Consider the following 461,373-nt stretch of genomic DNA (forward strand, 5'->3'; position numbering starts at 1 on the left):
GGACGAACATCAGGACGGTGCCGAGTGCGACGAGCATGCTGTCGGCCACCGCGCCTGCGGGTCGGTGCGGTGGAGAGTTTGAGGATCTGCTTTTTGACCTGCGAGCCGGCCAGCGCGACACCGATCACTGAGCTCGCCAGCAGGATCAGAAGCGTCCAGCCGATGCCCACCGACCAGGTCAGGGCGGCCAGCACCGCGAGCTCGACCACGGCGTAGAGGAAGAACGTCCGCATCACCATGTACTGGCAACGACTCGGGTACCGGCAGGTTCCGGTTGCTGCTGATAGCAGCCTGAGAGTTCGGTTACGCGGTGATCTCGAGCGCGACGTGCACCTTGTCGATGCCGCCGCGAACCATGCTGTGCAGATAGAACCACCAGGAATGCTGCCAGTAGCGGCGCAGCACCTTGCTGTAGACAGCGTGGGTCTCCGAATCCGCAGCAGCGCGCGGCCTCGGCTGGCCGGCCGAGCGAATGGCTGCAATGGTGACCCGGGGGTGTTGCGGATCCGCTTCACCTTCCAGGACACCCGGTCGGTGATGACCAGCATACGGTCACCGTCCGGCACGCCCCAGATGGCCGTCGGCTTGGGTTTGCCGTCCTTGGTGAACGTGGTGAGCAGCAGATATTTCGATTGGGCGACGTCGTGGAAGGTGGGCGCATGGGTCAGGCGGCCGCAGTTCCAGGCCGACGTTGCGCGTGCTGCCGCCGCGCAGCTTGGAGAAGAAATTGAACACTTTGCGAGCAGCCCATACCGCTTGCCGATCGCGTCGTACACCCGCTCGATCTGCCGGGAGTCGTCGAGGATGCTGGCGACCGCCTCCACGGCTTCGCCCTTGACGTTGCCACTGCGGTCACAGACGGCCAGGGTCACCCGCGGGGTGTTCCGAATCCGCTTGACCTTCCAGGAGTCCTTGCCGGTGATCACCAGAGCACGGTCTCCGTCCGGAGCGATCCAGATCGGTGTCGGCTTGGGCCTGCCGTCCTTCGTGAAGGTGTCAGCGAGACGTACTGGGACTTGATCACTTCGCCGAAGCTGGGAGCCATCCGACCAATGTATCTGGTGCCGGAACGAACCTAGCGTGCCTCGAGGTCGCCTTCGGTCTCCAAGAGCACCTGGCGCAGCCCGTCCAGCGTCGCCGGATCCGGGTTCTCCCACATGGCGCGCCCGACCGCCTCGAGTAGCCGTTCCGACATCCCGTGCAACGCCCAGGGATTGGACTCGTTCATGAACTTGCGGTTCTCCGGATCCAGCACGTAGGATCCGTGAGCTGCTCGTACATCCAGTCAGCCATCACGCCCGCGGTCGCGTCGTACCCGAACAGGTAGTCGACGGTGGCGGCCATCTCGAACGCACCCTTATATCCGTGCCTGCGCATCGCGGCCATCCAGCGCGGGTTTACCACCCGCGCCCGGAACACCCGGGTGGTCTCCTCGACAGGGTGCGGGTGCGCACTGCGTCGGGTCGGGTGTTGTCGCCGATGTAGGCGGCCGGGGCCGTACCGGTCACGCCCGTACCGTCGCCACCATGCCGCCGTGGTACTGGAAGTAGTCGTCGGAGTCGGCGATATCGTGTTCGCGCGAGTCGGTGTTCTTGGCGGCCACCACGATTCGCCGGTATTGGGCGGACATGTCCTCAGCTGCAGGCCTGCGTCGAGTTCACGGCCGTAGGCGAACCCGCCCACGCGGTGTACACATCCGCCAGGTCCGCGTCGTCACGCCAGTTGCGGCTGTCGATGAGTTGCAGCAGACCGGCCCGTAGGTTCCTGGTTTGGACCCGAAAATTCTTGTGGTGGAGCGTCTTTCATCACCGTGCTCGGCGAGGTCGACCTGGGCGTGGGCACGGACGAAGTTCTGCTCGGCCGGCTCGTCGAGGCCGGCCACCAGCCGCACCGCGTCGTCGAGCATCGTCACGACATGCGGGAAGGCATCGCGGAAGAAGCCGGAGATCCGGACGGTCACGTCGATCCGTGGCCGGCCCAGCTCGGACAGCGAGATGGCTTCCAGGTCGACGACACGCCGGGATGCGTCGTCCCACACCGGCCGGACGCCCAGTAGCGCAAGCACTTCGGCGATGTCGTCGCCCGAGGTGCGCATGGCCGAGGTACCCCATACCGACAAACCGACCGACGCGGGCCAGTCACCGTGGTCGGCGCGGTAGCGTTCGAGCAACGAATCGGCCATGGCGACACCGGTTTCCCACGCCAGCCGCGACGGGACGGCCTTGGGGTCGACGGAGTAGAAGTTTCGTCCGGTGGGCAGCACGTTGACCAGGCCGCGCAACGGCGAGCCCGACGGGCCTGCCGGGATGAAGCGGCCGTCCAGTGCGCGCAGCACCTGAGTGATCTCGCTGGCCGTACCGGCCAGCCGCGGCACGACCTCGGTGGCCGCGAACCGCAGGATTGCCGCAACGCCGTCATCGTCGGTCAGCTCCACGACCCTATCGGCGTCCCAGCCGGTGGCCTGCAGACCGGCCAACAGGGCGCGGGCCTGGTTCTCGGCCTCGTCGACCTGGGCGCGGTCAGCGCTGCCGTCCTCGGCCAGCCCGAGCGCCTGACGCAAGCCCGGAAGGTGCTGCTCACCGCCGAACAGCTGCCGGGCGCGCAGGATGGCCAGCACCAGGTCGAGTTGAGCCTCATCGGCGGGCGCGGCGCCGAGGATGTGCAGCCCGTCGCGGATCTGGACGTCCTTGATCTCGCAGAGCCAGCCGTCGACGTGCAGCAGCATGTCGTCGAACGAATCGTCTTCGGGCCGTTCGGCCAGGCCCAGATCGTGATCCATCTTGGCCGCGCGCATCAGTGTCCAGATCTGCTGGCGGATGGCGGGCAGCTTGCCCGGGTCGAGTGCGGCGATGTTGGCGTGCTCGTCGAGCAGTTGTTCCAGGCGGGCGATGTCGCCGTAGCTTTCCGCGCGCGCCATCGGCGGGATCAAGTGGTCGACCAGGGTGGCGTGGGCGCGGCGCTTGGCCTGGGTGCCCTCCCCCGGGTCGTTGACCAGAAACGGGTAGATCAGCGGCAGGTCGCCGAGCGCCGCGTCCGGCCCGCAGGACGCCGACATGCCGACCGTCTTGCCGGGCAGCCATTCCAGGTTGCCGTGCTTGCCCAGATGCACGGCGGCGTGCGCGCCGAAACCGTGCCGCACCCACAGGTAGGTGGCCAGGTAGTGGTGGCTGGGCGGCAGGTCGGGATCGTGGTAGATCGCGACAGGGTTCTCACCGAATCCCCGCGGCGGCTGCACCAGGATCAGAATGTTGCCGGATTGGATTGCAGCAACGACGATTTCGCCGCCCGGGTCGCGGCTTCGGTCGACGAACAGCTCGCCGGGCGGCGGGCCCCAGTGGGCGACCATCGCGTCGGTGAGCGCAGCGGGCAATGCGGCGAACCATTTCCGGTATTGCGCGGCCGGAATGCGAATCGGATTGCCCGCCAGCTGACCGTCGGTCAGCCAGTCCGGGTCCTGGCCGCCACGTTCGATCAGTGCGTGCATCAGCGCGTCGCCGTCGGATGCCTCGACGCCGGGGATGTCGCCGATCTGGTATCCCGCGTCGCGCAGCGCGTGCAGCAGTGCGACGGCGCTGGCCGGGGTGTCCAGGCCGACCGCGTTGCCGATGCGGGAATGCTTGGTCGGATACGCCGAGAACACCAGGGCCAACCGTTTGTCGGCCGGCGCGACCCGGCGCAGAGTGGCGTAGTTGACGGCCAGGCCGGCCACCCGCGCGCACCTTTCCGGGTCCGGCACATACGAGATCAGGCCGTCCTCGTCGATCTCCTTGAACGAGAAGGGGACGGTGATGATCCGGCCGTCGAATTCGGGCACCGCGACCTGGGTGGCAACATCCAGCGGGCTCAGCCCGTCGTCGTTGTCGGACCAGGTGGCCCGCGAACTGGTCAGGCACAGCCCCTGCAGGATCGGGACATCAAGCGCAGCAAGATGTTTGACGTTCCAGTTCTCGTCGTCGTGGCCTGCTCCCGCGGTGGCGGGCTGGGCACCGCCGGCGGCGAGCACCGTGACGACCATCGCATCGGCCGTGCCAAGCAGCTCGAGTAGTTCGGGTTCGGGCGTGCGCAGCGAGGTGCAGTACACCGGAAGCGGGCGACCGCCGGCCTGCCTGATCGCCGTGCACATCGCGCGGATGTAGGCGACGTTGCCCGCCAATTGCTGGGCGCGGTAGTAGAGCACCGCGATCGTGGGGCGGGTATCGGGCCCACGATCGAGCCCGCAGCCGTCGCAACCGTCGCAGCGCGGCTCGAGCACACCCCAGGCCGGAGTGGCCGACGGCGGGGTGAAACCGAAGCCGGTCATCAGCAGGGTGTCGGACAGGAACGCGTGCAGTTGCCGCAGGTTCTCCACGCCGCCCTGGGCCAGGTACGCGTGGGTTTGCACCGCGATTCCGGCCGGCACCGTGGAGCGCTCCATCAGATCCGCGTCGGGGGACTGTTCCCCGCTGACGACGACGGTCGGTCGTCCAGTGGCCACGACCGCGTCGATACCGTCCTGCCAGGCCCGGTAGCCGCCGAGAATCCGTATCACCACGGCGTCGGCGCCTGCGAGGAGCTCGGCGAGCTCGCCGTCGACCAGTCGCGCAGGGTTGCGCAGGAGGAAATCAGCTCCGCTGGCGCGGGCGGTGATCAGGTCGGTGTCCGACGTCGACAGCAACAACACGGTGGGAGGCACCCACCATTCGTACCGTACGGGCGCCTTCTGCCCCTATTCGGAGCGTGGGTTTGCTCGCACGAATGCGACGACGGCCTCGGCGAGTTCCGGCCCCTTGTCCTCTTGCAGGAAGTGGCCTGCTGCGGCGATCGTCACGTGCGATTGTCGACGTGCGCCCGGAACGTGCTCCCGCAGCACCGGCTCAGCCGCGCCGGTGATCGGATCCGAGTCGGAAAATGCTGACAGAAATGGCTTTTCGAAGCGACCCAGCGCAGCCCACGCCGCCCGGTTGGCCGAGGCCGCCGGGTCGTCCGGACTGGTCGGCACGAGCATGGGAAATTGCCTGGCCCCGGCTTGATAGCTGTCGTCCGGGAATGGTGCATCGTAAGCCGCGATGGTCTCGGTCGACAGCTCCGAGACGGACCCGCCGTTGACAATCTGCCCAGCCGGGAACATCGGCACCTCTTGACTGAACTTCTGCCAGGCCAGGAAAGCGTCACCGGGGTGATGATCACCCGTCGGCAGCATGGTGTTGGCCGCCACCACCCGGGCGAACCGATCCGGATGCTCGCCCACGAGTCGCAGCCCGATCAGCCCTCCCCAGTCCTGACATACCAGCGTGAGGTCGGCAAGACCGATCTGCTCGATCGCCGCCCACATCCAATCCACGTGTGCCTGATAGCTGTAATCGTCTCGGCTGGCGGGCTTGTCGCTGCGCCCGAATCCCACCAGGTCGATCGCCACCGCACGCAGTCCGGCATCGACGAGCACCGGAATCATCCGCCGGTACAGGTAGCTCCAGGACGGCTCACCGTGCAGCAACAGCACCACTTCGCCGTTGGACGGCCCCTCGTCGACATAGTGCATGCGGAGCCTGCCGCCGTCACCGGAGTCGACCTCGACGTAGCGCGGTTCGAAAGGAAAGTCCGGCAACGCGGCGAATCGCTCGTCGGGAGTGCGCAATACATCCATTGGTGTGCTCCTGTACCTCAGCGGGTTGGTGGTTCACTGTCGACGGTGGCGGGACACCACTGCCGAAGCTGCATCCGAGCGACGTCGACGGCGTCGCGCATCGGGGTGATGTCCGACCGCACCCGGCCGACCAGCATGCCGCCCTGAAGTGCTGCAATAACGTTGGCGGCCAGGCGATCCGGCTCGGCATCGGCTCTCAGTGCGCCGCGTTGCCGCATCGTGCGCAACCCGTCGGCGAGCAGTCCCACCCATCGGCCGAACGCTGCGTCGACGCGTGGCCGCAAGGCGTCGTCGTCCATCAACTCGGCGGCCAACTTGCCCAACGGACACGCGAACGGGCCGCCGGGAGCCGAGTGCATCTGCACGATGCCGGCCATCCAGGCGTCCAATGTTGGCCAGGAATCGATGTGTGTCAAGCCGGGTTGGGCAGCGAGAACCATCTCCAGCTGTCGGTCGATCACGGCACCGACCAGCTCGGCTTTGTCGTCAAAGTAGTGATAGAGCTGGGATTTTCCGCAACCCGCGACCGCGAGCACGTCATCGAGACTGGTGGCGCGGACACCTCGTCGATAGATCAGCAGCGCTGCGGCGTCCAGAATCGCGGCGCGTGTCCGCCGGCCCCGCGCGGTCAGCGGCACCGGCTTGGCGCGTCCGCCCTTCAGCGCCGCGCCTCGACGGGATCTCCGGGCTTGACCCGAGCGAGCACCATCACTTCAGACTCGACTCCAGAAAGTGTACTGTCAAGTCCAATTTGGCTCCGGGTCAGTCCGCGGGGAACGGGCTCAACACAAGACCGACCACGGCGACCACGGCCACCGGAGCAAGCAGCGGCAGCCACGGCAGGTCGACGGGCAGCGCGGTGGCCAGGGCACCGGCCGCGGCGAAGCCGGCGATCCCGATCGCCGTGACCCGGGTGAGGGTGGCGTAGCTCAACACCAGATACGCCGCCGCGCACACCCCCGACGTCGCAGCCAGCATCGGGTGCGACTCGGTCACCACGATCGCGGCCATCGCCGCCAGAACTGCCACCGTGGCCGCGGCACGCACGTACAGACCGGCGAGGATGGCGATCAGCGCCACCGCGGCCGCGGCGAGCCCACGAGTATCGGCACCGACCGCCGTAGCCGCCGTCATCGCGACTGCGAACGCTGCGGCTGCCAGCCGCCGCACCGTCATGACGACCGCCGGCCACGGTCGGGCACCAGGCTCATCGCCTGGTCGAGGGTGACCTCAGCCGGCCACGGCACCACGTCGACGCCGATGACCCTCATGTCCCGGTACATCGACGAACGCTGCAACGCCCACATCCGCTGCAGAAGCGGCTGGTCGTCGTCAGCAAAGGGCCAGCCTTCGAGCACGTCTACCGCCACCACCGTGTGTCCCCGTTTGCACAGGTCGATCAATGCCAGCGCGAACTGGGTGTCGAGCAGCGTCGAGAACGCCACCACGACGGCGCCCGGCGGGACCGCGGCCCGCGGCGCCAAAGTCCCTTCGGTCTGCTGGTATTCGCTGCCCACGCCGAGCGCCGCGTCGAGCACCCGGTAGAACTGGCGTCGGCCGATATCGGCACCGAGCCACCGTGGCCGGCGGCCCCCGAGGCCGACAATGCCGGCGCGGTCGCCGTTGCGCAGCGCGGTCTGCACGACCTGTGTCGCGCCGCGCAACGCCCGTTCGGTGACGGTGGTGGCCGGGCCCGCGGGCTGCGCACTCATGTCGACGAGCACCACGACGTCGGCGGCCCGGTCGGTCAGCCGTTCGGTGACGTGCAGGCTGCCGCGACGGGCGCTGACCGCCCAGTTGACGGTGCGCAGCTGATCACCCGGAAGGTAGGGGCGAATCTCGGCGAACTCGACGCCCGGCCCGATGTGGCGGGTCAGGTGGGTGCCCAACCGGTCGGGCAGTTCGGTTCGCGGAATCCCGGTCGGTTGCGGGGGCGCTACCGGGAAGACGAACAGGTCCGCGGCGTCGACGGTGGCGGTGCCGGTCAGCAGTCCACCGGCCGCGTCGAGCCGGACCCGGGCGCGCAGTGGGTAGTGACCCCACCTCCCCGCCTTCGCGGACACCGTGGCGCGCCTGCCGTCGGCGGTGATGGTCTCGATGTCCAGGCCGGCCACCGCCCCCAGTTCCAGTGTCGCGTCTGCGCTGTTCTCCGCCAGCTCGGCGCGCAACTGCACCGGCTCGTTCTCGAAGCACCGGGTCAGCGCCGGGTAGCCCATGACCGACACCGACACCGGTCTGCGCTGCCAACTGATCGAGGCGAGCACCCCCAGCATCGGCGCCACGAAAGCGATCAGCTGCCAGCGCGACGCAATCACCGCCGCGGCCAGCCCCACCCCGACACACGTCACGAGCGTCAGCGTCAACGCGGATGCGCGCCAATGCAATACAGCCTCGACCGAACGGGGACCGTCCATCATCGTCCGCTGGCGCGGGGAACCGGCAGGCGCCGCAGGAGTTGTTCGACGACGTCGGATCCGTGCACGCTGCGGACCCACATCTCCGGTCGCAGGCTGATCCGATGGGCGATCGCGGGGACCGCCAGCGCCTTCACGTCCTCGGGGATCACATAGTCGCGGCCCGACACCAGGGCCCGGGCCCGGGCCAGTTGGACCAGATCGAGTTCGGCGCGCGGGCTGGCGCCGACAGCGACCTGAGGATGACTGCGGGTGGCCGTCGCCAGCGACACCACATAGTGCAGAACATCGTCGTGCACTGATACCTGCTCCACCAATTCCCGCATGACCAGCAGATTTTCGGCGTCCACCACCTGGCTGACGGTCACCTCGGCCGAGCCCCGGTCCAGCCGGCGGCGCAGCATCGACGCCTCCTCGGTCTCGGACAGATACTTCAGCGCCACCTTGACCGCGAACCGATCCAGCTGCGCTTCCGGCAGCGGGTAGGTGCCCTCGTATTCGATCGGATTGTCGGTGGCCAGCACGATGAAAGGGGCCGGCAGCAGGTGGGTTTGGCCGTCGATGCTGACCTGGCGTTCGGCCATCGCCTCCAGCAGCGCAGCCTGCGTCTTGGGCGGCGTGCGGTTGATCTCGTCGGCCATCAGCAGATTGGTGAAGATCGGGCCGGGCCGGAATTCGAAGCGGCCCGACTGCATGTCATAGATCGTCGACCCCAGTAGGTCGGCGGGCAGCAGGTCCGGGGTGAACTGCACGCGGGTGAACCGCAGGCCGAGGGCTGCGGCGAAGGACCGGGCGATCAGTGTCTTGCCCATGCCGGGCAGGTCCTCGATCAGCACGTGCCCACCCGCGAGCACCGTGGTGAGGATCAGTGTGAGGGCAGCCCGCTTTCCGACCACCGCCCGCTCGATCTCGTCGAGCACCGCTTCGCAGTACGCCGTCATCGCCGGGGCGGGCATGGTCATAGGCTTTCCATCCGTCGCAGGATCTCCTCGAGGGTGGCGTACCCGGGTCCGGGTTCACGGCTCCGGGTTCGCTCGATGTTGTTCGGATCGACCCAGGGCCACAGCTGGTCGCCGAACACGATGCGCCCGGTCGCCTGCAACGCCACCGGGTCCCGCTGCCGGGTGGCGAGCACGAACTCGCGGGCCAGCCTGGGCCGCAGATGCCGGTCCCAGTCTTCCCGGGTGGAATCCGCCCACTGAACCGTGGACTCGGTGCGCGACCGCCAGCGCCACAATGCCTCCGCCGGGTCGTCCGACGGCGTTTCGAGTACCGGACGACCTTGTGCCGCAACGACAGTCAGTCGGGCAGCAATGAGAAACGCAGCTACCGCAAGCCCTGCGACCGGCATGATCCACCGCCCGGCACTCAGGACGATCGCCAGCACTTCCGCTGCCACGACCAGCAGCAGGCCACCCCCGACCAGCCGGATCACACCGGGCTCCGCAGCTCGCCGAGGACCAGGCGAAGCGCCCGTTCGGCGGTTTCGCGGTGTCCCTCGTTCATCACGTGGGTGGAGAACCGGGCCTCGGCGAACAGGGTGACCAGTTCGGTGGCGCTGCCGGCGGGGATCGCCCGATGTTCGACCGCACGGGCCAGCACCTCCGACGGGGTGTCGGACTCCTGCGGGGCCACGCCCGGGGCATCGGCCAGCGCGTGTTCCATTGCCGCGTAACACGCGATGATGGCCTCCCGCGGTTCACGGCTGAGGTCGCCGACCTCGGCCAGGCCGCGCTCGGCCGCCAGCGCGAGCGATCCGGGTCCGGGCGGCGCCGCGTCGCGGGGGCGGTCGTCAGGCGGCGGTGGCGCAGGCTCCCGCCGCCGTTCGCGGGCTCGGAGCACGATCGCGCCGATCAGCGTTACGAGCAGAAGCGCCACGAAAGCAGCCAGGAGATACCAGAAGAGCGGGTCGGCGGCGGCGGGTTCGGGTAATGGTGGCGGCCGGGAGGCGGCCTGGCCTGGCGGTGCGGCGCCGGTGGGCGTGACGATGGGCGGCGCCGGCGGCGGACCACCACTCAGTTGCGGCAGGCGCACCTGAGCGAGCAGTGCCGCCACCACCGACCACGCCAGCACCGCTGCGACGATCACCAGCACGAAGCGCCAGCTCCGTCGCACACCTACCCCGCCACCGCCGCCGGGTACGTGAGTTCGCGCGGCCTGCGTGGCGCGCTGTGGGTCGCGCAGCTTCGCCACGATCGCGACGATGATGACCAGCAGGCAGGCCAGCACCAGAGTCAGCAGCGCGAGCAGGCTGCCGGTGCCGGCGGTCGGCGGGGTCCGCGGCGACCGCGGCGCGTCCGGCAGATGCCCACGCAACGCGAGGCCGAGCACCAGGACCAGCGCGACCAGTGCGACCACCCGCGGTGTGGCAGCCGTCGCCATCGCCCGAACATACGCCCGTACGGTGGACGGGTGAAGCGTTTGCGTGACGACGACGCCTGCCCCGGTGCCCTGCACGTGCACCAGGCGGCGGACGGCGCGCTCGCCCGCCTGCGGCTGCCCGGGGGGATGATCGCCGCACGACAGCTGGAAGCGCTGGCGCACACGGCCGTCGAGTTCGGCAACGGCACTCTGGAACTGACGGCGCGTGGCAATCTGCAGCTGCGCGGGATACGGGATACAGCGACAGTCGCCGACGCGTCGGCCGCGGCCGGACTGTTGCCCTCGCCGACGCATGAACGGGTGCGCAACATCGTCGCCTCGCCGTTGTCCGGCCGGGTCGGCGGCGTGGCCGATGTGCGGCCGTGGGTGACCGAACTGGATCTCGCCATTCAGGCCGACGCGCAGTTGGCGCGGTTGCCGGGAAGGTTCCTGTTCGGCCTCGACGACGGCCGCGGCGATATTTCCGGATTGGCCGCCGACGCCGGTGTCCATGCGCACACCGACGGGGTCGCGGTGCTGCTGGCCGGTCGTGACACCGGGGTCCGGGTGGCCCCGGGTGACGTGGTGTCCGCGTTGATCACGATTGCGCGGCGGTTCGTTGAGATCCGCGGAAATGCTTGGCGGGTAGCGGAATTGGATGATTCATCGCCGCTGCTGGCGGGCTTCCCGGCGACGGCGGCGCCGGGAACGGAGTATCCGCCTGTGTTACGCCCGCCGGTCGGCTGGATCGGACAGGATGACGGCCGGGTGGCGCTCGGCGCAGCGATCCCCCTCGGTGTCCTGCAATCCCGGCAGGCCGAGTTCGTCGCGGCGATCGACGCGCCGGTGATCATCACGCCGTGGCGCTCGCTGCTGGTCTGCGACCTGGACGAGCCAGTGGCCGACACGGCGCTGCGGGTGCTGGCCCCGATGGGGCTGGTGTTCGACGAGAACTCGCCGTGGCTGGACATCACCGCCTGCGTGGGCAGCCCGGGCTGTGAGAAGTCCCGGGCCGACGTGCGTGCCGAGGCCAGCCGGGTGGCGCTCGAAGAAGACATCAGCGACCACGTCCACTATGTGGGATGCGAGCGGGCGTGCGGCAGTCCCCCGGCTGGTCAGGTGTTCGTGGCGACGGCGGAGGGGTTCCGGCCCGCATCTCGGTAGGCCGTAGGGTGATCGCGTGCTCGACTACATTCGCGACGCTGCCGAGATCTACCGGCAGTCGTTCGCAATGATTCGCGCCGAGGCCGATCTGACCGCGTTTCCCGAGGATGTGGCGCGGGTTGTGGTCCGATTGATCCACACCTGCGGTCAGGTCGACGTTGCCGAGCACGTGGCATTCACCCCCGGCGTGGTCAGCGCGACGCACACCGCCCTGCTGGCCGGGGCGCCGATCCTGTGCGACTCGTCGATGGTCGCGGCGGGGATCACCGCTGCCCGTCTGCCCGCAGGCAACGAAGTGGTGTCCCTGGTCGCCGATCCGCGGGCGCCCGAGCTGGCCCAGCGCACCGGAAACACGCGCTCGGCCGCCGGGGTCGAGCTGTGGGCCGACCGGATGGCCGGCGCCGTCGTCGCTATCGGGAATGCACCGACGGCGCTGTTCCGGCTGCTGGAGCTCATCAACGACGGCATGCCCGCCCCGGTGTCGGTGCTGGGCGGACCGGTCGGATTCGTCGGCTCGGCGCAGTCCAAGCAGGAGCTGATCGACCGGCCGCGGGGCATGGAGTATCTGGTGGTGCAGGGCCGGCGCGGGGGCAGCGCGATGGCGGCCGCCGCGGTGAACGCGATCGCGAGTGAGCGCGAATGACGGGCGTGCTCTACGGTGTCGGCCTCGGCCCCGGCGATCCGGAGCTGGTGACGGTCAAGGCCGCCCGGATCATCGGCGCGGCCGACGTGGTTGCCTATCACAGCGCGCGGCACGGCCGCAGCATCGCGCGGCGCATCGCCGAGCCCTACCTGCGGGCCGGCCAGCTCGAGGAGCACCTGGTCTATCCGGTGACCACCGAGACCACCGAGCATCCCGGCGGCTATGCCGGCGCGATGGAGGACTTCTATCGCGAGGCGGCCGAGCGCATCGCCGCCCACCTCGACGCCGGGCGCGATGTCGCGCTGCTCGCGGAGGGCGATCCGCTGTTCTACAGCTCCTACATGCACATGCACACCCGGCTGACCGAACGGTTCAGCGCGGTGATCATTCCGGGCGTGACGTCGGTGAGTGCCGCCTCGGCGGCAATCGCCACTCCCCTGGTTACCGGCGACGAAGTCCTCTCGGTACTGCCCGGCACCATGCCGGTGCGCGAACTGGCCCGCCGCCTCGCCGACGCCGACGCTGCCGTGGTGATGAAGCTCGGTCGCACGTATCCGCAAGTGCGGGAGGCGCTTTCGATGGCAGGCCGCCTCGACGAGGCGTTCTACGTCGAGCGGGCCAGCACCGACTCGCAACGGGTGCTGCCTGCCGCCGAGGTCGAGGCCGAGTCCGTGCCGTACTTCTCACTGGCGATCTTGCCGGGCGGAGCCGCGGCCAAGCCGGTCACCGGCGGTGTCACCGTGGTGGGCCTCGGTCCCGGTGACGTCGACTGGATGACGCCGCAGAGCCGCCACGAACTTGCCATGGCCACCGATCTGATCGGCTACGGCCCCTACCTGGACCGCGTCCCGGCGCACGCCGGGCAACGTCGGCACCCCAGCGACAACACCGACGAACCTGCGCGGGCCCGCCTGGCGTGCGAGCTGGCCGAGCAGGGACATGCCGTTGCGGTGGTGTCCTCGGGTGATCCCGGCGTCTTCGCGATGGCCACCGCGGTGCTCGAAGAGGCCAAGCAGTGGCCGAACGTATCCGTGCGCGTCATCCCGGCGATGACGGCCGCCCAAGCTGTCGCCAGCCGGGTCGGTGCGCCGCTGGGCCATGACTATGCGGTGATCTCGCTGTCCGATCGGCTCAAGCCGTGGGACATCATTGCCGCCCGGCTCTCGGCGGCCGCCGAGGCGGATCTGGTGCTGGCGATCTACAACCCGGCCTCCAAAAGCCGCACCTGGCAGGTCGCGGCGATGCGGGATCTGCTGTTGGAGCACCGCGAACCGGGCACGCCGGTCGTGATCGGCCGCGACGTCGCCGGACCGCACGAGTCGGTGACGGTGGTGAGGCTTGGTGACCTGGACCCCGCCGATGTCGACATGCGGTGCCTGCTGATCGTGGGCTCGTCGCAGACCCAGTGGTACGGCGACACGGTGTTCACCCCGCGGCGTTACCCTCAGTAATTTCTTTAGGCTCATCGACCACAGCCGTCACAATCGGACGAGATTCGTCATAGCGTCGAACTAATGTTCGAAGAGTGCTGGAGCTGCTGGACGACGTGCTGATCGCCTGGGACAAGGCGGCGGCGCAATCGGCGACGAACATACCAGCACCCGAATTGTTGGCCGTGCTCGAACGCGTCGAGCGCTTACGCCGACTACTGCCAGCGATGGAACACACCGTCCTGACCCAGCTCCAGTCACAGACCTCGGCTGTCGATATAGGCGCCAAGTCCTGGCGCGCAGTGTTGACACACCGCCTCGGCATCAGCAGCGCCGACGCCACCCGCCGACTGAGTGACGCCGCTGAACTTGGACCGCGACAATCGCTAACCGGAGAAGCACTTCCGCCGGCTCTACCTGCGACCGCGGCCGCCCAAGGCCGGGGAGAGATAGGCGCCGACCACGTATCAGTGATCCGGTCTTTCATGGATCACTTACCCGCAGCGGTCGACGGGGCAACCCGCGAGCACGCCGAAGCCCAACTAGGCGGACTGGCCGGCGGGCTCACTCCGGAGGCACTGCGCAAACTCGCCCACCAGCTGATGGCGATGGTCAACCAGGACGGCATCCTCGACGACGAGCGCGACCAGGCCCGCAAACGCGGGATCGTCGTCGGTCCACAACAAGTCGACGGTATGAGCAGGATTTCCGGCTGGGCGGATCCGGAATTGCGAGCGGCTCTGGACGCCACCAATGCGAAGCTCGCGGCCCCGGGTTACTGCAATCCCGACGACGAAACCCCTGTGTCGATGGCACACCCAGCGAACGACAGATCACCGGTGACATGCGATCGGGCGCCCAGCGTGCCCATGACGCACTCAAGACCGTGTGCATGGCGATGCTCTCGTCTGGACAGCTGGGTCAACACAATGGCCTGCCGGTCACCATCGTCGCCACCACCACGCTGGAACAGCTGACCTCGGCCGCCGGACTGGCCCACACCGGCGGCGGCACCTATCTGCCCATGTCGGCGGTCATCCGGTTGGCTGCCCGCGCACACCCTTATCTGACCGTGTTCGAATCACCACGAGAGATCAAGCTCTATTACGGGCGCACCCGCCGAACCGCCAGTCCCGGGCAACGCCTCGCCCTCTACGCGATCGAGAGGGGGTGCACCAAACCGGGCTGCACCGCACCCGCGTACCACAGCCAAGTCCATCATGCCGTCCACGACTTTGCCCTCGGCGGCAACACCGACATCAACGAACTCACCCTGGCCTGCGGCTGTGACAACCGCATGGTCCACACCGGACCCACCGGCTGGACCACCCGAAAACGCAGACGGGACAACAAAACCGAATGGATTCCGCCGCCGCATCTCGACCGAGGTCAGACGCGGATCAACCTGTATCACCACCCCGAAGTGCTGCTCTGCTAGAGACGCTCCACCCAAGCTGCCGCCTCGTCCACGGTGCCCACAGCCGTGACTCCCGCGGGCAGTGGCGGCCGGTCGATCATCACGACGGTGATGCCGAGGTCTCTGGCGGCGGCGAGTTTGGCCTCGGTCAGCGCTCCCCCGCTGTTCTTGGTGACCAGCACGTCGATCCGGTTGTCCCGCAGCAGTGCGGACTCGTCGTCGTAGCCGTACGGCCCGCGCGACAGCACCACCTCGTGGTTGCGCGGCAGCACTTCGGCATCCGGCGGTGTCACCACCCGGATCAGGAACCACGCATCGCTGCCGGCGAACGGCCTCACCCCGGACCGGCCGGTGGTGAGGAGAACCCGCGAAAACCCTTTTTCGGCAATGTGATCAGCCGCTTCGACGTCGGAGGCCACCTGTACCGTGCCAGCCGGGTCCCACGCCGGGCGGGACAGCACCAGGTACGGCACACCCAGTTCGGCGCAGGCTTGTGCCGCGTGCGCGGTCATGGTGGCGGCGAACGGGTGCGTGGCGTCGACAACGGCTCCGATGTCGTTGGCACGCAGCCACTGTCGTAGACCGTCCACTCCGCCGAATCCGCCGACGCGGACCGGGCCGACCGGCAGCGCCGGATCCGGCACCCGGCCGGCCAGCGAGCTGACGATGTCGCAGTCCGGGTGCAGCCGAGCCGCCAGCGCCCGCGCCTCGCCGGTGCCGCCCAGCAACAAGATCCGCATCAATGCCTGCTGCCGCGAGTGCGGCCCGAGGAGTACAGGTAGCTGTCGGTGAAGCCCTCGGCGGCAAGCACATCCCCGACGATGATCACCGCGGTCTTGGTGATCTGCGCGTCGTGCATCTTGTCGGCGATGTCGGCCAGCGTGCCGCGCAGCACGGTCTCCTTCGGCCAGCTGGCGAACGCGACGACAGCGACCGGGGTGTCCGGGCGGTAGCCACCGTCGAGCAGTTCCGGCACGATCGCGTCGATCCGGTGTGCCGCCAGGTGCAGTACCAGCGTCGCCCCGGGCTTGCTGAGGGTGACCAGGTCCTCACCCTCCGGCATCGCGGTCGACAGGGTGGACACCCGGCTCAGCGTCACGGTCTGCGCCACCCCGGGCACGGTGAGCTCCCGGCCGAGCGCGGCGGCGGCGGCGGCGAATGCCGGTACGCCAGGCACGATGTCGTAGGCGATGCCGAGTGCGTCGAGGTGACGGCACTGCTCGGCCAGCGCGCTGTAGATCGCCGGGTCACCGGAGTGCAGCCGCGCCACGTCGAGCCCGGCGGCGTCGGCTTCGGCCAGCTCGGCGATGATCTGCTCCAACGTCAGGGGGCCGGTGTCGACCACTGTGGCATCGGCGGGACACAGCGCCAGCAGATCGTCGGGCATGATCGAGCCGGCGTAGAGGCAGACCGGGCACCGTTGCAACAGCCGTTGCCCGCGCACGGTGATCAGGTCGGCGGCGCCCGGCCCGGCGCCGATGAAGTAGACCGTCACTGCTTGGTCACCACCCACTGGGTGACGGGCATGGCCGGTCGCCAGCCGGTGAAGCTGCCGACAGGTTCGCCCTGGTAATGCTGAAACTTTCGAAGTTCGCCGCCCATCTTCGAATGCCACTGAGCGAGAAGCGCTTCGGATTCGACGGTAACGGCGTTGGCGACCAGTCGCCCGCCGGCAGGCAGAAATTTCCAGCACTCGTCCATCAAGCCCGGCTGGCTGACGCCGCCGCCGATGAAGATCACGTCCGGCGTCGGCACCGTATCGAACATCTCGGGAGCGTCGAAGGTCACCTCGACTCGCACACCGAACGTCAGCGCATTGAGCTCGATTCGTTCGCGACGCTCGGCAACGCGCTCGAAGGCCGTTGCACGACAACCCGGCCCGCTGCGGCACCACTCGATGGCGATACTGCCCGAACCGGATCCGACATCCCACAGCGACTCCCCTGGCCGCGGCGCAAGCGCGGCCATGGTGACCGCACGCACCGCTTGCTTGGTGATCTGCCCATCATGTGCGAAAGCAGCATCCGGAAGGACGGACGACCGCCGCTCATCGGGCAGGTAGTGCACCGCGACAACATTGAGATCGTCAACGTCGTCCGGCGGGTCGCCGGCCCAGTCGCTCGCGGTACGGGTGCGGCGTCGTTCTCCGGGACCGCCGAGCTGCTCGAAGACAGTGAATTCGGAGTAACCCCGGCCGGTTTCGGTCAGCAGACGCGCCAGTTGCGCCGGGCCCTGACCGTCTCGGGTCAGCACGATTGCGCGACCCCCTCGGCGGACAGCCGCTGCCGGGACGGCCAGCATCAGGCTGATCACCTCGGTGTCCTGAACCGACCACCCGAGCCGGGCGCAGGCCAGTGCCACGCTCGACACATGCGGCAACACCCGCACCCGGTCGGCCCCGCACAGCCGGATCAGCGAGGCGCCGACCCCGTGCAGCATCGGGTCGCCACTGGCCACCACATGCACGTCACCGTCGAAGTCCCGGACCGCACACAAGGCGTCGAGGAAGGGCTTTCCCCATTCTCGGCGGTCCGCAGTCACCGACTCGTCCAGCAGATCCAGCTGACGCTTGGCCCCGTAGATCACAGTGGCCCTGCGCAATTCGGCACTGGATGCCGGCGCCAGACCAGCCACGCCGTCGGCACCCATCCCCACCACGGTGATCATCGGGGCATCCTGCGCCACACGGCGCGGGGAGTCATCCGAAACGCGAACGCCAGCAGGCGAAGTGGCGCCGGTACCCACACCTCGCGACGACCATTGCGCAGTGCCCGGGCCGTCGCATCGGCCACCTTAGCCGGCGTGGTGGACAGCGGCGCGGGGTCCATCCCCTCGGTCATCCGGCCGATCACGAACTCTGGCCGCACCAGCAACAGGTGCACACCGCTGCCGTGCAGCGCGTCGGCCAGCCCGGACGCGAAGGCGTCCAATCCGGCCTTGGCCGAACCGTAAACGTAGTTCGCCCGCCGCGCCCGTACCCCGGCGATCGACGAGAACACCACGACCGCTCCCCGGCCAGCCGTGCGCATCGCCGCGGCCAGGTGCGTCAGCAGGCTGACCTGCGCCACGTAGTCGGTGTGCACCACCGCCACGGCGTGCGCTGCGTCGGCTTCGGCGTGGGTCTGATCGCCCAGGATCCCGAACGCCAGGACAGCCGTGCCGATCGGTCCGTACTCGGCCACCAGCCGCTCGAGTAGCGGACCGTGCGCCGCGACGTCGTCGGCGTCGAACTCGACGGTGTGCACCGCATTGGCGCCGGCCCCGCGCAGCGCGCTGACCTGCTCCTCCAGCTGATCGGCACGCCGCGCCGCCAACACCACGGTGGCGCCGGGCGCCAGCCGTCGCGCGAGCTCGACGCCGATCTCGCTGCGGCCGCCGAAGATCACGACCGGACCGGCCCCCGTGTCACTCACACCTCGAGATTATTCACTGCGCTACCGTGGGCGTTGATGGCGAACTCAACGACCCGGCTGACCAGCGATGCGCTGGCATTCCTCACCGAACGCCACCTCGCGATGCTGACGACACTGCGCGCCGACAACTCGCCGCACGTGGTGGCGGTCGGCTTCACCTTCGATCCCAAGACCCACATTGCCCGGGTCATCACCAGCGACGGCTCGCAGAAGGCGATCAACGCCGAGCGCTCCGGCGTTGGCGTGCTGTCCCAGGTCGACGGCGCTCGCTGGCTGTCTCTGGAAGGCCAGGCGAGCGTCAACCGGGATCCCGCCGCGGTCCGCGACGCTGAGCTGCGGTATGCCCAGCGCTACCGCACGCCGCGGGTCAATCCCAAGCGCGTCGTCATCGAGGTACACATCACGCGGGTGTTGGGTTCCTCGGGTCTGCTGGACCACACGAAGGCTTAGACCGGTACCACCGTCAGCCCATGCGGGCCGGTGTTCACCGGTTCGGCCCCGTCGGCGGTGACGATCACGATGTCTTCGATGCGCGCACCCCAGTGGCCGGGGAAGTAGATTCCCGGCTCGACCGAGAACGCCATCCCCTCCGCCAGCGGCAGGGCGTTGCCCGCGACGATGTAGGGCTCCTCGTGGACCGAGAGTCCGATGCCGTGCCCGGTGCGGTGCACGAAATACTCGGCCAGCCCCGCTTCGGCGAGCACATCGCGGGCGGCGGCGTCCACCTGCTCGGCCGTCACGCCGGGACGCACCGCCCCGACCGCGGCGGCCTGCGCGCTCTGCAGCACCGCGTACTGTTCCGCGATGTCGGCGCGGGGCTGGCCCAGGCTGTAGGTGCGGGTGCAGTCGGAGTTGTAGCCGGGGGCGTATGGACCGCCGATGTCGACGACGACGATGTCACCGGATTGCAGGACCCGGTCGGACTGTTCGTGGTGCGGGTCGGCGCCGTGCGGGCCGGACCCGACGATGATGAATGCCACCGCTGAATGCCCCTCGGCCACAATCGCTTCGGCGATGTCCGCGGCAACCTCGGCTTCGGTGCGGCCTGGCCTCAGGAACTCGGGCACCCGGGCGTGCACCCGGTCGATCGCGGCGCCCGCCTTGCGCAGGGCGTCGATCTCAGCCGGATCCTTGATCATCCGCAGTGACCGCAACACCTCGGTGGCGAGCACCGGGACCGCGCCGAGCCGTTCGGCCAACGGCAGCAGGTGCAGCGCAGGCATCGAGTCGGTCACCGCGATGCGGGCATGTCCCCCCAGCGCGGCAGCCACCAGCTCGTACGGGTCGTCACCGTCGACCCAATCCTGCACGCTCAGGCCGAGTTCGAGGATCGCGGAATCCTTGAGCGACGCCAACTCCAGCCGCGGCACCACCACCGTTGGCGCGCCGGTCGCCGGCACCACCAATGCGGTCAGCCGCTCGAACGTCTGCGCCGCCGAGCCGACGAGGTAGCGCAGGTCGTATCCCGGGGTGATCACCAGCCCGGCGACCCCCGCAGCGGAGGCCGCGGCTGCTGCGGCGGCGAGCCGGCGGGCATAGACGTCGCTACTGAAACGGTCGGTCATGCCAGCCAGGCTAGCCGCAGGCATACGATGACGCGATGCTCCGCGACATCCGTGAGCTCGCCGATGACCCCGCGGCGTACGCCGCCGAGCTCAACCGGCGCTGGGGCGGGCTGCTCAGCTATCGCTACCTGGGCCGCAGCTATTCGACGATGGACGTCGACGCCCAGGACACCGTCACGATCCGCCACGACATGCGTAATCCGGCTGGCGGCCTGCTTATGGCGGTGCTCGGCATCGTCTCCCCGGACAGCGGACTGGTCTCCGACCTCGAAGCGGTGCCCAACCCAGTGATCCACTCCATCCAGGTGGTCGACCCCGGCCACGACGTACGCCGCATCGAGATCCAATCGGAGGACCTCAAGCGCGGCAGGCAGATGGCGTACAGCCGATCGCGAATCGTCGACGCGGACAACCCTTCTCGGGTGCTCGCGCTCAACGAAGGCCAGGGCGTGAGCATCGGTGTACCGCCGGACGGGCTGGGCAAGATGGAGCTCAACCCGATCGAGGTCGCCGATTCCCCCGACCTGCCGCCACTGTGGCAGGTGTTCGGCGCAGTCCGGCGCCCCGGCGGGGCGTGGGCGATGCCGGAGCTCTCGGTGGAGGTGGCGTCACCGGACGCCGCGCTGCACGTCGGGCCTCAGTTCGTGATCCTGGAGACGGCCGCGCTCGACGCCGCGGCCGCCGTGATGGGCACCGACCGCCTGCAGGGAGTCAGCTCGCACGTGATGTTTCTGGCGCGCGGCAAGATCGGGCCGTTCCGCGCCGATGCCGAGCCGATTCGCGGACCGGGCAGCACCGTCGCGGTGCGTGTCACGCTGCATGACGAAGGTGCCTGCGACAAGGCGATCACCACCGGTTCGTATCTGTTCCGCTTCGGCGGATAGCCAGACTGGCAGGATGGCTCGCATGTCTGCACCGGTGTTGCTGCTCGACGGCGCGAGCATGTGGTTTCGTTCGTTCTTCGGGGTGCCCTCGTCGATCACTGCGCCGGACGGCCGACAGGTCAACGCCGTGCGCGGGTTTCTGGACAGTGTGGCGACACTGATCACCCGGGAACGCCCGGGCCGCCTGGTGGTGTGCCTCGATCTGGACTGGCGCCCGCAGTTTCGGGTCGATGCGATCCCGTCATACAAATCGCACCGCGTTGCGGAAGAAAAGCCCAGCGGGCAAACGGATGTGGAAGAGGTCCCCGACGAACTCAGCCATCAGGTCGAGATGATCATGGAGCTGCTCGACGCGTTCGGGATCGCCACCGCGGGTGCGGAAGGCTACGAAGCCGACGACGTATTGGGCACGCTGGCCACCGCCGAGACGCGCGATCCCGTGGTGGTCGTCAGCGGCGACCGCGACCTGTTGCAGTTGGTGGGTGACGACCCGGTCGCGGTGCGGGTCCTCTATCTGGGCCGCGGGTTGTCGAACGCCACGACGTTCGGGCCTGCCGAGGTTGCCGAGAAGTACGGGGTGCCGGCGCACCGCGCCGGCGCCGCCTATGCCGAACTGGCGCTGCTGCGCGGCGATCCGTCCGACGGCCTGCCCGGGGTGCCGGGCGTCGGGGAGAAGACGGCGGCGACGCTGCTGACGCAGTACGGATCGCTCGCGGACATCCTGGCCGCCGCGCACGACCCGAAATCGAAGCTGTCCAAGGCTTTTCGCAGCAAGATTCTGGCGGCGACCGACTACATCGAGGCGGCCGGGCCGGTGGTGCAGGTGGCCCGCGACGCACCGGTGGAGTTCAGCACCGATCACGACCGGCTACCACTGGCGGCCGCCGACCCGGCACGTGTTGCGGAACTGGCCAACGCCTACGGCGTCGGCTCGTCGATCGGACGGCTGCAGAAAGCGCTGGACGCGCTCCCCGACTAGTTACTTCGGCCTAATTACTTCGGCCTAATTACTTCGGCCGGCCGACCTCGTAGGTGCCCTTGTCGTCCTGGAAGGTGACCGTCACCTGGCGCTTGGTGCCGTCGATGCTCACCTCGCAGGTGAAGGTGTCACCCTTCTTGACCGTCGGGTTCTGGCCGTTGTTGCACTTGACGTCTTTGACGTTCTTGGCGCCGTAGCCGTTGGTCTCGTCGGTGAGGATGTTCTGCACACCCTGCTGGGCCTTGCCGATATCGAGCTTGGTGGTCACAAAGAAGCCGGGCTTCCAGAAGCCCAGAACCAGCACGACGGCCACGACGATCGCGGCCAGCACTCCGATGACCGTGAACAGCACTGCCGAGGACTTCTTGGCGCCCTCATCGCCGGGCTGCGGGTACGGGGCGTACTGCCCGGGCTGGTTGGGGTCGCCCGGCTGCTGCGCGTACTGACCCGGCTGCTGCGGGTATTGGCCCGGCTGCTGGGGGTACTGGCCGTACTGCGGCTGCCCGTACTGCGGATACTGCTGACCCGGCTGCGCGTAGGTGCCCGGGTTGTACTCGGTCGGCTGCTGATACGGCTGCTGCGGGTACTGCTGACCGGGCTGTTGGCCGTACTGCGGATACTGCTGCGGGGTGTAGGCGGGGGGCTGCCAGGCCGGCGGCTCACCGGACGGCTGCTGCCAGGCAGGGGTCTCGCTGCCGCTGGGCTGCTGCTCGGAGCCGGAGGCAGGCTGATCCTGGCCTTGCCCGGGTTGAGCCTGCCAGGGATTAGGTTCTGATCCCTGCGGTCCGCTCATCGTCTCTCCTTGATCTGGTAGCGATTCGCCGCTCCCACCGTAGCGGCTTGCATGAGCCTACCCGCCATCAACAGCGACGACGCCGCGCCGGATGTCGTCGATGGCACGGTTGGCGGTCTTACGCAGCCCGGCTTCCGGCCCCGCATTGCGGACCTGGTCGAGCAGATCGAGCACCTGTCGGCACCACCGCACGAAATCGCCAGCCGGCAGCGGGGTCCCGGCACCGGCGACGTCGGAGGCCGCCAGCGCGGCCGCCAGGTCGCCGGTCGTCGCCCACCGATAGATGGCGGCGACGAATCCTTCGTCGGGCTCGCGTGTCGGGCTGATCCGATGCCGGTTCTCGTCGGCCCGCAGCTGCCCGGACATCCGACGCATCTCGACCAGCGCGCGCCGCACGTTGGCTGTCGGCATCTCGATGGCGTGCGACGGGGTGGGGCCGTCGCTGCCGCGGGTCTCGAACACCACCGCGGACAGTGCGGAGGCCAGCTCGGCGGGCGCGAGCCCCTTCCAGACACCCGTGCGCAGGCATTCCGCGACCAGCAGATCGCTTTCGTTGTAGATCCGCGTCAGCAGCTTGCCGTCGGCGGTGACGGCGTAATCGTCGTCGCGCGCTTCGATGAACCCGCGCTCGGTCAGCAACCCCACGATCCGATCGAACGTGCGCGCCAGCGAGTTCGTCGCCGCGCTGACCTTTTTGCGGATCTGCTCGTTGTCGCGTTCGACCCGCAGATAACGCTCGCCGATTCGAACCTGCGCCTCCCGGCCGGCCATGTCGTGCACCGAGTGCTTGCGCATCGACTCCCGCAACGCGAGGAGCTCGGGATCGATGTCGGGGGCGGCCTCGGGATCGCCGCGGCGTTTCCTGGTCGACGGCACCCGCAGTCCGGACGCCGCCGACAGCAGCGCCGAGGCCAGGTCCCGGCGTACCCGCGGCTGCCTGTGCTCCACTCGCTTGGGTAGGGACATCGATCCGATCGCTGCCGCGACGCCGGTGAAGTCTGCCGAGGAAACCCTTCCCGCCCAACGGTTTTCGGTCAACACCAGCGGCCGCGGATCGGTCGACTCGTTGGCCGCCTCCAGCACCACGGCCAACCCACCGCGGCGGCCCTGTGTGATGTTGATGATGTCGCCGCGACGCAGCGCCGCCAGCATGTCGGTGGTCGCCTGCCTGCGTTGCAGCCGCGAGGCCCGCGACTGCGCCCGCTCGCGCTCGCTGATCTTCGCCCGCAGCCGAACGTAGTCGAGGATCGCCGGCTCGGAGTCCGGCTGCTTGCGACGGTCCCAGCCCAGTTCGGTGGCGATGTCGTCGAGCATCTTCTCGCCGCGCTCGACACCGCGGACCAGTCCCACCACCGAGCGGTCGGCCTGGAACTGCGCGAACGACCGCTCCAGCAACTGGTGGGCCTGCTCCGGGCCCATCTGGTTCACCAGATTGATCGTCATGTTGTAGGACGGCGCGAACGAGCTTCGCAGCGGGAAGGTCCGGGTGGACGCCAGCCCGGCCACCTCGGCCGGTTCCACTTCGGGTGTCCACAGCACGACGGCGTGGCCCTCGACATCGATCCCGCGGCGGCCGGCACGTCCCGTCAGCTGGGTGTACTCCCCCGGCGTCAGCGGCAGGTGTTGCTCGCCGTTGAACTTGACCAGCTTCTCCAGCACGACGGTGCGGGCCGGCATGTTGATGCCCAGCGCCAGTGTCTCGGTGGCGAACACGGCCTTGACCAGCCCGGCGGTGAACAGCTCCTCGACGGTGTGCCGAAAGACCGGCAGCATGCCGGCATGGTGGGCGGCCAAGCCGCGCAGCAGCCCCTCACGCCACTCGTAGTAATCCAGCACCGCCAGGTCGGCGTCGGCGAGATCGCCGCAGCGCCGGTCGATCACCTGCGCGATTCGCTTGCGGTCCTCGTCGTCGGTCAGCCGCAGCGGGCTGCGCAGGCATTGCTTGACCGCGGCGTCGCAGCCGGCGCGGGAGAAGATGAAGGTGATCGCGGGCAGCAGACCTTCGCGGTCCAGCGATGCGATCACATCGGGGCGCGACGGCGGACGGTGCAGACCCGATCTGCCACCGGGACGCCCGGGCCCGCGGCGGCGCGGCTCCCAGTCCGTCAGCCGTTCGGCCTCGCGGCGGTGCGCGATGTGGCGGATGAGGTCCGGATCGACGAGCTTGCCCACGGTGTTTTTCTCGGAGTAGTCGAACAGGTCGAAGAGCCGCTTGCCCACCAATACGTGCTGCCACAACGGAACCGGCCGGTGCTCGTCGACGACGACGGTGGTGTCGCCGCGCACGGTCTGGATCCACCCGCCGAACTCCTCGGCATTGCTGACCGTGGCCGACAGGCTGACCAGCCGCACGTCGTCGGGCAGATGGAGGATGACCTCCTCCCACACCGCACCACGCATCCGGTCGGCGAGGAAGTGGACTTCGTCCATCACCACAAAGGCCAGCGCATGCAATGTGTCGCTACCGGCATAGAGCATGTTGCGCAGCACCTCGGTGGTCATCACCACCACCGGTGCGTCGCCGTTGACCGACTGATCGCCGGTCAGCAGGCCGATGTTCTCGGCGCCGTACCTGCGCACCAAGTCGTTGTGCTTCTGATTGCTCAGCGCCTTGATCGGCGTCGTGTAGAAGCACTTTCGGCCTGCGGTGAGAGCCAGGTGTACCGCGAACTCGCCGACCACCGTCTTGCCCGCGCCGGTCGGTGCGCACACCAGCACACCGTGGCCGCGTTCGAGCGCCTCACACGCCTGCATCTGGAACGGGTCGAGCCGGAACGTCAGCAGCTCCGCGAACTGCTGAAGCTGCCCCATCTCAGGTGATGTCGTCATGCTGTGCCGCATACGTCGCCGGTGCGGCCACCGGTTCCGGCGCCTCGATGGGTGCGGCCTGCTCGTCGGGAATCTCGGCCTGCGCCGCGCGCTTGGCCTTGCGCCGGTCGTTGATCCGGGCGATCTGGATGGCGAATTCCAGGAGCAGCGTGAGCGCGAGGCCCAGCGCCAGCATCGAAAACGGGTCCGAGCCGGGTGTGGCGAACGCGGCGAAGACGAACACCCCGAAGATCAGCCCGCGGCGCCACGACTTGAGCCGCGCGTAGGTCAAGACACCGATCAGGTTCAACATGATGATCAGCAGCGGGAATTCGAAACTCACGCCGAAGATCAGGAGCAGGTTGATCAGGAATCCGAAGTATTGATCGCCGGACAGTGCGGTTACCTGGACGTCGCTGCCGACCGTCAACAGGAAGTGCAGGGCCTTCGACAGAACGAAGTACGCCAGCACGGTGCCCGATACGAACAGCAGCGCGGCGAAGAAGACGAACACCGACGCGAAGCGGCGTTCATTGCGGTACAGCCCCGGGGTGATGAACGCCCACAACTGGTAGAGCCACACCGGGCAGGCCATCACGATGCCCGCGGTCAGACCGACCTTGAGCCGCAGCATGAACTGGTCGAACGGCGCTGTCGCCAACAGTCGGCAGCCCCCGTCGGCACTGATGTCGGCGCGAGCCGACTGCGGCAGCGAGCAGTACGGCTCGCGTAGCCATTCGCCCAGACTCTCCAGCCCGAAAAACCCGTGGCTGTACCAGAGGAACCCGATGATCGTGGTCAGAGCGACGGCGCCCATCGCGATCAGAAGGCGGTACCGCAACTCCCGGATGTGGTCGACGAGGGACATGGTCCCGTCCGGATTGACGCGGTTGCGGCGTTGACGGGGGTCGAGCCGCGACAGAAGTTTAGGTGTGCGCACGGCAGCGGCAGACTACGGGCGTCGGAGCGCCCGGTTGTCGTCGGTTCAGGCCGGTTTGGCGTCGGTGTGGCTCTGGGCCGGCGGGGTCACCGGTGCCTCCACGCGCTCGGACTGGACCTGGGTGGGAGGCTGCGCGGGCGTGACGGGAGTGTCCGCCTTGTGCTCGTTCTGCAGCTCCTTGACCTCTGACTTGAAGATGCGCATCGACTTGCCCAATGAGCGGGCGGCATCAGGCAACCTCTTCGACCCGAAGAGCAGCACGACCACCGCGATCAGAATCAGCCAGTGCCACGGTTGTAGAGCACCCAATTTGGTCACCTCCAGAAGTTGACTCGATGCTACCCCAGCACGACGTCGGCGTAGGCGGCCAACGCGGCTGCAGCACTCTCCCGGACACGCGTCACCAGCGACTCCGGTTCGAGAACTCGGACATCGGCGCCGAATCCCAGCAGTGCCCGGCACATCCATTCCTCGGAGGCGTAGGTCATCGACGCCTTGTGGTAGCCGTCGGGCAGTTCCTCGAGGATCCGCATCGGGTAGTACTCGAGCATCCAGGTCGCGGTCGGAGCCAGCAGCAGGGTCGCGGCGGGCAGCGCCGGGTCGGCGTCGAACAGCGAGGTGTCCGGCGGCGCCTGCTTGGCCGGCTCGGGCGGGACGGCGGCTTGGTCGAGCACGGTCGCGGAGACGATGCGGTCGAACCGGAACAGCCGCACCCCCTCGGCGTCGCGCGCCCAGGCCTGCAGGTAACTGTGGTCGCCGACCAGCACCACCCGGATCGGGTCGACGACCCGGCTGGTCAAGGTGTCCCGGGACGCCGAGTAGTACTCGATGTTCAGCGCGCGACCATCACGAACGGCGGCGCGCACCGCAGCGGCGGTGTCGCTTTCGATGGGCGCTCGATCATCCACCGCGGCGACGGCATGGGTGTGGTCGTGGCCGACGGTGCCGGCCGCCGATTCGATCTTGGCGATGGCGCTCAGCGCGGCCTGCGGGTCGACGACACCGGGGATGTCGACCAGCGCCCGCAGCGCCACAAGTAGACCGGTGGCCTCCGGCGAGGTCAACCGCAGTGGTTCGTCCATGCCCGCCGAGAACGTGACCTTGATGGAGTCGCCGGAGAACTCGAAATCGATCAGGTCGCCGGGTCCGTACCCGGGCAGGCCGCACATCCACAGCTGGTCGAGGTCCTGCTCGAGTTGCTTGCGGGTCACGCCCAGATCGGCGGCGGCCTCGTCGTAGGTGATGCTGGGGTTGGCCTTGAGGTAGGGCACCATGTTGAGCAGCCGCACCAGCCGCGTCGAGACGGGCGTCATGCCTGCACCCCGGCTTGGGCCCGCAACCGGGCGATGACGTCGTCGCGCAACGCGGTCGGTTCCAGCACCAAAGCGTCGGCCCCGTAGCCCGCGACTTCACGGGCCAGCCGGTCGCGGGTGCCGATATCGAGTTCGATCACTTCGCCCGAGCGTCCGCCGATACTGCGCGCTCCGGTGGTTTTGCCGTTGCGACGCAACGACATCGCCTTACCGTCGGCAACCCACACCGATGCCTGCACACCGCTGGGCGCTTCGCCGATCGCCCGGTCGACGATGGCCCGCAGATCGACACCGGCGGGTCTGACGACCGATCCGGGAGGGCCGACACATGTGATGTCGGCGCCGATGCGGGAGAGCCGAAATGTTCTGGTGGCGTTGCGGTCCCGGTCATGCCCGACGAGATACCAGCGGCCCCGGTCGGTGATCACTCCCCACGGTTCCACGGTGCGCACAGTGTAGGGGTCAGTCGGCAGCGACCGGTGGCGGAACTGCACCGGCTGACCGGAGTCGATGGCCGACAACAGATTTCCCAACACGTCTTCGGATCCGCGCAATCCGGGCTGCCCCGAAGCGGTGGTGATCGCGACGGCCGCGTCGGGATCGACGTCGACGCCGGCCGCCCGCAGTTTCAGCAGCGCACCCTGTGTCGCGGTGATCAGTTCCGGCGATTCCCAGAGCTTGGTGGCTATCGCGACGGCGCCCGCCTCCTCGTCGGTGAGTTCGATGTCGGGCAGCGCGTACGCATCGCGATTGATCCGGTAGCCCTCGGTGGGGTCGAACGACGACACCCGGCCGGTCTCCAAGGGGATGCCCAGATCGCGCAGCTCGTTCTTGTCGCGCTCGAACATCCGGGAGAACGCCTCATCGCTGGGGCTCTCGGCGTAGCCGGCCACACTCGCGCGGATGCGATCGGCGGTGATGTAGCCGTGCGTGGACAGCAGCGCGATGACGAGGTTCATCAACCGCTCTACTTTGGATGTCGCCACTCGGAAAACCTTAGCGGGAAACGGTGCGCCGCCACTGCGGCGCGCTCGTCACATGCTGGCGATGAGTCGCTTCACCCGCTCGTCGACCGAGCGGAACGGGTCCTTGCACAGCACCGTGCGCTGCGCCTGGTCATTGAGCTTGAGATGTACCCAGTCGACGGTGAAATCGCGGCCCGCCTCCTGGGCGGCGCTGATGAACTCGCCGCGCAACTTGGCCCGGGTGGTCTGCGGCGGGGTGTCGACGGCGGCGTCGATCTCCTCGTCGGTGGTGATCCGAGTCGCCAGGCCTTTACGCTGCAGCAGATCGAACACGCCTCGGCCGCGCTTGATGTCGTGGTAGGCCAGGTCCAGCTGGCTGATCTTCGGATCGGACAGCTCCATGCTGTAGCGGTCCTGATAGCGCTGGAAGAGCTTGCGCTTGATCACCCAGTCGATCTCCGTGTCGACCTTGGCGAAGTCTTGGCTCTCGACGGCGTCGAGCTGGCGGCCCCACAGGTCGACCACTTGGTCGATCTGGGTGTTGGGCTCGCGGGTCTGCAGGTACTCCACCGCGCGGGCGAAGTACTCGCGCTGGATGTCCAGTGCGCTCGCCTGCCGTCCACCGGCGAGGCGCACCGGCCGGCGTCCGGTCAGGTCGTGGCTGACCTCGCGAATCGCCCGGATCGGGTTGTCCAGTGAGAAGTCGCGGAACGCAACCCCGGCCTCGATCATCTCCAGCACCAGCGAGGCGGTGCCGACCTTGAGCATGGTGGTGGACTCGCACATGTTGGAGTCCCCGACGATCACGTGCAACCGACGGTACTTCTCGGCGTCGGCGTGCGGTTCGTCGCGGGTGTTGATGATCGGGCGTGACCGGGTGGTGGCGCTCGAAACGCCCTCCCAGATGTGTTCGGCGCGCTGGCTCAGGCAGAACGTGGCCGCTTTGGGGGTCTGCAACACCTTGCCTGCGCCGCAGATCAGCTGGCGGGTGACCAGGAACGGCAGCAGCACATCAGAAATCCGGGAGAACTCGCCGGCCCGCACGATCAGGTAGTTCTCGTGGCAGCCGTAGGAGTTACCTGCCGAATCGGTGTTGTTCTTGAACAGGTAGATGTCCCCGCCGATGCCTTCGTCGGCCAGTCGCTGTTCGGCGTCGATGAGCAGGTCTTCCAGCACCCGCTCACCGGCGCGGTCGTGAGTGACCAGCTGCGTCAGGTTGTCGCACTCGGCGGTGGCGTACTCGGGGTGACTGCCCACATCGAGGTACAGGCGCGCGCCGTTGCGCAGGAACACGTTCGAGCTGCGGCCCCACGACACCACCCGGCGGAACAGGTACCGGGCGACCTCGTCCGGACTGAGCCGGCGATGGCCGTGGAACGTGCAGGTGACACCGAATTCGGTTTCGATGCCCATGATTCTCCGCTGCACGACACCGAGCCTACTGGTTGCTGTGGACTAGCGGTGGGCAAGCGGCGCGCGAAACGCGTTCTTCGCTCCCTGTGGATTGCCGAAAAGCCGCAGCCGCCGAGCATGCCAGCATGAGCCGTGCCCGAGCGCATCGTCACCGATATCGCCACGTTAGGGGCCCTGGCGGACACCCTGACCCGCAGCGCAGGTCAGCTCGCGGGCGTTGCGATCCCCGCCGTCGCGGAGCTACCCGGTTCTGCGCTGGCCGGTTTGGCCGGGCCGGCACGCGTCACGGCTGAGGTGCGGCGACTCGGCGCCGCTCTGCAGGATTGGGTTTGCTCGGTACGCCGTTCGACGAACGAACTCGCCGCCGCCGACGGCACCACGGCGCAGCGCCTCTCACTGCGGTGAGCCCGCCGACCGTGTCGCAGGTGGTGACCTGGCGGCCGCAGGCACTGATCGACCTGGCCGGCGCGTGGGACGACGCCGCGGGCCGGCTTCAGGCTCAGGCCGACGCCGTCGACGACGAGGTGGCCGGCAGCGCCGGCGTGTTCACCGGTTCGGCCGCAGGCGCGGCCCGCGCAGCCCTCGGTCCGACCACGGCGGGTCTGCGCGGAGTGTGCCGGGCGCTGATACTGGCCGCCGCGCAGGCGCGGGATGCCGCCGAGGTCATCACTCGCTGTCGCGATCGGGTCATCGAGGTGGTGACGGACGCGCGGTCCGACGGATGCGCGGTGACAGAGGACGGGACGGTGGCTCCCCCGGCGGCGCCGTCGGCGCTTCTGGTGGCGTGCAGCGGCGGTTCGGATGCGGTGGCGCGCACGATGCTGGACGCCCGGGCAGCCGAGCTGACTCGCGCTCTGCAGGCGGCGTTGTCAGCGCTCGGCTCGGCCGATGCCGCTGCCGCCGGCGCCATCGACGCGGCGTTCGACGCCACCCCGGCCGACCCGGCACCGGTTCGGCCGGCGGGGGCCGCAGGCAATCCGGTGGACGACTGGCCACACCTGAGTCAGGACAGCATCGCCGCGGCGGTCGCAAGGATGTCCGACGCCGACCGGCAGCGGCTGATCGAGTCAAGGCCACACGAGATGGGCAACACCGACGGCGTTCCGTGGGAGACCCGGATCGCCGCCAACCGGATCAACATCGCCGACGCGATACTCGAGGAACGCCGTCGCATGGAGGTGCCCGACGAGGTGAAGTTGCGCGCCGCCGTCGCACCGACGCTGGAAGCGGCTGATGCCGAACGACTTTGGGCGACACTGCAGGCAGATCCCACCATGCGGGCTGCGGCGATCGCCGCCTACGACCACGGCGCACGCAGCCGAATCGAGTACTACGAGAGCCTGCTCGCCGATGTTCCAGACCCGGTGAACCGTGATCGCCGGGTGCCCAGACAGATCCTGGGCTTCGACCCGCAGCGGGAGAGCTTCATCGAGTTGTCCGGTGATCTGACGCGGGCGCACGCCCTCGCGGTGCTCGTGCCCGGGCTCAACACCACTTTCCACGGCGCCGCCGACGATGTCGCGACCGCGCGGCGTTTTGTCGCCGGATCCACAGGCGACGTCGCGATGATCACGTATCTGGGGGGCCCGTTTCCGACCGGTCAGCTGCTGGCGGGGGTGGTCGACGCCACCGATCCGCGCTACGCGCTGAACATGGCGCCTCGACTGGTCGCGTTCAGTGAAGACGTCGAACGACGTGCCGGGGCGATGCCGGTGACCTATCTGGGTCACTCGTACGGTGGGTCGATCCTGGGCACGGCCGAACGTCTCGGCCTTACTGCCGACCGGGTGATCTACGTGGAGGCCGCGGGCGCCGGTGTGGGAGTTCATGATTCGTCGGACTGGCACAACCGCAATCCGGACGTACTGCGGTTCTCCCTCACCGCACCCGGCGATCCGATCGGCCTGGTTCAGGGCATCCCGCTCGGGCCGCACGGGGCCGACCCCGACCAATTGCCCGGTGTGATCCCGCTGGCCGCCGGACGAAACCTCACCGGCGGGCCGATGGGCGGACTGTCGTCGCACAGCGATGTCCTCAACGAGCCGTCCGACGCGTGGCACAACATTCTGGCGGTCATCACCGGCGACCGCGAACGCATCCGAGTCGGTTGAGATCGGCTACGCCACGGGGTAATCCGGCAGCGTCACTCGCTGCCCCGCCCCGCCCGCTGCCCGTGAGGCAACCGACGCCAGCACCTTGGCCGCCGGGCTCGCCGCGGTGCGGGCGAGCCCGTGCAACGTTGCGATGCCAATCCGGCTGCGCGGGTTGGCAATCCGTAGCACTGTCGGACGGACGACTGGAGCCGAGGCCGCGAACGGCTGCATGCGGTGTTGGTACCGGCCCAGTGCCGCCGCATGGTCGGATGTGGCGGCGAGTTCGCCGGCGAGGATATAGGCACCGATCAGCGCCAGGCTGGTGCCCGCACCGCCGAACGTGGCGTTGCAGAACGCGCAGTCGCCGAGCAAGCCGATGCGGCCATTGCTCCACGACGGCACGTGAATCTGGCCGGCGACCGAGAAGTACATCGGTGCACCGGCTTCGAGCTCGCGCAGAATCCGCGGAGCGGCACCGCCGGCGTCGGCGAACGTCTTGCGCAGGATTGTGATCTGGTCACCCGGATCAAGATCCTCGATACCGCGGACATCGGAGATGAACGTCAGGATGGCTCTGGTGCTGCCCAGGTTGTCCGGGCGCAGGTGCACGCCGCGGGATCGAGTCACGTGCTGCCAGTTCCACCACTGGTCGTCGCTGTCGGACCGAGGGATGGTGGCGTACGCGAAATACATTCCCAGATCGGTGACCTCGACGGAGCTGACGAACCGGCGCGAGCGGGAGCGCAGGCCTTCGGCGACGATCAGGACGTCGGAGTCGAGCACACTGCCGTCGTCGAGCACAGTGGTGACGTGGCTTCCGTGGTCGGTGACGTCGGTGATCTGGGTGCCGAAGCGGTAGTCGGTCTGACCTTGCGTGCGTTCGACCAGAATTCGCGACAGTTCACCGCGCAGGATCTCCAGTTCGGCGGTCGGGCCGTCGGGGCCGCCCGGGGCGCCGACCGGAAAGGATGCCGCTGCCGTGCCTGCTGCGGTGACAAACCTGGTTCCGACCTCACCGGTGTTGGCTCGACGCACCTCGCCTTCGATGCCCATTCTGCGCACGACTTCCCGTGCGGCACCGCGGATGTCGACGTTCTGGCCTTCGTCGCGGCGTTGGGGATAGCGCTCGATCACCGTGGTGCGCCAGCCACGTGCGGTCAGTTGGTCGGCCAGTGCAGGTCCGGCGATTCCCGCACCGGAGATGACGGCGCGTGGGCTCAGGAGGTCGTCTCCGAGGCGGCCTCGTCGGCGGGCTCGTCACCAGCACTGGGCAGCAGGGCCTCCAACGCCGAACCGGTGATCCGCCGGAATGCCCGGCGCGGCCGCTTGGCGTCCAGGATGGCCACCTCCAGGGTGGCCGGACCCAGCACCCGCGGCTCGGCCGGCGGCGTGCTGCTACCGCTTGCGCCGGTGCCGTTGATACCGGCCCGCAACGCCTCGACAGCGATACCGACCGCATCCTTCAGCGGCGCGTTCTCGGAGTAGGACTCCTTCAGCGCGGTGATGATCGGCTCGGTGGTGCCACCCATGACGACGAAGTGTGGTTCGTCGGCGATCGAGCCGTCGTACGTGATCCGGTACAGCTCAGGGGGTTTCGTTTCGCCGTAGTGGGCCACCTCGGCCACACACAGCTCCACCTCGTAGGGCTTGGCCTGCTCGGTGAAGATCGTTCCGAGGGTCTGCGCGTAGACGTTGGCGAGCTGACGGCCCGTCACGTCGCGACGGTCGTAGGCGTACCCGCGGGTGTCGGCGAACTGGATGCCGCCGCGGCGCAGGTTGTCGAACTCGTTGAACCGGCCGACGGCGGCGAAGCCGACGCGGTCGTAGAGCTCACTGATCTTCTGCAGCGACCGCGACGGGTTCTCCGCAACGAACAGCACCCCGGAGTCGTAGGCCAGCACGACCACGCTGCGGCCCCGGGAAATGCCTTTGCGCGCAAGCTCGGAACGCTCGCGCATCGCCTGCTCGGGCGAGATGAAGTATGGGAAGCTCACTTAGTCCACCCGCGGCGCTTCGTTGCTGGGTCCGGTGCCGGGCCCGAATGTGTTTGTCGTGGAGCGTTTCTCGATCACCTCGCGCGCAAGCGCGGAGATCCGCTCCTCGGAGACATCGGTGGCACCCTCGGCCTCGATCGTGACGGCGGTCGGGTAGATACCGCGTACCAGGTCAGGACCGCCGGTTGCCGAGTCGTCGTCGGCGGCGTCGTAGAGCGCCTCCACAGCGGCCCGCAGCGCCGAATCAGCGTCGGTGACACCGGGATAGAGCTTCTTGATCGACGACTTGGCGAACAGCGAACCGGACCCCACCGACTGGTAGCCCTCTTGCTCGATGTTCCAGCCACCGGCCGCGTCGAATGACACGATCCGTCCTGCCGCTTCCGGATTCGGGTCATCGAGGTCGTAGCCCACCAGCAGCGGTAGCGCGACGAAGCCCTGCAGTGCCGCACCAAGATTGCCGCGCACCATCGTCGAGAGACGATTCACCTTGCCGGGGAACGTCAGCGGGACACCCTCGACCTTTTCGTAGTGCTCCAGCTCCACGGCATACAGCCGGGCGAACTCGACGGCGATCGCGGCCGTGCCGGCGATACCGGTGGCCGTGTAGTCGTCGGTGATGTACACCTTTTGCACATCCCGGCTGGCGATCATGTTGCCCTGGGTAGCACGGCGATCGCCGGCGATCAGCACACCGCCCGGATACCTCAGCGCCACGATCGTGGTGCCGTGCGGCAGCGCGTCACCGGGCAGCGCACCGCTCGAGCCGGTGCTGGTCGGCAACAGCTGAGGTGCTTCCCGCCGTAGATAGTCGGAAAACGAGGAGAGATCGGTCAGAGGTGAACTGGTGGCAAGGCGATCAGAGAACGGCCAGGTCACTGTCCGCCCTTTTGCACGTATGCACGCACGAAGTCCTCAGCGTTCTCTTCCAGGACGTCATCGATCTCGTCCAGCAGATCATCGGTCTCTTCAGCGAGCTTGTCGCGACGCTCTTGCCCGCCGGCACCGGTGCTGCCGAGGTCGTCGTCCTCGCCGCCACCGCCGCCGCGCTTGGTCTGCTCTTGAGCCATCGCTGCCTCCTGCTCGTGATGCGTTCTTCCACCCTACCGGTCGAGACCGATATTGCTCCGTCTAACGAACGTCAGGTCGTCAGTTGTTCCACGAGTTGCACTGCGCTGTCGACCGAATCGAGAAGCGCGCCCACATGGGCTTTGCTCCCGCGCAGCGGCTCCAGGGTCGGAATCCGGACCAGCGAATCACCGCCCAGGTCGAAGATCACCGAGTCCCAGCTCGCCGCCGCGATGTCGGCACCGAAGCGGCGCAGGCATTCGCCCCGGAAGTACGCCCGGGTATCGGTCGGCGGGTTGTCGACGGCGTCGATCACTTCCTGCTCGGTGACCAGACGCTTCATCGAGCCGCGCGCCACCAACCGGTTGTACAGGCCCTTGTCCAGCCGGACATCGGAGTACTGCAGGTCCACCAGATGCAGTCGCGGGGCCGACCAGCCGAGATTCTCCCGCTGCCGGAAGCCTTCCAGCAGCCGTAGCTTGGCCGGCCAGTCGAGCAGCTCGGCGCACTCCATCGGATCCCGTTCCAGCAGGTCCAGGATGTGCGCCCACGTTTCCACGACCTGCGTGGCCTGCGGATCGGGGTCGCGCGCGTCGACCAGCTTGGCCACCCGGTCCAGGTAGATCCGCTGGATGGCCAGCGCGGTCAGTTCCCGGCCGTCGGCCAGTGCCACGGTGGCCCGCAGCGAGGGGTCCCGGCTGACCACATGGACCGCGTGCACCGGCCTGGCCAGGGCCAGATCCGACAGGTCGAGGCCGTACCGGGACCCCTCCTCGATCAGATCCAGGACCAGCGAAGTGGTTCCCACCTTGAGATACGTCGAGGTCTCGGCCAGGTTGGCGTCGCCGATGATGACGTGCAGCCGGCGGTACTTGTCCGCGTCGGCGTGCGGCTCGTCGCGGGTGTTGATGATGCCGCGCTTGAGGGTGGTCTCCAGGCCGACCTCGACCTCGATGTAGTCGGCGCGCTGGGACAGCTGAAAGCCCGGTTCGTCCCCGGACGGACCTATCCCGACGCGGCCGGAACCGGTGACCACCTGCCGGGACACCATGAACGGCGTCAGGCCCGAGATCACCGCCGAGAACGGCGTCTGACGGCTCATCAGGTAGTTCTCGTGGGAACCGTAGGAGGCGCCCTTGCCGTCGACGTTGTTCTTGTACAGCTGCAGCTTGGCCGCACCGGGCACGCTGGCCACATGCCGGGCCGCGGCCTCCATCACCCGCTCTCCGGCCTTGTCCCAGATCACGGCATCCATCGGGTCGGTGACCTCGGGAGCCGAGTACTCGGGGTGGGCGTGATCGACGTAGAGCCGGGCGCCGTTGGTGAGGATCATGTTCGCCGCCCCCACCTCGTCGGCGTCGACGATCGGCGGGGGCCCCGACGAGCGGCTCAGGTCGAATCCACGGGCGTCGCGCAGCGGCGACTCCACCTCGTAGTCCCACCGCGTGCGCTTGGCACGCTGGATGCCGGCGGCCGCGGCGTACGCGAGCACCGCCTGGGTGGAGGTCAGGATCGGGTTGGCGGTCGGATCGGAGGGCGAGGAGATGCCGTACTCCACCTCGGTTCCGATGATCCTTTGCATGGCAGCCAGCCTAGCGGCCGGTGTTGCGCGCCTGGCGCGTGGACGGGGCCACTTCCGGCTAGGGTGACCTGACCCGAAAGCCCACATCGGAGCCGCGCAACGATGACATCTCCGGACCGCTATGCCGAAGAACGCTGGTTTCTGGTCCGCGGTCTTCCAGCGGTGGTTCGGCGCGGCGCACTGCTGCGCCGGATCTGGGGCCGATCGGCGCCGGCACTGGCCGGAGTGGCCGTGTTCGCCGCCAACTCCATCCTGGTGGTGACGTTGTCGGGCAAGCACACGATCGACATCGACGGCAGGCCGACGGTCGCCGAGGGATTCCTACTGGCCCTGATCGTGCTGGTGCTGCCGGTGGCGGGGTTGGTGGGCTGGTTGGTGTCGCGGATCGAGCGCCCGCTGTGGCGGGTCGTGGCCGCCAACATCTCGGTGGCGGTCGCACTCCTCGGGTGCGTCTTCGGCGGCCCGAGCCCGCGCATCATGGTGAACCTCCTGCTGGTGGGGATTTCGATCGCCGTCATCGTCGTGGCGACCGCATCGGGTGTCGGCTCGATCGCCGGGTGGGCTACCCGGGACACCATGTCGAACCTGGCGCTCGCCAGCGGCATGTTCGTCCGCGCGCTGCCGGTCGTGCTGCTGACGTTCCTGGTCTTCTTCAACACCTATGTGTGGCTGATGGCGGCGATCGTCAGCCGCGAACGACTGTGGCTGGCCATCGGATTCCTGTTCGCGATCGCCGCCGCGTTCCTGGTGTCGAGCACCCTGGAGCGGGTCCGCCCGATACTCGGCGAGACCGCTGCCGCGCCCGAGGACGCGGACCGGTTGGCCGGCACGCCGTTCGAAGGCATCGCCGACGAGCCCGGCGTCGATCCGCTGTCGCGCGCCGAGCGGGCCAATGTGGTGTTCGTGGTGGCGGCCTCGCAGGTCGGCCAGGTGCTCACGGTCGCGCTCGCCACCGGGGCGATCTTCTTCGTGCTCGGACTGATCGTGCTCAGCCCGCCGCTGCTGGCGTCGTGGACGCGTGACAGCGGGCGCAATGACGGCCACATCCTCGGCATGACGCTGCCGGTCCCCGACCCGCTGATTCAGACGACCATGATGCTGACCGCGATCACGTTCATGTACCTGGCGGCCAAGGCTGTCACCGACAAGGAGTACCGCGCTCAATTCCTCGACCCGCTGCTGGCCGAGCTTCGGCTCACCCTGGTCGCGCGGGACCGTTACCGTTCCGCGCGGCGGGGACGCTGACATGGCGAATTCCCTGTGCCGGAACGTGGTTCAGCATCCATGTGTCGATACCTCAGACGGTGGTGCACACTTCGTTATTCGTGGCGGTGCTGTCCGGGCTGCACTTCACCGTCGGCACGAGTGTTGACCCGCTGTGCCGGCAGCGGTTCTTCGATCCATGGCCACGACGCATATCTGGAGATGGAGGCAAGCGATGACCGAGCGCGAGGACGTATTCGACAAGCGGTACGGGGAGGTGCTGCTGGTGACGGCCGGCGCAGACGGACCGGAAGCGGCCGTCTACAACAGCTTTCCGCTCAACGACTGCCCGGCCGAGTTGTGGGACAAGCTCGACGCCGAGGCCATCGCCAAGGAGCACGGCGCGGTGGCCGCACTGCTGAACGGCCCGCGGCACTGGCTGATGAGCACCATCGACAAGGTGGCGCCAGAGCGCCAGGAGATCGAGACCTTCGGCGGGATCGACATGATCAAGCAAGCCACGGTCAAGCTGTCGTCGATGAACCCCGCGCCGTACACCGTCAACCACGTCGACCGCCGAACCGTGTTCAACTTCGACGCCGGACGACCGGTTTTCGAGCTCGTCGACCCGCAGGGGCAGCGCTGGGTCATGCAGACCTACAGCAAGGCGGTGGACCGCGACCTCGACCTGACAGGCCTACCCGGGTTGGCCACCCGGCTGGATCTGCCCGAGGGATGGCGTTACGAGACGCGCACTCTCACCGAACGACTGAGCGTCGACACCACCACTCGCGACGCGCACGTAACCCAAGACAGCCTCGGCAACAGCTACAGCCTGGAGTTTTGAGCCCGGCAACAAACTGACGGTGGCGACGATAACGCTGCAGTAAGGCTCACCTTCGTCCTACACTGCGGCCATCGTGTGCTGCCGATGTCGGCGAAGGTGCGCGCTATCGGGGCGAAAGGAAACACAATGAAGAAACTTGTGATCACCGGCATGGCCGCTGTGGGACTCGGTTTGGCGCTCGCCTCACCGGCGTACGCGGATCAGGACTCCTTCATCACGACGCTGGCCAATGACGGCTGGCACGGACCCGTCGCGACCGCGGTGGCGCTGGGACAGCACATCTGCAGTGACATCGCCGCCGGCGTTCCGCAGGCGACCACGCTGCAGACCATCTCGGACAACACCAGCGACGGTGTCGAGCCCAAGGATGCGGCGTTCTTCTACAGCGCCGCCCAGTCCCAACTCTGCGGACACTGACGACGCGACCCTGGGCCGGTACTCCTACAGGTACTGGCCCAGGTTCGACTCGGTGTCGATGGCCCGGCTGGCACTGCTGCTCTTGCCGGTGACCAGCGTGCGGATGTAGACGATCCGCTCGCCCTTCTTGCCCGAGATCCGCGCCCAGTCATCGGGGTTCGTGGTGTTGGGCAGATCCTCGTTCTCGGCGAACTCGTCGACGATCGAGTCGAGCAGATGCTGGATCCGCAGACCCCTCTGCCCGGTCTCCAGGACCGACTTGATCGCGTACTTCTTGGCCCGATCGACCACGTTCTGGATCATCGCGCCGGAGTTGAAGTCCTTGAAGTACATGACCTCTTTGTCACCGTTGGCGTAGGTGACTTCGAGGAAACGGTTGTCGTCGATCTCCGCGTACATCCGGTCGACGACCTTCTCGATCATGGCCCGGATGCACAGCCCTCGGTCGCCGCCGAATTCGGCCAGATCGTCGGCGTTCACCGGCAGGTCTTCAGTGAGGTACTTGCTGAAGATGTCCAGTGCCGCTTCGGCATCCGGCCGTTCGATCTTGATCTTGACGTCCAGGCGGCCGGGCCGCAGGATCGCCGGGTCGATCATGTCCTCGCGGTTGGACGCGCCGATCACGATGACGTTCTCCAGCCCTTCGACACCGTCGATCTCCGACAGCAGCTGGGGCACGACCGTCGTCTCGACATCGGAGCTGACACCGGTGCCGCGGGTGCGGAAGATCGAGTCCATCTCGTCGAAGAACACGATGACCGGCGTTCCCTCGGAAGCCTTTTCGCGCGCCCGCTGGAAAATCAGCCGGATATGCCGTTCGGTCTCGCCGACGAACTTGTTCAACAGCTCGGGGCCTTTGATGTTGAGGAAGTACGACTTCGCCTCGCGGGCGTCGTCGCCGCGAACCTCAGCCATCTTCTTCGCCAGCGAATTGGCCACGGCCTTGGCGATCAGCGTCTTACCGCAACCGGGCGGCCCGTAGAGCAGCACACCTTTCGGCGGCCGCAGGGCGTACTCGCGGTAGAGCTCCTTGTGCAGGAACGGCAACTCGACGGCGTCGCGAATCTGCTCGATCTGGCGGGTGAGGCCGCCGATGTCGCTGTAGGCGACGTCGGGCACCTCTTCGAGGACCAGATCCTCGACCTCGGCCTTGGGAATCCGCTCGAAGGCGTACCCGGCCTTGGTGTCCACCAGCAGCGAGTCGCCGGGGCGCAGCTTGCGGGGACGCAGATCGTCGTCGTCGAGTTCCTCGGCCACATCGGCGGGCAGGTCTTCGATGGCGACAAGCGGTTCGGCAAGCCACACGATGCGCTCTTCGTCGGCATGCCCGACGACGAGCGCCCGATGACCGTCGGCGAGAATCTCGCGGAGCGTGCTGATCTCACCGACCGACTCGTAATTGCCGGCCTCCACGACGGTGAGTGCCTCGTTGAGGCGGACCGTCTGGCCTTGCTTCAGCGACTTGACGTCGATGTTGGGCGAGCAGGTGAGTCGCATCTTGCGACCAGAGGTGAACACGTCGACGGTGTCGTCCTCGTGGGAGCCCAACAGGACGCCGTATCCGCTCGGCGGCTGACCGAGCCGGTCAACCTCTTCGCGCAGAGCGAGCAACTGCTGACGGGCCTCCTTGAGAGTGTCCATCAGTTTGGCGTTGCGTGACGCCAGGGAGTCGATGCGTGCCTCGAGCTGATGCACATCACGAGCACTGCGGGCGCCGCCCTGTGCACTCATGGCGTTCTCCAGCTGATCGCGCAGTACTGACGCCTCGCGGCGCAGCTCTTCTAGTTCGGCGGCGTCTTCGCCGGACAGCTGGGGTTCTTGTGCCTCGCTCATGTTGCGCTCCTTTCCCACACCGAGAGTTGGCGCGGTGGATACCTCAACGCTACCGGCCCAAACTCGATCATGTGCGTGCGGGGAATTTCGACACACTGGCAACACTGTTAATCTCTCTAATGAGTCGGGCGAATCGAGAGGACAGCCGTGACCCTGAAAGTCCTAGCCACGGGCGTTGCCGCCGCAGCGATCATCGGCGGCGTTGCCGCAGGTGTGACGTCGGTTGCATTCAGCTCGCCGGTGCCCGCACCGGCCGTGCAGCCCGTCGTCTTCGGCGCCCCGATGCCGCAGACGCCGGCGCCGGAGCTCCAGAGCCAGCTTGTCGAGACCCTGAACGGCCTGCAGGGCGGCGGATCGTTCTCCGGGTCCAAGGCCTCCTACATCCAGTTCGGCCTCGGCCGCTTCGAGGGCATCGCCGCAGACCGCGCGTTCAACAACGCATCGGCCAAGGGCCTTCTCCCGCTGAGCTTCAACGTCGCCGACATCGACCAGGAAGGCCCGACCGCGACGGCGAATGTCACCGCGACCGCGCCCAACGGTCAGACCGCGACGGAGAGCATCCAATTCGTCGAAGGCCCCAGTCCCAGTGGCTGGCAGCTGACCAAGCAGTCGGCGCTATCGCTGATGCAAGGAGCCGGCTGAGTCAGCACGGGATGCGACACCCGCTTCTCGTAGGTCTGAGCGCCGCCACGATCGTGGCGGCGCTCAGCCTCTCGGGGTGTTCCGAGCACGTCGAGCCCAAGTCGGCCCAGAGCCCGTTCGAGCAGTCGTCGACGCCGCTGGCGCCGGCCGAGCGCGACGCCGCTCCCCTCCCGCCGCCCGACGCACTGACCGATGTGCTCTATCGGCTGGCCGATCCGGCGGTGAAAGGGTCCGACAAGCTTCAACTGGTCGAGTCCACGACGCCGGCCGACGCCGCGACCATCGACAAGTTCGCGGCGGCACTGCGCGACGGCGGGTTCACCCCGCTGACGTTCACCGCCTCCGAAATCCGGTGGTCCGATCGCCGCCCCGAGGATGCGCTGGCATCGATCAACGTGACCACCTCGAACCCGGCCAATCCGGGAAACTTCACGTTCCCGATGGAATTCCGCCTGGACCGGGGCAACTGGCAGCTTTCCCGCGAGACCGCTGACATGCTGCTCGCATTCGGCAATGCTCGCGGCGGCGCGAGCCCGGCGAGCCCCGCACCGACGCCCTGAATGTGGATCGGCTGGCTGGAATTCGACGTCCTGCTCGGTGACGTCCACTCGCTGAAGGAGAAGCGGGCCGTGGTGCGGCCGATCGTCGCCGAACTGCGGCGCCGCTTCACGGTGTCGGCGGCTGAGACGGGTTCGGCGGATCTGCATCGCAGGGCCGGCATCGGAGTTTCCGCGGTCGGCGGCGAGCGGGCACACGTCGTCGACGTGCTCGACGCTGCGGAACGGTTGGTGGCCTCACGCCCCGACATCGAACTGCTGTCGGTGCGACGCGGGCTGCACCGCAGCGACGACGACTAAGGCGCGAGCTTCTTGCGGCGCAACGGGGTCGGGGTGACCGTGCCGGGGGCCAGCCGCCGAGCCGAGATCAGGAACGCGGTGTGGCCGCGCATGTTGTGCTGCGGGCGCACCGCCAAACCGACGACGTTCCAGCCGCGCTGCAAGGACTCCCAAGCCCGGGGTTCGGTCCAGCACTGCTGTTCGCGCAGCAGCTCGACGGTCTTGGACAGCTGGGTCACGGTCGCCACGTACACCATCAGCACCCCACCGGGGATAAGTAGCCGGGCCACGGTGTCCAGTACGTCCCAGGGCGCCAGCATGTCCAGCACCACGCGATCGACTGATGCCTCGACGAGGTCGGAATCGACGATGTCGCCGATGATCAGCCGCCAGTTGTCCGGATCCTGCCCGAAGAACGTGGCCACATTGCGCCGAGCGTGCACGGCGTGGTCGTCACGCACCTCATAGGAGATCACCTCGCCGTCGGGGCCGACGGCACGCAGCAGGGAGCACGTCAGCGCGCCGGAACCCGCTCCGGCCTCCAGGACCCGGGCGCCCGGGAAGATGTCGCCCTCGTGGACGATCTGGGCGGCGTCCTTGGGGTAGATGACCTGGGCGCCGCGGGGCATCGAGAGCACGTAATCGATGAGCAGCGGGCGCAGCACCAGGAACGCGTCGCCGTTGGTCGACTTGACCACACTGCCCTCGGGCAGGCCGATCACCGCGTCGTGCTCGACAGCCCCCCGGTGGGTGTGGAACTCACTGCCCGGGTTGAGGACCATCGTGTAGTGCCGGCCCTTGGCGTCGGTGAGCTGGACGCGGTCTCCGACGACAAAGGGGCCGGTGCGGCGCGGAGCGGGATCGTCGGTCACAGCCGTTCAGCCTGCCACAGCGGACTCGCCGCAGCGCATACCGTCACCTTGTCGGCACACCGCCCTAGGCTGCAGTTATGTCTGATCAGGTGCTGCAGGCGTCTCGTCCCGCGTTGTCGCCGTCGCGGGCTGCCGACTTCAAGCAGTGCCCGCTGCTGTACCGCTTCCGGGCTGTTGACCGGCTGCCCGAGCCACCGTCGACCGCTCAGTTGCGCGGTTCGGTGGTGCACGCCGCCCTGGAGCAGCTGTACGGTTTGCCGGCCGCCGAGCGTGGCCCGGGCACGGCCTTGTCGTTGGTCGACCCGGCCTGGGAGCGGGTGTTGTCCGAACACCCGGACTTCGCCGGCGATTTCACCGACGAGCAGCGCACCCAACTCGTCGCGGAGGCGCGCGCCCTGCTGACGGGCTACTACCGACTCGAGGACCCGACCCGGTTCGACCCGCAGAGCTGCGAGCAGCGGATCGAGGTCGAACTGGCCGACGGGACACTGCTGCGCGGTTTCGTCGACCGGATCGACGTTGCCGGCACCGGTGAACTCCGGGTGGTGGACTACAAGACCGGGAAAGCTCCTCCGGAGGCCAGGGCGCTGGCGGAGTTCAAGGCGCTGTTCCAGATGAAGTTCTACGCCGTTGCGCTGTTGCGTTCGCGCGAGGTGCTGGCCAGCCGGTTGCGGCTGATCTATCTCGCCGACGGTCAGGTTCTCGACTACTCCCCTGCGCTCGACGAGCTGCTGCGCTTCGAGAAGACGTTGATGGCGATCTGGCGCGCCATCCAATCTGCCGGTGTGACAGGCGATTTCCGACCCAATCCCTCGCGCCTGTGCAACTGGTGCAGCCATCAGGCGCTCTGCCCCGCGTACGGCGGCACGCCGCCGCCGTATCCGGGCTGGCCCGGACAGATGAGCGGTGAGCCGGCCGCATGATCGGCTGCTACTTTCGGCGTCTCGGAACCGACGGCGACGCAGAACTTTTCGCGTCCACCGACGACACCCGCAGCAACTGGAATTTCGACATCCAGCATGGGTCGCCGCCGTTGGCGTTGTTGACCAAAGCGATCGAGGCGAAGCTGTCAGACGGTATGCGGATCGGCCGGTTGACGCTCGACATCCTGGGGGCCGTACCGATCACCGAGATGCGGGTGCAGGCGCGGGTTGATCGGCCGGGCAGCCGCATCGCGATGCTGTCGGCCGAGATGTCGGCGCTGCGTCCCGATGGGCCGCCGCGCGCCGTGGCCCGGGTGACTGCATGGGCACTGGCAACCTCAGATACCGCCGACGCCGCAACCGACCGCTATCCACCGCTGATCGAGGGCCCGACTGCTCCGCTGGAGCTGCATTGGAAAGTCGCGCGCGGGTACGTCGAGTCGGTGGAATGGCGGCCGCAGTACGACGGGTCCGACAGCGGCAGGGTGTACTGGATGTCGCCGATCGCCAATCTGGTGGACGACGAGCCCACCACAGCGCTCGAGCGGCTGGCGATGGTGGTCGACTCCGCGAATGGCATTGGCGCAGCGATAGATCCGGAGAAGTTCATCTACATGAACACCGACACCACGGTGCATCTGCATCGCGCGCCGGTGGGTAGCGATTTCGGCGTGCGTGCTCGCGGATCGATCGGACCGGACGGCATCGGGGTGACCACCGCCGAGCTGTTCGACCGCGACGGGTTCATCGGAACGTCCGCGCAGACACTGTTGGTGCAACGCCGGTAGGCGGACGTATATCGCCTTGCGTCTATATAGACGTAGTGCAATACTCGGGGCGTGGACGTCTTCGAGGCAGTCGCCGAACCGAATCGCCGCGTGCTGCTGGACACCCTGGCGGCCGGCGATCGCACCGCCGGGGAACTCGTTGCGGCACTGCCGGATCTGACCCAGCCCTCGGTGTCGCGGCATCTGCGCATCCTGCGCGAAGTCGGACTGGTCGAGGTCCGCCCGGACGCGCAACGGCGGATCTATGCGCTGCGCGCTGACGGGCTGGTCGCGATCGACAGCTGGATCGAGCAATACCGTCAGTTCTGGACTGGTCACCTCGACGCCCTCGAACGCCACCTGGACAAGACAAAGGAGAGCTCATGACCTCCCGCGAGGGCCGGATCAGCATCGACAATGACCGGGCAACACTGACTTTCGAGCGGCGACTCCCCCACCCTGTCGAGCGAGTTTGGAGGGCGATCACCGATCCGGAAGAGCGCGGCAAATGGATGGGCGACACCACCATCGACGCCCGCGAGGGCGGGATGATGGACATGATCCCCGCCGCGCCGCCGATCCCGGCCGACCAGAAGCGGATGGCGGGCCGAGTCCTGGTGTGGGACCCGCCGCATGTCTTCGAGCACGAATGGAACCAGCGGATCGTCGAACCCGGCGTCGTCCGTTATGAGTTGGTCGCCGACGGGGACGGGACCCTGCTGAGATTCAGTCACCGCGGGCTAGGGGTACGCAACGCCAACGGTTTCCGGCCCGGGACGCACGCCTACCTGGATCGCCTCGAGGCCTACCTGGCTGGCGCCGAGCTACCCGACTGGCAGCATCGCTACCGCGAGGTGGCCGAGAACGCGTACGGAGGACAAGCATGGTGACACCGCACGTGGTGGTGGCCTATCACTCCGGCTTCGGGCACACCGCAACTTTGGCGCAGGCAGTGGCAGGTGGAGCGGCAGCCGCTTCGGCACACGTCCAGCTGATCGCGGTCGATACCGTCGGCGACGATGACTGGGCGGTGCTCGATGCCGCCGATGCGATCATTTTCGGTTGTCCCACCTATATGGGCAATGTCTCGGCCGGTTTTCAAGCGTTCGCCGAGCGCACCGGACGGCGCTGTACGACGGGCACCTGGCGCGACAAGGTGGGTGCTGGTTTCACCAACTCCGGGTCCAAGGCCGGTGACAAGCTGCAGACCCTGAGCGCGTTGGCGGTGTTCGCCACCCAGCATCACATGCACTGGGTGAACCTCGGCCTGACCGCAGGCTGGAACACCAGCGCCGCAAGCGAATTCGATCTCAATCGGTTGGGCTTCTGGCTGGGTGCCGGCGCATCGACCGATGTCGACGCCGACCCTACTGCGGTGCACGACGCCGACGTACGCACCTGTGAACACCTCGGCCGGCGAGTCGCCATGGTGACGCGGCAGCTGCTCGCCGGGCGGGCGTCAGAGGAGTTCTGCCCGGCCACCTAGAAGGGTGGAACGTCGTCCGAACGGGGCGGCGCCGGTCCCGGCGCGGAAGGTGTGCGTTCAGTCCGATTGCGAGCACGCTCGGCCGCGATCTGGTGACCGCGATTCTGTCGTCGCGTTGTCCGCCGCTTCGGCATCATCACCGAACGGTCACCACAGCGATGGATCGCGGGCTGCGGGATCGACGGCGGACCGGTAGGCGTCATCAGCCCGGGAAACAACAGAACGCTTCCGGGTGTCGTCACGTAGGTCTCGCCATCGGGCAGCGTCCAGATCACCGTGCCGTCGGGCAGCTGCTGATCCTTCCAGCCCCAAAAGTCTTGAGGATGTGGTGTTCTCGACATAGGCATTTGAGGTTGGAGGCGTGAGTCGCCCCGTGCGGCCAGGGAATCGTGTGGTCGAGGTCGCAACGGACGGCCGGGCGGTCGCAGCCGGGCGCTCGGCAGGTCAGGTCGCGGGCTCGCACGAAATCGGCAAGCGCGCGCGAAGGGTGGTAGTCGCAATCGGACAGCATGTCGACAGGAATGGTCACCGGACGCAGACGCGCCGCGGCCTTCAACTCGGCGAGCTGTTCTGGTGTGATCAGTTCACCGCAGTCGAGCAGGTAGGCGGGTTTACTGGATGTGCCATCGAGTGTGGACTGCTCAGCGACGACATGAATGACGACTGACCCTGCCGGCTTTTCCGTTGCAGCGCAATCGGGTTCGCCGCAGTCGCAGGGAAGTCGGTCGATGCCGATACCGAGTGCTCCCAGTGCGTCGGAGCGACGTTGTCCCACCGTGCGCGGATCGTTCTCGCACACGGACTTCGCAAAAGTGTTGAGCCGCTTTTCGAGGGCTGCCGCGTGAGCGGTGGACAGCCGTGCCGTCAAATCCACGTAACCGTCGCAGGACTCCCAGAAGGTGACGTCGCGGTCACTGCCGCGATCTTTCATGCGCCGAACCGCGTCAGGGTCGCGCCGGACCACGAGGTCGTCGATTTCACTCGCGAGTTTTCCCCGAGTCATGGCCGGCCAGCGGGCAACTCGGGCGGCCAGGTCCGCATCGAGCTCAGCCATGATGTCGGCGTCGGTGACGAGGTGGGTACGGAAGACGATCGTTTGATACAGCCGGCAGTCGATATCGCCGGCCTCGAATACCGCAGCGACAGCAGGCAGCCGCAGCATGGCCAGCGCGTAGTTCATGTAGCTGTTGGCCTTGGCCAGGCTGAGCCGCAGCGCGGCAGCGACTTCGGCACCCACAGTGGCCCAGGTGTCTACCGCCCAATCTTCTCGCTCGCCGTGGTCGAGCCGGCGCAGTTCGAAGAGGTCAGCGATCGCGCGCAGTCGAATTGCGGCTGCCCGGTTCTCCAGTCGCGCCGCGTTCGTCAGCCGGTAGACCAGCCCACGCGAGCCATCGGTGTCGGTCGGCTCGAACGACTCGCCTGGCCATTCATCGAACATGTGTTCGAGAATGCCAGACGGCTACGACAAGTGAGATCCTTGGAGCCGTCAGTCGCGATGGACTTCGACGCCCCAGAGCACGCGGCGTACGACTGTGCGGAATCCTCGGGGTTGCGACGCGGGCTCGGGCTCCGGCTCGGCTTCAGCCTCGGGCTCCGGCTCGGCTTCCGGCTCCGGCTCGGGCTCGGCATCCGGCTCCGGCTCGGCTTCAGCTTCCGGCTCGGCTTCCGGCTCCGGCTGGGCTTCAGCCTCCGGCTCCGGCTCGGCTTCCGGCTCCGGCTCGGCTTCCGGCTCCGGCTCCGGCTCCGGCTGGGCTTCAGCCTCCGGCTCGGGCTCGGCTTCCGGCTCCGGCTCGGCTTCCGGCTCCGGCTCCGGCTCGGCTCCCGGCTCCGGCTCGGCTTCCGGCTCCGGCTCGGCTTCAGCCTCCGGCTCCGGCTCGGGCTCGGCTTCCGGCTCCGGCTGGGCTTCAGCCTCCGGCTCCGGCTCAGCCTCAGGTTCGGCCTCGGCCTCGGCTGTCGGCTCCGCTTCCTCCGTATCCCCAACGGCGGCGGCGTCTTCGGAGTCGTGCTCGGCTGCCACGGTCGCGGCCGCGGCAATACCGCCGCCCGTGGCGACGGCCACCAAATCCTCGGCCATCCGCTCGGCAGGAGAATCCTCCTCGGGCTCACCCATCGGCTGCTTACCGCCCAGCGCGGCCGGATCTTCGCGGCCCTTGGGTGCCAGCAGGATGTACACGATCGCGCCGATGAACACGAACACCGACGTGAACGAATTCACCCGGATACCCGCGATATGGGTGGCGGTGTCGTCGCGCATCAACTCCACCCAGAACCGGCCGATGCAGTACGCCGCCACATAGGCCGCGAAGAGCCGACCGTGGCCGATCTTGAACCTCCGGTCGATCCAGATCAGGAACGCGAACACCAGAACGTTCCACACCAGCTCGTACAGGAACGTCGGCTGTACCACCGCCGCGACCTGCCCCGTCGACACCCCGTCGAGGGAATGCACATCAACCATCCCGGACGAGTCCCGCCGGTAGAAGATCTCCATCCCCCACGGCACGATGGTCTCGCGGCCGTACAGCTCCTGGTTGAAGTAGTTTCCGAGCCGGCCGATCGCCTGCGCCAACACAATTCCCGGCGCGATCGCATCGCCGAACGCGGGCAGCGGAATCCCTCTGCGCCGGCACGCAATCCACGCACCGACACCACCGAGGGCAACCGCACCCCAGATGCCGAGGCCGCCATCCCAGATCCGCAACGCCGCACCGACACCTGCGCCGCCCTCGGCGAAATACGTTCGCCAGTCGGTCATCAGGTGATAGAGACGCCCACCAACCAAACCGAACGGCACCGCCCACAGGGCAACGTCGTAAATGACGCCCCGCTCGCCACCACGGGCCGCCCAACGGCGATCACCGATCACCAGCGCCGAGATGATGCCGGCGATGATGCACAGCGCATACGCCCGAATCGGTATCGGACCCAGATGCCAGACGCCCTGCGGCGGACTCGGGAAATAAGCCAAGACGGTCGTCGTCACGAAGCGGACACCTTCTGTCGCACACCCACGGCCAACTCCTCGGTCAGCGTCCGCACTGCCGCCAACCCGTCAGTCAATGCCGACACCAGAGCCGAACCCACGATCACCCCGTCTGCGAAGGCCGCGATTTCGGCGGCCTGCTCACGGGAGCGCACACCAAGACCGACCCCCACCGGGATGTCGGAAACCTCTTTGACCCGCCGCACGAGCCCGGGCGCGGCGCTGGACACCGCGTCCCGCGCGCCCGTGACGCCCATGGTCGACGCCGCGTAGACGAAACCCCGCGAGGCCTGGACCGTTTTGGCCAGCCGCTCCGGGGTCGACGACGGTGCCACCAGGAAGATCCGGTCCAGATCATGTGCCTCGGCGGCGGCCAGCCACTCGTCGGCCTCGTCGGGAATCAGGTCCGGCGTGATCATGCCCAGTCCCCCGGCGGCGGCCAGGTCACGCGACCATGCGTCAATTCCGTAGTGCAGCATGAGATTCCAGTACGTCATCACTACCGCGTGACCGCCCGCGGCGCTGATGGCCTCCACCGCGCGAAGGGTGTCGCGAACCCGGACACCACCCTGCAACGCGGCCTCGGTCGCCGTCGCGATCACCGGCCCGTCCATTCCCGGATCGGAGTACGGAACGCCGACTTCGACGATGTCACAACCGGATTCGACCAGTGCCACCAGAGCGTCGATCGACACGTCGACGGACGGATACCCGGTCGGCAGATAGCCGATCAGGGCGGCGCGGCCCTCGTCCTGGCACGCCGCGAACACCGAGCCCAGCCGTCCGGCCTGGGTGTGCTGGACGGTCATGAGGCTCCCGGGCCGGACTGGTCGAACAGCCCGAACCACTTGGCCGCCGTCTCCACATCCTTGTCACCGCGCCCGGACAGGTTGACCAAGATGATCGAACCGGGACCCAACTCGGCTGCCAGCTTCACCACACCCGCCACCGCGTGGGCCGATTCGATGGCGGGGATGATGCCCTCCAGCCGGCACAGCAGCCGGAACGCGTCCATGGCCTCGGTGTCGGTGATCGGCTGATACTCGGTGCGCCCGATGTCCTTGAGGAACGCATGCTCTGGGCCGACGCCCGGATAGTCCAGACCTGCCGATATCGAATGCGACTCGATGGTCTGACCGTCCTCGTTCTGCAGCAGATACGAGTAGGAGCCCTGGAAGGCGCCGGGCGTTCCGCCAGCGAAAGTCGCTGCATGCCTTCCGGTTTCGACGCCATCACCAGCCGCCTCGTAACCGATCAGCCGCACACCCACGTCGTCGATGAACGGGTGGAAGATGCCGATCGCATTGGACCCGCCACCCACACAGGCGGCCACGGCGTCGGGCAGCCGGCCGGCCTGCGCCAGCATCTGCGCGCGCGCCTCGAGTCCGATGATGCGCTGGAAGTCGCGCACCATCATCGGGAACGGGTGCGGCCCGGCGGCCGTCCCGAAGCAGTAGTACGTGTTGTCGGCGTTGGTGACCCAGTCGCGGAAGGCGTCGTTGATGGCGTCTTTGAGCGTCTTGGAGCCGGACTCCACCGACACCACCTCAGCGCCCAGCAGCCGCATCCGCGCGACGTTGAGCGCCTGGCGCGCGGTGTCCACCGCGCCCATGTAGATGACGCACTCCAGGCCCAGCAGCGCGCACGCGGTCGCGGTTGCCACGCCATGCTGGCCGGCACCGGTCTCCGCGATGACGCGGGTCTTGCCCATCTGCTTGGCGAGCAACGCCTGGCCGAGCACGTTGTTGATCTTGTGCGAGCCGGTGTGGTTGAGGTCCTCGCGCTTGAGGAAGATGCGCGCCCCACCGAGGTGTTCGCTCAGCCGGACCGCTTCGTACAGTGGCGACGGACGCCCGGCGTAGTGGGTCTGCAGGTTGTCGAGGCGATCCAGAAATTCCTGGTCCGTGCGGGCCTTGTCGTAGGCGGCCGTCACCTCTTCGATCACGGCCATCAGTGCCTCGGCCACGTACCGCCCGCCGTACGCGCCGAAGTGCCCGCGGGCATCGGGTTCGTGCAACGTCTGCTCGGCTACGGCCGCGCTCATGCGCGGCACGTTCGGAGTGGTGATATCAGCCACGACTCAGCGAGCGGGTTTCGGACAGGAGGGATGAGCTCCCGCGGTCACCAGGTCTGCAACGGCGCTGCGCGGGTCCCCGCTGGTGACCAGACCTTCGCCTACCAACACCGCATCGGCTCCGGCGCCGGCGTACGCCAGCAGGTCAGCGGTGCCCCGGACACCGGATTCGGCGACCCGGATGATGTCGGATGGCAGCCCCGGCGCAATCCGCGCGAAGCAGTCCCGGTCCACCTCCAGCGTCTTGAGGTCGCGAGCGTTGACGCCGATGACCTTGGCTCCGGCCTGCAGCGCCCGGCTGGCTTCTTCCTCGGTGTGCACCTCGACCAGCGCGGTCATGCCGAGGGACTCGGTGCGCTCCAGCAGCGACTCCAGGGCCGGCTGCTCGAGCGCGGCGACGATCAGCAGCAGCATGTCCGCGCCGTGCGCCCTGGCCTCGTGAATCTGATAAGGCCGGACGATGAAGTCTTTGCGTAGCACCGGGATTCGCACCGCGGAACGCACCGCGTCGAGGTCAGCCAGCGACCCGTGGAAGCGGCGTTCCTCGGTGAGCACGCTGATCACCCGCGCGCCGCCGCTCTCATAGGCGCGAGCCAGCTCTGAGGGGTCGGCGATATTGGCCAGCTGGCCGCGGGAAGGGCTGGCGCGCTTCACTTCGGCGATGACGGCGATGCCCGGCGCGCGCAGCGCGGCCAGTACGTTCAGCGGCGCCGGTGCGGCCTCCGCGGCGGCTTTGACCTCAGCCAGACTGATGATCGCCTCGCGGGCGGCTACGTCGGCGCGCACTCCCTCGATGATCGAGTCGAGCACGCTTGCCGAAGTCATGGCTGCCGGATCCCTTCTCACGCCCTGGCGATCTCGCTTGCGTCGTCCAGTGAAGGGTAGTCGTATCGAGCCGCGCATCCGTCACCGACCCTCGGTGTCGGTGCCGCGATCCGTGGGATCGACACCTTCGTCGAGCGCATCCCACATGCCCCGCTCCGAAACGCCCGTATCCGTGTCCTCGTCACGCGCGGCGCTGCGGCGAACAGCCGGTGCCGCGTATTTGGCGGTGGCCTGGCGTCCGGAGGCTGCCGAGCGCATCAGCAGCACGGCAGCGACCAGGGCACATACCGCCGCACCGATGGTCAGCCCGGCGCCGAGGTACTGCCGGCCGCTGGCGACCAGCGTGTGCACCGGGATCTGGGCGAGTTCGGCGGCGCGCGGACCGACGTCCGGGGTGCGGATCAAGCTGAGACCGAGGTAACCCAGCAGCAACGTCACCACCGCCAGCAGCACCGCGACCGCGCGCAGACCCCATCCCCGGACCGCCAGACCGGCCACCGCGGCGGCCAGCAGCAGCACGGCCAACGGCAGCAGCGCGTTGGACCAGCCGGCCCCCGTGAGCGTCACCGTTTTGGGCTGGCCGAGACCGTCGAACGAGGTCACCGACACCCAGGTCAGCCGGGAGGCCACCCACAGCAGCGCTGCCGCGACGACCAGCAACAGCTGTCCGATTCGGATCACGGAGCGCACAGCGTTTCGGCGGCCGCGATCGCGTTCAGTACCGCCTTGGCCTTGTTGGCGGACTCGTTGTACTCGTACGGACCGTTGGAATCGGCCACCACTCCGCCTCCGGCCTGCACATAGGCGGTGCCCTTGCTCATCAGGGCGGTGCGGATGGCGATCGCGAAGTCGGCGTTCCCGGCGAAGTCCAGATAGCCCACGACACCGCCGTACAGGCCGCGACGGGTCTTTTCCACCCCTTCGATGAGCTCCATGGCCCGTACCTTCGGCGCACCGGTCAGCGTGCCGGCCGGGAAGCAGGCCGTCACCGCATCCAGGGCCGTGCGGCCGTCGGCGAGCAGTCCGGTGACCGTCGACACGATGTGCATGACGTGGCTGTAGCGCTCGATGTGGCTGTAGTCCTCGACGCGCACCGTGCCCGGGACACACACCCGGCCGAGGTCGTTGCGGCCGAGGTCGACCAGCATCAGGTGCTCGGAGCGTTCCTTCTCGTCGGCCAGCAACTCCTTCTCGAGCAGCTGGTCTTCCTCCTCGGTCTGACCGCGCCACCGCGTCCCCGCGATCGGATGCGTTGTGGCCCAGCCGTCCTTCACCGTCACCAACGACTCCGGGCTGGAGCCGACGATCGAAAACGCTGTTCCCCCAGTCTCATCCGGCACGTGCATCAGATACATGTATGGGCTGGGATTGGTGACCCGCAGCATCCGGTACACGTCGATCGGGTCGACGGCGGTGTCGACCTCGAAGCGCTGCGAGGGCACGACCTGGAAAGCCTCACCGGCCTCGATCTCCTTGACCAGGCGCTCGACGATCTCGCTGTACTCCTCCATCGTGCGCTGGGAGCGGTGTCGAGACTGAGGGCGCGAGTAGGTCGCCACGGTCGACGACAGGGGCTGGCCGAGCGCCTTGGTCATCACGTCGAGGCGCGCGACGGCGTCGTCGTAGGCCTCGTCCACTCGTTCGTCGGTGCCGTTCCAGTTCACCGCGTTGGCGATCAACGTGATCGTGCCCTCGTGATGGTCGACGGCGGCCAGATCGGTGGCCAGCAGTAGAAGCATGTCGGGCAGGCCGAGGTCGTCGGTGACCATCTCGGGAAGCCGCTCGAGGCGCCGGACGAAGTCGTAGGCGAAGAACCCGACCATCCCGCCCGACAACGGTGGCACCCCGGCCGGCGATTCGGTGGACAGCAACGCCATCGTCTCGTGCAGGGCCTGCAACGGATCGCCACCGGTCGGGGCGCCCTGCGGGGTGGCGCCCAGCCACACGGCCTCGCCGTCACGCACGGTCAGTGCCGAGGGCGCACCCGCGCCGATGAACGACCAGCGCGACCACGACCGGCCGTTCTCAGCGGACTCGAGCAGGAATGTTCCGGGCCGGTTGGCCGCCAGTTTCCGGTACGCCGACAGCGGTGTCTCACTGTCCGCGAGCACCTTGCGGATCACCGGCACCACGCGATGTTCGGCGGCCAGCGCCCGGAACTCCTCACGCGTGGTGGTGGCGGCGAGGTTGGATTGCACGGGTACATCCTCCCAGACCCGCCGCGCCGGATTGACCGGCGTAGCCTGCACCCATGAAACGTGGAGACCGGGTTGCGGACTTCGAACTGCCGGACCAGACCGGCACCGTGCGCTCACTGACTGAATTGCTGGCCGACGGGCCGATTGTGCTGTTCTTCTACCCTGCCGCGATGACGCCGGGCTGCACCAAGGAAGCGTGCCATTTCCGCGACCTCGGCTCGGAGTTCGCGGCGCTAGGCGCCAGCCGGGTGGGCATCAGCACCGACGCGGTGGACAAGCAGGCCCGGTTCGCCGACTCCCAGAATTTCGACTACCCGCTGCTGTCCGACGCCGACGGCGCGATCGCCACCACGTTCGGCGTGAAGCGCGGGCTGCTGGGCAAGCTTATCCCGGTGAAGCGCACGACGTTCGTCATCGACACCGATCGCACGGTGCTCGAGGTCATCTCCAGCGAGGTCAACATGGACGCCCATGCGGACAAGGCGCTGGAGGTGCTCAAGACGCGTTGAGCGCACCCTTGCCGTAGGTGGCCACGAAGAGGTCGTACAACTCGCCGGGCTTGATCTCGACTCCCCGTTCGTCGGCGAGCGCCTGCGCGCGCCGGGCGAAGTCGATCTGCATCTCGCGCGGCAAGTCCAGTCCGTATTCGGTGAGCAGCACGTAGGCGAAGCCGCCCTTTCCCGACTGCGAGTTGACCCGGATCACGGCGTCATATGCGCGTCCGATATCGGCTGGATCAATGGGCAGATACGGTACCCGCCAATCGATTTCACGCTCTGAGCGCCCCGTTCGCAGTGCGCGTTCCCGGTGTTCGGCGAGCCCCTTCTTGATCGCGTCCTGATGAGTTCCCGAGAACGCGGTGTGCACCAGAGCCCCGACGTAGGGATGACGTTCGTGGATCGGCATCCGCGTGCAGTATTCGACCGTGCGGGCGATCTCGTCGATATTCGAGAAGTCGATCATCGGGTCGATGCCTTGGGCGTGCATGTTCAACGCCAGCGTCGCGATGTCGACATTGCCGGTGCGCTCGCCGTTTCCGAACACACAACCCTCCACGCGTTGCGCCCCGGCCAGGATGGCCAACTCCGCACAGGCCACACCGGTGCCCCTGTCATTGTGTGGATGAACCGACAGGATCACACTGTCGCGTCGCGCCAGATTGCGGTGCATGTACTCGATCTGGTCGGCATACACGTTGGGCGTGGCCACCTCGACGGTGGCGGGCAGGTTCAGGATCACCGGCCGCTCCGGGGTGGCGTCCCACAGTCTTGTCATGTCGTCGCAGAGGCCCAGCACGTAGTCGGGCTCGGTCAGATTGAAGACCTCCGGCGAGAACTCGAACCTGATATTGCCTGCTTCGCCGGTGAATTCGAGCACGTCGCGACCCCCGGCCAGGACCAGCCCGCGCAGCTCGGCACCGTCTCTCCCCAGCACCACGTCCCGCCACGTCGGCGCCGTCGCGGTGTACATGTGAACGACGACGTCACCCGTGATCCCCCACACCGAGTCGACGGTCCGCTCGATCAGGTCGCGCCGGGCCGGCGTGAAGACGACTATCGTCACGTCCGCGGGCACGATATCGGATTCGGCCAGTAGCCGGACGAAGTTGTAGTCGGCCTGCGACGCAGACGGGTAACCGACCTCAATCTCCTTGTACCCCATCGCTACCAGAAGTTCGAAGAACCGTCGCTTGCGGGCGGGATCCATCGGGTCGGGCAGCGCCTGGTTGCCGTCACGCAGGTCGACGGGCACCCACAGGGGTGCGTGGGAAATCTGGGCGTTCGGCCAATGACGTTCTGCGAGTGGCACTTCCACACGGTCGTAGACGCTGGCATAGCGGTACGACGGCATCGGTGAGGGTTGTTGACGATTCCATGCAAACATTTCGTGGTCGCTTCCTGGTCGGGGTATTACTGGAGTTCCGACCGGCACGACAACGCCCCACGGCGGGGAACCGGTCGTTCAGGCCCCGCCGCGGCGACTAAGCACGAGTGCACATGTCATGGTGCCCAGACTGTACACTTCTCCTCAGACAAGTAGAGAGGTTTGGTTGTGGATTCACCTGTCGTCCAAGTGCAGCGCCACCCCCTTGCAGCCCAGACGGCCCATCTACTGCTTTCACGGATCCGCAACGGCGAGTGGCCTCTGGGTCACCGATTGCCCGGCGAGACCACACTCGCCGCCCAGCTCGGCGTCGGCCGCTCGACGCTGCGCGAGGCGATCCGTGAACTCGCCGGCAAAGGGGTTCTCGACAGTCGCCAGGGTGCAGGCGTTTTCGTGATCGCCCTCGATGCGAGCGAGGACTGGGACACCATCCTGAGGCGTACGACGATCGCCGCAGTGATCGAGGCACGCATCGCGATCGAAGCCGAGGCCGCCGCGTTGGCCGCCACCCGGCGCACCCCCGCCGATCTGCGAGCGATCCGCCGCACGCTGGCCGCCCGTGGTGTCGAAGGCCAGTCCATCCCCGACCACGTCGACGCCGACGCCGCGTTTCACCGGGCGGTCGTGGCGGCCGCACACAACGACGTGCTGACGCAGTTGTTCGACGCGTTCCTGCCTCGGTTACGCCTGGCGATGATCGACATGCTCAAGATCAGGCCGGTGCCCGGCCAGGCCGACCACGTCGCGCACCGGGAGCTCGCCGACGCGATCGCCGCCCGCGATCCCATCGCGGCCGCCACAGCCAGCAGGTCGCATTTGAGTGCGTTGAAGGAGTCTTACGCGTGACACCCGTTCTCGAACTCGACGAGGTGACGTTCCGCCGCAACGGCAAACAGATCATCGACGGCATATCGCTCACGGTGGAACGCGGCGAGCACTGGGCGCTGCTGGGCCCCAACGGGGCAGGCAAGAGCACATTGCTCGGTTTCTGCGCCGCCGAGACGTTCCCCACCACCGGCACGGTCACGGTGCTCGGCCGCCAGATGGGGCGCACCGATCTGGCGGCACTGCGCCGTTCGATCGGATACGTGAATCCCCGCCACCGCCTTCAGTATTCGCTGACCGTGCGGGAAGTGGTGCTCACCGGTATCACCGCCACCATCGACCTGCCGATGCGCTGGACACCGAACCCGGAACAGGCCGAGCACGCCGACGCGATGATCGCCGCGGTGGGGATGAGCCGTAAATCCGACGATGTGTGGCCGACGCTGTCACAGGGTGAGCGTGGCCGCGCTCTCATTGCGCGAGCGCTGGTTTCGGAGCCCGAGCTGCTGCTGCTCGACGAGCCGACGACCGGACTGGACGTCGCCGCCCGCGAGCAGCTGCTGGAGACCATCGACGGCCTCGACCACACCCATCCCGACGTCGCGTCGATCCTGGTGACCCATCACCTCGAAGAGCTGCCGACCACCACCACCCACGCGCTGTTGATCGCGGACGGGCGCACCGTGGCGAGCGGGCCTGCGCGCGAGACGATCTCTACAGACAACGTCACCGCCGCGTTCTCGCACCCGATCGCGGTCGGCTACCAGGACGGCCGCTGGACCGCGCGAGCCAAGGCCACGGCGATCGACGTCTAGCTTTCCGGCGCCAGGAGCTGGTCGGCGTCGAAGCAGCTGTGGTCACCGGTGTGGCAGGCTCCGCCGACCTGGTCGACCTCCAGCAGCACCGCGTCGCCGTCGCAGTCCAGCCGTACCGAGTGCACGTGTTGGGTGTGCCCGGAGGTCGCTCCCTTGACCCAGTACTCGCCGCGGGATCGCGAATAATAGGTCGCTTCGCGGGTTTCCAGCGTGCGGGCCAGTGCCTCGTCGTCCATCCAGGCCACCATCAGCACGTCGCCGCTGCCACGCTCCTGTGCGATCGCGGCGAACAGCCCGTTGGTGTCGCGCTTGAGCCGCTTGGCGATTTCCGGGTCGAGGCTCATCGGACGGTGATCCCTTCCGCGGCCATCGCCGCCTTCACCTGGCCGATCGTCAGCTCGCCGAAATGGAAGACGCTGGCCGCCAACACCGCATCGGCACCTGAGGCGACGGCGGGCGCGAAGTCGCCGACCGCGCCCGCGCCGCCACTGGCGATCACCGGAACCGTGACCGCCTTGCGGACCGCACGCAGCATCGCCAGATCGAAACCGGCTTTGGTGCCGTCGGCGTCCATCGAGTTCAGCAGGATCTCGCCGACGCCCAATTCCGCTCCGCGCCTCGCCCATTCGACAGCATCGATACCGGTCCCCTGCCGGCCACCATGCGTGGTGACCTCCCAGCCCGATTGGGTCGGCGACGATCCGGCAGGCACCGTGCGGGCATCCACCGAGAGCACGATGCACTGTGAGCCGAACTGCCGGGACAATTCGGCCAGCAGTTCAGGGCGGGCGATCGCGGCGGTGTTCACCGAGACCTTGTCGGCCCCGGCACGCAGCAGCACGTCGACATCCTCCACCGATCGCACACCGCCGCCGACGGTGAGCGGAATGAACACCTGCTCGGCGGTCCGACGCACCACATCGAGCATCGTCGCGCGGCCCGACGAGGACGCCGTGACGTCCAGGAAGGTCAGCTCGTCGGCACCCTCGGCGTCATAGACGGCAGCCAGCTCGACGGGATCGCCTGCATCTCGCAGGTTTTCGAAGTTCACACCCTTGACCACCCGGCCGGCATCGACGTCCAGGCAGGGAATCACACGCACCGCGACGTCCATCAGAGGTAATTCTCCGGCGGACCGACCCTGTCGAGGATCTCCATGACGCGCTCGTGCACGCCGGGGGCTGCGGCCAGCGCAGCCCGCGACGACGGCGTCCAGCGCTCGCCGGACAGGTCGGTGACGACTCCGCCTGCCGAGCGCACCAGCGCGACCCCGGCGGCGTGATCCCAGATGTGATCGCCGAAACTGATTGCCGCACCCATGATTCCGGACGAGACATACGCGAAGTCGACGCCGGTGGCGCCGTGCATGCGCAGCTTCGAACAGACGCGGCTGAGATTCTCCAGCACGGCCAGCCGGTAGCGGCCGGGAAAACGCCCCCGCCAGTCGACGTTGAATGTTCCGATGCCGATCACGCACTGGCCGATCTCGCCGTGTCCGATCGGAGGCTGCGCTTGTCCGTTGTAGTACACCGGACCGCCCAGCACCGTGCTGTAGCGCTGGTCGGTGAACGGCAGCCAGGTCAGCCCGGCGACAGGCTCGCCGTCCCGCAGCAGACCCAGCAGGATCGCGGCCATCGGCGATCCGGCGGCGTAGTTGAAGGTGCCGTCAATCGGGTCGAGCACCCATACCAGCGGGGAGTCGATTGGGGCGCCGCCGAATTCCTCGCCGTGCACGCCGATGCCGGTCGTGGCCTCCAAGGCCTGGACCACCTGGCGTTCGATGGCCAGGTCCACCTCGGTGGCGAAGTCGTTGCCCTTCTTCTGCACGGCCGAGTCGGCCCGGTGCCCGGCGATGAACGGTGTGGACGCCTCGTCCAGAATCACCGCCGCCTGGGCCACCAGGGTGTCGAGGTCCACTAGCGGCTCACCGCGGCAAGCGCCTCCGGCAGCGTGAATCGGCCGGCGTAGAGCGCCTTTCCGACGATCGCGCCTTCCACACCGCTGTCGACCAGGGTCGCGATCGCGCGCAGGTCGTCCAGGCTGGACACGCCTCCTGAAGCGATGACCGGCGCGTCCGTGCACTCGGCCACACCTTCGAGCAGGTCGAGGTTGGGGCCGGTGAGCGTGCCGTCCTTGGTGACATCGGTGACCACAAACCGCGAGCAGCCTTCGCTGTCAAGGCGTTCCAGCACATGCCACAGGTCGCCACCGTCGGTCTCCCAGCCGCGGCCACGCAGCCGGTGCTCCCCCTCGACGATCTGCACATCCAGGCCGACGGCGACCCGGTCGCCGTACTCGGCGATCGCAGCGGCGCACCACAGCGGGTTCTCCAGCGCCGCGGTGCCGATGTTGACCCGGGTGCAGCCGGTGGCCAGCGCAGCCTTGAGCGACTCGTCATCGCGGATCCCGCCGGACAGTTCGACGTTCACGTCGAGCTGCCCGACCACCTCGGCGAGGAGTTCACGGTTGGATCCGCGACCGAATGCGGCGTCGAGGTCCACCAGGTGGATCCATTCGGCGCCGTCGCGCTGCCAGGTGAGTGCGGCGTCCAGCGCCGAGCCGTATTCGGTCTCGCTGCCGGCCTTGCCCTGCACCAGACGGACCGCCTTGCCCTCGACCACATCGACGGCAGGCAACAAAATCAGTGGCACTCTTACAGCCCCTCAACCCAATTGGTGAGCAACGCCGCACCGGCGTCACCGCTCTTCTCCGGATGAAATTGTGTCGCCGACAGCGGACCGTCTTCGACCGCGGCCAGGAACCGCACGTGATGGCTGGCCCAGGTCAGCTTCGCGTCGGGCGCGCCCTCCCACTTCTGTGCCGCATACGAGTGCACGAAGTAGAACCGGGTGTCGGCGTCGAACCCCTTGAACAGCACACTATCCGGCGCCGCGTCGACGACGTTCCAGCCCATGTGCGGGATCACCGGCGCCTCGAGCCGGGTGACCGAGCCCGGCCACTGCCCACAGCCCTTCGATTCGACCCCGAACTCCACGCCGCGGGCGAACAGGATCTGCATGCCCACGCACACGCCGAGCACCGGCCGGCCCGCGGCAACCCGCTCGGCGATGATGCGGTCGCCCCCGATGCCGCGCAGGCCGACCATGCACGCCTCGAACGCGCCGACCCCGGGCACCACCAGGCCGTCGGCGTTGAGCGCACGCTGCGCGTCGGCGGTCACCTCGACGTCGGCCCCGGTACGTTCCAGCGCCCGCTGCGCCGAGCGCAGGTTGCCCGAGCCGTAGTCCAGGACGACGACGGATCTAGCTGTCACAGTGAGCCTTTGGTGGACGGCACGCCAGAGACCCGGGGATCGGGCTCGACGGCCTGTCGCAGTGCCCGCGCCACCGCCTTGTATTCCGCCTCGGTGATGTGGTGCGGATCGCGGCCATACAGCGTGCGCACGTGCAGCGAGATGCGGGCGTTGAATGCCAGCGACTCGAACACGTGCCGGTTGACGACCGTGTGGTAGGGCACGCTGGAGCCGGCGATGGTGAAGTCGACCATGTAGTCGGGTTCACCGGTGTGCACGAAGTAAGGGCGGCCGGAGACGTCGACGGCGGCGTGGGCCAGCGTCTCGTCCATCGGGATGAAGGCGTCACCGAAGCGGCGGATGCCCTTCTTGTCGCCGAGGGCCTGCCCCAGCGCGGTGCCCAGCACGATCGCGGTGTCCTCGATGGTGTGGTGGCCCTCGATGTCGACATCGCCCTTGGCGGAGATCGTCAGGTCGAAGCTCGCGTGGGTGCCCAGCGCGGTCAGCATGTGGTCGAAGAACGGCACACCGGTGTGCACGCTGACCTCTCCGGTGCCGTCCAGGTTCAGCTCGACGACAATGTCGGATTCGCGGGTCTTGCGTTCGACCTTGGCGATGCGGGTCATGGTGCTCCTATTTTGGCGCTGGCGGCGAGGAAGGCGTCGTTCTCCTCGGCCAATCCGATGGTGGTGCGCAGATATCCTGGGATGCCGACATCGCGGATCAGGACGCCTTCGTCGAGGTAGTGCTGCCAGGCCGCGCCGGCGTCGGCGAACTCGCCGAACAATACGAAGTTCGCGTCGCTGGGGATGACGCGGAAACCGTAGTCGGTCAGCGCGGCGCTGACCCGCTCCCGCTCGGCGATCAGCGTCGCGACGCTGCCCAGGGTGTCGTCGGCATGGCGCAGCGCGGCACGGGCGGCGGCCTGGGTGACCACCGAGAGGTGGTAGGGCAGCCGGACCAGCAACACGGCGTCGATGATCGCCGGGGCGGCGATCAGATATCCCAGCCGGCCGCCGGCGAACGCGAATGCCTTGCTCATGGTGCGGCTGACGATCAACCGGGATGGATACTCCTCGATCAGCCCGATCGCGCTGGGCTGGCTGGAGAACTCACCGTATGCCTCGTCGACGATGAGGATGCCGTGGTGCATGGCGTCCAGCAGCCGCCGCAGGTCGTCGAGCGGAACGCTCTGGCCCGACGGGTTGTTGGGGCTCGCGACGAACACGACGTCCGGGTCCCGGGCGGCGATGACGGTCGCCGCCGTGTCGACGTCGAGGCTGAAATCGGCCGCGCGCACCGACTCCACCCACTCGGTCTGCGTCCCGTTCGAGATGATCGGGTGCATCGAATACGACGGCACGAAACCGATCGCGCTGCGGCCCGGGCCGCCGAACGCCTGCAGGAGTTGCTGCAGGATCTCGTTGGATCCGTTTGCCGCCCAGACGTTTTCCTCTGCGACCTCGACACCGGTCTGGTCGCGGAGGTAGGCGGCCAGGTCGGCGCGCAGCGCGACTGCGTCGCGGTCGGGATAGCGGTGCAGCTCGGCTGCGGCCGCCTGCACCGAACGCGTGACGTCCTCGACCAATGCGGGACTCGGCGGGTGCGGGTTCTCGTTGGTGTTGAGCCGCACCGGGACGTCGAGTTGCGGTGCCCCGTAGGGAGATTTCCCACGGAGATCGTCGCGCAGCGGCAGATCGGCCAGCGTCACGCCGGCACCGGGAATGGCGGTCACCGCTCGAACCTCCGGCGGACCGCCTCACCGTGAGCCGGCAGGTCTTCGGCCTTGGCCAGTGTGATCACATGCCCTGACACGTCTTTGAGCGCCGCCTCGGTGTAGTCGACCACGTGGATGCCGCGCAGGAAGGTCTGCACCGACAAGCCGCTGGAGTGCCTGGCGCAGCCTGCGGTGGGCAGTACGTGATTCGACCCGGCGCAATAGTCACCGAGGCTGACCGGCGACCAGGGTCCCACGAAGATCGCACCGGCCGCGCGGATACGGCCGGCCACCTCGTTGGCGTTCACGGTCTGGATCTCCAAATGCTCTGCGGCATAAGCGTTGACGACCCGAATTCCGGTGTCGACATCGTCGACCAGCACGATGCCCGACTGGCGACCGCGCAGCGCCTCGGTCACCCGCTCTCGGTGCTTGGTGGTCTCGAGCTGCACGGCCAACTCGGCTTCGGTGGCCTGCGCCAGCTCAGGGCTGTCGGTCACCAGCACGCTGGCGGCCATCACGTCATGCTCGGCCTGGCTGATCAGATCGGCAGCGACATGCACCGGGTCGGCAGCGTGGTCGGCAAGGATCGCGATCTCGGTGGGCCCGGCCTCGGCGTCGATCCCGATCTGCGAGCGGCAGATTCGCTTGGCGGCGGTGACATAGATATTGCCCGGTCCGGTCACCATGTCGACCGGTGCCAGCTCGGCGCCGTCGGTGTCGGTGCCGCCGTAGGCCATCAGCGCCACCGCCTGCGCGCCGCCGACCGCCCACACCTCCTCGATGCCGAGCAGCGCGGCCGCCGCCAGGATCGTCGGGTGCGGCAGACCGCCATGGCCGGCCTGCGGCGGGCTGGCGATCACCAGCGAATCGACACCGGCGGTCTGCGCCGGCACGACGTTCATCACCACACTGGAGGGGTAAACGGCATTGCCGCCGGGCACGTACAGACCGACGCGTTCCACCGGCACCCAGCGCTCGGTGACCGACGCGCCGGAGTCGAACAGCGTGGTGGTGTCGGTACGCCGTTGATCGGCATGCACGGCGCGGGTGCGATCGATCGCCACCTCGAGCGCGGCGCGCACATCGGCAGGCAGGCCGGCCAGCGCTTCGCCCAGCGCGGCGACCGGCACCCGCACGGTCGCGGGGCGCACCCCGTCGAACTTCTCGCCGTACTCCAGTGCCGCGACAGCGCCGCGCTCGGCGATGTCGTCGACGATCGGCCGGACCTTCGGGACCACGGCGTCGACGTCCACGCCGCCGCGCGGAAGCGCTGCGCGCAGCGAGGCGGCGGTCAGCGCACGGCCGCGCAGGTCGATCCGATTCATGGCGAAGCTGGTCATCGGATCAATTGTCCCCGATCGGTGCACCCGAATAAAAATCGATTGAGCACGGCCGCCGGCGGCCCAGATACTGCGGGTATGCAATTCGAGTTGTGGCTGGCCTTCATCGGCGCCTCGATCGCCATCAGTGTGTCTCCCGGGGCCGGTGCCATCCAGTCCATGGCGACCGGTCTGGCGCACGGTCTGCGCCGTGGCTACTGGAGCATCACGGGGCTGCAGATCGGCCTGATGCTGCAGCTCGTGGCGGTGGCCGTCGGGCTCGGAGCGGCTGTCGCGCAGTCGATCGTCGCGTTCACGGTGATCAAGTGGATCGGGGTGGTCTACCTGGTCTATCTCGCCGTTCGTCAATGGCGCAGCAAGCCCTTCGACCTGGGCGAGCAGCTCGACACCACCGCCGGCGGCGGGCGGTGGGCCCTGCTGGTGCGTGGTTGCCTGGTCAACGTCACGAACCCCAAGGGGCTGGTATTCCTGCTGGCAGTGCTGCCCCAGTTCGTCGTGCCGACCGCGCCGCTGCTGCCGCAGTACCTCGCGATCGGGGCGACGATGGTGGTCGTCGATCTGGTCGTGATGGGCGCCTACACCGGGCTGGCGTCCCGGTTGCTGCGGTGGCTGCGCACACCACGCCAGCTGAGAGCCATGAATCGGACGTTCTCCGGACTGTTCGCTGCGGCTGCGGTGGTGCTGTCCCTGGTGCGCCGGGGCGCGGCCGCCTAACGTGGGCGCCATGTCGACCAAGGATCACCCGAACAACGCGCCCGGCGTGCCGATGAAGTTCCCGGTCTGGTTCGAGAACTTCCAGATCAAGTACTTCAATCCGGCAATGAAGCCGCTGGCCAAGTTCATGCCGGGCATGTCGGTCATCTCGCACCGCGGACGAACCTCGGGCAAGCAGTACGAAACCGTGGTCTCGGCCTTCCGCAAGGGTGACACCCTTGCCGTCATGCTCGGCCACGGCAAGACCAATTGGGTCAAGAACATCTTGGCCGCCGGCGAGGCCGACATCCGGCACGGTCGCAAGACCCTGCATCTGGTGAATCCGCGGGTCGTGCCCGCGGGCACGGACGACCCGTCGCTTCCCGGGGTAGCCCGTCGCGGCGTGAAGCGCGGCGTCGGTGCGTTCGTCGCCGATATCGCCTAGAGATCCAGACCGACGTCGAGGACCCGTACCGAGTGAGTCAACGCCCCCACGGCCAGGAAATCGACCCCTGTTCCGGCGTAGTCGGCGGCGCTGTCCAGGCTGAGGCCGCCTGAGGATTCCAGCAGCACGCCTGGAGCGTTGGCGTTGCGACGCTGGACCGCGATCTGGGTCTGCCACACCGGGAAGTTGTCCAGCAGGATCAGCTGTACATCCTCGGTGAGCACCTCGTCGAGCTGCTCGAGGGTGTCCACCTCGACCTCGCACGGGAGATCCGGCGCGGCCGCGCGCACTGCCCGCAGCGCGGCGACCACCGAACCGGCGGCGGCGACGTGGTTGTCCTTGATCAGCGCAGCGTCGCCCAAGCCCATCCGGTGGTTGACCCCGCCGCCCACCCGGACCGCGTACTTCTGCAGTGCCCGCAGCCCCGGCAGGGTCTTGCGGGTGTCGCGGATCTTGGCTGTGGTGCCGTCGACGGCGTCGACCCACGCCGCGGTGGCGGTGGCGATCCCCGACAGATGACACACCAGGTTCAGCAGGGTCCGTTCGGCGGTCAGCAGCCCCCGCGTCGGCGCCTGCACCCGAAGCAGGGCAGCACCGGCCTCAAGTCGGGTGCCGTCGTCCACCCGGTCGACGACCTGATAACCGTCCTGACCGAGCACTTCGTCGAGGACCATCAGCGCCACGTCGATCCCGGCGGCTACGCCGGGCTCCCGGGACACCAGTGATGCAACGGTGCCTGCGTCCTCGGGAACCGTGGCCACGGTGGTGACGTCGGGGCCGTAGCGCAGGTCCTCGTCGAGGCCGCGAAGGATCGTGATGCGAGCTTGCGCGCGCTCGTCGTCGGTGAGTGTCATTGCAGGCAGGCCGCCGCGTGGTCATCGTGCAGGGTGCGGCTGAAGGCTTGTTCCGGATCGGTGTCCGGGTGATCGCCGCGGTGGTGGCAGCCACGTGATTCGGTGCGCGCCAACGCCGCTGTGGTCACCGCGCGGGCGGTGGCCGTGAGTGCGACATCCTCGGCGGCGGCGCGGGTGGTCATCCGCGTTGGTGTTGCCTCGGCAAGGATGTCGGCGAGTTGACGCAGTCCGGCGGCGTCGCGGACCACCGAGGCGAACTCGCTCATCGCCGTCTGCAACACCGTGCGGTCGAGCGCATTGTGCTGGCGCTCATCGGCTTTCGCCACCGGCGCACCCGCGTCGCGGGAATGCTCCACGGCGGCGCGCCCAGCGCGACCACCCACCACCAAACCTTCCAGCAGGCTGTTGGAAGCCAGCCGGTTGGCGCCGTGCATGCCGGTTCGGGCCACCTCGCCGGCGGCGAACAAACCGGGCAGCTCGGTCCGGCCGGACACGTCGGTGGCCACACCGCCGCAGCTGTAGTGCGCACCCGGCACGACCGGAATCAATTGCCGGGTGGGGTCGATGCCTGCGGCACGGCAGGCAGCCGTGACCGTCGGGAAGCGTTGTGCGAATCGGTCGATGGAGCGCGCGTCGAGGAAAACGCACTCGTCGCCGCTCGCCCGCAGCCGCGCCTGGATGGCCGCCGCCACCACGTCGCGCGGGGCGAGATCGCCCATCGGGTGATGCGTGGTCATCGACTCGCCGCGGGCGTCGCGCAGTACCGCGCCTTCGCCGCGCAGGGCCTCGGTGATCAGCGGCCGGCGTCCGGTGGCGGTGCGGTCGAACAGCATGGTCGGGTGGAACTGGACGAATTCGATGTCGGTGACCCCGACACCGGCCCACAGTGCCAGGGCGATGCCGTCGCCGGTGGAGCCTTCCGGGTTGGTGGTCGCCCGATACAGGTGACCAAGTCCACCGGTGGCCAGGATTACCGACGGGGCGTGCACGATACCGAGCCCGTCGGCGTTGCGGACCAGCACCCCGCTGACCGCCGTGCCATCGCTGAGGATCTGCAGCGCAACATGATTGCGCCGGATGTCCAGGGTGGCGGCGGCATGGTCGAGTGCGCGCTGCACTTCTGCGCCGGTGGCGTCACCCCCGGCGTGGATGATGCGCCTGCGGGAGTGCCCGCCCTCACGAGTCAGCGCCCACTGGCCGGGCGCGCTCTCGTCGAACCGGGCGCCGTCGTCGACCAGGTCGGCCACGGCGCGGTACCCGTCGGCGACGATCGAGCGCACCGCATCGGGGTCGCACAACCCGGCGCCCGCGGCCAGGGTGTCACGCACGTGTGCTTCGACGGAATCGTCGGTGTGCGGGAGCACGACCGCGATGCCACCCTGGGCGTAGAACGTCGCGGTATCAGGTGCCTTGCTCAGAATGACTGTGCGACTGCCTTTTCGGTGTGCGGCCAGGGCCGCGGCCAAACCGGCCACCCCGGTGCCGATCACCACGACGTCGGCACGCTGCTGCCAGTCCACACCTGCGGCGCCGGCCCCACAGGCGAAGGAGCGCGTCATTCGCCGCCGCCGGGCTGGCCGATCTCGATCATCCGCTGCACGCTGGCGCGGGCCAGGCGGGCGGTCTCGAGATCGACGTCGACCTCGTCGGCGCCGTCCACCAGGCAGCGCAGCAATGCGGCTGGGGTGATCATCTTCATGTACTTGCAGGACGCCCGGTCGTTGACCGCCTGGAAATCGATTCCCGGTGCGGCGCGGCGCAATTGGTGCAGCATCCCGACCTCGGTGGCGACCAGCACCTGCTTGGCATGAGAGGCCTTCGCGGCGTCCAACATGCCGCCGGTGGACAGTATCTTGACCCGATCCGACGGGAAGGCGCCTTCACCCGCCAGATACAACGCCGATGTGGCGCAACCACATTCGGGGTGGACGAACAGCTCGGCGTCGGGGTGACTGCGGGCCTGGTCGGCCAGTTCGTCGCCGTTGATCCCCGCGTGCACATGGCACTCGCCGGCCCAGACGTTCAGGTTGGTCCGGCCGGTCATCCGGCGCACGTGCGCGCCCAGGAACTGGTCGGGGCAGAACAGCACCTCGCGATCAGCCGGGATCGAGGCCACCACCTCGACGGCGTTGGACGAGGTGCAGCAGATGTCGGTGAGCGCCTTCACCGCCGCGGTGGTGTTGACGTAGGACACGACGACCGCACCGGGGTGCTCATCCTTCCAGGTCTGCAGTTCCTCGGCGGTGATCGAGTCGGCCAGCGAGCAACCGGCGCGCTGATCCGGGATCAGCACGGTTTTCTCGGGGCTGAGGATCTTGGCGGTCTCGGCCATGAAGTGCACGCCGCAGAACACGATCGTTTCTTCCGCGGCTTCCGCGGCGATCCGGGACAGTGCCAGCGAGTCACCGACATGATCAGCGACGTCCTGAATGGCCGGCAACTGGTAGTTGTGCGCCAGAATGGTCGCGTTCCGCAAGGTGGCCAGCCGGCGAATCTCGGCGGCCCATTCCTCATCGCCGTTCACCCCGGTGTAACCACCGGGTCCGTCGGAGATGCGAGCGACAAGCCCAGCCCCGATGGCACCGTCGACGGCGTCTGCACGATCCAAGACGGTCATATCCGCCTCCTGTCTTGCTTTGGAGGTTTTCGACTTATAATCGAAAACGTGCCCCATACTAGCACCGAACACGAAGTACTCGCCGTCGTATTCCAGGTTGGCGACGTCCAGTCGCGTACACCGGCCCTTAACGTGCTGTTATGGCAGCGCGGCCTGGACCCCGAGCGGGGCAAGTGGTCCTTGCCCGGGGGCAGGCTGCGCGCCGACGAAGACCTGACCAGTTCGGTGCGCCGCCAGCTGGCCGAGAAGGTCGACGTCCGCGAGATCGCCCACCTGGAACAGCTCGCGGTCTTCTCCGACCCCGGCCGCGTGCCTGGTGTTCGCACGATCGCCTCGACATTCCTCGGGCTGGTGCCCTCTGTCGCCACCCCCGAACTGCCGCCGGACACCCGCTGGCATCCGGTCAGCGCCCTACCGGAGATGGCATTCGACCACGCCCCGATGGTGGAGTACGCCCGAACCAGGCTGGTCGCGAAGCTGTCCTATACCAATATCGGATTCGCCTTGACACCAAGGGAATTCGCGCTCTCGACGTTACGTGACATCTACGGCGCCGCCCTGGGCTACCAGGTCGACGCCACCAATTTGCAGCGGGTGCTGGCGCGCCGCGGCGTCATCACACCGACCGGGACGACCGCCCATCCGGGTCGCAGCGGCGGTCGCCCGGCGGCGCTGTATCGCTTCACCGACTCGCATTTGAGGGTGACCGACGAGTTTGCCGCGTTGCGTCCACCCGGGTGAGTCGGCTGGCTCCTTAGACCCTTCTTAAGGTAGAAAGGGTGGAATGCATCCGGTGAGCACCGGGGCTCCGAGCCCCGAATGGATCGGCCGCGCTCCGCACGAGGAACTCGAGCGCGGCGCGCATCCGCTGCTTCCGGACGAGGATCCGTTCTACGAGCCGCCCGCCGGTTTCGAACATGCCGAGCCGGGCACGGTGCTGCGCTCCCGCGACGTCCAACTGGGTTTTCTCGGACTGATCCCGCAGCGGGTGCGGGCCACGCAGCTGCTGTACCGCAGCACCGACCACAACGGGCTACCCCAGGCCACCGTCACCACGGTGCTCATCCCGAGCGGCCATACCCCCGACCAGGTCCGCAACGTCGTCTCGTATCAGTGCGCCATCGACGCGGTGGCCTCGCGCTGCTTCCCCTCCTACGCCATGCGCAGGCACGCCAAAGCCGTCGGCTCGCTGCCACAGCTCGAGTACCTGCTCGTCGCGGCCGCGCTCGCCGAGGGTTGGGTGGTTTCCGTCCCCGACCACGAGGGTCCGGCCGGCATCTGGGGCGCGCCTTACGAACCCGGCTACGCCGTCCTGGACGGGGTGCGGGCCGCACTCGGATTCGAGGCGTTCGGCCTCGCCGCGGACAGCCAGATCGGGTTGTGGGGCTACTCCGGCGGCGGGCTCGCCACCGCGTGGGCGGCCGAGGTGCACGAGGACTACGCCCCCGAGCTGAACATCGTCGGCGCCGTCCTGGGCTCCCCGGTCGGCGACCTGGGCCACACGTTCCGCCGGCTCAACGGCTCCTACCTCGCCGCACTGCCCGCGCTCGTGGTGGCCGCGCTGGCCAAGACCTATCCCGATCTGAACCGGGTGATCGAACAGAACGCCACCGAGGACGGGCTGGCCCTGCTGCGTCGGCTCGAGACCATGACAACCGCGGAGGCCGTCATCCGGCTGTTCCGCACCGACTTCGACGACCTGGTACACCCGCCGCTGGAAGAGATCCTGGCGACGCCGGAAGTCCAGTACGTCTTCGACAACATCAAGCTCGGCAAAGCCGTTCCCGACCTTCCGGTGCTGATCGTGCAGGCCGTCCACGACTCGGTGATCGACGTCGACGACATCGACGACCTGGTACACACCTACTCCGCAGGCGGGGCACGGGTGACCTACCACCGCGACATGTTCAGCGAGCACATGCTGCTGCATCCGATGTCGGCGCCGATGACGCTGCGCTGGCTGACCGACCGGTTCGCCCAGCGCCCGATCGACGAGCACATCGTGCGCACGAAGTGGCCGACGCTGCTCAATCCCATGACGTACGCGGGAATGGTGCGTCTCGGCGGGATCGTCGCGCGTGTGGTGTCCGGCGGCCGGGTGCCGTTCCGACCACTCTAGGGGCCCCGCTCTAAGCGGCGGCGCGGTCCATCGGCGGCTGAGCCCCGAGATCATCGCGCGGGGTGGCCACCGCCATCAAGGCATATGCCAGCGCCGCGAGCGCAGCCGGGAACAGTAGCGTCGTCGCGATCTGCAACGGCCCGTGCGCGAAGAACACCGGCGGCGCCTCGGAGTAGTAGAAGATCCGGTTGTCCGGCGTGACCGGAGCCGTGTCGAACGGGACCGGCCCGTAGTGCCAGCGCACCAGCAGCGCGCCGACGCCCGCGGCCGCGCCGGAGGCGGCTATCGAACCCACCCACAGCGCCGTCGCCAGCAGCGGGCCGCGATGGACGCGCCACTGCCACACCAGTACGGCCGCCACGATCGCCATCGACGTCAGCAACCCGATGAGCAGTGCCGCCGCCACGAACAGATGGTCGGATTCGCTGCCGAGGTAGGTCTGCACCCGCTGACCGGATCGGGTCAGCGCCACCACGCCGTGCGCGGAGGGCGCCAGCACCGACCACACCGCGCCGATCACCGCCCCCGCCACGGTCAACCCGACGACCACTACGATTGCGGCGCGTCGCCGCGAAAAGCGTTGTTGTGATTCAGGATTCACCGCTGGTCCTCCAGATCGTGGGAGTCGACCCGACCGTGGCGCGAGCACTTCGCCCACCAGCCATCCGGGCGAACCTGGACCACCATCCGGCGTCCGCAGTCCGCGCAGAAGCGAGGCGGCTCGAGTCCGAGCTGTGCGGCGGTGGGCACCACGCTGCCGGCGAGCTCACCGGTGTAGACGTTGTAAACGCCGGCACCCACCGGTGCGGGCAGCTGTCCGACCATCGCCACTACAGGCTGGCGTTCAGAGCCTTGATCGGCATCTGCAGATCTTCGAGCAACTCGAGATCGGCCTCAGCCGGGCGACCCAGCGTGGTCAGGTAATTTCCGACGATCACGGCGTTGATGCCACCCAGGATGCCCTGTTTGGCGCCCAGGTCACCGAGCGTGATCTCCCGGCCGCCGGCGAACCGGAGCATCGTGCGCGGCAGCGCCAGGCGGAAGGCGGCGACGGCCTTGAGGGCCTCGGATGCCGGCAACACCTCCAGATCACCGAACGGCGTGCCCGGCCGCGGGTTCAGGAAGTTCAGCGGCACCTCGTGCGGATCGAGCTCGGCCAGGTTCGCGGCGAACTCGGCGCGCTGCTCGAGGGTCTCCCCCATACCGAGGATGCCGCCGCAGCACACCTCCATGCCGGCCTCGCGCACCATCTCCAGCGTTCCCCACCGCTCCTCCCACGAGTGTGTGGTGACGACGTTGGGGAAGTAGGACTGCGCGGTCTCGAGGTTGTGGTTGTAGCGGTGAACGCCCATCTCCTTGAGGCGATCCACCTGCTCCTGGGTGAGCATCCCCAGCGAGCAGGCGATCTGGATGTCGACCTCGTTGCGAATCGCTTCGATGCCGGCGGCCACCTGGGCCAGCAGCCGCTCGTCGGGTCCGCGCACGGCAGCCACGATGCAGAACTCGGTGGCGCCGGACTTCGCGGTCTGCTTGGCCGCCTCGACCAGGCTCGGGATGTCCAGCCACGCGCTGCGCACCGGCGAGGCGAACAGCCCGGACTGCGAACAGAAGTGGCAATCCTCCGGGCAGCCACCGGTTTTCAGGCTGATGATGCCCTCGACCTCGACCTCTGGCCCGCACCACTTCATCCGGACCTCGTGGGCCAAGGCCAAGAGGTCCTCGAGGTGATCGTCGGACAGCTGCAAGACCTCGAGCACCTGATCGCGGGACAGCCCCTCGCCGCGCTCGAGCACCTGCTCGCGCGCCAGTGCCAATACGTCCGTCGCTGCCTGCGTCACCGGCTCGTCCTCCTGCGTTCGCCAACTTGAACAGTGTTCAGGCTAGGCTACGCGTGTGCAGCTCCACAAACGCGACGTGGTCGACGCGGCGACGACACTGCTGGACAACTACGGCATGGCCGACCTGTCCATGCGGCGGCTGGCCCGCGAGCTCGCGGTGTCCCCGGGAGCGCTGTACTGGCACTTCGCCAACAAGCAGCAACTGCTGGGCGCGGTCGCTGACCGAATCCTGCGAAGTGTCCACGACGTGCCTGCAGACTGGCGCGTCCGCGTCGAGGCGATCTGCGGTCAGTTGCGCGACGCCCTGCTGTCCCACACCGACGGCGCCGAGCTGGTGTCCGCCAGTTTCGCCGCAGGCCAGTCCGAAGTGATGACGCAGATACTGAACTGGCTGGCCGACACGGCGGTCGCCGCGGGCGTCGATGCCGGGCACGCCGTGACCGCCGGCCGCACTGTCCTCTACTACGTACTTGGCTTCACCGCCGACGAGCAGTCCCGTCTGCAATGGGACGCTGCCGGCGCCGACCTTCCCGACGAACAATCCGTACTCGGCGCCGATGCCAGTCGACGGTTCGGCTTCGGGGTGCAGTTGCTGGTCGACGGCATCGCGGCACGGCGCAGGCTGCCGGTGTGATCACAGTCGAGCAGGTGCCTAAAAGCGTTGCTGCGCAGGTTAACTGATCAGCACGCGATCGGTCCGCGCATCGCTGTCCCAACGTCGTAGCCCCACGATGCCAGCCCGGATGTCGGCGGTGATCCCGTCAACCAATCCGAGGGCGTCGCCGGCTTGAGCCGGGGTGAACCGGCGCCCGAGCGTGACGTGCGGCGTCCACCGGCCCGGGGCGCTGTGTGCGAAAGCATTGGTCACCGACTGCAGGCACACGTCGTAGATGTGTTCGTGCAGAGCGAGCAGTCCAGCGGAGGGAACCACCAACCGCGCCAGCGTCATCCGCCCGGTGCCGAAGATCAGCGGTGCGCCAAGGACCGCACGAAGCGGTAAGCGGTCCGCCAGTTCGGCGAGCGGCTCGTCGACGTCGGGTGAGATCCGCTCGGCGGCGATCAACGTGATGTGCGGACGGTTGGTGTCGGAGCTGACCCGCAGCTGGCTGGGCAGACCGGCGTCGGCCAGCGACTGCCACGTGTGCCGCACAGCATCGTCGGCACGCTGGTCGAGGAGCAGTTCGATCGAGTGCGCCATCTCAGATCAGGCCGGCGACCCAGTCCGGGTCGAACGCGCGAGCGCTGAACAGCGCGAAGTCATTCGGCGACACCGCGGCCACTCCCGCAGGCAGCGCCGCGCGGACCGGAGCCAGTTTGGCCAACGCCTCGCGGTTGGACTTCTCCGCCGGGCCGGGCTGGGCGGGCCAGGCGCCGATCACCAGACCGGCGCACGAAAGCCCCTTGGCGCCAAGCCCTTCCAACGTCAAGGAGGTGTGGTTGAGCGTGCCCAGACCTGGTTCGACGACGACGAGCACCGGCGCGGCGAGTTCGACCGCGAGATCGCGCAGCGTCCCACCGTCGGCCGTCAGTTCCACCAGCAGGCCACCCGCCCCCTCAACCAGCGTCAGCCGCCCGGGACGGTCGACGTCACGGATGACGCTCAGCAGCTCGCCGGTGCTGGGCAGCGGCAGGCCGGCGCTTTCGGCCGCGGCCGCCGGCGCCAGCGGATCCGGATACCGGGCGACGCCGAACAGTTCGGTGACGCCGGACAGCCTGCCCACCTCAGCGAGGTCGTCGTCGCCGTCGGCGGTGCCGGTCTGCACCGGCTTGCACACCGCGACATCCCGCTCGGCGACCCGCGCGTGGCAGGCCAGCGCTGCGGTCACAACGGTCTTTCCCACCCCGGTCCCGGTGCCGGTGACGACCAGCACGCTCATCGGGGGTGAGCCGCCAATACCGAGGTCAACACGACGCGTGCCGCGTCCATCTCGTCGTCGGTCAACGACGCCCGCGCGGTCAGTCGCAGCCGTGAGGTGCCCGCCGGAACCGTCGGCGGCCGGAAACACCCGACCCGCACCCCGGCCTCCAGGCATGCGCTCGCGGCAGCCACCGCGATCTCCGGATCACCGAGAATGACTGATACGACGGCAGATTCGGGGTTCTCGGGGACGTCGCACATCTCGACCAACTCCCGGGCCCGGTCGATCACAGCCGTAGCGCGCTGCGGTTCGGCGGTCAGCACGGTGAGGGCGGCCAGCGCGGCGCCGACCGGTGCCGGAGCCAGGCCGGTGTCGAAGATCATCGTGCGCGCGGCGTCGATGAGGTGGTCGCGCACCGCGGCGGGGCCGAGCACCGCCCCGCCCTGGCTGCCGAGCGACTTCGACATCGTGGTCGTCATGATCACGTCGGGTGCCCCGGCCAATCCGGCCTCGTGGATCAGGCCACGCCCGCCGGCGCCGCGAACCCCGAGACCGTGGGCCTCGTCGACCAGCAGCAGCGCCGCGTGCTTGCGGCATACCTCATGCAGCCTGCGCAGCGGCGCCAGCGCCCCGTCGGTGCTGAACACCGATTCGGTGATGACCACCGCCCGCTCTTCGTCGCGCCCGGCCAGCGCGGCCTCGACCGCCTCGACGTCGAGGTGTGGCGCGACGACGACCCGTGCCCGCGACAGCCGGCAGGCGTCGACCAGCGAGGCGTGCGACAGCGCGTCGGACACGATCAGCGAACCGGGGCCGGACAGCGCCACCGTGGCGCCGATGTTGGCGGTGTAGCCCGAGGAGAACACCAGCGCGGCCTCGGCTCCGGCGAAATCGGCCAGGGCGCTTTCGAATTCCTCGTGCAGTTCGGTGTTTCCGGTGACCAGTCGCGAGCCGGTCGAGCCTGCACCCCAGGTGCGCAACGCGGCGACCCCACCGTCGATGACCGCGGGATGCTGCGACAGGCCCAGATAATCGTTGGAGGCCAGGTCCAGTTCGGTGGCCACGGCGGGCCGGGTGCGCAGCGATCGACGCAGGCCGGCGTTGCGGCGCTGCTGCTCGACGGTGTCGAGCCAGGCCAGTGGGGAAAGGCCGACGCGGGTCACAGGCACTCCTCCGACGCTACTTGAACACCGTTCAGGTTAGAGCACGGGCCACGGCGACCATCGCCGAGGTGATCTGATCCACCTCGTCCGGCGTGCAGATGAACGGCGGCATCGCGTAGATCAGGTTGCGGAAGGGCCGCAGCCAGACGCCATTGTCCAGGGCGACCGGGGTCGCGACGGTCAGGTCGACGGGCTGGTGCGTCTCGATCACTCCGATCGCACCGAGTACCCGGACATCGGCCACCGACGACAGCGCGCGGGCCGGCTCGAGTCCTCCGGCCAGCCCGGCGCCGATCTCGGCGACCCGGCTGCGCCAGTCCTGCGCGAGCAACAGTTCGACCGAGGCCACCGACACCGCACATGCCAGCGCATTGGCCATGAACGTGGGGCCGTGCATCAACGCACCGGCCTCGCTACCACTGATCGTGCGGGCGATGTCCAGCGTGCACAGGGTGGCCGCCAGCGTGACGTAACCGCCGGTCAACGCTTTGCCGACGCACATGATGTCCGGAGTGACCCCGGCGTGATCGGCGGCGAACAGCTCGCCGGTGCGGCCGAACCCGGTGGCGATCTCGTCGAAGATCAGCAGTACTCCGGCGCGATCGCACAGCGCGCGCAGGTCGCTCAGGTAGCGCGGGTCGTGGAATCGCATCCCGCCCGCGCCCTGCACGACCGGCTCGACGATCACGGCGGCGAGTGAATCGGCATGTTCGAGCAGTTGCTCCCCGAACGCCGCGACGTAGGCCGGGTCGTAGTCACCCGGCACCGGGGGCGCGAACACCTGCTGGGACAGCACGTCGCTCCACAAGGAATGCATGCCGCCGTCGGGGTCGCAGACGCTCATCGGGGTGAAGGTGTCGCCGTGATATCCGCCACGCCAGGTCATCAGCGTGGACTTGCCGAAGTGGCCCGAGCTGCGCCAGTACTGCAGCGCCATCTTGACCGCGACCTCCACGGCCACCGAGCCGGAGTCGGAGAAGAAGACGGTCTCCAGCCCGGCCGGCGTGATGTCGACCAACAGCTGCGCGAGACGCGCGGCCGGCTCGTGGGTCAACCCGCCGAACATGACGTGATTCATCGTCGACAACTGCCGGCTCAGGGCCGCGTCGAGCACCGGGTGGCCGTGACCGTGCACTGCCGTCCACCAGGACGCCATCGCATCGAGCACCCTGATCTCGGTGTCGTCTCGAACCAGCGTGAGCCACGCCCCGTGGGCGCGGGTGGCCACCACCGGCGCCATGGCCTCGGCGCCGATCGTGCTGTACGGGTGCCAGATGTGCGCGGCGTCGATCTCGCTGATCTGGTGGGGGGTCAACGCCGACACGCTGTGTGAGCCTAGCCGAGGTCGGCACCAGCCCCCGAACGCGTTTGCTCAACGGATTCCGTAGCTTCGACGCGCCATTCGCTGCGGATGAGAAGACCACCGGGGTTGGGTAGATTGAGCTCCGATCATGTTCACCCTCAGCCCGCCCCGCCCGTCAGCAGTGACGCCGGCGGACTCTCCTCCCGGCGCGGCCATGGGCTCGCGGAAATCGGGCTTCTACCGTCACGATCTGGACGGTCTGCGCGGGTTGGCGATTGCTCTCGTCGCGGTGTTCCACGTGTGGTTCGGGCGCGTCTCGGGCGGGGTGGACGTCTTCCTGGTGCTCTCCGGGTTTTTCTTCGGCGGGTCCCTGTTGCGCACCGCACTGGATCCCGACTCTTCGCTGTCGCCCTGGCCAGAGATTCGCCGACTCGTCCGCAGGCTGCTGCCTGCACTCGTCGTGGTGCTTGCCGCAGGTGCCGTCCTGACCGTTCTCATCCAGCCACAGACCCGCTGGGAGACCTTTGCTGACCAGAGCTTGGCGAGCCTGGCGTACTACCAGAACTGGGAGCTTTCAGCGACCGCGTCGAATTACCTGCGCGCCGGCGAGGCGGTCAGCCCGCTGCAGCACATCTGGTCGATGTCCGTTCAGGGCCAGTTCTATATTTCGTTCCTTATCCTTATTTTCGCATTCGCATATTTGCTGAGACGACCGCTGGGCCGACGGTTGCGACCGACGTTCGTTGCTTTGCTGGCCGCCCTCACGATCGCATCACTCAGCTTTGCCACCGTGCTTCATGTCCAGGACCAGACGGCCGCCTACTACAACAGCTTCGCCCGCGCCTGGGAGCTGCTGCTCGGCGTCTTGGTGGGTGCGGCGGTGCCGTACATCCGGTGGCCGATGTGGCTGCGCACGGTGGCAGCGACGGTCGGGCTGGCCGCGATCGTCTCGTGCGGCGCGTTGATCGACGGGGTCCGCGAGTTCCCCGGCCCGTGGGCGCTGGTGCCGGTCGGCGCGACCGTGCTGATGATTCTGGCGGCGGCTAACCGCCAGTCCCGGCCGTCGACCAGTGACCGCCTTCCGCTACCCAACCGGCTGTTGTCGGCCGCCCCGTTGATGACCCTCGGCGCGATGGCCTACTCCCTGTATCTGTGGCACTGGCCGCTGTTGATCTTCTGGCTCGCCTACACCGACGGCAGCCGGGCCGGCTTGGTCGACGGCGCGGTCATCCTCGCGATCTCCGGCGTGCTGGCCTACCTCACCATGCGATTCGTCGAGGAGCCGCTGCGGTTCCGGCGCGGCGGCGCCGCGCAGGTGACGCCACAGCCCACGATTCCGTGGCGCACCCGCCTGCGCCGGCCCACGATCGCGCTGGGCACCACCGTGGGGCTACTCGGCGTGGCGCTGACGGCGACGTCGTTCACGTGGCGGGAGCACGTCACCGTGCAGCGCTCGCACGGCAAGGAACTGGTGATGCTGTCTTCCACGGGCTACCCGGGAGCGCGGGCACTCACCGAAAACGCCCGGGTGCCGAAGCTGCCGATGCGGCCCACCGTGCTCGAGGCCAAGAACGATCTGCCCGAATCCACCAACGACGGTTGCATCAGTGATTTCGACAATGTCGGGGTCATCAACTGCACCTATGGCGACCTGTCGGCGACCAGGACCATCGCGCTGGCGGGCGGATCGCATGCCGAGCACTGGATCACCGCCCTGGACGCGCTGGCCAAGATGCACCATTTCAAGATCGTCACATACCTGAAGATGGGCTGCCCGCTGACCACCGAGCAGGAACCGCTGGTGATGGGCGACAACCGGCCATACCCGAACTGCCACGAGTGGAACGAACGGGTGATGGCCAAACTGATCAGCGACCGCCCCAGCTTCGTGTTCACCACGTCGACCCGGCCGTGGAACATCAAACCCGGCGACGTGATGCCGGCGACGTACATTGGGATCTGGCAAACCTTGTCGGACAACAACATTCCCATACTGGCAATGCGTGACACCCCGTGGCTGGTGCGCGACGGCGAACCGTTCTTCCCGACCGACTGCCTGGCCAAGGGCGGCGACGCCGAATCATGCGGGATCAAGCGCTCCGAGGTGCTCTCCGATCGCAATCAGACCCTGGATTTCCTGGCGCAGTTCCCGCAGATGCGGATCCTCGACCTCAGCGACGCAGTGTGCCGTCCGGACGTATGCCGAGCCGTCGAGGGAAATGTCCTGATCTATCACGATTCTCATCACATCTCCGCGACATATATGCGCACGTTGATCCCTGAGCTGGGCAGGCAACTGGGGGCCGCCACCCGGTGGTGGTGACAACTTGCGCATCACGCGCGCCACGTCGATAAGGTCTAACGATGGCATCGAGCGAACCCGCGCTGGTCACCAGGTGGCCGGGTACCCCGTATCCGCTCGGGGCCACCTATGACGGCGCCGGCACGAATTTTTCGGTGTTCTCCGAGGTCGCCGACTCGGTCGAACTCTGCCTGATCGCCAAAGACGGCACCGAGACCCGCATCAACCTCGATGAGGTCGACGGATTCGTCTGGCACACCTACCTGCCGACGATCACGCCGGGACAGCGCTATGGCTTCCGGGTGCATGGTCCGTGGGATCCGGCGGCCGGCCACCGGTGCGATCCCAGCAAGCTTCTCCTCGACCCGTACGGCAAGTCGTTCCACGGCGACTTCGAATTCGGCCAGGCGCTGTATTCCTACGACCTCGACGCCGAGGACCTGGCGTCGGGCGGCACCCCGCCGATGGTCGACTCGTTGGGTCACACCATGACCAGCGTGGTGATCAACCCGTTCTTCCAGTGGGGCTCCGACCATCCGCCGCGCACGCCGTACCACGAGACGATCATCTACGAGGCACACGTCAAGGGGATGACCCAAACCCATCCCGGTATTCCCGACGAGCTGCGCGGCACCTATGCCGGGCTGGGCCACCCGGCCGTCATCGATCACCTCAAGAGCCTGAACGTGACGGCCATCGAGTTGATGCCGGTACACCAGTTCATGCACGATCACCGTCTGCTGGATCTGGGACTGCGAAACTACTGGGGCTACAACACTTTCGGGTTCTTCGCACCGCACTACCAGTACTCGTCCACCCAGCACGCCGGCAGTGCGGTGGCCGAGTTCAAGACCATGGTTCGCTCGTTCCACGACGCCGGCATCGAGGTGATCCTCGACGTGGTCTACAACCACACCGCCGAAGGCAACCACCTGGGGCCGACGATCAACTTCCGCGGTATCGACAACGCCGCCTACTACCGGCTGCTCGACGACGACAAACGGTTCTACAAGGATTTCACCGGCACGGGCAACAGCCTCAACGCCCGGCATCCGCACACGCTGCAGCTGATCATGGACTCGCTGCGGTATTGGGTGCTGGAGATGCACGTCGACGGATTCCGCTTCGACCTGGCCTCCACACTTGCCCGGGAGTTCTACGACGTCGACCGATTGAGCGCGTTCTTCGACCTGGTGCAACAGGATCCGGTGATCAGCCAGGTCAAGCTCATCGCCGAGCCGTGGGACGTCGGCGAGGGCGGCTATCAGGTCGGCAACTTCCCGGGTCTGTGGACCGAGTGGAACGGCAAGTATCGCGACACCGTCCGCGACTACTGGCGCGGCGAGCCTGCGACACTCGGCGAGTTCGCCTCCCGGTTGACCGGCTCGTCGGACCTCTACGAGGCGACCGGCCGACGGCCCAGCGCGAGCATCAACTTCGTCACCTGCCACGACGGCTTCACCCTTGCCGACCTGGTGTCCTACAACGACAAGCACAACGAGGCCAATGGCGAGGACAACCGAGACGGCGAAAGTCACAACCGGTCGTGGAACTGCGGTGTGGAGGGCCCGACCGACGACCCGGCGATCATGGCGCTGCGCCATCAGCAGATGCGCAACATCCTGGCCACCCTGATGCTCTCGCAGGGCACCCCGATGATCGCCCACGGCGACGAGATCGGCCGCACCCAACAGGGCAACAACAATGTCTACTGCCAGGATTCACCGCTGTCGTGGATGGACTGGACGTTCAAGGAGACCAACGCCGCGCTGCTGGAGTTCACCACGCGGGTGACCGCACTGCGCAAGGCGCACCCGGTCTTTCGGCGGCGCCGGTTCTTCGACGGCGAACCGCTGCGCACCGGCGACCAGGTGCGCGACATAGCCTGGCTCACCACTGCCGGCCAGGAGATGTCCCATGACGACTGGAACTCCGGCTTCAAGTTCGTGGGTGTCTTCCTCAACGGCGAAGCAATCCCGGAGCCGAACGCCCGCGGCGAGCGCGTGGTCGACGATTCATTCCTGCTGTGCTTCAACGCCCACAAGAGTCCGATCGAGTTCACCGTTCCCGACGGCGAATACGCCCAGGAGTGGAGCGCAGTTCTGGACACCTCGGAGGCCACCGGCACCACCGATGCCGTCGTGAAAGCGGGCGAGACGATAAGTGTTCCATCTCGCTCGGTATTGGTGCTTCAAAAGACTGCCTAGCGGGAACAGGCTCAGCTATGGCTTACCCGGTGCTGTCCACCTACCGCCTCCAACTGCGCGGCGCTTCGGCGGGCGACGCGTTCACCTTCGCCGACGCTGAGAAACTCATCCCCTATCTCGACGATCTCGGCGTCTCCCACCTCTACCTCTCTCCCATCCTGACCGCGGCGCCGGGTTCCACGCACGGCTACGACGTCACCGATCCGACCACGGTCTCCGAGGAACTGGGTGGCGCCGAAGGCCTGGCGCGTCTTGCCGACGCGGCCAAGGCACGCGGTCTCGGTCTGGTCGTCGACATCGTCCCCAATCACGTCGGGGTCGATCAGCCGCAGCGCAATCCCTGGTGGTGGGACGTGCTGCAGCACGGCAGGCAGTCCCCCTACGCGACGTACTTCGACATCGACTGGTCTGTCGATCCAGATGGCCGAATCCTGTTGCCGGTCTTGGGATCTGACAGCGACGTGAAAGACCTCACGGTCGACGGTGACGTGTTGCGGCTCGGCGACCTCGCCTTCCCCATCGCCCCCGGAACCGGCGATGGATCGGGCCCCGAGGTGCACGACCAGCAGCACTACAAGCTGATCGGGTGGCGCGACGGGGTGTGCGGTTATCGCCGGTTCTTCTCGATCACCTCACTGGCGGGTCTGCGCCAGGAAGACCGGGAAGTCTTCGACACATCGCACGCCGAAGTGGCCCGCTGGTTCAGCGAGGGTCTGGTCGACGGGGTGCGCATCGACCATCCCGACGGGCTGACCGATCCGACCGGATACCTGGAATGGTTGCGCGAATTGACCGGCCCACAGGCCTGGATCGTGATCGAGAAGATCCTCGGCGTGGACGAGGCGCTGGATCCGACGCTGCCGATCGACGGCACCACCGGCTATGACGTACTGCGCGAGGTGGGCGGCATCTTCGTCGACCCCACCGGCGCCGAGGCACTGACCGAACTGGTCGACGCGGAAGGTTTCGACTACGCCGGTACCCCGGAATTGTTGCGGCAGTTGAAGATCAGCACCGCCACCACCACGCTGTCCAGCGAGCTCGCTCGAATGTGCCGCGCGATCGTGGCGGCCGTCGGCGCCGATCATCCGCAGTTGCCCGATGCGGTGGCGGCGCTGCTGACCGAAGTCGGTGTGTACCGGTCGGATTACCTCAACTTGTCGGCGGTGCTGTCCACCGCCTTCGCACGCACCGTGGCCGCCCAGCCCGAGCTGACCGTGCCCCTGCAGCTGGTGTCGGCCGCGCTGGCCGGCGATTCCAGCGAGCCGGGCGCGCGGCTGCAGCAGCTGTGCGGCGCGATGACGGCGAAGTCGGTGGAGGACTGCTACTTCTACCGCGACGCCCGGCTGGTGTCGCTGAACGAAGTCGGCGGCGAGCCGCACCGATTCGGCGTCAGCGCCGCGGAATTCCATCGCAGCTCCGCGGTCCGGGGCCGCCTGTGGCCGAAGTCGATGACCACACTGTCCACCCATGACACCAAGCGCGGCGAGGATGTGCGGGCGCGCATCGGTGTGCTGTCGCAGGTGCCGTCGCTGTGGGCCGAGTTCGTGGGCAGCTGGCAGACCACCACGCCCGCGCCGGACGCAGCCACCGGACTGTTCCTGTTGCAGAACATCTTCGGCGTGTGGCCGACCGACGGGCAGGTCACCGACGAGCTGCGGGCGCGCGTGCATGCCTACACCGAGAAGGCCATCCGGGAAGCCATGTGGCACACCTCGTGGAACGACCCGGACACAGAGTTCGAGGACGCGGTGCACGCCTGGGTCGACGCGATCCTGGACGGCCCGGTCGCCACCGAACTCACCGGAGTCGTCGTGCAACTCGAACCGCACGCCCACAGCGACGCACTCGGCCAGAAGCTGCTGGCGCTCACCGTCCCCGGCATCCCGGACGTCTATCAGGGCACCGAGTTGTGGGAGGACAGCCTCGTCGACCCGGACAATCGCAGGCCGGTCGACTACCCGAAGCGCAGCGCGGAGCTGGAACGGCTGTCGCACAGCAAGATTCGCGTGGTACAAGCGGCATTGCAGGCCCGCCGCGACCATCCCGAGGCGTTCCTGTCCGGTGATTACCGCCCGGTGCTCGCCGAGGGTACCGCCGCACCTCACATCGTGGCGTTCCAGCGCGGCGTCGACGTGCTGGTCGCCGTCAGCCGCTGGACCGTTCGGCTGCACCACGACGGCTGGGGGGACACGACCCTGCCGTTGCCGGACGGCACGTGGACCGACCGACTGACCGGCAACCGGTGGACCGGTCCGACTCGGGCCGATGACTTGTTCGCCGAGCTGCCCGTCGTCCTCTTGGAGAGATCTCATGCCTGAATTCGCGGTGTGGGCGCCGCTGCCCAAGCAGGTGCGCCTCGACGTCGACGGGCAGCTGCATGACATGACCGTCGACGACGATGGCTGGTGGCGCGCCGACGTCGACGCCGGACCGGACGCCCGGTACGGCTTCGTCCTTGACGACGACCCGACGGTGCTGCCGGATCCGCGCTCCGCCCGCCAGCCCGACGGTGTGCACGAGCGCTCTCAACTCTGGGATCCCTCCTGCGCGCAGTGGTCGGATACGCAGTGGGCGGGCCGGTCCGTCGAGGGTGGGGTGATCTACGAGCTGCACACCGGTACGTTCACCCCGGAAGGGACGTTCGACGCCGCGATCCCGAAGCTGGACTATCTGGTGGACCTCGGCGTCGACTTCGTCGAGCTGATGCCCGTCAACGCCTTCAGCGGCGATTACGGGTGGGGCTACGACGGGGTGTTGTGGTACGCGGTGCACGAACCCTACGGCGGCCCAGACGGTTTGGTGCGCCTGATCGACGCCGCGCATGCTCGCGGACTCGGCGTGCTCATCGACGCGGTGTTCAACCACCTGGGTCCGTCCGGCAACTACCTGCCCAAGTACGGGCCGTACCTGTCGTCGGTCAGCAACCCGTGGGGTGAGGGCGTCAACCTGACCGGACCCGATGCCGACGAGGTGCGTCGCTACATCCTCGACTGCGCCCTGCGCTGGATGCGCGACTTCCACGCCGACGGTCTGCGGCTCGACGCGGTGCACGCGCTGGTCGACAACACCGCGATCCACATCCTCGAAGAGATGGCCGCGGAAACCGACGCGCTGTCAACCGTTGTGGGCCGGCCGCTGTCGCTGATCGCCGAGAGCGACCTCAACGATCCGCGGCTGATCACGCCCCGCGATCGCGGCGGGTACGGTCTGACCGCGCAGTGGGACGACGACATCCACCACGCAATCCACACCGCGGTATCCGGCGAACGGCAGGGTTACTACGCCGATTTCGGCTCGATGTCGGCACTGGCCGGCACTCTGCTGAACGGCTACTTCCACGCAGGCACCTACTCGTCGTTCCGGCACCGCAGGCACGGCAGGCCGCTGGACAAGACGCTGATCCCGGCCACCCGGCTCACGGCCTACACCTGCACCCACGATCAGGTCGGCAACCGCGCGATCGGCGATCGGCCGTCGCAGAATCTGGACTACGGTCAACTCGCCGTAAAGGCCGCGCTCGCGCTCGGATCGCCCTACACCGCAATGCTTTTCATGGGCGAAGAATGGGCCGCGTCCACCCCCTTCCAGTTCTTCAGCTCGCACCCCGAACCCGAGCTGGCCAAGGCGACTGCGGAGGGCCGTAAGGCGGAGTTCGCCGACCATGGCTGGGACGCCGACGACATCCCGGATCCGCAGGACCCGCAGACGTTCCTGCGCTCGAAGCTCAACTGGGACGAGGTCGACCAGGGCAGGCACGCCGAGCTGCTGGACTTCTACCGCGGTCTGATCGCGTTACGTCGTACCGAACCCGACATGGCCGACGCGTGGCTGCAGCACCTGGTTGTCGATTTCGACGAGGACGAACGCTGGATCGTGATGCGGCGCGGGCATATTGCGATCGCCTGCAACCTCGGCGAGCGGTCCGTCAGCGTGCCGATCGGCGGTGAGGTGGCGTTGGCGTGGGGCGAGCCCGTGGTGGGCGCGCACGGCACCGAGTTGCCCGGGCACTCGGTTGTGGTGACGCGCGCCGGCTAGGTCAGGTACCGGTAGGCCGGCGAGCCGGGCTCCAGCGGCTCGACGTGCAGGCCGGAGGCATCCATCCGGGCCCGCAACCCGTCCAGCCCGGCGGCCGAGCCGAGTTCGATGCCGACCAGCGCCTCACCGGTCTCCCGGTTGTTGCGCTTGACGTACTCGAACAGGGTGATGTCGTCGTTCGGGCCGAGGATCTCGTCGAGGAACCGGCGCAGTGCGCCCGGCTCCTGCGGGAAGTCGACCAGGAAGTAGTGCTTGAGGCCGAGGTGCACCAGCGACCGCTCGAGTACCTCGCCGTAGCGGGATACGTCGTTGTTGCCGCCGGAGATCAGGCACACCACCGTCGACCCCGGCTCGACCCCGGCCTCCAGCAGCCCGGCCACCGACAGCGCGCCGGCGGGCTCGGCGATGATGCCCTCGTTCTGGTACAGGTCCAGCATCGCCGTGCAGACCGCACCCTCGTCGACCGTTGTCACCGACACCATGTCGCCCGCCGCGGCGAGCGCCTCATACGGCAGCGCACCGATCTGCTTGACCGCCGCGCCGTCGACGAACTGGTCGACGTGGTCCAGCTCGACCGGCCCGCCGGCGGCCAGCGCCGCGATCATCGAGGCCGCGCCGGCGGGCTCGACGCCCAGCACCGCCGTGTTGGCTGTCCGCTCGGCCAGGTAGCTGGTGATTCCCGCGATGCAGCCGCCACCGCCGACCGGAACGATCACAAGGTCCGGTTCGGTGTCGAGCTGGGCGAGGATCTCCACGGCGATCGTGCCCTGGCCGGCCATCGTGCGCAGATCGTCGAAGGGCGGAACCAGGGTGGCGCCGGTACGGGCGACATCGTCGAGAGCCGCCTGCGCTGCCAGGTCATAGGTCGCCCCACCGACGATCAGGTCGATGAACTCCCCACCGTGATAGCGGATGCGGTCGCGCTTCTGCTTCGGGGTCTTGGCCGGTACATAGACCCGGCCGTGTACGCCCATCGACCGGCAGGCCAGCGCGAAGCCCTGCGCGTGATTGCCGGCCGACGAGCACACCACTCCGGCCGCGATTTCGGCGTCGGAGAGTTGTTTGAGCAGGTTGTACGCACCGCGCACCTTGTAGGACCGCACGCTCTGCAGGTCCTCGCGCTTGAGGTAGACCTCGGCGCCGGTGGCCTGCGAAAGCCGGTCGCTGTACTGCAGCGGGCTCTGGCTGACCACGTCGGCAATTCGCTGACCGGCCTCATCGATGTCGGCCGCTGAGATGGGTGGGGTCAGCGGCGTCCTTCGAGAATCCTGGGTCAGTTCAGCGGACACCGATCAATGGTGCCACCACCAGGGCCGAATGCGGGAATCGGGGTGAGCGCGAACCGGCGGGCCAACAGCGCAACGAGTTCCGGGTGCGCGCCCAGCGGATCGGTCACTCCGTGCGCACCGCAACCGGCCAGCCTGGTGTGGAACACGCCGGGCGCCAGCAGGTAGGAGGCGACGAACACCCGCCGCCCGGCCGCTCGGATCCGGCCCACCAGGTCGGCGACGGTCGGAGCGCCGGTGGCCACGAAACCGAGGTGCACCTCGCCCACCAGATCGCCGAGCAGGACCGCGGCTCGGACCAGTTCGCGCCGGGCCGCCGGATCGGAGGACCCGGCGGCCGCCATCACCACCGCGTCACCGGGCGTCCAGCCCACGTCGAGCAGCCTGGTGCGCAGGATCTCGGCCAGCACCGGATCAGGTCCCAGCGCGGCGGTGATGGTGACGCACGCGTGGCCGCTCTCCGCGACCCGCGCAGGCAGATCTGTGTTGACGTGGTAGCCCGAGGCGAGGAAGGCCGGCACCACGATCGCCGGGACCGTCGACTCGGACAGCATCTCGCGGGGATTGGGGCCGAGGACGTCGACGAACGCGGTACGCACCGGGCCGACGTGTTCGGCGACCGACGATGCGATCTCGGTGACGGTGGCCAGCCCCTGCGGATTTCGGGTGCCGTGGGCGACCAGGATCAGCTCGGGTGTCATGTCGCTTCCACATCCACGGCGAGCCGGTAGCCGCGTTTCACGACGGTCTGGACCACCCGCGGGGCGGCCAGCGCCGAACGCAGCCGCGCCATCGCGGTCTCGACCGCGTGGGTGTCGCCGCCGCCGCCGGGCAGTTCGGCGAGCAGCTCCTCGCGGGACACCACCAGACCGGGTGCCACCAGCAGCCGCCGTAACAACGCCATGCCGGCCGGCGGCAGCACCTTGAGCTCACCGTCCACCTCGACGCTGGCGCTACGCACGCTGATGCGGTGCCCCCCGGCACTGTATTTCTTTGCCAGGCAGGGTAATTCGTCGGCGATGAGCCGCGCCAGCGCGCCGAGGCGGTAGCGCTGCGGTGAGCGGGGCTCGATACCGAGCCGGGCCAGGGGGGTCGCCGTCACCGGACCGACACAGAACACCGCGACGTTGTTGCGCAACGCGGTAATCAGACAGTCCAGGGCGCCAATGGCTTTCGCACGTTCCAGTAGAGATGCGACGGCGGGCGCGCTGGTGAAGCTCACCGCGTCGACGTCGGAGTTGACGATCATGCCGATCAGCTGGTCGATGCGCCGGGTGTCCTCGGGCTGTTCCCAGCGATACACCGGCACCTTCACCACCTGGGCGCCGGCCCGGGTCAGCGCGTCGCAGATGTCGGTGTCGGGCTCCCATTCGCTTGCCGCCCCGTGCAACTGCACCGCGATCCGCAGCTGGTCCACGCCTTCGGATAGCAGCCGTTCCAGCACTTCGACCGACGACTCCGACTCCGGGCTCCACTCCTCACACAGCCCGGCCTGCCGCACGGCGCCCCGCGCCTTGGGCCCGCGAGCCAGGATGCGCGTCGACCCCAGGGCGTCGAGCAGACCGTCGTGCACGTCCCAGCCGTGCGCGGCCTCCACCCAACCCCGGAACCCGATCCCGGTGGTCACGACGACCAGATCGGGTGGCTCGGCGATGAGGTGCTCTGTCACCCGATGCAGTTCGACGTCGTCGACCAGCGGCACGATCCGGATCGTCGGGGCGTGCACGACCGCGGCACCGCGCCGCTCCAGCAGCGTGATGAACTCTTCGGCCCGGCGCGCGGCAGTCACCCCGACGGTGAAACCGGCCAGCGGGTCAGCGACTTCTGATCTCGACGAATCCATCGACCACCCTGACCTCGTAGACCGGCAGCGCGTATGACTCGTCGTCGAGGCAGCGACCGTCGACCAGGGAGAACACCTGCTTGAGCAGCGGTGAAGCCACCGTGGGCTCACCGCGCCGGTCCCCGACCAAGCCGCGCGACATGACCGCGGCGCGGCCGAACGGGTCGATGTTGCCAACCGCGGCCAGGGTGCCGTCCGCCAGCAAGAACAACGCCGCCTGCTCACCGCCGGGCAGCAACACCGCGACGCCGCGCCCGGCCAGCAGCGCGCTGCGTGGGCAGGCCGGCGTCCACACATCGAGGTCGAGCCCCAGGCGGGTATCTGCAAGAACTGTCATGGTTTCAAGCCTCCGAGACCTTGATAGAGGGGTCGTGTTTCGCCGTTGTTACGCGCGGCTTTCCGCCGCGTTGACGCTGCCGGGGCAAACCGAGCAGCAACGGCACCTTGCGCGGGCCGCTCTCGTCGAACGCGACCGTCGGGTCTGATTCGTCGGGGGCATTGACGAACGACACGAAGCGAGCCAGCTTTTCCTGGTCGTTCAGCACGCCCGCCCACTCGTCGGAGTAGCCCTCGACGTGGCGCGCCATCGCGTCGTCGAGATCCGCCGCAATTCCCAACGAGTCCGTACACACCACGTCCCGGATGTGATCAAGCCCACCGTCGATGGTCTCCTGCCAGACGGCGGTGCGCTGCAAGCGGTCTGCGGTGCGGATGTAGAACATCAGGTACCGGTCGATGTAGCGGACCAGGGATTCGGAGTCGAGGTCGCCGGCCAATAGCTGCGCATGCTTGGGGTTGGCGCCGCCGTTGCCGCCGACGTAGAGGTTCCAGCCCTTCTCGGTGGCGATCACGCCGACGTCCTTGCCGCGAGCCTCAGCACATTCGCGCTGGCAGCCCGATACCCCCATCTTGATCTTGTGCGGCGAACGCAATCCCCGGTAACGCAATTCGAGCGCGACGGCCATCGCGACCGAGTCCTGGACGCCGTAGCGGCACCAGGACGACCCGACACAACTCTTCACTGTGCGCAGCGACTTGCCGTACGCGTGCCCGGATTCCATCCCCGCGTCGACCAGACGCTTCCAGATCTGGGGCAGCTGCTCGACGCGGGCACCGAACAGGTCGATCCGCTGGCCGCCGGTGATCTTGGTGTAGAGGCCGAAATCCTGTGCCACCTGGGCGATCACCATCAGCTGCTCCGGAGTGACCTCACCGCCGGGAAGTCGCGGCACCACCGAATACGTGCCATTGCGCTGGATGTTGGCCAGGAAATGGTCGTTGGTGTCCTGTAGTGCGGCCGTGTCGTCGTCCAGGATGTGGTCCGACGACGTCGACGCCAGGATCGACGCGACCACCGGCTTGCAGATGTCACAGCCGGTACCGGTCCCATACTCGGCGATCAGCGCCGAGAAGGTCCGGATACCGGTCGATGCGACGATCTGGAACAGCTCAGCACGGGACTGCTGGAAGTGCTCGCACAGCGCCTTCGACATCGCGACACCCCGCGATTCGAGGAGGCGCTTGAGCATCGGAATGCAACTGCCGCAGGAGGTTCCGGCAGCAGTCGCGCACTTGATCGCCGGCACGTCATGGGCGCCGTCCGCGATGGCGCCGCAGATGCTGTGTTTGGACACCGCGTTGCACGAGCAGATCTGCGCGTCGTCCGGCAGCGCACCGACCCCGACCTCGGCGCCGGCCGGCGAGATCAGCGTCGCCGGGTCGGCGGGTAGCGGACGGCCCACCAGCGGGCGCAGGGTTGAGTAGGCGCTCGCGTCGCCGACCAGGATGCCGCCCAACAAGGTCGACACATCATCGGAGACAACAAGTTTGGCGTAGGTCTGGTTGACGGCGTCGTTTAGCACGACCTCCAGCGCACCCGGTGTGCTGGCGTGCGCGTCGCCGAAACTCGCGACGTCGACACCGAGCAGCTTGAGCTTGGTGGACAGGTCGGCACCCGGGAATTCGGCGGTACCGCCGACCAGCCGGTCGGCCACGACCTCGGCCATCGTGTAGCCGGGCGCGACCAGGCCGTAGCAGCGGCCTTCGACCGCCGCCACCTCACCGATCGCGTACACCCTGGGATCGCCGGTGGCGCAACTGATGTCGGTCAGCACTCCACCGCGCTCGGCGATCGGCAGACCACAGTCCCGGGCCAACTCGTCACGCGGGCGCACGCCGGCGGAGAAGACCAGCACCGCGGCGTCGAGCTGTTCGCCGTTGGACAGTGCCACCGTGATGCCGTCACCGTTGTCGACGATGTCGGTGGACGCCACGTCGGTGTGCACGACGATGCCGAGCTCGGTGATCAGCCGGTTGAGCAGCGCCCCACCACCGTCGTCGACCTGAATGGGCATCAGCCGCGGGGACCGCTCCAGCACGTGCGGAGTCAGGCCCAGCATGCGCAGCGCGTTGGCCGCTTCCAGCCCGAGCAGGCCACCGCCGACGACGATGCCGGTTGCTCCGGGCCGGGTCGCCGCCACCGCAGTGCGGATCGCATCGAGGTCTTCGAGCGTGCGGTAGACGAAGCACCGATCCAGATCGCTGCCGGGGATGGGCGGCACGAAGGGATACGAGCCGGTGGCCAAAACCACCGCGTCGTAGCCGACACGTTCCCCTGTCGAGGTGACGACCTCGCGGGCATCCCGGTCGATCGCGATGGCCGGTTGACCGACCCGCAGGTCGACCAATGCGTCTCCGGCGTAGTCATTTCCGGACAGCGCCAAGCTGGCTCGGTCCCATCCGTCGATGTAGGAGGACAACCCGACCCGGTCGTAGGCCGCGGTGGGCTCCTCGCAGAGCACCACCACCTGCCAGCTTCCGTCGCGATCACGATCCCGCAGCGCCTCGACGAACCGGTGGCCGACCATGCCGTGGCCGATGACCACGACGGTCCGTCCGGGGGCGGTCATGCGACGGCTGCGGCGCTGCTGACCGCGGGGGTCTCGGTTCCGAGGACGCCGGCCGTCTTCGGCCTCCGCACGTAAGCCACCCAGGTGATCGCGGCGCACAGTACGTAGAAGCCGAGGAACACCCAGAAGGCCATGGTGGCGGATTTCGCCGGGGACAGGTAGGACGCCCGCAGAGCGATGTTGACGCCGACCCCTCCGAGACCTCCGATCGCACCGGCGATCCCGATCAGCGCACCCGACATCCGCAGTGACCACGCGCTACGTTCCGGTGCACTCAACTGGTTCATGCCGCGGGACTTGGCCTCGAAGATCGACGGGATCATCTTGTAGACCGAGCCGTTGCCCATGCCGGACAAGATGAACAGCGCGATGAATCCGGCGATGAACGCGCCCATCGTGGCACCCGTCGCGGGTCCCGGGGTCGCATCATCGATCTCACCGGCGGCGACCAGACAGCCGGCCGCGGCGATCATGGCGTAGAACGTGTAGAGCGTGACCTTGCCACCGCCGAAGCGATCCGACAGCCACCCACCCAGTGGGCGCGACAGCGAGCCGAGAACCGGTCCGATGAAAGCGATCTGGGCGGCATGCAGGGAGGCCTGTGCGGTCATGGCCGGGGTGACGGGGCCGCCGTGCGCCAGTCCGGCAAGGAAGTTGATCTGCAGCACCTGCCCGAACGCGAAGCCGAATCCGATGAACGATCCGAAGGTGCCGATGTAGAGCAGTGAGATCAGCCACGAATCACGATGCGCCAGAACGTCGATCAGCGATCGTGCGTCGCTGCGTTGGTTGGTGAGATTGTTCATGAACATCGACGCACCCACCGCGGCCAGCGCGATCAGCACCAGGTAGGTCGCACAGACCAGGTGCGGCGATCCGTTGCCGACGGTCGCGATGACCAGAAGCCCGACCAGCTGGATGACGGCAACGCCGATGTTGCCGCCGCCGGCGTTGAGGCCCAGCGCCCAGCCCTTGTATCGCTGCGGATAGAAGGCGTTGATGTTGGTCATGGAGGAGGCGAAGTTGCCGCCGCCCAGTCCCGCGAAACCCGCCACGATCAGAAAGGTCGTGTACGACGTGCCCGGGTGTGCCATGAAGTACAACGTCAGCGCCGTCGGGAGCAGCAGCGCCAGCGCCGAGAACAACGTCCAGTTGCGGCCGCCGAAGTGGGCGGTGGCGAACGTGTAGGGGATCCGCAGCACGGCACCCACCAGTGTGGGCACAGCCACCAGGAAGAACTTTCCTGCGGCGTCGATGTGGTAGACGTTCTGCGGCATGAACAACACCATGACCGACCAGATGGACCACACGGAGAATCCGACGTGCTCGGCGAAGATCGACCAAATCAGGTTGCGGCGTGCGATTTTCGAGCCGCCGTCATTCCAGGCTTCGACGTCTTCGGCGTCCCAGTCGTCGATGTCGTAGCCGCTGCGGGTGGATGAAGTCTGCATGCGTTCACGGTAGGAATTCTTTGTTGCGCCTTCGCACCTGTGCGGTGATCCTGATGTCACAACCCGCTCACTTTCTCGACTAAGCCGCGGTGAGGTCAGTACACGTCGCGCAGATAGCGCTTGGTGGCGACGAGTTCGCGCTTGTAATCGTGGGCGGCTTCGGCACTAAGGCGGCCATGGGTGGCGATGATGGTGGTCAGCGCGGCGTCCACGCCGGTCGCCATGCCGTTGGCGTCACCGCACACGTACAGGTGCGCTCCGTCCTGCAGCCAACCCCAGAGCAGCGCCCCGTTGTCGATCATCTTGTTCTGCACATAGATTCGCTTGGCTTGGTCACGGGAGAACGCGAGGTCGAGCCGGCTGAGGAAGCCGTCCGCGACCATGCCGGTCAGGTCGTCGGCATAGTAGAAGTTCTCAGCGCGGTGCTGGTCGCCGAAGAACAACCAGTTGCGCCCGGTGTGGCCGAGGGCGCGACGCTCCTGCAGGAACCCGCGAAACGGCGCGATGCCGGTGCCGGCACCGATCATCACGATCGGGGCGCAACGGTCCTGCGGCGGGCGGAAATGCGGGGAGCGCTGGAGAAAGATCGGAGTGGCCGCGTCGGCCGCCCGGTCGGCCAGATAGGTCGAACACACTCCCCCACGCCGAGCACCGTCCGGTCCGTCGTAGCGCACCACCGACACGGTCAGGTGCACCTCGTGCGGGCTGATGAGCGGGCTCGACGAGATCGAGTAGAACCGCGGCGCCAACCGCACCAGCGCGTCCTGCCACTGCGGGGCGGCAGCCCGCACCCCGAAGGCGCGGATCACATCGATTCCGTTGCGTCCCAATCGCCATGACTCCAGGTCGGCGAGCGCCGATCGCAGGTGTTTGACCACCGCCTTGTCGGTCGCGGCGTCGGCGAGGAACGTCACCAGGTTCGGGGTGAGCCGGCAGATGTCGTAGCTGGTGGTCAGCGCTTCCCGCAGTGAGCACTGCACCCCGTCGACCTCGACGACGTCATCACCGGACAACCCGGTGACGGAAAGCCATTCCGCCACGTCGTCGTCATCGTTGATGGGCATGACTCCCAGCGAATCGCCGACCGAGTAGCCGACGTCGTGCTCGGAGATGTCGAAGCCGAACTCCCGCACCTCCTTGGCCCCCGAACGGGGCGTGAGCCGGAGGTTGCGACTGAGCTTCGCATGGATGGGATTGGCGCGGGTGAACCGCTTCGGCGTCGAGGCCGTCGGGATCGACGGCACCGCAGCAGGATTGACGAGCGTGACGATGCGCCGGATCCAGGCCGCCACGGTGTCGTCGTCGTGGATCTCGGTGTCGCGGCGGTCGAGAAGCCGCCGCCCACCGAGTTCGGCCAGCCGGGCGTCCAGTGCGCGGGCGTGGCCGCAGAACTGGCCGTAGGAACGGTCGCCGATGCCCAGGACGGCGAATTCCAACCCGTCCAGGACGGCGGCATCCGCTGCGTTGAGCCGGTCCCAGAACTCGGCACCGTTGTCCGGCGGGCCGCCGTCACCGAAGGTGCTCGTCACGACGAACACGTTCTCGAGGCCAGCCAGCCGGGCCGGGTCGACATCGGCCATCGCCGCCAGTTCGGCGTCAATGCCCTGTGCCGCAAACTCATCCACCAGCCGGGTGGCGAGGTCCTCGACGTTGCCGGTCTGCGAGGCCCACAGCACCACCGGTCCGGTGCCCGCCAGTTGCGTTCGGTCAGGCTGCGCCTGAACCGGGGGCGCACCAACCGGCTGCAGGCGCACCGCGCACACCTTCAGTTCCGGCTGCAACGAGTGCGGATCGACAGCATCGTTGGTCACCGCGTTGACGGTGATGCCGTCGCCGTGTTCGTCGTTCCAGTGGAAAGGCGCGAAGCAGTTTCCGGGCCGTACCCGGTCGGTGACGACGGCGGGCAGCACCGCATGGCCGCGCCGCGAGGACACCGCCACTCGTTGGCCGTCGACAATGTCGAGAGCGGCAGCGTCGGCGGGATGGATCTCGACGAAGGGGCCGTTGTCGAGCCGGGTGAGCGTGTCCACCCGACCGGTCTTGGTCATGGTGTGCCACTGGTGTGGCAGCCGGCCGGTGTTGAGCAACAACGGGAATCCGTCGTCGGGGCACTCGTGCGGCTCCATGTGCGGCCGGGCATGGAAGACGGCACGGCCGGACGGGGTCGCGAAGGTCAGCGCTCCGCCGGCGAGATAGCGGATCGGATGCCGGTCGTCGGTGTCGCCGGGCGGGCACGGCCATTGCACCGGCTTTTCCCGCAGCCGCTGATAGCTGACGCCCCGGATGTCGTAGCCGGTCCGGGGATTGGCGAACCCCCGGATCTCGTCGAAGATCTCTTCACTGGACCGGTAGTCGAAGTGTGCACCGAATCCCATCGCGGCGGCGACCTGGCAGATCAGCTGCCAGTCGGGCCTGGCCTGGCCCACCGGCGAAACACACTGCCGAACAAGACTGAGAGTCCGTTCGGAGTTGACCATCACGCCGTCGGACTCGGCCCACAGTGCCGCGGGCAGCACCACGTCGGCGAACCGGTTGGTCGCAGTGTCGGCGTAGGCATCCTGGGTGACCACGAGTTCGGCAGCCCGCAGACCGTCGATCACGGCGGCGCGATTCGGGACGCTGGCCACCGGGTTGGTGCAGATGATCCAGCAGGCCTTGATGTCACCGGCGGCCATCCGCTCGAACATGTCGATGGTCCCGCGGTTCACCTCGGTGCGGATGGTCGCAGGCTCGAGACCCCACATCGCCTCGACGAACGATCGGTCCCCGGCGGAGGCCACCGAGCGCTGACCGGGTAATCCCGGCCCCATGTACCCCATTTCGCGGCCGCCCATCGCGTTGGGCTGACCGGTCAGTGACAGCGGACCGCTGCCGGGGCGGCAGATCGCGCCGGTGGCCAGGTGCAGGTTGCATATCGCGTTGGTATTCCAGGTGCCGTGGGTGCTCTGGTTGAGCCCCATGGTCCACAGCGACACCCACTCGCCGGCCTCGGCGATCATCGTTGCCGCACAGCGAATGTCGGCCTCGGACAGGCCGGTGATCTTGGCGACCCTGGCCGGTGGATAGTCGGCCAGGAATTCGGGCATCGCCGCCCAGCCCTCGGTGTGGGCGGCGATGAAATCGGTGTCGATGGCGCCGGAATCCACCAGCAGGTGCAGCAACCCGTTGAGCAATGCCAGGTCGGTGCCGGGCCGGATCTGAAGGAAGATGTCCGCCTTGTCCGCGGTGGCGGTGCGCCGCGGGTCGACGACGATCAGCTTGGCCCCGGCCCGCAGGCGATCGGCCATCCGCAGGAACAGAATCGGATGACAGTCGGCCATATTGGCGCCGATGACGAAAAACAGATCGGCACAGTCGATATCGGTGTAGGAGCCGGGCGGCCCATCGGCTCCGAGCGATTGCTTGTAGCCGGTCGCGGCACTGGCCATGCACAATCGCGAGTTGGATTCGATGTTGACTGTGCGGATGAAACCCTTCGCCAATTTGGTGGCGAGGTACTGCGCCTCGAGCGACATCTGACCGGAAACATAGAGGGCGATCGAGTCCGGGCCGTGCCGCGCCACGATGTCCGCCAGTCGGGCGCCGACCGCTGCGACGGCATCGTCGACGGAGGCGGCTTCGAATTCCTCGCCGCGGGCGGGCCGGATCAGGGCACTGATCGCGCGGCCGTCCGTGCTTCCCATCAATTCGGCGTGCGTGGCGCCTTTGGTGCACAGGCGACCGGCGTTGGTGGGGTGAAGCCGGTCACCGACAACACTGGCGATGACCGGACCTTCTGGGCCGGGTGTGGTGCGCACCTCGATGCCACATCCGACGCCGCAATACGAGCAGGCGGTGCGGATGTGGTCGGCGCACTCTCTCCCGGAATCCACGGCGCAACAGTGCCGGGCGGACATTACGGGCGGCGCCGAGGCGCGTTATCGCGACGATAAACCGCGCTCACATCATCGGCGACGCCGGTGTGAGAACTGCTCCGGCGATGTAACACTTGTCAACATGGCGACGGCCTCCTACCACCACGGAAACCTGCGACAGGCCCTGCTCGACCACGGCGTCGAACTAGCTCGGGCGGGTGGGCCGGACGCGGTGGTGTTGCGCGACGTCCAGCGCCTGGCCGGCGTGAGCAACTCGGCCGCCTATCGGCACTACGCCGACCGGCGGGCGCTGCTGGCCGCGGTGAAAGCCAACGTCATGGCCCAGATCGGGGCGGCGATGGTCGAGGCGATTGAGCACGTCCCCGACGAGGGGCGACCGACCGACCGTGCGCTGGCCCGCTTCCGCGCCACCGGTCAGGCCTACATCGACTTCGCCGTGGCCGAGCCGGGGCTCTTCCGCACCGCGTTCGCCCCGGATGGCACCGAGCCCAGCGAGGAGACGGTCCCGCCCGGGCGCCATCCCTTCCAGATCCTCCGCGGCTGCATAGACGACCTGGTGGCCGCAGGCATGCTCGCCGCGACCCGGCGCGACGGCTTCGACGAGGCCGCGTGGGCCGCGGTGCACGGCGCTGCGACGTTGTTCCTGGACGGCCCGCTCGGTATGGCGGGAACCGACCGCCAGCAGCTGATCACCGAACGCCTGCTCGACGCGTTCGGCGACAGCCTGAGGTAGGCCTGCTCCAAGCCCATGTTGACAGCGTTAACTTCGACTGGAATGCTCCGAGATGTTATCGCCGTAAACATAAAGGTGCGTTGCCCATGTCCGTCGACACTCCGGCCTTCCCCACTCGACTCGGCGCCGCGCGACGAACCCGGCCGGTGGCGATACTCGCGGTCGTGCTGGTCGCCGCTCTGGCGATCAACGTCGAGACCACCATCGTCAATGTTGCTCTGCCGACGCTGAATTCAGCCCTCGGCGCCTCCACCCAGGCGCTGCAGTGGATCGTCGACGCCTACAACCTGGCGTTCGCGGCGCTGGTGTTGGCCGGCGGCACCATCGGTGACCGGTTCGGCCGGCGGGGCGCCCTGATCGCCGGCCTGACCCTGTTCGCCGCGGGCAGCATCGGCGCCGCCCTGTGCACGTCGACCGGACCGCTGATCGGGATGCGGCTGGTCATGGGCGTCGCCTCGGCGCTGATCTACCCGACGACGCTGGCCATCATCACCGACACCTTCCGCGATCCCCGGCACCGCGCGGCGGCCATCGGGGTCTGGGGTGCGGTGACCGGACTGGGCGTTGCCATCGGGCCAATCTTGGGCGGCGCTCTGCTCGAGGTGTTCTGGTGGGGCAGCCTCTTTCTCGCGCTGGCGCCGATCGCGCTGGCCGCGGCGCTGGCCGCCCTGTTCGTCATCCCTGCCACAGCGCTCGGCCAGGCGCATCGGCTGGATCGGGGCGGACTCGTGCTGTCGGTGGTGATGCTCGGCGCCCTGGTCTACACGATCATCGAGGCGCCGGACCGCGGGTGGACCAGCGCGCCCACCCTGGGCGGGTTCGCCGTCGCATTGATCGCCGCGGTGAGCTTCGCCTGGTGGGAACGCCGCCGATCCGACCCGCTGATCGACATCAGCCTGTTCACGAACCTGCGATTCAGCGCCGCCAGCTGCGCGGTGACCGTCGCCTTCTTCGCCCTGTTCGGGTTCATTTTCCTGATCACCCAGTTCATGCAGCTGATACAAGGCAACAGTGCGCTGGAGACCGGCGTGCGCATCCTGCCGGTGGCCCTGTCGATCGCCGTCGGCTCGATCCTGGGCACCCGGTTGGCGGTGACCCGGATCGGCACGAAAGCCGTTGTCTTCGTTGGCCTTCTGCTGTTGGCCGCATCGTTCGGCTGGATCGCGGCCAGCGACCTCGCGATCACCTACCCGACGATGGCCATGCAGATGGTGCTCCTGGGCGGCGGCCTGGGACTGACGACCGCACCGGCCACCGACTCGATCATGGGCGTGGTGCGGCCCGAACAGGCCGGCGCGGGATCGGCGGTCAACGACGCCACCCGCCAGGTCGGCGGCACCCTCGGGGTCGCGGTCATCGGCAGCATCTTCTCCACCCTCTACATCCGGCACCTGGCCGACAGCCCGTCGGTGAGCGGATTGCCGGCGGCCGCGCAGTCGACCGCGCGTGAGGGGCTGGCCCAGGGGCTCGCGGTCGCGGGCCAGGCACCCCCGCCGTTCGCCGGCGCGGTACGGAACGCGGTCGACACCGCGTTCCTCGCGGGCCTGCAGGCCGGGTGTCTCACCGCCGCCGGGATCTGCCTGGCCGGGGCGGTATTCGTGCTGGCAGTGCTGCCGTCGCACCCGAAAGCCAGCGTCGCCGAATCCTAGGTTTCGGGTCACCGAAAACGCGGGTATAGTTGAGCCATGACGAGCATGGATCCGGTGCAGATCGCGGGTGTTCCGTGGCCGCGCTACAAGCTCGTCGCGCTGGTGCTCGGCCTGATCGTCTTCGCCGTCATCGGGGTCGTCACGAAGAGCGCCGCGCCCGCTGTGCTGCTGGCCGCCGGTACCTCGACCGCGGTGTGGCTGGCGTTCGGGCTGCGCCGTAGGCGCTAACGCTCCAGAACTCGTTTCAGGGTCGCCAGGTCGGCGGCCACCGCGGTCGCGTCAGCCGCGTAGTCGTCGTCCGACATCTCCGGCCTGCGTCGCAGCGTGAACACCACCTCGCACCACTGGTCGCCGGCAGGCACCACGCGCAGCGGATTGAACACCGGCTCACCCGACGGCAGATTCACCACATGGTCGAGCACGCCGAGATCGTTGGCCGGGGTGAACTCGATCGTGATCTCCCCCATCGGTGACTGCGCGACCCAGGTGTCGCCGACCTGGGTCAGCTCGCTCGTCGCCAGGCCGGCCGCCCACTGCGGCAGGTGAGCCGGATCGGATGCGTAGCGATAGACGTCGAGCGCCGGCCGGTTGATCCAAGCGCTGATGTGCCGGGACTCGTTCGCGGTGTCATCGGTCATGGTTTTCCCTCGTCGCAGTGAATCCCGCACGTGCAGGTGTCGATCGACGGACAGGTGCACGCCATCGCCCATTCGATGATGCCGCGAGCCCGAGCCAGCGTCGCCAGCTGCGCGTCGATGTCGGCAAGCTTCGCCTCGGCCAGTGCGCGGCTGGCCGGCCGCCCGGGCGCCGCGTCCTGCAACAACACGGCGATCTCGTCGAGGCTGAACCCAGCGGCCTTGCACAGCCCGATGACCTCGAGCCTGGTCAGCACTGCGCCGTCGTAGCGGCGCTGCCCGCCGGCCCGCGACGGCACGGGCAGCAGCCCGATCTTCTCGTAGTAGCGCAGCGTGGTCGCCGCCACGTCGGTGCGACGAGAGACATCGCCGATCGTGAGCGCAGTGGTCATGGACACCTTCCCGGGCTGCTTGACTTGGAGCCAACTCTAAGTCCTTCAATGGCTGATGTGGATACCTTGCGCGCCAGCCGCTACGCACAGTTGCGGACCTACCGCCGGGACGGCAGAGCGGTCGACACCCCCATCTGGTTCCACCTCGACGGCACCACCTTGGTGTTCCGCACCAAGGTCGGGCCGAAGACCACGCGGATCGTCAACGACCCCCGGGTGCAGCTGCGGGTGTGCGACTACAAGGGTCGCGTGCCCGACTCCGCTCCCGCGTACGACGGGCACGCGAGCGTGCTGTCGGGCGCCGAGGCCGACCAGGCGAACCGGCAGCTGCACGCGCGCTACGGCTGGCAGTACAACCTCGTCCCGCTGCTACCCCTTCCCGGCGTCAACAACGTCGACGCCGGGCTGCGGTGGCGGGAGAAGTGGCAGCGGGTCCGCACCCGCACGGTGTGGCCGGGCAGCGCGATCGTGCGGGTGCAGCTGTACAGCTAACAGTCAAGTAGCGCCTGCAGGATGTCGCGCAGCTCGGCAAGGCGTCGCGCTCCGAGCACCTGCTCCCAATGTTCCTCGACAGCAAGGGCATTGGCGCGCATGACGCGCAAAGCCTCGCCACCGCGCGGTGTCAACGCGATACGCAGCGTCCGCGCATCGGCGTCATCGCGAGATCGCACGACGTACCCGTGCGCTTCCAGAGCCCTGATGGCCTGCGCGACCGCTTGCCGGCTCACCTGAAGCCGATCTGCCAGTGCCGAGGCGTGCAGCGCGCCCTGGGCCAGCGGCACCAGGGCCACTGCCTGTGCCGGTCGCAAACCATCGAGTCCCGCGGCGGCGAACGCCGCGCGCAGCCGAGGGCCGCCGCTGGCCGCCAGCATCTGCACCAGGGCCGGCACGGTGGGCTGCCACGTCGACTCGGGCACGGATCGCGTTGTCACGACGAACCAGTGTGCCATCGCGCCATTTTTTGACAAGCGCCTTGTCAATTCTCCCGCCGCACGCGAAGATGGGTCACGTGCCGACCCCTGCCACTCGAATGTTGACGATCGGCGTGATCGCCGTCGTCGTCCTGGTGGCGGGAGGCTGCCTCGGCGACGGTCGCGCGACGGGCACCCCTATCGGCCCGACGCGAGACCTCCCTGTCGGTCAGTCCATCCACTCGCTGTCCGTCGACGGCCTGACCCGTTCGTTCCACGTCTACCGACCAGACGGGCTGTCCGGGCCGGCGCCACTGGTGGTGATGTTGCACGGCGGATACGGCGACGGGGCACAAGCCGAACGCGCCTACCACTGGGACGCCGAGGCGGACGCCGGGCACTTCCTGGTCGCCTATCCTGACGGACTGGACCGGGCCTGGAATGCCGGCTCATGCTGCGGGCGCCCGGCCCGATCCAACGTGGACGACGTGACATTCCTCACCACCATGGTGGGCGCGATCGAACAGCAGATCCCGATCGACACCACCCGCGTATTCGCCACCGGCATGTCGAACGGTGCCATGATGGCGCTTCGGTTGGCTTGCCAGAGCAATCTTTTCGCCGCGATCGCACCGGTTGCCGGCACCTTGTTGGCCCAGTGTTCCGATCCGTCACCGACCTCCGTTCTGCAGATCCACGGCACCGCGGACGACCGCGTACCGTACGGCGGGGGCCCTGGCAAAGCACGCACCGCCTCAGGTGCCCCCAACGTCGACGGACCCTCTGTGGAGTCGGTCAACGCCAACTGGCGCACGATCGACGGGTGCGCGCCGCCGGTTTCGTCGAACCGCGAGGACGTCACGACTCAGCGCGCCGACTGCCCCGAGCGACGAACCGTTGAGTTGATAACTATCGCCGGCGCCGGTCATCAGTGGCCAGGCGGGATCGCGAATCCCGTTGTGGACGAGATCGCCGGTCTACCGCCGCCGTCGACGGCTTTGGACGCGACTGACACGATCTGGCAGTTCTTCCGCCAACACCCTCGATAACCGCACCGCTCCCGCTGAGCGCCATCCGCACTGCGCGATTAGAGTAGGTCACGATTCCAGCGAAGGTGGTGCGCGATGCGGGTTCCAGCGACAGTACCGCGGTGCTGAAGCGCGACGTCGGCGCCGAGATCGACGTGACGGTCACTGCGCCAACGACTTTGGAGTTCCAGATCGCGGTCGCCCCGGCTCCAGGGGCACACCTCACCGAATCGCTGGAATACCGCGTCAACGGAAAACTCATCAGCCCTGACGAGATCATCGGCGACCACGGCACCCGCATTCACCGCTTCGACGCCGGCGAGGGTTCGGTGACCGCTTCCTATCGGGCCACCATCGAGGGCCGGACCGATCCGCCACCCGTGCGCGATATCGACCTCTCGACGTATCTTCGGCCCAGTCGCTACGCCGAAGCCGACAAGTTCTTCGGCTACGCCGCCACCGAATTCGGCCAGTACGCGAACTCCGTCACGGTGTTGGAGAAGGTGTCGTCGTGGGTGGGGACACGGCTGGATTACGTTCCTGGATCCAGTGATCCGACCGACGGCGCCGTCGACACCCTGCTCGCGGGCGCCGGCGTCTGCCGCGATTACGCGCATCTGGTGATCGCACTGCTGCGCGCGGTGAACGTCCCGGCGCGTTTGGTCGCGGTCTATGCGCCGGGCTGTGACCCGATGGACTTTCACGCCGTCGCCGAAGCGTTCGTCGACGGCGCCTGGCAGGTCGTCGACGCGACATGCCTGGCGCCGCGCCAATCGATGGTGCGGATCTCCACCGGCCGAGACGCCGCGGACACCGCGTTTCTGGACAACCACAACGGCGCGATCACGCTCAACAGCATGGAGGTCACCGCGGTCGTCGACGGCATGTTGCCACTCGACTCGGTGCACGACCTGGTGGCCTTGAGCTGATCGGTGGACCTAGCCCCCGAGGCAGCCCGGCCCCAGCAGCGCCTTGAGGTCACCCATCAGCGCCGACGACGGCGTCACCCGCAGCGACTGGTCGAGTTCCAGCGTGGTGATCCGGTCGCCGCTGATCAACCGCAGGTGCACCTGCGCGGTACCCGGATGGCGAGCCAGCACCTGCTTGAGTGCGCTCACCTTGTCCATCGTGCACTGCCTGGTGGGCAGGCTCACCGCAAGGGGCCGGTTCGCCTGTGCGCCCGAGAAGTCCGGTACCACAAGCTCGTTGGCGATCAACGAGATGCGGTCGTCCTGGATGCGTACCTTGCCGCCGACGAGCACCACCGCGTCGTCGGCGATCTCGGCGCCGAACAGCGAGTAGGTCTGCGGGAAGAACATCACTTCGATACCGCCGGTGAGATCCTCCAACTGCGCTGAGGCCCAAGGCATTCCGTTCTTGTTGACCCGCCGGTTGACACCGGCCAGAATGCCGCCGACCCGAACCTGCGTGTCGTTGGCGACATCCCCGCCGAGGATGGCCGGGATCTGAGTGTCGACCTGGGCATTCAACAGGTGCGCCACCCCGTTGAGCGGATGCCCGGAAACGTACAGTCCGAGCATCTCCCGCTCGAGGGCCAGTTTGTGCTTGTCGTCCCACTCCTCGTCGGGCACGCGGATGGTGAACGCGGAGTCGCCGCTGTCGGCACCGTCACCGTCTCCCCCGCCGAACAGGTCGAACTGTCCGATCGCTTCCGCCTTCTTGGTGCCCAGCACCGAGTCGACGGCATCGGTGTGCACCAGGAACAAGCCCTTGCGCGGATGCTTCAGCGAATCGAAAGCCCCTGCCTTGATCAGGGATTCGGTGACCTTCTTGTTGCAGGCCGCGATGTCGATCTTGTTCAGATAGTCGGAGAAGTCGGTGAACTTGCCCTTGGCGGTCCTGGTCGCGATCAGCGAACTGACAACGTTGGCGCCGACGTTGCGGATCGCGCCGAGCCCGAACCGGATGTCGTCCTCCACCGAGGCGAAGTTCTGCACCGACTCGTTGACGTCGGGCGGCAGGACCGTGATGCCCAGCCGGCGGCAGTCGGCGAGGTAGACCGCCGCCTTGTCCTTGTCGTCACCGACGGAGGTGAGCAGCCCGGCCATGTACTCGGCCGGGAAATTGGCCTTGAGGTAGGCAGTCCAGTAGGAGACCAGTCCGTAGCCGGCAGCGTGCGATTTGTTGAACGCGTACCCGGCGAACGGAAGGATGGTGTCCCACAGCGCTTTCACCGCCTTCTCGGAGAACCCGTTGGCGGTCATCCCCTCCTTGAAGCCCTGATACTCCGCCTCGAGCACCTCGAGCTTCTTCTTGCCCATGGCTTTCCGGAGCGCATCGGCCTTACCCATCGAGTAGGAGGCGACCTTCTGCGCGATGAACATGATCTGTTCTTGGTAGACGATCAGACCGTACGTCTCGGAGAGGATCTCCTTGAGCGGTTCTTCGAGCTCCGGGTGGATCGGCTTGATCGCCTGCCGGTTGTTCTTGCGGTCGGCGTAGTCGTTGTGGGCGTTCATGCCCATCGGGCCGGGGCGATACAGGGCCAGCACGGCGACGATGTCGTTGAACTCGGTGGGCTGCATGCGCCGAAGCAGGTCCCGCATCGGCCCACCGTCGAGCTGGAACACGCCCAGGGTGTCGCCCTTGCCCAACAGTTCGTAGGCCTTGGGATCGTCCAGCGGAAGCGATTCCAAATCCACGTCGATACCGCGGTTGGCTTTGATGTTCTCAATGCAGTCGCCGATGATCGTCAGGTTCCGCAGGCCGAGGAAGTCCATCTTCAGCAGGCCGATGGCCTCACACGACGGGTAGTCCCAGCCGGTGATGATCGCGCCGTCCTGTGGCCGCTTCCACAGCGGGATCGCCTCGATCAGAGGCTGCGAGCTCATGATCACCGCGCACGCGTGCACACCGGCGTTGCGGACCAGACCCTCCAGGCCACGCGCGGTCTCGTAGATGGTGCGCACGTCGGGATCGGTGTCGATCAAGGCCCGGACCTCGGCGGCCTCCTTGTACCGCTCGTGGTTCGGGTCGGTGATCCCCGCCACCGAGATGTCCTTGGCCATGATCGGCGGCGGCAGCGCCTTGGTGATGCGGTCGGCGATCGCGAAGCCCGGCTGGCCGTAGTGGACACGGGCCGAATCCTTCAGCGCCGCCTTGGTTTTGATGGTGCCGAACGTGATGACCTGGGCGACCCGGTCACTGCCCCACTTCTCGGCGGCGTAGCGAACCATCTCACCGCGGCGACGATCGTCGAAGTCGATATCGATATCGGGTGCCGACGGGCGCTCCGGGTTCAGGAACCGCTCGAACAGCAGCCCGTGCGGGATCGGGTCGATATTGGTGATGCCCAGCGCGTAGGCCACCAGCGACCCGGCCGCCGAACCACGGCCCGGCCCGACCCGGATGTCGATCGACTTCGCGTAGTTGATCAGGTCGGCCACGATCAGGAAGTACGACGGGAAACCCTTGCCACAGATGACGTCGATCTCGTAGCCGGCCCGCTCGGTGTACTCCGGCGGCACCGCGTCCGGAAAACGCCGCCGCAGACCGGCCGCGACCTCGTGACGCAACCAGCTGCCCTGGTCATGGCCGTCCGGCACCGGGAAGATCGGCATCCGGTCGGTGGGGGCCCACACGTCGGCGTAGGACTGCACCCGCTCGGCGATCAGTAGCGTCGAATCGCAGGCCTCGGGAACCTCCGCGTCCCACAGCGCGCGCATCTCCGCCGCCGACTTCAGGAAGTAACCGTCGCCGTCGAACTTGAACCGGTTGGGGTCCGACAGCGTCTTGCCGGTCTGGATGCACAGCAGCGCTTCGTGGTTGTGCGACGCGTCGCGGGTGACGTAGTGGCAGTCGTTGGTCGCCAAGGCCGGAATACCGAGCTTGCGTCCGACGTCCAGCAGGCCCTCGCGGACCCGGCGCTCGATCGAGAGCCCGTGGTCCATCAGCTCCAGGAAGTAGTTCTCCGGCCCGAAGATCTCCCGCCACTTGGCGGCGGCCTCCAGCGCCTCCTTCTCGTGGCCCAGCCGCAGCCGGGTCTGCACCTCACCCGACGGGCAGCCGGTGGTGGCGATGATCCCCGCCGCGTGCTCGGCGATGATCTCGGCATCCATCCGGGACCACTTGCCGAGCTGACCCTCGAACGAGGCGAGCGTCGACAGCTTGAACAGATTGCGCAGGCCGGTGGCGTTCTCGGCGACCATCGTCATGTGCGTGTAGGAGCCGCTACCCGACACGTCGTCACTCTTCTGGCCGGGATCGCCCCACAGGATGCGGCGGGTATCGAATCGAGAGGCGGGCGCAATGTAGGCCTCGACGCCGATGATCGGCTTGATGCCGACCTTGGTGGCCGCGTTGTAGAACTCGCTGGCCCCGAACATGTTTCCGTGGTCGGTCATGCCGATGGCGGGCATCTCGAGACGTTGCGCCTCGGCGAGCATGGGCGTGATCTTCGCCGCACCGTCGAGCATTGAGTACTCGGTGTGGTTGTGCAGGTGCACAAAAGAGCCGGCTGAAGTTCCAGTACCCATAGGCCCGTCAGTCTAGGGCCGCGGACCGACAGCGTTCGGCGTGTCGCGTACGTGTCTGGCGGCTCGTGTCGATTCGCTTCGCGCCGGCCCATGACTCCTGATAGGCAGAACCCTATGTTCGCGTCCAAGCCCCCGCTGCGCAGTGTGGGCAGCGACCCCGACTACCGCTTCACCCTGGCCAACGAGCGGACCTTCCTGGCCTGGTTGCGGACGGGTCTGGCGCTGCTGGCCGGAGCGGTGGCGCTGGCCAGCCTGGTCCACGATTTCGGACCGCGCCCGTTCCGGATCGTGATCACGGGGCTGCTGCTCGTGCTGTCGCTGGTGGTCACCGCGGGCGCCTATGTCCGGTGGGATCGCGCCGAGCGGGCCATGCGGGAGAAGCGCCCTCTGCCGACCGATCCGCTGCCCCGGATCATCGTCTCCGGGGCGGCGATCATCATCGTGGCCGCAGCGGTGCTGGTCTACCTCGCCGAGTTCGGCCGGTGACCGAGAACCCGGACGTCACAGCGGTGGCCGAGCGCACGGCGCTGGCGTGGCAGCGCACAACCATCGGGTTGTTGGCGATTGGTGCCCTGCTGGTGCGCTGGAGCGTGGTCGAACGGTTTGCGCTGTGGCCGGGCATCATGCTCACCACGGCAGCCGCGCTCGCCGGCCTGGTCCTGGTCCGGCGGCGCTACCAACGGGTCCGCGCCGCGCTGCTGGCCGGGCAGACGCCGCTCTCGCGCTACTTGATCCCCGGCGCCACCGCGGTCGTGCTGGTGCTCGTCGCCGGTGTGGGCGCGGCAATCCTGCTGGAGTACAGCCGCCTCTAGGCCTCGTCTTTGAGCATGCGGGCTATCTCGCGGGCCTGTTCCTCGGTCACGTCACCGGAAAGCTGCAACACCTCGCCGTCAATCCGCTCGGTGATCTTCGGCGCCCACACCACCAGGTTGGACCGTACGAACGCGACCTGCTGATCGATATGCGACGCGGTGAAATCGCCGAACGCCCGCGCTGATTCCGGAGTCATCGTGACCTGCACCATCTGCTTGGCGGTCAGCGGGTTCAGGAACGAGTCGACATCGGTGAGCTGAACCGTCAACGCCTGCGGGCCCAGCTCGTACACCGCGGACTTGACGATGTCGCAGATGCGCAGCGGCGCCTCGGGCGGCGTCGGTGGCGGCGGGTCGCAGTCCCCGGGCCGGATGACGAACGGCCCCCCGGTCACCGGCCGCAGCGACAGCGGCTTGATGGTCAGCGGCGGCGGCGTGGTGGTGGTGGTCGTCATACCGACGGCGTCCTGCTGCTTGGTCAGGACACCCGGGGTGAGCAGCACCCCGAGGACGGGCACCACGATCGCCGCCGCCGCCAGCGCCGCCACCACGGCGATCATGATCCGCCGGTTGCGGGGGGACTTGTCGGTCATGCGCTCCTCGATCTGAATGTCATTGGCTTACATGGGAACGGGCGCACCGAATCCTGGGATGATCCCGATCGGGATCACTGCCAGCAGGATCGCACCGACAGCGAACACGATCAGAGTGCGGCGGGTCGGCGGTTCATCGATTTCGGGCTGGTTGCGGGTGTACAGCAAGAAGACCACCCCGAGGTCGAAGGCGATGATCACCCACCACCGGACCCAGTCCACCCCGGTCGCGAACACCGGCAAAATCATCACGATCCCGACGAGCATGGCCAGCGGCCTGCCCCGAAGGATCGCGGTGAACCGCCGTACCGGAACACCTGCGACATGGCTGATCGCCAGCATGCCGATGAGCAGCGTGGCCAGCCCGTAGACCGTCGATCCGGCCAGCGCCACCACACCGATGCTGCCGACGAAGCGCACGCCTTCACCGAAGGTCATGTCGAACAACGGCAGGAAGGCCCGGCAGAACCAGTCGTGGTAGTCGACGTAATAGTGGAAGCCACTCAGCAGCTGGCCGATGGTCGGTTTGCCGGCCAGTGGATGGTTCATGGGCCCGTGCTGCACCAGCTGACACAACTGCGGGGACACCTTCTGCCTGCCGAATGCGGCCAACGCCAGGGCGACCAACACGGGCGGCCCGAGCGCGGCCACGACGCTGGTCCAGAACGCCTTGGCGTCCAAATGCCGCGCCAGCACCGTCAGCGCCGACAGCACGCCGAGCCCGAACAGGAACGGCGTCGCCTCGTGGATCAACGTCAACACGGCAAGCGTCAAACCAAAGACAGCACTGGCCATTACGGTCGCGCGGGTGGCGACCCTGGTCAGCAGGACCGCGAACAGGGCCAGCGCGGCGCCGCCCAGCAGATCGGTACGCGCCGAGAACAGCGCGAACGCGAACCCGAACGGCAACACAGGGATCAGCAGGGCGGTCAGCCGCCGTCGCTGCGACCGTCCGGACCTGACGGCGACCGACCAGGCCACCCCTGCGAGACCGAGAACGAAGGCCACCGTCGGAATCCAGCGCAGCACCGCCAGGCCGCCGAAGTAGTGCGCGGCGCCGAACAGGTCCAGCATCTCGCCGGCAAGTCCGCGCCGGATGAAACCCACCGAGTAGTCGATGGCGAAGTACGAATACCAATAGCCGTCGGGGACCACCGTGATCGCAAGCGTCACAAGCACTGCCGCCCAGAACAGCAGCAGTGCGGTGAACGTGATGAAGAAGCCACGCCTGCTCCCGGTGTCGACCGCGGCGCTCGGCATCGGATGAGTATAGGGTCGGTTCGCGTGAGCCAAGATGCGACGGTCGCCTATCTGGGCTTCCACGACAAGGACAATCTCGGCGACGACGCGATCTACGACGCGGTCAAATCCCAGCTGCCCGGGGTCACGTTCAACGACATTCCGCGGCTGGCGCACGAATTCGTCTTCCCGCTCGGCGCCGCCCTGCACCGGGCTCGTACCCCCAGCACGCTGGTGATGGGCGGCGGGACGCTGGTCGGAGTCCGCTACTTCCGCCTGCTGGCCAGGGCGGGCCTCGCGGTGACCAAGAACGACGGCAAGTACGCGATCGGCGTCGGGGTGCAGGACCCGGGCTATGCCGGTCGCGGCAGCGGGTCGGGCAACGACGAGCTCACCAAGTGGAAGCCGATCCTGGCCGATTTCGACTCCGTATCCGTGCGCGGGCCCCGCAGTGTGGAACTGCTGGCCGAGATCGGTGTGGCGGCGCAGGTGACCGGCGACCCGGCACTGATCCTGCCGCGGCCCGAAGTGCCGGTCGAGGACGGCCTGATCGGGGTCAGCCTCGGCTACGGCGACGACATGTGGGGACATGACCCCGCCGGGGTCGCTGAGCAGGTCGCGATCGCGGTGCGAGAACTGGCGAGCCGGGGCCATCGGTTTGTCGGCATTCTGATGAATCCCGACGACCGCACGTGGCTGGAGGTGGCGCTCCGGGACGTGTCCACCGACATCCTGCTACCACCCGACGCCGAGGCGGGCGCACGGGAGTTCGCCCGGTGCTCGGCGGCCATCGTGTGCCGGCTGCACGCCGGCATCTTGGCCGCACTGTCCGATACCCCGGTGGTTTCCCTTGAGTACCAACCGAAGTGCCGCGATTTCGCATTGTCCATCGACGACGCCGCTTCACTGATCCGCACCGACGAGGTGACCGGCGCCGGCATCGTCGACCGGGTTCTGGAGTCGCTGGCCGACTCACGCGCCATCCGGGCCAACAAACGCGCCGCCGTCGACCGGCTACGCACCCAACTGGACTCCGAGTACAGCGCGCTGCGCCGTCAGCTCGGCGTCGCGGGCGTCTGACGGGCGCGCCGCAGCGCGTCGCCGCTGAACACCAGCAGCGCCAGCCAGATCAGCGCGAAACCGGCCCAGCGGGCCGGCGGCATCGGCTCGTGCGCCACCAGCACGCCCCACGTCATCTGCATAGCCGGATTCAGGTACATGAGCAGTCCGAGGGTGACCAGCGGCAGGCGCTGGGCGGCGGCGGCGAACAGCAGCAGCGGGATCGCGGTGATCGGCCCGGACAGGACCATCAGCGCCAGGTGACCCGGCCCGTTGCTGGCGAACTGGCCGTGCCCACTGAGCTGCAGCACGACGATGTACGCGATGGCGAATGGCGCGGCGATCGCGGCCTCCACACCCACGCTGACCCGCGGATCGGTGGGAACCACCTTCTTGACCACACCGTAGAGACCGAACGTCGAGGCCAGCCCGAGCGCGATGATCGGCGGCCCACCGACCTCGACGCCGAGCAGGATCACCGCGGCCAGCGCGATCAGCACGGCCACCACCTGAGCCCGGTTGAGCCGTTCCCGGAAGATCAGCACCCCGAGCAGAACGCTGATCAGCGGATTGATGAAGTAACCGAGCGCGGCGTCGACGACGTGGCCGTTGCTGACCGCGAAGATGAAGATGACCCAGTTGGCCGACACCAGCGCCGAGGCACACAGCAACAGCAGCCAGGTACGTCCGGTGATGGACCGCAGGTGGGACAGCTTGCGCATGGCGACCACCACACCGGCCATCAGAACCAGCGTCCAGACCACCCGGTGCGCCAGAACCTCCAGCGCCCCAGCCGGTTTCAGCAGCGGGAAGAACGCCGGGAACAGGCCCCAGGACCCGTAGGCACCGATGCCGTAGAGCAGACCGCCGGTCTTGGTGTCCTGTTTGGGGACCGTCACGATTCGCCGCGCAGCACATCCAATGCGTGCTGCAGGTCGGCCGGGTAGGGCGCGGTGACCTCGAAGTGCCTGCCGTCGGCGGGATGGGCGAACGCCAGGGAACGGGCGTGCAGCCACTGCCGTTCCAGGCCGAGCCGCTTGGCCAGCACCGGGTCGGCGCCGTAGGTCAGATCACCGGCGCAGGGGTGGTGCAGCGCGGCGAAGTGCACCCGGATCTGGTGCGTGCGACCGGTTTCCAGATGGATATCGAGAAGACTTGCGGCCCGGAACATTTCGACGGTGTCGTAGTGGGTGACGCTGTGCCGCCCGGTCTCGGTGACGGCGAACTTCCAGTCGTGGCCGCGATGCCTGCCGATCGGTGCGTCGATTGTTCCGCTCGACGGATCCGGATGGCCCTGCACCACAGCGTGATAGCGCTTGTCGACGGTGCGCTGCTTGAAAGCCCGCTTGAGCAGCGTGTAGGCCCGCTCGGACAGCGCGACCACCATGACACCCGAGGTGCCGACGTCGAGCCGATGCACGATGCCCTGCCGCTCGTGGATGCCCGACGTGCTGATCCGGAATCCGGCCGCGGCGAGACCGCCCAGCACGGTGGGTCCGTGCCAGCCGACGGTGGCGTGGGCAGCCACCCCCGGCGGTTTGTCTATGGCGACGATGTCGGCGTCGGAGTACAGGATCGTCATGCCCTCGATCACTTCGGGCGTGTTCTCCGGCGGCGGCGCTTCCTCCGGGATCTGCACGTGCAGCCACGCACCGGCCTCGAGACGGTCGGACTTGCCCGCCCGTGCGCCGTCGAGCTCGACGCCGCCGTCTTCGGCGATCGCCGCGGCAGCGGTCCGGGACAGCCCCAGCAGCCGGGCCAGGCCCGCGTCGACGCGCATGCCGGCCAGCCCCTCGGGGACCGGCATGGACCGTTCGGCCATCAGGCCGTCTCGGCCTTGTCGTCGCTGGCGGCCGGCTCGGACGTGCGGCGACCCGCGGTGTCGAAGTCGTAGCCGAACAGCGAGAGCCCTACCAGCAGGATGGCCCCGCCGACCACCGCCGGATCGGCCACGTTGAACACCGGCCACCAGCCGATGGAGAGGAAGTCGACGACGTGCCCGCGCAGCGGGCCGGGCGAGCGGAAGAACCGGTCGACCAGGTTCCCCAGCGCGCCGCCCAGGATCATTCCGAGGCCAACCGCCCACCACGGCGACACCAGACGCCGGCCCATCCAGAAGATCCCGATCACCACACCGGTGGCGACCAGCGTCAACACCCAGGTGTAACCGGTGGCCATCGAGAAGGCCGCGCCCGAGTTGCGCACCAGCGTCCAGGTGACGGTGTCGCCGATGATCGACACCGGCTGGCCCGGCGTCAGCCACCGCACGGCCAGCACCTTGGTGATCACGTCGAGCGCCAGCACCACACCCGCCACCGACAGCAGCAGCCGCAGCCGACGTGGTGTCTTGGCGCTGTCCTTGGATTCGTCGGTCACTCCCCCATCATTCCCTAGTCTGTTGGGCATGCCCCGACTCGTCGTCGTTACCACCGGCGGGACGATCGCCACCAGCGCGGACGACGAGGGCGTCCTGCGACCGGTGCACGGTGGCGCCGAGCTGGTCGCCGGGCACGATGCGCAGGTGATCGACCTGTTCACCCTGGACAGCTCGCAGCTGACGCCGGCCGAGTGGGTGCGGATTTCCGACGCCGTCACCGCGGCCGCCACCGGGGCCGACGGCGTCGTCGTCACGCACGGCACCGATTCGATGGAAGAGACCGCCTTATGGCTGGAGCTGACCTACGCCGGTGACGCGCCGGTGGTCGTCACCGGCGCCGCCCGGTCGGCTGACGCCCCCGACGCCGACGGACCGGCCAACCTGCGCGACGCCCTCGCGGTGGCGGCCGGCCCGCGCGCCCGTGGCCGGGGCGTGCTGATCTGCTTCGCCGGATGGGTGCGCCCGGCGCTGGGCACCACCAAGGTGGGCGGCCCAGATCTGTTCGGGGGCGCCGCGCCGGTGGGCCGGGTCCGCGAGGGGACAGTCGAGTGGACCGGCGATGCGCGGCGGGCCTACCTCGGCCCGGTAGCCGGGGCGGCACGGGTCGACATCGTGGCTGCCTATCCCGGCGCCGACGGCACCGCGATCGACGCGTTCGTCGACGCGGGCGCCGCTGGTCTGGTGATCGAGGCGATGGGGGCAGGCAACGCCGGAGCCCCGATCATCGAGGCGGTGCGCCGGGCCTGCGCCCGCGGCGTTGCCGTGGCGGTCACCACCCGGGTGCCCGGGGGGCCGACGGCGGCGGCCTACGGGCCGGGCCACGACCTGGTCCGCGCCGGAGCTGTGCTGGTTCCGCACGTGCGCAGCAGTCAGGCCCGGGTGCTGATGATGGCCGGGTTGAGCGCGGGGCTACCCGTGGTCGACGTCATCGCCCGCTGGGGCTGAGGCGCGGCTTTCCAGACCGCTGACGTACTCCGCCCAGTCCAGGCTGTCGACCGGGTTGGCTTTGACCAGGTCCGGTTCGTCGATGGCGAACGTCCGCATCACCCCGGGCCCGCTGCCGCGCGTTTCGAAGCGAACGCTGACCACGCCGTGGCCGGCGCCCTGTACCCAGCCGTGGCCGAGGTCCCGATGACCGACGTCGTCACCGATGCGCCAGCCTCCGGCTTCCGGCATTGCCACCGGCATCGGCGCCTGGGTGTCCGGCGCCTCGGCGACCTCGGCCTCCACCTGCTCGAGATCGGGGAACAGCGACTCCTGGCGGACGTCGGACAGGCCCGAAAAGCCAACGCCCAGAAGGCGGATGGGGCCGATGTCCCGGGGATCGAGGAGTAGCCGGTAGGCGGTGGCGGTCAGCGTGCCGACGTTGCCGGTGGCGTACGGCAGCGTTGCCGAGCGGGTGAGGGTGCTCATGTCGGACCGCTTGAGCTTGACCGTGACCGTGCGGGCGCCGCGACCGTCTCGCTGCAGTCGCTGGTGGGCGTGCTCGGCGATCGGGCCGATGGCGTCACGCAGCTGCTCGATGGTGGTGAGGTCGGCGGGGAAGGTCGACTCGGCGCTGATCTGCTTGGCCTCGGCGCGTTCGGCCACCGGGCGGTCGTCGATGCCGCGGGCCAGGCGGTGCAACGCGGGACCGACGGTGGCACCGAGGATGCTGGCGGCCTCGGCGTCGGTCAGCGCGGCCAGCTGGCCGATCGTGTCGATGCCGAGCCGGTGCAGCTTATCCTCGGCGACCGGGCCGATCCCCCACAACCGGCGTACCGGCAAGCCGTCGAGCAGGGTGCGCTCCTCGTCGCGGCGGACCACGCGAAACCCGTCGGGCTTGGCCAGGTCCGAGGCGATCTTGGCGATCTGCTTGCCCGACCCGGCCCCGACCGAGGCCACCAGGCCGGTCTCTTCGCGGACCCGGCGGCGCAGCAGTACGGCGAACTCCTCGACGTCCGCGGCGCTGGCCCCAGCCAGTTCGATCGGCTCACCGAACGCCTCGTCGAACGACAGCTGCTCGAGGACGGGCACCATGGCACGCACCGTGTCAAGCACCCGCCGACTGGCCACCCCGTAGACCACGCCTCGCGGCGGCAGCACCACCGCTGCGGCGCCGACCATCCGCCGCGCCTGGTGCATCGGCATCGCCGAGCGGGCGCCGAACACCCGCGCCTCATAACTGGCGCCGGCCACCACACCGCGGCCGCCGAGCCCGCCGACCAGGACGGGGCGGCCACGCAGGGTCGGGCGGGTCAGCTGTTCGACGGACGCGAAGAACGCATCCATGTCGAAATGTAAGACCCAGCGCTCCACGCGTCGATGCTATTGGCTGGGTGCGTCAGGCCTTGCTGATCGCGACCAGCACCCCGTCGCCGATCTCCACGGCACCATCCGGCTCACCGAAGTCGAAACTCGTCGCGAGGATCTCGCCGGCGATCAGATCGGTGTGCGCCGCAGCCCAATCCGCCCGTTCGGCGGGCACCGACATGACCACCCGAATGCGGTCACTGACGTCCAGACCGCTGGACTTGCGCAGATCCTGCAGTTCACGGATGCGGTCCTTGGCCCAGCCTTCGGCCTCCAACTCCGGGGTGAGGGTGCCGTCGAGCACCACCAGGCCGGCACCGTCGGGCAGCGCCGCCGTCCATTCCGGATCGGCGGCCACCAGCTTGGCCGTGAACTCCTCCGGAAGCAGCACGGCCGGGCCGGCGGTGAGCGTCCCGTCGGCGTTGAGCACATAGTCGCCCGCCTTGACGGCCTTGATCGCCGCCTGGACGTCCTTGCCGATGCGCGGGCCTGCAGCCCGCGCATTGACCGCGAGCTCGAACCGGCCGTAGGCGGGCACGTCGTCGGTGAGCTCGACGGCCTTGACGTTCAGCTCGTCGGCGATCAGGTCCGCGAACGGTTCGAGACTCTGCGGATTATCCACGGCAACAGTCAGTTTCGGTAGCGGAAGCCGCACGCGGAGCTTCTTGGCCTTGCGCAGCGAGGACGCCGTCGAGCAGACGTCGCGCACCTGGTCCATGGCGGCCACCAACGCCGGGTCCGCTGGGACCACGCCAGCCTGCGGCCAGTCGGTCAGATGCACCGAGCGCTCGCCGGTCAGACCCCGCCAGATCACCTCGGTGGCCATCGGCAGCAGCGGGGCCGCCAGCCGGGTGGTCACCTCCAGCACGGTGTGCAGGGTGTCGATGGCGTCCGGATCCTCTTCCCAGAAGCGCGAACGCGACCGGCGCACATACCAGTTCGTCAACGCTTCGGTGAACTGGCGCAGCTGCTCGCAGGCGCCGGAGATGTCGCAGACGTCCATCGACCCGGTCAGCTGGTCGCGCAACTCGGCGAGCTTGGCCAGGATGTAGCGATCCAGCACGTGGGTCGAATTCGTGCGCCAGGTACCGACTTTCGGCGCGTAAAGGGCGAGGAAGCTGTAGGCGTTCCACAGCGGGAGCAACACCTGGCGGACACCTTCGCGGATACCCTGCTCGGTGACGATCAGGTTGCCGCCCCGCAGAATCGGCGACGCCATCAGGAACCAGCGCATCGCGTCGGAGCCGTCGCGGTCGAAGACCTCGTTGACGTCGGGGTAGTTGCGCAGCGACTTGCTCATCTTCGCGCCGTCGTTGCCGAGCACGATCCCATGTGACACACACGTTTTGAAGGCAGGCCGGTCGAACAGCGCGGTGGCCAGCACATGCAAGGTGTAGAACCAGCCGCGGGTCTGCCCGATGTACTCCACGATGAAGTCACCGGGGAAATGAGCTTCTTCCCCTCCCGCCGCCCCACCCAGGAACCAGTCCTCGTTCTCGAACGGGTAGTGCACCTGCGCGTACGGCATCGACCCGGAGTCGAACCACACATCGAAGACGTCCTCGATGCGGCGCATCGTCGAGTTGCCGGACGGGTCGTCGGGATTGGGCCGGGTCAACTCGTCGATGTACGGCCGGTGCAGATTGTCGGGTCGAACGCCGAAATCACGCTCGAGTTCGTCGAGGCTGCCGTAGACGTCGATCCGCGGGTACGCCGGGTCATCGGAGACCCACACCGGAATCGGGGTGCCCCAGTACCGGTTTCGCGAGATCGACCAGTCCCTGGCCCCGGACAGCCACTTGCCGAACTGACCGTCCTTGACGTGCTCGGGATACCAGGTGATCTGCTGATTGAGCTCCACCATCCGGTCGCGGAACTCGGTGACCTTCACGAACCACGACGACACCGCCCGGTAGATCAGTGGATTGCGGCAGCGCCAGCAGTGCGGATACGAGTGGTCGTAGGTTTCCTGGCGGATCAGTACCGGGGCGTTGACCGCGGCGGATCCGGTGCCGTTCTTGAGATCCCGGATGATCTGCGGGTTGGCGTCGAACACGTGCTGGCCCTGATAGTCGGGCACACTGGCATCGAAGCGGCCCTTGGAGTCCACCGGCGTCACCGGCGCGATGCCGACGGTGTCGGTGGTGGCCTTGTCATCCTCGCCGTACGCCGGGGCCATGTGCACCACCCCGGTGCCGTCCTCGGTGGTGACGAAGTCACCACGAAGCACCTGGAAAGCATTGGCGGAGTTCAGGAAATACGGGAACGGCGGCAGGTAGTGCAGCCCGAGGAGTTGTTCACCGGTGACGGTGGCGAGCACCTCGGGCTCCTCCCCCAGCTCGCGGGCATAGGCGGCGAGCCGGGCCTGAGCGAGCACCAGACGCCGGCCGTCGACCTGCACCACCACGTAGGTGACGTCGGGATTGACCGCGACGGCCTGGTTCGACGGCAGCGTCCAGGGCGTGGTGGTCCAGATCAGCAGGTAGGCGCCGTCCAGATCGGAGCCGGCCTGGTTGATCCGGAACCCGACGGTGATCGCCGGGTCCTGCCTGCTCTGGTAGACGTCGTCGTCCATGCGCAGCTCGTGCGACGACAGCGGGGTCTCGTCGTTCCAGCAGTACGGCAGCACCCGCACGCCCTCGTATGCCAGCCCCTTGTCCCACAACTGCTTGAACGCCCAGATGACAGACTCCATGAACGACAGGTCCAGGGTCTTGTAGTCGTTGTCGAAGTCGACCCAGCGCGCCTGACGCGTGACGTATTCGCGCCACTCACTGGTGTACTTGAGCACCGAGGCGCGGCAGGCGTCGTTGAACTTCCCGATGCCCATCTCTTCGATCTGGGCTTTGTCGGTGATGCCGAGCTGACGCTGCACCTCGAGTTCGGCGGGCAGCCCGTGGGTGTCCCAGCCGAACCGGCGCTCCACTTTGTATCCGCGCATCGTCCGGTATCGCGGCACGATGTCTTTGACGTAGCCGGTCAGAAGGTGGCCGTAGTGCGGTAGGCCGTTGGCGAACGGCGGACCGTCATAGAAGACGTATTCCTCGGCGCCGTCGCGCTGGGCGATGCTGGCCCGGAAGGTGTCGTCGGATGCCCAGTAGTCCAGGACATCGAGTTCGAGGGCCGGGAAGCTCGGTGAACCACCAGCCGGCTTCGGGTAGCCATTCTCGGTCACGGGTGCGTTCGTCTCCTGTGCCAGGTGTCTGGACACGGGGACGACGACGCGCGGAGTGCGCGAGCGCCGCGGTACCACCCCGCTTACGCACGTCGACGTGCGTCGCTCTTGAGAGGCTGTGACGGGCCCACCCGTTCGGTTCTACTCGGTCGTTCCCGCGCCGCGGCGCGGGCCTTTCTTCCGAAGGCTCCCCGGTGATGGCCGGATCGGCGCCGTTGGAGGAATTCTAGCCGTTAGACGGTGTCGCATATCGGGGTGGCCTCGGACGTCACACTGATCAGCCCGAGACGGAACTGGTTGGCCAATTCCTCGACCGTGCAGTGATCCAGCCGGCGCGAGTCGTACCACCAGTCCATCTGCACCTCGCCGTCGCAGCGGTAGGCGAGCACGCCCAGCGCCGGACCGTCGGCCAGTTGCAGCGGCCCTAGCGACGGCTCCGGAGGCAGCCCGAGGAACGAGAACGCCACGTCGGCCGGCGATGTGCTGAGCCGGGCTGGCGTCAGCGCGTCGCGAACCTCGGCCAGCAGGTCGTTGGCGTTCAGGCCTCGTTCGTCGGCGCAGCACAGCCGAATGGGCTGCACTGCGGTCAAGCCACTGACCATCACGAAACCGACCCCAATGGTTCTGGCGATCGCCCGGCCGAGAGCGGCCAGCAGCACTTCCTCGATGCCGACCAGGGCAGCCTCGACGGCTCCGTCCAGTTCGGCGGTCAGTTCGTGGGACAGGGGCGCCGACAATCGAACCAAATCTTCTGGTCGAGGCCGGCCGGGAATCTCATCATCGACTACCCGCACATTGCTAGACGGGTAGGTCACAGGAGCAACCATGGGATCACCGTAGCGGTCGTGTCCCATAAATGGGAGACCTATCCCAGAAGTGTGACGACGGTGTCAATTAAGTTATCAATTTGTCGTATGTAGTCAGCGGTACCCAATACCGGGAGTTCGGGTTATTGTGAGGCGTGCCCAGGACCGATGAGAACGGACGCCAGCTCAAAACCCTGCTCGACTACCTCCTCGACGGGGACATCGAGGCCCGAGACATCTACGACGCACTGGGCACCTCCAGCAGCACTTATTACCGGCGGGTGAAGGAGCACGACTACCCGAACGCCGAAGAACTGCGCCTGGTGGCCTCTCGATTCGGGCTCAGTTATCCCGATTTGCAAGTGCGGTTTGGACTTATGAGTCGCGAAGAAGTTCAAGAATATTTCGAATCCTCTCCATTTACGTTGGCGACAATTAATACCGCCACCGCCACGCGTAATAACGTGAAATTCTCAGAATTGAAGCCTCGACTCGACGCTCCTCCGCTGTAGTATTTGCTGAAGTTATTCGGGGGCGTAAGGCGACGAAGGCATGGGTCTTGGGGCACTGATCACGATCACGGTTGCGTGCGTGGTGTGGAGCCTGTGGATCAGGCGACTCACCTGGTCCTGCCGCTGGGAAGTGGCGGCCACCTTGAACATCGCACTGCAGGGTGCGGCGGTGTTCCTGATGTCTCCGTTCGCGTCTGAAACCATCGGTCAGCTGTTGCACACGCTGACCGGAGTGTGGAACCTCGAGGACTACATCGGCCACGACTGCTACGTGGTGGCGGCCTCCGCGATCGTCTACAACGCGCTGGGCCGACTGCAGGACGACAATGCGACGCAGGCGGCATTCAAGCAATATGTCGAGCGGCCGGCGACGCTGTGCATTCCCTTGCTATTGGCAACCTTTTCGATGGGCAACGGGTCGAAAATATATCGCTCGGACTTCTTCACGGTGCCCACCGACTTCTGGCTCTCGGCCTACTGGCTGCTGCTGTGCGGAATGCTGATCTATCTGCTCGGCTACTCCGCTCGGGCGCTGCTCGTCCTGCGTCAGGATCCGCGGTCGCGACGCATCGCCAACATCTATCTGGTGTCCTCGGCCAGCGGCATCCTGGCCTGCACGATCCGCATCGTCACCGCCTACGTACCCCGGCTCCAGGAGATCGAGGGCGGCACGCTGGTGTGGTTCTTCGCCTGCTTCTGCGGCGCCGGCTTCGCCTTGACGGCCGCGCATTCGTGGCGGATCAAGACCCGGTGGTTCACCCACGCACCCAGCTGATGACCTGCCCGCACCCGGCGGGCCCGATAATGGTGATCGATGAAAATCGCGGTGACTATCCACGGAACCCGTGGTGATGTCGAACCCTGTGCGGCCGTAGGTCTTGAGCTCCGGCGCCGCGGCCACGACGTACACCTGGCGGTGCCCCCGAACCTCGTCGCGTTCACCCGCGCTGCGGGCCTGCCGGCCACCGCCTACGGGCCCGACTCACAACAACAGCTGCAGGGGGACGTCTTCGAGCGGCCCGATGCCCTGACCGCCGCCGCGCCCGCGGACTGGCTGCGGCTGGGTAACCCGCTGAACGCGCTGCGCAAGGCGCGTACCGCCGCCACCCGCGGCTGGGATGAGATGGCCGACACGCTGCTCGGCATGACCGAGGGCGCCGATCTGGTCGTCAGCGGAACGGCTTACCAGGAGATCGCCGCCAACGTCGCGGAGTTTCGCGGGCTTCCGCTGGCCCAGGTGCACTACTTCCCGGTTCGGGCCAACACCCAGGTGCTGCCCGTGCGGCTGCCAGCGCCGATCACCAGGGCCGCGTACGCGGCGGGCGAGTGGATGCACTGGCAGCTGCTGAAACCGGCCGAGACCAGGCAGCGCCGCACGCTGGGCCTGCCTTCGACCAGGACCCGACCGGTCGGCCGGATCGTGGCCGCCGACACCCTGGAGATCCAGGCCTACGACCCGGTGTTCTTTCCGGGGCTGGCCGGTGAGTGGGGTGACCGGCGACCGCTCATCGGATCCCTGACACTGCAGATGCCCACAGAGGTCGACGACGAGGTCAGCTCCTGGATAGCCGCGGGCACGCCGCCTGTCTACTTCGGCTTCGGCAGCATGCCGCTGGACTCCCCCGCCGAGGCGGTACGGCTGATCAGCGACGTGTGCGAGGAACTCGGCGAACGCGCGCTGATCTGCGCCGGGTTCTCCGACTTCGACACCACCGGCACGGCGCCGCACGTCACGATCGTGCCGTCGGTGAACCATGCCGCGGTGTTCCCGGCCTGCCGCGCGGTGGTGCATCACGGCGGCGCCGGCACCACCGCGGCCGGCATTCGCGCCGGAGTCCCCACTCTGGTGCTGTGGGTAGCGGCCGAACAACCGCTTTGGGGCAAACAGGTCGCACGGCTCGGCATCGGCGCGACCCGGCGGTTCGCCGCGACCACGCGCGGTTCGCTACTAACCGACCTGCGAGCCGTTCTGGCTCCGGAAATGGCACACCGGGCTCGTTTGCTCGCCACGCGAATGAGCACGCCGTCAGAGAGCGTCGCGACGGCAGCCGACCTTCTGGAGAAGGCCGCCCGCAACCGCCACGCGGGGTGACGTCCACTCTGCCCGCCGCATGCCGGCAAGGTAGAATTCGGCGTTGTGTGGACAACCGTGGTGCTGCTCGGCCTCGCCGTCAGCATCGAGCCCGCACGTATCGCTCTGATCGCACTGCTGCTGACCCGACCACGTCCCGCGCGACACCTGGCTGTCTTCCTCTGCACCGGCCTGGCAATGAGCCTCAGCGTGGGCTTCACGGTCCTGTTCATTTTCCATCACAGCTTCCTGGGCAAAGCCGATCTCAACCCGGCCCTCATCCAGATCGGCATCGGCGTCGTCGCCGTGCTGCTCGGTGCCCTGCTCATGTCGAAGATCCCGTTGCGCCAGTTCTCCCGCAAGGAGATGGCCGAGGTGCCCGCCGGGGGCGCCAACGAGACCGTCCTGGAGGTCGAGAAGGAACTGGCTCCGGGCCGGTTCAAGCGACTGAGCACCAGGGTGCGCGCGTTCGTGCAGGGTGAGTCGTCCTGGTTCTCCGGGTCCATCGGCGCCGCCCTGGCGATGCCGAGCGTCGACTACATGGCCCTGCTGGCGCTGATCATCGCGTCGAAAACCCCACCGGCCGAGCAGGCCGCGGCCCTGGTCACCTTCCTGCTGCTGGCCAGTTGGGCGGCCGTCATCCCGCTGCTCAGCTTCATGGTGGCGCCGGCCAAAACCCGAGTGTGGGTGCAGCGCTTCAACGACTGGATCCGCACCCGCACCCGCAGGCATGCGGGCATGTTCGTCGCAGCGGTCGGTGTGATCTTGATCGGGGTCGGCCTGCACGGGCTGTGACCCCGCGAGTCACTCGACGACGGCGTTCAGCCCGAATTCGGTCAGTGTCTGACCCACCAGGCCCCGCAGTCGCTGCTTGGTGTTCTCGCCGCCGATCTCGTAGGCCTCGATGGAGATCACGACCTTGCCGTTGATCCGCGCGGACACCACGACAAGCTGACCGTGCGAACGTTCGATCTCGCGCCGCGTCACGTTCTGGTCGAGGGCCCTCAGCACGATCTTCTCCGCGGTTGTGCCGTCCACCTGGGCGATCTGCGGAGGCAGGTCCCCAAGGTTGGAGCAGGACACCGGGAGGTCCTCGGAGTAGGAGAACAACAGCTCGGCCACTCCCTTGACGGCGACCTGAGGCAACCATGGCATCAACGGGAAGAGTTGCATCGCCGGGTCGGTTTGTTCCTTGGCCATCTGCCGTGACTCACGCACGACGGCACGCGACTCGGTCAGGTCGACGGTCACCTTCTCCGGGTCGACGGTGGCGTTGGCGAAGGCCATTGCCAGTGCACGGTCGTCCTCGAGGCTCTCACGCAGGTTGATCGCGATCACCAGCGTCACCGCGCCGTCGGACTTGCGGCGCCGGCCCAACCGCTCGGCGACCTTCGCGGTCACGCCGACGAGCAACGAATACCCGTTGCCGCCAAGGCTTTCCGCACGAGCATCCCACTCGGCGAGGTCGACGAACGCGGCCACCGAGGGCACGTGGACGATCTCGTCCAGGCCGGATTGATCGACGCGCTTCCTGCGGGACTGGATCACATCCCGGCGCTTGCTCCACAGCAGCTTCGCGCCGATGACCAGCGCCCGACGCGTCTCGGGCAGGTCCCGCAGCGCCTGGCGTGCGTCGGCGGCCAGCGCCTGGCGCCGGGGCCGCGAGCCGGGGCGGCCATAGCCGCCGTCGCGGATATTGCCGGTGACCGCCTCGAAGATGGCCAGCCCGGCGGCGGTGCCGTCGCCGATCACATGCGACGCCACGATGCTGACAGCGGTGGCGCCGTCGGTCAGCGGCTGGACCACCAGGTACCACGTGGGGCCGTGTTCGGGGTCGATCGGGAGGGTCGCGAGCTCGTCGGCCCAGTCCATGAGTTCGTCACGCGGACGCGGCGTCGCGTTGAACTGGATCTCCGATGGCGCCTCGCGGGGTTGGACCCACCGCGGCCTGCCGAACGGCAGCGGCGAGCGCTCGATGCGCCTGCCGCCGAGCGAGTCGGCGATGTTGCGGTGGAATCGCCGCAGCCCCTCGATGTCGACGGGATGTTCGTACACCCACACGGCTTGCATGAGCTGCCCGCGACCGGTGGCACGCATCAGCTCGAAGGCCGTCTGATCGAAGAATTCGAGCCGGTGTTCTTGCGACTCAGCACTCACTGCGCAACCTCACTCGACGATGCCGGACAGTTCGAACTCTGCCAGGGTCTGGGTGATCACCCCACGCAGGCGCTGACGTGAGTTGTCGGCGCCCGGCTGGTAGCTCATCACGGGAACGATGACCATACCGCCGACGCGCGCCGACGCCACCGTCATCAGGCCGCGCCGTCGTTCGAGGACGTCGAGGGTGAGGTTGCGGTCGACCCCGCCGAAGTAGAAGCGCTCCGACGGTGTTCCGTCGAGTTGCAGCAGATCATCGGGGACGTCACCCATGTTCGAACACGACACCGGTACGTCGGAAGAGAAGTTGAAGGCCATGTCGGCCATCCGACCCATGGCCCGCTTGGGCAGGAACGGGATCAGCGGCAGCAGCTCGACCATCTCGTCGGGCTTCTCACGCGCGGTGATCAAACCCTTCTTGATCGCCGAGCGGGCGCCGGAGAGATCCTTGGCGACCGGGGCGGGGTCAAACGTCACGTTGGCGATGGTCACGACGTTGCCGCCGGTGTCCCCGGGGCTGTCACGCTCGCTGACCGGAATCATCAGCGTCGCCGCACCGTCACTGGGACGGGTTCGGCCGAGGTTCTGCGCCAGCTTGCCGGCAAATCCGGCTACCAGCGAAAAGTGGTTCCCGCCAAGGTCTTTCGCGCGCTGGTCCCACAGTTCTTTGTCGATGACGGCGGTCGTGAAGGCAATCATGACCGGCTTCCCATCACCGTGAGCGGGCGCCGACACCGGCTTGCTCGGGCGCACCAGCTCGTCCTTGCGACGGGTTGCGACTTTGGCCGCCTTGACCAGGGTCCGCCCGATCTCCGGCAGGTCGGATCCGAGCTGACGAAGATCCTCCAGCACGGCGCGCGAACGGGTGCGGGAATTCCGGGGCGGATAACCGAGGTCCTTGCCGGCACCGTGGACCGCGGCGATGACCGACGCCACGATGCCGCCGCCGTCGACGACGGTGTGCGACACGACGAGGCTCACCGCGGTGTTCCCGTCGGTGAACGACTGGACGCCGATCCGCCAGGCCGGCGAATATTCGGGGTCGAGCGGCAGCTCCACCTGCTCATGCGCCCAGTCCCACAGCTCCTCGCGCGGTCGCGGCTGCTCGGCGATCTCCAGCGGCGCCTGTGGCCCGGCGACAGACACCCACCGGTGCCGACCGAACGGCAGCGGTGAGGTCTCGACCAACCGGCCGACGAGCCCGCGGCCGAAGTTCTGGTGGAATCGCCGAACACCGTCGAGGTCGACAGGATGCTCGTAGATCCAGATGAGCTGCATGACGGCTTCTTGGCCGGCGCCACGCAGCGCCAACAACAACGCCTGATCGGCGTAGGGCACTACGTTGTCAGGTTTGGGCTTCCCCACCGGGTCAGACCGTCGCGATGGGCACGCGAGACGACGAGACCAGCTCGGATCGGCCGTCGGCCACCCGGAGATAAATGCACTTCATCAGCTCGACGAACTCGGCGACCGATTCGCGGGCGATCGGGTTGTCCGGGTAGGCGACGGTGATGATCGTGCCGGTGGCACGACGGTTGACCCACATGCCGACCTGATTGGCCGCGCCCAGATCGGTGTAGATGTGCCCACCCCGCGCATACCACTGCGACATGATCACCGGGTTCAGCGGCGGCAGGCCCACATCGAGGTAGGACAGCATCGGGACGCCGGGTCCGGCGGGGCGGATACGCGGGGTCTCCTCGGTGTCGGCGAGCTCGTAGACCCGCTCGATCGGCACGTTGGCCAGCGGCATCCCGGAGTCGAAGGACTCCTGAGCGGCCCGGGCGACTTCGGCGAAGTTGCGGGCGGCGACCGGCACCGAGAGCGGAACCACGCCGGTGAACCAGCCCGTGGTCATGAACTCCGCGGGCGTGCTGCGGGTGGTGGTCGGGGTGATGACGTAGTAGTCGTCGTCGCCGGTCACCTGCCGGTGGGCCAGCGCCGCGGCGGCGAACACACCGCCGATGAAGCGCACACCCGCCGAGGTGCAGGCCGACTCGAAGCGGTCGGTCTCGTGCTCGTCCATCAGCTGCACGGTGAGCAGGTCGCCGCTGCAATGCACCGAGGGATCGCCCAGCGGCAGCGGGAACGTCGGCATGGTGCCGCCATTGCTCTCCAGGAAGTCCAGCCAGCCGCGAACATCCGACGAGTCCATGGTCAGCTGCTCGGTGTACTCGTGCTGACGCGCGCAGTAGTCCTGGTAGCTGCCGGCCTCGGGCAGGCGCAGCGGTGCTCCGCCGCCGGCCAGCGCCTCGTAGTTCATGTGCATTTCCACGAACAGCGCCATCATCAGCATCGCGTCGGCGTGCAGGTGATCGACGCTGACGTAGAACGTGAAGTGATCGTCACGCTGGATCACACCGAACCGGAAGCAGTCCCACTCCAGCGGGCTCGGGGTGTCGAGCACGTGCTTCTTCCACTGCGCGGAATTCATCTCGCCGTGCTTGGTGGCCACGAACTGGATGTCGTTCGGGTTGTCCACGGTGTGCCGGACCAGCCGGTCGGTGCCGCTGTCGTCGGAGACGAACTCGAACCAGCTGTGGAACGTGTCGTGCCGGCGCAGGTAGGCGTTGATGACGAAGGTCATCGCGCGCACGTCGCACTTGCCCGGCATGTTCCACGCCGGGATCAGGAGCCGCGCCATCTCCAGGCCGTTGGCCGTGTGATTGCGGTAGCTGCGAATGTGCTGACCCTGCTGGTAGCTCGCAGGCACATCGCTGACCGGTGCGTCCTGAACCTTCTTCAGGCACGCCGGTGACGGGCTCCACGACACGACCTTTCCCGGCGCGTCCACCCAGTCATGGATTGCGGTAAGTGCAACCACCCTAAATACCCCTTCGACCCAGTTAGCGGGATGCAGCTGACGTTATGACGCCGGCCAGTGTTTCGCACAGGCTGTCGGCCAACGACCGGACAGTCGTTATGTCCATCGATCGGACGCGTATTCCCGTTTCAGTTTCGATACGCGTTCTCAGTTCCAGGTTGCCCAACGAATCCAGACCGTATTCGGAAATTGGCCGGTCCGGATCAATCGAGCGACGCAAAATCAGGCTGAGCTGCTCGGATACCAGACGACGCACCCGAGTCGGCCATTCCTCGACCGGCAACTCGTGCAACTCCGCCCGGAACGTGCTGGTGTCCGCAGGACGGTCGCCGCTGGCCTTGAAGGCCTCGGCGAACGGGCTGCGGGCGGCCAGATCGGTCAGCCACGGCGTCCCGATCATCGGCGCGTAACCGCTGTAGGCGCGGTCGTGGCGCAGCAGCGCTTCGAAGGCGCGAGCACCCTCGTCGGGGCTGATCATCGTGGTGTCGCCGGAGGCGGCCAGGTGCTTGCCCGCGCCGATCTCGTCCCACGCCGCCCACGCGATAGCCGTGGCAGGCAGACCCTGCGAACGACGCCAGTGGGTGAACCCGTCGAGCCAGCTGTTGGCCGCCGCGTACGCGCCCTGTCCCGGCGAGCCCATCAGGGCGGCCGCCGAGGAGAACGAGCAGAACCAGTCCAGCGGCTGTGCCGTGGTGGCCCGATGCAGATGCCAGGCGCCGTAGACCTTCGGCGCCCAGTCCCGGTCGATCAGCTCGTCGGTGATGTTGGGCAGGATGGCGTCCTCGACGACGGCGGCCGCGTGCAGCACTCCACGGACCGCCATACCGGTCGCGGTGGCCACCGTCACCAGGCGGTCGACCGTCTCCGACAGCGCGATGTCGCCGCTGACGACCTCGACCTGTGTTCCGGCGGCGCGCATGCGTTCGATCTCGACCAGCGCTTCCGGCTTCGGCTCCGACCGCGAGTTCAGCACGATCCGGCCGCAGCCGGCGTCGGCCATCTTCGAGGCGAGGAACAAACCAAGCCCGCCGAGGCCGCCGGTGATGATGTAGGAGCCGTCGCGGCGGAACACCTTGGCCTGCTCCGGCGGCACCACCACGCTGCTGTGGCCGACCTTCGGCACCGACAGCAGCAGCTTGCCGGTGTGCTCGGCCGCACCCATCACGCGGATGGCGGTGGCGGCGTCGGCCAGCGGGTAGTGCGTGGTCTCCGGCTGCGGCAGCACACCTTCGGCGGTCATCCGGTAGACGGTGTTGAGCAGCTCGCGGATCTGGGCGGGATGTGTGGTGGCCATCAGCGCCAGGTCGACACCGTAGAACGACAGGTTCTTGCGGAACGGGAACAGCCCGAGGCGGGTGTCACCGTAGATGTCCTTCTTGCCGATCTCGACGAACCGTCCGCCGAAGGCCAGCAGGTCGACACCGGCCCGCTGCGAGGCGCCGGTCAGCGAGTTCAGCACGATGTCTACGCCGTAGCCGTCGGTGTCCCGGCGGATCTCCTCACCGAAGGCGGCGCTGCGGGAGTCGTAGACGTTGGTGATGCCCATGCCGCGCAGGATGTCGCGGCGCTCCTCGGTGCCTGCGGTCGCGAAGATCTCCGCGCCGAAGTGCCGCGCGATCGCGATCGCGGCCTGACCCACACCGCCGGTCGCGGAGTGGATCAGCACCTTGTCCCCGGCCGTGATCTTGGCCAGGTCGACCAGGCTGTACCAGGCGGTCGCAGAGGCGGTGGACACCGCCGCGGCCTGGTCGTCGCGCAGGCCGGACGGCAGCGTGACGGCCACGTCGGCGTCGCAGGTCACGAATGTGCCCCAGCAGCCGTTGGGCGACATACCGCCCACGTGATCGCCGACCCGGTGCGACGTGACGTCGGGACCGACCGCGGTGACCACGCCGGCGAAGTCGATACCCAGCTGAGGGTGCAGACCCTCGAAGCTCGGATAGCGGCCGAAGGCCAGCAGCACGTCGGCGAAGTTCAGGCTGGACGCGGTGACCGCGACCTCGATCTGGCCCGGTCCCGGCGGGATCCGGTCAAACGCTGCCAGCTCCAGCGTCTGCATGTCACCCGGGACGCGGATCTCCAGGCGCATGCCGTCGCGGGAGTGGTCGACGACGGTGGTGTAGCGCTCGTCCGGCTGCAGGGGGCTCGGGAACAGGTGCGCGGAGTACCACTCGCCGGCGCGGAAGGCGGTCTCGTCCTCTTCCGAACCGGTGAGCAGTGCGCGGGCGACCAGCTTGGCGTCGACGTCGTCGTCGACGTCGATCTGGCTGGGCCGCAGCTGTGGGTATTCGGCACCGATCACGCGCAGCAGACCCCGCAGGCCGGCTTGTTCGAGGTTGGGCCGGTCGTCGGCCAGCACCGACTGGGCGTTACGGGTGACGACATGCAACCGCGGCGGCTCGCCAGCGGTGTCGGCGAGCTCGCGGGCGATCCGGACCAGGTGGCGCACCTGCTCTCCCCCGCGCAGCGGCATCTGCTCTTCCGGGCAGCCGGCGATGCGCGCCGGGGACACCACGACGACATTGTCGAACCCGCCCTGCGCGAAGTACGACGCGAGCCGCTCGGCGTTGCCGGCGTGGTCGGCCTGCTGCGGCCAGGACATGGTGGTGACGTCGGCGTCGTTCAGCTTGAGTGCATCGGTGAGCGCCGAGGCCAGCAGGTCCACGGTGTCGGAGGTGCTGACCAGCAGCCAGGTCGCCGAGTTGTTCTGGGTGACCTCGGCGAGCTGATGCTGGCGCCACTCGATACCGAGCAGGCGCTCGTTGAGCACCCGGTCACCCTCGTTGCTCTCCGACATGCCGCTGCCCATGCGCAGACCCTCGACGGTGAACAGCACCGTCCCGTAGTCGTCGAGCAGATCGATGTCGGCCTGGACAGTGGAGCCGTCGAGTGAGGTCACCCGGGTCAGGCAGTAGCGGGCGTTGCGCACCGCGCCGTGCACGCGCAACCGGTCCACCCCGAGCGGCAGCAGCAGCGCGCCGGTGCCGGAGGCCTGCACGCCCGGGTGGGCCGCGACCGACTGGAAGCAGGCGTCCAGCAGCGCCGGGTGAACGCCGTACGAGGTCTGCTGGTTGCGGATCGACGTCGGCAGGCCGATCTCGGCCAGCACGGTGTCAGCGTCCTCGTCGGCGGCGTTGACGGCCTGCAGCGCGGTGAACGCCGGGCCGAACTGGACACCGCGGCCGTCGAACCACTGACGAACCCCGTCGCCGTCGGCGCGGGTGGGATGAGCGCTCTGCAGCGCGTCCATGTCGTAGGGCTGCGGCTGCTCGCCGGCCTCACGCGCGGTCAGCACCGCACTGGCGCGCTGCTCACGCTCGCCGTCGATATCGGTCTCGACCATGAACCGCAGGACGCCCGGGGCTTCCGCCGAGGCGGTGGCGCTGACCGGGGTCAGATCCTTGAGCAGCAGCATCGCGTCGAACGTGACGTCGCGGACCTCGGCGTCGTCACCGAAAATGGTGCGCGCGGCGGCCAGTGCCATCTCGCAGTAGGCCGCGCCGGGCAACGCGGCGACGTTGTTGATCTGGTGATCGACCAGCCATGGGTGCGCACCGGTACCGACTTCGGCCGCCCAGGCGTGGCGCTCGGGCTCCTCCAGCAGTCGGACGTGCGACCCCAGCAGCGGGTGGGCCGCGACCAGGTGGGTGCCGCGGGTCTGGTTCTCCGCGCCGTCCGGGATCAGCACCAGGTTGCGGTGGGCCCAGGTGGGCAGCGGGGCGTCAACCAGGCGGCCGACCGGGTACAGCACCGAGAAGTCGACCTCGGCACCCGCGGAGTACAGGTCACCGAGGAATTCGCCCATGCCGTGCGGCACGTCCTGGCCGCGCCGCATACCGGCCAGCGCGGCGACGGAGATGTCCAGCGTGGCGGCGGTCTGGTCGATCGCGCGAATCAGCAGCGGGTGCGGGGACAGCTCCCCGAACACCCGGAACCCGTCTTCCAGCGCGGTCTGCACGGCGGCCGAGAACCGGACCGTGTGGCGCAGATTGTCCACCCAGTAGTCGGCGTCGCAGTACGGCTGCTCGCGCGGGTCGAAGGAGGTCGCCGAGTAATAAGGCACCTCGGGGGCCATCGGGGTGATGTCGTCGAGCATCTCGGACAGCTCGTCGAGGATGGGGTCGACCTGCGGCGAATGCGACGCCACGTCGACGTTGACCTCGCGGGCCATGATCTCGCGTGCTTCCCAGCCCGCCACGATCCGGCGGACGGTGTCGGTGTCACCGCCGATCACCGTCGACTTGGGCGACGCCACGACGGCGACCACCACGTCCTCGATGCCCTGCTGTTCGAGTTCTTCACGGACCTGCTGGGCGGGCATCTCGACCGACGCCATCGCTCCCCCGCCGGCCAGCCGCAGGCACAGCAGCGAGCGACGGCAGATGACCTTGACGCCGTCCTCCAGGGACAGCGCGCCGGAGACGACGGCGGCGGCGACCTCACCCAGTGAGTGGCCGATGACCGCTCCGGGCTGGACCCCGTAGGAGCGCATGGTGGCGGCCATCGCAACCTGGACGGCGAAGATCGTGGGCTGGACGCGATGGATGCCCTCGACGGTTTCGGGAGCGGTCATCGCCTCGGTGACCGAGAAGTCGGATTCGGCGGCGATCAGCGGCTCGATCTCGGCGATCTTCGCGGCGAAGACCGGCTCGGTGGACAGCAGACCGGTGCCCATCGACGCCCACTGCGAGCCCTGGCCGGAGAAGATCCAGACCGGGCCACGGTCGTCCTGCCCGACAGCGGGCTGGAACGGGTCGTCACCCTCGGCGACATGACGCAGGCCGGCGATCAGCTCGGCGCGATCGTCGGCGATGACCGAGGTGCGCAGCGGGCGGTGTCCGCGACGTCGGGCCAGCGTGTAGCCCAGGTCCCGCAGCGAAAGCTCCTCGCCTGCGCTCTCGACCCAATCGGCAAGGCGCGCCGCGGTGTTGCGCAGCTCCTCCACCGAGCTCGAGCACACCGGGAAGACCAGCAACTCCTTCGCGGCGTCGGGCTTGGCGGACTCGACGACCACCGGGACCTCGGGGGCCTGCTCGAGAATCAGGTGCACATTGGTGCCCGACATGCCGTAGGACGAGACGCCCGCGCGGCGCGGTCCACCGTCCTTGGGCCAGGGGATGTTCTCGGTCGGGACGAACATCCCTGTCTTGACCTTGGCGTTCTTCTCCGACAGCTCGGTGAAGTGCACGTTCTGCGGCACAACGCCGTGATGCACGGCCAGGACGGCTTTCATCAGACCCAGAACGCCCGCCGCAGACTCGGCGTGGCCGAAGTTGCTCTTGACCGACGTCAGGGCGCAGGGACCGTCGGTGCCGTAGACAGTGGAGACGCTGGTGAACTCGATGGTGTCCCCGACCGGCGTGCCGGTGCCGTGTGCTTCGACCATGCCCACGGTGGCGGGGTCGACGCCGGCTGCCTCCAGTGCGGCCTGGAATACGGAGACCTGTGCGTCGCGCGACGGGGTCAGGATGTTCTCGGTGCGGCCGTCCTGATTGGAGGCGGTGCTCTTGATGACAGCCAGCACCCGGTCGCCGTCACGCTGGGCGTCGTCGAGCCGCTTGAGGACGACGATCCCGCAGCCCTCGGAGCGGACGAATCCGTCGGCGGCGACATCGAAGGAGTGGCAGCGTCCGGTCGGCGACAGCATGCCCTGCCCCGACGACGAGGCGTAGAGGCGCTGATCCAGCATCAGCATCACGCCGCCCGCCAAGGCCATGTCGCTTTCGCCCGCGTGCAGGCTGCGGCAGGCCTGATGCACCGCGACCAGACTCGAGGAGCAGGCGGTGTCGGTGGTCAGCGCCGGGCCGTGCAGACCGAGCGCGTGCGAGATGCGGCCCGAGGCCATGCTGAACGGGTTGCCGGTGAAGGCATAGGCCTGATCGAAGGCGCCGGCGTCGCTGGTGACCATGGCGTAGTCGTCGTGGGACATCCCGATGAAGACACCGGTCGACGTGCCGGACAGCGAGGACGGGGTGAAGCCCGCCTGCTCGACGGCCTCCCAGCTGGTCTCCAGCAGCACCCGGTGCTGCGGATCCATCGCGGTGGCCTCGCGCTCGTTGATGCCGAAGAAGTCGGGATCGAACCCGGTGACATCGTCGATGAAGGCACCCCACTTCGACACCGACCGGCCGGGCACGCCGGGCTCCGGGTCGTAGAGGTCGTCAGCATCCCACCGGTCGGCCGGAACTTCAGTGACCAGATCGGCGCCGTCGAGCAACGCTTCCCACAGCTTGTGAGGAGAGTCGATACCACCGGGCAGCCGGCACGCCATGCCGACGACGGCGATGGGGGTGACAGATGTCTGACGCACGTCCGCTCACACCTCTCTTGGCACTTGCCAAGGCAACCCATCCCGACCTTGTAGCTCCGCGCGCCACGTCAAAGTTGCCAATGTCCTCGGTAGCCTAGCTGTTTTTCGTTAAGTGCGCGACAAATGTTTCGAGTTTTTGATTAGGGTTTGGACAAAGTGACCTTTGGCCCTGAGAGGTTGGCTGGTCCGGCGCATATCTGATTGCTGCCCATTCCCTCGCGGCACCCGATTAGACAGCGGCAGCGCTTTATCGAGCGATTCTAAAAAGCGCCTCTACCTGCAGCTTTACAAATTCTTTGCCATCTAGGCAAACCCCCAGACACCGCCGAAAACCCCCTCCGGGGGTCCAAGTGCGAAGTTGCAGGGTGTTTACTATCGCAATTCAGCCACAATTTGGCATCGGAGGCGTTATAGCAAATTTGGGATATGGGTTCACCGGAAAAGCCTCCACGACGAATCCGAATTGCTTGCCAACCACCATTCAATAATGCCGCATGTCACGCTGAACCGTGTCCCACCCCGTCGTCATAACGTGGCGTCCCTGAGAGTTTCCGCTACCGCGCCTCAGGATCAGAAAACCCTCTAGCCTGCAGCTACCGTCCCGTTACACAGGAGATGGCTACTAACCTGAGAGTAGGCTGAGATTTCGATATCAGAAACCATGAAAACGTGATTCAGGCCACATATACTCGCCGGCAGAGGTGTCGATTCTACCTTCACTGATATTTCACAGCTTGAGTCAGCAAACGGTTCTCGATAAATGACCGGCTATTCGCAGATAATGGGCGAACTTTTCCCGGAACGGAATCTTTAGCGCGGTTCAGCGGACACCCCGTGACATTTATCACCCGCTTAAGGGCGTCTTGTGAACTCCCTGTGAAAGTTAGCTGGCGCCCCGACAGGGGACGTTTGGCGAGGCCGGCGTAGGCGTCTTGGAACCCTCCGACCAGGCAACTTCCCGAACATCGGGGTTCACAGCAAGGGCTCAGAACGGTGAGGTGACGCGGAGCTAACCCGCGACGACCCCTGATACCGGCCGCGGGAACCGAGCACCGAACTCGGCGACCGGGGCGAAGCCGTGCTTGCGAGCCGACGCGGCGCCGCGCCGGATGAGCGCGGCGGTCGTCACGAAGCCGGCCTGGTCAGCCAGCACAAACGGGGTCAGCAGCCGGTTGTGTACGAAACTGAATGACAGCCCCGCCTCCGGAATTGCCCACCCGAGCGACCCGCCGAGTCCGACATGACCGAAGCCGGGCAGCACGCCCGGAATGGGCAGCGCGTGATAGCCGAGGTGGAATGCCAGCGGCAGGATCAAATTGCGATCCGGGGTGAGATTGCGCCGGCCGGTCAGGCCCGCGACCAATTCCGCGGACAGGAAGCGCTTGCCGTCGATCTCGCCGCCGTTGGCGATGGCGCCGTACATGCGGGCCAGGCTGCGTGCCGTGGCGACCCCGTTGGCCGCCGGCAGCTCGCTGTCCAGCAACGGCATGGCACCCTGCACCGTCGATCTCATGCCGGGGAAGTACATGGAGCCGAAGATGGCAGACAGCTCGAAGGCCGCGATCCTGGGCGCGACGCTGTTGAAGAACGGGTTCGGGATGTTCATCTGGGGCCCGATGATCGACGCCGCCTTGGTCGGCGCATCCGCGGGCGGGCGGCCAAGGTGGATCCCGTCGGTGTCCAGCGGCGCGGCCACCTCGGTGCGGATCAGCTCACGCATGCCGATCCCGGTGACCGCGCGCGCCAGCCCGGACAGCAGCCAGCCGTAGGTGAGCGCGTGGTACGCGGGCTTGCCGAAGTTCCGGCCGACCGGCGCCGCCGCGATGCGCTCCTCCATGACCACGTGGTCGAGCAGGTCGCGCCTGCGCACTCCGCGCAGATGTGCCAGACCGGCGCGGTGCTGCATCATCTCGCGCACGGTGATCGCGGCCTTGCCGTTGGCGCCGAACTCCGGCCAGTACTCGGCCACGGGTGCGTCGTAGTCGATGAGTCCGCGGTCCACCAGCCGGTGGATGACGGTCGAGGCCACCCCCTTGGTCGCCGAGAACACCATCGCGCCGGTGTCGGCCGACCAGTGCTGCCGTCCCCGTCGGTCCGACCAACCGGTCCAGACGTCGACCACCGGCTGCCCGTCGAGGTAGACCGCCAGTGCGCCGCCCCCGAACCGGGGATGTGGGAACATCGCGGAGAAATTGCGCAACGCGCAGGCGAAGTGCGGATCGGCGGCGCCCTGCAGCCCGTGGGGCAGTGCGTCGTGTCCGGGAGTCGCCTGAGTCACAGCTGAGAATTTAATCGGTCTAAGCACACCTGTAACAAATTGTTGCCATTTTGTTAGCTTGACGCACGGGGCGTCAGTTTGACTGGTCGGCCGCGTCGAGGATTCGTTGTGCGGCCAGCGCGGGGGTCAACTCGCCGTCGCGCACCTGCCGCTCGATCTCCGCGCGCTGCGTTCGCACGGCCGGGTGGTTCAGCACCCGGTCGAGAACCGCGTCGCGCACCATCGACCACGTCCAGTCCACCTGCTGCGCGCGCCGGCGGGCGTCGAACTCGCCCGCCTTGGTCAACACGTCGCGGTGTTGGCAGACCGTGTCCCACATCTCCCGCAGGCCGGTGCCCTCCACCGCGCTCATCGTCAAAACCGGTGGGCGCCAGAGTGTTTCACGAGGATAGATCAATCGTATCGCGGCGGTCAGCTCACGAGCGGCTGCTTTGGCCTCGGTGGCGTGCTTCCCGTCGGCCTTGTTGACCACGACGATGTCGGCGAGTTCCAGCACACCCTTCTTGATGCCCTGAAGCTGGTCGCCGGTGCGGGCCAGGGTGAGAAAGACGAAGGTGTCCACCATGTTGGCGACGGCCACCTCGGACTGCCCGACACCGACGGTTTCGATCAGGATCACGTCGAATCCGGCGGCCTCGACGAGCACCACAGTCTCCCGGGTCGCCTTGGCCACCCCGCCCAGCGTCCCCGAGGTGGGCGAAGGGCGGATATAGGCGTCGGGGTGCACGGCGAGCTGCGCCATCCGGGTCTTGTCGCCCAGAATCGAACCGCCGGTGCGAGTGGACGACGGGTCGACGGCCAGCACCGCGACCCGGTGCCCCCGCTCGATGAGGTACATCCCCAACGACTCGATGGTGGTCGACTTGCCCACCCCGGGGACGCCGGTGATCCCGACGCGAAGCGCCTTCCCCGCGTCGGGCATCAGCTCCAGGAGCAGCTGCTGGGCCTGATCGCGGTGATCGGCACGGGTCGACTCGACCAGCGTGATGGCCCGCGACAGCGCCGCACGATCGCCGCCGCGGATCGCCTCGGCCAGTCCGGGGATGTCGGGCATCAGGACAGGCTGTAGCCGAGCCGCTCGGCGAGCTTGTGCAGCAGATCGACCGCGGCGTCGGCGATCACCGTGCCGGGCGGGAAGATCGCAGTCGCGCCGGCGGCATAGAGCTCGTCGAAGTCGCCGGGCGGGATGACACCGCCGACGACCACCATGATGTCGGGTCGCCCCACCTCGGCCAGTGCGTCGCGCAGCGCAGGCACCAGCGTCAGATGACCGGCGGCCAGCGACGACACCCCGACCACGTGGACGTCGTTGTCGGCGGCCTGGCGCGCGACTTCCTCCGGTGTGGAGAACAGCGAACCGACGTCAACGTCGAAGCCGATGTCGGCGAACGCGGTGGCGATGACCTTCTGGCCGCGGTCGTGGCCGTCCTGGCCCATCTTGGCGACCAGGATGCGAGGCCGGCGGCCGTCGGCCTCGGCGAACTTCTCCACCAATTCGGTTGCGGTGCTCACGTTCTGGGCCTTCCCGACCTCGTCGCGGTACACCCCGGCGATGGTGCGGATCTCGGCCTGATGCCGGCCGTACACCTTCTCCAGGGCGTCGGAGATCTCGCCGAGGGTGGCCTTGGCGCGGGCGGCATTGATCGCCAGGGCCAACAGGTTGTTGCCCAAGCCGTCCTCACCGGCCGGACCCGAGGCGGCCGCGGCACGGGACAGGTCGTCCAGCGCGGCCTGCGTCGCGCGCTCATCCCGCTCACTGCGCAACTGCGCCAGCTTCGCGATCTGCTCGGCTCGCACCCGGCTGTTCTCGACCTTGAGGACCTCGATGTCCTGGTCCTCGTCGACCTGGTACTTGTTGACGCCGATCAGCGGCTGGGCACCCGAATCGATGCGCGCCTGCGTGCGCGCGGCAGCCTCCTCGATGCGCAACTTCGGGATGCCCTCGTTGATCGCCTGCGCCATCCCGCCGTGCTCGGCGACCTCCGCGATGTGCGCCCGGGCCTTCTCGGCCAGCTGGTAGGTCAACCACTCCACGTAGTAGGAGCCCGCCCACGGATCGATCGGCCGGGTGGTGCCGGATTCCTGCTGCAGCAGCAGCTGAGTATTGCGGGCGATGCGCGCGGAGAAGTCGGTGGGCAGCGCCAGCGCCTCGTCGAGGGCGTTGGTGTGCAGCGACTGGGTATGTCCCTGAGTCGCCGCCATCGCCTCGACGCAGGTCCGCGCGACATTGTTGAACACGTCCTGGGCGGTCAGCGACCAACCGGAGGTCTGCGAATGCGTGCGCAGCGACAGCGATTTGGGATTCTTGGCGCCGAACTCGGCAACGAGCTCACTCCACAGCAGCCGGCCAGCCCGGAGCTTGGCGACCTCCATGAAGAAGTTCATCCCGATACCCCAGAAGAACGACAGCCGCGGCGCGAACTTGTCGACGTCGAGCCCGGCGTCGCGGCCGGCCTTGAGGTACTCCACACCGTCGGCCAGCGTGTAGGCCAGCTCGAGATCGGCTGTGGCCCCGGCTTCCTGGATGTGATAGCCCGAGATCGAGATGGAGTTGAACTTCGGCATCTTGGCGCTGGTGTAGGCGAAGATGTCGGAGATGATGCGCATCGAAGGCTTCGGCGGATAAATGTAGGTGTTGCGGACCATGAACTCTTTGAGGATGTCGTTCTGGATGGTCCCGGCCAGCTTGTCCGGCGACACCCCCTGCTCCTCGGCGGCCACCACGTAGAGCGCCAGGATCGGCAGTACCGCGCCGTTCATGGTCATCGACACGCTCACCGCGGAAAGGTCGATACCGTCGAACAATTGGCGCATGTCGAGGATCGAGTCGATGGCGACACCGGCCATCCCGACATCACCGGCGACGCGGGGATGGTCGGAGTCGTAGCCGCGGTGAGTAGCCAGGTCGAATGCCACCGACAGACCTTTCTGACCGGCGGCCAGATTACGCCGGTAGAAGGCATTCGATTCTGCGGCGGTGGAGAATCCCGCGTACTGCCGGATGGTCCACGGCTGGTTGACGTACATGGTCGGGTACGGCCCGCGGATGAACGGCGGTTCTCCGGGGAAGCTGTCCAGCGGATATCCTGCGGCGACGACGGCGTCGCGGTCGGCGCCGACGTAGACCGGTTTGACGGCGATGCCTTCCGGGGTCTGCCACTCCAACTGCTCAGCGGTGTAGCCGTGCGCCGATGCGGCAGCGGCCACATGGTCGGCGACGGCGGCCACGGAGGGCGCCGGTGCGGGCCGGTCGCCGTGCAGCGGTACGTCGGCGAAGCTGGGTACGGTGCCCGTGGTTGAAGCGGTCATGGATCAGGCCCCCAATCGGGTGAGCAGGGACGAAAGCGCTTTGACCGCATCGATTTTCGCGGTCAGATAGCCGTCTGGTCTCTCGGCGGCCTCGGCGACCGCCTTCTCGGGGCCGGCCAGGTAGATCTGGGTCAGACCCGCGGCCCGCGCGGCCGCTACCACATCGGAGACGTCGGTGCCGTAGCGGGCGTCGGTGCCACAGAGCACCCCGACCGAGGCCCCGCTGTCGGCGACGGCGGCGCCGACAGTCGCGGCATCGACGGTGCCGGGGTTGACGGCTTCGATCCCACCGGAGGCCAGCAGGTTGGTGGCGAACGTCGCACGGATGTTGTTCTCGGCCAGCGGGCCAAGCGGCAGCAACAGAACCCGCGGGCGGGCGCCGGCACGGTCGAGGAAGGCGTCGGAGCGGTCCCGCAGCTCCTCGAACCCGACCGCGTAGCGCCGGACGGTGTCCGACGAGTTGTAGTGCGGCAGCGGCGGTTCGGCCAGATTCGGGAACTCATTGATTCCAGTCACCGGTGTCCGTCTGTGGGCGATGTCGTCGGCCCGACGCGCCCGTACCTGCTCGATCTGCTCGGCGACGTGGTCGGCAGCGGCAGTGAATCCGCCCTGGGACTCGATGTCCTGGAAGTGCGACCAGGCTTGCGCGGCAAGATTTCCGGTGAGGTCCTCGACGTACCAGGATCCGCCCGCCGGATCGAGGACCCGCCCGACATGGGACTCCTCCAGCAGCAACAGCTGAGTGTTGCGGGCGATGCGGCGGGCGAAGCCGGCGCTGATCCCGGGGAAACCGCTGGGGATCGCGACGTCGAACGGCAGCACTGTCACGGTGTCCGCTCCCCCGACCCCGGCGCCGAAAGCCGCCAGCGTGGTGCGGAGCATGTTCACCCACGGGTCGCGCTGGGTCATCATCGGCAGCGAGGTGACCGCATGCACGGTGGCGGCTCCGCTGTCCGGGTGGCCGAGCACGTCGGCGATCCGGGCCCAGAGTTGGCGGGCCGCACGGAATTTCGCGATCGTCAGGAACTGATCGTCGTCGGCCACCAACCGAAAGCTGATCTGGCGCAGCGCGTCGGAAACCTCGACGCCCGCATCGGCCAGGGCCCGCACGTACTCGACCGCGGCCCCCAGCGCGCCGGCGAGTTCCCACGCGGCGTTGGCGCCGCGGTTGTGGAACGCCGGTCCGTCGACGGTGATGGCGCGCACGCCCGTGCTGCCCGCCACGTTCGCGGCGACGCGGGTGACCTCATCGAGGGCCGGGGTCTCGGCGCCGCTGAGCGGCGAGGTCAGTGGATCGGCACCCAGGTCGATCGACATCGTGGCCCGTTGGGCGGCGTCGGCGCCGGCGATCAGGGTCAGCACCGCCTCGGCGGCGGCGGCGAACTGCGCCCCGGCGTCCAGGATCACCGGCGCGAGCTCGAGGAAGACCCCCTCCAACAGGCGGTCCAGGTCGGCGGGGGCGACGCCGGTGTCACCGACGCGCAGCACCAGCGCGCTGACCCCGTCGCCGAGGGCACCCAGCACCGCGGCGTTGCCGTCGGCGACGGTGCCCGAAACGCCCGGCCCACCGAACACTTCGGCGACCTTCCAGCCTGCGACCACATCGCGGTGGGCGTCGCCGCCGCGGACGAACGGCCAGTTGCCGGGCAACGGCGACTCGGGCAGCGCATCGAGCGCGGTGTAGAGGGGCCGGATGGCAAAGCCCTCGTAAGTCGGTGAGTCCAGCAGACTTTCGGGCTCGGCGGGCAGATCCGCCGGGTCCTTCCGGTTGCTCTTGGCCAGCACGCCGGCCACCGCGGTCCGCCAGCGGTCGCGGCCTTCCTCAACCTCTACTGACACCGGCAACTCCTGTTGTCGCAGCATGGGGCAGCCCGTCGCGGGATCAGCCATCAGACCATCAGGCTAAATGATCACTCCAGCCGTGACGTGGCCGACTACGGCTACTCGTCGGTAACCGGCGTCGCACCCGGCGCGTTCTCACCGGAGGGCCGTAACCTTGGTGAACGTGACGTCGAAGACCCGCAGCACGTGGCGCAGTGTGCGCTCAGCGGTGATCTCCACGGCGCGCCAGGTTTCCCGGACGCGCCTCATCGTCACCGCGGTCACCGCTGTGATTCTCGTCGCAGTGGTGTTGCTGGTCCCGCTGCCGAACGCGGTGCAGCTGCGGGACTGGGCAACGTCGCTCGGCGTCTGGTTCCCGCTGGCCTTTTTCGCCGCCCACATCGTCGTCACGGTGTTCCCGTTCCCGCGCACCGCGTTCACACTGGCCGCCGGCCTGTTGTTCGGTCCCGCGTTGGGCGTGGGGATCGCGGTGGTGGCCAGTGCGCTCAGCGCGCTGCTCGCACTGCTGCTGGTGCGCGCCCTGGGGTGGCAGTTCAGCAAGCTGTTCAGTCACCCGGCGCTCGAGTCGGTTGATGCCCGGCTGCGCGCGCGCGGCTGGCAGGCGATCTTCTCGCTGCGGATGATCCCCGCCGTACCGTTCTCGGTGCTGAACTATGCCGCCGGCGCGTCGGCCGTGCGGGTGATGCCGTACTTATGGGCGACGTTGGCCGGCCTGATCCCGGGCACCACCGCGGTGGTGTTCCTCGGCGATGCCCTCACCGGCAACGTCAGCCCGCTGCTGGTGTTGGTGTCGGTGTGCACGGCGGCCGTGGGTGTCGTGGGCCTGGGCTTCGAGGTCCGGACCCATCGGAAGGCGCACACCGAGTAATGCTCGTCAACGTCTGGCGATCGCTAGGTGTGCGCAACCGCAGTTGACCGACCCCGAAGTATTTCTTCGATCCGATCCAACAACTGGGTCGGATCGGCACCGGCGCCGTCGTGCCACGCCACGAGAGCGCCGTACAGGTTGATCGGCTCCACGGTCAGTTGTAAGCCGAGCATCACCGTCTCGGGAGCATCGGTAGTCGAATCGCCATGGCGGTAGGCGATCTCGACCTGCAAAGCCTTGGCTCCGCTGACCGAATTCGCGATCCACTTGGGGGTGATCGCCTCAACCTGATCCCGTGTGAGCTCACCGGGCCGGATCTTGGGGTCGGCGACCCTGATGGTCAACGTCGAGGGCGTGAAGCGCAACGAACATCGGTGCCACATACGGAAAGTGGCGTAGATCATGAGAAGCGTCGCGAGGAGAAGGAGTATGCCGACGAACCGTAGCCACACTGGATTGCCAGGTACATACCCGGCATAGATGCCGGCGATTCCCATCAACGGAAGCGCGAAGTTCAACAGATAGGCGCTTGCCTCGTACCAAGGAACGTACCGGCAGACGATTTCCTCCGGCGTTCGAGTGACACCCGCGCGCATTATGCGGCGCCTGCCCACTACACCGAAACTCGCACCGCAAACGCAGATAACGGCCCAGTACCACGCCAACCCTTTGAGAAATGCCAGCACGACCACGAGTACTAATGCGATGCCGAGGGAGAACCGAAGGCGCCCCGTCCAGCGTCGATGCGTCCCGCTACCGACTGCCATGGTCTGCCTCCGCTTCCATTGCCGTCACATCGGTCCGGACAGTCAATCGAATGGGTTCACGGACCACCGCCGAATCCCGTAGCACGCTCGTGGTGAGCTGCACGATCAACGTTTCCTGTTTCATAGGCATGATTCGAGACCGGCAGATGCTGTCGAGGGGTCCGAATTCATGACCGAATTCCATCGCCAGTGTGCCTGCGACACCAGACCCCTCCTCCGCCGCCGTGAGTTGTCGGCTTCGTTCGCGACATCCCGGTACCGACTGCAATTGCTGGTCAGCCAACATCGCGAACACCGCACCGCAATCCAGAACGGCCTCGACGCGATGCATCGTCAGCACCGCATTGGCGCAAAACTCATTGGCAAGCGGGTCGCTGCGACATACCCATAGAGCTACTCCTGGAGCAGAGTCGTAGGGGTCCCAGCCCGGAGGCAGCGCCACTTGAACCTCGCAACCGGGAGCTTGATCGGCTGGGAACACCGAGATGGCTCGCTCAATAACGAACTCATCGAATCGCATCGCCGCCACCAGAAATCGCGCTCCACGAAGCGGCAAACGTCCTGCTGATCACTCCCACAGCGCCTCAACCGCCTTGGACGCGCCAAACGCGAAGAACCCGCCGACGGCAGCGCCGACCACCAGGCCCACCGCCGTCCCCGCCCCAGGAATGACTGATCCGATTGCCGCACCAGCCGCCGCGTCAGCGGCAAAGGTGCCAGCGGCGCCACCAACAACAAGCGCCATACTGGTACCCGCCGCCTCGCGGGTGACCGCCTCGGGGACGGAGTTGCCGTCGTGAATGTCCGACATGACAGCCGGTATTGCGGTGGCCGCGCCGACGACACCGCCGACGCGCGAGACTCCCCGCAGCTCGACGCCGCCGATCTTCATGTCCTCCAGCCACTTCAGCAAGCCCGGGTCGGCCTTACCCGGACCGGTCCCGGGCGACTCCTTGATCAAGTTCAGTGCCGCCTGACGCACACCGTCGGCGGTGCCGCCGGCGATCGCGCCGGCACCGCCGATCAACAGATCGGTCTTCGACGGAACCCAATGGTTGCCGCTTTCCCCAGCCGACTTGGCGCCCTCCGATGAGGTTGGTAGCAACAGGTCGCTGAGCGATCGCGGCGGACTACCCGCCGTCGGCGTCGGCGCGCCGGACGGAATCGGCGTCTTCCCTGCTGCCATGTTGATGGCATTGGCCAGCGCCATGTCAACCAGGTTGGCCTCGGCCACTATCTTGTCGAGCCGGGGTTGCAGCTGCGCCTGCTTCAATTCGGCCTCCATCGGGTTACGAACCTTCGGGCCGGGCAGCACTGTGTCGGAGATCGGGTCGATCTCCATGTCCAGAGACTCAGCATCGGCTTTCAGGCTGGCCAGCTCAGACTTGATGCGCTCGATGCTGTCCGCCGCGCTACGCGCGGCATCGGCCACTGCCGACGCCTCGTTGCCATGCGCGTCGAGATCTTTGCGGGTCTGGCCGATCGCCGCCTTGGCCGCGTCCGCTGCCTGGCCACCCCAACTCTGGAACGCCGGCAAGCTCGCCAGCCCGGCCGCTGCGTCGAAACTGGCCTGGGCGCGACTGCTCGCAGCGTGGAATACCTCAAGCACGTCGCCCGGATTCCAGCGCTCGATGTCGGCAACCGTCAACGTCACGGGTAGCTCACCCGTCAGTCCGACCGGTGAGCACGTTTGCAGCCTGAGCCGGTGCCGCCAGCGCCTCGCTGTGTCGCTGTTCCATCTCGGCAAAACCCTCGGCACTGGCATGCAGCCCCTGAGCGTGATCGCTCAGTTTGTTCAACAGCGCCGCCGTGGTGGTCAGCCATTGGTCGGAGAGGGCACTCATCGCCAGCGCCGAAGCGCCGTGCCAGCCAGTCAATGCCGCATCGACGCGGCTCGCCGCCGCCTCGTGGGCGGTCGCGACATCCTCGCCGTGTCCGACTACCGCGGCAGCCGAGGCCGCAACATCACCGATATTCACCTGAAGCGACATCACATCCCCCATCAGACGTGGACACTTCTGGATATCAGCAAACGACTCTAGGGGGCCAGTCACCCTGGGGTGACCCCGCCAGAGTCACAGCAAACTGACAGCTGTGCGGCCGCAGGCTCTGGGTCTACTGCGGTTCGGAACCCTGCCGCGGGGCGTACTGCGGATCGGCCGGCGGGGCCTGCTGCTCGGACAGCGGCGGATACGACACCGCCGGTGCGGCGATCTGCGGCTGCGGCGGAATCGGGGCGGCGCCCACCGGGGACACGGTCGCGCGAGCTTCGGCCTCGGCCTTGGCCACCGCCTGGGCGATCGCCGGGTCGGTCTGCGTGTCGAACCAGTCGGCGACCTCGGCTGCGTCTTCTTCGTCGGATTTGGCCGGACGGTCGTCGACCGGCGACGGCGTGTATCGGAACACCCCGTCCTCTCCGGGTGCGCCGAGCATCTTGGTGAACCCCTGCAGCGCCGAGCCGAAGTCGCTGGGCACCAGCCACACCTTGTTGGCCTCGCCCTTGGCCATCTGCGGGAGCGTCTGCAGGTATTGGTAGGCCAGCATCTCCGGCGTGGGCCGGCCTGCCTTGATCGCGGCGAATGTCTTCTCGATCGCCTTGGCCTGGCCCTGCGCCTGCAGGTAGGACGCCGCTCGCTCACCCTGGGCCCGCAGGATGCGGGACTGCCGCTCGGCCTCAGCCGCCAAGATCGCGGCCTGCTTGGCACCTTCGGCTGCCAGGATCTGGGCCTGCTTTTGGCCCTCAGCCTGCTTGATCGACGCCTCTCGGCTGCCTTCCGCGGTGAGGATCATCGCGCGCTTCTCCCGGTCGGCGCGCATCTGCTTTTCCATCGAATCCTGGATGGACGGGGGCGGGTCGATGCTGCGCAGTTCGACCCGCGCCACCCGAAGGCCCCAGCGTCCGGTGGCTTCGTCGAGCACACCGCGCAGCTGCCCGTTGATCTGGTCGCGGCTGGTCAGCGTCTGTTCGAGGGTCATGCCGCCGACGACGTTGCGCAGCGTGGTGGTGGTCAGCTGCTCGACGCCGACGATGTAGTTGCTGATCTGGTACACCGCCGCCTGCGGGTTGGTGACCTGGAAATAGACGACGGTGTCGATGTTGACAGTCAGGTTGTCCTCTGTGATCACCGGCTGCGGCGGGAAGGAGACCACCCGCTCGCGCAGGTCGACGCGGGCGCGGACCTTGTCGATGAACGGGATCAGCAGCGTGAGCTGTCCGGAGACCGTCTTGCTGTAGCGCCCCAACCGCTCGATGACTGCCGCCTCCGCCTGCGGGATCAGGGCGACGGACTTGGCAACGACGATGATGGCGAACACCACCAGCACCGCGAGCAGAACCAAACCGGCTATGGCACCGTCCATGACGAGTTCTCCTTACTCGTTCTTCCAGACGACCGCGGTGGCACCGTCGATGTGCATGACAGTCACGTGGTCGCCCGGCTCGTAGACATCGTTGTCGTTGAAGGGTCGCGCCGTCCAGATTTCGCCGTCGAGTTTCACCTGGCCTTCGTGGCGTGCCACCCGGTCGAGCACAAGCGCGCTCTTACCTTCCAGCGCCTTGACCGGCTCGGGCAGCCCTTTTCCGGCGGTGAACTTTCGGCGTAGCGCCGGACGAACGAGTGCCAGAAGGACGACCGAGACCACCAAGAACACCGCGCCGTCCGCCCACACCGGCCAGTCGAACAGCCAGCTTGACCCGGCGGCGGCCAATGCGCCGCCGGACAGCATCAGCAGGAACATGTCGCCGGTCAGTGCTTCGGCACCGGCAAGGCCCAGCGCGAACACAAGCCAGATCAGCGCCGCGGGCATGCTGCCAGGGTACGCGGCGCAGTTGCGGAAAGCCGGTTCGGTGCCGAACCACTACACTGCGAGCATCATGTGGTGCCCAAGTGTTTCACTCTCCGTCTGGGCCAATGCCTGGCTCGCCGGCAAGGCCGCACCCGACGACGTCCTTGACGCGCTATCAGCCTGGGCGCCAACGCATTCGGTGATCGCCTACGATTCGGTGGCGGCCGGCCATACCGGCCTGCCGTGGCCCGACGTCGACGATGCGGGTGCGGTGTCGCTGCTGCAGACGCTGCGTACGGTCGCCGGTCGCGCACTCGAAGCCGGGCCGCCCGCGATCAGCGTGGCGCTGCCGGTGCCCGGCGATGTCCGCGGCCTGGCGGCGGGCACGCAGTTCCAGAGCGACGCCCTGTCGGCCGGTGAGGCGATCATCGTCACAAGCCCGATCGGCGACACCATCGGCCTGGTCCCCGATTTCGAGTACGACGACACCGACGACGAACTGCCGGACTGCGATCGGCATCCCGAACTGTGCGCACTGTCCTGGACGGTGTACTCACTGCCGTCGCGCCCCGTCGTCGATCACCTCGACCTCGGCGAGGCGGAATACGGTCTGCGGTCGGCGGTTCGGTCGGCCGCGGAGGCGCTGGGCGCGCTGCAGCTGGGCGCCGCGGACGGCATCGATGATCCGCGCGGGCTGGTCGAGCAGGTGCTGGAGACCGGTCGCCATCACCGCGCCCCTGATCACGCTCCGACGCGGGCGCTGCGGGTGCTCGAGAACGCCGCGCACGTCGACGCGATCATCACGGTCAGTTCGGGACTCATGCCGATCGGCACGCAGAGTGCGTCGGAGGCTCAGATCGCCAACGAAGCGCTGCGTCCGCTGGCGGCGGTCGTGCGCTCGGCGCGGATCGCCGCGGTCACCGCGATCCTGCACTCGGCCTGGCACTGACCTCACACGCGGGCGTGCAAAACGCCCCGTTGACGCTGCAGCCATACCCCGGAACAGGTTGATCTCCAACCACTCTCGCGGGTTCGCCGCCGTCACGCACTTCGCCGACGAGGTCGAGGACCAGCTCGGCGAAGCGGCGCTGCGCATTGGGTGTCGAGGCCCGCGCCAATGCGACGCCGAGGCTTTCGGCCTGCTCGCGCAGTTCGTTGTCCAAGTCCCACACCACCTCGATGTGGTCGGCGACGAAACCCACCGGGCAGACCACCACGGCCTTGGTACCCGCTTCGGCCAGCGCTGAGAGGTGATCTCCCACATCGGGTTCGAGCCACGGCACCTGCGGCGGCCCGGACCTGGACTGCCAGACCACGTCATAGTCGTCGTAGCCGGCCGCGGCAGCCACCAGTGAGGAGGCGTATCGGACCTGGCGGGCATACAGGTCGGGGCCGCACCGGTCGGCGGCCCGCACCGGAATCGAATGCGCGGTGAACACCACCCGGGCGCCGTCCCGCACCGGGTCGGGCAGCGTCGCGGCCGCTTCGGCGACGGCGTCGGCGAACATCGCCACCAGTAGTGGATGGTCGAAGAACTGGCGCATCTTGACCAGTTCCGGGGCACCGTCACCGACCGCTGCACGCGCTCGGGCGATGTCCTCCTGGTATTGCGCGCACCCGGAGTACCCGCCCCAGGCTGAGGTGGAGAACACCGCGGCCCGCCGAACACCGTCGGAAGCCATTGCGGCAACAGTGTCTTCGATCATGGGATGCCAATTGCGGTTGCCGAAGTAAACCGGCAGTTGTTCACCACGCTCGGCGAGTTCGGCGCGGATCTCCTCGATCAGGGCGCGATTGATCCCGTTGATCGGCGAGACACCATCGAAATGCAGATAGTGCTCGGCCACAGCGGTCAGCCGCTCCGGCGGTATACCCCGTCCGCGAGTGACGTTCTCGAGGAAGGGCATCACCTGTTCCGGCCCCTCCGGGCCACCGAACGACAGGATCAGCAGCGCATCACATGTGGTGGGCACGATGGCGGGACTAGAGCAGCTGGGTGCTGGCGCCGCCGTCGGCGAAGACGATGGTTCCGGTGGTGGCGGGAAGCCAGTCGGACAGCAGCGCGCACACGGTCTTGGCGACCGGCGTCGGGTCCTTCATGTTCCAGCCGAGCGGGGCACGCTGATCCCAGCCCTCCTCCAGCAGCTGCATCTGCGCCCCAGCCTCCTCGCCGAGCGCGCCGCCCACGATGGCACTCATCGCCAGGGTGCTGATCGGGCCTGCCGCAACAAGATTGGAGCGCACCCCGACCTTGCCTGCCTCACGGGCGACGAACCGGTTGACCGACTCCAACGCGCTCTTGGCGACCGTCATCCAGTTGTAGGCCGGCATCGCCCGGGTGGGGTCGAAGTCCATGCCGACGATTCCGCCACCAGGATTCATCACCGGCAGAACAGCTTTGGCCAGCGAGGCATACGAATACGCCGAGATGTGAATGCCCTTGGCGACGTCCTCGTACGGGGCGTCGAAGAACGGGTTGATGCCCATGCCGGTCTGCGGCATGAACCCGATGGAGTGCACCACGCCGTCGATCTTGTTGCCCTCGCCGATCACCTCGGTGATCCGACCGGCCAGCGAATCCAGGTGCTCCTGGTTCTGCACGTCGAGTTCGAGCAGCGGCGCAGGGTTGGGCAGCCGGTCGGCGATCCGCTGGATCAGCTTCATCCGGTCGAAGCCGGTGAGCACCAGTTCGGCGCCGGCTTCCTGCGCCACCTTGGCGATGTGGAATGCGATGGACGAGTCGGTGATGATCCCCGTGACGAGGATCCGCTTGCCCTGCAGAAGTGTCATGCGAAGTTTCCTTCTCTCTTAGTGCCGGTGTGCCGGGCTGGGCCTAGTGGCCCATTCCCATGCCGCCGTCGACCGGGATCACCGCGCCGGCGATGTAACCGGCGTCCTCCGACGCCAGGAAGCTGACTGCCCCGGCCACATCCTCGGCGGTGCCGACCCGCTTGGCCGGGATGAAGTCCAGCGCGCCGGCCTGGATGCGCTCATCGAGCGCGCGGGTCATCTCGGTGTCGATGTAGCCTGGCGCGACCACGTTGGCGGTAACGCCGGCCTTGGATAGTTCGCGGGAGATCGACCGCGCCATGCCGATCAGGCCGGCCTTGGCGGCCGCATAATTGGCCTGATTGCCGATTCCCCACATGCCCGATACCGAGCCGATGTAGATGATTCGGCCAAAACGCTTGCGCTGCATGCTGCGCGATGCCCGCTGGGTCACCCGGAACGCGCCGGTGAGGTTGGCGTTGATCACCTCTTGGAAGCGTTCTTCGGTCATCCGCATCAGGAACGCGTCCTTGGAGATGCCCGCGTTGGACACCAGCACCTCAACCGGCCCCTGGTGTTCCTCGACTTCGGTGAACGCACGGTCGATGGCCGCGGTGTCGGTGACATCGCATTCGACGCCGAACAGCCCCTCGGGGACTCCGGAACCGCGGTGGGTCACGGCGACCTTGTGCCCGTCGGCGGCGAGCCGCTGCGCGATCGCCAGGCCGATGCCCCGGTTTCCACCGGTGACCAGGACGGAACGGGAGACAAACGGCGGTTTGCTGGCCGGTTTGGCGTCGGCCGATTCTGCGGCAGCGGTGTCGGACATGGGAGTCAACTTAGTGCCTGCCGTCGGCCGGACCGAAATCCGCCACCGGCGATTTCACCGACATCAGCCCGGCAGGCGCCGGTTGACCAGCAGTGCGGCCAGGGCCGCGAGGGCCAGGACGAACGCGCCGAGCCGCAACCAGCCGGTGCTGGCGTCGCCCTTGGTGGTCTCATAGCCGATCTGATCCTGCAGTGAGGTGAAGACCTCCTTGAGCTGCTGCAGGCTCGACGCGGTGTAGGCGCTGCCGCCGGAGAGTTCGGCGATCTTCTTGAGCGTCTCGTCGTCGACTGGGACCGGTTGGCGCTGATCGTTGATCTCCACGTAGCCGTACGGGGTGCCGAACGACACCGTGGAGATCGGCACGCCCTGATCCTTGGCCGTGCGGGCAGCGGTGAACGCCCCCTTGGGGTTGTCCGGATTGGACGGCACGGTTTCCTTGCCGTCGGACATCAGCACGATGCGCGCCGGCGGCGGGGTGTCGCCGCCGCCGATGACCGCGCCGACCGTGGCGATCGCCTGCAGCGAGGTGAAGATCGCCTCGCCGGTGGCGGTGCGGTCGGCCAACTGCAACTTGTCGATGGCGTTCTTGGTGGCTTCCCGGTTGGTGGTCGGCGACACCAGCACAGTGGCGGTGCCGGCATAGGCGATCAGGCCCAGGTTGATGCCCGGGGTCAGCTGGTCGGCGAACTGTTTGGCGGCCTCCTGCGCCGCGGCCAGCCGGCTGGGCTCGACGTCGGTGGCGCGCATCGACTGCGAGACGTCGATGGTCAACATCACCACGGCGCGGTTGCGCGGGATCCGCACGTCGTGCGTTGGTCCGGCCATCGCGATCGTCAGCAGCACCAGCGAGGAGATCAGCAGGATCGCCGACAGGTGCCGCCACTTGTTGGGCCGTTTGGGCGCAACGCTTTCCAGCAGTTCCATGTTGGCGAAGCGCAGGAAACGCTTCTGACGGGCGAACTGCACGACGACGTAGAGCCCGACCAGTCCGGCGACGACGAGCAGGAACACGAAGAACCACGGGTGTTCGAAGCCGCCAAGCGTCATGGGCCCGAGCAACGGCAGGGTCATTGGCTGCCAGCCAGTGCACCGCGGCGACGGGAGGCGACGAACCGCACGATGTCGGCGATCCAGTCGCGGTCGGTGCGCAGGGTCATCAGGGGTGCGCCGCAGCGGCGCAGGGTGCGCGCCACCTCCTCGCGGTGCACCGCGGCGGCACGAGCGAAGTCGGCGCGCAGTTGCTCATCGATGGTGAACTCGCGGGTGACCCCGGATTCGGTGTCCTGCAGGATCACATCGCCGACCGGCGGCAGTTCGACGTCACGCGGGTCGAGCACCTCGATGCCGAGTACCTCGTGGCGCGCGGCGATCGCGCGCAGCGGCCGCATCCAGTCAATCGGGCCGAGGAAGTCGCTGACCACCACGGCCATCCCGCGTCGGCGTTCGGGCCTGCGCAGCGCATCGATGGCCGCGGCCAGATCGCCACGCACCCCGGCCGGGGCCTGCGGCATCGTGGCGATCGTGCGCAACAGAGTCTGCTCGTGCATCCGGCCGGACAGCGCAGGCACGCGGGTGATCTTGTCGCCGTTGGCGATGATCGCACCGATCCGGTTGCCGCCGCCGCTGTTGAGGTAGGTGATCGCCGCCGCGGCGGCCACCGCCAGGTCGCGCTTCTCGCAGCCCGTCGTGCCGAAATCCAGGCTGGCCGACATGTCGACCACCAGCCAGGTCTCCAGCTCCCGATCGGCGATCATCTGCCGAACGTGTGGGTGGGTGGTGCGGGCGGTGACCGACCAGTCCATCCGGCGCACATCGTCGCCGGGCTGGTACATCCGCGACTCGCCGGGCTCGGAACCCGGGCCGGGGATCAAGCCGAGATGGTCACCGTGCAGCACGCCGTCGAGCTTGCGCTTGACCGTGAGTTCGAGGGTGCGCAGCGCAGCCGAGAGCTTGGCGTCACCGATCTCACCGCGCTGAAAAGACGGCGGGTGGACGGTTTCGGAGTCGCTCACCGACCGTTGGCACCCGCCCCGGCGGGAACCACCGGCGGCGCCGAATGTCCTTGCTGCGGAACGGCATTGACCTGAGGCAGCGCGACGGTTTGCAGGATGCGGTTGATCACCGTCTCGGCCTTGATGTCGTCGGCCAACGCGTCGTAGGTCAGCACCAGCCGGTGGCGCAGCACGTCGGGGATCACGTCGATGACGTCCTGCGGGATGACGTAGTCACGGCCGCGGACCAGCGCCAGCGCGCGGGCGGCGGCGATGATGCCCAGCGACGCACGCGGCGAGGCGCCGAACGCCACCCAGGCCTTGACGTCGGGCAGACCGAACTGCTCCGGCCGCCGCGTCGCCGTGACGACCCGGACCACATAGTCGACCAGCGCGTGGTGGACGAAGTTGTTCGCCGCGACGTTCTGCAGGCGCAGCAAGTCGCCGGTCTCGAGGATCTGCTTGGGCTCCGGCGGGGTGACACCCATCCGGTAGATGATCTCGCGCTCTTCCTCCGGCGACGGGTAGTCCACGTTGATCTTGAACAGGAAGCGGTCGCGCTGGGCTTCCGGCAGCGGGTAGACACCCTCGTTCTCGATCGGGTTCTGGGTCGCCATCACCAGGAACGGCTTGGGCAGCTCGTAGGTCTTGCCGCCGATAGAGATCTTGCGCTCAGCCATGACCTCCAGCAGTGCTGACTGCACCTTTGCCGGGGCGCGGTTGATCTCGTCGGCGAGCAGGAAGTTCACCACGACGGGGCCGAGTTCGATGTCGAATTCTTCCCGGCCCTGGCGGTAGATGCGGGTACCGATGATGTCGGTGGGCACCAGGTCGGGGGTGAACTGGATGCGGGCGAAGGTGCCGCCGACCACCTTGGCGAAGGTCTCGACCGCCAGGGTCTTGGCGACGCCCGGCACACCTTCGAGCAGCACGTGTCCCTTGGCCAACAGGCCGACCAGGATCCGCTCGACCAGTTGGTCCTGGCCAACGATGATGCGCTTGACCTCGAAGATCGCCCGTTCCAGGGTGTTCACCTCGCCGGCGAGACCATTACCGCCCGACGGTGGGGCGGCCGGGGTTCCGCTCGGCCCGGCAAACGATCCGGGGCCTGCGGGCGACCCACCTGGTGACGTCATCGACTTCCTCCACGAGCTGTTGGTTTTGGCGGGCACGCCGTGCCCTGCCACAACTATTCCAGGCGTTCTGAGATCCGTCGACGTGCCCCATTCGCTGGCGCGTCAGATCGGCACGGCCCGCGCGGGCTCTCAAGTCTCGATGATGCGGGTCAGGTACGGCGTCATACCCGCGGTGCGGACGGGGCTGACGGTCACGTGACCGGCCGCCGACGACGCCTCGAGCATCTGCCCGTTGCCCAGGTAGATGGTGACGTGCTGGGTGCCGTTGGGTCCGTAGAAGATCAGATCGCCGCGCTTTGCCTGCGACGGCGGGATGTGCCGCCCCGCGTTGTACTGGTCGCCGGAGTACTTCGGAAGCTGCACCCCCACGCCGGCGAAGGCGTAGCGGGTGAAGCCCGAGCAGTCGTAGCCCACCTTGCCGGCGTCTTCCTCCACGCCGGCACTGGGCCCGTTGATCGCGCCGCCACCCCAGGAGTACGGCACGCCCTGCTGCGACGCACCCCGGGCGATGACGTACTCGATGGCCTGCGGTCCGCGTACCCGCCCGCCCGGCAGCGCCGTCGGGGCGCCGCCGAAGCCCAGACCGGACAGGAACTTGCGGCCCAGGTCCATGGTCGCCTGGGCGGCCTGCTGAGTGACCTGCAGCGAGGCGTTGGCCATCGCGACCGGATCACCGGGCGCTCCGGCACTCAGGATCTTGGGCAGCGTCGGATCCCACTCGCCCGGATCGGCATTGGCCGGGCTGGCGATGCCCAAGCCCAACGCGAGTGCCGTCAGGATCGTCCCGACGAAGAGCCGTCGAGAAGTGTTGCGAGACATGGGTGAAACTTTCGTCAGTATTCGATGTAGCGGACGACGAACGGTGTCATGCCGCTGGTGCGCACCGGCGAGATCTTGACGCTCGATCCGGTGTAAGGGGCCTCGAGCATCTGGCCCTGGCCCAGGTAGAGGGTCACGTGCTGGCTGCCGCCGGGGCCGTAGAAGATCACGTCGCCGCGGCGCATCTGCGAGGACGGGATCTTGCGGCCCATGTTGTATTGCGATCCCGAATAGTGCGGCAGCCTGATGCCGACGCCGGCGAACGCGTAGAGGATCAGACCGGAGCAGTCGAATCCGACGGTGCCCGCACCGCTGTCGATGCCGTTGCTGGGCCCGGTGGCGGTTCCGCCACCCCACGAGTACGGCACACCCATCTGCGACATGGCGCGCTTGATCACGTACTCGGAGGCCTGCGCGCCGTAGACGTAAGGAATCGCGCCGTTGGTGATGCCGGTGTCGTCGGGCTTCAGGATGCCGAGCTTCTGCAGAAAGCTCTTGCCCATCTGCTTGGTCGCGTTCAGCGACGACGACGAGATCTGCAGGACGGCGTTGATGATCTGGATCGGATCGCCGGAGACGAAGGCGCTGGGCACCATCGGCAGGGTGGTGTCCCATTCCGAGGCACTGCCATAGGGCGGGACAGTCCCGGCGCCCGGCGCTTTCGGCGAGCCGGGGGCGGCCGGGTCCCAGCGATCCCCCGGGGTCGCGGGTCCGGTCGCCGCCGATTGTGGAACCGCCGCAGGCGAATTCGCAGGCGCTGACCACTGTCGGGCGGCGTCGAGCTTGTCCTGGGCGGTTTTGCGCTCAGCAGCCAGCCGGTCGATCTCGGCCTGCTGGTCGGTGAACGTCTGCTTGGCCGCGGTCAGCGCGTCGACCGCGGACTGCTGGCTGGCCTCGGCGTCGGCGAGGGCCTTGTCGGCGTTGTCCTTGGCCAGCCGGGCCGCCGACTCCTGGTTGATCTGTTCGGTGCGAGCCCGCTGCAGGTCGCTCATCACCTGCTGCGAGCTGACGGCCAGGGTCTGACCGGCCGAAGCGGTGGACAGAATGTCCTCGGGGTTGGTCGCCATGACCAGCGAGGCCGATGGTCCGTTGATGTAGGTCGCGGCGGCGAACGTGTCGAATCGCTTCTGGGCGTCCGCAATTGCGGCGCTTGCGTCCTTGACACCCTGCGCGCTGGCGTCGACCTTCTCCTGGGCCGCGGCCGCCGCGTCACGCGCGGTCTGGACGTCGACCAGTGCTTTGTTGACGCTTTCCTGCTCGGCCTGCACCTTGGCGCCGATGTCCTGCAGCCGCTGGTTGGCGTCGGCCACATCGGCGATCAGGCCGGCGATCGTATTCGGCGCGGCACCGGGCTCGGCATGGGCCAGTCCGGGCATCGTGAACGTCATCGCGACGCTGAGCGCCAGCGGGCCCACCGGCCTGGCGATCCGAATGGCCGGCCGAACAACAGAGCCGCGAAGGGAACGTCTCATTCGACCCTGGTCTCCTCTGCTTCACACGTGCAGTCACGCCAGCAACAGATGTCACATGAGTCACATCATTAACAATGGCGACAGTTGCACCGTACGTCACATTTGTCGCAGAGGAAACTTCCGGCAAGAATTACATGTTTGTCATTTACGGGATGTTGCCGAAAAGTAATCTTATCGATTTGCCAGGGATAGTTATTTTCCCTGGTCAGATGCCATATCGCTTGGTTGCGCACGGCGTGCCCGAAGCTGCAGAACTCGAGTCAAAACAGCCGCTACGGCCACCCCGATCACAAGCGTGATCGTAAATCCCGTCCAGGGGAAATCGGGCGTTTGCAATTGGTCGACGAATGCCTGTGTACCGACCACCGGATTGGGCGCCGTCTTGGCCACATCCTGGCCCGCCTCGAGAATGACGCGGTCGTAGGTGGTGCTGTAGGTGCCCGCCCAGCCGGGGCTCAGCACCAGCACTGTCGAGCCGGGATCGCCTTGCCCGATCTCGGTGGCGATATCACGCAGCGGGGTGTCGATCGCGGGGCTCTTGTCCATCACGACGACCTTGAGATCGATGCCGTGCTCCTTGGCCGAGGCAACCACCTTCTGGAGGGCGGCGACGTCGGCGGCCGGCGCTGCGACACCGTCGGCGGCCACGTCGGCCTTGACCGCGGCCAAACACTGGTCGATCGGAGTCGACGGGGCAAGCCCGGCACTGCTGCACACCTCCACCGGGATGAAGGTCGGCGCGTGCGGAATCGTCACGATCGGAAACGGTACCGCGCGCCCCACCCCGGGGTGGCACCACGCGCCGGAGAAGACAAGACTGGGGGTCGGCCCGCTGGCAGTCGCGGATACCCATCCGCCCGCTTAGCAGGACAACCGTACTGTTAGTATGGAGACCGGTGTCGACACAGCCCGTCGGCATCGAGGACAACGCCGGGAGTTGATGTGAGCAGCGAAAATTCGTCGAATTCGTCCCTGAACACGTTCGAAGCGCGCGACACCTTGAAGGTCGGCGACAACAGCTACGAGATCTACCGCCTCGACGCGGTGGCCGGCACCGAGAAACTCCCCTACAGCCTCAAGGTGCTGGCCGAGAACCTGTTGCGCACCGAAGACGGCGCCAACATCACCAAAGACCACATCAACGCGATCGCGAACTGGGATCCGTCGGCCGATCCCAGCATCGAGATCCAGTTCACCCCGGCGCGCGTGATCATGCAGGACTTCACCGGTGTCCCCTGCATCGTCGACCTCGCCACCATGCGCGAGGCCGTCGGCGATCTGGGCGGCAACCCCGATCAGGTGAACCCGCTGGCCCCCGCCGAGCTGGTCATCGACCACTCGGTGATCATCGACGTGTTCGGCAGCGCGGACGCCTTCGAGCGCAACGTCGAGATCGAGTACTCGCGCAACGGCGAGCGTTACCAGTTCCTGCGCTGGGGCCAGGGCGCGTTCGACGACTTCAAGGTGGTGCCCCCGGGCACCGGCATCGTCCACCAGGTCAACATCGAATACCTGGCTCGCGTCACGATGGTCCGCGATGGAGTCGCCTACCCGGACACCTGCGTCGGCACCGACAGCCACACCACGATGGTCAACGGTCTGGGCGTCCTGGGCTGGGGCGTCGGTGGTATCGAGGCCGAGGCCGCGATGCTGGGCCAGCCGGTGTCGATGCTGATCCCCCGGGTCGTCGGCTTCAAGCTCAGCGGCGAGATCCAGCCCGGCGTGACCGCGACCGACGTCGTCCTCACCGTCACCGAGATGCTGCGCAAGCACGGCGTGGTGGGCAAGTTCGTCGAGTTCTACGGCAACGGCGTCGCCGAGGTGCCGCTGGCCAACCGCGCAACCCTGGGCAACATGAGCCCCGAATTCGGTTCAACGGCAGCCATTTTCCCGATCGACGACGTGACCATCGACTATCTGCGGCTGACCGGGCGCAGCGACGAGGAGCTGGCGCTGGTCGAGGCCTACGCCAAGGCGCAGGGCATGTGGCACAACCCCGAGCACGAGGCCACCTACTCCGAGTACCTCGAGCTCGACCTGTCCACCGTCGTGCCGTCGATCGCCGGGCCCAAACGCCCGCAGGACCGCATCGAGCTGTCCGACGCGAAGTCGGCGTTCCGCAAGGACATTCACAACTACGTCGAGAACGGCAACCCTGCCCCGCAGACGAAGCTGGACGAGGCCGTCGAAGAGTCGTTCCCCGCCAGCGACCCCGCGGTGCTGTCCTTCGCCGACAACGGCTCGGAACCGCTGCATTCCGCGGCCGCCGGGGCCGAAGGCCGGCCCACCAAGCCGGTGAATGTCAGCGTCGAGGATCGCGGTCAGTTCGTGCTCGACCACGGCGCGGTCGCGATCGCGTCGATCACCTCGTGTACCAACACCTCCAACCCCTCGGTGATGCTCGGCGCGGCGCTGCTGGCCCGCAACGCCGTCGAGAAGGGCCTGACCGCCAAGCCCTGGGTCAAGACGTCGATGGCCCCCGGATCGCAGGTCGTCAGCGACTACTACGACAAGGCCGGCCTGTGGCCGTACCTGGAGAAGTTGGGCTTCTATCTCGTCGGCTACGGCTGCACCACCTGCATCGGCAACAGTGGCCCGCTTCTCGAGGAGATCTCGAAAGCGATCAACGACAACGACCTGACGGTCACCGCGGTGCTGTCCGGCAACCGCAACTTCGAGGGCCGGATATCCCCCGACGTGAAGATGAACTACCTGGCGTCGCCGCCGCTGGTGATCGCCTACGCGCTGGCGGGCACGATGGACTTCGACTTCGAGACCGATCCGCTCGGTAAGGACACCGACGGCAACGACGTCTTCCTCAAGGACATCTGGCCGTCGTCGAAGGACATCTCCGACACCATCGCCTCGGCGATCAATCAGGAGATGTTCAAGAAGAACTACGCCGACGTGTTCAAGGGCGACGAGCGCTGGCAGAACCTGCCGACGCCGTCGGGCAAGACATTCGAGTGGGATGCCAACTCGACCTACGTCCGCAAGCCTCCGTACTTCGACGGTATGCCCGCCGAACCACAGCCGGTCAGCGACATCACCGGGGCCAGAGTGCTTGCCCTGCTGGGCGATTCGGTCACCACCGACCACATCAGCCCCGCCGGCAACATCAAGGCGGGCACCCCGGCGGCGCAGTACCTCGACAGCAACGGCGTGGACAAAAAGGACTACAACTCCTACGGGTCCCGTCGCGGTAACCACGAGGTGATGATCCGCGGCACGTTCGCCAACATCCGGCTGCGCAACCAACTGCTCGACGACGTCTCAGGCGGCTACACCCGCGACTTCACCCAGCCGGACGGGCCGCAGGAATTCATCTACGACGCCGCGCAAAACTATGCGGCGCAAAATATTCCGCTGGTGGTGCTGGGCGGCAAGGAGTACGGCTCCGGCTCGTCGCGCGACTGGGCAGCCAAGGGCACCAGCCTGCTGGGCGTGCGCGCGGTGATCACCGAGTCCTTCGAGCGCATCCACCGGTCGAACCTGATCGGCATGGGCGTGATCCCGCTGCAGTTCCCGGCCGGGGAGTCGGCGGCATCCTTGAAGCTCGACGGCACCGAGGTCTTCGACATCACCGGGATCGAAGAGCTCAACAACGGCAAGACGCCGAAGACCGTGCACGTCACGGCCACCAAGTCCGATGGGTCCGCGGTGGAGTTCGACGCCGTGGTGCGCATCGACACCCCCGGCGAGGCCGACTACTACCGCAACGGCGGCATCCTGCAGTACGTGTTGCGCAACATGCTGCGGACCGGCTAGCCGCAGGTGCCCAGGGTCAGCGAGGATCATCTGGCGGCCCGCCGCCGCCAGATCCTCGACGGCGCACGGCGCTGCTTCGCCGAGTACGGCTACGAGCAGGCGACCGTGCGCCGGCTGGAGCAGACCATCGGTCTGTCGCGCGGTGCGATCTTCCATCACTACCGCGACAAGGACACGTTGTTCTTCGCGCTCGCCCGCGAGGATGCCGCGCGGATGGCCGAGGTGGCGGCCCGCGAGGGCCTCATCCAGGTGATGCGGGACATGCTGGCCGCGCCCGATCAATTCGATTGGCTTGCCACACGATTGGAGATCGCCCGCAAGCTGCGCAACGACCCGGTGTTTCATCAGGGCTGGGTGGAGCGCTCAGCGGAGTTGGCGTCAGCGACCTCCGAGCGGCTGCGTCAGCAGAAGCAGGCCGGCCGGCTGCGCGACGACGTGGCGCCCGACGTGTTGCAGTGCTACCTGGATCTGGTGCTCGACGGACTGGTCGCGCGGCTGGCGACGGGCGAGGATCCCCAGCGACTTTCGGCAGTGCTGGATCTGGTGGAGGATTCGGTGCGGGCTACCGACGGGTGACGTGGTTGGGGCCACCGCGGCTGCGCATAGTGGTGCCCGACTCGCGCAGCAGCGCGTGGATCGAGCCGTACGAACGGCCCGTCGACGCCACCAGGGTGCGAATGCTCGCGCCGCCCTCGTAAGCGTTTCGCAGAGTGTCCAGCAACTGGTCTCGAGCTTCGTTGGGCTTCCTCATGATCACCCTCCCCGGTGGATCCGCGCCGATAGCCATGAGAGTAGAAGCGTGGGTCGGCGCGTTGGGGGGAATGACCGAAATGGTTTACGGGCGTTGTCAGGCGAGTTCGATGAGGTCCCGGTACTCGTCGGACCAGAAGTCCTCGGTGCCGTCCGGAAGCAGCACCACCCGTTGCGGGTCGAGCGCTTCGGCGGCACCCGGATCGTGGGTAACCAGCACGACTGCACCCTGGTAGCTGCGCAGCGCGTCCAGAACCTGTTCGCGGGACGCGGGATCGAGGTTGTTGGTCGGCTCGTCGAGTAGCAGCACGTTCGCCGTCGAGGCCACCAAACCCGCCAACGCCAGTCGGGTCTTCTCGCCGCCGGACAGCGTGCCGGCCGGCTGCTCGAGTTGCGGGCCGGTGAACATGAACGCGCCGAGCAGTCCGCGCAGGTCCTGTTCACCGGTGTCCGGTGCGGCGTGGCGGATGTTCTCCCACACCGTCGCGTTGTTGTCGAGCGTGTCGTGTTCCTGTGCGAAATAACCGATCTTGAGCCCGTGGCCGGGTTCCAGTCCGCCGGCGTCCGGAGTTTCGGTGCCGGCGATCAACCGGAGCAGCGTGGTCTTGCCTGCGCCGTTGAGGCCCAGCACCACGACGCGTGAGCCGCGGTCGATCGCCAGGTCGACGCCGGTGAACACCTCGAGTGAGCCGTAGTTCTTCGTCAGCCCTTTGACGACCAGCGGTGTCTTGCCGCAGGGCGCCGGCGTCGGGAACTTGATCCTGGCCACCTTGTCGGCCACCCGCTCGGCGTCCAGTTCGGCCATCATCCGCTCAGCACGGCGCAACATGTTCTGTGCGGCAACGGCTTTGGTGGCCTTGGCGCCCATCTTGGCGGCCTGGGTCCGCAGCGCGCTGGCCTTCTTCTCGGCATTGGCGCGTTCGCGGCGCCTGCGCTGCTCGTCGGTGGCGCGGGCGTCGAGGTACTTCTGCCAGCCCATGTTGTAGACGTCGGCCTCGCCGCGCACGGCGTCGAGGAACCACACCCGGTTGACCACATCGGCGAGCAGGTCGACGTCGTGGCTGATCACCACGAGGCCGCCGGTGTGGTTCTGCAGGAAGCCTCGCAGCCAGCCGATCGAGTCGGCATCGAGGTGGTTGGTGGGCTCGTCGAGTAAGAGGGTGGTGGCCGAGCCTGATCCAGTGTCGCTGGCGGCGAACAGGATCCGAGACAGTTCGACGCGCCTGCGCTGACCGCCGGACAGGGTGCGCAGCGGCTGGGTGAGCACCCGGTCGGGTAGACCGAGGCTCGCGCAGATGCGGCCGGCTTCGCTTTCGGCGGCGTATCCGCCGAGGGCGGCGAAGCGTTCCTCGAGTTGGCCGTAGCGGCGGACCGCCTTGTCGCGGGCGGCCTCGTCGACCACCTCGGCCATCAACACCTGCTGCTTTTCCAGATCCGAGAGCAGCGTGTCCAAGCCGCGCGCCGACAGCACCCGGTCACGGGCCAGCACATCGAGATCGCCTTCACGTGGATCTTGCGGGAGGTACCCGATGTCGCCCGTGCGCACGACGCTGCCCGCGTAGGGCTCGCCCTCCCCGGCCAGGATCCGCATGGTCGTCGTCTTGCCTGCGCCGTTGCGTCCGACCAGACCGATGCGGTCACCGGGCTGGATGCGCAGCGCGGGGCCTTCGGCGAGGAGCAGAGTGCGCGCGCCGGCGCGGACCTCCAGGTCCGTTGCGGTAATCACGCGCGCACTCCTTAATTACTTGTCGTCGGTGAAGACCGGGGCGCGATTCTCGGCGCGCGCAGCGACCGCCTCTTCGAAGTTGGCGGTGAGCAGGCGCACATAAAGCTGCCCGAGGCCCTCGGCCTGCATATGCCCTTCCAGGCTACCGGCGTCCAGTCCACTCCACAGCGTCCGCTTGGTCAACTCGGTTCCGGGGCGGGAGAACGCCGCGATGCGGGCAGCGATATCGAAGGCGACCGGCAGCAGGTCCTCGTCGGGCACCTGGCGGGACACCAGTCCGATCCGTTCAGCTTCCTGCGCGTCGACGTCACGCCCGGTGAGCATGATCTCGAAGGCCCGCGACGAGCCGATCGCCCGTGGCAGCAGGTAGCTCAGGCCCAGTTCACTGGCCGTCAGCCCGTTGTTGATGCCGGCTGCGCGGAAGTACGCGCCGCTGGCGGCCACCCGGATGTCGGCGGCCAGCGCCAGACACAGGCCGCCGCCGATGGCCGCACCGTTCACCGCGGCGATGATCGGCTGGTGCAGCTTGCGCATGGCGAGAATCACATCGTCGAGCACGTCCATCGACCGCAGTCCGAACGACGGGCGGGTCAGCCCGGCGACGTGCGGCACCGAACCGGCGGACTTGTGGTCGGCGCCGGAGGAGAATCCGCGGCCTGCTCCGGTCAGCACGACCGCGCGCACGTCGTTGTCGTGCTTGAGCTCGGTGAGAACTTCCCGCAGCGGGAGCATGACGTCGAACGCCATGGAGTTCATCCGCTCCGGACGGTTCAGAGTGACCAGAGCGATGTTGGGCTGCGGCTTTTCGACGAGGACGAAACCTGTGTCACGAATCACCCGTGCACGGTATCGCCGAAACGAGCTACTCGGATTGCGACTGGGACGAGACCGCCGAGTCGACGTCGAACTCCTTGACCTGTCGGATGAGGTCTTCCAGCGCCGCGGGCGGAAGCGCACCGGCCTGGTTGAAGATCAGCTTGCCCTTCTTGAAGGCCATCAGCGTCGGGATGGAGCGGATCTCGGCGGCGGCCGCCAGTTCCTGCTCGGCCTCGGTGTCGACCTTGCCGTAGACGACGTCCGGGTGCTGTTCGGATGACTTGGTGAAGGTCGGGGCGAAGGCCCGGCACGGCCCGCACCACGACGCCCAGAAGTCGACCAGCACGATGTCGTTGCCGGTGATGGTGTCGTTGAAGTTCTGTGCGGTCAGGTCTTGGGTAGCCACGTCAGTCCTAACGTCTTGTTGTCCCGGTGTGTTCCCTGTAGCTGTCAATACAAACGGGCCAGCGCACTGGCCGCATCGAAACCGCCGAACTCGTCGAGCTTGCCGTCGCGCAGGTGGTTGACCCACGCCGGGTCGGCGAGCAGGGCACGCCCGACCGCGACGATGTCGAATTCGCCGGCCTCGAACTGGTCGAGCACCCGGTCGATGGGCGACGGCGGGATCGGTCCGCTTCCCGCGCCGGGATTGAACTCGGTCTCCAGGCCCACCGACCCGACTGCGATGACGGGCAGACCGGTCATCTTCTTGGTCCACCCGGCCAGACTCAGTTGGGGATCTTCGCCGGGGAAGCCGGGCAGGTAGTGCCGCCGCGTCGAGGGGTGCAGTACATCCACACCGGCTTCGACCAGCGGGGCCAGGAGTTGCTCGAGTTCTGCTGCGCTGCCGGCGACCTGCGCGTCGTAGCGGTTCATCTTCCACTGCGAAAACCGGTAAATGATCGGGAAGCCGGGACCGACAGCGGCACGCACCGCGGCGACCACCTCGGCCGGGAACCGGGTGCGCGCGGCGAGCGAACCGCCGTAGCCATCGGTGCGGTGATTGGTGTGCTGCCAGAGGAATTGGTCCAACAGGTAGCCGTGGGCGCCGTGGATCTCGACAGCATCGAAGCCGGCCGCCTGAGCGTTGGCAGCGGCCACGGCATACGCCTGCGCGAGCTCCGGCAGCTCCTCGGTGTCCAGTGCGCGACCGGTGGCGCTGCCGTCGATCCCGATGCCCGACGGGCTGACCGGAGTCTGGTCGGGGCGGTCGCCGTCGTGGACACCGCGCGCGACGCCCTGGTGCCAGAGCTGGGCGGCAATCGTGGCGCTCTCGGCGTGCACGGCGTGGGTGACTGCGCGCCAGCCGGCCAGCACCGCGTCGCCGTCGAGGTTGGGGATCCGGTCCGGCCAGCCTGCGGCGGGGTGCGGAATCCGAACGCCCTCAGTGATGATCAGTCCGGTGCCGCCTGCCGCCCGGCGCCCGTAGTAGGCGGCGACGTCGGCTCCCGGGATACCGTCCGGCGAGGCGGCGCGGGTCATCGGTGCCATCGCGAACCGGTTGGGGACGGTCAGCGACCCGACGGTCACCGGGGTGAACAGCTCCTCCAGGCGTGCATCATCCATGACGTGTTGCAACACCGCCGTCGACGGCGGTGATTCCTCGCTGGAAGAAGTCGGTGATGTCGGTGGCCAGGTTGTCGACGTCGGCATCGAGATCCAGTGCGCGCACGGCGCCGAACGGCGCGTTCCACAGTGGCCCGGTACGCGGCGCGGTGGTGAAGTCCCACGGGCCGACGTAGGCGTACGGCAGTTCGTGGAAGTCGTCGCCCGCAGAAACCCCGTAGTTGACCTCCTCGACCGTGGCCGCGACGTCGAGGTGCTCTGGCCAGAGCACCGGATGCGCTTCTGGCAGAACGGCGTTGATCGCGAAGCCGCCGGCGTAGAGGCTGCGGTAGATGGCGTCGGCGGCGTCGGTGTCGATGTCGAGAACGGTGTCGGGCCGTAATTCGGCGACGGAGTGATACACCGTGGCAGGCGGCGGACCCACATCGAGCCCGGTGGCCGCGGCCAGGTCACGCACCGGTCCGGCCAGCGGGATGCTGCCGTCCGGCCACGCCAGCGTGGTCCCGTGCACCGCGATCGCCAGTGTCGTGGCGGTGAAACCGTCCGGACGGACGGCCAGCCGAATCGTTCCCGTCGCGCGGTACTGCGGCCCGGCGAGGAAGCTCTCGGCGACGCCGTGCAGTTGGCGGCGGGTGGCCACCACCGTGGATTCGGCCATCACCCGGCCGCTCCCCGGGCGCGCTCGATGAGCGCCACCGCACGCTCGCGGGCGCGATCGGCGTTGACCAGCAATTGGTCTCGGCGGCCCGGCCACCACAGCAGCTCGAAGCCCAGCAGCACCAGGTACACGCAGGACGCGATGACGTCGCGGGTGGAGCCGAATATCGCATCCCAGCCGGCGGTTACGATCGCGACGACGAGGAACAGGGGCAGCACCCACCGGAAGGGCCGCCCGGTCTCGGCGGACTTGTGCAACCCGTCGGCGTAGTCGACCACCGGTTGCCCCAGGGTTGGGTCGCCGATGCGACCGCCCCATCGGGTGACCCCGACGACGCGCACGCGTTGTTCACCGCTCAGGGCGGCGGCGCCGGGCCAGTACCTGACCATCCGCAGGCCCAGCCATATCCCGTAGACCACCGTGATGATGGCGGCGGCCAGCACGGCGGCCAACCACAGTCCGGAGTCCAGCCAGGCCAGCAGGCCGACGAAGATGCCGGTGCCGACGCCGACGATGACACCCCGCATGACCGCGCCGCCGCGCCACACAAAGGCGGGGACGGTGAGCATCAGCTCAGATTAGACAGTGAACCCCAGCGCGCGGAGCTGTTCGCGACCGTCCTCGGTGATCTTGTCCGGGCCCCACGGCGGGTTCCACACCCAGTTGATCTTGGCCTCGTTGACCAACCCGGCACCGACCAGCGCGGTGAGGGTCTGATCTTCGATGACGTCGGTCAGCGGGCAGGCTGCCGAAGTCAGCGTCATGTCGATGAGCGCCACCGTTCCGGCGTCGCCCTTCTCCACGTTCAGGTCGTAGACCAGACCGAGGTCGACGACGTTGATCCCCAGTTCGGGATCCACCACGTCGCGCATGGCCTCCTCGATATCGTCGAGCAGGTTGGGTTCGGTCATCGCTTGTCCTCCAAGTCTTTTCGGTGTGATGCCTGGGCCACGGCGTCTTTGAACGCCAGCCAGCCCAGCAGCGCGCACTTCACCCGAGCCGGATACTTCGCCACACCGGCGAAGGCCACTCCGTCGCCGAGCACGTCCTCGTCGCCCTCGACGGCGCCCCTCGACGACACCATCTCGGTGAACGCCGCCACGGTCTTCAGCGCGTCGCCGACGGTCAGCCCGATCACCTGGTCGGTGAGCACCGAGGTGGCTGCCTGGCTGATCGAGCAACCTTGGCCGTCGTAGGAGATGTCGGTGACCTGTTCGCCGTCCGCGGACAGCGCCACCCGCAGCGTCACCTCGTCGCCGCACGTCGGATTGACGTGATGCACCTCGGCGCCGAACGGCTCACGCAGCCCGCGGTGGTGCGGGTGCTTGTAGTGGTCCAGGATCACTTCCTGGTACATCTGCTCGAGTTTCACTCAATCCCGCCCAAAGAACTCGACAGCCCGCTGGACGCCCGCGACCAAGCGGCTTACCTCGTCGAAGGTGTTGTAGACGGCGAACGATGCCCGGGCGGTCGCGGCGATGCCGAACCGGCGGTGCAGCGGCCACGCACAGTGATGCCCGACCCGCACGGCAACCCCGTCGTCGTCGAGCACCTGGCCCACGTCGTGGGCATGCACGCCGTCGACGACGAAGCTCACCGGCGAACCGCGGTGTTCCAGCGTGGTAGGTCCGATGATGCGCACCTGCGGGAGCGCGGCGAGGCCGTCGAGCGCGGCGGCGACCAGTTCGTTCTCATGCGCCTCGACCGCGGGCATCCCGATCTTGTCCAAATACCGTGCGGCCGCACCCAATCCGACCACCTGGGAGGTCATCGGCGTGCCCGCCTCGAACCGCTGCGGTGCGGGGGCATAGCTGGCGGCCTCCATGGTGACGGTCTCGATCATCGACCCGCCGGTGAGGAACGGTGGCATCGCGTCGAGCAGCTCGCGCCGGCCGTACAGCACGCCGATACCGGTGGGTCCGAGCATCTTGTGCCCGGAGAACGCGGCGTAGTCGACGTCGAGGCCGTGGAAGTCCACCGGCTGATGCGGCACCGACTGGCAGGCGTCCAGCACGGTCAGCGCACCGACAGACTTGGCCCGCCGGACTATTTCACCCACGGGCGCAATCGCACCGGTGACATTCGAATGATGGCTGAAAGCAACGACTTTCACCCGCTCGTCGAGCTGCAGCGAATCGAGGTCGATGCGGCCATCCTCGGTCACGCCATACCAGCGCAGGGTCGCTCCGGTGCGGCGGGCGAGCTCTTGCCACGGAATCAGGTTGGCGTGGTGTTCCAGCTCGGTGGTGACGATGACGTCGCCGGGACCGACCGCCTTCTCGAACCGCTGGTCCCCCAACACATACGACACCAGATTCAGCGACTCGGTGGCGTTTTTGGTGAACACCAGCTCGTCGGTGTCGGCGCCGACGAAGGACGCGATATCGGCACGACCCTGCTCGTAGGCGTCTGTCGACTCCTCCATCAGCTGGTGCGCACCGCGATGCACCGCGCCGTTGGACGTGGTCAGGAACTCCCGTTCGGCATCGAGAACCTGCAGCGGTTTCTGCGACGTCGCCCCGGAATCCAGGTAAGCCAGCTGATGTCCGCCCCGCATCACCCGCGTGAGGATCGGGAAATCCGCGCGGATACCCACGACGTCCAGATCCACCGACGCGGTCATGTCAGGCTCCTGCCGCCGCCTGGGTGAAGCGCACGTAGCCATTCTCTTCGAGCTCATCGGCCAGCTCCGCACCGCCGGACTCGACGATCCGGCCGTCGACGAAGACGTGGACGAACTGCGGACGGATGTAGCGCAGGATCCGGGTGTAGTGCGTGATCAGCAGGACACCGGCATGCTCGGCCTCGGCGTAGCGGTTGACGCCTTCGGAGACCACCCGCAGGGCGTCGACGTCCAGGCCGGAGTCCGTCTCGTCGAGGATCGCGATCTTCGGCTTCAGCAGACCCAGCTGCAGGATCTCGTGGCGCTTCTTCTCGCCACCGGAGAAGCCCTCGTTCACGCTGCGTTCGGCGAACTGCGGGTCGATCTCCAGATCGGTCATCGCCGACTTGACTTCCTTGACCCAGTGCCGCAGCTTCGGGGCCTCGCCGCGCACCGCGGTCGCCGCGGTGCGCAGAAAGTTCGACATCGACACGCCGGGGACCTCGACCGGGTACTGCATCGCCAGGAACAGGCCGGCGCGGGCGCGTTCGTCGACGCTCATCGCCAGCACGTCCTCACCGTCGAGGGTGATCGACCCCGAGGTGACGTGGTACTTGGGATGGCCCGCAATCGAATACGACAGCGTGGACTTTCCCGAACCGTTGGGGCCCATCACCGCGTGGGTCTCCCCCGACTTCACGGTCAGGTTGACGCCCTTGAGGATCTCCTTCTCGGAGCCGTCCTCACCTGTGATGCTGACGTGCAGATCCTTGATTTCCAAAGTGCTCATGGCTGTGTGGCTTTCGACTCAGTGATGGCAAGTTCTCGTTCGATGGCATCGGTCAGGCGCTCGCGCACCTCGGGGACCGCGATTTTGGCGATGATCTCGTTGAAGAAGCCGCGGACCACCAGCCGGCGGGCTTGCGCCTCCGGGATGCCGCGGGCTCGCAGATAGAACAGCTGCTCGTCGTCGAAACGGCCGGTCGCACTGGCGTGCCCGGCACCGACGATCTCGCCGGTCTCGATCTCCAGGTTCGGTACCGAGTCGGCGCGTGCGCCGTCGGTGAGCACCAGGTTGCGGTTGACCTCGAAGGTGTCGGTGCCGGTGGCCGCGGCCCGGATCAGCACGTCACCCACCCAGACGGTGTGCGCGTCGGGCTTCTTGGAATCCGGATCCCCTTGCAGCGCACCCTTGTACAGCACGTCCGACTTGCAGTTCGGTTGCGCGTGGTCGACCAGCAGTCGGGACTCGAAGAACTGCCCGGCGTCGGCGAAATAGGTGCCGAGTAGCTTGGCGTCCCCGCCCGGACCGGTGAACCGAACGGTGGTCGAGGTCCGCACCACGTCACCGCCGAGGGTGACGTTGACGTGCCCGAGTACCGAGTCCTTGCCGAGCTTGGCGTGGTGCGCGCTGACATGCACCATGTCGTCGGCGAAGTCCGCGATCCAGATGACACCCAGACCGGCCGAGTCGCCGACGATGATCTCGACGTTGTCGGCGTAGGTGCCGCTGCCGCGCAGATCGACGACGACGATCGCGCGGGACAACTCCTCGACCCGGATCTGCAGGTGACCGTAGGCCACGCCGCCCGCACCGGGGCCGTCGACGGTGATCTCGATAGGCTCGGCGACCTCGGTGTCCCGTGCGACGGTCACCACCGTCGCCGAGTTGAACGACGAGAACGCCTGCGCGGCAACCCGATCGCTGGGCACCCCGCCCTGGCCGAGTCGCTCGTCTCCGCGCCGCACGGTCTCGACCGTGACACCGGGGCGCTCGGTCACCGTGATCGCCGCGGTGCCGTTGGCGACGGCCGAGCCGTCATGCAGGCCGCGCAGCCGCTTGAGCGGGGTGAACCGCCACAGCTCGTCGCGGCCGCCGGGCACCTCGAAGGCGTCGACGTCGAACGAGCTGAATTGCTCGCCCTTGTTGGCGGCGGCCAACGTTGAGCCGGAGTTGACGGCAGTGAGGGGCGAACCCTCCACTGCCTTCGAAAGATTGGTCACTTAACCGACAGCACCTTCCATTTGCAGCTCGATCAGCCGGTTCAGCTCCAGGGCGTATTCCATGGGCAGTTCCTTGGCGATCGGCTCGACGAAGCCGCGCACGACCATCGCCATTGCCTCGTCCTCGGTCATGCCGCGGCTCATCAGGTAGAACAGTTGATCTTCGCTGACCTTCGACACGGTGGCCTCGTGGCCCATCGTGACGTCGTCCTCGCGGATGTCGACGTAGGGGTAGGTGTCACTGCGGCTGACCGTATCCACAAGCAGCGCATCGCATTTCACGCTCGAACGCGATCCGTGCGCACCCTTGTTGACCTGGACCAGGCCACGATAGGAGGCACGGCCACCGCCGCGGGCCACCGACTTGGACACGATGTTGCTCGACGTGTACGGGGCCAGGTGCAGCATCTTGGCGCCGGTGTCCTGATGCTGGCCTTCGCCGGCGAACGCCACCGACAGCACCTCACCCTTGGCGTGCTCACCGGTCATCCACACCGCCGGGTACTTCATCGTGACCTTCGAGCCGATGTTGCCGTCGACCCACTCCATGGTGGCGCCGGCCTCGGCGCGGGCGCGCTTGGTCACCAGGTTGTAGACGTTGTTCGACCAGTTCTGGATGGTCGTGTAACGGCAACGGCCACCGGGCTTCACGATGATCTCGACGACCGCCGAGTGCAGCGAGTCGCTCTTGTAGATCGGCGCAGTACACCCTTCGACGTAGTGCACGTAGGCGTCTTCGTCGACGATGATCAGCGTCCGCTCGAACTGGCCCATGTTCTCGGTGTTGATCCGGAAGTAGGCCTGCAGCGGGATGTCGACGTGCACGCCCTTGGGGACGTAGATGAACGAACCACCTGACCACACCGCGGTGTTGAGTGCGGAGAACTTGTTGTCCCCGGCCGGGATCACGGTGCCGAAGTACTGCTTGAAGAGTTCCGGGTGCTCACGCAGGCCCGAATCGGTGTCCAGGAAGATCACGCCCTGGGCCTCGAGGTCCTCGCGGATCGAGTGGTAGACCACCTCGGACTCGTACTGTGCGGCCACGCCCGACACCAGGCGCTGCTTCTCCGCCTCGGGGATACCCAGCCGGTCATAGGTGTTCTTGATGTCGGCGGGCAGGTCATCCCAGGTGGCGGCCTGCTTCTCGCTGGAGCGCACGAAGTACTTGATGTTGTCGAAGTCGATGCCCTCGAGGTTGGATCCCCAGTTCGGCATCGGCTTCTTGTCGAACGTGCGCAGCGCCTTGAGCCGGATGTCGAGCATCCACTCCGGCTCGCTCTTCTTGGCCGAGATGTCGCGCACCACCGCTTCGGACAGGCCGCGCTGCGCGCTTGCGCCCGCGGTGTCGGAGTCCGACCAGCCGTAGCCGTAACGGCCCAGTGAGGCGATGGCCTCTTCCTGGGTCAACGGCTGCGCCGGCTTGGCTTCCGGGGTGAGTGTCATGGCGACGCTCCTTCTGGTCTAGTGGTGTGCCGGTGTGAGCGGCACGTGGGTGGTGCAGGCGCAGTCGCCGTTGGCGATGGTGGCCAGTCGCTGGACGTGGGTGCCGAGGATCTCGGACATCGCCTCCTTCTCGGCTTCGCACAGTTCTGGAAACTCTTCGGCGACATGCGAAACCGGGCAGTGGTGCTGGCAGATCTGGATGCCCTGCATGGGTCCGCCGACCCGCGTCGTCGTCGCCGCGTAACCGGCCTTGGTCATCGCGTCGGCGACCCGCTCGGCCGTGGACTCGACGTCGTCGGGGCCCTGCGCCACCCCGGCGAGGATGGCGTCGATACGGCGCCGGGCGAAGGTCTGCACCGCCTGCTCGCCGCCGATTTCGCGCAATTGGCGGATCGCGGCCGACGCCAGGTCGTCGTAGGTGTGTTCCAGTTTGGCCCGTCCGGCCGCGGTGAGCCGGTAGCGCTTGGCGGGCCTGCCGCGGCCCGCCTGCTGCCACGCCGCCGCGGCGTTGGCCTGGGCGTCGCCCGCCTCAATCAGCGCGTCGAGGTGTCGGCGCACGCCGGCCGCGGAGATGCCCAGCCGCTGGCCGATCTCGGCGGCGGTGATGGATCCCGACTCAAGCAGGAGCTGCACAATTGCCCGGCGGGTCTGCCCGTCATGCACGACGGTGCCCACCACGGGCACAGCGTCAGCATCGGACGGGAATTTCACAACACCAGTGTTACGCAATTGCCCGAACAGGTCTAGCAAGGGCACCCTTAGCAAGCTGAGGGCGAAAAAGTCGCCGGTTAGAGTGCTGTGGTGGCAGCCCGCCAGCTTTCGCTGAGTTCGTCAATCGCCCGCTTGCACGGCGATGAACGAACTGTAGGCGCGCCCCTCAACGACGCCGAATTCCGTGCCATGCGCCGCACCCGGCTGTTCGGCGCCACCGGAACAGTGCTGATGGCGATCGGTGCGCTGGGTGCGGGCGCCCGCCCGGTCGTGCAGGACCCGACCTTCGGCGTGCGGCTGCTGAACCTGCCGTCGCGTATCCAGACGGTGTCGCTGACGATGACCACCACGGGTGCGGTGATGATGGCGCTGGCCTGGCTGATGCTGGGCCGCTTCGCCCTCGGCAACCGCCGGATGTCGCGCAGTCAGCTTGATCACACTCTGCTGCTGTGGGTCGTTCCGCTGCTGATCGCTCCGCCGATGTACAGCAAGGACGTCTACTCCTATCTGGCGCAGAGCCAGATATCGGCGAACGGGCTCAATCCCTACAAGGTCGGGCCCGCCCCGGGGCTGGGCTTGGACCACGTCTTCACCCTCTCGGTGCCCAGCCTGTGGCGCGAGACGCCCGCGCCGTACGGCCCGCTGTTCCTGTGGGTGGGACGCGGAATCTCGGCGCTGACCGGGGAGAACATCGTCGCCGCCGTGCTCAGTCACCGGGTGGTGGTGCTGCTCGGCGTCGGGATGATCGTGTGGGCGGTGCCGCGGCTGGCCCGTCGCTGCGGCGTCGCCGAGGTCAGCGCGCTGTGGCTGGGTGCGGCCAATCCACTGTTGCTGATGCATCTGGTCGCAGGCATTCACAACGAGGCGCTGATGCTGGGCGTGATGCTCACCGGCACCGAGTTCGCGCTGCGCGGGATCGACTCCGCCAAGCCGCTGTGGCCACGGCCGATGCACTGGCCGCACGGGCGCGACCAGTGGGCCCAGTGGATGCCGCCGGCGATGCTGGTGTTGGGCTCGGTGCTGATCACGATGTCCTCCCAGGTGAAACTGCCGGGGCTGTTGGCCTTGGGCTTCGTGGGCATGGCCCTGGCGTACCGCTGGGGATCGACCGTCACGGCGTTCGTTCTGGCGAGCGCGTTCATGGCGTCGCTGTCGCTGGTGGTCATGGCCATCATCGGCTGGGCCAGCGGCCTGGGCTTCGGCTGGCTGTTCACGCTCGGCACCGCCAACGTGGTGCGCAGCTGGATGTCGCCGCCGACGCTGCTGGCGCTGGGCACCGGCCAGGTCGGGATCCTGCTCGGGCTGGGTGACCACACCACCGCCGTGCTGTCGCTGACCCGCGCCATGGGCGTGCTGATCATCATGATCACCGTCACCTGGCTGCTGCTGGCCGTGATGCGGGGCAAGTTGCATCCGGTCGGCGGTCTCGGTGTGGCGCTGGGCGCGACCGTGCTGCTGTTTCCCGTCGTGCAGCCGTGGTACCTGCTGTGGGCGATCATCCCGCTGGCAGCTTGGGCCACCCGCCCGGGCTTTCGCATCGCGACCATCGCGGTGTCGCTCGTCGTCGGGATCTTCGGGCCGACGGCCAACGGCGACCGCTTCGCCCTGTTTCAGATCGTCGACGCCACCCTGGCCAGCACGGTGATCGTGCTGATGCTGATCGCCGTGACGTTCCACCGGCTGCCGTGGCGCAAGGTGCCCGGAACCAACGAAACGTTCAGTGGGCAGGAGCCCGACACCCCGGCCACAGCGGAGTCCGCGGAGCCATCGACCGAACCACCGACGCCGCGTCCGGCGCCCGGCGCATACGCTGAGTCACCGTGAGTTCCGGCCGCGAAATCCCCGTGCGACTGCGCGGGGTGTCCAAGCATTACGGGTCGACGACGGCCGTGGCGAATCTCGATCTCGAGGTGCACGCCGCCGAGGTGCTGGCCCTGCTGGGCCCCAACGGGGCAGGTAAGACCACCACGGTCGAGATGTGCGAGGGCTTCACCCGGCCAGACGGCGGCACCATCGAGGTGCTGGGCCTGGACCCGGTCGCCGACAACGCGCGGGTGCGCGAGCGAATCGGCGTCATGCTGCAGGGCGGCGGCGGCTATCCGGCGGCCCGGGCCGGCGAGATGCTGAATCTGGTGGCCTCCTACGCCGCCAATCCGCTCGACCCGGCCTGGCTACTGGACACCCTGGGGCTGACCGACGCCGCCCGAACCACCTACCGCAGGCTGTCCGGCGGCCAGCAGCAGCGGCTGGCGCTGGCATGCGCCCTGGTCGGCAGGCCCGAACTGGTCTTCCTCGACGAGCCCACCGCCGGAATGGACGCGCACGCGCGGCTGGTGGTGTGGGAGCTCATCGACGCGCTGCGCCGCGACGGCGTGACCGTGGTGTTGACCACCCACCAGCTCAAGGAGGCCGAGGAGCTCGCCGACCGGATCGTGATCATCGACCACGGCTCGGCCGTGGCGTCGGGAACACCCGCGGAGTTGATGAACTCCGGCGCCGAAGGACAGTTGCGATTCTCCGCGCCCCGACAGCTCGACCTGTCGCTGTTGATCGCTGCGCTACCGGAAGGCTATGCGGCCAAGGAAGTTTCGCCCGGTGAATACCTGGTGGAAGGCAAGATCGACCCGCAGGTGCTGGCAACGGTTACAGCCTGGTGCGCACGGCTCGACGTGCTGGCCACCGATGTGCGGGTCGAGCAGCGCAGCCTCGAAGACGTGTTCCTGGAGTTGACCGGTAGGGAGTTGCGGTCATGACGAGCGAACTCTTTCCCCCGGGCACCTTCGCGCCCGACCCACGGCCCAGCACCGTGCCGCGGATGCTGGCGGCGCAGTACGGCCTGGAACTGAAACTGTTGCTGCGCAACGGTGAACAGCTGCTGCTGACGATGTTCATCCCCATCACGCTGCTGATCGGGCTCACCCTGTTGCCGCTCGGCTCGTTCGGCACGCACCGGGTCGCGGTGTTCGTTCCGGCGATCATGGCGCTGGCGGTGATCTCCACGGCGTTCACCGGCCAGGCCATCGCCGTCGCGTTCGACCGCCGCTACGGTGCACTGAAACGGTTGGGCGCCACCGCACTTCCGGTGTGGGGCATCATCGCGGGCAAAGCGCTGGCCGTGGTGACCGTGGTGTTCCTGCAGGCGTTGCTGCTCGGCGGCATCGGTTTGGCCCTGGGCTGGCGCCCGCATCCGGTCGGGCTGCTGCTCGGCGCGCTGGTGATCGCACTGGGCACGGCGGGTTTCGTGGCGATGGGCCTGCTGCTGGGCGGAACGCTGCGCGCCGAGATCGTGCTGGCTGTCGCCAACCTGCTGTGGTTCGTGTTCGCCGGGCTGGGAGCGCTGACCCTGGAGACCGGCGCGATTCCGCGTGGGGTGGCCTGGGTGGCGCGGCTGACGCCGTCCGGCGCGCTCACCGAAGCACTGACCCGGGCGATGTCGCTGTCGGTCGACTGGTTCGGCATCGCGGTGCTGGCGGCGTGGGGCGTGGTGTCGGCGTTGGCGGCGCTGCGCTGGTTCCGCTTCACCTAGGCGCGCGAGCCGGTCCCTACTACGCCGATCCCTACTACAGGGCGTAGTTAGACGTCCTCTACGATCAGGCCGTGCCCGTCGGACGGTTTTTCCAGCGGCTGGTGGACTTGCTGCCACTGCCGAGCCTGCGCGTCCAGCGCATCATCGCCGCCGCGGTCATCCTGACCCAGGGCGGTATCGCCGTCACCGGCGCGATCGTGCGGGTCACCGCATCCGGCCTCGGCTGCCCCACCTGGCCGCAATGCTTCCCCGGCAGCTTCGTCCCGGTCCCGCACGCCGAGGTGCCGGTCATCCACCAGGCCGTCGAGTTCGGCAACCGGATGATCACCTTCCTCGTCGTGATCACCGCGATCCTGGCCGTCCTGGCCGTCACCCGCGCCCGCCGCCGTCGGGAGGTGCTGATCTACGCCTGGCTGATGCCGGCGTCGACGGTGGTGCAGGCGGTGCTCGGCGGGATCACCGTGCTGGCGGGGCTGGCGTGGTGGACGGTCGCGATCCACCTACTGGCGTCGATGGCGATGGTGTGGCTGGCCACCCTGCTCTACGTCAAGATCGGCGAACCCGACGACGGCATCTCGACCGCGCTGGTGCCCAAGCCGCTGCGGCATCTGACCGTGCTCGGCGCACTCACATTGGCCGCGACGCTGACCACGGGGACCCTCGTGACCGGCGCCGGCCCGCACGCCGGCGACAAGAGTCCGCAGCGCCCGGTGCCGCGGCTCGAGGTCGAGATCCTCACGCTGGTGCACATGCACGCGACGCTGCTGGTCGCCTACCTGGCGCTGCTGGTCGGGCTGGCCGCCGGATTGCAGGCGGTGTTCGCGCCCCGGTTCATCATGAAGCGGTTGGCCGTGCTCGTGGGTTTGGTGCTGGCCCAAGGACTGGTCGGCGCGGTGCAGTTCTTCACCGGCGTGCCGGCCGCATTGGTGGCCGTGCACGTCGCGGGCGCGGCGGCCTGCACGGCGGCCACCGCGGCGCTATGGGCGTCGATGCGACAGCGGGCCGAGCCCAAGACGCTCACACGCTGACTCGACCTCGAGCGCGAACGCGCGCTGTTGCAGCTCGCGGGTCCGCTCGTCGAGCTGGCGCCAGCCGAGTCCGGGCTCGATCACCTCGAGCTCCAGCACCACCGGATCGTCGGAGCCGCCGATGAGATCGACTCTGGCATAGAGCAATTCACAGGGCTCGATACCCAGATGGCGACTGGCGGCAGCCAGCGCGGCCACGCCGACGTCCCACATCTCGAAGTCCGGATCCGCCGGGGCCAGCGACTCCTCCACGTAGGTGCCGGACTCATGCAGCGTGGGCGACTCCCCTTCGGGCGGCAGCATCGGGCCCTTGGTGAACGCATGGGACTGCCGGCCGCCGAGGAACACCAGCGCGGTCTCCCCCTGCTCGACGCGGGCGTCGTAGGGCTGCACCAGCGCCGTACGCCCGCTGTCCTGCAACGCGGCGACGTGTGCGCCCGCCGCGGCCCGGTCGACGAACCGGCCGGTGTCGATCGAGCCTGCACCGATCGCGGGCTTGATCACCACCTCACCCTTGGGCAGGCGCACCTTGTCCCCCGGTGCGAAGAAATACGACGGGACGGTCGGCACGCCCGCGTCGGCGAGATCCTGCAGATAGTGCTTGTCGCTGTTCCACGCCACCACCTCCGGGGCGTTGAGCAGGTGGCGCACCCGGCGGGTCCAGGCCAGGAACTCCTCGCGGCGTTCGGCGTAATCCCAGGCGGCCCGCAGGATCACCAGGTCCGCGGTCTCGGTCTGCGGGTCGTCCCAGGACAGCCAGCGGGCGTGCAGCCCGCGGGTCCGCAGGGCGGCGATCAGTCCGTCGTCGTCGCCGTCACCGGCCACGAGTCGCGGGCAGCCCGCCAGCACGATGCTCGGATGGAAGACGTCGGGACGTGCCAGATTCGGGCGAACGCTCATGGCGGGGATGATAGTGACATGCACGCAATCGAAGTCGCCGCGACGGGCGGTCCCGAGGTCCTGAAATACGTCGAGAAGCCGCAGCCCACACCCGGCCCGGCCGAGGTGCTCATCCAGGCGGATGCGATCGGCGTCAACTACATCGACACCTACTTCCGGTCCGGTCTGTATCCGCGGGAACTGCCGTTCGTGGTGGGCACCGAGGTCTGCGGAACGATCGTTGCGGTCGGCGACGACGTCGCGGCCATCACGCCCGGCGACCGGGTTGTCACCGCGGTGGCGTCCGGAGCTTATGCCGAGTTCTGCACGGCCCCAGCAGATTTCGTCGCCTACGTGCCTGATTCGGTACCGTCGGACGCCATCGCCTCGGCGCTGCTCAAAGGTATGACCGCGCACTATCTGATCAAGTCGGTGTACACGGTGCAGGCCCGCGATTTCGTGCTCGTGCACGCCGGGGCCGGCGGCGTCGGACTGATCCTGACCCAGTGGGCCACCAGCCTGGGTGCGCGGGTGATCACCACCGCCTCGAGCCCGCAGAAGGCGGAGCTGTCGCGGCAGGCCGGCGCGATCGAGGTGCTGGACTACCCCGAGGACCCCGCCGACTTCGCCGCCGCGATCCGCGAGCTCACCAACGGCCACGGTGTCGCCGCCGTTTACGACGGTGTCGGCAAGACCACATTCGACGCCAGCCTCGCGAGCCTGGCGATCCGCGGCACCCTGGCACTGTTCGGCGCGTCCAGCGGACCCGTCCCGCCGGTCGATCCGCAGCGGCTCAACGCCGCCGGGTCGGTGTTCCTCACCCGGCCCAACCTCGCCCACTTCACCCGTACGCCGGACGAATTCGCGTGGCGCGCCGGTGAGCTACTGGAAGCGATCGCGTCCGGCGCCATCACGATAACGGTCGGTGGCCATTACCCGCTGGCCGAAGCCGCCCAGGCGCACCGGGATCTCCAGGGCCGCAAGACGACCGGCTCGATCGTACTGCTGCCTCAGAACTAGCTGAACAGCGTCGGCAGCGCCAGCGCCGAGTCGACGGCGAGTGCGACGAACACCAGCGCCAGGTAGTTGTTGGACTGCAGGAACAGTCGCAGCGGCTTGACCGGGTTGCCGCGACGCACGCCGGCATGCAGGCGATGCGCCATGATCAGGAACCAGGCCCCGGCCAGTGCGGCCACCGAGCCGTACAGCCAGCCGGCGGCCGGCGCGAGCGCCAGCGTGGCGATCACGGTCAGCCAGGTGTAGATCAGAATCTGCTTGGTGACCTGCAACTCGGTGGCCACCACCGGCAGCATGGGCACGCCCGCGGCGCGATAGTCGTCCTTGTACTTCATGGCCAGCGCCCAGGTGTGCGGCGGCGTCCAGAAGAAGATGATCGCGAACATCACCAGCGCCTGCCAGCCGATCGTGTCGGTGACGGCCGACCAGCCGATCATCACCGGCATGCAGCCGGCAGCACCGCCCCACACCACGTTCTGCGAGGTGCGGCGCTTGAGCAGCAGGGTGTAGACGAGCACGTAGAAGGCGATCGTGGCCGCGGCCAGGTGCGCTGAGAGCAGGTTGGTGGTCCACCACAGCCAGAAGAACGATCCGACCGAGAGCGTCAGCCCGAACACCAGGGCGTGGCTGCGGGGCACGGTGGCCCTGGCAAGCGGCCGCCGTTCGGTGCGCTTCATCACCTTGTCGATGTCGGCGTCGGCCACACAGTTGAGCGTGTTGGCACCTGCCGCGGCCAGCAGACCGCCGAACAGGGTGTTGAGGATCAGCGGCAGGTCGACGGTGCCGCGGCCGGCCAACAGCATGGCCGGAATGGTGGTGACGAGCAGCAGCTCGATGACCCGCGGTTTGGTCAGGGCGAGGTATCCCAGCAGCCTGTCGCGGAACCGAATGGGCGCCCCGTCAACGAGGTGCACTTCGCGAACTCTCACGCAACTGACTCCTGACCCGACGATCTACTACAGAGGATGGTAGTCGCCCGGGCACAGTCCCTGACACCGACGGGTCGATTCACGGCGATTCCACCGTGATGACACAGTTCGAGGTGTAGAGCTTCACCCGCGGGTAACGCTGGTAGCAGCACTATGCAGCCGAGCACCGAGCAGCACTAGGGTGAAGAGGACCACCCCAGCTTGCCGCGTTTTGACTAAGCCAGGAGCGAGTTTGTGACCACTGTCGAAGAGATCGCCACGCTGACCCAGCCCCACCACCCGGACGATTGGACGCCAGTCGATTCGAAGGCCGTCGACACGGTCCGGGTCCTGGCCGCCGACGCGGTGCAGAAGGTCGGCAACGGCCACCCGGGAACCGCCATGAGCCTGGCGCCGCTGGCCTACACGCTGTTCCAGCGGGTGATGCGGCACGATCCGAGCGACACCCACTGGCTGGGTCGCGACCGATTCGTCCTGTCCTGCGGCCACAGCAGCCTGACGCTGTACCTGCAGCTGTACCTGGGTGGGTTCGGCCTGGAGCTCTCCGACATCGAATCGCTGCGCACCTGGGGTTCCAAGACCCCCGGCCACCCGGAGTTCCGGCACACCCTGGGCGTGGAGATCACCACCGGCCCGCTGGGCCAGGGACTGGCATCCGCGGTCGGCATGGCGATGGCCGCACGCTACGAGCGCGGGCTGTTCGATCCCGACGCCCCGGCCGGCACCAGCCCGTTCGACCACCACATCTACGTGATCGCCTCGGACGGCGACATCGAAGAGGGCATCACCAGCGAGGCGTCGTCACTGGCGGGCACCCAGCAACTGGGCAACCTCATCGTGTTCTACGACCACAACAAGATCTCGATCGAGCACGACACCGACATCGCTTTGAGCGAGGACGTCCCGGCCCGCTACCGCGCGTACGGCTGGCACGTGCAGGAAGTCGAGGGCGGCGAGAACGTCGTCGGCATCGAAGAAGCCATCGCCGAAGCCAAGAAGGTGACCGACAAGCCGTCGTTCATCGCCGTCCGGACGATCATCGGCTATCCGGCGCCGACCAAGATGAACACCGGTGGCGTGCACGGCGCCGCGCTCGGCGACGACGAGGTGGCCGCCACCAAGAAGGTCCTCGGTTTCGACCCGGACAAGAAGTTCGAGGTGCACGACGAGGTCATCGCGCACACCCGCAAGCTCGTCGACCGCGGTCGCGAGGCGCACGAGAAGTGGCAAGGCGATTTCGACGCCTGGGCGCAGCGCGAACCGGAGCGCAAGGCGCTGCTCGACCGGCTGCTGGCGCAGGAACTGCCCGACGGCTGGGACTCCGACATCACCTACTGGGAACCGGGTTCCAAGGCGGTCGCCACCCGCGCCGCCTTCGGCCAGGTCCTCAACGACGTCGCACCGAAACTGCCCGAATTGTGGGGTGGCTCAGCCGATCTGGCCGGTAGCAACAACACCACCATCAAGGGCGTCAAGTCGTTCGGGCCGCCGTCGATCTCCACCGAGGACTTCACCGCCGACTGGTACGGCCGGGTGCTGCACTTCGGGATCCGCGAGCACGCGATGGGTGCGATCCTGTCCGGCATCGTGCTGCACGGGCCGACCCGTGCCTTCGGCGGCACGTTCCTGCAATTCTCCGACTACATGCGGGCCTCGGTGCGACTGGCGTCGCTGATGGACATCGACACCATCTACATCTGGACGCACGACTCGATCGGTCTCGGCGAGGACGGCCCCACCCATCAGCCGATCGAGCACCTGGCCGCGCTGCGGGCGATCCCGAAGCTGTCGGTGGTGCGTCCCGGCGATCCGAACGAGACCGCCTACGCCTGGCGCAGCATCGTCGCTCGCGGCAACGGTGCCGGGCCGGTCGGTTTCATCCTGACCCGTCAGGGCATTCCGGTGCTGGAGGGCACCAGCGCCGAGGGCGTCCAGAAAGGTGGCTACGTCCTGGGCGGTGGGAACCCGGCCGATGACGCCGACGTGATCATCATCGCCACCGGATCTGAGCTGCAGCTGGCAGTCGACGCGCAGAAGTTGTTGGCGGCCAAGGACATCAACGCCTACGTGGTGTCGATGCCGTGCGTCGAGTGGTTCAACTCGCAGCCGCAGGAATACCGCGACAGCGTTCTTCCGCCCGACGTGTCGGCCCGGGTTGCGGTGGAAGCCGGTGTGGCGCAGAGCTGGTACCGATTCGTCGGCGACACCGGCGAGATCATCTCCATCGAGCACTACGGCGAATCCGCCGACGACAAGACCTTGTTCCGCGAGTTCGGGTTCACCGCCGAAGCTGTCGCCGACGCCGCGGAACGTGTGATCGACAACTAACCCGCACGACCAACTGAAGGGAACGTCATGGCACAGAATCCGAACCTCGCCGCACTGTCGGCGGCCGGTGTGTCCGTCTGGCTCGACGACCTGTCCCGGGACCGGTTGCGGTCGGGCAACCTGCAGGAGCTGATCGACACGCACAGCGTGGTCGGGGTCACCACCAACCCGTCGATCTTTCAGGCCGCCCTGTCCAACGGAAACGCCTACGACGCACAGGTTTCCGAGCTCGCCGAGCGTGGCGCCGACGTCGACGCGACGATCCGCACCGTCACCACCGACGACGTCCGGGAGGCCTGCGACGTATTGCGACCGCAGTGGGAGGCCTCCGACGGCGTCGACGGTCGGGTCTCGATCGAGGTCGACCCGCGGCTGGCCCACGAGACCGACAAGACCATCCTGCAGGCCATCGAGCTGTGGAAGATCGTCGACCGGCCCAACCTGCTGATCAAGATCCCGGCCACCGAGGCGGGGGTGCCCGCCATCGCGTCGGTGCTGGCCGAGGGCATCTCGGTCAACGTGACCCTGATCTTCTCCGTGGAGCGCTACCGGTTGGTGATGGACGCCTACCTGCAGGGCTTGGAGAAGGCCAAGGAAGCCGGCCACGACATCTCGAAGATCCATTCCGTCGCTTCGTTCTTCGTGTCCCGGGTTGACACCGAGATCGACAAGCGGCTGGAGAAGATCGGCTCTGATGACGCGCTGGCCCTGCGCGGACAGGCCGGCGTCGCGAATGCCCGGCTGGCGTACGCCGCCTACGAAGAGGTGTTCCTCGGCGGCGACCGGTTCCGCGCCCTGGCCGATGCCGGGGCACGGGTGCAGCGTCCGCTTTGGGCGTCCACGGGTGTCAAGAATCCCGACTACTCCGACACCCTCTACGTCACCGAGTTGGTCGCCCCGAACACGGTGAACACCATGCCGGAGAAGACGATGGACGCCGTTGCCGACCACGGGGTTGTCACCGGCGACACGATCACCGGCACCGCGGGCGCGGCGCAGGCGGTGTTCGACAAGCTCGACGCCATCGGCATCGACCTGCGTGACGTCTTCCTGCTGCTGGAGAACGAGGGCGTCGAGAAGTTCGAGAAGTCCTGGCAGGAACTGCTCGACGCGACTCAGGACCAGCTCGACGCCGCGGCCAAATGACGGACCGTCCCGTACCCGGGGTGGTAGCCCCCGCTCCGACCAGCTGGCACAACCCGCTGCGCGACAAGCGGGACAAGCGGATGCCGATGATCGCCGGCCCGTGCGGGGTGGTGATCTTCGGTGTGACCGGCGATCTGGCCCGCAAGAAACTGATGCCGGCGATCTACGACCTGGCCAACCGCGGTCTGTTGCCGCCATCGTTCTCGCTGGTCGGCTTCGCCCGGCGGGACTGGGCCGACGAGGATTTCGGCGCTATCGTGCACGACGCGGTCTGCCAGCACGCCCGTACCCCGTTTCGCCAAGAGGTGTGGGACCGGCTGGCCGAGGGCTTCCGGTTCGTCCAGGGCTCCTTCGACGACGAGGCGTCGTTCAGCCGGCTGGCCGAGACGCTGGAAAAGCTCGACGTGGAACGCGGCACCGGCGGCAATCACGCCTTCTACCTGTCGATTCCGCCGAAAGCCTTCCCGGTGGTCTGCGAGCAGCTGAAGAAGTCCGGACTGGCCCGCCAGCAGGAAGGCCGCTGGAGCCGGGTGGTCATCGAGAAGCCGTTCGGCCATGACCTGCAGAGCGCGATCGAGCTCAACCAGGTGGTCAACAGCGTGTTCCCCGAGGAGTCGGTGTTCCGCATCGACCACTACCTCGGCAAGGAGACGGTGCAGAACATCCTGGCGCTGCGCTTCGCCAACGAGCTGTTCGAGCCGATCTGGAACAACCATTACGTGGACAGTGTGCAGATCACCATGGCCGAGGACATCGGCCTCGGCGGTCGCGGCGGCTACTACGACGGGATCGGGGCGGCGCGCGACGTCATCCAGAACCATCTGCTGCAGCTGCTGGCGCTCACCGCGATGGAAGAGCCGGTCAGCTTCCACCCGGACGAAGTGAAAGCCGAGAAGATCAAGGTACTTTCGGCGACTTCGCTGGCGCAGCCACTGGATGCCACCTCCTCGCGCGGCCAGTACACCGCGGGATGGCAGGGCGGCGAGAAGGTCGTCGGGCTGCTCGACGAGGAGGGCTTCTCGAAGTCGTCCACCACCGAGACGTTCGCCGCGATCACCCTCGATGTCGACACCCGGCGCTGGGCCGGGGTGCCGTTCTATCTGCGGACCGGAAAGCGGTTGGGCCGCAGGGTGACTGAGGTGGCGCTGGTGTTCCGGCGAGCTCCTCACCTGCCGTTCGACGCAACGATGACCGAGGAATTGGGCAAGAACGCCTTGGTGATCCGCGTCCAGCCGGACGAGGGCATCACGCTGCGCTTCGGGTCGAAGGTGCCCGGCAGTGCCATGGAGGTCCGCGACGTCAACATGGACTTCTCCTACGGGTCGGCATTCGCCGAGGATTCCCCGGAAGCCTACGAGCGGCTGATCCTGGATGTCCTGCTCGGCGAGCCGTCACTGTTCCCGGGCAACGCCGAGGTCGAATTGTCCTGGGAGATACTCGATCCCGTGCTGGACTACTGGGCTTCCCACGGTAAGCCGGATCCCTACGAGTCGGGCACCTGGGGACCCGACTCGGCGTTCGAGGTGTTGCAGCGCTCCGGTCGTGAATGGAGGCGTCCCTAGTGATTCGCGCCGGCGCCGATGCAGAGCGAGGAACGAGCGATGAGGAGAAGCGGCGCCAATGATTGTCGACTTGCCCGATACGACGACGAACGTGCTCAACAAGAAGATCACCGCGCTGCGTGAAGAGGGTGGGGCGATCACGCTGGGCCGGGTGTTGACACTGGTGGTCGCACCCGACACCGAGGCCCGGGTCGAGGACTCCATCGAGGCGGCGGTGGCGGCGAGCCGGGAGCATCCCTGCCGCATCATCGTGGTGGTCCCGGCCGACCGGCTGGCCGGCGAAGCGCGCCTCGACGGTCAGCTGCGGGTTGGTGCCGACGCAGGTGCGGGCGAGGTGGTGGTGCTGCGGATCTCCGGTCCGCTGTCCAACCACGCCAGCAGTGTGGTGTTGCCCTTCCTGCTGCCAGACACCCCGGTGGTGGCTTGGTGGCCGGGCGTCGCTCCGGCCAACCCCGCGGAGGATCCGTTGGGCCGCTTGGCGATTCGCCGGATCACTGATGCCACCGGAACAGAGGACCCGCTGGCGGCGATCAAGAGCCGGCTGAACGGCTACACCGACGGCGACACCGACCTGGCGTGGAGCCGCATCACCTACTGGCGCGCGCTGCTCGCGTCGGCGGTGGACCAAGCGCCGTACGAGCCGCTGACGGCGGCGTCGGTGTCCGGGTTGAAGGACGAGCCGGCCCTCGACATCCTGGCTGGCTGGCTGGCCAGCCGGATCGACGGCACCGTGACCCGCGCCGTCGGTGAGTTGAAGGTCGAGTTGGTGCGCGCCTCCGAGACCGTGACGCTCGCCCGCCCGCAGGAGGGCGTGACCGCCACCCTGACCCGCACCGACCGCCCGGAGGCGCTGTTGCCGTTGCCGCGGCGAGAGACCCGCGAGTGCCTTGCCGAGGATCTTCGCCGGCTCGACGCCGACGAGATTTACCACGAGGCGTTGGCGGGTATTGAAAAGGTGCAGTACGTCTAATCGAGCCGAGTCGAAAGGTCGCGATGTGAACCAGATAGTCGAGACCTATCCGGATACCTCAGCGCTGGTGGCCGCCGTCGGCGACCGGCTGGTCCAGGCGATCACCGCCGCCGTCGCCGCACGCGGGCAGGCGTTCGTCGTATTGACCGGCGGCGGAACGGGAATCAACCTGCTCAAACATGTCGGCGCCCACGACGAGGCTATCGACTGGTCGAAGGTACACATCTTCTGGGGTGACGAACGATACGTCCCCGCCGATGACGACGATCGCAACGACAAGCAGGCACGCGAGGCGCTGCTCGACCACATCGACATCCCGGACAGCAACGTGCACCCGATGGCGGCCAGCGACGGCGAGTTCGGCGACGACCTGGACGCGGCGGCACTGGCCTACGAGAGTGTGCTCGCCGCCAATGCCGGACCGGGCGAACCGACACCGGTGTTCGATGTGCACCTGCTGGGGATGGGGCCGGAGGGCCACATCAACTCGCTGTTCCCGCATACCCCGGCGGTCGCGGAGACCAAGCGGCTGGTGGTCGGCGTCGAGGACTCCCCCAAACCGCCGCCCCGGCGGATCACGCTCACCCTGCCCGCCGTGAATCGCTCGCGCGAAGTGTGGCTGGTGGTATCGGGTGAGGGCAAGGCGGAGGCAGTAGCCGAAGCTGTCGGGGGCGCCAAGCCCGCAGACTGGCCGGCGGCCGGCGCGAAAGGAAGCGACGCCACGGTTTGGCTTCTGGACACCGAGGCGGCGAGCAAGCTGCCACACTGAGCCCATGGTTGACAAGCCGCCCGCGCCACGATCTGGCCGGGACCGGATCAAGACCCTGGCCCAGGCGGCGCTCAACGCCGACGTCACCGTCGACCAGCTCGACACCATCCTGTCCGGGATGAGCGAGGCGCTCACCGATCTGAACACCACGATGAGCGGACTGAACGGCACCCTCGAGTACTTCGAGGAGACGCTGGTCGTGTTCAACTCCACGCTGAACCGCATCGACGAGCTGGCGCCCCGGCTCGACGCGGTGGTCGCGCGCATGGAAGGGATCGTCGAGCGCGTCGAACGCATCGTGGGGGTCGGCGAAGCGGTGATCTCACCGCTTGCTGCCACCGAGTCGGCCATCCGCGGGGTGGTCAGCGCGATCCGCCGCCAGGGCCGCTAGCGCGTCACCATGGACCTGCACGTCAAAACCCGGGTGCACTGGTTGTTGGACTACGGACTTGCTCGTTCGGTGCTCACGGCGCTCGCTCATCGCGACGACCCGTTCGCCCGACTGGTCATCGACAGCGGTGGACCCGAGAACACCTATCGCCTCATCGAGGAGGTCCGCCGTCGGGGTCGAATGTCTCCCGGGATCGGCGGCGGTTGGGTCACCGCTGACGCGCAAATCGTCCGAAACATTCTGCGCGACGACCGATTCCGGACCATCAAACCGCAGGATCGGTTTCCTGTTCGTGCGGTCCGGTGGCTGGCCGCCAAGACGGCCCCGGACATGATGAATCCCGTCGAGCCACCGTCACTCCTGGTGGTGGATCCGCCCGTGCACACCCGGTTGCGTCGCCTGGTATCGCGTGCTTTCACACCTCGAGCGATCGACGGACTTCACGATCGCATTCACGAGATCACCAACAGGGTGCTCGACGATCTCGACGGCCAGTCGCACTGCGATCTGATCGCCACCTTCGCGGCCCGGATCCCCATCGAGGTCATTGCCGAGATGCTGGGACTCCCCGGCGAGGAGATAGCGGGGCTTCACGCTCTCGCCGACCCCGCGGCCAAGCTGCTGACCACAACAGTGCCCGCCTGGAACGACTTCTACACCGCCTCTGTAGCGCTGCGCGATTTCGAAGGCTACATCGCCGCACATATCGAGCGACTTCGGCTCAACGACGCGGACAACAGCATCCTGTCGGCCGTACTCCACGACGACGATCTCACCGAAGACGAGGTCAGGATGTTCGCCGGCCTGCTCCTCGGTGCCGGATTCATCACCACCACACACGCATTCGGCAACGCGGTGGTCGCGCTACTGCGTCATCCGGAACAGCTGGCGCACCTGCAAGCTCATCCCGAAGGCTGGTCCAACGCGGTCGAGGAGACGCTCCGCTACGACTCCGTCGCCCAGCTCGGGGTACGGGTGGCGACAGAGCCGCTGCAGATCGAGGGCTGCCCCATCGACGAAGGGCAGGCAGTATTCGTGCTCCTCGCCGGAGCGAACCGCGATCCGGTGCTGTTCGAGCGTCCCGACGAATTCGACCCCACACGCGCCAACGCGCGCGAACACCTCAGCTTCAGTTCCGGCATTCACGTCTGCATCGGCGCAGCGCTCGCCCGCCTAGAACTGAACATCGGCCTGGAAGCACTGTTTCGGCGCTTTCCGGCACTCGCACTGGATGGCGAGCCGACGCTCAACGACAGCACGTTGCTCCGCGGCGTGAAACGCCTACCCGTCAGCCTGGGAGCCGCACCGCGAGGTGCCGGCCGCTAGCGCGTCACCACCAGGGGTCACCGGGGTCGGTGCCTGACCACTCGCCCAAGACCTGTGCTGCGGTCTGCGGCAGCGGTCCGAGCAGCTCGGCGGTGTTCTCCAGAGAGCAGTCGGGTTGTGTCATAAACGTTTTGACGCTATCGGCCAGCTATTGGTTCCGTCACCGGGTCAGTCGCGGCCGCAACCGCTCCGCATCGATCTCGGCGCCTGCGGAGAGATCGTCGGCGAGCTCGGCCCCGGTTGCGGTCAGACCGGCGATGTCGATGCCGTAGGGCGCTCCCGGGACCTCGGCAAGCAGCGTTGATGCCCGGCGCAGCAGGGCGGCGGCACCCATGCGATTGCCGCGTTGGATGTGGGTGACGCCGACCGCGAACTGGGCCAGCCCCTGCCACAGCGGCCGCTCGCCGTCGGGTCCGTTCTTCCAGGCCGCCTCGAAGACTTCGTGAGCGTGAAACGCGCTCCCTCGGCTGAGCAGATCTTGCGCGTAGGCCAGGGTTTCGGCCGGCGGAAGACTCAGGTCGTCCGGAATTCGGGGTTCCCCCTGCGCGCCCGGCGGCAGAGGTCGGCCGAGTGCGTCGCGGGCCCTGGCATTGCGGGGTCGGCCGGACTCGTCGCGATCGCGATCCATCTGCTAGCCGCTGTTGCGCAGCGCCGATGCCAGCCCGCTCATGGTGAGCAGGATGCCGCGCTGGACCAGCTCGTCGTCGTCTCCGGACCGGTAGCGGCGCAACAGCTCGACTTGTAAGTGGTTGAGCGGCTCCAGGTATGGAAAGCGGTTGAACACCGACCTGGCCAGCGCCGGGTTGTCGGCGAGCAGGTCGTCCTGGCCGGTGATCAGCTGATGGACCCGCAGCGTGCGGCCGTACTCGGCGACGATCTTGTCGAACACCCGGGCGCGCAGTTCCTCGTCGTCGACCAATTCGGAGTACCGCGCGGCCAACCCCATGTCTGCCTTGGCCAGTACCTGCGCCATGTTGGACAGCACGGTGGCGAAGAACGGCCAGTTCTTGTAGAGCTCCTGCAGCACTTCGAGCCGGGCCTCGGGCGATTCCGGACCATCGGCGATCCACTCCTCGACCGCGGTACCCGTGCCATACCAGCCGGGCAGCATCACCCGCGACTGGCTCCAGGCCAGCACCCACGGGATGGCCCGCAGATCGGAGATCGATGTGGTGGGTTTGCGCGACGTCGGCCTGCTGCCGATGTTGAGGGAACCGATCTCGCTGACCGGTGTCGAGGCCTTGAAGTAGTCCACGAAACCCGGTGTCTCGTGCACCAATTCGGCGTACGCGCGCTGGGCACGGGCGGCCAGGTCGTCGAGTACCTCGTAGGCCTGCTCGGCGAGGTCGCCGAGGCCCTCGGTGTCGAGCAGCGTCGACTCCAGCGTGGCGGCGAGCAAGGTCTCCAGATTGCGGTGCGCGATCCGCGGCTCGGCGTACTTGGCGGCGATCACCTCGCCCTGTTCGGTCAGCCGAAGCGAACCGTTCACCGCGCCAGGCGGCTGGGCCAAAATCGCATCGTAGCTCGGGCCGCCGCCGCGGCCGACGGTGCCGCCCCGACCGTGGAAGAGCCGCAACCGAATTCCGGTCTTGCGGGCCGATTCCACGAGATCCAGTTCGGCCCGGTAGAGCGCCCAGTTGGCGGCCAGGTATCCGCCGTCCTTGTTGGAGTCCGAATAGCCGAGCATCACCTCCTGGCTCTCGCCTCGGGCGTGCACCATCGCGCGGTAGAGCGGCAGGTCCAGCGCTGACTCGAGGATCGACGCGCCGTGCTGCAGGTCGTCGATCGTTTCGAACAGGGGCACAATCCCGACGGGCGCGTAGACGTCTTCACCCGAAACATCAAGCAGCCCAGATTCTTTGAGAAGGATCGCGGCTTCCAGCATGTCCGAGACCGACTGGCACATCGAGATGATGTAGTTGGGCACCGCTTCGGGGCCGAACACCGTGACCGCGCGGGCGGCGGCGAACACGATGTCGAGCTCTTTGCGGGCCAGCTCGGAGAGCTCGGAGTCGTCGCGGACCAGCGGCCGGCGGGTCTTCAGCTCGGCGGCCAGCACCTCGACCCGCTCCGGCTCGGACAGCGACGCATAGTCCGGATGGACCCCGGCCCAGGACAGCAGTTCGGCGACGACCTCTTCGTGCACCTCGGAGTTCTGCCGCATGTCCAGGCTGCTCAGGTGAAAACCGAACACGTCCACGGCCTCCCGCAACCGGGCAAGCCGGTCGTCGGCCAGCAGGGTGCTGCCGTGCGCGCGCAGTGATGCGTCGATGGTGTTCAGGTCGGCGAGCAGCTCGTCGGGTGTCTCGTACGGTTCGAGGCCGAGATCGAGGGTGTGCGCCGGTTCGCGATCGAGGATCTTCTGCCCGGTCGCGGTGAGCCGGGCGTGCACCACCCGCAGTGCGCGCCGGTAGGGTTCGTCCATCCGGGCCGGCTCGTGGCAGGCGTCGGCCAGTGCGACGAGAGCGTCGGTGGTCTTCACCAGGCGCGCCGACATCGACAATTCCTGTTCGAGCTTGTTGAGCTCGGCGAAGTAATGGCCCAACGCGGTGTAGGAGGCGCTGCCGGTGGCCAGCCGGACCACCTCGGCGGTGACGTTCGGGTTTCCGTCGCGATCGCCGCCGATCCAGGAGCCCGGCCGCAGGATCGGCTCGGGCAGCAGGCCGGCGTCGGGCCAGCGGGTTCGCAGCGCTTCGCGAACCTCGGCATTGACCTTCGGGATCACGTCGAAGAAAGCCGCTGGGTAGTACCGCAGGCCGACTTCGATTTCGTCCTGGATCTTCAAGCGGGACAACCGGATCAACGCGGTCTGCCACAGCGTGAGGATCTGCCTGCGCAGCTCGGTCTCGACCGGCCGGCCGTCCTCGGTTTCGTCCTGACCATGCAGCCGCACCCGCATGAGCTGGGTGATGCGGTGCTGGGTGTCGAAGACGGTGCGTCTGCGGGTCTCGGTGGGATGGGCGGTGATGACCGGCGCGACCAATGCTCCCGTGAGTGCTTTCTGCACCGTAGCCGCGTCCAACTGCGCGGCATCGAGCTTGGCGTAGGTGGCGGCCAGGGTGCTGTTCTGCGGCGCTTCGCCGGCGGCGACGTGGATCGCGCGGCGCCGTTCGCGGTGGATGTCCTCGGCGACGTTGGCCAGCAGGGCGAAGTGACTGAAGGCGCGGATCACCGGGATGGCCTGGTGGACGTCGATGCCGTCGAACAGCTGGGCCAGCTCGGACCGGTCGATCTCGGATCGGCGCACCCGGAACGATTCGACGCGGGCCTTTTCGACGAGGTCGAACACCTCGTCGCCGTTCTGCTCGCGCACGGTGTCACCAAGGATCGCCCCGAGCAGCCGGATGTCCTCCCGCATCGGCTCGGTGGCCTCCCGCCCGACCTGGGTGCGCTGTACCGCGCCGATCGGTTCCAGCGACACATCCGGAGCTTCAGCCATCCCCCAAGTATTCCGGTGTCCGCTATCCCGTGCAGGGCGTGGGGTCGTGGCGTTGTCCACAGAGCAGCGGGTCAATGACGCGCACCATCCAGAACGGTTGCTCCGGGAGGACGACGGGGAGTCGGCTTGAGGCGACTAGCTGTACTTGATCTGCAGCGCCATGCCGATGATGGACACCACCCAGATACCGGTGACGAACAGCGTGAGGCGGTCGAGGTTCTTCTCGACCACGGTCGACCCGGAGAGGCTGGACTGCACACCGCCGCCGAACAGCGTCGACAGGCCGCCACCCTTGGCGCGGTGCAGGAGCACCAAGAGCACCACCAGAACGCTGGTGGTGACCAGGATGATCTGCAGAGTCAAAACCATGGCGACCAGACTACCTGGTGGGGGCCATCGTCACGGAATCGGTCACGGCATCGGTCACGGGAGGGGACCGCCCGCGGCGATCGCCGACAGGGTGGCGAACTGCTCCCCGTCCAGCGACGCCCCGCCGACCAGGGCGCCGTCGACGTCCTGCTGAGCGACGATCTCACCGACGTTCTTGGCGTTCACCGAGCCGCCGTAGAGCACCCGGACGCCATCGGCGATCTCCTGCGTCGCGATGTTGCCGAGCTCGGCCCGGATCGCGGCGCACACCTCCTGCGCGTCGGCAGCGCTGGCCACCCGGCCCGTGCCGATCGCCCACACCGGCTCGTAGGCGATGACGACGTCGGCGAGTTGCTCCTTGGTGAGCCCGGCCAGCGAGCCGCGTAACGAGTTCACGTTGAACTCGACGTGGTCGCCCGCCTCGCGGACCTCGAGCTGCTCACCGATGCAGACGATCGGCGTCAGTCCGTGCCGGAACGCCGCGGCCGCCTTCTCGGCGACCACCGCGTCGTCCTCGTGGTGATACGTACGCCGCTCGGAGTGCCCGACCACCACGAATGTGCACCCCAGCTTGGCCAGGAACGCACCGCTGATATCGCCGGTGTAGGCGCCCGAATCGTGCTGCGACACGTCCTGCGCGCCGTAGGTCAGCCGCAGCTTGTCGCCATCGACCAGGGTCTGCACGCTGCGCAGATCGGTGAACGGCGGGATCACCGTCACGTCGACCTTGTCGAAGTACTTGTCGGGCAACGAGAACGCGATCTTCTGGACCAGCGCGATGGCCTCGAAGTGGTTGAGGTTCATCTTCCAGTTGCCCGCGATCAGCGGTTTACGGGACACAGGGCTCCTAGTTCAATACTTCGATGCCGGGCAGTGTTTTGCCCTCAAGGTATTCCAGCGATGCACCGCCGCCGGTCGAAATGTGCGAGAAACCGTCCTCCGGCAGACCCAGTTGGCGCACCGCGGCCGCCGAATCGCCGCCGCCGACGACACTGAACGCGCCCTTGCCGGTCGCGGCGACGATGGCCTCGGCCACGCCCTTGGTCCCCGCGGCGAACGCGGGGAACTCGAACACGCCCATCGGTCCGTTCCAGAAGATGGTGCGGGCGTTGGACAACAGCTTGGTGAACCGCTTCACCGACTCCGGGCCGATGTCCAGACCCATCTTGTCGGCCGGGATGCTGTCCGCCCACACGGTTTCCGCCGGCGAGTCGGCCGCAAACTTCTCCGCGACCACAATGTCCACCGGCAGGTGGATCACGTCACCGTAGGTCTCCAGCAGCTGACGGCAGGTGTCGATCATCTCCTCCTGCAGCAGCGAAGTGCCGACCGAAACACCTTGCGCGGCAAGGAAGGTGAAGCACATGCCGCCACCGATGACGATGCTGTCCGCCTTGGTCGCCAGATTCTCGATGACGGCGAGCTTGTCCGACACCTTCGACCCGCCGAGCACCACGGCGTACGGCCGCTCACTGGAGCTGGTCAGCTGTTGGAGCACCTTGACCTCGGCGGCGACCAGCGTTCCCGCGTAGTGCGGCAGCAATGTGGCGACGTCGTACACCGACGCCTGCTTGCGGTGCACCACACCGAACCCGTCGGAGACGAAAGCGCCGTCCTCGCCGACCAATTCGACGAGCGCCTTGGCCAGCGCCAGCCGTTCGCTGTCGTCCTTGCTGGTCTCACGCGGGTCGAACCGGATGTTCTCCAGCAGCAGGACATCGCCGTCGGTGAGTCCCTCGGCGCGGGCGAGCGCATCTGTGCCGACCACGTCCCCGGCCAGCTGGACGTGCCTGCCCAGCCGCTCGGACAACGCGGTAGCCACCGGCGCCAGCGAGAACGCCGGATCCACACCACCTTTGGGGCGGCCGAGGTGAGCGGTCACGATGACCTTCGCCCCGGCGTCGGCCAGCGCCTTCAGCGTCGGGACCGACGCGATGATGCGACCCGGATCAGTGATCTTCCCACCGTCGAGCGGGACGTTCAGGTCGGAGCGCACGAGAACGCCCCGACCCGAAACACCCTCGGCCAGCAGGTCGTCGAGTGTCTGGACGGCCATTGCTGCTACAGCGACTTGCCGACCAGCGCGACCAGGTCCACCAGGCGGTTCGAGTAGCCCCACTCGTTGTCGTACCACGACACGACCTTGGCCTGGTTGTCGATGACCTTGGTCAAACCCGAGTCGAAGATCGAGCTGTGCGGGTCGGTGACGATGTCGCTGGACACGATCGGCGCGTCGTAATACTTCAGGATGCCCTTGAGCTTGCCGTCGGCGGCGGCCTTCATCGCGGCGTTGATGTCGGCAGCGCTCGCCGACTTGCTCAGCTCGGCGGTCAGGTCGGTCACCGACCCGGTGGGGATCGGCACCCGCAGCGCGTAGCCGTCCAGCTTGCCCTTGAGCTCCGGCAGCACCAGGCCGATCGCCTTGGCGGCGCCGGTCGAGGTCGGCACGATGTTCAGCGCGGCCGCCCGGGCACGGCGCAGATCGCTGTGCGGGCCGTCCTGCAGGTTCTGATCCTGGGTGTAGGCGTGGATCGTCGTCATCAGACCCTTGACGATGCCGAACTCGTCGTTGAGGACCTTGGCCAGGGGGCCGAGGCAGTTCGTGGTGCACGACGCATTCGAGATGATGTTCTGGCTACCGTCGTACTTGTCGTCGTTCACGCCCAGCACGATCGTGATGTCCTCGTCGGTGGCCGGCGCGGAGATGATGACCTTCTTGGCACCCGCATCGAGGTGGCCCTGCGCCTTGTCGCGCTTGGTGAAGATGCCGGTGGACTCGACGACGATGTCGACGCCGAGGTCGCCCCACGGCAGTTCAGCCGGGCCGGCCTTGACCTCGAGTGCTTTGATCTTGGTGTCGCCGACCACGATGGTGTCCTCACCCTCGAGGCTCACGTCGTAGGGCAACCGGCCCAGAATCGAGTCGAATTTCAGCAGGTGCGCGAGCGTCGCATTGTCGGTCAGATCGTTGACGGCGATGATCTCGATATCCGCGTTCTTGCCCTGCGCCTTCTGCGCGTCGAGAGCCCGGAAGAAGTTGCGTCCGATGCGGCCGAAGCCGTTAACGCCAACCCGGATGGTCACGTTGTCTCCTCTAGTAGCTTCTCAGTACCCGCCCAGCCTAGTGGCCTGTTCACCGGCATGCGCGACCGCCTGGAACCTCAGGAGATCCGGGGCCCGCTCTGGTCGGCGCGCGGCGAGCCGGTCCACCGCTCCCGGATCGCCGGCAACGTCCCGTCCTCCTCGAGACCGGCCTGCGCGACGGTGATCCGGCCCAGCAATGCGGTGTCGGTGGTCGGTACCGCGATCGCGATCTTCTCGGTGGTGATGCCGCGCTGAACGACGGCCACGCCCGGCGCCGCCTCGGCCAGCCGGGTCAGTACCGGGTCGAGTTTCATGAACGCATCGCAGCGACCGCTGGACAGATCCCGCAGCGCGGTCCGGATGTTGCCGTAGTCGTACACTCGGACCCGAGCGACCTTGCCGTCGGCAAGCAGCCGGTTGGCGATCGGCTGGCTGGTGTTGCCCTGCTGTACGCCGAGGGTCAGCCCGTCGAGATCGTCGATCGAGGTGACGTCGGGCAGCCGGGTGGCGTCGACGGCGAGCGCCTGACCGGAGATCAGGTACGGATCGCAGAACGCGGCCTTCAGCGCGCGGGATCCGGTGATCGTGGTGCCGGAGGCGACGCAGTCGAACTCACCGGAGTCCAGCGCGTCGAAGATGCCGTTGAAGTCGCGGCCCTGGTAGCGCACGAACTCCACCGACGCGCCCAGCCGCTCGCCGATGGCGGCCATGAGCTCGACGTCGAGGCCGGAGCCCGTTGGCCCGGTGTCGTTGAACGGCGGGTCGGGCAATGCCGCCCCGACGCGCAACGCCTCAGTCATGTGATGAACGCTAGCCCCTAGGCCGGCGCCGCGGCAGGCGACCAATTCGGGCCTGCGTGAAAATACTTACCGCACAGCTCCAATCGAGCCGTCGGTAGGTACTGTGTCGGCGCCGGCGTCGCATCCACGTCGGTTCGAATAGCGCGGCGCCATTACCCTGTGGTGGTGGCAAGTGTGTTGTCGGTCAATCTGGCCCGCGTCCGCGCGAATCCCGACAAGCCGGCGAGGCGCACCGGCATCGACAAGGCGGCGACCCCCGACGCGGTGATGGTGCGCGCGCCGGGGCCGATGCGCGGCGGTCTGGGCAGCGGTCTGGTCGGGGACACGATCGGCAACCACAAACTGCACGGGGGCGACGATCAAGCCGTCTACGTCTATTCCCGCGAAGACCTCGACGAGTGGGAAACCCGCCTCGAACGCCCGCTGACCGACGGGATGTTCGGCGAGAACCTCACCACCTCCGGAGTAGACGTCACAGGAGCGCTGATCGGCGAGCGCTGGCGGGTGGGCACCGGCGGTCTGCTGCTCGAAGTCTCGGCGCCCCGCACCCCGTGCCGGACATTCTCGGCGTTCCTCGACATCGCCGGCTGGATCACGACGTTCACCGACGCCGGCAAGCCCGGGGCCTACCTACGGGTCATCTCCCCCGGCCCCGTGCGTGCGGGAGACGAGATCGTCGTCGAGGACAGGCCCGATCACGATGTGACGATCGCCCTGGTGTTCCGCGCGCGGATGACAGACCCCAGCCTGCTCCCCCGGTTGCGGGCTGCCGACGCGCTGTCCGACGAACTCAAGGCCTTTGTAGCCAAGAGAGTGGCCAAGTCGATCTAGGCGTCTTCCAGCAGATCGGGCGTCACGGCCGACTCGGTGTCCGGGATACCGTCCTGCTTGGCTTTGCGATCCGCCATCGACAACAGCCGCCGAATACGCCCGGCCACAGCATCTTTGGTCATCGGCGGGTCGGCGAGGCGGCCCAGTTCCTCCAGCGACGCCTGCCGGTGTTCGACCCGAAGCTTGCCCGCCGCGGCCAGATGGTCGGGCACTGTGTCGGCCAGGATCTCCAACGCCCGCTCCACACGGGCCGCGGCGGCGACCGCGGCCCGGGCCGAGCGGCGTAGGTTCGCGTCGTCGAAGTTGGCCAGCCGGTTCGCGGTGGCGCGCACCTCGCGGCGCATCCGCCGCTCCTCCCAGGTGAGCCGGGTGTCCTGGGCGCCCATCCGGGTCAGCAGCGCACCGATGGCCTCGCCGTCGCGCACCACGACCCGGTCGGTGCCCCGCACCTCTCGCGCCTTCGCGCTGACCCCGAGCCGCCGGGCCGCACCCACCAGCGCCAGCGCGGCTTCTGGTCCGGGACAACTGACTTCGAGCGCCGAGGACCGACCTGGCTCGGTCAGCGAGCCGTGTGCAAGGAACGCACCCCGCCAGGCCGCCTCGGCGTCGCCGACGCTGCCGCCCACCACCTGTGCGGGCAGTCCGCGCACCGGCCGGCCGCGCATGTCCAGCAGACCGGTCTGACGGGCCAGCGCCTCACCGTCCTTGGCGACCCGCACCAGATACCGGGTGCTCTTGCGGATGCCACTGGCCGACAGCACATGCACCACCGCGTTGTAGCCGTACAGGTCGTAGATGTCCTTGCGCAGCCGCCGGGCGATGATGCCCAGGTCCACCTCGGCCTCGACCACGACTCTGCCCGACACGATGTGCAGGCCACCGGCGAATCGCAACAGCGAAGCCACCTCGGCCCGGCGTGCGCTCACAGAGTTGACGGCCAGCCGGCTGAGTTCGTCCTTCACCTCGGCAGTCATCGCCACAGGTCGTCACCTCTCGGTCCGTTGCCAGTCGGGTCCTGCACCCCGTCCCCCTGTCGCCCACCGCCGGCCTGCACGGATGCAGCGGGTGGAGGGGAGGGCGGCGCGGTCACCGAATTTCGGGTGCGCACACCGTCAAGCGCTGCAGCCAGCTTGGCCGGGTCATGTAAAGGTGTACCAGGTCTGGTCACGTCGGCAAACTGAACTGAAGCTTCCAGCAGGCTTGCGGTACGCCGCAGTTGGTCACGCTCCCGGTCAGACGGGACGCGGGTGGCGTCGACCACGATCTCATGCACCGAGAAGCCCGGCGCATGCTGAGCGAGAACGTGCAGATGCCGCTCGGCGGAGAAACCGGCCGTCTCCCCCGGCTCGGCGGCCAGGTTCAGCACCAGCGCGCGGCGGGCGGTGGTCGCCTTCAGCGCGGCGGCCAGGTCCGGCACCAGCACGTGCGGGATCACACTGGTGAACCAGGAGCCCGGTCCCAGCACCACCAGATCGGCATGCATGATCGCGTCGACGGCCTGGCGGGTGGCCGGCGGGTCACCCGGCAGCAGACGCACCCGGCGGACCTTGCCCGGCGTCGTCGCGACGGCCACCTGACCGCGGATCACCCGGCTCATCCGGGGATCGCCCTCCAGTCCGGCGACATCGGCCTCGATCTGCAGCGCGATCGGGCACATCGGCAGCACCCTGCCTTTGACACCGAGGATGCGACCGAGCTCGTCGAGCGCGGCCACCGGATCGGCCAGCAACTCGTTGAGGCCGGCCAGCATCAGGTTGCCGATCGGATGCCCGGCCAGTGCGCCGCTGCCGCCGAACCGGTGCTGGATGATGGTGGCCCACAGCCGGCCGTGTGGACTGTCAGATGCCAACGCCGCCAACGCCATTCGCAGATCACCCGGCGGGATGATGTCTAGCTCGCTGCGCAGCCGTCCGGAGGAACCACCGTCGTCGGCGACCGTGACCACCGCGGTGACGTGCGGTGTCAGCCGGCGTGCCGCGGACAGGGTCGCGTACAAACCGTGGCCACCGCCGAGGGCGACGATGCGTGTCATTCGCGACCCAGATCGCGGTGCAGGACGCGAACAGTCAGGTGCTCGTGGCTCTCCAGCAGTCCGGCGAGTGCCTCGGCCATCGCCACACTGCGGTGCTTGCCGCCGGTGCAGCCGATGGCCACGGTCATGTAGCGCTTCCCCTCCCGGCTGTATCCCTCGACGACCAGCCTCAGCAGCTGATGGTAGGTCTGCAGGAACTCCGCGGCGCCCGGTTGGCCAAGGACGTAATCCCGGACCGCCGGGTGCTGGCCCGAGTGCGCCCGCAACTCGTCCACCCAGTGCGGGTTCGGCAGAAAGCGAACGTCCATCACCATGTCGGAGTCCATCGGCAGCCCGTACTTGAACCCGAACGATTCGACCGTGACGCTGATCTGCGCGACGGTCTGCCCCGCGAAGGCCCGTTCGATGCTCTCGCGCAGGCCGTGCACGGACAGGGTCGAGGTGTCGATGACCAGATCCGCCGACGCCCGCACCGGGGCCAGCATGGCCCGCTCGGCGGCAATGCCTTCGGCCAGGGTCTGGTTGCCCTGCAGCGGATGACTGCGCCGGTTGCTCTCGTAGCGGCGAACCAGGATGTCGTCAGAGGCCTCCATGAACAGGACCCGCGGATCGATTCCACGGGTCACCAGCTCGTTGCGTACCCAGTCCAGATCCCCGGTGAACCCACGGGACCGGACATCCATCACCACCGCCAGCTGGGTGATCCGCGAGCCGGCCGCCAAGCCGAAGTCCACCATCCTGGCGATGAGTTCGGGCGGCAGATTGTCGGCGACGTACCAACCCAGGTCTTCGAGCACCTTGGCCGCGGTTCCCCGGCCTGCCCCGGACAGGCCGGTCACCAACACCACGTCGATACCTGAATCCTCGCCGGTGTGGCCGGTGTGCATCTCTTCGCCTGTGCTGTGCTCTGTCATCGGGTCGCCTGTTCAGCAGACTGATCTTTGCCGACCGGATCTTCCGGTGCAGCCGATACCGGCGAATCCACTGTCACCCCTAGCGCTTCCAGCACCGCGGCGGCGGTCGCGGTGCCGATGCCCGGCACCGTGATGATCTCCTCGACACTGGCCTGGCGCAGTCGGGCCAGCGACCCGAAATGGCTCACCAGCGCCTTGCGCCGGATCTCCCCGAGCCCCGGCACCGAGTCCAGCGCCGACGCCGTCATCCGCTTGGAGCGCTTACTGCGGTGGTACGCGATGGCGAAGCGGTGGGCTTCGTCGCGGACCCGCTGCAGCAGGTAAAGCCCTTCACTGTTCCTCGGGAGGATGAGCGGTTCCGCTTCGGCGGGGACCCACACCTCCTCGAGGCGCTTGGCCAGACCGATCACGGCGACATCGGCGACGCCGAGGTCGTCGAGCACCGCCTGGGCGGCGTTGACCTGGGGAGCGCCCCCGTCGACGACGTAGAGGTTGGGCGGGTAGGCGAACTTGCGCGACTTGCCCTCCGGGGCCAACTCGTCAAGGGGCTGCTGTTGTTCATGGACATGGCGCGCGAACCGCCGCCGCGTCACCTCGGCGATCGAGGCGACGTCGTCGGAGCGGCCCTCACCCGCGGCCTCCCGGATGGCGAAGTGCCGGTAGTCGGACTTGCGCGGCAGACCGTCCTCGAACACCACCATGGAGGCCACCACATCGGTGCCCTGCACATGGCTGATGTCGACGCACTCGATGCGCAGCGGCGCATCGGCCAGTCCCAGTGATTCCTGAATATTCTGCAGCGCAGCAGATCTCGCGGTGAAGTCGCCGGCCCGCTTGAGCTTGTGCTGCTGCAACGCCTCTTTGGCGTTACGGTGCACCGTCTCGGCCAGCGCCTTCTTGTCGCCGCGTCGCGGCACCCGCAGTGCCACCCGCGAACCGCGCAACCCGGACAGCCAGTCGGCCAGCTCATCGGCGTTGGGCGGCAGGCACGGCACCAGCACTTCGCGCGGCACCGGATTGGTGGATTCGTCTGCGGCACCGCCCAATTCGGCCTGGTCACCATAGAACTGGGTAAGGAACTGCTCGACCAGCCGCCCTTCGGCCGATTCGCCGGGGTCGGAGGGCTTTTCGACGACCCAGCCGCGCTGGCCACGCACCCGTCCGCCCCGGACGTGGAAGACCTGCACGGCGGCCTCCAGATCGTCGTCGGCGAACGCGACGACGTCGGCGTCTGTACCGTCCCCGAGCACCACGGCCTGCTTCTCCAGCGCCCGCTTGAGGGCGGCGATGTCATCGCGCAACCGGGCGGCGCGCTCGAAGTTCAATTCGGCGGACGCCGCGTTCATCTCCAATTCGAGTTCGCGGGCGAAACGGTCGGTCTTGCCGGACAGGAAGTCGCAGAAGTCCAGGACGATCTTGCGGTGTTCCTCGGCGCTGACCCTTCCGACGCACGGCGCCGAGCACTTGTCGATGTATCCCAGCAGGCACGGACGCTCGATCTGGCTGTGCCGCTTGAATACTCCGGCCGAACAGGTGCGGGCGGGAAAGACTCGGGTGAGCAGGTCGAGGGTTTCGCGGATGGCCCAGGCATGCGAATACGGGCCGAAATAACGCACGCCCTTGCGGCGCGGACCGCGGTAGACCGACAGGCGCGGATACTCTTCGTTGAGGGTGACGGCCAGCACCGGATAGGACTTGTCGTCGCGGTAGCGGACGTTGAACCGCGGATCGAACTCCTTGATCCAGTTGTATTCCAGCTGCAGGGCTTCGACCTCGGTGTTGACCACCGTCCACTCGACCTTGGCCGCGGTGGTCACCATCTGGCGGGTGCGTGGATGCAGGGCGGAGATGTCCTGGAAGTACGACGTCAGCCGGGGCCGCAGGCTTTTGGCCTTGCCGACATAGATCACCCGGCCATGCGGATCTCGGAATCGGTAAACACCAGGTTCCACCGGAATGGACCCGGGCGCCGGGCGGTACGTCGACGGGTCGGGCACGTCCACAAGGTTAGTCCGAGCGCCGACAGGCACTACCGTCGTGGGCGTGCCAGCAGCGCGCATCACTCGTCTCACCGAGTCGGACTGGGAACAGTTCGCCGAGTTGAGGCTGCGCGCACTCACCGAGACGTTTGGGACGACCGACACGCAGTACCTCATCGAGGCGCGCTTCACCGCGCCCGACTGGCGCCGGCGGCTGCGGGACCATGCGCAGTTCGTGGCGATGCTGGACGGCAGGCCCGTCGGCATGGTCGCCGCCTACCAGGAGAGCGCTCAGGCGGCGTACGTGTACTCCCTGTGGCTCGAGCCTGCCGCACGCGGGCACGGGCTGGCCCGCAGACTGGTGGCCGCCGCGGTGGACTGGGCCCGCAGGCGCGGGGCACGCACCGCGACTCTGCGGATGGCGCCCGACAACAGCGCGGCGCGAACGGTCTACGAAAGCCTGGGGTTCACCGAGGTGCCGAATTGTGGGGCCACCGGCGAAGTGGTGATGAGACTCACGATCCCGTGAGATCAGGCCGGTACTTGGCGAGTTGCGCCCGCAGAGTGTCCATCGCGTACACCGCGCGTTCGCCGTCGATCGCCTGGATGGCCAGCACGGCGGTGTATTCGTAGTCCTGCAGGTCTACCCGGGCCCACCGCGAGCCCTGCGGGAACGACACCCCTACCACGTCACTCCACGGGATCACCCGCTCGAGCAGGATGTTGCGAACACCGAGCCCCGCCGGTCCGATCCGCAGTCGCGGCGTGGCCAGCAGCAGGATCGCGGCGGCCAGGATCAGTCCGAGCGCACCCATCGCCACTTGATCGGCGGTCTGCAGGATCGCCCCGGTGTAGCGGATCTTCAGCAGGACTCCGACGACGATCCCGGACGTCGCGACCACGAACGCGGCTGCGTACGCGACGTACGGCGTCAGGCGCGGCCGCAGCACGACATCCCAGCGGCCGGTGGTCTCGGTCATGCCCCGCGGAGGTGACGCAGCGTCAACGCGGTCGACAACGCGGCGGCGGCAGCCTGGGCGCCCTTGTCCTCGGCGGAGTCCGGCAGACCGGCGCGGTCGAGCGCCTCTTCCTCGGTATTGGTGGTCAGCACCCCGTTGGCCACCGGCGTCGACTCGTCCAGCGACACTCGGGTCAGACCCTGGGTGACGGCATCGCAGACATAATCGAAATGCGGTGTCTGCCCGCGGATCACGACGCCCAGCGCGACGACTGCGTCATGGGTGCGGGCGAGTTCCTGTGCGACAACCGGGATTTCGATGGCACCCAGGACGCGGACGACGGTCGGGTTGGCCACGCCGGAGTCGTCGGCCACCCGGCGAGCACCGTCGAGCAGCGCGTTGCAGATTTTCGAATGCCAGGTGCTGGCCACGATCGCCAGCGACAACTCCGAGGCGTCCATCTCCGGAAGTTCCGGGACGCCGGCGCCTCCGCTCATTCACTCGCTCCGCAAGCGTCGCTCGTGGCGCTCACTACAGGGCCCCGCCCAAATCACCGGGAACAACCTGGTCGTAGTCATCGAGGCCGGTCAGATCGTGACCCATCCGGTCGCGCTTGGTCATCAGGTAGCGAATGTTCTCGGCGTTCGCCCGCACCGGCAGCGGCACCCGCTCGATGATGTGCAGCCCATAGCCGTCCAAGCCGACCCGCTTGGCCGGGTTGTTGGTCAGCAGCCGCATCGAGCGCACACCGAGGTCCACCAAGATCTGCGCGCCGATCCCGTAGTCGCGCGCGTCGGCAGGCAAGCCGAGCTCCAGGTTGGCGTCGACGGTGTCGGCGCCGGCGTCCTGCAGCTGGTAGGCCTGCAGCTTGTGCATCAGACCGATGCCCCGGCCCTCGTGGCCGCGCATGTAGAGCACGATCCCGCGACCCTCACGCGCGACCATTGCCAGTGCGGCGTCCAGCTGGGGGCCGCAGTCGCAGCGCCGCGAACCGAACACGTCACCGGTCAGGCACTCGGAGTGGACTCGCACCAGCACGTCGTGGCCGTCATTCTCCGGGCCGCTGATGTCACCCTTGACCAGGGCGACGTGCTCCACCTCTTCGTACATGCTGGAGTAGCCGACGGCACGGAACTCGCCATGGCGGGTGGGGATACGGGCCTCGGCGATGCGCTCGATGTGCTTTTCGTGCTTGCGCCGCCACTCGATCAGATCGGCGATGGAGATCAGGGCCAGGTCGTGCTCGTCGGCGAACACCCGCAACTCGTCGGTCTGGGCCATCGAACCGTCGTCCTTTTGGCTGACGATCTCGCAGATCGCGCCGGCCGGCTGCAGACCGGCCAACCGGGCCAGGTCGACAGCGGCTTCGGTGTGGCCGGGGCGGCGCAGCACGCCACCGTCCTTGGCGCGCAACGGAACTACGTGACCAGGCTTGGTGAAGTCCTCCGAGACACTGCCCGGGTCGGCCAACAACCGCATCGTCGTCGCCCGATCGGCGGCCGAAATGCCAGTTCCCACACCATGTTTGGCGTCGACGGTGACGGTGTACGCGGTGCCGTGCTTGTCCTGGTTGACCGCATACATGGGCAGCAGCCCCAGCTTGTCGCAGATCTCGCCGGACAGCGGCACACACAGGTAGCCCGAGGTGTAGCGGACCATGAACGCGACCAACTCCGGCGTCGCCTTCTCGGCGGCGAAGATCAGGTCACCCTCGTTCTCGCGGTCCTCGTCATCGATGACGACGACGGCCTTGCCGGCCGCGATATCGGCGACCGCCCGTTCGACGGTGTCCAGCCTCGTCATCCTTGCCGCCTACCCCTGTCCAATGTTGCTGCTACCAGACAGTATGAACCACCTGCGGCGCGTGATTATTGCCCGTCCTGTTGAGCGGTCCGCTCACTCGGCTGCCGGCCGTTCGAGAGTCCGGTATGCGCAGGCCAGAGGCGTGGTGTGACGTACGTGACAGGACAGATCCGAGGGGTGAGCAGCCGATGCACTCTGGCCGCGGCCGCCCCCTCGACGCCCCGCACAGCCCGCCGGGCGATCGCGCATATGTCCGGCAGTCGTACCCACCGCGAGGAGTGCGGTGAAGGAACCCGGCCCTAGGTGGATGTGCTCGGCGTTCCGCCGCCGCGGGCTGGCGGAGTGGACGTCCCGGGGCGGGCTGGACGCATGGCCACGATCAAACCCGCGCCCCTCCGCGAAACCACTGACGCACCAACGCCTTAGAACGTCCACGACTTCGTTGCGTTGCTCAGCGTGGCCTGGACCACACCGTTGACGACGTTGTAGTAACCGTCGTAAACAGTGAGGGTGACTGTCTTTCCGGAGTAGTTGGTGGTCGCGGACTGGGCGTTTATCGAACTGGTTCCGAGGCTCTGCTGATTGCCTAAGTAGACGAAGTTGAACCCGCTGGTGATGGTGTACCCGGCACCTCCGGAATACGCACTGCCACCGGAATTGTCCCCATCCGCGTCATAGACGGCGATAGATGTCACCGTCGGAGACAGACCGAAGAAGCTCGCCGTGGTACCCCCGGAGATCGTCGGCGCGCTGTTGACCGCATAGATCGGCACTGTCACGAGCACACCGGTGCTGCCTCCGAATCCGTCGCTGACTGTCACGGTGAACGTCTGGTTCTTGGCGCTGGCAGCCGCCCCGACCTTCGCGGCCGCGTGGCGGGTAGCCGTCGGTATGTCGGCGGTATAGGTGAAACTTCCGTCCGAGCCGAAGCTCACAGAAGCCCCGCTGGCCAACCCACTGGCGCTATAGGTGAGCGTGTCACCGTCTGCGTCGCTCGCCGTGATCTTCCCGGTGCTCGTCTGAACGGTTCCGCTCAGGGTTCCGACTGTCGGCGCCGTGGTAAGAGTCGCTGAAGGTGCGTTGTTGGCGATCGTGGGTGTGACCGCCAGATCCAGGCTGACCGTGCGGCCATTGACGTCGGTGGCGATCACGGTGACCACGTCACCGGCCGACGTGGTGTGGCCCAGGCTCGAGTTGCGGGTGTAGGTGAACGTGCCGGTGGCCGGGTCGAACGATGTCACGGTGCCCTTGGCCGGAGCCGCGCCCAGGCTGTAGGTGAACATTCCGGCGTCGTTGGCCGGGGCCGGCACCGAACCGGTGACGACGTTCACCGTCGAGGTGTTGACGTTGGCCGGGGTGATCGAGGTGGTGTTGGGCACCGTGACCGTCGTGATCGTGTTGCCGCCATGGCCGTCGGACAACTGCACCTGGAAGTTCTGCGAGGTGCCTGCCGTCGACGTCGAGACGTAGGTGAACGCGCCCGTCGACTGGTCGAGGGTGACAACACCGCCGTTGCCGGAACCGTTCTTGGTATAGGCGGAGTTGCCTATGACGCTGTTGACCGACGAGTTGACAAGCGAATAGGTCAACGTGTCACCGTCGGCGTCGCTGCCTCCCACGGTGCCCCGCACCACGCCCAGCGCATCGGCGCCGCTGTTCGAAGGGGACGCGGTCGGGGCGCTGTTCACCGTGGAGACGATCTTGATCTGGAAGGTCAGCGTGTACGGCGCGCCGTCCACCGTAGTCACCGGTATCTGTACGGTGTCGGACTGGCCGGCAGCGCCCGCGTGGAAGTACGCGGTGCCCGGAAGCGTGGCCGTATAGGTGTATCCACCGCCGTACGTGTTGATCGTCACCAGAGCGCCCCATGCCGAGGTGTAGGTATTCCCGTCCGCGGGCTGGAAACTCACCGCGTTGCCGTTCTCGTCGACCGCGCTGAACGATCCGTTCGCGTACTCGGAGCGGGTGCTGGCGCTGCCCAGATCAATGGTGTAGGGGGTCCCGGAGTTGTACTGCGTGCCGACCGTGAAGGTCTGCAGGGCGGCCGTCTCCTGGAAGCGCTTGTATAAGCCGACCAGGACCACGTACGTCACGACTGTGAACGGGTTCACCTGGGCGGCAGTCCACGTCGGCAAAGTTTGGTTGAACGCCTCTGCCGGGCTGCTGTACACGCCACCGCCCAAGGCGACAGAAGCGGCAATCTTTGTTTCGAGACTGGTGGAGTCGGTGAGGTCGGCCCTGGTGACCGTCGCCCCGGTGGTCGTCTTGATGACATCGATCTCGATCTGGGCCGGGTCATAAGTGCCATTCAGCATGTCCGTCAATGCCGTTGCCGTCCCGGCTACGGCGGCACCCATGATCTTGTACGGCGTGATGATTCCGAAAGTGCCCGCCCCGGGGGCGATGGTGAACGGCGGCACGACCCGGTTCAGGAGGTCGCCCCACGCGTTGAGGGTGTCACTGAAGGTATAGGTGGGGATCGCCGACGTCACGAAGAGGTGCAGTACACCGATGAGATCGGGAACCCATCTAGCCGGACTGCCCGGGACCGCCGTCGCGACCAAGGAATTGAGCTGAGCGTCGGCGGCGTCGAGACTCTGATCGATCTGATAATTGGTCACCGCGACGAAGCTGTGCGGCAGCCCAGGCCAGCCGACCAGCCGGTCGAGCGCCCTCTGCACGGTGGCTACCCACGACGTGTTGTCTGGCGTCGCAGCAGCTGCGGTCGGCACCGACGCCGCAGCGGCCGCCACCACCGAGGACGCGGCCGGAGCGGCCTTCGCCGTGGTTGCGGCCGCCTTGGCGACATTGAGCGGGCCGGCGGCCGGCGCGACCGTCGCGGAAGTTTGCAGGCTGGCCGAGGTGGCCGCGGTGGTTGCCGAGGTCGAACCGGGCACACTCGCGGCCGATGGGGAACGGACCGCCGCCGACGATTGCTTACTTGAGGTCCGCTGACGCGCAGATCCGGCAACACCTTTGGATTTCGCGGGATTACTCGTCGAACTCGGTTTTGGTCCGGAATCCGAACCGCCGCCATCGGTGGCTGCCGACGCCACTCCTTGACCGGCGGCCACCGCCAGACCGATTCCCACGGCAGCAGCCATAATCCCGTTGCGGGCCGCGCGCTGCCGATTGCGAGTCGCGGTTTTCCGGTGGCGAGCTTTCTGCTTGCGGTGGCGACCCACGCGTTTCTTGGAACTCAACGACTCTCCCGACCGCGTCGCTACGTGACCATCTGGCAACGTATCACGCTGACGGTTGTTCAACCAAAGCTTGCGACAATCAAGCTTTATATATGTAGTTCAACAGTATGTTTGGCGAGACCACGCGGGTTCTCACCGCCCTACGGCGCCAACTTTGGGAAATACAGCAAATAAACAGCAAATTCACAACGAAGCGCACCGTGTGGCACATGCCGGGTCCCGATCCGAGCAACCGTCAGCTCCACGACTTGGAGGTACTGGCCACGATCTTGTTCCCGGAACCGTCGACCGCGATCGTCCCATCGGCATTCGTGAGGTAGTACCCATCGCGGACGGTGATGGTGAGGGTTCCGGAACCGAACCCATAACTTGCACCGCCGGTATCGAGGTTGCCGGTGATGTTGCCGCCCTTGCTGTTGTCGTAGCCGGGCGTGCCGCCACGATTGGTACCGACGAGGTCGCCGTCGGCATCATCGACATTGAGCCCCCATACCACCTTGGTGCCGGACAGACCCGTTACGTAGGAGCCGGAGGCGAACGTCGGCGCGCTGTTCACCGCGAAGACCGGCACATTGACCCGGACTACGCTCGTGCCCCCGTACGCGTCGGTGACCGTGAGGTTGAACCAGTCCGTCGTGGTGGTGCCCGAGGCGCCGATCTTGGCCGCACCGTGGTAGTAAGCCGCGTTCTTGGTGATCGAGTAGGACATCGTCCCGTTCGAGTTCACGGTCACAGTGCCGCCGTTGGCCGTCGAGATCGTGCCGCCGCCGGCCAGCGCGAAGGTGGTGCCCGTGCCGTCGTACTTGTTGTTGATGGACAACGTGTCTCCATCGGAATCCGTTGCACTGAAGGTGATTCCGTTGATGGTCTGCACGTAGGTCGACGTGTTCAGCGACCCCGGCGACGAGAGATTGACAGTCCCCGTTCCCCCGTTGACCGTCACGGTGGGTGCATTGTTGCTCACCGAAGGCGCCACGCTGATCGTGGCGACGATCACCGATTTGCCGCTGGCATCGGTGGCTTTGATCGTGAACGAATCGTTCGGGGTTTGGGAGTGCCCCAGCCCTGCGGTCCGCGTGTAGGTGTAAGTACCGTCCGAATTGACGACGACGCCGCCCTTCGACGGGCCGCTACCCAGGCTGTAGGTCAGCCCGAGGCTGCTGTCCCCGGCCACGTTCAGCGAACCTGTCGTCACGCCTGCTGTCGTGTTGGTATTTGTCTGCGGCGACGGCGTCGAGAGTCCGGACAGATTGACCGTAGCGGTCGTCACGCCTCCATGACCGTCGTCGACCTGCACCTGGAACGAATCCGAAGTGACTCCCACCTTGGGGATGTAGGTGAACGAGGTGCCGCTCATGGTGACGATGCCACCGTTTGCGGTGTAGGCCGATCCCCCGCTGACGTTGATAAGACGGTAGGTCAGACTGTCACTGTCGGCGTCAGACGCGCTCGAAATGGTGCCGCGTACGACGCCAAGGCCGCTGGTGCTCGAACTGCTCACCGATCCACTCAAAGTCGGTGCGGCATTTTGCTTTTCGATCGGGATTCCGTAGGTCACCGCGGTGGTGCCGCCGAAGCCGTCGCTGACGTTGATCGTGAACGTGTCGCCGGGGTCGCCGGCGACAGCGTGGTCGTGCCAGTAGCTGTCCGAGACGCCGAACCACGCGTATTTCTGATTCGTGTAGCTGAACGTGCCGTTCGCGTTGACAGTGATCGTGCCGCCCTGGGCGGTGCTGTAGGTGCCTGCAGCCCAGGTGAGCGTGTCACCTTCGGCGTCAGTCGCTTTGAGCGTGCCGGACGTGTCCTGCCGGTCATACGGACCGACGATGCGTGACAGCGCCGAACTTGCCACCGTCACACCGTTACCCACCGGGGCGGTATTGGACACCGTCGGATTGACGTTGACCACCGCGACGGTCGTCGTCTTCCCGGAGCTGTCTGTGCCGAGGATCGTGAACGAATCCTGAGTGGGCTGGGTGTGACCCGCTGCTGTGCGGGTGTAGGTGAAGGTGCCGTTGGCGTTCAGCGTGACGATGCCCCGCAGCGAATTCGGCGGGGTGCCGATGCTGTAGGTCAGTAGTCCGGCGTCGGTGCCGTTGTTCAGGCTGCCGGTGACCGTGCCCGTGGTCGGGTTCGTGGTCGTCACCGGCGACGCCGAACTCACCGGCACGGTCACGGTCGTCGTATAGCTGTAACCGAAGCTGTCGGTGCTTGTCATCTGGAACGAGTCCGAGGTCGCACTCGACGACCGGTTCGGAACGTAGGTGTAGGCCCCGGTAGTTGAATTGAGCTTGATGATGCCGCCGTTGGCGGTGTAGGCCGATCCCCCGCCGGCACCGACCAGAGAATAGGTCATCGGGTTGTCCGGGTTGCTCGGTGCCGACACGGTGCCGCGGACGACGCCCATCGGTGAGGTGCTGCCGACAGTATTGGTCAGCGATCCGACAGCCTGGTTGTAGTACACGGTGACGGTGACGGTCTTCTGGGTTTCGTTGCCGTTCGGCATGTACGGTTTGGACACGCTGATCTGACCATCACCCTGGGCGAGTACCGTCATCGTGAACGTCAGCGTCTTCGGAGACTTGTCGCTGGACAAGGGATTCCAGTCCCACACCGTCCAGTTCATCCGCCCGTTGGTCCCGTCGACCACCGTGACGGTGAACCGACTGTCGTTGGGCTCGGTGAAACCGTACGAGGTGATCGGGTCGCCGTCGGCGTCGTAGAACTGCACGTATCCCGATACGGTCGTGCCGCTGGCGTTCGGCAGATGCTGACTGGTCTGCTGCATGTCAGTCACGACGGGCTGGTGATCGGTCGCCACGTCGGCGAAGCGCCGGAAGATCGCGACCACGACGACATACATCGCCAGCGACACCGGATTCGGCGCCGGACCGAGGTCAATTGTAATGTCCAACACCGTCTTTGGCGAAAGGAATGCCGCCCTCGCCGCACCGATGACACCGTCCATGTCGTTCGCGGTCAGCCCGTTGACGACCGGGTTCGCAGCGATATCCTGCAACGCCCCGGCGAGGCTCACGGCCTCGGCGATCCAGTGGTTGACGTCGACGGTCTGCGAGGTGTTGAACAACACGATGGCACCCGCGAGGACCGCGGCCGTGACCGACGCCTGCGTGATTATCGACGGTGCGCCGTCGACCATCTTGAACGGCGGCACGAATTGGTCCATCAGGGTGGCCAGGCCGTTGAGGCCGTAGGACAGCCGGTCGACCACGATCGAAGGCTTGAAGAACGCGTCCAAGAACGTGACCGGGAACTTGAGCCAGCCGTTGCTGGAAGTGAGCGGAGCCGCCATCAGCGCATCGAGTTGCGCCGCCCAGGCGTCGAGCGTGGTCTGGATGGAATAGTGCGCCGGCGTGGTGATCGGACCCGCGCCGTCCTGGACGGCCGTCAGGTCGCCGTCCATCGAGTAGGCGGCGGCCGAGGGGGCGACGGCGGACCTGGCAGTGGTGGACTTGCGCGCGGTGACGGTTGCGGGCGTTGAGGACGCGGCCGGCGGGGTCGCCTCGGCCGGCGCGGCGGGCGCGGTCGCGGTGTCTACGGTGGCAGTGGGCGGCGTGGCCGGCGTGGTCACCGTGTCGCTCGGCGATGCTGTGGTGGTGGATGATTCGGGCCGCGCGGTCGTCGTGACGGTCGCCTCGACGGCGCTGTCCGCTGACGGGGTCCTCCCCGTCGTCGACGGCCGGATAGCCACCGCGGAACCGCTGTTGGAGTCCGACGACGCCGGCTGCTTGACAGTCGAGCGGGTGCGCGCGGGTCCGGCGTTCTTGGGCCCGCGGGCCGAGGTCGAAGAGTGACCGGAATTGCTGCCGGAGTTGCTCGCCGACGAGGATCCGGAATCGGAGCCGCCGTCGGTGGACGCCGCGGCCACACCGTTCCCGACGCTTGCCGCCAGCCCCAGGCCGACCGCGGCCGCCAGGATTCCGTTGCGCGCCGCGCGCTTGCTGCTTCCGGCGGCTCGTTTCCGATGACGGCCTGCCAGCTTCCGGTGGCGAGCCGCATGCTTCTTGGAACTCAACCGATCTCCCCACGCGGGTCCTACGTGACGGGGCTCGCACATTGGCGGGTGGGAGACGTACGCCACTCTGACTGATCCGCAACGTAACATGGCGCACAGGTATTTGCCAAAGTTTGTCTCAGTCAAATTTATCTGGAACGCCTTCAACTGGTGATTTAGGCGAAATTTTGTCCGGTTGTATCGCCGTGTCGCGCCCGATGTCCGCACGGTAAATAAATTTCAGCAAATTTGCACACACGCAGGTGCTGATTTGGTATGAGGCTAAGCGTTCTGCTGGGCGGTGAACGTCACCGCATAACTCGCCGGGGTGCTGCTCACCACGCCGCTGGTGACCACGTAGTAGCCGTCGTACACGGTCAGCACGATCGTGTCGCCGGTGTGGGTGCCGCTGGTGCTGAGGACGTTCAAGACGGAGTCGTAGCTCGCGCTGCCGTGCGCAGGCTGCTGCGTGATGGTGTACGTCATCGAGTCGCTGTCGCCGTCGCTGCCGTTCACCGATGTCCAGTACGTGTAGGTGTTGAGGAAGTTGCTTCCGGCCCAGCGGATGCCACTGGAGAGGGACGGCGCAGTGTTGGCGGCATAAATCGGTACTACCGCCGTGTATGTCGTTGTGCCACCGAACGGGTCGCTGACCGTCGCGGTGAAACTGTCGCCGACCGCGTTGCCGGTTGCCCCGATCTTGGCCGCGGCGTGGTAGTACGAATACCCCTTGTCGATGCTGTAACTGAACGTTCCGTTGGCGTTGATGACCACCGTGCCGCCATTGCCGGTCGCATATGTGCCGGCGGTGTAGGTGAGAGGGTCGCCCTCGGCATCGGTCGCGTGCAGTGTGCCGGTGGTCGTCTGATTCAGATTGCCGATGCCGAGGATGCGGTTGTCTTGCAGGTTCGACGAGCCGATTGTCGTCGCACCGGGCGTCGGGGCCGTGTTGACCACCGAAGGCGTGACGGCCATCGACAGGGTGACGGTGCGTCCGTTGGCGTCGGTGGCGATCACGCTGACCACATCGCTGTTCGCCGTCGTACGGCCCACGTTGGAGGTGTAGGTGAACGCGCCGGTGGCCGGATCGAAGGACGTCACCGTCCCCTTCGTCGGGCTGGCACCAAGGGCGTAGCTGGTGAAGATGCCGGTATCGCCGCTCGGGACGGGCACCGAACCCGTCACGACGTACGGCGTCGAGGTATTGAGGTTGCCCGGAGTGATCGTCGTGGTGTTGGCCACCGTGACCGTCGAGACGGTCGTGCCACCGTGCCCATCGGTCATCTGCACCTGGAAGCTCTGCGCCGCACCGGCATTCGCCGACGAGACATAGGTGAAGGCGCCGGTGGTCGAGTTCAGGGTGACAATGCCGCCGTTCCCGGAGCCATTCTTGGTGTAGCCGGAATTGTTGCTCAACGCGTTCACCGACGAGCCGACCAGTGAGTACGTCAACGTGTCGCCGTCAGAGTCACTGCCGCCGACGCTGCCACGCACCACGCCGAGTCCGTCGGCGGCACCTGTCGTCGGAGACGACGTCGGCGGGCTGTTCGATCCGTCGATGATCTGAATCTTGAAGCTCAGCGTGTATTTGACGCCGTCCGCGGAGGTCACCGGGATGCTCACCGAGTCGTACCTGTCAGCCGGGTTGTCCGAGGTCGCCCGGTGGAAGAACGCCGCGCCGGGAAGCGTGTTCGTGTAGGTGAATCCACCGTCGCTGGTGTTGATGGTGACCAGCCCGCCACCTGCTGAGGTGAACGTACCGAGCAGCGACGTCCCGAAGTCCACCGATCTACCATCAGGATCCACCGCATGGAACGTGCCGGCCGCGTATTCGGAGCGCGAGCTGTCACCGCCCAAACTCAGTGTGTAGAGCCAACTGTCGTATGTCGTGCTCGTCGTGAACGGTGTCAGGACCGCCATTTCCTGGAACCGCTTGTACATGGCGACCAACGCGACGTAAGCCACGACCGTGAACGGATTGACCTGGGCCGCAGTCCACGTCGGCAGCGTGACGTTCCATGCCCGGGTCGGGTCGTAGTACGCGCCGCCGTCGCTGAGCCCGAGGGTCAGAATCGCTGCCGCCTGCGCCGCGGCGATCTTGGTCTCGAGACTGGTGGAATTGGTGAGGTCAGCCCTGGTGACGGTGGCGCCGGTGGTTGCCTTGACGACGTCGATCTCCCACTGGGCCGGGTCGTAGACACCAGTGAGCATGTCCGTCAACACCGTCGCCGTCCCGACCACGGCAGCACCCACGATCTTGTACTGCGTGATGACGCCGAAGGTGCCCGCCGCCGGGGAGATGGTGAACGGCGGCACGATCCGATTGAGGAAGTCACCCCACGCGTTGAGCGTGTCGGAGAACGTATAGCTGGGGATCGCCGGCTTGACGAAAAGGCCCAGGATGCTGGACAGGTCGGGAATCCATCGGGCCGGGCTGCCCGCGACCGCGCCGGCGATCAACGCATCGAGCTGATTGTCGAGAGCGTCCAGATTCTGGTCGGTTACGTAGTTGGTGACCGTGACGAAATTGTGCGGCAAGCCGGGCCACCCCGCGAGGCGATTCACCGCCCTGGTCAACGCACCCATGAAGTACCAGGCACCAGTTCCCGGGGCGGCGGTGTCAGCGGCGGCAACCGGCTTGGCGGCGGCCGTTGTGGACGTCCCCGCCGGCAACGGCTCGGAGACCGCCTCGACGGCTTGCGGAGTCTGCACCGAGGCGGTGGCCGCACTGGTCCGGGTCGCCGGGCTGGTCGGGTTGATCGTGCGAATGGGGGTCGAAATCACGGCACGCCGCGGAGAGGCTGACGTTTGTGTGCCGGCGGGGCGGTTGCGGGCGGACCCGGCGGTTCCGGTTGCGCGGATCGGGTTCGAGGTAGATCCGGCACCGGCGGCAGAGCTCGCTTTGGGCGCCGAATCCGGCGAACCCCCCTCCGTCGCAGCCGACGCCACTGCCTGACCGGTCGAAACGGCCAGCCCGACGCCTACCGCTGCCGCGAGGATTCCGTTGCGAGCCGCGCGCTGTCTGCGACGCGTCTGCTTCCGATGCCCGGCCGCCCGCTTCCGATGGCGACCGACGCGCTTATGAGAACTCACCGACCCTCCGACTCATCGAGGCGTGCCGACACTTGCGTGACGCGGCTCACACACATGGCTCGGGAGAGACGCAGCGTTACTTGCTTTCCGCAACCTAACATCGCCCGGCATTTCCGCCAAGGACAATTTCATCGGCCCAATTAGATGGGCTCTGATCAGCGAATTCGATAGATCAGGGACGGTTTTTTCTCAGTTGTGTCTAATTGCGCAGCAAAGGTCCGTACTGATCAATTGATTAGTCACACCACGGCGTCAACGCGCGCGGTCGGCGAGCAAACGTTCCACGTATTTCGCGATGACATCGACTTCGAGGTTCACCGGCGTGTCGACCGCCGCGCGACCGAGTGTGGTGAGCGCCAGCGTGGTGGGGATCAGGGATACCTCGAACCAGTCGTCACCCAACCCGGACACCGTCAGGGAGATGCCGTCGACGGTGATCGAGCCCTTTTCCACCACGTACCTCGACAACTCCGTGGGCAGTGCGATCCGCACGATCTCCCAGTGCTCGGACGGCGCGCGGGAAACGACGCGGCCCGTCCCGTCGACGTGGCCCTGGACGATATGGCCGCCGAGCCGACTGTTGACCGCAGCGGCGCGTTCCAGGTTCACCGCACTTCCGACGTCGACCGCGGCCAGGCTGGACCGATTGAGCGTCTCGGCCATCACATCGGCACTGAACTGCCCGCCGGGCAGGACCTCGACGACCGTCAGGCAGACGCCGTTGACGGCGATCGAATCGCCGTGCCGGGCGTCGGCGGTCACGACCGGACCGCGGATCACGAACCGGGCCGAGTCGGCCAGCTCATCCTTGCCGACGATCTCACCCAATTCCTCGACGATTCCGGTGAACACGCGCCCAATCTAGCCCCGACGTGACGACACTCGCTTAGGTGCACTAAATCTGCAGCTCAGGAGCTATACCGCGGACCGGGTGCAGCCTGGCGCCGCAGGTCCGGTCACCCCGACCCTCTACGATGCACCTATGCCGACGCGCCGCCGAATGTTCGCCGTCCTCACCGCCCTCCTCGCAACAGCAGCACTGTTCGTCGCGGGCTGCTCCTCCTCCTCGAAGCCCTCCGAGCCGCTACCGGATGCCGCCGGGCTGCTGCAGCAGTCCATTCAGGTCACCAAGGCCCTCAAGAGCGCCCACCTCGACATCACGGTGGGCGGCAAGATCGCGGGTCTGCCGGTCAAGAAGCTCTCCGGTGACCTCACCAACGTGCCCGCGACCGCGGTGTCCGGGAACTCGACGATCTCGATGGGCGGGTCGGACGTCGACATCCAGCTGGTCGTGCTCGACGGCACCCTGTACGCCGCGCTGACCCCCAACAACTGGCTCGACATGGGCCCGGCCAAGGACATCTACGACCCCTCGGTGGTCCTCAATCCGGACAACGGCCTGGCCAACTGGCTCGCCTCCATCACCGACGCCAAGTCGGAGGCCAGCGAGACGATCAATGGTGTGGACACCGTCCGCATCACAGGCAAGGTCACCGCCGACGCCATGAACAAGCTGATCCCGCTGAAAGCGACCAGCCCACTGCCCGCCACCGTGTGGATCCAGAAGGCCGACCCGCATCAGCTGGTCCAGGCCAAGGCCGACACGGGTAACGGCAGCAGCATCCAGATCACGCTGTCGGAGTGGGACAAGCCGGTCACCGTCACCAAGCCCGCCGTCTGACGGGCCCGGTGATGGCTGAGTCTCTCGACACCGCCGCCCACCGGGCGGGGACCTCCGGCCGCAGCCGCCGGATCGTGATCAGCGCGGGTAGCCTCGCCGTTCTCCTCGGGGCGCTCGACACCTATGTCGTGGTCACGATCATGGTCGACATCATGTCGACGGTCGGCATCCCGGTGAACAAGCTGCAGCAGGTCACCCCGATCATCACGTGGTACATGCTGGGCTACATCGCGGCGATGCCGCTGCTGGGCCGGCTGTCCGACCGCTTTGGGCGCAAGCTGATGCTGCAGCTGTCGCTGGTCACGTTCGCGGCCGGCTCGGTGGTGACCGCGCTGTCCACCGACCTGACAATGCTGGTGATCGGGCGACTCGTCCAGGGCATCGCCGCAGGCGCGCTGCTGCCCGTGACGCTCGCGCTCGCGGCCGACCTGTGGGCCGCCCGCAGCCGCGCCGCGGTGCTCGGCGGCATCGGCGCCGCCCAGGAACTGGGCAGCGTGCTGGGCCCGCTCTACGGCATCGGTGTGGTGTTGCTGCTGGGCAAGTGGCAGGACGTCTTCTGGATCAACGTGCCGCTCACCGTGGTCGCGATGGCGGCGATCCACGTCAGCCTGCCCTCTCATGACCGCAGCGAGAACCCGGAAAAGGTCGATCTGATCGGTGGCATCCTGCTCGCGATCGCATTGGGTTTGGCCGTGATCGGGTTGTACAACCCGAACCCCGACGGCAAGACGCTGCTTCCGCCGCACGGCCTGATCCTCGTCATCGGCGCGGTCGTCGCGGCCGTCGCATTCTTCGTCTGGGAACGGTTCGCCCGCACCCGGTTGATCGAACCGGCGGGCGTCCGGTTCGTGCCGTTCCTGGCCTCGCTGGGCACCTCGCTGTGCGCGGGCGCGGCGTTGATGGTCACGTTGGTCAATGTCGAACTGTTCGGCCAGGGTGTGCTGGGCAAGGACCAGACGCAGGCCGCGTTCCTGCTGCTGCACTTCCTGATCGCGCTGCCGGTCGGAGCGCTCATCGGTGGCTGGGTCGCCACCCGGATCGGCGATCGGATCGTCGCCGTCGTCGGCATGCTGATCTCCTCGGGCGCATACCTGCTGGTGTCGCACTGGGGCACCAATGTGGCCGGCGCCCGCCACGATTTCGGGTTCGTGTCGCTGCCGGTGATCGACACCGACCTGGCGCTGGCCGGCTTCGGGCTCGGTCTGGTGATCGGCCCGCTCACCTCAGCCGCACTGCGGGTGGTGCCGCCTGCTCAGCACGGCATCGCGTCCTCACTCGTCGTGGTGGCCCGCATGACCGGCATGCTGATCGGCGTCGCGGCGCTCAGCGCGTGGGGTCTGTACCGGTTCAACCAGATCCTGGCCACACTGCCGAGCCCGGGCGGCAACAGCCTGGCCGCCAAGATCGCGGGCGAGGCCGAGCGCTATCGCACCGCGTTCGCCATGCAGTACGGCTCGATCTTCTTCGTCACCGTGATCGTGTGCCTGGTCGGCGCCGTTCTGGCCCTGTTCATCGGTGGCAGGCAGGCGCACGCCGACTCCGCGGCTTAAACATCACGGGCCAGCAGGTCGGCCCAGGTGTCCCGGCGCACCACGAGCCGGGCGTCGCCGTTCCCGGCGAACACCACCGGGATGCGGCGCGCGCCGTTGTACTGATTGGACATCGTGTAGCAGTACGCCCCGGTGACCGGAACGGCCAGCAGATCGCCGACCACCGGATTGTCAAGGGGGACAACGTCGATCAGCTGGTCGCCGGATTCGCAGTGCCTGCCGACGACGGTGACGCAGGCTCCCCCACCGACCCGGTCGACGAGGGTCGCCTCGAACCGTTGTCCGTACAGCGACACCTCGAGGTTGTCGCCCATCCCGCCGTCGACCGCGACATGGGTGACGACCCCGTGTTTGACGGTGGTCACCCGGTAGACCGTGCAGGCAGCGGCCGCTGTCATCGACCGGCCGGGTTCCACGATGATGCGAGCCTCGGCGGGAAGCAGTCCGCGCGCCTTCTCGACGATGGCGTGGGCGTAGGCGTCGACCGTCGGAGGCTGATCAACGTAGGTGTAGCGCACCCCGAGCCCGCCGCCGAAGTCGTATACGTCGAAGCTGCCCAGCTCGGCGACCGGTGCCACGGCGGCGGCGAGCTGTTCGGCGTCGAGGAGCTGCGAGCCGACGTGAGTGTGCACCCCGTCGCAGCGCAACACCCGGCTGCGGCGGATCCTCTCGATCGCCACCCGCGCGTCCGCGGGCAGCAGACCGAATTTCGAGCCGGCATGCCCGGTCGCCACCGCGGCATGGGTGTCGGCTTCGATACCGGGCACGACGCGCACCAAGCAGGCCTGCCTGGTGCCCGGCTCGACGATGCGTTCCAGCCGGTCGATGTCGTCGAAGTTGTCGACAACGATCAGGCCGACACCATTGCCGACGGCCATGCCGATTTCTTCGTCGGTCTTGGCGTTGCCGTGCAACAGCATCCGCGCCGGGTCAGCGCCGGCAGCCAAGCCGGTGGCGATCTCTCCCCCGCCGGCGACGTCGAGTAGTAGCCCTTCCTCGCTGGCCAGTCGCTGAATTGCGGTGCAGGGGAATGCTTTCGACGCGAAAGCCACATCCGCTCGGGCCCACCTGCTGCGGAACGCCTTCAGATAGTCCCTGGCTCGCTGGCGCACCGCGTCCTCGGCGACCACCATGACCGGGGTGCCGAATTCGGCCGCCAGCTCATCGAGGCGGCAGCCCCCGACGGTCAGCCCGCCGTCGGCCATGAGGGTGCCGGGTGGGAACAGACCGAGTAGATCGGGATCGTTCATCACGCCATCCTGCTCCATGCCGCGCGGTCGGCGATCACCGTGACATCGGCGTGCCGCTGCAACACCGATGCCGGGACAGCGGCGTCGACGGGTCCGCACAGTGCGGCCGCCAGTGCGTCGGCCTTTGCCGAGCCGGCCGCCAGCAGCAGGATGGAACGTGCGCGACCGATCGTCGCCAGGCCCTGGGTGATCGCCCGCCGCGGCACGTCCTCGACCCGGCCGCCGAAGAACCGGGCGTTGTCGTGCCGGGTCTGTTCGGACAGCTCCACCACCCGCGTGGTCGAATCGAGCGCCGAGCCGGGCTCGTTGAACGCCAGGTGCCCATTGGAGCCGATCCCGGCGATCTGGACATCGACACCGGCCGCCTCGGCGATCTGCTGTTCGAACGCCTCCGCAGCCGCGACCGGATCGGCGCTATCTCCCTGCGGCACATGAACATTGGGGGACGGGATGCCCAGCGGGTCGGCGATGCGCGTGCGCACATACGCCGCATAGCTGCGGGGGTCATCGGCGTCGAGGCCGACGTACTCGTCGAGTGCGACCACCGTGGCACCGGAGAGGTCGACCTCGCCGCGGCGGCTGCGTGATGCCAACTCGGCGTACACCCGCATCGGGGTGCCGCCGGTGGCCACCCCGAGGGTGGGTCCGCCGGACGGCAGCCCCGCCAACAGCGCGGTGGCCGCGATGGTGGCGAAGATGTCGTCGTCGACGACGGTCACTTTCATCGGTTCACCTTCGCGCGGGCCCGCAGCCGTGCGTCGTCATGGTGGACCAGGCATTCGGTCCACCAGCCGTGCCGTTCGGGTCGGGGCGAAACGATCCGCGGGGCATCGTCGCGGACGATCGGGCTCCCGGTCGCGCTCGCGGCGAACAGCGCCGCACCGATCGCCGAATGGTCGGTCACCGCCGGATCCACCCACACCTCTCGTCCCGTCGCATCCGCGATGTCCTGCCACATCAGCGGGCTCACCGCGCTACCGCCGCCGAGCCGGACCGGACCCGACTCACCCGTCGCGGCGGACAGCACGTCGACGCACCGGCGCAGTTCGACCACGATCCCGGTCAGCAGTGCCCGGCCGATATGGCCGACACCCATCCCCAGCCGGAGCCCCTGCAGGGTGCCGGTCAGGCTGGGGTCCCACAGGGCGCCCTGCTCCCCTGGCGACAGGTACGGCAGGAACAACGGTGCATCGGCGAGCGCCACCGCGGCCGCCGCCTCGAGGAGATCGGCCGGTCCGTCCAGGCCGAAGAGAGCCGCGACGGCGTCGAACGCCGAACCCATTGCCAGCAGATCCATTTCGAGCCCCCAGCCGGACCCGGCGAGCGGGGTGATCAGGTAGCGCATGGCGGGGTCGCGAATCGGCCGATCGGAAATACCGAGCACGACAGCACTGGTACCGGCGATCACCCCGACTTCGCCGTGACCGCGCGCCCCCACTCCGAGTACGCCGAGCACCGAGTCCGCCGCGCCCAGCACCACGGGCAGCTCCCCCGGCACTCCCCACCGCTGCCGCCATCGTTGCGTGAGCGGCAGTGCGGTGGCCGAATCGGCCACCTGGGGTAAGTCCGGCAGACCGGACGCGGCGACCAACTCCGCACTCCAACAACCACGTTCGAGATCGAAGACGGCGCTGCCCGCCGCGGTGCTGGGGTCGGTGAGCAACGCCCCGGTCAGCTGGTGGAACAGCACGTCCTTGGCGCCGGCGACAGTCGTACCAGCGTTGCCCAGCTCCTGCAGCCGAGCGTGCATCGGAGCCAGGTACCGCCCGTCGACGCGTTGTCCGGTGATCCGATAGAGCTCGGCGTCCCCGACCACGGCACGTAACCGGTCTGCCTGCCGCTCAGCCCGGCCGTCCTCCCAGGTGATCGCCGCTCCCACCGGCTCGAACGCCGCGTCCAGCTCGACCAGTGTCGGCAGCATCGCGCTCAGCCCGATCGCACGCCATCGCCGCGGCGAGACCATGCCGGCCACGGCGTCGCCGGCCGCTCCCAGCGCCTCCCACCAATGATGCGGATCTTGTTCGGCGGCTTCGTGTTCGGGACGCCGGGTGGCATACTCCGAGCGCGCAGATGCCACGACCGCCCCGTCGTGATCGACCGCGACGACCTTGACCGCTGAGGTGCCGAGGTCGATGCCGATGAGTACCGGTGCGGTCACGACCGGGACGCGGGCGTCCGGGTGCGGGCCACGACGGTCAGCGCGTCAGCGGCGGCCTGGAGCGTCTCGTCGATGTCGCGGTCGTCGTGGACCAGCGACACGAACAGATTCTCGAACTGCAGCGGATGGAACAACACCCCGCGAATCACCATCTCCTCGTACCACCGGGTGAACAGAGCCTCGTCGGCATGGCTCACCGCGTCGCGCCAGTTGTGGATAGGACCGTCGGCGAACCACAACTGGAACACCGTGCCGAGTCCCTCACAGTAGGCATCCAGGCCGCGCTCGGCAGCCAGCTCGCCGAGACCAGCGGCCAGACGATGCCCCAGTGCCCGCTGCCGCTCGTACAACCCCGGTTCGGCCAGCAGGTCCATGGTCGCCGACACCGCGGCGCATTGCACGACGTTGGCGTTGTAGGTACCCGAGTGGGAGTAGACGCCCTCGGCAACCAGGTGCATGGCCTCCGTCGAGCCGCCGACCGCGGCGACCGGGAAACCGCCGCCGAGGCCCTTGGCCAGGGTGGTGAGATCCGGTGTGACCCCGAACCATTCCTGGGCACCGCCGCGGGCAAACCGGAAACCGGTGATCACCTCGTCGAAGATCAGCAGGGCGCCGTGCTTGCGGGTTTCACTGCGCAGCAGTTCCAGATAACCGGGTTCGGGCAGGATGCACCCGGTGTTGAAGACCGCGGGTTCGGTGAGCACGGCGGCGATCTCGTCGCCGCGCCGGTTCATCAGGTCGACGAAACTGTCCGGGTCGTTCCACGTCAGCACGACCAGGGTGTCCTCCAGTTCGGCGGGGACCCCCGGGCCCATCGCGACCGGCCGGGGATGGTCGGCGGGCCCGGCCAGCTCCGGGTCGACGTGATTGGACCAGTACACGGTGTCCTGCCAGCCGTGGTAGTGCCCCTCGAATCGGACCACGATTCGCCGTCCCGTGGTCGCCCTGGCCAGCCGCACGGCCGTACCGACCGCCTCGGATCCGGAATTGGTGAATCGGACCTGTTCGATACCGGGTACTGCGGCCACCACCTTTTCGGCTGCTTCGATCTCCAGCTCATACGGCAACCCGAAGCACGTGCCGAGATCGCGGATCGCCTCGGTGACAGCGCCGGTCACGACCGGATGGCGATGCCCGAGGATCATCGGGCCAAGCCCCAGCAGGTAGTCGATGTAGGTGTTGCCGTCCACATCGGTCAGGCGCGATCCGCTGCCGTGCGCCATCACGATCGGATAGGGCTTCCACCCGTTGCGGGGCAGCCGGGCCGTCGAGCCCGCACCGCCGGGGATCGTTCGCTTGGCCCGTTCGTACAGCGCCTTGGTGACGGGGGTCCGGGCTGCGTAAGCATCGGTGAAGTGCATCAGGACATCTCTTTCATCATTGCATGTCGTGGTAAGTGAAGTAGCCGGCTCTTGCCGGCCGGGTCAGTGCGGATTTTGTGGCGCGGTGTAGAACGGCGCCTTGCCGACTTTTGCCGAGATGACGGACAGCAACAGCCCGACCAGGGCAAGGCCGACACCGAACCCGAGTTCGATTCCGTTCAGCGACCCCGAGGTGATCGAGTAGACGACGACGAACGCCATGAACGCCGCGCCCAGGCCCGGCATCAGTCCCCCGATGACGAAATCCTTGGCTGAGGAGACGATCTGGCGCCGGTAGCACCAGATTGCGGTCACCGCGGTCAGCAGATAGAAGATCGCAGCCATTAATCCGAGCGTGCTCACGATGTTGGCCAGCGCCTCGCCCACCGCGCCGATAAGCGTTGAGCCCCAGAGGAATGCGATGTTGAGCAGACCGAACAGGATTGTCGCGTTCAACGGTGTGCCGTACTTGCCGCTCACGCGCGCCAGCCAGGGCGGCACGACACGGTCCCGTCCCATCGCGAACCCGATCCTCGAAGCGCTGACGATCGCCGCCAGCAACGACGCGAGGGTGCCGCCGAGTACCGCGACGATCATCACGTTCGCCCAGAAGCCGCCACCGATCCGTTCCCCTACGAACGCAAGGATGTTCGCCGCGTGATCCTGCATGTCCTGTATCGGCGCGATGCCCTGGAAGGCCAGCACCGACACCGAGTAGATGACGAAGAGCAGGACAACGCTGGTCACTGCGGCCCGTCCGGCGGTGCGGCCGGAGGCTTCCTCGCCGACGTAGGCGGCGGTGTCCCAGCCCGAGTACAGGAAGATCGCCAGCAGCACGCCCGATATCAACGACTTGAAGCCGCCCGCCCCCTCGACCGTGAACCACGACATGCTGGGCTTGACCACGTCACCATTGCCGCGGGCGATGAATATCACGGCCAGTACCGCGAACCCGATGAGCAACGCGTATTCGAAGATGGCCCAGCCCAATTGGAACCTGGCTGATAGGGCCACGCCCAGTGCTGCCACTGCGGTGACCATCAGGTCGAACACGGTCCCCACCACGGCCACCGCGACCGGGCTGTCGGCGGCATGATCGGAGAAGAAGCTGAGCAGGTAGCTTCCCAGCGGGATGGTCAGGCTCGTCGTACCGACCGTGTAGTACAGCAACATGATCCAGCCGGCGAAGAACCCTGCATGCGGGTTGAGCACACGGCCCACCCACGTGTACGTCGCCCCCGCACTCGGTTGCCATGCGTGCAGACGTTGGTAACCGAGTGCGATGCCGAGCATCGGGACGAAGCAGATGAGGATCGGCACGAAACCGGCGTACGCGACGGTCGCCAGGATCGCGGCCAGTGAGACAGCCACGCTCTGAATGGGCCCCGAACTGGCCAGTGCCATCACCACCACGTCCACCGCGCGCAGTGCACCTGACCGCAGTCCCACAGCCGGGGCAGCGGTGTCCTGGGTCATCAGGAATCACCGTCCTTCCGACCGATGAGCGTCACCAGGGTCTGGCGCAGGATCTCGGCGGTCGCGATCATGTCGGGAATGGACACCCACTCCTGGGCCGCGTGGTAGTTGCCACCTTCCGGGCCAAACAAAACCGTTGGGATACCGGCACTTTGGAACAACGCGGCGTCAGTCCACGCGTTGAGACCGGTCACCGGTGAGCGGACCCCGTTGACGGCTTCCGTCGCGTCACCGAGTGCGCTCAGCAGTGACTCGTTGCCCGCACCCGTGAAGGGATCGCGGTCAAGGCGGACGACGACCTCCCCGCGAAAACGCGGCTCGGATTCGGTGACCTCGGCGAAGATCGTCTCGATCTCGGCGACCCGGTCAGCCAGCGACTCGCCAGGCTGGGTACCGATCTCGATCCCCAGCACGGCCTGGTTGGGATAGGTGGCGTAGTCGGTGCCGCCGCGAATCGTCCCGGTATGGAACACAGTTCGGCCGTTCTTGGGATCGGGGTTAGGTTTCCAGCGTGTCTCGTCGAGCCGGTGCAGGCGGGTCACCACCTCGGCCATGTGCACGATGGCGTCGACACCCTTGTCGGGTGCCGAACCGTGCGCCGGCTCGCCGTGCACCACGATGTCGATCCAGCCGAACCCCTGGTGTTCGCCGTAGATGGTGTGGGAACCGTCGGGTTCGAGGTTGATGGCGAGGTCGATCTCGGCGGCATGGTGGGCGACAAGGTGCTCGGTGCCGATGCTGACTCCCTCCTCGTCGATGACCAGGGCGACCAATACATTGCCCGCCAATTCTGTTCCGGAGCGCACCAGTTCGCGCACCGCGAGCATCGCGGCGGCGCAGCCGCCCTTGTCGTCGGCCACGCCGAGTCCGATCATCCGGTCACCTTCGACGACCGGGTGCAGTGCGCTGTCAGCCCAGTTCGCGTAGCCGACGGTGTCGCTGTGCGCGGACAGACAGATCGTCGGGCCCGGCGCGCTGCCCCGCAACCAGGCCATTACGTTGGGGCGGCCGGGTTCCACCTCCTCCAGCGTCGCCTCCAGCCCGAGGTCGGCCAGCCAGTCGCGTGTGAAGCGGGCGATGTCGCCCTCGCCGGCCCCGCCCGGGATCAGCCAGGGCGTCACGGAGTCGATTCGAACCATCGCCTCGAGTAGCTCGATCGCTTCCTCACGAGTGACGGTCATGTGGTGTTCTCCTTCGGTGTTGGTGATTTTGCGAGATCTGAAAAATGGCACGCCACTTGGTGTTCCGGCGCGGCGTCGGTGAGCAGCGGTTGCTCGGCACGGCAGCGCTCGGGTTCACCGAGCTGCCGGTACAGCGGACAACGCGGCGCGAACCGGCAACCTGGTGCGGTGGCGGTGGCGTTGGGCGGCTCACCGCTCAACAGCCCGCGGGCTGTCCGCCTGCCGCTACCCGCCTTGGGCATGACATCCACCAGCGCACGGGTGTAGGGATGCCGGGGTGTACCGATCACATCGGCGGCGCGACCCTGCTCGACCACGCGACCCAGGTAGAGAACGGCGACGCGATCCGCGAAGACACCCGCGAGCGCAAGATCGTGGGTGATGAAAAGGATTGCCACGTCCAGACGTTCGCGCATATCCAGTAGCACCCGGATGACTCCGGCACGCAACGAGACGTCGAGCATGGACACCGGCTCGTCGGCCACCAGCAGCCGGGGCTGCAGCGCGAGTGCGGCCGCGATCGCGACCCGCTGGCGCTGCCCACCGGATAATTGGAAGATGCGGCGGTGTGCGATCGTCCCGGCCGGCGTCAGCCCGCACATCTCCAGTGCCGCCAACGCGACCCCTCGTCGCGCCGCCGCATCCAGGTCAGCCCGGTGGATCGCCAGTCCCTCGCTGACGACGTCGACCGCGGTCGCGTTGACCGGCAGGCTTTCGAACGGGTCCTGGAAGATCATCTGGAACTCGCGGCGCTGTCTGCGCAACGCGGCACCGCTGGCGTGGGTGATGTCCACACCCCCGACCGACACCGTCCCCGAGCTGGGTTCGACCAGCCGCATCAGGGTGCGCGCGACAGTGGTTTTGCCGCAGCCGGATTCACCGACCAGCGCCACGATCTCCCCTTCGTGTACGGACAGATCGACACCGTCGACCGCGCGTGCGGTCAGCCTGCGCCGACCGTGCCGGACCGGATAGTGCACATGCAGGTCGCGTACCTCCGCAACCACCGGCTCGGTCATGCGCATGCTCCCACCAGATGGCATGCCGCGAAGTGAGCGGCAGCACCGGGCACCCGGTGCAGCGCCGGGTCGTCGCTCGCGCACCGAGGCAGCTTCTCAACACACCGGTCGTTGAATCGGCAGCCAGCGGGCGGGTGCGCGAGATCGGGTGGGCTGCCCGGGATTCCGTTTATCGATGCCTGCCCGGAGTCCAATCGGGGATAGCAGTCCAGCAGTCTGCGGGTGTACGGGTGTGCGGGCTCGGAGTTCGAGCTCAAGATCTCCTCGGCATTCCCGCGTTCGACGATGCGCCCGGCATACATAACCGCGACCCGGTCGCACAGTTCGGACAGCACGGTGAGGTCGTGGGAGATGATCAGCATCGCCAAGCCCAGTTCGTCGGCCAGACCGCGGATCAGCTCCAGGATCTGGGCCTGGGTCATGACGTCGAGGGCAGTCGTGGGTTCATCGGCGATCACCAGGTCGGGACGGCAAGCCAGCGCCATCGCGATCATCGCCCGTTGCTTCATCCCGCCGGACAACTGGTGGGGATAGTCGGCTGCCCGGCCCGAGGCGATCCCCACCTGGGTCAGCAACTCGGCGACCCGGCGCCGCACCGCCTTGCGGTCGATCTCCGGTTCGTGCGCCCGGATCGCCTCACGTATCTGATCGCCGATCGTCATCACCGGGTTGAACCCGTTCATCGCACCCTGGAACACCAGCGACAGCCTTCGCCAGCGCAGTGCCCGCAGCCCGGCCTCGGCGACGGTGCTCAGATCCGTGCCTGCGAAGGTCATCTCGTCGGCGGCCGCCACAGCGCCGGCTGGCAGCAGACGGGCCACGGCGAGCGCCAAGGTGCTCTTCCCGCAGCCGGATTCGCCGGCCAACCCGACCACCTCGCCGGCGGTCACGTCCAGGTCGACACCGTCCACCGCGCGAACGCCACCGCGGTAGGTGACACTCAGGTTGCGAACGCTCAACAGGCTCATTCGGCCACCGCCAGCCGAGGGTTGAGGATGCGTTCCAGACTCTGCCCGACGAGCGAAAACGCCAGCACTACCAGCACGATGCCGATGCCCGGCGGCAGGAAGTACCACCAGAAACCGTTGCCCACAGCCCCGGCGGCGAAAGCGTTGTGCAGGATCTGGCCCCACGACGTTCGGGTCGGATCGCCGAGGCCCAGGAAGGAAAGCGTGGCCTCGGCGAGAATCGACCCGGCGATGACCAGCACGGCGTTGGCGATCACCAATGCGAGCACCCCGGGCAGGATCAGTCGCCACAGGATGCCCGCCGAGGACAGGCCGACGGTTTTGGCGCGGGCCACCACCTCGCGTTCACGCAGCGCCAGCGCCTGAGAGCGGACGATTCGCGCCGTACTCGGCCAACTGGTGATCGCGATGACCAGAACGATCATCGGCAGGCTCTGCCCGATGATCGCACCGAGCGCGATCATCAACGGCAGGTTGGGCAGCACTAGGAAGAAGTCGGTGATCCGCATCAGCACGGCGTCTATGAAGCCGGTGAACCAGCCCGCCAGCACCCCGACCAGGGTTCCGATGAACACGGTGACGACAGTGGCGATAAGCCCGATCTCCAATGACACCGATGTTCCGGCCAGTACCTGCCGCAACACGTCGCGACCGAGTTCGTCGGTGCCCAGCCAGTGGGCGTTACTGGGCCGCAACAGGATTCCGGCGCGAGTGTCGGCGACGTGGGTGCGGTCGTAGGGCGCCAGCAGCGGACCGACGATCGCGACGACCATGACCGCGAGAACGGTCAGCAGTCCGGTGCGGCCCATCGGGTCGGCGAAGAGTTGATGCAGCACTCCACGCCAGCCGCCCGGCACGTGTGCCGCCGCAGGTTCCTCGGGTTCGAGGGAGGGGTCCATCAGCGGTCCGGTCATGTCAGCCGCACCCGTGGATCGAGCATCCGGTAGACCAGGTCACTGGCGAAGTTGGCCAGCACGACCACTACCGCGAAGATCAGGAAGCAGGCTTCCATCACCGGGTAATCGCGCCGGATCACCGACAGGTAGATCAGCTGTCCCATACCGGGCCAGGAGAACACCGTCTCCACTTGAATGGTGCCGCCGACGGTGGCGCTGGCGTAGAGCGTGGTGGCGGTCACCACGGGCAGCAGCGCATTGCGCACGCCATGGCGCCACAGCACCCGCCGCGGGGTCAGACCCTTGGCTCGGGCCGTAGTCATGTAATCCTCGGACAGTGTCGCCAGCAGCGAGCTGCGGGTGATCAGGACGAACTGGGCGATGTCGACCAAAACCATGGCGACGGTCGGCAGGACGAGATGGCGTGCCAGGTCTGCCATTCGGGTAAACGCGGTGGGATACAGCGCGTCGGCGGTGTACATGCCTGCGATCGGAAACCAGCCGAGTGTCACCGCGAAGACGAAGATCAGCAGCATGCCCACCCAGAACGTGGGCAGACTCCAGAACACCAGCGAACCGATGACCAGCCCCGAGTCGGTGCGCGTACCGCGCCGGGAGGCGGCGAACACCCCGATCAGAACGCCGAGGAGGATCACCAGCAGCGTCGACACGGTGACCAGAATCAAAGTGTTGGCAAGCGCTTTCACCACGATCGGGCCGACCGACGCCTGGTAGGTGTAGGAGAAGCCGAGGTCTCCCCTGAGCAGGTTCTGCAAATAGGTCACGAACTGCGAGGCCATCGGCTGGTCCAGCCCGTAGTAGGTGCGCAGCCGGGCGATCGCCTCGGCGTCGAGGTGTTGGCCGCGCGCGATGTGGGTCACCGGATCACCCGGCATCAGATGGAAGAGAACGAAATTCGTCGCGACCACCGCGATGAGCGTGAGCACCAGGTACGAGATCTTTTGGCTCAGATACCGAAGCATCGATGCTCAGGCCGGCTTCACGTCGAGGTAGTTCACCCGCGGGAAGTTGAGGATCATGCCGCCGTTCATCGGCTGCCAACCGGTCCAGGTGTTGGTCCGGGTCCCGGTCAACTTCTTCTGGTACCACATGACGATGTACGGGCAGGCGGCGTAGTGAATCGCCTGCATCTCCTGCACAAGTGCGACCCGTGCGCCGCGGTCGATGGTCGTCGACTGCTGGTGGTAGAGGTCGTCGTAGCGCGGGTCGGTCCAGAACGTGTCGTTGTTGCCACCGATCTGGTCGGTGGTGGGAATGCCCAAAAGGTAGGACGGGTCGTAGAACGAAGAATCCCAGCCCCAGATCATGACATCCCAGTCCGGCGTTTCGGCGTTGTAGACCGTCGCGCTCATGCTGTCGGCATCGGTACTGGACAGCTTGAGGTTCACACCGATGGCCTTGGCGGCCGTGATGAACAGATCGGCGGCCTTCATGTCGACAGTGGTATCGGCGATCACCAACAGCCGAAAGTCAAGCGGTGCACCATCTTTGGACTCTCGGATACCGTCGCCGTTGCGATCGGTGTAGCCGGCCTTGTCGAGCAGTTCTTTGGCCTTGGCCGGGTTGTTGTCCAGGACCGCGTCCGGTGCGGGGACGAAGTGAAAATCGCCGAAAGCGGGCGGCAGCAGATCGGTGCCGGGCTCTCCGTAACCGGCCAGCGCGAGTTCCACGAGCTGTTGCCGGTTGACGGCACAGGCCAGCGCCTGACGGACGACCTGATCCTTCAGGATGGGGTTACCCTTCGATCCCGGTGCGGTCGAACAGTTGAAGCCGATCATGTGGAACGAGAACGATTCCATCGCAGTGGTTTTGACGTCCGCGGCATTCTGCAGTCCGGTGTAGATCGTCGGCGGGACCTCCGGGACGATGTCGATGTCTCCGGTACGCAGCGCCTGCGTGACCACGTCGTCGGATCCGAACTTGGTCCAGGTGACTTTCTGCGCCGCCGGTTTCGTACCCCACCACGAGTCGTTTCGGATAACGGTGGCAACGCTGCCCTTGTCCCACGACACGAAGCTGAACGGTCCGGTTCCGACCGGTTTGTCGTTGGCGTACTTGGGCAGATCGTTCTTGGCCACGCTCTCCCACAGGTGCTTGGGGGCGATCGGCATGATGACGCCGGGTTGCAGCGTCTGTGGCTGCGAATACGTCAGCCGGACCTGGTTGTCGCCGACCTTGACCACGTCGGTGAGGTCCTTGAGGTAGGCCCCGTACGTGCCATAGTCGTTGTCGCGCACCATCAGGAAGGTGAACACGACGTCGTCGGCACTGAAATCCTTGCCGTCGTGCCACTTCACCCCGGACCGCAGCGTGTAGGTGAAGGTCTTACCGCCGTCGGCCGTCTGCATGTCGGTGGCCAGCGAGGGTTGGATGTTGAGCTGTGCGTCGTAGCCCATCAGCCGGTCGTAGACCAGCTGCAGGACGTCATCGGACTGAGTGGAGTCGGCGGTGAACGGGTTCAGCGAGTCGATGTCGGTGGTGGACCCGACCCGCAGCACGGTGCTGCTTGCGGTCTGCGGAGCACACGACGCCAGCGCAGCCGCGCCGCTGAGTGCGGCCGCAACCACCGCCGACGTCCGGAGAAACTTCCGACGATCCATCGCTGAGGCCATGACAATCCCTTCGAGTCTCACTCTGTATACAGAGTAGTATGAGTGATGTTGATTGCCGGATAATTGCGCAAATGTTTCGGAAACTTTTCCAATGAGCCGTAAGAAATCCCAGCTCTTACCGCATGATTATGGACATACCTGGGTAACTGCATACTGAGTGCATGAAGCTGATGGCTTCAGGACGGAGGACGTGAGGATGCCGACGACGAAGCGCGCCGACAGCGCGGGGGCGTCCACCGAGCGCAAGCTGCGCTACCAGCACGTCTATGACCTGGTGCTCGGGATCATGGCCGAGCGTGGGTTACAACCCGGTGATCGACTGCCGTCGACCACCGAACTGGCCGAGATCGCCGGCGTCAGTGGCATCAGCGTCCGGCGCGCTCTCGACGAGCTCGAGCGAGCCGGCAAGATCACCCGGCGACAAGGCCTGGGAACCTTCGTCGCCGAGCCGCGCATCGCCAGCGACCCGACCCGGCCGGGCGAGCTGCTGCACACCCTGCTGGACAACGAACTCGGGTTGCCTACTGTCAGAACGGCTCTGATCTCGATCAGTGTCGGACTGCCCAGCATGACGATCGCGACCGCACTCGGCGTCGACCCCGGCCAACCGGTGTGGGAGATCTGGCGCAAGCGCGTCATCGGCGGCACCGACAAGATCCTCGAACGCGCGGTCCTGCCGCTGGACCGGGTACCGGCGATCGACCACGATCTGCTGGCCGAAGGAGGATCGCTGTACCGCTTCATCGAGGAGCGCTACCAACTCACCGACGAATACACCGAGCAGGCCTTCGAAGTCGACACCCCCAGCAGCTGGGAGGCCGAACATCTCGAGATGCCGGAGGGTGACCCGATAGTGCGGGTGCGCGGGGTCAGCTTTGACGCCGACGGGCGGGCCTTCGACTGCTTCGAACAGTGCTACCGCGCCACGAAATTCACGTTCTACACCGCGGGCCAGACCCGTCACCGCATTCTGGGTCCGACGGAGCTGTCGAACTGGTCGGTGGCACCGCTGACCAACCCGGGGTATTGACCGCGCGGTCGGCGGGTACCCGACTGGTCATGAGCAACGAACTCTCTGGCAAGAAGATCGCATTCCTGGTCGCCCCCGAGGGCATCGAGCAGGTCGAGTTGACCAAGCCGTGGGAAGCCGTCGAGAAAGCCGGCGGCACCCCGGAGCTGGTATCGACCGAGGTCGGCAAGGTCCAGGCGTTCAATCACCTGACCCCGGCCGACACCTTCGAGGCGGACAAGGCGGCCGACACCGTCTCGGCGGCCGACTACGACGGTCTGGTGCTGCCCGGCGGGGTGGCCAACCCCGATCTGCTGCGCACCAACTCCTCGGCGGTCGACTTCGTCAAGGGCTTCTTCGATGCGGGCAAGCCAGTCGGCGTGATCTGCCACGGGCCGTGGACCCTGATCGAGGCCGACGTGGTCGAGGGCCGTCAGATCACCTCGTGGCCCAGCGTGCAGACCGACCTGCGCAACGCCGGCGCCGAGTGGGTGGACCAGGAGGTCGTGGTGTGCACCGGCGGCCCAAATACGCTGGTCTCCAGCCGCAAGCCCGATGATCTGCCGGCGTTCTGCGGGCAACTGGTCGAGACGTTCGCCGGCTAGCCTGGCACCAGACTCAGCAGCAAGTCCGGCCCGATCCGGTCGACGCCGTCGTAGCGCCAGCGCAGCGCCCGCGCGATGCTGGGCACGCCGACGTCGTCGACGGCGGTGACCGGACCGCCGAGCAGGATCGGCCCGACGTAGGCCAGAATCCGGTCGATGACACCGGCCCGCAGGAACGCGCCGGCCAGCGTCGGCCCGCCCTCAAGTAGCACATCGGTGCGATCGGACAGCGCCTGGATCACTTCGTGCGGATCATGGGTGCGGATCACCATCGTGTGCGAATCCTCGTTGAGCACATTGGCTTCCGGCGAGATCTCCCGCATGCCCACCACCACACGCAGCGGCTGTCGCTCGGCGAGCCCGCCACCCGGCAGCCGGGCGGTCAGCGTCGGATCGTCGATGTCCACCGTGCCGGTGCCGACGACGATCGCGTCGCACGCGGCGCGGCGCAGGTGCAGGTCGGCGCGGGCGGCCGCACTGGTGATCCACTGCGAGGACCCGTCCGCCGCCGCGCTGCGCCCGTCCACACTGGTGGCGAATTTCCAGGTGACGTGCGGACGTCCGGCCCGCTGCTTGTGCAGCCACTCCCGCAGCGGACCAGCGGCCGCCTCCTCGGCGCACGCTCCGGCGACAACGTCGATTCCGGCACCGCGCAGGCGGTCAGCACCACCGGCGGCCACCGGGTTGGGATCGGCGACGGCGTATACCACCGTGGCCACCCGGGCCTGGATCAGGGCATCGACGCACGGCGGGGTGCGCCCGTGATGGTTGCACGGTTCCAGCGTGATGACGGCGGTGCCGCCGACCGCACGCTCCCCCGCCTCCCGCAGCGCGACCACCTCGGCGTGCGGGCCGCCGGTCGGCTCAGTGCCTCCGACTCCGACGACCTCGCCCTTCGCACTCAGAATGACCGCTCCCACAGGCGGATTCGGATACGTCGAGCCTTTGACCCGCTGCGCCTGGTCGATCGCCAGCCGCATCGCGGCGTCGAATTCCGCCGGAGTGGGTGCGGTCATATGCGCAGATGCTGCGATGCGGTGGCGGCCTGCCTGCGCAGCGCCTCGACCGCCGCGGCCGGGTCACCGGCGCCGTACACCGCCGAGCCGGCGACGAAGCAGTCGACGCCGGCCTCGGCGGCCTGCTCGATTGTGTCCGCGTTGATGCCGCCGTCGATCTCGACGAGGATCGTCAGCTCACCCGAGTCGACCAGCCGGCGGGCGGTCGCAACCTTGGACAGCACCTCGGCGATGAAGCTCTGGCCGCCGAAACCCGGCTCCACCGACATCACCAGCAGCGTGTCGAAGTCCCGCAGGACCTCCAGGTACGGCTCCAGCGGGGTGCCCGGCTTGACCGACAGGCCGGCCTTGGCGCCCGCGGCGCGGATATCACGTGCCACCGCGACCGGGTTGTCACACGCCTCGGCGTGAAACGTCACGTTGTACGCGCCGGCCTCGGCGTAGCCGGGCGCCCAGCGGTCCGGGTCGTCGATCATCAGATGGCAGTCCATCGGGATGTCGGTCGCTTTGAGCAAGCTCTCCACCACCGGCAGACCCAATGTGAGGTTGGGAACGAAGTGGCCGTCCATCACGTCGACGTGCAGCCAGTCGGCGCCCTCGACCGCGGCGGCCTCCTCAGCCAAGCGGGCGAAGTCGGCGGACAGGATCGACGGGGCGATCATCGGACGAGAGGGTGTCGCCATGGCAGCCATTAAACAGTCTTCTGCAGAGCGGCCGCGAACATGGCGTCGGTGCCGTGCCGGTGCGGCCACAGCTGCACGTGCGGGCCGTCACCGAGTTGGTCGGCCGGGGCGAACAGCGGCCGGGTGTCCAGTGCGGTGACGGGATGGCGGCGCAGCGCATCGGAAACCACCCCGACGGTCTCGACCAGATGCGGTGAACAGGTCGCGTAGAGCACTACCCCGCCGGGGCGGACCAGGGTGATCGCGGCGCCCAACAGTTCGCGCTGCAGCTTGGCCAGCACCGGGACGTCGGCCGGGGTGCGGCGCCAGCGGGCCTCCGGGCGGCGCCGCAACGCCCCCAGTCCGGTGCAGGGCGCGTCGACGAGTACCCGGTCGAAACTGCCGGGCTGCAGCGCCGACTCGCGGCCGTCGACGCGCAGCACCTCGACCGGCAGGCCGCGGGTGTTCTGCTCGACCAGCTCGGCCCGGCGCGAGGCAGGCTCGATCGCGGTGACGGTGCCGCCCTGCTGCACGGCGATCGCGGCGATCAGCGCGGTCTTGCCGCCTGGGCCCGAGCACAGGTCCAGCCAGTGGCCGCCGTCGTCGCCGACCAGCGGGGCCAGCGTCAGTGCCCGGGCCACCAGCTGGCTGCCCTCGTCCTGCACCAGCGCCTTGTCCTCGCGCACCGCGGCCAGCCGGCCCGGGTCACCGCCGCCGAGGTAGACCGCGTACGGCGAGTACCGGCCGACGGTCCCGTCGACCGCGCTGGCCAGCTCGTCGGCGGTGAGCACACCGGGGCGGGCTGCCAGGTGCACACCGGGGCGGGCGTTGTCGGCGGCCAGGGCGGCGGCCAGCTCCCCGGCGTGGGCGCCGAGCGCATCGGCGAACGACTGGGCGATCCAGCGTGGATGTGCGTTGACGAACGCCAGGTGACCGACCGGATCGGTGTCCTTGGGTGGGGCCAGTTCGGCCACCCAGCCGGCCTCGTCGCGGCCGGAGATCGTGCGCAATACGCCGTTGACGAAACCCGCTCGGACACTGTCGAATTCGATGCCGGCCTGCTCGACGGTGGTGGACACCGCGGCATGCTCGGCGACGTTGGTGCGCAGCAGCTGATAGCTGCCGAGGCGCAGCAGGTCCAGAAGCACCGGGTCGATCTGCTCGATCGGGCGTCCCGCGGCGGCCGCGATCACGGCGTCCAGCAGACCCATGGTGCGGCAGCTGCCGTAGGCGAGTTCGGTGGCGAATGCCGCGTCGCGGCCGTGGATGCCGCGCTCGGCCAGCATCGACGGCAGCACCAGATTCGCGTAGGCGTCCCGCTCCGATACCGCGCGCAACACGTCGAACGCCGCTTGACGGGCCGGATCGAGCGGCGTGCGCCGCGGCCTGCGCGGCGGGCGCTGTTGGGCACGATCCCGCCCGGGGGGCGCCCCGGTTCGGTCACGCTTCTGAAAGCCCTTGCTGCCCTGCGGTTTACCGCGTCCTGCCCGCTCCGGTCGCTCAGTCATGATGCCCGCACCGTCTGGTCGAGCCGGGCACCGCGGGCCCAGTCCGCCGCCTTCATGAGCTTCTTGCCGGGCGGCTGCACCTGGCCGAGCAGTACCGGCTGCGACCCGGTGCCCACCCGAACCCCGGACCGGTCCACGGTCATCTCCCCCGGCGCCAACGCCGGGGCCGCCTCGTCGACGCTGACCGGGCCGACCTTGACTCGTAGATCACCGATCATCGTCCACGCGCCGGGATTGGGGGTGACGGCGCGGATCCGGCGGTCGACGACGTGAGCAGGCAGGTCCCAGGAGATCCGCGCCTGCTCGACGGTGATCTTCGGCGCGACACTGATTCCCTCGGCGGGCTGCGGCACCGGTGTGAGGTTTCCGTCGCCGATGCCGTCCAGCGTCGCTTCCAGCAGGCCGGCTCCCGAGACGGCCAGCCGGTCGAGCAGGTCACCGGAGGTGTCGGTGGGTCGCACCGTCTCGGTGACCACGCCGTAGACCGGACCGGAGTCCAGGCTCGGTTCGATCAGGAAAGTCGTTGCGCCGGTGACGGAGTCGCCGGCCGCAATAGCGGCTTGCACGGGCGCCGCGCCGCGCCAGGCGGGCAGCAGCGAGAAGTGCAGGTTGATCCAGCCGTGCGGGGGAACCGCGAGCAACGCCTCCGACAGCAGTGCGCCGTAGGCCACCACCGCGCAGCATTCCGGCGCCAGCTCCGTCAGTTCGGCGATGAACGAGGGCGAGTTGGGCCGCGCCGGGCGCAGCACCGGGATCCCTGCCTCGTCGGCCAGTCGCGCAACCGGTGACGGCGCGGGTTTGCCGCGGCGTCCGGCGGCCGCGTCCGGACGGGTGAGCACCGCGATCACGTCGTGGCGCGGTGAGTCGATCAGCCGCTGCAGCGACGGCAGGGCCGGTTCTGGTGTGCCGGCGAAAACGATTCGCATGCCTCTACTTTGGCACCTGGTAGAACTCGCGCTGCGACACCCCGGCCATCGGCGCCACGAACATCGTCGGAATCGTGGTGATCAGCCGGTTCACCGCCAGCACCTGACCGACCGCGCTGCCGAACTCTTTTTCAGCCGAATTCCGTTGCACCACAGATTTTCCCGTGGTCGCCGAGGCCAACGCGGTCCGCCCGTCGGCGACATGGTCCAGGATGGCCTTCTCGTGCGCCGCGAAGCTCTGGACGGTCTGCACCAGGCTGCCGGTGAACGCGAGCGGCCACGGCAGGCCGATAACGATGAGCAAGGCGGCGATCGAGAGCCAGATGACCCGACCGGCCCACTTCATCGCACCTCCCCCGTTTCGACGGGTTTCACCCTATGTGCAACGGATCGATCTGTACCCGGACTGCTTCATGGTCGTGCCGGGCGCTGGCGATCGCGATGGCGGTGCGCAGCGAGGCGGCCAACGCCAGACCCTCGTCCCGGCCGACCCGTACCAGCATTCGGATGACGGGTTCACCGGGTGCGGTGGCGGGTGGGCGGCGGACACCCGGCGGCAGGTCGACGGGTCCGAGCTGGTCGGCGTCCTCGGGCAGTTCGGCGTGGTCGAGCAGGGCACCGACCGCGGCCGCGCCGCCGTCGACGGCGGCCATGTGCACGCTCGGCGGCAGCCCGACCTCGGCGCGGGCCTCCAGCTCGGCTTCGGCATGGCCGACCGGATCCCACTTGATCAGCGCCTGCACGGTCGGGATGGCCGATTCGGCGACCACCGCCACCACCCCGCCGTCGCCGCGGGGCCGTACCTGCGCGGCGGCGGCCATCCAGCGTCGCAGGGTGTCCTCGGCCGCGCGCAGGTCTTGCCTGCCCAGCAACGCCCAACTGTCCAGCAGCAGCGCGGCGCCGTAACCGCCCTTCACCCGGGGTTCGGCGCCGGGGGTTGCCACGACGAGCGCCGGTCCCGGCTCGATCTCGGTGTGCACGGCGTCGCCCGCCGAGGTGATCACCGCGGTGCCCGGGAAGGCCCGGCCCATCTCCTCGGCGGTCCGCCGCGCGCCGACGACGACCGCGCGGATCGCGTCCGAGCCGCAGCGCCGGCAGCGCAGCGCGGTGTCCATCCGGCCACACCAGCGGCACACCGCTCCGGCGGCGTCCCGTTCGGACAGTGACAGTGGTCCCATGCAGTGCCGGCATCGCGCGATCGTGCGGCAGCGCGCGCACGCCACCGACGGCACGTAGCCCCGGCGCGGGACCTGTATCAATACCGGTGCCTCGTGCTCGAGCGCAGCGCGGGCCGCGCGCAGGGCGAGCGAGGGCAACCGCGCCGAGCGGGCAGCCGGGTCGCGTTCCTCGGCGTACCCCTCGTCGTCGAGGGCGACCACCCGGGGGGCCTCCGCCCGCACCAGCGGCCGCGCCGCCACCAGGTCATGCGCCCAGCCACTGCGTACCAATGCGTGCGCCTCGGCGGTGCGGGCGAAGCCGCCGATCACCGCCGCGCAGCGCAGCTGATGCGCGCGCAGCATCGCCACCTCGCGGGCGTGCGGATACGGGGCGCGTGGTTCGGCAAGGGTGTCGTCGCCGTCGTCCCAGACGATCACCAGACCGAGGCGCTCGACGGGCGCGAACACCGCGCTGCGAGTGCCGATGACCAGGCGGGCATGGCCCCGCAGCGCCGACAGCCAACGCCGGTAGCGCGCGGAGGGCCCGAGTCCCGCCGACAGCGCGACGACGGCGGCCGGGTCGATCCGGGCGGTCGCGGCCTGCCACAGTGCGTCGATGTCGCGTTGATCGGGAACCACGGCCAGCACTCCGTAGCCGCCGCCGACCGCGGCCGCGGCGGCTTCGGCGATCCGGTCGCACCACTGCTCGCCGGGCAGCGCCTGCCACACCGCACGGGCGGCCCGGCCTTCACTCAGGGCGGTCAGGAACTGGTCGCCGCGGCCGTAACGAGCCCAGCCTGCCGGGTCGACCGGCTCGACGACGGGTAGCAGCGACGCCTCGGCCTGCATCTTCTCGGCGCGGGCGTGCCGCGGCGGAATGGCCAGCCGCAGCACGTCCGGGCGGGTGCCCGCGTAGCGGGCGGCGACGGCGTCGACCAGCCTGCGCACCTCCGGGGTGAGCACCGGCTCGGCCGAGATGACCCGGTCCAGCCAGCCCAACTGGCCGACGTGGTCGGTGTCGGACCGTCGCTCGAGCACGAACGCGTCGACCAGCCTGCCGTGGAAGCGGACCCGCACCCGCACCCCTGGCTGGGCGTCGTCGGACTGTTCGGCCGACACCAGGTAGTCGAACTCGCGGTCCAGGTGCGGCACCGACAGCATCGGCAGCACCCGGGCGATGGGTTCGTGCTCGGCGGCGCGCCGGATCGGCATCGTCGAAGACTAACGACGACGCCGACAAACGTTTAGTCAGCCGCCGTCTTGTCGTCAGACCCGGCGCGGCCGAAGAAGAAGCCAGCCGTGATCAGCACCTGTGAGGTGGCGTACGCCCACCAGATCGGGACCTCCAGCGCGTTGGAGTCCAGCACGAAGCGGCCGATGCCGATCATCCCGTCCGACACCGCGAAACACACCGCCCCCAGCGCCGTCCACACCGTGGGGAGCCGGGCCAACAACGCCGAACACACCATGGCGGCCAGCACGGCCATATAGACCAGGACAGGGATGGTCAGCCCATCGGCCACCAGGCTCGGCCAGAACCAGATCAGCAAACTCACGCAGGCGATGAACACGACGGCGCAGACGACCAGGCGCGGCCGGCTGGTACCCCGCAGCGGCAGCAGCGCGCCCAGGAAGCAGAGGTGGGCCACCAGGAACGAGCCGAGGCCCAGCACGAACGACGGCTGCCACCAGGGCATCGCCAGGAAGAAGTCACCGCCCGCCGAGAACAGCAGGGCCGCCAGCAGCCAGCGTCGCTCGCGGACGATCGGGTGCCAGAGCGCAGCCACCGCCAGCAGCACGGCCATCAGCGCCTTGACGGCGGGCTGGCCGGGGAACCGGCCGGTGAGCTGTGCGTTGTCAGGCAGTCGCAGCGCCTCGACGGCCAGGAAGACGCCATAGCCGATCGCGACCGCGGCACCGACCGCCCACCAGGTTGTCAGGGTGCGTAAGTACGGTGATTTCATGCCCAGCTCGGACAAACCGCCGGTCGATGCCATCTTGCAGAAGGTACTGGACGCGGTGCCGTTCCAGTTGACCGTCGACGGCGGCATCGATGAGGCGCGCCGCCGGCTGCGCGATCTGCCGCGCCGCCCAGTACACCCGGACCTTCGGGTGGAGAATCACCAGATCGACGGGCCCGCAGGCCCGATTCCGGTCCGGGTCTACTGGCCGGACGGCATCGCGAACCCGCCGGTGACCATGTACTTCCACGGCGGCGGTTTCGCCGTCGGTGACCTGGACACCCACGACGGCACGGCCCGCGAACACGCCGGCGCCGCGGGCACTCTGGTGGTGTCGGTCGACTATCGATTGGCCCCCGAGTATCCCTACCCGGCCGCGGTCGACGACGTCTGGGCAGCCACCCGGTGGGTGGCCGACAACGCCGACGGTTTCGGGGCGGACGGTTCGCGACTGGCAGTAGCCGGCGACTCGGCGGGCGGCACGCTGTCGGCGGTCGTGGCGCAATTGGCCCGGGACAACGGCGGGCCGCCGATCGCGTTCCAGCTCCTCTGGTACCCGTCGACGATGTGGGACAACTCGCTGCCGTCGTTCGCCGAGAACGCCGATGCACCGGTGCTCGACAATGCCGCCATCGAGGCGTTCACCAGGTGGTATGCCGGCCACGTCGACCTGACCGATCCGCCCGCCGCCCTTGCGCCGGGCCGCGCTGCCGACCTCTCCGGTCTGCCCCCGGCCTACGTCGCCGTCGCCGGCCACGACCCGCTGCGCGATGACGGTGCCCGCTACGCCGAGCTGCTGGCGGCCGCGGGTGTAACAGTCGAACTGCATTTGGCCGACACATTGGTGCACGGCTACCTCGGTTACGCCGGGGTGGTGCCGGCCGCCACCGAGGCGACCGACCGTGGATTAGCCGCTCTACGCGCAGCGTTGCACGCTTGAGCGGACGAAAACGCACGGCTAGCAGCAACCTTGTCGGGACCGTCCGGACAGGCCACAATGGCACCAATCGCCACTATCGGGAGGATCTACCCCATGAACATTGCTGAAGCCGCCGGCACCCGGCGCACGCTCGGCATCTGTCTCGGCGCAGTCGCGGTCGGTCTGGCATCGGCCGTCATCGCCGCTCCTGCCGCCGTCGCGGCGCCGGACTGCAGCAAGCCCGCCGTCGATGCCCAGGTCGCCCAGTCTCAGGGCGCAATCCAGGGCTACCTCAACACGCACCCGGACGGGCAGCGGATGCTGATGACCGCGGCGCTGCAGCCGCGCGCTCAGGCCTCCGCCACCCTGCAGGCCTATGCCCAGTCGAACCCGCAGGAATACCAGGAGTTCACCGCACTCCTGGCTCCGCTGGGCACGTTGCAGAAGCAGTGCGGCGTGCAGGTCATCCCGCCTCAGTATCAGTGGGCGTTCGACCAGTTCGTCGGCTGATCAACTCCGCCTCACCAGTACAGCCCGGCCGTTATGACTCGACGGCCGGGCTGACTGTTTGATGCCCGCACCACGAACTCACCGAGTCCTGGAGTGGCTCACCCAGCAGAGCACCCAGGCGCAGGCCACCCCGGAGTACGGCTCCTGGCTGCTGGGGCGGGTCTCGGAAAGCCAGCGCCGCCGGCGCATTCGGATCCAGCTCATCCTCACCGTCTTCGTGGTGGTTGCCAACCTCATCGGTGTCGCCGTCGCGATGTCGGTGATCACGGTCGCCATCCCGGTGCCCAACATTTTCGCCGGCCGCGCCCACCTGATCACGACCGTGGTGGCCCCGGCCTACGTGGTCGTGGCGGTGATCGTCGGCTGGGTGTGGGCCACCCGGCGCATCCTCGACGCATTGCGGTGGTCCATCGAGGACCGCCCGCCGACCGCGCGCGATCAGCGCAACACGTTCCGCGCCCCGTGGCAGTTGACCGTTATCCCGTTGGTGCTCTGGGGCGTTGGTGCGGCGTTGCTGACGACGTTGTACGGCATGGTCGACACGGGATACATCCCCAAGATGCTGTTCGGGATCACGTTCAGCGGGATCGTGGTGTCGGCGAGCTGTTACTTCTTCACCGAGTTCGCGTTGCGTCCGGTCGCGGCTCAAGCGCTCGAGACCGGCACACCCGAGCACCGCGGCGGCCCGGGAGTGCTGGGCCGCACGATCATGGCGTGGGTGCTGGGGTCCTGCGTGCCCGTCATCGGGATCGCTCTGGCGGCGGGTTTCACCCTGACACTGCGCAACATGACGGTGACCCAGCTGTCGGTGGCGGTTTTGCTGTTGGCCGGTGCCGCAGCGATTTTCGGCTTCATCCTGATTCTGATCGCGTCCTGGTTGATCGCGACGCCGGTTCAGGTCGTGCGCGCCGCGATGCAGCGGGTCGAGGACGGTGATCTCGACGCCCATGTGGTGGTGTTCGACGGCACCGAGCTCGGCGAACTGCAGCGGGGGTTCAACCGGATGGTCGAGGGGCTGCGCGAGCGTGACCGGGTCCGGGATCTGTTCGGACGCCACGTGGGGCGCGACGTCGCGCTGGCGGCCGAGAAGCGCAACATCAACCTCGGCGGCGAAGAGTGTTCGGCCGCTGTGTTATTCGTCGATATCGTCGGATCGACTCAGGTGGTGGGCAGCCGGCCGCCGGTCGAGGTCGTCGACTTGCTCAACGAATTCTTCGGCGTGGTGGTCGACGAGGTCGAGCGCTGCGGCGGGCTGATCAACAAGTTCGAAGGCGACGGCGCACTGGCGGTGTTCGGTGCACCGGTGGCGCAGGAACACCCCGAGACCAACGCGCTGGCCGCCGCCCGGGCGATCGCCGATCGCCTCCGCCGCGACGTTCCCGACATCTCGGTGGGCATCGGGGTGGCGGCAGGCATCGTGGTGGCCGGCAACATCGGGTCCCACCACCGTTTCGAGTACACCGTCATCGGCGACCCCGTGCACGAAGCGTCCCGACTGTGCGAGATGGCCAAGAAGACCGGCGCCGGGGTGCTCGCGTCCGCGCCCGCCCTGGAAGCCGCCGACGCCGACGAGCAACGCTTCTGGACACTGGGCGACGAGGTCGTGCTGCGCGGCCGCTCGTCGCCGACCAGGCTGGCCGTACCCGCGGAATGATCTCGGCCCTCCGCTACTTGTTCTGGTTTGGCATTCCAACAGCCGAACAACGTGACGGAGGAACCCCATGACCACACCCCTGGCCGGCCGGCGCGCACTGGTCACCGGCGGCTCGCGCGGCATCGGCGCCGAGATCGTGCGGCGCCTGGTCGCCGACGGCGCCGCGGTGGCGTTCACCTACCAATCGTCGGCGCAGACAGCTCGGGCCCTGGCCGACGAGCTGGTCGCCGCGGGGGGCAAGGTCGTCGCGATCCAGGCTGACAGCGCAGACGCCGACGCCGTCGCCGCGGCGATCGACGAGACCGTCGCCGCCCTTGGCGGGCTGGACATCCTGGTCAACAACGCCGGCATCGCGCTGGCCGGGACGATCGACGAGTTCTCTCTCGAGGATTTCGACCGCCTTCTCGCTGTCAACGTGCGCGGCGTGTATGCGGCCATCCAGCGCGCGGTCCCGCATCTGGGCGAAGGCGGGCGGATCATCACCATCGGCAGCGTCAACGCCGACCGGGTGCCGATGAACGGGCTGGCGGTGTACGCGCTGACGAAGGCGGCCGTCGCGGGCCTCAGCCGCGGCCTGGTACGCGAGCTCGGGCCGCGCGGTATCACGATCAACACCATCCAGCCCGGACCGGTGGCCACCGACATGAATCCCGAGGTGGGTGGATTCTCCGACCAGGTGCGCCCGTTCATCGCGGTCGGCCGCTACGGGCAGCCGCGCGATATCGCCAGTGCGGTGGCCTATCTGGCGTCACCGGAGGCCAGTTACGTCACCGGTGTGACCTGGAACGTCGACGGCGGCTTCGTCATCTGACGCCGAATCGACGAGAGTTAGACCGAGTTCTTCAGGTCGTCGACCTTGTCGAGGCGCTCCCACGGCAGGTCGATGTCGGTGCGGCCGAAGTGGCCGTAGGCCGCGGTCGGCGCGTAGATCGGGCGCAGCAGGTCAAGGTCGCGCACGATGGCGCCCGGGCGAAGGTCGAACACCGCCGTGATCGCCTTCTCGATCCGCGCCGGGTCGACGGTCTCGGAGCCGAAGGTCTCGACGAACAGGCCCACCGGGGCGGCCTTGCCGATGGCGTAGGCGACCTGCACCTCGACCCGCTCGGCCAGGCCGGCGGCGACGACGTTCTTGGCGACCCAGCGCATCGCGTATGCGGCGGAGCGGTCCACCTTTGACGGGTCCTTGCCGGAGAACGCACCGCCGCCGTGGCGGGCCCAGCCGCCGTAGGTGTCGACGATGATCTTGCGGCCGGTCAGGCCGGCGTCACCCATCGGGCCGCCGAGCACGAACTTGCCGGTCGGGTTGACCAGCAGCCGGAAGTCCGAGGTGTCCATCGTGTCGTGGCCGAGATCGGCCAGCACCGTGTTGACCACCTTTTCCCGGGTGTCCGGGGCCAGGGTGTTCTCCAGGTCGATGCCTGCGGCGTGCTGCGTGGAGAGCACGACCGTGTCCAGTCGCACCGGGGTGGTGCCGTCGTACTGCACGGTGACCTGGGTCTTGCCGTCGGGGCGCAGGTAGTCCAGCACGCCGCTCTTACGTACCTCGGTCAGCCGGCGGGCCAGCCGGTGCGCCAGCGCGATCGGCAGCGGCATGAGCTCTGGGGTGTCCTTGATGGCGTAGCCGAACATCAGCCCCTGGTCGCCCGCGCCCTGCAGGTCCAGCGGGTCGCCGGCGCCCTCGACGCGGGTCTCGTGAGCCGTGTCCACGCCCTGGGCGATGTCGGGCGACTGCCGGCCGATGCCGATGTTGACGCCGGCGGTCTCGCCATCGAAGCCCTTCTCCGAGGAGTCGTAGCCGATGTCCAGAATGCGCTTGCGCACGGTGTCGTTGATGTCGGCGAACGCTTCCTTGGCCGACGTGGTCACCTCGCCGATGACGTGCACCTGGCCGGTGGTGACAGCGGTCTCCACCGCGACGCGGGACTTCGGGTCCGCGGCAAGCAGCGAGTCGAGAATCGAGTCGCTGATGGCGTCACAGATCTTGTCGGGGTGTCCTTCGGTGACCGACTCGCTGGTAAACAGCCGACCTGTGCTCACAGTGTTTTCCTTTCAAGAACTTAGTTCGGCGAATCATATATTCGCCCCTGACAGACCAAACCGGCACGGTACGTCCCGCGCAAGGCTTATGCGCACGTTTCGTTATCTTGCGAAGCTAGGCCTCGCGCCGCAGAAGCATCGCAATCGCGTCCACGATACGGCTTGCCATCAGCGTCTTCGACCCGTGTTCCAACGCGAACTCGGTGCCGTCGGCGCTCAACAACCATCCGTCGTTGTTGTCCACCTCGAATGCCCGCCCCTCGCCGACCGCGTTGACGACGAGCAGATCACAGCCTTTGCGGGACAGCTTGGCGCGGGCATGGAACAGCACATCGCCGTTGGCGTCGCCGGTTTCGGCGGCAAAGCCGACGATGGCCCGCATATTGGGAAGCTGCCCGTCGGTGCGCTGACGCACCGCCCCGGCCAGCACGTCGTCGGTGCGCACCAGGTCGATCGCCGGACCCTCGGTCACGTCGAGCTTCTTCTTGATCTTGCTGGTGGCCACGTGGGCGGGCCGGAAGTCGGCGACGGCGGCGGCCATCACCAGAACGTGGGCGTCCGGCGCGTGCTTGGTGACGGCCTCGTGCAGTTGCTCGGCGGACGTGATGTGCAGGACGTGGACGCCGGCCGGGTCGGCGAGCCCGGCGGTGTTGCCGGCGATCAGCGTGACGTCGGCGCCGCGCTGGGCGGCGACCCTGGCCACCGCGTACCCCTGCTTGCCGGAGCTACGGTTGCCGATGAAGCGGACCGGGTCGATCGCTTCGCGGGTGCCACCAGCACTGACCAGGAGCTTGATCCCGCACAGGTCGAAGGGCATCGCGTCGGCGCGGGCCAGCAGAAGTTCGGCGAAGGTGGTGATCTCCTCCGGCTCGGGCAGCCGCCCCGGGCCGGTGTCGGCGCCGGTGAGTCGCCCGGATGCCGGTTCCAGCACCACCGCCCCGCGGCGGCGCAGCGTCTCCACATTGGCGACGGTGGCCGGGTGCAGCCACATCTCGGTGTGCATGGCGGGCGCGAACAACACCGGGCAGCGGGCCGTGAGGAGAGTCGCGGTCAGCAGGTCGTCAGCGCGGCCGGCGACGGCGCGGGCCAGCAGGTCCGCGGTGGCCGGGGCGACGACGACGAGGTCGGCTTCCTGCCCGAGCCGGACGTGCGGCACTTCGTCGACGTCCTCGAAGACGCCGGTGTGGACCGGATGCCCGGACAAGGCCTCAAACGTGGCAGCACCGACGAACCGCAGTGCCGATTCGGTCGGGATGACGCGAACGTCATGGCCGGCCTCGCTGAGCTGGCGGACGACCGAACACGCCTTGTATGCGGCGATGCCTCCGGCGACGCCGACGATGATCCGCTTGCGGTTCATCAACTGGCCCGGGCTGCTGGGCTACTCGCCTTCGGTGTGCTCGAGCAGGTCACCGTGGATCTCACGCATCGAGATCGACAGCGGCTTCTCCTGCAGGCCTGGCTCGACCAGCGGGCCGACGTATTCGAGGATGCCGTCGCCGAGCTGGTTGTAGTAGTCGTTGATCTGCCGGGCACGCTTGGCCGCATAGATCACCAGCGCGTACTTGCTCGACACCCGGTCCAGCAACTCGTCGATGGGCGGGTTGGTGATGCCCAACGGTGTGTCATAGGCGGTTGCGGCACCCGGGGCCGGATCGTAGTGATCCGTGCTGGCTTGCGTCACGTAGAACTTCTTCCTGGCGGATTGTGTGTCTGACTCGGTCTGGTGAGGCGGTGTCTCACGCCGGCTTCGGGGGCTGGATTGTCATGAATCTTCGCGGCCCACCAGCAAGGATACCAATTCAGCGCAGGCCGACTCCAATTGGCTGTTCACGACGACGACGTCGAACCGCCCCTGAGCTGCGAGCTCGGCCCGGGCGGTGGCGAGGCGACGCTCGACGTGGTCCTTGGTTTCGGTACCCCGACCGGCCAATCGCTGTTCGAGGGCCTCCCAGCTGGGCGGCGCCAGGAACACGGTCACCGCCTCCGGCATCGCCCGTTTGACGGCCTCGGCTCCGGCCAGGTCTACCTCGATCAACACCGGGTTCCCGGCCGCGGCGGCGTCGGCCACCGGCGCGGCCAGCGTGCCGGAACGCTGCAGACCGTTGTGGATCTCTGCCCATTCGAGCAGCTCACCGTCGTCGATCAGTTGCTGAAAACGTGCGGGGGTGACGAAGTGGTAGTCGACCCCGTCCACCTCACCCGGGCGCCGGGCCCGAGTGGTGGCCGACACGCTGAAGTGCAGGTCGGGTACCTGCTCACGCAGGCAACGGACGATCGTCGACTTTCCCACCCCGGATGGCCCGGACAGCACCACCACTCGGCCACGGCCGCGGTGGTCGGGCGTACCGCCCGCGCTGTCCGGCCCTCCGCCGGCATTCACCGACTGTCTAGTCAGCGGTGAAGTCGAACTTTTCCAGCAATGCCTTGCGCTGCCGATCGCCGAGTCCGCGCAGGCGGCGGGTCGGGGCGATCTCGAGCTCGGTCATGATTTCCTGCGCCTTGACCTTGCCCACCTTGGGCAGGGCTTCCAGCAGTGCGGAAACCTTCATCTTGCCGAGGACCTCGTCGGTCTCAGCGTCCTTCAGCACCTGCTTGAGGTTGGTGCCACCACGCTTGAGCCGATCCTTGAGCTCAGCTCGTGCGCGACGCGCGGCAGCAGCCTTCTCCAACGCGGCTGCACGCTGCTCGTCGGTCAACTGGGGAAGGGCCACGGGTTCCTCCGTCTCATCACCATCATTGTTTTGCCTGGGCCGGGTACTTCAGCCAGCGACGCCGACCGTACCCACGCTCTCTGACGAAATCTAACCCCACCCCCTGCTTACCGGTGCAAAGCCGCAGGATATGGCCCAAGATCACCTTGTTCGGACAGCTGTCGGGACAGCCGTCCGCCCGCGCAGCGGCGGCGCTGGCATCTTCGCGAGCAGACCGGGAAATGCGGCTCCACCTGCATGTTCTCTACCGGCGGGCAGTTCACCGTGGACCAGACACCCGTCCGACGTGCTCGACCGGGGCCGAATTTCACCTCACAGGCAGGTCGCGGCGTGTCGGGCGTGTCGAGACGCACCCGTCCGCGCGCTTACCGCACACACAGCTGAGCGAAAGATTTTGCATAGCCCGGCTACCTAACGTGGCCGGTGTCGGGGTGTTCAGCGAGAAATTCGACCCTCGAAGGGACGTGCCATGTCCATCACACATTCCACCCGGATCGCCGCAGTGGCAGTCGGGATCACCATCGCCGGGCTGACGGTCGGAGCGGTGCCGGCATTCGCCGACCCAGGCCGGGGCCCCGACCCAGGCCAGTGCGATTTCCCGGGTTGCCAGGGACCCGGCCAGCGCGGTCCTGACGGACCGGGAGGCGATCGCCGCGGCCCCGGCCCGGCAGACTGGCGCGGCGGCCCTGATGGCGGGCCTGGCGGGCCGCAATGGCGCGGCGGCGACGACCGCGGCTGGCGACCCGGACCGCCGCCGCCCGACCTCGGCTGGCGCGGGATCGACCAGGCCCGCTGGGACCACCAACCGTTCAACTACAACGGCAATTGGGTCAATCCGGTCTTCGACCAGGGCTACCAGGCCTGGGGATTCTGGCTGTTCGGGGTGTGGATCCCGCTGTGACGCTCCGGCGGGCAGGAGCGCAGCGACCCGGGAAATCACTCCGGCGGGCAGGAGCGCAGCGACCCGGGAAATCACTCCGGCGGGCAGGAGCGCAGCGACCCGGGAAATCACTCCGGCGGGCAGGAGCGCAGCGACCCGGGAAATGGCTCAGGCGAGGTAGGCGACCGCGTCGCGCAACTGCTCGGCCGCCGCCCGCATCGCGGCAACGTCCGGTCCGGCGCGCAGGACCTCCCGGCTCACCGCCGGCAGCACCTGCCCGGGCCGGGCGCCCCCGAGACCACCGAGCGACTCGGGGCGTCCCCCCTGGGCGCCGATGCCGGGCACCAGCACCGGCCCGCCGAGCTCGCTGAGATCGGGCACCACGTCCAGCGTGGCGCCGACCACGACGCCGACCGAACCCGGCCGCGGCCGGTCGGCCCGGTTGATCGCGGCCGCCTCGTCGACGATCGTCTGCGCGACGGTGCGCTGCCCGGCCATCGCGCGCTGCACCGAAGCCCCCTCGGGGTTCGACGTCGCGGCCAGCACGAATACCCCGCGGCGGTTGCGCGCGGCCACGTCCAAAAGCGGCTGCAGCGAACCGAATCCGAGATAGGGCGAGGCGGTGACAGCGTCCGCCGCAAGGGGGCCGTCACCGGCCCAGGCCTGGGCGTAGGCCGCCATCGTCGACCCGATGTCGCCCCGCTTGGCGTCAGCGAGCACCAGCACACCCTCCGCCCGCAAGGCAGCCATCGTGGACTCGAGCACCGCGAAACCCGCTGACCCGTAAGCCTCGAAGAACGCCACCTGCGGCTTGACGATCGCGAATCCTGCGTAGGCCTGCACACAGATCTCGCTGAACCGGGCCAGGCCGTCGGCACCGACCGGCAGGTCCCAGGCAGCCAACAATTCCGGGTGCGGGTCGATGCCCAGGCACAGCGGACCGCGCTGCGCGATCGCGGCGGCCAGCCGAGCGCCGAAGGCCTCAGTCATCGGCCCATCTCAGTCATGACCCAGCGCGGCGTGCAGTTCCTGCAGCGAGCGCACGTCGATGTCATCGCGGATGCCGGCCTCGATGCCCTGCACCGCCGCAGACGCGCCCTGCACCGTGGTGATGCACGGGACGTTCATCGACACCGCGGCTGATCGGATCTCGTAACCGTCGATGCGCGGCCCGGAGTTTCCGTACGGAGTGTTGATCACCATGTTGACGTCGCCGGCGAGGATGGCGTCCACCGCCGACATCGCCGGGCGGCCGTCCCCTGGTTCCTCGAAATGCTTGCGCACGACGTCGCACGGAATTCCATTGCGCCGCAGCATCTCCGCGGTTCCTTCGGTGGCCAGCACCCGGAAGCCGAGGTCGGCGAGGCGCTTGACCGGGAAGACGAGCGAACGCTTGTCCCGGTTGGCCACCGACACGAAGATCGTGCCGGTGCTGGGCAGCGATCCGTAGGCGGCGGTCTGACTCTTGGCGAACGCGCTCCCGAAGTCGCGGTCGATGCCCATCACCTCGCCGGTGGACTTCATCTCCGGCCCGAGCAGCGAGTCGATGCCGGTGCCGTCGGCCTTGCGGAACCGGTGGAACGGCAGGACCGCCTCCTTGACCGCGATCGGGGCGTTCGGCGCGGGGGTGGCACCGTCGCCGGTCGCATCCAGAACCCCTTCCGCGCGGAGCTGGGAGATACTGGCGCCCAACATGACTCGTGCGCAGGCCTTGGCCAGCGGTACCGCGGTGGCCTTGGAGACGAACGGCACGGTGCGGCTGGCCCGCGGGTTGGCCTCCAGGACATAGAGGACATCGTCTTTGAGCGCGTACTGCACGTTGAGCAGTCCGACCACCCCCACTCCGTGGGCGATCGCCTCAGTGGCCCGCCGTACCGCCTCGATGTCGCTGCGGCCCAGCGTCACCGGTGGCAGCGCGCACGCCGAGTCACCGGAGTGGATGCCGGCTTCTTCGATGTGCTCCATCACGCCGCCGATGTAAACCTCGGTGCCGTCGCAGAGCGCGTCGACGTCGATTTCGATGGCGTCTTCGAGGAAGCGGTCGACCAGGACCGGGTGTTCGGGTGAGAGCTGGGTGGCGCGGGTGATGTAGCCGTGCAACGTCTTCTCGTCGTAGACGATCTCCATGCCGCGCCCGCCCAGCACGTAGGACGGCCGCACCAGCACCGGGTAGCCGATCCTGGCCGCGATCTCGCGGGCCTGCTCGAAGCTGGTGGCGGTGCCGAATTTCGGTGCGGGCAGGCCGGCTTCGTGCAGCACCTGCCCGAAGCGGCCGCGGTCCTCGGCCAGGTCGATGGCCTCGGGCCTGGTACCGACGATCGGCACCCCGGCATCGGCCAGCCGCTGCGCCAGGCCCAGCGGGGTCTGCCCGCCGAGTTGCACGATCACTCCGACCACACCTGGGCCGCCGTGCCCGGACTGTGATTCGGCGTGGTACACCTCGAGGACGTCCTCGAAGGTGAGCGGTTCGAAGTACAGCCGGTCGGCGGTGTCGTAGTCGGTGGACACCGTCTCGGGGTTGCAGTTGACCATCACGGTCTCGAAGCCGGCCTCGCTCAGCGTGGTCGCGGCGTGCACGCAGCTGTAGTCGAACTCGATGCCCTGTCCGATGCGGTTGGGCCCGGATCCCAGGATCAGCACCTTCGGCCGCTCGGTCTGCGGGGCCACCTCGGTCTCGGCGGCGGGGTCCAGCTCGTAGCTGGAGTAGTGGTACGGGGTCTTGGCCTCGAACTCGGCAGCGCAGGTGTCGACGGTCTTGAACACCGGGTGGATGCCGAGCCGCCGGCGCAGCGCCCGAACCCCGGCTTCCCCGGCCAATTCGGTTCGCAGCGAGGATATCTGGCGATCCGAGAGGCCACTGTGTTTGGCCCGGCGCAGCAGGTCCTCGTCGAGGACCGGGGCATCGATCAGCTCCTGACGCAATGCCACCAAGCCGGCGATCTGGTCGACGAACCACGGGTCGACACCGGAGGCCGCCGCGGTCTCTTCCACGCTGGCGCCGAGGCGCAGCGCCAGCTCGATGTCGTAGAGCCTGCCCTCGGTCGGGGTGCGCAGCCGATCGAGCACGTCCGTCACCGAGCCGTCGTCGTCGCGCCCGGTCCAGAACCCGGCGCGGGTGGTCTCCAGGGAGCGCATCACCTTGCCGAGCGCTTCGACGAAGTTGCGGCCCAACGACATCGCCTCGCCGACCGACTTCATCGTGGTGGTCAACGTCGGGTCGGCGCCGGGGAACTTCTCGAACGCGAACCGTGGCGCCTTGACCACCACGTAGTCCAGCGTCGGCTCGAAGCAGGCCGGCGTTTCTTTGGTGATGTCGTTGACGATCTCGTCGAGGGTGTAGCCGATGGCCAGCTTGGCGGCGATCTTGGCGATCGGGAATCCGGTGGCCTTCGACGCCAGCGCACTGGACCGCGACACCCGCGGGTTCATCTCGATGACGATCAGCCGGCCGTCTTTCGGGTCCACTGCGAACTGGATGTTGCAGCCACCGGTGTCGACACCGACCTCACGCAGGATCGCGATGCCCAGATCCCGCATGACCTGGTACTCGCGGTCGGTGAGCGTCATCGCCGGGGCCACGGTCACCGAGTCGCCGGTGTGCACGCCCATCGGGTCGAAGTTCTCGATCGAGCACACCACCACCACGTTGTCGTGGTGGTCGCGCATCAGCTCGAGCTCGAATTCCTTCCAGCCGTATATCGATTCCTCGATCAGCACATTCGCGGTGGGCGATGCGGCCAGGCCGTCACCGGCCATCCGCTCGACGTCCTCGACCGAGTACGCCATGCCCGAACCCAGGCCACCCATGGTGAACGAGGGCCGCACGACCACCGGCAGTCCGAGCTCGGAGACGGTCTCGCGGACCTCAGCCATCGTGTAGCAGACCCGCGACTTCGCCGACTCGCCACCGACTTTGGCGACGATGTCCTTGAACTTCTGCCGGTCCTCACCCCGCTGGATCGCGTCGAAGTCGGCGCCGATCATCTCGACGTTGTAGCGCTCCAGCGTGCCGTTCTCGTACAGCGCGACCGCGGTGTTCAGCGCGGTCTGGCCGCCCAGGGTGGCCAGCACGGCGTCGATCTTGTTGCCGCGCGCCGCCTGCTGGGCGATCACCTTCTCGACGAACGCCGGGGTGATGGGTTCGACGTAGGTGTGGTCGGCGTACTCCGGGTCGGTCATGATCGTCGCCGGATTGGAGTTGATCAGGGTGACCTCGAGACCCTCGGCGCGCAGCACGCGGCAGGCCTGGGTGCCGGAGTAGTCGAACTCGGCTGCCTGCCCGATCAGGATCGGTCCGGAGCCGATGACCAGGATGTGCTTCAGGTCGTCGCGACGTGGCATTTACTTCTCCCCCGCCATCAGGTCGATGAATTGGTCGAACAGGTAGTTCGCGTCATGTGGTCCTGCCGCGGCCTCCGGGTGGTACTGCACCGAGAAGGCCCGGCCGTCAACGAGTTTGATGCCCTCGACGACGCCGTCGTTGGCACAGGTGTGACTCACCATGGCCGGCCCGAAGTCGGTGTCGAACCGTTCTCCTGCTTCGCCTTCCAGCGCGAAGCCGTGGTTCTGCGCGGTGATCGCGACGGTGCCGGTCTGGTGGTCGATCACCGGCACGTTGATGCCACGGTGTCCGAACACCATCTTGTAGGTGGACCGGCCCAGCGCCCTGCCGAGGATCTGGTTGCCGAAGCAGATGCCGAACAGCGGGATTCCGGCACCGAGCACCGCGCGGGTGACCTCGACGATGTGGTCGGCGGTCGCCGGGTCGCCGGGCCCGTTGGACAGGAACACCCCGTCCGGCCGCAGGTCGGCGATCTGCTCGAACGTCGCCCCGGCGGGCAGCACGTGGGTGGCGATGCCGCGCTTGGCGAAGTTGCGCGGGGTGTTGGTCTTGATGCCGAGATCGATGGCTGCGACCGTGAACCGTTGCGCCCCTTCGGGTTCGACCGTGTAGACCGCGTCGGTCGACACCTGGCCGGCCAGGTCGGCGCCCAGCATCGAGGGCTGGTTGCGGACCCGGCTCAGCAGTTCCTCGGTGTCTGCGAGCGCAGGGCCGGAGAACACGCCGGCCTTCATCGAGCCGCGGGTGCGCAGGTGGCGCACCACTGCGCGGGTGTCGATGCCGGCGATCCCGACGATGCCCTGCCGGGTGAGTTCGTTCTCGAGTGTCCCGGTGGCGCGCCAGTTCGAGGCGCGCGGCGACGGGTCGCGCACGACGTAGCCGGCCACCCAGATCTTGTCGCCGCGACTTTCGGCGTCCTCGTGGTTCCAGCCGGTGTTGCCGATCTGTGGGGCGGTGGCCACCACGATCTGGCGGTGATAGCTGGGATCGGTGAGGGTCTCCTGATAGCCCGACATCCCGGTGGAGAACACCGCCTCACCGAGAGTCTCTCCGACAGCACCGAATTCGGTACCGGTGTAGACCCGCCCGTCCTCCAGTACCAGATGGGCTTTACCCGTCACGCTGCTTCTCCTGTTGTCGTCCACCGGGCGTAGTCGCGGCGGTCGTCACCGCGAAAGCCCGTATCAATCTCGGTTCCTGATGGCAGCCGCCACCGAATCGCCAGAATGCCTGCCGGCGAGTCGGACTTGTTGCGGCCACCGGGGATGACCTTCCCCGCCAGTCCGCGCTCGGTGCGGATGGCGGTGATGGCGTCTTGCGGGATCCAGATCGGCGTCGCGCCGGAGCGCTCGAGCAGGATGCCCTCGGGATAGCGGGTCAACACCGCCTTGGACCGGTAGCCCAGGTCACCGGCGGCGATGCGCTCCAACCAATTCGGTGCCAACGTGCTGCCGATGTAGAGGCCGCGGGTCGGTGCGACGGTGGCCGAACCCAGCAGGTCCGGCAGGGCGGGTAACTCGCCCAGTAGATCCATCTGGCGCCGGGCTCGCCGCTTCCAGCCGCGCAGCATCCGGCCGATCAGCACACCGATGATGACGACGATCACGAACGCGAAGACAAACGATCCGATCGCCGTACCGGTATTCATGCGGGGCTCTTCCCGTCCCGCGCCGTGACGACACCGCGCAGCAGGGTCGCGGTGACCGTCGCAGGCAACGCCATCGCGGCGAACGGGGTGTTGGCCGAGCGGCTGGCCAGTTCAGTGCCGTCGACCACCCAGGTGGCGTCGGGGTCGACGACGACGAGGTTGGCCGGCTCCCCCACCTCCAGCGGGCGACCCTGATCATCGAGCCCGACGATGCGGGCCGGGTTCTCGCTCATCACCCGTGCGACGCCGCGCCAGTCCAGCAGGCCGGTCTGCACCATCGTCTCGACGACCACCGACAGCGCGGTCTGAAGACCGAGCATGCCGGGCCGGGCCCGGGAGAACTCGCAACATTTCTCGTGCTCGGCGTGCGGGGCGTGATCGGTGGCCACAGAATCGAGCACGCCGTCGGCCAGCCCCTGGCGCAGGGCCTGGGCGTCGGCGGCCTCGCGAAGCGGCGGGTTCACCCGGTTCACCCCGTCGTAGCTGGCCAGCCTGCTGTCGTCGAGCAACAGGTGGTGTGGGGTGACTTCGGCTGTGATCGAGATGCCCTGCTGCTTGGCCCATTTGATGATCTCGACCGTCCCGGCGGTGGACGCATGGCAGATGTGGACGCGGGCGCCGGCGTCACGGGCCAGCAGCGCGTCACGGGCGACGATCGATTCCTCGGCGGCCCGCGGCCAGCCGGCCAGACCGAGCCGCGCGGCGTTGGGGCCTTCGTGGGCGACGGCGCCGACGGTCAGGCGGGGCTCCTCGGCGTGCTGGGCGATCAGCACGCCCAGACCGGTGGCGTACTCCAGCGCCCGGCGCATCACCAGCGGATCGTCCACGCACACACCGTCGTCGGAGAACAACTTGACCTGGGCGATCCCGCCGGCCATCAGGCCCATCTCGGTGAGCTGCTTGCCTTTGAGGCCCACGGTCACCGCGCCGACCGGGTGCACGTCGACCAGTCCGACCTGCTGACCGCGCCGCCACACGTGGTCGGTCACCACCGGGCTGTCGGCCACCGGGTCGGTGTTGGCCATCGCGAACACCGCGGTGTAACCGCCCAGAGCCGCGGCGGCCGAACCCGTTTCGATGTCCTCGGCGTACTCGCGGCCCGGCTCACGCAAGTGGGTGTGCAGGTCGACAAAGCCGGGCAGCAGAACCTGGCCGGTGGCGTCGATGACGTCGGCATCATCGGGGGCGGCAAGCTTCGGCCCGATCTCGGCGATCTGGCCGTCGGCCACCAGGACGTCGACCTGATCACCCTCGCCGTAGAGACGCACTCCACGAATCAACACGCTGCTCATACCGACACCGCCTCGTCCGTGCCGACCAGCAGATGGAACAGCACCGCCATCCGCACGTGCACACCGTTGGAAACCTGTTGCAACACAGCCGATTGCGACGAATCCGCCACCGCGTAGGAAATCTCCATACCGCGCAGCATCGGGCCGGGATGCAGCACCACGGCATGGCCGGGCAGCACCGCCTGCCGGCGATCGGACAGCCCGTAGCGGATGGAGTACTCGCGCTCGGAGGGGAAGAACCCGCCGTTCATCCGTTCGGCCTGCACCCGCAGCATCATCACCGCGTCGGCGGCGGGAAGCTCGGCGTCCAGATCGTGCGATACCGTCACCGGCCAGTCGGAGACCCCGACCGGCAGCAGCGTGGGCGGCGACACCAGCACCACCTCGGCGCCGAGGGTGGCCAGCAGCGACACGTTCGACCGCGCCACCCGGCTGTGCAGGATGTCGCCGACGATCACCACCCGGCGGCCTTCGATGTCACCGAGCCGCTGGCGCAGCGTCAGCGCGTCGAGCAGGGCCTGCGTCGGATGCTCGTGGGTGCCGTCCCCGGCGTTGATCACGCACGGGCCCGTGCCGTCGTCTTCGAGGGTCCACTGGGCCAGTTGCTGCGCGGCCCCCGAGGCCGGGTGGCGGATGATCAGCGCGTCGGCGCCTGCGGCGCGCAGCGTCAGTGCGGTGTCCCGCAGCGATTCACCCTTGGCCACCGAAGATCCCGAGGCGCTGACGTTGATCACGTCGGCGCTCATCCACTTGCCAGCCACCTCGAACGACACCCGGGTGCGGGTGGAGTTCTCGTAGAACATCGTGATGATCGTCCGCCCGCGCAGGGTCGGCAGCTTCTTGACCTCGCGTCCCAACAGCGCCTGCCGGAACCGGTCGGCGTTGTCCAGGATCGCGGTGGCCTCGTCGCGGGTCAGATCGCCCGCCGAGAGTAGGTGCCTGACTGTCATCTCGGCGGCCCTCCCTGCGGTGCGATCCAGATACCTTCCACCCCGTCGTCCTCCACCAGCCGAACCTTGACGTTCTCGCTACGTGACGTGGGCACGTTCTTGCCGACGTAGTCCGCCCTCAGCGGCAGCTCGCGGTGCCCGCGGTCAACCAGGACCGCCAGCTGCACCACGGTGGGGCGGCCGATGTCGCGCAGGGCGTCCAGCGCCGAGCGGACCGACCGCCCGGTGTAGAGCACGTCGTCGACGAGGATCACCAGGGCGCCGTCGATTCCGCCCACCGGGATGGAGGTCTCTTCCAAGGCGCGGGGCGGCTTGAAGTCCAGGTCGTCGCGGTAGAGCGTGATGTCCAGGCCACCGCGCTCCACTGTGACGCCGGAGAACTCATGGATCTTGGCAGCCAGCCGGTTGGCGAGGGTGACGCCCCGGGTCGGGATGCCGAGGAGGATGACGCGGGGCGCATCAGGGGCGTCGAGGGCGGTCTTCTCGATGATCTGGTGGGCGATGCGGGAAACGGTTCTACCGACGTCCGCATCGGACATCAATTCGCGGTCGGTGGAGCCCACGAGCTTTCCGGACCTCCTTCTCCGCCTCTCTGGACGGATCGTTAAAGGATGTCGAACTGTCGGGCAGCCTAACACCCCTTGCCGGCGGATCCCGAAACGCGCCCGTCAGTAGAGTTCTTACGGTGAACCTCGGGGACAACCGCACCTCGGTCGTGCAGGCAGTCGATTCCGGACTACTGGCCGGGGCCGTCACCCTGGCCTGGCAGCAGGGAAAGATGCTGCAGGTCAACGAGATCGGGTATCGCGACGTCGAAGCCGGTCTGCCGATGCAGCGCGACACGATCTTCCGGGTCGCCTCGATGACCAAGCCGGTGACGGTCGCGGCCGCGATGGCGCTCGTCGAAGAGGGCAAGCTCACACTGACCGATCCGGTCACCCGCTGGCTTCCGGAGCTGGCCGACATGCAGGTCCTGGTGGACCCGGCCGGCCCGCTGGACCGCACGGTGCCCGCGCGCCGGGCGATCACGATCGACGACCTGATGACCCACCGCAGCGGGCTGGCCTACGTGTTCTCGGTCGGGGGGCCGATCAGCCGCGCCTACGGCCGGGTGTCGCTGCGCCAGGACCAGGACCACTGGCTCGCCGAGATCTCCCAGCTGCCGCTGGTGCACCAGCCCGGGGAGCGGCTCACCTACAGCCAGGCCACCGACGTGCTCGGCATCGCGATCTCCCGCATCGAGGGCAAACCGCTGCACACTGTCCTCGCCGAGCGGATCTTCGAGCCCCTCGGCATGTCCGACACCGGCTTCTTCATCTCGCCAGACAAGCGCGCCCGCGCCGCCACGATGTATCGCCTCGACCCCGAATCCGGCCTGCAGCACGACGCCATGGGGCCCATCCCGGTGACCGAGCCGCGGTTCTGCCAGGGCGGGGCCGGTCTGGTCACCACCGTCGACGACTATCTGCGCTTCGCCCGGATGCTGCTGGGCGGCGGTGACGTCGACGGCGTGCGGGTCCTGTCGCCGGAGTCGGTGGAGTCAATGCGTACCGACCGGCTGACCGCGGAGCAGAAGCAGTTCCCGTTCCTGGGTCTTCCGTTCTGGGTGGGCCGCGGCTTCGGCCTGAACCTCTCGGTGGTAACGGATCCGGCGAAATCGGGGCAGTTGTACGGCCCCGGCGGGTTGGGCACCTTCAGCTGGCCCGGCGCATACGGAACCTGGTGGCAGGCCGACCCGGCCAACGACCTCATCCTGATCTACCTGATCCAGAACTATCCGAACATGAGCGCGCCGGCGGAGGCGGTGGCCGGCAACACCTCGCTGGCCAAGCTGCAGTCGGTGCAACCGAAGTTCGTCCGGCGCACCTACGGCGCGCTGGGTCTCTAGCGCTACCGCAGCTCGACCGCCACTGCCGACGACCCCGGGTCCGGCCGACTGACCCGAAGTCCGGCTTCTTCGGCGATGACGGCCGCGGCTGCCCAATCATGCTCGGCGAGATCGGTTTCGACGAATCCGTCGATCGCACCTTCGGCGACGGCGCAGATCGCCAACGCCGCCGAACCGAAGATCCTGGCATCGGTGTAGTCGCGCATGTGCTGCGCGGTCAGCGTGAACTGCTCGCGGCGCACATCGGCGGAGTACGAGTACCCCATGCCGAGCAGCCGCGCCCCGCGGTCACCGTCGGGGCCGGTGAGCCGACGCACCCCGCCGCTGTCGGCGAGCCACGCGCCCCCGCCGCGATGCGCGAAGTAGGTCTTGCCCAGTGCCGGGGCCACCACCGCCCCGGCGAGCCAGCGGCCGTCGGCATCGACCGCGCCGACACACGTTGCGTAGTAAGGGATTCCCCTGGTGAAGTTGGTGGTCCCGTCGAGTGGGTCGATCGACCACCTGACCTGAGCCGTGTGTCGTCCGGCGGGGGGCAATTCCTCCCCGGTGATCTCGTCAGCGGGCCGCCGCGCGTCGATCACACCGCGCACCGCATGCTCGGCGGCGACGTCGACGTTCGTGACCAGGTTGCCCTGCTCCCCTTTGCTCGCGATCTGGAGCTCGCCTCGGGCCCCTGCGGCGAGCACGTCCGCCCCGCCGCGGGCGGCCGCCAGCGCGACGTCGAGCAACTCTGCGGCATCCATCACGACTCGATGCGAGCGCCGGTGGTTTTGTCGAACACGTGCAGTCCGCCGTCGCGGACCGACATCGCCACCCGCGCGCCTTCGGCGAGATCACCGAGCTGCGCGATGTCGAGAACGCTGACCAGCGTGCAGCCGGACGCCTCGACGGCGACGATCGCACGCGGGCCGAGATGCTCGATCAGGGCAACTCGGCCGATGGAGCCGAGCGGCGCGTCGTTGTCGCCGTCGGGTCGGTGCAGCACGAGATGCTCTGGACGGAAGCCGGCGGTCACCGGCTCCGAGTGCCGGGCGACATCTCCGACCGGCAGTGCCAGGCCGTCGGACGAGCGGAACACCCCGCCGTCGAGCACGCCGGGCACCAGGTTCATCTTGGGGCTCCCGACGAACCCGGCGACGAAGGTGTTGGCCGGCTTGTTGTACACCTCCAACGGGGCGCCCTGCTGGGCGATGCGCCCTTCGTTCATCACGACCATGCGGTCCGAGAGGGTCATCGCCTCTTCCTGATCGTGGGTCACGTACAGCGAGGTGATGCCCAGCCGGCGCTGGATGCGCAACAGCTCGGTGCGGGTTTCGACGCGGAGCTTGGCATCCAGGTTGCTCAACGGCTCGTCGAACAGAAACACCGCAGGTTCCCGGATGATCGCCCGGCCGATCGCGACGCGCTGCTGCTGACCGCCGCTGAGGTCCTTGGGCTTTCGCGACAGCGCACCGGTGAGGCCCAGTGTCTCGGCGACGACCGCGGCACGATCGCGGGCTTCCTTCTTGGCAACCTTCTTGGCGCGCAGCGGAAACGCGATGTTCTGCTCGACGGTCAGGTGCGGATACAACGCGTAGTTCTGGAAGACCATCGCGATGTCGCGGTCTTTCGGTTCCAGCGCGGTGACGTCCTTGTCGCCGATCCGGATGGTCCCCGCGGTGACTGGCTCCAAGCCGGCCAGCATCCGAAGCGACGTCGACTTGCCGCATCCCGACGGACCCACCAATACCGTGAACGACCCGTCTGCCATCTCGAGATCGAGGTCACAGACGATGCGAGCATCACCGTAGGCCTTGTTCACACCACTGAAAGTGACTGTAGCCATGCTTTTTTCGTTCTCCTGCCGTGCTAGGTCTTGACCGCGCCACCGCTGATGCCCTGGACCAGGCGGCGCTGAACAAAGAAGCTCGCGATGACAACCGGGACGACGGCGATCAAGATCGCCGCGCACATCGACCCGATCTGCACTCCGCGGAAGGTGTTGAACCCGGCGATCGCCACCGGCAGGATCTTGGCGTTGCCCGGCGCCAGGATCAGGCCGTAGAACATGTCGTTCCACGACAACGTGAAGCCGAAGATCGCCGATGCCCCGATACCCGGCAACACCTGAGGCAAGACGACCAGCAGGAACGCCCGGAACCGGCCGAAACCGTCGACGCGGGCCTGCTCTTCGATGGACTTCGGCACCGCCTCGAAGAAGCCGATGAGAAACCACGTCACCACCGGCGCGACGAAGCTCAGGTGCGCGAAGATCACCGGCACCAGGCTGTCCTGCAGGCGCAGCGCATACGCCATGGTCAGGAACGGAAACACCAGCACGGCCGGCGGAATCATCTGCGCGGCAAGCAGTCCGAATCGGGTGACAGTGCCGCCGGCCCGGTACGTGGTGATCGCGTAGGCACCCATGCAGCCGACCACGAGGCTGATCGCCACGCTGATGAAAGCGACGAAGAAACTGCGTGCCGCCGCGTCGAGAATGCCGGAGGACAGCACCGACCGCCAGCTGTCCAGATCTGGGCTGAACAGGATGAGAGCCGGATCATTGAGCTGCACAGGAGATTTGAAGCTCGCCAAGATGATCCATGCTATCGGCATGACCACCACGACGACCCCCACCCACAGCACCACGATGCGGGCCAGGGTGTATCCCTTCACACCGCTCATGCGTCGCGGTTCCTCTCCAGCAGCCGGAAGGTGATCACAACCGCGGTCAGCACCACGGCGAGCACCACGAACGCCATCGAGGCCGCGCTGCCGAGCCGGAAGAACTGCACGCCGGTCTGATACGTGTAGTACTGCAGTGTCTGGGTTTCGGTACCGGGTCCACCTTTGGTGGTGGCGTAGACGTACTCGAAGACCTTCATCGCATCGAGCGCCCGCAGCAGCACCGCGACGGCCAGCACGGGCCGCAGCAGCGGCAGGATGACCCGCCAGAACACATACCAGGGCGGCGCGCCGTCGACGCGGGCCGCCTCCAGCGGCTGTTTGGGGATCGATTCCAGGCCGGCCAGCAAGAGCAACACCATGAACGGAGTCCACTGCCAGACGTCGATGAGGGCCAACGTGTAGAGCGCATGACCCGAGCCCAGGAAATCGATGTCCACACCGAACTTCTTGAGCACGAACGGGATGGCACCGAGTTGGTCGTTGAGCAGGAACCGGAACGTCAGACCGACGGCGACCGGCGTGATGAACATGGGCGCCAGCAGCATCGCGCGGGTGACATCCCGAGCCCACTTCTGGCGCTGCAGCGCCATCGCCAGCACCAGGCCGATGACCAGTTCGAGTACCACCGCCACCAGGACGTAGGTGGCGGTGGTTCCGAATGCCTGCCAGAAATCGGGGTTGGTGAGGGTGTTGACGTAGTTCGTCAGTCCGACGAACCGGGGTGCGCGCCGATCGGTGAGCTTGTAGTCGGTGGCGCTGAGGTAGAGCGCGTAGAACAGTGGGAATCCGACGACCGCGACGAACAGCGCCAGCAGCGGGCTCAACATCCCGTATTTGAATCTGGTCATGCCGGGTCCTTCCTACTCGTCACGGTCGCCGGATCCCACAGTGTCTGATTGGGGTCAGCCTCGGGTCTTCTCGGCGGCGGCCTGCGCATCGCGCAGCGCGTCGTCGACGCTCTTGGTGCCGGCCACGGCCTCGTTCAATTCCGTTCCGACGGCCTGGATCATCTCCTCGGCGTTGGTCTGGTTACTCAGCGGCTTGGCCTTCGACAGGATGTCCTTGACCACCGAGTAATAGTCGGCACCGAATCCGTCGGCGAGCACCTTGGGATCCTGCGTGCTGCTGCTGCGAATGACCGCGCCGCCCTTGACGACCCGCTCGAGGTCGACCGGCTTGGACGTCAGCCAGGAGGCGAATGCCCAGGCGGCGTCGGCGTTCCCGGAGTTCTGCGGGATCGCCCAGCTCCACGAGCCCAGCACGTCGACGCCACCGGGCATGGCGGTCAGCTTGAACGGACCGACGCCGGACTTGGCGGCCGTTCCGTCCGGGGCGTTCAGCGACGGCAGGTTCCAGTTGTAACTGACCAGGGACGCCGACTGCCCGCTGGACACCGACCGGCCGGCCTCGTCGAAGCCCCAGTTGAGGCTGTTCTTCGGGGCGGCGGTGTTGTACAGGTCGACGTAGGCCGACAGCGCCTTCTTGGCCTCGGGGGTGTCGAGGGTGTACTTGCCCGAGTCGTCGTAGATGGAACCACCCGCGGCGAACAGGAAGTTGGCCCATTCCTCGAACACCTTGTAGCCCCGCTGCGGCTGCATGGCGATGCCGGCCCGATCACCGGAGACCAGCTTCTTGGAGTTCGCCACCAGGTCGTCGAGGGTCTTGGGTTCGCTCAGGCCCGCCTTCTGGTAGTCCGGCACGCTGTAGATGTAACCGAGCGCATAGTTGTAGAACGGTACCGCGTACCGCTTGCCGTCGACGGTGTCGATGTCGGTGAGCGGCTTGAAGAAGTCCGCATAGTCGTAGTCGGCGGTCGAGTCGATGCGAGAATCCAACGGCTGCAACCAGTTCGCAGCGACGAAGTCCTTCATCCAGACGTTGTCGACGACGACGAGGTCATAGGTCGCCTTGGGCGGTTGGAAGGACGCGACCAGCTTGTCGCGGATCTGGTCGTAGGTCTGCGGCTCGATGCTCACCTTGATGTTCGGGTACTTCTTGTTGAACTCGGGGATCATCGATTTGACGATGTCGGTGTCGGGCACGTTCTCCATCAGGATGTTGACGGTGCCCGACATATCGGTCGGCACCTGACCCGACCCGGTCGCTGACGGGGCTTCCGGCCCGCCGCTGCCCGCGCACCCCGAGAGCAGGAGCGCTGACGCGCCGATGGCGCCCAGACACGTTGCGGCGCGCCGCAACCCTGGAGTTGTGAACTTCATTGCTTCCCCTTTTCGGTGGTGAACATCAGGGCTAATCCATGTAGGCGCCGCCGTTGACGGCCAGCGCTTCGCCGGTGATGAACCGGGCGTCATCGGAGAGCAGGAAGGCGACGGTGTAGGCGACGTCCTCCGGCTGCTGTAAACGGCCCAGCGGTGTGTCGTCGATCCACATCTGCTTGACCTTGTCGGGCGTGGTTCCGCGAAGCTGCGCCTCCCAGTCCAATTCGCGCGACTGCATCGGCGTGGCCACGAATCCGGGGCACACGCAGTTGACGGTGATGCCGTGCTCGGCGAGTTCGTATGCCATCGCCTGGGTCAGGCCGACCACGCCGTGCTTGGAGGCGACGTAGTCGGACAGATACGGCACCCGGCCTTGCTTGCCCGCCATCGACGCGGTGTTGACGATCGTCCCGCGGCGCCCGGTGCGAACCATCGCGCGGGCCGCCGCCTGACCGCAGATGAACACCCCCTTGAGGTTGATGTCCATCGTCAGGTCGTAGTTGTCCAGCGACACGTCGAGGAACGGCACCATGAACGAGATGCCGGCGTTGCTCATCCACGCGTCCAGCCCCAACCGGTCGGCGATGTCGTCGGCGACCATCGCGGCCTGCGCCGGGTCGGTGACATCGAGCTGGGTGGCTTCATGGCCCAGGCCTGCCGGGTCGTCCAGCCCGGCGGCGACGGCGGTGGCGGCGTCGAGATCGATGTCGGTGACGACCACCCGCCAATCACGTTGGGCGGCAACGGTAGCGATCGCCTTGCCGATTCCCGATCCGGCTCCGGTGACGACCACGGTCTTGCTCATTGACGAGTCCTTTCAGCTAGCGTGTGCGAGATGGCGGTGGTGGCTGTGGCCAGGTCGCGCCATTCCTGGTATGCGGCGTCGTAGACCGCGACATTGGCGGGGTCGGGCACCACGGGTTCGCCGAGCCGGACGAACTGTCGGCACTGGTCCCATCCCGCCAGCGCTCCGACACCGACCGCGGCGATCAGCGCGGCTCCCAGTGAGGCGCCGGGATGGTCGACGATGGGATGCACCGGCACGCCGAGGACTTCGGCGTGGATCTGCTTCCAGAGGGTGGACTTGCTGCCGCCGTTGGTGATCGACGCGCGGCCGAGTTCGATGCCCAGCTCGCGGAACACCTCGACGTGGTGGCGGAAGCCGAAGGCGATGGCCTCCAGAGTCGCGCGGTACATGTCGGCGCGCGTGGTGCCCAGATGCAGACCGGCGTAGACACCGCGCAGGTCCGGGTCGTGCAGCGGGCTCTTCTCGCCGAGGAAGTACGGGAGGCAGAGGACGTCGGCGGGACGCCGGTGCTGCGCTTCGCGGTCCAGGTTCAGCAGATCCTCGCCGCCGACGAGGCTTTGGAACCAGCGGATCAGGCTGCCGCTGGTGGCCATGCAGCCATTGGGCAGCCACCGGCCGGGCACCGGATGGGCATCCAGATAGAGGCGTCGGTCGACGACGGGATCGTCACTGGCCACCAGGATGTCACCGGCTCCCCCCAGCTTTACCAACCAGTCGCCGTGTTCTTCGACGCCCGCGGCGAAGGCCGACAACACATGGTCGGCACCACCGACGACCAGAGGGGTGCCCGCGCGCAGACCGGTGCGTTCGGCCATCTCGGAGCTGAGTCCGCCGGCAACGTCTCCGGGCGACCGCACGGGCGGCAGGAGCGCGGGATCGACACCGGCGGCGGTCATCACCGAGCCGACCGGTTCCCCGTCGATGGTGAACAGGCCGGACTCCAGCGCCCAATTCTTCTCGACGTGGGCAGGGGCCCCAAGGGCGACCAGCAGCCAGTCGTAGGAGCCGACGAAACAAGCTGTCCGCGCGACGATGTCAGGTTCGTTGCGTTCCAGCCAGAGCGCGGTGGGCGCCACCGACTGCTGGGTCAGTGCGGCACCGGTCAATCCGACGAGGTCGATATCGGCCAGGGCCGTTGCCAAGGTGCGGATCTCATCAGCGGCCCGGGCGTCGTTCTGCAGGATTGCCCGGCGCAATGGTCGGCCCGCGGCATCGATGGCGATGACGGCGGGCACCATGCCCGTGGTCGCGATGGCTTTGATGTCGGACGGTGCGATCCGGGCGGCGTCGACGACCTCGGTGAGCGAACTGATCACATTGGCCAGCCACTGCTCCGGATCCGCCTCGGCCCAGCCGGGCCGGTCACTGAAAAGTGTTGATTCACGGCTGGTTTGCGAGACGATTCCACCGCCGGTGTCCAGCAGCACCGTCTTGGTGCCGGTCGTGCCGATGTCCACGCCGATGGTGTAGCCGCTCACAGGGCTTCGTCCAGGACGCGGTCGCCGGGCTTGCCGTCTCGATCCACGCAGAGCACCTCAACACCGAGGTTGCGGGCTGCCACCAGGGTGGGGTGGTCAGCAGGACTGTCGGTGACGATGTGGCCCGCCGCACTCAGCGGGGCAACGGTCAACAGCTGCACCCGGCCGAGTTTGGACTCATCGGCGACGACGATGATGCGGTCTGCGGCGCCGGCGGCCGCACGCTTGGCGCTGCCCTCGACCCGGTGATAGTCGGTCAGGCCGCGGACGGGATCGACGCCGGCGACACCCATGATGTAGGTGTCGCAGTTGTACATCCGGTAGACCGCTTCGGTTTCGAAGCCGATCAGGCTGAGCTCGCCGGGGCGAAGTTGTCCCCCGGTGACGATGATCGTGGTGTCCGGTTCGTCCGCGAGCTCAATGGCGGCCAGCAGGCTCGGCGTCACAATGGTGAGTCCCAGCCGGCGGCCGCGGATGGCGCGGGCCACCGCCAGCACCGTGCTGCCGCTGTCGAGGATGACGGTCTCGCCCGGCTCGAGGAGTTCGACCGCCGCCTCGGCGATGTGCATCTTCTCGGTGGCCGATCTCGACGCTCGGCTCTCGAAGGATGGTTCTTCGGCCTTCTGATAGGCCTTTATCGCACCACCGGTGATGCGACGGACCAGACCGGATGCCTCCAACGCGTCGACGTCTCGTCGGATCGTCATCTCGGAGACGCCGTACTCCTGTGCCAACGAGGCGTATTCGATCTCACCCTCGTCGAGGACCCGCTGCTCTATTTGCGCACGCCGCGTCTTGGCTGACACCAGTTCGCCCGCTCCTTGTTGTGAGTGATTCACGAAGTGTGGGTCTCAATGTAAAGTCTTCACGACTTGGCTGCAACAATTACCGGACTAATCGGAACTATCTGTAATTTTCTTGCAGAACTTGCCAGCCGTGCGTTAGAAACAGACAGTCCCAACCGAAAGGGGTTCACATGGCCGACTGGGTGCGCGAGGTCTTCTCCGTACAGAAGCCCGTGATCGCGATGCTTCACCTCTCCGCGCTGCCCGGCGACCCCGGATTCGACACCCGCGCCGGGCTCACGGCCGTGGTGGACCGCGCCAAGGAGGAGCTCGACGCGCTTCAGCAGGGCGGCGTCGACGGAGTGATGATCTCGAACGAGTTCAGCCTTCCCTACCTCACAAAGACCGAACCGATCACCGCGATCACCATGGCCCGCATCATCGGTCAGTTGCTCGGCGACATCTCGATTCCCTACGGGGTCAACGTGTTGTGGGACGGTCGCGCATCGATCGACCTCGCCGTCGCCACCGGGGCACAGTACGTCCGGGAGATCTTCACCGGCGTCTACGCCAGCGATTTCGGGTTGTGGGACACCAACATCGGCGAGGTCGCCCGTCACCGCACCCGTATCGGCGGCGCCGGGGTCAAGCTGTTCTTCAACATCGTTCCCGAGTCCGCCACCTACCTCGCTCAGCGCGATCTCGCGTCGATCACCCGCACGACGGTGTTCGCCACACTGCCCGACGCCATTTGTGTGTCGGGCCTGACCGCCGGCGCCCCAACGGATCTCGAGGCACTGTCCGTCGTGAAGAAGTCCGCGGGGACCGTCCCGGTGTTCGTCAACACCGGAGTCAGGGCCGAGAACGTCGCCGACCAGCTGGCCCTCGCCGACGGCGCCATCGTCGGCACGTATTTCAAGAAGGACGGCGTCTTCGAGAACCCGGCTGAGCGCGAACGGGTGGCCGAGCTCATGGCCAATGCCAGGAGCGCCCGCTAGACCATCGCGATCGGCGAGACCGGCGCGCCGATCTCCAGCGCGCCGGCCAGCTCGCGACTCACGTCGTAGTCGAACACCACGTGGCCGGCGATGACGTCGATGTCCCGTTTCGCCCGCTGCAGCGGGTTGTGCAGGAAATGCACACTGGCGCCTGCGGATTCGAGTAGATCGGCGACGACGGCGCGGGACTCGTGCACGATGTGCGCGGCCGCCACCCGCGCCTGGGCGCGAACCGTGCGCGGAATCCGGATGTCGTCGGTGACCAAGCTTTCGATCAGGTCGACCGTGTCGTCCAGCAGGCCGTGCAGCGCGCGCAACCGCACCCGCGCATCGCCAAGGCGGATTTGCGCCGCCGGCTGTTGTTTCTGGGCCACACCGGAATAGGCCAGCACTCGCTCACCGAGGCGGGCGGCGAACCCGTCGGCGACCGCCTCGGCGGCACCGAAGGCCGGCATCGCCGCCAGTAGTGACAGCGCTGGCACCATCGGCCACCGGTAGGCGCTCGCATCGTGCAGCGCCGCACCCGGTGCGGTGCCGCCGTAGACATCGACCACGCCGACCAGGCGGTGCGCGGGCACGAACACGTCGTGCACCAGCACATCGTGCGAGCCGGTCCCCCGCATCCCATCGGTGTGCCATACGTCCTCGACCACAACACTGTCGAACGGCAGCAGGACCAGCGCAGGGTACCTGCCGTCGTCGGGTCCGCACAGCGCGCCGACCATCACCCAGTCGGCCGCCATGATCCCGGTGGCCCAGGACCACCGGCCGGACAGCCGCACTCCGCCGTCGGCAGGCAGCCCGCGACCGGTCGGCGCCAGCGGCGCCGGGCACAGCACCGGCCCGTCGGCGAACACCTCGTCCTGTGCCTGCTCGCCGAACAGCGCCAGCATCCAGTTGTGCAGGGTGTAGAACCCCAAGGTCCACGCGCTCGACGCACAGCCGCGCGCCATCTGCCGCACCGGTTCCAGGATCGCGGGAAAAGGCGCCTGCTCCCCGCCGTAGCGGGCCGGCACCAGCAGTCTCGCGAGTCCGCTCGCGCGGTAGTCGGCGATGGTGGCGTCGGGCAGGCGGCGCAACTCTTCGGCTTCTGCGGCGCGCTGCGCCAGGCATGCCACGAAGTGGTCGCTGATCATCGACCGGACGCTACCATACCTTTTAGTATGGTGTTAGTGCCGCAGCATGATGTCCAGGAAACGCTGTTGCAGCGCAGCGGCTTTCGGGCCGGGTGCGGACGCTGACAGGTGCAGAAATCCGACCCCGGCCGCGAATGTCGCATCGGCGCGCACGTCGGCCTCCTCGGTGCTGAACCCGTCGTCGAGGTAGGCCTGCCGCACCGCACGCCGCACCCGCCGATCGGAGGCGGACACCGCCGCCGCGACATCGGCATCGGTGCGCGCCCACTCCCGCATCGCCCGCTCCAGCATCCAATGTCGTTGCCCCAGAAGGACTGTCATCATCCGGCTGAGCCGCTCGCGCGGCGAAAGCCCGGCCGGCCCGATGAAGTCGGCACGGTCGGTGTCGTTCACCTCGGCCCAGGTGTCGGCCAGCGCGCGACGATACCCACCGAGGTCGGTGAAATGCCAGTAGAAGCTGCCCTTGGTGGCACCCACCCGCTCGCAGAGCCGGCCGACGGTCAGTGCTTTGACACCGTCGGTGGCGAGCAACGAGAACCCGGCCTGCACCCAGTCGGCGGCACTCAGCATGGCGGGGAGGTTACGCCTCCGGGATGGGGTCCCGGGCCGCGTCTGTGACTGCTTGCGAGGCCGCACGGATCTGCGGGGTCACCAGCATGACCTGGCCGAGCACCCCGTTGACGAAGCCAGGTGAGTCATCGGTGGACAGCTCCTTGGCCAGCTCGACCGCCTCGTCGACGGCCACCGGCTCCGGAACATCCTCCGCGTGCAGCAGCTCCCACACGGCCACCCGCAGGATCGCGCGGTCCACCGCGGGCAGCCGCTCCAGCGTCCAGCCCTGCAGATGGGAGGTGATCAGTTCGTCGATATGGGCCGTGTTCGCCGTGACGCCGTGCGCGACGGTCACCGTGTACGGGTTCAGCGCTGACACGTCCGCGTTGGACTCGGCCAGCGCACTGCGCCCCTCAGCAACCTCGGCCGGGGTCAGACCCCGGGCCTCGGCCTCGAACAGCAGGTCGACGGCACGCTTGCGCGCCTGATGCCGACCCTTGTCGGCCTTGCGGTCGGCCATATCAGGAGTTCACACGCCCCAGATAACTGCCGTCGCGGGAATCGACCTTCAGTTTGTCGCCGGTGTTGATGAACAGCGGAACCTGGATCTCGGCACCGGTCTCCAGCGTCGCCGGTTTGGTGCCCGCGCTGGACCGGTCGCCTTGCAGGCCGGGCTCGGTGCTGGCGACCTCGAGCTCGACGGTCACGGGCAGCTCCAGGTACAGCGGCGCGCCCTCGTTGAACGCGATCTGCACCGGCATGCCCTCGAGCAGGAAATCTGCCAGCCGGCCCACCAGCGCTTCGGGTAGCGGATGCTGCTCGAAGTCCTCGGAGTCCATGAACACGAAATCCGAGCCGTCGCGATACAGGTAGGTGGCGTCGCGCCGGTCGACGGTTGCGGTCTCCACCTTCACCCCGGCGTTGTAGGTCTTGTCGACCACCTTGCCGGACAGCACGTTCTTGAGCTTGGTCCGCACAAACGCCGGGCCCTTGCCCGGTTTGACGTGCTGGAACTCGGTGATCTGCCAGAGCTGGCCGTCGATGTTCAGCACAAGGCCATTCTTGAAATCGGCAGTGGATGCCACGGTAGGTCGTTCTCCTAGGTCAGGACGGCCAGTTCCTTGGGGAACCGGGTCAGTAGTTCGGGGCTTCGTTCGCCGACGACCAGGGTGTCCTCGATGCGGACGCCGCCACGGTCGGGCAGGTAGACACCGGGTTCCACGGTCACCACGGAGCCAGCAAGCAGTGTACCGGCGGCGGCGGAGTTGATTCCCGGCGCTTCGTGGATCTGCAGTCCGACACCGTGCCCGAGGCCGTGCCCGAAGAACTCGCCGTAACCGGCGTCGACGATCACCTGCCTGGCCGCGCCGTCCACGTCACGAAGATCCGCGCCCACTTCGAGAGCGTTCCGGCCGGACCGCTGGGAGGCCGCCACCAGCCCGTAGATCTCCAACTGCCACTCGGCTGCAGCGCCGAGCACGAATGTGCGGGTCATATCGGAGTGATAGCCGCCGACCAGCGCGCCGAAGTCGATCTTGACGAAGTCGCCGCTGGCCAGCACCGCGTCGGTGGGCCGGTGATGCGGGATCGCCGAATTGGCGCCGGTGGCCACGATGGTCTCGAACGACGGCCCGTCTGCGCCGTGCTCGAGCATCAGCGCTTCGAGCCGGCGGCCGACCTCGCGTTCGGTGCGGCCGGGCCGCAGCCCGTCGCTGCTCACCAGTACTGCCAGCGCGGCGTCGGCGGCTTCACAGGCCAGCCGCAGCAGGGCTATCTCACCGGCGTCCTTGATCTCGCGCAGCGCCTCGACGGTGCCCGAAGCCCGCACCAGCTCGGCGGCCCGCTGCTCGTCGACCTCGCGGGCCAGGGCGTCGTACCCGTCGACGGTCACGACGTGACTCTCGAACCCGATCCGGCGGGCTCCGTCGGCGACCGCGCGGCCCACGAGGTGACGTCCGCAGGCCCGCTCGATGACGGTTTCCAGGTCCGGCGCCTGCTGCGCGGCCTGCGTCCGGTAGCGCGAATCGGTTGCCAACACGTCGGGCGTGTCGCCCGCGAACACCAGCAGCGCCGCGTTCGACCCGCTGAAACCGGAGAGATAACGCACGTTGACCAGGTCACTGACCAGGATTGCGTCCAGTCCGTCGGCGGCCAGCTTGGCTGCCAACCGGTCCCGACGTTGGGAATGTGTCACGGTCGCTGACGGTACTCGCTACGCTGGTCCCTCATGACTACGTGGTTGTTGCGCGGCCTGGCGTTCGCTGCCGGCATGGTGATCGTCCGTCTCGTGCAAGGCACGCTGATCAACATCTACGAAACCAAGGCGGCACTGATCAGCGTCGTGCTGGTCGTGCTGTTCGGTATCGCGGCCTTCTTATGGGGTCTGATCGACGGCCGTTCCGACGCCAACGACAACCCTGACCCGGACCGCCGCCGCGATCTGGCGATGACCTGGTTGCTGGCCGGACTGGTCGCCGGCATCGTGAGCGGCCTGATCACCTGGATCGTCTCGCTGTTCTACAAGAACGTGTATGCCGAGGGCCTGATCAGCGAGGTGACCACCTTCGCGGCGTTCACCGCACTGGTGGTGTTCGTGCCTGCCGTCGCCGCCGCGGCGATCGGGCGCTTCCTGGTCGACCGCAAGCGCCCCGACGAACCCCGCCGCCGTTACGGCGAGGCGCACGACGTGTTCGACGCCGTCGAGACCGAGGACCGTACCGGGCCGCTCGCCGGACTCAACCACGAGTCCGCGGCCACCGAGGCGCACACCTCGCCGGTGGCGACCGCCGAGCGCGACGAGCCGACCGAGCAGATAGACATGACGGGCAAGTCCGACAAGTCCTAGTCAGAAGTCGTAGTCAGATGGCGTTCAGCGGCGCCCAGCCGCTGACGTCGAAGCCGTCGCCACTGCCGACCAGCACGGGTCCCCCGTGTCCGGGGTAATGCGCGGGGAAGACCGTCGCGTTCGCCTGGGCGGCCTCGGTGAACACCCGACGTCGGGTACCGCGCGCCGCGGCCGGGTCGACGTCGAAGGCGCACGCATCGTCGGGCCTGCGGATCTGGATCGGACAGTGCGTGAGGTCGCCGACGAACACGGCGGGACTGCCCGCGTCGAGCCACAGCACCGATGATCCGGGCGTGTGTCCGGCAGCCGGGCGCAGTCGCAGCGAGTCGCTGAGCTTCAGATCGTCCGACCACAGCTGGATCTGATCGGTCACCGGAAGGACGCTGTCGGCCAACACGGTTCGCATGCCATCATTCTCGCCGTCTCCCCCGGGACCGAAGAAGCGGTAGTCGGCTTCGGGCATCACGTAGCGGGCGTTGGGGAACGTCGGCACCCAGCGCCCGTCGACCAGCTGGGTGTTCCAGCCGACATGATCGGTGTGCAGGTGGGTGTTGACCACGATGTCGACGTCGGCCGGGTCGACGCCGGCCGCGGTGAACGCGGTGAGGAAGTCGGTCGAGAGATGGTCCAGGGGCGGCATGTGCGGCCGGTCGCGATCGTTGCCCACCCCGGTGTCGACCACGACGATCAGACCGTCGACCTCCACCACCCAGGACTGCATAGCGATGCGCCACTGTTGGGCGCCACGATCCCAGAAGTGCGGCTCCAGCAGGTCGGCGTTGTCGTCCCAGGCCTGCGCCGGGGTGTCGGCGAACAGCGATGTACGCATCTGCACCTGCGTTTCGACCACGCGCGTGACGCGGGCCCCGCCCAGCGCCAGCCGGTTGTTCACGACTCGTCGGGCGTGGTGTCCGGGGTGGCCAGGTAGCGCAGCGCCAGCAGGTAGCCCTGCACCCCCAGCCCGACGATCACACCGGTCGCGACCCCGCTCAGATACGAATGATGCCGAAACTCTTCTCGCGCATGAACGTTGGAGATGTGCACCTCGATCAGCGGAGCGTTCAGTTCGGCGCAGGCATCGCGCAGCGCGATCGAGGTGTGGGTCAGCGCACCGGCATTGAGGATCACCGGGTCACCGGCGTCGGCGGCCGCGTGTAGCCAGTCCAGCAGTTGGCCTTCGCTGTTGCTCTGCCGCACCACGGCGGTGAGCCCCAATTCGGTTGCCTGCGTCTCGATCAGGGTGACGAGGTCGTCATAGGTTGTGCTGCCGTAGATCTCGGGTTCGCGGCGCCCGAGCCGGTCGAGGTTCGGGCCGTTGAGCACCAGCACTGTGGTCACTTCGCCACCTCCGCGTAGGCCGCCGCCAGCAGCGCCGGGTCAGGACCTTCCAGCCGCCCCGGCTTGGCCAGCCCGTCGAGCACAACGAACCGCAGCACCCCCGAGCGGGTCTTCTTGTCGCCGGCCATGCTCTCGACAAGATCGGGCAGGGCGTCGGCGTCGTAGCTGACCGGCAGGCCCAGCGACGTCAACACCGCGCGGTGGCGCGCCGCGGTCTCGTCGTCGAGCCGTCCGGCCAGCCGGCCCAGCTCCGCGGCGAACACCAGGCCCACCGAGACGGCCGCGCCGTGGCGCCATTTGTAGCGCTCACGGCGTTCGATGGCGTGGCCCAATGTGTGCCCGTAGTTGAGGATTTCGCGCAGCGCCGACTCTTTTTCGTCGGCGGCTACCACCTCGGCCTTGACCGCGATCGCCCGCCGGATCAGTTCCGGCAGCACCTCATCTGCCGGGTCGACGGCGGCCTGCGGGTCGGCCTCGATGAGGTCGAGGATCTTCGGGTCGGCGATGAAGCCGGCCTTGACGATCTCTGCCATCCCGGCGACGAGTTCGTTGCGCGGCAGCGTCTCCAGCATCGCCAGGTCGACCAGGACACCGGCCGGCTGATGGAAGGCGCCGACCAGGTTCTTGCCGGCCTCGGTGTTGATCCCGGTCTTCCCGCCGACCGCGGCGTCGACCATGGCCAGAAGCGTGGTCGGGATGTGCACGATGTCCACGCCCCGCAGCCAGGTGGCCGCGGCGAAGCCGGCCACATCCGTGGCCGCACCGCCACCGAGGCTCACCAGCGCATCCTTGCGTCCGATTCCGATGCGGCCCAGCACTTCCCAGATGAACCCGACGACCGGCAGGTCTTTGCCCGCCTCGGCGTCGGGAATCTCGATGCGGTGAGCGTCGACACCCAGCTCTGCCAGGTGCGCGCGGATGGCCTCGGCGGTCTGGGTCAGCACCGGCTGGTGCAGGATCGCCACCTTGTGCCGGCCGCCGAGCAGCTCACCGAGCTCGCCGAGCAGGCCGGTGCCGACGATCACCGGGTAGGGCGGGTCGACGGCGACCTCGATGGTCACCGGCGACAGGGACTCAGTCATTTGCGAACTCCGGCGCGGCGAGCGGCCAGCGCCGCCGGGGTGGCGGGCGTGACCGGGGTGGACTCCACCGGGTCATCCGGTGGCGTTGGGGCGGAACCTTTTTCAGACGTCGACGACGACCGCCGCCACGGCGGCCTCCGCCGGCGCGGCGGCTGCGGATTCTCCAGTCGCGAAATGATATGGCGCACAACGGCACCGGGATTGCGGCGATTGGTGTTGATCCGGATCGTGGCGACCCGACGGTAGATCGGCACCCGCTCGTTCATCAGGGTTCGATACTTCTCGGCATGGTCGGGCCCGGCCAACAGCGGACGTACCGTACTGCCGCTGGTCCGTCGCACGCCTTCGGCGGCGCTGATCTCCAGGAACACCACCGTGTGCCCGGCCAGCGCATCGCGCACACCGGGTGTGGTGACCGCCCCGCCGCCCAGCGACAGGACGCCGTCGTGGGTGGCCAGGGCGTCGCGGATGACCTCTTCTTCGATGCGGCGGAATTCCGGCTCCCCGTCATTGGCGAAGATGTCGGCGACAGTGCGACCGGTTTTCTCCTCGATGGCGGCGTCGGTGTCCAGCATCGCCACACCCATCGCCTTGGCCAACCGCCGCCCGATGGTGGACTTCCCGGAGCCGGGCAGTCCGATCAGCACGGCCTTCGGCGCCATCGTGCTATCCCGACGCCCGCACAGGCGAATCGTGCGTTTCCGCGGGCATGCGCCCAGCGACAGCCTCAAGGTAGCCCTCGACGTTGCGTCGGGTCTCCTGCAGCGAGTCACCGCCGAACTTCTCCAGCACCGCACGCGCCAGCACCAGCGCGACCATGGTCTCGACGACCACGGCGGCAGCGGGCACCGCGCACACGTCGGAACGCTGGTGGATCGCAACGGCCTCGTCACCGGTGGCCATGTCGACGGTGGCCAGCGCGCGCGGAACCGTGGAGATCGGCTTCATCGCCGCGCGCACCCGCAGCGGCAGGCCATTGGTCATGCCGCCTTCCAGGCCGCCGGCCCGGTTCGTGGAGCGGACCACACCGTCGGGGCCGGGGTACATCTCGTCGTGGGCCTGGCTGCCGCGACGGCGCGCGGTCTCGAAGCCGTCGCCGATCTCGACACCCTTGATGGCCTGGATCCCCATCACCGCCGCCGCGAGCTGGCTGTCCAGCCGGTTCTCACCGCTGGTGAACGAGCCCAGCCCGATCGGCAGGCCGTGCACGACGACCTCGACGACGCCGCCCAGGGTGTCGCCGTCGCGTTTGGCGGCTTCGATCTGGGCGATCATGTCGGCTTCGGCATCCTTGTCGGAGGCGCGCACCGGGCTCTCGTCGATGCGGTCAAGGTCGCCGGCGGCCGGCGGCGGTCCGTCGTAGGGCGCCGACGCCCCGATCGAGATGACGTGGGAGAGCACCTCGACGCCGAGAGCCTGACGCAGGAAGGACCGGGCCAGGGTGCCCGCTGCGACGCGGGCGGCGGTTTCGCGGGCACTGGCCCGCTCGAGGACCGGGCGGGCGTCGTCGAAGCCGTACTTGAGCATGCCGGCAAAATCCGCGTGACCGGGCCGGGGACGGGTCAGCGGCGCATTGCGCGCTCCCCCTTCCAAGTCCAATTCCTCTTTGGCGACCGGGTCGGACGCCATCACGGTTTCCCACTTCGGCCACTCGGTGTTGCCGATCTCGATGGCGATCGGGCCACCCAGCGTCTCGCCGTGGCGCACCCCGGCCAGCACGGTGACCTGGTCCTGCTCGAATTTCATCCGGGCGCCGCGGCCGTAGCCCAGGCGCCGGCGGGCCAACTGCTCGGCGATGTCGGCCGAGGTCACGCCGACACCGGCGACCATGCCTTCGACCACGGCTACCAGCGCGCGGCCGTGAGATTCACCAGCGGTCGTCCATCGCAACACGCGTCCCATCTTCCCACGTCGGTCACGGCAGACCCAATCTGCTTACGCACCACCCGGGTGTTCGCCGCGCAACCAGCGGGTAACCCGCCATTCGGGAGGACATCATGCGCAACGCGGTCATGGTCGCCGCAGCAGGCTGCGTGATGTTCCTGGTCGCCTTGATCAGCGGCAGCGTCTGGGCGGCAGTGGGGGTGATCGTATTGGCGCTGGCCGGGTTGGCACTGGTCGCCGCGGACCTACGCCGGGAGCCGATCAGCGAGGAGCCTGCCGACGTCGCACCCGAACTGGTGCCGGAGAACTTCGCTCCCGACATCACCGACAGCGACGACGGCGACGTAACGGAGCCCGACCCAGAAGGGGATGAATACGGTGAATACGACTTCCCGTTCGGCGAGCCCCTCGTCGCTGCGGCGGATGACGACACCCGCATCGCCTAGTCGGTGAAAGGATTCGATGACCACCGCACGACTGCAGACCGATCCGCGTTCCCTCGACCAGGCCCGGCGCACCGTGGATGCGGTGTCGGCCGCCTTCTCCGCGACCGTGGTCGGGCAGGACAACCTGCGGGAATCGCTGCTCATCGGGCTTGCCGCCGGCGGCCACGTCCTGATCGAGAGCGTGCCCGGGCTGGCCAAGACCACCGCCGCCCGGGTGATTGCCGAATCCGTCCACGGCGGTTTCCACCGCATTCAGTGCACCCCGGACCTGCTGCCCAGCGACATCATCGGCACCCAGGTGTACGAGGCTGCGACCAACCGGTTCGTCACCCAGCTGGGGCCGGTGCACACCAACATCGTGCTGCTCGACGAGATCAACCGGTCCAGCGCCAAGACCCAGAGCGCGATGCTGGAGGCGATGGAGGAACGCCAGACCACGATTGCGGGCACCGTCTACCCCATCGACGAGCCGTTCCTGGTGGTCGCCACTCAGAACCCCGTCGACCAGGAGGGCACCTATCCCCTGTCGGAGGCCCAGACCGACCGGTTCATGCTCAAGGACGTCGTGGCCTACCCGTCGGTGGCCGAAGAGGTCGAGATGATCCACCGGATCGACGCCGGCCTGTTCGACAAGGACCGCCGCCGAGGCGCGGTCGTCGGCCTCGACGACATCCGCGCTCTGCAGCGGGTGGTGCGCGGAGTGCAGATGGATCCGGCGCTGATGCGCTACGCCAGTGAACTGGTCGCTGTCAGCCGCAACCCGCAGGTGTATCTGGAGCCCAAGCTGGCCCGGCTGGTCGAGTACGGCGCCAGTCCGCGCGCCACCATCGCGTTCTGCCGGGCCGCCCGCGCGCTGGCGGTGCTCTCCGGGCGCGGCCACGTCATCCCCGACGACATCGCCACACTCGCGCACCGCATCCTGCGGCATCGGCTGATCCTCGGCTTCGAGGCGGCCGCCACCGGCGTCACCTCGGATACGGTGATCGACGCGATCCTGCACGCGGTCCGAGTGCCCTGAAGGCATGGGCCAGCATCTCAACCGGGCCAAGCGGTTCTTCGGCACCGACACCCGCGGCCTCCTGGAAGGCGGCCGCTACGCGCTGCTGCACACCCGCAGCATGGAGTTCGACGACCTGCGCCCGTACGTGCCGGGCGATGACGTCCGCGACATCGACTGGAGGGCCACCGCGCGATCGGGCACGGTGCTGATCAAGCGCTTCGTGTCCGAGAAGCATCACAAGATCCTGCTGGTTGCCGACGCGGGCCGGAACATGACCGCACTGGCTGCCGGTGGTGAGACCAAACGCGATGTGGCCGAGGCGATCCTGGGCGCGTTCGGGTTGATCACGCTGGGCCGCTCGGACGAGATCGGGATGGTGTACGGGGACGCAAGGGGCTGTGTGAGCATCCGGGCCGGCCGCGGCGAGACGCATATCGAAAGCATGCTCGACCACTTCTACCGGCACACCGCGACAAGCCCGGCACCGAGCAGTATCGAGGACCAATTACGCTATGTGGCAACGCATTACCGCCGCCGAATGCTAGTGGTCGTGGTGTCCGACGAACCTGATGTGACCCTGGGCCTCGACGAGGTCACCGCCCGACTGGCGGCCCGCCACGATGTGCTGTGGGCTTTTGTATCGGATATGCCCGCAGTCAGCGGTGACAGCGACGGCTATGACGTCGCCACCGGCGCGGTGGTGCCCAGCCGGACCCGGTTGGGTCGGCGGGTCGAGGTCGCGTACCGGCGCGCCGAACAGCGGCGGCGGGCGCGGCTCGAGGCGTTCCTGACCACCCACGCGATCCCGTTCACCGCGATCGGACGCCGTGACGAGATCCGGCCGCGACTGACCGCGATGGCGGAGGTGTTCGCCCGTGCCGGGTGACCTGTTGCGCTTCGTCGGCGGTCCTACCCCGTACTCGTCTTGGTGGCTCTGGCTCGCAATCATCCTCCTCGTGGTCGTGATCGTCTGGTATGCAGCGGTTTTCGTGGTGACTCTGCCCAGCGACCGGCTGCGCGAGCTGCCCGCGTTCGGCGATCTGCATGCCCGGCTGACGCGGCGGCGCTTCGCAGGCGGCATCCGCCGCATCATCGAATCGCGGCGCCGCGGCGAGTTGTCCGATGCGCAGGCCTACGACCAGATGAGCCACACCGTGCGCAGCTTCCTGCATCAGGCGACCGGGGTGCGGGCGCAGTATCTGCACGTCAATGAGATCGCGGCGGGGACGCTGTCGCCGGCCGCCCCGCTGATCGCGGCGTTACGCGACGCGCGGTTCGACGCCGGTACCGACGCCGACCCCGACCGATTGGGCGCGCAGGCCGAGGAGTTGATCCGCTCGTGGACCTGAGGTGGTGGCCGATCGCCCTGACCGCGGTGGCCTGCCTGGCCGTGTGCGTGGCGCTCGCCCTGACCCTACCGACGGCGAAAGCCGACCGGACGCTGCGGCCGCTGGCCCATGTCGACCGGCTGACCGCCCTGCCCGAGTACGCGCGGATCCGGCGGCGCGAAACCGTGCTGGCGGCAACGACGATCGCGCTACTGGTGGTCGTGTTCCTGACCGCCGCGGTGACCGCGGCGCGGCCGTCGGGATCCGGGCGGGAGTTCGACGCGCTGCATCCCGAGGACGTGATGTTGTGTGTCGCAGCGCCGGTCACCGACGGCACCACCACGCAGTTCCTCAATCACTTCGCCCGGCAGGCAACGACCTTCGACGTCCAGCGGATCGGCTTGACCTCCCCGACTGTGCGGGTGCTGCCGCTGACCCGCGACTACCAGTACGCCGCCCAGCGCCTCGGCGACTACGGCGCGCCGACTCCGCAGCAGGCCGCGCAGTTCACCAGGTCGGTGAATTACACCGACTATGCGCCCAACCTGCGCGACACCCTCGCACTGTGCATGACGGGCTTCGGCACCGAACCCACCACTCACCGCCGGTCACTGATCTATCTGGGACCCAGCACATTCGGTCCCGGTGGCGGACGCACACTGTTCAGCGAGCAACAGGTGGCCGACATGGCGGACAAGGCGGGCATTCAGGTGAACGCCATATCCCGAGTGGACGTCAGCGATGCCGCCCAGCGCGGTGACACCGAGCTCAACGCACTCGCCGAACGCACCGGCGGCCGGTTCTTCCGCTATCACGCCGCTGGCCCGGGCGGATCGGACCCCACCCTGCCCGATGATCTGCAGGCGATCGCCGCCCACCCGGCACCGGTGGTACTGCCCGGCGGCGCACGGCTCAGCGGACAACTGCCCGACCAGCCCGGCCCGCTGCTCATCACCGGGTTGGCGGCCGCCGCCCTGCTGGGCGTGGCCTTGGTGGTGGCGCGCCGATGACCGTACATCCCGTGCTGCCGATCGCCGTACTGCTGGTGCTGGCCGCACTCATCGTCGGCGCCCGGGCCGTCACCCTGTCGACGGTCCTGGCGCACCCCGGTAACCGTCGCCGAGCAGTGCTGTTGCGCTGGGGAGCAACGACTTCGGCGATGCTATTGCTGATCGTCGCGGCCGCGCGTCCCGGCATCGAGTCGCCCGCTCAGCCCCGACCCGATCGGGACGCGGCCGCCGTCAGCCAGGGTGCCAACACCAACGTGTTCTTCGTCGTCGACCGGTCCGTGGACTCACGGGTCTCCGACTACGGCGGGGCCACGCGGATGTCCGGCATCCGCACCGATATGGCGGCGATCGTCGACACCTACCCGAAGGCGCGGTTCGCGATGATCGGATTCGCGTCGGACCCGGAAATCGACTGGCCGCTGTCCGAAGACGTCTGGAGTCTCACGGCGGCGATCGCGGGGCTCTCCCCGTACGTCAGCGTGCCCCCGGACGCCTCCGCTCAGGTGAACGCCGGGGCGGCGGCCAATCTGCTTCGCTACCAACTCATTCAGGCCGCCCAGCAATACCCCGGCGCGCGGAACCTGGTGTTCTACCTCGGCGAGGGCGCCGGCGCGTCGACGGCACCGCAGGGCAGTTTCGACGGCGGCGACCGGGTGTCCGGCGGCGCGGTGTTCGGCTACGGCACCGCGGCGGGCGGCCCGATTCCGGGCGCCTACGTCGACGGCGCGATGACGTATCTGTCTGATGCCCGCTCCGGCGGACCGGCGATCTCCACTCTCGACGAGAGCCGATTACGCCGTGTCGCAGACGAACTCGGTGTGCAGTACGTACATCGGGATCCGGCTCAGCCGGTGACGCGCGCGTTGCCTGCGCTGCGGCCGGACGGCGGCACCGAGGCCGCGTCGTTGGCGTCCACCCCGATTCCCGATCGCATCGAGCTGTACTGGTTGTTCGCGGTGCTAGCCGCCGTTCTGCTGCTGCCCGAGATCTATCTGACGATGCGGGAGTTCTGGCGACACCGCACATCACGGCGGGAGGCGCGGTGACGGCCGGCCGATTGCGGTTGCGCCGGCGACTGCTGCTGTGGTCCGCGCCGGTGGTGCTGCTGGCGGTGGTGGCGGCGATCAAGGCGATGTCGGTTGTGGTGGTGGGCGACTCGGCGGTATCGCACTTCCACCGGGGCGACGGTGCGGCGATGCAGGCGGACGCCTCGAAGCTGGGCGCGCTCAATGTGATCGAGCCTGCGAAGGCGCCGTTCACCCGTGGTTCCGCGGCCGTCCTGGAGGGCCGCCTCGCCGACGCCGACACCGAGTTCTCGCGTGCGCTGGCCGACGGGCAGTCCTGCCCGGTGCGCGTCAACCTGGAGCTGGTGCGCGAGACGCAGGGTGACGTCGCGGCGGCTGCCGGCCGGACCGCTGCGGCCGCGGAACGCTATCGCAGCGCGCTGGAGGTCGTCACCGAGGCACCCCCGGGCTGCTTCGCCGGCAACGACGATCCGCAGCCCGACCGGCGCACGGTCCGCGCGGAAGCAGACGCCCGACTCACGGCGAAAATTGGCGCACTGGAATCTGTTCCACCACCCCCACCACCCGAGCCGGATGCCGCACCGCCGCCACCTCCGCCTCCGCCGCCACCAGTCGGTGCGGCGCAGGCAGACTCCGACGCACCGCCACCGGCGCTGGGGCCGTCGGGCCAGGGGCTGTCCGATATCGCACCCGACCGGCTGCCCAGTCCCGGAGCCCCGCCGTCGGCGCCACACCAACTGGGTGGCGGCGACCCGCTGGACCGGCTGCGCCAGCTGCTCACCGACGCCGCGTCGTCGGGCAGCGACGCGGGCTGACTCGTCGGTTCAGGCGATACCGGACCCGGACTTCCTCGCGTGCAGCAGATATCCCGGAAACTGCAGCCGTCCGAGTGAATCTCGCTCGAACGGCAGCACCACATCTGGAAGTCCCGGCAGCGCATCAACTTTCGCAAGGATCGGCGTAGGCCGAATGAAGTCGATATCGAAGTAGCGCCCGACCGCGGCGTGTAGTTCGTAGGCGTCGACTTCGTTCGGCTTGGACACCATCTCAGCGGGATAGGCGCCCTTGGCGAACACCAGGATGTAATAGTCGGCACCCACGGCAGCGGCACGATGCACCGACTTCAGGTACGCGTCGCGTTTGTCGATCGGGAGTGCATGGAACAACGTGCAGTCGACGACACTGGAGAAACGTCCGTCGTGACCAGCGAAGGTGGTGATGTCGGCCTGTTCGAATGTCGCATTGGACAGGCCCCTCTGGACCGCCGACCGCCGAGCCCACGCCACGGCCGTGTCGGATAGCTCCACACCCAGCACAGTGCAGTTGGCCGCAGCCAAGGCCAGGGACACCTCGCCGCGTCCGCAGCCGGCGTCGAGCACGTCGCTGCGGAGCGCGCCGGCCCGGATGAGGTCGGCGATCACGGGCTGTGGCTCACCGATGTTCCACGGCGGCGGCCCGTCGAAGAACCCGTCTTCCCGGTAGGCGCCGTCCCAGTCCATTGCATCGATCGTCATGCGCTCCACGGTAATACCGGATTTCCGCAGCTAGAGCAGGGTTTTTGTGTGGACCTTCTCACGTTGTGAAGCTGGGCAGCACCTGCTCGGAGCTGGCGGGGAGTCTGCGTCAGAACACCACCAGTGCCGCCGCGGCCAGGCTCGCCAGACACATCGAAGGACCGTGCGGCACGCTCGCGGTTCGGTCCCGCATCGCGACCGCGACTGCCACGACCGCTGTCAGCACCGGAGCGCCCAGCGTCGCCAGCAGCCATACGTCGAAACCGAAAGCGCCCGTCAGTCCCCCGACACCCAGCGCCAGCTTCACATCACCCGCACCCAATCCGTCCGGAACTACAAGGTGGACAACAAGATAGAGCGCAGCCAACGCCAATGCGCCTGCCAGCGCGGGCAATCCACGACCACACGCCAGAGCACCGAAGAAGGCCGCGGCCGCTCCGGGCAGCGTCAGGGAGTTCGGCAGTCGCCGCTGGCGCACGTCGAACACCGTCAACGCCACTGCCCACAGCAACACGATCCCGAACACCGCAGGGCCCATGAGCGGACGTTAGCCCAGTGCGGCCGCCATCTGCTCTCGCGGCGCCGGCCGGCCTGTGAATTGTTCGACCTGACTGAACGCCTGGTTCAGCAGCATCTGCACACCGCTGATCACGTCGCCACCGCTGTCCTGCACGGCCGCGGCCAGCGGGGTGGGCCACGGATCGTAGATCGCGTCCAGCAATACCGGCACGCCGGCGAAGACCCCGGCATAGGCGGCCGCGGCGTCGGCGGGGATTGTGCTCACCAGAACATCGGCGGTAGCCACCACTGCCGGCAGCCCGGCATCGGTCAGGTCGCAGAACTCCGCGGTGACCTCGACCGCCCGGCCCAGATCCAGCAGCCGGGCCGCCTTGTCACGATTGCGGGCGACCACGGTGACCTCGGTGACGCCGAGGTCGACCAGCGCCACCACCGCCGCGGGCGCGGTGCCGCCCGAGCCCAGCACGATGGCCCGCCGCAGATGCCGGACGTGCCCCAACGCACCGGCGACCCCGTCGATATCGGTGTTGTCGGCGCGCCAGCCGCGACCGGTGTGCACCAGAGTGTTGGCCGAGCCGACCAGATCCGCGCGTTCGGTGCGCTCGTCGGCGACCGCGAGCGCGGCGAACTTACCCGGCATCGTCACCGACAGCCCGACCCATTCCGGACCGAAACTCCGTACCAGGCTTGGCAATTCGGCGGCCGTACATTCGATGCGCTCGTAGGTCCAGTCGGTCAGGCCCAGCGCGCGGTAGGCGGCCAGGTGCAACAGAGGCGACTTGGAATGCGCGACCGGCGAACCGAGAACCGCCGCCTTACGCGCTGCCACTAGCGCGCCGAGTCGAGCACGCCGTTGCGTCGTGCCAGCTCGATGTTCGTCAGGTGCTGCTGGTAATCCCGGGTGAACAGCGTGGTGCCCTCGGTATCGACGGTGACGAAGTAGAGCCAGTCCCCGGGCTCGGGGCGCTCGGCCGCCGCCAGCGCGTCCTGGCCGGGTGAGCAGATCGGGGTGGCCGGCAGGCCTTCCATGGCGTAGGTGTTCCACGGCGTGAGCTGCGCACGGTCGCCGTCGGTGGTGGCGACTTCCTGGCGGTCCAGCGGATAGTTCACCGTCGAATCGAATTCCAGCTTCTGCGGCACACCCAGCCGGTTGTAGATCACCCGGGCGACCTTGGCGAAATCATTGGGCTTGGCCTCGCGCTGCACCAGTGAGCCGACGATCAGGATCTGATACGGCGACAGGCGCATCGCCGCCGCGGTGTCCAGCAGCCCCACGGCGACGTAGTGGTCGGCGCTCTGCCCGACCAGCTTGGCCAGGATCTCCTGCGGGGACGCCGACGGATCGACGTTCCAGGTGCCGGGGGCGATCAGCCCCTCCAGCCGGCGGTGGTTCTTGCCCAGCGCGGTCACCGGCTGTGCCGCCCATTGCGGCACGTTCAACGCCGTCGCCGGCGCCTGCTCGGCCGCACGGCGCAAATCCTCGGCGGCAACGCACTTCTGCTGACCGTTCGCCGGGATGCAGGTGGACTTCGAGATCAGGGTGAAGATGCCGTCGGTGACCTTCCCCGACCCGACCTCCGCGATGTCGTCGAGTTGCCGGCCCTCGGGGATCACCAGCTTGCCCACCCGATTCTTCGGGTCCGCCAGCCGATCCACCGCCGCCGACGCCGACATCTCGGTTCGCACCGCGTAAAAGCCCGGCTGAATCGCGGCGATCGAGGCGTTGTTCTTGGCCGCGTCGACGAATCCCTTGATGTTGGAGATGACGTTCTTGTCGCGCAGCGTCTGACCGATCTGGGTGGTGGAGTCACCGTCGTGTACCTGGATGACGACGTCGTCCTTGCCCTCGCCGGAATAGCCGCTGTCCCCACCGAAGAGCTTGCCGCCCAAGTACACCGCCGCCACCACGACCAGCACCATCAGTGCGGCCGCCACAGCGCCGATCATCCTGCGCCGCTTACGGTTTCGCTTGGCGCGGGCACGCTCGAGGCGGCTCAGCTTGTGCCGGGGCCGGCCGACCGCCACCGGACCGGACCGGTCGTCATAACCGTCAGACATCGTCGCTCCCGGCGCTCGTCGTTTCCCGGGTCGCTTCGCTCTGCCCCTCAGAGGCGTTCCGGCGCTGGTCGAGCCAGCCCTGCAGGATCCCCACCGCGGCCGCCTGGTCGATGACGCCGCGTTGAGCCTTGGCGCGCACGCCGGCCTCCCGCAGCGACCGCTGGGCGACCACCGTCGTCAATCGTTCGTCGGCCAGCCGGACCGGCACCGGCGCGATCCGCTCGGTCAGCGCGTCGGCCACCTCGACCGCGTCCTGAGCCGACGTCCCGGCCCGATCTGCCAGCGTGCGCGGTAATCCGACCACCACCTCGACGACGTCGTGTTCGGCAACCAATGCGCTCAGCCGGCGCAGGTGCTTGCCGGTCCGCTCGCGGCGCACCGTTTCGACCGGAGTGGCAAGGATGCCGTCGGGGTCGCTGACCGCCACCCCGATGCGCACCGTGCCCACGTCGATGCCGAGCCGCCGCCCTCGCCCGGGATCGTCTGCGCCGGGCCGGTCAGGCACGCGGTTCTGCGCGGAGAGCACTGACGCTAGCTCCGCGCGATCTCTGCGCGAACCGCCCCCAGTGCCGCATCGATTCCGGCGGGGTTCTTGCCGGATCCCTGCGCCAGATCAGCCTTGCCGCCGCCCCGCCCGTCGACAGCCGAAGAAATCTGCTTGATGAGTTCGTCGGCGCGCAGCCCGGCGTCCTGTGCGGCCGGATTGGTCGCGACAACAAAAGGAACAGTGCTTACTCCGTCTGTTTCGGGACCTTCGCTGATGAGCACCACGACCCCGGGGTCGGAGCCCAGCTTGCCGCGGATGTCGCCAACCAGGGAGCGCAGATCACCGGCGTTCATCCCGGCCGACATGCGCTGCGCCACAAGACGGACCTTACCCACCTGCTCGGCACCAGCAGCGGCGTTCGCCGCGGCAGCGCGCGCGGTGGCCAGCCGAACCCGATCGAGTTCCTTCTCGGCGACCCTGAGCTTCTCGACGAGGCTTGCCACCCGGGCCGGCACCTCATCGGAGGGCACCTTGAGCGACGACGCCAGACCGGCCATCAGCGCGCGTTCCTTGGCGAGGTGGCGGAACGAGTCCAGGCCGACGTAGGCCTCGACGCGGCGCACACCGGAGCCCACCGACGACTCGCCCAGGATCGTGACCGGACCGATCTGCGCCGAGTTGTGCACGTGGGTGCCGCCGCAGAGTTCCAGCGAGAACGGCCCGCCGATCTCGACCACCCGGACCTCGTCGGGATAGGACTCGCCGAACATCGCCATGGCGCCCATCGCCTTGGCTTTCTCCAGCTTCTCGTTGAAGGTGTGCACCTCGAAGTCGGCTTGCACGGCCTCGTTGGCGACCTCTTCGACCTGCGCGCGCTGCTCATCGCTCAATGCGCCCTGGTAGTTGAAGTCGAACCGCAGATAGCCCGGGCGGTTCAGCGAACCGGCCTGAACGGCGTTGGGGCCCAACACCTGTCGCAGTGCGGCGTGCACCATGTGCGTGCCGGAATGACCCTGGGTGGCCCCGCGCCGCCACTCCGGGTCGACCGCCGCGGTGACGGTGTCGCCCTCGACGAATTCGCCGGACTCGACGTTGATCCGGTGCACCCACAGGGTTTTGGCGATCTTCTGCACATCGGTGACCGCGGCCTTGGCCGCACCGCTGCCACTGATCGAGCCGACGTCGGCGATCTGTCCACCGGACTCGGCGTAGAGCGGGGTGCGGTCCAGCACGATCTCAATGCGCTCGGCAGCCTGCTCGCGACCGCCGTGGGCAACCACCGGCACCCGCTTGCCGTCGACGAAGATGCCGAGAATCCTTGCCTCCGATGTCAATTCGTCGAACCCGGTGAACTCCGTCGGCCCGGCGTCGACCAGCTCGCGGAACGCCGACAGGTCGGCGTGGGCGTGCTTGCGGGCCGCGGCGTCGGCCTTGGCGCGACGGCGTTGCTCGGCCATCAGCTCACGGAAGCCGAGCTCGTCGACGCTGAGGTCCGCCTCGGCCGCCATCTCCAACGTGAGCTCGATCGGGAAGCCGTAAGTGTCGTGCAGCGCGAACGCCTCCGAGCCGCCCAGCACGGTTTTGCCTGCCGACTTCGTTGCGGCGGCAGCCTCCTCGAACAGCTTCGACCCCGACGCAAGCGTCCGATTGAACGCGGTTTCCTCGGCGACCGCGATGCGCTGGATCCGGTCGAAATCGCTGACCAGTTCCGGATAGGACGGCCCCATCGCGTCGCGCACAGTGAGCATCAGCTCCGCCATGATCGGCTGCTCGACGCCCAACAGTTTCGCGGCGCGGATGATGCGCCGCAGCAGCCGGCGCAGCACGTACCCGCGGCCCTCGTTGCCGGGGGTTACCCCGTCGGCGATGATGATCGCCGACGTGCGGCTGTGGTCGGCGATCACCCGGTAGCGGACGTCGTCGTCGTGCGAGCCCTGGCCGTAGCCGCGGGGCGCGAGCGCCGCTGCAGCGTCAATTACCGGCCTTAGCAGGTCCGTCTCGTACACGTTGTCGACGTCCTGCAGCAGGCAGGCGATCCGCTCGACACCCATGCCGGTGTCGATGTTCTTGCGGGGCAACGGCCCGAGGATCTCGAAGTCGTCCTTGGACGTGCCCTCACCGCGCTCGTTCTGCATGAACACGAGATTCCAGATCTCGATGTAGCGGTTCTCGTCGGCTTCCGGACCGCCTTCGACGCCGTACGCCGGCCCCCGGTCGTAGTAGATCTCCGAGCACGGCCCGCACGGGCCGGGGATGCCCATCGACCAGTAGTTGTCGGCCATGCCGCGGCGCTGGATCCGCTCGGCCGGCAGACCGGCCACCTCCTGCCAGAGCTGCTCGGCTTCGTCGTCGTCGTAGAAGACCGTCGCCCACAGCCGTTCCGGGTCGAACCCGTAGCCGCCCTGCTCGACCGGCTTGGTCAGCAAGGTCCACGCCAGCTCGATCGCGCGGCGCTTGAAGTAGTCGCCGAACGAGAAGTTGCCCGCCATCTGGAAGAAGGTGTTGTGCCGGGTGGTGATGCCCACCTCGTCGATGTCGGGGGTACGGATGCACTTCTGGATGCTGGTGGCCGTCGGATACGGCGGAGTGCGCTGCCCGAGGAAGAACGGCACGAACTGCACCATGCCCGCATTGACGAACAACAGGTTCGGGTCGTCGAGGATCACCGAGGCGCTCGGTACCTCGGTGTGGCCTGCTTGCACGAAGTGATCCAGGAATCGCTTCCTGATCTCGTGTGTCTGCACTGGGTTTCCTTGCGTTCGGGGTGCGGCTCGACGGACGCTTCGACCGCACCACATTACCGGGCGCCTTCGGGTCAGCCGCTGACGAAGCTCAGCCGGACCGATCGTCGCGGATTGTCCTGGTTCAGGTCGACCAGCACGATGCTCTGCCAGGTGCCCAGCAGCGGCGTGCCGTCGCCCACCGGAACGGTCACCGACGGCGCGACGATGGCCGGCAGCACATGATCGGCGCCGTGCCCCGGCGAACCGTGCGAGTGGCGGTAACGGTCGTCCCGCGGCAGCAGCCGTTCCAGGGTGTCGAGCAGATCGGAATCGGAGCCCGCCCCGGTCTCGATGACGGCGACGCCGGCGGTGGCATGCGGCACGAACACGTTGCACAGTCCGTCACCGCGGCCGCGGCAGAACGACCGCACCTCGTCGGTCAAGTCGACGATCCGGCGCCGCGAGCTGTCGATGTCAAGCACGTCGGTGTCCACGGTTTCCAGCCTAGGCGACCTCGTCGAAACCGTTGCCAGCTCATATCGAGGAGAGGAAGGTGAACAGTGCCGGTGGCGCCGCCGGGGCGCCACCCCCAGCCGAAGGGGGTGGAGGAGTGCACGCACGCTCTACCACGTTTGCCGCGCGCCCGGGATCCATCGATGCGGGCATCGCGGTCTTCCGCGACGAGGTGATGCCGGCGCTTCAGGGCATGACCGGATGTGTCGGCATGTCGCTTCTGACCGACCGCGAGTCGGGCCGCTGCATCGTTACCACCGCCTGGGACGATGACGCGGCCATGCACTCGAGCGCCGATGAGGTCCGGCTGTTTCGCGACCGGGCCGCCCGGGTGCTCGGAGCCACCCCAACGGTGGACGAATGGGAGATCGCGGCGGTGCATCGCGACCACCGCTCGGGTGCGGGTGCCTGTGTGCGGGCCACGTGGCTGCAGGCCAGACCCGACCAGTTCGACCAGGCCGTCGAGTTCTACAAGACGACGGTGCTCCCGGAGATCGAGCAGCTCGACGGCTTCTGCAGCACGAGCATGATGTGCGACCGATCCACCGGCCGCGCCGTGGTGTCGACCACGTATGACAGCCAGGACGCGATGGAACGCAGTCGCGACGCGGCACGGTCGCTGCGGACCGCACTGCTGCGCGATCTGGGTGCCGACCAGGTCGACGTCGGTGAGTTCGAGCTGGCGATCGCCCGGCTGCGGGTGCCGGAGCTGGCGTAGTCCGAGAGGACAACCCCGTGACTTAAGGCCCTGCCCCGGGTCTGTCGGACGGGGCAACGTTGTCGGCTATGAGCAAGCAGAGGCCGGTACTCGCCACGTGGATGGCGGCCGCCGGAATCGCCGCGGTCTACCGCTGGGTGCTGCGACCCACGATGTACGGGTGGGGCGCCACCGATTCGGAGGTCGCCGCCGAGCTGCCCGGCGACGACTTGGTGGAACCCGGCAGCGCACGCACCACCCGGGCGATCACCATCGACGCACCGGTCGAGGACGTCTGGCCGTGGCTGGTGCAGATCGGCGAGAACCGCGGCGGTTTCTACAGTTACGACGCGCTCGAGCGTCTGGTCGGGACCCGGATTCACAACGCCGACGTCGTACACCCGGAATGGCAGCAGCTCCAAGTCGGTGACACGGTGTGGCTGGCTCAACGCTACGGCCAGCGAGGCCGGCAGCTGGTCGCGGAGATCGTGCCCAACTCGCATCTCGTGCTGATGTCAGCGGCGGACTACGACCGGGTGCAGCGCGGTGAGAAGGCGTTCGGGTCGTGGGCGTTCTGTCTGCGGCCGCAGTCCGGGGTGACCCGGCTGCTGGTGCGCGGCAGCGGCGCCCCGGTCGGTCAATCAGCCTTCGACATCGTGCATTTCCTGATGGAACGCGGGATGCTGCGCGGGATTCGGGAACGGGCGCAGCGACCGGCCCGACCGGCACCGCTTCCGCACTGACTCCGTCTCAGCGCTTGCGCCGGATGATCGCGCGCAATTTGTCCAACCGGCTGCCGATCTCACGCTCAGCGCCGTGGTTCGTCGGCGTGTAGTAGTCGACGCCCACCACCTCGTCAGGCGGATACTGTTGCGGCACAACACCATCAGGGTCGTCGTGCGGGTACCGGTACCCGACCGCGTTACCGAGCTTGGCCGCCCCCGCGTAATGCCCGTCGCGCAGATGCGCCGGCACCAAACCGGCCTTGCCGCTGCGGATGTCGTTCATCGCGGCACCGAGCGCAGTGGTCACGGCATTGGATTTCGGCGCGGTGGCCAGGTGCACGGTCGCGTGCGCGAGCGTCAGCTGCGCCTCGGGCATGCCGATCAGCTGGACAGTCTGTGCGGCGGCGACCGCGGTCAGCAACGCCGTCGGGTCGGCCATCCCGATGTCCTCGCTGGCGAGGATCATCAGGCGGCGCGCCAGGAACCGGGGATCCTCCCCCGCCACCAGCATCCGCGCCAGATAGTGCAAAGCGGCGTCGACGTCCGAGCCGCGGATCGACTTGATGAACGCGCTGATCACGTCGTAGTGCTGATCGCCGTCGCGGTCGTAGCGCACCGCCGCCTTGTCCAGCGACTGCTCGATCACCTCGACGGTGACGTGCTCACCGGATTCGGCGGCGACCTCCAGCGCGGTCAGCGCCCGTCGGGCATCCCCGGCGGACAGCTGCACCACCAGGTCGACGGCGTCATCGTCGACGGTGACCGCGCCGTTCAGCCCCCGCGGGTCTTCGATGGCGCGCAGCACCACGGTGCGCACGTTGTCTGCGGTCAGCGGCTGCAGTTGCAGGATGAGCGAGCGCGACAGCAGCGGCGCGACCACCGAGAAAGACGGGTTCTCGGTGGTCGCGGCCACCAGCAGCACGATCCGGTTCTCCACCGCCGCGAGCAGGGCGTCCTGCTGGGTCTTGGAGAACCGGTGGACCTCGTCGATGAACAGCACGGTCTGCTCGCCGTAGGCCGCTGCCCGGCGGGCATTGTCGATGACGGCACGCACTTCCTTGACGCCGGCGCTCAGCGCGGAGAGAGCCTCGAACCGTCGCCCGGTGGCCTGGGACACCAGCGACGCGAGCGTGGTCTTGCCGGTGCCTGGCGGCCCGTAGAGGATCACCGATGCGGCGCCGGAGCCTTCGACCAGGCGGCGCAGGGGTGACCCCTGCCTAAGCAGGTTCTCCTGCCCGACGACCTCGTCCAGGCTGGCCGGGCGCATCCGGACGGCCAGCGGTGCCGACGTCGGCGCCGCCGAGCTGACCCGGGCGTCGGCGTCGCCGGGCACGTCGAACAGGCTGTCGGACACGCCCCCAGACTTACCACGTTCGCAATGTGGTCGTCGTGACTGCGCGCGGCTGGGCCCTGTTCGCCGCGATGAGCGTCATCTGGCGCATCGGCCCCAGGGACATCCCAGCGGCACCCGTATCTGTTGATCAGAGTGGCCGTCGACGAGGTGTCGGTGCCGGTCCTGGTGTTCACCCCGACGGCGGTCGGCGCGGTACAGCTCCGCACGCGTACGCGGCCATCGCGGCGCTGGCCGGTATCTGCACGGCATTGGCCTTCGTGGTGTTCTTCGCGCTGATCAAGGAGGTGGGAGCCACGAGCGCACTGCTGTTCGCCTACGTCAATCCGGCAGTCGCGCTGATCGCCGGAGTGCTGCTGCCGAGTGAGCCTTTGGCGTGGTTGCGCATCGCCGGGCTGATACTGATCCTTACGGGCTCGGTGCCGGCAAGCCGTACGACGTCAGAACACGTCGCCGACGAGTAGTCGGCAGGCCACGTCGACGTCGGCCAGCGCATCTTCGGGGCGCAGCGCACCGCCGACTGTCCAGGTGAGGATGCCGAAGGCGGCCTGCTGGACCAGCCGGGTGCGACGCAGATGTTCGGCGGTGGGGTTCTCGACGCCGGCGATATCGAGGATGAGCTCACGCAGCGTGGGATCGTCGGGAGCGTCCTCCTGTGCGCGGACGATCTGCGTGGACGTGATCATCGCATGCGCAAGGTGCTTGTGACGCAACAGATTTCGACAAGCGGCCACCATCAGCGCGGCAATGTCTCCGGCGGGGTCGCCACTGGGAGGCGGTGGCCGGAACTTGGACACCTGGGCGAACAGCACCGCGGCGAACACGTGGTGCTTGGAGGGGTAATAGCGGTAAAGGGTGCGCAGCGCCACTCCGGCGTCGGCGGCGATCTCCTGGGCTCCGATGCGGTCGATCTCTTTGGTCGCACCCAATCTGGCAGCGGCGGCGAGGATGGCACCGCGCCGGTTCTCCTGGTCATCGGTCGCCGGGCGGGCCGGCGCCCGGGGCTCTCCGATCCGCGGCACGTGACTCAGTATCGGGCATCGGCTACGCGCCCGCGCACTGGTACCGATCAGCGAGACGACCGTCACGGGTTTGGGCATGGCGCGTCAGGATCGGTAGGTGTCCTATGCGAAATACGGTCCATGGGCGGTGATCGCCGGCGGCTCTGAAGGGGTGGGCGCCGAATTCGCCCGCTTGTTGGCAGAGTCGGGCGTGAATCTCGTTCTGGTGGCCCGCAAACCGCAACCACTCGAGGCGACGGCCGCGACATGCCGTGAGCTCGGCGTCGAAGTACGCAGTGTGGCAACCGATCTCGCCTCCCCCGCCGCGCCCGCCGACGTGACCGCGGCCACCGACGGGCTCGAGGTCGGCTTGTTCATCTACAACGCCGGGGCGAACACCTGCAGTGCCGATTTTCTGGACGCCGATCTGGCGGACTTTCAGAAGGTCATCGACCTCAACATCACCACGATGATGGCGCTGACGCAGCACTACGGCCGGCTGATGCGGGAGCGCCGCCGCGGCGGCATCCTGCTGGTGGGGTCGATGTCGGGATACCTGGGCTCGGTGCGCCACACGGTGTACGGCGGGGTGAAGGCCTACGGCCGCATCTTCGCCGAGGGGCTGTGGCTGGAGCTGCGGGACCACGGCGTCGACGTACTGGAGCTGGTGCTGGGTGTCACCCGCACGCCGGCGATGGAGCGGGTGGGCCTGAACTTCGACGTGCCCGGCATGCGGGTGGCCGACCCGGCCGACGTCGCCCGCGAAGGGCTGGAGCAGTTGCCGAACGGCCCGGTGTTCGTCGCGGGCGGGAACGCCGAAGACGTTGCGCGACGCAATGATCCGGACCGCACGAAGGTAGTGGCGGGCGCGCACCGGATGATGCAGAAGCTGATGGGGCTGACGTAGTCATCCCCAGATCCGCGTTGATGCCCAGCGTGACCTTCAGGACCATTTTCTGTCGGTGGGTCGCACTAATGTTCGAAGTGTGAATGGGATCGATGTCATGCGGGAAGCACGCGACCGATACCTGGAGTGCTTGTCCACCGTCGATCTCGATGAGCTTTCGCCCGCTGACCGATTCGTGGTGCTCGTGGAGTGGGAGTCCGCACTGCGCCAGCAGATCGCGCTCTCTCACGCAGTGATTTCTCGGTTAGAACAGGTCGAAGGTTGCCCGCCGGTGCCGATCACCTTGGCCGATGCGCTGCGGATCAGCCCGCGAGAGGCCAAACGGCGGATTCGGGATGCCGAACAACTGGCGCCTCGACGAACGTTGACCGGCGAGCCGCTGCCGCCACTGCTGCCGGAAACCTCGAAGGCATGGCACGAGGGCCGACTCGACAGCGAACACCTGCGGGTGATTCAGAGGTTTTTCCGCGACCTGCCCGATCACGTGCCGCTCCTCGAGGTCGAGAAAGCCGAGAGGTCATTGGCCGACAAGTCGGCGGTGTTGCGGCCCGATCAGCTCGAGAAAGTGGCCCACCGATTGGCCCTGCACCTCAATCCTGTTGGGACATTCTCCGACGAAGACCGGGCCCGTAAACGCGGCTTCGTCTGGTGCGGCGGCCAGCAGCTCGACGGCATGAGTGTGGGCCGGGTGATCGCCGACCCCGAGCTGCGGTCGCTAATCGACGCCTGGATGGCGAAGTTCGCCGCACCGGGAATGTGCAATCCGGCCGACGAGAGCCCGACCACCACCCCAACCGACGAAGTCGCCGAGCGTGATTCCCGCAGCTATGGCCAACGTCAGCACGATGCGCTCAAGGCCCTGCTACGAGTGTCGTTGGGTGATCCGAAGTTCGGCCAGCACAACGGGTTACCGGTGACGGTGATCGTGTCGGCGACCCTGCAGGACATCCAGGCCAGGACCGGGCATGGGGTCACCGCCGCTGGCACGTTGCTGCCGATCTCGGAGGTCATCCGGCTCGGCGCCCACGCATATCACTATCTGGCCCTGTTCGACAAAGTTGATGGCCGCGGATTGTGGCTGGGCCGCACCAAACGCGTCGCCTCGGCCGATCAGCGAATCATGTTGCACAGCAAGGAACGTGGCTGCACACGTCCCGGATGCGACGCACCGGGCTATCTCACCGAGGTGCACCACGTCGATGAATGGGCCGATGGCGGGCTGACCAACATCGACAAGCTCACCCTCGCCTGCCGGCCCGATCACCGGCTACTCGACCAAGGCTGGAGAACTCGAAAACTCGCCAATGGCGACACGGAGTGGATCCCCCCTCCCGAATTGCCCATGCTGCATGGCGGCACCAACAACGATCACCACCCCGAACAACTGCTCGGGAACGACGGCGATACGCCGTCCGAAGACACCGGCGATCCGGCTGCCTGATGCGGGGTGTCGGCGAGCGAGCCGCCTAGTTGGTCGCGCCCGCCAGAGCTCGGGCGATGCGTGCCGCCGATGCGGCGACCAGTGGCTGACATCGCTGCGCGAGCACCCGGTCGGAGGTGACCAGTCCGATCGCGGCACGCGAACCGACCGTGGCAGCCACCGACACCATCGGGCCTGCGTAGTCACCGTGGCGCACGACGACGCGGCGGCGGACCTTGTGCAACTCGCCCCACCAGATCGCGTCGGGCTCCCAGCCCTGGACGTAACTCAGCTCGGCGACCACATCTTCGGGCGACAACCCGGCCAGCGCGGCGACGCCCAGCGCCACCCGGTGGGCCGGGATCCGCACGCCGACCGACGTCGGCACTTGGCGCGCCGACGGACCGCCCAGCTTGTCCAGGTGAACGACCTCGCCGCGGTCGAGCAGGCCAAGATGCACCACCGCACCGGTGCGCACCTGGAGCTCGTGCAGCACCGGCGCCGCGACTGACCGCAGCCGGACATCGGCACTGTCGCCGGCGCCCCACGCCGAGGTCCGGGCGCCGAGCCGGTACCCCCGACCCGAATGCGTCAGCCATTGCAGCCGCACCAACTGGTCGAGGATGCGGTGCGTGGTCGAACGCGGCAGATGCGCCCGCGCGGCGATCTGGTCCAGCGTGAGACCTGCTGACGTGTCGTCGAACGCGTCGATGATGGCCGTGAACCGGTCGAGCATCGAGGCCGGCGCGGTATCGGTGAGAGCCGCGGTCATCAGCACTCCTGTCCGGTTGGGGAGAATTCGTTCTACCGCACCGTAGCGGTCTCGATCACCGGGACGCAAGCATTCGGCCGGTGTGGCGCCGGTTAGAACAGCACTGTGCGGATCGGACTGTCGACGCCGATGGTGATGCAGCTCCCCGGGGTGTCCTCCGCGTGGGAGACCACCGCCGGCGTCGACGATCTGGCCCGTATCGCCCGCACCGCTGACGAGCTGGGATTCGACCACCTCACCTGCGCCGAGCACGTCGCCGTCCCGGTCGGCGACGGCGCGCAGCGCGGCGTGACCTACTGGGATCCGCTCTCGACCTTTGGCTTCCTGGCCGCCCACACCACCCGGATCTCGCTGACGACGTCGGTGGTGGTGTTGGGCTACCACCACCCGCTGGACATCGCCAAGCGGTTCGGCACGCTGGACCGGCTCAGCGGCGGCCGGCTGGTGCTCGGAGTGGGCGTCGGGTCGCTGGCCCAGGAATTCGACCTTCTCGGCGCACCCTTCGACGGCCGCGGTGAACGCGCCGACGATGCGATCCGCGCACTGCGCGCGTCGCTATCGACCACCCGGCCGTCCTACCGGGGCAGCCACTACAAGTTCGACGGATTCGCCGTCGAGCCCTGCGCCGTGCAGGAGCGGGTGCCGATTCTGGTCGGCGGGCGCACTCTGCGGTCGCTGCGCCGCGCGGCCGGCCTGGCCGACGGCTGGATACCGTTCGGCCTCAACCCCACCGAGATCGCAGCGATGCTGGCCAAGGCGGATGTACCGCCCGGCTTCGAAGTGGTGCTGTCGACCGGCCACGCTGTCGACCCCATCGCTGACGCCGACCGAACGGTCAACCGCCTCATGGCGTTACGTGACGTCGGCGCCTCCGCGATCACCTGTTCGGTGCGCGCCGACTCCCCCGAGGATTATTGCGACCAGCTCGCGGCGCTCCGGATTCTGGCCGACGAACTGTAGAGAGGAAGCCCGTGAGTGACACCATCGAGAGCCTCGCACGACGCGTGAAAACCCTGGAAGACGAACGCGATATCGCCCGTCTCATCGCCTCCTACGGACCACTCGTCGACTCCGGCGACCCCGACGCGGTCGCCGCGCTGTGGGCCGTGGACGGCGGCTACGACACCGGTGACTGGCAGATGTCAAGCCGCGACGACGTAGCCGCCATGGTGCGCTCGGAGGAGCACCGCGGCTTGATCGCCCGCGGCTGCTGCCACTTCTTCGGACCACCCGCGGTCACCGTCGACGGCGACGAGGCCGTCGCGATCTGCCAGTCGATGCTGCTGGTGCGCCGCGAGTCCCGCGGCTTCGCCGTCGCCCGGGCCGGTGTGCACCTCATCCGCCTGCAACGCGCCGGCCACGGGTGGGAGATCGTCAGTCGCACCGCGCGCCAGCTCGATGGCAGCGGTCTGGCCGTGGCACTGATCGAGGAAGGACTCGCCCGATGAGCGGCGCACTGGAAGGCAAGGTCGCGCTCATCACCGGCGCAGGCGCGGGAATCGGCGCGGGCATCGCACGCAGGTTCGCCGACGAAGGAGCCCGCGTTGTCGTGGCCGAATTCGATTCCACGGCAGGCACGTCGGTGGCCGACGAGATCGGCGGACTGTTCGTCGCCACTGACGTGTCCCAGCGCGATCAGGTGGAGAACGCCGTCGCCGCAGCAATCTCCGAGTACGGGTCGATCGACGTCTTGGTGAACAACGCCTGGGGCGGCGGCGGTATCGGCCGGGTGGAGAACAAGACTGACGACGAACTGGCCCACGGTCTTGCCGTCGGCTACTACGGCCCGTTCTGGGCGATGCGAAAAGCCTTCGCCCACATGAAAGACCGCGGCTGGGGCCGGGTGATCAACATGTGCAGCCTCAACGGCGTCAACGCCCACGTCGGCTCACTGGAATACAACGCCGCCAAAGAGGCACTGCGCACGCTCACCCGCACCGCCGCACGGGAATGGGCGCCGACCGGGGTGACGGTCAACGCCATCTGCCCGGCCGCCAAGAGCCAGGCATTCCTGGCGGTGGCCGCGCAGCATCCCGAGATCGCGGCGATCGCCGACGCCGCGAACCCGATGGGACGGATGGGCGACCCGTACGACGACATCGCCCCCGTCGCAGTGTTTTTGGCGAGCGAGGGCTCGCGCTATCTCACCGGCAACACCCTGTTCGCCGACGGCGGCAGCCACATCAACGGTGTGGCCTGGGCCCCCGATCTCGGGGACTAGCGAAGCGGCAGGCCGGTCAGCGCCCGCGCGATCACCAGTCGCTGAATCTCGCTGGTGCCCTCGAAGATCGTGAAGATCTTGGCGTCGCGGTGCATCCGCTCCACCGGGTAGTCGCGGGTGTAGCCGTTACCGCCGAGGATCTGGATTGCCTCGTCGGTGACGTACACCGCGGTCTCGCTGGCGAACAGCTTGGCCATCGACCCCTCCGCCGACGCGAACGGCTTGTTGTTGCGCATCATCCAGCCTGCCCGCCAGATCAGCAGTCGGGAGGCGTCGATGCGGCTCTTCATGTCCGCCAGCTTGAAGCCCGTGCCCTGGAAGTCACCGATCGGGCGGCCGAATTGCTCACGCTGGCAGGCGTATTCGAGCGCGTACTCGTAAGCTGCCCGGGCCACGCCCAGCGCCATCGCGCCGACCGCAGGCCTGGTGCGCTCGAAGGTCGCCATCGCGGCCTGCCCGGAGGTGCGCTGCCCCTCCCGGGCGCGGGCGATCCGCTGCTCGAACTTCTCCATCCCGCCGAGGATCAGATTGCCTGGCAGACGGACGTTCTCGAGCACCACCTCGGCGGTGTGCGAGGCGCGAATACCGTGCTTCTTGAACTTCTGTCCCTGCGAGAAGCCGGGGGTGTTCGGCGGGATGATGAACGTGGCCTGACCGCGGGTCCCGAGCTCGGGATGGACCGAGGCCACCACGATGTGGACGTTCGCGATGCCGCCGTTGGTGGCCCAGGTCTTGGTGCCGTCCAGCACCCACTCGTCGGTGGCCTGCTCGTAGCGGGCGCGGGTGCGCACGGCGCCGACGTCGGATCCGGCGCCGGGTTCCGAGGAACAGAACGCCGCCAGGTGCGGATCGCCGGGGGTGCCGAACATCTCGGGCAGCCAATGGCCCAGCTGCTTGGGAGTGCCGTTGGCGGCCAGCGCGGCGGCGGCCAGCCCGGTACCCAGGATCGACAGCGCGATGCCGGCGTCGCCCCAGAACAGCTCCTCGAACACGGTGATCATTCCGAGTCCGGACGGTTCGACGGACATCTCCGCGAAAAGCTCAGGGGTGTAGAGGCCCACCTTGGCGGCCTCCTGGATGAGCGGCCAGGGGGTTTCTTCGCGCTCGTCCCACTCGGCGGCTGCGGGTCGCACCACCTCGGCGGCGAACTGGTGCACCCAGTCGCGGACGGTTACGACTTCTTCTGGCAGTTCAAGGGAGAAAGTCATGGCTGTGCAGGCTCCGGATCAAGTCGTACCGCGTCGGCCGCACCAAGTGACGACGACCAGACTGCAGTCGGCGGTAAATCTCGTACAGTGAACGACTGTACACCGAGCGCGTACCGATCGGACCTGCGACATTCGTCACACGTTCGGTAAATCACGCAGGCTGTGTCACGAAGTCGATGAGTTCCTCCACCCGGCCGATCAGCTCGGGCTCCAGATCAGTCCAATCCCGCACCGACGAACGGATCCGCTGCCACGCCCGCGCGATGTCGGCCTGATCCTTGTGCGGCCAGCGCAGCGCGGCGCAGATCCCGTGCTTCCATTCGACGTCTCGTGGGATCGACGGCCACGCCCGCAACCCGACGCGCTCAGGCTTGACCGCCTGCCAGATGTCCACATACGGATGGCCGACCACCAACGTGTGGTCCCCACCGGGACCGCGCCGGACGGCGTCGGCGATGCGGGCCTCCTTGGACCCGGACACCAGGTGATCGACCAGGACACCGAGCCGGCGACCTGGACCTGGCCGGAAGTCGGCCACGATGCCGGCGAGATCGTCGACGCCGCCGAGATATTCGACGACGACGCCCTCGACCCGCAAGTCCTCACCCCACACCTGTTCGACGAGCTCGGCGTCGTGTCGGCCTTCGACGTAGATGCGGCTCGCAAGCGCGACCTTGGCGCGGGTGTCGGCCACCTTCACCGAGCCGGATTTCGTGCGTTGCGCGGCGGGCGCCTGCCGACGCAGCCCGGTCAGGATCACCGGCCTGCCCTCGAACAAGAAGCCCGGCCCCAGCGGAAACACCCGCCGACGGCCGTTGCGGTCCTCGAGCTCGACCCGCGATCCCTCGACGCCGACCACCGCGCCGACGAACCCTGACTGCGGGTCCTCGACGACCATTCCGAGCTCGACGGCCTGCTCGGTCGAGCGGCTTCGGTTCGAGGTGTGCGGGTTGTTGGCCAGTACGTCGGCGCCATAGCGATCAGCCACCCGGCGATCGTAGGGGCCGCCGCCGCCAATGCGGCCCTGCCGCGCGGCGCGTCGGCATATCCTCTCGGCAACAAAAGGGAGTCGTCGATGGTGCTCAAAGTTGCAGTGTCCCCGGACATGATGGGCGGCGACGTCGACGAGGGGTACGGCAAGGTCGCCGACGCCTTCCGGGCGAATCTGGCGTCCGGCAAGGAGATCGGCGCCGCCGTGGCGGTGTACCGCGACGGCGTCAAGGTCGTCGACCTGTGGGGTGGCTATCGCGACGGAACAGCGAAGGCACCATGGCAGGCCGACACGATGGTCAACATGTTCTCCACGACCAAGGGCGTCACCGCGATGGCCGTCGCTGTGGCGGTCTCGAAGGGGATGCTGTCCTACGACGCCAAGGTCGCGGACTACTGGCCGGAGTTCGCCCAGGCCGGTAAGGGTGACGTTACGCTGCGCCAGCTGCTGGCTCATCAGGCCGGGTTGTGTGCGCTCACCCCGGCACCGAGCCTGGCCGATATCGCCGACCCGGACCGGCTCGCTCCGATCCTGGCCCGCCAGGCGCCGGCCTGGCGGCCGGGCACCCGGCACGGCTATCACGCGATCACGTTGGGCTGGTACCAATCCGAGTTGATTCGCCGGGCCGACCCGGCGGGCCGCACGGTGGGCCGCTTCCTGGCCGACGAGATCGCCGCGCCGTTGGGGCTGGATCTGCACATCGGCCTACCCGCCGAAGTCGACCGCGGCCGGGTCGCGCACCTGCATCAATGGAAACGGGCCGAATCGCTGCTGCACCTCAACGTGATGCCGGCCGGTTTCGCGCTGGCCGCGCTGAACCCGGTGGGACTCGCCGCCCGGGCCACCGGCGTGCCCAGCGACGTCAAACCGTGGGACGGCGACTACAACCGCGACGAGGTACGCGCAGTGGAAATGCCGTCGAGTAACGGGATCGGGACGGCCCGCGCGGTGGCCCGGCTCTACGGCGCGGCTGCCGCCGGCGGTGCCGACCTCGGCCTGACCGACGCAGTTCTGGACGACCTCACCAGCCCTGCCTCGACACCCAGCGGCGGGATCCGTGACCGGGTGATGAACGTCAAGATCCTGTACTCACTGGGGTTCTGCAAGCCGGTGCCGATGGTGCAGTTCGGGTCTTCCGACAAGGCTTTCGGCACACCGGGTTTCGGCGGATCATTCGGGTTCGCCGACCCCGACACCGGCGTCGGCTTCGGCTACGTCATGAATCGCCTGGGCTTCCACCTGGCCAGCGATCCACGCGAACTGGCTTTGCGGCAGGCGGTGTTCCGCGACGTTCTCGGCGTACGCCCGCAGTCCTAGCTCAGTTCTGCTGCTGCTGACCGCCGACGGCCGCGTCCAGCTTGGTCGGCGAGGATGTCACCTCGTCGATGACGGTGTGGATGAACCGCATCTTCTCAAGCACGGGCACCGGGAGGACGAACGGATACAGGTCGTCTTTGCCCATCGACCGGTTCACCATGTTCAGCGACCACGCCAACGGCAGCCACATCTCGAGGATGTTGTCGAATCCGCTGGGCCCCAACACTCGTCGCTCATAGGTTGCATTGGCCGGGGCGATACCGAACGCGGCGGCGGTGTCCAGGGTGTCGCGGATGTGCAGGTAGTGCGCGAACGTCTCGGCCCAGTCCTCGGCCGCATGCATGGTGGCGTAGGAGGATACGTAGTTCTCCTCCCACCCGGGTGGCGCGCCTTGGCTGTAGTGCCGGTCCAGTGCCTCCTGGTAGTCGGCGTCCGGGTCGCCGAACAGCTCATTGAAGCGCTCCAGGTACGCCGGGGAGGTGCCGACCAGTCGATAGAAGTAGTAATGACCGACCTCATGGCGGAAGTGTCCGAGCAGCGTGCGGTAGGGCTCGTCCATCGAGGTGCGCAGCTGCTCGCGGTGCACATCATCGCCTTCGGCGAGATCCAGTGTGATCAGACCATTGTCGTGGCCGGTGAACACCTTCTCGTTGGCGCTGGACAACAAGTCGAAGGCCAACCCGTACTCCGGGTCCTCGTCGCGGCCGACGATCGGCAGCTTGAGTTCGTGCAGTTCGGCGATGAGGCGTCGCTTGGCACGTTCGGCCAGCGCAAAGGCGGCCAGCGCAGGACCGTCGTTGTCGTTGGGCCGGGTTCGCGTGAGGCGGCAGGACGCGCACAACAGCCGGACCGGTTCCACATGAACCAGCCAATTGCATTCGGCCAGATGCAGATTCGCGCACAACTGGAATTCGGCGGCGTCGACCGCGCCACCGTGTTCACTCTCCTCACCGGAGGCGATCACCAGAAACGCCATATCGTCCAACGAGAATCCGACCGAGCTCCCGCACGACAGGCAGACCGAGTTCTCGAACGCCAGATGCTGCCCGCAGTTGGGGCAGATGAAGTCACGCATGAAGAAGATCCCCCTGAAACGGTGGGCAGGGCGCGACGTCCACTGAGACGTCGATCACGCTGTGTTCGGAGTCGGTGTAGATGATGCCGCGCAGTGGCGGGATGTCGGCATAATCCCGCCCCCACCCGACGGTGATGTAACGCTCATCGACCAGCTGATCGTTGGTGGGATCGAGCCCGAGCCAATCGTTCTGCGGTGTCCACACCGCGGCCCAGGCATGGGTGGCGTCCACGCCGTACATCCGTTCCTTTCCGGGCGGCGGGTCGGTGGCAAGATAGCCCGACACGTAACTCGCCGCCAATCCGTTGGCGCGCAGGCAGGCGATAGCCAGCCGGGCGAAGTCCTGGCATACCCCTTCTCGCGCCAGCAAAACCTGACTTACCTGGGTGGACACCGTTGTTGATCCCGACTTGTAGGTGAAGTCAGAGAATATTCGTGAGTTGAGGTCTCGCAGCACCTCGACCAGCGGACGTCCCGGCTCGAAACTCGGCGCGGCGTAATCCCGGACTTCATCGGTGATCTCCGGTGGGCGCAGGTCCAGGCTGAACTCGGACGCCAGCGCCCCGTTGTGGCCGACCGGCCGGACGGCTTCCCACGGCGCCTGCGCCCAGCCGGCGCTATAGCGCTCGGCCGCGGGCGGGTCGACCTCGACGACGGAGCGACTGGTCACCGTCAGTGCCCGGTGATGTTCGGTGACGTGGAAGTAGGAGCTGATGTTGCCGTAGACGTCGAGGCTGGTGGATCGGTCGGCGGGTATCGGGTCGATGTCGAGCTCGTAGGCCAGGCACCGCTGTCCGGTGGTGTCGCGTGGGGTGAGATGGCCGCGGCCGTAGGAACTGGTCACCACATCGGAATAGCCGTACGCGGTGCGATGCGTGATCCGGTATGTGCGCGCTGCGCCCTCGGCCGCCGTCACGGCATGACCCGCAGTTGATCAGGCCCCCACAGCGGCTGCATCCCACCGGGCAGCGACAACTGGGTGCGGGTGATGACGTCGGACAGATCGCGCAGCGCGGCGTGCATCCCGCTCAGCAGGCCGTCGAGTTCGCTTCGGCGGCCGTCGTCGTCGACGTGCTCGAGTTCGGTGGGGTCCAGCCGGCGCAGCCGCGTGCTGATCTCGTCGACCAATCGCTCAGGACGCGACGAGCCCGACGAGCCCGGCAGCAACCGCAGGTTCGACCGCAACCGTTCCAGTTGGTAGACAAGGGATCTGGGGTTCTCCGGGTCGAACAACACCAGGTCCGCCACAGCGGCCACGCTGACCCTGCCCAGGTTGCGTCTGCGGTAGATCACCGACGACTCACACACCACCAGTGCGGACTCGGTGATGGTCTGTTCGGCGTCCGGGCTGCGCACAGTGGTCAGCGTGGCACGCAGCAACGCCGACAGCGCGAGCCCGCGTTCGATGCGCTTGCCGATGTCCATCAACGTCCACCCGGCGTCGCGCACCATCGACTCGGCGGCCACTCCCGACAGGGCCAGCATGCCGGCGAGGGTCTGTTGCTGGGCGAGGGCCAGCTGGGTGTCGTCGATCCGCGCCCCGCGCGGCGAGCCGGCCTGCTCGGCCAGCGCCCGCTCGACGGCGCCGAGCACCATCCAGGTGTCGTTGGACATCTGGTCGCGCACCGAGCGGGCCGCCAGGCCGAGCCGCTCCACGGAGTGGGCCAACGATCCGGGGCATTGCCGGTCGGCGGTCAACGACCACAGTGTGCGCTGGGCGGCGGACACCGCCTCGGCGTAGGTGCCCGCGGCTTCGGTCTCGGTGCCGGTGATCACGCCCAGCGCGCGCAACAGGACCGGCACACATTCGCTGCCGTCCATGTCCTGGCGGTAGCGATACTCGTGATACCGCTCGCGGGTGACGATCAGCAGCCGGGCCAGGTTCTCGGCGCGCTCGCCGTAGCGGCCCATCCAGAAGAGGTCCGACAGAACGCGCGGCGAGCTGATCGAGCGCGTGCCGCTGGGCAGCTCCACCGGCGGCACGGTCAACGTATCGGCTTTGGCCCGTGTCGGCGGCCGAATCCAGACATCTTTGGCGGCAATGGTTTTCAGCGCATAGGCGGAGTTTCCGGGTGCCAGCACGTAGCCGAGGCCACCGATCATGGGCGCATACCCGCCACGTTGGGCCACCGTGAACAAACGCATGCCGACGCTGGCCGCCGACAACCCGCCCGGATAGCGGTCGGTGGGCGCGGACGAGAACTGCGGCAGCTCCTGGCCCACCCACTGCCAGGGGTGGGCCTCGATACGGGCGGTCAGTTCCTCGCGCTGCTCCGCCGACAGCGCAGGCCCCACGATCGTCTCGCCGCCGACCGTCGACTTGATCAGCAGCGTGTTCAGCCTCGACACCAGATGTGCGCGCTCCCGGTCGAATCCGCCCCAATAGAGCTGCGGGGTGTCCAGCAACGGCTTCTCCCCCAGCAACCGGTCCGCCAGCTGCGGCAGGAAGCGCTGCAGCCCAGGGCTTTCCAGAATGCCGGCGCCGAGGGTGTTCACCACCGTCACCGCGCCCCGCCGCTGCACCTCGACCAGGCCGACCACACCGAGCCGGGAATCGGGTCGCAGATCCAGCGGGTCGGCGTAGTCGGCGTCGACCCGGCGAAGCACCACGTCCACCCGCTTGAGGGTGCCCAGCGACCGCATCAACAGCTTGCCGTCCCGGACCACCAGGTCCGCACTCTCCACCAGGGGGAAGCCGAGTACCGATGCCAGGTAGGCCTGGTCGAAGGCTGTCTCGGAGTGGATACCGGGACTGAGGACCACCACCACCGGATCTTCGGCGGCCTCAGGCGCGGCCTCGATGAGCGCCAGCCGCAGCGCCTGGGCGAACGGCGAGGCCGGGCGCGGGCCGATGCGCTCGTAGACATCGGGCACGGCGTGCGCGACCACCCGGCGATCGGCCAGGGCGTAGCCGGCCCCCGACGGCGCCTGCGCCCAGTCGGCATTGACCACGAAGCGGCCGTCGGCGGCCCGGCTGACGTCGCAGCCGAGCATGAAGAGTTGATGGCGCCCGGGGTTCTCGATGCCGCGGGCGGCCCGGATGTAGCCGGGATGCCCGAACAGCAACTGCGGCGGCAGGATCCCGGTGGTGATCGCCCGCCGCTCGCCGTAGAGATCGGTCAGGACCGCGTCGAGCAGCCGGGACCGTTGCAGCACACCGGCTTCCAGCGTCTCCCAGTCGGTGGCGGACACCACCAGCGGTATGGCATCGAGATGCCAGGTGCCCGGCGTCGCGATGCCCTCGCCGGGGACGGTTCCCGAGTCGTCGACCTCGATGTAGGTGATGCCGTCGTTGTCGACCAACCCGCGCACCACGCCGCGCAGCCGTTCCAACCCGGCCCGGCCGCGCTCGCCGATGAGATCACCGAGTTCCTGCCACGACGGGCGGATGGTCCCGGTGGCGTCGACGAACTCGTCGTACCCGGTGTCGCCGAAGGCACCCGCCCCGCCGCCGTGCACGTCGAACAGGGCGTCCTGGGCGCGTGCGGCGCGGTATCCGGCGAGCAGACGGTCCGGGTCATGGCTCGAGCGGCTCAATCCAGAACCGGCAGCGGACAGCGACAACGGCCCACCTCCTGATTCCAGACTCCTGCACACGCATGGCCCGCCCCGAGCATATTCGGGTCGGTGGTCCCCATCAGTTCTGCAGCACTGTGCGGGCCCGTCGCAGGTCGAGGATCCCCGGCGCGCCGACGTCCGTGGATTGCCGGGCCAGTTTCTCCCGGATATCGCCGACGTCGACCTTGCCGGGGGTGAACCCGGTGGCCTCGAAACGCCGTCCGCGGCGCGATTCGGCCTCCACGGCGTTGACCGGCGGGGTGTCGTACGCCCGGCCGCCCGGGTGCGAGACGTGATAGGTGCAGCCCCCGCGGGACGTCCCGGTGGCCGTGTCGACCAGTTCGAACCGCAGCGGGCCGTCGACGGTGATGGTCGGGTGCAGCGCGCTCGGCGGCTGCCACGCCCGGTAGCGGACGCCGCCGACCAGCACGTCGGGGTTGTCGGTGGCCAGCATCGGGATCGGGTAGCCGTTGCAGGTCAGGATGTGGCGCTGCCGGTCGGCGCCGATCGTCCGGACCTGGATGCGCTCCACCGAGGAGTCGACGTAGCGCGCGGTGCCGGTGCCGGTCGATTCCTCGCCGAGGGTGTTCCACGGTTCGATGGCCCCGCGCAGCTCGATCTCGACGTGGTCGAACACCGCGGTACCCACCCGTGGGAAGCGAAACTCGGTGAACGGGTCCAACCAGCTGGTGTCGAAGTTGACGCCGTGTGCGCGCAGGTCGGCACAGACATCGGCAATATCGTGAATGATGAAGTGGGGCAACAGGTATCGCCCGTGTAGGTTCAGGCCGTGCCGGATCAGCGGCGCCCGTAGCGGCTGGTCCCAGAACCGTGCCACCAGCGCACGCACCAGCAGCGACTGCACCATCGCCATCTGGAAGTGCGGGGGCATCTCGAAACCGCGCAGCTCCAGCAGACCCAGCCTGCCGCGGGGGCTGTCGGGGCTGTAGAGCTTGTCGATGCAGAACTCGGCGCGGTGGGTGTTGCCGGTGATGTCGGTGAGCAGGTGGCGCAGCGCCCGGTCGGCGATCCACGGAGCGACGCTTGCGGAGCGACCATGATCGGGAGCGACGCTTGCGGAGCGACCATGATCGGGTCGGGACGCGTCCTCCGCCGTCAGCCGGGCGATCTCGGCGAAGGCGATCTCGAGTTCGTAGAGCGCTTCGGAGCGGCCCTCGTCGACCCGCGGCGCCTGCGACGTGGTGCCGATGAACCGGCCGGCGAACAGATACGACAGCGCCGGGTGGCGCTGCCAGTAGGTCAACAGTGACACGAGCAGGTCGGGTCTGCGCAGCAGCGGCGAGTCGGCCGGGGTGATGCCGCCCAGCGTGATGTGGTTGCCGCCGCCGGTGCCGCCGTGCGTTCCGTCGACGTCGAATGACTCGGTCGACAGCCGGGCCAGCCGGGCCTCGTCGTACAGGGTGCGCAACTGGTCGCGCTGCTCGGCGAAGCTGGCGGCGGGTGTGACATTGACCTCGATGACGCCGGGATCCGGCGTGATCGACATGGATTGCAGCCGCCCGTCGGGCGGCGGCCCGTAACCTTCGACGACCACCGCGCAGGCGATCTTCGCGGCGGCCGCCTCCACCCGGGTGATCAGGTCGACGAAGTGTTCCAGCTCCTCGGTGGGCGGGATGAAGATGTAGAGCAGACCGTCGCGAATCTGGGCGACCATCGCGGTGGTGGGCGCGGTGGGCGAATGCTCTACGGCGGCGTTAGCGGCTCCGGGATCGACCGGCAGCGCGCGCCCGCCGCTGGCGATCGGGTCGGCGGGTGCCGACGGACGGGGCGGCTGCCAGCTGATCGAGTCCAGCGGTAGGCGAAGCCCGGCCGGCGAGTCACCCTCGAGCAACACCACCCGGCCACGGCGCAGCCGCCAGTCCGCACTGGCCCAGCCGGCGTCGTCCTCGCGGCGGTGCAACGGCAGCACGTAGGCGGCCGGTTCGGTGACCGGATCTTCGAGGCGGGCCAGCAGCGCCGCCCGCGCGGCGGCGGTGTCGGTCTCCAGATCGTCGCCGGGTTCGACCGGGTCGCCCGCGGGCAGCCGAGCTGCGTGCGCCAACCGGGTCAGCGGGTCCTCGAACGCCGCGCGCACCTGGGTGGCAGGCAGTCCGAGGTCGTCGGCGATCGCCGACAGGATCTGTTGCGCCGCTTCGGGATCGACGTCTTCGTGGGCCCCCCAGGGGTCGGCAAGCAGTGCCTCGTCAGCCCACAGCGGCTTGCCGTCGCGGCGCCAGTGGATGCCGATCTGCCAGCGCGGCAACGGTTCTCCCGGATACCACTTGCCCTGGCTGCGCTGTACCAGGCCACGGGGCGCCCATACCGCCTTGAGCCGCGCAGCCAGCACCGAGGCCCGCTCCCGTTTGTGCGGGCCGTCGGCGGCGGTGATCCACTCCTCATCGAGCTGGTTGTCCACCGAGACGAAGGTCGGCTCGCCGCCGACGGTCAGCCGCACATCGGCATCGGCCAGTCGCTCGTCGATTCGGGCGCCGAGTTGGTTGATCGCAGCCCAGGCGGCGTCGGTGTAGGGCAGCGTGACACGCGGATCCTCATGCACGCGGGTGACGATGTTCGCGAAGTCCAGGGTGGCCTCCGCGATCCCGGTGGTACCGGTGATCGGCGCCGCCGACGACGGATGCGGCGTGGCGGCCAGCGGAATATGGCCCTCGCCGGCAAACAGACCGGAGGTGGGGTCCAGCCCGATCCAGCCTGCGCCGGGAACGTACACCTCGGTCCAGGCGTGCAGGTCGGTGAAATCAGCGGCAGGCCCGGACGGTCCGTCGAGGGCCTCGACGTCGGAGGTCAGCTGCACCAGGTAGCCGGACACGAATCGGGCGGCCAAGCCCAATCCCCGAAGGATCGACACCAGAAGCCACGCGGAGTCGCGGCAGGATCCGATCCCGGTGCGCAGGGTGTGATCCGGGGTCTGCACCCCGGCCTCCATCCGCACGCTGTATCCGACGTCGCCGTTGACCGCACGGTTGAGCGCCACCAGGAAATCGATGGTCCGCGTGCCGGGCGCGACCACGAAATCCCGCACCCACGACCCCACCAGGTCCCCCGGCCCCGATCCCTCGTCGCCCTCGTCGACCGGGCGCAGGTAGGGCTCCAGGTCATCTTTGAGCGCCTTGGGGTAGACGAAAGGGAAGGTTTCGGCGTAGTCCTCGATGAAGAAGTCGAACGGGTTGATGACCTTGAGGTCGGCGATCAGCCCGACCTTGATGGTGAGTTCCCGCGTCCGGGTGGGAAACACCAGCCGGGCCAGGAAGTTACCGAAGGCGTCCTGCTGCCAGTTGATGAAATGGTCGGCGGGCTCGACCTCCAGCGAGTAGGCCTCAATGGGCGTGCGTGAATGCGGTGCGGGCCGCAGCCGGACGACATGCGGGTGCACCTCCACCAATCGGTCAAAGGTGTAGGTGGTGCGGTGCTCGAGCGCCACTTTGATGCCCATAGGCCGCTAATCCCATCACAAGACCCTCGACAACGCAGGGCGCGGTGCGGCGTCAGCTCCGCCGTCCGCCGTTGGGAAGCAGGGTTGAGGACGGCCGGCTCGGCCGGATGGGGAACGCGGGCTGCTCGCTGGCAGTGGCGGATGTCTCCGTCGGGCTGGTCGTCGCCGTCTGCATCGGAGCGACTGGCTGAGTCGGGAGCACCGTCTCGGTCGCAGTCGGCGGGTAGGTGGGAGTCGGCGTCGGTGTGATGGCCGGAACGGGTTCCGGAGCCGGTGGCGGGACCGTCGTCGGCGCGGCCGCAGCAGAACTCGGCGTCTCGATGGCAGGTCCGGGAGCCGTTCCGGGCTCGATCCGGGGGGCGTTCGTAGTACTCGGCTCGGGCGAGCCGGGGCCGGCATCGGGCGGGGTCGGCACACGGAGCACCGTTGCGATCGCGAGACCCGCGACCACGACCCCGACGACCGTCATCGCGATTCCACGAGGCGATACATGGTCCTTCAGACTTGCGATGTTGTTCATCCACCCCACAGGCGCTAGATGTACTCGGCTAGGACGTTGGCGTCAGTCTGCTGATCGGGGGTTGGCCTCCGAGGGCTGAGTGGCGTCGTCGATTGTTGTAGTCCTCGAGCCAGGGTGCAAGGGCAGCGCTGCGAGCGTCGTTGGTGGTGAATATCTGCTGGTAGGCCCACTCGGTCTGCAGGGTGCGGTTGTAGCGCTCCACTTTCCCGTTCTGCCAGGGGCAATGCGGCTTGATGAAGACGTGCTTGGCGCCCAGGCCTGCGATGACAGCCGCGACATCGGCGGAGCGTCGATAACTCCAGTGGTTGTCGGTGATGAGTCTCTCGATGGTCGGGATGCCGTGGGCGCGGAAGTACTCGGCGGCCCTGGCTAAAAACTCACCGCACGTCGCTCCCTTTTCATCGGGCAGGATCTCTGAGTAGGCCAGCCGCGAATGGTCGTCAACGACGGAGTGCACGTAGTCGAACCCGATGCGCGCGTTCCTCTGTGCAGCAGATCTGCTCTTGGCTCGGCCGTGAGCCTTCCATCCGCCTCCGTCAGGGATGCGGCCAATCTTCTTGACATCCATATGAATTAGTTCTCCGGGGCGTGCCCGTTCGTAGCGGACCGCGGTCGCTTTCGATGACCGGATCACGTCACCGGTCAGCGGGTCGCAGTCCCTCAGATACGGCAGCTGGTGGCGGCGCAAGATCGCCGAGATCGTGCGGGCCGGCAGACCGAGTTCGGCGCCGATCCAGTCCTGGCCCCGCCTACTGGCGCGGCGCAGTTCGAGGACCGCATCTTCAATGACAGCTGATGTGCGGCGCGGGCAGCGGTGTGGTCGTGAGGAGCGATCCGACAACCCGGCAACGCCTTCATCGCGAAACCGGCGCACCCATCGGTGAGCGCACTGGCGCGACACTCCTAATTCGGCAGCGACATGAGACACCGGTCGGTGTCCCTTAACGATCCGCTCAACGAGCAGCAGACGACCATGAACGGTCAAACGGGCATTAGCGTGGGACACGAGGACCTCCGTGGACTGGTGAAGACGTCAGACATCTCCACTAAGCCCGGAGGTCCTCCCTACAGCAATAGCGATCCGTCACCAATGTCTAAGCCGAGTACAGCTAGACGCTAGTCGGTCTTCGGTCCCGCCCACAGTCGGCCCGTACCGTGGCGGCGCGTCTCGTGCCGGCGGCGCGTGGCCAACACCAGCACTCCGGCCACAGTGATGCCCACCAGGTTGATCGCCAGTTGCGCAGCGGATTCGGCGGCCACGTCCCATTCTCCGACCGACGCGGCGACGACAGCGAAACCTGCGGCGGGCACGGTGGTCACCGAGATGAACACCCCTACCAGGGCGGCGGATTTGGCCGACACCAGCGACAGCATTCCTGCCGCGCCGGCCAGCAGCGCGACCACGAACGACAACGGACCGACCCGAAAGATGAAGTCGACGTCGGTGAGTTGACGAGTGCTGCCCAGCTCGATCCAGCCCAGCGCCTCGCCGCCGAGCACGAACGCCGCGGTGACGGCCATGGCGACCGGGAACCCGACCAGCAGTGCCAGTGACGCACGGCGGGCCAGGTCCAGCCTGCGGCGCACCAGCGCCACCGCCAGGGCGGCCAGCGGCCCGAATTCCGGGCCGACGACCATGGCGCCGACCACTGTCACCGGAGAGTCGGTCACCACGCCGACCGCGGCGATCATGCACGCCAGGCACAGAAACAGCAGGAAGGTGATGTTGAGCGTGGACTCCTCGCGGGTGCGGGCCGCCAGCTCCTCCCAGACGATCGCATCCCCCGGGTCGCCGTCGGCCTGCTTCTCGGCGCGGTAGGCCGCGGTGGATACGACGGTGTCCACCACATCGAGGGTGATGGCGCCCTTGTGGTGCAAGTCCAGTGCCTTCAGGTCGTCGACGACGTCGTTGGCGCATTCACGTGCGATGTCGGCGGAGATCTCGTCACCCGGCGGGTCCAGCGCCGCCCCCTGATGCACCACCAGGTGCGTCACCCCGACCTGCCGCTGCAGGACAGCCAACACGTCGTCGCGAAGGTCGACCGGCGCGATCACCCGCAGATGCAGCACAATCGCGAGACTACTTCCCCAGGGGTGCAAGAATCTTCGTTGTGGATCGGCCCAAGCCGCGCTGGATACCCGCCCGTCTGTGGCCCTGGCTCAGCAACCGCTGGGTTCAGGCCGTCCTCGTGATCGCGCTGTTCGCCATCCTGGGCGTGATCTTCATGTTGACCTCGGACCGCAAGGACACCGACTACTGGGCCGGCTACGCCAACGGGCAGCGCTGGGTCGACGCTGGCGGCTACCAGGCGCACGAGGAGTCGATCGCGGCGTACTGCTCGAGCCAAGCCGCCCACCACGCCGCCAGTTACCGACGCGGCTGCGTGGACGGCGCCCACAACGCCATGCGCTGACTCGGACTGCTCCGGAAGCGGTTGGCTACTGTCTGGATTGGGCCGGGATCGGCTCGGTGTTCGCCGCCCGGGCCGCCGGGTTGGGCCACGGGCTCGGCACCGGACGTGGCCGCACTCGCTGCGGCCACCAGAACCACCGGCCCAATAGGGCGGCGATCGACGGCGTCATGAACGAGCGGATCACCAGCGTGTCGACCAGCAGGCCCATGCCGATGGTCGTGCCGACCTGCGCGATGACCGTCAGCTCGCTGAAGGCCATGGCCGCCATCGTCACCGCGAACACCAGGCCGGCGGAGGTGACCACCGAACCGCTGCCGCCCATCGCGCGGATGATGCCCGTCTTGAGGCCGGCCGGGATCTCCTCCTTGAGGCGCGCCACCAGCAGCAGGTTGTAGTCGGAACCGACCGCGAGCAGGATGACGATCGCCATCACCATCACCATCCAGTGCAGCGGACGGCCGATCAGGTCCTGCCAGATCAACACCGACAAACCGAATGACGTGCCCAGCGACAATGCCACCGTGCCCACGATCACCGCGGAGGCCACCACGGCCCGGGTGATGATCAGCATGATGATGAAGATCAGACACAGGGCCGCCAACCCGGCGATCATCAAGTCGTAGTCGGCGCTGTCCTGCATGTCCTTGAAGCTGGCCGCGGTGCCGGCGAGATAGATCTTGGAGCCCTCCAGCGGGGTGCCCTTGATCGCCTCGAACGCCGCATTCTTGATCGGGTCGATATGACTGAGACCCTCCGGTGACATCGGATCACCCTCGTGAGAGATGATGAACCGCACCGCTTTTCCGTCCGGCGACAAGAACATCTTCATGCCGCGCTTGAAGTCCGGATTGTCGAACGCCTCCGGCGGGAGGTAGAACGAGTCGTCGTTCTTGGCTTCGTCGAACGCCTTGCCCATCGCGCTCTGGTTGTCCTGCATGGCCGCGATCTGATCCTGCTGACCGGACTGGGTGCTCTGCAGGGTGAGCTGCATGGTCCGCATCGAGCGCATCGTGTCGATCATCGGCGGCATCAGCGTGCGCATCTGGGCCGTCAACAGGTCCAGCTTGTGCAGATCCGGTACTAGCAGCTGGAAGTCGTCGGTCATGGTGTCGATGCCGTCCAGGGTGTCGAACACCGACCGGATCGAGTTGCACACCGGGATGTCGAAGCAGTGCGGTTCCCAGTAGAAGTAGTTGCGGAGCGGCCGGAAGAAGTCGTCGAAGTCGGCGATGTGGTTGCGCAGCGTCTGGATGTCGGCCAGCGTCAGGTCCATCTTGCCGACCATGCTGTGGGTGACGGCGTTGAGCTGCCCGAGCAGGTCGTACATCTTCGTCATCTGATCGATGGAGACGTTCATGTCGTCGCCCATCTTCAGCATGTCCTTCATCCGGTCCTGCATGTAGGACTGGTTCAGCGTCTGCGTGGTGCCCTGCATACCCAGCAGGAACGGGATCGAGCTGTGTTCGATCGGGGTACCCAGCGGCCTGGTGATGGTCTGCACCCGTCCGATGCCCGGCGTGTGGAAGATGGCCTTCGCCACCCGATCGATCACCAGGAAGTCGGCCGAGTTACGCAGGTCGTGGTCGCTTTGCAGCATCAGGAGTTCAGGGCTCAGCCGCGCCTCCGGGAAGTGCCGCTCGGCGGCGGCGAACCCCTCACTGGCCGGAATGTCGGCAGGCAGGTAGTGCCGGTCGTTGTAGTCGGTTCGGTAGCCGGGCAGCGCAAGCAGCCCGATCAGGCAGACGAAGGTCGTCGCCACGAGGATCGGTCCCGGCCAGCGGACCACCGCGGTGCCGATGCGCCGCCAAAAACGTTCACGGGACGCCGCCTTGGGCTCCAGCAGGCCGAAGCGGCTGGCCGCGGTCACTACGGCGGGGCCGAGTGTCATCGCGGCGGCAACCACCACCACCATGCCGACGAACAGCGGAACGCCCATCGACTGGAACATCGGGCTGCGGGTGAAATGCAGACAGAACAACGCGCCGGCGATCGTCATCCCGGACCCGACGATCACGTGCCCGGTGCCGTGATACATCTCGTAATAGGCGGACTCTTTGTCCGCGCCCTTGCTGCGCGCCTCCTGATATCGGCCGAACAGGAAGATCACGTAGTCGGTGCCGGCCGCGATCGCGACCATCACGAGCAGGTTGACCGCGAACGTCGACAGTCCGATCAGGTGGTGATAGCCCAGGAACGCCACCACGCCGCGCGCCGCCGCCAGTTCGAGGAACACCATCACCAGGGCGATCAGCACCGTGACGATCGAGCGGTAGACCACCAGCAGCATCACGGTGATCACGCCGAACGTCAGACCGGTGATGATCTTGAGGCTGCGGTCACCGGCGATGTGGGTGTCATTGATCAGCGCCGACGATCCGGCGACGTAGGCCTTGATCCCCGGCGGTGCGGGCACGCTCTCGACGATCGACTTGACTGCCTCGACCGATTCATTGGCCAGACCCTCGCCCATGTTGCCGGCCAGGTAGGCCTGCACATAGGCGGATTTGCCGTCGGCGCTCTGCGACCCGGCGGCGGTGAGCGGATCGCTCCAGAAGTCCTGGATGTGCTCGACGTGGGTCTTGTCGGCCTCGAGCTTCTTGACGATCTCGTTGTAGTACTGGTGCGCAGCGTCGCCGAGCGGCTGGTCGCCTTCCAGCACGATCATCACCGAGGTGTTCGACTTGAACTCGTGGAATGTGTTGCCGATCGTGCTCATCGCGACCGACGAGGGCGCGTCCATCGCCGTCATCGGCACCGACTGCTGCTGGCCGACGACCTCGATCTGCGGCACGACGATATTGGTGACGACGGTCAGCGCCAGCCAGCCCAGGATGATCGGGACGGACAGCCAGCGCACCCACTGCGCGATGTGGGGCCGCCTCCCCGGTTCCGCTTGCGGCTTTTCGTCTTTGTTCAGCAGGATCATGCGGACTTGACCAGGCAGAAGGTCTGCGCGTTCACACCGGTGTTGGTCTTCTCGTCCTTGAGCTCGCCGTTGACGATGATCCGGCAACCGATCGTGTCACTGTCGCCCTGGGCGACGATGTTGGCCGATGCGGCCGGCGCGGTGGTTGTCAGGGTCAGCGACCACGGCAGGGTGACGTCCCGCGCGATCTGCGGCTGGGCGTCCAGGTCGAGGTAGTTGATGGTGGCGACGGCACCGGGCGGGCCGTAGATCTCGTACACCACGGTCTTCGGGTTGAACGGCTTGGTGTCATTGGCCAGGCCGCTACCGGGCCGGGTCGTCTCGGTCTTTCCGAACACGCCGTGCAGGCGGAAAACACCGAACGCGGCGATGGCGATCACCAGAACGATCACGATCGGCAGCCATATCTTGCGAAGGAGCTGCAGCGGTCCACGACGCTTGGTGCGGTGACCTGCGGATTGAGCCTGCTGCTTTCCCGGGCCGGCCGGAGCGTCGTCGGTTGGCGCGCCCGAGGCCGCGTAGGTCTGGCTTTCCAGCGTCACGACCGGACCCCCTTCTGGCCTCGCAGATCAGCCTGTCGATTCACCGCGGCCCCATTTAGCACCGCTACATAGTAGGACTAACGGATCTTGTCAGCATAACCCGTGTGATCAGCCTCATGGACCACCCGAATTTCTGACAGGTGTCACACGATCCGGTTACTCGATCGTGGCCGTGAGCCCGAATTCGTCGAGGACCTCACCTATTGAGGCCTTCAGCAGGTCTTTGCTGTTCGGGCCACCGGGACGCCACGCCGAGACCGAGAGCGAAACCTCACCGTTGACCTGACCCGCTGCCAGGAACAAGGTGCCACCGAGCCGGTCGAGAATGTCCGCCGTGATCCGCGACTCGAGCTGACGCACGACGATGTGATCGGCGTCGGTGCCATCGGGCCGGTTCACCGCCGGGTCCAGCTTCCCGAGATTGGAGCACCCGATCGGCGCGCCCGCGCCGAGCGCCATCCCCTCCAGTCGACGGGCCAGCCCGGGCGGGATCAGCGGCGCCAGCGCCACCGGTCCCAGCAGCTCGAAGCGGCTTTCTGACAGCGCGGCCAGGTTCTTCTTCAGTTCGGCACGCACATCGCGCAGGGTCTGCGTGACGTTGACAGGGTCGATGCTCACCGTCATCCCGGTGAGGGCGTTGGCCCGGGTGTCACCCTCGGTGCGTTCGCTGACCGGGAACTGCAGCCGGACCCGTCCGGTGTCGTCGACCCGACCTTGCTCCTGCCCGAGCTTCGCGGCGATTCCGGCGAACAACGAATTGCTGGTTCCGCCAAGGCTTTCCATGCGTTGTTGCCATTGATCCTCGTCGATGTACGCGACCAGCGCAGGCACGGTGACAAGCCGGCTTTCGTCGATCTCGGCCGGCGCCGGCGCTGAACGTCCAGCCGATGAGGTGAGTTCGTCCCGGCTGTTGCGGGCCAGTGTCACCGCGGCACCGATCGCCTTGGCGAAGTCGGGCACCGCACGCACCAGGGCCGCGGCGTCTTCGCGCAGGGCCTGCCCGCGGGTCCGGGCATGGGGCTGGGGATAGCCGAGGTCCCAGGTCTCGCCGCCGGCCGCCTGTTTGATGGCCAGGGTGATCGCCAGCCCGTCGCAGATCGAATGCGAGGCGATCAGCGTGACCACCGCCCCACCCTCCGTGAACGGCTGAACGGCCAGCCGCCAGGACGGTCCGCCCTCGGGATCGATCGGGACGCGAATCTGCTCGTCGAGCCAGTCCAAGGCCTCGGCGCGTGGCCGGGGGGCGGCCGCGATGTCGATGTCGGCCGGGCCGGTCCAGGCCACCCAGTGGTCGCGGCCGAAAGGCAGCGGCGAGCGCTCGATGCGGCGCCCCAACAGGCCGCGGCCGAGGTTGTGGTGAAAGCGACGCAGCCCGTCGAAGTCGACCGGGCGCTCATAGATCCAGGCGTACTGGGCCAGCGGTCCGCGACCGAGCGCCCGCAGTCCGAGGAAGGATCCTTGATCGATGTACGCCAGCGTGGAGTCCACACCGGCCATCGTAGGCGGGGGCAGGATCACCGCGACGCAGGCGCGGCGCCTTTCCGCTTGAGCTCCACACCCAGTTCCTCGGGTGGCACGAGATGCCCTCGTGTGCAACGGATTTCGACAGTCGCGTCGGCTCCGCACTCCAGGTGGGCCAGCCGCAGCCGGCTCTCGTCGGGAAGATGCCGCCGGCCCCACTCGAACATCGCCCACACCACCGGCATCAACTCGGTGCCCGAGTCGGTGAGCACATACTCGTCGCGCACCCGCTGCCCCGGCTCGCGGTAGGGCCGCCTGGCCAGCAGCCCGGCGTCGACGAGTTCGGCCAGCCGAGCCGACGTGGCGGCCTTGGTGATACCCACCCGTCGGGCAAAATCGTCGAATCGGGTGGTGCCGTAGTAGGCCTCCCGGAGGATCAGCATCGCCGACTTGGTTCCGATGACCGCCATGGTCTTCTCGATCGGGCATTTCCCGACCGCCGACCAGGCGTCGCGGTCGGCCAGGGGTCCCTGCAGCATTGTCACGTAAGTCACTCCATTTCTGAGTTGTTTTCACTATACCTAGGTGTTATAGCTGGGTATAGAGAGCAGTACTCAGCGACGAGTTCAGGAGGACAACATGGCCGGTTACTCAGGGCGCGACGCCGTCATCGTGGGGGCGGTCCGCACGCCGATCGGCAAGGGCAAACCCGGCGGCGCGCTGCACGGCGTGCTTCCGGCCGATCTGCTGGCGCACAGCCTCGCCGAGCTGGTCGCACGCACCGGTGTCGACCCGGTCGAGATCGACGACGTCATCGCGGGCGCGGTGACTCAGGCCGGTGACCAGGCGGTCAACATCGCCCGAAACGCGCTGCTGGGGGCCGGCTTCCCGGAGTCGGTGCCAGGGACCACCGTCGACCGGCAGTGCGGCTCGAGCCAGCAGGCGATCTCGTTCGCCGCGCAGGGCGTCATCGCGGGCGCTTACGACGTGGTGATCGCCGGCGGCGTGGAGTCGATGAGCCGGGTACCCATGGGGTCGTCGGTGCTGCCGGGCAGCGATCCGTTCGGCACCCGGTTCGCCGCACGCTATTCGGACGGCCTGGTGCCGCAGGGCATCAGCGCCGAGCTGATCGCCGCACGCTGGGGGCTCTCACGTGCCGAGCTCGACGAGTTCTCCGCTGCCAGCCACGAGAAGGCCGCGCAAGCCACCAAGGACGGGTTGTTCGACAACGAGCTCGTGCCGATCGCGGGCCTGCAGACCGACGAGATCATCCGTCCCGGAACGACGGTCGAGACGCTGGCCGGGTTGAAGCCGGCGTTCTACAGCGAGGCGTATGCGGCGCGCTTTCCGCAGATCAAGTGGGAGATCACGCCCGGCAACTCCTCACCGCTGTCCGACGGCAGTGCCGCGGTGTTGATCACCTCATCAGAGGTCGCGCGCCGGCACGGCTGGAAGCCGCTGGCGCGCATCCACACCACCACCGTGGTGGGCTCGGATCCGCTGTACATGCTGACCGGCGTCATCCCTGCGACGGAGAAGGTGCTGAGCAAGGCTGGACTCACCCTCGCTGACATCGACCTGTTCGAGGTGAACGAGGCGTTCGCCCCGGTGGTGCTGAGTTGGGCCCATGACACGGGAGCTGACTTGGCCAAAACCAACGTCAACGGCGGCGCGATCGCGATCGGGCACCCGCTGGGCGCCAGCGGCGCGCGGATCATGACCACGCTGGTCAACGCCCTCGATCAGCGGGGCGGCCGCTACGGCCTGCAGACCATGTGCGAGGGCGGCGGCATGGCCAACGCCACGATCATCGAGCGGCTCTGACATGGTGACAGAGACCAGCTTCGCCGGGGTCCGGGTGCGGCACGACAGCACCAAGAGTTACGACGACCTGGTTGCCGCGCTGCTCGCCGACATCGGCGAGCGGCCGGTGCCGATCGGCGACCTCGGAGCCGCCGGCGGTGATTGGCCGTCGTATCGGGAGCGGGTCGAAAAGTACGTAGGGCCAAGCGGATTCATGCTGTTCGCACTGCTCGACCATGGTGCCTGGATCACCAAAGCCGGCATCGCACGCAGGGTGTTGCGGGTCATCCTCGGCAACCCGTTGATCGCGATCACCATGCTTCGCCATGACGTGACGGCGGGCTTGTTCGCCCCGGTCGAGTTGCTGATCCTCGACGAGGACGCCGGCAGCAGCCTGACCTACATCAAGCCGTCGTCATTGATGGTCGTCGAGCCGAATCCGGAGCTGCTCAGCGCCGCCGAGGCGCTCGACAACAAGTTGGCGGACTTGGCCGCGAAGGTTACGTGCGAAAGCCCTACTGACCGCTGAATCCCGGTTCGATGCGGATGGCGGGTCCGCCGGCTATGTCGGTCGGTTCGCCGTGGATCGACGACGCCGTTTCCACAGCAGCGCCAGGACTACGACAACCGCCGCCGAAGCCGCGACACCCTTCCACGGTGTCTGTTTGCCGCTGCGGGTCGACACATGCGCTGAAACCTCGCCTTCCGGTCGACCCGGTCGAGCGGCACGGGACTCCTGGCTCGACGAAGCGATCGGCTGCCCGCCGCCATCGTGGGGCGCACCGCGGAGGCCATCGCCACCCTGCACCGGCGGCGACGAATCATCGCCGGCCGGAGGCCATGGATACGCCCAATTGCTATGAGCGGCTGCCTCCTCGGCTGCTTCTGATTCGGCCTGCCGCTGCTGCCGTTCCTGCGGATCCGGTCCCACTTCGCCCTCCTCCGTCTGTGCCGCGTCCGATCGCGACCCTGGGTGTGCTGGGCCGACACCGGGCACGACCGACCACCGACAGTGGATTACCCCGACGACCGCCGCCCATACATCAGTCGCGCAATCGTCGATGTACTCACGCGATCAGGCGCGGGCGAGCTCGAACAGCGGGATGACCCGGCTGGTCTTGGACTGGTATTCCCCGAACCCGGGCGCCTCGGCCACGACCTTCGGGTAGGCCTCGTCGCGCTCCTCGCGCGAGAATTCACGCGCGACCACGTCATAGGCATCGGTGCCGATCTCGATGTGCGCCCGCGGGTTGGCGCGCAGGTTGTGCACCCAGTCCGGGTTGGTGTCGGCGCCCGCCTTCGAGCCGATGATGATCAGCTTCCCGTCGACATGGAAGTAGGCCAGCGGAGCTAGCCGCGGCTCGCCGGACTTCGCACCGGTGGTGTGCAGCAGCAGCAGCGGGCGGCCTTCGAACGGTCCGCCGACGACTCCGGCGTTGGCCCGGAATTCCTCGACGATGTTCTTGTTGAAGTCGTTCAGCGACGCAAAGTCAGGGGTTTCGGTCATGGCTTGTCCAGCTTCTCCGGCTTGAAATCTATTCCGGATTCCTTGCGCTGTTGGGCGGTGATCGGTGCAGGCGCATCGGTCAGCGGGTCGACGCCACCGCCGGACTTCGGGAACGCGATCACCTCGCGGATCGAATCGACGCCGGCCAGCAGCGCCACGATACGGTCCCAGCCGAACGCGATGCCGCCGTGCGGCGGGGCGCCAAAGGTGAACGCGTCCAACAGGAATCCGAACTTCTCCCGGGCTTCGTCGTGATCGATGCCCATCATCGCGAACACCCGCTCCTGCACATCGCGGCGGTGGATACGGATCGACCCGCCGCCGATCTCGTTGCCGTTGCAGACGATGTCGTAAGCGTTGGCCAGCGCCGAGCCCGGATCTGTGTCGAAGGTCGCCTCCGACTCCGGCATCGGCGCGGTGAATGCGTGGTGCACCGCGGTCCAGTTGCCTGATCCCACCGCGACGTCACCTGCTGCCGTCGCATCGTCGGCCGGTTCGAACAGCGGCCACTTCACGATCCAGGTGAAGGCCCACGCGGTCGGATCGATGAGGTCGAGGCGCTTGGCGATCTCGATGCGCGTCGCCCCGAGCAGGGCACGCGCACCCTTGGGGGTCCCGGCGGCGAAGAACACGCAGTCGCCCGGCGCGGCGCCGACGTGGGCGGCCAACCCGGCGCGTTCGGTGTCGGACAGGTTCTTGGCAACCGGGCCGCTCAGCTCGCCGTCCTCACCGACCAGGACGTACGCCAAGCCCTTGTGCCCGCGCTGTTTGGCGAACTCCTGCCAGCCGTCCAGCGTGCGGCGCGGCTGCGACGCGCCGCCGGCCATGACCACCGCACCGACATAGGGCGCCTGGAACACCCGGAAGGGCGTGTCCTTGAAGTACTCGGTGCACTCGACGAGTTCGACTGCGAACCGCAGATCGGGCTTGTCGGTACCGAATCGGCCCATCGCCTCGTCGTAACACATCCGCGGGATCGGGGTGGTGAGGTCGTAGCCGATCGTGGACCACACGGCCCGCAGCACTTCTTCGGACACCGCGATGACGTCGTCGGCGTCGACGAAGCTCATCTCCATGTCGAGCTGGGTGAACTCCGGCTGGCGATCGGCGCGGAAATCCTCATCTCGATAGCACCGCGCGATCTGGTAGTAGCGCTCCATGCCCGCGACCATCAGCAGCTGCTTGAACAACTGCGGGCTCTGCGGCAGCGCGTAGAACGAACCGGGCTGCAACCGGGCAGGCACCAGGAAGTCGCGCGCCCCCTCCGGGGTCGACCGGGTCAGTGTCGGGGTCTCGATCTCGACGAAGTCGTGGGCGGCCAACACCGAGCGCGCAGCCGCATTCACCGTGGAGCGCAACCGAATTGCGTCACCGGGACCGCCGTGCCTGCGCATGTCGAGGTAGCGGTATCTGAGCCGCGCTTCCTCGCCCGGCTGCTCATCGAGCTGGAAGGGCAACGGTGCGCTCTCCCCCAGCACAGTCAACGCTGTCGCATTGACTTCGATCTCGCCGGTGGGGATTTCGGCGTTGGCGTTGCCCTCGGGGCGGATCCCCACCACGCCCTCGACGGCGACGCAGAACTCGGCACGCAGCCGGTGCGCCTGAGCCAGCACGTCGGCGTCGTGGAACACCACCTGCGAGACGCCCGACGCGTCGCGCAGATCGATGAAGATGACGCCGCCGTGGTCGCGCCGGGTGGACACCCAGCCGGCCAGCGTGACCGTCTGCCCGGCGTCGGAGGCCCGCAACGAACCGGCGGCGTGACTGCGCAGCACTGAAACTCCTGAAAATCGAGATACTGACGGAAAGAAATCGAGGGTTCAGTCTATGAGGTGCACCCGACCGGACATACGTCACCTCGATGTATGGTCTCCCACGGAGGTAGCCCCGATGACCACGATGTATCCCTGCGAGCGCGTCGATCTGACGTTCATTCGCGACGCGAAGTTCCGCTTCTCCAATAGCGTGGACCTCGCCATCACACCCGAGCAGCTGTTCGAGGTCCTCTCCGACGCCGACTCGTGGCCGCAGTGGGCCAAGGTGATCACCGGGGTCACCTGGACCAGCCCCAAGCCGTACGGCATCGGCACCACCCGCACGGTGAACATGCTCGGCGGACTGGTCGGCGACGAGGAGTTCCTGGCCTGGGAGCCCTACACCTACCTGGCGTTTCGTTTCAACACCTGCTCGAACAAGGTGGTGGCCGCCTTCGCCGAGGAGTACCGCGTGGAGGAGACACCGGGCGGCTGCCGGCTGACCTGGACCGTGGCGCAGAAGGCGAACGGTCCGGCCCGGTTCGGGCTGATCGTGGGCGGCCCGCTGATGAATCTGTCGTTCCGGTGGTTCCTGGCCAATCTGCGCCGCTACACCGACAAGCGGTTCCACTAGTACAGCCCGGCCCAGGCCTGTCTGCGCAGCGCGTCGGGGTCGTCGACCGAGACGTCGCGGTTGGAACGGATGACGCGAGTGGCGCGCCGCGCGGAGTCGTAGCGGGGCCAATCCTCCAGTTCGCCGTGGGTGGCGAAGTTCAGCCAGGTGCGCTGCATCCGGCGACCCACCGCGGGCTGCACGCGGCGGCCGAGCGGGTGGATTTTGCGGCCCAGATATGAGCCGTAGCTGTGCTGGATGTGCACGATCTCGCTGCCGTGGGTGGCGCCGAGCCCCAACATCCGCAGAGTCCACGTGGTGTGGTCGAACCGGTACACGTGGGTGGTGGCGTGCGGGCTGTAGGCGTCGGCGAAGGCCCATGTCGGCGCGCCGAACATGACGTCGGATCCCACCGCTATCTGCGCACGCCGGCGCGGATAGTCCGGATACCCGGCCAGCACTCGGTTCCGGGCGTCCGGCGCGACCCGGTCGAAGTAGGCGTCGATCCCGTCGGCGGTGGTCGGCAGCATCGGCGGTTTGGACCAGGCGAACATCGACGCCTCGTGGCTGTTGGTCCCGACGATCAGCGGCACCGGATTGACCTCACCGGCCCGCGCCGCGTCGATCGGATGCCGGGGCAACAGGTCCACGCCGTACGTGAGCCCGTAGGCCAGCGTCGGGGTGGCCTGGGCGCTGCGGCGCTGCATCTCCCCCGCCGCGCGGCGCAGCACTCGCTGCGGCAGCACCGGGAACGCGGCGGGGTCGGCGCCGACGAGGTCGACGAATTCGTGGGCGCGCTTGGCCCGGGTCGCCCGGTCGGCGATGAGCGGCAGCGCCGGACTCTGGGCGATCGCACGGGCGAACAACCCCTCGCCGGCCGGGCTGGCCAGCAGTGCCAGCACCGATGTCGCGCCGGCCGACTCACCGAAGATCGTCACCCGGCGCGGGTCTCCGCCGAAGGCGTCGATGTTGTCCTGAACCCAGCGCAGCGCCGCGATCTGGTCACGCAGGCACAGGTTGTCGGCGAATCCGGCGCCGAGATCGCCGAGTTCGAAGCCGCCGAACACCCCGAGCCGGTAGGTCACGTTGACCACGACGACGTCACCGTTGGCGGCCAGCCGGGACCCGTTGTAGAGCTGCAACTGCCCCGCGCCGTAGACGAAGGCTCCCCCGGGGATCCAGACCATGACGGGCAACGGGGTATCCGTCGCCGGCGCCCAGATCGTCAACGTCAGGCAGGCCTCGTCGCGGATCTTCGGGTCGTCACGGCCGCCGCCGACGAACGAGCGGCCCTGTGGCGGCACGGGCCCGTGCTCGACGGCGTCACGCACCCCGGCCCACGGTTGCACGGGGGCGGGAGCGCGAAAACGGCGCTCCCCGATGGGTTGTTGGGCATAGGGAATGCCGCGCCAGACCCGCACACCGCTTTCGGTGGTTCCGCGCAACGCACCCAGGGTGGTGTGAGCCACGGTCGACGGATCCGCGACGACGGTCACGACGAAATCGTAGTGTGGCAAGGTGAACGCGGCGGGTAACCGCACCTCAAGTACCGATCTCGGGGAGTGCTGATGACCTTTAACGAGGGAATGCAGATCGACACCAGCACGACCTCGACCGGTGGTGGCGGCGGTCGGGGCATCGCGATCGGCGGTGGTCTGGGCGGGCTGGTGGTGGTGCTGCTCGCGGTGTTCCTCGGTATCGACCCGAGCCAGGTGACCACTCCGCAGCAGACTCTGCCGCCGGGCGCGGAGCAGTCCGGCTACGACCTGAGTAAGTGCAAGACGGGCGCTGACGCCAACCAGTACGTCGAATGCCGCGTGGTCGCCACCGGCAACTCCGTCGACGGCGTGTGGAGCGACCTGCTCAGGGGCTACACCCGGCCGAGGATGATGCTGTTCAAGAATCAGGTGCAGACCGGGTGCGGCCCGGCAACCAGTGATGTCGGGCCGTTCTACTGCCCGGTGGACAAGACCGCGTACTTCGACACCGACTTCTTCAATGTCCTCAAGACCCAATTCGGTTCCAGCGGTGGACCGTTGGCGCAGGAGTACGTGGTGGCCCACGAGTACGGCCACCATGTGCAGGATCTACTCGGTGTACTCGGCCGCGCCCAGCAGGGGGCGCAGGGCGCCACGGGCGGCAGTGTGCGCACCGAGTTGCAGGCGGACTGCTACGCCGGCGTGTGGGCGCATTACGCGGCCATCACCAAGCAGCCCGGCACCGACGTCACCTATCTCGAACCGTTGACCGATAAGGACATCGCCGACGCGCTGTCGGCTGCGGCATCAGTGGGCGACGACCGTATCCAGAAGCAGGCCACCGGGCGGGTCAATCCCGAACAGTGGACCCACGGTTCGTCGGCCGAACGACAGAAATGGTTCACCACGGGCTATCAGACCGGTGACCCCAAACAGTGCGACACGTTCAAGGCCGGCGATCTGGGCTAGGCAGCTCGGCCTTCACTTCGGCCCGCTCGCCATCAAAGCTGAAATAGCCCGCAATCGGCCGGGTTTCGGGCAACGGCTCGTCGTAGCTCCACCCGACGTCCTCGACGTCGCCGGCGGCCCAGTAGGTCGCATACCCCTTGTAGTTGCAGTAGCTCGAGGTGTCCGTTCGCCGCAGCAGATCGGTGCGCACGTGCTCCGGTGCAACGTAAAGCCTTGGTGCCAGCGCGGTTTCGAACACGATCACAGTGTCGTCGGTGTCGACCAGCACATCGCCGGCGACCCGCACCTGTAGCCGCCGCCGCGTGGGCCGGCAGTCCACCCGGTGGTACGGGTTGGGCGGATAGTGCATCAGCGTTCGGCCCTCCTCCACCCAGGTGTCGACGGCATCCCACGGCACCTGCACATAGCCTGGCGCCGCTGGCTCGGGTTCGGTTGGCAGATCGGCTGTTTCACCCTTGGGGAAGGCGTAGCTCAGCGGCGCTCCGGCGCGGTGGACCAGCAGCGCGTTCTCGGTGTCGATGACCATCTGCCCGTCGCGCACCGCCTGCACCCGGCGCGGGTGCGGCTCGACGTAGACGATCGGATCTGCCACCGGCGCGGAGAACCAGCCGGCCCGGTCGGGTCCGAGTGGGCCGTGGCCGGCGACCAGACTCATCGCAGCGCTAGATCCGGGCTTCGGCGGCGATCGCGTTGTCGGAGATCCGCAGCGGCCGGATCAACGCGTCCTGGGTGAAGGACGCGATCAGCTCGCCGTCCTCGGTGTGCACCGCGCCGCGGATGTAGGACATGCCGGCACCGACCTGGGTGCTCTCGTGGGTGTAGAGCAGCCAGCCGGTCCAGCTGACCGGCTCGTGGAAGCTGACCGTGACCGTCATCGGTGCGGTGGACACCGTGAAGTGCGACTGCGCGGTGCCGATGCCCTCGTGCGCGCGCATGGTCGTCGAGATGCCGAGATGCCCGGTGAAGTAGGCGACCAGAGCCTTGGCCAGATCGTCGCGCGACGGGATCGGGTCATAGTGCAGCCAGGCGTAGACCTCCGGCGGTCCGACCTCGTCAGGGCTGTTGATGTCGATGACGTCGACGAGCTTGACTTGCCTTCCGCCCATGGGCATTTCGCACACGTTGGCCTCATCCGGCCCGGCGACCTCGGGGCGCGGCAGGTGGTGGCGGATGACGTCGGGGGTTGGCACGTCGGCCAGCACCGTGAACGTCATACACCGCTTGTCGTTCTGCGACGCGGTGACGATCGCCGAGGCTGTCGAGCGCCCCTCGGAGACGACGTCGATGTCGAGGATGACCGGCGGTCCGACCAGGACCGCGCGGGCGAAGACGCTGTGCACAGAGCGAATCGACTTGCCGCCGAAGCGTTTTGCGGCGGCGACGATCACCTGCGCGAGGACCTGGGTGCCCTCGACGACCTGACGTTCGTCGGCGTCGGCGATACCGGTCGGGGCGATGTAGCGATCCTGGCCGTCGGCTTCGACGTCGAAGAGTTCGAGCAGCCGCGCCACCGTCCACGGGTTTTGAACGGCTTCCCCGGAATTCGCAGTCATGTGTTCCTCACCTTGTCGCATTCCAAGACGGTAACGTCATTCTCGTCACTGTAACCCGACCGATAAGCTGACCCGATGGCCAAGGCCAACGAACGATCGCCCGAGGCGGTGCGCGCCGATCCGGACTCCCGGGAGGGCCGCTTCATGCGCTCAGCGCTGTCGATCCTGGCCGAGACGGGCCGCACCGACTTCACCGTCCTCGAGGTCGTCGAGCGCTCAAAGACGTCGCTGCGGTCGTTCTACCAGCACTTTTCCACCAAGGATGAGCTGCTTCTGGCGTTGATCGACACCATCATGGCCGAGTCGACCAAGCACTGGCGCACCGAGACCGACGCACTGCCGGCCGCCGAGGCGATGCGGGTGCTGATCGACCGCATCTGTACCCCGGCCGAATCCACCAAGCAGGACAGCATCAACCGCGGCCTGACGTACTACAACGACCACCTCGCCGAGTCGCTGCCGCGGGAGTACGCCCGGGTCCTGTCGCCGCTGCACGAATTGATCGGCGAAATCCTCAACCGAGGCATCGACGAGGGCAGCTTCCGGCCCGGCCTGGAAGTCGAGACCACCGCGGCATTGATCATGCAGGCGGTGCTCGGAGCCATGCGGCTACGCAGCCTCGGCGCCGAGCTCAACGGTGTACCCATCGACGGCGAGCACATATACGAATTCTGTGTCCGCGGCCTGCTGCCCTGACCCGTCTTCGCTGCTAGACCACACTTTTTCGACCAACCTGTCGGCCCGCGCGCCGTCGTGGTAACGTCATTACCGTTATCGACCAATCAGACTCTCTGGAGGCGGACATGCCCTCGCGCGAGCTTCCCTATCCCGTGTTCGACGCCGACAATCACTTTTACGAGCCGAAGGAAGCGCTGACACAATTCCTGCCGGACAGCCGCAAGGGCGTCATCGATTACATCGACGTCCACGGCCGCACCAAGATCGTGGTGCGCAACACGATCAGTGACTACATCCCCAACCCCACCTTCGAGGTCGTCGCCCGCCCCGGCGCGCAGGAGGACTACTTCAAGCACGGCAGCGGGGGCAAGAGTTTCCGCGAGATCATGGGCAAGCCGATGAAGGCCATCCCCGCCTTCCGCAACCCCGAGGCACGCCTCGAGGTGCTCGACGGGCTGGGCCTGGACTACACGATCATGTTCCCGACCCTGGCCAGCCTGGTCGAGGAGCGGCTCAAGGACGACCCGGACCTGATTCTCGACATCATCCACGCCCTGAATCAGTGGATGTATGAGACGTGGCAGTTCAACTACGAAGGCCGGATCTTCTCGACCCCGGTGATCGACCTGGCCGTCGTCGACCGCGCTCTCGAAGAACTCGAATGGTGTCTGGAGCGCGGCGCCAAGACGGTGCTGGTGCGGCCCGCCCCGGTGCCCGGCTACCGCGGGACCCGCTCGCTCGGCCTGCCCGAGTTCGATCCGTTCTGGGACGCCTGCGCCAAAGCCGGCATCCCGGTGTGCATGCACGCCTCCGACAGTGGCTACGCCGCCTACCTCAACGACTGGGAACCCGCCGACGAGTTCCTGCCGTTCAAGCCGACGGCGTTCCGCATGGTGTCGATGGGCAAGCGGCCCATCGAGGACACCATGGCGGCGCTGGTGTGTCACGGTGCGCTGACCCGTAACCCGGATCTGCGCATCCTGTCGATCGAGAACGGCGCGTCGTGGGTCCCCTACCTGTTCTACCAATTCAAAGACGTGTATTCGAAGATGCCGCAGGCGTTTCCCGAAGACCCCATCGAGGCGTTCAAGCGGGCCGTCTACGTGGCTCCGTTCTGGGAGGACGACTTCAAGAAGATGTCGGAGCTGTGCGGCGTCGACCGCATCATCTTCGGCTCGGACTGGCCGCACCCCGAAGGCCTGGCCGATCCGATCAACCTCGTCGACGATCTGCAAGCTCAGGGCCTGACCGAAGAAGAGCAGCGAAAGGTGATGGGCGGCAACCTGGTCGACCTGTTCAAGGTGCCCAACGTCTCGGTCCACAAGCCCGACGTACCCGCGCTCGTCATCGCATGACAGGCGTGGCCAATCCCGAACAGATGTTGTTCGCGTCGACGACGCAGGCCTTCCTGGAGAAGGAGGCTTCGCTGACCCGGGTGCGGGAACTGCATGCCGCGGACACCTCGTTCGACGGGCAGTGGTGGCAGCGGGCAGCCGAACTCGGCTGGGCCAGCCTGCTGGTCCCCGAAGATCTTGGCGGCGGCAGTGTTTCGGGCGACGGCGTGGCCGACCTAGCCCTGGTGGCCGAACAGATCGGACACAGCGTGGCACCCGGTCCGCTGCATCCGGTCAGCGTGGTGCTGGCGGGTCTGGTCGAGGCGCCAGAGGGTCACGGCGACACCATCGAGGCGCTGGTGTCCGGTGAACTGGTGGCGTCGTGGGCGGTCTACGAACCAGGCCTGCCGCTGCGCCCGTTGCAGCCCGGTGTCACCGCGACGCGCACCGAATCCGGTTACCGCATCGACGGGGTGAAGGACCGAGTCGAGGCAGGCACCGACGCCGATGCGTTCCTGGTGGTCGCCGATCTCGACGGTGGCCCCCGTCAGTTCCTCGTCCCCGCCGACCGCACGACCGTCACCGAGCAGCGCTCAGTGGACATGGTGAAGCGTTACGCCCGGGTGCAATTCGACGCGGTGGAGGTCGACGACTCCGCCGTGGTCGGCGATGCGGCGCAGACCGCGGCCATCATCGAGCGGCAGCGGCAGGTCGCACTGGTGCTGCAATGCGCCGAGATCGTCGGGATCTTGGACACCGTGCTGGCGATGACGACACAGTGGATGTTCGACCGCCACAGTTTCGGGAGGCCGCTGGCGTCCTACCAGGCGCTCAAACATCGGCTCGCGGACATGAAGATGTGGTTCGAGGCGTGCCGGGCGACGACGGCGGGCGCGGTGGCCGCGGTGTCGCAGCGCTCGGACGACGCGGCACTACTGGTCAGTGTCGCCAAAGCGTATGTGGCCGAACGGGCCCCGGTGATGCTGCAAGATTGCGTGCAGCTGCATGGCGGCATCGGCGTCACCTGGGAACACGATCTGCACCTGTTCTTGCGCCGTACCGCGTTGTACCGCGCGCTGTACGGTTCGCCGGAGGAGCACCATCGCGCCGTGTACGCGTCGAGCGCCGACCGAAAGGAAGCTTCGGCATGACCGAAACCGCGATCTCCACAGCCACCGAATCGGTCGCCGATTTCGCCGCCAGAGCGCGCGCCTGGCTGGCCGAGAACATGCCGACCATCGATCCCGACCATCCGCCCTTCTCGGTACGCGCCGAGCAAGCATCATGGGATCACGCCAAGGACCTCCAGAAGCGGTTGTACGCCGGCGGTTTCGCCGGAATCTGCTTTCCCCGTGAATACGGCGGGCTCGGGCTGGATCACGCGTATCAGAAAGCATTCGACGCCGAGTGCCGCGGCTACGAGATGCCGTTGATCCTCAATGTGCCGACATTCACGATCTGCGCAGCCACCATTTTGGACATGGGCACCGAAGCCCAGAAACGCGAACGTATTTCGGCGGCGATCCGGGGCGACGAGATCCTGTGCCAGCTGCTGAGCGAACCCAGCGGTGGCTCCGATCTGGCCGGCGTGATCACGCGTGCCGATCGCCGTGGCGACACCTGGGTGGTCAACGGCGCCAAGACCTGGAGCACCAGCGCCTTCGCCGCCGACTACGGCCTGATGCTGGCCCGGACCGACTGGACGGTGCCCAAACACGAGGGCCTGACCATGTTCCTGGTCCCGCTGAACTCCCCCGGTATCACGATGCGCCGGATCAAAGAGGTCAACGGCAACGAGGAATTCTGCGAAGAGTTCTTCGACGGCCTGGAACTGAGCGATGACGCCGTGGTCGGCGAGGTCAACAAGGGCTGGGAAGTGGCCTCCCGCCAGCTGTTTCATGAACGCCGGGCGGTGGGCGGCGGGTCTGAGTTCGCCAGTGGCATCGGCGCGGAGAACGCCAGCGAAATGCCGCCCGACCACATCGGCCTGATCGAGCGCACCGGACAGTCCGACGACCCGGCCGCTCAAGAGCGGGCCGGGCGCGCCCTGGTCCGCCGGATCGTCAAGGAGCAGCTGATCAACCATGTCGGGCAAGGCATAGGTAACGGCTCACTACCGCCCAACGCGGGCACACTGATTCGGCTGTTCCACGCTGAGACCACCGAACTCGAGGTCGACACCGCGCTGGCGATTGCCGGCACCGCCGGTGTCATCGACGAAGGCGGAGATTCCTCCGACCTGGCCGATATCGGGGTGCGGTATCTGTCGCGGCAGACCGGCTCCCTGGGCGGCGGTAGCAGCGAGATGGCGCGCAATGTGATCGCCGAACGCATCCTGGGGTTCCCGCGCGAACCGGCCGCCGACAAGGGTGTGCCGTTCAATCAGGTCAAGCGCGGCCGGACCTGAGCACACCTAGAACAGCGTCGGCTGGGGTTCGGGCCGGGCAACCGGTTCGGGCGGGGCGACCGGAGTGAACAATCGGCGGTCACCGCCGAGCTTGTACTTGGCGACCAGCGGTGCGGCCCGCTGGCGCAACATGTCCCGGTAATCGGCAGGCAGATAAGCCCCGCGCCGGTACAACTGCCGGTACGGCGCAACGAGTTCGGGATGCGACCGCGCCAGCCAGCTCATGAACACTCCCCTGGTCGAGCTGCGCAGGTGCAGACCGAACACCGTGACGCCGGTGGCACCCGCGGCGGCGATCTGGCCCAGCAGGCCGTCGAGATGCACCGCCGAGTCGGTCAGATACGGCATCACCGGCGCGACCATCACGTGGCAGTCCAGCCCGGCGTCACGCACAGCGGCGATCAGGCCGAGCCGCGCCTGCGGGGAGGGTGTTCCCGGCTCGACATCGCGGTGCAAATCGGGGTCACCGACGGCCAGTGAGATCGCCACCGACACCGGAACCCGTTGCGCTGCATCCGCTATCAGGTCCAGATCGCGGCGCAGCAGAGTTCCCTTGGTCAAGATCGACATCGGCGTGCCCGAGTCCGCGAGCGCGCCGATGATGCCCGGCATCAGCGCGTACCGACCCTCGGCACGCTGATACGGGTCGGTGTTGGTGCCCAATGCCACGGTGTCCCGACGCCAGGACCGCCGAGTCAGTTCCCGCCGCAGCACCTCGACGAGGTTGGTCTTCACCACGATCTCGCTGTCGAAATCGTCGCCGGGATCGAGTTCGAGGTACTCGTGCGTGGGCCGAGCGAAGCAGTACCGGCAGGCGTGCCCGCAACCGCGGTAGCCGTTGACCGTGTACGAGAACGGCAACATCGATGCGGCGGGAATCTTGTTCAGCGCCGATTTGCACAGCACCTCGTGGAAAGTGACGCCCTCGAACTGCGGGGTGCGGACACTGCGCACGAACCCGATGCGCTGAAGGCCGGGCAGTGCGCCGTCGTCGACCGCTATCCCCTGGCCACTCCACCGCATCGGTCCATTCGAACGCACGTTCGAGGATCTGTCAATGGCGCGCTAGTCGTCCAACTCCCCGGCGATTCCCCGTTCGAGGGCCGCGGTGGTCCGGTCCGGCAGCACGAGCAGGCCGTCGAGCTCGCCGCGGGCCAGGTCGTAGGCACGTTCGCGCTCCTGCGGGGTGGCGCCGCGATCAGCTGCCACCCGCAGCAGGCTCTGCGCCCGAGTGAGCCGCTGCTGGTCCTGGCGGGAGAAGTCACCACGGCGGCGGCGCCGTGCCTCGTTCTCGGCGGCCTCGAATGCGGTCACGTACGCCTCGACGGCGTCGAGATACTGCCGCGCGGCCTCGCCGTCGTCGAGCAGGTCTTCGGCCTTACCGGGGCGCACCAGATCGGCGCGCAACTTGGCCCGGTGGAAGGCCACCGTCAGCGGATCCCGCATGTCGGTCATCGCCGGGAAGTCGAGCAACTTGGCGGCGTCGAGTTCGTACTCCAGCCAGCGAGCGTCGGTCCGGTTGTGTTCGTCGATCACCCGGGTGATCGTGCGCCATTGCGCCGCTTGGCTTTTCACGTTGTCTCGCACCGCGGTAGGTGGTTCGGTCACCGGCTCGTTCTGTCGCCGGATCGCGGAGACCCCCTTGACCGCGGCGTAGATCGCGCCGGCCAGCGGCACGATCACGAGCAGCAGTTCGACCAACCGGAAAATCAGCCCCACCTGGCCAGGATGCCACTTGGTCAGCCCGGCCCGTCGCTGGCGGCGGCCAGCAGCGGAACCAGCACGTCACCGACGGGCGTGTCCAACCCGTGCCCGGCGGCTTTGCGCACGATGACGTTGTTGCGGATGTCCCATTCCAGCCGGCGATGCGCTTCGGCGTCGGTGAGCATCGACGTCGTCAGATCCTCGGGCGCAGCCGCGAACATGTCGGTCACCTCGTCGATGACGGAATCGGGCAACCGGGCGCCCTCCGCGCGGGCCACGGTCACGCACTCGGCCAGGTAGCGCCGTGCAAGTGCCGCGACGTCGGGGCGGCGAAACATTCCGGACCGCCGCCGGGCCAACACCATGAAGCCGGCGAGCGCGTTGAACAACAGTTTGCGCCACGCCGCAGTGATGAAATCGGGGTCGACCTCGACCACCATTTCCGACGAACCCAGCACCGCCGCAATGCTTTTCGCATCAGGACTGTCGGGCAACACCAGACGCGCCTCGGTGCGCAGCCGCACCCACTCGTCCGGCTGCCGCTCCGCGGAAAACCATACGACGGCGGGCACGATATGCGCCGACGGGCAGAACGGGCCGACCCGCTCGATCTGTTCGACACCGTTTTGCAGGACGCAGACGATCGTGTGGTCGTCGCACAGGCGCTGCAACCAGCCGGCCGCCTGCTCGTTCTGGGAATCCTTGACCGCCAGGAACACCACGTCCACCGGACCGTCGATGCCGTCCGGGTCGGTCAGCACCGGACCGGGCACCAGGATCGGCTGCTTGCCATCCGGCCGGACCTCGATCTGATCGCGCGGGGTGTGCCCGCACACCGTGACCGCATGCCCGGCTGCATGCAACACCGCGGCGACGGTAGAACCGATCGCGCCGGGACCGACGAGTGCTATCGAGGTGCCCACCGCTCCCAACATACTTACGGTGGCTGAACTCGCCGAGTGAGCCTAAGAGATATACGTGGCCCCCACCGGCCGCAAGGCGGCGCCCACGGACACCGACGGCGCCGGACCGGACGAGCGCAGCGAACCGATGAGCAGTCGGCTATGACGTCCACTTGGACAGGTAGCACTGCGGGCTGTACGGCGCGTCCTGGGCGACGGCGATCTGGCCGTCGACGGACACCTCACAGTGCGCGTTCGGGGCGCCCTGTCCGCCATGCGTGGTGCTGGACACCTGCAGGAATGCCCACTGCGGGTCTTCGAGGGTGGTCTGGAAGACCCACGGCGCGTCCGGCGACACCGTGATGGTCTCGCGCTTCATGAACGCGTTCGAGTCCGTGTTGAAGGCGTCCTTGCTGGGCGGCTGCGCGGTCAGATAGCTGATCGTGAAGTCGTACGTACCGCCGGTCGCAAGCGTGTAGGTCACCTGGTGTCCGGGCGCAGGCTCAGCGCTCGACGTGGCGTGCGTGGCTGCAACACCGGCGGCCGCCAACACCAGTGCCGCCCCGACTCTTGCTGTCACATTTCGCATATCGGCCATATCGACCACGCTACCGACATCGTTACCCGTGTCGGCCCGCCTCGGCATCCAGCGAATGACTAGCAGGTTAACAAGTTCGTCACACACAGATATGTCACAGAAACTTATTGGTCCTAACGTCCGGGTCGACACCAACCGTGGGTTCGGGAGCCAGCAGGCCTGTCGGTGCCCCAATGCTTGTCTTTCCCAACACGAAAGGGCCTTTATGCATCTCCGGCGCTCCGCATTGAATCGATCGTTCTTGGCGGCGACAGGCGTGGCGGTGACGGCAGGCCTGATCCTGTCCGGTTGCGGCAGTAAGGCCACCGAGACCGACACAGCAAAGTCGGATTCATGCGTTGACACGTCCGGGCCCACGATCAAGGTGGGTTCGCTGAACTCACTGTCGGGCACGATGGCCATCTCCGAGGTCACGGTGCGGGACTCGATCAAACTCGCGGTCGACGAGATCAACGCCAAGGGCGGCGTGCTGGGCAAGCAGGTCCAGATCGTCGGTGAGGACGGGGCGTCCGACCCCGCGGTGTTCGCGCAGAAGGCCGAGAAGCTGATCAAGAACGACTGCGTGGCCGCGGTGTTCGGCGGCTGGACCTCCTCGAGCCGTAAGGCCATGCTGCCGGTCTTCGAGAGCAACAACGCGCTGCTCTACTATCCCGTGCAGTACGAGGGTCTGGAATCGTCGAAGAACATCTTCTACACAGGCGCCACCACCAACCAGCAGATCGTCCCTGCGCTCGACTTCCTCAAGGAGAAGGGCATCACCTCGCTGTACCTGGTGGGTAGCGACTATGTGTTCCCGCAGACCGCCAACCGCATCATCAAGGCGTACGCCGCGGCCAACGGCATCGAGATCAAGGGCGAGGACTACACCCCGCTCGGTTCGACGGATTTCTCCACGATCGTGAACAAGGTTCGCTCGTCGAATGCCGGTGCGGTGTTCAACACCCTCAACGGTGACTCCAACGTGGCGTTTTTCAAGGAGTACACCAACGCCGGACTCACGCCGCAGAAGATGCCGGTGGTCTCGGTGTCGATCGCCGAGGAGGAGGTCCAGGGCATCGGCGCGCAGAACATCGCCGGCCAGCTGACCGCGTGGAACTACTACGAGACCCTGGACAATCCGGTGAACAAGGCGTTCGTCAAGGCGTTCAAGGACAAGTACGGGCAGAACCGGGTGACCTCGGATCCGATGGAGGCCGCCTACGTTTCGGTCTACTTGTGGAAGAACACCGTCGAGAAGGGCAAGTCGTTCGACGTCAAGGCGATTCAGGACAACTGCGCCGGCGTGACGTTCGACGCCCCGGAGGGTCTGGTCACCATCGACGGCGAGAACCATCACATCACCAAGACCGCACGGATCGGCGAGATCCATCCAGACGGGCTGATCTACACGATCTGGGAGTCCCCCGGCCCGATCACCCCGGATCCGTACCTGAAGTCCTACCCCTGGGCCAAGGGCCTGTCGGGTTAAACGACGCGAGCCCAGCGACGGGAAGCTAAGACAGCATGGAAGTCCTTGTCGGACAGCTGGCGACGGGATTGAGCCTCGGCTCGATCCTGTTGCTGGCCGCATTGGGGCTGTCGCTGACGTTCGGCCAGATGGGCGTCATCAACATGGCGCACGGCGAATTCATCATGGTCGGCTGTTACACAGCTTTCGTGGTGCAGAAGGTGATCTCGAATGCCGGGGCATCACTGCTGTTTTCGCTGATCGTCGGATTCGTGGTCGGCGGCCTGCTCGGTGTACTCCTGGAAGTCACGCTGATCCAGCGAATGTACAACCGTCCCCTCGACACCTTGCTGGCGACGTTCGGCGTCGGGCTGATTCTGCAGCAGGCGGCGCGCAGCATCTTCGGCGCGCCCGCGGTGAACGTCACCGCACCGGCGTGGCTGTCCGGCGGCGTGGAGATCCTCGGCGCGGTGGTGCCCAAGACCCGCATCTTCATCCTGGCGCTGGCGGTGGTCTGCGTTGCCGTGCTGGCCGCGGTGCTCAAGCTCAGCCCGATGGGCCGGCGCATCCGGGCCGTCGTACAGAACCGCGATCTTGCTGAGACAAGCGGCATTTCGAGTCGGCGAACCGATATCACGACGTTCTTCATCGGCTCGGGACTGGCCAGCGTGGCAGGCGTCGCCCTCACCCTCATCGGATCGACGAGTTCGACCATCGGCCAGAGTTATCTGATCGACGCGTTCCTGGTGGTCGTCGTCGGCGGGCTCGGCCAGATCAAGGGGACGGTGATCGCCGCGTTCGCGCTCGGTTTGATGAACTCGTTCATCGAGTACAGCACCACCGCGTCGCTGGCCAAGGTCATCGTGTTCGTGGTCATCGTGATCTTCCTGCAGGCGCGCCCGCAAGGCCTGTTCACTGTGCGGACAAGGAGTTTGGTATGAGAACCCTTGTCGGCAGGTGGCAGACATGGGCAGGGTTCGCGGTCGCGGCCGTCATACTGTTCGGCATCGCACCCGCGATGCTGACCAGCTTCCGGCTCGACCTGCTGGGCCAGTACCTGTGCTATGCGATCGTGGCCGCCGGCATCGGATTGGCCTGGGGCCGCGGCGGAATGCTCACGCTGGGGCAGGGTGTGTTCTTCGGCCTCGGTGCCTACATGATGGGTATGCATCTCAAGATCGCCGACGCCGAGATCCGTAAACAGCCGGTGCCGGACTTCATGCAGATCGCGGGAATCCCTGCGCTGCCGTCATATTGGGAACCGTTCTCGTCGGCGGCCTTCACCTTGGCGGCGATCGTGGTAATCCCGACCGGCATCGCCGCGCTGCTCGGTCTCGGCGTGTTCAAACGCCGCGTCAAGGGCGCTTACTTCGCGATCCTGTCCCAGGCACTGGCCGCGGCACTGGCGATCCTGCTAGTCGGACAGTCGACCGTGGGTGGCAGCAACGGGCTCAACGGTTTTCGGACCTTCTTCGGGTTCCGGCTTTCCGATCCGGTGAACCGGCAGATGCTGTACTTCATCGCCGCGGGCACGCTGCTGGTGGTGGTGGCGGTGGTGCGCCAGCTGATGCAGAGCCGCTACGGCGAACTCCTGGTTGCGGTACGTGACGGCGAGGAGCGGGTCCGTTTCCTCGGCTACGACCCGGCCACCATCAAAGTTGTCGCCTACACCGCGGCCGCGTTGTTCGCCAGCGTCGCCGGTGCCCTGTTCGCGCCGATCATCGGATTCATCACGCCCGCTCAGGTCGGCGTCGTACCGTCCATCGCCTTCCTGATCGGCGTCGCGATCGGCGGGCGCACCACGCTGCTCGGACCGATTCTCGGCGCCATCGGTGTGGCCTGGGCGCAAACGGCGTTCTCCGAACGATTCCCGTCCGGATGGACCTACGCACAGGGACTGCTGTTCATCGTCGTCGTCGGCTTCTTCCCCGCCGGCCTGGCCGGAGTCGGGGCGCTGTTGCGCCGCCGCCGCCGCACCACGGGCGTCCTCTCCGCGGGCGACGCCCAACACGCTCAGGCCGAGACTGTGGGGGCGGCAACATGACCGAACTCGCCGAACCGGTGGCCGGCGGCAATGTCGGCATGGGTACCGAATACCTAGAGGTGCGCGGTCTCACCGTCGACTTCGACGGGTTCAAGGCGGTCAACGACGTCGATCTCACCCTGTTCCAAGGTGATCTGAGATTTCTGATCGGCCCCAACGGGGCCGGCAAGACCACAGTCATCGACGCGATCACCGGCCTGGTGCCGGCCACCGGGTCGATCAACAAGTCGGGCGTGGACCTGCTGGGCAAGAAGGTCCACCAGATCGCCCGGCGCGGGGTCGGGCGAACCTTCCAGACGGCCAGCGTGTTCGAGCAGCTGACTGTGCTGCAGAACCTCGACATCGCCGCAGGCGCCGACCGGTCGTGGTGGACACTGCTGCGCAGGCGGCACGGCGTGCTGCCCGCCATCGAGGAGGCGCTGGAGACCATCGGTCTGTCGGATCTGGCCGACCGGCCCGCCGGCGTGCTCGCCCACGGCCAGAAGCAGTGGCTGGAGATCGGCATGCTGCTGGTTCAGAACGCCGACGTGCTGCTGCTCGACGAACCCGTCGCCGGAATGAGCGGTGAGGAACGCGAGGAGACCGGAAACCTGTTGCGCCGCATCGGGTCCTCGCGCACCGTCGTGGTCGTCGAGCACGATATGGACTTCATGCGGGCGTTCGCGACGTCGGTGACGGTGCTGGCCCGCGGCCAGGTTATTGCCGAAGGGTCGGTCACCGAGGTGCAGGCCAACCCGAAGGTGCAGGAGGTCTACCTCGGCACCGCCGCAGCCGGAGACTTGGAGGCTGGCGAATAGTGTTGCAACTCATCGATATCCGCACCGGATACGGACGCTCGCAGGTTATCCACTCCATCAGTATCGAGGTGCCGTCCGACGGCGTGGCCGCCGTGATGGGCCACAACGGGGCAGGCAAGACGACCTTGCTCCGCGCGGCGGTCGGCCTCCTGAAATGCAGCGCCGGCCAGGTACTGCTGCACGGCGAGGATGTGACGAAACTGCGCCCCAACGCCCGGGTGGCCCGCGGGCTCGCCTACGTGCCGCAAGGCCAGCAGTCCTTCGGTCAGCTGACCACCGCCGAGAACCTTCAGGTCGTCGCCGACGGCCGCAAAGGAGGCAAGCAGCTGATCGACGAACAGCTCGACCTGTTCCCCGCGCTCAAGGAATTGTTGACCCGACGCGCCGGTCTGCTCTCCGGCGGCCAGCGCCAGCAGCTGGCGATCGCACGGGCATTGATCACCAGCCCGAAGATCCTGATCCTCGATGAACCCACCGAGGGCATCCAGCCGTCGGTGGTCGCCGAGATCGAGGCGGCGATCACCGCGCTCACCCGCCGGGGCGACCTCGGCGTGCTGCTGGTCGAACAGCACATAGGCTTCGCCCTGGAATCGGCTCAGCGGTACTACATCCTGGAAGCCGGGCGGGTGACATCCAGCGGAACCGGCGGGTCGGCGTCGGAGTCCGATGTCCGCGCGGCGATGGCGATCTAGACTTCGGGCGTGAGCTGTGTCACGACACTGAACCGATCCCTGCCACGGCGCGTCCCTGGTTAAGTGATGAACCGCCCACGCCGCGGCGTGAACACCGCCGTCAACCGCCGATCGGTTCTGGTGGGGCTCGGGGCCGTCGGCGCGTTCCTGGCCCTCGACCTCGGCGCCGTCGCCTACGCCAACAAATGGATCGGGTCCGGCGAAACCCGAAAGACGTTCCTCGACGGGTTCCTCAGCGTCTACGGACGCCAGCTCGGCTTCCGCAAGAACCACGCCAAGGGCGTCGTCGTCACCGGGTATTTCGAGAGCAACGGCAGCGGCGGGCAGCTCAGCCGTGCCGCCGTGTTCCAGCAGGGTCAGGTGCCCGTCGTCGGCCGGTTTTCCCTCGCAGGCGGTGATCCCCACGTCGCCGACACCCCGGGCGCCGCACGAGGCCTGGGGCTGGCGTTCGGGTTTCCCGGCAGTGGACAATGGCGCACCGCGATGCTGAATCTGCCGGTGTTCCCCGACAATTCAGCGCGCGGGTTCTATGACAGGTTGCTCGCATCCAAGGTCGTCCCCGGTACCAAGCAACCCGACCCCGCCGTGATGAAAGCGTTCCTGACAGCTCACCCGGAGACCGCGGCCGCCATGGCGATCATCAAGACCCACCCGCCGTCAGCCGGCTTCGCCGACAGCACCTTTCGCGGCCTGAACACCTTCTATTTCGTCGACGACGCGGGTCACCGATCGGCGGTGCGGTGGTCGCTCGTACCGCAACAGGGCGCACCGGCACCGCGATCAGGAGACGCCAACGGATTGTTCGACGCGGTGGTGCGCCAGCTGCGCGACGGGCCGCTGCGATGGCGTCTGCTCGTCACCGTCGCCGAGCCGGGCGACCCGCTGACCGACCCCACCCTGCCGTGGCCCGACAACCGGCGCAGCGTCGAGGTGGGCACGCTCACCCTCACCTCGGCGGCTACCGAGGCGCCGGGTAACGCCCGCGACATCAACTTCGATCCGCTGGTCTTGCCCGACGGTATCGAACCGTCCGACGATCCCCTGCTGTCCGCCCGTAGCGACGTCTATGCGGCGTCCTACCGCCAGCGCACCGGCGAACCGACGTCGCCGTCGGCGGTTCAGGTGAGCGAGGTCGGCGCATGACGGCGGTCGAGCGGTACCCGGTCCGCACCCGAATCCTGCACTGGTTGACCGCCGCCCTGGTGTTCGGCGCACTGTTCATCGGGTTCGTGATGGTCAATTCGCTAAGCGGCTACGGCGCTCTGGTGGGTGTGCACGTGACGCTCGGGGCGCTCATCCTGATCGTCGTGGCGTTCCGGGCGGCCAACCGCTTCACCCACCGCACCCCGCCGCTGCCGGCCACCGTGGGGTCCGTCGAGCAGCTGCTGGTGGTCGGCTCCGAAATCGGGCTGTATGTTCTGCTTCTGGCTCAGCCGCTGGTGGGGTGGGCGATGGTGTCGGCAAGCGGACGACCGGTGGTGCTGTTCGGATTCATGCCGCTGCCGCGGATCGCGCCGTTCGACGCCGACTTGTTCTTCCTGCTGCGCCAGACCCACTCCGTCCTTGCCTACCTGCTGGTGGCGGCGATTGCCGCGCACGTCTCGGTGGTGCTGTTACACACCCTCACGCTGCGCGACCGGATGCTGAGCCGAATGACCTTCGGAGGCCGGCGCGAGGCGACCGAACCGGACTGAACCGCTTCGGCGACAACGGATTTCGCACCTCCGCTATCGCACGTCAGCCGGCATCGAGCAGACGGGTGTCGTCGGACGACAACGGCACCACGGCACCGAGTCGGCCGAACAAATCGATCGCTGACTGAACCGTCTGATCGGCGAAGGGGCCGAAGTCGCCGTCCGTCGCGCGATAACGCCGCTCGGCGACCACACCGACCAATCGGGGGTCGGAGGACGGGAACACCGTGGCGGTGGCGTGAGTGCCGGCTCCGTTCCATTGCTGCACCAACGCCGCAACCCCGGCCCGTTGCTCGGCCGGGTAATAGCGTTCGGCGGTGATGCTGATCTGAACCGCTGAACCGCTCGGCTGCAAGTGCACATGGAGGCGACCGTGGTAGGCGTTCACGAAAAAGAAAACCTCATCGTCGTGGTGGCCGCAGAAATGCCGCACGCTGCGACTGTTCACGTACCCCTCGATGACCTCGGCGCCGATCACGGTGTTCATGACTGTCCAACGGACCGCGCCGACGACACGGTTCCCGAATCAGCCAAGGTTGCGCCAAGAATCTGGTGAGAATTGGTTAAATGGGCGTGCACGGCCACAACTTGAATTCATTGTTCGAATAGCCGAGTTTCCGGCTTTTACTGTTATGCCGGGAATTTCTTGGCCTTTCCCTGCATATCTGCTGGCAACGTAGTAACTTCTGCCGCAGCAGTAACTCCAATGCACACAAGGGACATGACAATGATCAAAGGTTTGTTGACGGCGGCTGCTGCCGCCGGGGCTATCGCGCTGGCCGGCGCACCGTCTGCCTGGGCGATCACCAACGCCGAGGCCGACTACATCAAGGATCTGACCAGCGCCGGCATCGCCGGCGACCAGGCGGCGCTGATCGCCGATGGTCACACCATCTGCTCGGCGCTCGCGCAGGGTGCGGACCCGAACACGCTGTCGCAGACCTACTTCAAGAACTCAGGTCAAATCAGCCACGCACAGGCGGATGCGGCGATCAACTTCGCCAAGACCGACCTGTGCCCGGCGGGCTGACAACGTACGAACCGAGAGCGCGGCTGGCCTGTTCTAGGCCAGCCGCGTAATCACTTCTGCGACAAGCGAGTCGACCGAGATATCGACTTGCGTGCCGGTGGCGAGGTCTTTGACGCCCACGGTGCCGGCCTCGATGTCCCGGTCGCCTGCTACCACCGCGATGCGCGCGCCTGAACGATCAGCCGCACGCATCGCTCCCTTGAGTCCGCGGTCGCCGTACGCCAAGTCGACGCGCACGCCCTCGGCGCGCAGAGCCGCCGCCAGCGTCGCCACCACCAACTTCGCCTGCTCGCCCAGCGGTACCCCGAAAACGTCGCAGCGACTTGGGTTTCCGACCGTCTTGCCTTCGGCCCGCAACGCCAGAACGGTCCGGTCGACGCCGAGCCCGAACCCGATGCCCGACAGATCCTGGCCGCCGAGCTGACGCATCAAACCGTCGTACCGGCCGCCGCCGCCGATCCCGGATTGCGCGCCGAGGCCGTCGTGCACGAACTCGAATGTGGTCTTGGTGTAGTAGTCCAGGCCACGCACCATCCGCGGATTGACCACGTACCGCACGCCGAGTGCATCGAGATGCGCCAGCACGGTGTCGAAGTGCTGCTTGGCCCCATCGGACAGGTGGTCGAGCATCACCGGCGCGTCGGCGGTCGCCTCGCGCATCGCCGGCCGCTTGTCGTCGAGCACCCGCAGCGGGTTGATCTCCGCCCGGGTGCGCGTCTCTTCGTCGAGATCCAACTTGAACAGGAACTCCTGCAACAGCTCCCGGTACTGCGGCCGACAGGTGTCGTCGCCCAGCGAGGTGATCTCGAGGCGGAACCCGTCCAGCCCCAACGACCGGAAACCGGCGTCGGCGACGGCGATCACCTCGGCGTCCAGCGCCGGGTCGTCGACGCCGATGGCCTCGACCCCGACCTGCTGCAGCTGCCGGTATCGACCGGCCTGCGGACGCTCGTAGCGGAAGAACGGGCCCGCGTAGCAGAGCTTGACCGGTAAGGCCCCTCGGTCCAGACCATGCTCGATGACCGCGCGCATCACTCCCGCGGTGCCCTCGGGGCGCAGCGTCACCGACCTCTCGCCGCGGTCGGCGAAGGTGTACATCTCCTTGGACACCACGTCGGTTGATTCGCCCACCCCGCGGGCGAACAGCGCCGTGTCCTCGAAGATCGGCAGCTCGACGTCGCCGTAGCCGGCCAGCCGGGCGGTCCGCAACAGACCATCGCGGACCGCGACGAACTCGGCGGACTCGGGCGGCAGGTAGTCAGGGACACCCTTGGGCGCCTGGAATTCGCTCACGTCAAACCTTCGAGAAAGGGGTTGGTACGGCGTTCGAGACCGATGGTGGTGGATTCACCGTGCCCCGGTAATACCAGGGTGTCGTCGTCGAGCACCAACAGTTTGCCGACGATCGAGCTCAGGAGATCCCTCCCGCTGCCACCCGGCAGATCTGTACGGCCGACAGTTTGTTTGAACAAGGTGTCACCGGTGAACGCCATCGGGACTCCACCGATCCCCGAGTCGCTGCCGTCCTTCGCGCCGAACCCGGAGGCCCGGTCCACCCGGAACACCACCGACCCCTTGGTGTGGCCGGGCGCGTGATCGACCGTCACCGTGATGCCACCGAGGTCGATCTTGTCGCCGTCGCGGTCCAGTTCGACGACCTGTCTGGGCTCGCGGAACAACGCGCCCAGCGCGATCTGGCCGATGCGCGGCCCGAATCCGCGGATCGGATCGGAGAGCATGAAGCGGTCCTCGGGGTGGATGTACACCGGGCAGCCGAAGGTGTCACCCACCTTCTGCGCCGACCAGATGTGGTCGATGTGCCCGTGGGTGAGCAGGACCGCCGCCGGGGTCAGCCGGTTCTCGTCGAGAATGCGGCGCAAGGCGGCAAAAGCTCGCTGCCCCGGGTCGACGACGATCGCGTCCGCCCCGGCGTGTGGGGCCAGCACGTAGCAATTGCATGCCAACATGCCCGCCGGGAAACCGGTGAGTAACACGTCGTCCAGTTTCCCATCCCCTGTTGGCGAGGGTCGTGGCCGGTGTCTTCAGCATCAACTGGCACACTCGGTGCCGACTCACGCGATCTCAACGGAGGATCATCACGGTGCCCACCAACGAACAACGACGTGCGACGGCCAAGCGCAAGCTCGAGCGACAGCTGGAGCGCCGCGCTCAACAGGAGAAGCGCCAGCGGATGTTCGTCGTCATCGGCGGCGTGGTCGCAATCGCCGTGGCCGCGGCCCTGATCGTCACGTTCGTGCTGACCAACAAGGACGGCAAGGACACCAAGACCGCGTCGGGCGCCACCAGCACCGCCCCCGTCGACGCCGGCGCTGGTCCGTCGACGAGTCCCCCGGCAACCGGCGGCCTGCCGCCGTTCAAGGCCGCCGCGAACCTGGGCGCCAACTGCCAGTACCCGGCCACGTCCGAGCCGGCAGCCAAGAAGGTCGACGCGCCCCACAGCGGCAAGGTTCCCACCACCCCGGCGACGGTGACCGCCAGCATGAGCACCAACCAGGGCAACCTGGGCCTGGTGCTGGACAACGCGAAGGCCCCGTGCACGGTCAACAGCTTCGCCAGCCTGGCGCAGAAGGGGTACTTCAACGACACCCCCTGCCACCGGCTGACCACCTCGCCGTCGCTGTCGGTGCTGCAGTGCGGCGATCCGACCGGCCAGGGCACCGGCGGCCCCGGCTACCAGTTCGCCAACGAATACCCCACCGATCAGTACCCCCCGAATGACCCCGCCCTGCAGCAGCCGGTGACCTATCCGCGCGGGACGCTGGCCATGGCCAATGCCGGCCCGGGCACCAACGGAAGCCAGTTCTTCCTGGTCTACAAGGATTCGCAGTTGCCGCCCAACTACACCGCGTTCGGCACGATCGACGCGACCGGCCTGGCGACGCTGGACAAGATCGCGGCGGCCGGTGTCGCCGGCGGTGGTCAGGACGGCAAGCCGGCAACTGACGTGCGAATCAAGTCGATCCTGCTGGACTAGCCGGCGATGAACGACACCTGCGGAGCCAATCACCATCGGACATGCCGGACCCGAGCCTGCAAGGGCACCGCATGAGCCAGCCTCCGCCCTACTACCCGCCGCCGTACGGTCCGCCGTACGGGCCCGGCCCGTATCCCTATCCGGCGCCGAAGCCGACCAACGGGATGGCAATCGCGTCGCTGATCTGCGCGTTCGTCTTCGCACCGCTGGGCATCATCTTCGGCCACGTCTCGCTGTCGCAGATCAAGAAGTCCGGCGAGGACGGGCGGGGCCTGGCGGTCGCCGGACTGGTGATCAGCTACCTGGTGACCGTCTTGAGCATCGTCGTGATCGTCGCCGGGGTGGCGTTCTTCTCGTGGATGGGCCGGGAGCTGGAGAAGACCGGCGGGGCGGGCATCCCGCGTACCCTCCCGGGTGGCAGCGGACAGCTTCCGCCGTTCGATCCGCCGGCCACGCTCGGCGCGAACTGCCAGTACCCGGCCACCGCGACCCCGGCCGACAAGCCGGTCACACCGCCGGTCGCCGGCAAGGTGTCGACCACGCCGGCGACGGTGGACGCGACCGTGGTCACCAACGCCGGCCCGATCGTCATCCATCTCGACAATGCCAAGGCGCCGTGCACGGTGAACAGCTTCGAAAGCCTGGTCCGGCAGAACTACTTCGACAACACGCCGTGCCACCGGCTGACCCACTTGCCGTCACTTTCGGTGCTGCAGTGCGGCGACCCGACCGGCCAGGGCACGGGTGGGCCCGGGTACCGGTTCGCCAACGAGTATCCGACGAACCAGTTCCGCCCGTTCGATCCGGCACTGCGACAGGCCGTGAAGTATCCGCGCGGGACGTTGGCCATGGCCAACGCCGGGCCCGACACCAACGGCAGCCAGTTCTTCATCGTCTACCGCGACTCGATGCTGCCGCCGACGTACACGGCGTTCGGGCAGGTCGATAAGACGGGTTTCGGAATCATCGACGACATCGCCGCCGTTGGCATCGCCGGCGGTTCTGACGACGGCAAGCCGGCCAGGCCGGTGACGATCAAGTCGATCCGGATGAACTGACGCGGACCTCAGCCGGGCAGGCCCTGCTCTTCGGTCGGCAACGGCGCAGGCCCCTTGATCGCAGGGGTTGCGGCGGGAAGCTGGCCCGTGGGCTGATCCGGCGACTGGGTGACCGTCACGCCGGTCGACATCTCCGAGCTGACGAACGAACCGGGTGTCTGCGGATTGGCCGCTACCGCGGCTAAGACGCCGAGAGAGACCAGGGCACCGCCTGCGATAGTGGCGAATAACACGTGAAAACGCTTCATAGTCAATCTCTTTCCAAGGAGGTCTTGGCACCTGCGAACACGTATGAGTACAAGAACGTTGCGGCAGCCGAATATTCCGCCATCCGCGACGAAATAATCTGCGGCGCAGACACGTTGGACACGACGTTATGACTATTGGTTCGCAAAGAATTGTTCGCATTGCCTTGGGCGCGCCTGCCGCAGCAGCCTTCCTATTCGCACCAACCGCGCTGCTCGACACTCCGTCGAGCCTGGCCACGCCCGTCGCGCAGGGCTGCTACGACGGTGTGATCCCGTGGAATCCATACCTCAAGAGCTGCAGCCTGCCGTCGACTCAGCCGCACGTGCGCGGAGCGGCGCCGGATGCCACCGCGATCATCGCCTGCCACGATCATCCGGGCTGCCTGTCCTGGTACGTCAACGGCGCGCCGTGACCGGCCGCTAGACCGATCAGGCCGCGCTGGTCACCCGGTACACGTCGTAGACACCCTCGATGTTGCGGACCGCGTTGAGCACGTGGCCGAGATGTTTGGGATCACCCATCTCGAAAGTGAAGCGGCTCACCGCAACTCGATCGTTGGATGTGGTGACCGACGCCGACAGGATGTTGACGCGTTCGTCGGCGAGCACCCTCGTGACATCGGAGAGCAGCCGGTGCCGATCAAGTGCTTCGACCTGGATGGCCACCAGGAACACCGAGGTCGGCGACGGTGCCCAGTTCACCTCGATGATGCGTTCCGACTGTTGTTGCAGGGACGCGGCATTGGTGCAGTCGGTGCGGTGCACGCTGACCCCGCCACCCCGGGTGACGAAGCCCATGATGTTGTCGCCGGGAACCGGAGTGCAGCACTTGGCCAGCTTGGTCAGCACCCCGGTCGCACCAGGCACGGCAACCCCGGTGTCGTCGCTGCTGCGCTGACGCACCGGCATCGTCGCCGGCGTGGAGCGCTCGGCCAGTTCGTCTTCGGCACTCTCGGCACCGCCGAGTTGTGCCACCAGCCGCTGCACGACGTGCCGCGGCGATACGTGCCCCTCCCCGACCGCGGTGTACAGCGCCGAGACATCGGCATACCGCAGTTCCTGGGCCAGTGCCGCCATCGCCTCACCGTTGACCAGTTTCTGCAACGGCAGCCCGCCACGGCGCACTTCGCGCGCTATCGAGTCCTTGCCCGCTTCCAGCGCCTCATCGCGGCGCTCCTTGGCGAACCACTGCCGGATCTTGGCCTTGGCCCGCGGCGACACCACGAAGCCCTGCCAGTCGCGGGACGGCCCGGCATTGGGAGCCTTGGAGGTGAAAACCTCCACCCGCTCACCGTTTTCGAGCTTGCGTTCCAACGCCACCAGGCGGCCGTCGACCCGGGCCCCGATGCAGCGGTGGCCGACCTCGGTGTGCACCGCGTACGCGAAGTCCACCGGCGTCGAGCCGGCCGGCAGGGTGACCACGTCGCCCTTCGGGGTGAACACGAAAATCTCCTGCACCGCAAGGTCGTACCGCAGCGACTCCAGGAACTCGCCGGGGTCCGCGGCTTCCCGCTGCCAGTCCAGAAGCTGGCGCATCCAGGCCGTCTCGTCGATCTCGGCGGCGCTGTGCGGATGCGGAACACCGTTGCGGCCCTTGGATTCCTTGTAGCGCCAGTGCGCCGCGATGCCGAACTCCGCGGTGTCGTGCATGTCGCGGGTGCGGATCTGCACCTCCAGCGGCTTGCCTTCCGGTCCGACGACCGTTGTGTGCAGCGACTGGTACACCCCGAACCGGGGCTGGGCGATGTAGTCCTTGAACCGGCCGGGCATCGGCTGCCACAGCGAATGCACAACGCCGACAGCGGCATAACAGTCACGGATCTCGTCGCAGAGGATCCGCACACCGACCAGGTCGTGGATGTCGTCGAAGTCGCGGCCCTTGACGATCATCTTCTGGTAGATCGACCAGTAGTGCTTCGGTCTGCCCTCCACGCTGGCGTTGATCTTCATCCCCGACAGCGCGCTGTTGATCTCGACGCGGACCTTGGCCAGATAGGTGTCCCGCGATGGCGCGCGGTCGGCGACCAGCCGGACGATCTCCTCGTAACGCTTGGGGTGCAGGATCGCGAACGACAGATCCTCGAGTTCCCACTTGACCGTCGCCATCCCCAGTCGATGGGCAAGGGGGGCAATCACTTCCAGTGTCTCGCGAGCTTTGCGGGCCTGCTTCTCCGGCGGCAGGAACCGCATGGTGCGCATGTTGTGCAGCCGGTCGGCGACCTTGATGACCAACACCCGCGGATCGCGCGCCATCGCGATGATCATCTTGCGGATGGTCTCGCCCTCGGCGGCGGTGCCCAGCGCGACCTTGTCCAGCTTGGTCACTCCGTCCACCAGGTGGGCGACCTCTTCGCCGAAGTCGGCGGTCAGCGCCTCCATGGCGTAACCGGTGTCCTCCACCGTGTCGTGCAGCAGCGCGGCCACCAGCGTGATGGTGTCCATGCCGAGTTCGGCGAGGATGTTCGCGACGGCCAGCGGGTGGGTGATGTAGGGATCGCCGGAGCGGCGCAGCTGATCGGCGTGCTTGGCCTCGGCCACCTCGTAGGCGCGCTGCAGGATCGCCAGGTCGGCCTTCGGGTAGAACTCCCGGTGGACTGCCACCAGTGGTTCGAGGACCGGGTTGACGGTGCTGCGCTGCGACGTCATCCGCCGAGCGAGCCGGGCGCGGACGCGCCGCGATGCGCTGCTGGTGGTTTTGGGGGGTTCGGTCCGCGGCTCAGCGGGCGGCACGACATCGGAGACCGGGGCCGGCGCGGCGGTCAGCGACAGGTTGTCGTCTGCCATGCCGCACCTCCTCGCCACCAGGACCGACTTCGAGGATATCTCCCCGTCCGCGGTCGAGTGGCCGGCCCGGCCCCTCGCGGCTAATCCAGCGCGGACGCGATCGGCTTGTCCCGGATGACGTAGCTACCGGGCTCGTTCGGATTCGGCGTCGAGAACGTCGCGCCGTTGAGCTGGTAGGTCGAGTTGCCGAGCTTGATGGTGAAGTCGCCGGTCACGTTCCACACCGGAACCGAACCTTCGATCCATGCGGTCTTGCCCGGGGCGACCGGCACGTTCACCGTCTGCGTGAAGGTGTGGGTCTGTACCCACGTATGGGAGTAGTTGGCGGTGATCTCGATGTTGATGATCGACGCGAGCTTGGCCAGACCGCCACCGGACAGCTTCACGCTCAACCCCACGGTGTCGGACTGCGACACCTGGTCGGCGATGGAGATGCTGTAGGTGGTCGGTGTCGAGGTGGTGTTCGACACCGGGGTGCCGACGGTCCGCACCGGGCTGAAGCCCTTCACCTCGCTCTTCGCGGTGAAGCTGCAGTTCGCGATCGAGCCGTCGTAGCAGACGTTCGGAAGCACCGCCGCGATCTTGGCCGCGTCCGCCGCGCCGAGGGTGATCGTCGGGGCTCCCCTGTCCTGCCCGATCGCCATCTTGTCATTCGGGACATTGCATTCCCCGTTGCCGCCGGAGCCGCAGCTGGTGGCCCGAGGCTTGGTCTGGAACTTCACCTGGAACGTCGTGCCCTGGTAGCCGTCGGGCACGTATCCGAAGTTGGACGGGGTGTACCCGAAGCCGACGGTGCCGAAATTGGTGACGATGTCACCGACACGGAACAGGTACCAATTGACGTCCCAGCCGGCCTCACCGCCCGGCATGATGACCGTGCCGACCGCTGGGCCGCCGTCCAGATCACCGGTGCCGCCGGCATAGCCGTTGAACTTCAGCGGCGCCAGCGTGTAGTTCCGGAACCAGAACCTTTCCGTCACCCCGAGGGTCGGCCTGACCGTGACGTTCACCGGGACCACCGTCAAACCGTGCTGCCCGTCATCGGCGACGACAGTGAAGGTGTCGATGCCGCCAGCTCGGGCAAAATCGTTGGTGGGCTTGTAGTAGTAGGTACCGTTCGGGTTGATCGTCAGCGTGCCGTTGGCCGGCCCCTGGGCGACTCGGTACGTCAGCTTGTCGCCGTTGGGGTCAGAGGGCACCAAATCACCGATCACCTCGCCGGTGACGAATTCGTACACCTCACGCGGGTGCAGTGCCGGAACGCCATTGACCGCGCTGCGATCCGTGGCTCGCCGCACCGCGTCGACCGCGTCGAAGATCATGGTGCGCAATGGCAGCACCGCGCCGACGCCACCGGTGGTGGCCGGGTTCGGGGCATAGCCCAGCAGGCTGGCGACATTGGCGGCAAGGATGTCGACATCGATCCGCAGTTGCGACGGCGCGCGCAGCTTCGTGGTGGGGGTCGACGACGCGACCGCCGCGGACGGCGTCACGCGTGCGGCATGTGCAGCAGCCGCCTTGACAGTCTTGGCCGTCGACGGGGTGGTCGCCGCGGCGCGAGCGCGCGGCTTGGCCGGTCCGTGCCCGACACTCGTCGAGGTGCGAGCGGACGACGACGAATCCGGCGTATCGGCGGATGCCGTCGCGCAGGCACTGCCGATCGCCAGCCCCACCCCGACGGCGAAAGCTGCTGCGGCGAGCCGCGGAACCAGAATGGTGGATTGCACAGACGCCTCCCCGGCGGGCCCCCGACAGGCCGCTCTGCCGCAAGCATCGCCGAGTCATCCGGCGACGGACAACACGAATGTCAAACTGCCACTTGGCGTTTGCCGGCCCGCCATACGGCAGTCCGGAAAGTTAACCGGCTCAGACGGTTTGCAGGCTGGTCACCTGCAGCGGCGCGACCTTCTCGCGCCCGCCGAGCCCAGGCAGTTCCAGCACCACCGCGGCAGCGGGCACCTCCGCACCACTTGCCGCCAACAGTGAACGCGCCGCAGCAAGGGTTCCGCCGGTGGCGAGCACGTCGTCGATGATGACGACACGCCGACCGGCCAGGTCGATCCCGTCGGCCGGGATCTCCAATGTGGCCGTGCCGTATTCGAGCGTGTAGGTCTCGCTGTGCACCGGCGGAGGCAGCTTCCCGCCTTTGCGGACGGCCAGCACGCCGATACCGAGCCGATGGGCGACCGCGCCGCCGAGCAGGAATCCGCGGGCATCGATGCCGGCCACCAGATCGGCACCCTCGGCGATCTCGGCCATCGCGGCGGTGATGACGGCCAGACCGTGCCGGTCGGCCAGCACCGGGGTGAGGTCCTTGAATTGAATGCCCGGCTCCGGGAAATCCGGCACCTCGCGGATGAGCGCCTTCAGGACGTCCGCTACCGCCGAGGCACCCTGTCGCCGGCCGTCCGGCTCCGAAGCAGACGTCACTTCTCGAACACCCACCTGTCCATGTTCCAGCCCGCGCCCCACTTGGTGGGATTGCCCTCGACGGCATACATCTTCTTCGATACCAGCATCGTGCGCTGCTGACGGTACAGCGGCAGGGTGGGCATGTCGCCCCACAGAATCGGTGAACTGTCAGCCAGCGACCTGGCCTGTTCCTTCGAATCGGAAGTGATGGCCAGCGCCGAGATGATGCCGTCGATCTGCGGATTGGAGTACCGCGGCAAGTTGTTGCCGTTGCCGGCGAACAACGTGTAGGCATCCAGCGCCGACGACCCGGTCGAGCCGCTGCCGGTCGCGCCGCCGGTGCTGGCCAGCAGGACGTCGAGCTGGCCGTCACGCAGCGCCTGCGGACCCGCCGACTCCGACGTCGCATCGACGACGGTGATACCGGCCACCGCGCACGACTTCGTGATCGCGCCGACCGTGGCCGCCAGCCGCGGGTTGGGCGCCTGGTAGCCGATCCGCACGGTCAGCGGCTGGCCGCCGAGCGCATCGCGGGCGGCGTCTGGGTTGGCCGCACCGAACTGAGGGCCGATCGCCACTCCTTCGATGCCGCTGAAGGCGTCGTCGCTGGCGGGATTGAGGCGGGCATTCGAGATCGGCTCCTCGGCGTTCAACGCGATCAGGTCGCGCGGGGTGCACAGCGCAACCGCGCGGCGGGCCGGCGTCGCGGCCAATGGGCCGGCCGGGGCGAAGATCAGCTGCTCGATCCCGCCGGACGGCAGCTCGCGGCGGTCGTAGCCGTCGGGGGTGGTCAGCGTGCCCGACGATCCGGTGGCCACGTCGACCACCTGGAACGTGCCGCTGTTGATGCGGTCTTGTACGTCGACACCGCGCGGCCACACCGTGATCCGCTTGGTGATCGGCTTGGCGCCCCACCAGCGGTCGTTGGCGGTGAGCACCACCGCGCCCTCGGGCAGCACCGCATCGATCTTGTACGGCCCCGACGACGGAAAGCGTTTGAGGTCGTCGGCAGTCAGTCCGGGCTTGAGATCCCACACCGAGTTCCATGCCTGGGCGATGCGGTCGATGGCTGCGGGATCGCCGCCCTGGATGGTCCGGGTGACGTCGAGCCCGAGGACGTCGCCGAGCACGTGCGACGGCATCATCGAGGTGGCGGTGAACAGCTGCAGGTAGTCGGTGACGGCGCGGCCCGGAAAGTACGTGACCCGGGCCTTCTTCTGGCCCGGCTGACAGTCCACGGTGTCGATGTCCAGGTAGCCGGCGCGGCTGGCGGCATCGAACGCCGGGAACCGCCCCGACTGCGCCGCCCACGCCAGCACCATGTCGTCACAGGTCACCGGCTTGCCGTCGGAATACACTGCGTTGTCGGCGATTTGGTAGTCCAGCACAAGCGGATCACGGCCCACCACCGACACCGACCCGAAGTCGTGATCGGCCAGCACCTGGCCGTCGGGCCCGTGGAAATTGAAGCCGGTGAGGACCCGCGCGAAAGCCTGCGGACCCGCCGAGGCCGCCCCGCGCACCGTATTTGTGTTGTAGGTGAGCAGCATGCCGTCGACGGCGTAGTTGATCTGGTCCGCCGGACTACCCGAACACGACGTCAGGACGCTCGGCGCGAGCACCCCCAGGACGGCGGCCACTGCGACAGCGGCGGCGCGCCTGCGCCTGACTGCCATGGCGCGCTATCGCCCGCGGGGGCTTCGTTTGCCCGTCGGCCGGCCCGGGCGGGCCGGACGGGCACCCGGCGTGGGCTTGTTGCCGACCGCGGGAGTCCCCCCGATGGCGGCCTCGGCAGGGACCGCGTCGGCGGCCTCGTCCAGATCCGCGGCTCCCCCGGTGACGACGTCGCTGGCCGTCGCGGACGGCTTGCGGCGGTTGAGCACCCGGCGGGTGTGCGTGCGCACCAGGTCGGTGCGCTCGCGCAGGGTCACCAGTAGCGGGGTCGCGAAGAAGATCGACGAGTAGGTGCCGACGATGACACCGACCAGCTGCACCAGCGCCAGGTCCATCAGCGTGCCGACACCGAGCAGCCACACCGCGACCACGATCAGAGCCAGGATCGGTAGCACCGAGATGAGGCTGGTGTTGATCGACCGCATGAAGGTCTGGTTCACCGCGAGGTTGGCCTGTTCGGCGAACGTTCTTCGGGTGGTGTGCTCGAACCCGTGGGTGTTCTCCTCCACCTTGTCGAACACGATGACCGTGTCGTACAGCGAGAAGCCCAGGATTGTGAGCAGACCGATCACCGTCGCCGGCGTGACCTCGAAGCCGACGATCGAGTACACCCCGGCCGTGACGACGAGGTCGAACACCAGCGTCAGCAACGCCGACATCGCCATGTACCGCTCGTAGCGGAAGGTGATGTAAATCGCCGCGAGGACCAGGAACACCGCGAGCGCGATCAGCGCCTTCTTGGTGATCTGGTCACCCCAGGTCTCCGAGACCGCCGAGTCGCTGATCGTCGACTTGTCGGGCTGACCATTTCCGGCCTTCGGCTTGAACGCCTCGAACAGCGCCTCGCGCAGTTGGTCGGTCTGCTGGTTGGTCAGTGCCTCCGAGCGGATCTGCACGGTAGCGGAGCTGCCGTTGCCGACCAGCACGACCGACTCCGGCGCCCGGCCCAGCGTCTTGGAGAAAACATCTTCCACCTGCTGGGTCGTCGCGGTGCCGTTCTGGCCGGCGACTGGCATGCCGACCTTGGTGCCGCCCTCGAAATCGATACCGAAGGTGAAGCCCTTCAGCGCGATGCTCACGATGCAGGCAAGGACGATCAGCCCGCTGACCGCATACCAGAGCTTGCGCTTACCGATGACCTCGAAGGCACCGGTGCCGGTGTAGAGGCGGACGAAGAAGCCGTGCCTGGGCGCGCCGGCGCCCGTCGCTTCGAGGTCGGGTGCTTCGACGGCGGTGGATGCCGTGTCTTCTGCAGTGTCCTCTGCGGTGTCTTTGGCCATGGGAGTTACCTCCGTCCCGTCGCAGTGGCGGCGGCTCGCCGTTCTCGGGCGATCTGCTGCACCGCGCCGAGACCGTTGAACGCCGGTTTGGCCATCGTCGGCGACTTCGACGCCAGGTACACCATCGGCCAGGTCACCAGGAACACCACGACGACGTCGAGGATCGTCGTCAAGCCGAGGGTGAAGGCGAAGCCCTTCACCTGGCCGACAGCCAGGAAGTACAGCACCGCGGCGGCCAGGAAGGTGACCGCGTTGCCGGACAGAATCGTCTTACGGGCGCGAGCCCAACCGCGCGGCACCGCCGAGCGGAACGAACGCCCTTCTCGGATCTCGTCCTTTATGCGTTCGAAGAACACCACGAACGAGTCGGCGGTGGTGCCGATACCGATGATCAGACCGGCGATACCGGCCAGGTCGAGGGTGTAGTTGATGTATCTGCCGAGCAGCACCAGGATGCCGAACACCATCGCACCAGAGGCGACGAGCGACAGCGCCGTCAACAGTCCGAGCACCCGGTAGTAGAGCAGCGAGTACAGCAGCACCAGCCCCAGGCCGATCGCGCCCGCGATCAGGCCCGCCCGAAGCGACGCCAATCCCAGTGTCGCCGAGACGGTTTCAGCCTCCGAGGACTCGAAGGACAGCGGAAGTGATCCGTATTTCAGGACGTTGGCCAATTGTTTGGCGGTTTCGGCGGTGAACGGCGGGTTGCCGCCGCTGATCTGGGTGCGCCCGCCGGGGATCGCCTCGCGGATCTGCGGGGCGCTGACCACCTGGGAGTCGAGCGTGAACGCGGTCTGGGTGCCGATGTTGGCGGCGGTGAAGTCGGCCCACGTGGTGGACGCCTTGTCCTTGAACTCGACGTTGACGACGTAGGCGCCGCTCTGCTGGTCGAAGCCCGAGGTGGCGTCCTTGATCTGGTCGCCGCTGATGATCGACTTGTCCAGCACGTAGATGTACTTGTGGTCCTGCGAGCACGCGACCAACGGCAGGTTCGGGTCGTCGTTACCGGCCAGGATGTCGGGCTGGTCGCACTTGCCCGCCATGTATTGCACCGCGATCAGCAGCAGGTTCTGGTTGGTGCTCTGCCGCAGCTGCTTCTCGAAGCTGATTCGCGCCGCGAGGTCCTTGCGCGGGTCCGGCGGGGCCGGCGCCGCGGGCGGGGCCGGCTGCCCGGGGGCGGGCGGAGCCGGGGCCGCTGTCGGCGGCTCACCAGGTGCAGGCGCGGGTTCGGGTGGTGCGGGGGTGGGTGACGGCGCCGGCTCTTCCGGGTAGGGGCGCGGCTGCGGTGCGGGCGCAGGCGCCGCCGGCGGTGGGGCGGCCGGCTCACCGGCCGCGGGTGCCGGAGCTCCGGGGGCAGGCTCACCGGCCGCGGGTGCCGGAGCTCCGGGGGCAGGCTCACCGGCCGCGGGTGCCGGCGCTCCGGGGGCAGGCGCTCCCGCCGGCGGTGCGCCGGGTGGCGGTGCGGGCACCGGACCGCCGGGCCCGCCGGCGCCGGGCACGCCCGCCGCCTGCATCTGCTGCTTGATGGCCTCGACAGGGATCGGCTGACCGATCACCGGGCGGATGAACAGCCGCGCGGTCTGACCCAGGTTGCGGGCCTCGTTGCCGTCGTTACCGGGAACGGTGATGACGAGGTTGTCGCCGTCGATCACGACCTCGGAGCCCGACACGCCAAGACCGTTGACACGGGCGCCGATGATCTGCTGAGCCTGGTTCAACGCGTCGCGCGTCGGACGGGAGCCGTCCGGGGTGCGTGCTGTCAGGGTGACGCGGGTCCCGCCCTGCAGGTCGATGCCCAGCTTGGGGCTCGAGCGTTTGTCTCCGGTGAGGAAGACCAGCAGGTACACCCCGATGAGCAAGACCAGGAACAGCGCCAGCCATCGGTAGGGATGCACCGGCGCCGAAGACGATGCCACGTTGTTGTCTCTCCTAGGTTGTGCCGCGACCCGTGGGTCGTTGTGCCCCGTCCCGCGGATGCGGTCCTCTTCAAACTCCCGCTAGAGGGTACGTGGCGAGCCTGGCGATCAGTCTTTGGTCAGGCGGTCCGCGTCGGACTCGGTGAGCTCTGTGGCGCCACTCGTCTCGTCGTCGGTGTCGTCGGCCTCGTCCTCGATGCGGTCGCGGACGGCCAGCTTCATCCAGGTGGTCACGACGCCGGGGGCAATCTCGAGGTCGACGGTGTCGTCGGTGATGCCGGTGATCGTGGCCTGAAGGCCGGAGGTGGTGTGCACCCGGTCGCCGACATTCAAGGACTCATGCAGGTCGATGGTGGCCTGCATGGCCTTGCGTTGGCGCCGGGAGGCGAAATACATGAATGCGCCCATGATGATGATCAGGGGCAGGAAGACGAGCAGGTCCATGGCGGAACAATTCTTTCGTATCGGATGCCGGGTTCAGCGCGCCGCAACCGTCAGGTCGCGGGGTTCATAGCTGACCAGTCTGCCATTGTGCCGGTCCGGCTCGGACCGGCACCGCCGGTGGAAGATGGTCGGATGGACCTGATTGATGCCCTGCGCAGCACCGGGTCGGTGCGCGAGTTCACCGACCAGCCCGTCGACGACTCGGTGCTTGCACGCATCCTCGACACCGCGCGCTTCGCCCCCAGCGGCGCCAATGCGCAGGCCTGGCGCCTGGTCGTGGTGAAGGATCCCGAGACCCGGGGACGTCTACGTGAGCTGTATCGACAGCCGTGGGTCGAGTATCTGGCACTCACCGCGGCCGGGCTGCGGCCGTGGGCACCGGTCAACGACCCCGCCGACGAGACGTCCGCCCTGGCCGCCGGCACCGGGCAGGCCGAGCAGGCCGCGTCGAGCGGTCTGGCCGCCCACCTCGACAAGGTTCCCGCGCTGCTGGCGCTTTTCGCCGACCTGTCCCAGCTGGCTGCCGTCGACCGAGATCTCGACCGCTATTCACTGGCCGGCGGCGCCTCGGTCTATCCCTTCGCCTGGAGCATCCTGCTGGCCGCCCGCGCGGAAGGGATCGGCGGCGTGCTCACCACGATGCTCATCAGGGAAGAGGACGAGGTCAAGCGCCTGCTCGGCGCCGAGGAACCGTTGGCGCTGGCGGCGGTGATCGCGCTGGGCCATCCGGTTCGGCAGGTCAGACGGCTGACCCGCGCGCCGGTGGAATCGTTCACCACGGTCGACCGGCTGGACGGCGCTCCCTTTCTTGCGGCCAACTCCGACTGATTGCGTTGATTGAGTGGCCTCACGCGACGCAATCCATTGCCTGATAGCGGGTAGGACTAAGTTTTCAGTTGTATCGCGTTGTCACGCGACTAGGCTCGAAATGCCCTCGTCGCGCCAGCCACTCGTCTAGGAGACCGAAAGTGACCACCCTCGAGCAGAGCCGCAAACTCGTCACCGAGATTCCCGGCCCCGGGTCCATCGAACTGAGCAAGCGCAGGGTCGCCGCGGTGTCGCGCGGCGTCGGCGTCACGATGCCCGTCTTCACCGCGCGGGCCGGTGGCGGAATCATCGAGGACGTCGACGGCAACCGCTTGATCGACCTCGGCTCGGGCATCGCGGTCACGACGATCGGCAACGCGTCGCCGCGGGTGGTCGAAGCCGTGCAGGCGCAGGTCGCCGACTTCACCCACACCTGCTTCATGGTGACGCCCTACGAGGAATACGTCGCGGTAGCCGAGCACCTCAACCGGCTCACCCCGGGCTCCTACGAGAAGCGCTCCGCGTTGTTCAACTCCGGATCCGAAGCCGTGGAGAACGCGGTCAAGATCGCCCGCTCGTACACCCGCAAGACCGCGGTGGTGGCCTTCGACCACGCCTATCACGGGCGCACCAACCTGACGATGGCGCTGACCGCGAAGTCGATGCCCTACAAGAGCGGGTTCGGCCCGTTCGCCCCCGAGATCTACCGCGCCCCACTCTCCTACCCCTTCCGCGACGGACTGATCGACAAGGAATGGGCCACCGACGGCGAACTGGCCGCCGAGCGGGCGCTGAGCATCATCGACAAGCAGATCGGCGCGGCCAATCTGGCCGCGGTGATCATCGAACCGATCCAGGGTGAGGGCGGCTTCATCGTTCCGGCACCAGGGTTCCTGCCGGCACTGCGGGCGTGGTGTTCGGAGAACGACGTGGTGTTCATCGCCGACGAGGTGCAGACCGGGTTCGCGCGCACCGGCGCGATGTTCGCCTGCGAGGACGAGGGCATCGAGCCGGATCTGATCGTGACGGCCAAGGGCATCGCCGACGGTCTGCCGCTGTCGGCGGTGACCGGGCGCGCCGAAATCATGGACGCGCCGCACGTCAGCGGTCTCGGCGGCACCTACGGCGGCAATCCCCTGGCGTGTGCAGCCGCGCTGGCCACCATCGAGACCATCGAACTCGACGGCCTGGTGGATCGGGCCAAGCAGATCGAAGCGGTGATGAAGGACAAACTCGGCCGGATGCAGGCCGACGACGACCGCATCGGCGATGTGCGCGGCCGGGGCGCGATGATCGCCGTCGAGTTGGTGAAATCCGGCACCGCCGAACCGGATCCGGAGCTCGCCAAAACGCTGGCGGCCACCGCGCACGCCCAGGGCGTGGTGGTGCTGACCTGTGGCACGTACGGCAATGTGCTGCGGTTCCTGCCACCGTTGGCCATCAGCGACGAGCTGCTGACCGAGGGACTCGACGTGCTGGCTGAAATTCTTCGCAGCCTTCGATGACGCAAAACTTCATCGACGGCGAGCTCGTCGACTCGGTGAGCGGGGCGACGATGCCGATCGTCGACCCGTCCACCGGCGAAAAGTACGGCACCGCACCGATTTCCACTGAACAAGACATCGACAACGCGTACGCCGCGGCAAGTAGGGCGTTCACCGACTGGAAGCGCACAACACCCTCGCAGCGACAGAAGGCGCTGCTGGATTTCGCCGACGACGTCGAAAAGCATGCGAACGGCCTGGTTGCCGCCGAGGGGCGCAACACCGGCAAGCCCAATCACGTCACGCTGGCCGAAGAGATCCCCCCGATGCTCGACCAGATCCGGTTCTTCGCCGGTGCGGCAAGGATTCTGGAGGGCAAGTCGGCGGGCGAATATCCGGCCGACCACACCTCGTGGATCCGTCGTGAGCCGGTCGGGGTGATCGGGCAGGTCGCGCCCTGGAACTACCCGATGATGATGGCTATCTGGAAGTTCTGTCCCGCCATCGCCGCAGGCAACACCGTCGTGCTCAAACCCAGTGACACCACCCCCGTCACCACGGTGATGCTGGCCGAGATCGCCGCCAGGCACTTCGGGCCCGGTGTGCTCAACGTCGTGTGCGGTGATCGGGTGACCGGCGCAGGTGTCGTCGCGCACCCGACCCCCCAGATGGTCTCGATCACCGGATCCGTCGCCGCAGGGCGTGCGGTGGCGGTCAGCGCCGGCGGCCACCTCAAACGTACCCATCTCGAACTCGGCGGCAAAGCGCCGGTGATCGTGTTCGACGACGCCGACATCGCCGCTGCCGCAGAAGGAATCGCGACGGCCGGATATTTCAACGCAGGCCAGGACTGCACCGCCGCCACCCGGGTGCTGGCCCGCGCAGGGGTGGCCGAGGACCTCACCGCCGCGCTGGCCGAACAGGCCACGGCCGCGGCCACGACGTTCGGGCGCGCCGCCGACGACGAGGATGCCTGGGTGCCGCCGGTCAACAACGCCAATCAGCTCGATCGGGTGCTGGGGTTCCTGTCCGACGTCCCGGCCCATGCGACGGTCGCTGCCGGCGGAAAACGTCAGGGCGACAAAGGTTTCTACATCGAACCGACCGTGATCGGCGGCCTGCGCCAGGGCGACCGGCACGTCCAGGAGGAAATTTTCGGGCCGGTGATCACCGTGCAGGCGTTCGCCGACGAGGACGAAGCGCTTCGCTGGGCGAATGGCGTGGCGTACGGCCTGGCATCGTCGGTGTGGACCTCGAACGTGTCGCGCGCCCTACGGGTGTCCAATTCGTTGGATTTCGGATGCGTGTGGATCAATACGCACATTCCGCTGGTCGCCGAGATGCCGCATGGCGGCTTCAAGTCGTCAGGGCACGGCAAAGATCTGTCGATGTACTCACTTGAGGACTACACCCGCATCAAGCACGTGATGGCCTACACCGGCTGAGCCGCGCTTCGGGGCTTGGCCACCACGTCGGCAATCCGGCGGCGGATCCCGTCATCGGTCAGGCCCGACATGACGAGCCGGCCCAGCTCGTCGTCCGCCGGTCGCCGACACCTTTCGGCAATGAGAACGTCGACGTAGGAATGCAATTCGTCGACCGCCCGACGGCTGGGCAGTTCGTCGGCCCACCGCCAGAACAGCACCCGGTCGTCGTCCGGAACGCCGAAAGCCGCGCAGATGTCGGATATCCGGATGAAGTCGTCGTCGGGAACAAATGGTGCGGCCATGAGTACCACTGTGTCCCGAATACCACCGGCTCCTGTCACCGATGTGGTGCACATCGCACAGTGACGTCGGTTACTAATCCCTAATGCGCCACCGGGGTCCGGCGCGAACCGCCCAACATGTCACGCAAGCCGCGACGGCGGCGCGGCTCTTCCTCGTCCACATCGTCCACGTCGGTGACCCGGCGATGGTGCCCCTCGACCACCGGCTCGGTCGTGGTGGCCGCGTCGACCGGCTCACCGGCAACGGGTTCGGCGACCACCGGCCGCGTCGCGTAGCGCACGTCACGCACGCTGTGCACCGACACCCGACCCAACGCCATGGCGCCGAGGAAGATGATCAGTGCGCCGAGCCCGCTCCAGAACGCCAGCTCGATCCCAACCTGGCCGGCCGTGCTGTCGGCCACCGGTGCGCCGACGTCGCCGAGGCCCCAGGGGCCGGCGAAGAGCCGGCCCACCACGAACCAGGCGCCGGCGATGACGGCCAGCCAGCCGCCGAGCAGAGCGGTCGCCCGGTTGCGCGACATCAGCAACAGCAGTCCGCCGAGGACCGCGACCACCCCGGGCAGAACCTCGAGCCAACCGCGGGCCGCGGTCCACACCCACGGAGTGTCCGGTTGATAGGCGAAGTCGAAGTACGGCCCGATGAACGGAATCAGCGCTCCCCAGAGCCCCAGCAGTACAAGCAGAAATCCACTGGCCGCGCCGCGGCTGCGCGCGATCTCCATCCGGCCCGCACGCGGATCCAGGCGAGTGTCTACGTCGTTCATGACGCCTCCTTGACTCAAGGGTGTGTCCCGAGCTGAGGATCGGGTACCCGGGCGTCGCGCAGCTCTAACGGCGCTGGTGCGGCCGGACAGAGAGCAAGTTCACAGGACTGGTTCCTAGCATCGACCGTGACCGAGGAATAACGTTAGTTTTGCTAACGTAGTTTAATTTGGGCGCAACGAGGCGCCCGCCAATCTTTCTTTCTCTAGTTCGTTGATGGAGTCTCGTCATGCCGACTGATACTCGCGAAGCCCGGTTTGAGCAGCGCGTTGCCGATCTGTACACCTCCGACCCCCAGTTCGCCGCGGCCGCACCCGACCCGCAGGTGACCGCGGCCGCCGCCACCCCCGGCCTGCCTCTTTCCGCCGTCATAACGACCGTTTTCGACGGCTACGCCGACCGCCCCGCCGTGGGCCAGCGGGCGGTGAGGTTCGTGGCGGATCCGCAGACCGGACGCACCACCGCCGAGCTGATGCAGGCGTTCGACACCATCACCTATCGGCAACTATGGGATCGGGTGCGGGCGGTCGCCGGAGCGTGGTCCGCCGACCCCGTCGCCGTGGGCGACCGCGTCGCGATCCTCGGATTCACCAGTGTCGACTACACGACCATCGACCTCGCGCTGACGCAGCTCGGCGCGGTGTCAGTGCCGCTGCAGACCAGTGCCGGTGCGGCCGCGCTGACACCGATCATCGCCGAGACCGAACCCGTACTTGTCGCCTCGAGCATCGACAACCTCGATGACGCCGTCGAGCTCGTCCTCACCGGCCCGGCACCGAAAAGCCTCGTGGTCTTCGACTTTCGGCCAGAGGTCGACGACCAGCGCGACGCGTTGACCGCCGCCCGTGACCGCCTGACCGGCACCAGCATTACCGTGACCACCCTGGCCGACGAGATCACCCGTGGCGCAGACAGTTCCGTTGTCAATGCGGACAATGCCGGGGATGACCCGCTGGCTCTGCTGATCTACACCTCCGGAAGCACCGGCGCCCCGAAGGGTGCGATGTACCCGGCTTCCAAGGTCGCCGACATGTGGCTTGCCGCCGCCGCGCATTGGGACGACAAGCAGGGCGCTTACCCGTCGATCGTGCTGAGCTTCATGCCGATGAGCCACGTGATGGGCCGCGGCGCACTGTATGGAGCGTTGAGCACCGGTGGCACAGTCTATTTCGCCGCGCGGCCCGACCTGTCGACGTTCCTCGAGGACTTGGCTTTGACCCGCCCGACGCAGCTGAACCTGGTCCCCCGGGTATGGGACATGATTCATCAAGAAGTGCAAAGCGATGTCGACCGCCGCGCAGGCGAGGCCACCGAGGCCGAGGTGCTGGCAGAGAAGCGCGCCAGCCTGCTGGGTGACCGATTCGTCTCCGCGCTCACCGGCTCGGCGCCGATCGCACCGGAACTCAAAGAGTGGGTCGAGAAGTTCCTCGACATGCACCTGGTCGAGGGCTACGGCTCCACCGAGGCCGGCGCCGTGTTCGTCGACGGGATGGTGCGCCGCCCGCCGGTGACCGACTACAAGCTGGTCGATGTCCCGGAGCTGGGGTACTTCGGTACCGATCTGCCGCATCCGCGCGGCGAGCTGTTGGTGAAGTCGACGCAACTGTTCCCGGGCTATTACAAGCGGCCCGAGGTCACCGCAGCGATGTTCGACGAGGACGGCTTCTACCGCACCGGCGACATCGTCGCCGAGACCGCGCCCGACCATCTGCAGTATGTGGACCGGCGCAACAATGTTCTCAAGTTGTCGCAGGGCGAGTTCGTCACGGTCTCCAAACTGGAGGCCGCGTTCGGGCGCAGCCCGCTGGTGCACCAGATCTACTTGTACGGCAACAGCGCCCGGCCCTACCTGCTGGCCGTCGTGGTGCCGACCGCCGAAGCGGTGGCCGATCACGACGCGGCTGAGCTCAAGGCCCTGATCGCCGACTCGCTGCAGGACGCCGCGCGGAACGCACGGTTGCAGTCCTACGAGATCCCGCGTGACTTCCTGGTCGAGACAACGCCTTTCACCGTAGAGAACGGACTGCTGACCGGTATCCGCAAGCTGGCCTGGCCGCGCCTGAAGGAACGCTACGGGTCCGCCCTCGAGCAGCTCTATGTCGATCTCGCCGAAGGTCAGGCCGACGAGCTGCGGGCGCTGCGGCAGAGCGGTGCCGACGCCCCCGCGCTGGCGACCATCACCCGCGCCGCCGGCGCGCTGCTGGGAGCCGCGGCGGCCGACCTGCAGCCCGATGCCCACTTCACCGACCTCGGCGGAGACTCGCTGTCGGCGTTGACATTCGCCAATCTGCTCAACGAGATCTTCGATATCGAGGTGCCGGTGGATGTGATCGTCAGCCCGGCCAACGATCTGCAGGCCATCGCCGCCTACATCGACAGTGAGCGCAACTCCGGCAGTAAGCGCCCGACGTTCGCCTCGATTCACGGCGCCGGCGCCACTGAAGCACATGCCCGTGATCTGACGCTGGACCGCTTCATCGATGCCGCCACCCTGGCCGCCGCACCGCAGCTGCCCGGCCCGGCCAGCGAGATCCGCACCGTATTGCTCACCGGCGCAACCGGATTCCTGGGTCGCTACCTGGCACTGGATTGGCTCGAGCGGATGGACCTGGTGGACGGCAAGGTGATCTGCCTGGTGCGCGCCAAGGATGACGAGGCCGCGCGCGCCCGGCTGGATGCCACGTTCGACAGCGGCGACCCCAAACTTCTGGCGCACTATCGGAAGCTGGCCGCCGAGCACCTCGAGGTCATCGCCGGCGACAAAGGTGAGGAGAACCTCGGCCTCGATGGGGCCACGTGGCAGCGATTGGCCGACACCGTCGACCTGATCGTCGACCCGGCCGCGCTGGTCAACCATGTGCTGCCCTACCGGGAGTTGTTCGGGCCCAACGCCGTTGGTACCGCTGAGCTCATCCGGATCGCGCTGACCACCCGGCTCAAGCCGTTCGTCTACGTCTCGACGATCGGTGTGGGTGCGGGGATCGCGCCGGGGCGCTTCGTCGAGGACGGCGACATCCGCGAGATCAGCGCGACCCGCGCGGTCGACGACTCGTACGCCAACGGGTACGGCAACAGCAAGTGGGCCGGCGAGGTGCTGCTGCGTGAGGCCAACGACCTGTGCGGCCTTCCGGTGTCGGTGTTCCGCTGCGACATGATCCTTGCCGACACCAGCTACGGTGGTCAGCTCAACCTGCCCGACATGTTCACCCGGATGATGCTGAGCCTGGTGGCCACCGGCATCGCGCCGGTGTCGTTCTACGAACTCGACGCCGACGGCAACCGTCAGCGTGCGCACTACGACGGCCTGCCGGTGGAGTTCATCGCCGAGGCGATCTCCACCTTGGGTGCGCACGTGACCCAGGGGTTCGAGACCTATCACGTGATGAATCCCTACGACGACGGCCTCGGGCTCGACGAGTTCGTCGACTGGCTGGTCGAGGCCGGCTACCCGATCCAGCGGATCGCGGAGTACGACAGCTGGCTGCAGCGGTTCGAAACCGCGATGCGGGCACTGCCGGACCGGCAGCGTCAGTACTCGCTGCTGCCGCTGCTGCACAACTACCAGCACCCGGAACGGCCGGTTCGCGGATCGATCGCGCCGACCGAGCGGTTCCGCGCCGCGGTGCAGGACGCGAAGATCGGTCCGGATAAAGACATTCCGCACGTGTCGGCGGAGGTCATCGTCAAGTACATCACCGATTTGCAGTTGCTGGGCCTGCTGTAAGCCGAGCCGCATCGTCACCCGGGTCGCGATCGACGACGATCGACGACCCGGGTGTCGTTTCGGCGGCAAAGACCTTAACCCGGCGGACGCCCGCGCCCGCGAGTACTATCCGCTCAGGCTTCCAGTCTTCGGGGGCAGGCTGCGGCCGGTTCGGGAGCGTATGTACAAAGACGTGGGCATGGCCGCGTGGGTGCGGCGGTGGTGGCACCAACCCGGCCAGTACGACTGGTTGTCCGACTATCTCGCGGCGCATCACCTGCAGCGCTTCAGCAGGATCCTGATCGCCTCCGTCGTCATCATCCTTGGGGTGGTGCCCCTGGTGATGTTGTTCAGCCCGTCGGGCCCGCAGGGTGAGGTCCACCGGACCGCCGCGATCGTCATGTCGGCCCTGTCGTTCGGTGGGGCGTGCGTTTGGCTTGTCGGCTGGCCGAGCCGCCGCCAATCCGCGCTGATGGCCGTCGGCGCCAATGCCGGCGTGACCCTGGCATGCCTGATCGCCGGGACGCCGGCGACCGGCTTGTTGGCGTGCGCCACCTTTGCTCCCATCGCCGGCTATGTCGGCCTGTACCACTCCGGTCGACTCTTGGCGGCGACGTTGGTGAACGCGATCCTCACCACCGTGCTCGCCGGGGTGCGGATCGCTGCCGCCGGCGACACCGCGATGGCTATCGGGCATGTGCTGGGCGTGCTGATCGCCGTGCTTGCCGTGCCGTTCGGAAGTCAGTTGCTCCTGCACCTGCTGAGCCTCGACGCGAGGATGTCGAACACCGATCCGCTCACCGGGCTGCGTAACCGTCGAGGCTACGACGAGGCGGCGCTGAAACTGATCGCCGCGGCGGACCGGCCGCACTCACAGTGGCTGGCCGTGATCCTGATCGATCTGGACGGGTTCAAGCAGATCAACGACGCCCACGGCCACGGCTACGGCGATACGGTCCTGGTCGCGGTTGCGGACAACCTGCGCCGGGCAAGCGCCATGAATTCGGTGGTGGCCCGCCTCGGCGGCGAGGAGTTCCTCATCGCCGAACTGATCGAGCCCGATGACGCCGAGGACACCGCCGAACGATTCCGCACGGCCGTCGCGACCGCGCCCGGCGACGTGACCGCCAGCGTCGGACTCGCAACGATGGCTCTGACCGATATCGACAGCGGCGCGACCGCGGCGCTCACCGAACTGGTACACGCAGCCGATGCCGCGATGTACGACGCCAAGCGGGCCGGCGGAAACCAATCCCGTCACCGGGCCACGACGAGCACCACGTAGTCCGAAAAGAACCCGCGGCCCGAACGTCAGACGAGCGCGATTACCAGCAGTACGACCGCGACCAACGGGAATGCCCCCTGGGTTACCGCGGCCCGCGCCTTGTCCGGCGCGGACGCCAACAGCACTGCCGCCGCGGCGAGCATCGAACCGACACCCGCCAACACCAGCGCGGCGCCGATTCCGGTGTGCCCCAACGCGATTGCGACGATACCCACGATGCCGACGATCGCCAGGAACAGGTTGTAGAAACCCTGGTTCAGCGCCATCAGTTTGGTGGTCTCGGCTTCCTCGGCGGTGGTGCCGAACGCCTTACGGGTGCGCGACGACGTCCAGGTCAGCGACTCCATCGTGAAGATGTAGACGTGCAGCAGCGCGGCGAGGCCGGCGAAAACCAAGGCGACGATGACCATCGGCGCTCCCATCACTCGAATAGGCCGGACTGACCGAGCCCACTGGCTCGCGGCGGTGCCACCATACCGAGGTGGGTCCAGGCTAACGGCGTCGCCACCCGCCCGCGGGGAGTCCGCGCGATCATTCCGGCACGGACCAGGAACGGCTCGCACACCTCTTCGACCGTGGTTGCTTCCTCCCCCACCGCGACGGCCAGGGTGGACACCCCGACCGGGCCGCCGCCGAAGCTGCGGGTGAGCGCCGAGAGCACCGCGCGATCCAGGCGGTCCAGGCCGAGTTCGTCGACGTCATAGACGGCCAGCGCGGCTTTGGCGATGTCGCGGGTGATCACCCCGTCGGCGCGCACCTCGGCGTAGTCGCGCACCCGGCGCAGCAGGCGGTTGGCGATGCGGGGTGTCCCCCGCGAGCGGCGGGCGATCTCGGAGCCGGCCTCCGAGCCCAGTTCGATGCCGAGGATCCCGGCCGAGCGGGCGAGTACCCGTTCCAGTTCCGGCGGTTCGTAGAAGTCCATGTGCGCGGTGAATCCGAAGCGATCGCGCAGCGGTCCGGTCAGCGCACCGGAGCGCGTGGTCGCGCCGACCAAGGTGAACGGCGCCACCTCCAACGGAATCGACGTCGCCCCAGGGCCTTTCCCGACGACGACGTCGACCCGGAAGTCTTCCATCGCCAGGTACAGCATCTCCTCGGCGGGCCGGGCGATGCGATGGATCTCGTCGATGAACAGCACGTCACCCTCGACCAGGTTGGACAGCATCGCGGCGAGGTCACCGGCGCGTTCCAGAGCCGGGCCGGACGTGACCCGCAACGCGGAGCCCAGCTCGGCGGCAATGATCATCGCCAGCGATGTCTTGCCCAGTCCCGGCGGCCCGGACAACAGGATGTGATCAGGTGTGCCGCCGCGGTTCTTGGCGCCCTCCAGCACCAGCTGCAGCTGCTCGCGTACCCGCGGCTGGCCGATGAACTCGCCCAGCGACCGGGGCCGCAGGCTGGCGTCCACATCTCCTTCGCCGACCGTCAGCGCCGGCGACACGTCGCGGTCGACCGCCTCGCCGTCCTCGTCTTCGTCGAACCGGCTCACTTGGTCTTTCCTAGTAGCGACAACGCCGCACGCAATGCCGTGGAGGTGTTGGCCGCACTGTCAGCCGCCAAAACCTTGTCCGTGGCCTCCTCGGCCTGCTTGATCGCAAAGCCAAGTCCGACAAGGGCTTCCACCACGGGAGTGCGCACCGCGTGCCCAGTGGCCGCGGTGATGCCCGCACCACCGGCGACCGCGCCGATCTTGTCCCGCAATTCCAGCACCATACGTTCGGCGCCACGCTTGCCGATGCCGGGCACCCGGGTCAAGGCCGTCACGTCGCCGTCGGCCAGCGCCTGACGAAGCGCGGTCGCGTCATAGACCGCCAGTGTCGCCAGCGCGATCTTGGGGCCGACGCCGGACACCCCGAGCAGGGTCGAGAACAGGTCGCGGGCATCGGAGTCGGCGAAACCGTACAGGGTTTGGGAGTCCTCACGGACGATCATCGCGGTGATCAGCCTGGCCTCGCTGCCGCGGCGCAGCGTCGCGAGCGTCGACGGGGTGGCCATCACCTTGTAGCCGACACCGCCGGCCTCGATCACGACGTGATCGAGCGCGATGTCGAGGACTTCGCCGCGCACCGAGGCGATCATGTGGCTGCCTTGAGCCCGCGTGCCGACTTCAGCCGGGCCTGGTAGGCCCGCTTCTGTTCGGCGGCCATCGCCTCGGCCTGCGCCATCCGGGCGATCATCGGGGCGCGCCAGCAGTGGCAGATCGCCAGGGCCAGTGCGTCGGCGGCGTCCGCCGGAGTGGGTTTCTGCTGCAGCTGCAGGATGCGGGTGACCATCGTGGTGACCTGGGCCTTGTCGGCGCGCCCGTTCCCTGTGACGGCCGCCTTGACTTCACTGGGGGTGTGGAAATGCACGTCGATACCGCGGCGGGCGGCGGCCAGCGCGATCACCCCGCCGGCCTGCGCGGTGCCCATCGCGGTGTTGGCGTTCTGGTTGGCGAACACCCGCTCGATCGCCACCACGTCGGGCTGATGGGTGTCCATCCAATGGTCGACGGTGTCGCTGATGGTCAGCAGCCGACGCTGCAACGGCTCGTCGGACGGCGTGCGCACCACGTCGACGTCCAGCGCGATGACCTGACGGCCACCCCGGCTCTCGATCACCGAGAGGCCGCAGCGCGTCAACCCAGGGTCGACTCCCATCACCCGCACGGATCGCCTTCCGACTACGAACAGCTGTTCGATCACAGTAGCGGGCCGGGCGGACAGCACCGGTCAGGACACGCGGTCTCCCGCGCGTGGTTATGGTCGGTCCATGGGCGGCCCCGACGCATTCCATCCCGACCTGTCCGGAACCGAGCCGGTGCGCAACCGGGTGCGCCATATTCGGGCCGGCGACCTCGACGGCGGCACCGGTCAGACCGACGGCATGCGGCGCTTCGCCGCCATCAGCGGCACGTCGGTCGGGTCGGAAAAGCTGTGGATGGGCGAGACCCACGTCGGGCCCGGCGTCGCGTCGGCCAACCATCACCACGGCGAGTCGGAGACGGCGATCTTCGTGCGCAGCGGCCACCCGCAGTTCGTCTTCCACGACGGTGTCGACGAAGTGCGGATCAGTACCGAGCCGGGCGACTACATCTTCGTGCCGCCACATCTGCCGCACCGCGAAGAGAACCCGGACCCGGATGAGTCGGCCATCGTCGTGATCTCGCGCAGCACACAGGAGGCGATCGTGGTCAATCTGGAGCGGCTGTATCCGCTGCAGTGACGAACTCGGTCAGCGTTCCCTCCCGCGCCGAACGGGCGATCTCCGCCACCCGGGCGCGGGAACGCTTCCAGCCCTTCACCCGCTCACGGCCGATCTCGGTCCCGTCGCGCGTGATGATGATCGTCCACGGCACGCCGACGAACTTGGCCAGCAGCCAGAACGGCCACATCACCATGAACGGCAACACGGCCAGGAAGATCAGCGCGTCGAGGGTGGCGAAGCCGGTCTCCCACGGGATCGTCTTCCACCACCAGCGACGTACCGACCAGGTGGATCCGTCAGGGTCGGTCTCCGTCAGCTGAGACATCGTCACCTCCGATTCATTGCCCGCAGCGTACGGTTCTCTTCCATGGCGACGGGCGGCTCCCGCACAGTACGAAGTTTCTGCCGGGTGTGCCCGTCGGTGTGCGGCATCCTGGTCGAGATCGAGGATGAGCGGGTGGTGGCCGTCCACGGCGACCGGGACAATCCCTTCTCCGGCGGCTACACCTGCCCGAAGGGCCGCGCGCTGCCGCTGATCCACCACCATCCGGACCGGCTCGAGCGGCCGATGATGCGCGACGGCGGACGGCTGGCCGAAACCAGCTGGGAGGCTTGCCTCGACGACCTCGGCGCCCGGTTGCGAGACATCATCGCCGAGCACGGCCCGGCGGCGGTCGCCATCAACTTCGGCACCGGCATCGGGATGGACGCCGCCGGCTACCGCACCGCCGAGGCGCTGCACCGCGCGATCGGCACTCCCGCGAAATTCAGTCCACTGACGATCGATGGCACCGCCAAGGTTTTGGTCGCGGAGCTGATGGGCGGCTCCGCCGGCCTCACCGGGCGCCCCGACTACGAGAATGCCGAACTCGTCATCCTGATCGGCAGCAATCCCGTTGTCTCCCATGGCCATACCATCGGTATGCCCAATCCTCGGGGGGTGTTCCGCGACCTCGCCGCCCGGGCTCAGCTCTGGGTCGTCGACCCCCGCCGTACCGAGACCGCCCGGCTGGCGACCCGCCACCTGGCCCCGCGTCCGGGCACCGATTACGCGGTGCTGGCCTTCCTGGTGCGCGAAATCCTGCGCGACGGCGCCGATCCGGACGTCGCCGTCCAGGACCTCGACCTGCTGGCCTCCGCCGTCGAACCGTTCACCCGCGAGCATGCCGCCGAACTCGCCGACGTCGACCCCACCGATCTCGACGATCTGCTGGCCGCTGTCCGCAGGGCCGGGCACATCGCGATCGACACCGGTACCGGTGTCACCATGTCGGCCAGTGCCAATGTGACGCAATGGTTTTCGTGGGCGCTGCTGATCCTGACCGGGTCGATGAACACCCCCGGCGGTGAGTGGTTCCATCCCGGCTTCGGCTACCAGCTGGAGATGTTCGAGTTGCCGATCGCGCCGCCGGAGGGCAAATCGCGACCGGGACCGCGCAGCCGCCCGGAGACCAAGGCCTTCATGCGGGAATGGCCCTGCGCCACACTGCCCGACGAGATCGAGGCCGGCAACATTCGCGCATTGCTCAACCTCGGCGGCAGCCTGCTCACCGGTTTCCCCGCCACCGATACCCTGCGCCCGGCCCTGGCCAAGCTCGAGGTGTTGGCCACCACCGAGATCCTCCCCAATGAGACGACGGCACTGTCGACCCATGTGCTGCCGACCACTGGTCAGCTCGAGCGGCCAGACGTCACGCTGTGGGATTTCATGAGTCCGCGGATCTCCGCCCAGCACACCCCGGCGATGGTCGCCCCGATCGGCGACCGCCGCTCGATGTGGTGGGTGCTCGCCGAGATCGGCGCGCGGCTCGGTCACGACATCGCCGACACCACTTTGACCGACGAGCAGATGTTGGCCACGTTCAACGGCGGCGGCCGCACCAGCTACGACGATATGGTCGCCACCGGCTGGGCGCAAGCCGAGCGCGAGTTGCCCGCGGCGTGGATGCACCGTCACGTCGAGCGTCTCGGCGGCTGGCGCCTGGCCCCGCAACTCCTGATCGACCAATTACACGGGCTGCGTCACACGACCGGGCCGGTGTTGGTGCCGCGTCGCCAATTACGAAGAGTCAACGCGCAATTGGAGTATCTCGGGGAGCAGCCCGAGATACTGCTGAGCCCGCAGGACGCCGCGGCAGCCGGCATCGCCGACAACCAGAAGCTGGTGGTGCGCACCGAATACGGCGAACTCACCGGGATCGCGAAACTGGACCCGTCGGTGCGCAGCGGCGTGGTGTCGGTGCCGCACGCGCACGCCGGCACTAACGTCAACCTGCTGACGAGCAAAGACGACCTGGACCCGGCGACCGGAATGACCCGCTATTCAGGGGTGCCGGTCAGCCTGCACCCGGCCTGACTCAGTCGTCTTCGAGCTGAGCCAGAACCTCGTCGGGGATATCGGCGTTGGTGTAGACGTCCTGCACGTCGTCGCTGTCCTCCAGCGCGTCGACGAGCTTCATGATCTTGCGGGCGCCTTCGGCGTCCAGCGGTACCGTCACCGACGCCTGGAAACCGGCCTCCGCGGAGTCGTAGTCGATGCCGGCGTCCACCAGCGCGGTGCGCACGGCGACCAGATCGGTCGGCTCGGAGATCACCTCGAAGCTGTCGCCGAGATCGTTGACCTCTTCAGCCCCGGCATCCAGGACCGCCAGCAGCACATCGTCCTCGGACAGGTCGTTCTTCTCCAGCGTGACCACACCCTTGCGGGAGAACAGGTAGGCCACCGAGCCTGGGTCGGCCATGTTGCCGCCGTTGCGGGTCATCGCGACCCGGACCTCGCCGGCGGCCCGGTTGCGGTTGTCGGTCAGGCACTCGATCAGCACGGCGACGCCATTGGGCCCGTAGCCCTCGTAGGTGATGTTCTGCCAGTCGGCGCCGCCGGCTTCCTCACCACCGCCGCGCTTGCGGGCGCGCTCGATGTTGTCGTTGGGAACCGACGACTTCTTGGCCTTCTGGATCGCGTCGTACAGGGTGGGATTGCCAGCCGGGTCGCCGCCGCCGACGCGCGCCGCGACCTCGATGTTCTTGATGAGCTTGGCGAACATCTTGCCGCGCTTGGCGTCGATGACGGCCTTCTTGTGCTTGGTGGTTGCCCACTTGGAATGGCCGCTCATCGGGTTCTTCTCCGTACTGTCCGTTCTGCCGTAACCCGACGAGTCTACTGAACAGCCACCGGGAGCTTTGCAATCGCGGTGCGCCGAACGCTGTTGGTCGACCAGGCCACTGAATAGATTCCGAACGCGTGTCCACCATCGCCGAACCCCGCGCCGATGCCACCGAGGCGTCCTCGAACACCATTCGCACCGCACTGCTCTCCAGCCTGATCGGTACGACGATCGAGTGGTACGACTTCTTCCTGTACGCCACCGCGGCAAGCCTGGTCTTCAACCAGGCCTTCTTTCCCCACCAAAGCTCGCTGGTCGGAACGATGTTGGCGTTCGCCACCTTCGCTGTCGGCTTCATGGTGCGCCCGATCGGCGGCTTCGTGTTCGGCCACATCGGTGATCGCATCGGACGCAAGAAGACCCTGGCGCTGACCATGTTCTTGATGGGTGGGGCCACTGCGCTGATGGGCCTGCTGCCCACCGCCGAGCAGATCGGACTGCTGGCCCCGATCCTGTTGCTGATCCTGCGCATCGGCCAGGGCTTCGCACTCGGCGGCGAGTGGGCCGGCGCGGTCCTGCTCGCGGTCGAACACAGCCCCGTCAAGCGCCGAGGCCTGTTCGGCAGCGTCCCGCAGGTCGGGCTGGCGTTGGGTCTCGCGCTGGGCACCGGGGTGTTCGCGCTGCTGCAGATCGTCCTGCCGGCCGGGGCCTTTCTGAGCTACGGGTGGCGAATCGCCTTTCTGTTCAGCCTGGTGCTGGTGGGGTTCGGGGTGGTGGTTCGCCTGAAAGCCGCCGAGACCCCGGCCTTCGAGAAGCTCAAGGAGCGCGACGGGCGCTCCTCGGTTCCGCTGCGAGAGATCTTCCGCCGCCCGGCAGTGCGCTCCACCGTGCTGGGGATGTTGTCCCGGTGGGGCGAGGGCGCAGCCTTCAACACCTGGGGCGTGTTCGCCATCTCCTATGCGACGGCCACACTGCACCTGGGCAAGGTCCCGGTCCTGATCGTCGTGACGGCGGCGGCCCTGGTGATGGCCGCTCTGCTGCCGGTCTCGGGCCTGCTGGTCGACCGGTTCGGCGCGAAAGTCGTTTACGGCAGCGGCATCGCGGCCTACGGGGTGGCCGTGTTCCCGGCGTTCGCACTGTTCAACATCCGCAGCGTCACCGCCTACGCGATCGCGATGGTCGTCGTGTTCGGTGTGATTCACGCCTGGTTCTACGGCGCGCAGGGCACCCTGTATGCCTCGCTGTTTCCTACCCGGGTCCGCTACACCGGCCTGTCGACGGTGTACCAGCTGTCCGGCGTATACGCCTCGGGCCTGACGCCGTTGATCCTGACGGCGCTGATCGCGGCCGGTCACGGAAAGCCTTGGCTCGCTTGCGGTTACCTGGTCTTCACGGCGGTGGTCAGTGTCATCGCGACGCGCCTGCTCAAGCCCGGCGACTTCCACGACGAGCCGGCGCCGAAACCCGCCGTCGCGTTCGCCTAACCCAGGTCGCCGTCGACGTAGCGCTGCAGATTCGGTGCAACGGCGGCGACGATCTCGTCGTCGCTCATCGAGGCCAGCGGTTCGATCTGCCACACGTAGCGCATCATCGCCAAGCCCATGATCTGCGACGAGATCAAACCGCTGCGTTTGCGCCGGTCCGCCGCGTCGGCACCGAGTTGAGACACCCCCATCAGCTGACCTTCGACCACCCTGCGCAGCTTCTCGCGCGTGCTCGGCTCGTGCGCGGCGGTCTGCAGCACCGCCCGCAACACCGGGCCGATCTCGTCGTCGGCCCACGCGCCCAGCATCAGCCGCAGCAGCGCGGTCCCGAGCTGTGGCACCGGCGTTGTCCAGGTCCGCGCCACGCTCTCCAGCCAGCGCTGCGGCGGATTCGTGGCCGCATCCAGCAGACCTTCCTTGGACCCGAAGTAGTGGTACACCAGCGCCGGGTCGACGTCGGCCGCCCGGGCGACCGCCCGGATCGTCGTGCCCGCCGATCCGTGCTGCGCGAACTCGGCGCGCGCGGCGTCGACAATCCGGCCGGCCAGCACCCCCTTCTCGTCGCGGGGTCCCGGTGCCGTCGCTTTCTTCGCCATCCGCATCACCTCGAATGTTTCATATTGCGTTGAGACTAGTTTCATCGTAGCGTGAAACTAGTCTCAACAGGACGTGAAAAGGATTCGGATGACTTCCACCAGTGTTTCCGGCTTCGAACCGGGCCAGCGCACGCTCAACGGGCCGCAGACCACCGGCCGGGACTACCGCAACCTGAGCAGGCCGGACCACCGCATCACCACCGACACCAACATCGCGGTCCCGATGCGCGACGGTGTCACCCTGCTCGCCGACGTGCACCGCCCCGACGGCCCATCCGCTCAGGGGGCGCGCTTCCCCGCGCTGATCGCCGTGTCGCCCTATCCGCGCCAGATCCAGGACCTGGGTGCCCCAGCCGGTTTCATCGAAGCCGGCGCCACCGACTTCTGGGTGCCGCGCGGCTACACCCACGTCATCGCCAACCTGCGCGGCACCGGCGGATCCGGCGGAACCTTCGGATTCTTCGACGGCCAGGAGCGCCGCGACCTGTACGACCTCGTGGAATGGGTGGCGGCACAACCCTGGTGCGACGGGAACGTCGGGATGATCGGTATCAGCTATTTCGCGATGACCCAGCTGGAGGCCGCGGTCGAGCGCCCGCCGCACCTCAAGGCGATCTTCCCGGTGGCCGTCACCGCGGACCTCTACGAAGGCGCGGTGCATCACGGGCTGCTGAGCGCCTCGTTCATCACGCCGTTCCTGTCGATGCTCGGACTCACCGCGGCCCGCAGCGACACGTTCTGGCGCAGCCGACCGATGGGAGCGGCACGCTGGGTGCTCAACACCCCGCGGCTGCACCACAAGTTCGCGACGATGAACGGCGAGGCGGCCGTGACGATGATGCGCGGGCTGCTCAAACTGCCGCACGACCCGCACCCGTGGGACGAGCTGTGGCTCGACGCTGCGGTCAAGCATCCCACCCGCGACGCCTGGTGGGACGAACGCAACCTGTTGCCAATGCTCGAAAAGGTAGATATCCCAGTTTATTTGGGCTGCGACTGGCAGAACGTCCCGCTACACCTGCCGTCGACGTTCACCAGTTACGCCGGGCTGACCAACAGCCCGTGCGTGCGCATCGGGATGCTCGGCGAGTACGGACTGACCTGGCCGTGGGAAAGCCTGCACATCGAAGCGCTGGCCTGGTACGACCATTGGCTCAAGGGCCGCGACACCGGCATCCTCGACGGTCCGGCCGTTCGCTATGTCCTGCCGGGCGCCGACGAGTGGCGCATGTGCGAATCCTGGCCGCCGGCAAGCACCGTCCGCGAACTGGCACTGCGCGCCGACGGCATTCTCGACGATGACGAAGGCAGCCCCGGCGCGTGTGAGTTCATGGCGCTCGGCGGGGGACTCGGCCGGGCCAAGCCCAGTCCGATCGATCCCCCGTCGGCGCTGACCTGGATCAGCCGGCCACTGACCGCGCCCGTCGAGGTCGTCGGCGACATCGAATTGCGGTTGACCGCCAGCGCCACCGCCGCCGACACCGCGTGGATCGTCACGCTCTCCGACGTCTCCCCCGACGGCGAGACGGAACCGGTGACCGCAGGCTGGCTGCGGGCGAGCCTGCGCGAGGTGGACGAGACCGGCAGCCGGCCAGGCGCACCGATGCTGCCGTGCCGCCGTCCGCAGGCAGTACCCGTCGGCGACGACGTCGACTACCGGATCCCGCTGGTGCCCAACGCCCGCCGCTTCGACACGGGTCATCGCATCCAGATCACGATCACCAGTGACGACCAGGATCCGGACACCCCGGCGATCATGAACTTCCGGCATGCCAGCGTCGGCACCAGCAGCCTCAACATCGTGCGGTCGTCATCGCGGTTGGTGCTGCCCATCCTCACCTGACCCGGTGCGATCATGGACGCCATGGACCAGGCAACATACGACAAGGGACGACAGATCCGCGCCGCGGTGCTCGGCGAGGAGTACGTCGCCAACGCCGAGCGGCAGGCCGACGACTTCAGCAAACCGCTGCAGGATCTGCTCACCGAGTACTGCTGGGGTGCGGTGTGGGGCCGCGAGGAACTCCCGCTCAAGACCCGCAGCATGCTCAACCTGGCGATGATCTCGGTGCTGAACCGCCCCCACGAGCTGAAAACCCATGTGCGCGGGGCACTCACCAACGGGGTCACCCGCGAGGAGATTCGCGAGATCCTGCTTCAGGTGGCGATCTATGCGGGCGCGCCCGCAGCCGTCGACGGCTTCCGGGTCGCCCGAGAGGCCTTCGCCGAACTCGACGCTCAGTGAGCCATCTCATGGACCTCGGCTTCATCGGCTTGGGCAACATGGGCCTGCCGATCGCGACCCGCCTGATCGAGGCCGGCCACCCGCTGGTGGTCTTCGACACCCGCCCGGACATCGTCGCCCAGGCGGTCGATCTGGGCGCCCAGGCCGCCTCCTCCCCCCGTGACGTCGCCGACCGCGCCGAGACCGTACTGGCGAGCCTGCCGTCGGTGCTTGCCTCCCGTGAGGTCGCGCTCGGCACGGACGGCGTGATCGAAGGACGCCGCGTCGAACGGTTCATCGACCTGTCGACCGTGGGCAGCACCGCCGCTCAACAGATCCAGACGCAGCTGGCCCAACGCGGTATCGCGATGCTCGACAGTCCGGTCAGTGGCGGTGTCGGCGGCGCCGCCAAAGGGACACTGACGCTGATGGTTTCGGGCCCGCGCGACCAGTTTGAGATCGTCGAGCCGATACTGGCCCGGCTCGGCACGCCGTTTTTCGTCGACACCAAACCCGGTGCGGGCCAGACGATGAAGCTGGTGAACAACCTGCTGGCCGCCACCGCGCTGGCCGCAACCTCGGAGGTGGTGGTGATGGGCGTCAAGGCCGGGCTGGACCCGTCGGTGATGATCGAGGTGATCAACGCCGGATCGGGAGCCACCAACGCCAGCCGTGACAAATTCCCGAAGTCGATTCTGCCGCGCAGCTTCGACTACGGGTTCGCCACCGGACTGATGGTCAAGGACGTCCGGCTCTATCTGGAGGAGGCCGAGGCGTTGGGCCTACCTACCGAGGTGGCCGCGGCCGTCGGCCGATTGTGGGAACTTGTCCTGCGCGAAGAGGGGCCTGAGTCCGACTTCACCACAGCGATCAAGCCCATCGAGGCGGCTGCGGGCGTGATTGTGGACGGACGACCCAGCGGCTAGCTACAGCGCACACCACCAGCTGATCGGCCGCTCCGCGCCCGGGTTGCTCTGCCAAGCCGGGCGCCACAAACCCGCCGTCGATTTCGCGCCATGCTGTTCGACCATGCGATGAATCCGCCGAATCACCCAGGTGCGTGACATCATCACCACCTCCTACCGCCGCGCGCCGAGACACTGAGTATGGGCATCTCGCCCGGCACAGCGGGACTTCCCAGGTTGACGTCGTCTCAACGTCGCGCGACAAATTGGCTGTAGACAGAGTGGTCATGCCGTCAAGCGCGGTGGGCGACCACGTCCACAAACAGCTTGTGCACCCGCCTGTCACCGGTCATTTCAGGGTGGAAAGCGGTGGCGAGCACCCGGCGCTGCCGGACCGCCACTATGTGGTCGCCGGCACGCGCCAGGACCTGGACGTCGGGCCCCACCCGTTCCACCCACGGCGCCCGGATGAACACCGCGTGGGCGGGGCCGTCGAGACCGTGGAAGTCGATGTCACCCTCGAAAGAATCGACCTGGCGGCCAAAAGCGTTGCGCCGCACCGTCATATCGATGCCGCCGAGAGGAACCGCCTCGCGGCCCTCGGCGCCGGCGTCGAGGATCTCGGTGGCCAGCAGGATCATCCCCGCACACGAACCGTACGCCGGCATCCCGTCGGCCAGCCGCGTGCGCAGCGGCTCCAGCAGTTCGAATTCGCGCAGCAGGTGACTCATCGTGGTCGACTCGCCGCCCGGGATGACCAGGGCGTCGACGGCGTCGAGCTCGCTGGCGCGGCGCACGGTGGAGGCTTCGGCGCCGGCCTCGCGCAGGGCAGCCAGGTGTTCGCGGGTGTCGCCTTGCAGGGCCAGCACGCCGACGCGCAGACTCATGGCCCGGCGTACCCGCGCTTGTAGCGGGTCAGGCCCTCCTGCATGACCGCAGCCACCATCTCGCCGTACTGATTGAAGATCTTGCCCTGGGTCAGCGACCGGCCGCCGCACGACGACGGCGACGACTGGTCGTAGAGCAGCCACTCGTCGGCCCGGAACGGCCGCATGAACCACATCGCGTGGTCCAGCGACGCGACCATCAGGTGCTTGCGTTCCTCGACGTGGTTGACCTGCGCCGAGCCGAGCAGCGTGAGGTCACTCATGTAAGCCAGCGCGCAGATGTGCAAGACCGAATCGTCGGGCAGCGGATCCTTGTGCTTGAACCACACCTGCTGCTGAGATGCCTTGCCTGGCAGCCGAGTGACCTGATCGCGCGGGACCATGCGGACGTCCCACTCCTCGAACTGCGCGAATCCCGCCTCGTCGAACACACCGCCCTTGGAGATGAAGCCGGGCAGGTCGTCAGGCGGCGGCGCGGCGGGCATCTCGTCCTGATGCTCGATGCCGCTCTGATCGGTCTGGAACGACGCCGACATCGAGAAGATGGTCTCGCCGTGCTGCACGGCGTTGACCCGCCGGGTGACGAACGAGCCGCCGTCGCGCAGCGCCTCGACCAGATACACCGCGGGTGCGGTGGCGTCGCCCGGCCGCAGGAAGTACCCGTGCAGCGAGTGCACCTGGAACTTGGGGTCGACGGTGCGCACCGCCGACACCAGCGACTGACCGGCCACGTGACCGCCGAATGTGCGCTGGAGGAAACCGGATTCGGGACTGAACACCCGGCCGCGATAGATGTTGACCTCGAGCTGCTCCAGATCGAGGATCTCTTCGATTGCCACGTGGTTTACCAGCCGCGTTCGGCGAGCCGGTGCGGCTGTGCGATGTCCTCCACGTTGATGCCGACCATCGCCTCACCCAGCCCGCGCGACACCTTGGCCAACACGTCGGGATCGTCGTAGAAGGTGGTGGCCTTGACGATGGCCGCCGCCCGCGCGGCGGGGTCGCCGGACTTGAAGATGCCCGAGCCCACGAACACGCCCTCGGCGCCGAGCTGCATCATCATCGCCGCGTCCGCGGGGGTGGCGATGCCGCCTGCGGTGAACAGGGTGACCGGCAACTTGCCCGCTCGCGCCACCTCGGCCACCAGCTCGTAGGGCGCCTGCAATTCCTTTGCCGCGACGAACAGTTCGTCCTCCGACAGCGAAGTCAGCCGACGGATCTCGCCGCCGATCTTGCGCATGTGCGTCGTGGCGTTGGAGACGTCACCGGTGCCGGCCTCACCCTTGGAGCGAATCATCGCCGCACCCTCGGTGAGCCGGCGCAGCGCCTCGCCCAGATTGGTGGCACCGCACACGAACGGCACGGTGAACTTCCACTTGTCGATGTGGTTCGTATAGTCGGCCGGGGTCAGCACCTCGGACTCGTCGACGTAGTCCACGCCGAGGCTCTGCAGGATCTGCGCCTCCACGAAGTGTCCGATGCGCGCCTTGGCCATCACCGGAATCGTGACCGCGGAGATGATGCCCTCGATCATGTCGGGGTCGCTCATCCGCGACACCCCGCCCTGAGCGCGGATGTCGGCGGGCACGCGCTCCAGCGCCATGACCGCCACGGCGCCTGCGCCCTCGGCGATGCGGGCCTGCTCGGGTGTGACGACGTCCATGATGACGCCGCCCTTGAGCATCTCCGCCATGCCGCGCTTGACCCGAGCGGTACCCGTCTGCGCGCTGGCCGAGCCGTTGGATCCAGCCGCGTTGGCTCCGGTTTCCACTGTCAGTCCCTTCGTTTGATACGGATCCAGTCTAAAGGGCGATTCCAAACTGGATTTTTCACCGCCGGGTTGGGGGTCCCCCCAGCCCGAAGGGCGAGGGGGCGAGCGAAGCGACCCGGGGATCGATCCTGTTCAGTGGATCGGGTGCAGCTCTCTGTGCGGACCACCACGGCCGTCTGCCAGCGAGTTTGCCTCCTCGAGCAGTTCCCCGAGCTGCAGCGGATACACCCGCTGCCCACTCGCGGCCAGCTGATCGATCGTGCTGGAGTCACACCATCTGTGGCCGTGAATGTACCGCAGCTCCAGCGGCGTCCGCCCCGCCGCGGTCGGTTCGAAGCGGACGGTGCGGTGCACGAAGTAGAACTCCTGGCTGGCGATGACGGTGCCGTTGAAATCGATGAGCGACTCCCGCCGCCACACCGGCCCCACCATCGCGTCCGGGTCGACGCGCAGCCCGGTCTCCTCCAGGATCTCCCGGACCGCGGCATCGACCAGCCGTTCCCCGGGCAGTGCCTGCCCGCCGACGGTGAACCACCACCGAGGCGCCTCCCCGCCGGTGAAGGCCGGGTCGGATCCGCAGAACAACAGCACCGCACCCTGATCGTCGAGCAGGACCACGCGTGCCGAGGTGCGGCGATCCACCTGACCGGCACCATCCGGGGTGGCTTCGGGAACGCGCTCGGCGATCTCGAAGTACGTCGGCAGCGGTGCGGTACCGGCCAGCCGCAACCACCGGACCGGACGCCGTTCGCGCAATGCCAGGGTGTCGCGCACGGCGTCGTTGTGGAATCGGCGGGCCAGCAGAACCCGGGCCTCGGCGTCGGCGAGTTCGGCGACCAGCGACGCCGGCATCGACGTCGGATCGACCATCGCCAGCGCGGCCGACAGCTCGTTCTCGGCGGCTTCGCGACCACTTCGGGGGGCCCGCTCGGCGGCATCGGCCAGCGCCGCGAGCCGCTTGCCTTCGGGGCGTCCGCGATAGGTGTCGGCGGCCACCGCGCGGGCCACCACCGCGCGCCGGGCCAACGCCCCGTCGAGCGCCTGCCAGGACAGGTCATAGCGGATGTGCAGACGGTCCAGCCGGCTGGCGGTCTGCAGGGCCAGCATGGCGCTGACGACCAGCACCACGATGAGGACCGCGGTCAGCACCCAGTACAGCGGCGCAGGCATTTAGCCCAACCCCCGAGTCGCTTCGTTCCGGCCCGCCGAACCCGCCACCTGGACTTTGATCCCGGCCCCCGCGACCGTCTCGTAGACCCGCATGATCTGGTCGGCCACCACCGGCCAGTCATAGCGGCGCACCGCGACGTCGGCGGCTTTCACGTACCTCGCGCGCAGACTTTCGTCGTCGAGCAGCTCGATCAGCGCGTCGGCCATGGCAGCGGAGTCGTCGACGGGAACCAGCAGGCCGGCCTTGCCGTCGAGCAGCACCCGCCGGAACGCATCGAGGTTGCTGGCCACCACCGGGGTGCCGGCGGCCATCGCCTCGACCAGCACGATGCCGAAGCTCTCGCCGCCGGTATGCGGCGCGCAATAGACGTCGGCGCTGCGCAGCGCGGCCGCCTTCTCGGCGTCGTCGACCTGACCGAGGAACCTCAGGTGGCCGGCCAGCTCACCGCACTCCTCCCGCAGCTTGTCCTCGTCGCCTCGCCCGACGATCAAGATCTCGACGTCGGCGAACCGCTCGACCAACCGGGGCAACGCCCCGATCAGGACTGCCATCCCCTTGCGCGGTTCGTCGAACCGGCCGAGGAACAGCACCGTCTTCCCGGGGCGCGGGTAGCCGTCGAGTCGCGGCGCCGAAGCGAGGGCGGCCACGTCGACGCCGTTGGGAATCTCGACGGCGTCGGAACCCAGCGCTTCCATCTGCCAGCGCCGCGCCAGGTCGGACACCGCGATCCGGCCGACTATCTTTTCGTGATACGGCCGTAGGATTCCCTGAAACACGCTGAGCGTCAACGACTTTGTGGTCGAGGTGTGAAAGGTGGCGACGATCGGACCTTCAGCCGCCTGCAGGGCCAGCATCGACAAGCTGGGCGCGTTGGGCTCGTGCAGGTGCAGCACGTCGAAATCACCCTGCGCGAGCCACTTCTTGACCTGGCGGTGGGTGGCCGGGCCGAATCGCAGCCGCGCCACCGACCCGTTGTAGGGAATCGGGACCGCCTTGCCGCCGGAGACGACGTACTCGGGCAACTGGACATGCGGCGACGACGGAGCGAGCACGCTGACCTCGTGGCCGCGTTCGCGCATCACCTCAGCCAGCTGCAGGATGTGCGACTGCACCCCACCGGGAACGTCGAACGAGTACGGGCAGACCATCCCGATCCTCATCAGGACTCCCTCAACCTGGCCTGTCGCTCGTCGGACAGGTCGGCCAGCCACTGCGGCTGCATCATGTGCCAATCCTCGGGGTGCGCGGCGATGTTGGTGCCGAACCGGTCGGCCAGGGCTTGAGTGATCACGCCGACGTCGCCGCTGGAGCAGTCCAGCTCGGGGTAGAAGTCGACCACCCAGCCGTCGTCGGTGAACCAGGAGTGCACCGGCAGCAGGGCCGCGCCGGTTTCCACAGCCAGTTTGGCCGAGCCGGCCGGCATCCGGGTGGCCTCTCCGAAAAAATCGACCGGGACGCCCGAGCGGCTCAGGTCGCGTTCGGCCATCAGGCAGACCACGCGGTTGTCTTTGAGCCGTTCGACGAGGACTTCGTAGGCGGGTCGTTCGCCGCCGGTCAGGGGCAACACCTCGAAACCGAGACTCTCGCGGTAGTCGAGGAAGCGCTTGTACAGCGACTCCGGCTTGAGACGCTCGGCGACCGTGGTGAAGGTGCCGTTGGCCTGGACCAGCCAGACCCCGGCCATGTCCCAGTTGCCGCTGTGCGGCAGCGCGAGGACGGCGCCCCGCCCGGCGGCCAGGGCCGCCTCCAGGTGCTGCTTGCCCGTCACCGCCTTGTCGATCTGGGCGCCCAGCGCTTTGTGGTCCATCGTCGGCAACCGGAATGCCTCCCGCCAGTATCGGGCGTAAGAGGCCAGCGAAGCACGAACCAGCGAGTCCGGCACCTCGGCTGGGGTGGCGCCGATGACCCTGGCCAGATTCTTGCGCAGCTGCTCGGGGCCACCGCCTTGGGCCGCATACCAAGCCCCGGCGTCGAAAGCGTTGCGTGCCATGAATTCCGGCATCGCACGAACCACCCGCCACCCCGCGGCGTAGCCGAGGTCGCTGAAGATGTCGGTGCGCGGCAGCCGATTGCGTCCAGCCGTCCAGAGTTGCCCCGGGGTGCTGATCACGGCTCGGTGCCTTCGGTGTCGTCGCCGACCGGCTGCGGCGCGGCCGGCGCGATCTTGTCCATGGCGCCCGGGCTGGACCGCACCGAGTGCACCCGCTGGCCGACCGTCACCAGGCTGGTCACCGCCAGCAACCACATCGCGATGGGCAACACCACCGGCATCGGGAAGAACGGCAGGTCGGAGAAGCCCGCGCCGACCAGCACGATGACCAGCCGTTCGGGCCGCTCGATCAGGCCGCCGCCGCCCTCGAGACCGCTGGCCTCCGCCCGGGCCTTGACGTAGGAGATCACCTGCGAGGTGACCAGGCAGATCATCGTGGCCACCGCCAACGACGAGCTGTGCATGCTGAAAGCCACCCACCACAGCAGCCCGCAGAAGATCGCGCCGTCGCTGATCCGGTCGCAGGTGGCATCGAGAACCGCGCCGAACCGGGTGCCGCCGCCGCGCTGGCGCGCCATCGCGCCATCGAGCATGTCGGCCAGGACGAAGACGAATACGGCCACCGAGCCCCACCAGAGCTGCCCGATCGGGAACATGATGAGCGCGGCCAGCACCGAACCCGCGGTGCCGATGATCGTCACCATGTCGGGGGTCAGCCCGATCTTGAGCGCCGCCTTCGCCACCGGCGTGCTGAGCTTGGCGTACGCCGCCCGGGTCATCAGGTAGAAGTCGCTCACGGCTGCGCCACCCATTCGTCGGCCAGCAGCTTGCGGGTGTCGCGCAGCAGCTGCGGGATCACCTTTGTCTCACCGACGACGGTGATGAAGTTGGCGTCGCCGGCCCAGCGGGGCACCACATGCATGTGCAGGTGTTCGGCCAGCGAACCCCCGGCGGACTTGCCGAGGTTGAGCCCGACGTTGAAGCCGTCCGGGCTCGACACCGACTTGATGACGCGAATCGCCTTCTGGGTGAACGCCATCAGCTCAGCGCTCTCGCCGGTGGACAGATCCTCCAGCTCCGACACCCGCCGGTACGGCACCACCATCAGATGGCCCGGGTTGTACGGGTAGAGATTGAGTACGACGTAGACCTGCTCGCCGCGGGCCACCACCAGACCGTCCTCGTCGGGCAGGGTGGGGATGTAGGTGAACGGCTCCGACGATGCAGCAGATCCTTCCTTGTCCGATCCCCCCTTTTCGCTCTTGTTCGCGGGCACATCGAGGATGTAGTTCATGCGGTGCGGTGTCCACAGCCGCTGCAGGCGATCGGGCTCACCCGCGCCTCGATCGATGAACGCCTCTGCGTTGTCAGCCACCGTCGACCTTCACCAGTTCGGCTGTGGGGGCGGCATTCTCGCGATCGGCGATCCACTTCACAATCGTCTCGACCGCCTGCCCGCGCGGCACTCCGTTGATCTGGGTGCGGTCTGCGAACCGGAAGCTCACCGCGCCGGCCTCGGCGTCGCGGTCGCCCGCGAGCAGCATGAACGGCACCTTCTGGTTGGTGTGGTTGACGATCTTCTTGGCCATCCGATCGTCGCTGGAGTCGACACCTACCCGTACCCCACGCGATTTGAGCTCAGCGGCAACATCTTCCAGATACTGCAGGTGTGCGTCGGCAACGGGTATGCCGACCACCTGCACCGGCGCCAGCCACACCGGGAAGGCACCGGCGTAGTGCTCGGTGAGCACCCCGAAGAACCGCTCGATCGAACCGAACAGTGCGCGGTGGATCAGCACCGGTCGCTGCCGGGAGCCGTCGGCAGCGGTGTACTCCAGCTCGAAACGGTCCGGCATGTTGAAGTCGAGCTGAATGGTCGACATCTGCCAGCTGCGGCCCAGCGCATCCTTGACCTGGACGGAGATCTTCGGCCCGTAGAACGCCGCACCCCCCGGATCCGGCACCAGCTGCAGACCGGATTCCTCGGCGACCTGACGCAGGGTCTCGGTGGCCTCTTCCCACATCTCGTCGGAGCCGACGGACTTGTCCGGGTTCCGGGTGGACAGCTCCAGATAGAAGTCGTCGAGGCCGTAGTCGGCGAGCAGGTCGAGCACGAACCGCAGCAGCGAGGCCAGCTCGTCGCGCATCTGCTCGCGGGTGGTGTAGATGTGGGCGTCGTCCTGGGTCATCCCGCGCACCCGGGTCAACCCGTGCACCACACCGGACTTCTCGTAGCGATACACCGAGCCGAATTCGAACAGCCGCAAGGGCAGTTCCCGATACGACCGCCCCCGCGACCGATAGATCAGGTGGTGCATCGGGCAGTTCATCGGCTTGAGGTAGTAATCCTGCCCCGGCTTGCGCAGCGTGCCGTCCTCGTCGAACTCGGCGTCGATGTGCATCGGTGGGAACATGCCGTCGGCGTACCACTCCAGGTGGCCGGAGGTGATGTAGAGCTGCTCTTTGGTGATATGCGGCGTGTTGACGAACTCATAGCCGGCCTGCTCGTGCTTGCGGCGCGAATAGTCCTCGAGCTCACGTCGGATGATGCCGCCCTTCGGGTGGAAAACCGGTAGGCCGGAACCCAATTCGTCCGGGAAGCTGAACAGGTCCAGTTCCACGCCGAGCTTGCGATGGTCGCGGCGCTGCGCCTCCTCGAGCAGTTCGAGGTGACGGTCCAGCGCCTCCTGCGATTCCCAGGCCGTGCCGTAGATGCGCTGCAGGCTGGCGTTGTTCTGGTCGCCGCGCCAGTACGCCGCCGAGCTGCGGGTCAGCTTGAACGCGGGAATGTACTTGGTGGTCGGAATGTGCGGACCGCGGCACAGATCACCCCAAACCCGTTCGCGGGTGCGGGGATTGAGGTTGTCGTATGCGGTCAGATCTTCGTTAGAACCAGGTGGCGCGACCTCCATGATGTCGGCATCACCGGATTTGTCGTCGACGAGTTCGAGCTTGTAGGGCTCGTTTGCCAGTTCGGCGCGGGCTTGGTCCTTGGACTCGTACACCCGCCGCGAGAACAGCTGACCGTCCTTGACGATCTTCTGCATCCGCTTCTCGAGCTTCTCCAAGTCCTCGGGAGTGAACGCCTCGGGCACGTCGAAGTCGTAGTAGAAACCGTCGGTGATCGGCGGCCCGATGCCGAGTTTGGCCTGCGGGAAGAGTTCCTGCACAGCCTGGGCCAGAACGTGGGCGGCCGAGTGCCGGATCACACTACGGCCGTCCTCGGTGTCCGCGGCCACTGGGATGACGTCGACGTCGGCGTCCGGCGTCCAGCTCAGGTCACGCAGCTTGCCCTCGCCGTCGCGCACCACGACGATCGCGCCGGGCTCGCCGCGGCTCGGCAATCCCGCCTCGCGCACCGCAGCGCCCGCGGTGGTCCCGGCAGGCACCCGGATCGGTGCTGCTGGGGCGGGGTGTGCGGGGGCGGTCATTGCGGGCCTCTTTCGGCGTAGTGGGGCTCGATCCGATTCTCGCCGGGGGCGGCAGGAATCGCCGACCATGCTATCGGGGTGCTGGTCAGGCCCCGAGGCCGATGGGGCTGTCCAAGGCCGGATGGTCGAACCCGAGCAATCCCGCCGACCAGCCGACCGCGCCGAACAGCCACAGCGTGGCGACCACCACCGCGGCGGTGAACACCGCACCCAGCGCCTGGGCCCACCTGCCCTGCCTGCGGAACCATGCCATGACACTGTCGTAGCGGTCCCGGGTGAACGACAGGGTGCGATGCGCCCAATAGAACTCGCTGGCCAAGATCGCGAGCCCGACGAAGACGATCGCCCAGCCGGGGCCCGGGTAGGGAATGGCGACCATCCCGACGGCGAGAACAGCGAGCCCGACGACGCCGACCACCGCACGATAGACGAAGTCGGCGACCGGCCGGTGCCTCAACCGCTCCCGCCGCTGCTTCCAGCGGTGCACAAATCGCGTCACGGTTGACCCGGTTTCAGCAGCACGAACAGTCCTTCGCCGTCGGCCAGCAGATCGTCGCCGTCGCGCAGCCGGATGTCGACGTAGATCTTGCGGCCCTCGGTGCGCACGACGCCGGCCTCCACCTGGAGTTCCGTTTCGATGGGCACGATCTTGCGGTAGTTGACGTGAAGGTAGGCGGTGCGCTGATACGGACCGCCGGTCAGCACGAACGACGTCTTGCCGAGCACCGAGTCGAAGAGGTGGGCGATCAGGCCGCCATGGACGGCCCCGTTGCGGCCCAGGTGGTAGCGACGGAACCGGGCCCAGCCGCGCAGTCGCCCGTCGTCGCCGATCTGCGTCTCGTTTGGAATGGACAGGATATTGCCCCGCATCGGTAGGTCGGTGCGCCGGCCCGATGGTGTGGTCCACTCGTCGGCGTCGTAAGGCTCCAGCAGCGCCGACGCCCGCTCGAGAAGGTCGGCGGCTTCGGTGATCACGTCGTCGGGCGCGTCGACGGCGCGGGCGTGGTCCTGCAGATCGCGCACCGCGTCGATGAACCGGCCGTAATCGGGACCGCCCCTGCCCGTCGGCACCGGCGGGTTGAATCCGCCACCGGGATGGAGCGCCGCCGTCATGTCCTCTACCACCTGGTTACCGTATGCCGCCGGATGCGGGCTGCTCACCTCGAGAGTACGTAAGCGATGGCAGGCTGGAGCGGTGAAGCTCAGCGACCTGGCCGACCGCCCGTTGACCTACGCCGAGGTGGGCGCGACCGCGGCGGGTCTGCCGGCGGGGTACCACCATGTGCGGTTGTCGTCGCGCATCGGTAGCGGGCGGGCGCGCTTCGAGCGCGCAGCGGACTCGGTGATGCGGTACGGGATGCTGCGCGGCGCCGGTCTGCGGGTCGCGGCCACCACGGAGGTGGCCGAGGTTGGCACCGATGTGCTCGGCCGGCTCGGGCCATTCCTCGCACCCTGTCGGGTGGTGTACGTGGTCGACGAGTCCAATCGCCGTGGCTTCGCCTACGGCAGTCTGCCCGGCCACGCGGTGTCGGGCGAGGAGATGTTCGGTGTGCGCTTCGATCCCGGCGATGAATCGGTCCACGCCGAGGTGGTGGCCTTCTCGACGCCGGCCACCTGGTGGAGTCAGGTCGGAGCCCCGGTCGCCTCGCTGGTTCAGCGGGTGATCACTCGGCGCTACCTGTCGGTGGTCTAGGCGCGGCCCGCTGCGCCGCGACGTCGACTTGGTAGGACAGGATCGCCAGGCCGAACAGGCCGATGGACAGGGTGATCAGGGCGGCGAATCCTTCGGTCGCGAAATGCACCAGCGCGCTCAGGAGAGTGAACACCAGAGCGCCGGTGCGGAGCAGCCGCAGCGGCCACAACGTCGTCGTACGCCGTAGTGCGATCATCGCAGGCAGCGCCATCGCCAGGGTCAGCGCGGCGCCGACCATCAGGATGATGGTGGCCGGGGTCTTGCCGGCCAGATGTATCGAGACATGACTGTCCTGATAGAAGTAGCCGCCCAACGCGATGCCCAGCGCGTGGAAGAGCAGGCCGAGCACCGCGCCGGCCACCAACAGCCAGCCCACCCAGGGCACCCACTTCGGGCTTCGAAACACGTTGGGGATCAATCGTTGTGCCCATCGCCGCGCCCGATAGCCGCGGTCGGTGGCTCGTGCTGCCGAGAGCAACAGCGCGCGGACGTGCTCGACGTCGTCGGTCGACGCTCCCCTGTCTCGGGCGTATTCGACGAGTCGCAGACCGATCTCGCGGCGGTGGTCGGGCAGTCCGCGGGCTACACCGTCGGTGGCGATCGCCGCCGAGGACGCCAGGCATTCTCGCGCACTGAGTGGCCGAATGGCCCGCACCAGGCGGGCTCCGGCGAGGATCAGGCAAACCAGGATGTACATGATCTCGGCGGCCGGACCGTAGAAGTAGTCGTTGTCCTTGGTGACGAATTTGCCCACCTCGTCGAGGAACAAGCCGAAGCCGATCCCGCCCAGCACTACGGCCAGCGACCGCGGGCGCGAGCCGATAACCATCCAGCCGACCAGCAGGGCGAGCATCATCAGTGCACCGCTCCACAGCGCGTGCGCGATGTGCAGGTCTCCACCCCCGACTTGCGGGTAGCCGGTGAGTTGCAGGTAGAGCCGGGTCAGCAGGATCGTCGCGATCGCGATGATGACAAAAGCCTCGGCCGACGTCAGACCGGTGGCGTTACGCGTGATGGGTCCGCGTCGCACGCGGGTCTGCTCGGTCATCGAATCTCCTCTGCGCCGATGTTGCACTACCCATCGTGGCGGGTATGGCATCTGTCATGTCGGTCGACCGAGGATTCCCCGCTGCGGACGCCGCCGCCCGCATTGCCGACATCACCCGGCGGCTCTACGAACGGCGAAGTCTCGACGTCGGTGTGGCCGCCGAACTCGTGGAGCACGCCGCCGCGGAATTGCCCGGTGCGGAGTACGCGAACATCACTGTGACGGCAGATCAATTCGAGATCGACACCCCGGCGGCGACGACTCAGGCCGCGATCCGCATCGACGACATCCAACGCCGCACCGGAGAGGGCCCGTGCCTGTCAACCGCGTGGGAGCACCGAGTGGTTTACGTCGAGGATCTTTCCCGGGAGACGCGCTGGCCGGCCTTTTGTGCCGAGGCGCTGGAGACCACAGCGGTGCGCAGCATCATGGGTTTTCAGCTGTTCATGACGGGCAAGTCGATAGGCGCGCTGAATGTCTTCGCCGATCGCCCGCATGCGTTCGACGACCGCACCCGCCAGCTCGGCTCGCTGTTCGCAGCGCACTCGGCGCTGGTCTGGGACGCGGGCCGCCGCGAGTCACAGTTTCAGGCGGCGTTGGCCAGCCGCGACATCATCGGGCAGGCCAAGGGCATGATCATGGAGCGCTACGGCAAGGACGCCAACCAGGCGTTCGAAATGTTGCGGCAGCTGTCGCACGATACGAACGTGCCGTTGGCCGAAGTCGCGGCCAAGGTCGTCGATGCGGCACAGGCACATCCGCGCTGACCGGTATCAATCACGCAGCGTTCGCGGCAACCCGAATCGCGGCATCACGTCGTTGTCGAATCGGGTCAGCCCGCAGATCCGCTCACCGGCCAGATCGAGGACCAGTAGGCCGGCGGCGTGACGAGTGGGGTCAACACCCGTTCTGAGGTAGGCCCCGAAGGCAGGCTGACCGTTGGCGCGGGTAGCCACCAGGGTGTAGCTGCGTTCGCGGAGGATTTTGGCGTAGAAGCCCGCAACGGCGTCGAGGCCGTGATACTCCAACGGAATCGGCGGCATGGACACCCGCACGTCGGCGGTCAACAGGCGAACCAATGCGTCGATGTCACCGGTTTGGTAGGCGCGCACGAAATCTGCGACCACCGCCTGCTCCGCTGAGGAATTCGGTTCCGGCGGTTCGACATCCCGGTCGCTCCTGCCGACCGTCTCGCGCGCCCGCTTCAGCGCGCTGTTCACCGAAGCGATTGTGGCGCCGAGCATCTCGGACACCTCGCCGGTCCGGTAACCGAGCACATCGCGCAGGATCAGAACGGCGCGCTGGCGCGCCGGAAGCAACTGCAACGCGGTCACGAACGCCAGCGAAATGGCTTCTTGCTGCTCGTATGCGGCCTCCGGTCCGAGAGCAGACGCATCCGCGACGTCCAGTAGATGAGCCGGGATGGGCTCCAGCCAGACGATCTCGCCGTAGTGCGTCGGCTCGGGCAGGCCATTCTCAGCGATGGCGACCTCCGCGGCCTGTCGCTTTCGCCGTCCCGAACGCAGCACGCCCAGGCACTGATTGGTGGCGATGCGGTACAGCCACGTGCGTACCGATGCCCGCTCCTCGAATCCGTCCAGCGCCCGCCAGGCCGCCAGCATCGTGTTCTGGACCATGTCTTCGGCGTCGTGCAGCGAGCCGAGCATCCGATAACAGTGCACCTCGAGTTCGCGACGGTGTGGTTCGGTCAGCGCGCGGAACGCGTCGCTGTCGCCTGCCCGCGCCTTCTCGATCAGATTGGCTGTCATGCCATGTCACCGCTCACCTCGCACGTATCGGCCGCGCTGCGCGACGCCCACCTGTACTGACGTTCGGCGGGCGCAAAAGTGATCGCGAACTCACCGCTCATCTGGACAGCAACGGTGCATCTAACTCTTCGACAGGTTCCTGCCCATTGCCGAGGAGAAGCTATGCCCATTCAAGACAAGATTGATGACAAAACAGTGCTCGTGACCGGTGCGAATCGCGGTATCGGCCGGGCACTCGTGCACGAGGCGCTACGCAGAGGCGCCAGCTGCGCCTACGCCGCCACACGCCGGCCGTTCGTCGACCCGGACGACCGGATCCGGTCGGTGACGATGGATGTCACCGACCGGGAGCAGATTCAACGCGCCGCCGAGCAGGTGGGCTCGTTGGACATCCTGATCAACAATGCCGGCGTCGCCGACTACGACGACCTGTCCGATCGAATCGCGATCGAACGTCACCTCGCTGTCAACTTCTTCGGAACCTACGACGTCGTCGCGGCGTTTCTGCCGAAGCTGCTCGAGTCACGCGGCACCATCGTGAACAACTCCTCGCTGAACGCCCTTGCGCCGCTACCTCTGATCCCGGCGTACTCCATCTCCAAAGCCGCCACCTTCAATCTCACCCAGTCGCTGCGCGCGCTGCTCGCTCCTCGGGGGGTTCGCGTACACGCCGTTCTCACCGGTCCGGTCGACACTGATATGAGCCGCGGCGTGGATATACCCAAGGCCACACCGGAATTTGTTGCGACGGCGGTGTTCGACGCAATCGAGAGCGGGCACGACGATATCTTTCCCGACCCCATGGCGCAGTCACTCGAGCAACGGTGGCGGGATGGCGCCGCCAAAGCACTCGAGCACCGTTACGCCGCGCTCATCGGCATGCAGGCCTCGTAGCAGACGAACGACGACCGGAGGGATCGACATGACCGAACTGCACGATTTGACGGTGCTCGTGGTGGGAGCCGGGCGTGGATTGGGGCGCGGTATTGCCACCGCCTTTGCCCGGTCGGGTGCCGATGTCATTGCGCTCGCCCGCGACGGCGCGTCGCTGGCCGCGCTGGCGGACACCCATCCCGCCGTCCGCACGCACGTGGCCGATGCGTCGGACGCCGCCACGGCGCGGCGCGTGCTCGGTGAGTATCGGCCCGACGCGGTGATCGTGGTCGCCGGCGCCACCCCCGTGATGCGTGGCCTGACGCAGCACTCCTGGGAGACGTTCTCCGTCAACTGGGACGCCGACGTGAAGATCGCCTTCACCTGGGCGCGGGAGGCGCTTCTGCAGCCGCTGGCGCCCGGCAGCAGGGTCATCATCATCAGCAGCGGCGCGGCGCTGAACGGATCACCGCTCAGCGGCGGCTACGCCGGATCCAAGGCAACTCAACGGTTCATCGCTCAGTACGCCCACATGGAATCGGAGCGCGCCGGTATGAGTGTCACCTTCACCACCGTCATGCCGAGGATGACGCCGGCCGGCGACGTCGGACTGGCAGGTATCCGGGCCTACGCACACCAGGCCGGTCTGACCGAGGACGCGTTCATCGAGCAGCTCGAACCGGTGATCACGCCGGAGCTCGCGGGCCAGGCAATGATCGATCTGATGACCCTCGATACCGCCGACTCCGCCGCCGGCTACCTGCTGACCGGAGCAGGTCTGGCCCCGCTGACCTGACCGGCGCCGGCCGACGAAGTGTGAAAACACCGCGGATCGGCTACTGAATTGACGTGGCTGCTGCTGATTTCGACCGCGCGGTGATCGTCGTCCCCGCCCACAACGAAGCGTCGGCATTGCCGGACTGCCTCGAGGCGATTTCGGCTGCGGCCGCGCGGGCGGATCTTCCGGTCACCGTGGTGATCGTCCTGGACGGCTGCGACGACGGCAGCAGTGCGCTGGCGGAGCGGTTCGGTACCGATGTGCATTTCCTCGAGATCGACGCACACAACGTGGGCGAGGCGCGGGCCGCTGGCTTCTCGTTCGCCTGCGACCAGGGTCTGAGTGGTCCGACCACCTGGTATGCGACCACCGACGCAGACAGCCGGGTGGACTCCAACTGGCTGGTGCGCCAACTCGGCGCAGACGCCGACATGGTTCTCGGCGTGGTGCGAATCGCCAACTGGCGCCAGATCCCGGTCACCGCTGTCCGCAGGTACCTTCGCGCGTATCACGCCAAGATCCAGCCAGGCCAGGTGGCGCATGACCACGTCCACGGCGCGAATATGGGTTTCGCAGCCGACGCCTACTGGCATGTCGGTGGATTCGGGGCACTGGCAAGCGGCGAGGATGTGGACCTGGTCCATCGGTTCGAAGTGGCCGGATTCCGAATCCGGCGCGACACCCGGCTCTCGGTGGCCACGTCCGCACGCCAGATCGGCCGCGCCCCAGCCGGATTCGCCGCCCACCTTCGCGGGATGCTGGCCGATCCGCAGCGCGACTCGGCATGACCGTCACGACTGTGCAGCGCTGGCTCGACGCCGGCGAGCTGAGCCTGCCACTACCCGGCTCGGGTGGCACCCTGGCGCGCTGGCAGGCACTGGCCGCGCTGTGCGAACGCGATGTGGTGGCCGGCCGGCTGGCGGAGGCGCACACCGACGCGATCGCGATCCTTGCCGAGCTGCACGGGCCGCGGGCGCGGCCTGGCCGGTTGTGGGGCGTGTGGGCGGCCGAGGCGCCCGGCGCGACCGTCACCGCGCATCATGACGGTGATGGCGTGAGGTTGACCGGAGTCAAGGCGTGGTGCTCTGGCGCCGGGCTGTGCGCCGACGCGCTGGTGACGGCCCACACGCAGACAGGTGCCCGCGGTCTCTACGCGGTCGACCTGCACGGCCCGGGCGTTCAGCCGCTGCCGAGCACGTGGCGTAACGCGGGCATGGCCGACTCGGACACCCGCTCCGTGCGATTCAGCGCCGCACCGGCCACCCCGGTCGGCGGTCCCGACGAGTATCTGACCCGGCCGGGCTTCTGGCACGGCGCGGCCGGCGTCGCGGCCTGCTGGCTGGGCGCTGCCCGCGCGGTGGCAACACCGTTGTATCGCGCGGTCGCCGAGAATCAGAGCGAGAACCCTTATGCCGCAGCACATCTCGGTTCCGTCGACGCCGCTCTGGCCGCGGCGGGCGCCCTGATGGCCGACACCGCTGACCAGGTGGACGCGGCGCCGCACAGCACAGGACAGGTCGCGGCCCGGCGACTACGGGCTGCCGTCGAAACCGCGGTCGACGAGGTAGTCGGCCGAACCGCACGGGCACTGGGTCCCACACCGCTTGTCATGGATGAGGCCCATGCCCGCCGTGTCGCGGATCTGACCGTGTACGTCAGGCAGAGTCACGCCGAGAAGGATCTCGCGGCACTGGGCGTGCTGGTAGCCCGATGAGACCACCGACCGGCAACGCGACCCGGTTCGCGGCCGTACCGATCTCCGGCGGTGGGACACCCGCCGAGGAATGGCTTCGGGGGCAGGCGTTTCCGTCGTTGTCGCTGGATCAGTGCCCGAGCCTGGTCGTGCTGGCACCCCATCCTGACGACGAAACGCTCGGCTTCGGGGCGGCCGCCTGCGGGGTCGCGGCCCGTGGCATCGACGTACATACGGTGATCGCCAGCGACGGCGGTGCGGCGTGGCCGGGGCTCTCGGTCTCCGAGCGGGCCCGGCTCGAAGAGTCCAGGCGCAGTGAATCACGCACCGCGGCAGCGGTTCTCGGTCTTCCGATGCCGGATTTCCTCGGCCTTCCGGACGGTAAGCTCGCCGAGAACGAATCCCGGCTCGCCGACGTCCTGACCGACATTCTGGCGGCTCGTCCTGCGGGCACCTGGTGCGCGGCGACGTGGCGCGGTGATGGTCATCCCGATCACGAAGCGGTCGGTCGGGCCGCGGCTGTCGCCGCGTCCCGTACCGGGGCCGTGCTGCTGGAGTATCCGATCTGGATGTGGCACTGGGCTCATCCCGGTGACGAGGCTGTGCCGTGGCAGCGCGCAGTACGGATAGTCACGAATCCGTCTGCTGCGCAACGTAAACGCGAGGCGGTCGCGTCGTTTCGAAGCCAACTCGAGAGCGACGCCACCGGCCGCGAGCCGATCCTTCCGCCGTACGTGCTGGAGCGGTTGGATCGTGTGGGAGAGGTGGTGTTCCAGTGACGTCCGGTCTGCCTCACAGCTACTTCGACGCCCTCTACGCCGAGTCGGCCGATCCGTGGGAGCTCGCCTCACGGTGGTACGAACGGCGCAAGTATGCGATCACGATGGCGCTACTCCCCCGCGAGCGGTACCGGCATGCCTTCGAGCCGGGATGCTCGATCGGGGTGCTCACCGAACAGCTGAGCGCCCGATGCGATCACGTGACAGCTGTCGACGTCGCCGACGCCGCGCTGGCGCACGCCGATGCCCGGTTGCGTGCCAGTGGATCGTGCGACGACATCACATTGCTGAATCGCTCATTCGATACCGAATGGCCGGCAACCGATTTCGACCTGGTGGTGATCTCCGAGGTCGGCTACTACTTCGATGCTGCGACGCTGCAGGAAACCTTGGCCCGGGAGATCCCGCGGCTTCAGCCGTGCGCCACGATCCTCAGCGCGCACTGGCGCCACCCGGTCTCCGACTATCCGCTGTCCGGTGATGCCGTGACCGCGATCGTCGCAGGCACACCCGGACTGCACCGGATCGGCGGATACCGGGACGACGACGTCACCATCGAGGTGTTCGATACCGGTTCGGCGCAGTCGGTCGCCGCGCGCACGAGTGTTCCCGGGGCCAAGCCCCGCTGAGCAAACTCAGGGCGCCACATTGAGGTTCGGCGCCGGCGGCAGGCCGGGAATCCGTGGCGGCGGCGGCAATCCGGGAATCAACGGCCGACGCGTCGAGGTGGTCGTGGTGTCCCACTGGGTGGTGGTCGTCGTGGTGGTCGGCGTCGTGGTCGTGGTGGTCGGCGTCGTGGTCGTCGTTGTCGTGGTGGTAGTGGTCGTCGTGGTGGTCGGCGTCGTGGTGGTCGTGGTGGTCGGCGGGGTCGTGGTGGTGGTCTCCACGGTCACGACGGTGGTCGGGGCCTGTGGGGCGGGCGCCTGCTCTGTGACGGTCTGGACCGGCGGGTTGGTCAGCGTGCCGGTCTCAGCAGGCGGCGGTGCTTGCGGTGCGCTCACGATCGACGACACCGCGGTGGCCGGAAGGGGTTTGACCGAAGGGGTGCTCGGCGTGCTGGTGCCGGTGAGTGTGTAGGCGAAGCCGCCGACGGCGACCGCTGCGACGGCGGCCGCCCCGCCGAGCAGCAGCGGCACACTGCGCGTCAGGCTGGACCCGCGCTCCTTGGGCGGTTCCGCGTCGAGGATCGACAGGTCGTCGTCCTCGGCGTCGCTGTAACCGCGGTAGTCGGCGTCGCTGTAGCCGTAGGACTGGTCGTACCCGGCGGTATCGTCCGGCGCGTCGTCGTTGGACCAGGCCAGCGGCGCGGCCATCGTTGCCGACTGCGGACCGGGGTCGGCGATCATCGGCGCGGGCGCCATGCCGGTCGGCGCGTCGGCAGCCAGCTGCCGTGCTGCGGCCAGGCCGGCTCCCAGTGCCGCATCCAGATGGGGGTGCGCCGAGACCGTGACCGGCATCTTCAGGTGCTCGGAAAGGTGCTGCGTGGCCACCGGTGTCACCGATTCGCCGATGACGGCGACGGCGCTGACATCGGCCCGGCCGATCCTGGCGCGCTCCAGTGTTCCGTCCAGGGCGCGCAGGAATTCGGTGTCGTCGCCGGACAGTTCTGCGAAGCGGGTCGTCTCCCCGATCTGGCGGTAGTCGGCGGCCGCGTCGGCCAGGGTGACGGATGTGCCGCCGCCACCGAAGTCGCACACCACGATCACACCCCGGCGAGGCAGCCCGGGGTCGCTCTGCAGAGAGCGCAGCGCCGCAGTCGCGTCGGACACCAGCAGCGGCGGTGCGGCCGCCGACGCCAGCGCCGGCAGATTCCAGAGCGCATCACGTAGCGCATCGCGGCGGCCGGGTCCCCAGTGCGCCGGAACCGCGACGCCCGACACCGCGTTAAGGCCCGAGCCCTCGGTGTCTGCCAGCCCGGACAGTGCCGCGGCCAGCAGCTGCTCGGCGCGATAGGCGAAGCCGTCATCGCCGGTCAACGGGATCGGGTCACCGACGCGGTCGACGAAATCGGTCCAGAGCTGGTCGCCGAGCGTGACCGCGGCGGGACAGATCACCGGCGCCGCCCCGGCCCGCGCGGCGACCAGGCTGGCTGTGCCCACGGAGATACCCAGCGGTTCGGTCATCCGGCCATGATCACCAAGGCTTGGTGCGAAAGTCACTCAGGCGCGCCGATTCGGCACGCCCCTATGACCTAACTGTGACTTTGCTTGGTGCTCATTGCCTTTGCCCATGGCAATCGAGGTAACAGCAGATCACGTCGACCAGCGCGGTCAGCTCCCGATTGCTGCGCGCAGCGCCGGCCATGACCAACTGGGTGATCACCAGCCCGCGCATGGTGGCCCAGATCAGGTCGCCGATGGCCGCCGCGTGTGGATTGTCCAGCCCCTCGGCGATGTCACGGCTCAAATCTGAGATGGCCTTCTGCAATTCGACGAGGTGACGGGTCCCCCGTTTGTCGCGCATGGCCCGGGTGCCGATGAGGATCTCCAGCGAGGCGCGTGAGGTAGGGCTGGAGAACGCTGCCCACGCGGCGTGGACCACCAGTTCAACCCGCTTGCGGCGGCTCTGCGTGGGCGACGGCGGCGGCAGGCTGCGCAGCAATTCCAGCAGTTCGGTGAAACCCCGGTCGACAACAGCCATCAGCAGGCCGTCGCGGTCGCCGAAGTGGTACTGCACAACGCCCCACGTGACGCCGGCGCGTTCGGCGATGTGCTTGGCGCTGGCGGTGGCGAACCCCTCCTCGACGACGCAGCGCACCGTCTCGTCGAGGACCGCCTCACGGGTGCGTTCGGCACGTTCCTGGCTCCCGCCGGGTGGGCGCCGTGGCGCGATTTTGGGTGTCATCGTCACCACATCACGCGGTCGGCATGCGCGGCAGGTAGGTCCTTGACCGACAAGAGGCCCGAAGGTGCGGCGCATACCGCGTCGATCGCGTTGACGGCGCGCGCGGCGGTCGAGATGACCCCGCCGTCATTGTGGTCGACGCCGTCCAGGCCCAGGCGGGTGTTGATCTCCACCCCGGGGTTGCCGTGCACGACCACGCGGTGCACGCCGAGGCGGCCGTCCGGCGGATAGGGCCAGTCCGGCGCGGTGATCGGGGTGAGCCGGTTGACGTGTTCCATGGTGATCACCGGCTGCCCGTCACGGATCCCCTCCACCGCGAACCGGACGGCGGCGACATGACCGGGTGCGACGCTCATCATCGTGCAGTCGATCGGTTCGGGTGTCACCCAGCTTTCGTGCGACTCCCGCACCTCGTCGAGCGTGACCCCCAAGACATCAGCCAGTGAGCGGACCTGGCCGCCCCACAGCGAGGACAGCACGCCCGGGGCGAACATGATCGGCGTGTGGTCCGGCGTGGTGCCGAAACCGAAACTGACACCGGTGAATTCGGCGTCGTCGTAGCTGCCGTAGTCACAGATCTCCGAGACCGTGATGCCGGTCGCGCGCCCGGCCAGCGTCAGCGCGGTGTAGACCAGGCTGTCCCCGGAGTAGCCGGGGTCGACGCCGTTGATGTACAGCGAGGTGCCGCCCTCGGCACACGCCGCGGCCAGTGGTTCGCGGATCCACGCGTCGGCGTGCTGCGGGGCGACCAGCCACACCATCGATGTGCCGACCACGTTGGTGCCGGCCCGCAGGAACCGGCAGATCTCCTCGATGGCCTGCTGCGGGCGCATTTCGGCCTGGGAGGTGTAGACGACGCAGTCGGCGCCGAGGGCCACCAGCGCATCGATGTCCTTGGTGGCGATGACCCCGGTGGGTTCGGACCGGCCGCAGATGTCGGCGGCGTCGCGGCCGACCTTGTCGGGGCCGTGGGCGTGCAGCCCGACCAACTCGAGGCCGGGCCGCTCGATGATCAGCGGGAGCGCATGCTTGCCGACGTTGCCGGTGGCGAACTGGATGACGCGCTTCACAGCAGGTCCGTGATGGTCTTGAGGCCGGCTTCGTAGAGCACACCGGGCATCATGCCGCCGTCGATCTCGATGGTGGTGCCGTTGATGAAATCGGCTGTGCCACCGCACAGGAACACCACGGCGCGGCCCACCTCCTGCGGCTCTCCGGCGCGATGCATGGGCACGGCGTGGAAGTACTTCTCGCCGTTCGGGTCGTCCTTGGGCAATACGAACGACTTGAAGTTGTCGGTCATCGTCGGCCCCAGCGCCAGACAGTTCACCCGCACTTTCGGTCCCCATTCCTCGGCCAGCGATCGGGTCAGATGGTTGAGGCCGGATTTCGCCGCACCGTAGGACACCAGCGTCGGCGAGCCGGCGGGATGTCCTGCGCCGCTGGAGATGTTGACGATCGAGCCGACGCCGTCCTGTTCGCGCATCTGCCGGAACACCCGGACGGCGAACCACATCGGGCTGATCAGGTTCATCTGAATGGCGAAGGCGTGGAACAAGACTGTGCGCTCGTACTCGTCGTCCGAGGCCGGCGCGCCCTGGATCTGGGAGACCAGGCCCGGGATGCTTTCGACGTTCGGCGCGGGCACCGTGCCCCCGGCGTTGTTGACCAAGATGTCGATGCGGCCGTAGTCGGCCACCACCTGCTCGACGAAGTGGTCGATGGCCCGGTAGTCGCCCTGGTCGCATACCCGCTGCGAGGACCGGGCCAGCCACTCCGGATTGTCGGCCACCCCGGGCATCGCATCGAGTGGTCGGCGCGAGCAGCCGATGACAGTGGCTCCGGCGCGCAGTAATTCGTGTGCGATGCCCAGGCCCACGCCGCGGCTGGTGCCGGTGACGACGGCGACTTTGCCGTCCAGGGGTGATGCCACTGTGAGCTACCTCTCGCCGGATCCAATTCTCATTAAGCGCTCAATATGATTACATGCTCAATGTTATTGGGCAATGACTGGAGGACAGCGGCATGGGTCTGCGCGGAGATGCCGCGATCGTCGGCTACACCGAACTCCCCTCCACGAAGCGACCGACCGGCCCGCTCGAGTTCACCCTCGAGCAGTGGGCACGGCTGGCGAAGGCCGCCCTCGACGACGCCGGCTTGTCGGCCTCCGATGTGGACGGCATCTGCACCACGCATCTGCAGGAGTCCCAGATCTTCGTGCCGTCCACGGTCATCGAATATCTGGGCATCAAAGCCAATTTCGCCGAGATGGTCGACCTCGGCGGGGCCAGCGCGGCGGCGATGGTCTGGCGGGCGGCGGCGGCCATCGAGCTGGGCTTGTGCAACGCGGTGCTGTGCGTGATCCCCGCCACACCGATGACACCGGTCTGCGCGCAGAAGCCGCTCGACGTCAGTGAGTTGATGTACTTCGGGGCGTCGAGCAACAGGTACGGCTCGCCGCAAGCCGAATTCGAGATCCCCTACGGCAATCTCGGCCAGAACGGTCCCTATGGTCAGGTCGCGACGCTCTACGGCGCCACTTACGGCTATGACGAACGGGTGATGGCCAAGATCAGCGTCGACCAGCGGGTCAACGCCAACCACACGCCGGGCGCGATCTTCCGCGACGTGCCGATCACCGTCGACGACGTGCTCACCAGTCCGGTCATCGCCGCGCCGTTGCACATGCTGGAGATCGTCATGCCGGTGATGGGCGGCGCCGCGGTGCTGGTGACCGGAGCCGAGTTGGCCCGTCGCAGCGTCAACCGCCCGGTGTGGATCAAAGGATTTGGCGAGCGGGTGCCGTACAAGACGCCGACCTACGCCCAGGAGTTGTTGCAGACTCCGATGATCAAGGCGGCCGCGTCGGCGTTCTCGATGGCCGGGCTGACGCCGGCCGACATGGACATGGTGTCGATCTATGACTGCTACACGATCACCGTTCTGCTCAGTCTGGAGGACGCCGGCTTCTGCCAGAAGGGCAAGGGCCTGCAGTTCGTCGCCGAGCACGACCTCACGTTCCGCGGCGATTTCCCGATGAACACCGCAGGCGGGCAGCTCGGCTATGGGCAGGCCGGCACTGCCGGCGGGATGCACCACATCTGCGACGCCGCCCGCCAGATCATGGGCCGCTCAGGTGCCACCCAGGTCACAGACTGCAACCGTGCCTTCGTCTCCGGCAATGGCGGCATCTTGAGCGAACAAACCACCCTGGTATTGGAAGGCGACTAGTCATGGGCGACTTCGACAAGCCGATGCCGATCCCGACGCCGACCGCCCAACCGTTCTGGGATGCCCTGGCCGAGCACCGGATCCGGATCCAGTATTCGCCGTCGGCTCAGCAGTACGTGTTCTATCCGCGGGTGCTGGCGCCGGGCACGTTGGCCGACGACCTGGAGTGGCGGGAGATTTCCGGAGCCGCCTCGCTGTATACGTACACGGTGGCGTACCGGCCGGTGGCACCACACTTTGCCGACGAGCTGCCTCAGCTACTCGCGGTCGTGCAATGGGATGAGGGGCCACGGTTCTCGACGGAGATCGTCAATGCCGACCCGGCGGAGCTGGAAATCGGAATGCGACTCAAGCCGGTGTTCTACGACTATGCCGACTCGGGCGTCACGATGCTGCGCTACGAGCCTGCTTGAGGGCTATCCGACTCGGGCGTCGTCGTCGGATTGCTGGACCGCGTGAACCTGGTCGAAGCGCAGGAAAACGGTGGTGCCCAGCGCGGAGGAGTCAATGGTGACGTCATCGGCGAGCGCGCGCATCAACGGGATGCCCCGACCGCGCGTACGGCTCTGGGTGGCTGGAGTGGACTCCCGCCACTGACCTTGGTCCGCGATCGTGATTGTCAGGGTGTTGCCGTTGCGCACGGCCTCCACGTCGATGGTTCCGATCTCACCTTTGAGGAGATAGGCAAACTCGGCCGTATTGGCCAGCGCTTCGTTGACCGCTAGCACGATGTCGCTGAAACGAACTCGATCGATATCTCCGCAGGCCCGCAGCCAGGTCGCGAACTCGTCGCGAACCTTGGCTGCGTTGTGCGCATCAGCGACGACATCGTTGCGCGTGAAGCGGTCACCATCGGCTGTGTGACTTGAGTAACTCGGTGTCGTCATGGCAAATCTCTTATACCCAACTTCCGAGAATTACTCACCAAGTGCGGCGCGCGCCTCATCCAATGTTGCGTACAAGCCGATGATGTCGGCGAGGCCGACCAGTTTGAGCGGCCGGCTAGTGGCGGGCCCGCTGGCCACCACACCGAAGCCGATTTCCGCGGACGCCTTGTCGCGGGCGGCGACGAGAACACCCATACCGGCCGAAGCCAGGAAGTCGACGTCGGACAGGTCGACGATGATGGCAGTCGGGTTCTTGGTCAGCGAGGCGGTGATGCTGGCCTCGAGCTGAGGCGACGTCAGCATGTCGACTACGCCGGCTGCAGATATGACGACCGTCCGCCCGAACCACTCCTCGTTGATCACGCAGCCAGTGTTGGCCGCAGTGGTCGTGCCGGTGGTGGCAGTGGCTTGTTCGTCCAAGATTCACCTCACTACGCGCGCCGGACGGCGCGCTCGCAATCATAAAATGCCTGCGAGGCTTCCGTCTGAACCTGGCAAGAACTTACTAGCTCTGTGCGCCGATCTGCTTGCGGCGCGTTGTCTATGCCCGAAATTCTACCGGGCCGACCGTCCAAGGCTAACGCACCGCGCCAACGGATGCGTCAATCACAGTCAACGCCAAGAACGCCACATCGTCGTCGGGACGCAGTACAGCTACCAGTTCGGCCAACTCGGCCACCAGCTCGGTGGCCGGCAGTCCGACCCGCTCAGCCAGGAAAAGCCGCAAGGCCGATTCGCCGAAGGTGGTGTGCCCGTCGGGCCGGGCCTCCACGATCCCGTCGGTGTACAGGAGCAGGGTTTGCCCCGGGCTCAGCAACGTCTCGCACGCCTCGAACGTCGCGTCTGCGACGGCACCGATCAACATGCCGCCCGATGAGCGAACCGGGCGAATGGATCCGCTGTCGCGATCCAGCAGCAGAGCGGGCAGGTGGCCCCCGGTCGCCAGGGTGATCCGGAAACCGTCGGCTTCGGGTCGAAGCTTTCCCGACAAGACGGTGCAGAATCGTCGCTCTTCTGCGTCGGCGATCAGCGCCGCGTTGAGCTCGTCGAGGCCGTCGGTCGGGTCGTCGTAGTGCAGAGCCGCCGCGCGCAGGGTGTGGCGCACCAGGGCGGTGACGGCCGCGGCCGCGGCCCCGTGGCCCTCGACATCACCGAGGAAAACGGCCCACTCGTCGCGAGCCACGCCGAACACGTCATAGAAGTCGCCGCCGACCTGACCGGAAGCGGCCGGGTGATAGTGCGCCGCCATCGACAGACCGGGGATCACCGGCAGCGCCGACGGCAGCAGGGCGCGCTGCAGCACTGAGGCGTACTGCTGGGCGGTGTCACGCAGTTCGCGCTCGGCACGAACCGTCGTCAGCGCCGAAAGTCGCAGTTCGAGAGCCTTCATCACGATTGCGGCGAGATCCTCCAGGGTGGCCAGCTGGTCGTCGGTGACGTCACCCGGCTCGGAGTCGAGAACACTGACAGTTCCCAGCTGATGCCCATCGTCTGTCGTGACGGGCGCGGCGGCATAGAAGCGGATTCCGAATTCACCCGCGACGCTGGGGTTTCGGGAGACGTACGGATCGGTGGCGGTATCGCGAACCACATAGGTCCGGCTGTCGCCGATCGCCAGGCTGGACAGCCCCGCTTCGCGCGGAATCTCGGTAAGGCCCTCGACGCCGTACGTCGCCTTGAACCAGATCCGGTGCTCATCGACGAATGTGATCGTCGCCATGGGCTTGTCCAACGATCGGGCGGCCACCCGGGCGATGCGATCGAATGCCGCGTCGGGTGCGGTGTCAAGAATTGCGTAACGGTGCAGGGCCCGCAGTCGTTCGCTTTCCACGTCTGCGCTGCTGGGTGCAGTGAAATCAGTGGTCACCATGGGCTTTCGGCCGTCCGGTTTGTTGACATTTCAACCCTACGCGCGTTGATCACTTCGCGCCGTCCGCAGGATTTTCGTTCGATCTCGAGGACCCGGGGCATCTTCTTCCTATACTGGACTCATGTCTAATAAGACGTCGCCGCTGCCACCGGGTCCTGCGCTGCCGCCTGTCGTGCAAGCCATGCTGATGTTGCGCTACTGGCCGCGATTCGTCTTGGCGTGCCGGCGCCGTTACGGCCGCACCTTTACGCTGCGGATCGCCGGCCTGGGCACTCTGGTGTATCTCGACGATCCGGCCGACATCAAGCAGGTGTTCGCGGGCGATCCCGCGATTTACCATGCGGGCGAGGCGAACTCGATGCTGTCCGGCCTGCTGGGTCCGGCGTCGGTGCTGGTGGTCGACGGCGAGGTGCACCGCGACCGCCGGCGACTGATGCTGGAGCCCTTCCACCGCGACGCGGTGGCGCGCCAGACCGAGGTGATGGCCGAGATCGCGGCGGCCAACATCGCCGGCTGGCCGGTGGGCACGGCGTTCCCGGTGGCACCGAAGATGTCGCAGATCACCCTCGAGGTGATCATGCGTCTGGTGATCGGCGCCAGTGATCCAACCCGACTGGCAGCGCTGCGCGAGGTACTGCCACGGTTGCTGAACCTGTCGGCCTTCCAACTGTTGGCGATCGGGACGCCCAGCCTGCAGCAACGGCTGCCGTGGCGCGGGGTGCGCCGCCGCATCGAGGAAGCCGACCGGCTGCTGTATGCCGAGATCGCGGAGCGCCGCGCCGCCCCCGACCTGGCCGTCCGCACCGACGCGCTGGCCATGCTGGTGCGCGCGGCCGATCAGGCCGGCCGGACGATGACCGACGCGGAGTTGCGCGACCAATTGATGACCTTGCTCGTCGCCGGGCACGACACCACGGCGACCGGGTTGTCCTGGGCGCTGGAGCGGCTCAGCCGCAATCCCGCGGCGCTGGCCAAAGCGGTGCGCGCGGCCAAGGTGGGCGACGACGAGTACCTGGATGCGGTGGCCAAGGAAACCCTGCGTAGTCGACCGGTGGTGTTCGACGTCGGACGGATCCTCAAACAGCCCGTCGAGATCGCCGGACATCTGTTGCCGCCCGGTGTGATGGTGGCGCCCGGCGTGGGGCTGGTGCACTCCGACGACCGGATCTACCCCGACGCGGACCGCTTCGATCCGGATCGCATGATCGGCGCGACTTTGAGCCCGACGACGTGGCTGCCGTTCGGTGGCGGCGCGCGCCGGTGCCTCGGCGCGACGTTCGCCATGGCCGAAATGCGGGTGGTACTGCGGGAGGTGCTTCGGCGTGTCGACATCGCGACCACCACGGAACGCGGTGAACGCCAGCGGGTCAAGCACGTCATCCTCATACCTGAGTACGGCGGCCGGATCACGGTGACAGGACGGCGGACGCCACGCCCGATCGTGGGTCGCGAAAACACAGCGGCAACAACGTAATTCGTCGGCCAGTCGGCCCTTCTCCGCCACGACATGCCCCGCGGATCTCTTTGCCATCTGTCGAACGTATGTTCTACTGGATGCACTTGCAAGCCGCTGCGAATGCTGTTCAGGAGGAACTCGACGTGACCACGACTCTAGACACCCAGGCAACCGAAGCACCGTCTACCGACGCTGCCATGCCCGACGCGTTGCTTCGCCCGATCGACATGACGATGGCTGACAGTGCGGTTCCGCCCGCGCCTGCCGAGCCGACCGAGCCCGTGAAGGCGCCGGCCAGGAAAGCAGGCAAGAAGACCAAGACGCTTGAACTCACCCTCACGGTCACCGGTACGGCCGACGGCGAATGGCGCGCCGAACTCAAGCGGGGCACCACATACGTGGCCCGCAACCTTGCGATCGCGGCGGCCGCCGTGTCGCGGGCGGCCAGGGAACTGCATCAGGATCTGGCGGCTCCGATCGACGAAGTCATCGAGGAGGCGCGCTCGGAGCAGGCCGCCCGGGTTGCCGCACTCGAGGCCGAGTTGCAGGCCGCTCGCGCGGCCCTTGCCGATCTCGACTGACGCCGCAACCGGCCGTCATGCGGCCGGGATCAGCGCGACATGCAGGTTAAGCCGCACTTCCGGGTTTCAAATCGGCCAAATCTGTGAATTATCTGCGTGCTGTTCCCAACCGAGAGAGGTTCCCAGTGAAGCGAATCGTGTACCCCGTCCTGGCGGCATCGGCGGCGGCAGCCGTCCTGAGCGGCTGCTCGGCCTCGGAGGTCGTGAACACCGGCGGCGACACCAAATGCAAGGACTTCCTCACTCAAGACGAGAAGAAGCAGAACGACGAAGTCAGCAAGATGCTCAAAGACAAGAGCGGGCAGGATCCGGCGAACCTGGAGATCACAGCCACCAAGACTTCGGTCACGGTGTACTGCCAGACGCTTGGCAAGGAAGACACCAAGATCTCTGAGGCGCCCCACGGCTGATCGGCCGTCGTCGGCATAGGACCCACACCCGCGGGTGGGGTGCGGCCGGGACAGCGAACCTTTCGCTGACCTCGCCGCAATCCCATCCGCGGTTTGTTTGCTTCTGCTCGAATGTTCGTCCAATGCCTGCTCAACTCGAGCGCCCGCCCGTTCCGACATCTGCTTTCAGAACGTATGACGTAAAGCTTTGGTTGAGTCGACTAACTGGATATATTTTGACCTCCATTGACGACCACGCGCTGTGGTCATACGCTTTGGACACAAATGTCCGAACGTGTCGACCCATCCGGGCATCACGGGAAAGTTGAGACACCGATGAATGTGAACGGCGCAGTCCCCAGCGTGTTCGACGCCGGCCTGCCCACGTTCAGTTACGACCTCGACGCCACACCACACGACATTTTCGCCGACCTTCGCAATGCGCAGTCGCAGGCACCCATCGCGATCGGGCCTCTCGGCCCTGAGATCCTGTCCTACGATCTGGCTCGAGAAATACTGCGCGACAATCGATTCCGCCTACCGCCCGGCATCACCCTGGCGGCGCAGGGCATCACGTCGGGCCCGCTGTTCGACAAGTTGGCGAGCAGTCTCCTGGGCTTGGACGGCGCACCCCACATTCGGTTGCGCAAGCTGGTTTCCAAGGCGTTCACCCCCCGCGCGACATCGCGACTCACCGAGACGATCCACCAGGTGGTCAACGGGCTGATCGACCGGGTGATGGACGCCGGGAGTTGCGACGTCGTGACCGACATCGCGCGGCCCTACCCCACTCCGATCATGTGCGCACTGATCGGTGCGCCTTCGGAGGACTGGCAGCTCTTCTCGGATTGGACCGAACAGATCTTCAAGGCCTTCAACTTTCAGCCGGACGCCAACTTCGACGAGTCCGAGATCATGCGCGCATGGGGTGAACTCGACGCCTACGTCGACGACATGGTCGCTGCCCGCCGAGACAATCTGACCGACGACCTGCTCTCGGAGCTCATCCGCGCGGAAAGCGACGGCGACCGGTTGAATCTCGACGAACTCCGCGGGCTGGTGGCCGGCTTCTTGATGGCAGGAACGGACACCACGCGAAACCAGCTGGCGGCATCGGTACAGGTGCTCTGCGAGCATCCCGACCAGTGGGCAAGGCTGCGTGAGCACCCCGAGCTTGCGATGCAGGCGGTCGAGGAGAGCATGCGCCACTCACCCGCGGCCTGCATCGTGCCGCGTGCGGCCCTCGAGGATGCCGAATTCGGCGGTTACCTGTTCCCCGCCGGGACCTTCGTTTTCGCGAACACCTTTGCCGCCAACCGAGACCCCGCGATCTATGACGATGCCGACCGCTTCGACATCGCCCGCAAGGACGTACCCGCAATCCTGACGTTCGGCGGCGGTGCGCACTACTGCCTCGGCGCCAACCTTGCGCGCCGGGAACTCGCAGAAGCACTCGTCGTCCTCACCCGCCGCCTGTCTGCCCCTCACCGCACCGGTCCGGCCCCATGGAAATCCATACTCGGAATGACAGGGCCGACAACACTTCCCATCGCGTTCGATGTGACAACCGGTGCGTAGCCGCGGCTGGGCGGGATCCACACCCGCCTCTGACGAGGAAGCGATCGGCCGAATACTCGACGCGGTGGACCAGGTGGTCGCCGAGCACGGGTCCGCTATACGCCTCGCTGACGTCGCCCGTACCCTCGGTGTCACGCGTCAGACGGTGTACCGCTACTTCCCCAACGCCGATGCGCTACTGATGGCCAGTGCGATGCGGGCGGTCGACGGGTTCATCGATCAGGTTGTCCGCCACGTGAGCGGACTCAATGACCCGGTGACTGCCGTCGTCGAAAGCCTGTCGTTCGGAATCGAAAAACTCGCGGGCGATCCCCAGCTGGAGAATCTGCTGACGCAGCGCAACGAGGGGCAGGCAATCACCTCGCTGACGTCGCAGACCGCGGTCACGTTCTGCCTATCCGTCTTCCGCCGCCTCGACGTGGATTGGGCTCTGCACGGTTACGACAGCGCCGCGTTGGGTGAACTCGCCGAAATGATGCTGCGCACCGTGCAATCCATCCTCATCGATCCCGGGCAGCAGCCGCGCGAGGGAATCGAACTGCGCCGCTTCATCACTCGATGGCTCGGTCCGGCGATCCTCTATCCGCGCATCACGTCGCTCGCGCTCCCAGCAGAGATGAATCCGCCATCTCGGACACGCGAACCGTCGTCATCGGGTAGCTGATAGCGCCAATCTCTTCGCCAGAAACGGCGCTGTGCGGCTGCCTGTCGCACGCGCCACGTCCTGGGGCGGCCCAGCCGCAACAACCCGACCGCCGTCGCTGCCGGCTCCGGGACCCAGGTCGATCACCCAGTCCGCACCCGCGACCATTCGCATGTCGTGTTCTGCCACCACCACCGTATTGCCCACGTCGACCAGGCGATGTAATTGGCCGTCAAGCAGATCCACGTCGGCGGGGTGGAGCCCGGTGGTCGGCTCGTCGAGAACATACAGCGTGTGCCCGCGCCGGGGGCGTTGCAGTTCGGAGGCGAGTTTGATCCGCTGGGCCTCACCGCCGGACAACTCGGTCGCGGGCTGTCCGAGGCGGAGGTATCCCAGGCCGACCTCGCGAAGCGTGGTCAGGCTCCGCGCGGCGCCGGCGACGTCGACCAGGAACTCCGACGCCTCGTCGACGGTCATCGCGAGCACGTCGGCGATCGTACGGTCGCGATAGCGTACGTCGAGCGTCTCATCGGAATAGCGCGCGCCTTTGCACGCCGGGCAGGTGGCGTAAGTTCCTGGCAGGAACAGCAGTTCGACCGATACGAACCCCTCCCCCTGACAGGTCGAGCAGCGACCTTCGGCCACGTTGAACGAGAACCTGCCTGCCGTCCAGCCGCGGCGACGGGCTTTCGGTGTCGCGGCGAACTCGCGGCGGACGGCGTCGAACAGGCCGGTATAGGTCGCCAACGTCGAGCGCGGCGTCCGCCCGATCGGGCGCTGGTCGACCGATACCAGCCGGCTGATCTCGTCGACGCCCTGTGCGGTCACGCCGAGGCTGGCGTCGTGATCGAGATCGATTATCCCGCTGTCAGTTTCGTCGTCAGCCGGTTCGGCCGGCTCGGCGGCGTGTGCCGTGCCGAGATGGCTGCTCACGACATCGCCGAGAACTTTGACGACGAGCGTCGATTTTCCTGACCCGGACACTCCGGTGACGGCGGTGTACACCCCGAGTGGCACATCGACGTCGAGGTCTTTCAGATTGTGGAATCGGATCCCGCGCAGCCGAAGCCGCGCGGACGGCGTGCGCAGCGGGTGAGACGGCGGGGTACCCCCTCCGAAGAGGTACTGCCGAGTGACCGACTCCTCGACGTGGGCGAGACCCGGGACCGGGCCGCTGTAGAGCACGTCCCCGCCACACTCCCCGGCTCCGGGCCCCACGTCGACGATCCAGTCGGCACGGCTCACCACGTCCATGTCGTGCTCGACGACGAAGAGCGAATTACCCGCGCGCCGCAGCCGATCCAGCACGTCGAGGAGCGGTTCGACATCGGCGGGGTGCAGTCCGGCTGACGGTTCGTCAAGCACATACAGCACACCGAACAAGCCGGCACGCAATTGGGTGGCCAGCCGCAGCCGCTGCAGTTCACCCGGTGACACCGTCGGCGTGCGGCGACCGAGCGTCAGATAACCGAGGCCGAGATCTATCAGCACCTGCAGGCGTGCGACGAGGTCGGCGGCGATCATGGTCGCCACTTCGGTCAGTTCACCGGAGTCTGTCGACTCATATGCAGCGGCCGCGTCGGTCCGAGATGCTGCCGGGCGCAACGTATCCGCGAGGTCGGTCAGCGGCATGGCCACGTAATCGGCGATGGTGCGTCCGGCGAACGTCACCTGCAGCGCCTCCGGCCGAAGACCGGAACCACCGCACAACGGGCATTCGACGCTGTCGACGAACTGTAAAACCCGGCGGCGCATCATCGCGCTCTGCGAGTTGGCCAGCGTGTGGCGTACGTGACGTTCGGCGCTGGAGAAGGTGCCGTTGTAGTAGTAGTCAGCCTGCACCGGGTGCTGAGTCGGATCGATTTCCACCGTTGGCTGCTCATCGGTGAACAGGATCCAATTACGTTGTCGCTTAGGCAGTTTTTTCCATGGCCTGTCTATGTCATACCCCAGCGTGACGAGGATGTCGCGCAAGTTCTGTCCCTGCCATGCGCCTGGCCATGCCGCGACGGCACCGTCGCGGATCGTCAGTGACGGGTCGGGTACCAGCGTCTCTTCGGTGACCCGGTGGATTCGTCCCAACCCGTGGCACTGCGGGCATGCGCCGACCGCGGTGTTCGGGGAGAATGCATCGGAGTCCAATCGTTCCGTCGCTCCGGGCGGATAGGTTCCGGCACGGGAGAACAACATTCGAAGCAGATTCGACAAAGTGGTGACGGTGCCGACCGTCGACCGCGACGTCGCCGAACCCCGGCGCTGCTGCAATGCGACCGCAGGAGGTAGCCCGGTGATGTCGTCGACTTTGGGTGCGCCGGTGGGCAACAGCAGCCGGCGCGCGTAGGGCGCGACCGACTCGAAGTAGCGGCGCTGAGCTTCGGCATAGATGGTGCCGAAGGCCAGCGACGACTTGCCGGACCCGGAGATGCCGGTGAACGCCACCAGCGCGTCACGCGGTGCCGCGACGTCGACACCCCGCAGGTTGTGCACCCGAGTCCCGTAGACCCGCACACACGGGTCGATGCCGTCCGCACTTGTGAAGGACGATTCAGCCATGATGGCCTCACGAGTACCCGTGTTGCGGTGCTGCGACGCACCTTCGCGTCACCCACATCCAGGCCTCGACTAGGATATCTAGCGCCGATGCCGTCGGGGGCGCTTTTCCGGCGTGGTGACGATGATCGTTGATCGCGGCGCGCGCCGCGTTTGCCCGGAGGTTAAAGCCATGCGCTCTGTCAGCGCGGCAGTGATTGTCACAGTTGCCGCCATGTCCTTTTCGTCCGGCCTGGCGGCAGCCGCCCCGAAGGATTACTGCGCCGACCTCAAAGGCGCCAACACCGGCAGTACGTGTGAGATCCAGCTCTCCGACCCGGCGTACAGCGTCGACATCAGCATCCCACTGGACTACCCGGACCAGAAATCGGTCGCCGATTACATCTCCCAGACGCGTGATGCGTTCCTCGCCACAGCCAAGTCCGGCGCGCCCAGCAGTCCTTCCGCCACGTTGAGCATCAAGGCGACCGAGTACAACTCAGCGATTCCCCCGCGCGGCACGCAGGCCGTGGTGTTCACGATCACCCAGAATGTCGGCGGCGGGCCCTCCAAGACGACGTACAAGGCGTTCAACTGGGACCAGAGCTACCGCAAGGCGATCACCTACACCGCCGCACCCGACGACAAGCTGAACACCCCGCTGTGGCGGGTGGACGATCCGCTGAAGACCGTCGCGCCCATCGTCGCGTCCGAACTGCAGCAGCAGCTGGCACCGCCGCCGCCGCCGGCCGCGCCGCCCACGCAACCCGGGCAGCCGGCGACGACGACACCATCCAGTACCGCTCCCACCACCCCGCCGCCGCCGTTGGCGTTCGCGCCGGGGGCGCTCTACAACCCGGCCAACTATCAGAATTTCGCAGTGGTCAACGACGGGGTGATCTTCTTCTTTGACCAGGGCGCGTTGTTGCCCGCCTCAGCCGGCGCCCTGCACGTTCTGGTGCCTCGGTCTGCGATCGATCCGATGATCGCCTAACACCCAGAGCTGTGGCCACGCACGACGCGCAGGTGTGACGACGATGACCAGTCATCGTGCGAGAGAGGGGCTTTCATGCGACTACCGCGCGATATCGCATACTTCAACCGCCGCGTCACCAATCGGGCAGCTCAATCGATCACCCCGTGGCTTCCAGGGCTGGGAACGCTCCAGCACATCGGACGCGAGTCCGGTAGGCGATACCGAACACCTCTGTTGGTTTTCCCGACCCGAGACGGCTTCGTCATCCTCATCGGCTACGGGCTCGAATCCGACTGGCTGAAGAACGTATTGGCCGGCGGAGCGACGGCGCTGGAGAAGCGGAACAAAGCGGTCCCGTTGGTCGATCCGCGGATCTGCAGCAAGGCTGACGCGGCGAACCTCGTCACACCCGCATTCCGAACGTTCTATCGGCTATTCCCCTATAACGAAGCGGCGTTGGTGCTGACGAGGAGTGCAAACACTTCGTCCTAGAGCCTTCGCAGCCGTCAGCGGCATACTGTGGCCGTTCGCTCGGCGAGCGCGACGCGGCTTTACCCAGGTGTGTGCACTTCGCCGCTCCGTCACGGGGAGGATCGAACCTGGGTGTCGGGCTCCGTCGGCTGTGCGGCCGTCCCACCCGGAAGCTCGCTCAGACCGATACACGTCCCACTGTCCGAACCGTCACACGGGATCCCGCGGATCTCTGGCAACTGATTGGGGCCGCGCTGGTTCACCTCAGCCTGTGGCGGATCAATCGAGGGTAAGCAGCCGTCAAAGTAGATCTGGCTGGTTTCGTTGGTCGGGCAAGGATCGGCGACCGGGGTGGCCGGCGAGGCCAAGATCACTCCCATCGCCAGCGGAAACCCCGCCGCGGCCGACACACCACCGATCATCGTGGCTAGTAGTCGTGTGCTCTTCACCGAAAACTTCCTCTCCAGTATGGTTCGGGATCCCGTGTGGCCGGGCCGCAGTAGCTCGATGTCGCACAACGAAACCAACCGGGTTGCACGCAATCCTGTGGCCTGCTTTGAGATCCCGGCGTCCTGAAGCTGCGTTCCGCAGCCGTGACGCTAGGGCAGCGTCCTTAACCCATCGGGCTACGTAACCTGTACCCACAGTTGCGCCGCGTAATAGCTGTCACGAGATAGATTTCTGGGGCAGATGGCGATGACGTGAAGTGCGATTGCACCGTCATGACGTTGCAGCGCAACCGATCCGCACCGACGATGTTGACGAGCCCAGGCTGTCGGCCGACTTTCGCTCTGGTGCCGGCGATCGCCAGTGGCACGAGGAGTGACCCGTCGGTCGGGGCGCACTGCCGCCTCAATTCAGCTGGTGGCCTTCAGTCATCGAAGGTCATCGTCATCAGGTAGTGGTGCACCTTCGTGCTGGTGGGCACGGGAAGGCCGATGAGGCCTGGCAATTCGGCGACGAGCCGTTCGGCGACAGTGAACAACTTCACGTTCAGTTCTTGAGATCGCCACTTCAACACGTCGAAAGCAGCGTCGGGCGTGATGCGGTAGATCGCCATGATCATTCCCTTGGCGAGGTCGATGACCTCGCGGTGCGCGACGATTTCATCGAGCTTCTCGTTGAGAGAAAGCTGCAGATCCGCGGCGAAGCCCTCGGTGACGTCGATGTAGAAGCCACGAGTCGCCGTGATTCTGCCGTCGTGGCCGGTTACGGCGTCGCCGACCACGACGACCCTGCGGATCTCCCCGGCGGCGGTTCGGATGCGGTGGCGGCTGCTGAACGGCGCCGATGTCGGTGCGAGTAGCGCACCCACCCGCCCGAGATCGTCGGGATGTTTGTGGCTGAGCACCAACTCGGTGGTGGGAGTGACCTCGCCGGGCCGATAGCCGTGCATTCGAGCCACTGCGTCTGACCATATCCAGGTGTCGGTTCCGTAGTGGTATTCGAATCGGCCCACGCGTTGCGGCGGACCATCGACCAGCGCCTCGTCCGTTGGGTTTGGCGACTGTCCGTCGACGGCCGGCTGCGCAGCGGTGAAGCTGCCGTACTCGCGTCGCTTGTCGGGGGACACGTCACGACCCTCTCCGTGAGATCGCCGAATCCACCCCGGGCGTGCGGTTACTGTCGTGCTCACCGCGCGTTTCGGTCGCCTTGCGGTATGTACGCAGCATCTCCTCGGCGATCCGGTCCCAGGTGTATCGCGCGCAGACACGATCCCGTCCGGCGAGTCCTAGGCTGCGCCGTAGGAACGCATCGTCCAGGATCGGTAAGGCGGCCGCAGCGATGGCGCGGGGGTTGCGTGGCGGCACCAGCCGGCCGGTCACGTCGTCGACGACCGTGTCCAGCGTGCCACCCACCGCCGATGCGATCACGGGAATCCCGCACGCCATTGCCTCCAGGGGAACTGTTCCGAAGCCCTCGTACCACGGTGCGGAGATCACGACGTCGGCAGAGCGGAGCATTTGCGGCATGCTGCTGTGCGGGATCGCCCCGGTGAATACCACCCGGTCGGCGACACCCAGCTCGGAAGCGAGCTCTGCGAGCCGTCGTACTTCGGCACTGCCGCTCAGATGCCCGGGGTCCGGGCCACCAACAATGATCAGCTCCGCCTGCGGGATGTGCCGGAGAGCCAGGATTATTGTGTCAAATCCCCTGTCGGCCAATGACGTAGCCGCCGCGACAATACGTGGGCGCCCGCCCTGCTCGACGCACGTACCGTGAGCGCAGAACTCGTCTGCATCGACGCCACACGGCACCACCGACAGGCGCGAGCGGGAAACGCCGAACCGGACCAGCTCCTGTACCTCTTCGGTGCACGTCGCGACAACCCACGATGCATGCCGGGCGACCAGTCTCTCGAGCTTCGCGCGTGCGTCACGGCCGGCTTCCCGTCGACCAAGCTGTCTCTCTTTGACAGCACCCAGCTCGTGGAAGGTCTGCACCGTCGGAATCCCGCTGCTGAGGGTCGCCAATTCCGTTGCAACACCGGATGTCCAGAAGTGCGCGTGCGCCACGTCTGGTGCGAATTCGGCCCACTGGACTGCCAGAGAATGGCCGAATTCGCCGAGGAATTCTGTGATTTGGGCTTCGGGTACCGGCTCGGGGGGGCCGACATCCACGTGCACTACGGTATACCCGTGCGCAGTCGCGACGCGATCCGGGCTGTCCGGGTCGCTTCGCCGCGTGTAGACCGTGACCTCGTGGCCTCGCCGTGCCACCGCGGCGGACATCTGTGCGACATAGCGACTTCGAGCGTCCGTGCATGGGGCGGTGGTATCCGCCAGCGGGCTGGCATGTGCGGACACTACTGCTGCTTTCATCCCGTGCTCTTTTCGTCGACTGCCGAACTACTGTCATGCGGGTCGTCCCTGTCCCCTTGCCCGTTGGGCCGCGAACCGCGCGGTACGAATTGGATGAAGGGCAAGCGGCGCCCGAGTGCGCGGAAGTCGGTGTCGGATCCGTCGACCGGCAGTCCCAACAGATGCGGAAGCACATAGCGTGCCAACGTGCGGTGTCGAGCCGCGTAGCGGGCGAAGACTTCGGCACCGTCAGACTCCGACAACGCTGCTGCGATCACCGGGAATGTTCGTCTGCCGACTTGGATACTGACCTCAGGAGCAGCAATGACGTTGCGGTACCAGGCCGCGCCGGTTCCCCACCCGGAAGCAACGACGTAGCTTCCCGTTGTGCGATCGTGGTCGACTACTTCGAGCACCGTCCGGCGCGGCCTACCGGTGATACGGCCGACGTGATGGAGAAGCAGTAGCCGATCGGCGAAAAGCCACCCGCAGCCAATCCGGTAGAGATAAACCGGTATTCGCAGCAGCAGCCGGCTCACCCCGGCGGAGGGATCGAGGTGTTTCACCATCCTCATCACTGTCCTCTCAGTGCACCCGGGGGCGGTCGGTCATTGAAATATCCTCCTGGCCATCAGGTGTGTCGGTATCGTTCGGCGTCCTCGGCGATGGACACGCCGTGGCCCGGGCGGTCGTGCGGCAGGTGGAGGTGACCGTCTCGGGGGGTGGGTGCGTCGTTGAACACTTCCGCCTCGAGGCGGGCGTGATCGACGAAGTATTCGAGGTGGCGGAAATTGGGGACCGCGGCGGCCACCGGGACGTGCAAGGCAGGTGCGCAGTGCGCGGAGACCTGCCGGTTGCGAGCGGCGGCCAGCGATGCTGCCGCACGCCAGCCGGTGTAACCACCGCAACGAGTGACATCGAGTTGCAAACAGTCGACCACCGGAAGCAGGCGCCGCGCGTCATAGAGATCGGCGACGTACTCCCCTGCCGCCACATCACAGCGCAGTGCGCGTCGCACCTCGCTGAGACCTTCGGTGTCATCGCTGCTCACGGGTTCTTCGAACCAGACCACGCCGAGGTCGTCGAGCGCCGCGCCGATCCGCCGGGCCTGGCCCGGGGTGTACGCGCCGTTCGCATCGACCATCAGCTCGACATCGTCACCTGCCAGCAGCCGCAACCGGCGAACGCGGGCCAGGTCGCGGTTGAGGTCGCCACCCCAATCCTGTCCTATCTTGATCTTCATCGCCGTGCACCCCGCGGCCTGCCACGATTCGATCTGTCGAGCGAGCCGGGCATCGTCGAGGTTAGTGAAACCCCCGGAGCCGTAAATCTTCACAGCGCAGCGGCTTTGACCAAGAATCTCTGACAACGGCTGGTGAAGCAGTTTTGCTTTGAGGTCCCATAATGCGATGTCGACCGCCGAGATTGCCTGCATCACGAGCCCGCGGGTGCCGTAGTTGCGGCAGCTGCGGCGCATCGCTTCCCAGGCGCCGGTGATATCGAACGGGTCTCGGCCGGTGAGCACCTCGGCGAGGTGTTCGATGACAACGGTGCCCGCGGCAGGCGAGCTGTAGGTCCACCCCATGCCCGAGGTTCCGTCGGCCTGCACGTGGACCACCACTGCGGTGGTGGTATCCCAGGTCAGGGTGCCGTCAGCTTCGGGTCCGTCGGTGGGCACGGTGTAGGTGGCCACCCGTAGGTCCTCAACTCGTGCGGTTGAGGTCATGACGATTTGGCATGAACGGCAAGCAGATCGGCAGCGCGCGCCGCCAGTGCCATGATCGTCAGCGCCGGGTTGGCCGCCCCCTGGGTCGGCATGACACTGCCGTCGACGACGTAGACGCGGTCCACACCGAAGACACGGTGCTCGGCGTCGATCACCCCGTCCTGCGGGCGCTGTGCCATCCGGGCACCGCCGACGAGATGGGCATAGCGCTCAATGGTGATGACTTCCTGTGCGCCGGCTGCGCGCAGCAGGTCGGACATGACGTCAGTGGCGGCGCGAATGAGCTGTCGGTCGTTGTCGCACTGGCTGTAGGCGAAGTGTGCGACCGGCAGACCGTGCCGGTCGGTCTCGTCGGCCAAGGTGACGCGGTTGCCGGACTGTGGCAGTAGCTCGCACAGCGCACCGAGAGTGGCCCAGTGGACGTAGTCGCGCATATATTCGCGCAACGTCTGCCCCCAATGGCCCTGTGCGGCAACATGTTCTGCCCAGGTGATCGGCAGTGGGCTGACTGTTTGGATGGAGAAGCCGCGTCGGTACGGCTTGGTCGGATCGGTTTCGTAGAACTGCTCGGTGCTGACTTCCGGCGGTGGCCCCTTGTACATCCGGATGTCGTCGTCGAAGCGGCCGGCCACCTGGGGCGCTCCTTGCACCATGAGGTAACGGCCTACCTGGCCGTAGTCGTTGCCCAATCCATCGGGGTGCGCCTCGGTTGCCGAAAGCAGCAGCAGACGGGGGGTTTCGATGGAGTAGCCGGCTACGGCCACCGCGTGTGCGCGTTGGCGGTGCAACCTGCCGGCGTGGAAATACGTGACACCGGTTGCGGCGCCGGTGCGTTCGTCGACCAGGATGCAGCTGACATGACTGTCGGGCCGGACCTCGGCGCCATGAGCCAGCGCGTCGGGTATGTGGGTGATCAACGGGCTGGCCTTGGCGTTCACCTTGCAGCCCTGGATGCAGAAACCTCGGTAGATGCAATGCGGCCGGTTGCCGAAGCGGCCGTTGGGTATCGCGACCGGCCCGACGCGCATGTCGATGCCCATGGCCTCGGCCCCCCGCAAAGCGGTGAGGCCGTTGCCGCTGACCGGGTGGGGACTGTGCGGGTATGAATGCGGATCGCCCCAGGGCCAGTTCTGGCCGGCTACCGGAAGCTCAGCTTCGATCTGCTCGTAATAGTGCCGCAGGTCCTGGTAGGCGATCGGCCAGTCGGCACCGACTCCGTCGACGGTGTGCGTGTGGAAGTCCGAAGGGTGAAACCGCGGCGTGTAGCCAGCGTAATGGACCATCGATCCACCGACACCACGCCCGGAGTTGTTGGAGCCCAGGGGAACCGGATCCGAACCGCCGATCTGCCGTGGGTCGGTCCAGTACAGGCCGTGCGAGCCCCGCTCGTCGCTCACCCAGTCGGTGTCGGGGTCCCAGAACGGTCCGGCGTCGAGAACCACTATCGACCATCCGGCACGGGCTAACCGCTGCGCCAACGTGGCACCGCCGGCGCCCGCGCCGATGATGACGAGGTCGACCACGTCGTCGTGCCCGTAGCGGCGCATGTCGGCACGTAACCGGTGATTGGTGCGGGTCCCGTCGTTGGGCACCAGCCACGCCGATTCGTTGCGCGCACGTACCTCCCGCGTGCTAGCCATCGGCAGTCCTGGCGGGCAGGTCGTCGTCCGCGCGCCGGGCGCGTTCCACGCGTTGCGCGAAGGGGACGGGGTCGACGTCGTCGTGGTCTGTGACCTCAAAGCCTTCGCGAGCATTGATACCGGGATTGAGGTAGCCGCGCGGGTAGGCGGGGCCGGGGAAGCCCATCTCATTCCACGCCCACGGATGGGAGTAGAACGCGGTGCACGCGTAGCGCGTCCACAGGCTCCACACGTGGGTGGCCGACCAGTCGTGCCAAGTCTGGCCGCGATCGGCGAGGTCTTGGACATCCTGGAGTAGACGCGCCTGTGCGGAGCGTTGCAGATCGGCGTAGCCGCGGTCGTAGCGACAGTGGGCGTCGGCATCCAAGGCCGCGAGCGACCCGCGCCAGGCCTGACCGTCCTCCGGAAGGTCGTCGTAGTGCCAGCCGTCAGTCTCGCCGGCCGCCAGTCGTTGGTCGATCAGCGCCAGGACCGGCACTCGCGGATCGTGGTCTTGCGCAAGTAGCAGATCGAGCATGGGCTCAGCCACGCTGATTTCCTGGGCGGTGAAGAATGCCAGTGCCGTAGGCACCGCCAGCCGGGCCAGGACCACCCGTGCGGTCACCTCGTCCCACTGATCGGCCAGGGCCAACACATCGAAGCCAGGGAATCGACCCCTGTTCTGCGGTGTGATGGCCCGCTGGTGGGAACGACGGATCGGCATCAGCGTGACGCTCCCGCACCGGGACCGGGAAGGTCTTCTCGGCGCAGCAAGGCAGCCAGCAGGCCCATCCCGCCGACCAGGGATGCCAACAACGGCGCGAAGGCCGGCGGCCCGGACTCCAAGTTGTACTTGGTGATTCCGCCCGGCCGCTGTCGGATTCCCCGCATATGCAGGTAGGCGCCTTGAACGCCGTTGACCACGATCAGCGCACTTGCCGCCGGCAAGACCGTGCGCGCGGCGCGCGCGGAGAAGAACCCAGCCACCCCGGCCGGTATCGCGGTGGGCACGATGACGACGGGCCAATACATCATCTTGTTGCCGAAGCTGGCGCCGTCGTGGGACAGATAGATTTCGGCGGTGGTGACTGCCGCACCACCGGCAGTCAGCACCGCCAGGGTGCGTTCGAAGCGGCCGGTTCGGATGGCGTGCAGCGCGGCGGCGATCGGTTTCACTTGTCGGCCTTTTCTTTTGGGAAGTACTGTTGAACTTTTTGTTTGACGCCCTGCTTGATGAAGCCGGCGGAGTCGTCGTCACCGCCGAGCACGGCTTTGGCCAACGACGTCGCCTGCTCGAAGGTGGCGTGCGGCGGGATGGGCGGCACATCAGGGTCGCAGCGCACATCGAGCACGGTGGGGCGGTCTGCGCCCAGCGCTCGCGCCCACGCACCACTCAGGGCGTTCGGGTCGTCGAGGTTTTCCCCGTTGAGACCCAGGCTGCGAGCGAAACCGGCATAGTCGACATCGGGAAGCGACTGCGACGCTTCGAATTTGGGCGATTCCTCCATGGCCCGCATTTCCCAGGTGACCTGATTGAGATCGTTGTTGTGCAGTACGGCGATGATCAGACGGGGGTCGGCCCACTGCTGCCAGTACCGGGCGATGGTGATCAACTCGGCCAGCCCGTTCATCTGCATCGCTCCGTCTCCGACAAAGGCGATGGCCGGACGGTCCGGGTGCGCCCACTTGGCGCCGATCACATAGGGAACCCCGGGCCCCATCGTGGCCAGCGTTCCGGAAAGTGAGCCGCGGACTCCGGCGGGGAACTTCAGGTGCCGGGCATACCAGTTGGCCGACGAGCCGGAATCCGCGGCAATGATGGCATCAGCAGGCATGCGCTGGGACAGCTCCCAAAACAATCGCATCGGGTTGATCGGATCGGCGTCGGTCATCGCGGTGCGTTGCACCGTCGTCCACCAGCTGTGGACCCACTTTTCGATCTTGTCCCGCCAGGAACGGTCAGTCTTTCGGTGCAGCAGTGGAATCAACGCTTGCAAGGTGGCTTTGGCGTCCCCGACCAGATTGATCTCGTACGGATATCGCATGCCGATCCACTTGCCGGAGCGGTCGATCTGCACCGCGCGGGCCTGGTCGAGTTTGGGCAAGAATTGGGTGTAGGGAAAGTTGGAGCCGACAGTGAGCAGCGTGTCGCAGCCCATCATCAGATGCCAGCTCGCGGTTGTGCCCAGCAAGCCGATCGAACCGGTCACCCAGGGTAGGTCGTCAGGTAGAACGTCCTTGCCCAGCAGAGCTTTTGCCGCACCGGCACCGAGTAGGTCGGCCACCTGAGCCAACTCGTCCTCGCAGCCGCGCGCTCCCTGACCTACCAGTAGCGCGACTTTCTGCCCGGCATTGAGCAGCTCAGCCGTCTTGCGAACGGCGGTGTCGTCAGGCGTCACGCGCGCCCGACTCAGTCCGAGGCTGGACGGTACCTGCTTGAACGCGTGCCCAGGAGGCTCGTATGTCAACTCGAAGACATCTGACGGCACGATGATAGCCGTCGGCGCGGATTCGCTGACTGCAACCCGGATCGCTCGGTCGATCAGGTTGGGCAATTGCTGAGGGACGGTGCACATTTGCACGTAGTCGCTGCAGACGTCCTTGAACAAGCTGAGCAGATCGATCTCCTGCTGATACGAGCCACCCATTGCCGAGCGCTCCGTTTGCCCCACGATCGCCACCACTGGAACGTGGTCGAGTTTGGCGTCATACAAACCATTGAGCAGGTGCACCGCACCGGGGCCGCTGGTGGCCACGCACACTGCGCACCGTCCGGAGAACTTCGCGAATCCGACGGCCTCGAAAGCTGCCATCTCTTCATGGCGGGCTTGAACGAACTGCGGATCGTCGCCGGCCCGCTGCCAGGCCGCCAGCAACCCGTTGATGCCATCGCCGGGAAATCCGAAGACCTGTCGCACTCCCCACTCCCGCAACCGGGCCAACAGTACGTCCGCAACGGTGTCTTTCATGTCTACGCTCCCGAAATCTCTTGTCTATAGGTCTTTACGTCGAATGTCGCTTCGGATCAGCGGTAGCGCGCGGCAGCGGCCCCGCAGGCGATCAATGCCGCGCCGGCGGCGGCCAGCGACCACCCGCGGGCGTTCTCGGCCAGCCAGCGCTGTGGTGACCGCGCCCACGCACGGTCGTCGAAGATCCCATGGGCGCCATAGTCTTTGCCGTCCACGCCGTCGAGGGGCTCCCAGAGGTTGTTGGGCCGGTCCGGGCCGACGGCTTCCCCGGTCTGTTGTGAGGAGAAGCCGGTCTTGGCGAGATAGCGATCCAGCAACGCCGGAACCGCATGTTGACCCACGATGGTGGCCGCGGTGCTCGCGCCGACCCAGTAGGTCTTGCGACGCGGGTGGTCGGCGGCGTAGACAATCGCCCGGGCTGCCACCTCCGGTTGATAGATCGGCGGCACCGGCTGCGGGTGTCGCGGCAGCCGGGACAGCACCCAGGAGAATTGAGGAGTGTTCAGCGCGGGCATCTGAACGACGGTGACGTGGATGTCGCTGTGATCATGCAGCAGCTCGGTGCGCAGTGATTCGGTGAACCCGTTGATCGCGTGTTTGGCGCCGCAGTACGCCGACTGTAAGGGAATCGCCCGCACGCCAAGGGCGGAGCCGACCTGCACGATGGTGCCCCGGCCACGCGTGCGCATCCGGGCCAGCGCAGCCATCGTGCCGTAGACGAACCCTAGATAGCTGACTTCGGTGACACGGCGGAACTCCTCGGGACTGATGTCGGCGAACGGAGCAAAGACCGAGGTGAAGGCATCGTTGACCCAGACATCGATCGGCCCGAAGGTCTCCTCGGCTCTCGTGGCCGCCGCGTCGACCGCGGCGGCGTCGGCGACGTCGGTGGGAATCGGCAAGGCGCTGCCTCCTGCGGCCTCGACCTCGGCGGCCGCCGCCGCCAAGCCGGCTTCTCCGCGGGCCAGGAGTACGACGCGGTCACCGCGGCGGCCGAAAGCCTGCGCGGCGGCGCGTCCGATGCCGGCACTGGCTCCGGTGATGACGATCGTGCGGGGCGAAGATGTGGTCATAGTGACTCCTTGAGGGCTTGGATGGGGTGACCGGAATCCTCGCCCGACACTTGCCCACCGGACGGATGGCCCAGCGTCAGAGAGGTTTCCAGCAACAGGGCGTGGACGAAGGCTTGTGGGAGATTCCCGCGCAACTGGCGCTGTTCGACGTCGTACTCCTCGCACAGCAGTCCTGGTGGTCCGCAGGCTGCCCGGTTGCGTTCGAAGTAACGCATCGCAGTTACTTCATCGCCGAGCTGGTGGTGCGCCAGCGCCGCCCAGAACCCACACAGCAGGAAGGCGCCCTCAGCAGCGGCCAGCGGACGGTCGTCGTGGCGGAATCGGTAGACGAATTGGTCATCGACGAGATCGGCACTCAACGCAGCCACGGTGGCGAGGCTGCGCGGGTCGCGGGCCGGCAGCGCCCCGCGCAATGCGGGTGTGAGCAGTGCGGCATCCATGCGGGAGTCGTCCGGTGCGCGTTGCCAGCGCCCGCTCGGATGCACGCAGTCATCGGTGCTGGCCAGGATGGCGTCGGCCAGACCACTCCATCGGCCTCCATCGCGACCGCCGACCTGGCCGGCGATGGCGCGCAAACCAGCGACGCAGATCAGTCGAGAATGCGTCCAATGTCGGTTGTCGAGTTCCCAGATCCCGGCATCAGGTTGCTGCCAGCGTTGGGCGATCGCGCCGACCGCCGCGACAGTGGCGTTGTAAGCATCGGTGTGCAGGTGATCGTGACGGGCGGCGGCGGCGAACAGCAGCAGGGCCTCCCCCAACGCATCGAGTTGGAACTGACAGTTGGCGTGGTTGCCGAGAATGTCACTGCCGCCGGGATAACCGGGCAGGTGCAGAGAGCGCTGGTTCGGGACAACACCACCATCGATGGTGTAGGCCGGGCGCAGCTGGGGGCCGTCGGCCAGCAGCCGGTCGGTGACGAAAGCGACGGCGTCGTCCATGAGCGGGTGAGGGCCGTCGACTGCGACTGCTTGCCCGGCATAACACTGGTCGCGGATCCAGACGTAGCGGTAGTCATAGTTGCGGCCCTGCTCAGCACGTTCGGGCAGGCTCGTCGTGGCCGCCGCAACCATCCCTCCAGCGGGGGTGGTCAGCCCGCGCAGAACAGCGTAGGCATGGCGGGCGTCGCGTCGCGCGTTGCTGGCGTGCATCGCGGGAACTGCACGCCGCCAACTGTTTTCCGTGGACTCCCACAACATGTCGGGATTCGGGAGGCGACCTTCGGCGGGCTGGTCGGAGATCTCCACGACGAGGTCGTGGGTGCCACCCTCGGGCACCACGAGGCGAGCGTGCAAGGCTGATCCGCCGTCACCGTGGGCGGGCGTCGCGCCGGGTGCTCCGGACACTCGAATACGCAGGTCGCCGGCGATGGCGTGCCAGCAGCCCTGCTCGTCTCGGGTCAGATGCGTCATTTGGTCGTGACCGAATCCGGCTGCCGGGCGGAAGTTCATGTCGAGTCGAGCCTCGCCACGGATCGCCATCACCCGACGCATCAGCACCGCCCGGTGCGCATCGCCGGGATAGGCCAACGCTTCCCGGCATTCGACGATGCCCTCTGTGCTCACCCAGCGGGATCGCCAGATCAGGGTGCCGTCCTCGTAGTGGCCACCCCAGACGAACCTCGCCACCGGCGTGAGGGCCCACACGCTGTTACCGCCGATCAAGCTACTGAAGACGGCGTCGTCAGCCCAACGCGGCGCACACATCCAGGCGATGTCCCCACGCGGCCCGATCAGCGCACCGCGCTGCCCATCGGCCAACAGCGCATACTCGCGTAACACATGAGGTTCAGGAATCGTCGCGGTCACGGCCGGCGACTCCGCCGGGCGATCCAGTCCGGACCTTCAATGTGGTTGGGCACGAGCCAGATTGCGACTGCGAAGTTGTAACAGAACACCAACGCCCACACGAGCAGCACCGGGGTGGTGGAACCGAAGGGGTGTGCATGGTGCACGGCCGCGACCGCGCAGATCACGACGAGCATCGCCCCGCCGATACTCAACGTCGCTGTGATCACCTGCGCGACGCGACGCCACACCACGGCCACCCCGACGGCGAGGGCCGCGCCGAGCAACGTCCAACCCAAGGCTGCACTGACTCCGATATCCAGAATGTGAGGACCGGGAGTTCGCGACCCTGCGGTCATGGCCATCACCAAAGTGACTACAGCCAGAACCGCCAGGAGGGCGGCTTCGGCGGCGAGCATTCTGCGCGCCTCCCGCCAGTGAGGCGGGTTCAAGCTGACTCGTTTCAGATTGTCCGTTTCTCCGGGCACCGGACCCCGGGTATCACGCGCCACCGCCGCTCCTTCGTCTGCTCGCTCACCCCTTGGACACCGTTTGACCGGAATGGATGATTCCCAAACATGATGATGTGCAGTTTGGTCTTAGTGCGAACGGGCTAGTGTGCACGCATGGAACCTTCCGGCCACACCCGGACGAGCCGCGATTACGTGGGTGGCACCGGCAGGTATGCCGATCAGCTCGAACACGCCACCCGCGGACTGTTCGCGCTCAACCTGGTCGTTCTCGAGGAGTCGGTCAAACGCATCGGTATGGCTCCATTGCGCGCTCTCCAATCGCTTCAGCGACTGGGCCCCAGCCTGGTCACCGAAATGGGCGTTGACCTCGGGCTCGCGCCATCGAGTGCAAGCCGCCTCAGTGACCGACTGGCCGACGCAGGGCTGATCAGTCGCGGTGTGGCGCCACACAATCGGCGGGCCACGCTGCTGGAACTCACCCCCGCGGGCCAAGCCATCCTCGACGACCTGAGCCACCACCGCATGACGCTGTTCGAGAACGTCACCGAAGCAATGGATCCCGATGACCGCGCTGCGCTGCTGCGCGGCACCGCGGCCTTCACCGCCGCCTACCGGCAACTCGCCGCACAACATCGTGACGACCACCCCGCCGACCAGGAGCACCACGGTGACGACGGGTCGACAACCTGAACGCCTCCCCAGAGCCAACAACCGCCAGTACTGGGGCCGTTGCCCCGAGGTTCACATCGCGTAGGCCGGTAGGTCGAACTCGTCCCGCAGATCGCGGCGCAGAAACAGATCCGCGCGCGGAAGCACATCGAGGGTGTTCATGACGAGATCGCGGAACCAAATGCCCAGTCGGGTTCGGGTGGCGAAGACGGGAAGGAATCGCTCGGCGCTTTTCTGTTTGCCTTCGACGAAGGTGCGCAGGCGTGCTTCGTAGCGGTCGAAAGCGCTCCGATAATCACTGCCGGCCCGATGTAGTTCGCCGGCAAGCACATAGGCCTCCGTCATCGCCAGACCGGTGCCTTCGCCTGCGAACAGCGATACGCAGGCGGCCGCATCACCGACGAGCACTGCACGTCCTCGAGACCAGCGATCGAGGCGGATCTGGCTGACGACGTCGAAGTACAGGTCGCCGACGCCGTCGAGGGCGGCGAGGATGCGCGCGCACTCACCGCCCATATCGGCGAAGTGGCGGCGAAGTAGCGCGGTGCGGGCCGCCGTGTCGCCGGGGTCGCGCGGACGCGAGCACCGAAGTATGAACAGAAACATGGTTCGGTTGTCCCGCAGTGAGAACCGACCGATGGATCGGCCAGGCTCGGAGTAGGTGACGTAGACAAGCTCATCCCGCGGGCGATAACCGTCGACGACGCAGGCGGCAACCTCATACCCCAGATAGTGTTCGACGGTCGAATCAGCGCCGAGCGCCAGCCTGCGCACGTTGGAGTGCAGACCGTCCGCACCGACCACAAGGTCGAACTCGCGAAAGTTGGCCCGCTCGAAGCTGATACCGACACCGCCGGCGTGTGTGTCGACCGCCGTGATGCTGTCATCGAAGATCACTTCGACATCGTTTTCGATTGTCGCATAGACGGCCGCAGCAAGATCGCCACGCGGAATGCTGGTGAATTGATCTCCCACCGCCCGCCGGAATCCGTCCACACTCAACGATCCGCGCGTTCGCCCATCGGGACGGGCCGAGCGGATCGACCGGACCTGGTAGCCACGTTCGCGCACAGTCGCCTCGATGCCCATGCGTTGCGCGACCCGGAAACCCACCCCCCAGAAGTCGATCACGTAGCCGCCGGTGCGAAATCGTGGTGCGCGCTCGATCAGCGTTGGCTGGTGTCCGCTGCGGTGCAACCAATATGCCAGCGTAGGGCCGGCTACACCGGCGCCGCTGATCGCTACCTTCATGCCTACCTCGCGACTATTGGAGAGTCGGTGAATTGCGACCTGACAGCGGACCTGGTCAGCACGGGTGAGTGGGGGCGGTATCAGCTGCGATGATCCCACGACAAGGTAGCACTATGCAATAGTTGTCATGTGCGGCTAGGCGTGGAAGTCGGTTCCGGTTGCGCTCGTGCCCTGCGGGGGGCTAACTGGTCCCGGCTCCGGTTATCCGGCATGCGAGAGGATTTCGGCATGTCGCGGGCCCGCTCTCTGGCCGCCGCGCTGACGGCGGCAGCTGTGGTGTCGGGCGCCTGTGACGCCACGGTCCCCGATCGCGGCGCGGCCGTCGACCGTTTGGTGCAGCAGATTTCTGCCATGCCAGGCGTCCGAACGATCGGCCATACGTTCAACAACAGGCCCGCGCAAGACATGGTCAACTTCACCATCGACGTCGAGGTGCACGATGGCGTCGCTGGTGAGAAGATCGCAGCCATCACGTCGCACTACCTGACTGCTCTAGGTAGTGGCAGATTCCGCGGTTACAGCGCCGAGCTCGATCTGCGACACGGCCGGAGCATCTTCGCCGTCGACAGCGGGAAACAAACGATTGCCAACGCCCACCAAATTGTCCAGCAGGCCCTGGACTGGGTGCGGCTGCGCAACGAGTTTCGTTTGGCGACAGTCGAATTACGCGCCACCATCGTTCATCCCTCCGCGCCTCTCGCGGAGCAGGACGGCGGCCATTCGAACGTGGCGAGCGTCGCGTTGGCCGATCCATCCGATTTCACCAGTGTCGGCGATGTCGCGACAGTGTTGTCCACGAAATTCGCCGGACTCGCCGAGATGGCGTGGACGATCTCAGCCGGCCGACTTCACCCGGCGGAGATGTCCTTCTCGCGGCGGTATCCCACCGCCGCCGAACTCGACGCGTGGACCCGCGTCAACACCGATCAGTCGATCCCCCATATCGATGCGCTCCGGATCAACTGGTCGACGACTCCGCCAGTGTGGTTCTCGGAGAAGACAACCCAATCGCACGACGTGTCCGCAGCTCTTGAGCTGGCTGACCGGCATTTGCCGATCGTCGCCACGCTGCCCGCGCCGGTTCTTTACACTGCCAGTGACCAACTGTCCGGCCATATCGGCGCCAGCGGCTACGCTCGTGGCCCAGTCGTCATCACCGTCGGTGGATGTACGCCACGAGATCCTTTGGTGTACAGCCCAATCCCTGCGGAACGCGCACTCATTGACAAGTATGCGCGGTGCCGAGGCTAACGATCGCTGCGGGTGATCCGATCGTGTTGACGGCTTTCGACGCTCGCCTATGCACATCTGCCATAGTTTCAGTGAGCGGGAGTTCCCCTTACTGGCAAAATAGCTCCGAAAGACTGGAGGGATGTCATGCCGGACGCAGCGGACTCGACCGACGCCGTCACCGACGCGTTGCTGACAGCGTCTCGACTACTCGTAGCGATGTCGGCGCGCTCGATAGCCGAAGTCGACGAAACCATCACGATCCCCCAATTCCGCACGCTCGTCATCCTCTCGACTCGGCCTCCGGTGAACCTCGCCACGTTGGCCGGCCTGCTCGACGTCGCACCGTCCACCACAGGGCGGATGGTCGACAGATTGGTCACGGCGGGCCTGATTGATCGCCAACCGCATCCGGAGTCCCGCCGTGAACTTGTCGTGGAGCTGACCGCTCGCGGCCGAGAGGTCGTCAAAGCCGTGACTGCCCACCGCCGTGACGAGATAGCCCAAGTGGTGAGAAAGATGCCCCCGCGCGAACGGCACGGCCTGGTCCGCGCTCTGGCCGCATTCACCGACGCCGGTGGCGAAACGGCCGCGGTCGCCAACCTGGATGCCCAGACGTTCTGAATCTGATCGTGTGCGACGAGGCCTTTGTGTGGTGGTCCCGGCTGGTATCGAACCAGCGACCTTCCGCGTGTGAGGCGGACGCTCTCCCACTGAGCTACGAGACCCGGTGCGCGCGCACCATGAGAATGGTGCCCGATTCGCCGAGGACGAACATTATCACGGCACACCCGTCCGGCCAGAATGCGCTCGTCGCGGCGCCGCGGCGAGGGGATTTGTGCGGCTTCGCCTACGTCGACTATTGTCGTCCTTCGCAGCGGGCGACGATTTCGTCCGAAGCGCGCGGATGTAGCGCAGTTGGTAGCGCATCACCTTGCCAAGGTGAGGGTCGCGGGTTCGAATCCCGTCATCCGCTCGAAGGTGCAAGTGCGGCATCAGACCCAACGGTGGAGTGGCCGAGTGGTGAGGCAACGGCCTGCAAAGCCGTGCACACGGGTTCGATTCCCGTCTCCACCTCCAAGAGATTGGTCCCGCGCGATTAGCTCAGCGGGAGAGCGCTTCCCTGACACGGAAGAGGTCACTGGTTCAATCCCAGTATCGCGCACCACGATTGACGCAATGTGTTCCTGTTCCTTGCCCGGAACTCTGAAGTCCGGCGACCGTTCCGGACCGAGACGGTCACCACCGCATCCGGGCCCGCAGCGTCAGGGAAATTGCTTCCGGTATTGCGCGGCCGAATCATCGCGGACAGCCACCGAGAAGTCCATGCGCTCGTCTCGCAGGTAGCCTGTGACGCCAAGCGCCGCGGCAAGTCCACCCGCCACCCATGCCGTCCACGCGGTGCTCTCCCCCGTGAATCCAGCTGCCCACGGCGACAAGAGCAGCGCGAATCCCACGATGGCGAGTGTCAGGAAATCGTGGGTAGGTTCCGACGCGAGCAGCGACCAAACCGCGATCACAGCGATCATGCCGCCAAGACCAACGGTCACTGCGGTCCCAGCTGCGCTCGAGCGGAAGGCAAGACCTAAGAGCACAGTCGCGACGCTCACACCCAACGCCAGCCGCCCGATCAGATAGCTCCAGCGGTGCCGAAGCCGTTGGCTGTCGCCCAACTCATTGACCCCGTACTCGGTCGGCGTTTTGTCATGAAGCCAGCCAACGCCGCCGAGGATTGTGGCCACACCACCAGCCACCCAGCACGTCCATGACGCCCCCCGGTCATAGCTGAAGCCGTTGCCGATGAACGGAGCGACGAACATGGCCAGACCAACCACGAGCAAGCCCCAATGGTCGGGAGCTCGATTGTGGGCGAGCACCGACAGCGCCCCGAAGAAGGCGATGAACGATCCGAAACCGAACGCGAATCCCTGCCCGACCTGAGTCGAACTGACCACAAACGCCGACACCGCCGCGCAGACGCCGATACCTACTGCCACCCAGCCGATCCACCGCCCAGAACTAGTCATAACCACAACCAACACCCGTTGCCTGCGGAGCTGCTAGGGCATTTCGGCCATAGTTCCGGGTGCGCCCGGAACCCTGCGCAGCATCTGGCAGTCAGCCGCCCGGCCGCGGCGCACCAAGCGGGTCAGGAACGCACGGACCTGGCTCGGCCCGCGTCCTGTCCGCACGCAGGCGTCGGAAATTGTTGACCCGCGCCCGTCGTGAATTCTCTTCGCGGGCGTGCCGATACCGCTCCACCGCCGGGCCGGTCTCGATCCGACCGACAGCCTTCGCCGATAGCCGCGCCGGCTAAGCGCGCTCAGCCGTCATGTTCATATCGACAGTGCCCTGGCACGCGCCGCTGATGATCTCGGTGTGCATGGTGCCGGACAGGGATCCGTCGGCTTGAGGGGTGTACCGCACCTCAGCGTGGGCCGGATTCCACTGGACCGTCTCGTCGGGCATCAGGCACTGCCATTGAAAGTCGCTGGCTTGCGTCCACGATGACCCATCCCAGGTGAACTGGACAGGCTGCGGAACCGTCGGGTTGCTCGGCGGAGGACCGCTCGTGATGGTGGCGGTGCACTTGCCGTTCGCGCAGTTCGATTGGAAGCCATAGGTTTCGGTGTGCTGTTGTTCTGGCTGACCGGCGGCCATACTCGTTCCGGCTTTGGGTCCGACGATGAAGGTGATCGCGTACTCGCCGTTCCAGGACGCTGAGTCGGCTGAGGCAATCGGGGCGAGCCAAAGCGCGATCGCAGCCGGCGCGGCGAACAACCCGACGACGGTGCTCAAGCTGCCACGATTGGTGTGAGCCATCGCTGAATACTAGAGCCGAGGCAAACAAGACCAGTAGTCTTAAAAATGGTCCGCGCTGTCGCGTCCAGTCGTAGGCTCCCAGCATGACCGTCACCGCCCAGCTGCCGTTCCGCCAGAGCCACCCACTGCGCTCCCCCGACGACCTTCTCGCGCTGCAGGGCACCGGGCCGATCCACAGAGTCCTGACCTCCGTCGGCGACGAGGCGTGGCTGGTCACCGGTTACTCACTGGTGCGCAGCCTCATGGACAACGAACTCCTCGGCCGCACCCACCGCGACCCCGCGAACGCCCCGCGCAGCCGCACCTCGGCGTTGTTCGGCGGCCCGATCGGCGATTTCGATTCCGAGCCGGCCGACCACGCCCGCATGCGCCGACTACTGCAGCCACACTTCGGTCCCCGGCACATGCGCACCCTGCAGCCGAAGGTCGAAGGTCTGTGCGCGGCCCTACTCGACGACATGCACCGCCACGGGCCGCCGGCTGACCTGTTGACCAGCCTGACCCAGCCACTGCCCATCTTGGTGATCTGCGACCTGCTCGGCGTCCCGTACGCCGACCGGGACCGTTTCCGCCTCTGGGTCGACGACGCCGCGTTCTCCCCCGACGACGACGTCTCCCTCAAAGGGCTCGAGTCGCTGCTCGGCTACGGCATGGAGCTCGTCGGGGCCAAGCGAGCGAACCCGGACGACGACGTCATCTCCCGCCTGTGCGACGAACCCGATCTGGCCGACTTCGAGATCGCCACGCTGGCGATGCAGCTACTCTTCGCCGGTCACGAGACGACCGTGACCCAAATCTGGGTCGGGTGCCTGCTGTTGCTGAGCAATCCCGACCAGTGGCAGACCCTGCTGCACAACCCGAACCTCATCCCGAAGGCCGTCGAGGAAGTCCTGCGCGCCGGCATGACCGGCGGCGTCGGCGTCCCGCGCTATGCCCGCGGCGACATCGACGCCGACGGCGTGACGATCCGGGAGGGAGATCTGGTTCTGCTCGACCCGGGCGCGGCCAACCACGACCCCGAATTCTTCGCCGATCCCGACCGGGTGGACCTCAACCGCAGCGGCGCGGCCCACGTCGGCTTCGGGTACGGCCTGCACTACTGCCTCGGCGCCGCGCTCGCCCGACTGGAACTCAAGATCGTCTACTCCCAGCTCATCCCCAACTTTCCCACCTTGCAGCTGTGCACTGATCCGGCGACGATGACCGCAGGCTTTCATTCCCTGTCCCACGGACTTGTCGAACTGCCGGTGACATGGGGATAAAACCCTGAGATCGATCCTGCCGGAACGCTTCCTCGTGCCGGTGACAGCGCTGTCCGGGTCGCACACACTCTTACCAAATCGTCAATATTTCTGTCGAAGTCAGCCGCCGACCACCGCAGGTGTCGTACATTTCTGACGACGCTGAGAACACAGCCGACCGGTCGGGGCCCGGTAGCGCGAACACACCGAATTCCGACCGTCACAAGCGGGTCTCCAGGGGTGGGCTACGCGAAGTGGCCACCCCCTTGGGCCACCGGCCCCCCGCCCCTGGGGACCACTTGGCCTACAAGCGAACGTCGATGCCGCTCGATGCCCGTCCGGCCGACCCCGTCGTGAGCACATCACCCGGTGACACGTCACTGCGACCGAGGGCGGAGAACCAGTCCACGGCCCTTGCTGGCGAAGGCGTCCTGCACCCTCAGCCGAAGCAGTGGTTCACCCCAGTCCCGGCGGCTGATCCTCGGACCACAGACAGTCACCGTTCATCGTGATGGTGAACAACTTCGGTAGCACTACGAGGTGCAGGGGTTGACCTGACTCGCCGGGCGAATGCACCACCGGCGCAAGCTCTCCCGGACCGATCACGGTCACCTGATCGGCACTGCAGACTGCGGAAGGATCCAGCGGAGCCGCCGTCCACTGCCCCGAGCGAAGGTTAGGATTGCGAAATCCCTGACCGTGCAACGTGATTCCAGCGCCATAGCTCAACCAGCGACTTTGCGGGTCGAACGGGGCGAGCACCGGGGCCCACATGCCCGACGCCTGGCAAACGAGAAAGTCGCCGACATCCGGTAATCGGGTCATCACGTCGGTAAACTCAGCCGGACAGGACGCACCGGCCTGCGGCACCGGAACGTCAGCCCGCGCTGGGGCCACGCCGAACGAGAACGCGGCCGTGGCGGCCAGCAGCACGCCGCAACGCCACACGGTCAGCCGTATAGCTCGTCGATGTTGTCGTGGAAGTTCTCCACGACCGCTTTACGCTTGAGCTTCAGGCTGGGAGTCAAATCGCCTGCCTCAACAGTCAATTCGCGATCGATGATGGCGAAGCGCTTGACCTGTTCCCACCTGTTCAGGTGCTTGTTGAGGGTTTCCACGTACCCCTCGACCATTTCCCTGGTCTTCGCGTCGCGGGCAACTTCCTCGAAGGACTTGCCCTCCATGCCGTTGCGATCTGCCCACTCCCTGATGGCCTCGGCATCGAGACTGACCAGCGCGACACAGTACGGCTTACCCTCGCCATAGATGATGATCTCGCTGGCGAACGGACAGATGCCCTTGAACGCCGCTGAGATCGCCGAGGGCGCAACATATTTGCCCTGCGACGTCTTGAACATGTCCTTCTTGCGGTCGGTGATCCGCAGATAGCCCTCGGCGTCGAGCTCCCCGATATCGCCGGTGTGGAACCATCCATCGGCTTCGATGGCCTCCGCGGTCGCCTCGGGCAGGTCGTGGTAGCCGCTCATCACGCCCGGCCCCTTGAGTAACACCTCACCGTCGGCGGCGATCTTGACGTCGGTGTACGGCAACGTCCAGCCCACCGTCCCAAACCGATAGGCATTCAGACGATTGAGCGAGGACGCCGCGGACGTCTCGGTGAGCCCGTAGCCCTCCAGCACAATGGCGCCGACGGCGTCGAACCACTGCGCGATATCGCGGTCCAGCGCGGCCGAGCCGGAGATGAAGAACCGCAGGCGGCCACCGAACCGCTGCCGGATCGTGTTGAACACCAGTTTGTCGGCGAGTTTGTGTTGCAACGCAAGCAGCGGCCCGACCCGGTGGCCGGCTTGCCGGGCGCGCGAAACCTGGAGGCCCACGTCGCTGGCCCAGTCGAAGAGCCGCTTCTTGACGCCGCCCTCTTCGGCCATCGTCTCGGTGATCCGGCCGTGCACCTTCTCGAAAATCCGCGGTACCGCACCCATGAATGTCGGCTTGATGATCGCCAGGTTCTCGACGATCTTGTCCACCCGGCCATCGATGACGGTGGGGAAACCCATCACCAGCGGCATGGCCAGCATCACCTTGCCGAACGAGTGCGCCAGCGGCAGCCACAGATAGTTGAGGTCTTTGTCGGACAACACCTGCAGCGAATCCAGCGCAGCGGCGGTATAGGTCCATGCCTCGTGGTGCAGGCGCACACCCTTCGGCTTGCCGGTGGTGCCGGAGGTATAGATCAGGGTGGCCAGCTGCTCGGGCGTGATCTCGTCGATCCGCTCGGTCACCGCGGTGGGCTTGTCGGCCAGGAGTTGCTTGCCCAGTTGCTGGAGATCCTCGAGGGTGATCACCCAGTCGTCATCGCTCGTGCCGTCGATGATCACCACCTTCTCGACGGCCGGTAGGTCGGCGCGGTTGGCCGTCAGCTTGTCGACCTGAGACTGGTTCTCGGCCACGACAACCCGACTGCCGGAGTTGGCGACGATGAACGCGGTGTCTTCGGCGTTGGTGCTCGGATAGACCGTCGTCGTCGCCGCACCCGCGGACAGGATGCCGAAATCGACGACCACCCACTCGTAGCGGGTTCCCGCCGCCAGTGCCACCCGGTCCTCGGGGTTGATGCCGAGGGCAATCAGCCCCGCGGCAATCAGCTCGACCCGTTCACCGACCTGCGCCCAGGTGACACTGGTCCACCCGTCATTGTCGGGATACCGGAACGCCTCGGCGTTGGGGGTGGCCGCGACGCGATCGAGAAACATCCGCGGCACCGACGGCGCCCGGTTGTCGATTTTGCTCACGTCGGGCCGCTCGTCGGACTTGCGCGGGCCTGCCATGGCGCGAGTTTATGTCGCCTCGCGCCGCTCGTGGCGGAATCGGGAAGCCCGGCCCGAGCGAATCCCGGCCGCCGGCCGAACAGCCGGGCTAGTTCGGATCGAATTCGGCCGGTTCGCGATCCGCAGCGAGGTTCGCCAGCCGCCAGATGGATTCGCGGTTTCGCGGCCAGAATCCGGCCAGTTGCACCCGGTCCGGCAAGAACCTCATCGGCCCCTCCACTGCCACCTCCGCCATCTCCACTCGGCAGCCACCCTCGATGTCGCTGAGCCGCAAAGTGATTCGCGCTGCGCCAGCTGGGCCAAGCCGTGCCAGCAGTACCAGTTCCTCCTGCGGCGTGCAGCGCAGCACCACGGTCTCGTCGTTGATCACCGCCGGCCAGACGCCGATCGAGTGCAGGATTCGCGCGCCCGGCGCCGGCCAGTCGGCGTCGACCGCGCGCATCCGACTGTTACCGACCACCCATTGCGAGTAGGTCCACCCGTTGGCCAGCACTTCCCAGACTCGTTCCCGTGGCGCGTCGATGTCACGCGTAACGCTCGTTGGCATGGTGTGCGGGTACCCGCTCCATCGGATGCAAACCGTCAACTCCCGGTTGACGAAGCCTAGTCGTCAACCTACGGTTGACGCATGGAAGAAACGGCCCGGATCGCCTACCCGATCCGACTCGACGACCTGATCGACGGCATCAAGCGGGGCCACACCAACGCCCTCGACCAACTTGCCGACGCAGTGCTGACCGCGGAGGCCCTCGGCGACCTCGCCGACCACCTGATCGGGCATTTCGTCGACCAGGCCCGCCGGTCGGGCGCCTCGTGGACCGACATCGGCAAGAGCATGGGAGTCACCAAACAGGCGGCACAGAAGCGTTTCGTGCCCAAGATGACCAACCTCGACGCCGCCGATCTGGACCCCGCCCAGGGGTTCGCCCGGTTCACCCCGCGAGCCCGCGGCGCCGTCGTCGCAGCCCAGAACGCGGCCCACGGGGCCGGGAACGCCGAGATCACCCAGGACCACCTGCTGCTGGGATTGCTCAGTGATCCGGCCGCACTGGCCACTCCCCTATTGCGTGCCCAGCAGATCACCCCGGATGCCGTGCGAGCTGCCATCGTTCTGCCACCGCGGGCGGACCACGTACCGGCCCTGATCCCGTTCGACTCCGGTGCCCGCAAGGCCCTGGAGCTGACCTTCCGCGAAGCACTTCGCCTGGGCCACAACTACATCGGAACCGAACACATGCTGCTCGCACTGCGCGAAGCCGAGCAAGGCGGCGGCACCTTGCACCGGGTCGGATTCGACAAGGCCCGCGCCGAGGCCGACATCGCCGAGATGCTCGCAGAGATCACGCCGACCGAGGAGTCTTGAGCACAGCCCGGATAAGATCTCTGTAATACACAGTCCCGCAATCTAACTGGATGATCCGTCATTCCGAGGTAAGCGGAGCCTTCCACACCAACTTCGTTCCGCCGCTCTCAGCGTCGGACAGAGTGAAGATTCCGCCCGCCGACTCCGCGCGCCGGGCGAGGTTACGTAGACCACTGCTGCGTCTGTTGTCCGCTGGAATCCCCTTGCCGTTGTCGGTGACCATGATCGTCAGGTCATTACCGACCGCGACGCTCACCGTGATCTCCGCGGCACCCGAGTGCCGGACCGCATTGCTCAAGGCTTCGGTGACCACCGCTTCGGCGTTGGCGGCGAGGTCGGGGCTGAGAATGCTCAGTGGGCCGCTGAGGCTCAGCGAAGCGGCGACGTCCCGGTGGTTGGTCAACTGTTCGAACACGTTGTGAATCCGCGCGGCCAATCCGCCACTCGAATCGACCGGATGTTGCAGATTGAAGATGGTCGACCGGATCTCGGTGATGACGGCCTGCAGCTCATCGATCGACCGCGATAGCCGCTGGGCCATCTCGGGATCTCGGGTCCGGGCGATCACCCCCTGCAGATCCAGCCCGACCGCGAACACCCGCTGGATCACCTGGTCATGGAGGTCATGCGCAATGCGCTCCCGTTCGGTGAGCAGAGCGAGCTCAGCTGTATAACGCCGGGCCCGGGCAATCGTCAGCGCGATAGCTGCGTGGCCGGCGAAATCCCGCACCAGGTCAAGATCTTTGGCGCTGAAGCGTGGAGCGTTGACGTTCCGTGCGACGACAAGCACCCCGAGGCTGTGTCCATCAGCCCATAACGGCACGACGATCGCCGGGCGTTCACCGTTGTCGGTGAACGACTGGATCGGTTTGCGGAACGTCTCGGTGATCACCGGCTCGCCGGAACGAAACACCGAGCCGCTGGTCGATCCGTCGACCGCAACCCGCTGGCCGAGAACATCGTCGGCATATCGACCAACCGCCGCTGACACCACGAGCGTGTCCACCTCGTCGTCAGGAAGGTCAGCATCCTCGGGAAAGAGCACGATGGCCTGCTCCGCCTCGGTGAGTTCGCACGCCCGCGCCGCAATGAGCTGCAACGGCCTGAGAATAGGCTGCCCATCGGACAACACGGCTGCCGTGATCTCCCGACTCGCGCTGGTCCACAAGGCCGCGATCCGGGTGGCGTCGAACAGCTGGGCGTTGTCGATGGCGACCGCGGCCACCGACGCCAATGCGCGCCCGGTCACCTCGTCCGACTCGCTGAACGTGCGCCCGGGCCGGTCGTCCGCGACGTACAGACTGCCGAACGCCTTGTCGTCGCGAATACGGATCGGAATACCCAGGAACGCGCGCATCGGCGGGTGCCCGTCGGGGAACCCCGCCGAGGCCGAATGTTGGGTCAGATCGTCGAGCCGTAACAGATCGGTCCGTTCCCGCAGCGCACCGAGGAGTCCCTTGCCGACCGGAAGATGACCGATCCGATCAACGGTGCGTTCATCTATGCCGTCATGGACGAACGAGGTCAGCATGCCGTCGGGACCCCACACGCCGATGGCGCCGTAGCGCGCCCGGGTCAAGGTCAGCGCGGCACTGATGATTCTGTGCAGCGTCGGCTCCAGCTCGAGATCAGAGCTGATCTCGATCGCCAGTTGCAGCAGCAGTCCCATCTGGTCGCGGTCGGCGGCCAGCTCGTCGAGCTGATCATGAATCCGGCGCACATCCCCTGTGCGCTCCCGGCCGAACTGCGTCCCAGGCCTATTTTCGCTGATCAAACCCGTCCCTGCGCTTCCCGACGTGCATCTCCTGCATTGTGACAGTCCGATCTTGCTCGGGAAAGGGTGAGCGCCCACCACTTTGCGCAAAATGCCCGCACCGACGCCGACGAGGCCACGGCAAAAGCGTTGCTGAAAATGTCTGAGCAACGCCGAGAAGGGGGCCGCCGCAGTCGATCGCAGTCGTCGGCCGGTTAGACCGTTGCACGACAAGCGATCTGATCGTCCGCCCGTCGGCGGGCATGAGAGCTTGAAGTCCCAGCCGGCCGGGTCATTCGTCGATGCCGATCGGCCACATCGAGGTCGACCGGCCCTACCGCGCCGGGACTTCCCGCCGCAGAGTTGAACCATGACAGCGATTGCTCGCCTGGGCGCAACTGCCGCAGTCCTCCTCGCGGCCAGACAATTCTTCCGGAACTGGGGCACCACGAAAGCCGAGTGTGCGATGCCGCTGCCGGGCGACAGCCTGGTCGGTCAACCTGCGGTGGTGACGACCGAAGGGATCACGATCGAACGGCCGCCGGAGGCGGTGTGGCCCTGGCTGGTCCAGATCGGTCTCGACCGCGCTGGTCTGTACGCCTACGAAACACTGCACACCCTGGCCGGGTTGGACTACCAGGACGCCGATCGGATCCACCCCGAATGGCAGCACCTCGCCGTGGGTGACACCGTCCGCCTGGCGCCCCGGGGATGGCTGGGCCTGGACGACGGCATCCTGGTCACGGTCGTTGAGATCCAGGAGGGGCGATCGATCGTTTTACGGACGGGAGGCGGCGATAGCATCTGGGATGCCGTGTGGTCGCTGAACGTGGCGGAACATGGCGACGACGGCACCCGACTGCTGATCCGCACCCGGGTGCCGTTGCGACGGCCCGGAGCCGTAGTAGGCGCCGAACTCATCGCGCCGCCAAAGGCCTTCGTGACGCGGGCCATCCTGCGGGGCGTGAAACATCGTGCGGAGAGCGAGCCCGCCCTGCCTGGTGATCCACCGTGACGCCCTCACGAAGAAACCCGCGCGGCGTCGCTCAGCGGTCGGCGTCGGACTTGGTCAGCGCGCGATCTGCCGTGTTGAGCAGACTGCGGTGAAATTTGTACTGGGCAGAAACGAGATCGTCGGCCAAATCAAGTGCAGCTTGCACGATCTTGTCGCGTAGCGGCTGAACGGATTCGGGGATTGCATCGTCCACCGCGTCACGGAACTTCCGCAACGCTTGTCCGGCCGCGTGCTGTCCCGCTTTGGCCGACTCATGCAACTCTTCGGTGAGATCAGCGGCGGGTGAATCAACGGTGGCCTGTTTCCCGGTTTCGGTCATGACACGAACTCCTTGCTTATTGGGACTGTGAGACAACACTATTGCGAGCAACCGGAGCCCGTACCGGCCAAAAGTCCCCTGCACCGGTGCAATAGTCCACGATCGCTCGCCTACTTCACCGTGACCTGAAGAAAGTCGTCGATACCGAAACGGTGGAAGGCCTGCCGGTGTCGCGGCGACAGCTTCGGTGCGGCCGAGGCCGCGTCGATGATCTCCGGAGTGATGACGTCATAGGTCCGGCCGCCGGAGGTGATCGTTGCCCGGCCCGCCGCGAGCACGTTGCGCAGCCAGTCGACGCCCGTGCCGTAGGGCAGCGGAATGATGAATCCATCCGCCACCGGATTGGCCACCACCGGGGTGACATAGCTCTTGCCCGAGGCCCGCCCGGTATGTCGAATAGCGCTGGCATACCAGTGTTTACGACCCGCCAGGTGTAGCATTGCCGGGTTCAGCACGTGCTTGTTGAACATGCGCATCCCGTCACGGAACGAGGGTTGTGGTGTCACGGGTGCCTCCCCAGAGGGCTAGCCGAGAGCTTTGGCCGCCGCGGACAACTGCGCGACCGCCTGCTCGATACCCCGCGCCAGCTCGTCGACGTCAGGAGCCGCGTCGTAGTCGGCGATGATGCCGAACACCAGACTGTCCGCATAGCTGAGAATGGCGATGCCGGTGCGAAGTTGGAGCGCAATGGGCGGAATCGGGAGCACACTGAGGACTTCTCGACCCAAGATCTTCGATCGCTCGCGGGGTCCCGGGACATTCGTGGCGACCGTCACGACGCCGCGTTGCGGCAATCGGGTCAGCGCCCGGACAGCCCACGCCGTCACCGGGAACGGCAGCAAACTGATCGTCGAGATGAGGGCGCTGCCCGCTTGGCGCTGCCCGCTGCCCTTCGCGCACGTCAATCGGGCATGCACCTCGCGGAGCTGTTCGACCACATCGTCTTTCTCGACGGGGAGACGCGGAAGCATGATCGACACCCTGTTGTCGATCATCTCTCGCGCGTCGTTGGAGCGGATCGACACCGGCACCAGCGTCCGCAACGAGTTTTGTCGTGGCTGTTCGCCCCGTCGAACCAGCGCTGCCCGGAAACTGTCGGTGATCGCGGTCAGCGCAACATCGTTCACGGTGACACCGAATTCATGGCAGATCGCCGTCACCTCGTCGAGGCTCACCCGCGCAGCACTGTAGCCGCGCATCTTGCGAAGGGGACCGGCCAGCGACGAGGGGCTGGCCGGGCGTAGCAAGCCACCGGTGATCTCGATGACGCCCTCGACAGCCAGCGATGCCGCGTTCGTCACGCCGACAGCGGTCTGCCACAAGCCCGATGCCCAATCCAGCGGATTCAGACTGACTCCTGCGAATCGGCCACGGTGATCTGTCGAGTCCTTGGCGGCGCGAATCTCGGTAGCGAACGTTTCGCCTTCCCCGTCGTCACTGAGCCCGGCGAACAGATGCATGGTCGCGATGCCGTCTGCGATGCAGTGGTGGATCTTCATCAAGACCGCCCACCGGCCGTCGGCCAGGCCCTCGATGATCCAGCACTCCCACAGCGGGCGGTCGCGGTCCAGGCGTCGCTCCATCACGTCGGCGGCGAACCTGTACAGAGACTGGTCGTCCCCCGGATGGGGCAGCGCCGCGCGGTGAATGTGATGGGAGAGATCGAAATTGGGGTCTTCCACCCATTCCGGGGGCTCGAGGTCGAGTAGATGCGTATGTACGACCTGCCGGAACCGGGGAACGCTGAGAATCCGTTCGGCGACGCTGTCCGCCAGGGACGCGAAGTCCGGCATGGGTCCTTCGATGACCGAGATACCGCCGACCGCCAAGCTCACATGCCGATCTGAGTCCTCGGCCTCGAGGAATCCGGCATCCAAGGTGGTCAGTTGTTCCACCACCATCACAATTCGCCCACCACAGCGGACCGGCAAGGGCACAAGGTCCCGGCCGTCGATGCCCAATGATCCCTATCAGGTCACTACGGCCCGAATCACTATGGATCAATGACGCGCAAGCGGTGGCTGATGATGGAACCGTCGGAAGACGGTGACACAGCGCCGTTTCACGCCCGGCTGGCCGCCGCAGGCCGACACCTGCCCACCACCCACCTCACAACCGACGAGTTGATGTCGACCACGCGCCACCAGACGCACATCGATCTTGAACGGCTGACCGGGATCCGTGAGCGCCGGGTTTCAGTAGGCGATGAGGACTCCTACACGCTCGCCGTCGCGGCGGCACTGCATTGCCTGGCCAAGGCCCAGCGGCCGGCAGAGTCGATCGACGCCGTCATCAGCTGCAGCATCACCAAGTTTCGCGACGGTCTCACCCAGTGGCTCGAGCCGACCATGAGCAGTGCGGTGGCGGCGGGGATCGGCGCCCCGACGGCGATGACCTTCGACGTCTCCAATGCCTGCGCGGGAATGCTCACCGGAGTCACGATCGCGAACAACTGGATCAGACAGGGCATCATCGAGCGTGCACTGGTGGTCAGCGGTGAGTACATCTCGCAGCTCGGCCAGAATGCGGCTCGTCATATCCGGTCGATCATGAGCAAGGAGTTGGCGTGCCTGACGCTCGGCGACGCCGGCGCGGCGCTTCTACTCGAGCGTGCACCGGCCGGCTCGGCCGGCATCAGCCTGGCCGGCTTCACCACCGTGGCCGACTACAGCCGACTGTGCCTGGCGTATCCCAAGGGATCCGATCCGGGTGGGCGAATGTTCACCGATGCGCGCGGCATCCATCGGGCCGCGATGTCGGACACCCCACTGCTGTTGCACGAGGTGCTCGACACGGTCGGCGTCTCGATACACGACATCGATCACGTGATCACCCACCAGACGTCGGCCCGCGCGATACGCAAGGGAATGGCCAAGATCGCCGACGACTTCGGTGACAGTCCCCGCCACGACGCCGTGATCACCGTCGACCGATACGGCAACACCGCATCGACCACCCACACCGTGGCTCTCATCGAGGAACTCGACGCGAATCGCATTCGCCCCGGCGAGACCATAGCGCTGATCGCGCTGGCGTCCGGACTGGAAATCGGCGTGGTCATGCTGACACTGGACGACGAGATGGTGGATCACTATGGGCACCGTGATTGAACAGGTCGCCGTGGGCAAGAGCCGGTGGCGTCACCGGCACAGCGCCCTGCACCTCGCGGTCAGCACCGCACAGGATTGCCTGCGGATGGCGGGCCGAGAACCGCACGACGTGGACCTACTGATCAACGCGGGCATCTACCGCGACCGAAATCTGGGCGAGCCGGCACTCGCGGCGTTGATCCAGGAGGACGTCGGCGCCAATCCCGAAGATCCGCATACGGGCACGCACGGCACATTCTCCTTCGACGTCGCCAATGGTGCGTGCGGTGTCCTCACCGCGTTGCAGATCGTCGACGGCTTCCTCACGTCGAGGACCATCGACTGCGCGATGGTTGTGGCCAGCGACGCCGACCCGGGCCATGGCATGAGCGAACACTTCCCGTTCTCCCCCACCGGCGCGGCACTGCTGTGCAGCCGGACCGGCGACGATGACGGAATCGAACAGGTACACTGGGCGAGAATCCCCGACGGTGGTGAAACATTCAGTGCCACAGTGGGTCTCGTCGACTACAAGAACATTCTGCGCTTTCGGCACTCCACGGCGCGCGACGATCGCTTCGCCGCTGCCGCCGCCGACGCCGCTGCGCGCTGCCTACGCGCGTCCGAACGCACGATCGCCGATGTCGACGCGATAGTCGCCGCACCGGCGTGGCCGGGATACCGCGCGGCGCTGGCCGACATGCTGGGGGTGCCGGCTCAGCGCATCGTCGTCGCCGACGACGATGCCATGCACACCGCGTCGCTGGCGGCGGCTCTCGACCGCGCAACCCACGAGCTCGACGGCGGCAGTCTGGCGATCCTGATCGCGGCAGGTGCCGGAATCACCGCCGGCGCAGCCCTTTATCGGATACCGCGGTGAGATGGGTGGTGCGTGTCGTCGCCTGGCACAGCCGAACGCGAGTGAGGACCTTTGACGCTCGACTGAGGACCCAAGACCATGCGCCCGGCTGCCGTCGGACGCGCACGATTACCCCATGACCAACGCGGTGATCGACGCCGCCGGGTTGACCGAACTCGTGTCCGCGTTGATCGACCGCGGCTACCGGGTGGTCGGCCCCACGGTGTCGGAGAACGCGATCGTGCTGGCCGAGCTGACCTCGGCCGGCGAGCTACCAGTGGGCTGGGGCGTCGACGTGGCACCCGGGAGTTATCGGCTGCGCCGCCGCGACGACGACGCAGCCTTCGGCCATTCGGCGGGGCCACAGTCGTGGAAGCAGTTCCTGCACCCGCCGCGGCAGCAATTGTGGTCGTCCGACGGCACCGAACCCGAGGACCCAGCACGGTGTGCCTTCCTCGGGGTTCGGGCCTGCGACCTCGCGGCGATCGCGATCCTCAACGGAGTGTTGGGCAAGGGCAGCCATCCGGACGAGGGATTCGTGGGGCGGCTCGGACGCGTCTTCGTGGTGGCCGTCAACTGCACTGAACCCGGCGGCCTCTGCTTCTGCGCATCCATGGGAACAGGACCCGAGGTAGGGCCGGGGTACGACCTCGCACTCACCGAACGCGTCGACGACGACGGCCGTCGCTACCTCGTCGACGTCGGCAGTGCCGACGGCGCGGAGATCCTCGCGGCGCTCCCCCACCGAGACGCCGCACCGGATGAGATCGATTCGGCCAGAGCCGAAGTCGCCGGGGCGGCGCACCGCATGGGCCGGCAGATGCCCGAGACGGATCTGCGTGACCTTCTGATCGCCTCTCGTGAGTCCCCGCACTGGGACGAGGTCGCCAGTCGGTGTCTGACCTGTGGCAATTGCACCATGGCGTGTCCCACCTGCTTCTGCACCAGCGTCACGGACACCACCGACCTCACCGGCGAGCATGCCGAACGTTGGACGAGCTGGGCGTCGTGCTTCGAATTCGACTTCACGTTCGTCCACGAGGGCAGCGTGCGGCAATCCGGACCGTCGCGATACCGACATTGGATCTCACACAAACTGGGGACCTGGCACGACCAGTTCGGCAGCAGCGGCTGTGTGGGCTGCGGACGGTGCATCGCCTGGTGTCCGACGGGAATCGACATCACCCAAGAAATGCACACCCTGGCTCAGGAGCGCGATGGCGACGACTGACACAACAGCCCTCCCCACATCGCCGCGCGCGATGAGCCCGGTCCCGTACCGCGTGCGCCGCCGGGTATCCGAGAACCGCGATTCATCGACGGTGGAGCTGGAACCGGTGGGCAGGCCGCTACCAGCGCCGCTACCGGGCCAATTCATGATGATGTACGCGTTCGGGATCGGCGAGATCGCCATCTCCGTCAGCGGATTCACCACCGGCACCGACGCCACCATTACCCATACGATCCGGTCGGTGGGCGCGGTGAGCCGCGCGCTGCACGACGCGCAGCCCGGCGCGGTGGTCGGGATCCGCGGTCCGTTCGGCACGGATTGGGGCCTGCGGGCCGCGGCCGGACGCGATGTGGTCATCGTGGCCGGCGGTGTCGGCCTGGCCCCGCTGCGCCCCGTCATCCTCGGGATCCTTGCCGACCGGGATGCCTACGGCACGGTCACCCTGATCGCGGGCGCCCGCTCCCGCGACGACTTCTTGTTCGGTGACGAGTTGCGGCGGTGGGCGGACAGCTGCACCATCGATGTGCATCTGACCGTCGACGTGCCGGTGCAGGGGTGGTCGGGTGAGATCGGCTTCGTCACCGAACCGCTGCGCCGATTGCCGCTGCGGGCCCAGAACACCACCGCCTTCCTGTGCGGCCCCGAAGTGATGATGCACAACTGCGCTACCGAGCTGATCCGAAAGGGACTGCCCGCCAGCGCTATCCGAGTATCCCTCGAGCGCAACATGCAATGCGGGATCGGCTGGTGCGGCCACTGCCAGTTGGGCCCGTTGCTGTTGTGCCGGGACGGACCGGTCGTCGGATATGACGCCGCCCAGCCCTTACTCGCAGTGAAGGAGTTGTAGATGAGCGGACCTCCCTCACTGGCGGTGTGGAAGTTCGCTTCCTGCGACGGCTGCCAGCTGACGTTGCTGGACTGCGAGGACGAACTGCTCACCCTCGCCGAGGAGGTGCGCATCGCAACCTTTCTGGAAGCCTCCAGCGAGATCATCCCCGGGCCCTACAACGTGTCACTCGTCGAAGGGTCGATCACCACCGCCGCAGACGAGCGACGTATCCGGGAGATTCGCGATCAGTCCCATATCCTCGTCACGATCGGCGCCTGCGCCACCGCAGGCGGCATCCAGGCGCTGCGCAACTTCGCCGACATCGACGAATTCGCCTCGGTCGTCTACGCAAAGCCCGAGTACGTCGACACCCTCGCAACATCCACCCCGGCGTCCGCGCACGTGCAGGTCGACTACCAGTTGCAGGGCTGCCCGATCGACCGCAATCAGCTCCTCGACACGCTCGCAGCGCTGCTGGTGGGACGTGAACCGCGGATACCCGCCAAGACAGTGTGCACCGAATGCAAACTGCGGGGCGTCACGTGTGTCGCAGTGGCCGAGGGCATTCCATGCCTCGGTCCCGTGACCCATGCCGGCTGCGGCGCACTGTGCCCGGCGCATCACCGCGGCTGCTACGGCTGTTTCGGGCCCGCCTCGACACCCAACACCGCGGCCCTGATCCCACTGCTGAACCGTGACGGAATGTCGGAAGCAGGCGTGGAGCGCGTCTTCTCGACATTCAACGTCACCCGCTTCGCCGCCGAACGGAATGACGGATGACTGCTGAGACACGCACTCTGTCCGTGGGCGCCTTGACCCGTGTCGAAGGCGAAGGCGCACTGCATGTCACGTTGGTCGACGGCGCCGTGGACAGCGTCGAGCTCAACATCTACGAGGCGCCGCGCTTCTTCGAAGCCTTCCTGCGCGGCCGGGCCTACACCGAGCCGCCGGACCTCACCGCACGGGTGTGCGGCATCTGCCCGGTCGCCTACCAGGTGAGCGCGTGCAATGCAATCGAAAACGCCTGCGGGATAACGATCGATCCCGAACTCACCGCCCTGCGCCGGCTGATGTACTGCGGCGAATGGATACACAGTCACGCCTTGCACATCTTTCTGCTGCACGCCCCCGATTTCCTGGGGTATCCGGACGCCATCAGCATGGCCAAGGATCATCCTGACCTCGTCAATCGCGGTCTGGCGATCAAGAAGACCGGCAACCGGCTGATGGAAATGGTCGGCGGGCGAGCAATTCACCCCATCAACGTCCGGTTGGGCGGCTTCTATTCGGTCCCCCCCGCGCGCGACCTCGAACCACTGACCGAGATGTTGCGGCGCTCGCTCGACGACGCCTTGGACACCGTGCGGGCGCTCGCCGACCTCGAGTTTCCCGATGTCGAGTTCGACCACGAATTTCTTTCGCTGTCCGACGGTGACCGATATCCCATCGAGAACGGCGTCATCGCGCGCAGCGACGGTCCGGCATTCGCCGTCGCCGACTTCAGTGCCCACGTCGTCGAAGCGCAGGTCGAGCATTCCACCGCCCTGCAAGCGACGCTGGACGGCAACCGGTACCTGACCGGTCCACTGGCACGGTATTCGCTCAACTCGGCGACGCTGTCGACGGTCGCACGCGAGGCTGCCGCCGCCGCAGGGCTGGGCCCGGTGTGTCGAAACCCGTTTCACAGCATCGTGGTTCGCGCCGTCGAGGTGGTCTACGCCATCGAAGAGGCACTGCGGATCATCGCCGAATATGAGCGCCCGCCGAGGCCGTTCGTCGACGTGCCGGTACGCGCGGGCATTGGGCACGGGGTCAGCGAGGCCCCGCGAGGGCTGCTGTATCACCGTTATGAGATCGGCGGTGACGGACTGGTCCGCGCGGCGACACTGGTGCCGCCGACCTCGCAGAACCAGGGTGCGATCGAGCACGAGATGGCCGAGCTCGTGGCCGCGAACCTGTCACTGGACGACGCCTCATTGACGTCGTTGTGCGAGAAGTCCATTCGCAATCATGACCCGTGCATCTCGTGTTCGGCACACTTCCTGACGCTGAACATCCATCGGACATGACGGGCAGCGCCCTCGTCATCGGCATCGGCAACGACTTTCGTTCCGACGACGGGGTCGGAATCGCGGTCGCAGCCGAAGTCGCCAGCCGGCGTCCACCGGGCGTCGAGGTGCTCTCGGCGGTGTCCGATCCCGGACAGATCCTCGACGCGTGGGCGGATGTGCCGCTGGTCGTCGTCGTCGACGCAGCCAGCGGACCCGACGTCGTCGCCGGAAGGATTCGGCACTGGATTCCCGGCGACGACCACCAGCCCATGATGGTGAGCTCGCATTCACTTGGGCTGCCGGAGATCTACGCGCTGGGCCAGGCGCTTGGCCGACTTCCGCGGCGGTTGGTGGTGCTCACCGTCGAGATCCAGGACATCAGTCATGGGGTCGGGCTCTCACCGCCCGTCGCCGACGCTGTGCCCGCGGCCGTCGAGGCCGTTCTCGCCGAAGTCGGTCGTCAGCCCTGAATCGGCGCGTGGCGCAGCAACGCGCCCACGCCATCAGTCAGTCGCAGATGGTCTGGAGCACAGACGAGGTCGGCGCCGATTGCCAGCGCCGCGTATGGGAGCGCCTCGTCGGCTCGCAGGGTCTGGGTCGGCGCGATACCGAAGTCGGACAGCGTCTCGGGATCGGAACCCAGAAGCGTCAAATCATCGCCGGCAAGCACTGTTTCGTCATGCATTTGTCCGATGATCAGCGTGGCGACCGAACGATCGCGCAGTGCCGCGGTCACCGCCGCGAGCCCGGCCACTGCGAGACCTGATCCACGCCCGACTTCGGCATCGTACTGTTCCAGGATCCTGCGGCTGTGGATGCTGCGCCTGTTGTTCAACTCCTGGGCGACGGACACACGGACAACACGGTCCACCCCGGTCTGTCGAGACCCGACTCCTGGTTGGACGACACGGTCGGCAACCCGATGCGGCAGCTCGGACACCAGTTCGGCCCGCACGCGGTCCTGGCCGATGAGAACGATGAAGTCCAGCGAGTGGTCGTCCATCTCCGCGGTGAGCCGCTCGGCGACCGCGCGGAGGTTCTTGCGCACCTCCTCCTCCACCCGATGTTGCGAATCTCCCCACGCGTTCAAGCCCGCCGAGGCCGCCTTGTGGACCGGAAAACCCTCCCCCACGACGGTCTCCGAGAAGGTCGACTTTCCCTGGTAGCGCGTGAGATCGGCGCCGACCTGATCGACGACGACGACCAGATAAGGCCCCGAGACCGATCCGTTCTCGACGAGCGGAACGACGTAGGGAAGCTCCGAGGCCCGGATGACCGGGGTGACAGGCGGCACGACGAGGTGTTCGTCGACCGCCACCCCGTCCGGGCCGACGATCAACGCGCGCCCACTCCGGTGCTCAGTTGCCGGCCGCTCGTTCATCGCTCGGGTGACCGACGCGATGAGCGCCTGCGGCGCGCCCTGTTGCTCCAACTCACGCGCGACGTCCCGCTCGAGCACCCCGAGGCGCTCTGCCGCATCCTGCGTGTCATGGGAGTCGTCGTAGTACACCGAGGCGACCGGGCCTCGGATGGCAAGAAGTCTGTGTGCCAGAGGTGAATACGTGGCTGCGCTCGTCATCGGTGATCTCCTTCCGATCTGTGCCCCACGATCCGCGCCTAAGCCCGCCACCAACAAGTGCCAAAAGTCCCCGCGCCGGGGGCCCTTCCCGAGGCGTGACCGGGTGTGGCGAGTGCCCTAACCGACGAACGCCGAGCCGTCCAGGCGGCGCAGGGCATCGGCCAACGGTCGCCGCGGCGTGGCCGGTAACGGGTCGGCGTTCAGCGGTGACCACCCGACTCGCAGCAATATCTGGGGAAACTGTTCACTGCCGAACACGTCCGCCCGTAAGGCCTCTCGGGTATCGGGGACCTCGAGCACCTCCGACACCGCGCACGAGGCCAAACCCTGAACGGTCGCGGTGAGCATGACGACGCTGGCGGCTTCACCAGCTCGTAACTGACACGCGATATCGTCGATCGCGGTCCCGAAGGCCAGCAGCACACCGTTGTCTTCGGCCGCCGAGGCTTCGTCGGGCTGGTCGAGTGCCGTACCGGAGAAAATCCGGCCAGGCACCGCGGCAGCACCGTCTATCGGCGGAACGTTATGCGCAGGAACACCTTCCGCCGCAGCATAACGCCCGCTCCATGCCATCAACTCGGCGACGTAACCGGTGTCGTCGATATGCCGGCGCGCCGCCTGCTCCACCAATTCGGCGAATTCGCCTGTCGTTTCGACCCGGCGCATGGTGACGCCGAAGCGCGCCGCACGCGCGCCCATCAGCGCGACGTCTCCTATCGCGACCGGCCACGAACTGTAGGTGCGCCGGTCGGTTCGCCGCCGGGGAATGGCTGCCGCCATGGCGATATCGGCCTCGCCCGGCGATCCGCGGTGCACCTGCACTGACGCCAGGTGATTGGGCTGGTCAGGATTCGGCACCCGATGGACCGAGGCGCGCCAGCCCAGTGCTGCCAGGGCGACGGTGGCGTGGTGCAGGGCGGCCCCACAGCTGACGATCAGGTCACGGCCGTCGGGGTCGGTGTGCGGGAGGCGCAACTCGCGGCGCGAATAGAGGTTGATGCTGTGTGGGCCGACTCTCCATTCCCAGGGCTGGGTGTTGTGGATCGACGGGGCACGGGCTGCCAAGTCCAAGGCTGCCCGCACGGTGGCGTCGTCAGGGAAATTGGTCGTCATCGCCGCCCACCGCCTTCGGTGCATGATGCTGGTGCACCGACGATGCCGGTCGTGTGCACGGTGAAACAGAGCCGCAAGTCCCCAAAGTTGATGACCGGTGGTGTGCCGGCACGGTTCCGTCGGAGCTGCCCGATCCACCGGTCTCCCTGCGGATTTCCACCACCGGACCACGAGCTCGGCGGGGTGTCGGAGAGGACTAGTGGCCCTTCGACAGGGACTTTCGCCCCTGCGTGAGGCCAGTTTCTGACGATAGCGTCGAATCATCCCGGCAAGTTGACAGGAACCGGCCAATGCCCGAACGAGAGCGTGTCGCGCCGTCTGTGGTCGTGGGCGTGGACGGTTCGCGATGGGCCACCGAGGCGGCCTGTTGGGCCGTCGACGAAGCGGTCCGGCGCGCCATTCCCTTGCGCTTGGTCTATGCCGTCGACTCCGGAGAAGACACCGACGATGCACAACGGATCGCCCGCCAATTCGCTGCGGCCCAAACCGCGGTCCGCTGCACCGCCGCCGCCGTCGAGTCGACCGATAGACCGGTCAAGATCGAGGCAGAGATCGTGCAGCAACATCCCGTGGCGGCGTTGCTCGACGCGTCCAGAGGCGCCGCCATGCTCTGCGTGGGCGCCATCGGGTTGAACCACTTCCGCGACCGGCACATCGGGTCCACCGCGACTGCACTGGCAACAGCAGCCCACTGCCCGGTAGCCGTCGTCAGGGGGCATGACCCGGTGGCCTCGACCCAGCGATGTGTGGCCGTCGAACTGGACGGGTCAACCAGTGACGCGGCCCTGCGCCACGGATTCGATGAGGCTCGTTCGCGCGGTGCGCCGTTGCGGGTGCTGACGACCTGGCGGTCGCGTTACCCCGACATCCACGATGGCCACGCCGTTGCTGCCGGAAACCGAGATGCCAGGGCGGCGCTGGAGCGTCGCCTGAAATGCTGGCGCGCAAGGTATCCCGAGGTGGACGTCACCACAGTGGCACTGCACGGCAACTCGTTGAGTTACCTGCTTAAGCAGGGAGACTCGATCCAGTTGTTGGTCGTGGCCCACGAACGGGGCGAAGGCATCGCAGAACTCCTCGGCGCAGCCGGAAATGCGGTGCTGGCGCAGGCCGATTGCTCGGTATTGGTCTGCGAGCCGCAGAACCTGTTGTAGACCGCGCAAAACACTGATCCCCGATTTCTGGAGGCCGGCATGGTGAAAGTCTTTCTGGTAGATGACCACGAGGTGGTCCGCCGCGGGCTCATCGACCTTCTGAGCGCGGATCCGGATCTGGAAATCGTCGGTGAGGCCGGCTCCGTCGCCCAGGCGATGGCGCGAATTCCCGCGGCGAAGCCCGACGTCGCGGTGCTCGATGTGCAGCTGCCCGACGGTAACGGTGTCGAGCTGTGTCGTGACCTGCTGTCCGTGCTCTCCGACCTGCGCTGTTTGATGCTGACCTCGTACACCTCCGACGAGGCCATGTTGGACGCGGTCCTGGCCGGCGCCAGCGGATACGTTGTCAAAGACATCAAGGGTATGCAGTTGGCCCAGGCCGTCAAGGATGTCGGCGCTGGGCGCTCGCTGTTGGACAACCGGGCCGCCGCGGCGCTGATGGCCAAGTTGCGCGGTGCGACAATGAGATCCGATCCGCTGTCCGGCCTGACCGACCAGGAACGGTCGTTGCTGACTCTGCTCGGCGAGGGCCTGACCAACAAACAGATCGCCGACCGGATGTTCCTCACCGAGAAGACCATCAAGAACTATGTGTCACGGCTCCTGGCGAAGCTGGGAATGGAGCGACGCACCCAGGCGGCGGTGTTCGTCGCGAAACTGGATCACCCAACCCACGAACACGGCGGCTACTAGCCGAACGGCACATCAGCGGGGCCGGGCTGCCTGCCTCACCAGCAGGACCGAGCAGTCCGGATAACCCAGGATCGGATGGCAATTGGGCATGCTGAGCGAAGTGAGAGTGTCCGCATCCGACGCGCCGACGACCGCGAGACCGATCTGCGGCTCACGCGTCCCCTCGCGGCGGCCCACCCACCCGGTGCCGGCCGATACGATCTCGACGTGAACATCGGGATACCGCCGAATCCAGCTGTCCACCCGCCGATCGATCTGCCGGACGGTGGCGTCGCGCAATCGTCCTTCCTGCATGGCCAGGTGTACGACGTCGTCGTTGTCGGGATCATCGGACAGCACCACTGACACCACGCCCCCGACGCGTGCCCGGCCGTCGTCGCCACTGCGGATGAGGGCAACCGGACACCGAGCGTGGTCGGCGAGGTGACTCGCGGTTGCGCCGAACAGCCGCCCCTCGGCCACGTGCGGTGGGCGGGCGCCGATACACACCATCGCGGCGCCGGCGGACTCCCGCTCCAGCACCTCTGCGGGTGATCCGACAACGGATGCTGTCTCGACACCGACATCACGATGTGTCTGGTCCACCACATCCCGGGCTTCGACAAGTACTGCGTCCCAATCGCACTCACGGACGGATGCGGTCCCACGCACCGTCGGCACAGCATGAACCAGCCGCAACGTCACACCGCGGCTGACGGCTTCGGGCACCGCCCAGGTGAGCGCGTTCAGAGACCATGGGGAGCCGTCGACCCCTACGACGACGGCACCAGACAGTTCAGCGGCGTGAACGTCCACAGCGGCACCTACGGCCGAAAGGTGATCGCGATGATGGCTGCGTCTGCCAGCAAGAGTCCCAGCCCCAACAGCGGAACCACGATTCCGTACCTGCGATTCGCGGCGAACGCCGACGCGACGATCGTCAGCAGCGCTACCACAGGCGGCCCGTACGCGAGGATCCCGAACCAGAACTCTCCTGGACCCATGTGTGGGCAGGCCGCCGTGTCGGTACACCGCGCGATGCCCATCACGGCGCCGAAAGCAAAGAGCATGACCACGACCGCAGCCGGAATCGTCAGCAGCGCCAGAAACCAGTTGAGCCAGGTCGGAATACCGCGACGGGCATCCGGGACCGTCCCCTGCGTCGTCTCGATCATCATGAGCCCCTTGCTTTGTGCTGTGCGCCTTGTGGTGTCGTCAGAGCCCGAGGTCACTGCACTGAGCGACCACTGACGTCGGAGCCGGAACCTGGTCGAGATAGCGGTCGACGTCGGCTCTGTCGAATGTCGAGGTGCCCGGTGTCTGAAGCTTCGCCGTCGCGGCGGCGATACCGTAGCGAACCGCGCTCTCCATCCCCCATTCGCGAGACAGTCCGACCACTATGCCGGCGACCATCGCGTCCCCGGCGCCCACACCGCTGACAGTGGGAACGGCAACCGGAGCTAAACGCCGGCACCGATCCCCCGTGACGAGTAAGGCACCGTCGGCGCCCAAGGAGACCACGATCACCTCGGCGACGCCTCGATCGATCAGATGCCGGGCCGCAGCTATCTGCTCACCCTCGGTGACCAGCGGGCTGCCGACGCACTCCCGCAGTTCTCGCACACTGGGTTTCAGCAGGAACACACCCGAAGTGATGTGCTCGAGGCCTCCACCCGAGGTGTCGAGGACAAGCCGGACCTGCCGCGTGCGGCAGATGTCGGCGATCCGTTGATAGAAGTCGGCGGGAACGCCCGGCGGAAGGCTGCCGCTCGCGACCACGAACGCGGCGCCGGTCGCACTGGCGTCGATCACCTCGAGGCAGCGCTGCTGCTCGTCGGTGGTCAGCACCGGTCCGGGCAACACGAACCGGTACTGCCTGCCCGTAGAGCGTTCGTTGACCGTGAAGCTCTCCCGGGTGTCGCCGCGCAGTGCGATGAACGTGTTGGGCACGATGGCGTCGTCGAGGAGCTCGACCAGGCGCGCTCCTATCGGGCCGCCCGCCGTGAGCACGGCGGAGACGGGAGCACCCAACGCCCGCGCGAACCGGGCGACATTGAGTCCGCCGCCGCCGGCGTCGTAACGATCGGCGCAACAACGGACTTTGTCGGTCGGGCCCACGCGTTCGGCGTCCACGGTGATGTCGAGGGCGGGATTCATCGTCACCGTGACGATCACGGGGGCGCTCACAGGCCGGTCGGGTAGGTCTCGGGTGTCTGCGCCGCGACCCAGACACTGTTGAGCTCCAACGGTTCCAGGGCCGTTGTGCGGTCGATGTGAATGATCGCGTCGAACTGTTCGCCCGGCCGCACGTGGTAGTAGTGACTCTGCCGTTCGGTGGCGGGTTGATAGATCACCCCGATCGCCCGGCCGAGGCGCACCGTGTCCAGTGGGCCGGCCGCTTCCCGACTGATGAGCGGCGACACCAGGAACTCCGGTCGGTCGACCTCGTGCAGCAGTTCCTCGACACTGCCGTTGAGTGCGGGGCGAACCACCTTCCGCTGGGCCAGGGCGCCCCATTCGCTCGCGGCGGTCACGGTGCCCGAGTAGGTGGTGAATCCGATCAGCAGCGCCTGCTCGCCGTACCCCTCCCGTACCAGCTGCCCCAGGGTCAGCTGCCCGTCGGCGCCCACCTCGGTTGCCCGGGCGTCACCGACATGGGAGTTGTGGGCCCACACCACGATTCGGGCCGGCTCACCGTTGCGTTGATGCAGATGCGCGCGCAACGCTCTCAACGTCTGGAACATGTGCTGGTCCCGCAGATTCCACGACGACACCCGGCTCCCGAACATCGAGCGGTAGTAGACCTCCGCGTTGCGAACGGTCTGTGCATTCTGCTGCGCATAGAACAGTTCGTCTTCGGCGAGAAGTCCGTCGCGGCGCGCGTACTGCAGCCCCGTGCGCTGCAGTTCGACCAATTGCTCGACAACCTCCGCCTCGCAGGACATCCCCGCACCGAACGCGGCGGCGTACCCGTATGCCTGACCGTCGTCTCCGCCGGCGTGATCGAAGCAGGCGTAGCGCTCTCGCGCCCGCTGCGCCGCGACCGGGTCGACGTTGTCCAGGTAGTCGATCACCTCCTGCATCGAGCGATGCAGACTGTAGAGATCCAGTCCGTAAAAGCCGGCTTCGCGCCGACCGTCGTTGCGGCACTGGGTGTTGTGGTCATGCAGCCAGGCCGTGAAGTCCCGGACGGTGGTGTTGCGCCACATCCAGGCGGGAAATCGCTCGAACCCCTTCAACGCACTCTCGGCCGTGTCGTCGTCGCCGCGGCCGCGGACATACCGGTTGACCCGGTAGGCGTCTGGCCAGTCGGCTTCAACCGCTACCGCGCAGAAGCCCTTCTCCTCGATCAGCCATTTGGTGATTTCGGCGCGCGCTTCGTAGAACTCGCGGGTGCCGTGGGAGCTCTCCCCGATCAGCACCACCCGCGCATCACCGACCATCTCCTCCAGCGCTTCCCGCGGCGGCACGCCCGAGGGGGCGTCGACCGCGCAGCGGCCGATCACCTCAGCGGGAGTTTCCGCGATGCGCAACCGCGCGGTGCCGATTCCGGTGGTCGGAGTGGCCAGCAGATTCCGCACCTCGGTGTCACTGACCTGCTCGAAGTTCCAGAACGACTCGCCGACCGCCAAGAACGGGGTGGGCATCGACGCACAGACGAGATCGTCCACCAGAGAGGCGAATTCGCGGCAGGTCGATTGCGGCGCCGCGGGAACGGCTACCACGATCTCGGCGGGTTCCATCTCCCGCAAGGCCTGGACGGCGGCGAGCATGCTCGCCCCGGTGGCCAGGCCATCGTCGACGAGGATCACCGTCTTGCCCGTCACGTCCAGCGGTGGACGTCCGCCACGGTAGGCGCCTTCGCGCCGAGCGAGTTCGCGGGCTTCCCGCTCGGTGGCGTCGCGCAATTCCTGCGGTGTCACCCGCAACGCACGGATGACGTCGTCGTTGACCACCACCCGCCCGCCCGACGCCAGCGCACCCATCGCGAATTCGGTGTGGCCCGGCGCGCCGAGCTTGCGCACGATGAAGGCATCCAGCGGAGCGCCCAGTGCGGCCGCAACCTCCCAGGCCACCGGCACGCCGCCGCGAGCCAGCCCGAGCACCACAATGCCGTTCCGGCCGCGATAGCCGTCCAACCGGTGGGCCAGAACCCGACCGGCTTCTCGCCGATCTCGGAAGACACGTCGCGGATGTTGCGGCGGTGTCGTGGGCGCGGTGGTCATGATCTGCTCCGTTCGTCCTGCGGCCGATACCGAAGGTTCAGCCGCGAAATTCGAGCACGTCCGACAGCGGCCGGCGTGGCGTGGCAGGGGGTGACGGCGCGATCACCGGCGCCAGCCCGACGCGGATCAGCAGTTGCGGATCGTCCTGGGTGCCGGTGAGCTCACGGACCACGTCTCGGCTGGCCGCCAACTCCGTCATGTGAGTCAGCGTGCAGGTGGCCAAGCCCGCGAGGGTTGCCTCGAGCAGCACATCGGAGAGCACCTCGCCACAGTCCAGGGCATCGCGGCGCGAATCACCGAACGTGGTGAGCACCAGGATCGTTGAGCGGTCCTGATCGACCTCTGGACGCCGGTCGGCGTGCTCGGCCGCCGGAAATACCCGGGCGACATCGACCCGATCACGCTCGGTGACCGACACCAGGCTGCTGTGCGGTACACCGTCAGATACCTCGTACGGGGCTGTCCACCAGGCCAATTCAGCGTGATACGAGGCGTCGTAGCGGCGCAGCGACTCGGTCAGCCGCGAGGCCTGGGCCAACTGCGGACGCACCGACTCAGGCAGCACCCGAATCGCCACGCGGTCGGTATCGATAGTGGCTCGCAACACCGACTCGAAGGACGTCCAGTCCGGTGGCGGCGCCAATGGCAGCCGGTCGGTGCGGCGGGCCAGGATCGCGTCCGCGCGACTGCGCACAGCGTCGGTGACGAACTCCAACGGACTGAAATCGATGGTCGCCAGGTGCTCTGGTTCGTTCGGATTGGGAAACCGCGCGATGATCGCCTGCCAGCCTGCGGCGGCGACGGCCACCCGCAGATGATCGAGCACGGCGCCGCAACTGATGACGGCCTCCCGGCCGGACCGGTCCGTGGCGTGCGGCACCCGGTCGGCGTCGAGAAAGAGTTTCAGCGAAGGCCCTTGCGCGACCCACCGCCACGGTTGGCTGTTGTGTACCGAGGGCGCCCGGCACGCCAACTCCACCGCGTTCGCGATCACCTGGGGATCGAGCGTCGACATGACCATCGGCAATCACCGCCTTCTGTCTGCGACAACCCTATGTCCGTTCGGCGCGCGCGCCAGGGGCCGGAAGTCATCTGGCTGGGGACCTAGCTTGAAGGCCTTTGTGCTCTGCGGGGAGGGACCTTGCACCCACACGCAGTGGCCTGAGTACCGCTGTGTTCGCCGGGGCCGGGAGGCGAGGATCGACAGTATGGGATGGCACCCGCGGATCGCTGAAACCCACACCGGAATGGTGTTCTTGATCGGAGACCGGGCCTACAAGATCAAGAAGCCCGTCGTCAACGATTTCCTCGACTTCTCCACCCTCGAGCAGCGCGAACACGCCTGCGCCAGCGAGGTGGCGCTCAACCGCCGCCTGGCACCCGACAGCTACCTCGGCGTCGCACACTTCACCGCCCCGGGCGGGGACCCCGAACCCGTCATCGTCATGCGCCGCCATCCCGACGACCGGCGACTGGCGACCATGGTGCGCCGCGGAGAACCGGTCGAGGATCAGCTCGCGGCGGTCGCGCTGGTGCTCTCGCGATTCCACGCCGCGGCTCCTCACGGACGTGACGTGGACGCCCAGGGCCGGGTGGACGCAATCACCGCACGTTGGCAGGAGAACCTGGTCGAGCTGCAGCGGTACGCCCAGAACGGCGAGGTTGGCATCGACTCGGATGTGGTCGCTGAAATAGCAAGACTCTCACATCAATTCATAGCCGGGCGGGCAGTGCTGTTCGCCCGCCGTCTCGGCGACCACAAGATCGTCGACGGCCACGCCGACCTGCGCGCCGACGACATCTTCTGCTTGCCGGAAGGACCGGCACTACTGGACTGCCTGGAGTTCGACGACCACCTGCGTTATGTCGACGTCATCGACGACGCCGCATTCCTGGCGATGGATCTGGAATTCCTGGGCCGGGCGGATCTGGCCACCCTGTTTCTCCGGCGCTACCGAGATTTGTCCGGCGACGACGCGCCGGACTCACTGTGCCACTTTTACATTGCCTATCGGGCGGTCGTTCGCGCCAAGGTCGACTGCATCCGCCACACCCAGCAGGATGGGAGCGCCGCCGACGACGCGCGGCGCCATCTGGAGATCGCCCTGGACCACCTGCGTGCCGCGGCGGTCCGGCTGATCCTGGTGGGCGGTGGCCCCGGGACCGGCAAGACCACCCTGTCGCAGTCGTTGGCAAGAGAGATCGACGCTCAGGTGATCTCGACGGACGATGTACGCGCCGACATGGTCCGGCGTGGCGAGATCGCCGGCGTACCAGGGGTGCTCGACGACGGCCTGTACAGCCGCGAGAACGTCGACGCTGTCTACGACAGTGTGCTCCGCCAAGCTCACCTGAAGCTGTGCGAGGGCCGCAGCGTGGTACTCGACGGCACCTGGCTCGACCACCGCCACCGCGAACTGGCCCGGCGGATGGCCGCCGACGGCGGCGCGGTGGAGATCGAGTTCGCCTGCACCGCCCCGCTGGATGCCACCGTCACCCGAGTCAGCGAGCGCACCCAGACCACATCGCAGGTGACGCCCGAGATCGCCGCCGCCCTCGCCGATCGCGGCGACGACGCCTGGACGGACGCACATCGCGTCGACACCACCGGCCCACAGGCCCACTCCGTGGCCCGGGCCAAGGAGATCTGCGTACTGGCCGTTTAGTCTGCCCGGCAGAACAATTGGACGTTTCCACGATGTTCAGCCACCGCGACGAGCAGCGTCAGCGCGGTTCTCCACCGTGCAGGACCGCCAGTCGCTGGCGGTATTCCGCATCGTCGATCTCGCCGCGCACTAACCGGGCAGCCAGAAGCTGTTCCGGCGAAGCGCTGTAGGCCGGGTATGACGGACCCGGCCCGCCTACGACGGGCCTGCGGTGTACCGCACCAGCGCAAACGATGCCGGCGATGACGAGCGCTCAGAACAACACCATGCCGACAGCTATGCCCGCGGATCCCCATCCGCCTCAGTCATGGTCACACCAGAACATCACCTCCGACCACCATCTCCACTCGGCTCCAGCGGTTACGCGTTCCTCGCTGCGCCGGGCCGAGACGTGTTCGGTGTTGGTTCGGTGAAGATTGTCTCAAGACCCCAACCCGGCTCGGCGGAACGGCACGATGAAGACATGGACCCCAGATCGCAGGCAGCCTCGCACAACGCTGACCCGGGTTATCGCGCCCTGGTGGTGGACGACGAGAAGCCGCTGGCCGAGGTGGTAGCCAGTTATCTGGAACGCGAGCATTTCGAGGTGACGGTGTGTCTGTCCGGGCTCGAGGCGCTGGACGTGGCACGGCAGGTCGATCCAGATGTGGTGGTGCTCGACCTCGGCCTGCCGGGCATCGACGGCCTCGAAGTGTGCCGCCAGCTGCGTACGTTCTCCGACGCATACGTGGTGATGCTGACCGCCCGCGACACCGAAGTCGACACCATCGTCGGACTGTCGGTCGGGGCCGACGACTACGTGACCAAGCCGTTCAGCCCCCGGGAACTGGTCGCCAGGATCCGGGCGATGCTGCGCCGCCCGCGCTCGGTGGCAGTGCCTGCCGCACCCGCCGGCGAACCGCATACCGAATCGCCGCCGCGGGTGTTCGGTCCGCTCTCCATTGACGTTGCCAGTCGTCAGGTGTTCGTCGACACACAGCCGATCTCGTTGACCCGCACCGAGTTCGACATATTGGCAGCACTATCCTCCCGGCCCGGTGTGGTCTGGACCCGCCGGCACCTCATCGACGAGGTCTGGGGTGAACCGTGGGTGGGTAACGACCACCTCGTCGACGTCCATGTCGGGCATGTGCGGCGCAAACTCGGCGACAACCCCGCCGAACCGAAGTTCGTGTTGACCGTGCGGGGCGTGGGCTACCGGATGGGAAACGGGCAGTGACCGTCCTCAGGCGTCCTCGACCAGAGTCAGGGCCAACCGCGGACATCGGGCAACGGCACGACGCGCGTACTTCACCACCGGCCCGGGCACGGCTGTTTCCCGGGAATTGTCGCGGCTGCGCGGATATCCCCAATCGTCGCGGCTCAGCAGCTGTGGCAGCAGTTCGCTGCAGAGCCCGCGCCCGTCGCAGCGTGTCCAATCGATGTGCAGCCGCGGCGTTGTCGCCTGCCTCGCGTTCTCCGTCATCTCCGCCCACCTGAATTCTCCGCCGGCCAGCCGCCGAGCGTGTGCACGATCCCGTCGCTGTCCACCAGCCGAGCGGGTAGCCGCTGTGCCCGGATCCAGTCGACGGCACGCCAGCCGCGGATCACCGCCGCGGTGCTCACCGTGTTGGCCGCCAGACAGCTTGCAGCGACGACGCTGACCGTGCGCCACACCGGCTCCGCCGGCCACCCGGACCGCGGGTCCACGATGTGGTGCATCGCCCGCTTCCCATGCCGCCATCGGCGACGCAGCGTGCTCGACGTGGCCAATGCCACGCCCGGCGACAACGCGACCATCGCCGCCGGTTGGTCGTCGCCGTCGCAGACCAGCACCTGCCACCCTTCGTCGGGAGCATCACCGGCTGTCGCGATGTCGCCGCCCAGATTCACCAGCACGCCCGCGCCGGTGATCCGGTGCGCCTGTGCCGCGCAGCGATCAGCGGCGACCGCCTTGGCCGTTGACCCCAGGTCGAGTACCACCCCGAGCGGCACCGCG

At 67.4% G+C, this 461,373-nt stretch carries 438 protein-coding genes, 4 tRNA genes and 7 pseudogenes (1 of these 449 only partly in view); 165 read left to right on the forward strand and 284 right to left on the reverse strand.

From position 1 onward, the window contains the following. The 12 genes and pseudogenes from Y900_RS00005 to Y900_RS00050 all read right to left on the reverse strand — a co-directional run. Positions 1-239 (reverse strand): FxsA family protein (locus tag Y900_RS00005; protein ID WP_337588764.1); only part of this gene is annotated, 239 nt, incomplete at its 3' end. Between the two features lie 64 nt (positions 240-303). Beyond that, positions 304-668, reverse strand: a pseudogene (locus Y900_RS00010) (PPOX class F420-dependent oxidoreductase). Positions 669-672: 4 nt separating this feature from the next. Next, positions 673-1,045 (reverse strand): annotated as a pseudogene (locus tag Y900_RS30695) (PPOX class F420-dependent oxidoreductase); the annotation flags it as partial. A gap of 30 nt (positions 1,046-1,075) precedes the next feature. Continuing rightward, positions 1,076-1,386: pseudogene (locus Y900_RS33650) on the reverse strand (cobaltochelatase subunit CobN). Between the two features lie 118 nt (positions 1,387-1,504). After that, a pseudogene (cobN, locus tag Y900_RS00015) lies at positions 1,505-4,672 on the reverse strand (cobaltochelatase subunit CobN). 33 nt (positions 4,673-4,705) lie between these two features. Further along, complete coding sequence (locus tag Y900_RS00020; RefSeq protein WP_036337536.1) at positions 4,706-5,623, reverse strand: haloalkane dehalogenase; 918 nt, start codon at positions 5,621-5,623, stop codon at positions 4,706-4,708. 17 nt (positions 5,624-5,640) lie between these two features. Further along, entirely contained in the window at positions 5,641-6,261 is a 621-nt protein-coding gene (locus tag Y900_RS00025; protein WP_036337538.1) for a TetR/AcrR family transcriptional regulator, read from the reverse strand. A 124-nt stretch (positions 6,262-6,385) separates the two neighbouring features. Then, complete coding sequence (locus Y900_RS00030) at positions 6,386-6,799, reverse strand: hypothetical protein (RefSeq protein WP_036337542.1); 414 nt, start codon at positions 6,797-6,799, stop codon at positions 6,386-6,388. Beyond that, positions 6,796-8,037, reverse strand: a complete 1,242-nt coding sequence (locus Y900_RS00035) for a DUF58 domain-containing protein (RefSeq protein ID WP_036337545.1) — start codon at positions 8,035-8,037, stop codon at positions 6,796-6,798. Before Y900_RS00035 ends, Y900_RS00030 begins: the two co-directional genes overlap by 4 nt. Then, the gene (locus tag Y900_RS00040) at positions 8,037-8,999 is read right to left on the reverse strand and encodes an AAA family ATPase (protein WP_036337546.1); all 963 of its coding nucleotides are present in this window, start codon (positions 8,997-8,999) and stop codon (positions 8,037-8,039) included. Before Y900_RS00040 ends, Y900_RS00035 begins: the two co-directional genes overlap by 1 nt. Further along, entirely contained in the window at positions 8,996-9,472 is a 477-nt protein-coding gene (locus Y900_RS00045; RefSeq protein ID WP_036337550.1) for a hypothetical protein, read from the reverse strand. Before Y900_RS00045 ends, Y900_RS00040 begins: the two co-directional genes overlap by 4 nt. After that, positions 9,469-10,419: a DUF4129 domain-containing protein gene (locus Y900_RS00050; RefSeq protein WP_036337553.1), complete on the reverse strand. Its 951-nt coding sequence runs from the start codon at positions 10,417-10,419 to the stop codon at positions 9,469-9,471. Before Y900_RS00050 ends, Y900_RS00045 begins: the two co-directional genes overlap by 4 nt. Positions 10,420-10,449: 30 nt before the next feature. Between Y900_RS00050 and cobG the strand changes: the two genes are divergently transcribed. The 4 genes and pseudogenes from cobG (at position 10,450) to Y900_RS33555 (ending at position 15,073) form a co-directional block, all read left to right on the forward strand. After that, complete coding sequence (gene cobG, locus Y900_RS00055; protein ID WP_036337555.1) at positions 10,450-11,562, forward strand: precorrin-3B synthase; 1,113 nt, start codon at positions 10,450-10,452, stop codon at positions 11,560-11,562. 16 nt (positions 11,563-11,578) lie between these two features. After that, on the forward strand, positions 11,579-12,205 hold the full coding sequence (locus tag Y900_RS00060; RefSeq protein WP_036337558.1) for a precorrin-8X methylmutase: 627 nt from the start codon (positions 11,579-11,581) through the stop codon (positions 12,203-12,205). Continuing rightward, the gene (locus Y900_RS00065) at positions 12,202-13,656 is read left to right on the forward strand and encodes a precorrin-2 C(20)-methyltransferase (RefSeq protein WP_036337562.1); all 1,455 of its coding nucleotides are present in this window, start codon (positions 12,202-12,204) and stop codon (positions 13,654-13,656) included. The genes Y900_RS00060 and Y900_RS00065 overlap by 4 nt, the downstream gene beginning before the upstream one ends. A 74-nt stretch (positions 13,657-13,730) precedes the next feature. After that, positions 13,731-15,073: pseudogene (locus tag Y900_RS33555) on the forward strand (HNH endonuclease signature motif containing protein). Here Y900_RS33555 and Y900_RS00075 read toward each other — a convergent pair. From Y900_RS00075 to Y900_RS00090, 4 genes are read right to left on the reverse strand one after another with little or no spacing between them, the layout of a single operon-like run. Beyond that, positions 15,070-15,792: a cobalt-precorrin-6A reductase gene (locus Y900_RS00075; protein ID WP_036337564.1), complete on the reverse strand. Its 723-nt coding sequence runs from the start codon at positions 15,790-15,792 to the stop codon at positions 15,070-15,072. The pseudogene Y900_RS33555 and the gene Y900_RS00075 sit on opposite strands and share 4 nt — an antisense overlap. Further along, on the reverse strand, positions 15,792-16,547 hold the full coding sequence (gene cobM / locus Y900_RS00080; RefSeq protein WP_036337566.1) for a precorrin-4 C(11)-methyltransferase: 756 nt from the start codon (positions 16,545-16,547) through the stop codon (positions 15,792-15,794). The genes Y900_RS00075 and cobM overlap by 1 nt, the downstream gene beginning before the upstream one ends. Next, positions 16,544-17,719 carry a bifunctional cobalt-precorrin-7 (C(5))-methyltransferase/cobalt-precorrin-6B (C(15))-methyltransferase gene (locus tag Y900_RS00085; protein WP_036345389.1) on the reverse strand — a complete coding sequence of 392 codons (1,176 nt, stop codon included), beginning with the start codon at positions 17,717-17,719 and terminating at the stop codon, positions 16,544-16,546. Before Y900_RS00085 ends, cobM begins: the two co-directional genes overlap by 4 nt. Continuing rightward, complete coding sequence (locus Y900_RS00090) at positions 17,716-18,465, reverse strand: decaprenylphospho-beta-D-erythro-pentofuranosid-2-ulose 2-reductase (RefSeq protein WP_036337569.1); 750 nt, start codon at positions 18,463-18,465, stop codon at positions 17,716-17,718. The genes Y900_RS00085 and Y900_RS00090 overlap by 4 nt, the downstream gene beginning before the upstream one ends. Before the next feature lie 36 nt (positions 18,466-18,501). Between Y900_RS00090 and Y900_RS00095 the strand changes: the two genes are divergently transcribed. Next, entirely contained in the window at positions 18,502-18,915 is a 414-nt protein-coding gene (locus tag Y900_RS00095; RefSeq protein WP_036337572.1) for a F420-dependent biliverdin reductase, read from the forward strand. On the opposite strand, the gene Y900_RS00100 is transcribed toward Y900_RS00095, so the two are convergent. After that, positions 18,912-20,030, reverse strand: coding sequence for a M24 family metallopeptidase (locus Y900_RS00100; RefSeq protein ID WP_036337574.1), 1,119 nt, complete (start codon positions 20,028-20,030; stop codon positions 18,912-18,914). The genes Y900_RS00095 and Y900_RS00100 overlap by 4 nt on opposite strands. Before the next feature lie 35 nt (positions 20,031-20,065). Between Y900_RS00100 and Y900_RS00105 the strand changes: the two genes are divergently transcribed. Further along, positions 20,066-20,914, forward strand: a complete 849-nt coding sequence (locus tag Y900_RS00105; RefSeq protein WP_036337576.1) for a hotdog family protein — start codon at positions 20,066-20,068, stop codon at positions 20,912-20,914. A gap of 22 nt (positions 20,915-20,936) precedes the next feature. Continuing rightward, a complete protein-coding gene (locus Y900_RS00110) occupies positions 20,937-21,893 on the forward strand; it encodes a 5'-3' exonuclease (RefSeq protein ID WP_036337580.1) in 957 nt (318 codons plus the stop codon). A 28-nt stretch (positions 21,894-21,921) separates the two neighbouring features. Here Y900_RS00110 and Y900_RS00115 read toward each other — a convergent pair whose 3' ends face one another. From Y900_RS00115 to pafA, 7 genes are read right to left on the reverse strand one after another with little or no spacing between them, the layout of a single operon-like run. Beyond that, positions 21,922-22,686 (reverse strand): DUF4333 domain-containing protein, encoded by a 765-nt coding sequence (locus Y900_RS00115; protein ID WP_036337583.1) that lies wholly within the window; start codon positions 22,684-22,686, stop codon positions 21,922-21,924. 57 nt (positions 22,687-22,743) lie between these two features. Further along, entirely contained in the window at positions 22,744-25,515 is a 2,772-nt protein-coding gene (locus Y900_RS00120; protein ID WP_036345390.1) for a DEAD/DEAH box helicase, read from the reverse strand. Continuing rightward, positions 25,499-26,434, reverse strand: coding sequence for a twin-arginine translocase subunit TatC (tatC, locus tag Y900_RS00125; protein ID WP_036337585.1), 936 nt, complete (start codon positions 26,432-26,434; stop codon positions 25,499-25,501). Before tatC ends, Y900_RS00120 begins: the two co-directional genes overlap by 17 nt. Positions 26,435-26,479: 45 nt before the next feature. Beyond that, entirely contained in the window at positions 26,480-26,743 is a 264-nt protein-coding gene (gene tatA / locus Y900_RS00130) for a Sec-independent protein translocase subunit TatA (protein WP_036345393.1), read from the reverse strand. A 29-nt stretch (positions 26,744-26,772) separates the two neighbouring features. Then, positions 26,773-27,747, reverse strand: coding sequence for a helix-turn-helix transcriptional regulator (locus Y900_RS00135; RefSeq protein WP_036337589.1), 975 nt, complete (start codon positions 27,745-27,747; stop codon positions 26,773-26,775). Continuing rightward, complete coding sequence (locus tag Y900_RS00140) at positions 27,744-28,733, reverse strand: helix-turn-helix transcriptional regulator (protein WP_036337592.1); 990 nt, start codon at positions 28,731-28,733, stop codon at positions 27,744-27,746. Before Y900_RS00140 ends, Y900_RS00135 begins: the two co-directional genes overlap by 4 nt. Positions 28,734-28,781: 48 nt before the next feature. Next, complete coding sequence (pafA, locus tag Y900_RS00145; protein ID WP_109750991.1) at positions 28,782-30,140, reverse strand: Pup--protein ligase; 1,359 nt, start codon at positions 30,138-30,140, stop codon at positions 28,782-28,784. Between the two features lie 117 nt (positions 30,141-30,257). Between pafA and Y900_RS00150 the strand changes: the two genes are divergently transcribed. Further along, a complete protein-coding gene (locus Y900_RS00150) occupies positions 30,258-30,530 on the forward strand; it encodes a DUF7162 family protein (RefSeq protein WP_036337600.1) in 273 nt (90 codons plus the stop codon). Next, a complete protein-coding gene (locus Y900_RS00155; protein WP_036337603.1) occupies positions 30,527-32,236 on the forward strand; it encodes an alpha/beta hydrolase in 1,710 nt (569 codons plus the stop codon). The genes Y900_RS00150 and Y900_RS00155 overlap by 4 nt, the downstream gene beginning before the upstream one ends. Before the next feature lie 6 nt (positions 32,237-32,242). On the opposite strand, the gene Y900_RS00160 is transcribed toward Y900_RS00155, so the two are convergent. From Y900_RS00160 to dop, 5 genes are all read right to left on the reverse strand, one after another. Continuing rightward, entirely contained in the window at positions 32,243-33,439 is a 1,197-nt protein-coding gene (locus Y900_RS00160; protein ID WP_036337606.1) for an FAD-dependent monooxygenase, read from the reverse strand. Beyond that, positions 33,436-34,212 (reverse strand): proteasome subunit alpha, encoded by a 777-nt coding sequence (prcA, locus tag Y900_RS00165; protein WP_036337609.1) that lies wholly within the window; start codon positions 34,210-34,212, stop codon positions 33,436-33,438. The genes Y900_RS00160 and prcA overlap by 4 nt, the downstream gene beginning before the upstream one ends. After that, positions 34,213-35,091: a proteasome subunit beta gene (gene prcB / locus Y900_RS00170; RefSeq protein WP_036337612.1), complete on the reverse strand. Its 879-nt coding sequence runs from the start codon at positions 35,089-35,091 to the stop codon at positions 34,213-34,215. Then, positions 35,088-35,282, reverse strand: coding sequence for a ubiquitin-like protein Pup (locus Y900_RS00175; RefSeq protein WP_036337615.1), 195 nt, complete (start codon positions 35,280-35,282; stop codon positions 35,088-35,090). The genes prcB and Y900_RS00175 overlap by 4 nt, the downstream gene beginning before the upstream one ends. Before the next feature lie 71 nt (positions 35,283-35,353). Further along, positions 35,354-36,862 carry a depupylase/deamidase Dop gene (dop, locus tag Y900_RS00180; RefSeq protein ID WP_036337618.1) on the reverse strand — a complete coding sequence of 503 codons (1,509 nt, stop codon included), beginning with the start codon at positions 36,860-36,862 and terminating at the stop codon, positions 35,354-35,356. Positions 36,863-36,964: 102 nt separating this feature from the next. Here dop and Y900_RS00185 point away from each other — a divergent pair, with 102 nt between their 5' ends. The 3 genes from Y900_RS00185 to Y900_RS00195 all read left to right on the forward strand — a co-directional run bounded on the left by Y900_RS00185 (position 36,965) and on the right by Y900_RS00195 (position 39,329). Beyond that, positions 36,965-38,107 carry a phosphatidylglycerol lysyltransferase domain-containing protein gene (locus tag Y900_RS00185; RefSeq protein ID WP_036337621.1) on the forward strand — a complete coding sequence of 381 codons (1,143 nt, stop codon included), beginning with the start codon at positions 36,965-36,967 and terminating at the stop codon, positions 38,105-38,107. Between the two features lie 193 nt (positions 38,108-38,300). Beyond that, positions 38,301-38,912: a hypothetical protein gene (locus Y900_RS00190; RefSeq protein ID WP_036337624.1), complete on the forward strand. Its 612-nt coding sequence runs from the start codon at positions 38,301-38,303 to the stop codon at positions 38,910-38,912. Between the two features lie 126 nt (positions 38,913-39,038). Next, positions 39,039-39,329: a DUF732 domain-containing protein gene (locus tag Y900_RS00195; protein WP_157838222.1), complete on the forward strand. Its 291-nt coding sequence runs from the start codon at positions 39,039-39,041 to the stop codon at positions 39,327-39,329. A gap of 24 nt (positions 39,330-39,353) precedes the next feature. Here Y900_RS00195 and arc read toward each other — a convergent pair whose 3' ends face one another. Beyond that, the gene (arc, locus tag Y900_RS00200; protein WP_051660283.1) at positions 39,354-41,162 is read right to left on the reverse strand and encodes a proteasome ATPase; all 1,809 of its coding nucleotides are present in this window, start codon (positions 41,160-41,162) and stop codon (positions 39,354-39,356) included. A 147-nt stretch (positions 41,163-41,309) separates the two neighbouring features. On the opposite strand from arc, the gene Y900_RS00205 reads away from it, so the two are divergent. The 3 genes from Y900_RS00205 to Y900_RS00215 are packed head-to-tail and all read left to right on the forward strand — an operon-like array spanning position 41,310 to position 42,661. Then, entirely contained in the window at positions 41,310-41,804 is a 495-nt protein-coding gene (locus Y900_RS00205; RefSeq protein WP_036337630.1) for an MTB12 family secreted protein, read from the forward strand. An 11-nt stretch (positions 41,805-41,815) separates the two neighbouring features. Further along, complete coding sequence (gene lppK, locus Y900_RS00210) at positions 41,816-42,364, forward strand: lipoprotein LppK (RefSeq protein WP_036337633.1); 549 nt, start codon at positions 41,816-41,818, stop codon at positions 42,362-42,364. After that, complete coding sequence (locus Y900_RS00215) at positions 42,365-42,661, forward strand: DUF503 domain-containing protein (RefSeq protein WP_036337636.1); 297 nt, start codon at positions 42,365-42,367, stop codon at positions 42,659-42,661. Here the strand turns inward: Y900_RS00215 and Y900_RS00220 are convergent. Next, positions 42,658-43,512 (reverse strand): tRNA (adenine-N1)-methyltransferase, encoded by an 855-nt coding sequence (locus Y900_RS00220; protein ID WP_036337639.1) that lies wholly within the window; start codon positions 43,510-43,512, stop codon positions 42,658-42,660. The two genes, Y900_RS00215 and Y900_RS00220, sit on opposite strands and share 4 nt — an antisense overlap. A gap of 77 nt (positions 43,513-43,589) precedes the next feature. On the opposite strand from Y900_RS00220, the gene Y900_RS00225 reads away from it, so the two are divergent. From Y900_RS00225 to Y900_RS00245, 5 genes are read left to right on the forward strand one after another with little or no spacing between them, the layout of a single operon-like run. After that, on the forward strand, positions 43,590-44,435 hold the full coding sequence (locus tag Y900_RS00225; RefSeq protein ID WP_036337642.1) for a RecB family exonuclease: 846 nt from the start codon (positions 43,590-43,592) through the stop codon (positions 44,433-44,435). Continuing rightward, the gene (locus tag Y900_RS00230; protein WP_036337645.1) at positions 44,432-45,223 is read left to right on the forward strand and encodes a thioesterase family protein; all 792 of its coding nucleotides are present in this window, start codon (positions 44,432-44,434) and stop codon (positions 45,221-45,223) included. Before Y900_RS00225 ends, Y900_RS00230 begins: the two co-directional genes overlap by 4 nt. A gap of 51 nt (positions 45,224-45,274) precedes the next feature. Continuing rightward, complete coding sequence (locus Y900_RS00235) at positions 45,275-45,589, forward strand: ArsR/SmtB family transcription factor (protein WP_036337648.1); 315 nt, start codon at positions 45,275-45,277, stop codon at positions 45,587-45,589. Then, positions 45,586-46,092: an SRPBCC family protein gene (locus Y900_RS00240; RefSeq protein WP_036337651.1), complete on the forward strand. Its 507-nt coding sequence runs from the start codon at positions 45,586-45,588 to the stop codon at positions 46,090-46,092. Before Y900_RS00235 ends, Y900_RS00240 begins: the two co-directional genes overlap by 4 nt. Next, entirely contained in the window at positions 46,086-46,688 is a 603-nt protein-coding gene (locus Y900_RS00245; protein WP_036337653.1) for a flavodoxin family protein, read from the forward strand. Before Y900_RS00240 ends, Y900_RS00245 begins: the two co-directional genes overlap by 7 nt. Here the strand turns inward: Y900_RS00245 and Y900_RS00255 are convergent. The 7 genes and pseudogenes from Y900_RS00255 to Y900_RS00285 all read right to left on the reverse strand — a co-directional run bounded on the left by Y900_RS00255 (position 46,685) and on the right by Y900_RS00285 (position 54,768). Beyond that, positions 46,685-48,126: pseudogene (locus Y900_RS00255) on the reverse strand (HNH endonuclease signature motif containing protein). The gene Y900_RS00245 and the pseudogene Y900_RS00255 sit on opposite strands and share 4 nt — an antisense overlap. Before the next feature lie 48 nt (positions 48,127-48,174). Continuing rightward, entirely contained in the window at positions 48,175-49,671 is a 1,497-nt protein-coding gene (gene lgt, locus Y900_RS00260; RefSeq protein WP_036337657.1) for a prolipoprotein diacylglyceryl transferase, read from the reverse strand. After that, a complete protein-coding gene (gene trpA, locus Y900_RS00265) occupies positions 49,668-50,480 on the reverse strand; it encodes a tryptophan synthase subunit alpha (RefSeq protein ID WP_036337661.1) in 813 nt (270 codons plus the stop codon). The genes lgt and trpA overlap by 4 nt, the downstream gene beginning before the upstream one ends. Next, positions 50,477-51,715: a tryptophan synthase subunit beta gene (gene trpB, locus Y900_RS00270; RefSeq protein ID WP_420329727.1), complete on the reverse strand. Its 1,239-nt coding sequence runs from the start codon at positions 51,713-51,715 to the stop codon at positions 50,477-50,479. The genes trpA and trpB overlap by 4 nt, the downstream gene beginning before the upstream one ends. Before the next feature lie 36 nt (positions 51,716-51,751). After that, positions 51,752-52,570, reverse strand: a complete 819-nt coding sequence (trpC, locus tag Y900_RS00275) for an indole-3-glycerol phosphate synthase TrpC (RefSeq protein ID WP_036337666.1) — start codon at positions 52,568-52,570, stop codon at positions 51,752-51,754. 81 nt (positions 52,571-52,651) lie between these two features. Then, on the reverse strand, positions 52,652-53,251 hold the full coding sequence (locus tag Y900_RS00280; protein ID WP_036345400.1) for a TIGR02234 family membrane protein: 600 nt from the start codon (positions 53,249-53,251) through the stop codon (positions 52,652-52,654). After that, entirely contained in the window at positions 53,248-54,768 is a 1,521-nt protein-coding gene (locus Y900_RS00285) for an anthranilate synthase component I (protein WP_036345402.1), read from the reverse strand. Before Y900_RS00285 ends, Y900_RS00280 begins: the two co-directional genes overlap by 4 nt. Positions 54,769-54,821: 53 nt before the next feature. Between Y900_RS00285 and Y900_RS00290 the strand changes: the two genes are divergently transcribed. Beyond that, on the forward strand, positions 54,822-55,277 hold the full coding sequence (locus Y900_RS00290; protein ID WP_036337668.1) for a peroxiredoxin: 456 nt from the start codon (positions 54,822-54,824) through the stop codon (positions 55,275-55,277). Here Y900_RS00290 and Y900_RS00295 read toward each other — a convergent pair. Beyond that, entirely contained in the window at positions 55,264-56,652 is a 1,389-nt protein-coding gene (locus Y900_RS00295; RefSeq protein ID WP_051659794.1) for a 2-isopropylmalate synthase, read from the reverse strand. The genes Y900_RS00290 and Y900_RS00295 overlap by 14 nt on opposite strands. Before the next feature lie 168 nt (positions 56,653-56,820). Between Y900_RS00295 and Y900_RS00300 the strand changes: the two genes are divergently transcribed. After that, on the forward strand, positions 56,821-57,498 hold the full coding sequence (locus Y900_RS00300; RefSeq protein ID WP_036337670.1) for a FadR/GntR family transcriptional regulator: 678 nt from the start codon (positions 56,821-56,823) through the stop codon (positions 57,496-57,498). Next, entirely contained in the window at positions 57,495-58,292 is a 798-nt protein-coding gene (locus Y900_RS00305; RefSeq protein ID WP_036337673.1) for an ABC transporter ATP-binding protein, read from the forward strand. The genes Y900_RS00300 and Y900_RS00305 overlap by 4 nt, the downstream gene beginning before the upstream one ends. Here the strand turns inward: Y900_RS00305 and hisI are convergent. From hisI to hisD, 8 genes are read right to left on the reverse strand one after another with little or no spacing between them, the layout of a single operon-like run. Further along, positions 58,289-58,636 carry a phosphoribosyl-AMP cyclohydrolase gene (hisI, locus tag Y900_RS00310; RefSeq protein WP_036337675.1) on the reverse strand — a complete coding sequence of 116 codons (348 nt, stop codon included), beginning with the start codon at positions 58,634-58,636 and terminating at the stop codon, positions 58,289-58,291. The genes Y900_RS00305 and hisI overlap by 4 nt on opposite strands. Further along, entirely contained in the window at positions 58,633-59,406 is a 774-nt protein-coding gene (gene hisF / locus Y900_RS00315) for an imidazole glycerol phosphate synthase subunit HisF (RefSeq protein WP_036337678.1), read from the reverse strand. Before hisF ends, hisI begins: the two co-directional genes overlap by 4 nt. Then, positions 59,406-60,209, reverse strand: a complete 804-nt coding sequence (locus Y900_RS00320) for an inositol monophosphatase family protein (RefSeq protein WP_036337680.1) — start codon at positions 60,207-60,209, stop codon at positions 59,406-59,408. Before Y900_RS00320 ends, hisF begins: the two co-directional genes overlap by 1 nt. Continuing rightward, positions 60,209-60,943, reverse strand: a complete 735-nt coding sequence (gene priA, locus Y900_RS00325; RefSeq protein ID WP_036337683.1) for a bifunctional 1-(5-phosphoribosyl)-5-((5-phosphoribosylamino)methylideneamino)imidazole-4-carboxamide isomerase/phosphoribosylanthranilate isomerase PriA — start codon at positions 60,941-60,943, stop codon at positions 60,209-60,211. Before priA ends, Y900_RS00320 begins: the two co-directional genes overlap by 1 nt. 2 nt (positions 60,944-60,945) lie before the next feature. Beyond that, positions 60,946-61,566: an imidazole glycerol phosphate synthase subunit HisH gene (hisH, locus tag Y900_RS00330; protein ID WP_036337685.1), complete on the reverse strand. Its 621-nt coding sequence runs from the start codon at positions 61,564-61,566 to the stop codon at positions 60,946-60,948. Beyond that, entirely contained in the window at positions 61,563-62,171 is a 609-nt protein-coding gene (gene hisB / locus Y900_RS00335; protein ID WP_036337688.1) for an imidazoleglycerol-phosphate dehydratase HisB, read from the reverse strand. Before hisB ends, hisH begins: the two co-directional genes overlap by 4 nt. Continuing rightward, positions 62,168-63,271 (reverse strand): histidinol-phosphate transaminase, encoded by a 1,104-nt coding sequence (locus tag Y900_RS00340; protein WP_036345406.1) that lies wholly within the window; start codon positions 63,269-63,271, stop codon positions 62,168-62,170. Before Y900_RS00340 ends, hisB begins: the two co-directional genes overlap by 4 nt. 5 nt (positions 63,272-63,276) lie before the next feature. Beyond that, positions 63,277-64,605: a histidinol dehydrogenase gene (gene hisD, locus Y900_RS00345; protein ID WP_036337690.1), complete on the reverse strand. Its 1,329-nt coding sequence runs from the start codon at positions 64,603-64,605 to the stop codon at positions 63,277-63,279. A gap of 78 nt (positions 64,606-64,683) precedes the next feature. Here hisD and rhtB point away from each other — a divergent pair, with 78 nt between their 5' ends. Together rhtB and Y900_RS00355 are read left to right on the forward strand one after the other, a co-directional pair. Then, positions 64,684-65,319, forward strand: coding sequence for a homoserine/homoserine lactone efflux protein (gene rhtB, locus Y900_RS00350; RefSeq protein WP_036337692.1), 636 nt, complete (start codon positions 64,684-64,686; stop codon positions 65,317-65,319). A gap of 10 nt (positions 65,320-65,329) precedes the next feature. Then, positions 65,330-65,743: a nitroreductase family deazaflavin-dependent oxidoreductase gene (locus Y900_RS00355; RefSeq protein WP_036345408.1), complete on the forward strand. Its 414-nt coding sequence runs from the start codon at positions 65,330-65,332 to the stop codon at positions 65,741-65,743. Here Y900_RS00355 and nadC read toward each other — a convergent pair. From nadC to nadA, 3 genes are read right to left on the reverse strand one after another with little or no spacing between them, the layout of a single operon-like run. Beyond that, on the reverse strand, positions 65,740-66,597 hold the full coding sequence (gene nadC, locus Y900_RS00360) for a carboxylating nicotinate-nucleotide diphosphorylase (protein WP_036337695.1): 858 nt from the start codon (positions 66,595-66,597) through the stop codon (positions 65,740-65,742). The two genes, Y900_RS00355 and nadC, sit on opposite strands and share 4 nt — an antisense overlap. Beyond that, complete coding sequence (locus Y900_RS00365; RefSeq protein WP_036337698.1) at positions 66,594-68,156, reverse strand: L-aspartate oxidase; 1,563 nt, start codon at positions 68,154-68,156, stop codon at positions 66,594-66,596. The genes nadC and Y900_RS00365 overlap by 4 nt, the downstream gene beginning before the upstream one ends. Continuing rightward, a complete protein-coding gene (nadA, locus tag Y900_RS00370; protein ID WP_036337700.1) occupies positions 68,153-69,214 on the reverse strand; it encodes a quinolinate synthase NadA in 1,062 nt (353 codons plus the stop codon). Before nadA ends, Y900_RS00365 begins: the two co-directional genes overlap by 4 nt. A 48-nt stretch (positions 69,215-69,262) precedes the next feature. Here nadA and Y900_RS00375 point away from each other — a divergent pair, with 48 nt between their 5' ends. Next, entirely contained in the window at positions 69,263-69,955 is a 693-nt protein-coding gene (locus tag Y900_RS00375) for an NUDIX hydrolase (protein WP_036337703.1), read from the forward strand. A 43-nt stretch (positions 69,956-69,998) separates the two neighbouring features. Next, positions 69,999-71,333: a lipase family protein gene (locus Y900_RS00380; protein ID WP_036337705.1), complete on the forward strand. Its 1,335-nt coding sequence runs from the start codon at positions 69,999-70,001 to the stop codon at positions 71,331-71,333. A 10-nt stretch (positions 71,334-71,343) separates the two neighbouring features. Here the strand turns inward: Y900_RS00380 and Y900_RS00385 are convergent, their stop codons facing one another. The 3 genes from Y900_RS00385 to bioB are packed head-to-tail and all read right to left on the reverse strand — an operon-like array spanning position 71,344 to position 73,171. Then, a complete protein-coding gene (locus Y900_RS00385; protein ID WP_036337707.1) occupies positions 71,344-71,934 on the reverse strand; it encodes a DUF2567 domain-containing protein in 591 nt (196 codons plus the stop codon). Beyond that, complete coding sequence (gene bsaP / locus Y900_RS00390) at positions 71,931-72,158, reverse strand: biotin synthase auxiliary protein BsaP (RefSeq protein WP_036345411.1); 228 nt, start codon at positions 72,156-72,158, stop codon at positions 71,931-71,933. Before bsaP ends, Y900_RS00385 begins: the two co-directional genes overlap by 4 nt. Positions 72,159-72,163: 5 nt before the next feature. Further along, on the reverse strand, positions 72,164-73,171 hold the full coding sequence (gene bioB, locus Y900_RS00395; RefSeq protein ID WP_036337710.1) for a biotin synthase BioB: 1,008 nt from the start codon (positions 73,169-73,171) through the stop codon (positions 72,164-72,166). A 55-nt stretch (positions 73,172-73,226) separates the two neighbouring features. On the opposite strand from bioB, the gene Y900_RS00400 reads away from it, so the two are divergent. Further along, positions 73,227-73,805, forward strand: a complete 579-nt coding sequence (locus tag Y900_RS00400) for a TetR family transcriptional regulator (protein ID WP_036337712.1) — start codon at positions 73,227-73,229, stop codon at positions 73,803-73,805. A 39-nt stretch (positions 73,806-73,844) separates the two neighbouring features. Here Y900_RS00400 and Y900_RS00405 read toward each other — a convergent pair whose 3' ends face one another. Genes Y900_RS00405 through Y900_RS00420 form a run of 4 tightly spaced genes read right to left on the reverse strand, consistent with a single transcriptional unit; the run spans position 73,845 to position 77,517 of the window. Beyond that, positions 73,845-74,369 (reverse strand): 2'-5' RNA ligase family protein, encoded by a 525-nt coding sequence (locus tag Y900_RS00405; protein ID WP_036337714.1) that lies wholly within the window; start codon positions 74,367-74,369, stop codon positions 73,845-73,847. A gap of 1 nt (position 74,370) precedes the next feature. Then, positions 74,371-75,048 carry a dethiobiotin synthase gene (bioD, locus tag Y900_RS00410; protein WP_036337716.1) on the reverse strand — a complete coding sequence of 226 codons (678 nt, stop codon included), beginning with the start codon at positions 75,046-75,048 and terminating at the stop codon, positions 74,371-74,373. Then, positions 75,045-76,193: an 8-amino-7-oxononanoate synthase gene (locus tag Y900_RS00415; protein WP_036337719.1), complete on the reverse strand. Its 1,149-nt coding sequence runs from the start codon at positions 76,191-76,193 to the stop codon at positions 75,045-75,047. The genes bioD and Y900_RS00415 overlap by 4 nt, the downstream gene beginning before the upstream one ends. 31 nt (positions 76,194-76,224) lie before the next feature. Continuing rightward, positions 76,225-77,517, reverse strand: coding sequence for an adenosylmethionine--8-amino-7-oxononanoate transaminase (locus tag Y900_RS00420; RefSeq protein ID WP_036337721.1), 1,293 nt, complete (start codon positions 77,515-77,517; stop codon positions 76,225-76,227). Positions 77,518-77,644: 127 nt separating this feature from the next. Between Y900_RS00420 and Y900_RS00425 the strand changes: the two genes are divergently transcribed. From Y900_RS00425 to treZ, 4 genes are read left to right on the forward strand one after another with little or no spacing between them, the layout of a single operon-like run. Next, positions 77,645-79,819 (forward strand): acetyltransferase SucT, encoded by a 2,175-nt coding sequence (locus Y900_RS00425; protein WP_036337723.1) that lies wholly within the window; start codon positions 77,645-77,647, stop codon positions 79,817-79,819. A 41-nt stretch (positions 79,820-79,860) separates the two neighbouring features. Continuing rightward, on the forward strand, positions 79,861-82,005 hold the full coding sequence (gene glgX / locus Y900_RS00430) for a glycogen debranching protein GlgX (protein ID WP_036337725.1): 2,145 nt from the start codon (positions 79,861-79,863) through the stop codon (positions 82,003-82,005). 17 nt (positions 82,006-82,022) lie between these two features. Continuing rightward, positions 82,023-84,326 carry a malto-oligosyltrehalose synthase gene (gene treY, locus Y900_RS00435; protein WP_036337728.1) on the forward strand — a complete coding sequence of 768 codons (2,304 nt, stop codon included), beginning with the start codon at positions 82,023-82,025 and terminating at the stop codon, positions 84,324-84,326. Continuing rightward, positions 84,319-86,043: a malto-oligosyltrehalose trehalohydrolase gene (gene treZ, locus Y900_RS00440; RefSeq protein WP_036337731.1), complete on the forward strand. Its 1,725-nt coding sequence runs from the start codon at positions 84,319-84,321 to the stop codon at positions 86,041-86,043. The genes treY and treZ overlap by 8 nt, the downstream gene beginning before the upstream one ends. On the opposite strand, the gene ilvA is transcribed toward treZ, so the two are convergent. From ilvA to Y900_RS00475, 7 genes are all read right to left on the reverse strand, one after another. Continuing rightward, entirely contained in the window at positions 86,040-87,332 is a 1,293-nt protein-coding gene (gene ilvA / locus Y900_RS00445; RefSeq protein WP_036337734.1) for a threonine ammonia-lyase IlvA, read from the reverse strand. The two genes, treZ and ilvA, sit on opposite strands and share 4 nt — an antisense overlap. Next, on the reverse strand, positions 87,317-88,030 hold the full coding sequence (locus Y900_RS00450; RefSeq protein ID WP_051659795.1) for a sirohydrochlorin chelatase: 714 nt from the start codon (positions 88,028-88,030) through the stop codon (positions 87,317-87,319). The genes ilvA and Y900_RS00450 overlap by 16 nt, the downstream gene beginning before the upstream one ends. Then, on the reverse strand, positions 88,027-89,172 hold the full coding sequence (locus tag Y900_RS00455) for a uroporphyrinogen-III synthase (protein WP_036337737.1): 1,146 nt from the start codon (positions 89,170-89,172) through the stop codon (positions 88,027-88,029). Before Y900_RS00455 ends, Y900_RS00450 begins: the two co-directional genes overlap by 4 nt. Beyond that, complete coding sequence (nirD, locus tag Y900_RS00460; protein WP_036337741.1) at positions 89,144-89,509, reverse strand: nitrite reductase small subunit NirD; 366 nt, start codon at positions 89,507-89,509, stop codon at positions 89,144-89,146. Before nirD ends, Y900_RS00455 begins: the two co-directional genes overlap by 29 nt. A 4-nt stretch (positions 89,510-89,513) precedes the next feature. Then, positions 89,514-92,081, reverse strand: coding sequence for a nitrite reductase large subunit NirB (gene nirB, locus Y900_RS00465; protein ID WP_081844940.1), 2,568 nt, complete (start codon positions 92,079-92,081; stop codon positions 89,514-89,516). After that, positions 92,078-93,532 (reverse strand): nitrate/nitrite transporter, encoded by a 1,455-nt coding sequence (locus Y900_RS00470; RefSeq protein ID WP_036337744.1) that lies wholly within the window; start codon positions 93,530-93,532, stop codon positions 92,078-92,080. Before Y900_RS00470 ends, nirB begins: the two co-directional genes overlap by 4 nt. 95 nt (positions 93,533-93,627) lie before the next feature. Next, positions 93,628-97,404: a bifunctional nitrate reductase/sulfite reductase flavoprotein subunit alpha gene (locus tag Y900_RS00475; protein ID WP_237752464.1), complete on the reverse strand. Its 3,777-nt coding sequence runs from the start codon at positions 97,402-97,404 to the stop codon at positions 93,628-93,630. A 124-nt stretch (positions 97,405-97,528) separates the two neighbouring features. Between Y900_RS00475 and Y900_RS00480 the strand changes: the two genes are divergently transcribed. The 3 genes from Y900_RS00480 (at position 97,529) to Y900_RS00490 (ending at position 100,017) form a co-directional block, all read left to right on the forward strand. Further along, positions 97,529-98,140: a TetR/AcrR family transcriptional regulator gene (locus tag Y900_RS00480; RefSeq protein ID WP_036337747.1), complete on the forward strand. Its 612-nt coding sequence runs from the start codon at positions 97,529-97,531 to the stop codon at positions 98,138-98,140. An 86-nt stretch (positions 98,141-98,226) separates the two neighbouring features. After that, positions 98,227-99,789 (forward strand): MFS transporter, encoded by a 1,563-nt coding sequence (locus Y900_RS00485; protein WP_051659797.1) that lies wholly within the window; start codon positions 98,227-98,229, stop codon positions 99,787-99,789. A gap of 36 nt (positions 99,790-99,825) precedes the next feature. Next, a complete protein-coding gene (locus Y900_RS00490; protein ID WP_036337750.1) occupies positions 99,826-100,017 on the forward strand; it encodes a hypothetical protein in 192 nt (63 codons plus the stop codon). Here the strand turns inward: Y900_RS00490 and Y900_RS00495 are convergent. Both Y900_RS00495 and Y900_RS00500 read right to left on the reverse strand, forming a co-directional pair. Continuing rightward, positions 100,014-100,427: an SRPBCC family protein gene (locus Y900_RS00495; protein WP_036337753.1), complete on the reverse strand. Its 414-nt coding sequence runs from the start codon at positions 100,425-100,427 to the stop codon at positions 100,014-100,016. The genes Y900_RS00490 and Y900_RS00495 overlap by 4 nt on opposite strands. Beyond that, positions 100,424-100,816, reverse strand: coding sequence for a MerR family transcriptional regulator (locus Y900_RS00500; protein WP_036337756.1), 393 nt, complete (start codon positions 100,814-100,816; stop codon positions 100,424-100,426). The genes Y900_RS00495 and Y900_RS00500 overlap by 4 nt, the downstream gene beginning before the upstream one ends. A 48-nt stretch (positions 100,817-100,864) precedes the next feature. Between Y900_RS00500 and Y900_RS00505 the strand changes: the two genes are divergently transcribed. Then, on the forward strand, positions 100,865-101,308 hold the full coding sequence (locus Y900_RS00505; RefSeq protein WP_036337759.1) for a PPOX class F420-dependent oxidoreductase: 444 nt from the start codon (positions 100,865-100,867) through the stop codon (positions 101,306-101,308). On the opposite strand, the gene Y900_RS00510 is transcribed toward Y900_RS00505, so the two are convergent. Then, positions 101,305-101,688 carry a MarR family winged helix-turn-helix transcriptional regulator gene (locus Y900_RS00510; protein WP_420329788.1) on the reverse strand — a complete coding sequence of 128 codons (384 nt, stop codon included), beginning with the start codon at positions 101,686-101,688 and terminating at the stop codon, positions 101,305-101,307. The genes Y900_RS00505 and Y900_RS00510 overlap by 4 nt on opposite strands. 158 nt (positions 101,689-101,846) lie before the next feature. Between Y900_RS00510 and Y900_RS00515 the strand changes: the two genes are divergently transcribed. Together Y900_RS00515 and Y900_RS00520 are read left to right on the forward strand one after the other, a co-directional pair. Beyond that, complete coding sequence (locus tag Y900_RS00515; protein ID WP_036337762.1) at positions 101,847-102,776, forward strand: CE1 family esterase; 930 nt, start codon at positions 101,847-101,849, stop codon at positions 102,774-102,776. Between the two features lie 104 nt (positions 102,777-102,880). Continuing rightward, on the forward strand, positions 102,881-103,684 hold the full coding sequence (locus Y900_RS00520) for a transglutaminase-like domain-containing protein (RefSeq protein ID WP_036345428.1): 804 nt from the start codon (positions 102,881-102,883) through the stop codon (positions 103,682-103,684). A gap of 9 nt (positions 103,685-103,693) precedes the next feature. Here the strand turns inward: Y900_RS00520 and dnaE are convergent, their stop codons facing one another. Continuing rightward, positions 103,694-107,251: a DNA polymerase III subunit alpha gene (dnaE, locus tag Y900_RS00525; protein ID WP_036337764.1), complete on the reverse strand. Its 3,558-nt coding sequence runs from the start codon at positions 107,249-107,251 to the stop codon at positions 103,694-103,696. A gap of 114 nt (positions 107,252-107,365) precedes the next feature. Here dnaE and Y900_RS00530 point away from each other — a divergent pair, with 114 nt between their 5' ends. Continuing rightward, complete coding sequence (locus tag Y900_RS00530; RefSeq protein ID WP_036337766.1) at positions 107,366-107,737, forward strand: YidH family protein; 372 nt, start codon at positions 107,366-107,368, stop codon at positions 107,735-107,737. Further along, complete coding sequence (locus Y900_RS00535; RefSeq protein WP_036337768.1) at positions 107,734-108,063, forward strand: DUF202 domain-containing protein; 330 nt, start codon at positions 107,734-107,736, stop codon at positions 108,061-108,063. Before Y900_RS00530 ends, Y900_RS00535 begins: the two co-directional genes overlap by 4 nt. Here the strand turns inward: Y900_RS00535 and Y900_RS00540 are convergent. Together Y900_RS00540 and Y900_RS00545 are read right to left on the reverse strand one after the other, a co-directional pair. After that, positions 108,060-108,656 carry a SecDF P1 head subdomain-containing protein gene (locus tag Y900_RS00540; protein WP_036337770.1) on the reverse strand — a complete coding sequence of 199 codons (597 nt, stop codon included), beginning with the start codon at positions 108,654-108,656 and terminating at the stop codon, positions 108,060-108,062. The two genes, Y900_RS00535 and Y900_RS00540, sit on opposite strands and share 4 nt — an antisense overlap. A 27-nt stretch (positions 108,657-108,683) precedes the next feature. Continuing rightward, positions 108,684-109,916, reverse strand: coding sequence for an Rv1490 family membrane protein (locus tag Y900_RS00545; RefSeq protein WP_036337772.1), 1,233 nt, complete (start codon positions 109,914-109,916; stop codon positions 108,684-108,686). A gap of 24 nt (positions 109,917-109,940) precedes the next feature. Here Y900_RS00545 and Y900_RS00550 point away from each other — a divergent pair, with 24 nt between their 5' ends. Beyond that, complete coding sequence (locus Y900_RS00550; protein ID WP_109750992.1) at positions 109,941-110,975, forward strand: polysaccharide pyruvyl transferase family protein; 1,035 nt, start codon at positions 109,941-109,943, stop codon at positions 110,973-110,975. Here the strand turns inward: Y900_RS00550 and rarD are convergent. The 3 genes from rarD to lspA are packed head-to-tail and all read right to left on the reverse strand — an operon-like array spanning position 110,951 to position 113,360. Next, positions 110,951-111,853, reverse strand: a complete 903-nt coding sequence (gene rarD, locus Y900_RS00555; RefSeq protein ID WP_036337776.1) for an EamA family transporter RarD — start codon at positions 111,851-111,853, stop codon at positions 110,951-110,953. The two genes, Y900_RS00550 and rarD, sit on opposite strands and share 25 nt — an antisense overlap. Continuing rightward, positions 111,850-112,776, reverse strand: a complete 927-nt coding sequence (locus Y900_RS00560) for an RluA family pseudouridine synthase (RefSeq protein ID WP_036337778.1) — start codon at positions 112,774-112,776, stop codon at positions 111,850-111,852. Before Y900_RS00560 ends, rarD begins: the two co-directional genes overlap by 4 nt. Further along, a complete protein-coding gene (gene lspA / locus Y900_RS00565) occupies positions 112,776-113,360 on the reverse strand; it encodes a signal peptidase II (RefSeq protein ID WP_051659800.1) in 585 nt (194 codons plus the stop codon). The genes Y900_RS00560 and lspA overlap by 1 nt, the downstream gene beginning before the upstream one ends. Here lspA and Y900_RS00570 point away from each other — a divergent pair. Then, positions 113,359-114,276, forward strand: coding sequence for an asparaginase (locus Y900_RS00570; RefSeq protein WP_036337782.1), 918 nt, complete (start codon positions 113,359-113,361; stop codon positions 114,274-114,276). The two genes, lspA and Y900_RS00570, sit on opposite strands and share 2 nt — an antisense overlap. Here the strand turns inward: Y900_RS00570 and Y900_RS00575 are convergent. The 3 genes from Y900_RS00575 to Y900_RS00585 form a co-directional block, all read right to left on the reverse strand. Next, positions 114,241-115,602, reverse strand: coding sequence for a DNA polymerase IV (locus Y900_RS00575; RefSeq protein WP_036337785.1), 1,362 nt, complete (start codon positions 115,600-115,602; stop codon positions 114,241-114,243). The two genes, Y900_RS00570 and Y900_RS00575, sit on opposite strands and share 36 nt — an antisense overlap. A gap of 52 nt (positions 115,603-115,654) precedes the next feature. After that, a complete protein-coding gene (gene ileS / locus Y900_RS00580) occupies positions 115,655-118,798 on the reverse strand; it encodes an isoleucine--tRNA ligase (protein WP_036345431.1) in 3,144 nt (1,047 codons plus the stop codon). 233 nt (positions 118,799-119,031) lie between these two features. Then, a complete protein-coding gene (locus tag Y900_RS00585) occupies positions 119,032-119,625 on the reverse strand; it encodes a hypothetical protein (protein ID WP_036345434.1) in 594 nt (197 codons plus the stop codon). Positions 119,626-119,759: 134 nt separating this feature from the next. Here Y900_RS00585 and Y900_RS00590 point away from each other — a divergent pair, with 134 nt between their 5' ends. The 4 genes from Y900_RS00590 to Y900_RS00605 are packed head-to-tail and all read left to right on the forward strand — an operon-like array spanning position 119,760 to position 122,982. Next, positions 119,760-120,116, forward strand: coding sequence for a hypothetical protein (locus Y900_RS00590; protein ID WP_036337787.1), 357 nt, complete (start codon positions 119,760-119,762; stop codon positions 120,114-120,116). Between the two features lie 40 nt (positions 120,117-120,156). Then, positions 120,157-120,891, forward strand: a complete 735-nt coding sequence (locus Y900_RS00595; RefSeq protein WP_036337789.1) for a hypothetical protein — start codon at positions 120,157-120,159, stop codon at positions 120,889-120,891. A 39-nt stretch (positions 120,892-120,930) separates the two neighbouring features. Further along, positions 120,931-122,208 carry a glycosyltransferase gene (locus Y900_RS00600; RefSeq protein WP_036337790.1) on the forward strand — a complete coding sequence of 426 codons (1,278 nt, stop codon included), beginning with the start codon at positions 120,931-120,933 and terminating at the stop codon, positions 122,206-122,208. Positions 122,209-122,253: 45 nt separating this feature from the next. Then, on the forward strand, positions 122,254-122,982 hold the full coding sequence (locus Y900_RS00605) for a GAP family protein (protein ID WP_036337794.1): 729 nt from the start codon (positions 122,254-122,256) through the stop codon (positions 122,980-122,982). 9 nt (positions 122,983-122,991) lie between these two features. On the opposite strand, the gene Y900_RS00610 is transcribed toward Y900_RS00605, so the two are convergent. The 8 genes from Y900_RS00610 to mutA all read right to left on the reverse strand — a co-directional run bounded on the left by Y900_RS00610 (position 122,992) and on the right by mutA (position 140,928). Then, positions 122,992-124,344, reverse strand: coding sequence for a hypothetical protein (locus Y900_RS00610; protein WP_036337796.1), 1,353 nt, complete (start codon positions 124,342-124,344; stop codon positions 122,992-122,994). A gap of 9 nt (positions 124,345-124,353) precedes the next feature. Beyond that, on the reverse strand, positions 124,354-125,709 hold the full coding sequence (locus Y900_RS00615; protein ID WP_051659802.1) for a hypothetical protein: 1,356 nt from the start codon (positions 125,707-125,709) through the stop codon (positions 124,354-124,356). Positions 125,710-125,713: 4 nt separating this feature from the next. Then, the gene (locus Y900_RS00620; RefSeq protein ID WP_036337801.1) at positions 125,714-127,168 is read right to left on the reverse strand and encodes a condensation domain-containing protein; all 1,455 of its coding nucleotides are present in this window, start codon (positions 127,166-127,168) and stop codon (positions 125,714-125,716) included. A gap of 22 nt (positions 127,169-127,190) precedes the next feature. After that, a complete protein-coding gene (pks2, locus tag Y900_RS00625) occupies positions 127,191-133,478 on the reverse strand; it encodes a sulfolipid-1 biosynthesis phthioceranic/hydroxyphthioceranic acid synthase (protein WP_036337805.1) in 6,288 nt (2,095 codons plus the stop codon). Positions 133,479-134,487: 1,009 nt separating this feature from the next. Continuing rightward, a complete protein-coding gene (gene lipL, locus Y900_RS00630) occupies positions 134,488-135,756 on the reverse strand; it encodes an esterase/beta-lactamase LipL (protein ID WP_202807772.1) in 1,269 nt (422 codons plus the stop codon). Positions 135,757-135,829: 73 nt separating this feature from the next. Further along, the gene (gene meaB / locus Y900_RS00635; protein WP_036337810.1) at positions 135,830-136,810 is read right to left on the reverse strand and encodes a methylmalonyl Co-A mutase-associated GTPase MeaB; all 981 of its coding nucleotides are present in this window, start codon (positions 136,808-136,810) and stop codon (positions 135,830-135,832) included. Beyond that, positions 136,810-139,065: a methylmalonyl-CoA mutase gene (scpA, locus tag Y900_RS00640; RefSeq protein ID WP_036337813.1), complete on the reverse strand. Its 2,256-nt coding sequence runs from the start codon at positions 139,063-139,065 to the stop codon at positions 136,810-136,812. The genes meaB and scpA overlap by 1 nt, the downstream gene beginning before the upstream one ends. 3 nt (positions 139,066-139,068) lie before the next feature. Then, complete coding sequence (gene mutA, locus Y900_RS00645) at positions 139,069-140,928, reverse strand: methylmalonyl-CoA mutase small subunit (protein ID WP_081844942.1); 1,860 nt, start codon at positions 140,926-140,928, stop codon at positions 139,069-139,071. Between the two features lie 142 nt (positions 140,929-141,070). On the opposite strand from mutA, the gene Y900_RS00650 reads away from it, so the two are divergent. Continuing rightward, positions 141,071-141,775: a TVP38/TMEM64 family protein gene (locus Y900_RS00650; RefSeq protein ID WP_036345440.1), complete on the forward strand. Its 705-nt coding sequence runs from the start codon at positions 141,071-141,073 to the stop codon at positions 141,773-141,775. Between the two features lie 23 nt (positions 141,776-141,798). Here Y900_RS00650 and Y900_RS00655 read toward each other — a convergent pair whose 3' ends face one another. From Y900_RS00655 to Y900_RS00680, 6 genes are all read right to left on the reverse strand, one after another. After that, positions 141,799-142,467, reverse strand: coding sequence for a hypothetical protein (locus Y900_RS00655; protein ID WP_237752465.1), 669 nt, complete (start codon positions 142,465-142,467; stop codon positions 141,799-141,801). 61 nt (positions 142,468-142,528) lie between these two features. Beyond that, complete coding sequence (locus tag Y900_RS00660; RefSeq protein ID WP_036345443.1) at positions 142,529-143,062, reverse strand: hypothetical protein; 534 nt, start codon at positions 143,060-143,062, stop codon at positions 142,529-142,531. 48 nt (positions 143,063-143,110) lie between these two features. Continuing rightward, the gene (locus Y900_RS32925; protein WP_237752467.1) at positions 143,111-144,196 is read right to left on the reverse strand and encodes an Rv0964c family protein; all 1,086 of its coding nucleotides are present in this window, start codon (positions 144,194-144,196) and stop codon (positions 143,111-143,113) included. Between the two features lie 7 nt (positions 144,197-144,203). Continuing rightward, the gene (locus Y900_RS00670) at positions 144,204-144,545 is read right to left on the reverse strand and encodes a WXG100 family type VII secretion target (RefSeq protein WP_051659804.1); all 342 of its coding nucleotides are present in this window, start codon (positions 144,543-144,545) and stop codon (positions 144,204-144,206) included. Between the two features lie 112 nt (positions 144,546-144,657). Next, the gene (locus Y900_RS00675) at positions 144,658-145,902 is read right to left on the reverse strand and encodes an SPFH domain-containing protein (RefSeq protein WP_036337819.1); all 1,245 of its coding nucleotides are present in this window, start codon (positions 145,900-145,902) and stop codon (positions 144,658-144,660) included. 12 nt (positions 145,903-145,914) lie between these two features. Next, the gene (locus Y900_RS00680; protein ID WP_036337822.1) at positions 145,915-146,349 is read right to left on the reverse strand and encodes an NfeD family protein; all 435 of its coding nucleotides are present in this window, start codon (positions 146,347-146,349) and stop codon (positions 145,915-145,917) included. Positions 146,350-146,416: 67 nt separating this feature from the next. Between Y900_RS00680 and Y900_RS00685 the strand changes: the two genes are divergently transcribed. Next, positions 146,417-147,277: an Rv1486c family protein gene (locus tag Y900_RS00685; RefSeq protein WP_036345452.1), complete on the forward strand. Its 861-nt coding sequence runs from the start codon at positions 146,417-146,419 to the stop codon at positions 147,275-147,277. Here Y900_RS00685 and Y900_RS00690 read toward each other — a convergent pair. From Y900_RS00690 to Y900_RS00730, 9 genes are all read right to left on the reverse strand, one after another. Then, positions 147,246-148,301: a ferrochelatase gene (locus Y900_RS00690; RefSeq protein ID WP_036337824.1), complete on the reverse strand. Its 1,056-nt coding sequence runs from the start codon at positions 148,299-148,301 to the stop codon at positions 147,246-147,248. The genes Y900_RS00685 and Y900_RS00690 overlap by 32 nt on opposite strands. A gap of 10 nt (positions 148,302-148,311) precedes the next feature. Beyond that, positions 148,312-149,118, reverse strand: a complete 807-nt coding sequence (inhA, locus tag Y900_RS00695) for an NADH-dependent enoyl-ACP reductase InhA (RefSeq protein ID WP_036337827.1) — start codon at positions 149,116-149,118, stop codon at positions 148,312-148,314. Positions 149,119-149,161: 43 nt separating this feature from the next. Continuing rightward, a complete protein-coding gene (gene fabG1 / locus Y900_RS00700; protein WP_036337829.1) occupies positions 149,162-149,926 on the reverse strand; it encodes a 3-oxoacyl-ACP reductase FabG1 in 765 nt (254 codons plus the stop codon). 63 nt (positions 149,927-149,989) lie between these two features. Then, a complete protein-coding gene (locus Y900_RS00705; RefSeq protein ID WP_036337831.1) occupies positions 149,990-150,997 on the reverse strand; it encodes a VWA domain-containing protein in 1,008 nt (335 codons plus the stop codon). Then, positions 150,994-151,938, reverse strand: coding sequence for a DUF58 domain-containing protein (locus Y900_RS00710; protein ID WP_036337834.1), 945 nt, complete (start codon positions 151,936-151,938; stop codon positions 150,994-150,996). Before Y900_RS00710 ends, Y900_RS00705 begins: the two co-directional genes overlap by 4 nt. Then, positions 151,935-153,053, reverse strand: a complete 1,119-nt coding sequence (gene moxR1, locus Y900_RS00715) for a chaperone MoxR1 (RefSeq protein WP_036345455.1) — start codon at positions 153,051-153,053, stop codon at positions 151,935-151,937. Before moxR1 ends, Y900_RS00710 begins: the two co-directional genes overlap by 4 nt. 129 nt (positions 153,054-153,182) lie before the next feature. Beyond that, positions 153,183-153,872 (reverse strand): NlpC/P60 family peptidoglycan endopeptidase RipB, encoded by a 690-nt coding sequence (gene ripB / locus Y900_RS00720; protein ID WP_051659805.1) that lies wholly within the window; start codon positions 153,870-153,872, stop codon positions 153,183-153,185. A 14-nt stretch (positions 153,873-153,886) separates the two neighbouring features. Beyond that, a complete protein-coding gene (ripA, locus tag Y900_RS00725) occupies positions 153,887-155,344 on the reverse strand; it encodes an NlpC/P60 family peptidoglycan endopeptidase RipA (RefSeq protein ID WP_081844943.1) in 1,458 nt (485 codons plus the stop codon). Positions 155,345-155,536: 192 nt separating this feature from the next. Beyond that, on the reverse strand, positions 155,537-156,100 hold the full coding sequence (locus Y900_RS00730; RefSeq protein ID WP_036345463.1) for an Rv1476 family membrane protein: 564 nt from the start codon (positions 156,098-156,100) through the stop codon (positions 155,537-155,539). A gap of 186 nt (positions 156,101-156,286) precedes the next feature. Between Y900_RS00730 and acnA the strand changes: the two genes are divergently transcribed. Together acnA and Y900_RS00740 are read left to right on the forward strand one after the other, a co-directional pair. After that, positions 156,287-159,112 (forward strand): aconitate hydratase AcnA, encoded by a 2,826-nt coding sequence (acnA, locus tag Y900_RS00735; protein ID WP_036337836.1) that lies wholly within the window; start codon positions 156,287-156,289, stop codon positions 159,110-159,112. 6 nt (positions 159,113-159,118) lie between these two features. Beyond that, complete coding sequence (locus Y900_RS00740; RefSeq protein ID WP_036337837.1) at positions 159,119-159,688, forward strand: TetR/AcrR family transcriptional regulator; 570 nt, start codon at positions 159,119-159,121, stop codon at positions 159,686-159,688. Here Y900_RS00740 and Y900_RS00745 read toward each other — a convergent pair. From Y900_RS00745 to Y900_RS00810, 14 genes are all read right to left on the reverse strand, one after another. Further along, positions 159,675-159,863 (reverse strand): helix-turn-helix domain-containing protein, encoded by a 189-nt coding sequence (locus Y900_RS00745; protein ID WP_036345465.1) that lies wholly within the window; start codon positions 159,861-159,863, stop codon positions 159,675-159,677. The genes Y900_RS00740 and Y900_RS00745 overlap by 14 nt on opposite strands. Positions 159,864-159,959: 96 nt before the next feature. Then, positions 159,960-161,588, reverse strand: a complete 1,629-nt coding sequence (locus tag Y900_RS00750) for an ABC-F family ATP-binding cassette domain-containing protein (protein WP_036337839.1) — start codon at positions 161,586-161,588, stop codon at positions 159,960-159,962. 15 nt (positions 161,589-161,603) lie between these two features. Beyond that, positions 161,604-162,425, reverse strand: a complete 822-nt coding sequence (locus Y900_RS00755) for an enoyl-CoA hydratase (protein ID WP_036337842.1) — start codon at positions 162,423-162,425, stop codon at positions 161,604-161,606. A gap of 25 nt (positions 162,426-162,450) precedes the next feature. After that, complete coding sequence (trxA, locus tag Y900_RS00760) at positions 162,451-162,810, reverse strand: thioredoxin (protein WP_036337844.1); 360 nt, start codon at positions 162,808-162,810, stop codon at positions 162,451-162,453. A gap of 44 nt (positions 162,811-162,854) precedes the next feature. Further along, complete coding sequence (locus Y900_RS00765; RefSeq protein WP_036337847.1) at positions 162,855-163,970, reverse strand: oxidoreductase; 1,116 nt, start codon at positions 163,968-163,970, stop codon at positions 162,855-162,857. Further along, positions 163,963-164,628 (reverse strand): hypothetical protein, encoded by a 666-nt coding sequence (locus Y900_RS00770; RefSeq protein WP_036337849.1) that lies wholly within the window; start codon positions 164,626-164,628, stop codon positions 163,963-163,965. Before Y900_RS00770 ends, Y900_RS00765 begins: the two co-directional genes overlap by 8 nt. Beyond that, positions 164,628-165,197 (reverse strand): hypothetical protein, encoded by a 570-nt coding sequence (locus Y900_RS00775; RefSeq protein ID WP_036337851.1) that lies wholly within the window; start codon positions 165,195-165,197, stop codon positions 164,628-164,630. The genes Y900_RS00770 and Y900_RS00775 overlap by 1 nt, the downstream gene beginning before the upstream one ends. A 9-nt stretch (positions 165,198-165,206) precedes the next feature. Beyond that, complete coding sequence (locus tag Y900_RS00780) at positions 165,207-165,539, reverse strand: metal-sulfur cluster assembly factor (RefSeq protein ID WP_036337853.1); 333 nt, start codon at positions 165,537-165,539, stop codon at positions 165,207-165,209. Further along, the gene (sufU, locus tag Y900_RS00785; RefSeq protein ID WP_036337855.1) at positions 165,536-166,000 is read right to left on the reverse strand and encodes a Fe-S cluster assembly sulfur transfer protein SufU; all 465 of its coding nucleotides are present in this window, start codon (positions 165,998-166,000) and stop codon (positions 165,536-165,538) included. Before sufU ends, Y900_RS00780 begins: the two co-directional genes overlap by 4 nt. Beyond that, the gene (locus Y900_RS00790; RefSeq protein ID WP_036337857.1) at positions 166,001-167,251 is read right to left on the reverse strand and encodes a cysteine desulfurase; all 1,251 of its coding nucleotides are present in this window, start codon (positions 167,249-167,251) and stop codon (positions 166,001-166,003) included. It abuts the gene before it with no gap. A gap of 1 nt (position 167,252) precedes the next feature. Next, on the reverse strand, positions 167,253-168,020 hold the full coding sequence (gene sufC, locus Y900_RS00795) for a Fe-S cluster assembly ATPase SufC (RefSeq protein ID WP_036337859.1): 768 nt from the start codon (positions 168,018-168,020) through the stop codon (positions 167,253-167,255). Next, positions 168,017-169,234 (reverse strand): Fe-S cluster assembly protein SufD, encoded by a 1,218-nt coding sequence (sufD, locus tag Y900_RS00800; protein WP_036337861.1) that lies wholly within the window; start codon positions 169,232-169,234, stop codon positions 168,017-168,019. Before sufD ends, sufC begins: the two co-directional genes overlap by 4 nt. Further along, positions 169,235-170,677 carry a Fe-S cluster assembly protein SufB gene (gene sufB / locus Y900_RS00805; RefSeq protein ID WP_036337864.1) on the reverse strand — a complete coding sequence of 481 codons (1,443 nt, stop codon included), beginning with the start codon at positions 170,675-170,677 and terminating at the stop codon, positions 169,235-169,237. Positions 170,678-170,695: 18 nt separating this feature from the next. After that, positions 170,696-171,442: a helix-turn-helix transcriptional regulator gene (locus Y900_RS00810; protein WP_109750993.1), complete on the reverse strand. Its 747-nt coding sequence runs from the start codon at positions 171,440-171,442 to the stop codon at positions 170,696-170,698. A gap of 36 nt (positions 171,443-171,478) precedes the next feature. Here Y900_RS00810 and mptB point away from each other — a divergent pair, with 36 nt between their 5' ends. The 4 genes from mptB to Y900_RS00830 all read left to right on the forward strand — a co-directional run bounded on the left by mptB (position 171,479) and on the right by Y900_RS00830 (position 175,942). Beyond that, positions 171,479-173,212 carry a polyprenol phosphomannose-dependent alpha 1,6 mannosyltransferase MptB gene (gene mptB, locus Y900_RS00815; RefSeq protein ID WP_036345468.1) on the forward strand — a complete coding sequence of 578 codons (1,734 nt, stop codon included), beginning with the start codon at positions 171,479-171,481 and terminating at the stop codon, positions 173,210-173,212. Between the two features lie 20 nt (positions 173,213-173,232). Beyond that, entirely contained in the window at positions 173,233-174,141 is a 909-nt protein-coding gene (locus Y900_RS00820) for an ABC transporter ATP-binding protein (RefSeq protein WP_102808027.1), read from the forward strand. Then, positions 174,138-174,914 (forward strand): ABC transporter permease, encoded by a 777-nt coding sequence (locus Y900_RS00825; protein ID WP_036337867.1) that lies wholly within the window; start codon positions 174,138-174,140, stop codon positions 174,912-174,914. The genes Y900_RS00820 and Y900_RS00825 overlap by 4 nt, the downstream gene beginning before the upstream one ends. 71 nt (positions 174,915-174,985) lie before the next feature. Further along, positions 174,986-175,942 carry a COX15/CtaA family protein gene (locus tag Y900_RS00830; RefSeq protein ID WP_036337868.1) on the forward strand — a complete coding sequence of 319 codons (957 nt, stop codon included), beginning with the start codon at positions 174,986-174,988 and terminating at the stop codon, positions 175,940-175,942. Here Y900_RS00830 and Y900_RS00835 read toward each other — a convergent pair. Beyond that, positions 175,892-176,842, reverse strand: a complete 951-nt coding sequence (locus Y900_RS00835) for an ATP-grasp domain-containing protein (RefSeq protein WP_036337869.1) — start codon at positions 176,840-176,842, stop codon at positions 175,892-175,894. The two genes, Y900_RS00830 and Y900_RS00835, sit on opposite strands and share 51 nt — an antisense overlap. An 18-nt stretch (positions 176,843-176,860) precedes the next feature. Between Y900_RS00835 and Y900_RS00840 the strand changes: the two genes are divergently transcribed. Beyond that, positions 176,861-177,841, forward strand: a complete 981-nt coding sequence (locus Y900_RS00840; RefSeq protein ID WP_036337870.1) for a quinone oxidoreductase family protein — start codon at positions 176,861-176,863, stop codon at positions 177,839-177,841. Here Y900_RS00840 and Y900_RS00845 read toward each other — a convergent pair. After that, positions 177,838-178,767, reverse strand: a complete 930-nt coding sequence (locus Y900_RS00845) for a heme o synthase (RefSeq protein WP_036337872.1) — start codon at positions 178,765-178,767, stop codon at positions 177,838-177,840. The two genes, Y900_RS00840 and Y900_RS00845, sit on opposite strands and share 4 nt — an antisense overlap. 234 nt (positions 178,768-179,001) lie before the next feature. Between Y900_RS00845 and tkt the strand changes: the two genes are divergently transcribed. The 7 genes from tkt to Y900_RS00880 are packed head-to-tail and all read left to right on the forward strand — an operon-like array spanning position 179,002 to position 187,259. Beyond that, the gene (tkt, locus tag Y900_RS00850) at positions 179,002-181,095 is read left to right on the forward strand and encodes a transketolase (protein ID WP_036337875.1); all 2,094 of its coding nucleotides are present in this window, start codon (positions 179,002-179,004) and stop codon (positions 181,093-181,095) included. Positions 181,096-181,122: 27 nt separating this feature from the next. After that, positions 181,123-182,241: a transaldolase gene (gene tal, locus Y900_RS00855; protein ID WP_036337879.1), complete on the forward strand. Its 1,119-nt coding sequence runs from the start codon at positions 181,123-181,125 to the stop codon at positions 182,239-182,241. After that, on the forward strand, positions 182,238-183,803 hold the full coding sequence (zwf, locus tag Y900_RS00860; protein ID WP_051659806.1) for a glucose-6-phosphate dehydrogenase: 1,566 nt from the start codon (positions 182,238-182,240) through the stop codon (positions 183,801-183,803). Before tal ends, zwf begins: the two co-directional genes overlap by 4 nt. A gap of 58 nt (positions 183,804-183,861) precedes the next feature. Further along, on the forward strand, positions 183,862-184,773 hold the full coding sequence (gene opcA / locus Y900_RS00865) for a glucose-6-phosphate dehydrogenase assembly protein OpcA (RefSeq protein ID WP_036337882.1): 912 nt from the start codon (positions 183,862-183,864) through the stop codon (positions 184,771-184,773). A 25-nt stretch (positions 184,774-184,798) separates the two neighbouring features. Beyond that, on the forward strand, positions 184,799-185,542 hold the full coding sequence (pgl, locus tag Y900_RS00870; RefSeq protein WP_036337884.1) for a 6-phosphogluconolactonase: 744 nt from the start codon (positions 184,799-184,801) through the stop codon (positions 185,540-185,542). Positions 185,543-185,546: 4 nt separating this feature from the next. Next, a complete protein-coding gene (locus tag Y900_RS00875) occupies positions 185,547-185,933 on the forward strand; it encodes a hypothetical protein (protein WP_036337887.1) in 387 nt (128 codons plus the stop codon). A 9-nt stretch (positions 185,934-185,942) separates the two neighbouring features. Beyond that, positions 185,943-187,259 carry a cytochrome P450 gene (locus Y900_RS00880; protein ID WP_036337890.1) on the forward strand — a complete coding sequence of 439 codons (1,317 nt, stop codon included), beginning with the start codon at positions 185,943-185,945 and terminating at the stop codon, positions 187,257-187,259. A 160-nt stretch (positions 187,260-187,419) separates the two neighbouring features. Here Y900_RS00880 and Y900_RS00885 read toward each other — a convergent pair whose 3' ends face one another. The 7 genes from Y900_RS00885 to Y900_RS00915 form a co-directional block, all read right to left on the reverse strand. Beyond that, entirely contained in the window at positions 187,420-187,887 is a 468-nt protein-coding gene (locus Y900_RS00885) for a DUF309 domain-containing protein (RefSeq protein WP_036337893.1), read from the reverse strand. 3 nt (positions 187,888-187,890) lie between these two features. Next, a complete protein-coding gene (gene ppc / locus Y900_RS00890) occupies positions 187,891-190,698 on the reverse strand; it encodes a phosphoenolpyruvate carboxylase (RefSeq protein WP_036337896.1) in 2,808 nt (935 codons plus the stop codon). Between the two features lie 135 nt (positions 190,699-190,833). Continuing rightward, positions 190,834-191,067 carry a preprotein translocase subunit SecG gene (secG, locus tag Y900_RS00895; protein WP_036337899.1) on the reverse strand — a complete coding sequence of 78 codons (234 nt, stop codon included), beginning with the start codon at positions 191,065-191,067 and terminating at the stop codon, positions 190,834-190,836. A 54-nt stretch (positions 191,068-191,121) separates the two neighbouring features. Then, positions 191,122-191,907 (reverse strand): triose-phosphate isomerase, encoded by a 786-nt coding sequence (gene tpiA / locus Y900_RS00900; RefSeq protein WP_036337902.1) that lies wholly within the window; start codon positions 191,905-191,907, stop codon positions 191,122-191,124. Positions 191,908-191,914: 7 nt separating this feature from the next. After that, positions 191,915-193,123, reverse strand: a complete 1,209-nt coding sequence (locus Y900_RS00905) for a phosphoglycerate kinase (protein ID WP_036337905.1) — start codon at positions 193,121-193,123, stop codon at positions 191,915-191,917. 5 nt (positions 193,124-193,128) lie between these two features. Next, a complete protein-coding gene (gap, locus tag Y900_RS00910) occupies positions 193,129-194,151 on the reverse strand; it encodes a type I glyceraldehyde-3-phosphate dehydrogenase (protein WP_036337908.1) in 1,023 nt (340 codons plus the stop codon). A 77-nt stretch (positions 194,152-194,228) separates the two neighbouring features. Then, complete coding sequence (locus Y900_RS00915; protein ID WP_036337912.1) at positions 194,229-194,951, reverse strand: ABC transporter substrate-binding protein; 723 nt, start codon at positions 194,949-194,951, stop codon at positions 194,229-194,231. Between the two features lie 165 nt (positions 194,952-195,116). Here Y900_RS00915 and Y900_RS00920 point away from each other — a divergent pair, with 165 nt between their 5' ends. Further along, a complete protein-coding gene (locus Y900_RS00920; RefSeq protein WP_036345472.1) occupies positions 195,117-195,782 on the forward strand; it encodes an MOSC domain-containing protein in 666 nt (221 codons plus the stop codon). On the opposite strand, the gene whiA is transcribed toward Y900_RS00920, so the two are convergent. From whiA to uvrC, 4 genes are read right to left on the reverse strand one after another with little or no spacing between them, the layout of a single operon-like run. Further along, on the reverse strand, positions 195,779-196,756 hold the full coding sequence (gene whiA, locus Y900_RS00925; protein ID WP_102808025.1) for a DNA-binding protein WhiA: 978 nt from the start codon (positions 196,754-196,756) through the stop codon (positions 195,779-195,781). The genes Y900_RS00920 and whiA overlap by 4 nt on opposite strands. Then, the gene (yvcK, locus tag Y900_RS00930) at positions 196,753-197,814 is read right to left on the reverse strand and encodes a uridine diphosphate-N-acetylglucosamine-binding protein YvcK (RefSeq protein ID WP_036337919.1); all 1,062 of its coding nucleotides are present in this window, start codon (positions 197,812-197,814) and stop codon (positions 196,753-196,755) included. Before yvcK ends, whiA begins: the two co-directional genes overlap by 4 nt. Then, positions 197,811-198,728 carry an RNase adapter RapZ gene (gene rapZ / locus Y900_RS00935; protein ID WP_036337922.1) on the reverse strand — a complete coding sequence of 306 codons (918 nt, stop codon included), beginning with the start codon at positions 198,726-198,728 and terminating at the stop codon, positions 197,811-197,813. Before rapZ ends, yvcK begins: the two co-directional genes overlap by 4 nt. Then, complete coding sequence (gene uvrC / locus Y900_RS00940; protein ID WP_036345476.1) at positions 198,725-200,725, reverse strand: excinuclease ABC subunit UvrC; 2,001 nt, start codon at positions 200,723-200,725, stop codon at positions 198,725-198,727. The genes rapZ and uvrC overlap by 4 nt, the downstream gene beginning before the upstream one ends. 46 nt (positions 200,726-200,771) lie before the next feature. Between uvrC and Y900_RS00945 the strand changes: the two genes are divergently transcribed. Then, positions 200,772-201,236 carry a GNAT family N-acetyltransferase gene (locus tag Y900_RS00945; protein ID WP_036345477.1) on the forward strand — a complete coding sequence of 155 codons (465 nt, stop codon included), beginning with the start codon at positions 200,772-200,774 and terminating at the stop codon, positions 201,234-201,236. On the opposite strand, the gene Y900_RS00950 is transcribed toward Y900_RS00945, so the two are convergent. The 4 genes from Y900_RS00950 to Y900_RS00965 form a co-directional block, all read right to left on the reverse strand. After that, the gene (locus Y900_RS00950; RefSeq protein ID WP_036337925.1) at positions 201,223-201,687 is read right to left on the reverse strand and encodes a PH domain-containing protein; all 465 of its coding nucleotides are present in this window, start codon (positions 201,685-201,687) and stop codon (positions 201,223-201,225) included. The two genes, Y900_RS00945 and Y900_RS00950, sit on opposite strands and share 14 nt — an antisense overlap. Continuing rightward, a complete protein-coding gene (gene ribH, locus Y900_RS00955; RefSeq protein WP_036337928.1) occupies positions 201,684-202,163 on the reverse strand; it encodes a 6,7-dimethyl-8-ribityllumazine synthase in 480 nt (159 codons plus the stop codon). Before ribH ends, Y900_RS00950 begins: the two co-directional genes overlap by 4 nt. Before the next feature lie 34 nt (positions 202,164-202,197). Next, positions 202,198-203,469 carry a bifunctional 3,4-dihydroxy-2-butanone-4-phosphate synthase/GTP cyclohydrolase II gene (locus Y900_RS00960; RefSeq protein ID WP_036337931.1) on the reverse strand — a complete coding sequence of 424 codons (1,272 nt, stop codon included), beginning with the start codon at positions 203,467-203,469 and terminating at the stop codon, positions 202,198-202,200. A gap of 422 nt (positions 203,470-203,891) precedes the next feature. Then, positions 203,892-206,150 carry an Ig-like domain-containing protein gene (locus Y900_RS00965; RefSeq protein ID WP_051659807.1) on the reverse strand — a complete coding sequence of 753 codons (2,259 nt, stop codon included), beginning with the start codon at positions 206,148-206,150 and terminating at the stop codon, positions 203,892-203,894. 1 nt (position 206,151) lies between these two features. Between Y900_RS00965 and Y900_RS31550 the strand changes: the two genes are divergently transcribed. Beyond that, a complete protein-coding gene (locus Y900_RS31550; protein ID WP_051659808.1) occupies positions 206,152-206,424 on the forward strand; it encodes a hypothetical protein in 273 nt (90 codons plus the stop codon). A 483-nt stretch (positions 206,425-206,907) separates the two neighbouring features. Here Y900_RS31550 and Y900_RS00970 read toward each other — a convergent pair whose 3' ends face one another. Further along, positions 206,908-210,264: a beta strand repeat-containing protein gene (locus Y900_RS00970; RefSeq protein WP_131536050.1), complete on the reverse strand. Its 3,357-nt coding sequence runs from the start codon at positions 210,262-210,264 to the stop codon at positions 206,908-206,910. On the opposite strand from Y900_RS00970, the gene Y900_RS32655 reads away from it, so the two are divergent. Both Y900_RS32655 and Y900_RS32660 read left to right on the forward strand, forming a co-directional pair. Further along, entirely contained in the window at positions 210,233-210,487 is a 255-nt protein-coding gene (locus tag Y900_RS32655; RefSeq protein ID WP_131536052.1) for a hypothetical protein, read from the forward strand. The two genes, Y900_RS00970 and Y900_RS32655, sit on opposite strands and share 32 nt — an antisense overlap. 6 nt (positions 210,488-210,493) lie before the next feature. Next, a complete protein-coding gene (locus Y900_RS32660) occupies positions 210,494-210,661 on the forward strand; it encodes a hypothetical protein (RefSeq protein WP_192827464.1) in 168 nt (55 codons plus the stop codon). Positions 210,662-210,969: 308 nt separating this feature from the next. On the opposite strand, the gene Y900_RS00980 is transcribed toward Y900_RS32660, so the two are convergent. Beyond that, positions 210,970-213,471 carry a beta strand repeat-containing protein gene (locus tag Y900_RS00980; protein ID WP_131536054.1) on the reverse strand — a complete coding sequence of 834 codons (2,502 nt, stop codon included), beginning with the start codon at positions 213,469-213,471 and terminating at the stop codon, positions 210,970-210,972. Between the two features lie 561 nt (positions 213,472-214,032). Then, on the reverse strand, positions 214,033-214,632 hold the full coding sequence (locus tag Y900_RS00990) for a riboflavin synthase (protein WP_036337943.1): 600 nt from the start codon (positions 214,630-214,632) through the stop codon (positions 214,033-214,035). A gap of 130 nt (positions 214,633-214,762) precedes the next feature. Between Y900_RS00990 and Y900_RS00995 the strand changes: the two genes are divergently transcribed. Both Y900_RS00995 and Y900_RS01000 read left to right on the forward strand, forming a co-directional pair. Beyond that, positions 214,763-215,461, forward strand: coding sequence for an LppX_LprAFG lipoprotein (locus tag Y900_RS00995; RefSeq protein ID WP_036337946.1), 699 nt, complete (start codon positions 214,763-214,765; stop codon positions 215,459-215,461). Between the two features lie 11 nt (positions 215,462-215,472). Beyond that, entirely contained in the window at positions 215,473-217,011 is a 1,539-nt protein-coding gene (locus Y900_RS01000; RefSeq protein ID WP_036337949.1) for an MFS transporter, read from the forward strand. On the opposite strand, the gene lysA is transcribed toward Y900_RS01000, so the two are convergent. The 11 genes from lysA to Y900_RS01050 all read right to left on the reverse strand — a co-directional run bounded on the left by lysA (position 217,008) and on the right by Y900_RS01050 (position 229,953). Continuing rightward, entirely contained in the window at positions 217,008-218,261 is a 1,254-nt protein-coding gene (lysA, locus tag Y900_RS01005; protein ID WP_109751151.1) for a diaminopimelate decarboxylase, read from the reverse strand. The two genes, Y900_RS01000 and lysA, sit on opposite strands and share 4 nt — an antisense overlap. Beyond that, on the reverse strand, positions 218,261-218,986 hold the full coding sequence (locus tag Y900_RS01010) for a glucosamine-6-phosphate deaminase (protein ID WP_036337954.1): 726 nt from the start codon (positions 218,984-218,986) through the stop codon (positions 218,261-218,263). Before Y900_RS01010 ends, lysA begins: the two co-directional genes overlap by 1 nt. Continuing rightward, positions 218,983-220,419 carry a xylulokinase gene (locus Y900_RS01015; RefSeq protein WP_036337957.1) on the reverse strand — a complete coding sequence of 479 codons (1,437 nt, stop codon included), beginning with the start codon at positions 220,417-220,419 and terminating at the stop codon, positions 218,983-218,985. The genes Y900_RS01010 and Y900_RS01015 overlap by 4 nt, the downstream gene beginning before the upstream one ends. Further along, positions 220,416-221,780, reverse strand: coding sequence for an aspartate aminotransferase family protein (locus tag Y900_RS01020; protein WP_051659811.1), 1,365 nt, complete (start codon positions 221,778-221,780; stop codon positions 220,416-220,418). The genes Y900_RS01015 and Y900_RS01020 overlap by 4 nt, the downstream gene beginning before the upstream one ends. A 63-nt stretch (positions 221,781-221,843) precedes the next feature. After that, positions 221,844-223,256, reverse strand: a complete 1,413-nt coding sequence (locus Y900_RS01025; RefSeq protein WP_036337960.1) for an APC family permease — start codon at positions 223,254-223,256, stop codon at positions 221,844-221,846. Beyond that, entirely contained in the window at positions 223,256-224,437 is a 1,182-nt protein-coding gene (locus Y900_RS30110; RefSeq protein WP_051659812.1) for a M20 family metallopeptidase, read from the reverse strand. The genes Y900_RS01025 and Y900_RS30110 overlap by 1 nt, the downstream gene beginning before the upstream one ends. Next, the gene (locus Y900_RS01030; protein WP_202807773.1) at positions 224,434-225,456 is read right to left on the reverse strand and encodes an oligopeptide/dipeptide ABC transporter ATP-binding protein; all 1,023 of its coding nucleotides are present in this window, start codon (positions 225,454-225,456) and stop codon (positions 224,434-224,436) included. The genes Y900_RS30110 and Y900_RS01030 overlap by 4 nt, the downstream gene beginning before the upstream one ends. Further along, complete coding sequence (locus tag Y900_RS01035; protein WP_051659813.1) at positions 225,453-226,424, reverse strand: ABC transporter ATP-binding protein; 972 nt, start codon at positions 226,422-226,424, stop codon at positions 225,453-225,455. Before Y900_RS01035 ends, Y900_RS01030 begins: the two co-directional genes overlap by 4 nt. Next, entirely contained in the window at positions 226,421-227,338 is a 918-nt protein-coding gene (locus Y900_RS01040; RefSeq protein ID WP_036337963.1) for an ABC transporter permease, read from the reverse strand. Before Y900_RS01040 ends, Y900_RS01035 begins: the two co-directional genes overlap by 4 nt. After that, positions 227,335-228,303 (reverse strand): ABC transporter permease, encoded by a 969-nt coding sequence (locus Y900_RS01045; protein WP_036337965.1) that lies wholly within the window; start codon positions 228,301-228,303, stop codon positions 227,335-227,337. The genes Y900_RS01040 and Y900_RS01045 overlap by 4 nt, the downstream gene beginning before the upstream one ends. Positions 228,304-228,309: 6 nt before the next feature. Next, positions 228,310-229,953: an ABC transporter substrate-binding protein gene (locus Y900_RS01050; protein WP_081844947.1), complete on the reverse strand. Its 1,644-nt coding sequence runs from the start codon at positions 229,951-229,953 to the stop codon at positions 228,310-228,312. A gap of 196 nt (positions 229,954-230,149) precedes the next feature. On the opposite strand from Y900_RS01050, the gene Y900_RS01055 reads away from it, so the two are divergent. Both Y900_RS01055 and Y900_RS01060 read left to right on the forward strand, forming a co-directional pair. Then, positions 230,150-230,983 (forward strand): GntR family transcriptional regulator, encoded by an 834-nt coding sequence (locus tag Y900_RS01055; RefSeq protein ID WP_036337971.1) that lies wholly within the window; start codon positions 230,150-230,152, stop codon positions 230,981-230,983. Positions 230,984-231,012: 29 nt separating this feature from the next. After that, positions 231,013-231,567, forward strand: a complete 555-nt coding sequence (locus tag Y900_RS01060) for a type 1 glutamine amidotransferase domain-containing protein (RefSeq protein WP_036337974.1) — start codon at positions 231,013-231,015, stop codon at positions 231,565-231,567. On the opposite strand, the gene ribD is transcribed toward Y900_RS01060, so the two are convergent. Genes ribD through Y900_RS01095 form a run of 7 tightly spaced genes read right to left on the reverse strand, consistent with a single transcriptional unit; the run spans position 231,564 to position 238,800 of the window. Next, complete coding sequence (gene ribD, locus Y900_RS01065) at positions 231,564-232,583, reverse strand: bifunctional diaminohydroxyphosphoribosylaminopyrimidine deaminase/5-amino-6-(5-phosphoribosylamino)uracil reductase RibD (protein ID WP_036337977.1); 1,020 nt, start codon at positions 232,581-232,583, stop codon at positions 231,564-231,566. The two genes, Y900_RS01060 and ribD, sit on opposite strands and share 4 nt — an antisense overlap. Continuing rightward, positions 232,580-233,245: a ribulose-phosphate 3-epimerase gene (gene rpe, locus Y900_RS01070; RefSeq protein WP_036337980.1), complete on the reverse strand. Its 666-nt coding sequence runs from the start codon at positions 233,243-233,245 to the stop codon at positions 232,580-232,582. The genes ribD and rpe overlap by 4 nt, the downstream gene beginning before the upstream one ends. A gap of 29 nt (positions 233,246-233,274) precedes the next feature. Beyond that, positions 233,275-234,753 carry an RsmB/NOP family class I SAM-dependent RNA methyltransferase gene (locus Y900_RS01075; RefSeq protein WP_036337983.1) on the reverse strand — a complete coding sequence of 493 codons (1,479 nt, stop codon included), beginning with the start codon at positions 234,751-234,753 and terminating at the stop codon, positions 233,275-233,277. Continuing rightward, positions 234,750-235,679, reverse strand: coding sequence for a methionyl-tRNA formyltransferase (gene fmt / locus Y900_RS01080; protein WP_036337986.1), 930 nt, complete (start codon positions 235,677-235,679; stop codon positions 234,750-234,752). Before fmt ends, Y900_RS01075 begins: the two co-directional genes overlap by 4 nt. 4 nt (positions 235,680-235,683) lie before the next feature. Next, positions 235,684-236,025 (reverse strand): LemA family protein, encoded by a 342-nt coding sequence (locus tag Y900_RS01085; protein WP_051659814.1) that lies wholly within the window; start codon positions 236,023-236,025, stop codon positions 235,684-235,686. A gap of 25 nt (positions 236,026-236,050) precedes the next feature. After that, positions 236,051-238,048, reverse strand: coding sequence for a primosomal protein N' (locus tag Y900_RS01090; protein ID WP_109750996.1), 1,998 nt, complete (start codon positions 238,046-238,048; stop codon positions 236,051-236,053). A gap of 32 nt (positions 238,049-238,080) precedes the next feature. Then, positions 238,081-238,800, reverse strand: coding sequence for a lysoplasmalogenase (locus Y900_RS01095; RefSeq protein WP_192827548.1), 720 nt, complete (start codon positions 238,798-238,800; stop codon positions 238,081-238,083). On the opposite strand from Y900_RS01095, the gene Y900_RS01100 reads away from it, so the two are divergent. From Y900_RS01100 to Y900_RS01115, 4 genes are all read left to right on the forward strand, one after another. Next, positions 238,799-239,737 (forward strand): alpha/beta hydrolase, encoded by a 939-nt coding sequence (locus tag Y900_RS01100; protein ID WP_036337991.1) that lies wholly within the window; start codon positions 238,799-238,801, stop codon positions 239,735-239,737. The genes Y900_RS01095 and Y900_RS01100 overlap by 2 nt on opposite strands. 93 nt (positions 239,738-239,830) lie before the next feature. Continuing rightward, on the forward strand, positions 239,831-240,226 hold the full coding sequence (locus tag Y900_RS01105) for a hemophore-related protein (RefSeq protein ID WP_036337995.1): 396 nt from the start codon (positions 239,831-239,833) through the stop codon (positions 240,224-240,226). Between the two features lie 61 nt (positions 240,227-240,287). Then, complete coding sequence (locus Y900_RS01110) at positions 240,288-241,880, forward strand: adenylate/guanylate cyclase domain-containing protein (protein WP_036337998.1); 1,593 nt, start codon at positions 240,288-240,290, stop codon at positions 241,878-241,880. Positions 241,881-241,947: 67 nt separating this feature from the next. Next, positions 241,948-242,691, forward strand: a complete 744-nt coding sequence (locus Y900_RS01115) for a 3-oxoacyl-ACP reductase family protein (protein WP_036338001.1) — start codon at positions 241,948-241,950, stop codon at positions 242,689-242,691. 17 nt (positions 242,692-242,708) lie between these two features. Here the strand turns inward: Y900_RS01115 and metK are convergent, their stop codons facing one another. The 5 genes from metK to mihF form a co-directional block, all read right to left on the reverse strand. After that, the gene (metK, locus tag Y900_RS01120; RefSeq protein ID WP_036338004.1) at positions 242,709-243,917 is read right to left on the reverse strand and encodes a methionine adenosyltransferase; all 1,209 of its coding nucleotides are present in this window, start codon (positions 243,915-243,917) and stop codon (positions 242,709-242,711) included. Positions 243,918-244,032: 115 nt separating this feature from the next. Beyond that, positions 244,033-245,277 carry a bifunctional phosphopantothenoylcysteine decarboxylase/phosphopantothenate--cysteine ligase CoaBC gene (gene coaBC / locus Y900_RS01125; protein ID WP_036338007.1) on the reverse strand — a complete coding sequence of 415 codons (1,245 nt, stop codon included), beginning with the start codon at positions 245,275-245,277 and terminating at the stop codon, positions 244,033-244,035. Between the two features lie 21 nt (positions 245,278-245,298). Beyond that, positions 245,299-245,601 carry a DNA-directed RNA polymerase subunit omega gene (gene rpoZ / locus Y900_RS01130; protein ID WP_036338010.1) on the reverse strand — a complete coding sequence of 101 codons (303 nt, stop codon included), beginning with the start codon at positions 245,599-245,601 and terminating at the stop codon, positions 245,299-245,301. An 81-nt stretch (positions 245,602-245,682) separates the two neighbouring features. Further along, on the reverse strand, positions 245,683-246,300 hold the full coding sequence (gene gmk, locus Y900_RS01135) for a guanylate kinase (RefSeq protein ID WP_036338013.1): 618 nt from the start codon (positions 246,298-246,300) through the stop codon (positions 245,683-245,685). Positions 246,301-246,307: 7 nt separating this feature from the next. Further along, positions 246,308-246,631, reverse strand: a complete 324-nt coding sequence (gene mihF / locus Y900_RS01140) for an integration host factor, actinobacterial type (RefSeq protein WP_036338016.1) — start codon at positions 246,629-246,631, stop codon at positions 246,308-246,310. Positions 246,632-247,100: 469 nt separating this feature from the next. On the opposite strand from mihF, the gene Y900_RS32005 reads away from it, so the two are divergent. Continuing rightward, entirely contained in the window at positions 247,101-247,532 is a 432-nt protein-coding gene (locus Y900_RS32005) for a hypothetical protein (RefSeq protein WP_036338019.1), read from the forward strand. A 147-nt stretch (positions 247,533-247,679) separates the two neighbouring features. Here the strand turns inward: Y900_RS32005 and pyrF are convergent, their stop codons facing one another. The 7 genes from pyrF to pyrR are packed head-to-tail and all read right to left on the reverse strand — an operon-like array spanning position 247,680 to position 256,306. Continuing rightward, positions 247,680-248,501, reverse strand: coding sequence for an orotidine-5'-phosphate decarboxylase (gene pyrF, locus Y900_RS01150; protein WP_036338022.1), 822 nt, complete (start codon positions 248,499-248,501; stop codon positions 247,680-247,682). Between the two features lie 9 nt (positions 248,502-248,510). Then, positions 248,511-251,852: a carbamoyl-phosphate synthase large subunit gene (gene carB, locus Y900_RS01155; protein WP_036338025.1), complete on the reverse strand. Its 3,342-nt coding sequence runs from the start codon at positions 251,850-251,852 to the stop codon at positions 248,511-248,513. Beyond that, the gene (gene carA / locus Y900_RS01160; protein WP_036338028.1) at positions 251,853-252,974 is read right to left on the reverse strand and encodes a glutamine-hydrolyzing carbamoyl-phosphate synthase small subunit; all 1,122 of its coding nucleotides are present in this window, start codon (positions 252,972-252,974) and stop codon (positions 251,853-251,855) included. Then, positions 252,971-253,501 (reverse strand): PH-like domain-containing protein, encoded by a 531-nt coding sequence (locus Y900_RS01165; RefSeq protein ID WP_036338031.1) that lies wholly within the window; start codon positions 253,499-253,501, stop codon positions 252,971-252,973. Before Y900_RS01165 ends, carA begins: the two co-directional genes overlap by 4 nt. After that, positions 253,498-254,793: a dihydroorotase gene (locus Y900_RS01170; protein WP_036338034.1), complete on the reverse strand. Its 1,296-nt coding sequence runs from the start codon at positions 254,791-254,793 to the stop codon at positions 253,498-253,500. The genes Y900_RS01165 and Y900_RS01170 overlap by 4 nt, the downstream gene beginning before the upstream one ends. Further along, the gene (locus Y900_RS01175; protein WP_036338038.1) at positions 254,790-255,743 is read right to left on the reverse strand and encodes an aspartate carbamoyltransferase catalytic subunit; all 954 of its coding nucleotides are present in this window, start codon (positions 255,741-255,743) and stop codon (positions 254,790-254,792) included. The genes Y900_RS01170 and Y900_RS01175 overlap by 4 nt, the downstream gene beginning before the upstream one ends. Beyond that, the gene (pyrR, locus tag Y900_RS01180; protein ID WP_036338041.1) at positions 255,740-256,306 is read right to left on the reverse strand and encodes a bifunctional pyr operon transcriptional regulator/uracil phosphoribosyltransferase PyrR; all 567 of its coding nucleotides are present in this window, start codon (positions 256,304-256,306) and stop codon (positions 255,740-255,742) included. Before pyrR ends, Y900_RS01175 begins: the two co-directional genes overlap by 4 nt. Positions 256,307-256,428: 122 nt before the next feature. Between pyrR and Y900_RS01185 the strand changes: the two genes are divergently transcribed. After that, on the forward strand, positions 256,429-257,631 hold the full coding sequence (locus Y900_RS01185; RefSeq protein WP_036338044.1) for a serine hydrolase domain-containing protein: 1,203 nt from the start codon (positions 256,429-256,431) through the stop codon (positions 257,629-257,631). Positions 257,632-257,633: 2 nt separating this feature from the next. Here the strand turns inward: Y900_RS01185 and Y900_RS01190 are convergent, their stop codons facing one another. From Y900_RS01190 to Y900_RS01225, 8 genes are all read right to left on the reverse strand, one after another. After that, positions 257,634-258,374 (reverse strand): inositol monophosphatase family protein, encoded by a 741-nt coding sequence (locus Y900_RS01190; RefSeq protein WP_036338046.1) that lies wholly within the window; start codon positions 258,372-258,374, stop codon positions 257,634-257,636. Beyond that, positions 258,374-259,456 carry an ABC transporter ATP-binding protein gene (locus Y900_RS01195; protein WP_036338049.1) on the reverse strand — a complete coding sequence of 361 codons (1,083 nt, stop codon included), beginning with the start codon at positions 259,454-259,456 and terminating at the stop codon, positions 258,374-258,376. The genes Y900_RS01190 and Y900_RS01195 overlap by 1 nt, the downstream gene beginning before the upstream one ends. 23 nt (positions 259,457-259,479) lie before the next feature. Beyond that, on the reverse strand, positions 259,480-260,226 hold the full coding sequence (locus Y900_RS01200) for a carbohydrate ABC transporter permease (protein ID WP_420329789.1): 747 nt from the start codon (positions 260,224-260,226) through the stop codon (positions 259,480-259,482). A 65-nt stretch (positions 260,227-260,291) separates the two neighbouring features. Then, a complete protein-coding gene (locus tag Y900_RS01205) occupies positions 260,292-261,146 on the reverse strand; it encodes a carbohydrate ABC transporter permease (RefSeq protein ID WP_036338053.1) in 855 nt (284 codons plus the stop codon). A 54-nt stretch (positions 261,147-261,200) separates the two neighbouring features. Next, complete coding sequence (locus Y900_RS01210) at positions 261,201-262,517, reverse strand: ABC transporter substrate-binding protein (RefSeq protein WP_036338055.1); 1,317 nt, start codon at positions 262,515-262,517, stop codon at positions 261,201-261,203. A 31-nt stretch (positions 262,518-262,548) separates the two neighbouring features. Next, complete coding sequence (locus tag Y900_RS01215) at positions 262,549-263,322, reverse strand: SDR family NAD(P)-dependent oxidoreductase (protein ID WP_036338056.1); 774 nt, start codon at positions 263,320-263,322, stop codon at positions 262,549-262,551. After that, positions 263,319-264,803 carry an FGGY-family carbohydrate kinase gene (locus Y900_RS01220; protein WP_036338059.1) on the reverse strand — a complete coding sequence of 495 codons (1,485 nt, stop codon included), beginning with the start codon at positions 264,801-264,803 and terminating at the stop codon, positions 263,319-263,321. The genes Y900_RS01215 and Y900_RS01220 overlap by 4 nt, the downstream gene beginning before the upstream one ends. Beyond that, a complete protein-coding gene (locus Y900_RS01225) occupies positions 264,800-265,609 on the reverse strand; it encodes a DeoR/GlpR family DNA-binding transcription regulator (protein WP_237752468.1) in 810 nt (269 codons plus the stop codon). The genes Y900_RS01220 and Y900_RS01225 overlap by 4 nt, the downstream gene beginning before the upstream one ends. A 170-nt stretch (positions 265,610-265,779) precedes the next feature. On the opposite strand from Y900_RS01225, the gene Y900_RS01230 reads away from it, so the two are divergent. Continuing rightward, entirely contained in the window at positions 265,780-266,586 is an 807-nt protein-coding gene (locus Y900_RS01230; protein ID WP_036338063.1) for a BtpA/SgcQ family protein, read from the forward strand. Here the strand turns inward: Y900_RS01230 and Y900_RS01235 are convergent. From Y900_RS01235 to Y900_RS01255, 5 genes are read right to left on the reverse strand one after another with little or no spacing between them, the layout of a single operon-like run. Further along, positions 266,583-267,722 (reverse strand): acyl-CoA dehydrogenase family protein, encoded by a 1,140-nt coding sequence (locus tag Y900_RS01235; RefSeq protein ID WP_036338064.1) that lies wholly within the window; start codon positions 267,720-267,722, stop codon positions 266,583-266,585. The genes Y900_RS01230 and Y900_RS01235 overlap by 4 nt on opposite strands. 33 nt (positions 267,723-267,755) lie before the next feature. Continuing rightward, positions 267,756-268,292 (reverse strand): TetR/AcrR family transcriptional regulator, encoded by a 537-nt coding sequence (locus tag Y900_RS01240; RefSeq protein ID WP_036338066.1) that lies wholly within the window; start codon positions 268,290-268,292, stop codon positions 267,756-267,758. A gap of 10 nt (positions 268,293-268,302) precedes the next feature. Beyond that, positions 268,303-268,794: a transcription antitermination factor NusB gene (gene nusB / locus Y900_RS01245; protein ID WP_036338068.1), complete on the reverse strand. Its 492-nt coding sequence runs from the start codon at positions 268,792-268,794 to the stop codon at positions 268,303-268,305. A 1-nt stretch (position 268,795) separates the two neighbouring features. Then, positions 268,796-269,359: an elongation factor P gene (gene efp / locus Y900_RS01250; RefSeq protein ID WP_036338071.1), complete on the reverse strand. Its 564-nt coding sequence runs from the start codon at positions 269,357-269,359 to the stop codon at positions 268,796-268,798. 14 nt (positions 269,360-269,373) lie between these two features. After that, entirely contained in the window at positions 269,374-270,468 is a 1,095-nt protein-coding gene (locus Y900_RS01255) for a M24 family metallopeptidase (RefSeq protein ID WP_036338074.1), read from the reverse strand. A 33-nt stretch (positions 270,469-270,501) separates the two neighbouring features. Between Y900_RS01255 and Y900_RS01260 the strand changes: the two genes are divergently transcribed. Then, complete coding sequence (locus Y900_RS01260; RefSeq protein ID WP_036338077.1) at positions 270,502-271,119, forward strand: B-4DMT family transporter; 618 nt, start codon at positions 270,502-270,504, stop codon at positions 271,117-271,119. Between the two features lie 13 nt (positions 271,120-271,132). Here Y900_RS01260 and Y900_RS01265 read toward each other — a convergent pair whose 3' ends face one another. Genes Y900_RS01265 through aroC form a run of 5 tightly spaced genes read right to left on the reverse strand, consistent with a single transcriptional unit; the run spans position 271,133 to position 275,441 of the window. Next, a complete protein-coding gene (locus Y900_RS01265; protein ID WP_036338078.1) occupies positions 271,133-272,011 on the reverse strand; it encodes an MBL fold metallo-hydrolase in 879 nt (292 codons plus the stop codon). After that, positions 272,008-272,457 (reverse strand): type II 3-dehydroquinate dehydratase, encoded by a 450-nt coding sequence (gene aroQ / locus Y900_RS01270; RefSeq protein WP_036338081.1) that lies wholly within the window; start codon positions 272,455-272,457, stop codon positions 272,008-272,010. Before aroQ ends, Y900_RS01265 begins: the two co-directional genes overlap by 4 nt. Continuing rightward, positions 272,454-273,539: a 3-dehydroquinate synthase gene (aroB, locus tag Y900_RS01275; RefSeq protein ID WP_036338084.1), complete on the reverse strand. Its 1,086-nt coding sequence runs from the start codon at positions 273,537-273,539 to the stop codon at positions 272,454-272,456. The genes aroQ and aroB overlap by 4 nt, the downstream gene beginning before the upstream one ends. Next, positions 273,536-274,201 (reverse strand): shikimate kinase, encoded by a 666-nt coding sequence (locus tag Y900_RS01280; protein WP_036338087.1) that lies wholly within the window; start codon positions 274,199-274,201, stop codon positions 273,536-273,538. Before Y900_RS01280 ends, aroB begins: the two co-directional genes overlap by 4 nt. A gap of 4 nt (positions 274,202-274,205) precedes the next feature. Then, positions 274,206-275,441, reverse strand: a complete 1,236-nt coding sequence (gene aroC / locus Y900_RS01285; protein WP_192827465.1) for a chorismate synthase — start codon at positions 275,439-275,441, stop codon at positions 274,206-274,208. Positions 275,442-275,536: 95 nt separating this feature from the next. On the opposite strand from aroC, the gene Y900_RS01290 reads away from it, so the two are divergent. The 7 genes from Y900_RS01290 to Y900_RS32665 are packed head-to-tail and all read left to right on the forward strand — an operon-like array spanning position 275,537 to position 281,047. Next, positions 275,537-275,869 (forward strand): hypothetical protein, encoded by a 333-nt coding sequence (locus tag Y900_RS01290; RefSeq protein WP_036338090.1) that lies wholly within the window; start codon positions 275,537-275,539, stop codon positions 275,867-275,869. Positions 275,870-275,885: 16 nt separating this feature from the next. Beyond that, a complete protein-coding gene (locus Y900_RS01295; protein WP_036338092.1) occupies positions 275,886-276,887 on the forward strand; it encodes an AAA family ATPase in 1,002 nt (333 codons plus the stop codon). Positions 276,888-276,891: 4 nt separating this feature from the next. Beyond that, positions 276,892-277,755: a DUF58 domain-containing protein gene (locus Y900_RS01300; RefSeq protein ID WP_036338093.1), complete on the forward strand. Its 864-nt coding sequence runs from the start codon at positions 276,892-276,894 to the stop codon at positions 277,753-277,755. Next, positions 277,745-278,218, forward strand: coding sequence for a hypothetical protein (locus Y900_RS01305; protein ID WP_036338096.1), 474 nt, complete (start codon positions 277,745-277,747; stop codon positions 278,216-278,218). The genes Y900_RS01300 and Y900_RS01305 overlap by 11 nt, the downstream gene beginning before the upstream one ends. Next, the gene (locus Y900_RS01310; RefSeq protein WP_036338099.1) at positions 278,209-279,207 is read left to right on the forward strand and encodes a vWA domain-containing protein; all 999 of its coding nucleotides are present in this window, start codon (positions 278,209-278,211) and stop codon (positions 279,205-279,207) included. Before Y900_RS01305 ends, Y900_RS01310 begins: the two co-directional genes overlap by 10 nt. After that, on the forward strand, positions 279,204-280,253 hold the full coding sequence (locus tag Y900_RS01315) for a vWA domain-containing protein (RefSeq protein ID WP_036338102.1): 1,050 nt from the start codon (positions 279,204-279,206) through the stop codon (positions 280,251-280,253). The genes Y900_RS01310 and Y900_RS01315 overlap by 4 nt, the downstream gene beginning before the upstream one ends. After that, entirely contained in the window at positions 280,250-281,047 is a 798-nt protein-coding gene (locus Y900_RS32665) for a hypothetical protein (protein ID WP_036338105.1), read from the forward strand. Before Y900_RS01315 ends, Y900_RS32665 begins: the two co-directional genes overlap by 4 nt. Before the next feature lie 9 nt (positions 281,048-281,056). Here the strand turns inward: Y900_RS32665 and Y900_RS01325 are convergent, their stop codons facing one another. The 7 genes from Y900_RS01325 to Y900_RS01355 all read right to left on the reverse strand — a co-directional run bounded on the left by Y900_RS01325 (position 281,057) and on the right by Y900_RS01355 (position 288,027). Next, positions 281,057-281,746, reverse strand: coding sequence for a class I SAM-dependent methyltransferase (locus Y900_RS01325; protein WP_036338108.1), 690 nt, complete (start codon positions 281,744-281,746; stop codon positions 281,057-281,059). Between the two features lie 109 nt (positions 281,747-281,855). Next, on the reverse strand, positions 281,856-282,284 hold the full coding sequence (locus tag Y900_RS01330; RefSeq protein WP_036338111.1) for a prepilin peptidase: 429 nt from the start codon (positions 282,282-282,284) through the stop codon (positions 281,856-281,858). Positions 282,285-282,293: 9 nt separating this feature from the next. Then, a complete protein-coding gene (locus Y900_RS01335; RefSeq protein ID WP_036338114.1) occupies positions 282,294-283,094 on the reverse strand; it encodes a shikimate dehydrogenase in 801 nt (266 codons plus the stop codon). After that, positions 283,094-284,323 (reverse strand): endolytic transglycosylase MltG, encoded by a 1,230-nt coding sequence (locus Y900_RS01340; protein ID WP_036338116.1) that lies wholly within the window; start codon positions 284,321-284,323, stop codon positions 283,094-283,096. The genes Y900_RS01335 and Y900_RS01340 overlap by 1 nt, the downstream gene beginning before the upstream one ends. After that, entirely contained in the window at positions 284,316-284,849 is a 534-nt protein-coding gene (gene ruvX / locus Y900_RS01345; protein ID WP_051659816.1) for a Holliday junction resolvase RuvX, read from the reverse strand. The genes Y900_RS01340 and ruvX overlap by 8 nt, the downstream gene beginning before the upstream one ends. 5 nt (positions 284,850-284,854) lie before the next feature. Beyond that, positions 284,855-287,554, reverse strand: a complete 2,700-nt coding sequence (alaS, locus tag Y900_RS01350) for an alanine--tRNA ligase (RefSeq protein WP_036338117.1) — start codon at positions 287,552-287,554, stop codon at positions 284,855-284,857. Positions 287,555-287,625: 71 nt separating this feature from the next. Further along, positions 287,626-288,027 carry a secondary thiamine-phosphate synthase enzyme YjbQ gene (locus Y900_RS01355; protein WP_036338118.1) on the reverse strand — a complete coding sequence of 134 codons (402 nt, stop codon included), beginning with the start codon at positions 288,025-288,027 and terminating at the stop codon, positions 287,626-287,628. 116 nt (positions 288,028-288,143) lie between these two features. Here Y900_RS01355 and Y900_RS01360 point away from each other — a divergent pair, with 116 nt between their 5' ends. After that, the gene (locus Y900_RS01360; RefSeq protein WP_036338120.1) at positions 288,144-288,764 is read left to right on the forward strand and encodes an antibiotic biosynthesis monooxygenase; all 621 of its coding nucleotides are present in this window, start codon (positions 288,144-288,146) and stop codon (positions 288,762-288,764) included. A 68-nt stretch (positions 288,765-288,832) separates the two neighbouring features. After that, the gene (locus Y900_RS01365) at positions 288,833-289,486 is read left to right on the forward strand and encodes a hypothetical protein (RefSeq protein ID WP_051659817.1); all 654 of its coding nucleotides are present in this window, start codon (positions 288,833-288,835) and stop codon (positions 289,484-289,486) included. Between the two features lie 7 nt (positions 289,487-289,493). On the opposite strand, the gene Y900_RS01370 is transcribed toward Y900_RS01365, so the two are convergent. After that, positions 289,494-290,822 carry a replication-associated recombination protein A gene (locus tag Y900_RS01370; protein WP_036338123.1) on the reverse strand — a complete coding sequence of 443 codons (1,329 nt, stop codon included), beginning with the start codon at positions 290,820-290,822 and terminating at the stop codon, positions 289,494-289,496. 35 nt (positions 290,823-290,857) lie between these two features. Between Y900_RS01370 and Y900_RS32930 the strand changes: the two genes are divergently transcribed. Further along, positions 290,858-291,283, forward strand: coding sequence for a DMT family transporter (locus Y900_RS32930; RefSeq protein WP_237752469.1), 426 nt, complete (start codon positions 290,858-290,860; stop codon positions 291,281-291,283). Here Y900_RS32930 and Y900_RS01380 read toward each other — a convergent pair. Next, complete coding sequence (locus Y900_RS01380; protein WP_051659818.1) at positions 291,260-291,919, reverse strand: TetR/AcrR family transcriptional regulator; 660 nt, start codon at positions 291,917-291,919, stop codon at positions 291,260-291,262. The two genes, Y900_RS32930 and Y900_RS01380, sit on opposite strands and share 24 nt — an antisense overlap. A 19-nt stretch (positions 291,920-291,938) precedes the next feature. Between Y900_RS01380 and Y900_RS01385 the strand changes: the two genes are divergently transcribed. Together Y900_RS01385 and Y900_RS01390 are read left to right on the forward strand one after the other, a co-directional pair. After that, positions 291,939-292,727, forward strand: a complete 789-nt coding sequence (locus Y900_RS01385) for an SDR family NAD(P)-dependent oxidoreductase (RefSeq protein WP_036338132.1) — start codon at positions 291,939-291,941, stop codon at positions 292,725-292,727. A gap of 97 nt (positions 292,728-292,824) precedes the next feature. Then, positions 292,825-294,168 carry an HNH endonuclease signature motif containing protein gene (locus Y900_RS01390; RefSeq protein ID WP_036338135.1) on the forward strand — a complete coding sequence of 448 codons (1,344 nt, stop codon included), beginning with the start codon at positions 292,825-292,827 and terminating at the stop codon, positions 294,166-294,168. A gap of 25 nt (positions 294,169-294,193) precedes the next feature. Here the strand turns inward: Y900_RS01390 and Y900_RS01395 are convergent, their stop codons facing one another. Beyond that, positions 294,194-294,919: an IclR family transcriptional regulator gene (locus Y900_RS01395; protein ID WP_036345503.1), complete on the reverse strand. Its 726-nt coding sequence runs from the start codon at positions 294,917-294,919 to the stop codon at positions 294,194-294,196. A 105-nt stretch (positions 294,920-295,024) separates the two neighbouring features. Here Y900_RS01395 and Y900_RS01400 point away from each other — a divergent pair, with 105 nt between their 5' ends. The 3 genes from Y900_RS01400 to Y900_RS01410 are packed head-to-tail and all read left to right on the forward strand — an operon-like array spanning position 295,025 to position 297,140. Then, entirely contained in the window at positions 295,025-295,879 is an 855-nt protein-coding gene (locus tag Y900_RS01400) for an LLM class F420-dependent oxidoreductase (protein WP_036338138.1), read from the forward strand. 11 nt (positions 295,880-295,890) lie between these two features. Beyond that, positions 295,891-296,367, forward strand: a complete 477-nt coding sequence (locus Y900_RS01405) for a nuclear transport factor 2 family protein (protein ID WP_036338141.1) — start codon at positions 295,891-295,893, stop codon at positions 296,365-296,367. Beyond that, positions 296,364-297,140, forward strand: a complete 777-nt coding sequence (locus Y900_RS01410) for an SDR family NAD(P)-dependent oxidoreductase (protein WP_036338144.1) — start codon at positions 296,364-296,366, stop codon at positions 297,138-297,140. Before Y900_RS01405 ends, Y900_RS01410 begins: the two co-directional genes overlap by 4 nt. Here Y900_RS01410 and Y900_RS01415 read toward each other — a convergent pair. After that, a complete protein-coding gene (locus Y900_RS01415; RefSeq protein ID WP_036338147.1) occupies positions 297,137-298,348 on the reverse strand; it encodes an acyl-CoA dehydrogenase family protein in 1,212 nt (403 codons plus the stop codon). The two genes, Y900_RS01410 and Y900_RS01415, sit on opposite strands and share 4 nt — an antisense overlap. Positions 298,349-298,499: 151 nt before the next feature. Further along, positions 298,500-299,336: a DUF3097 domain-containing protein gene (locus Y900_RS01420; protein ID WP_036338150.1), complete on the reverse strand. Its 837-nt coding sequence runs from the start codon at positions 299,334-299,336 to the stop codon at positions 298,500-298,502. Between the two features lie 87 nt (positions 299,337-299,423). Here Y900_RS01420 and Y900_RS01425 point away from each other — a divergent pair, with 87 nt between their 5' ends. Beyond that, on the forward strand, positions 299,424-300,656 hold the full coding sequence (locus tag Y900_RS01425; protein ID WP_036338153.1) for an EstA family serine hydrolase: 1,233 nt from the start codon (positions 299,424-299,426) through the stop codon (positions 300,654-300,656). A gap of 1 nt (position 300,657) precedes the next feature. On the opposite strand, the gene Y900_RS01430 is transcribed toward Y900_RS01425, so the two are convergent. From Y900_RS01430 to Y900_RS01460, 6 genes are all read right to left on the reverse strand, one after another. Beyond that, on the reverse strand, positions 300,658-301,731 hold the full coding sequence (locus tag Y900_RS01430) for a zinc-binding metallopeptidase family protein (RefSeq protein ID WP_036338156.1): 1,074 nt from the start codon (positions 301,729-301,731) through the stop codon (positions 300,658-300,660). After that, the gene (locus Y900_RS01435; RefSeq protein ID WP_036338159.1) at positions 301,724-302,647 is read right to left on the reverse strand and encodes a transglutaminase family protein; all 924 of its coding nucleotides are present in this window, start codon (positions 302,645-302,647) and stop codon (positions 301,724-301,726) included. Before Y900_RS01435 ends, Y900_RS01430 begins: the two co-directional genes overlap by 8 nt. Beyond that, on the reverse strand, positions 302,644-305,295 hold the full coding sequence (locus tag Y900_RS01440; RefSeq protein ID WP_036338162.1) for a circularly permuted type 2 ATP-grasp protein: 2,652 nt from the start codon (positions 305,293-305,295) through the stop codon (positions 302,644-302,646). The genes Y900_RS01435 and Y900_RS01440 overlap by 4 nt, the downstream gene beginning before the upstream one ends. A 73-nt stretch (positions 305,296-305,368) precedes the next feature. Next, positions 305,369-308,740, reverse strand: coding sequence for a transglutaminase family protein (locus Y900_RS01445; protein ID WP_036338165.1), 3,372 nt, complete (start codon positions 308,738-308,740; stop codon positions 305,369-305,371). Between the two features lie 548 nt (positions 308,741-309,288). Then, on the reverse strand, positions 309,289-310,266 hold the full coding sequence (locus tag Y900_RS01455) for an IS481 family transposase (protein ID WP_036338172.1): 978 nt from the start codon (positions 310,264-310,266) through the stop codon (positions 309,289-309,291). 110 nt (positions 310,267-310,376) lie between these two features. Then, positions 310,377-311,330 carry a DUF389 domain-containing protein gene (locus tag Y900_RS01460; RefSeq protein WP_036338175.1) on the reverse strand — a complete coding sequence of 318 codons (954 nt, stop codon included), beginning with the start codon at positions 311,328-311,330 and terminating at the stop codon, positions 310,377-310,379. A 41-nt stretch (positions 311,331-311,371) separates the two neighbouring features. On the opposite strand from Y900_RS01460, the gene Y900_RS01465 reads away from it, so the two are divergent. After that, positions 311,372-311,674, forward strand: a complete 303-nt coding sequence (locus Y900_RS01465) for a hypothetical protein (protein ID WP_036338178.1) — start codon at positions 311,372-311,374, stop codon at positions 311,672-311,674. 25 nt (positions 311,675-311,699) lie between these two features. Here the strand turns inward: Y900_RS01465 and Y900_RS01470 are convergent, their stop codons facing one another. The 4 genes from Y900_RS01470 to Y900_RS01485 form a co-directional block, all read right to left on the reverse strand. Further along, entirely contained in the window at positions 311,700-314,600 is a 2,901-nt protein-coding gene (locus Y900_RS01470) for an MMPL/RND family transporter (protein ID WP_036338181.1), read from the reverse strand. Next, positions 314,597-315,025, reverse strand: a complete 429-nt coding sequence (locus Y900_RS01475; protein ID WP_036345506.1) for an MmpS family transport accessory protein — start codon at positions 315,023-315,025, stop codon at positions 314,597-314,599. Before Y900_RS01475 ends, Y900_RS01470 begins: the two co-directional genes overlap by 4 nt. A gap of 273 nt (positions 315,026-315,298) precedes the next feature. Continuing rightward, positions 315,299-316,639, reverse strand: a complete 1,341-nt coding sequence (locus Y900_RS01480) for a hypothetical protein (protein ID WP_036338185.1) — start codon at positions 316,637-316,639, stop codon at positions 315,299-315,301. A gap of 17 nt (positions 316,640-316,656) precedes the next feature. Further along, entirely contained in the window at positions 316,657-317,148 is a 492-nt protein-coding gene (locus tag Y900_RS01485) for a winged helix-turn-helix transcriptional regulator (RefSeq protein WP_036338188.1), read from the reverse strand. Between the two features lie 94 nt (positions 317,149-317,242). Between Y900_RS01485 and Y900_RS01490 the strand changes: the two genes are divergently transcribed. Together Y900_RS01490 and Y900_RS01495 are read left to right on the forward strand one after the other, a co-directional pair. Beyond that, entirely contained in the window at positions 317,243-318,427 is a 1,185-nt protein-coding gene (locus Y900_RS01490) for a thiolase family protein (protein WP_036338192.1), read from the forward strand. Between the two features lie 4 nt (positions 318,428-318,431). After that, positions 318,432-318,935 (forward strand): DUF302 domain-containing protein, encoded by a 504-nt coding sequence (locus Y900_RS01495; RefSeq protein WP_081845255.1) that lies wholly within the window; start codon positions 318,432-318,434, stop codon positions 318,933-318,935. Positions 318,936-319,481: 546 nt separating this feature from the next. Here the strand turns inward: Y900_RS01495 and Y900_RS01500 are convergent. Both Y900_RS01500 and aspS read right to left on the reverse strand, forming a co-directional pair. Further along, entirely contained in the window at positions 319,482-319,913 is a 432-nt protein-coding gene (locus Y900_RS01500) for a nitroreductase family deazaflavin-dependent oxidoreductase (protein WP_036338198.1), read from the reverse strand. Further along, complete coding sequence (gene aspS, locus Y900_RS01505; RefSeq protein WP_036338201.1) at positions 319,910-321,688, reverse strand: aspartate--tRNA ligase; 1,779 nt, start codon at positions 321,686-321,688, stop codon at positions 319,910-319,912. The genes Y900_RS01500 and aspS overlap by 4 nt, the downstream gene beginning before the upstream one ends. A 124-nt stretch (positions 321,689-321,812) precedes the next feature. Here aspS and Y900_RS01510 point away from each other — a divergent pair, with 124 nt between their 5' ends. Next, the gene (locus tag Y900_RS01510) at positions 321,813-322,301 is read left to right on the forward strand and encodes an SRPBCC family protein (protein WP_036345508.1); all 489 of its coding nucleotides are present in this window, start codon (positions 321,813-321,815) and stop codon (positions 322,299-322,301) included. Here the strand turns inward: Y900_RS01510 and Y900_RS01515 are convergent. After that, on the reverse strand, positions 322,298-323,776 hold the full coding sequence (locus Y900_RS01515) for a carboxylesterase/lipase family protein (protein WP_036345510.1): 1,479 nt from the start codon (positions 323,774-323,776) through the stop codon (positions 322,298-322,300). The two genes, Y900_RS01510 and Y900_RS01515, sit on opposite strands and share 4 nt — an antisense overlap. 72 nt (positions 323,777-323,848) lie before the next feature. Between Y900_RS01515 and ypfJ the strand changes: the two genes are divergently transcribed. Beyond that, positions 323,849-324,727: a KPN_02809 family neutral zinc metallopeptidase gene (gene ypfJ, locus Y900_RS01520; protein WP_036345513.1), complete on the forward strand. Its 879-nt coding sequence runs from the start codon at positions 323,849-323,851 to the stop codon at positions 324,725-324,727. Here ypfJ and Y900_RS01525 read toward each other — a convergent pair. Together Y900_RS01525 and Y900_RS01530 are read right to left on the reverse strand one after the other, a co-directional pair. After that, the gene (locus tag Y900_RS01525) at positions 324,705-325,382 is read right to left on the reverse strand and encodes a DUF427 domain-containing protein (protein WP_036338204.1); all 678 of its coding nucleotides are present in this window, start codon (positions 325,380-325,382) and stop codon (positions 324,705-324,707) included. The genes ypfJ and Y900_RS01525 overlap by 23 nt on opposite strands. A 7-nt stretch (positions 325,383-325,389) precedes the next feature. After that, positions 325,390-326,280, reverse strand: coding sequence for an acyl-CoA thioesterase (locus Y900_RS01530; protein WP_036338206.1), 891 nt, complete (start codon positions 326,278-326,280; stop codon positions 325,390-325,392). A 75-nt stretch (positions 326,281-326,355) separates the two neighbouring features. On the opposite strand from Y900_RS01530, the gene Y900_RS01535 reads away from it, so the two are divergent. The 4 genes from Y900_RS01535 to Y900_RS01550 all read left to right on the forward strand — a co-directional run bounded on the left by Y900_RS01535 (position 326,356) and on the right by Y900_RS01550 (position 330,699). Next, the gene (locus Y900_RS01535; protein WP_036338209.1) at positions 326,356-326,976 is read left to right on the forward strand and encodes a TetR/AcrR family transcriptional regulator; all 621 of its coding nucleotides are present in this window, start codon (positions 326,356-326,358) and stop codon (positions 326,974-326,976) included. A gap of 107 nt (positions 326,977-327,083) precedes the next feature. Then, on the forward strand, positions 327,084-328,313 hold the full coding sequence (locus tag Y900_RS01540) for an amidohydrolase family protein (protein WP_036338214.1): 1,230 nt from the start codon (positions 327,084-327,086) through the stop codon (positions 328,311-328,313). After that, entirely contained in the window at positions 328,310-329,443 is a 1,134-nt protein-coding gene (locus Y900_RS01545) for an acyl-CoA dehydrogenase family protein (protein ID WP_036338217.1), read from the forward strand. The genes Y900_RS01540 and Y900_RS01545 overlap by 4 nt, the downstream gene beginning before the upstream one ends. Further along, a complete protein-coding gene (locus Y900_RS01550; RefSeq protein ID WP_036338220.1) occupies positions 329,440-330,699 on the forward strand; it encodes an acyl-CoA dehydrogenase family protein in 1,260 nt (419 codons plus the stop codon). The genes Y900_RS01545 and Y900_RS01550 overlap by 4 nt, the downstream gene beginning before the upstream one ends. Positions 330,700-330,705: 6 nt before the next feature. On the opposite strand, the gene Y900_RS01555 is transcribed toward Y900_RS01550, so the two are convergent. From Y900_RS01555 to Y900_RS01570, 4 genes are all read right to left on the reverse strand, one after another. Beyond that, complete coding sequence (locus Y900_RS01555) at positions 330,706-331,722, reverse strand: Rv2578c family radical SAM protein (protein ID WP_036338222.1); 1,017 nt, start codon at positions 331,720-331,722, stop codon at positions 330,706-330,708. A gap of 42 nt (positions 331,723-331,764) precedes the next feature. After that, positions 331,765-332,418 (reverse strand): hypothetical protein, encoded by a 654-nt coding sequence (locus tag Y900_RS01560; RefSeq protein WP_036338224.1) that lies wholly within the window; start codon positions 332,416-332,418, stop codon positions 331,765-331,767. 20 nt (positions 332,419-332,438) lie between these two features. Then, positions 332,439-333,326, reverse strand: a complete 888-nt coding sequence (locus Y900_RS01565) for an oxidoreductase (protein WP_036345515.1) — start codon at positions 333,324-333,326, stop codon at positions 332,439-332,441. A gap of 139 nt (positions 333,327-333,465) precedes the next feature. Further along, on the reverse strand, positions 333,466-333,903 hold the full coding sequence (locus Y900_RS01570; RefSeq protein ID WP_036345517.1) for an Rv2576c family protein: 438 nt from the start codon (positions 333,901-333,903) through the stop codon (positions 333,466-333,468). 205 nt (positions 333,904-334,108) lie between these two features. On the opposite strand from Y900_RS01570, the gene urtA reads away from it, so the two are divergent. The 7 genes from urtA (at position 334,109) to Y900_RS01605 (ending at position 340,577) form a co-directional block, all read left to right on the forward strand. Beyond that, the gene (urtA, locus tag Y900_RS01575) at positions 334,109-335,371 is read left to right on the forward strand and encodes an urea ABC transporter substrate-binding protein (RefSeq protein ID WP_036338226.1); all 1,263 of its coding nucleotides are present in this window, start codon (positions 334,109-334,111) and stop codon (positions 335,369-335,371) included. Between the two features lie 35 nt (positions 335,372-335,406). Continuing rightward, positions 335,407-336,291, forward strand: coding sequence for an urea ABC transporter permease subunit UrtB (urtB, locus tag Y900_RS01580; protein ID WP_036338229.1), 885 nt, complete (start codon positions 335,407-335,409; stop codon positions 336,289-336,291). Further along, a complete protein-coding gene (gene urtC, locus Y900_RS01585) occupies positions 336,288-337,394 on the forward strand; it encodes an urea ABC transporter permease subunit UrtC (protein ID WP_036338232.1) in 1,107 nt (368 codons plus the stop codon). Before urtB ends, urtC begins: the two co-directional genes overlap by 4 nt. Continuing rightward, a complete protein-coding gene (urtD, locus tag Y900_RS01590; RefSeq protein ID WP_036338235.1) occupies positions 337,391-338,191 on the forward strand; it encodes an urea ABC transporter ATP-binding protein UrtD in 801 nt (266 codons plus the stop codon). Before urtC ends, urtD begins: the two co-directional genes overlap by 4 nt. Then, positions 338,191-338,883, forward strand: a complete 693-nt coding sequence (gene urtE, locus Y900_RS01595; protein WP_036338238.1) for an urea ABC transporter ATP-binding subunit UrtE — start codon at positions 338,191-338,193, stop codon at positions 338,881-338,883. Before urtD ends, urtE begins: the two co-directional genes overlap by 1 nt. A gap of 66 nt (positions 338,884-338,949) precedes the next feature. Then, the gene (locus Y900_RS01600; protein WP_036338241.1) at positions 338,950-340,026 is read left to right on the forward strand and encodes a catalase family peroxidase; all 1,077 of its coding nucleotides are present in this window, start codon (positions 338,950-338,952) and stop codon (positions 340,024-340,026) included. Next, the gene (locus tag Y900_RS01605; protein WP_036338245.1) at positions 340,023-340,577 is read left to right on the forward strand and encodes a cytochrome b; all 555 of its coding nucleotides are present in this window, start codon (positions 340,023-340,025) and stop codon (positions 340,575-340,577) included. The genes Y900_RS01600 and Y900_RS01605 overlap by 4 nt, the downstream gene beginning before the upstream one ends. A gap of 43 nt (positions 340,578-340,620) precedes the next feature. Here the strand turns inward: Y900_RS01605 and Y900_RS01610 are convergent, their stop codons facing one another. After that, positions 340,621-341,064 carry a hypothetical protein gene (locus Y900_RS01610; protein ID WP_036338249.1) on the reverse strand — a complete coding sequence of 148 codons (444 nt, stop codon included), beginning with the start codon at positions 341,062-341,064 and terminating at the stop codon, positions 340,621-340,623. A gap of 234 nt (positions 341,065-341,298) precedes the next feature. On the opposite strand from Y900_RS01610, the gene Y900_RS01615 reads away from it, so the two are divergent. Then, positions 341,299-341,607 (forward strand): DUF732 domain-containing protein, encoded by a 309-nt coding sequence (locus Y900_RS01615; RefSeq protein WP_036338252.1) that lies wholly within the window; start codon positions 341,299-341,301, stop codon positions 341,605-341,607. A 33-nt stretch (positions 341,608-341,640) separates the two neighbouring features. Here the strand turns inward: Y900_RS01615 and hisS are convergent, their stop codons facing one another. Both hisS and Y900_RS01625 read right to left on the reverse strand, forming a co-directional pair. Further along, positions 341,641-342,900, reverse strand: a complete 1,260-nt coding sequence (hisS, locus tag Y900_RS01620) for a histidine--tRNA ligase (RefSeq protein ID WP_036338255.1) — start codon at positions 342,898-342,900, stop codon at positions 341,641-341,643. Continuing rightward, on the reverse strand, positions 342,897-343,601 hold the full coding sequence (locus Y900_RS01625) for an MBL fold metallo-hydrolase (RefSeq protein ID WP_036338258.1): 705 nt from the start codon (positions 343,599-343,601) through the stop codon (positions 342,897-342,899). Before Y900_RS01625 ends, hisS begins: the two co-directional genes overlap by 4 nt. A gap of 107 nt (positions 343,602-343,708) precedes the next feature. Here Y900_RS01625 and Y900_RS01630 point away from each other — a divergent pair, with 107 nt between their 5' ends. Further along, positions 343,709-344,602, forward strand: coding sequence for a peptidylprolyl isomerase (locus tag Y900_RS01630; protein ID WP_036345519.1), 894 nt, complete (start codon positions 343,709-343,711; stop codon positions 344,600-344,602). 71 nt (positions 344,603-344,673) lie between these two features. Beyond that, positions 344,674-345,660, forward strand: a complete 987-nt coding sequence (locus Y900_RS01635; RefSeq protein ID WP_036338262.1) for a peptidylprolyl isomerase — start codon at positions 344,674-344,676, stop codon at positions 345,658-345,660. A gap of 8 nt (positions 345,661-345,668) precedes the next feature. Here the strand turns inward: Y900_RS01635 and Y900_RS01640 are convergent, their stop codons facing one another. Continuing rightward, on the reverse strand, positions 345,669-345,893 hold the full coding sequence (locus Y900_RS01640) for a hypothetical protein (protein ID WP_131536058.1): 225 nt from the start codon (positions 345,891-345,893) through the stop codon (positions 345,669-345,671). Positions 345,894-346,072: 179 nt separating this feature from the next. Between Y900_RS01640 and Y900_RS32670 the strand changes: the two genes are divergently transcribed. Next, positions 346,073-346,321: a hypothetical protein gene (locus tag Y900_RS32670; protein WP_237752472.1), complete on the forward strand. Its 249-nt coding sequence runs from the start codon at positions 346,073-346,075 to the stop codon at positions 346,319-346,321. A gap of 16 nt (positions 346,322-346,337) precedes the next feature. Here the strand turns inward: Y900_RS32670 and Y900_RS01650 are convergent, their stop codons facing one another. The 7 genes from Y900_RS01650 to yajC form a co-directional block, all read right to left on the reverse strand. Continuing rightward, positions 346,338-348,692 (reverse strand): RelA/SpoT family protein, encoded by a 2,355-nt coding sequence (locus Y900_RS01650; RefSeq protein ID WP_036338272.1) that lies wholly within the window; start codon positions 348,690-348,692, stop codon positions 346,338-346,340. Between the two features lie 80 nt (positions 348,693-348,772). After that, on the reverse strand, positions 348,773-350,419 hold the full coding sequence (locus Y900_RS01655; RefSeq protein WP_036338275.1) for a cadherin-like domain-containing protein: 1,647 nt from the start codon (positions 350,417-350,419) through the stop codon (positions 348,773-348,775). A 139-nt stretch (positions 350,420-350,558) separates the two neighbouring features. Continuing rightward, positions 350,559-351,062, reverse strand: coding sequence for an adenine phosphoribosyltransferase (locus Y900_RS01660; RefSeq protein WP_036345522.1), 504 nt, complete (start codon positions 351,060-351,062; stop codon positions 350,559-350,561). Positions 351,063-351,118: 56 nt separating this feature from the next. Then, positions 351,119-352,780 (reverse strand): ABC transporter substrate-binding protein, encoded by a 1,662-nt coding sequence (locus tag Y900_RS01665; RefSeq protein WP_036338278.1) that lies wholly within the window; start codon positions 352,778-352,780, stop codon positions 351,119-351,121. A gap of 6 nt (positions 352,781-352,786) precedes the next feature. Then, positions 352,787-354,058 carry a protein translocase subunit SecF gene (gene secF / locus Y900_RS01670; protein WP_036338282.1) on the reverse strand — a complete coding sequence of 424 codons (1,272 nt, stop codon included), beginning with the start codon at positions 354,056-354,058 and terminating at the stop codon, positions 352,787-352,789. A gap of 5 nt (positions 354,059-354,063) precedes the next feature. Continuing rightward, a complete protein-coding gene (gene secD, locus Y900_RS01675; RefSeq protein WP_036338284.1) occupies positions 354,064-355,974 on the reverse strand; it encodes a protein translocase subunit SecD in 1,911 nt (636 codons plus the stop codon). A gap of 108 nt (positions 355,975-356,082) precedes the next feature. Continuing rightward, complete coding sequence (yajC, locus tag Y900_RS01680; protein ID WP_036338286.1) at positions 356,083-356,418, reverse strand: preprotein translocase subunit YajC; 336 nt, start codon at positions 356,416-356,418, stop codon at positions 356,083-356,085. 132 nt (positions 356,419-356,550) lie between these two features. Between yajC and Y900_RS01685 the strand changes: the two genes are divergently transcribed. The 3 genes from Y900_RS01685 to Y900_RS01695 all read left to right on the forward strand — a co-directional run bounded on the left by Y900_RS01685 (position 356,551) and on the right by Y900_RS01695 (position 360,154). After that, positions 356,551-357,246 (forward strand): nitroreductase family protein, encoded by a 696-nt coding sequence (locus tag Y900_RS01685; protein WP_036338289.1) that lies wholly within the window; start codon positions 356,551-356,553, stop codon positions 357,244-357,246. A gap of 140 nt (positions 357,247-357,386) precedes the next feature. Beyond that, on the forward strand, positions 357,387-358,730 hold the full coding sequence (gene gabT, locus Y900_RS01690) for a 4-aminobutyrate--2-oxoglutarate transaminase (protein ID WP_036338292.1): 1,344 nt from the start codon (positions 357,387-357,389) through the stop codon (positions 358,728-358,730). Then, positions 358,727-360,154 (forward strand): aminobutyraldehyde dehydrogenase, encoded by a 1,428-nt coding sequence (locus tag Y900_RS01695; RefSeq protein WP_036338295.1) that lies wholly within the window; start codon positions 358,727-358,729, stop codon positions 360,152-360,154. Before gabT ends, Y900_RS01695 begins: the two co-directional genes overlap by 4 nt. On the opposite strand, the gene Y900_RS30115 is transcribed toward Y900_RS01695, so the two are convergent. Together Y900_RS30115 and Y900_RS01705 are read right to left on the reverse strand one after the other, a co-directional pair. After that, on the reverse strand, positions 360,142-360,438 hold the full coding sequence (locus tag Y900_RS30115; RefSeq protein WP_131536060.1) for a hypothetical protein: 297 nt from the start codon (positions 360,436-360,438) through the stop codon (positions 360,142-360,144). The two genes, Y900_RS01695 and Y900_RS30115, sit on opposite strands and share 13 nt — an antisense overlap. An 80-nt stretch (positions 360,439-360,518) precedes the next feature. After that, on the reverse strand, positions 360,519-361,205 hold the full coding sequence (locus Y900_RS01705) for a hypothetical protein (RefSeq protein WP_036338298.1): 687 nt from the start codon (positions 361,203-361,205) through the stop codon (positions 360,519-360,521). Between the two features lie 227 nt (positions 361,206-361,432). On the opposite strand from Y900_RS01705, the gene car reads away from it, so the two are divergent. Then, complete coding sequence (gene car, locus Y900_RS01710; RefSeq protein WP_036338301.1) at positions 361,433-364,927, forward strand: carboxylic acid reductase; 3,495 nt, start codon at positions 361,433-361,435, stop codon at positions 364,925-364,927. A 178-nt stretch (positions 364,928-365,105) separates the two neighbouring features. Further along, positions 365,106-366,191, forward strand: a complete 1,086-nt coding sequence (locus Y900_RS01715) for a GGDEF domain-containing protein (protein WP_036345526.1) — start codon at positions 365,106-365,108, stop codon at positions 366,189-366,191. Positions 366,192-366,217: 26 nt separating this feature from the next. Here the strand turns inward: Y900_RS01715 and Y900_RS01720 are convergent, their stop codons facing one another. The 4 genes from Y900_RS01720 to ruvC are packed head-to-tail and all read right to left on the reverse strand — an operon-like array spanning position 366,218 to position 368,839. Further along, positions 366,218-366,601, reverse strand: a complete 384-nt coding sequence (locus tag Y900_RS01720; protein ID WP_036345528.1) for a DUF1304 domain-containing protein — start codon at positions 366,599-366,601, stop codon at positions 366,218-366,220. Between the two features lie 11 nt (positions 366,602-366,612). Next, positions 366,613-367,680 (reverse strand): Holliday junction branch migration DNA helicase RuvB, encoded by a 1,068-nt coding sequence (gene ruvB, locus Y900_RS01725; protein WP_036338304.1) that lies wholly within the window; start codon positions 367,678-367,680, stop codon positions 366,613-366,615. Beyond that, a complete protein-coding gene (gene ruvA / locus Y900_RS01730) occupies positions 367,677-368,270 on the reverse strand; it encodes a Holliday junction branch migration protein RuvA (RefSeq protein WP_036338306.1) in 594 nt (197 codons plus the stop codon). The genes ruvB and ruvA overlap by 4 nt, the downstream gene beginning before the upstream one ends. Beyond that, positions 368,267-368,839, reverse strand: a complete 573-nt coding sequence (gene ruvC, locus Y900_RS01735; protein WP_036345530.1) for a crossover junction endodeoxyribonuclease RuvC — start codon at positions 368,837-368,839, stop codon at positions 368,267-368,269. The genes ruvA and ruvC overlap by 4 nt, the downstream gene beginning before the upstream one ends. Before the next feature lie 103 nt (positions 368,840-368,942). Between ruvC and Y900_RS01740 the strand changes: the two genes are divergently transcribed. Continuing rightward, positions 368,943-369,395: a cupin domain-containing protein gene (locus Y900_RS01740; protein WP_036338308.1), complete on the forward strand. Its 453-nt coding sequence runs from the start codon at positions 368,943-368,945 to the stop codon at positions 369,393-369,395. Here the strand turns inward: Y900_RS01740 and Y900_RS01745 are convergent. Next, on the reverse strand, positions 369,364-369,702 hold the full coding sequence (locus Y900_RS01745; RefSeq protein WP_036345532.1) for a hypothetical protein: 339 nt from the start codon (positions 369,700-369,702) through the stop codon (positions 369,364-369,366). The genes Y900_RS01740 and Y900_RS01745 overlap by 32 nt on opposite strands. Positions 369,703-369,744: 42 nt before the next feature. On the opposite strand from Y900_RS01745, the gene Y900_RS01750 reads away from it, so the two are divergent. After that, complete coding sequence (locus Y900_RS01750; protein WP_036338310.1) at positions 369,745-371,733, forward strand: molybdopterin-containing oxidoreductase family protein; 1,989 nt, start codon at positions 369,745-369,747, stop codon at positions 371,731-371,733. Position 371,734: 1 nt separating this feature from the next. Here the strand turns inward: Y900_RS01750 and Y900_RS01755 are convergent, their stop codons facing one another. Further along, a complete protein-coding gene (locus Y900_RS01755) occupies positions 371,735-372,490 on the reverse strand; it encodes a YebC/PmpR family DNA-binding transcriptional regulator (protein WP_036338312.1) in 756 nt (251 codons plus the stop codon). Positions 372,491-372,618: 128 nt separating this feature from the next. On the opposite strand from Y900_RS01755, the gene Y900_RS01760 reads away from it, so the two are divergent. After that, complete coding sequence (locus Y900_RS01760) at positions 372,619-373,965, forward strand: MFS transporter (protein WP_051659822.1); 1,347 nt, start codon at positions 372,619-372,621, stop codon at positions 373,963-373,965. Here the strand turns inward: Y900_RS01760 and Y900_RS01765 are convergent. Beyond that, positions 373,962-374,561: a TetR/AcrR family transcriptional regulator gene (locus tag Y900_RS01765; protein ID WP_051660287.1), complete on the reverse strand. Its 600-nt coding sequence runs from the start codon at positions 374,559-374,561 to the stop codon at positions 373,962-373,964. The genes Y900_RS01760 and Y900_RS01765 overlap by 4 nt on opposite strands. Positions 374,562-374,649: 88 nt before the next feature. Here Y900_RS01765 and Y900_RS01770 point away from each other — a divergent pair, with 88 nt between their 5' ends. From Y900_RS01770 to Y900_RS33660, 4 genes and pseudogenes are all read left to right on the forward strand, one after another. Next, entirely contained in the window at positions 374,650-376,404 is a 1,755-nt protein-coding gene (locus tag Y900_RS01770; protein WP_036338315.1) for a CocE/NonD family hydrolase, read from the forward strand. Between the two features lie 21 nt (positions 376,405-376,425). Next, the gene (locus tag Y900_RS01775; protein WP_036345540.1) at positions 376,426-376,806 is read left to right on the forward strand and encodes a carboxymuconolactone decarboxylase family protein; all 381 of its coding nucleotides are present in this window, start codon (positions 376,426-376,428) and stop codon (positions 376,804-376,806) included. Between the two features lie 8 nt (positions 376,807-376,814). Further along, a pseudogene (locus tag Y900_RS33655) lies at positions 376,815-377,264 on the forward strand (NAD(P)-dependent oxidoreductase); the annotation flags it as partial. Next, a complete protein-coding gene (locus tag Y900_RS33660; protein ID WP_420329790.1) occupies positions 377,259-377,711 on the forward strand; it encodes an NAD-binding protein in 453 nt (150 codons plus the stop codon). The pseudogene Y900_RS33655 and the gene Y900_RS33660, both read left to right, overlap by 6 nt. A 272-nt stretch (positions 377,712-377,983) precedes the next feature. Here Y900_RS33660 and pdxT read toward each other — a convergent pair whose 3' ends face one another. The 11 genes from pdxT to Y900_RS01835 form a co-directional block, all read right to left on the reverse strand. Next, positions 377,984-378,577 (reverse strand): pyridoxal 5'-phosphate synthase glutaminase subunit PdxT, encoded by a 594-nt coding sequence (pdxT, locus tag Y900_RS01785; protein WP_036338319.1) that lies wholly within the window; start codon positions 378,575-378,577, stop codon positions 377,984-377,986. Next, complete coding sequence (gene tesB / locus Y900_RS01790; protein WP_036338322.1) at positions 378,574-379,416, reverse strand: acyl-CoA thioesterase II; 843 nt, start codon at positions 379,414-379,416, stop codon at positions 378,574-378,576. Before tesB ends, pdxT begins: the two co-directional genes overlap by 4 nt. 5 nt (positions 379,417-379,421) lie before the next feature. Then, positions 379,422-380,348 carry a pyridoxal 5'-phosphate synthase lyase subunit PdxS gene (gene pdxS / locus Y900_RS01795; protein WP_036338325.1) on the reverse strand — a complete coding sequence of 309 codons (927 nt, stop codon included), beginning with the start codon at positions 380,346-380,348 and terminating at the stop codon, positions 379,422-379,424. 132 nt (positions 380,349-380,480) lie between these two features. Then, positions 380,481-381,518, reverse strand: a complete 1,038-nt coding sequence (locus Y900_RS01800; protein ID WP_036338326.1) for an NUDIX hydrolase — start codon at positions 381,516-381,518, stop codon at positions 380,481-380,483. Further along, positions 381,519-382,679 (reverse strand): glycosyltransferase family 4 protein, encoded by a 1,161-nt coding sequence (locus Y900_RS01805; protein ID WP_036338329.1) that lies wholly within the window; start codon positions 382,677-382,679, stop codon positions 381,519-381,521. Then, the gene (locus Y900_RS01810) at positions 382,679-383,584 is read right to left on the reverse strand and encodes a phosphatidylinositol mannoside acyltransferase (RefSeq protein ID WP_272945563.1); all 906 of its coding nucleotides are present in this window, start codon (positions 383,582-383,584) and stop codon (positions 382,679-382,681) included. The genes Y900_RS01805 and Y900_RS01810 overlap by 1 nt, the downstream gene beginning before the upstream one ends. A 41-nt stretch (positions 383,585-383,625) precedes the next feature. Then, the gene (pgsA, locus tag Y900_RS01815) at positions 383,626-384,306 is read right to left on the reverse strand and encodes a phosphatidylinositol phosphate synthase (protein WP_036345543.1); all 681 of its coding nucleotides are present in this window, start codon (positions 384,304-384,306) and stop codon (positions 383,626-383,628) included. Continuing rightward, a complete protein-coding gene (locus Y900_RS01820; protein ID WP_036338334.1) occupies positions 384,303-384,884 on the reverse strand; it encodes an ATP adenylyltransferase in 582 nt (193 codons plus the stop codon). The genes pgsA and Y900_RS01820 overlap by 4 nt, the downstream gene beginning before the upstream one ends. Then, on the reverse strand, positions 384,877-386,940 hold the full coding sequence (gene thrS, locus Y900_RS01825; RefSeq protein WP_036338337.1) for a threonine--tRNA ligase: 2,064 nt from the start codon (positions 386,938-386,940) through the stop codon (positions 384,877-384,879). The genes Y900_RS01820 and thrS overlap by 8 nt, the downstream gene beginning before the upstream one ends. Before the next feature lie 85 nt (positions 386,941-387,025). Further along, positions 387,026-387,439 (reverse strand): TIGR02611 family protein, encoded by a 414-nt coding sequence (locus Y900_RS01830; RefSeq protein ID WP_036338340.1) that lies wholly within the window; start codon positions 387,437-387,439, stop codon positions 387,026-387,028. Next, positions 387,436-388,053: a PaaI family thioesterase gene (locus tag Y900_RS01835; protein WP_036345546.1), complete on the reverse strand. Its 618-nt coding sequence runs from the start codon at positions 388,051-388,053 to the stop codon at positions 387,436-387,438. The genes Y900_RS01830 and Y900_RS01835 overlap by 4 nt, the downstream gene beginning before the upstream one ends. A gap of 82 nt (positions 388,054-388,135) precedes the next feature. Between Y900_RS01835 and Y900_RS01840 the strand changes: the two genes are divergently transcribed. Further along, a complete protein-coding gene (locus tag Y900_RS01840) occupies positions 388,136-388,633 on the forward strand; it encodes a DUF1990 domain-containing protein (RefSeq protein WP_036338343.1) in 498 nt (165 codons plus the stop codon). On the opposite strand, the gene Y900_RS01845 is transcribed toward Y900_RS01840, so the two are convergent. Further along, a complete protein-coding gene (locus tag Y900_RS01845) occupies positions 388,605-389,681 on the reverse strand; it encodes a hypothetical protein (RefSeq protein WP_036338345.1) in 1,077 nt (358 codons plus the stop codon). The two genes, Y900_RS01840 and Y900_RS01845, sit on opposite strands and share 29 nt — an antisense overlap. A gap of 44 nt (positions 389,682-389,725) precedes the next feature. Here Y900_RS01845 and Y900_RS01850 point away from each other — a divergent pair, with 44 nt between their 5' ends. After that, positions 389,726-390,448, forward strand: coding sequence for a GAF and ANTAR domain-containing protein (locus Y900_RS01850; RefSeq protein WP_237752473.1), 723 nt, complete (start codon positions 389,726-389,728; stop codon positions 390,446-390,448). Between the two features lie 6 nt (positions 390,449-390,454). Here Y900_RS01850 and Y900_RS01855 read toward each other — a convergent pair whose 3' ends face one another. Continuing rightward, a complete protein-coding gene (locus Y900_RS01855; RefSeq protein WP_036338347.1) occupies positions 390,455-391,450 on the reverse strand; it encodes a sigma-70 family RNA polymerase sigma factor in 996 nt (331 codons plus the stop codon). A gap of 201 nt (positions 391,451-391,651) precedes the next feature. Between Y900_RS01855 and Y900_RS01860 the strand changes: the two genes are divergently transcribed. Genes Y900_RS01860 through Y900_RS01885 form a run of 6 tightly spaced genes read left to right on the forward strand, consistent with a single transcriptional unit; the run spans position 391,652 to position 396,202 of the window. After that, positions 391,652-392,344, forward strand: a complete 693-nt coding sequence (locus Y900_RS01860; protein WP_237752474.1) for an SDR family NAD(P)-dependent oxidoreductase — start codon at positions 391,652-391,654, stop codon at positions 392,342-392,344. 28 nt (positions 392,345-392,372) lie between these two features. After that, entirely contained in the window at positions 392,373-393,119 is a 747-nt protein-coding gene (locus tag Y900_RS01865) for an SDR family NAD(P)-dependent oxidoreductase (protein WP_051659823.1), read from the forward strand. A gap of 53 nt (positions 393,120-393,172) precedes the next feature. Next, complete coding sequence (locus Y900_RS01870) at positions 393,173-393,889, forward strand: glycosyltransferase family 2 protein (RefSeq protein WP_036338353.1); 717 nt, start codon at positions 393,173-393,175, stop codon at positions 393,887-393,889. After that, on the forward strand, positions 393,886-394,815 hold the full coding sequence (locus tag Y900_RS01875) for an acyl-CoA dehydrogenase family protein (RefSeq protein WP_036338355.1): 930 nt from the start codon (positions 393,886-393,888) through the stop codon (positions 394,813-394,815). Before Y900_RS01870 ends, Y900_RS01875 begins: the two co-directional genes overlap by 4 nt. Further along, positions 394,812-395,573, forward strand: coding sequence for a PIG-L deacetylase family protein (locus tag Y900_RS01880; RefSeq protein WP_036338358.1), 762 nt, complete (start codon positions 394,812-394,814; stop codon positions 395,571-395,573). Before Y900_RS01875 ends, Y900_RS01880 begins: the two co-directional genes overlap by 4 nt. Further along, positions 395,570-396,202, forward strand: a complete 633-nt coding sequence (locus tag Y900_RS01885) for an SAM-dependent methyltransferase (protein ID WP_036338360.1) — start codon at positions 395,570-395,572, stop codon at positions 396,200-396,202. Before Y900_RS01880 ends, Y900_RS01885 begins: the two co-directional genes overlap by 4 nt. A gap of 6 nt (positions 396,203-396,208) precedes the next feature. On the opposite strand, the gene Y900_RS01890 is transcribed toward Y900_RS01885, so the two are convergent. The 4 genes from Y900_RS01890 to Y900_RS01905 form a co-directional block, all read right to left on the reverse strand. Further along, entirely contained in the window at positions 396,209-397,696 is a 1,488-nt protein-coding gene (locus tag Y900_RS01890; RefSeq protein ID WP_036338363.1) for an Hsp70 family protein, read from the reverse strand. A gap of 91 nt (positions 397,697-397,787) precedes the next feature. Then, the gene (locus tag Y900_RS01895) at positions 397,788-398,417 is read right to left on the reverse strand and encodes a TetR/AcrR family transcriptional regulator (RefSeq protein ID WP_036338365.1); all 630 of its coding nucleotides are present in this window, start codon (positions 398,415-398,417) and stop codon (positions 397,788-397,790) included. 2 nt (positions 398,418-398,419) lie between these two features. Next, positions 398,420-399,487, reverse strand: a complete 1,068-nt coding sequence (locus tag Y900_RS01900) for an NAD(P)H-dependent amine dehydrogenase family protein (protein WP_036338367.1) — start codon at positions 399,485-399,487, stop codon at positions 398,420-398,422. Beyond that, positions 399,484-400,350 carry an SDR family NAD(P)-dependent oxidoreductase gene (locus Y900_RS01905; RefSeq protein WP_036338370.1) on the reverse strand — a complete coding sequence of 289 codons (867 nt, stop codon included), beginning with the start codon at positions 400,348-400,350 and terminating at the stop codon, positions 399,484-399,486. Before Y900_RS01905 ends, Y900_RS01900 begins: the two co-directional genes overlap by 4 nt. Positions 400,351-400,442: 92 nt before the next feature. On the opposite strand from Y900_RS01905, the gene Y900_RS01910 reads away from it, so the two are divergent. Together Y900_RS01910 and Y900_RS01915 are read left to right on the forward strand one after the other, a co-directional pair. Beyond that, a complete protein-coding gene (locus tag Y900_RS01910; RefSeq protein ID WP_036338373.1) occupies positions 400,443-401,648 on the forward strand; it encodes a thiolase family protein in 1,206 nt (401 codons plus the stop codon). Positions 401,649-401,650: 2 nt separating this feature from the next. Further along, a complete protein-coding gene (locus tag Y900_RS01915) occupies positions 401,651-402,061 on the forward strand; it encodes a Zn-ribbon domain-containing OB-fold protein (protein WP_036338375.1) in 411 nt (136 codons plus the stop codon). A 3-nt stretch (positions 402,062-402,064) separates the two neighbouring features. Here Y900_RS01915 and Y900_RS01920 read toward each other — a convergent pair whose 3' ends face one another. The 3 genes from Y900_RS01920 to Y900_RS01930 all read right to left on the reverse strand — a co-directional run bounded on the left by Y900_RS01920 (position 402,065) and on the right by Y900_RS01930 (position 404,366). Further along, entirely contained in the window at positions 402,065-402,535 is a 471-nt protein-coding gene (locus Y900_RS01920; RefSeq protein WP_036338376.1) for an ATP-binding protein, read from the reverse strand. Positions 402,536-402,565: 30 nt separating this feature from the next. Further along, positions 402,566-402,955 carry an STAS domain-containing protein gene (locus Y900_RS01925; RefSeq protein WP_081844951.1) on the reverse strand — a complete coding sequence of 130 codons (390 nt, stop codon included), beginning with the start codon at positions 402,953-402,955 and terminating at the stop codon, positions 402,566-402,568. 157 nt (positions 402,956-403,112) lie between these two features. Next, entirely contained in the window at positions 403,113-404,366 is a 1,254-nt protein-coding gene (locus Y900_RS01930) for a PP2C family protein-serine/threonine phosphatase (RefSeq protein WP_237752475.1), read from the reverse strand. A gap of 160 nt (positions 404,367-404,526) precedes the next feature. On the opposite strand from Y900_RS01930, the gene Y900_RS01935 reads away from it, so the two are divergent. The 5 genes from Y900_RS01935 (at position 404,527) to Y900_RS01955 (ending at position 409,073) form a co-directional block, all read left to right on the forward strand. Continuing rightward, positions 404,527-405,879, forward strand: coding sequence for a cytochrome P450 (locus Y900_RS01935; RefSeq protein WP_036338381.1), 1,353 nt, complete (start codon positions 404,527-404,529; stop codon positions 405,877-405,879). A gap of 209 nt (positions 405,880-406,088) precedes the next feature. Beyond that, positions 406,089-406,442, forward strand: a complete 354-nt coding sequence (locus Y900_RS01940) for a DUF6319 family protein (protein WP_036345558.1) — start codon at positions 406,089-406,091, stop codon at positions 406,440-406,442. Positions 406,443-406,567: 125 nt separating this feature from the next. Beyond that, positions 406,568-406,852, forward strand: a complete 285-nt coding sequence (locus Y900_RS01945) for a hypothetical protein (protein ID WP_410432626.1) — start codon at positions 406,568-406,570, stop codon at positions 406,850-406,852. 315 nt (positions 406,853-407,167) lie between these two features. Next, positions 407,168-408,409, forward strand: a complete 1,242-nt coding sequence (locus Y900_RS01950; protein ID WP_036338383.1) for a cytochrome P450 — start codon at positions 407,168-407,170, stop codon at positions 408,407-408,409. Continuing rightward, entirely contained in the window at positions 408,402-409,073 is a 672-nt protein-coding gene (locus Y900_RS01955; RefSeq protein WP_051659824.1) for a TetR/AcrR family transcriptional regulator, read from the forward strand. The genes Y900_RS01950 and Y900_RS01955 overlap by 8 nt, the downstream gene beginning before the upstream one ends. Here the strand turns inward: Y900_RS01955 and Y900_RS01960 are convergent. Next, positions 409,059-411,605, reverse strand: a complete 2,547-nt coding sequence (locus tag Y900_RS01960) for an excinuclease ABC subunit UvrA (protein ID WP_036338386.1) — start codon at positions 411,603-411,605, stop codon at positions 409,059-409,061. The genes Y900_RS01955 and Y900_RS01960 overlap by 15 nt on opposite strands. A gap of 169 nt (positions 411,606-411,774) precedes the next feature. Here Y900_RS01960 and Y900_RS01965 point away from each other — a divergent pair, with 169 nt between their 5' ends. From Y900_RS01965 to Y900_RS32070, 3 genes are all read left to right on the forward strand, one after another. Then, positions 411,775-412,575 carry an RsiV family protein gene (locus Y900_RS01965; RefSeq protein ID WP_081844952.1) on the forward strand — a complete coding sequence of 267 codons (801 nt, stop codon included), beginning with the start codon at positions 411,775-411,777 and terminating at the stop codon, positions 412,573-412,575. Positions 412,576-412,650: 75 nt separating this feature from the next. After that, the gene (locus Y900_RS01970) at positions 412,651-413,049 is read left to right on the forward strand and encodes a nitroreductase family deazaflavin-dependent oxidoreductase (protein WP_036338389.1); all 399 of its coding nucleotides are present in this window, start codon (positions 412,651-412,653) and stop codon (positions 413,047-413,049) included. A gap of 330 nt (positions 413,050-413,379) precedes the next feature. Beyond that, positions 413,380-413,604: a hypothetical protein gene (locus Y900_RS32070; RefSeq protein ID WP_131536062.1), complete on the forward strand. Its 225-nt coding sequence runs from the start codon at positions 413,380-413,382 to the stop codon at positions 413,602-413,604. A gap of 295 nt (positions 413,605-413,899) precedes the next feature. Here Y900_RS32070 and Y900_RS01980 read toward each other — a convergent pair whose 3' ends face one another. From Y900_RS01980 to Y900_RS02030, 11 genes are all read right to left on the reverse strand, one after another. Further along, the gene (locus Y900_RS01980; RefSeq protein WP_051659826.1) at positions 413,900-414,601 is read right to left on the reverse strand and encodes a PAS and ANTAR domain-containing protein; all 702 of its coding nucleotides are present in this window, start codon (positions 414,599-414,601) and stop codon (positions 413,900-413,902) included. 1 nt (position 414,602) lies between these two features. Further along, positions 414,603-415,850 (reverse strand): glycosyltransferase, encoded by a 1,248-nt coding sequence (locus Y900_RS01985; protein ID WP_081844953.1) that lies wholly within the window; start codon positions 415,848-415,850, stop codon positions 414,603-414,605. After that, positions 415,847-416,398 (reverse strand): nitroreductase family deazaflavin-dependent oxidoreductase, encoded by a 552-nt coding sequence (locus tag Y900_RS01990; RefSeq protein ID WP_237752479.1) that lies wholly within the window; start codon positions 416,396-416,398, stop codon positions 415,847-415,849. The genes Y900_RS01985 and Y900_RS01990 overlap by 4 nt, the downstream gene beginning before the upstream one ends. A gap of 62 nt (positions 416,399-416,460) precedes the next feature. Continuing rightward, a complete protein-coding gene (locus tag Y900_RS01995; protein WP_036338392.1) occupies positions 416,461-417,555 on the reverse strand; it encodes an enolase C-terminal domain-like protein in 1,095 nt (364 codons plus the stop codon). Further along, positions 417,552-419,102 carry a GMC family oxidoreductase gene (locus tag Y900_RS02000; protein ID WP_237752655.1) on the reverse strand — a complete coding sequence of 517 codons (1,551 nt, stop codon included), beginning with the start codon at positions 419,100-419,102 and terminating at the stop codon, positions 417,552-417,554. The genes Y900_RS01995 and Y900_RS02000 overlap by 4 nt, the downstream gene beginning before the upstream one ends. Positions 419,103-419,187: 85 nt before the next feature. Continuing rightward, positions 419,188-419,898, reverse strand: a complete 711-nt coding sequence (locus tag Y900_RS02005; RefSeq protein ID WP_036338398.1) for a gluconate 2-dehydrogenase subunit 3 family protein — start codon at positions 419,896-419,898, stop codon at positions 419,188-419,190. Then, positions 419,898-420,350, reverse strand: coding sequence for a hypothetical protein (locus Y900_RS02010; protein ID WP_036338401.1), 453 nt, complete (start codon positions 420,348-420,350; stop codon positions 419,898-419,900). The genes Y900_RS02005 and Y900_RS02010 overlap by 1 nt, the downstream gene beginning before the upstream one ends. After that, positions 420,347-422,143 (reverse strand): thiamine pyrophosphate-requiring protein, encoded by a 1,797-nt coding sequence (locus tag Y900_RS02015; RefSeq protein ID WP_036338404.1) that lies wholly within the window; start codon positions 422,141-422,143, stop codon positions 420,347-420,349. Before Y900_RS02015 ends, Y900_RS02010 begins: the two co-directional genes overlap by 4 nt. Positions 422,144-422,199: 56 nt before the next feature. Beyond that, positions 422,200-423,216, reverse strand: coding sequence for an SDR family oxidoreductase (locus Y900_RS02020; RefSeq protein WP_036338407.1), 1,017 nt, complete (start codon positions 423,214-423,216; stop codon positions 422,200-422,202). Beyond that, positions 423,213-425,021 carry a glycoside hydrolase family 15 protein gene (locus Y900_RS02025; RefSeq protein ID WP_051659827.1) on the reverse strand — a complete coding sequence of 603 codons (1,809 nt, stop codon included), beginning with the start codon at positions 425,019-425,021 and terminating at the stop codon, positions 423,213-423,215. The genes Y900_RS02020 and Y900_RS02025 overlap by 4 nt, the downstream gene beginning before the upstream one ends. Further along, a complete protein-coding gene (locus Y900_RS02030) occupies positions 425,018-425,419 on the reverse strand; it encodes a hypothetical protein (protein WP_051659828.1) in 402 nt (133 codons plus the stop codon). Before Y900_RS02030 ends, Y900_RS02025 begins: the two co-directional genes overlap by 4 nt. A 207-nt stretch (positions 425,420-425,626) precedes the next feature. Here Y900_RS02030 and Y900_RS02035 point away from each other — a divergent pair, with 207 nt between their 5' ends. Continuing rightward, on the forward strand, positions 425,627-426,163 hold the full coding sequence (locus tag Y900_RS02035; RefSeq protein WP_051659829.1) for a MarR family winged helix-turn-helix transcriptional regulator: 537 nt from the start codon (positions 425,627-425,629) through the stop codon (positions 426,161-426,163). 51 nt (positions 426,164-426,214) lie between these two features. Here the strand turns inward: Y900_RS02035 and Y900_RS02040 are convergent, their stop codons facing one another. Beyond that, positions 426,215-427,393 (reverse strand): FAD-binding domain, encoded by a 1,179-nt coding sequence (locus Y900_RS02040; protein ID WP_036338412.1) that lies wholly within the window; start codon positions 427,391-427,393, stop codon positions 426,215-426,217. 141 nt (positions 427,394-427,534) lie between these two features. On the opposite strand from Y900_RS02040, the gene Y900_RS02045 reads away from it, so the two are divergent. Both Y900_RS02045 and Y900_RS02050 read left to right on the forward strand, forming a co-directional pair. After that, positions 427,535-428,644 carry a hypothetical protein gene (locus Y900_RS02045; protein ID WP_237752481.1) on the forward strand — a complete coding sequence of 370 codons (1,110 nt, stop codon included), beginning with the start codon at positions 427,535-427,537 and terminating at the stop codon, positions 428,642-428,644. Between the two features lie 126 nt (positions 428,645-428,770). Beyond that, the gene (locus Y900_RS02050) at positions 428,771-429,247 is read left to right on the forward strand and encodes a MarR family winged helix-turn-helix transcriptional regulator (RefSeq protein ID WP_036338416.1); all 477 of its coding nucleotides are present in this window, start codon (positions 428,771-428,773) and stop codon (positions 429,245-429,247) included. Positions 429,248-429,276: 29 nt separating this feature from the next. Here the strand turns inward: Y900_RS02050 and Y900_RS02055 are convergent. Further along, positions 429,277-429,351 (reverse strand) — tRNA-Val (locus tag Y900_RS02055). Positions 429,352-429,526: 175 nt separating this feature from the next. Here Y900_RS02055 and Y900_RS02060 point away from each other — a divergent pair. The 3 genes from Y900_RS02060 to Y900_RS02070 all read left to right on the forward strand — a co-directional run bounded on the left by Y900_RS02060 (position 429,527) and on the right by Y900_RS02070 (position 429,791). Then, a tRNA-Gly gene (locus Y900_RS02060) sits at positions 429,527-429,599 on the forward strand. A 30-nt stretch (positions 429,600-429,629) separates the two neighbouring features. Next, positions 429,630-429,703, forward strand: a tRNA-Cys gene (locus tag Y900_RS02065). Positions 429,704-429,716: 13 nt separating this feature from the next. Beyond that, positions 429,717-429,791 (forward strand) — tRNA-Val (locus Y900_RS02070). Positions 429,792-429,888: 97 nt separating this feature from the next. Here the strand turns inward: Y900_RS02070 and Y900_RS02075 are convergent. Both Y900_RS02075 and Y900_RS02080 read right to left on the reverse strand, forming a co-directional pair. Further along, positions 429,889-430,620, reverse strand: coding sequence for an SPW repeat domain-containing protein (locus Y900_RS02075; RefSeq protein ID WP_237752483.1), 732 nt, complete (start codon positions 430,618-430,620; stop codon positions 429,889-429,891). Positions 430,621-430,936: 316 nt separating this feature from the next. Then, on the reverse strand, positions 430,937-431,446 hold the full coding sequence (locus Y900_RS02080; RefSeq protein WP_051659831.1) for an Rv2253 family sensor-like surface protein: 510 nt from the start codon (positions 431,444-431,446) through the stop codon (positions 430,937-430,939). An 83-nt stretch (positions 431,447-431,529) separates the two neighbouring features. Between Y900_RS02080 and Y900_RS02085 the strand changes: the two genes are divergently transcribed. After that, complete coding sequence (locus tag Y900_RS02085) at positions 431,530-432,708, forward strand: cytochrome P450 (RefSeq protein WP_081844955.1); 1,179 nt, start codon at positions 431,530-431,532, stop codon at positions 432,706-432,708. 435 nt (positions 432,709-433,143) lie between these two features. Here Y900_RS02085 and Y900_RS02090 read toward each other — a convergent pair whose 3' ends face one another. The 3 genes from Y900_RS02090 to Y900_RS02100 all read right to left on the reverse strand — a co-directional run bounded on the left by Y900_RS02090 (position 433,144) and on the right by Y900_RS02100 (position 436,023). Beyond that, a complete protein-coding gene (locus Y900_RS02090) occupies positions 433,144-433,620 on the reverse strand; it encodes a hypothetical protein (protein WP_036338422.1) in 477 nt (158 codons plus the stop codon). Positions 433,621-433,637: 17 nt separating this feature from the next. After that, complete coding sequence (locus tag Y900_RS02095) at positions 433,638-435,476, reverse strand: AMP-dependent synthetase/ligase (RefSeq protein WP_036338425.1); 1,839 nt, start codon at positions 435,474-435,476, stop codon at positions 433,638-433,640. Positions 435,477-435,564: 88 nt separating this feature from the next. Then, complete coding sequence (locus tag Y900_RS02100; RefSeq protein WP_036338428.1) at positions 435,565-436,023, reverse strand: SRPBCC family protein; 459 nt, start codon at positions 436,021-436,023, stop codon at positions 435,565-435,567. 81 nt (positions 436,024-436,104) lie between these two features. On the opposite strand from Y900_RS02100, the gene Y900_RS02105 reads away from it, so the two are divergent. Beyond that, entirely contained in the window at positions 436,105-436,839 is a 735-nt protein-coding gene (locus Y900_RS02105) for a Clp protease N-terminal domain-containing protein (protein ID WP_036338431.1), read from the forward strand. Positions 436,840-436,897: 58 nt separating this feature from the next. Here the strand turns inward: Y900_RS02105 and Y900_RS02110 are convergent, their stop codons facing one another. Continuing rightward, positions 436,898-438,508 carry a GAF domain-containing sensor histidine kinase gene (locus tag Y900_RS02110; RefSeq protein ID WP_109751158.1) on the reverse strand — a complete coding sequence of 537 codons (1,611 nt, stop codon included), beginning with the start codon at positions 438,506-438,508 and terminating at the stop codon, positions 436,898-436,900. A gap of 454 nt (positions 438,509-438,962) precedes the next feature. Here Y900_RS02110 and Y900_RS02115 point away from each other — a divergent pair, with 454 nt between their 5' ends. After that, positions 438,963-439,607 (forward strand): SRPBCC family protein, encoded by a 645-nt coding sequence (locus Y900_RS02115; protein ID WP_036338434.1) that lies wholly within the window; start codon positions 438,963-438,965, stop codon positions 439,605-439,607. Between the two features lie 31 nt (positions 439,608-439,638). Here the strand turns inward: Y900_RS02115 and Y900_RS02120 are convergent, their stop codons facing one another. The 3 genes from Y900_RS02120 to Y900_RS02130 form a co-directional block, all read right to left on the reverse strand. Next, on the reverse strand, positions 439,639-439,926 hold the full coding sequence (locus tag Y900_RS02120) for a hypothetical protein (protein ID WP_036338437.1): 288 nt from the start codon (positions 439,924-439,926) through the stop codon (positions 439,639-439,641). 110 nt (positions 439,927-440,036) lie between these two features. Then, a complete protein-coding gene (locus Y900_RS02125; protein ID WP_051659832.1) occupies positions 440,037-440,402 on the reverse strand; it encodes a PNPOx family protein in 366 nt (121 codons plus the stop codon). Between the two features lie 48 nt (positions 440,403-440,450). Beyond that, entirely contained in the window at positions 440,451-441,821 is a 1,371-nt protein-coding gene (locus Y900_RS02130) for a WS/DGAT/MGAT family O-acyltransferase (RefSeq protein ID WP_036345593.1), read from the reverse strand. Positions 441,822-441,929: 108 nt separating this feature from the next. On the opposite strand from Y900_RS02130, the gene Y900_RS02135 reads away from it, so the two are divergent. The 7 genes from Y900_RS02135 to Y900_RS02165 all read left to right on the forward strand — a co-directional run bounded on the left by Y900_RS02135 (position 441,930) and on the right by Y900_RS02165 (position 448,455). Further along, the gene (locus Y900_RS02135) at positions 441,930-443,036 is read left to right on the forward strand and encodes a 3-oxoacyl-ACP synthase III family protein (protein ID WP_036338442.1); all 1,107 of its coding nucleotides are present in this window, start codon (positions 441,930-441,932) and stop codon (positions 443,034-443,036) included. Further along, entirely contained in the window at positions 443,020-443,895 is an 876-nt protein-coding gene (locus Y900_RS02140; RefSeq protein WP_036338445.1) for a 3-oxoacyl-[acyl-carrier-protein] synthase III C-terminal domain-containing protein, read from the forward strand. Before Y900_RS02135 ends, Y900_RS02140 begins: the two co-directional genes overlap by 17 nt. Positions 443,896-444,010: 115 nt before the next feature. Then, positions 444,011-445,105, forward strand: a complete 1,095-nt coding sequence (locus tag Y900_RS02145; RefSeq protein WP_036338447.1) for a 4Fe-4S dicluster domain-containing protein — start codon at positions 444,011-444,013, stop codon at positions 445,103-445,105. Further along, a complete protein-coding gene (locus Y900_RS02150) occupies positions 445,092-445,952 on the forward strand; it encodes an FAD/NAD(P)-binding protein (protein WP_036338449.1) in 861 nt (286 codons plus the stop codon). Before Y900_RS02145 ends, Y900_RS02150 begins: the two co-directional genes overlap by 14 nt. Beyond that, positions 445,953-446,714 (forward strand): NADH-quinone oxidoreductase subunit B family protein, encoded by a 762-nt coding sequence (locus Y900_RS02155; RefSeq protein WP_036338452.1) that lies wholly within the window; start codon positions 445,953-445,955, stop codon positions 446,712-446,714. Beyond that, entirely contained in the window at positions 446,711-448,003 is a 1,293-nt protein-coding gene (locus Y900_RS02160; RefSeq protein WP_036338455.1) for a Ni/Fe hydrogenase subunit alpha, read from the forward strand. The genes Y900_RS02155 and Y900_RS02160 overlap by 4 nt, the downstream gene beginning before the upstream one ends. Next, positions 448,000-448,455 (forward strand): hydrogenase maturation protease, encoded by a 456-nt coding sequence (locus tag Y900_RS02165; protein ID WP_036338458.1) that lies wholly within the window; start codon positions 448,000-448,002, stop codon positions 448,453-448,455. Before Y900_RS02160 ends, Y900_RS02165 begins: the two co-directional genes overlap by 4 nt. Here Y900_RS02165 and Y900_RS02170 read toward each other — a convergent pair. Together Y900_RS02170 and Y900_RS02175 are read right to left on the reverse strand one after the other, a co-directional pair. Next, entirely contained in the window at positions 448,446-449,564 is a 1,119-nt protein-coding gene (locus Y900_RS02170) for an Rv2629 family ribosome hibernation factor (RefSeq protein WP_131536066.1), read from the reverse strand. The two genes, Y900_RS02165 and Y900_RS02170, sit on opposite strands and share 10 nt — an antisense overlap. Positions 449,565-449,681: 117 nt before the next feature. Beyond that, positions 449,682-450,677, reverse strand: coding sequence for an Acg family FMN-binding oxidoreductase (locus Y900_RS02175; protein ID WP_036338461.1), 996 nt, complete (start codon positions 450,675-450,677; stop codon positions 449,682-449,684). A gap of 290 nt (positions 450,678-450,967) precedes the next feature. On the opposite strand from Y900_RS02175, the gene Y900_RS02180 reads away from it, so the two are divergent. Together Y900_RS02180 and dosR are read left to right on the forward strand one after the other, a co-directional pair. Continuing rightward, positions 450,968-451,831, forward strand: coding sequence for a universal stress protein (locus Y900_RS02180; RefSeq protein WP_036338464.1), 864 nt, complete (start codon positions 450,968-450,970; stop codon positions 451,829-451,831). A 39-nt stretch (positions 451,832-451,870) separates the two neighbouring features. After that, complete coding sequence (dosR, locus tag Y900_RS02185) at positions 451,871-452,524, forward strand: hypoxia response regulator transcription factor DosR/DevR (protein ID WP_036338467.1); 654 nt, start codon at positions 451,871-451,873, stop codon at positions 452,522-452,524. Positions 452,525-452,536: 12 nt separating this feature from the next. Here dosR and Y900_RS02190 read toward each other — a convergent pair whose 3' ends face one another. The 5 genes from Y900_RS02190 to Y900_RS02210 are packed head-to-tail and all read right to left on the reverse strand — an operon-like array spanning position 452,537 to position 457,756. Further along, positions 452,537-453,319, reverse strand: coding sequence for a universal stress protein (locus Y900_RS02190; protein WP_237752484.1), 783 nt, complete (start codon positions 453,317-453,319; stop codon positions 452,537-452,539). A gap of 8 nt (positions 453,320-453,327) precedes the next feature. Next, positions 453,328-453,678: a hypothetical protein gene (locus Y900_RS02195; RefSeq protein WP_237752485.1), complete on the reverse strand. Its 351-nt coding sequence runs from the start codon at positions 453,676-453,678 to the stop codon at positions 453,328-453,330. Positions 453,679-453,718: 40 nt separating this feature from the next. Next, complete coding sequence (locus tag Y900_RS02200; RefSeq protein ID WP_272945533.1) at positions 453,719-454,690, reverse strand: 1-phosphofructokinase family hexose kinase; 972 nt, start codon at positions 454,688-454,690, stop codon at positions 453,719-453,721. After that, on the reverse strand, positions 454,687-456,729 hold the full coding sequence (locus tag Y900_RS02205) for an erythromycin esterase family protein (protein WP_036338474.1): 2,043 nt from the start codon (positions 456,727-456,729) through the stop codon (positions 454,687-454,689). Before Y900_RS02205 ends, Y900_RS02200 begins: the two co-directional genes overlap by 4 nt. A gap of 37 nt (positions 456,730-456,766) precedes the next feature. After that, on the reverse strand, positions 456,767-457,756 hold the full coding sequence (locus tag Y900_RS02210) for an Acg family FMN-binding oxidoreductase (protein ID WP_420329728.1): 990 nt from the start codon (positions 457,754-457,756) through the stop codon (positions 456,767-456,769). Between the two features lie 181 nt (positions 457,757-457,937). On the opposite strand from Y900_RS02210, the gene Y900_RS02215 reads away from it, so the two are divergent. Then, positions 457,938-459,395: a bifunctional aminoglycoside phosphotransferase/ATP-binding protein gene (locus tag Y900_RS02215; protein ID WP_036338479.1), complete on the forward strand. Its 1,458-nt coding sequence runs from the start codon at positions 457,938-457,940 to the stop codon at positions 459,393-459,395. Between the two features lie 463 nt (positions 459,396-459,858). Beyond that, entirely contained in the window at positions 459,859-460,614 is a 756-nt protein-coding gene (locus tag Y900_RS02220; protein WP_036338482.1) for a response regulator, read from the forward strand. Between the two features lie 6 nt (positions 460,615-460,620). On the opposite strand, the gene Y900_RS02225 is transcribed toward Y900_RS02220, so the two are convergent. Together Y900_RS02225 and Y900_RS02230 are read right to left on the reverse strand one after the other, a co-directional pair. Continuing rightward, entirely contained in the window at positions 460,621-460,860 is a 240-nt protein-coding gene (locus Y900_RS02225) for a ferredoxin (protein ID WP_036338485.1), read from the reverse strand. Then, positions 460,857-461,373: the 3' portion of an FAD:protein FMN transferase gene (locus Y900_RS02230; protein WP_051659834.1), read on the reverse strand. 359 nt of this gene lie beyond the right edge of the window; 517 of the gene's 876 nt are visible here — the last part of the coding sequence; its start codon lies beyond the right edge, outside the window; its stop codon occupies positions 460,857-460,859. The genes Y900_RS02225 and Y900_RS02230 overlap by 4 nt, the downstream gene beginning before the upstream one ends.

Origin of the sequence: Mycolicibacterium aromaticivorans JS19b1 = JCM 16368, assembly GCF_000559085.1 — a bacterium.
Classification (GTDB): domain Bacteria; phylum Actinomycetota; class Actinomycetes; order Mycobacteriales; family Mycobacteriaceae; genus Mycobacterium; species Mycobacterium aromaticivorans.

Coding starts and splice junctions, on each gene's coding strand:
- Y900_RS00020 (WP_036337536.1), bottom strand. CDS start 5,623: ATGGATGTATTGCGCACTCCCGACGAGCGATTCGCCGCGTTGCCGGAC.
- Y900_RS00030 (WP_036337542.1), bottom strand. CDS start 6,799: ATGACGGTGCGGCGGCTGGCAGCCGCAGCGTTCGCAGTCGCGATGACG.
- Y900_RS00035 (WP_036337545.1), bottom strand. CDS start 8,037: ATGGACGGTCCCCGTTCGGTCGAGGCTGTATTGCATTGGCGCGCATCC.
- Y900_RS00040 (WP_036337546.1), bottom strand. CDS start 8,999: ATGACCATGCCCGCCCCGGCGATGACGGCGTACTGCGAAGCGGTGCTC.
- Y900_RS00050 (WP_036337553.1), bottom strand. CDS start 10,419: ATGGCGACGGCTGCCACACCGCGGGTGGTCGCACTGGTCGCGCTGGTC.
- Y900_RS00065 (WP_036337562.1), top strand. CDS start 12,202: ATGACGGGCGTGCTCTACGGTGTCGGCCTCGGCCCCGGCGATCCGGAG.
- Y900_RS00075 (WP_036337564.1), bottom strand. CDS start 15,792: ATGCGGATCTTGTTGCTGGGCGGCACCGGCGAGGCGCGGGCGCTGGCG.
- Y900_RS00085 (WP_036345389.1), bottom strand. CDS start 17,719: ATGATCACCGTGGTGGGGATGGGTGCCGACGGCGTGGCTGGTCTGGCG.
- Y900_RS00095 (WP_036337572.1), top strand. CDS start 18,502: ATGGCGAACTCAACGACCCGGCTGACCAGCGATGCGCTGGCATTCCTC.
- Y900_RS00100 (WP_036337574.1), bottom strand. CDS start 20,030: ATGACCGACCGTTTCAGTAGCGACGTCTATGCCCGCCGGCTCGCCGCC.
- Y900_RS00105 (WP_036337576.1), top strand. CDS start 20,066: ATGCTCCGCGACATCCGTGAGCTCGCCGATGACCCCGCGGCGTACGCC.
- Y900_RS00110 (WP_036337580.1), top strand. CDS start 20,937: ATGTCTGCACCGGTGTTGCTGCTCGACGGCGCGAGCATGTGGTTTCGT.
- Y900_RS00115 (WP_036337583.1), bottom strand. CDS start 22,686: ATGAGCGGACCGCAGGGATCAGAACCTAATCCCTGGCAGGCTCAACCC.
- Y900_RS00120 (WP_036345390.1), bottom strand. CDS start 25,515: ATGACGACATCACCTGAGATGGGGCAGCTTCAGCAGTTCGCGGAGCTG.
- Y900_RS00135 (WP_036337589.1), bottom strand. CDS start 27,747: ATGACGCCCGTCTCGACGCGGCTGGTGCGGCTGCTCAACATGGTGCCC.
- Y900_RS00175 (WP_036337615.1), bottom strand. CDS start 35,282: ATGGCTCAAGAGCAGACCAAGCGCGGCGGCGGTGGCGGCGAGGACGAC.
- dop (WP_036337618.1), bottom strand. CDS start 36,862: ATGCAAAGGATCATCGGAACCGAGGTGGAGTACGGCATCTCCTCGCCC.
- Y900_RS00185 (WP_036337621.1), top strand. CDS start 36,965: ATGACATCTCCGGACCGCTATGCCGAAGAACGCTGGTTTCTGGTCCGC.
- Y900_RS00190 (WP_036337624.1), top strand. CDS start 38,301: ATGACCGAGCGCGAGGACGTATTCGACAAGCGGTACGGGGAGGTGCTG.
- Y900_RS00195 (WP_157838222.1), top strand. CDS start 39,039: ATGAAGAAACTTGTGATCACCGGCATGGCCGCTGTGGGACTCGGTTTG.
- arc (WP_051660283.1), bottom strand. CDS start 41,162: ATGAGCGAGGCACAAGAACCCCAGCTGTCCGGCGAAGACGCCGCCGAA.
- lppK (WP_036337633.1), top strand. CDS start 41,816: ATGCGACACCCGCTTCTCGTAGGTCTGAGCGCCGCCACGATCGTGGCG.
- Y900_RS00215 (WP_036337636.1), top strand. CDS start 42,365: ATGTGGATCGGCTGGCTGGAATTCGACGTCCTGCTCGGTGACGTCCAC.
- Y900_RS00225 (WP_036337642.1), top strand. CDS start 43,590: ATGTCTGATCAGGTGCTGCAGGCGTCTCGTCCCGCGTTGTCGCCGTCG.
- Y900_RS00230 (WP_036337645.1), top strand. CDS start 44,432: ATGATCGGCTGCTACTTTCGGCGTCTCGGAACCGACGGCGACGCAGAA.
- Y900_RS00240 (WP_036337651.1), top strand. CDS start 45,586: ATGACCTCCCGCGAGGGCCGGATCAGCATCGACAATGACCGGGCAACA.
- Y900_RS00245 (WP_036337653.1), top strand. CDS start 46,086: ATGGTGACACCGCACGTGGTGGTGGCCTATCACTCCGGCTTCGGGCAC.
- trpA (WP_036337661.1), bottom strand. CDS start 50,480: ATGACCGTCCAGCACACCCAGGCCGGACGGCTGGGCTCGGTGTTCGCG.
- trpB (WP_420329727.1), bottom strand. CDS start 51,715: ATGAGCGCGGCCGTAGCCGAGCAGACGTTGCACGAACCCGATGCCCGC.
- trpC (WP_036337666.1), bottom strand. CDS start 52,570: ATGACTTCGGCAAGCGTGCTCGACTCGATCATCGAGGGAGTGCGCGCC.
- Y900_RS00290 (WP_036337668.1), top strand. CDS start 54,822: ATGAAACGTGGAGACCGGGTTGCGGACTTCGAACTGCCGGACCAGACC.
- Y900_RS00295 (WP_051659794.1), bottom strand. CDS start 56,652: ATGTTTGCATGGAATCGTCAACAACCCTCACCGATGCCGTCGTACCGC.
- hisI (WP_036337675.1), bottom strand. CDS start 58,636: ATGAGCCTCGACCCGGAAATCGCCAAGCGGCTCAAGCGCGACACCAAC.
- hisF (WP_036337678.1), bottom strand. CDS start 59,406: ATGGACGTCGCGGTGCGTGTGATTCCCTGCCTGGACGTCGATGCCGGC.
- hisB (WP_036337688.1), bottom strand. CDS start 62,171: ATGACCCGCATCGCCAAGGTCGAACGCAAGACCCGCGAATCCGACATT.
- hisD (WP_036337690.1), bottom strand. CDS start 64,605: ATGACCAGCTTCGCCATGAATCGGATCGACCTGCGCGGCCGTGCGCTG.
- rhtB (WP_036337692.1), top strand. CDS start 64,684: ATGCAATTCGAGTTGTGGCTGGCCTTCATCGGCGCCTCGATCGCCATC.
- Y900_RS00355 (WP_036345408.1), top strand. CDS start 65,330: ATGTCGACCAAGGATCACCCGAACAACGCGCCCGGCGTGCCGATGAAG.
- nadC (WP_036337695.1), bottom strand. CDS start 66,597: ATGACACTCACCGACGACGAGCGCGCGCAAGCTCGCATCACGATCCTT.
- Y900_RS00365 (WP_036337698.1), bottom strand. CDS start 68,156: ATGACGCGCTCCTTCGCCTGTGGGGCCGGCGCCGCAGGTGTGGACTGG.
- nadA (WP_036337700.1), bottom strand. CDS start 69,214: ATGACCGTCTTGGATCGTGCAGACGCCGTCGACGGTGCCATCGGGGCT.
- Y900_RS00380 (WP_036337705.1), top strand. CDS start 69,999: ATGCATCCGGTGAGCACCGGGGCTCCGAGCCCCGAATGGATCGGCCGC.
- bsaP (WP_036345411.1), bottom strand. CDS start 72,158: ATGGTCGGACAGCTGCCCGCACCGGTGGGTGCCGGCGTTTACAACGTC.
- Y900_RS00405 (WP_036337714.1), bottom strand. CDS start 74,369: ATGGCGCACTCGATCGAACTGCTCCTCGACCAGCGTGCCGACGATGCT.
- bioD (WP_036337716.1), bottom strand. CDS start 75,048: ATGAGCGTGCTGGTCGTCACCGGCACCGGGACCGGGGTGGGAAAGACC.
- Y900_RS00425 (WP_036337723.1), top strand. CDS start 77,645: ATGTTCACCCTCAGCCCGCCCCGCCCGTCAGCAGTGACGCCGGCGGAC.
- glgX (WP_036337725.1), top strand. CDS start 79,861: ATGGCATCGAGCGAACCCGCGCTGGTCACCAGGTGGCCGGGTACCCCG.
- treY (WP_036337728.1), top strand. CDS start 82,023: ATGGCTTACCCGGTGCTGTCCACCTACCGCCTCCAACTGCGCGGCGCT.
- treZ (WP_036337731.1), top strand. CDS start 84,319: ATGCCTGAATTCGCGGTGTGGGCGCCGCTGCCCAAGCAGGTGCGCCTC.
- Y900_RS00450 (WP_051659795.1), bottom strand. CDS start 88,030: ATGACACCCGAGCTGATCCTGGTCGCCCACGGCACCCGAAATCCGCAG.
- Y900_RS00455 (WP_036337737.1), bottom strand. CDS start 89,172: ATGGATTCGTCGAGATCAGAAGTCGCTGACCCGCTGGCCGGTTTCACC.
- nirD (WP_036337741.1), bottom strand. CDS start 89,509: ATGACAGTTCTTGCAGATACCCGCCTGGGGCTCGACCTCGATGTGTGG.
- nirB (WP_081844940.1), bottom strand. CDS start 92,081: ATGACCGCCCCCGGACGGACCGTCGTGGTCATCGGCCACGGCATGGTC.
- Y900_RS00470 (WP_036337744.1), bottom strand. CDS start 93,532: ATGCAGACTTCATCCACCCGCAGCGGCTACGACATCGACGACTGGGAC.
- Y900_RS00480 (WP_036337747.1), top strand. CDS start 97,529: ATGGCGACGGCCTCCTACCACCACGGAAACCTGCGACAGGCCCTGCTC.
- Y900_RS00485 (WP_051659797.1), top strand. CDS start 98,227: ATGTCCGTCGACACTCCGGCCTTCCCCACTCGACTCGGCGCCGCGCGA.
- Y900_RS00490 (WP_036337750.1), top strand. CDS start 99,826: ATGACGAGCATGGATCCGGTGCAGATCGCGGGTGTTCCGTGGCCGCGC.
- Y900_RS00495 (WP_036337753.1), bottom strand. CDS start 100,427: ATGACCGATGACACCGCGAACGAGTCCCGGCACATCAGCGCTTGGATC.
- Y900_RS00500 (WP_036337756.1), bottom strand. CDS start 100,816: ATGACCACTGCGCTCACGATCGGCGATGTCTCTCGTCGCACCGACGTG.
- Y900_RS00505 (WP_036337759.1), top strand. CDS start 100,865: ATGGCTGATGTGGATACCTTGCGCGCCAGCCGCTACGCACAGTTGCGG.
- Y900_RS00510 (WP_420329788.1), bottom strand. CDS start 101,688: ATGCTGGCGGCCAGCGGCGGCCCTCGGCTGCGCGCGGCGTTCGCCGCC.
- Y900_RS00515 (WP_036337762.1), top strand. CDS start 101,847: ATGTTGACGATCGGCGTGATCGCCGTCGTCGTCCTGGTGGCGGGAGGC.
- dnaE (WP_036337764.1), bottom strand. CDS start 107,251: ATGGGTACTGGAACTTCAGCCGGCTCTTTTGTGCACCTGCACAACCAC.
- Y900_RS00530 (WP_036337766.1), top strand. CDS start 107,366: ATGTTCGCGTCCAAGCCCCCGCTGCGCAGTGTGGGCAGCGACCCCGAC.
- Y900_RS00540 (WP_036337770.1), bottom strand. CDS start 108,656: ATGACCGACAAGTCCCCCCGCAACCGGCGGATCATGATCGCCGTGGTG.
- Y900_RS00545 (WP_036337772.1), bottom strand. CDS start 109,916: ATGCCGAGCGCCGCGGTCGACACCGGGAGCAGGCGTGGCTTCTTCATC.
- Y900_RS00560 (WP_036337778.1), bottom strand. CDS start 112,776: ATGGCCGAACGGTCCATGCCGGTCCCCGAGGGGCTGGCCGGCATGCGC.
- Y900_RS00570 (WP_036337782.1), top strand. CDS start 113,359: ATGCCCCGACTCGTCGTCGTTACCACCGGCGGGACGATCGCCACCAGC.
- lspA (WP_051659800.1), bottom strand. CDS start 113,360: ATGCCCAACAGACTAGGGAATGATGGGGGAGTGACCGACGAATCCAAG.
- Y900_RS00575 (WP_036337785.1), bottom strand. CDS start 115,602: ATGGATGCGTTCTTCGCGTCCGTCGAACAGCTGACCCGCCCGACCCTG.
- Y900_RS00585 (WP_036345434.1), bottom strand. CDS start 119,625: ATGGTTGCTCCTGTGACCTACCCGTCTAGCAATGTGCGGGTAGTCGAT.
- Y900_RS00595 (WP_036337789.1), top strand. CDS start 120,157: ATGGGTCTTGGGGCACTGATCACGATCACGGTTGCGTGCGTGGTGTGG.
- Y900_RS00600 (WP_036337790.1), top strand. CDS start 120,931: ATGAAAATCGCGGTGACTATCCACGGAACCCGTGGTGATGTCGAACCC.
- meaB (WP_036337810.1), bottom strand. CDS start 136,810: ATGCCCGACATCCCCGGACTGGCCGAGGCGATCCGCGGCGGCGATCGT.
- scpA (WP_036337813.1), bottom strand. CDS start 139,065: ATGACCGCTTCAACCACGGGCACCGTACCCAGCTTCGCCGACGTACCG.
- mutA (WP_081844942.1), bottom strand. CDS start 140,928: ATGCTGCGACAACAGGAGTTGCCGGTGTCAGTAGAGGTTGAGGAAGGC.
- Y900_RS00660 (WP_036345443.1), bottom strand. CDS start 143,062: ATGCGATTCGATGAGTTCGTTATTGAGCGAGCCATCTCGGTGTTCCCA.
- Y900_RS00670 (WP_051659804.1), bottom strand. CDS start 144,545: ATGGGGGATGTGATGTCGCTTCAGGTGAATATCGGTGATGTTGCGGCC.
- Y900_RS00675 (WP_036337819.1), bottom strand. CDS start 145,902: ATGGACGGTGCCATAGCCGGTTTGGTTCTGCTCGCGGTGCTGGTGGTG.
- Y900_RS00680 (WP_036337822.1), bottom strand. CDS start 146,349: ATGCCCGCGGCGCTGATCTGGCTTGTGTTCGCGCTGGGCCTTGCCGGT.
- Y900_RS00685 (WP_036345452.1), top strand. CDS start 146,417: ATGTGGTGCCCAAGTGTTTCACTCTCCGTCTGGGCCAATGCCTGGCTC.
- inhA (WP_036337827.1), bottom strand. CDS start 149,118: ATGACACTTCTGCAGGGCAAGCGGATCCTCGTCACGGGGATCATCACC.
- fabG1 (WP_036337829.1), bottom strand. CDS start 149,926: ATGTCCGACACCGCTGCCGCAGAATCGGCCGACGCCAAACCGGCCAGC.
- Y900_RS00705 (WP_036337831.1), bottom strand. CDS start 150,997: ATGACCCTGCCGTTGCTCGGGCCCATGACGCTTGGCGGCTTCGAACAC.
- moxR1 (WP_036345455.1), bottom strand. CDS start 153,053: ATGACGTCACCAGGTGGGTCGCCCGCAGGCCCCGGATCGTTTGCCGGG.
- ripB (WP_051659805.1), bottom strand. CDS start 153,872: ATGTCTCGCAACACTTCTCGACGGCTCTTCGTCGGGACGATCCTGACG.
- ripA (WP_081844943.1), bottom strand. CDS start 155,344: ATGAGACGTTCCCTTCGCGGCTCTGTTGTTCGGCCGGCCATTCGGATC.
- Y900_RS00745 (WP_036345465.1), bottom strand. CDS start 159,863: ATGAGGAAGCCCAACGAAGCTCGAGACCAGTTGCTGGACACTCTGCGA.
- Y900_RS00765 (WP_036337847.1), bottom strand. CDS start 163,970: ATGGATGATGCACGCCTGGAGGAGCTGTTCACCCCGGTGACCGTCGGG.
- Y900_RS00770 (WP_036337849.1), bottom strand. CDS start 164,628: ATGGCCGAATCCACGGTGGTGGCCACCCGCCGCCAACTGCACGGCGTC.
- Y900_RS00775 (WP_036337851.1), bottom strand. CDS start 165,197: ATGCTCACCGTCCCCGCCTTTGTGTGGCGCGGCGGCGCGGTCATGCGG.
- Y900_RS00780 (WP_036337853.1), bottom strand. CDS start 165,539: ATGACCGAACCCAACCTGCTCGACGATATCGAGGAGGCCATGCGCGAC.
- Y900_RS00790 (WP_036337857.1), bottom strand. CDS start 167,251: ATGACCGCGTCGGTGGATCTGGACGTCGTGGGTATCCGCGCGGATTTC.
- sufC (WP_036337859.1), bottom strand. CDS start 168,020: ATGAGCACTTTGGAAATCAAGGATCTGCACGTCAGCATCACAGGTGAG.
- sufB (WP_036337864.1), bottom strand. CDS start 170,677: ATGACACTCACCCCGGAAGCCAAGCCGGCGCAGCCGTTGACCCAGGAA.
- Y900_RS00825 (WP_036337867.1), top strand. CDS start 174,138: ATGACGAGCGAACTCTTTCCCCCGGGCACCTTCGCGCCCGACCCACGG.
- Y900_RS00835 (WP_036337869.1), bottom strand. CDS start 176,842: ATGAGCGTTCGCCCGAATCTGGCACGTCCCGACGTCTTCCATCCGAGC.
- Y900_RS00840 (WP_036337870.1), top strand. CDS start 176,861: ATGCACGCAATCGAAGTCGCCGCGACGGGCGGTCCCGAGGTCCTGAAA.
- tal (WP_036337879.1), top strand. CDS start 181,123: ATGGCACAGAATCCGAACCTCGCCGCACTGTCGGCGGCCGGTGTGTCC.
- zwf (WP_051659806.1), top strand. CDS start 182,238: ATGACGGACCGTCCCGTACCCGGGGTGGTAGCCCCCGCTCCGACCAGC.
- opcA (WP_036337882.1), top strand. CDS start 183,862: ATGATTGTCGACTTGCCCGATACGACGACGAACGTGCTCAACAAGAAG.
- Y900_RS00875 (WP_036337887.1), top strand. CDS start 185,547: ATGGTTGACAAGCCGCCCGCGCCACGATCTGGCCGGGACCGGATCAAG.
- Y900_RS00880 (WP_036337890.1), top strand. CDS start 185,943: ATGGACCTGCACGTCAAAACCCGGGTGCACTGGTTGTTGGACTACGGA.
- Y900_RS00885 (WP_036337893.1), bottom strand. CDS start 187,887: ATGGATCGCGATCGCGACGAGTCCGGCCGACCCCGCAATGCCAGGGCC.
- ppc (WP_036337896.1), bottom strand. CDS start 190,698: ATGGCTGAAGCTCCGGATGTGTCGCTGGAACCGATCGGCGCGGTACAG.
- secG (WP_036337899.1), bottom strand. CDS start 191,067: ATGGTTTTGACTCTGCAGATCATCCTGGTCACCACCAGCGTTCTGGTG.
- Y900_RS00905 (WP_036337905.1), bottom strand. CDS start 193,123: ATGGCCGTCCAGACACTCGACGACCTGCTGGCCGAGGGTGTTTCGGGT.
- Y900_RS00915 (WP_036337912.1), bottom strand. CDS start 194,951: ATGACTGAGGCGTTGCGCGTCGGGGCGGCATTGCCCGACCCGCCGTTC.
- whiA (WP_102808025.1), bottom strand. CDS start 196,756: ATGACTGCCGAGGTGAAGGACGAACTCAGCCGGCTGGCCGTCAACTCT.
- yvcK (WP_036337919.1), bottom strand. CDS start 197,814: ATGACACGCATCGTCGCCCTCGGCGGTGGCCACGGTTTGTACGCGACC.
- rapZ (WP_036337922.1), bottom strand. CDS start 198,728: ATGACAGAGCACAGCACAGGCGAAGAGATGCACACCGGCCACACCGGC.
- Y900_RS00950 (WP_036337925.1), bottom strand. CDS start 201,687: ATGACCGAGACCACCGGCCGCTGGGATGTCGTGCTGCGGCCGCGCCTG.
- ribH (WP_036337928.1), bottom strand. CDS start 202,163: ATGAGCGGAGGCGCCGGCGTCCCGGAACTTCCGGAGATGGACGCCTCG.
- Y900_RS00960 (WP_036337931.1), bottom strand. CDS start 203,469: ATGACGAGGCTGGACACCGTCGAACGGGCGGTCGCCGATATCGCGGCC.
- Y900_RS00995 (WP_036337946.1), top strand. CDS start 214,763: ATGCCGACGCGCCGCCGAATGTTCGCCGTCCTCACCGCCCTCCTCGCA.
- Y900_RS01000 (WP_036337949.1), top strand. CDS start 215,473: ATGGCTGAGTCTCTCGACACCGCCGCCCACCGGGCGGGGACCTCCGGC.
- lysA (WP_109751151.1), bottom strand. CDS start 218,261: ATGAACGATCCCGATCTACTCGGTCTGTTCCCACCCGGCACCCTCATG.
- Y900_RS01010 (WP_036337954.1), bottom strand. CDS start 218,986: ATGAAAGTGACCGTCGTCGACGACGACATCTTCGCCACCATCGCGGCC.
- Y900_RS01020 (WP_051659811.1), bottom strand. CDS start 221,780: ATGCACTTCACCGATGCTTACGCAGCCCGGACCCCCGTCACCAAGGCG.
- Y900_RS01025 (WP_036337960.1), bottom strand. CDS start 223,256: ATGACCCAGGACACCGCTGCCCCGGCTGTGGGACTGCGGTCAGGTGCA.
- Y900_RS30110 (WP_051659812.1), bottom strand. CDS start 224,437: ATGACCGTCACTCGTGAGGAAGCGATCGAGCTACTCGAGGCGATGGTT.
- Y900_RS01030 (WP_202807773.1), bottom strand. CDS start 225,456: ATGACCGAGCCGGTGGTTGCGGAGGTACGCGACCTGCATGTGCACTAT.
- Y900_RS01035 (WP_051659813.1), bottom strand. CDS start 226,424: ATGAGCCTGTTGAGCGTTCGCAACCTGAGTGTCACCTACCGCGGTGGC.
- Y900_RS01040 (WP_036337963.1), bottom strand. CDS start 227,338: ATGACCGGACCGCTGATGGACCCCTCCCTCGAACCCGAGGAACCTGCG.
- Y900_RS01045 (WP_036337965.1), bottom strand. CDS start 228,303: ATGCTTCGGTATCTGAGCCAAAAGATCTCGTACCTGGTGCTCACGCTC.
- Y900_RS01050 (WP_081844947.1), bottom strand. CDS start 229,953: ATGGCCTCAGCGATGGATCGTCGGAAGTTTCTCCGGACGTCGGCGGTG.
- Y900_RS01055 (WP_036337971.1), top strand. CDS start 230,150: ATGCCGACGACGAAGCGCGCCGACAGCGCGGGGGCGTCCACCGAGCGC.
- Y900_RS01060 (WP_036337974.1), top strand. CDS start 231,013: ATGAGCAACGAACTCTCTGGCAAGAAGATCGCATTCCTGGTCGCCCCC.
- ribD (WP_036337977.1), bottom strand. CDS start 232,583: ATGACCGCACCCACTCCGGCGGAATTCGACGCCGCGATGCGGCTGGCG.
- rpe (WP_036337980.1), bottom strand. CDS start 233,245: ATGATCGCCCCGTCGATCCTGTCCGCCGACTTCGCCCGCTTGGCTGAG.
- Y900_RS01075 (WP_036337983.1), bottom strand. CDS start 234,753: ATGACTGAGCGACCGGAGCGGGCAGGACGCGGTAAACCGCAGGGCAGC.
- fmt (WP_036337986.1), bottom strand. CDS start 235,679: ATGCGAATCGTTTTCGCCGGCACACCAGAACCGGCCCTGCCGTCGCTG.
- Y900_RS01085 (WP_051659814.1), bottom strand. CDS start 236,025: ATGAAGTGGGCCGGTCGGGTCATCTGGCTCTCGATCGCCGCCTTGCTC.
- Y900_RS01090 (WP_109750996.1), bottom strand. CDS start 238,048: ATGCCGATCCGGCGCGCCGCCGAGCACGAACCCATCGCCCGGGTGCTG.
- Y900_RS01100 (WP_036337991.1), top strand. CDS start 238,799: ATGCCCAGCTCGGACAAACCGCCGGTCGATGCCATCTTGCAGAAGGTA.
- Y900_RS01095 (WP_192827548.1), bottom strand. CDS start 238,800: ATGAAATCACCGTACTTACGCACCCTGACAACCTGGTGGGCGGTCGGT.
- Y900_RS01105 (WP_036337995.1), top strand. CDS start 239,831: ATGAACATTGCTGAAGCCGCCGGCACCCGGCGCACGCTCGGCATCTGT.
- Y900_RS01110 (WP_036337998.1), top strand. CDS start 240,288: ATGCCCGCACCACGAACTCACCGAGTCCTGGAGTGGCTCACCCAGCAG.
- Y900_RS01115 (WP_036338001.1), top strand. CDS start 241,948: ATGACCACACCCCTGGCCGGCCGGCGCGCACTGGTCACCGGCGGCTCG.
- coaBC (WP_036338007.1), bottom strand. CDS start 245,277: ATGAACCGCAAGCGGATCATCGTCGGCGTCGCCGGAGGCATCGCCGCA.
- Y900_RS32005 (WP_036338019.1), top strand. CDS start 247,101: ATGTCCATCACACATTCCACCCGGATCGCCGCAGTGGCAGTCGGGATC.
- pyrF (WP_036338022.1), bottom strand. CDS start 248,501: ATGACTGAGGCCTTCGGCGCTCGGCTGGCCGCCGCGATCGCGCAGCGC.
- carB (WP_036338025.1), bottom strand. CDS start 251,852: ATGCCACGTCGCGACGACCTGAAGCACATCCTGGTCATCGGCTCCGGA.
- Y900_RS01165 (WP_036338031.1), bottom strand. CDS start 253,501: ATGAATACCGGTACGGCGATCGGATCGTTTGTCTTCGCGTTCGTGATC.
- Y900_RS01170 (WP_036338034.1), bottom strand. CDS start 254,793: ATGAGCAGCGTGTTGATTCGTGGAGTGCGTCTCTACGGCGAGGGTGAT.
- Y900_RS01175 (WP_036338038.1), bottom strand. CDS start 255,743: ATGACAGTCAGGCACCTACTCTCGGCGGGCGATCTGACCCGCGACGAG.
- Y900_RS01190 (WP_036338046.1), bottom strand. CDS start 258,374: ATGGATGCCGCAGAGTTGCTCGACGTCGCGCTGGCGGCCGCCCGCGGC.
- Y900_RS01195 (WP_036338049.1), bottom strand. CDS start 259,456: ATGGCTACAGTCACTTTCAGTGGTGTGAACAAGGCCTACGGTGATGCT.
- Y900_RS01200 (WP_420329789.1), bottom strand. CDS start 260,226: ATGCCGATAGCATGGATCATCTTGGCGAGCTTCAAATCTCCTGTGCAG.
- Y900_RS01205 (WP_036338053.1), bottom strand. CDS start 261,146: ATGACCAGATTCAAATACGGGATGTTGAGCCCGCTGCTGGCGCTGTTC.
- Y900_RS01210 (WP_036338055.1), bottom strand. CDS start 262,517: ATGAAGTTCACAACTCCAGGGTTGCGGCGCGCCGCAACGTGTCTGGGC.
- Y900_RS01215 (WP_036338056.1), bottom strand. CDS start 263,322: ATGAGCAAGACCGTGGTCGTCACCGGAGCCGGATCGGGAATCGGCAAG.
- Y900_RS01230 (WP_036338063.1), top strand. CDS start 265,780: ATGGCCGACTGGGTGCGCGAGGTCTTCTCCGTACAGAAGCCCGTGATC.
- Y900_RS01235 (WP_036338064.1), bottom strand. CDS start 267,722: ATGATCAGCGACCACTTCGTGGCATGCCTGGCGCAGCGCGCCGCAGAA.
- Y900_RS01240 (WP_036338066.1), bottom strand. CDS start 268,292: ATGCTGAGTGCCGCCGACTGGGTGCAGGCCGGGTTCTCGTTGCTCGCC.
- nusB (WP_036338068.1), bottom strand. CDS start 268,794: ATGGCCGACCGCAAGGCCGACAAGGGTCGGCATCAGGCGCGCAAGCGT.
- Y900_RS01260 (WP_036338077.1), top strand. CDS start 270,502: ATGACTACGTGGTTGTTGCGCGGCCTGGCGTTCGCTGCCGGCATGGTG.
- aroB (WP_036338084.1), bottom strand. CDS start 273,539: ATGACTGAGTCCCTGTCGCCGGTGACCATCGAGGTCGCCGTCGACCCG.
- Y900_RS01280 (WP_036338087.1), bottom strand. CDS start 274,201: ATGGCGCCGAAGGCCGTGCTGATCGGACTGCCCGGCTCCGGGAAGTCC.
- aroC (WP_192827465.1), bottom strand. CDS start 275,441: ATGGGACGCGTGTTGCGATGGACGACCGCTGGTGAATCTCACGGCCGC.
- Y900_RS01290 (WP_036338090.1), top strand. CDS start 275,537: ATGCGCAACGCGGTCATGGTCGCCGCAGCAGGCTGCGTGATGTTCCTG.
- Y900_RS01295 (WP_036338092.1), top strand. CDS start 275,886: ATGACCACCGCACGACTGCAGACCGATCCGCGTTCCCTCGACCAGGCC.
- Y900_RS01300 (WP_036338093.1), top strand. CDS start 276,892: ATGGGCCAGCATCTCAACCGGGCCAAGCGGTTCTTCGGCACCGACACC.
- Y900_RS01315 (WP_036338102.1), top strand. CDS start 279,204: ATGACCGTACATCCCGTGCTGCCGATCGCCGTACTGCTGGTGCTGGCC.
- Y900_RS01325 (WP_036338108.1), bottom strand. CDS start 281,746: ATGACGATCGATGCAATGGACTGGGACGGCGCCTACCGGGAAGACGGG.
- Y900_RS01330 (WP_036338111.1), bottom strand. CDS start 282,284: ATGGGCCCTGCGGTGTTCGGGATCGTGTTGCTGTGGGCAGTGGCGTTG.
- Y900_RS01340 (WP_036338116.1), bottom strand. CDS start 284,323: ATGTCTGACGGTTATGACGACCGGTCCGGTCCGGTGGCGGTCGGCCGG.
- Y900_RS01365 (WP_051659817.1), top strand. CDS start 288,833: ATGAGCAAGCAGAGGCCGGTACTCGCCACGTGGATGGCGGCCGCCGGA.
- Y900_RS01380 (WP_051659818.1), bottom strand. CDS start 291,919: ATGCCCAAACCCGTGACGGTCGTCTCGCTGATCGGTACCAGTGCGCGG.
- Y900_RS01390 (WP_036338135.1), top strand. CDS start 292,825: ATGCGGGAAGCACGCGACCGATACCTGGAGTGCTTGTCCACCGTCGAT.
- Y900_RS01395 (WP_036345503.1), bottom strand. CDS start 294,919: ATGACCGCGGCTCTCACCGATACCGCGCCGGCCTCGATGCTCGACCGG.
- Y900_RS01410 (WP_036338144.1), top strand. CDS start 296,364: ATGAGCGGCGCACTGGAAGGCAAGGTCGCGCTCATCACCGGCGCAGGC.
- Y900_RS01415 (WP_036338147.1), bottom strand. CDS start 298,348: ATGACTTTCTCCCTTGAACTGCCAGAAGAAGTCGTAACCGTCCGCGAC.
- Y900_RS01425 (WP_036338153.1), top strand. CDS start 299,424: ATGGTGCTCAAAGTTGCAGTGTCCCCGGACATGATGGGCGGCGACGTC.
- Y900_RS01430 (WP_036338156.1), bottom strand. CDS start 301,731: ATGCGTGACTTCATCTGCCCCAACTGCGGGCAGCATCTGGCGTTCGAG.
- Y900_RS01445 (WP_036338165.1), bottom strand. CDS start 308,740: ATGGGCATCAAAGTGGCGCTCGAGCACCGCACCACCTACACCTTTGAC.
- Y900_RS01470 (WP_036338181.1), bottom strand. CDS start 314,600: ATGATCCTGCTGAACAAAGACGAAAAGCCGCAAGCGGAACCGGGGAGG.
- Y900_RS01480 (WP_036338185.1), bottom strand. CDS start 316,639: ATGGCCGGTGTGGACTCCACGCTGGCGTACATCGATCAAGGATCCTTC.
- Y900_RS01490 (WP_036338192.1), top strand. CDS start 317,243: ATGGCCGGTTACTCAGGGCGCGACGCCGTCATCGTGGGGGCGGTCCGC.
- Y900_RS01500 (WP_036338198.1), bottom strand. CDS start 319,913: ATGACCGAAACCCCTGACTTTGCGTCGCTGAACGACTTCAACAAGAAC.
- Y900_RS01510 (WP_036345508.1), top strand. CDS start 321,813: ATGTATCCCTGCGAGCGCGTCGATCTGACGTTCATTCGCGACGCGAAG.
- ypfJ (WP_036345513.1), top strand. CDS start 323,849: ATGACCTTTAACGAGGGAATGCAGATCGACACCAGCACGACCTCGACC.
- Y900_RS01525 (WP_036338204.1), bottom strand. CDS start 325,382: ATGAGTCTGGTCGCCGGCCACGGCCCACTCGGACCCGACCGGGCCGGC.
- Y900_RS01530 (WP_036338206.1), bottom strand. CDS start 326,280: ATGACTGCGAATTCCGGGGAAGCCGTTCAAAACCCGTGGACGGTGGCG.
- Y900_RS01535 (WP_036338209.1), top strand. CDS start 326,356: ATGGCCAAGGCCAACGAACGATCGCCCGAGGCGGTGCGCGCCGATCCG.
- Y900_RS01540 (WP_036338214.1), top strand. CDS start 327,084: ATGCCCTCGCGCGAGCTTCCCTATCCCGTGTTCGACGCCGACAATCAC.
- Y900_RS01545 (WP_036338217.1), top strand. CDS start 328,310: ATGACAGGCGTGGCCAATCCCGAACAGATGTTGTTCGCGTCGACGACG.
- Y900_RS01550 (WP_036338220.1), top strand. CDS start 329,440: ATGACCGAAACCGCGATCTCCACAGCCACCGAATCGGTCGCCGATTTC.
- Y900_RS01555 (WP_036338222.1), bottom strand. CDS start 331,722: ATGCGGTGGAGTGGCCAGGGGATAGCGGTCGACGACGGCGCACTGCCC.
- Y900_RS01570 (WP_036345517.1), bottom strand. CDS start 333,903: ATGGCCGATATGCGAAATGTGACAGCAAGAGTCGGGGCGGCACTGGTG.
- urtA (WP_036338226.1), top strand. CDS start 334,109: ATGCATCTCCGGCGCTCCGCATTGAATCGATCGTTCTTGGCGGCGACA.
- urtB (WP_036338229.1), top strand. CDS start 335,407: ATGGAAGTCCTTGTCGGACAGCTGGCGACGGGATTGAGCCTCGGCTCG.
- urtC (WP_036338232.1), top strand. CDS start 336,288: ATGAGAACCCTTGTCGGCAGGTGGCAGACATGGGCAGGGTTCGCGGTC.
- urtD (WP_036338235.1), top strand. CDS start 337,391: ATGACCGAACTCGCCGAACCGGTGGCCGGCGGCAATGTCGGCATGGGT.
- Y900_RS01600 (WP_036338241.1), top strand. CDS start 338,950: ATGAACCGCCCACGCCGCGGCGTGAACACCGCCGTCAACCGCCGATCG.
- Y900_RS01605 (WP_036338245.1), top strand. CDS start 340,023: ATGACGGCGGTCGAGCGGTACCCGGTCCGCACCCGAATCCTGCACTGG.
- Y900_RS01610 (WP_036338249.1), bottom strand. CDS start 341,064: ATGAACACCGTGATCGGCGCCGAGGTCATCGAGGGGTACGTGAACAGT.
- Y900_RS01615 (WP_036338252.1), top strand. CDS start 341,299: ATGACAATGATCAAAGGTTTGTTGACGGCGGCTGCTGCCGCCGGGGCT.
- Y900_RS01635 (WP_036338262.1), top strand. CDS start 344,674: ATGAGCCAGCCTCCGCCCTACTACCCGCCGCCGTACGGTCCGCCGTAC.
- Y900_RS01650 (WP_036338272.1), bottom strand. CDS start 348,692: ATGGCAGACGACAACCTGTCGCTGACCGCCGCGCCGGCCCCGGTCTCC.
- Y900_RS01665 (WP_036338278.1), bottom strand. CDS start 352,780: ATGGCAGTCAGGCGCAGGCGCGCCGCCGCTGTCGCAGTGGCCGCCGTC.
- secF (WP_036338282.1), bottom strand. CDS start 354,058: ATGGCCAAAGACACCGCAGAGGACACTGCAGAAGACACGGCATCCACC.
- yajC (WP_036338286.1), bottom strand. CDS start 356,418: ATGGACCTGCTCGTCTTCCTGCCCCTGATCATCATCATGGGCGCATTC.
- Y900_RS01685 (WP_036338289.1), top strand. CDS start 356,551: ATGGACCTGATTGATGCCCTGCGCAGCACCGGGTCGGTGCGCGAGTTC.
- Y900_RS01695 (WP_036338295.1), top strand. CDS start 358,727: ATGACGCAAAACTTCATCGACGGCGAGCTCGTCGACTCGGTGAGCGGG.
- Y900_RS30115 (WP_131536060.1), bottom strand. CDS start 360,438: ATGGCCGCACCATTTGTTCCCGACGACGACTTCATCCGGATATCCGAC.
- Y900_RS01705 (WP_036338298.1), bottom strand. CDS start 361,205: ATGAACGACGTAGACACTCGCCTGGATCCGCGTGCGGGCCGGATGGAG.
- car (WP_036338301.1), top strand. CDS start 361,433: ATGCCGACTGATACTCGCGAAGCCCGGTTTGAGCAGCGCGTTGCCGAT.
- Y900_RS01715 (WP_036345526.1), top strand. CDS start 365,106: ATGGCCGCGTGGGTGCGGCGGTGGTGGCACCAACCCGGCCAGTACGAC.
- Y900_RS01720 (WP_036345528.1), bottom strand. CDS start 366,601: ATGGTCATCGTCGCCTTGGTTTTCGCCGGCCTCGCCGCGCTGCTGCAC.
- ruvA (WP_036338306.1), bottom strand. CDS start 368,270: ATGATCGCCTCGGTGCGCGGCGAAGTCCTCGACATCGCGCTCGATCAC.
- Y900_RS01740 (WP_036338308.1), top strand. CDS start 368,943: ATGGGCGGCCCCGACGCATTCCATCCCGACCTGTCCGGAACCGAGCCG.
- Y900_RS01745 (WP_036345532.1), bottom strand. CDS start 369,702: ATGTCTCAGCTGACGGAGACCGACCCTGACGGATCCACCTGGTCGGTA.
- Y900_RS01750 (WP_036338310.1), top strand. CDS start 369,745: ATGGCGACGGGCGGCTCCCGCACAGTACGAAGTTTCTGCCGGGTGTGC.
- Y900_RS01755 (WP_036338312.1), bottom strand. CDS start 372,490: ATGAGCGGCCATTCCAAGTGGGCAACCACCAAGCACAAGAAGGCCGTC.
- Y900_RS01765 (WP_051660287.1), bottom strand. CDS start 374,561: ATGGCGAAGAAAGCGACGGCACCGGGACCCCGCGACGAGAAGGGGGTG.
- Y900_RS01770 (WP_036338315.1), top strand. CDS start 374,650: ATGACTTCCACCAGTGTTTCCGGCTTCGAACCGGGCCAGCGCACGCTC.
- Y900_RS01775 (WP_036345540.1), top strand. CDS start 376,426: ATGGACCAGGCAACATACGACAAGGGACGACAGATCCGCGCCGCGGTG.
- pdxT (WP_036338319.1), bottom strand. CDS start 378,577: ATGAGTCTGCGCGTCGGCGTGCTGGCCCTGCAAGGCGACACCCGCGAA.
- Y900_RS01800 (WP_036338326.1), bottom strand. CDS start 381,518: ATGCCTGCGCCGCTGTACTGGGTGCTGACCGCGGTCCTCATCGTGGTG.
- Y900_RS01805 (WP_036338329.1), bottom strand. CDS start 382,679: ATGAGGATCGGGATGGTCTGCCCGTACTCGTTCGACGTTCCCGGTGGG.
- thrS (WP_036338337.1), bottom strand. CDS start 386,940: ATGACCGCCCCCGCACACCCCGCCCCAGCAGCACCGATCCGGGTGCCT.
- Y900_RS01835 (WP_036345546.1), bottom strand. CDS start 388,053: ATGACGGCGGCGCTCCATCCCGGTGGCGGATTCAACCCGCCGGTGCCG.
- Y900_RS01845 (WP_036338345.1), bottom strand. CDS start 389,681: ATGACCGAGCAGACCCGCGTGCGACGCGGACCCATCACGCGTAACGCC.
- Y900_RS01850 (WP_237752473.1), top strand. CDS start 389,726: ATGGCATCTGTCATGTCGGTCGACCGAGGATTCCCCGCTGCGGACGCC.
- Y900_RS01855 (WP_036338347.1), bottom strand. CDS start 391,450: ATGACAGCCAATCTGATCGAGAAGGCGCGGGCAGGCGACAGCGACGCG.
- Y900_RS01865 (WP_051659823.1), top strand. CDS start 392,373: ATGACCGAACTGCACGATTTGACGGTGCTCGTGGTGGGAGCCGGGCGT.
- Y900_RS01875 (WP_036338355.1), top strand. CDS start 393,886: ATGACCGTCACGACTGTGCAGCGCTGGCTCGACGCCGGCGAGCTGAGC.
- Y900_RS01880 (WP_036338358.1), top strand. CDS start 394,812: ATGAGACCACCGACCGGCAACGCGACCCGGTTCGCGGCCGTACCGATC.
- Y900_RS01890 (WP_036338363.1), bottom strand. CDS start 397,696: ATGACCGAACCGCTGGGTATCTCCGTGGGCACAGCCAGCCTGGTCGCC.
- Y900_RS01895 (WP_036338365.1), bottom strand. CDS start 398,417: ATGACACCCAAAATCGCGCCACGGCGCCCACCCGGCGGGAGCCAGGAA.
- Y900_RS01910 (WP_036338373.1), top strand. CDS start 400,443: ATGGGTCTGCGCGGAGATGCCGCGATCGTCGGCTACACCGAACTCCCC.
- Y900_RS01915 (WP_036338375.1), top strand. CDS start 401,651: ATGGGCGACTTCGACAAGCCGATGCCGATCCCGACGCCGACCGCCCAA.
- Y900_RS01920 (WP_036338376.1), bottom strand. CDS start 402,535: ATGACGACACCGAGTTACTCAAGTCACACAGCCGATGGTGACCGCTTC.
- Y900_RS01935 (WP_036338381.1), top strand. CDS start 404,527: ATGTCTAATAAGACGTCGCCGCTGCCACCGGGTCCTGCGCTGCCGCCT.
- Y900_RS01940 (WP_036345558.1), top strand. CDS start 406,089: ATGACGATGGCTGACAGTGCGGTTCCGCCCGCGCCTGCCGAGCCGACC.
- Y900_RS01950 (WP_036338383.1), top strand. CDS start 407,168: ATGAATGTGAACGGCGCAGTCCCCAGCGTGTTCGACGCCGGCCTGCCC.
- Y900_RS01960 (WP_036338386.1), bottom strand. CDS start 411,605: ATGGCTGAATCGTCCTTCACAAGTGCGGACGGCATCGACCCGTGTGTG.
- Y900_RS01965 (WP_081844952.1), top strand. CDS start 411,775: ATGCGCTCTGTCAGCGCGGCAGTGATTGTCACAGTTGCCGCCATGTCC.
- Y900_RS01970 (WP_036338389.1), top strand. CDS start 412,651: ATGCGACTACCGCGCGATATCGCATACTTCAACCGCCGCGTCACCAAT.
- Y900_RS01985 (WP_081844953.1), bottom strand. CDS start 415,850: ATGAAAGCAGCAGTAGTGTCCGCACATGCCAGCCCGCTGGCGGATACC.
- Y900_RS01990 (WP_237752479.1), bottom strand. CDS start 416,398: ATGGTGAAACACCTCGATCCCTCCGCCGGGGTGAGCCGGCTGCTGCTG.
- Y900_RS01995 (WP_036338392.1), bottom strand. CDS start 417,555: ATGACCTCAACCGCACGAGTTGAGGACCTACGGGTGGCCACCTACACC.
- Y900_RS02000 (WP_237752655.1), bottom strand. CDS start 419,102: ATGCGCCGCTACGGGCACGACGACGTGGTCGACCTCGTCATCATCGGC.
- Y900_RS02005 (WP_036338398.1), bottom strand. CDS start 419,898: ATGCCGATCCGTCGTTCCCACCAGCGGGCCATCACACCGCAGAACAGG.
- Y900_RS02015 (WP_036338404.1), bottom strand. CDS start 422,143: ATGAAAGACACCGTTGCGGACGTACTGTTGGCCCGGTTGCGGGAGTGG.
- Y900_RS02020 (WP_036338407.1), bottom strand. CDS start 423,216: ATGACCACATCTTCGCCCCGCACGATCGTCATCACCGGAGCCAGTGCC.
- Y900_RS02030 (WP_051659828.1), bottom strand. CDS start 425,419: ATGCTCGCCGCCGAAGCCGCCCTCCTGGCGGTTCTGGCTGTAGTCACT.
- Y900_RS02035 (WP_051659829.1), top strand. CDS start 425,627: ATGGAACCTTCCGGCCACACCCGGACGAGCCGCGATTACGTGGGTGGC.
- Y900_RS02040 (WP_036338412.1), bottom strand. CDS start 427,393: ATGAAGGTAGCGATCAGCGGCGCCGGTGTAGCCGGCCCTACGCTGGCA.
- Y900_RS02050 (WP_036338416.1), top strand. CDS start 428,771: ATGCCGGACGCAGCGGACTCGACCGACGCCGTCACCGACGCGTTGCTG.
- Y900_RS02080 (WP_051659831.1), bottom strand. CDS start 431,446: ATGGCTCACACCAATCGTGGCAGCTTGAGCACCGTCGTCGGGTTGTTC.
- Y900_RS02085 (WP_081844955.1), top strand. CDS start 431,530: ATGACCGTCACCGCCCAGCTGCCGTTCCGCCAGAGCCACCCACTGCGC.
- Y900_RS02095 (WP_036338425.1), bottom strand. CDS start 435,476: ATGGCAGGCCCGCGCAAGTCCGACGAGCGGCCCGACGTGAGCAAAATC.
- Y900_RS02100 (WP_036338428.1), bottom strand. CDS start 436,023: ATGCCAACGAGCGTTACGCGTGACATCGACGCGCCACGGGAACGAGTC.
- Y900_RS02105 (WP_036338431.1), top strand. CDS start 436,105: ATGGAAGAAACGGCCCGGATCGCCTACCCGATCCGACTCGACGACCTG.
- Y900_RS02110 (WP_109751158.1), bottom strand. CDS start 438,508: ATGGGACTGCTGCTGCAACTGGCGATCGAGATCAGCTCTGATCTCGAG.
- Y900_RS02115 (WP_036338434.1), top strand. CDS start 438,963: ATGACAGCGATTGCTCGCCTGGGCGCAACTGCCGCAGTCCTCCTCGCG.
- Y900_RS02120 (WP_036338437.1), bottom strand. CDS start 439,926: ATGACCGAAACCGGGAAACAGGCCACCGTTGATTCACCCGCCGCTGAT.
- Y900_RS02125 (WP_051659832.1), bottom strand. CDS start 440,402: ATGCGCATGTTCAACAAGCACGTGCTGAACCCGGCAATGCTACACCTG.
- Y900_RS02135 (WP_036338442.1), top strand. CDS start 441,930: ATGACGCGCAAGCGGTGGCTGATGATGGAACCGTCGGAAGACGGTGAC.
- Y900_RS02140 (WP_036338445.1), top strand. CDS start 443,020: ATGGGCACCGTGATTGAACAGGTCGCCGTGGGCAAGAGCCGGTGGCGT.
- Y900_RS02145 (WP_036338447.1), top strand. CDS start 444,011: ATGACCAACGCGGTGATCGACGCCGCCGGGTTGACCGAACTCGTGTCC.
- Y900_RS02150 (WP_036338449.1), top strand. CDS start 445,092: ATGGCGACGACTGACACAACAGCCCTCCCCACATCGCCGCGCGCGATG.
- Y900_RS02155 (WP_036338452.1), top strand. CDS start 445,953: ATGAGCGGACCTCCCTCACTGGCGGTGTGGAAGTTCGCTTCCTGCGAC.
- Y900_RS02160 (WP_036338455.1), top strand. CDS start 446,711: ATGACTGCTGAGACACGCACTCTGTCCGTGGGCGCCTTGACCCGTGTC.
- Y900_RS02165 (WP_036338458.1), top strand. CDS start 448,000: ATGACGGGCAGCGCCCTCGTCATCGGCATCGGCAACGACTTTCGTTCC.
- Y900_RS02170 (WP_131536066.1), bottom strand. CDS start 449,564: ATGACGAGCGCAGCCACGTATTCACCTCTGGCACACAGACTTCTTGCC.
- Y900_RS02175 (WP_036338461.1), bottom strand. CDS start 450,677: ATGACGACCAATTTCCCTGACGACGCCACCGTGCGGGCAGCCTTGGAC.
- Y900_RS02180 (WP_036338464.1), top strand. CDS start 450,968: ATGCCCGAACGAGAGCGTGTCGCGCCGTCTGTGGTCGTGGGCGTGGAC.
- dosR (WP_036338467.1), top strand. CDS start 451,871: ATGGTGAAAGTCTTTCTGGTAGATGACCACGAGGTGGTCCGCCGCGGG.
- Y900_RS02195 (WP_237752485.1), bottom strand. CDS start 453,678: ATGATCGAGACGACGCAGGGGACGGTCCCGGATGCCCGTCGCGGTATT.
- Y900_RS02205 (WP_036338474.1), bottom strand. CDS start 456,729: ATGACCACCGCGCCCACGACACCGCCGCAACATCCGCGACGTGTCTTC.
- Y900_RS02215 (WP_036338479.1), top strand. CDS start 457,938: ATGGGATGGCACCCGCGGATCGCTGAAACCCACACCGGAATGGTGTTC.
- Y900_RS02220 (WP_036338482.1), top strand. CDS start 459,859: ATGGACCCCAGATCGCAGGCAGCCTCGCACAACGCTGACCCGGGTTAT.
- Y900_RS02225 (WP_036338485.1), bottom strand. CDS start 460,860: ATGACGGAGAACGCGAGGCAGGCGACAACGCCGCGGCTGCACATCGAT.